The 461,373-nt window shown below is 55.3% G+C and carries 410 protein-coding genes, 6 tRNA genes, 3 rRNA genes, 1 other RNA gene, 4 pseudogenes, 1 riboswitch and 1 other annotated feature (2 of these 426 cut by a window edge); of the genes and pseudogenes, 255 read left to right on the forward strand and 169 right to left on the reverse strand.

What is annotated here, in order from left to right; translation table 11 throughout:
* From dnaK to nhaR, 4 genes are all read left to right on the forward strand, one after another.
* On the forward strand, positions 1-1,465 hold the 3' portion of the coding sequence (gene dnaK, locus AB3N39_RS03245; protein WP_008502041.1) for a molecular chaperone DnaK. It extends 449 nt beyond the left edge of the window; only the last 1,465 of its 1,914 coding nucleotides appear in the window; its start codon lies beyond the left edge, outside the window; the stop codon is at positions 1,463-1,465.
* Between the two features lie 87 nt (positions 1,466-1,552).
* On the forward strand, positions 1,553-2,698 hold the full coding sequence (gene dnaJ, locus AB3N39_RS03250) for a molecular chaperone DnaJ (RefSeq protein WP_014830600.1): 1,146 nt from the start codon (positions 1,553-1,555) through the stop codon (positions 2,696-2,698).
* 171 nt (positions 2,699-2,869) lie between these two features.
* The gene (gene nhaA / locus AB3N39_RS03255; protein ID WP_136195625.1) at positions 2,870-4,045 is read left to right on the forward strand and encodes a Na+/H+ antiporter NhaA; all 1,176 of its coding nucleotides are present in this window, start codon (positions 2,870-2,872) and stop codon (positions 4,043-4,045) included.
* A gap of 58 nt (positions 4,046-4,103) precedes the next feature.
* The gene (nhaR, locus tag AB3N39_RS03260; RefSeq protein ID WP_032660752.1) at positions 4,104-5,003 is read left to right on the forward strand and encodes a transcriptional activator NhaR; all 900 of its coding nucleotides are present in this window, start codon (positions 4,104-4,106) and stop codon (positions 5,001-5,003) included.
* A gap of 57 nt (positions 5,004-5,060) precedes the next feature.
* On the opposite strand, the gene rpsT is transcribed toward nhaR, so the two are convergent.
* Complete coding sequence (gene rpsT / locus AB3N39_RS03265) at positions 5,061-5,324, reverse strand: 30S ribosomal protein S20 (protein WP_003856458.1); 264 nt, start codon at positions 5,322-5,324, stop codon at positions 5,061-5,063.
* A gap of 101 nt (positions 5,325-5,425) precedes the next feature.
* On the opposite strand from rpsT, the pseudogene AB3N39_RS03270 reads away from it, so the two are divergent.
* From AB3N39_RS03270 to folA, 13 genes and pseudogenes are all read left to right on the forward strand, one after another.
* Positions 5,426-5,644: pseudogene (locus AB3N39_RS03270) on the forward strand (DUF2575 domain-containing protein).
* Between the two features lie 7 nt (positions 5,645-5,651).
* Positions 5,652-6,578: a bifunctional riboflavin kinase/FAD synthetase gene (gene ribF / locus AB3N39_RS03275; protein ID WP_032644021.1), complete on the forward strand. Its 927-nt coding sequence runs from the start codon at positions 5,652-5,654 to the stop codon at positions 6,576-6,578.
* A 45-nt stretch (positions 6,579-6,623) separates the two neighbouring features.
* Complete coding sequence (gene ileS, locus AB3N39_RS03280) at positions 6,624-9,440, forward strand: isoleucine--tRNA ligase (RefSeq protein ID WP_115876466.1); 2,817 nt, start codon at positions 6,624-6,626, stop codon at positions 9,438-9,440.
* Positions 9,440-9,940, forward strand: coding sequence for a signal peptidase II (lspA, locus tag AB3N39_RS03285; protein WP_127729576.1), 501 nt, complete (start codon positions 9,440-9,442; stop codon positions 9,938-9,940). The genes ileS and lspA overlap by 1 nt, the downstream gene beginning before the upstream one ends.
* A 52-nt stretch (positions 9,941-9,992) precedes the next feature.
* Complete coding sequence (gene fkpB / locus AB3N39_RS03290; RefSeq protein WP_003856450.1) at positions 9,993-10,442, forward strand: FKBP-type peptidyl-prolyl cis-trans isomerase; 450 nt, start codon at positions 9,993-9,995, stop codon at positions 10,440-10,442.
* Position 10,443: 1 nt separating this feature from the next.
* Complete coding sequence (gene ispH / locus AB3N39_RS03295; protein WP_115876464.1) at positions 10,444-11,394, forward strand: 4-hydroxy-3-methylbut-2-enyl diphosphate reductase; 951 nt, start codon at positions 10,444-10,446, stop codon at positions 11,392-11,394.
* Positions 11,395-11,599: 205 nt separating this feature from the next.
* The gene (gene dapB, locus AB3N39_RS03300) at positions 11,600-12,421 is read left to right on the forward strand and encodes a 4-hydroxy-tetrahydrodipicolinate reductase (protein ID WP_133293759.1); all 822 of its coding nucleotides are present in this window, start codon (positions 11,600-11,602) and stop codon (positions 12,419-12,421) included.
* A gap of 454 nt (positions 12,422-12,875) precedes the next feature.
* The gene (gene carA, locus AB3N39_RS03305) at positions 12,876-14,024 is read left to right on the forward strand and encodes a glutamine-hydrolyzing carbamoyl-phosphate synthase small subunit (RefSeq protein ID WP_010427050.1); all 1,149 of its coding nucleotides are present in this window, start codon (positions 12,876-12,878) and stop codon (positions 14,022-14,024) included.
* A gap of 18 nt (positions 14,025-14,042) precedes the next feature.
* Positions 14,043-17,267 (forward strand): carbamoyl-phosphate synthase large subunit, encoded by a 3,225-nt coding sequence (gene carB, locus AB3N39_RS03310; RefSeq protein WP_111964067.1) that lies wholly within the window; start codon positions 14,043-14,045, stop codon positions 17,265-17,267.
* Between the two features lie 139 nt (positions 17,268-17,406).
* Positions 17,407-17,640: a YgdI/YgdR family lipoprotein gene (locus AB3N39_RS03315; protein ID WP_003856439.1), complete on the forward strand. Its 234-nt coding sequence runs from the start codon at positions 17,407-17,409 to the stop codon at positions 17,638-17,640.
* A gap of 103 nt (positions 17,641-17,743) precedes the next feature.
* Positions 17,744-18,274 (forward strand): glutathione-regulated potassium-efflux system oxidoreductase KefF, encoded by a 531-nt coding sequence (kefF, locus tag AB3N39_RS03320; protein ID WP_047173708.1) that lies wholly within the window; start codon positions 17,744-17,746, stop codon positions 18,272-18,274.
* Positions 18,267-20,132, forward strand: a complete 1,866-nt coding sequence (kefC, locus tag AB3N39_RS03325; protein ID WP_367897073.1) for a glutathione-regulated potassium-efflux system protein KefC — start codon at positions 18,267-18,269, stop codon at positions 20,130-20,132. Before kefF ends, kefC begins: the two co-directional genes overlap by 8 nt.
* Positions 20,133-20,246: 114 nt before the next feature.
* On the forward strand, positions 20,247-20,726 hold the full coding sequence (folA, locus tag AB3N39_RS03330) for a type 3 dihydrofolate reductase (protein ID WP_008502023.1): 480 nt from the start codon (positions 20,247-20,249) through the stop codon (positions 20,724-20,726).
* A 39-nt stretch (positions 20,727-20,765) separates the two neighbouring features.
* On the opposite strand, the gene apaH is transcribed toward folA, so the two are convergent.
* Genes apaH through lptD form a run of 6 tightly spaced genes read right to left on the reverse strand, consistent with a single transcriptional unit; the run spans position 20,766 to position 27,495 of the window.
* Positions 20,766-21,614, reverse strand: a complete 849-nt coding sequence (gene apaH, locus AB3N39_RS03335; RefSeq protein ID WP_367897074.1) for a bis(5'-nucleosyl)-tetraphosphatase (symmetrical) ApaH — start codon at positions 21,612-21,614, stop codon at positions 20,766-20,768.
* 4 nt (positions 21,615-21,618) lie between these two features.
* Positions 21,619-21,996, reverse strand: coding sequence for a Co2+/Mg2+ efflux protein ApaG (gene apaG, locus AB3N39_RS03340; protein WP_008502021.1), 378 nt, complete (start codon positions 21,994-21,996; stop codon positions 21,619-21,621).
* 3 nt (positions 21,997-21,999) lie between these two features.
* Positions 22,000-22,821 (reverse strand): 16S rRNA (adenine(1518)-N(6)/adenine(1519)-N(6))-dimethyltransferase RsmA, encoded by an 822-nt coding sequence (gene rsmA / locus AB3N39_RS03345; RefSeq protein ID WP_023310362.1) that lies wholly within the window; start codon positions 22,819-22,821, stop codon positions 22,000-22,002.
* Positions 22,818-23,804 (reverse strand): 4-hydroxythreonine-4-phosphate dehydrogenase PdxA, encoded by a 987-nt coding sequence (gene pdxA / locus AB3N39_RS03350; RefSeq protein WP_032660737.1) that lies wholly within the window; start codon positions 23,802-23,804, stop codon positions 22,818-22,820. The genes rsmA and pdxA overlap by 4 nt, the downstream gene beginning before the upstream one ends.
* Positions 23,804-25,090, reverse strand: a complete 1,287-nt coding sequence (gene surA, locus AB3N39_RS03355) for a peptidylprolyl isomerase SurA (protein WP_115876459.1) — start codon at positions 25,088-25,090, stop codon at positions 23,804-23,806. Before surA ends, pdxA begins: the two co-directional genes overlap by 1 nt.
* 53 nt (positions 25,091-25,143) lie before the next feature.
* Positions 25,144-27,495, reverse strand: a complete 2,352-nt coding sequence (gene lptD / locus AB3N39_RS03360; protein ID WP_111964063.1) for an LPS assembly protein LptD — start codon at positions 27,493-27,495, stop codon at positions 25,144-25,146.
* Between the two features lie 239 nt (positions 27,496-27,734).
* Between lptD and djlA the strand changes: the two genes are divergently transcribed.
* Complete coding sequence (gene djlA / locus AB3N39_RS03365) at positions 27,735-28,550, forward strand: co-chaperone DjlA (RefSeq protein ID WP_008502016.1); 816 nt, start codon at positions 27,735-27,737, stop codon at positions 28,548-28,550.
* Positions 28,551-28,578: 28 nt separating this feature from the next.
* On the opposite strand, the gene rluA is transcribed toward djlA, so the two are convergent.
* The 6 genes from rluA to araB form a co-directional block, all read right to left on the reverse strand.
* Entirely contained in the window at positions 28,579-29,238 is a 660-nt protein-coding gene (gene rluA, locus AB3N39_RS03370; protein ID WP_008502014.1) for a bifunctional tRNA pseudouridine(32) synthase/23S rRNA pseudouridine(746) synthase RluA, read from the reverse strand.
* Between the two features lie 12 nt (positions 29,239-29,250).
* Complete coding sequence (gene rapA / locus AB3N39_RS03375) at positions 29,251-32,157, reverse strand: RNA polymerase-associated protein RapA (RefSeq protein ID WP_367897075.1); 2,907 nt, start codon at positions 32,155-32,157, stop codon at positions 29,251-29,253.
* A gap of 128 nt (positions 32,158-32,285) precedes the next feature.
* A complete protein-coding gene (polB, locus tag AB3N39_RS03380) occupies positions 32,286-34,643 on the reverse strand; it encodes a DNA polymerase II (RefSeq protein ID WP_367897076.1) in 2,358 nt (785 codons plus the stop codon).
* Between the two features lie 74 nt (positions 34,644-34,717).
* Complete coding sequence (gene araD, locus AB3N39_RS03385; RefSeq protein WP_133293763.1) at positions 34,718-35,413, reverse strand: L-ribulose-5-phosphate 4-epimerase; 696 nt, start codon at positions 35,411-35,413, stop codon at positions 34,718-34,720.
* A gap of 89 nt (positions 35,414-35,502) precedes the next feature.
* Positions 35,503-37,005 (reverse strand): L-arabinose isomerase, encoded by a 1,503-nt coding sequence (araA, locus tag AB3N39_RS03390; RefSeq protein ID WP_032649842.1) that lies wholly within the window; start codon positions 37,003-37,005, stop codon positions 35,503-35,505.
* Between the two features lie 10 nt (positions 37,006-37,015).
* Positions 37,016-38,725 (reverse strand): ribulokinase, encoded by a 1,710-nt coding sequence (gene araB, locus AB3N39_RS03395; protein ID WP_274242011.1) that lies wholly within the window; start codon positions 38,723-38,725, stop codon positions 37,016-37,018.
* A 337-nt stretch (positions 38,726-39,062) separates the two neighbouring features.
* Between araB and araC the strand changes: the two genes are divergently transcribed.
* Together araC and AB3N39_RS03405 are read left to right on the forward strand one after the other, a co-directional pair.
* Entirely contained in the window at positions 39,063-39,908 is an 846-nt protein-coding gene (araC, locus tag AB3N39_RS03400; protein ID WP_023310373.1) for an arabinose operon transcriptional regulator AraC, read from the forward strand.
* Positions 39,909-40,036: 128 nt separating this feature from the next.
* On the forward strand, positions 40,037-40,804 hold the full coding sequence (locus tag AB3N39_RS03405; RefSeq protein ID WP_063616175.1) for a DedA family protein: 768 nt from the start codon (positions 40,037-40,039) through the stop codon (positions 40,802-40,804).
* Between the two features lie 43 nt (positions 40,805-40,847).
* Here the strand turns inward: AB3N39_RS03405 and thiQ are convergent, their stop codons facing one another.
* The 4 genes from thiQ to sgrR form a co-directional block, all read right to left on the reverse strand.
* Positions 40,848-41,549, reverse strand: coding sequence for a thiamine ABC transporter ATP-binding protein ThiQ (gene thiQ / locus AB3N39_RS03410; RefSeq protein WP_115876452.1), 702 nt, complete (start codon positions 41,547-41,549; stop codon positions 40,848-40,850).
* Positions 41,533-43,143: a thiamine/thiamine pyrophosphate ABC transporter permease ThiP gene (gene thiP / locus AB3N39_RS03415; protein WP_367897077.1), complete on the reverse strand. Its 1,611-nt coding sequence runs from the start codon at positions 43,141-43,143 to the stop codon at positions 41,533-41,535. The genes thiQ and thiP overlap by 17 nt, the downstream gene beginning before the upstream one ends.
* Positions 43,119-44,102 carry a thiamine ABC transporter substrate binding subunit gene (gene thiB / locus AB3N39_RS03420; protein ID WP_069303662.1) on the reverse strand — a complete coding sequence of 328 codons (984 nt, stop codon included), beginning with the start codon at positions 44,100-44,102 and terminating at the stop codon, positions 43,119-43,121. The genes thiP and thiB overlap by 25 nt, the downstream gene beginning before the upstream one ends.
* 31 nt (positions 44,103-44,133) lie before the next feature.
* Positions 44,134-44,234: riboswitch (TPP riboswitch) on the reverse strand.
* Positions 44,235-44,270: 36 nt separating this feature from the next.
* The gene (sgrR, locus tag AB3N39_RS03425; protein WP_136195617.1) at positions 44,271-45,926 is read right to left on the reverse strand and encodes an HTH-type transcriptional regulator SgrR; all 1,656 of its coding nucleotides are present in this window, start codon (positions 45,924-45,926) and stop codon (positions 44,271-44,273) included.
* Positions 45,927-46,014: 88 nt separating this feature from the next.
* On the opposite strand from sgrR, the gene sgrT reads away from it, so the two are divergent.
* Complete coding sequence (gene sgrT, locus AB3N39_RS03430; protein WP_023334488.1) at positions 46,015-46,167, forward strand: glucose uptake inhibitor SgrT; 153 nt, start codon at positions 46,015-46,017, stop codon at positions 46,165-46,167.
* Between the two features lie 119 nt (positions 46,168-46,286).
* Positions 46,287-47,465, forward strand: a complete 1,179-nt coding sequence (locus AB3N39_RS03435; RefSeq protein ID WP_133293771.1) for a sugar efflux transporter — start codon at positions 46,287-46,289, stop codon at positions 47,463-47,465.
* Positions 47,466-47,513: 48 nt separating this feature from the next.
* Here the strand turns inward: AB3N39_RS03435 and AB3N39_RS03440 are convergent, their stop codons facing one another.
* The 7 genes from AB3N39_RS03440 to leuL all read right to left on the reverse strand — a co-directional run bounded on the left by AB3N39_RS03440 (position 47,514) and on the right by leuL (position 54,114).
* Positions 47,514-48,095, reverse strand: a complete 582-nt coding sequence (locus AB3N39_RS03440; RefSeq protein ID WP_111964050.1) for a cytochrome b/b6 domain-containing protein — start codon at positions 48,093-48,095, stop codon at positions 47,514-47,516.
* A gap of 106 nt (positions 48,096-48,201) precedes the next feature.
* The gene (locus AB3N39_RS03445) at positions 48,202-49,092 is read right to left on the reverse strand and encodes a cation diffusion facilitator family transporter (protein WP_143344645.1); all 891 of its coding nucleotides are present in this window, start codon (positions 49,090-49,092) and stop codon (positions 48,202-48,204) included.
* Between the two features lie 162 nt (positions 49,093-49,254).
* Complete coding sequence (gene leuD, locus AB3N39_RS03450) at positions 49,255-49,860, reverse strand: 3-isopropylmalate dehydratase small subunit (protein WP_143344646.1); 606 nt, start codon at positions 49,858-49,860, stop codon at positions 49,255-49,257.
* Between the two features lie 10 nt (positions 49,861-49,870).
* Positions 49,871-51,271, reverse strand: coding sequence for a 3-isopropylmalate dehydratase large subunit (leuC, locus tag AB3N39_RS03455; protein WP_115876447.1), 1,401 nt, complete (start codon positions 51,269-51,271; stop codon positions 49,871-49,873).
* 2 nt (positions 51,272-51,273) lie between these two features.
* Positions 51,274-52,365, reverse strand: a complete 1,092-nt coding sequence (gene leuB, locus AB3N39_RS03460; protein ID WP_143344647.1) for a 3-isopropylmalate dehydrogenase — start codon at positions 52,363-52,365, stop codon at positions 51,274-51,276.
* On the reverse strand, positions 52,365-53,936 hold the full coding sequence (gene leuA, locus AB3N39_RS03465; protein ID WP_133293776.1) for a 2-isopropylmalate synthase: 1,572 nt from the start codon (positions 53,934-53,936) through the stop codon (positions 52,365-52,367). The genes leuB and leuA overlap by 1 nt, the downstream gene beginning before the upstream one ends.
* A gap of 91 nt (positions 53,937-54,027) precedes the next feature.
* Positions 54,028-54,114 carry a leu operon leader peptide gene (leuL, locus tag AB3N39_RS03470; protein ID WP_071786497.1) on the reverse strand — a complete coding sequence of 29 codons (87 nt, stop codon included), beginning with the start codon at positions 54,112-54,114 and terminating at the stop codon, positions 54,028-54,030.
* A gap of 588 nt (positions 54,115-54,702) precedes the next feature.
* On the opposite strand from leuL, the gene leuO reads away from it, so the two are divergent.
* The 23 genes from leuO (at position 54,703) to mutT (ending at position 81,896) form a co-directional block, all read left to right on the forward strand.
* Positions 54,703-55,665, forward strand: coding sequence for a transcriptional regulator LeuO (leuO, locus tag AB3N39_RS03475; protein ID WP_276606051.1), 963 nt, complete (start codon positions 54,703-54,705; stop codon positions 55,663-55,665).
* Positions 55,666-56,045: 380 nt separating this feature from the next.
* Positions 56,046-57,770, forward strand: a complete 1,725-nt coding sequence (ilvI, locus tag AB3N39_RS03480; protein WP_115876442.1) for an acetolactate synthase 3 large subunit — start codon at positions 56,046-56,048, stop codon at positions 57,768-57,770.
* A gap of 1 nt (position 57,771) precedes the next feature.
* Complete coding sequence (gene ilvN, locus AB3N39_RS03485; protein WP_367897078.1) at positions 57,772-58,263, forward strand: acetolactate synthase small subunit; 492 nt, start codon at positions 57,772-57,774, stop codon at positions 58,261-58,263.
* 179 nt (positions 58,264-58,442) lie between these two features.
* Positions 58,443-59,450, forward strand: a complete 1,008-nt coding sequence (cra, locus tag AB3N39_RS03490; protein ID WP_008501993.1) for a catabolite repressor/activator — start codon at positions 58,443-58,445, stop codon at positions 59,448-59,450.
* Between the two features lie 599 nt (positions 59,451-60,049).
* Complete coding sequence (gene mraZ / locus AB3N39_RS03495) at positions 60,050-60,508, forward strand: division/cell wall cluster transcriptional repressor MraZ (RefSeq protein ID WP_021240528.1); 459 nt, start codon at positions 60,050-60,052, stop codon at positions 60,506-60,508.
* 2 nt (positions 60,509-60,510) lie between these two features.
* Positions 60,511-61,452, forward strand: coding sequence for a 16S rRNA (cytosine(1402)-N(4))-methyltransferase RsmH (rsmH, locus tag AB3N39_RS03500; RefSeq protein ID WP_021240527.1), 942 nt, complete (start codon positions 60,511-60,513; stop codon positions 61,450-61,452).
* Positions 61,449-61,814 (forward strand): cell division protein FtsL, encoded by a 366-nt coding sequence (ftsL, locus tag AB3N39_RS03505; protein ID WP_008501989.1) that lies wholly within the window; start codon positions 61,449-61,451, stop codon positions 61,812-61,814. The genes rsmH and ftsL overlap by 4 nt, the downstream gene beginning before the upstream one ends.
* Before the next feature lie 15 nt (positions 61,815-61,829).
* Positions 61,830-63,596, forward strand: coding sequence for a peptidoglycan glycosyltransferase FtsI (locus AB3N39_RS03510; protein WP_111964042.1), 1,767 nt, complete (start codon positions 61,830-61,832; stop codon positions 63,594-63,596).
* Positions 63,583-65,070 (forward strand): UDP-N-acetylmuramoyl-L-alanyl-D-glutamate--2,6-diaminopimelate ligase, encoded by a 1,488-nt coding sequence (gene murE / locus AB3N39_RS03515; protein ID WP_048979011.1) that lies wholly within the window; start codon positions 63,583-63,585, stop codon positions 65,068-65,070. The genes AB3N39_RS03510 and murE overlap by 14 nt, the downstream gene beginning before the upstream one ends.
* Positions 65,067-66,425: a UDP-N-acetylmuramoyl-tripeptide--D-alanyl-D-alanine ligase gene (gene murF / locus AB3N39_RS03520; protein ID WP_252093398.1), complete on the forward strand. Its 1,359-nt coding sequence runs from the start codon at positions 65,067-65,069 to the stop codon at positions 66,423-66,425. The genes murE and murF overlap by 4 nt, the downstream gene beginning before the upstream one ends.
* The gene (gene mraY, locus AB3N39_RS03525) at positions 66,419-67,501 is read left to right on the forward strand and encodes a phospho-N-acetylmuramoyl-pentapeptide-transferase (protein ID WP_008501985.1); all 1,083 of its coding nucleotides are present in this window, start codon (positions 66,419-66,421) and stop codon (positions 67,499-67,501) included. Before murF ends, mraY begins: the two co-directional genes overlap by 7 nt.
* A 2-nt stretch (positions 67,502-67,503) precedes the next feature.
* Entirely contained in the window at positions 67,504-68,820 is a 1,317-nt protein-coding gene (murD, locus tag AB3N39_RS03530; protein ID WP_133293778.1) for a UDP-N-acetylmuramoyl-L-alanine--D-glutamate ligase, read from the forward strand.
* Positions 68,820-70,064: a cell division protein FtsW gene (gene ftsW, locus AB3N39_RS03535; protein ID WP_115876438.1), complete on the forward strand. Its 1,245-nt coding sequence runs from the start codon at positions 68,820-68,822 to the stop codon at positions 70,062-70,064. The genes murD and ftsW overlap by 1 nt, the downstream gene beginning before the upstream one ends.
* Entirely contained in the window at positions 70,061-71,125 is a 1,065-nt protein-coding gene (gene murG, locus AB3N39_RS03540; RefSeq protein ID WP_039260813.1) for an undecaprenyldiphospho-muramoylpentapeptide beta-N-acetylglucosaminyltransferase, read from the forward strand. Before ftsW ends, murG begins: the two co-directional genes overlap by 4 nt.
* 56 nt (positions 71,126-71,181) lie before the next feature.
* Positions 71,182-72,657 carry a UDP-N-acetylmuramate--L-alanine ligase gene (gene murC / locus AB3N39_RS03545; protein ID WP_115876437.1) on the forward strand — a complete coding sequence of 492 codons (1,476 nt, stop codon included), beginning with the start codon at positions 71,182-71,184 and terminating at the stop codon, positions 72,655-72,657.
* Positions 72,650-73,570, forward strand: coding sequence for a D-alanine--D-alanine ligase (locus AB3N39_RS03550; protein WP_115876436.1), 921 nt, complete (start codon positions 72,650-72,652; stop codon positions 73,568-73,570). Before murC ends, AB3N39_RS03550 begins: the two co-directional genes overlap by 8 nt.
* Before the next feature lies 1 nt (position 73,571).
* Entirely contained in the window at positions 73,572-74,414 is an 843-nt protein-coding gene (ftsQ, locus tag AB3N39_RS03555; RefSeq protein ID WP_133293781.1) for a cell division protein FtsQ, read from the forward strand.
* On the forward strand, positions 74,411-75,667 hold the full coding sequence (gene ftsA / locus AB3N39_RS03560; protein WP_023334508.1) for a cell division protein FtsA: 1,257 nt from the start codon (positions 74,411-74,413) through the stop codon (positions 75,665-75,667). Before ftsQ ends, ftsA begins: the two co-directional genes overlap by 4 nt.
* Positions 75,668-75,730: 63 nt before the next feature.
* The gene (gene ftsZ, locus AB3N39_RS03565) at positions 75,731-76,882 is read left to right on the forward strand and encodes a cell division protein FtsZ (protein ID WP_008501978.1); all 1,152 of its coding nucleotides are present in this window, start codon (positions 75,731-75,733) and stop codon (positions 76,880-76,882) included.
* A 101-nt stretch (positions 76,883-76,983) separates the two neighbouring features.
* On the forward strand, positions 76,984-77,901 hold the full coding sequence (gene lpxC / locus AB3N39_RS03570) for a UDP-3-O-acyl-N-acetylglucosamine deacetylase (protein ID WP_010426966.1): 918 nt from the start codon (positions 76,984-76,986) through the stop codon (positions 77,899-77,901).
* A gap of 277 nt (positions 77,902-78,178) precedes the next feature.
* Positions 78,179-78,682, forward strand: coding sequence for a secA translation cis-regulator SecM (gene secM / locus AB3N39_RS03575; RefSeq protein WP_164850615.1), 504 nt, complete (start codon positions 78,179-78,181; stop codon positions 78,680-78,682).
* Between the two features lie 58 nt (positions 78,683-78,740).
* Complete coding sequence (gene secA, locus AB3N39_RS03580; protein ID WP_111964034.1) at positions 78,741-81,446, forward strand: preprotein translocase subunit SecA; 2,706 nt, start codon at positions 78,741-78,743, stop codon at positions 81,444-81,446.
* A gap of 57 nt (positions 81,447-81,503) precedes the next feature.
* On the forward strand, positions 81,504-81,896 hold the full coding sequence (gene mutT, locus AB3N39_RS03585; RefSeq protein WP_133293782.1) for an 8-oxo-dGTP diphosphatase MutT: 393 nt from the start codon (positions 81,504-81,506) through the stop codon (positions 81,894-81,896).
* 34 nt (positions 81,897-81,930) lie between these two features.
* On the opposite strand, the gene yacG is transcribed toward mutT, so the two are convergent.
* From yacG to coaE, 3 genes are read right to left on the reverse strand one after another with little or no spacing between them, the layout of a single operon-like run.
* Positions 81,931-82,125, reverse strand: a complete 195-nt coding sequence (gene yacG / locus AB3N39_RS03590) for a DNA gyrase inhibitor YacG (RefSeq protein WP_111964032.1) — start codon at positions 82,123-82,125, stop codon at positions 81,931-81,933.
* A gap of 9 nt (positions 82,126-82,134) precedes the next feature.
* Positions 82,135-82,878: a cell division protein ZapD gene (zapD, locus tag AB3N39_RS03595; protein ID WP_325849468.1), complete on the reverse strand. Its 744-nt coding sequence runs from the start codon at positions 82,876-82,878 to the stop codon at positions 82,135-82,137.
* Complete coding sequence (gene coaE / locus AB3N39_RS03600; protein ID WP_127729616.1) at positions 82,878-83,498, reverse strand: dephospho-CoA kinase; 621 nt, start codon at positions 83,496-83,498, stop codon at positions 82,878-82,880. The genes zapD and coaE overlap by 1 nt, the downstream gene beginning before the upstream one ends.
* A 228-nt stretch (positions 83,499-83,726) precedes the next feature.
* Here coaE and AB3N39_RS03605 point away from each other — a divergent pair, with 228 nt between their 5' ends.
* Complete coding sequence (locus AB3N39_RS03605) at positions 83,727-84,770, forward strand: GMP reductase (protein ID WP_127729618.1); 1,044 nt, start codon at positions 83,727-83,729, stop codon at positions 84,768-84,770.
* 41 nt (positions 84,771-84,811) lie between these two features.
* Here AB3N39_RS03605 and hofC read toward each other — a convergent pair whose 3' ends face one another.
* The 4 genes from hofC to nadC all read right to left on the reverse strand — a co-directional run bounded on the left by hofC (position 84,812) and on the right by nadC (position 88,884).
* Positions 84,812-85,996 carry a protein transport protein HofC gene (hofC, locus tag AB3N39_RS03610; protein WP_367897079.1) on the reverse strand — a complete coding sequence of 395 codons (1,185 nt, stop codon included), beginning with the start codon at positions 85,994-85,996 and terminating at the stop codon, positions 84,812-84,814.
* On the reverse strand, positions 85,986-87,368 hold the full coding sequence (gene gspE / locus AB3N39_RS03615; protein WP_367897080.1) for a type II secretion system protein GspE: 1,383 nt from the start codon (positions 87,366-87,368) through the stop codon (positions 85,986-85,988). The genes hofC and gspE overlap by 11 nt, the downstream gene beginning before the upstream one ends.
* A gap of 10 nt (positions 87,369-87,378) precedes the next feature.
* Positions 87,379-87,816 (reverse strand): prepilin peptidase-dependent pilin, encoded by a 438-nt coding sequence (ppdD, locus tag AB3N39_RS03620; protein WP_111964028.1) that lies wholly within the window; start codon positions 87,814-87,816, stop codon positions 87,379-87,381.
* A 174-nt stretch (positions 87,817-87,990) separates the two neighbouring features.
* On the reverse strand, positions 87,991-88,884 hold the full coding sequence (gene nadC / locus AB3N39_RS03625) for a carboxylating nicotinate-nucleotide diphosphorylase (protein ID WP_127729624.1): 894 nt from the start codon (positions 88,882-88,884) through the stop codon (positions 87,991-87,993).
* 87 nt (positions 88,885-88,971) lie between these two features.
* On the opposite strand from nadC, the gene ampD reads away from it, so the two are divergent.
* On the forward strand, positions 88,972-89,523 hold the full coding sequence (ampD, locus tag AB3N39_RS03630; RefSeq protein WP_115876430.1) for a 1,6-anhydro-N-acetylmuramyl-L-alanine amidase AmpD: 552 nt from the start codon (positions 88,972-88,974) through the stop codon (positions 89,521-89,523).
* A 9-nt stretch (positions 89,524-89,532) separates the two neighbouring features.
* Positions 89,533-90,387: a beta-lactamase regulator AmpE gene (gene ampE / locus AB3N39_RS03635; protein WP_367897081.1), complete on the forward strand. Its 855-nt coding sequence runs from the start codon at positions 89,533-89,535 to the stop codon at positions 90,385-90,387.
* 18 nt (positions 90,388-90,405) lie between these two features.
* On the opposite strand, the gene AB3N39_RS03640 is transcribed toward ampE, so the two are convergent.
* From AB3N39_RS03640 to AB3N39_RS03655, 4 genes are all read right to left on the reverse strand, one after another.
* Positions 90,406-91,356, reverse strand: coding sequence for a family 43 glycosylhydrolase (locus tag AB3N39_RS03640; RefSeq protein WP_143344652.1), 951 nt, complete (start codon positions 91,354-91,356; stop codon positions 90,406-90,408).
* Positions 91,357-91,366: 10 nt separating this feature from the next.
* Complete coding sequence (locus AB3N39_RS03645) at positions 91,367-92,764, reverse strand: glycoside-pentoside-hexuronide (GPH):cation symporter (protein WP_115876428.1); 1,398 nt, start codon at positions 92,762-92,764, stop codon at positions 91,367-91,369.
* 164 nt (positions 92,765-92,928) lie between these two features.
* The gene (gene aroP / locus AB3N39_RS03650) at positions 92,929-94,299 is read right to left on the reverse strand and encodes an aromatic amino acid transporter AroP (RefSeq protein ID WP_133293790.1); all 1,371 of its coding nucleotides are present in this window, start codon (positions 94,297-94,299) and stop codon (positions 92,929-92,931) included.
* A 46-nt stretch (positions 94,300-94,345) separates the two neighbouring features.
* On the reverse strand, positions 94,346-94,573 hold the full coding sequence (locus AB3N39_RS03655; protein ID WP_367897082.1) for a hypothetical protein: 228 nt from the start codon (positions 94,571-94,573) through the stop codon (positions 94,346-94,348).
* 262 nt (positions 94,574-94,835) lie between these two features.
* Between AB3N39_RS03655 and pdhR the strand changes: the two genes are divergently transcribed.
* From pdhR to lpdA, 4 genes are all read left to right on the forward strand, one after another.
* Complete coding sequence (gene pdhR / locus AB3N39_RS03660; protein ID WP_008501960.1) at positions 94,836-95,600, forward strand: pyruvate dehydrogenase complex transcriptional repressor PdhR; 765 nt, start codon at positions 94,836-94,838, stop codon at positions 95,598-95,600.
* Between the two features lie 123 nt (positions 95,601-95,723).
* The gene (gene aceE / locus AB3N39_RS03665; protein WP_028015529.1) at positions 95,724-98,387 is read left to right on the forward strand and encodes a pyruvate dehydrogenase (acetyl-transferring), homodimeric type; all 2,664 of its coding nucleotides are present in this window, start codon (positions 95,724-95,726) and stop codon (positions 98,385-98,387) included.
* A gap of 14 nt (positions 98,388-98,401) precedes the next feature.
* Complete coding sequence (aceF, locus tag AB3N39_RS03670; RefSeq protein WP_133293791.1) at positions 98,402-100,297, forward strand: pyruvate dehydrogenase complex dihydrolipoyllysine-residue acetyltransferase; 1,896 nt, start codon at positions 98,402-98,404, stop codon at positions 100,295-100,297.
* Between the two features lie 175 nt (positions 100,298-100,472).
* Positions 100,473-101,897 (forward strand): dihydrolipoyl dehydrogenase, encoded by a 1,425-nt coding sequence (gene lpdA / locus AB3N39_RS03675; protein ID WP_003856313.1) that lies wholly within the window; start codon positions 100,473-100,475, stop codon positions 101,895-101,897.
* A gap of 52 nt (positions 101,898-101,949) precedes the next feature.
* Here lpdA and AB3N39_RS03680 read toward each other — a convergent pair whose 3' ends face one another.
* Both AB3N39_RS03680 and AB3N39_RS03685 read right to left on the reverse strand, forming a co-directional pair.
* Positions 101,950-102,741: a DUF2950 family protein gene (locus tag AB3N39_RS03680; RefSeq protein WP_045401139.1), complete on the reverse strand. Its 792-nt coding sequence runs from the start codon at positions 102,739-102,741 to the stop codon at positions 101,950-101,952.
* A 10-nt stretch (positions 102,742-102,751) separates the two neighbouring features.
* Entirely contained in the window at positions 102,752-104,311 is a 1,560-nt protein-coding gene (locus AB3N39_RS03685) for a DUF3300 domain-containing protein (protein WP_133293792.1), read from the reverse strand.
* Positions 104,312-104,708: 397 nt separating this feature from the next.
* Here AB3N39_RS03685 and acnB point away from each other — a divergent pair, with 397 nt between their 5' ends.
* Together acnB and yacL are read left to right on the forward strand one after the other, a co-directional pair.
* Complete coding sequence (gene acnB, locus AB3N39_RS03690; RefSeq protein ID WP_032645211.1) at positions 104,709-107,306, forward strand: bifunctional aconitate hydratase 2/2-methylisocitrate dehydratase; 2,598 nt, start codon at positions 104,709-104,711, stop codon at positions 107,304-107,306.
* Between the two features lie 190 nt (positions 107,307-107,496).
* Positions 107,497-107,859, forward strand: coding sequence for a protein YacL (gene yacL, locus AB3N39_RS03695; RefSeq protein WP_143344654.1), 363 nt, complete (start codon positions 107,497-107,499; stop codon positions 107,857-107,859).
* A gap of 31 nt (positions 107,860-107,890) precedes the next feature.
* On the opposite strand, the gene speD is transcribed toward yacL, so the two are convergent.
* The 3 genes from speD to AB3N39_RS03710 all read right to left on the reverse strand — a co-directional run bounded on the left by speD (position 107,891) and on the right by AB3N39_RS03710 (position 110,017).
* Complete coding sequence (gene speD / locus AB3N39_RS03700) at positions 107,891-108,685, reverse strand: adenosylmethionine decarboxylase (protein ID WP_008501953.1); 795 nt, start codon at positions 108,683-108,685, stop codon at positions 107,891-107,893.
* Complete coding sequence (gene speE, locus AB3N39_RS03705; RefSeq protein WP_039265690.1) at positions 108,686-109,555, reverse strand: polyamine aminopropyltransferase; 870 nt, start codon at positions 109,553-109,555, stop codon at positions 108,686-108,688. It abuts the gene before it with no gap.
* A gap of 114 nt (positions 109,556-109,669) precedes the next feature.
* A complete protein-coding gene (locus tag AB3N39_RS03710) occupies positions 109,670-110,017 on the reverse strand; it encodes a YacC family pilotin-like protein (protein WP_014882582.1) in 348 nt (115 codons plus the stop codon).
* Between the two features lie 145 nt (positions 110,018-110,162).
* Between AB3N39_RS03710 and cueO the strand changes: the two genes are divergently transcribed.
* Positions 110,163-111,731, forward strand: coding sequence for a multicopper oxidase CueO (gene cueO, locus AB3N39_RS03715; protein WP_325849465.1), 1,569 nt, complete (start codon positions 110,163-110,165; stop codon positions 111,729-111,731).
* An 87-nt stretch (positions 111,732-111,818) separates the two neighbouring features.
* On the opposite strand, the gene AB3N39_RS03720 is transcribed toward cueO, so the two are convergent.
* On the reverse strand, positions 111,819-114,209 hold the full coding sequence (locus tag AB3N39_RS03720) for a glucose/quinate/shikimate family membrane-bound PQQ-dependent dehydrogenase (RefSeq protein WP_367897083.1): 2,391 nt from the start codon (positions 114,207-114,209) through the stop codon (positions 111,819-111,821).
* A gap of 208 nt (positions 114,210-114,417) precedes the next feature.
* On the opposite strand from AB3N39_RS03720, the gene hpt reads away from it, so the two are divergent.
* Positions 114,418-114,954, forward strand: coding sequence for a hypoxanthine phosphoribosyltransferase (hpt, locus tag AB3N39_RS03725; RefSeq protein ID WP_008501948.1), 537 nt, complete (start codon positions 114,418-114,420; stop codon positions 114,952-114,954).
* A 61-nt stretch (positions 114,955-115,015) separates the two neighbouring features.
* Here hpt and can read toward each other — a convergent pair whose 3' ends face one another.
* Positions 115,016-115,678: a carbonate dehydratase gene (gene can / locus AB3N39_RS03730; RefSeq protein WP_008501947.1), complete on the reverse strand. Its 663-nt coding sequence runs from the start codon at positions 115,676-115,678 to the stop codon at positions 115,016-115,018.
* A 107-nt stretch (positions 115,679-115,785) separates the two neighbouring features.
* Here can and AB3N39_RS03735 point away from each other — a divergent pair, with 107 nt between their 5' ends.
* The 4 genes from AB3N39_RS03735 (at position 115,786) to AB3N39_RS03750 (ending at position 119,334) form a co-directional block, all read left to right on the forward strand.
* Positions 115,786-116,712, forward strand: a complete 927-nt coding sequence (locus tag AB3N39_RS03735) for an ABC transporter ATP-binding protein (RefSeq protein WP_008501946.1) — start codon at positions 115,786-115,788, stop codon at positions 116,710-116,712.
* Positions 116,709-117,479 carry an ABC transporter permease gene (locus AB3N39_RS03740; RefSeq protein WP_023334536.1) on the forward strand — a complete coding sequence of 257 codons (771 nt, stop codon included), beginning with the start codon at positions 116,709-116,711 and terminating at the stop codon, positions 117,477-117,479. The genes AB3N39_RS03735 and AB3N39_RS03740 overlap by 4 nt, the downstream gene beginning before the upstream one ends.
* A gap of 104 nt (positions 117,480-117,583) precedes the next feature.
* A complete protein-coding gene (locus tag AB3N39_RS03745; protein WP_367897084.1) occupies positions 117,584-118,024 on the forward strand; it encodes a PTS sugar transporter subunit IIA in 441 nt (146 codons plus the stop codon).
* A 62-nt stretch (positions 118,025-118,086) separates the two neighbouring features.
* Positions 118,087-119,334: a polysaccharide deacetylase family protein gene (locus AB3N39_RS03750; protein ID WP_133293796.1), complete on the forward strand. Its 1,248-nt coding sequence runs from the start codon at positions 118,087-118,089 to the stop codon at positions 119,332-119,334.
* Between the two features lie 3 nt (positions 119,335-119,337).
* On the opposite strand, the gene panD is transcribed toward AB3N39_RS03750, so the two are convergent.
* From panD to thpR, 9 genes are all read right to left on the reverse strand, one after another.
* Positions 119,338-119,718, reverse strand: a complete 381-nt coding sequence (panD, locus tag AB3N39_RS03755) for an aspartate 1-decarboxylase (RefSeq protein ID WP_006810068.1) — start codon at positions 119,716-119,718, stop codon at positions 119,338-119,340.
* Between the two features lie 33 nt (positions 119,719-119,751).
* A complete protein-coding gene (gene panC, locus AB3N39_RS03760) occupies positions 119,752-120,603 on the reverse strand; it encodes a pantoate--beta-alanine ligase (protein WP_325849463.1) in 852 nt (283 codons plus the stop codon).
* A gap of 11 nt (positions 120,604-120,614) precedes the next feature.
* The gene (panB, locus tag AB3N39_RS03765) at positions 120,615-121,406 is read right to left on the reverse strand and encodes a 3-methyl-2-oxobutanoate hydroxymethyltransferase (protein WP_045401071.1); all 792 of its coding nucleotides are present in this window, start codon (positions 121,404-121,406) and stop codon (positions 120,615-120,617) included.
* A gap of 122 nt (positions 121,407-121,528) precedes the next feature.
* Positions 121,529-122,008 carry a 2-amino-4-hydroxy-6-hydroxymethyldihydropteridine diphosphokinase gene (gene folK, locus AB3N39_RS03770; RefSeq protein WP_325849462.1) on the reverse strand — a complete coding sequence of 160 codons (480 nt, stop codon included), beginning with the start codon at positions 122,006-122,008 and terminating at the stop codon, positions 121,529-121,531.
* Positions 122,005-123,402 (reverse strand): polynucleotide adenylyltransferase PcnB, encoded by a 1,398-nt coding sequence (pcnB, locus tag AB3N39_RS03775; RefSeq protein ID WP_202977124.1) that lies wholly within the window; start codon positions 123,400-123,402, stop codon positions 122,005-122,007. The genes folK and pcnB overlap by 4 nt, the downstream gene beginning before the upstream one ends.
* A 42-nt stretch (positions 123,403-123,444) precedes the next feature.
* Positions 123,445-124,335, reverse strand: coding sequence for a tRNA glutamyl-Q(34) synthetase GluQRS (gene gluQRS, locus AB3N39_RS03780; RefSeq protein WP_133293801.1), 891 nt, complete (start codon positions 124,333-124,335; stop codon positions 123,445-123,447).
* A gap of 59 nt (positions 124,336-124,394) precedes the next feature.
* On the reverse strand, positions 124,395-124,850 hold the full coding sequence (gene dksA / locus AB3N39_RS03785) for an RNA polymerase-binding protein DksA (RefSeq protein ID WP_001155232.1): 456 nt from the start codon (positions 124,848-124,850) through the stop codon (positions 124,395-124,397).
* A 176-nt stretch (positions 124,851-125,026) separates the two neighbouring features.
* Positions 125,027-125,731, reverse strand: coding sequence for a DNA/RNA nuclease SfsA (sfsA, locus tag AB3N39_RS03790; protein ID WP_023310436.1), 705 nt, complete (start codon positions 125,729-125,731; stop codon positions 125,027-125,029).
* A complete protein-coding gene (thpR, locus tag AB3N39_RS03795; protein ID WP_133293802.1) occupies positions 125,721-126,275 on the reverse strand; it encodes an RNA 2',3'-cyclic phosphodiesterase in 555 nt (184 codons plus the stop codon). Before thpR ends, sfsA begins: the two co-directional genes overlap by 11 nt.
* Positions 126,276-126,348: 73 nt before the next feature.
* Between thpR and hrpB the strand changes: the two genes are divergently transcribed.
* The 6 genes from hrpB to fhuB all read left to right on the forward strand — a co-directional run bounded on the left by hrpB (position 126,349) and on the right by fhuB (position 137,679).
* Positions 126,349-128,778, forward strand: a complete 2,430-nt coding sequence (hrpB, locus tag AB3N39_RS03800) for an ATP-dependent helicase HrpB (RefSeq protein ID WP_367897085.1) — start codon at positions 126,349-126,351, stop codon at positions 128,776-128,778.
* Between the two features lie 167 nt (positions 128,779-128,945).
* A complete protein-coding gene (mrcB, locus tag AB3N39_RS03805) occupies positions 128,946-131,471 on the forward strand; it encodes a bifunctional glycosyl transferase/transpeptidase (protein ID WP_136195600.1) in 2,526 nt (841 codons plus the stop codon).
* A 235-nt stretch (positions 131,472-131,706) separates the two neighbouring features.
* A complete protein-coding gene (gene fhuA / locus AB3N39_RS03810) occupies positions 131,707-133,962 on the forward strand; it encodes a ferrichrome porin FhuA (protein ID WP_133293805.1) in 2,256 nt (751 codons plus the stop codon).
* Positions 133,963-134,012: 50 nt separating this feature from the next.
* Positions 134,013-134,810, forward strand: coding sequence for a Fe3+-hydroxamate ABC transporter ATP-binding protein FhuC (fhuC, locus tag AB3N39_RS03815; RefSeq protein ID WP_133293806.1), 798 nt, complete (start codon positions 134,013-134,015; stop codon positions 134,808-134,810).
* Positions 134,810-135,700: a Fe(3+)-hydroxamate ABC transporter substrate-binding protein FhuD gene (fhuD, locus tag AB3N39_RS03820; protein ID WP_133293807.1), complete on the forward strand. Its 891-nt coding sequence runs from the start codon at positions 134,810-134,812 to the stop codon at positions 135,698-135,700. Before fhuC ends, fhuD begins: the two co-directional genes overlap by 1 nt.
* Positions 135,697-137,679 carry a Fe(3+)-hydroxamate ABC transporter permease FhuB gene (fhuB, locus tag AB3N39_RS03825; RefSeq protein WP_367897086.1) on the forward strand — a complete coding sequence of 661 codons (1,983 nt, stop codon included), beginning with the start codon at positions 135,697-135,699 and terminating at the stop codon, positions 137,677-137,679. Before fhuD ends, fhuB begins: the two co-directional genes overlap by 4 nt.
* 93 nt (positions 137,680-137,772) lie before the next feature.
* Here fhuB and hemL read toward each other — a convergent pair whose 3' ends face one another.
* Positions 137,773-139,053, reverse strand: coding sequence for a glutamate-1-semialdehyde 2,1-aminomutase (hemL, locus tag AB3N39_RS03830; protein ID WP_133293809.1), 1,281 nt, complete (start codon positions 139,051-139,053; stop codon positions 137,773-137,775).
* 176 nt (positions 139,054-139,229) lie between these two features.
* Between hemL and clcA the strand changes: the two genes are divergently transcribed.
* Positions 139,230-140,630, forward strand: coding sequence for a H(+)/Cl(-) exchange transporter ClcA (gene clcA / locus AB3N39_RS03835; RefSeq protein WP_348942589.1), 1,401 nt, complete (start codon positions 139,230-139,232; stop codon positions 140,628-140,630).
* A gap of 79 nt (positions 140,631-140,709) precedes the next feature.
* The gene (erpA, locus tag AB3N39_RS03840) at positions 140,710-141,054 is read left to right on the forward strand and encodes an iron-sulfur cluster insertion protein ErpA (RefSeq protein ID WP_008501923.1); all 345 of its coding nucleotides are present in this window, start codon (positions 140,710-140,712) and stop codon (positions 141,052-141,054) included.
* A gap of 92 nt (positions 141,055-141,146) precedes the next feature.
* Here the strand turns inward: erpA and AB3N39_RS03845 are convergent, their stop codons facing one another.
* From AB3N39_RS03845 to mtnN, 3 genes are read right to left on the reverse strand one after another with little or no spacing between them, the layout of a single operon-like run.
* Positions 141,147-141,770, reverse strand: a complete 624-nt coding sequence (locus AB3N39_RS03845) for a TRIC cation channel family protein (RefSeq protein ID WP_115876409.1) — start codon at positions 141,768-141,770, stop codon at positions 141,147-141,149.
* Between the two features lie 27 nt (positions 141,771-141,797).
* On the reverse strand, positions 141,798-142,598 hold the full coding sequence (gene btuF / locus AB3N39_RS03850; protein ID WP_252093416.1) for a vitamin B12 ABC transporter substrate-binding protein BtuF: 801 nt from the start codon (positions 142,596-142,598) through the stop codon (positions 141,798-141,800).
* Positions 142,591-143,289 (reverse strand): 5'-methylthioadenosine/S-adenosylhomocysteine nucleosidase, encoded by a 699-nt coding sequence (gene mtnN, locus AB3N39_RS03855; RefSeq protein WP_115876408.1) that lies wholly within the window; start codon positions 143,287-143,289, stop codon positions 142,591-142,593. The genes btuF and mtnN overlap by 8 nt, the downstream gene beginning before the upstream one ends.
* Before the next feature lie 82 nt (positions 143,290-143,371).
* Here mtnN and dgt point away from each other — a divergent pair, with 82 nt between their 5' ends.
* The 3 genes from dgt to cdaR all read left to right on the forward strand — a co-directional run bounded on the left by dgt (position 143,372) and on the right by cdaR (position 147,758).
* The gene (gene dgt / locus AB3N39_RS03860; protein ID WP_274242087.1) at positions 143,372-144,886 is read left to right on the forward strand and encodes a dGTPase; all 1,515 of its coding nucleotides are present in this window, start codon (positions 143,372-143,374) and stop codon (positions 144,884-144,886) included.
* A 131-nt stretch (positions 144,887-145,017) separates the two neighbouring features.
* Entirely contained in the window at positions 145,018-146,454 is a 1,437-nt protein-coding gene (gene degP / locus AB3N39_RS03865) for a serine endoprotease DegP (RefSeq protein WP_024907518.1), read from the forward strand.
* A 146-nt stretch (positions 146,455-146,600) separates the two neighbouring features.
* Positions 146,601-147,758, forward strand: coding sequence for a DNA-binding transcriptional regulator CdaR (gene cdaR, locus AB3N39_RS03870; RefSeq protein WP_127729662.1), 1,158 nt, complete (start codon positions 146,601-146,603; stop codon positions 147,756-147,758).
* 93 nt (positions 147,759-147,851) lie between these two features.
* On the opposite strand, the gene AB3N39_RS03875 is transcribed toward cdaR, so the two are convergent.
* The 4 genes from AB3N39_RS03875 to map all read right to left on the reverse strand — a co-directional run bounded on the left by AB3N39_RS03875 (position 147,852) and on the right by map (position 152,740).
* Positions 147,852-148,238, reverse strand: coding sequence for a DUF3461 family protein (locus AB3N39_RS03875; protein WP_014168696.1), 387 nt, complete (start codon positions 148,236-148,238; stop codon positions 147,852-147,854).
* A gap of 111 nt (positions 148,239-148,349) precedes the next feature.
* Positions 148,350-149,174 carry a 2,3,4,5-tetrahydropyridine-2,6-dicarboxylate N-succinyltransferase gene (dapD, locus tag AB3N39_RS03880; RefSeq protein WP_008501915.1) on the reverse strand — a complete coding sequence of 275 codons (825 nt, stop codon included), beginning with the start codon at positions 149,172-149,174 and terminating at the stop codon, positions 148,350-148,352.
* A 32-nt stretch (positions 149,175-149,206) separates the two neighbouring features.
* Positions 149,207-151,882 carry a bifunctional uridylyltransferase/uridylyl-removing protein GlnD gene (glnD, locus tag AB3N39_RS03885; protein ID WP_325814112.1) on the reverse strand — a complete coding sequence of 892 codons (2,676 nt, stop codon included), beginning with the start codon at positions 151,880-151,882 and terminating at the stop codon, positions 149,207-149,209.
* A 63-nt stretch (positions 151,883-151,945) separates the two neighbouring features.
* Positions 151,946-152,740, reverse strand: a complete 795-nt coding sequence (gene map / locus AB3N39_RS03890) for a type I methionyl aminopeptidase (protein WP_047346408.1) — start codon at positions 152,738-152,740, stop codon at positions 151,946-151,948.
* Between the two features lie 321 nt (positions 152,741-153,061).
* On the opposite strand from map, the gene rpsB reads away from it, so the two are divergent.
* The 20 genes from rpsB to tilS all read left to right on the forward strand — a co-directional run bounded on the left by rpsB (position 153,062) and on the right by tilS (position 176,544).
* Entirely contained in the window at positions 153,062-153,787 is a 726-nt protein-coding gene (gene rpsB, locus AB3N39_RS03895) for a 30S ribosomal protein S2 (protein WP_003856207.1), read from the forward strand.
* 117 nt (positions 153,788-153,904) lie between these two features.
* Positions 153,905-154,756, forward strand: coding sequence for a translation elongation factor Ts (gene tsf / locus AB3N39_RS03900; RefSeq protein WP_014882627.1), 852 nt, complete (start codon positions 153,905-153,907; stop codon positions 154,754-154,756).
* Positions 154,757-154,906: 150 nt separating this feature from the next.
* On the forward strand, positions 154,907-155,632 hold the full coding sequence (gene pyrH / locus AB3N39_RS03905; protein WP_008501910.1) for a UMP kinase: 726 nt from the start codon (positions 154,907-154,909) through the stop codon (positions 155,630-155,632).
* Between the two features lie 167 nt (positions 155,633-155,799).
* Positions 155,800-156,357, forward strand: a complete 558-nt coding sequence (gene frr / locus AB3N39_RS03910; RefSeq protein WP_008501909.1) for a ribosome recycling factor — start codon at positions 155,800-155,802, stop codon at positions 156,355-156,357.
* A gap of 95 nt (positions 156,358-156,452) precedes the next feature.
* Positions 156,453-157,652, forward strand: a complete 1,200-nt coding sequence (gene ispC / locus AB3N39_RS03915) for a 1-deoxy-D-xylulose-5-phosphate reductoisomerase (RefSeq protein ID WP_133293814.1) — start codon at positions 156,453-156,455, stop codon at positions 157,650-157,652.
* A gap of 186 nt (positions 157,653-157,838) precedes the next feature.
* A complete protein-coding gene (ispU, locus tag AB3N39_RS03920; protein ID WP_024907522.1) occupies positions 157,839-158,597 on the forward strand; it encodes a (2E,6E)-farnesyl-diphosphate-specific ditrans,polycis-undecaprenyl-diphosphate synthase in 759 nt (252 codons plus the stop codon).
* Between the two features lie 12 nt (positions 158,598-158,609).
* Entirely contained in the window at positions 158,610-159,467 is an 858-nt protein-coding gene (cdsA, locus tag AB3N39_RS03925) for a phosphatidate cytidylyltransferase (RefSeq protein WP_023310457.1), read from the forward strand.
* An 11-nt stretch (positions 159,468-159,478) separates the two neighbouring features.
* Positions 159,479-160,831, forward strand: coding sequence for a sigma E protease regulator RseP (gene rseP, locus AB3N39_RS03930; protein WP_111963994.1), 1,353 nt, complete (start codon positions 159,479-159,481; stop codon positions 160,829-160,831).
* A gap of 29 nt (positions 160,832-160,860) precedes the next feature.
* Complete coding sequence (gene bamA, locus AB3N39_RS03935; protein WP_111963993.1) at positions 160,861-163,278, forward strand: outer membrane protein assembly factor BamA; 2,418 nt, start codon at positions 160,861-160,863, stop codon at positions 163,276-163,278.
* Positions 163,279-163,400: 122 nt separating this feature from the next.
* On the forward strand, positions 163,401-163,895 hold the full coding sequence (skp, locus tag AB3N39_RS03940; RefSeq protein ID WP_045907838.1) for a molecular chaperone Skp: 495 nt from the start codon (positions 163,401-163,403) through the stop codon (positions 163,893-163,895).
* Positions 163,896-163,898: 3 nt separating this feature from the next.
* Entirely contained in the window at positions 163,899-164,924 is a 1,026-nt protein-coding gene (lpxD, locus tag AB3N39_RS03945) for a UDP-3-O-(3-hydroxymyristoyl)glucosamine N-acyltransferase (RefSeq protein ID WP_133293815.1), read from the forward strand.
* A gap of 102 nt (positions 164,925-165,026) precedes the next feature.
* Positions 165,027-165,482, forward strand: coding sequence for a 3-hydroxyacyl-ACP dehydratase FabZ (gene fabZ, locus AB3N39_RS03950; RefSeq protein WP_010426706.1), 456 nt, complete (start codon positions 165,027-165,029; stop codon positions 165,480-165,482).
* A 3-nt stretch (positions 165,483-165,485) separates the two neighbouring features.
* Positions 165,486-166,274, forward strand: coding sequence for an acyl-ACP--UDP-N-acetylglucosamine O-acyltransferase (gene lpxA / locus AB3N39_RS03955; RefSeq protein WP_023310462.1), 789 nt, complete (start codon positions 165,486-165,488; stop codon positions 166,272-166,274).
* On the forward strand, positions 166,274-167,422 hold the full coding sequence (lpxB, locus tag AB3N39_RS03960; protein ID WP_133293816.1) for a lipid-A-disaccharide synthase: 1,149 nt from the start codon (positions 166,274-166,276) through the stop codon (positions 167,420-167,422). The genes lpxA and lpxB overlap by 1 nt, the downstream gene beginning before the upstream one ends.
* On the forward strand, positions 167,419-168,015 hold the full coding sequence (gene rnhB / locus AB3N39_RS03965) for a ribonuclease HII (RefSeq protein ID WP_008501897.1): 597 nt from the start codon (positions 167,419-167,421) through the stop codon (positions 168,013-168,015). Before lpxB ends, rnhB begins: the two co-directional genes overlap by 4 nt.
* 38 nt (positions 168,016-168,053) lie before the next feature.
* Complete coding sequence (dnaE, locus tag AB3N39_RS03970) at positions 168,054-171,536, forward strand: DNA polymerase III subunit alpha (RefSeq protein WP_111963989.1); 3,483 nt, start codon at positions 168,054-168,056, stop codon at positions 171,534-171,536.
* Positions 171,537-171,548: 12 nt separating this feature from the next.
* The gene (accA, locus tag AB3N39_RS03975) at positions 171,549-172,508 is read left to right on the forward strand and encodes an acetyl-CoA carboxylase carboxyl transferase subunit alpha (protein WP_111963988.1); all 960 of its coding nucleotides are present in this window, start codon (positions 171,549-171,551) and stop codon (positions 172,506-172,508) included.
* A 100-nt stretch (positions 172,509-172,608) separates the two neighbouring features.
* A complete protein-coding gene (locus AB3N39_RS03980; protein WP_367897087.1) occupies positions 172,609-174,741 on the forward strand; it encodes a lysine decarboxylase LdcC in 2,133 nt (710 codons plus the stop codon).
* 65 nt (positions 174,742-174,806) lie between these two features.
* The gene (locus tag AB3N39_RS03985) at positions 174,807-175,196 is read left to right on the forward strand and encodes a VOC family protein (protein ID WP_133293819.1); all 390 of its coding nucleotides are present in this window, start codon (positions 174,807-174,809) and stop codon (positions 175,194-175,196) included.
* A 58-nt stretch (positions 175,197-175,254) separates the two neighbouring features.
* Complete coding sequence (tilS, locus tag AB3N39_RS03990; RefSeq protein WP_367897088.1) at positions 175,255-176,544, forward strand: tRNA lysidine(34) synthetase TilS; 1,290 nt, start codon at positions 175,255-175,257, stop codon at positions 176,542-176,544.
* 28 nt (positions 176,545-176,572) lie between these two features.
* Here the strand turns inward: tilS and rof are convergent, their stop codons facing one another.
* Entirely contained in the window at positions 176,573-176,833 is a 261-nt protein-coding gene (gene rof, locus AB3N39_RS03995; protein ID WP_133293821.1) for a Rho-binding antiterminator, read from the reverse strand.
* A complete protein-coding gene (locus tag AB3N39_RS04000) occupies positions 176,820-177,020 on the reverse strand; it encodes a YaeP family protein (RefSeq protein WP_133293822.1) in 201 nt (66 codons plus the stop codon). The genes rof and AB3N39_RS04000 overlap by 14 nt, the downstream gene beginning before the upstream one ends.
* A gap of 196 nt (positions 177,021-177,216) precedes the next feature.
* Here AB3N39_RS04000 and AB3N39_RS04005 point away from each other — a divergent pair, with 196 nt between their 5' ends.
* The 3 genes from AB3N39_RS04005 to nlpE are packed head-to-tail and all read left to right on the forward strand — an operon-like array spanning position 177,217 to position 178,914.
* On the forward strand, positions 177,217-177,762 hold the full coding sequence (locus AB3N39_RS04005) for a YaeQ family protein (protein WP_023310470.1): 546 nt from the start codon (positions 177,217-177,219) through the stop codon (positions 177,760-177,762).
* Positions 177,759-178,181, forward strand: a complete 423-nt coding sequence (gene arfB / locus AB3N39_RS04010; protein ID WP_032649720.1) for an alternative ribosome rescue aminoacyl-tRNA hydrolase ArfB — start codon at positions 177,759-177,761, stop codon at positions 178,179-178,181. Before AB3N39_RS04005 ends, arfB begins: the two co-directional genes overlap by 4 nt.
* A 34-nt stretch (positions 178,182-178,215) precedes the next feature.
* Positions 178,216-178,914: an envelope stress response activation lipoprotein NlpE gene (nlpE, locus tag AB3N39_RS04015; protein WP_136195591.1), complete on the forward strand. Its 699-nt coding sequence runs from the start codon at positions 178,216-178,218 to the stop codon at positions 178,912-178,914.
* Between the two features lie 48 nt (positions 178,915-178,962).
* Here nlpE and proS read toward each other — a convergent pair whose 3' ends face one another.
* The 6 genes from proS to metN form a co-directional block, all read right to left on the reverse strand.
* Positions 178,963-180,681 carry a proline--tRNA ligase gene (proS, locus tag AB3N39_RS04020; RefSeq protein WP_136195590.1) on the reverse strand — a complete coding sequence of 573 codons (1,719 nt, stop codon included), beginning with the start codon at positions 180,679-180,681 and terminating at the stop codon, positions 178,963-178,965.
* A 112-nt stretch (positions 180,682-180,793) separates the two neighbouring features.
* On the reverse strand, positions 180,794-181,501 hold the full coding sequence (tsaA, locus tag AB3N39_RS04025; RefSeq protein WP_115876395.1) for a tRNA (N6-threonylcarbamoyladenosine(37)-N6)-methyltransferase TrmO: 708 nt from the start codon (positions 181,499-181,501) through the stop codon (positions 180,794-180,796).
* Positions 181,498-181,902, reverse strand: a complete 405-nt coding sequence (rcsF, locus tag AB3N39_RS04030; RefSeq protein WP_008501883.1) for an Rcs stress response system protein RcsF — start codon at positions 181,900-181,902, stop codon at positions 181,498-181,500. The genes tsaA and rcsF overlap by 4 nt, the downstream gene beginning before the upstream one ends.
* A gap of 106 nt (positions 181,903-182,008) precedes the next feature.
* A complete protein-coding gene (gene metQ / locus AB3N39_RS04035; protein WP_014168729.1) occupies positions 182,009-182,824 on the reverse strand; it encodes a methionine ABC transporter substrate-binding lipoprotein MetQ in 816 nt (271 codons plus the stop codon).
* A 40-nt stretch (positions 182,825-182,864) separates the two neighbouring features.
* Positions 182,865-183,518, reverse strand: coding sequence for a methionine ABC transporter permease MetI (locus tag AB3N39_RS04040; RefSeq protein WP_367897089.1), 654 nt, complete (start codon positions 183,516-183,518; stop codon positions 182,865-182,867).
* On the reverse strand, positions 183,511-184,542 hold the full coding sequence (gene metN, locus AB3N39_RS04045; RefSeq protein WP_023310475.1) for a methionine ABC transporter ATP-binding protein MetN: 1,032 nt from the start codon (positions 184,540-184,542) through the stop codon (positions 183,511-183,513). The genes AB3N39_RS04040 and metN overlap by 8 nt, the downstream gene beginning before the upstream one ends.
* A gap of 188 nt (positions 184,543-184,730) precedes the next feature.
* Between metN and gmhB the strand changes: the two genes are divergently transcribed.
* The 8 genes from gmhB (at position 184,731) to dkgB (ending at position 191,894) form a co-directional block, all read left to right on the forward strand.
* Positions 184,731-185,297: a D-glycero-beta-D-manno-heptose 1,7-bisphosphate 7-phosphatase gene (gmhB, locus tag AB3N39_RS04050; protein ID WP_143344664.1), complete on the forward strand. Its 567-nt coding sequence runs from the start codon at positions 184,731-184,733 to the stop codon at positions 185,295-185,297.
* 368 nt (positions 185,298-185,665) lie between these two features.
* A 16S ribosomal RNA gene (locus AB3N39_RS04055) occupies positions 185,666-187,205 on the forward strand.
* 69 nt (positions 187,206-187,274) lie between these two features.
* Positions 187,275-187,351, forward strand: a tRNA-Ile gene (locus AB3N39_RS04060).
* A gap of 107 nt (positions 187,352-187,458) precedes the next feature.
* Positions 187,459-187,534: transfer RNA gene (locus tag AB3N39_RS04065), tRNA-Ala, on the forward strand.
* A gap of 170 nt (positions 187,535-187,704) precedes the next feature.
* Positions 187,705-190,609 (forward strand): 23S ribosomal RNA (locus AB3N39_RS04070).
* A 72-nt stretch (positions 190,610-190,681) separates the two neighbouring features.
* Positions 190,682-190,797: ribosomal RNA gene (rrf, locus tag AB3N39_RS04075) — 5S ribosomal RNA — on the forward strand.
* Together the 16S, 23S and 5S rRNA genes with 3 tRNA genes alongside form the textbook arrangement of a ribosomal RNA operon.
* Before the next feature lie 56 nt (positions 190,798-190,853).
* Positions 190,854-190,930: transfer RNA gene (locus AB3N39_RS04080), tRNA-Asp, on the forward strand.
* A 160-nt stretch (positions 190,931-191,090) separates the two neighbouring features.
* Positions 191,091-191,894 carry a 2,5-didehydrogluconate reductase DkgB gene (gene dkgB / locus AB3N39_RS04085; RefSeq protein WP_115874283.1) on the forward strand — a complete coding sequence of 268 codons (804 nt, stop codon included), beginning with the start codon at positions 191,091-191,093 and terminating at the stop codon, positions 191,892-191,894.
* A gap of 29 nt (positions 191,895-191,923) precedes the next feature.
* Here dkgB and yafC read toward each other — a convergent pair whose 3' ends face one another.
* Positions 191,924-192,829 carry a DNA-binding transcriptional regulator YafC gene (gene yafC / locus AB3N39_RS04090; protein WP_045909864.1) on the reverse strand — a complete coding sequence of 302 codons (906 nt, stop codon included), beginning with the start codon at positions 192,827-192,829 and terminating at the stop codon, positions 191,924-191,926.
* A gap of 104 nt (positions 192,830-192,933) precedes the next feature.
* Here yafC and AB3N39_RS04095 point away from each other — a divergent pair, with 104 nt between their 5' ends.
* The 3 genes from AB3N39_RS04095 to AB3N39_RS04105 all read left to right on the forward strand — a co-directional run bounded on the left by AB3N39_RS04095 (position 192,934) and on the right by AB3N39_RS04105 (position 195,895).
* Positions 192,934-194,109 (forward strand): MFS transporter, encoded by a 1,176-nt coding sequence (locus AB3N39_RS04095; RefSeq protein WP_133293825.1) that lies wholly within the window; start codon positions 192,934-192,936, stop codon positions 194,107-194,109.
* Positions 194,110-194,245: 136 nt separating this feature from the next.
* Complete coding sequence (locus tag AB3N39_RS04100; RefSeq protein WP_025912579.1) at positions 194,246-195,046, forward strand: endonuclease/exonuclease/phosphatase family protein; 801 nt, start codon at positions 194,246-194,248, stop codon at positions 195,044-195,046.
* 75 nt (positions 195,047-195,121) lie between these two features.
* Positions 195,122-195,895 carry a class I SAM-dependent methyltransferase gene (locus tag AB3N39_RS04105; RefSeq protein WP_367897090.1) on the forward strand — a complete coding sequence of 258 codons (774 nt, stop codon included), beginning with the start codon at positions 195,122-195,124 and terminating at the stop codon, positions 195,893-195,895.
* Between the two features lie 52 nt (positions 195,896-195,947).
* Here the strand turns inward: AB3N39_RS04105 and mltD are convergent, their stop codons facing one another.
* Positions 195,948-197,312 carry a murein transglycosylase D gene (gene mltD / locus AB3N39_RS04110; RefSeq protein ID WP_115874287.1) on the reverse strand — a complete coding sequence of 455 codons (1,365 nt, stop codon included), beginning with the start codon at positions 197,310-197,312 and terminating at the stop codon, positions 195,948-195,950.
* Positions 197,313-197,380: 68 nt separating this feature from the next.
* Positions 197,381-198,139, reverse strand: coding sequence for a hydroxyacylglutathione hydrolase (gene gloB / locus AB3N39_RS04115; RefSeq protein WP_115874288.1), 759 nt, complete (start codon positions 198,137-198,139; stop codon positions 197,381-197,383).
* A 32-nt stretch (positions 198,140-198,171) separates the two neighbouring features.
* Here gloB and AB3N39_RS04120 point away from each other — a divergent pair, with 32 nt between their 5' ends.
* Positions 198,172-198,888, forward strand: a complete 717-nt coding sequence (locus tag AB3N39_RS04120) for a class I SAM-dependent methyltransferase (RefSeq protein ID WP_115874289.1) — start codon at positions 198,172-198,174, stop codon at positions 198,886-198,888.
* Here the strand turns inward: AB3N39_RS04120 and rnhA are convergent, their stop codons facing one another.
* Positions 198,889-199,389, reverse strand: a complete 501-nt coding sequence (gene rnhA, locus AB3N39_RS04125; protein WP_223540539.1) for a ribonuclease HI — start codon at positions 199,387-199,389, stop codon at positions 198,889-198,891.
* A 31-nt stretch (positions 199,390-199,420) separates the two neighbouring features.
* Here rnhA and dnaQ point away from each other — a divergent pair, with 31 nt between their 5' ends.
* The 9 genes from dnaQ to AB3N39_RS04170 all read left to right on the forward strand — a co-directional run bounded on the left by dnaQ (position 199,421) and on the right by AB3N39_RS04170 (position 208,516).
* On the forward strand, positions 199,421-200,152 hold the full coding sequence (gene dnaQ, locus AB3N39_RS04130; protein ID WP_048029949.1) for a DNA polymerase III subunit epsilon: 732 nt from the start codon (positions 199,421-199,423) through the stop codon (positions 200,150-200,152).
* A gap of 132 nt (positions 200,153-200,284) precedes the next feature.
* Positions 200,285-200,361 (forward strand) — tRNA-Asp (locus AB3N39_RS04135).
* 380 nt (positions 200,362-200,741) lie between these two features.
* On the forward strand, positions 200,742-201,461 hold the full coding sequence (locus AB3N39_RS04140) for a FadR/GntR family transcriptional regulator (RefSeq protein ID WP_023334601.1): 720 nt from the start codon (positions 200,742-200,744) through the stop codon (positions 201,459-201,461).
* Positions 201,458-202,471, forward strand: a complete 1,014-nt coding sequence (locus tag AB3N39_RS04145) for an ABC transporter ATP-binding protein (RefSeq protein ID WP_133293827.1) — start codon at positions 201,458-201,460, stop codon at positions 202,469-202,471. The genes AB3N39_RS04140 and AB3N39_RS04145 overlap by 4 nt, the downstream gene beginning before the upstream one ends.
* Positions 202,468-203,550: an ABC transporter ATP-binding protein gene (locus AB3N39_RS04150; RefSeq protein WP_133293828.1), complete on the forward strand. Its 1,083-nt coding sequence runs from the start codon at positions 202,468-202,470 to the stop codon at positions 203,548-203,550. The genes AB3N39_RS04145 and AB3N39_RS04150 overlap by 4 nt, the downstream gene beginning before the upstream one ends.
* Positions 203,551-203,552: 2 nt before the next feature.
* Positions 203,553-205,067 (forward strand): ABC transporter substrate-binding protein, encoded by a 1,515-nt coding sequence (locus tag AB3N39_RS04155; protein WP_172621902.1) that lies wholly within the window; start codon positions 203,553-203,555, stop codon positions 205,065-205,067.
* A gap of 18 nt (positions 205,068-205,085) precedes the next feature.
* Positions 205,086-206,027, forward strand: coding sequence for an ABC transporter permease (locus AB3N39_RS04160; protein WP_047174664.1), 942 nt, complete (start codon positions 205,086-205,088; stop codon positions 206,025-206,027).
* A gap of 2 nt (positions 206,028-206,029) precedes the next feature.
* Positions 206,030-206,905 (forward strand): ABC transporter permease, encoded by an 876-nt coding sequence (locus AB3N39_RS04165; protein WP_028012069.1) that lies wholly within the window; start codon positions 206,030-206,032, stop codon positions 206,903-206,905.
* 9 nt (positions 206,906-206,914) lie between these two features.
* Positions 206,915-208,516, forward strand: a complete 1,602-nt coding sequence (locus tag AB3N39_RS04170; RefSeq protein WP_367897306.1) for a gamma-glutamyltransferase family protein — start codon at positions 206,915-206,917, stop codon at positions 208,514-208,516.
* A gap of 51 nt (positions 208,517-208,567) precedes the next feature.
* Here the strand turns inward: AB3N39_RS04170 and AB3N39_RS04175 are convergent, their stop codons facing one another.
* A complete protein-coding gene (locus AB3N39_RS04175) occupies positions 208,568-209,338 on the reverse strand; it encodes an amidohydrolase (protein WP_111965864.1) in 771 nt (256 codons plus the stop codon).
* A gap of 108 nt (positions 209,339-209,446) precedes the next feature.
* A complete protein-coding gene (gene fadE, locus AB3N39_RS04180) occupies positions 209,447-211,891 on the reverse strand; it encodes an acyl-CoA dehydrogenase FadE (protein WP_136195224.1) in 2,445 nt (814 codons plus the stop codon).
* Positions 211,892-212,130: 239 nt separating this feature from the next.
* Between fadE and lpcA the strand changes: the two genes are divergently transcribed.
* The gene (gene lpcA, locus AB3N39_RS04185; protein ID WP_021242877.1) at positions 212,131-212,709 is read left to right on the forward strand and encodes a D-sedoheptulose 7-phosphate isomerase; all 579 of its coding nucleotides are present in this window, start codon (positions 212,131-212,133) and stop codon (positions 212,707-212,709) included.
* Between the two features lie 46 nt (positions 212,710-212,755).
* Positions 212,756-213,523 carry a class II glutamine amidotransferase gene (locus AB3N39_RS04190; RefSeq protein ID WP_111965862.1) on the forward strand — a complete coding sequence of 256 codons (768 nt, stop codon included), beginning with the start codon at positions 212,756-212,758 and terminating at the stop codon, positions 213,521-213,523.
* On the opposite strand, the gene dpaA is transcribed toward AB3N39_RS04190, so the two are convergent.
* Positions 213,494-214,234: a peptidoglycan meso-diaminopimelic acid protein amidase gene (dpaA, locus tag AB3N39_RS04195; RefSeq protein ID WP_111965861.1), complete on the reverse strand. Its 741-nt coding sequence runs from the start codon at positions 214,232-214,234 to the stop codon at positions 213,494-213,496. The two genes, AB3N39_RS04190 and dpaA, sit on opposite strands and share 30 nt — an antisense overlap.
* 298 nt (positions 214,235-214,532) lie before the next feature.
* Here dpaA and AB3N39_RS04200 point away from each other — a divergent pair, with 298 nt between their 5' ends.
* From AB3N39_RS04200 to dinB, 8 genes are all read left to right on the forward strand, one after another.
* Complete coding sequence (locus tag AB3N39_RS04200; protein ID WP_133293830.1) at positions 214,533-215,876, forward strand: Na(+)-translocating NADH-quinone reductase subunit A; 1,344 nt, start codon at positions 214,533-214,535, stop codon at positions 215,874-215,876.
* 3 nt (positions 215,877-215,879) lie between these two features.
* The gene (locus AB3N39_RS04205) at positions 215,880-217,115 is read left to right on the forward strand and encodes an NADH:ubiquinone reductase (Na(+)-transporting) subunit B (protein WP_133293831.1); all 1,236 of its coding nucleotides are present in this window, start codon (positions 215,880-215,882) and stop codon (positions 217,113-217,115) included.
* Positions 217,108-217,902: a Na(+)-translocating NADH-quinone reductase subunit C gene (locus AB3N39_RS04210; protein WP_111965859.1), complete on the forward strand. Its 795-nt coding sequence runs from the start codon at positions 217,108-217,110 to the stop codon at positions 217,900-217,902. Before AB3N39_RS04205 ends, AB3N39_RS04210 begins: the two co-directional genes overlap by 8 nt.
* Positions 217,895-218,533, forward strand: coding sequence for an NADH:ubiquinone reductase (Na(+)-transporting) subunit D (locus tag AB3N39_RS04215; protein WP_045330387.1), 639 nt, complete (start codon positions 217,895-217,897; stop codon positions 218,531-218,533). Before AB3N39_RS04210 ends, AB3N39_RS04215 begins: the two co-directional genes overlap by 8 nt.
* A 6-nt stretch (positions 218,534-218,539) precedes the next feature.
* Positions 218,540-219,136, forward strand: coding sequence for an NADH:ubiquinone reductase (Na(+)-transporting) subunit E (gene nqrE, locus AB3N39_RS04220; protein ID WP_023334613.1), 597 nt, complete (start codon positions 218,540-218,542; stop codon positions 219,134-219,136).
* Between the two features lie 10 nt (positions 219,137-219,146).
* A complete protein-coding gene (nqrF, locus tag AB3N39_RS04225; RefSeq protein WP_133293832.1) occupies positions 219,147-220,370 on the forward strand; it encodes an NADH:ubiquinone reductase (Na(+)-transporting) subunit F in 1,224 nt (407 codons plus the stop codon).
* On the forward strand, positions 220,370-220,573 hold the full coding sequence (gene nqrM / locus AB3N39_RS04230) for a (Na+)-NQR maturation NqrM (protein WP_136195227.1): 204 nt from the start codon (positions 220,370-220,372) through the stop codon (positions 220,571-220,573). The genes nqrF and nqrM overlap by 1 nt, the downstream gene beginning before the upstream one ends.
* Positions 220,574-220,680: 107 nt before the next feature.
* Positions 220,681-221,739, forward strand: a complete 1,059-nt coding sequence (gene dinB, locus AB3N39_RS04235) for a DNA polymerase IV (protein WP_111965857.1) — start codon at positions 220,681-220,683, stop codon at positions 221,737-221,739.
* 77 nt (positions 221,740-221,816) lie between these two features.
* Here the strand turns inward: dinB and pepD are convergent, their stop codons facing one another.
* On the reverse strand, positions 221,817-223,274 hold the full coding sequence (pepD, locus tag AB3N39_RS04240; protein WP_136195229.1) for a cytosol nonspecific dipeptidase: 1,458 nt from the start codon (positions 223,272-223,274) through the stop codon (positions 221,817-221,819).
* 260 nt (positions 223,275-223,534) lie between these two features.
* Between pepD and gpt the strand changes: the two genes are divergently transcribed.
* The 3 genes from gpt to crl all read left to right on the forward strand — a co-directional run bounded on the left by gpt (position 223,535) and on the right by crl (position 225,801).
* A complete protein-coding gene (gene gpt, locus AB3N39_RS04245) occupies positions 223,535-223,993 on the forward strand; it encodes a xanthine phosphoribosyltransferase (protein ID WP_010427903.1) in 459 nt (152 codons plus the stop codon).
* Positions 223,994-224,097: 104 nt separating this feature from the next.
* Positions 224,098-225,342 carry an esterase FrsA gene (gene frsA / locus AB3N39_RS04250; protein ID WP_133293834.1) on the forward strand — a complete coding sequence of 415 codons (1,245 nt, stop codon included), beginning with the start codon at positions 224,098-224,100 and terminating at the stop codon, positions 225,340-225,342.
* A 57-nt stretch (positions 225,343-225,399) separates the two neighbouring features.
* Positions 225,400-225,801, forward strand: coding sequence for a sigma factor-binding protein Crl (gene crl, locus AB3N39_RS04255; RefSeq protein WP_008500249.1), 402 nt, complete (start codon positions 225,400-225,402; stop codon positions 225,799-225,801).
* A 136-nt stretch (positions 225,802-225,937) separates the two neighbouring features.
* On the opposite strand, the gene phoE is transcribed toward crl, so the two are convergent.
* Positions 225,938-226,990 (reverse strand): phosphoporin PhoE, encoded by a 1,053-nt coding sequence (gene phoE / locus AB3N39_RS04260; protein WP_111965853.1) that lies wholly within the window; start codon positions 226,988-226,990, stop codon positions 225,938-225,940.
* Between the two features lie 304 nt (positions 226,991-227,294).
* On the opposite strand from phoE, the gene proB reads away from it, so the two are divergent.
* From proB to AB3N39_RS04280, 4 genes and pseudogenes are all read left to right on the forward strand, one after another.
* Positions 227,295-228,398 (forward strand): glutamate 5-kinase, encoded by a 1,104-nt coding sequence (proB, locus tag AB3N39_RS04265; protein ID WP_021242883.1) that lies wholly within the window; start codon positions 227,295-227,297, stop codon positions 228,396-228,398.
* A gap of 11 nt (positions 228,399-228,409) precedes the next feature.
* Entirely contained in the window at positions 228,410-229,663 is a 1,254-nt protein-coding gene (proA, locus tag AB3N39_RS04270) for a glutamate-5-semialdehyde dehydrogenase (protein WP_127729690.1), read from the forward strand.
* A gap of 111 nt (positions 229,664-229,774) precedes the next feature.
* Positions 229,775-229,850, forward strand: a tRNA-Thr gene (locus AB3N39_RS04275).
* Between the two features lie 167 nt (positions 229,851-230,017).
* Positions 230,018-230,659: pseudogene (locus AB3N39_RS04280) on the forward strand (tyrosine-type recombinase/integrase); the annotation flags it as partial.
* 503 nt (positions 230,660-231,162) lie between these two features.
* On the opposite strand, the gene AB3N39_RS04285 reads toward AB3N39_RS04280, so the two are convergent.
* The 7 genes from AB3N39_RS04285 to AB3N39_RS04315 all read right to left on the reverse strand — a co-directional run bounded on the left by AB3N39_RS04285 (position 231,163) and on the right by AB3N39_RS04315 (position 241,701).
* Entirely contained in the window at positions 231,163-232,179 is a 1,017-nt protein-coding gene (locus AB3N39_RS04285) for a fimbrial protein (RefSeq protein WP_367897091.1), read from the reverse strand.
* A 972-nt stretch (positions 232,180-233,151) separates the two neighbouring features.
* The gene (locus AB3N39_RS04290; protein ID WP_133293837.1) at positions 233,152-235,581 is read right to left on the reverse strand and encodes an autotransporter outer membrane beta-barrel domain-containing protein; all 2,430 of its coding nucleotides are present in this window, start codon (positions 235,579-235,581) and stop codon (positions 233,152-233,154) included.
* Between the two features lie 1,202 nt (positions 235,582-236,783).
* The gene (locus tag AB3N39_RS04295; RefSeq protein ID WP_143344734.1) at positions 236,784-238,478 is read right to left on the reverse strand and encodes a PglL family O-oligosaccharyltransferase; all 1,695 of its coding nucleotides are present in this window, start codon (positions 238,476-238,478) and stop codon (positions 236,784-236,786) included.
* A 797-nt stretch (positions 238,479-239,275) separates the two neighbouring features.
* Entirely contained in the window at positions 239,276-239,671 is a 396-nt protein-coding gene (locus AB3N39_RS04300; protein WP_136195233.1) for a hypothetical protein, read from the reverse strand.
* Positions 239,672-239,706: 35 nt separating this feature from the next.
* Positions 239,707-240,315 carry a helix-turn-helix domain-containing protein gene (locus AB3N39_RS04305; RefSeq protein WP_136195234.1) on the reverse strand — a complete coding sequence of 203 codons (609 nt, stop codon included), beginning with the start codon at positions 240,313-240,315 and terminating at the stop codon, positions 239,707-239,709.
* Positions 240,316-240,470: 155 nt separating this feature from the next.
* Positions 240,471-241,013, reverse strand: a complete 543-nt coding sequence (locus AB3N39_RS04310) for a fimbrial protein (RefSeq protein ID WP_232057375.1) — start codon at positions 241,011-241,013, stop codon at positions 240,471-240,473.
* Positions 241,014-241,026: 13 nt separating this feature from the next.
* A complete protein-coding gene (locus tag AB3N39_RS04315; RefSeq protein ID WP_133293841.1) occupies positions 241,027-241,701 on the reverse strand; it encodes a molecular chaperone in 675 nt (224 codons plus the stop codon).
* Positions 241,702-241,955: 254 nt separating this feature from the next.
* On the opposite strand from AB3N39_RS04315, the gene AB3N39_RS04320 reads away from it, so the two are divergent.
* From AB3N39_RS04320 to AB3N39_RS04350, 7 genes are all read left to right on the forward strand, one after another.
* Positions 241,956-242,501, forward strand: coding sequence for a fimbrial protein (locus AB3N39_RS04320; RefSeq protein WP_367897092.1), 546 nt, complete (start codon positions 241,956-241,958; stop codon positions 242,499-242,501).
* A 76-nt stretch (positions 242,502-242,577) separates the two neighbouring features.
* On the forward strand, positions 242,578-243,114 hold the full coding sequence (locus AB3N39_RS04325; RefSeq protein WP_367897093.1) for a fimbrial protein: 537 nt from the start codon (positions 242,578-242,580) through the stop codon (positions 243,112-243,114).
* 46 nt (positions 243,115-243,160) lie between these two features.
* Positions 243,161-243,868: a fimbria/pilus periplasmic chaperone gene (locus AB3N39_RS04330; RefSeq protein ID WP_133293844.1), complete on the forward strand. Its 708-nt coding sequence runs from the start codon at positions 243,161-243,163 to the stop codon at positions 243,866-243,868.
* Between the two features lie 14 nt (positions 243,869-243,882).
* Positions 243,883-246,507 carry a fimbrial biogenesis usher protein gene (locus AB3N39_RS04335; RefSeq protein ID WP_136195236.1) on the forward strand — a complete coding sequence of 875 codons (2,625 nt, stop codon included), beginning with the start codon at positions 243,883-243,885 and terminating at the stop codon, positions 246,505-246,507.
* 11 nt (positions 246,508-246,518) lie between these two features.
* Entirely contained in the window at positions 246,519-247,058 is a 540-nt protein-coding gene (locus AB3N39_RS04340) for a fimbrial protein (RefSeq protein ID WP_232057377.1), read from the forward strand.
* A gap of 10 nt (positions 247,059-247,068) precedes the next feature.
* Entirely contained in the window at positions 247,069-247,596 is a 528-nt protein-coding gene (locus AB3N39_RS04345; protein ID WP_133293846.1) for a fimbrial protein, read from the forward strand.
* A gap of 322 nt (positions 247,597-247,918) precedes the next feature.
* Positions 247,919-248,818: a fimbrial protein gene (locus AB3N39_RS04350; RefSeq protein ID WP_158285460.1), complete on the forward strand. Its 900-nt coding sequence runs from the start codon at positions 247,919-247,921 to the stop codon at positions 248,816-248,818.
* A gap of 260 nt (positions 248,819-249,078) precedes the next feature.
* On the opposite strand, the pseudogene AB3N39_RS04355 reads toward AB3N39_RS04350, so the two are convergent.
* Positions 249,079-249,660 (reverse strand): annotated as a pseudogene (locus AB3N39_RS04355) (hypothetical protein).
* Between the two features lie 55 nt (positions 249,661-249,715).
* Here AB3N39_RS04355 and AB3N39_RS04360 point away from each other — a divergent pair.
* Positions 249,716-250,053, forward strand: a pseudogene (locus AB3N39_RS04360) (IS3 family transposase); the annotation flags it as partial.
* Positions 250,054-250,085: 32 nt separating this feature from the next.
* Here AB3N39_RS04360 and catA read toward each other — a convergent pair.
* The 7 genes from catA to AB3N39_RS04395 all read right to left on the reverse strand — a co-directional run bounded on the left by catA (position 250,086) and on the right by AB3N39_RS04395 (position 257,525).
* Positions 250,086-250,763: a type A chloramphenicol O-acetyltransferase gene (catA, locus tag AB3N39_RS04365; RefSeq protein ID WP_133293848.1), complete on the reverse strand. Its 678-nt coding sequence runs from the start codon at positions 250,761-250,763 to the stop codon at positions 250,086-250,088.
* Between the two features lie 63 nt (positions 250,764-250,826).
* Positions 250,827-252,758 (reverse strand): bifunctional diguanylate cyclase/phosphodiesterase, encoded by a 1,932-nt coding sequence (locus AB3N39_RS04370; RefSeq protein WP_133293849.1) that lies wholly within the window; start codon positions 252,756-252,758, stop codon positions 250,827-250,829.
* 17 nt (positions 252,759-252,775) lie between these two features.
* Positions 252,776-253,270 (reverse strand): molybdopterin-dependent oxidoreductase, encoded by a 495-nt coding sequence (locus AB3N39_RS04375; RefSeq protein WP_133293850.1) that lies wholly within the window; start codon positions 253,268-253,270, stop codon positions 252,776-252,778.
* 400 nt (positions 253,271-253,670) lie between these two features.
* Entirely contained in the window at positions 253,671-254,258 is a 588-nt protein-coding gene (locus AB3N39_RS04380) for a cytochrome b (protein WP_133293851.1), read from the reverse strand.
* Positions 254,255-255,328, reverse strand: a complete 1,074-nt coding sequence (locus AB3N39_RS04385) for a catalase family peroxidase (RefSeq protein WP_143344738.1) — start codon at positions 255,326-255,328, stop codon at positions 254,255-254,257. Before AB3N39_RS04385 ends, AB3N39_RS04380 begins: the two co-directional genes overlap by 4 nt.
* 162 nt (positions 255,329-255,490) lie before the next feature.
* On the reverse strand, positions 255,491-256,102 hold the full coding sequence (locus AB3N39_RS04390; RefSeq protein ID WP_133293853.1) for a flavin reductase family protein: 612 nt from the start codon (positions 256,100-256,102) through the stop codon (positions 255,491-255,493).
* Between the two features lie 217 nt (positions 256,103-256,319).
* The gene (locus tag AB3N39_RS04395) at positions 256,320-257,525 is read right to left on the reverse strand and encodes an L-dopachrome tautomerase-related protein (protein WP_367897094.1); all 1,206 of its coding nucleotides are present in this window, start codon (positions 257,523-257,525) and stop codon (positions 256,320-256,322) included.
* Between the two features lie 109 nt (positions 257,526-257,634).
* Between AB3N39_RS04395 and AB3N39_RS04400 the strand changes: the two genes are divergently transcribed.
* Positions 257,635-258,534: a LysR family transcriptional regulator gene (locus AB3N39_RS04400; RefSeq protein WP_367897095.1), complete on the forward strand. Its 900-nt coding sequence runs from the start codon at positions 257,635-257,637 to the stop codon at positions 258,532-258,534.
* A gap of 16 nt (positions 258,535-258,550) precedes the next feature.
* On the forward strand, positions 258,551-259,060 hold the full coding sequence (locus AB3N39_RS04405; RefSeq protein ID WP_133293856.1) for a hypothetical protein: 510 nt from the start codon (positions 258,551-258,553) through the stop codon (positions 259,058-259,060).
* A 31-nt stretch (positions 259,061-259,091) separates the two neighbouring features.
* On the opposite strand, the gene AB3N39_RS04410 is transcribed toward AB3N39_RS04405, so the two are convergent.
* Positions 259,092-260,876 (reverse strand): diguanylate cyclase, encoded by a 1,785-nt coding sequence (locus AB3N39_RS04410; protein ID WP_133293857.1) that lies wholly within the window; start codon positions 260,874-260,876, stop codon positions 259,092-259,094.
* A gap of 119 nt (positions 260,877-260,995) precedes the next feature.
* The gene (locus tag AB3N39_RS04415) at positions 260,996-262,105 is read right to left on the reverse strand and encodes an AI-2E family transporter (protein ID WP_024906767.1); all 1,110 of its coding nucleotides are present in this window, start codon (positions 262,103-262,105) and stop codon (positions 260,996-260,998) included.
* A gap of 334 nt (positions 262,106-262,439) precedes the next feature.
* Between AB3N39_RS04415 and mmuP the strand changes: the two genes are divergently transcribed.
* The 6 genes from mmuP to tauD all read left to right on the forward strand — a co-directional run bounded on the left by mmuP (position 262,440) and on the right by tauD (position 268,350).
* The gene (gene mmuP, locus AB3N39_RS04420; RefSeq protein WP_008503244.1) at positions 262,440-263,840 is read left to right on the forward strand and encodes an S-methylmethionine permease; all 1,401 of its coding nucleotides are present in this window, start codon (positions 262,440-262,442) and stop codon (positions 263,838-263,840) included.
* Positions 263,827-264,759 (forward strand): homocysteine S-methyltransferase, encoded by a 933-nt coding sequence (gene mmuM, locus AB3N39_RS04425; protein WP_288460672.1) that lies wholly within the window; start codon positions 263,827-263,829, stop codon positions 264,757-264,759. The genes mmuP and mmuM overlap by 14 nt, the downstream gene beginning before the upstream one ends.
* Positions 264,760-264,937: 178 nt before the next feature.
* Positions 264,938-265,900, forward strand: coding sequence for a taurine ABC transporter substrate-binding protein (gene tauA, locus AB3N39_RS04430; RefSeq protein ID WP_136195242.1), 963 nt, complete (start codon positions 264,938-264,940; stop codon positions 265,898-265,900).
* A 10-nt stretch (positions 265,901-265,910) separates the two neighbouring features.
* Positions 265,911-266,678 (forward strand): taurine ABC transporter ATP-binding subunit, encoded by a 768-nt coding sequence (tauB, locus tag AB3N39_RS04435; protein WP_136195243.1) that lies wholly within the window; start codon positions 265,911-265,913, stop codon positions 266,676-266,678.
* Entirely contained in the window at positions 266,675-267,502 is an 828-nt protein-coding gene (tauC, locus tag AB3N39_RS04440) for a taurine ABC transporter permease TauC (RefSeq protein ID WP_143344743.1), read from the forward strand. The genes tauB and tauC overlap by 4 nt, the downstream gene beginning before the upstream one ends.
* Positions 267,499-268,350, forward strand: coding sequence for a taurine dioxygenase (gene tauD, locus AB3N39_RS04445; protein WP_111963457.1), 852 nt, complete (start codon positions 267,499-267,501; stop codon positions 268,348-268,350). The genes tauC and tauD overlap by 4 nt, the downstream gene beginning before the upstream one ends.
* 25 nt (positions 268,351-268,375) lie before the next feature.
* On the opposite strand, the gene AB3N39_RS04450 is transcribed toward tauD, so the two are convergent.
* From AB3N39_RS04450 to ampH, 3 genes are all read right to left on the reverse strand, one after another.
* Positions 268,376-270,088 carry a lysophospholipid acyltransferase family protein gene (locus tag AB3N39_RS04450; RefSeq protein ID WP_143344744.1) on the reverse strand — a complete coding sequence of 571 codons (1,713 nt, stop codon included), beginning with the start codon at positions 270,086-270,088 and terminating at the stop codon, positions 268,376-268,378.
* 127 nt (positions 270,089-270,215) lie between these two features.
* A complete protein-coding gene (gene hemB / locus AB3N39_RS04455; protein ID WP_028017695.1) occupies positions 270,216-271,190 on the reverse strand; it encodes a porphobilinogen synthase in 975 nt (324 codons plus the stop codon).
* Between the two features lie 164 nt (positions 271,191-271,354).
* Positions 271,355-272,515: a D-alanyl-D-alanine-carboxypeptidase/endopeptidase AmpH gene (gene ampH / locus AB3N39_RS04460; RefSeq protein WP_111963450.1), complete on the reverse strand. Its 1,161-nt coding sequence runs from the start codon at positions 272,513-272,515 to the stop codon at positions 271,355-271,357.
* Positions 272,516-272,719: 204 nt separating this feature from the next.
* On the opposite strand from ampH, the gene AB3N39_RS04465 reads away from it, so the two are divergent.
* From AB3N39_RS04465 to AB3N39_RS04475, 3 genes are all read left to right on the forward strand, one after another.
* Entirely contained in the window at positions 272,720-273,253 is a 534-nt protein-coding gene (locus tag AB3N39_RS04465) for an isochorismatase family protein (RefSeq protein ID WP_115874321.1), read from the forward strand.
* Between the two features lie 115 nt (positions 273,254-273,368).
* The gene (gene sbmA, locus AB3N39_RS04470) at positions 273,369-274,589 is read left to right on the forward strand and encodes a peptide antibiotic transporter SbmA (protein ID WP_104949290.1); all 1,221 of its coding nucleotides are present in this window, start codon (positions 273,369-273,371) and stop codon (positions 274,587-274,589) included.
* 14 nt (positions 274,590-274,603) lie between these two features.
* Entirely contained in the window at positions 274,604-275,701 is a 1,098-nt protein-coding gene (locus tag AB3N39_RS04475) for a DUF1615 domain-containing protein (protein WP_111963447.1), read from the forward strand.
* Here AB3N39_RS04475 and AB3N39_RS04480 read toward each other — a convergent pair.
* Positions 275,698-275,997 (reverse strand): DUF2755 family protein, encoded by a 300-nt coding sequence (locus AB3N39_RS04480; RefSeq protein WP_021241681.1) that lies wholly within the window; start codon positions 275,995-275,997, stop codon positions 275,698-275,700. The two genes, AB3N39_RS04475 and AB3N39_RS04480, sit on opposite strands and share 4 nt — an antisense overlap.
* Before the next feature lie 247 nt (positions 275,998-276,244).
* Between AB3N39_RS04480 and AB3N39_RS04485 the strand changes: the two genes are divergently transcribed.
* Complete coding sequence (locus tag AB3N39_RS04485) at positions 276,245-276,481, forward strand: DUF2754 domain-containing protein (protein ID WP_111963445.1); 237 nt, start codon at positions 276,245-276,247, stop codon at positions 276,479-276,481.
* Here the strand turns inward: AB3N39_RS04485 and ddlA are convergent.
* A complete protein-coding gene (ddlA, locus tag AB3N39_RS04490; RefSeq protein ID WP_133293864.1) occupies positions 276,478-277,578 on the reverse strand; it encodes a D-alanine--D-alanine ligase in 1,101 nt (366 codons plus the stop codon). The genes AB3N39_RS04485 and ddlA overlap by 4 nt on opposite strands.
* Before the next feature lie 103 nt (positions 277,579-277,681).
* On the opposite strand from ddlA, the gene AB3N39_RS04495 reads away from it, so the two are divergent.
* The 6 genes from AB3N39_RS04495 to adrA all read left to right on the forward strand — a co-directional run bounded on the left by AB3N39_RS04495 (position 277,682) and on the right by adrA (position 283,349).
* Complete coding sequence (locus AB3N39_RS04495) at positions 277,682-278,365, forward strand: extensin family protein (protein WP_127729737.1); 684 nt, start codon at positions 277,682-277,684, stop codon at positions 278,363-278,365.
* Between the two features lie 168 nt (positions 278,366-278,533).
* Complete coding sequence (locus AB3N39_RS04500) at positions 278,534-279,748, forward strand: multidrug efflux MFS transporter (RefSeq protein ID WP_136195249.1); 1,215 nt, start codon at positions 278,534-278,536, stop codon at positions 279,746-279,748.
* A gap of 209 nt (positions 279,749-279,957) precedes the next feature.
* The gene (gene iraP / locus AB3N39_RS04505; RefSeq protein ID WP_024906786.1) at positions 279,958-280,218 is read left to right on the forward strand and encodes an anti-adapter protein IraP; all 261 of its coding nucleotides are present in this window, start codon (positions 279,958-279,960) and stop codon (positions 280,216-280,218) included.
* Between the two features lie 99 nt (positions 280,219-280,317).
* Complete coding sequence (phoA, locus tag AB3N39_RS04510; RefSeq protein WP_367897096.1) at positions 280,318-281,733, forward strand: alkaline phosphatase; 1,416 nt, start codon at positions 280,318-280,320, stop codon at positions 281,731-281,733.
* Positions 281,734-281,822: 89 nt separating this feature from the next.
* Positions 281,823-282,143 (forward strand): phosphate starvation-inducible protein PsiF, encoded by a 321-nt coding sequence (psiF, locus tag AB3N39_RS04515; protein ID WP_008503278.1) that lies wholly within the window; start codon positions 281,823-281,825, stop codon positions 282,141-282,143.
* Between the two features lie 102 nt (positions 282,144-282,245).
* Complete coding sequence (adrA, locus tag AB3N39_RS04520) at positions 282,246-283,349, forward strand: diguanylate cyclase AdrA (RefSeq protein ID WP_133293867.1); 1,104 nt, start codon at positions 282,246-282,248, stop codon at positions 283,347-283,349.
* A gap of 14 nt (positions 283,350-283,363) precedes the next feature.
* Here adrA and proC read toward each other — a convergent pair whose 3' ends face one another.
* On the reverse strand, positions 283,364-284,173 hold the full coding sequence (gene proC / locus AB3N39_RS04525) for a pyrroline-5-carboxylate reductase (protein WP_111963440.1): 810 nt from the start codon (positions 284,171-284,173) through the stop codon (positions 283,364-283,366).
* A 97-nt stretch (positions 284,174-284,270) separates the two neighbouring features.
* Between proC and AB3N39_RS04530 the strand changes: the two genes are divergently transcribed.
* The 5 genes from AB3N39_RS04530 to ppnP all read left to right on the forward strand — a co-directional run bounded on the left by AB3N39_RS04530 (position 284,271) and on the right by ppnP (position 286,908).
* Positions 284,271-284,729, forward strand: coding sequence for a YaiI/YqxD family protein (locus AB3N39_RS04530; RefSeq protein ID WP_010428006.1), 459 nt, complete (start codon positions 284,271-284,273; stop codon positions 284,727-284,729).
* A 144-nt stretch (positions 284,730-284,873) separates the two neighbouring features.
* Positions 284,874-285,398 carry a shikimate kinase AroL gene (gene aroL / locus AB3N39_RS04535; RefSeq protein WP_032639634.1) on the forward strand — a complete coding sequence of 175 codons (525 nt, stop codon included), beginning with the start codon at positions 284,874-284,876 and terminating at the stop codon, positions 285,396-285,398.
* A gap of 44 nt (positions 285,399-285,442) precedes the next feature.
* Positions 285,443-285,634 (forward strand): protein YaiA, encoded by a 192-nt coding sequence (gene yaiA, locus AB3N39_RS04540; RefSeq protein WP_023334675.1) that lies wholly within the window; start codon positions 285,443-285,445, stop codon positions 285,632-285,634.
* Between the two features lie 237 nt (positions 285,635-285,871).
* Complete coding sequence (locus AB3N39_RS04545; protein WP_111963439.1) at positions 285,872-286,549, forward strand: AroM family protein; 678 nt, start codon at positions 285,872-285,874, stop codon at positions 286,547-286,549.
* Positions 286,550-286,620: 71 nt separating this feature from the next.
* Positions 286,621-286,908 carry a pyrimidine/purine nucleoside phosphorylase gene (ppnP, locus tag AB3N39_RS04550; RefSeq protein WP_008503270.1) on the forward strand — a complete coding sequence of 96 codons (288 nt, stop codon included), beginning with the start codon at positions 286,621-286,623 and terminating at the stop codon, positions 286,906-286,908.
* Between the two features lie 48 nt (positions 286,909-286,956).
* On the opposite strand, the gene rdgC is transcribed toward ppnP, so the two are convergent.
* On the reverse strand, positions 286,957-287,871 hold the full coding sequence (gene rdgC / locus AB3N39_RS04555) for a recombination-associated protein RdgC (protein ID WP_023310540.1): 915 nt from the start codon (positions 287,869-287,871) through the stop codon (positions 286,957-286,959).
* Positions 287,872-287,994: 123 nt separating this feature from the next.
* Between rdgC and mak the strand changes: the two genes are divergently transcribed.
* Positions 287,995-288,900, forward strand: a complete 906-nt coding sequence (gene mak / locus AB3N39_RS04560) for a fructokinase (RefSeq protein WP_111963438.1) — start codon at positions 287,995-287,997, stop codon at positions 288,898-288,900.
* Between the two features lie 76 nt (positions 288,901-288,976).
* Here the strand turns inward: mak and sbcC are convergent, their stop codons facing one another.
* Together sbcC and sbcD are read right to left on the reverse strand one after the other, a co-directional pair.
* On the reverse strand, positions 288,977-292,108 hold the full coding sequence (gene sbcC / locus AB3N39_RS04565; protein WP_367897097.1) for an exonuclease subunit SbcC: 3,132 nt from the start codon (positions 292,106-292,108) through the stop codon (positions 288,977-288,979).
* Positions 292,105-293,310: an exonuclease subunit SbcD gene (sbcD, locus tag AB3N39_RS04570; RefSeq protein ID WP_133293870.1), complete on the reverse strand. Its 1,206-nt coding sequence runs from the start codon at positions 293,308-293,310 to the stop codon at positions 292,105-292,107. The genes sbcC and sbcD overlap by 4 nt, the downstream gene beginning before the upstream one ends.
* A 187-nt stretch (positions 293,311-293,497) precedes the next feature.
* On the opposite strand from sbcD, the gene phoB reads away from it, so the two are divergent.
* From phoB to AB3N39_RS04605, 7 genes are all read left to right on the forward strand, one after another.
* Positions 293,498-294,187, forward strand: coding sequence for a phosphate response regulator transcription factor PhoB (phoB, locus tag AB3N39_RS04575; protein ID WP_008503265.1), 690 nt, complete (start codon positions 293,498-293,500; stop codon positions 294,185-294,187).
* Positions 294,188-294,208: 21 nt separating this feature from the next.
* Positions 294,209-295,504 carry a phosphate regulon sensor histidine kinase PhoR gene (phoR, locus tag AB3N39_RS04580; RefSeq protein ID WP_045909799.1) on the forward strand — a complete coding sequence of 432 codons (1,296 nt, stop codon included), beginning with the start codon at positions 294,209-294,211 and terminating at the stop codon, positions 295,502-295,504.
* Between the two features lie 409 nt (positions 295,505-295,913).
* On the forward strand, positions 295,914-297,233 hold the full coding sequence (gene brnQ / locus AB3N39_RS04585; RefSeq protein WP_111963434.1) for a branched-chain amino acid transporter carrier protein BrnQ: 1,320 nt from the start codon (positions 295,914-295,916) through the stop codon (positions 297,231-297,233).
* Between the two features lie 81 nt (positions 297,234-297,314).
* Complete coding sequence (gene proY / locus AB3N39_RS04590) at positions 297,315-298,688, forward strand: proline-specific permease ProY (protein WP_008503261.1); 1,374 nt, start codon at positions 297,315-297,317, stop codon at positions 298,686-298,688.
* Between the two features lie 163 nt (positions 298,689-298,851).
* Positions 298,852-300,669: a maltodextrin glucosidase gene (gene malZ / locus AB3N39_RS04595; RefSeq protein ID WP_367897098.1), complete on the forward strand. Its 1,818-nt coding sequence runs from the start codon at positions 298,852-298,854 to the stop codon at positions 300,667-300,669.
* A gap of 86 nt (positions 300,670-300,755) precedes the next feature.
* Positions 300,756-303,371 (forward strand): DUF2339 domain-containing protein, encoded by a 2,616-nt coding sequence (locus AB3N39_RS04600; RefSeq protein ID WP_248172681.1) that lies wholly within the window; start codon positions 300,756-300,758, stop codon positions 303,369-303,371.
* Complete coding sequence (locus AB3N39_RS04605; RefSeq protein WP_367897099.1) at positions 303,368-304,753, forward strand: DUF3999 domain-containing protein; 1,386 nt, start codon at positions 303,368-303,370, stop codon at positions 304,751-304,753. The genes AB3N39_RS04600 and AB3N39_RS04605 overlap by 4 nt, the downstream gene beginning before the upstream one ends.
* A 43-nt stretch (positions 304,754-304,796) precedes the next feature.
* On the opposite strand, the gene AB3N39_RS04610 is transcribed toward AB3N39_RS04605, so the two are convergent.
* A complete protein-coding gene (locus AB3N39_RS04610; protein WP_008503347.1) occupies positions 304,797-305,399 on the reverse strand; it encodes a peroxiredoxin in 603 nt (200 codons plus the stop codon).
* Between the two features lie 127 nt (positions 305,400-305,526).
* Positions 305,527-306,108: an ACP phosphodiesterase gene (gene acpH, locus AB3N39_RS04615; RefSeq protein ID WP_048030077.1), complete on the reverse strand. Its 582-nt coding sequence runs from the start codon at positions 306,106-306,108 to the stop codon at positions 305,527-305,529.
* A 92-nt stretch (positions 306,109-306,200) separates the two neighbouring features.
* On the opposite strand from acpH, the gene queA reads away from it, so the two are divergent.
* The 7 genes from queA (at position 306,201) to AB3N39_RS04650 (ending at position 312,867) form a co-directional block, all read left to right on the forward strand.
* A complete protein-coding gene (queA, locus tag AB3N39_RS04620) occupies positions 306,201-307,271 on the forward strand; it encodes a tRNA preQ1(34) S-adenosylmethionine ribosyltransferase-isomerase QueA (protein WP_136195255.1) in 1,071 nt (356 codons plus the stop codon).
* Between the two features lie 53 nt (positions 307,272-307,324).
* Positions 307,325-308,452, forward strand: a complete 1,128-nt coding sequence (gene tgt, locus AB3N39_RS04625) for a tRNA guanosine(34) transglycosylase Tgt (protein WP_003859110.1) — start codon at positions 307,325-307,327, stop codon at positions 308,450-308,452.
* 22 nt (positions 308,453-308,474) lie between these two features.
* Entirely contained in the window at positions 308,475-308,807 is a 333-nt protein-coding gene (yajC, locus tag AB3N39_RS04630; RefSeq protein WP_003859109.1) for a preprotein translocase subunit YajC, read from the forward strand.
* A 27-nt stretch (positions 308,808-308,834) separates the two neighbouring features.
* Positions 308,835-310,682, forward strand: coding sequence for a protein translocase subunit SecD (gene secD / locus AB3N39_RS04635; RefSeq protein WP_071957349.1), 1,848 nt, complete (start codon positions 308,835-308,837; stop codon positions 310,680-310,682).
* Between the two features lie 10 nt (positions 310,683-310,692).
* The gene (secF, locus tag AB3N39_RS04640; RefSeq protein ID WP_325848724.1) at positions 310,693-311,664 is read left to right on the forward strand and encodes a protein translocase subunit SecF; all 972 of its coding nucleotides are present in this window, start codon (positions 310,693-310,695) and stop codon (positions 311,662-311,664) included.
* 142 nt (positions 311,665-311,806) lie between these two features.
* Complete coding sequence (locus AB3N39_RS04645) at positions 311,807-312,172, forward strand: VOC family protein (RefSeq protein WP_367897100.1); 366 nt, start codon at positions 311,807-311,809, stop codon at positions 312,170-312,172.
* A 14-nt stretch (positions 312,173-312,186) separates the two neighbouring features.
* Positions 312,187-312,867 (forward strand): YafY family protein, encoded by a 681-nt coding sequence (locus tag AB3N39_RS04650; protein WP_111963426.1) that lies wholly within the window; start codon positions 312,187-312,189, stop codon positions 312,865-312,867.
* 88 nt (positions 312,868-312,955) lie between these two features.
* Here AB3N39_RS04650 and AB3N39_RS04655 read toward each other — a convergent pair whose 3' ends face one another.
* Positions 312,956-313,834, reverse strand: coding sequence for a nucleoside-specific channel-forming protein Tsx (locus AB3N39_RS04655; protein WP_223581432.1), 879 nt, complete (start codon positions 313,832-313,834; stop codon positions 312,956-312,958).
* Between the two features lie 270 nt (positions 313,835-314,104).
* A complete protein-coding gene (locus AB3N39_RS04660) occupies positions 314,105-314,644 on the reverse strand; it encodes a DUF3251 domain-containing protein (RefSeq protein WP_111963494.1) in 540 nt (179 codons plus the stop codon).
* A 152-nt stretch (positions 314,645-314,796) separates the two neighbouring features.
* Here AB3N39_RS04660 and nrdR point away from each other — a divergent pair, with 152 nt between their 5' ends.
* From nrdR to thiL, 5 genes are all read left to right on the forward strand, one after another.
* Positions 314,797-315,246, forward strand: coding sequence for a transcriptional regulator NrdR (gene nrdR, locus AB3N39_RS04665; RefSeq protein WP_008503337.1), 450 nt, complete (start codon positions 314,797-314,799; stop codon positions 315,244-315,246).
* Between the two features lie 4 nt (positions 315,247-315,250).
* A complete protein-coding gene (gene ribD, locus AB3N39_RS04670; protein ID WP_136195259.1) occupies positions 315,251-316,354 on the forward strand; it encodes a bifunctional diaminohydroxyphosphoribosylaminopyrimidine deaminase/5-amino-6-(5-phosphoribosylamino)uracil reductase RibD in 1,104 nt (367 codons plus the stop codon).
* Between the two features lie 87 nt (positions 316,355-316,441).
* Complete coding sequence (gene ribE / locus AB3N39_RS04675; RefSeq protein ID WP_006176874.1) at positions 316,442-316,912, forward strand: 6,7-dimethyl-8-ribityllumazine synthase; 471 nt, start codon at positions 316,442-316,444, stop codon at positions 316,910-316,912.
* Positions 316,913-316,934: 22 nt separating this feature from the next.
* Entirely contained in the window at positions 316,935-317,354 is a 420-nt protein-coding gene (nusB, locus tag AB3N39_RS04680; RefSeq protein ID WP_006809908.1) for a transcription antitermination factor NusB, read from the forward strand.
* A 77-nt stretch (positions 317,355-317,431) separates the two neighbouring features.
* Entirely contained in the window at positions 317,432-318,403 is a 972-nt protein-coding gene (gene thiL, locus AB3N39_RS04685; RefSeq protein ID WP_111963424.1) for a thiamine-phosphate kinase, read from the forward strand.
* Positions 318,404-318,465: 62 nt separating this feature from the next.
* Here the strand turns inward: thiL and AB3N39_RS04690 are convergent, their stop codons facing one another.
* The 4 genes from AB3N39_RS04690 to xseB all read right to left on the reverse strand — a co-directional run bounded on the left by AB3N39_RS04690 (position 318,466) and on the right by xseB (position 322,532).
* Positions 318,466-319,440 carry an aldo/keto reductase gene (locus AB3N39_RS04690; protein WP_133293877.1) on the reverse strand — a complete coding sequence of 325 codons (975 nt, stop codon included), beginning with the start codon at positions 319,438-319,440 and terminating at the stop codon, positions 318,466-318,468.
* A 62-nt stretch (positions 319,441-319,502) separates the two neighbouring features.
* On the reverse strand, positions 319,503-321,365 hold the full coding sequence (gene dxs, locus AB3N39_RS04695) for a 1-deoxy-D-xylulose-5-phosphate synthase (RefSeq protein ID WP_133293878.1): 1,863 nt from the start codon (positions 321,363-321,365) through the stop codon (positions 319,503-319,505).
* A gap of 24 nt (positions 321,366-321,389) precedes the next feature.
* Complete coding sequence (gene ispA, locus AB3N39_RS04700; RefSeq protein WP_133293879.1) at positions 321,390-322,289, reverse strand: (2E,6E)-farnesyl diphosphate synthase; 900 nt, start codon at positions 322,287-322,289, stop codon at positions 321,390-321,392.
* Positions 322,290-322,532: an exodeoxyribonuclease VII small subunit gene (xseB, locus tag AB3N39_RS04705; protein WP_133293880.1), complete on the reverse strand. Its 243-nt coding sequence runs from the start codon at positions 322,530-322,532 to the stop codon at positions 322,290-322,292.
* A gap of 191 nt (positions 322,533-322,723) precedes the next feature.
* On the opposite strand from xseB, the gene thiI reads away from it, so the two are divergent.
* Positions 322,724-324,172: a tRNA uracil 4-sulfurtransferase ThiI gene (thiI, locus tag AB3N39_RS04710; protein ID WP_111963420.1), complete on the forward strand. Its 1,449-nt coding sequence runs from the start codon at positions 322,724-322,726 to the stop codon at positions 324,170-324,172.
* Between the two features lie 94 nt (positions 324,173-324,266).
* Here the strand turns inward: thiI and yajL are convergent, their stop codons facing one another.
* The gene (gene yajL, locus AB3N39_RS04715) at positions 324,267-324,860 is read right to left on the reverse strand and encodes a protein deglycase YajL (RefSeq protein WP_133293882.1); all 594 of its coding nucleotides are present in this window, start codon (positions 324,858-324,860) and stop codon (positions 324,267-324,269) included.
* Positions 324,823-325,734, reverse strand: a complete 912-nt coding sequence (gene panE, locus AB3N39_RS04720) for a 2-dehydropantoate 2-reductase (protein WP_133293883.1) — start codon at positions 325,732-325,734, stop codon at positions 324,823-324,825. Before panE ends, yajL begins: the two co-directional genes overlap by 38 nt.
* Positions 325,735-325,855: 121 nt before the next feature.
* Between panE and AB3N39_RS04725 the strand changes: the two genes are divergently transcribed.
* Complete coding sequence (locus tag AB3N39_RS04725; RefSeq protein WP_023334701.1) at positions 325,856-326,347, forward strand: YajQ family cyclic di-GMP-binding protein; 492 nt, start codon at positions 325,856-325,858, stop codon at positions 326,345-326,347.
* A gap of 31 nt (positions 326,348-326,378) precedes the next feature.
* Here the strand turns inward: AB3N39_RS04725 and AB3N39_RS04730 are convergent, their stop codons facing one another.
* The 8 genes from AB3N39_RS04730 to AB3N39_RS04765 all read right to left on the reverse strand — a co-directional run bounded on the left by AB3N39_RS04730 (position 326,379) and on the right by AB3N39_RS04765 (position 335,252).
* Positions 326,379-327,740 carry an MFS transporter gene (locus tag AB3N39_RS04730; protein WP_115874347.1) on the reverse strand — a complete coding sequence of 454 codons (1,362 nt, stop codon included), beginning with the start codon at positions 327,738-327,740 and terminating at the stop codon, positions 326,379-326,381.
* A gap of 150 nt (positions 327,741-327,890) precedes the next feature.
* Complete coding sequence (gene cyoE, locus AB3N39_RS04735; protein ID WP_013095848.1) at positions 327,891-328,778, reverse strand: heme o synthase; 888 nt, start codon at positions 328,776-328,778, stop codon at positions 327,891-327,893.
* An 11-nt stretch (positions 328,779-328,789) separates the two neighbouring features.
* A complete protein-coding gene (locus AB3N39_RS04740; protein ID WP_006176899.1) occupies positions 328,790-329,116 on the reverse strand; it encodes a cytochrome o ubiquinol oxidase subunit IV in 327 nt (108 codons plus the stop codon).
* Positions 329,116-329,730, reverse strand: coding sequence for a cytochrome o ubiquinol oxidase subunit III (locus AB3N39_RS04745; protein WP_008503324.1), 615 nt, complete (start codon positions 329,728-329,730; stop codon positions 329,116-329,118). The genes AB3N39_RS04740 and AB3N39_RS04745 overlap by 1 nt, the downstream gene beginning before the upstream one ends.
* Positions 329,720-331,711 carry a cytochrome o ubiquinol oxidase subunit I gene (gene cyoB, locus AB3N39_RS04750; protein ID WP_014168864.1) on the reverse strand — a complete coding sequence of 664 codons (1,992 nt, stop codon included), beginning with the start codon at positions 331,709-331,711 and terminating at the stop codon, positions 329,720-329,722. The genes AB3N39_RS04745 and cyoB overlap by 11 nt, the downstream gene beginning before the upstream one ends.
* A 16-nt stretch (positions 331,712-331,727) precedes the next feature.
* Entirely contained in the window at positions 331,728-332,675 is a 948-nt protein-coding gene (gene cyoA / locus AB3N39_RS04755) for a cytochrome o ubiquinol oxidase subunit II (RefSeq protein WP_014882770.1), read from the reverse strand.
* Between the two features lie 476 nt (positions 332,676-333,151).
* Entirely contained in the window at positions 333,152-334,627 is a 1,476-nt protein-coding gene (gene ampG, locus AB3N39_RS04760) for a muropeptide MFS transporter AmpG (RefSeq protein ID WP_133293884.1), read from the reverse strand.
* A gap of 46 nt (positions 334,628-334,673) precedes the next feature.
* Entirely contained in the window at positions 334,674-335,252 is a 579-nt protein-coding gene (locus AB3N39_RS04765) for a lipoprotein (protein WP_023310568.1), read from the reverse strand.
* A 305-nt stretch (positions 335,253-335,557) separates the two neighbouring features.
* On the opposite strand from AB3N39_RS04765, the gene bolA reads away from it, so the two are divergent.
* The 9 genes from bolA to AB3N39_RS04810 all read left to right on the forward strand — a co-directional run bounded on the left by bolA (position 335,558) and on the right by AB3N39_RS04810 (position 345,920).
* A complete protein-coding gene (gene bolA, locus AB3N39_RS04770; protein ID WP_021241655.1) occupies positions 335,558-335,875 on the forward strand; it encodes a transcriptional regulator BolA in 318 nt (105 codons plus the stop codon).
* Between the two features lie 330 nt (positions 335,876-336,205).
* Entirely contained in the window at positions 336,206-337,504 is a 1,299-nt protein-coding gene (tig, locus tag AB3N39_RS04775; protein WP_023310569.1) for a trigger factor, read from the forward strand.
* Positions 337,505-337,764: 260 nt separating this feature from the next.
* Positions 337,765-338,388, forward strand: a complete 624-nt coding sequence (gene clpP, locus AB3N39_RS04780; protein WP_010428105.1) for an ATP-dependent Clp endopeptidase proteolytic subunit ClpP — start codon at positions 337,765-337,767, stop codon at positions 338,386-338,388.
* 126 nt (positions 338,389-338,514) lie between these two features.
* On the forward strand, positions 338,515-339,789 hold the full coding sequence (gene clpX, locus AB3N39_RS04785) for an ATP-dependent protease ATP-binding subunit ClpX (RefSeq protein WP_023310570.1): 1,275 nt from the start codon (positions 338,515-338,517) through the stop codon (positions 339,787-339,789).
* Between the two features lie 182 nt (positions 339,790-339,971).
* Positions 339,972-342,326 carry an endopeptidase La gene (lon, locus tag AB3N39_RS04790; protein WP_023334706.1) on the forward strand — a complete coding sequence of 785 codons (2,355 nt, stop codon included), beginning with the start codon at positions 339,972-339,974 and terminating at the stop codon, positions 342,324-342,326.
* Between the two features lie 210 nt (positions 342,327-342,536).
* Complete coding sequence (gene hupB, locus AB3N39_RS04795) at positions 342,537-342,809, forward strand: nucleoid-associated protein HU-beta (RefSeq protein WP_002444653.1); 273 nt, start codon at positions 342,537-342,539, stop codon at positions 342,807-342,809.
* A 212-nt stretch (positions 342,810-343,021) separates the two neighbouring features.
* Positions 343,022-344,893 carry a peptidylprolyl isomerase gene (gene ppiD / locus AB3N39_RS04800; RefSeq protein ID WP_115874352.1) on the forward strand — a complete coding sequence of 624 codons (1,872 nt, stop codon included), beginning with the start codon at positions 343,022-343,024 and terminating at the stop codon, positions 344,891-344,893.
* Positions 344,894-345,041: 148 nt separating this feature from the next.
* Positions 345,042-345,422: a helix-hairpin-helix domain-containing protein gene (locus AB3N39_RS04805; protein ID WP_133293886.1), complete on the forward strand. Its 381-nt coding sequence runs from the start codon at positions 345,042-345,044 to the stop codon at positions 345,420-345,422.
* A 99-nt stretch (positions 345,423-345,521) separates the two neighbouring features.
* Entirely contained in the window at positions 345,522-345,920 is a 399-nt protein-coding gene (locus AB3N39_RS04810; RefSeq protein ID WP_136195263.1) for a YbgC/FadM family acyl-CoA thioesterase, read from the forward strand.
* A gap of 61 nt (positions 345,921-345,981) precedes the next feature.
* Here the strand turns inward: AB3N39_RS04810 and queC are convergent, their stop codons facing one another.
* Positions 345,982-346,677: a 7-cyano-7-deazaguanine synthase QueC gene (queC, locus tag AB3N39_RS04815; RefSeq protein WP_008503311.1), complete on the reverse strand. Its 696-nt coding sequence runs from the start codon at positions 346,675-346,677 to the stop codon at positions 345,982-345,984.
* A 66-nt stretch (positions 346,678-346,743) separates the two neighbouring features.
* Positions 346,744-348,444, reverse strand: coding sequence for an SgrR family transcriptional regulator (locus tag AB3N39_RS04820; protein WP_325813155.1), 1,701 nt, complete (start codon positions 348,442-348,444; stop codon positions 346,744-346,746).
* Between the two features lie 101 nt (positions 348,445-348,545).
* On the opposite strand from AB3N39_RS04820, the gene cof reads away from it, so the two are divergent.
* Positions 348,546-349,364: an HMP-PP phosphatase gene (cof, locus tag AB3N39_RS04825; protein WP_143344759.1), complete on the forward strand. Its 819-nt coding sequence runs from the start codon at positions 348,546-348,548 to the stop codon at positions 349,362-349,364.
* 40 nt (positions 349,365-349,404) lie between these two features.
* Here cof and AB3N39_RS04830 read toward each other — a convergent pair whose 3' ends face one another.
* Complete coding sequence (locus tag AB3N39_RS04830; RefSeq protein ID WP_115874356.1) at positions 349,405-350,451, reverse strand: PLP-dependent cysteine synthase family protein; 1,047 nt, start codon at positions 350,449-350,451, stop codon at positions 349,405-349,407.
* Between the two features lie 115 nt (positions 350,452-350,566).
* On the opposite strand from AB3N39_RS04830, the gene AB3N39_RS04835 reads away from it, so the two are divergent.
* From AB3N39_RS04835 to amtB, 5 genes are all read left to right on the forward strand, one after another.
* Positions 350,567-351,025, forward strand: a complete 459-nt coding sequence (locus AB3N39_RS04835; RefSeq protein ID WP_023310581.1) for an Lrp/AsnC family transcriptional regulator — start codon at positions 350,567-350,569, stop codon at positions 351,023-351,025.
* Positions 351,026-351,055: 30 nt separating this feature from the next.
* Positions 351,056-352,828: a SmdA family multidrug ABC transporter permease/ATP-binding protein gene (locus AB3N39_RS04840; protein WP_133293889.1), complete on the forward strand. Its 1,773-nt coding sequence runs from the start codon at positions 351,056-351,058 to the stop codon at positions 352,826-352,828.
* On the forward strand, positions 352,821-354,602 hold the full coding sequence (locus AB3N39_RS04845) for a SmdB family multidrug efflux ABC transporter permease/ATP-binding protein (protein WP_133293890.1): 1,782 nt from the start codon (positions 352,821-352,823) through the stop codon (positions 354,600-354,602). Before AB3N39_RS04840 ends, AB3N39_RS04845 begins: the two co-directional genes overlap by 8 nt.
* 220 nt (positions 354,603-354,822) lie before the next feature.
* Positions 354,823-355,161 (forward strand): P-II family nitrogen regulator, encoded by a 339-nt coding sequence (gene glnK / locus AB3N39_RS04850; RefSeq protein ID WP_008503304.1) that lies wholly within the window; start codon positions 354,823-354,825, stop codon positions 355,159-355,161.
* Between the two features lie 35 nt (positions 355,162-355,196).
* On the forward strand, positions 355,197-356,486 hold the full coding sequence (gene amtB / locus AB3N39_RS04855; RefSeq protein WP_115874359.1) for an ammonium transporter AmtB: 1,290 nt from the start codon (positions 355,197-355,199) through the stop codon (positions 356,484-356,486).
* Between the two features lie 96 nt (positions 356,487-356,582).
* On the opposite strand, the gene tesB is transcribed toward amtB, so the two are convergent.
* Positions 356,583-357,443: an acyl-CoA thioesterase II gene (gene tesB / locus AB3N39_RS04860; RefSeq protein ID WP_133293891.1), complete on the reverse strand. Its 861-nt coding sequence runs from the start codon at positions 357,441-357,443 to the stop codon at positions 356,583-356,585.
* A 200-nt stretch (positions 357,444-357,643) separates the two neighbouring features.
* On the opposite strand from tesB, the gene AB3N39_RS04865 reads away from it, so the two are divergent.
* Positions 357,644-358,171, forward strand: a complete 528-nt coding sequence (locus AB3N39_RS04865; RefSeq protein ID WP_024906833.1) for a YbaY family lipoprotein — start codon at positions 357,644-357,646, stop codon at positions 358,169-358,171.
* A 33-nt stretch (positions 358,172-358,204) separates the two neighbouring features.
* On the opposite strand, the gene AB3N39_RS04870 is transcribed toward AB3N39_RS04865, so the two are convergent.
* Positions 358,205-358,516 carry an MGMT family protein gene (locus AB3N39_RS04870; protein WP_032664021.1) on the reverse strand — a complete coding sequence of 104 codons (312 nt, stop codon included), beginning with the start codon at positions 358,514-358,516 and terminating at the stop codon, positions 358,205-358,207.
* Positions 358,517-358,688: 172 nt separating this feature from the next.
* Between AB3N39_RS04870 and ffs the strand changes: the two genes are divergently transcribed.
* The 7 genes from ffs to AB3N39_RS04905 all read left to right on the forward strand — a co-directional run bounded on the left by ffs (position 358,689) and on the right by AB3N39_RS04905 (position 362,011).
* Positions 358,689-358,785, forward strand: an RNA gene (gene ffs, locus AB3N39_RS04875) — signal recognition particle sRNA small type.
* 162 nt (positions 358,786-358,947) lie between these two features.
* Positions 358,948-359,622 (forward strand): N-acetylmuramidase domain-containing protein, encoded by a 675-nt coding sequence (locus AB3N39_RS04880; protein WP_254208655.1) that lies wholly within the window; start codon positions 358,948-358,950, stop codon positions 359,620-359,622.
* Complete coding sequence (locus AB3N39_RS04885; protein ID WP_254208657.1) at positions 359,604-359,996, forward strand: N-acetylmuramidase domain-containing protein; 393 nt, start codon at positions 359,604-359,606, stop codon at positions 359,994-359,996. Before AB3N39_RS04880 ends, AB3N39_RS04885 begins: the two co-directional genes overlap by 19 nt.
* A complete protein-coding gene (locus AB3N39_RS04890; RefSeq protein ID WP_111963404.1) occupies positions 359,993-360,601 on the forward strand; it encodes a hypothetical protein in 609 nt (202 codons plus the stop codon). The genes AB3N39_RS04885 and AB3N39_RS04890 overlap by 4 nt, the downstream gene beginning before the upstream one ends.
* Positions 360,602-360,694: 93 nt before the next feature.
* Positions 360,695-361,114, forward strand: coding sequence for a hypothetical protein (locus AB3N39_RS04895; RefSeq protein ID WP_325813158.1), 420 nt, complete (start codon positions 360,695-360,697; stop codon positions 361,112-361,114).
* 433 nt (positions 361,115-361,547) lie between these two features.
* Positions 361,548-361,799, forward strand: coding sequence for a hypothetical protein (locus tag AB3N39_RS04900; RefSeq protein ID WP_032638522.1), 252 nt, complete (start codon positions 361,548-361,550; stop codon positions 361,797-361,799).
* Complete coding sequence (locus AB3N39_RS04905; RefSeq protein ID WP_023310588.1) at positions 361,796-362,011, forward strand: hypothetical protein; 216 nt, start codon at positions 361,796-361,798, stop codon at positions 362,009-362,011. The genes AB3N39_RS04900 and AB3N39_RS04905 overlap by 4 nt, the downstream gene beginning before the upstream one ends.
* An 81-nt stretch (positions 362,012-362,092) precedes the next feature.
* Here the strand turns inward: AB3N39_RS04905 and AB3N39_RS04910 are convergent, their stop codons facing one another.
* On the reverse strand, positions 362,093-363,514 hold the full coding sequence (locus AB3N39_RS04910) for a PLP-dependent aminotransferase family protein (protein WP_143344763.1): 1,422 nt from the start codon (positions 363,512-363,514) through the stop codon (positions 362,093-362,095).
* Positions 363,515-363,600: 86 nt separating this feature from the next.
* Between AB3N39_RS04910 and AB3N39_RS04915 the strand changes: the two genes are divergently transcribed.
* The 3 genes from AB3N39_RS04915 (at position 363,601) to AB3N39_RS04925 (ending at position 368,553) form a co-directional block, all read left to right on the forward strand.
* Positions 363,601-364,212 carry a YitT family protein gene (locus AB3N39_RS04915; protein ID WP_111963402.1) on the forward strand — a complete coding sequence of 204 codons (612 nt, stop codon included), beginning with the start codon at positions 363,601-363,603 and terminating at the stop codon, positions 364,210-364,212.
* A gap of 78 nt (positions 364,213-364,290) precedes the next feature.
* Positions 364,291-365,361, forward strand: coding sequence for a LacI family DNA-binding transcriptional regulator (locus tag AB3N39_RS04920; RefSeq protein WP_133293894.1), 1,071 nt, complete (start codon positions 364,291-364,293; stop codon positions 365,359-365,361).
* Between the two features lie 102 nt (positions 365,362-365,463).
* Positions 365,464-368,553 (forward strand): beta-galactosidase, encoded by a 3,090-nt coding sequence (locus tag AB3N39_RS04925; RefSeq protein ID WP_367897101.1) that lies wholly within the window; start codon positions 365,464-365,466, stop codon positions 368,551-368,553.
* A 39-nt stretch (positions 368,554-368,592) separates the two neighbouring features.
* Here the strand turns inward: AB3N39_RS04925 and AB3N39_RS04930 are convergent, their stop codons facing one another.
* A complete protein-coding gene (locus tag AB3N39_RS04930; protein ID WP_136195272.1) occupies positions 368,593-369,438 on the reverse strand; it encodes a nickel/cobalt efflux protein RcnA in 846 nt (281 codons plus the stop codon).
* 134 nt (positions 369,439-369,572) lie between these two features.
* Here AB3N39_RS04930 and AB3N39_RS04935 point away from each other — a divergent pair, with 134 nt between their 5' ends.
* Positions 369,573-369,845, forward strand: a complete 273-nt coding sequence (locus AB3N39_RS04935) for a metal-sensing transcriptional repressor (protein ID WP_115874368.1) — start codon at positions 369,573-369,575, stop codon at positions 369,843-369,845.
* Here AB3N39_RS04935 and AB3N39_RS04940 read toward each other — a convergent pair.
* On the reverse strand, positions 369,838-371,403 hold the full coding sequence (locus AB3N39_RS04940; protein ID WP_367897102.1) for an EAL domain-containing protein: 1,566 nt from the start codon (positions 371,401-371,403) through the stop codon (positions 369,838-369,840). The two genes, AB3N39_RS04935 and AB3N39_RS04940, sit on opposite strands and share 8 nt — an antisense overlap.
* A 220-nt stretch (positions 371,404-371,623) precedes the next feature.
* Here AB3N39_RS04940 and AB3N39_RS04945 point away from each other — a divergent pair, with 220 nt between their 5' ends.
* Both AB3N39_RS04945 and ykgO read left to right on the forward strand, forming a co-directional pair.
* On the forward strand, positions 371,624-371,884 hold the full coding sequence (locus AB3N39_RS04945) for a type B 50S ribosomal protein L31 (RefSeq protein ID WP_010428154.1): 261 nt from the start codon (positions 371,624-371,626) through the stop codon (positions 371,882-371,884).
* 2 nt (positions 371,885-371,886) lie between these two features.
* A complete protein-coding gene (gene ykgO / locus AB3N39_RS04950; RefSeq protein WP_003859006.1) occupies positions 371,887-372,027 on the forward strand; it encodes a type B 50S ribosomal protein L36 in 141 nt (46 codons plus the stop codon).
* On the opposite strand, the gene AB3N39_RS04955 is transcribed toward ykgO, so the two are convergent.
* On the reverse strand, positions 372,024-372,734 hold the full coding sequence (locus tag AB3N39_RS04955; RefSeq protein WP_133293898.1) for a GNAT family N-acetyltransferase: 711 nt from the start codon (positions 372,732-372,734) through the stop codon (positions 372,024-372,026). The two genes, ykgO and AB3N39_RS04955, sit on opposite strands and share 4 nt — an antisense overlap.
* 100 nt (positions 372,735-372,834) lie before the next feature.
* On the opposite strand from AB3N39_RS04955, the gene AB3N39_RS04960 reads away from it, so the two are divergent.
* Complete coding sequence (locus tag AB3N39_RS04960; protein WP_367897103.1) at positions 372,835-374,295, forward strand: PLP-dependent aminotransferase family protein; 1,461 nt, start codon at positions 372,835-372,837, stop codon at positions 374,293-374,295.
* On the opposite strand, the gene AB3N39_RS04965 is transcribed toward AB3N39_RS04960, so the two are convergent.
* From AB3N39_RS04965 to acrA, 6 genes are all read right to left on the reverse strand, one after another.
* Positions 374,267-374,734, reverse strand: a complete 468-nt coding sequence (locus tag AB3N39_RS04965) for a YlaC family protein (protein ID WP_023310598.1) — start codon at positions 374,732-374,734, stop codon at positions 374,267-374,269. The two genes, AB3N39_RS04960 and AB3N39_RS04965, sit on opposite strands and share 29 nt — an antisense overlap.
* Before the next feature lie 117 nt (positions 374,735-374,851).
* The gene (gene maa, locus AB3N39_RS04970; protein ID WP_023310599.1) at positions 374,852-375,403 is read right to left on the reverse strand and encodes a maltose O-acetyltransferase; all 552 of its coding nucleotides are present in this window, start codon (positions 375,401-375,403) and stop codon (positions 374,852-374,854) included.
* Between the two features lie 204 nt (positions 375,404-375,607).
* Positions 375,608-375,826 carry an HHA domain-containing protein gene (locus AB3N39_RS04975; protein WP_008499287.1) on the reverse strand — a complete coding sequence of 73 codons (219 nt, stop codon included), beginning with the start codon at positions 375,824-375,826 and terminating at the stop codon, positions 375,608-375,610.
* A 27-nt stretch (positions 375,827-375,853) separates the two neighbouring features.
* The gene (gene tomB / locus AB3N39_RS04980) at positions 375,854-376,228 is read right to left on the reverse strand and encodes an Hha toxicity modulator TomB (RefSeq protein WP_008499288.1); all 375 of its coding nucleotides are present in this window, start codon (positions 376,226-376,228) and stop codon (positions 375,854-375,856) included.
* Positions 376,229-376,738: 510 nt separating this feature from the next.
* Positions 376,739-379,885 (reverse strand): multidrug efflux RND transporter permease subunit AcrB, encoded by a 3,147-nt coding sequence (gene acrB / locus AB3N39_RS04985; RefSeq protein WP_133293901.1) that lies wholly within the window; start codon positions 379,883-379,885, stop codon positions 376,739-376,741.
* A gap of 22 nt (positions 379,886-379,907) precedes the next feature.
* On the reverse strand, positions 379,908-381,101 hold the full coding sequence (gene acrA / locus AB3N39_RS04990) for a multidrug efflux RND transporter periplasmic adaptor subunit AcrA (protein ID WP_367897104.1): 1,194 nt from the start codon (positions 381,099-381,101) through the stop codon (positions 379,908-379,910).
* A gap of 140 nt (positions 381,102-381,241) precedes the next feature.
* Between acrA and acrR the strand changes: the two genes are divergently transcribed.
* Together acrR and mscK are read left to right on the forward strand one after the other, a co-directional pair.
* A complete protein-coding gene (gene acrR / locus AB3N39_RS04995) occupies positions 381,242-381,895 on the forward strand; it encodes a multidrug efflux transporter transcriptional repressor AcrR (RefSeq protein WP_023310602.1) in 654 nt (217 codons plus the stop codon).
* A 113-nt stretch (positions 381,896-382,008) separates the two neighbouring features.
* Entirely contained in the window at positions 382,009-385,356 is a 3,348-nt protein-coding gene (gene mscK, locus AB3N39_RS05000) for a mechanosensitive channel MscK (protein WP_136195273.1), read from the forward strand.
* Position 385,357: 1 nt separating this feature from the next.
* Here mscK and rsmS read toward each other — a convergent pair whose 3' ends face one another.
* Together rsmS and priC are read right to left on the reverse strand one after the other, a co-directional pair.
* Entirely contained in the window at positions 385,358-385,534 is a 177-nt protein-coding gene (gene rsmS / locus AB3N39_RS05005; protein WP_032644839.1) for a pleiotropic regulatory protein RsmS, read from the reverse strand.
* A gap of 14 nt (positions 385,535-385,548) precedes the next feature.
* On the reverse strand, positions 385,549-386,076 hold the full coding sequence (gene priC, locus AB3N39_RS05010) for a primosomal replication protein N'' (RefSeq protein ID WP_367897105.1): 528 nt from the start codon (positions 386,074-386,076) through the stop codon (positions 385,549-385,551).
* Positions 386,077-386,126: 50 nt separating this feature from the next.
* On the opposite strand from priC, the gene AB3N39_RS05015 reads away from it, so the two are divergent.
* The 9 genes from AB3N39_RS05015 (at position 386,127) to AB3N39_RS05055 (ending at position 395,495) form a co-directional block, all read left to right on the forward strand.
* The gene (locus AB3N39_RS05015) at positions 386,127-386,504 is read left to right on the forward strand and encodes a DUF454 family protein (protein ID WP_023310606.1); all 378 of its coding nucleotides are present in this window, start codon (positions 386,127-386,129) and stop codon (positions 386,502-386,504) included.
* A 150-nt stretch (positions 386,505-386,654) separates the two neighbouring features.
* Entirely contained in the window at positions 386,655-387,206 is a 552-nt protein-coding gene (apt, locus tag AB3N39_RS05020) for an adenine phosphoribosyltransferase (protein ID WP_000127359.1), read from the forward strand.
* Between the two features lie 88 nt (positions 387,207-387,294).
* Positions 387,295-389,223: a DNA polymerase III subunit gamma/tau gene (gene dnaX / locus AB3N39_RS05025; RefSeq protein WP_127729810.1), complete on the forward strand. Its 1,929-nt coding sequence runs from the start codon at positions 387,295-387,297 to the stop codon at positions 389,221-389,223.
* Positions 388,553-388,617: a sequence feature (DnaX frameshifting element), on the forward strand. (Overlaps the previous gene by 65 nt.)
* A 55-nt stretch (positions 389,224-389,278) precedes the next feature.
* Complete coding sequence (locus AB3N39_RS05030; RefSeq protein WP_003858972.1) at positions 389,279-389,611, forward strand: YbaB/EbfC family nucleoid-associated protein; 333 nt, start codon at positions 389,279-389,281, stop codon at positions 389,609-389,611.
* Positions 389,611-390,216, forward strand: a complete 606-nt coding sequence (recR, locus tag AB3N39_RS05035) for a recombination mediator RecR (RefSeq protein ID WP_008499298.1) — start codon at positions 389,611-389,613, stop codon at positions 390,214-390,216. The genes AB3N39_RS05030 and recR overlap by 1 nt, the downstream gene beginning before the upstream one ends.
* A gap of 110 nt (positions 390,217-390,326) precedes the next feature.
* On the forward strand, positions 390,327-392,201 hold the full coding sequence (gene htpG, locus AB3N39_RS05040; protein ID WP_133293904.1) for a molecular chaperone HtpG: 1,875 nt from the start codon (positions 390,327-390,329) through the stop codon (positions 392,199-392,201).
* A 195-nt stretch (positions 392,202-392,396) separates the two neighbouring features.
* Positions 392,397-393,041 carry an adenylate kinase gene (adk, locus tag AB3N39_RS05045; protein WP_006809841.1) on the forward strand — a complete coding sequence of 215 codons (645 nt, stop codon included), beginning with the start codon at positions 392,397-392,399 and terminating at the stop codon, positions 393,039-393,041.
* Between the two features lie 124 nt (positions 393,042-393,165).
* Positions 393,166-394,128, forward strand: coding sequence for a ferrochelatase (gene hemH, locus AB3N39_RS05050; protein ID WP_133293905.1), 963 nt, complete (start codon positions 393,166-393,168; stop codon positions 394,126-394,128).
* A gap of 62 nt (positions 394,129-394,190) precedes the next feature.
* Positions 394,191-395,495, forward strand: a complete 1,305-nt coding sequence (locus AB3N39_RS05055) for an inosine/guanosine kinase (RefSeq protein ID WP_045909745.1) — start codon at positions 394,191-394,193, stop codon at positions 395,493-395,495.
* Between the two features lie 92 nt (positions 395,496-395,587).
* Here the strand turns inward: AB3N39_RS05055 and ybaL are convergent, their stop codons facing one another.
* Both ybaL and AB3N39_RS05065 read right to left on the reverse strand, forming a co-directional pair.
* Positions 395,588-397,264 (reverse strand): YbaL family putative K(+) efflux transporter, encoded by a 1,677-nt coding sequence (gene ybaL / locus AB3N39_RS05060; RefSeq protein WP_045909744.1) that lies wholly within the window; start codon positions 397,262-397,264, stop codon positions 395,588-395,590.
* A gap of 230 nt (positions 397,265-397,494) precedes the next feature.
* Entirely contained in the window at positions 397,495-398,703 is a 1,209-nt protein-coding gene (locus AB3N39_RS05065; protein ID WP_143344775.1) for an MFS transporter, read from the reverse strand.
* 169 nt (positions 398,704-398,872) lie between these two features.
* On the opposite strand from AB3N39_RS05065, the gene ushA reads away from it, so the two are divergent.
* Positions 398,873-400,525, forward strand: a complete 1,653-nt coding sequence (gene ushA, locus AB3N39_RS05070) for a bifunctional UDP-sugar hydrolase/5'-nucleotidase UshA (RefSeq protein ID WP_143344776.1) — start codon at positions 398,873-398,875, stop codon at positions 400,523-400,525.
* A 92-nt stretch (positions 400,526-400,617) separates the two neighbouring features.
* On the opposite strand, the gene ybaK is transcribed toward ushA, so the two are convergent.
* The 3 genes from ybaK to copA form a co-directional block, all read right to left on the reverse strand.
* Entirely contained in the window at positions 400,618-401,097 is a 480-nt protein-coding gene (gene ybaK, locus AB3N39_RS05075) for a Cys-tRNA(Pro)/Cys-tRNA(Cys) deacylase YbaK (protein ID WP_023343509.1), read from the reverse strand.
* A gap of 199 nt (positions 401,098-401,296) precedes the next feature.
* The gene (locus AB3N39_RS05080; RefSeq protein WP_325813174.1) at positions 401,297-402,091 is read right to left on the reverse strand and encodes a TraB/GumN family protein; all 795 of its coding nucleotides are present in this window, start codon (positions 402,089-402,091) and stop codon (positions 401,297-401,299) included.
* A 50-nt stretch (positions 402,092-402,141) separates the two neighbouring features.
* Entirely contained in the window at positions 402,142-404,640 is a 2,499-nt protein-coding gene (gene copA, locus AB3N39_RS05085) for a copper-exporting P-type ATPase CopA (protein ID WP_367897106.1), read from the reverse strand.
* 108 nt (positions 404,641-404,748) lie between these two features.
* Between copA and cueR the strand changes: the two genes are divergently transcribed.
* Positions 404,749-405,159 (forward strand): Cu(I)-responsive transcriptional regulator, encoded by a 411-nt coding sequence (gene cueR, locus AB3N39_RS05090; protein ID WP_021241620.1) that lies wholly within the window; start codon positions 404,749-404,751, stop codon positions 405,157-405,159.
* Here cueR and AB3N39_RS05095 read toward each other — a convergent pair.
* From AB3N39_RS05095 to AB3N39_RS05105, 3 genes are read right to left on the reverse strand one after another with little or no spacing between them, the layout of a single operon-like run.
* A complete protein-coding gene (locus AB3N39_RS05095) occupies positions 405,156-405,608 on the reverse strand; it encodes an NfeD family protein (protein WP_032656590.1) in 453 nt (150 codons plus the stop codon). The genes cueR and AB3N39_RS05095 overlap by 4 nt on opposite strands.
* Positions 405,605-406,519 carry an SPFH domain-containing protein gene (locus AB3N39_RS05100; protein WP_008499312.1) on the reverse strand — a complete coding sequence of 305 codons (915 nt, stop codon included), beginning with the start codon at positions 406,517-406,519 and terminating at the stop codon, positions 405,605-405,607. Before AB3N39_RS05100 ends, AB3N39_RS05095 begins: the two co-directional genes overlap by 4 nt.
* Before the next feature lie 44 nt (positions 406,520-406,563).
* Positions 406,564-407,415 carry a hypothetical protein gene (locus tag AB3N39_RS05105; RefSeq protein WP_252092607.1) on the reverse strand — a complete coding sequence of 284 codons (852 nt, stop codon included), beginning with the start codon at positions 407,413-407,415 and terminating at the stop codon, positions 406,564-406,566.
* A 143-nt stretch (positions 407,416-407,558) separates the two neighbouring features.
* Between AB3N39_RS05105 and fetA the strand changes: the two genes are divergently transcribed.
* Positions 407,559-408,230 (forward strand): iron ABC transporter ATP-binding protein FetA, encoded by a 672-nt coding sequence (fetA, locus tag AB3N39_RS05110; RefSeq protein WP_252092608.1) that lies wholly within the window; start codon positions 407,559-407,561, stop codon positions 408,228-408,230.
* Positions 408,223-409,005 (forward strand): iron export ABC transporter permease subunit FetB, encoded by a 783-nt coding sequence (gene fetB / locus AB3N39_RS05115; RefSeq protein ID WP_111963376.1) that lies wholly within the window; start codon positions 408,223-408,225, stop codon positions 409,003-409,005. The genes fetA and fetB overlap by 8 nt, the downstream gene beginning before the upstream one ends.
* 51 nt (positions 409,006-409,056) lie before the next feature.
* Here fetB and AB3N39_RS05120 read toward each other — a convergent pair whose 3' ends face one another.
* Genes AB3N39_RS05120 through tesA form a run of 3 tightly spaced genes read right to left on the reverse strand, consistent with a single transcriptional unit; the run spans position 409,057 to position 411,392 of the window.
* Positions 409,057-409,911, reverse strand: coding sequence for a co-chaperone YbbN (locus tag AB3N39_RS05120; RefSeq protein WP_023310624.1), 855 nt, complete (start codon positions 409,909-409,911; stop codon positions 409,057-409,059).
* 58 nt (positions 409,912-409,969) lie between these two features.
* Positions 409,970-410,740, reverse strand: a complete 771-nt coding sequence (locus tag AB3N39_RS05125) for an SDR family oxidoreductase (RefSeq protein ID WP_136195300.1) — start codon at positions 410,738-410,740, stop codon at positions 409,970-409,972.
* 28 nt (positions 410,741-410,768) lie between these two features.
* Positions 410,769-411,392: a multifunctional acyl-CoA thioesterase I/protease I/lysophospholipase L1 gene (gene tesA / locus AB3N39_RS05130; protein WP_115874389.1), complete on the reverse strand. Its 624-nt coding sequence runs from the start codon at positions 411,390-411,392 to the stop codon at positions 410,769-410,771.
* Here tesA and ybbA point away from each other — a divergent pair.
* From ybbA to AB3N39_RS05145, 3 genes are all read left to right on the forward strand, one after another.
* Positions 411,363-412,049, forward strand: coding sequence for a putative ABC transporter ATP-binding protein YbbA (ybbA, locus tag AB3N39_RS05135; protein ID WP_008499319.1), 687 nt, complete (start codon positions 411,363-411,365; stop codon positions 412,047-412,049). The genes tesA and ybbA overlap by 30 nt on opposite strands.
* Positions 412,046-414,460, forward strand: a complete 2,415-nt coding sequence (gene ybbP / locus AB3N39_RS05140; RefSeq protein ID WP_136195302.1) for a putative ABC transporter permease subunit YbbP — start codon at positions 412,046-412,048, stop codon at positions 414,458-414,460. Before ybbA ends, ybbP begins: the two co-directional genes overlap by 4 nt.
* A 184-nt stretch (positions 414,461-414,644) precedes the next feature.
* On the forward strand, positions 414,645-415,790 hold the full coding sequence (locus tag AB3N39_RS05145; RefSeq protein WP_367897107.1) for a porin: 1,146 nt from the start codon (positions 414,645-414,647) through the stop codon (positions 415,788-415,790).
* Positions 415,791-415,877: 87 nt separating this feature from the next.
* On the opposite strand, the gene mnmH is transcribed toward AB3N39_RS05145, so the two are convergent.
* The 6 genes from mnmH to ppiB form a co-directional block, all read right to left on the reverse strand.
* Positions 415,878-416,948, reverse strand: a complete 1,071-nt coding sequence (gene mnmH / locus AB3N39_RS05150) for a tRNA 2-selenouridine(34) synthase MnmH (RefSeq protein ID WP_367897108.1) — start codon at positions 416,946-416,948, stop codon at positions 415,878-415,880.
* A gap of 85 nt (positions 416,949-417,033) precedes the next feature.
* Positions 417,034-418,101 (reverse strand): 5-(carboxyamino)imidazole ribonucleotide synthase, encoded by a 1,068-nt coding sequence (gene purK / locus AB3N39_RS05155; RefSeq protein ID WP_115874393.1) that lies wholly within the window; start codon positions 418,099-418,101, stop codon positions 417,034-417,036.
* Complete coding sequence (purE, locus tag AB3N39_RS05160; protein ID WP_014882834.1) at positions 418,098-418,607, reverse strand: 5-(carboxyamino)imidazole ribonucleotide mutase; 510 nt, start codon at positions 418,605-418,607, stop codon at positions 418,098-418,100. Before purE ends, purK begins: the two co-directional genes overlap by 4 nt.
* A gap of 171 nt (positions 418,608-418,778) precedes the next feature.
* Positions 418,779-418,988, reverse strand: coding sequence for a YdgH/BhsA/McbA-like domain containing protein (locus tag AB3N39_RS05165; RefSeq protein ID WP_111963370.1), 210 nt, complete (start codon positions 418,986-418,988; stop codon positions 418,779-418,781).
* A 138-nt stretch (positions 418,989-419,126) separates the two neighbouring features.
* Positions 419,127-419,849 (reverse strand): UDP-2,3-diacylglucosamine diphosphatase, encoded by a 723-nt coding sequence (gene lpxH / locus AB3N39_RS05170; protein WP_367897109.1) that lies wholly within the window; start codon positions 419,847-419,849, stop codon positions 419,127-419,129.
* Between the two features lie 3 nt (positions 419,850-419,852).
* A complete protein-coding gene (ppiB, locus tag AB3N39_RS05175) occupies positions 419,853-420,347 on the reverse strand; it encodes a peptidylprolyl isomerase B (RefSeq protein ID WP_127729840.1) in 495 nt (164 codons plus the stop codon).
* A gap of 174 nt (positions 420,348-420,521) precedes the next feature.
* On the opposite strand from ppiB, the gene cysS reads away from it, so the two are divergent.
* Positions 420,522-421,907 carry a cysteine--tRNA ligase gene (gene cysS, locus AB3N39_RS05180; RefSeq protein WP_248172751.1) on the forward strand — a complete coding sequence of 462 codons (1,386 nt, stop codon included), beginning with the start codon at positions 420,522-420,524 and terminating at the stop codon, positions 421,905-421,907.
* A gap of 86 nt (positions 421,908-421,993) precedes the next feature.
* Here the strand turns inward: cysS and AB3N39_RS05185 are convergent, their stop codons facing one another.
* The 5 genes from AB3N39_RS05185 to folD all read right to left on the reverse strand — a co-directional run bounded on the left by AB3N39_RS05185 (position 421,994) and on the right by folD (position 426,504).
* On the reverse strand, positions 421,994-422,515 hold the full coding sequence (locus AB3N39_RS05185; RefSeq protein WP_367897110.1) for a metal-dependent hydrolase: 522 nt from the start codon (positions 422,513-422,515) through the stop codon (positions 421,994-421,996).
* A 73-nt stretch (positions 422,516-422,588) separates the two neighbouring features.
* Positions 422,589-423,605, reverse strand: a complete 1,017-nt coding sequence (malI, locus tag AB3N39_RS05190; RefSeq protein ID WP_367897111.1) for a Mal regulon transcriptional regulator MalI — start codon at positions 423,603-423,605, stop codon at positions 422,589-422,591.
* Positions 423,606-423,688: 83 nt separating this feature from the next.
* A complete protein-coding gene (locus AB3N39_RS05195; RefSeq protein WP_024906880.1) occupies positions 423,689-425,188 on the reverse strand; it encodes a PTS transporter subunit EIIC in 1,500 nt (499 codons plus the stop codon).
* Between the two features lie 235 nt (positions 425,189-425,423).
* Complete coding sequence (ybcJ, locus tag AB3N39_RS05200; protein ID WP_023334767.1) at positions 425,424-425,636, reverse strand: ribosome-associated protein YbcJ; 213 nt, start codon at positions 425,634-425,636, stop codon at positions 425,424-425,426.
* A gap of 1 nt (position 425,637) precedes the next feature.
* On the reverse strand, positions 425,638-426,504 hold the full coding sequence (folD, locus tag AB3N39_RS05205) for a bifunctional methylenetetrahydrofolate dehydrogenase/methenyltetrahydrofolate cyclohydrolase FolD (protein ID WP_008499332.1): 867 nt from the start codon (positions 426,502-426,504) through the stop codon (positions 425,638-425,640).
* A gap of 310 nt (positions 426,505-426,814) precedes the next feature.
* On the opposite strand from folD, the gene fimA reads away from it, so the two are divergent.
* The 6 genes from fimA (at position 426,815) to sfmF (ending at position 432,826) form a co-directional block, all read left to right on the forward strand.
* Positions 426,815-427,378 carry a type 1 fimbrial major subunit FimA gene (fimA, locus tag AB3N39_RS05210; RefSeq protein WP_023310641.1) on the forward strand — a complete coding sequence of 188 codons (564 nt, stop codon included), beginning with the start codon at positions 426,815-426,817 and terminating at the stop codon, positions 427,376-427,378.
* A gap of 68 nt (positions 427,379-427,446) precedes the next feature.
* Positions 427,447-427,992 (forward strand): type 1 fimbrial protein subunit FimI, encoded by a 546-nt coding sequence (gene fimI / locus AB3N39_RS05215; protein WP_127729852.1) that lies wholly within the window; start codon positions 427,447-427,449, stop codon positions 427,990-427,992.
* 34 nt (positions 427,993-428,026) lie between these two features.
* The gene (gene fimC, locus AB3N39_RS05220; RefSeq protein WP_127729854.1) at positions 428,027-428,719 is read left to right on the forward strand and encodes a type 1 fimbria chaperone FimC; all 693 of its coding nucleotides are present in this window, start codon (positions 428,027-428,029) and stop codon (positions 428,717-428,719) included.
* 14 nt (positions 428,720-428,733) lie between these two features.
* Positions 428,734-431,295, forward strand: a complete 2,562-nt coding sequence (locus tag AB3N39_RS05225) for a fimbrial biogenesis usher protein (protein WP_133293924.1) — start codon at positions 428,734-428,736, stop codon at positions 431,293-431,295.
* Entirely contained in the window at positions 431,288-432,295 is a 1,008-nt protein-coding gene (gene fimH, locus AB3N39_RS05230; protein ID WP_115874401.1) for a type 1 fimbria D-mannose specific adhesin FimH, read from the forward strand. Before AB3N39_RS05225 ends, fimH begins: the two co-directional genes overlap by 8 nt.
* 9 nt (positions 432,296-432,304) lie before the next feature.
* Positions 432,305-432,826 (forward strand): fimbria assembly protein, encoded by a 522-nt coding sequence (sfmF, locus tag AB3N39_RS05235; protein WP_115874402.1) that lies wholly within the window; start codon positions 432,305-432,307, stop codon positions 432,824-432,826.
* A gap of 51 nt (positions 432,827-432,877) precedes the next feature.
* On the opposite strand, the gene fimZ is transcribed toward sfmF, so the two are convergent.
* The 3 genes from fimZ to AB3N39_RS05250 all read right to left on the reverse strand — a co-directional run bounded on the left by fimZ (position 432,878) and on the right by AB3N39_RS05250 (position 435,761).
* Positions 432,878-433,510, reverse strand: a complete 633-nt coding sequence (gene fimZ, locus AB3N39_RS05240; protein WP_008499339.1) for a fimbria biosynthesis transcriptional regulator FimZ — start codon at positions 433,508-433,510, stop codon at positions 432,878-432,880.
* A 799-nt stretch (positions 433,511-434,309) separates the two neighbouring features.
* Positions 434,310-435,038 carry a response regulator transcription factor gene (locus AB3N39_RS05245; protein ID WP_111963361.1) on the reverse strand — a complete coding sequence of 243 codons (729 nt, stop codon included), beginning with the start codon at positions 435,036-435,038 and terminating at the stop codon, positions 434,310-434,312.
* Positions 435,039-435,062: 24 nt separating this feature from the next.
* Positions 435,063-435,761: an EAL domain-containing protein gene (locus AB3N39_RS05250; RefSeq protein ID WP_136195307.1), complete on the reverse strand. Its 699-nt coding sequence runs from the start codon at positions 435,759-435,761 to the stop codon at positions 435,063-435,065.
* A 278-nt stretch (positions 435,762-436,039) separates the two neighbouring features.
* On the opposite strand from AB3N39_RS05250, the gene AB3N39_RS05255 reads away from it, so the two are divergent.
* From AB3N39_RS05255 to pheP, 8 genes are all read left to right on the forward strand, one after another.
* Positions 436,040-436,116 (forward strand) — tRNA-Arg (locus AB3N39_RS05255).
* Between the two features lie 102 nt (positions 436,117-436,218).
* Positions 436,219-437,049, forward strand: coding sequence for a CPBP family intramembrane glutamic endopeptidase (locus AB3N39_RS05260; RefSeq protein WP_136195308.1), 831 nt, complete (start codon positions 436,219-436,221; stop codon positions 437,047-437,049).
* Between the two features lie 354 nt (positions 437,050-437,403).
* Positions 437,404-438,420: an iron ABC transporter substrate-binding protein gene (locus AB3N39_RS05265; RefSeq protein ID WP_133293927.1), complete on the forward strand. Its 1,017-nt coding sequence runs from the start codon at positions 437,404-437,406 to the stop codon at positions 438,418-438,420.
* A gap of 24 nt (positions 438,421-438,444) precedes the next feature.
* Positions 438,445-440,019, forward strand: a complete 1,575-nt coding sequence (locus AB3N39_RS05270; RefSeq protein WP_168708019.1) for an iron ABC transporter permease — start codon at positions 438,445-438,447, stop codon at positions 440,017-440,019.
* Position 440,020: 1 nt separating this feature from the next.
* Complete coding sequence (locus AB3N39_RS05275) at positions 440,021-441,052, forward strand: ABC transporter ATP-binding protein (RefSeq protein WP_367897112.1); 1,032 nt, start codon at positions 440,021-440,023, stop codon at positions 441,050-441,052.
* A 149-nt stretch (positions 441,053-441,201) separates the two neighbouring features.
* Positions 441,202-441,477: a DUF1471 family periplasmic protein YahO gene (gene yahO / locus AB3N39_RS05280; RefSeq protein WP_023310654.1), complete on the forward strand. Its 276-nt coding sequence runs from the start codon at positions 441,202-441,204 to the stop codon at positions 441,475-441,477.
* A 184-nt stretch (positions 441,478-441,661) separates the two neighbouring features.
* Entirely contained in the window at positions 441,662-443,845 is a 2,184-nt protein-coding gene (locus AB3N39_RS05285; protein ID WP_133293930.1) for a TonB-dependent siderophore receptor, read from the forward strand.
* A 103-nt stretch (positions 443,846-443,948) separates the two neighbouring features.
* Positions 443,949-445,337, forward strand: coding sequence for a phenylalanine transporter (gene pheP, locus AB3N39_RS05290; RefSeq protein ID WP_115874408.1), 1,389 nt, complete (start codon positions 443,949-443,951; stop codon positions 445,335-445,337).
* 86 nt (positions 445,338-445,423) lie between these two features.
* On the opposite strand, the gene AB3N39_RS05295 is transcribed toward pheP, so the two are convergent.
* Together AB3N39_RS05295 and AB3N39_RS05300 are read right to left on the reverse strand one after the other, a co-directional pair.
* The gene (locus tag AB3N39_RS05295; RefSeq protein WP_133293931.1) at positions 445,424-446,668 is read right to left on the reverse strand and encodes a mechanosensitive ion channel family protein; all 1,245 of its coding nucleotides are present in this window, start codon (positions 446,666-446,668) and stop codon (positions 445,424-445,426) included.
* Positions 446,669-446,733: 65 nt separating this feature from the next.
* Complete coding sequence (locus AB3N39_RS05300) at positions 446,734-448,170, reverse strand: MFS transporter (RefSeq protein ID WP_252092613.1); 1,437 nt, start codon at positions 448,168-448,170, stop codon at positions 446,734-446,736.
* 107 nt (positions 448,171-448,277) lie between these two features.
* On the opposite strand from AB3N39_RS05300, the gene AB3N39_RS05305 reads away from it, so the two are divergent.
* Entirely contained in the window at positions 448,278-449,147 is an 870-nt protein-coding gene (locus tag AB3N39_RS05305; protein ID WP_104949205.1) for a helix-turn-helix transcriptional regulator, read from the forward strand.
* 152 nt (positions 449,148-449,299) lie between these two features.
* Complete coding sequence (locus tag AB3N39_RS05310; protein ID WP_133293934.1) at positions 449,300-449,902, forward strand: hypothetical protein; 603 nt, start codon at positions 449,300-449,302, stop codon at positions 449,900-449,902.
* Between the two features lie 27 nt (positions 449,903-449,929).
* On the opposite strand, the gene nfsB is transcribed toward AB3N39_RS05310, so the two are convergent.
* The 3 genes from nfsB to AB3N39_RS05325 form a co-directional block, all read right to left on the reverse strand.
* Positions 449,930-450,583, reverse strand: coding sequence for an oxygen-insensitive NAD(P)H nitroreductase (gene nfsB, locus AB3N39_RS05315; RefSeq protein WP_021241586.1), 654 nt, complete (start codon positions 450,581-450,583; stop codon positions 449,930-449,932).
* Between the two features lie 120 nt (positions 450,584-450,703).
* Complete coding sequence (locus AB3N39_RS05320) at positions 450,704-451,072, reverse strand: MmcQ/YjbR family DNA-binding protein (RefSeq protein ID WP_325813199.1); 369 nt, start codon at positions 451,070-451,072, stop codon at positions 450,704-450,706.
* The gene (locus tag AB3N39_RS05325; RefSeq protein WP_302234345.1) at positions 451,062-451,652 is read right to left on the reverse strand and encodes a TetR/AcrR family transcriptional regulator; all 591 of its coding nucleotides are present in this window, start codon (positions 451,650-451,652) and stop codon (positions 451,062-451,064) included. The genes AB3N39_RS05320 and AB3N39_RS05325 overlap by 11 nt, the downstream gene beginning before the upstream one ends.
* Positions 451,653-451,842: 190 nt before the next feature.
* Between AB3N39_RS05325 and AB3N39_RS05330 the strand changes: the two genes are divergently transcribed.
* Both AB3N39_RS05330 and AB3N39_RS05335 read left to right on the forward strand, forming a co-directional pair.
* The gene (locus AB3N39_RS05330) at positions 451,843-452,946 is read left to right on the forward strand and encodes an MBL fold metallo-hydrolase (RefSeq protein WP_136195313.1); all 1,104 of its coding nucleotides are present in this window, start codon (positions 451,843-451,845) and stop codon (positions 452,944-452,946) included.
* A gap of 32 nt (positions 452,947-452,978) precedes the next feature.
* Positions 452,979-453,320 carry a RamA family antibiotic efflux transcriptional regulator gene (locus AB3N39_RS05335; protein ID WP_032668308.1) on the forward strand — a complete coding sequence of 114 codons (342 nt, stop codon included), beginning with the start codon at positions 452,979-452,981 and terminating at the stop codon, positions 453,318-453,320.
* Positions 453,321-453,402: 82 nt separating this feature from the next.
* On the opposite strand, the gene AB3N39_RS05340 is transcribed toward AB3N39_RS05335, so the two are convergent.
* On the reverse strand, positions 453,403-453,651 hold the full coding sequence (locus tag AB3N39_RS05340) for a DUF1158 domain-containing protein (RefSeq protein WP_013097677.1): 249 nt from the start codon (positions 453,649-453,651) through the stop codon (positions 453,403-453,405).
* A gap of 479 nt (positions 453,652-454,130) precedes the next feature.
* Here AB3N39_RS05340 and AB3N39_RS05345 point away from each other — a divergent pair, with 479 nt between their 5' ends.
* From AB3N39_RS05345 to AB3N39_RS05355, 3 genes are all read left to right on the forward strand, one after another.
* Positions 454,131-456,839, forward strand: a complete 2,709-nt coding sequence (locus AB3N39_RS05345; protein ID WP_367897113.1) for a cation-transporting P-type ATPase — start codon at positions 454,131-454,133, stop codon at positions 456,837-456,839.
* Positions 456,840-456,978: 139 nt separating this feature from the next.
* Positions 456,979-458,043, forward strand: coding sequence for an efflux RND transporter periplasmic adaptor subunit (locus tag AB3N39_RS05350; RefSeq protein ID WP_143344785.1), 1,065 nt, complete (start codon positions 456,979-456,981; stop codon positions 458,041-458,043).
* A gap of 9 nt (positions 458,044-458,052) precedes the next feature.
* Positions 458,053-461,208 (forward strand): efflux RND transporter permease subunit, encoded by a 3,156-nt coding sequence (locus AB3N39_RS05355; RefSeq protein ID WP_367897114.1) that lies wholly within the window; start codon positions 458,053-458,055, stop codon positions 461,206-461,208.
* Here AB3N39_RS05355 and AB3N39_RS05360 read toward each other — a convergent pair.
* Positions 461,138-461,373, reverse strand: partial view of a YbdK family carboxylate-amine ligase gene (locus AB3N39_RS05360; protein ID WP_367897115.1) — the 3' end only. The gene runs 886 nt beyond the window's last position; 236 of the gene's 1,122 nt are visible here — the last part of the coding sequence; the start codon falls outside the window, past its right edge; the stop codon is at positions 461,138-461,140. The two genes, AB3N39_RS05355 and AB3N39_RS05360, sit on opposite strands and share 71 nt — an antisense overlap.

The following is a 461,373-nucleotide window of genomic DNA, read 5'->3' on the forward strand; positions in this document are numbered from 1 at the left end:
GCGTCAGGCAACCAAAGATGCTGGCCGTATCGCAGGTCTGGAAGTAAAACGTATCATCAACGAACCAACCGCGGCTGCACTGGCTTACGGTCTGGATAAAGAAGTCGGCAACCGTACTATCGCGGTTTACGACCTGGGTGGTGGTACCTTCGATATCTCTATTATCGAAATCGACGAAGTTGACGGCGAAAAAACCTTCGAAGTTCTGGCAACCAACGGTGATACCCACCTGGGTGGTGAAGACTTCGATACCCGTCTGATCAACTACCTCGTTGACGAGTTCAAGAAAGATCAGGGCATTGACCTGCGTAACGACCCGCTGGCTATGCAGCGCCTGAAAGAAGCCGCTGAGAAAGCGAAGATCGAGCTGTCTTCTGCTCAGCAGACCGACGTTAACCTGCCGTACATCACTGCAGACGCGACCGGTCCTAAACACATGAACATCAAAGTGACCCGTGCGAAACTGGAAAGCCTGGTAGAAGACCTGGTGAACCGTTCTATCGAGCCGCTGAAAGTTGCTCTGCAGGACGCTGGCCTGTCCGTGTCTGATATCAACGACGTTATCCTCGTTGGTGGCCAGACCCGTATGCCAATGGTGCAGAAGAAAGTGGCTGAGTTCTTTGGTAAAGAGCCACGTAAAGACGTTAACCCGGACGAAGCAGTGGCTATCGGTGCTGCGGTTCAGGGTGGCGTACTGACCGGTGAAGTTAAAGACGTACTGCTGCTGGACGTTACCCCGCTGTCTCTGGGTATCGAAACCATGGGCGGTGTGATGACTGCGCTCATCAACAAAAACACCACCATCCCAACCAAGCACAGCCAGGTGTTCTCTACCGCTGAAGACAACCAGTCTGCGGTAACCATCCATGTGCTGCAGGGTGAGCGTAAGCGTGCGGCGGATAACAAATCTCTGGGTCAGTTCAACCTGGACGGTATTAACCCGGCACCGCGCGGCATGCCGCAGATCGAAGTCACCTTCGACATCGATGCTGACGGTATCCTGCACGTGTCTGCGAAAGACAAAAACAGCGGTAAAGAGCAGAAGATCACCATCAAGGCATCTTCTGGCCTGAACGAAGCTGAAATCGAAAAAATGGTTCGCGATGCCGAAGCTAACGCGGAATCCGACCGTAAGTTCGAAGAGCTGGTTCAGACCCGTAACCAGGGTGACCATCTGCTGCACAGCACCCGTAAGCAGGTTGAAGAAGCAGGCGATAAACTGCCAGCGGAAGACAAGACTGCTATCGAAGCTGCACTGAGTGCGCTGGAATCCTCACTGAAAGGTGAAGATAAAGCGGACATTGAAGCGAAGATGCAGGAACTGGCACAGGCTTCTCAGAAGCTGATGGAAATCGCTCAGCAGCAGCACGCTCAACAGCAGGCGGGCGCTGACGCTTCGGCGAACAACGCGAAAGACGACGATGTTGTCGACGCTGAGTTCGAAGAAGTTAAAGATAAAAAATAATCGCCCTGATGCAGGGTAATTAATCGGCACGGGCGTAGGAGAACTCTCCACGCCCGTGCTCGCATGTTAAGGGGCTTAAAAAAACCAATGGCAAAGCAAGACTATTACGAGATTTTAGGCGTTCCGAAAACTGCGGAAGAGCGTGAAATCAAAAAGGCGTATAAGCGCCTGGCCATGAAATTCCACCCGGACCGTAACCAGGGTGACAAAGAGGCTGAAGCCAAATTTAAAGAGATCAAAGAAGCCTACGAAGTCCTGACCGATGCACAAAAACGTGCGGCCTATGACCAGTACGGTCACGCAGCCTTTGAACAGGGCGGCATGGGCGGCGGTGGATTCGGCGGTGGCGGCTTTGGCGGCGGCGCTGACTTCAGCGATATCTTTGGCGATGTGTTCGGCGATATCTTCGGCGGCGGCCGTGGTCGTCAGCGCGCGGCGCGCGGCGCGGACCTGCGCTACAACATGGAGCTGACGCTGGAAGAGGCCGTTCGCGGCGTAACCAAAGAGATCCGTATTCCAACTCTGGAAGAGTGTGACGTTTGCCACGGCAGCGGTGCGAAAGCGGGTACGCAGCCACAAACCTGTCCAACCTGTCACGGTTCGGGTCAGGTACAGATGCGTCAGGGCTTCTTTGCGGTGCAGCAGGCCTGTCCGCACTGTCACGGTCGCGGTACGCTGATCAAAGATCCGTGCACCAAATGCCACGGCCACGGTCGCGTTGAGAAAACCAAGACCCTGTCCGTTAAGATCCCGGCCGGCGTGGATACGGGCGACCGCATCCGTCTGGCAGGTGAGGGCGAAGCAGGCGAGCACGGCGCACCGGCAGGCGATCTGTACGTCCAGGTGCAGGTGAAACAGCACGCTATCTTTGAGCGTGAAGGGAACAACCTGTACTGCGAAGTGCCGATCAACTTTGCGATGGCGGCACTGGGCGGTGAAATCGAAGTACCGACGCTGGATGGTCGCGTCAATCTGAAGATCCCGGGCGAGACTCAGACCGGTAAGCTGTTCCGCATGCGCGGGAAAGGCGTTAAATCCGTTCGTGGTGGTGCGCAGGGCGACCTGCTTTGCCGCGTCGTCGTGGAAACGCCGGTTGGCCTGAACGACAAGCAGAAACAGCTGCTGAAAGAGCTGCAGGAGAGCTTCGGCGGCCCGACGGGTGAGAAAAACAGCCCGCGCTCCAAAAGCTTCTTCGATGGCGTCAAAAAATTCTTCGATGATTTAACCCGCTAATCGATCAGCTGGTTTTCATCCGCAAAAGCCCGGAAGCGATTCCGGGCTTTTTTATTTGCGCGTATAGCTCGGTTAAACTGAGTTTATACTCAATATTAATCTGTTTTTGCCGAGCTATTAGGCTTGGTATTATGGTTTTATCGAGGTATTGTTGTAAAAGAGAGAATTTAAATGAAATTACTACACCGTTTCTTTAGCAGTGAGGCGTCCGGTGGCGTGATCCTGATTATTGCCGCAGCGGCCGCGATGGTGCTGGCTAACCTTGGCATCACGCAGGATCTCTACCATGCATTTCTGGAAACGCCCGTTGAGCTGAAGGTCGGAGCGCTGGAAATTAACAAGAACATGCTGCTGTGGATCAACGATGCGCTAATGGCGGTGTTCTTCCTGCTGGTGGGGCTTGAGGTTAAGCGTGAGCTGGTACTGGGCTCGCTAGCCAGCCGCCAGCGCGCGGCGTTCCCGGTCATTGCCGCGCTCGGTGGGATGGTGGTGCCGGCGCTGCTCTTCCTGGCATTCACCTGGCAGGATCCGATTGCACGTCACGGCTGGGCGATCCCGGCTGCGACGGATATCGCCTTTGCGCTCGGTGTCTTAGCCTTACTCGGTAGCCGCGTGCCGGTAGCCCTGAAAATCTTCCTGATGGCGCTGGCGATCATCGATGACCTGGGCGCCATTGTGATTATCGCGCTGTTCTACACCAGCGATCTGTCGATCCTGTCCCTGAGCGTCGCTGCCGGGGCGATTGCGGTGCTGGCGCTGCTGAACATCTTTAATGTGCGCCGTATTGGAATCTATATCCTGGTGGGGATGGTGCTGTGGACGGCGGTGCTGAAATCCGGCGTGCATGCCACGCTGGCAGGGGTAATCGTCGGCTTCCTCGTGCCGCTTAAGCCGCAGGACGGCAAGTCGCCCGCTAAGCAGCTGGAGCATGTGCTGCACCCGTGGGTCGCCTTTATGATCCTACCCCTATTTGCGTTTGCCAACGCCGGGGTTTCGCTGGGCGGGGTGACGCTGGACGGGCTGACGTCCGTGCTGCCGCTGGGCATTATTGCCGGGCTGTTTATCGGTAAGCCGCTGGGTATTAGCCTCTTCTGCTGGCTGGCGACGAAGCTGAAGCTGGCGTCATTGCCGCACGGCACAACCTTTGGTCAAATTATGGCCGTCGGCGTGCTGTGTGGAATCGGGTTTACGATGTCGATCTTTATCTCGACCCTTGCGTTTGGCGCGCATGCGCCTGAGCTGATCGTCTGGGCGAAACTCGGCATTCTTATTGGGTCATTACTGGCCGCGGTAATCGGTTATACCTTGCTGAAGGTAAAATTGTCCGGACAGGCCGTCCGGGCATAACGGAACACCGGGAGGAGGCGATCCTTCTCCCGATACACACTCAGGGAGAGAAGACGAGATGTCTCATTTAAATTACAACCATCTGTACTACTTCTGGCACGTCTATAAGCAGGGCTCGGTGGTGGGAGCGGCAGAGGCGCTCTACCTGACGCCGCAAACCATTACCGGGCAAATCAAGGCGCTGGAAGAGCGTTTGCAGGGCAAGCTGTTCAAGCGTAAGGGGCGTGGGATTGAACCCAGCGAACTGGGCGAGCTGGTGTTTCGCTACGCGGACAAGATGTTCACCCTGAGCCAGGAGATGCTGGATATTGTCAACTACCGCAAAGAGTCGAACCTGCTCTTTGACGTGGGCGTGGCGGATGCGCTGTCCAAACGGCTGGTGAGCGGCGTGCTGGACGCGGCGGTGGTTGAAGATGAACAAATTCATCTGCGCTGCTTTGAATCCACCCACGAGATGCTGCTGGAACAGCTAAGCCAGCACAAGCTGGATATGATTATCTCGGATTGTCCGATTGATTCCACCCAGCAGGAAGGGCTGTTCTCGGTAAAAATTGGCGAATGCGGCGTGAGCTTCTGGTGCATTAATCCGCCGCCGGAAAAACCGTTCCCCGCGTGCCTTGAAGAGCGCCGCCTGCTGGTGCCGGGAAGGCGCTCAATGCTGGGACGCAAGCTGCTGAACTGGTTTAACTCGCAGGGGCTAAAGGTCGAAATTCTCGGAGAGTTTGACGATGCGGCGCTGATGAAAGCCTTTGGCGAAGCGCATAACGCCATCTTCGTTGCGCCGACGCTGTACGCGCACGATCTCTATTCGGACGATAAGATTACGGAGATAGGCAGAGTGGATAACGTGATGGAGGAGTATCACGCCATATTTGCCGAAAGGATGATTCAGCACCCGGCGGTGCAGCGAATCTGTAACCGTGACTACTCGGCGCTGTTTACGCCACCGGCAATCTGAAGGCATAAAAAAACCCGCGTTAAGCGGGTTCTTTAAACAAGCAACAACAAGTAGCGATTAAGCCAGTTTGTTGATCTGCGCGGTCAGGTTTGCTTTATGACGCGCTGCTTTGTTTTTGTGGATCAGACCTTTAGCAGCCTGACGATCCACGATTGGTTGCATTTCGTTAAATGCGTTCTGCGCTGCAGCTTTATCGCCTGCTTCGATTGCTGCGTATACTTTCTTGATGAAAGTACGCATCATAGAGCGACGGCTTGCGTTGTGCTTACGAGCCTTTTCAGACTGAACGGCACGTTTCTTAGCTGATTTGATATTAGCCAAGTCCAACTCCCAAATATGTTCTATGTGGACAATTCAAAGGCCGAGGAATATGCCCTCTTTACCTTCTTTTGTCAATGGATTTGTGCAAATAAGCGCCGTTAATTAGCGACGCTACGTTACGTAGTGATGGCGCAGGATTCTACCAGCTTGTCTTCCCTGAATACAGCCTTTCGGCATAAAAATCGCAGTTCACGAGCAGATTTTTTCGCTGCGAAAGGTCAGCCTGATGAAATCATTACGGCTTTCTGTTTTGCGCGAACAATCGCCGGTTAACCTTAACCGCTGTACAAGGTATACTTTGGCGATTTTCACTGTTTTGAGCCAGACATGAAGCTGATACGCGGCATACATAATCTCAGCAGCGCACCGCACGGGTGCGTGCTGACTATTGGTAATTTCGACGGCGTGCATCGTGGTCATCAGGCGCTGTTGCAGGGATTGCGTAAAGAAGGGGAGGCCCGCGGCCTGCCTGTTGTAGTGATGATTTTCGAGCCGCAGCCGCTGGAGCTGTTCGCGGGCGATAAATCTCCCGCCCGCCTCACTCGCCTGCGCGAGAAGTTGCGCTATCTGGCGGAGTCCGGCGTGGACTATGTATTGTGTGTACGTTTCGATCGCCGCTTTGCCGCGCTGACAGCACAAAATTTCGTCAGCGACCTGCTGGTTAAGCGCCTTGGCGTGCAGTTTCTCGCCGTGGGCGATGATTTCCGCTTTGGCGCTGGTCGTCAGGGCGATTTCTTGCTATTACAGAAGGCTGGTCTGGAGTACGGTTTTGACGTCACCAGCGCGATGACCTTCTGCGAAGGCGGCGTGCGCGTCAGCAGCACGGCGGTTCGCCGGGCATTGGCCGATGATGAACTGGATACGGCTGAAACCCTGCTGGGGCATCCGTTTACTATCTCTGGCCGCGTGGTCCATGGCGATGCGCTGGGCCGCACGATAGGCTTCCCGACGGCGAATATACCGCTGCGTCGTCAGGTTTCCCCGGTTAAAGGGGTTTATGCGGTGGAAGTGGCAGGACTGGGCGATAAGCCGTTCTACGGCGTCGCCAACATTGGCACGCGTCCGACCGTCGCGGGTGTGCGTCAACAGCTAGAAGTGCACCTGCTGGACGTTGTAATGGACCTGTATGGTCGCCATATAGATGTGATACTGCGTAAAAAAATACGCAACGAGCAGCGATTTGGTTCGCTGGATGAACTAAAAGCGCAAATTGCGCGAGATGAATTGACGGCCCGCGAGTTTTTTGGGCTTTGAACCCGGCTTAACTGCCTACGTGATAAATACGGAACCGAGAATCTGATGAGTGACTATAAATCAACCCTGAATTTGCCGGAAACAGGGTTCCCGATGCGCGGCGATCTCGCCAAGCGCGAACCGGGAATGCTGGCGCGTTGGACCGATGATGACCTGTACGGCATCATTCGTGCAGCCAAAAAAGGCAAAAAAACCTTCATTTTGCATGATGGCCCTCCATATGCGAATGGCAGCATTCATATTGGTCACTCGGTTAACAAGATTCTGAAAGACATTATCGTGAAGTCCAAAGGGCTCACGGGCTATGACTCGCCTTACGTTCCAGGCTGGGACTGCCACGGTCTGCCAATCGAGCTGAAAGTGGAGCAAGAGTTCGGCAAGCCGGGTGAGAAGTTCACCGCCGCCGAGTTCCGTGCGAAGTGTCGCGAATATGCAGCCACGCAGGTCGACGGTCAGCGCGCTGACTTCATCCGTCTGGGCGTGCTGGGCGACTGGTCGCACCCGTACCTGACCATGGATTTCAAAACTGAAGCCAACATCATCCGTGCGCTGGGCAAAATCATCGGTAACGGTCACCTGCACAAAGGCGCTAAGCCGGTGCACTGGTGCGTGGACTGCCGCTCTGCGCTGGCAGAAGCGGAAGTGGAGTATTACGACAAAACTTCCCCATCTATCGACGTGGCGTTCCATGCCGTCGATCAGGATGCGGTGAAGGCTAAATTTGGCGTCTCCTCGGTAAACGGCCCGATCTCTCTGGTGATCTGGACCACCACCCCGTGGACTCTGCCTGCCAACCGTGCGATCTCCCTGTCCGGTGAGTTCGAATACGCACTGGTGCAGATTGACGGTCAGGCGGTTATCCTGGCGAAAGATCTGGTTGAGAGCGTGCTGAAGCGCGCGCATATCAGTGACTACACCGTGCTGGGCACCGTGAAAGGTGACGCCCTGGAGCTGATGCGCTTCAAGCACCCGTTCCTGGACTTCGACGTTCCGGCGATCCTGGGCGATCACGTGACGCTGGAAGCGGGTACCGGTGCGGTGCATACCGCCGGTGGCCACGGTCCTGACGACTACAACATCAGCCTGAAGTACGGTCTGGAAATCGCTAACCCGGTCGGCCCGGACGGTTCTTATCTGCCTGGCACCTACCCGGCGCTGGATGGTATCAACGTCTTCAAAGCGAACGACATTATCGTCGACATGCTGCGTACCAGCGGCGCGCTGCTGCACGTAGAAAAAATGCAGCACAGCTATCCGTGCTGCTGGCGTCACAAGACCCCGATCATCTTCCGTGCGACCCCGCAGTGGTTCGTCAGTATGGATCAGAAAGGCCTGCGTGAGCAGTCTCTGAAAGAGATCAAAGGCGTGCAGTGGATCCCTGACTGGGGCCAGGCGCGTATCGAATCCATGGTAGCTAACCGTCCTGACTGGTGTATCTCCCGTCAGCGTACCTGGGGTGTACCGATGTCTCTGTTCGTGCACAAAGAGACGCAGGAACTGCACCCGAATACCCTGGAACTGATGGAAGAAGTGGCGAAGCGCGTCGAAGTTGACGGCATTCAGGCGTGGTGGGATCTCGACGCCCGCGACATCTTGGGCGCTGATGCAGATAACTACGAGAAAGTGCCGGATACCCTGGACGTGTGGTTCGACTCCGGGTCGACCCACTCCTCCGTGGTTGACGTGCGTCCGGAATTCGCCGGTCACGCTGCCGATATGTATCTGGAAGGGTCGGACCAACACCGCGGCTGGTTCATGTCATCTCTGATGATCTCCACCGCCATGAAGGGTAAAGCGCCTTACCGTCAGGTACTGACTCACGGCTTCACCGTGGATGGTCAGGGCCGTAAGATGTCCAAATCTATCGGTAACACCGTTTCTCCGCAGGATGTGATGAACAAACTGGGCGCAGACATCCTGCGTCTGTGGGTGGCGTCGACCGACTACACCGGCGAAATGGCGGTGTCTGACGAGATCCTGAAGCGTGCTGCCGACAGCTATCGTCGTATCCGTAACACCGCGCGCTTCCTGCTGGCGAACCTGAACGGGTTCGATCCGGCAAAAGACATGGTTAAACCGGAAGAGATGGTGGTGCTGGACCGCTGGGCGGTAGGCTGCGCGAAAGCGGCGCAGGACGATATCCTGAAAGCCTATGAGTCTTACGACTTCCACGAAGTGGTGCAGCGCCTGATGCGCTTCTGCTCCATCGAGATGGGCTCGTTCTACCTCGACATCATCAAAGACCGCCAGTACACCGCGAAAGCGGACAGCGTGGCGCGTCGTAGCTGCCAGACCGCGCTGTTCCACATCGCAGAAGCGCTGGTACGCTGGATGGCGCCGATCATGTCCTTCACCGCGGATGAAATCTGGGGCTATCTGCCTGGCGACCGTGAGAAGTATGTCTTCACGGGTGAGTGGTACGAAGGTCTGTTCGATCTCTCCAGCACCGAAGCGATGAACGATGCCTTCTGGGACGAGCTGCTGAAGGTGCGTGGCGAAGTGAACAAGGTTATCGAGCAGGCGCGTGCAGACAAGAAAGTCGGCGGCTCTCTGGAAGCGGCAGTCACGCTGTACGCTGAACCGGAGCTGGCGGCGAAGCTGATCGCGCTGGGCGATGAATTACGATTTGTCCTGTTGACCTCCGGTGCGAAAGTTGCGGATTATGCCGAGGCTTCTGCTGATGCTCAGCAGAGCGAACTGCTCAAAGGACTGAAAGTCGCGCTGAGCAAAGCCGACGGTGAGAAATGCCCGCGTTGCTGGCATTACACTACCGATGTCGGTCAGGTGGCGGAACACGCAGACATCTGCGGACGCTGTGTAAGCAACGTCGCCGGTGACGGCGAAAAACGTAAGTTTGCCTGATGAGTAAAACTCTCTGTTCAACAGGACTGCGCTGGCTGTGGCTGGTTGTGGTGGTGCTGATTATCGATCTGGGCAGCAAATTCCTGATACTCCAGAATTTTTCTCTGGGGGAGACGGTCCCGCTGTTCCCGTCGCTTAACCTGCACTACGCGCGTAACTACGGCGCAGCGTTTAGTTTCCTTGCCGACAGCGGTGGCTGGCAGCGCTGGTTCTTTGCAGGTATCGCTCTGGGTATCTGCGTGATCCTGGCGGTGCTGATGTACCGCTCGAAGGCCACGCAAAAGCTGAATAACATCGCCTACGCGCTGATCATTGGCGGCGCGCTGGGCAACCTGTTTGACCGCCTGTGGCACGGCTTTGTGGTCGATATGATTGACTTTTACGTCGGCGACTGGCATTTCGCGACCTTTAACCTGGCCGATACGGCAATTTGTATCGGTGCGGCGTTAATCGTGCTGGAAGGCTTCTTGCCTAAACCGGCTGCGAAAGAGCAGGCGTAACACACTCGCCCGGTGGTGTAATGCCACCGGGCAAAACAAGCGAGCAATTTGCATGTCTAAATCCGTACAGAGCAACAGCGCGGTTCTCGTTCACTTCACGCTGAAGCTGGATGACGGCTCCACGGCCGAATCCACCCGCAATAACGGCAAACCGGCCCTGTTTCGTCTTGGCGATACCTCCCTGTCTGAAGGTCTTGAGCAGCAGCTTCTGGGCCTGAAAGAGGGAGAGAAAAAAGCCTTTTCGCTGGAGCCGGATGCCGCGTTTGGCGTGCCGAGTCCGGACCTGATCCAGTATTTCTCGCGCCGCGAGTTTATGGATGCGGGTGAACCGGAAATCGGCGCGATTATGCTCTTTACCGCTATGGACGGCAGCGAAATGCCTGGCGTGATCCGCGAAATCAACGGCGACTCCATTACCGTTGACTTCAACCATCCGCTTGCCGGGCGTACCGTTCATTTTGATGTTGAAGTGCTGGAAATCGATCCTGCACTGGAGGCCTGAAATGCAGATCCTGTTGGCTAACCCGCGCGGCTTCTGCGCCGGTGTAGACCGCGCTATCAGCATTGTTGAAAACGCGCTGGAGATTTACGGCGCGCCGATTTATGTGCGTCACGAAGTGGTGCACAACCGCTACGTGGTCGACAGCCTGCGCGAGCGCGGCGCCATCTTCATTGAGCAGATCAGCGAAGTACCGGACGGTGCGATCCTGATCTTCTCCGCGCACGGTGTCTCTCAGGCGGTCCGTAACGAAGCAAAAAGCCGCGATCTGACCGTATTCGATGCTACCTGTCCGCTGGTGACAAAAGTGCATATGGAAGTGGCGCGCGCCAGCCGTCGTGGTGAAGAGTCGATTTTGATTGGCCATGCCGGTCATCCGGAAGTCGAAGGCACCATGGGCCAGTACAGCAACCCGGAAGGGGGGATGTATCTGGTTGAGTCGCCTGAAGATGTCCTTACGCTGAACGTGAAAAACGAAGCGCGTCTGTCGTTTATGACCCAGACGACGCTCTCCGTAGACGATACCTCAGACGTGATTGACGCCCTGCGTCAGCGCTTCCCGAAAATCGTCGGCCCGCGTAAGGATGATATCTGCTACGCAACCACTAACCGTCAGGAAGCGGTGCGCGCGCTGGCTGAACAGGCGGATGTGGTGCTCGTGGTCGGCTCCAAAAACTCATCTAACTCCAACCGTCTGGCCGAACTGGCGCAACGCATGGGGAAAATGGCTTTCCTGATTGATGACGCGTCGGATATTCAGGAAGCGTGGGTTAAAGACGCGGCCTGTGTCGGCGTGACGGCCGGGGCGTCTGCGCCAGATATTCTGGTTCAGAACGTCATTTCCCGTCTGCAGGAGCTGGGCGGCGGCGAAGCGGTGCCGCTGGAAGGACGTGAAGAGAACATCGTTTTCGAAGTCCCGAAAGAACTGCGCATCGACGCCCGCGAAGTTGAATAGTCCTTTTTCTGATGAAAGGCCAGCACCTCCTGTGCTGGCCTTTTTTTTACCCGTTACTTTATCGTGACGACAAAATCATGTCTTTTACTGATATTTAAGTCGGTTTCACGTTAAATTCTAATTATCGGTGTTTTCAGTTGGCAGTGCTTCTCAAGGCTGGTTAATCTGAAAACGGTTTACATCATTTTAACGTAAGAGAATAACTATGCATGATGCACAGATCCGTGTCGCCATTGCGGGCGCGGGTGGACGTATGGGCCGTCAGCTTATTCAGGCGGCACTTCAGATGGATGGCGTAGCGCTTGGCGCGGCACTGGAGCGAGAAGGTTCTTCGCTTCTGGGGACCGATGCCGGTGAGCTGGCGGGCGCTGGCCACACGGGTGTTACCGTGCAAAGCAGTCTGGAAGCGGTAAAAGAGGACTTCGATGTATTCATCGATTTTACACGCCCGGAAGGGACGCTCACGCATCTGGCGTTTTGCCGTCAGCACGGCAAGGGGATGGTGATTGGCACCACCGGTTTTGACGATGCGGGCAAGCAGGCTATCCAGGATGCATCCAAAGAGATTGCGATTGTCTTCGCCGCAAACTTTAGCGTGGGCGTTAACGTCATGCTGAAGCTGCTGGAGAAGGCCGCGAAGGTGATGGGCAATTATACCGATATCGAGATTGTAGAAGCTCACCACCGTTACAAGGTTGATGCGCCATCTGGGACGGCGCTGGCGATGGGCGAAGCGATTGCTCATGCACTTGATAAAGATTTAAAAGACTGCGCGGTCTATACCCGCGAAGGCTACACCGGCGAACGCGTACCTGGCACCATCGGTTTCGCAACCGTGCGAGCGGGTGACATCGTCGGCGAACACACGGCGATGTTCGCCGATATTGGCGAACGTGTCGAAATTACGCATAAAGCGTCCAGCCGAATGACGTTTGCCAATGGTGCCGTTCGGTCCGCCTTGTGGCTGAAAGAGAAGAAAAATGGTCTTTTTGATATGCGAGATGTGCTAGATCTCAACAATTTGTAAGCATTATTACCCATCGTGATGTGGTTATTGCAGTCGTAATTGTTTGATTGCATAGGGCAATATTTTATTGCCCTTTTATTTTATCTTTTTCATGTGTTATTTTTAATTAAGCCTCTAAATTTCTATATCTTGTAGCGTTTTAACGTTACTGAAATGTAATTTTTGACCATCCGGTCCACTTTTTCATGCTCCAACACGACATTTTTTATTAAACCCGGCGCGCAAGCGTTTTCCGCGGTGATTTACCTGATCTTTTTGTCGCTTAAGCCGCATTACTCTCACCAGGGCTGCAAAACACTAAACAAAATATCCGTTTTAAGTTGACTTTTACCCACCAAATCTCCAGAATGCCGCCGTTTGCCAAAAATCCGCTGGCAACACATTTGCATTGATTCATGACACGGTTATGAATTAATATGCAAATAAAGTGAGTGAATATTCTCTGGAGGGTGTTTTGATTAAGTCAGCGCTATTGGTTCTGGAAGACGGAACCCAGTTTATCGGTCGGGCCATAGGGGCAACGGGTTCGGCGGTTGGGGAAGTCGTTTTCAATACTTCAATGACCGGTTATCAAGAAATCCTCACTGATCCTTCCTATTCTCGCCAAATCGTTACTCTTACTTATCCTCATATCGGCAATGTCGGCACCAATGCGGCTGACGAAGAATCCTCTCAGGTACATGCGCAAGGCCTGGTCATCCGCGACCTGCCGCTGATAGCCAGCAACTTCCGCAATACCGAAGATCTTTCTTCTTACCTGAAGCGCCATAACATCGTGGCGATTGCCGATATCGATACCCGTAAGCTAACGCGTTTGCTGCGCGAGAAGGGTGCACAGAACGGCTGCATCATCGCGGGTGATAACCTCGATGCGACGCTGGCGCTGGAAAAAGCGAAAGCCTTCCCTGGCCTGAACGGCATGGACCTGGCGAAAGAAGTGACTACTGCTGAAGCCTACAGCTGGACTCAGGGTAGCTGGACGCTGGAAGGCGACCTGCCGGAAGCGAAAAAAGAGAGCGAGCTGCCGTTCCACGTGGTGGCCTACGATTTCGGCGCCAAGCGCAACATCCTGCGCATGCTGGTTGACCGCGGCTGCCGCCTGACGGTGGTTCCGGCACAAACGTCTGCCGAAGACGTGCTGAAGATGAATCCGGACGGTATTTTCCTGTCCAACGGTCCTGGCGACCCGGCGCCGTGTGATTACGCCATCGCCGCCATCAAGTCCTTCCTGGAAACCGACATCCCGGTATTCGGCATCTGCCTCGGCCATCAGCTGCTGGCGCTGGCTAGCGGTGCGAACACCGTTAAGATGAAGTTCGGCCACCACGGTGGTAACCACCCGGTGAAAGACATTGATAACAACACGGTGATGATCACCGCGCAGAACCACGGCTTTGCCGTCGACGAAGCCTCAATGCCGGCTAACCTGCGCGTGACCCATAAGTCGCTGTTCGATGGCACCCTGCAGGGTATCCACCGTACCGATAAGCCAGCATTCAGCTTCCAGGGCCACCCTGAAGCCAGCCCGGGGCCACACGACGCCGCGCCGCTGTTCGATCACTTCATCGAACTTATCGAGCAATACCGTAAGACAGCTAAATAATCAGGAGCCGAGAAGACAATGCCAAAACGTACAGACATAAAAAGCATCCTGATCCTTGGCGCTGGCCCGATCGTGATCGGCCAGGCCTGCGAATTCGACTACTCCGGCGCGCAGGCGTGTAAAGCCCTGCGCGAAGAGGGTTACCGCGTTATCCTGGTGAACTCCAACCCGGCAACCATCATGACCGACCCGGAAATGGCAGATGCAACCTACATCGAGCCGATTCACTGGGAAGTCGTGCGTAAAATCATCGAGAAAGAGCGTCCGGACGCGGTGCTGCCAACCATGGGCGGCCAGACGGCGCTGAACTGTGCGCTGGAGCTGGAGCGTCAGGGCGTGCTGGAAGAGTTCGGCGTGACCATGATCGGTGCGACCGCCGACGCCATTGATAAAGCAGAAGACCGTCGCCGCTTCGACGTGGCAATGAAGAAAATCGGCCTCGACACCGCGCGTTCCGGTATCGCACACAACATGGAAGAAGCGCTGGCCGTTGCGGCTGAAGTGGGTTATCCGTGCATCATCCGTCCATCGTTCACCATGGGCGGCACCGGCGGCGGTATCGCCTACAACCGTGAAGAGTTCGAAGAGATTTGTGAACGCGGTCTTGATCTCTCCCCAACCAAAGAGCTGCTGATTGACGAGTCGCTGATTGGCTGGAAAGAGTACGAGATGGAAGTGGTACGTGATAAAAACGACAACTGCATCATCGTCTGCTCCATCGAAAACTTCGATGCGATGGGTATCCACACCGGTGACTCCATCACCGTTGCGCCAGCCCAGACCCTGACCGACAAAGAGTATCAAATCATGCGTAACGCCTCGATGGCGGTACTGCGTGAAATCGGCGTGGAAACCGGCGGTTCTAACGTGCAGTTCTCGGTTAACCCGAAAACAGGCCGCCTGATTGTTATCGAAATGAACCCGCGCGTGTCCCGTTCCTCCGCGCTGGCGTCGAAAGCGACCGGCTTCCCGATTGCGAAAGTGGCGGCGAAGCTGGCGGTGGGTTACACCCTCGACGAGCTGATGAACGACATCACCGGTGGCCGCACGCCTGCGTCCTTCGAGCCGTCCATCGACTACGTTGTGACCAAAATTCCTCGCTTCAACTTCGAGAAATTCGCGGGCGCGAACGACCGTCTGACCACCCAGATGAAATCTGTCGGTGAAGTGATGGCGATTGGCCGCACCCAGCAGGAATCCCTGCAAAAAGCGCTGCGCGGCCTGGAAGTGGGCGCGACCGGCTTTGACCCGAAAGTGAGCCTGGATGACCCGGAAGCGCTGACTAAAATTCGCCGCGAGCTGAAAGACGCGGGCGCAGAGCGTATCTGGTACATCGCCGATGCCTTCCGTGCGGGCCTGTCCGTGGACGGCGTGTTCAACCTGACCAACATCGACCGCTGGTTCCTGGTGCAGATTGAAGAACTGGTCCGTCTGGAAGAACAGGTTGCCGAGCTGGGCATCACCGGCCTGGACGCTGACTTCCTGCGCGTGCTGAAGCGTAAAGGCTTCGCCGACGCGCGTCTGGCTAAGCTGGCGGGCGTGCGTGAAGCAGAAATCCGCAAGCTGCGCGACCAGTACAACCTGCACCCGGTCTACAAGCGCGTGGACACCTGTGCGGCTGAATTCTCGACCGACACCGCGTACATGTACTCCACCTATGAAGACGAGTGCGAAGCGAACCCGTCAGTCGACCGCGACAAGATTATGGTGCTGGGCGGCGGTCCAAACCGTATCGGCCAGGGCATCGAGTTTGACTACTGCTGCGTACACGCCTCGCTGGCGCTGCGCGAAGACGGTTACGAGACCATCATGGTCAACTGTAACCCTGAAACGGTTTCTACCGACTACGACACCTCTGACCGCCTCTACTTCGAGCCGGTTACCCTGGAAGACGTGCTGGAAATCGTGCGCATCGAGAAGCCAAAAGGCGTTATCGTGCAGTACGGCGGCCAGACCCCGCTGAAGCTGGCGCGCGCGCTGGAAGCGGCAGGCGTACCGGTTATCGGCACCAGCCCGGATGCGATTGACCGTGCGGAAGACCGCGAGCGTTTCCAGCAGGCGGTTGACCGTCTGAAGCTGAAACAGCCGGCGAACGCCACCGTGACCGCTATCGAACAGGCCGTTGAGAAGGCGAAAGAGATTGGCTACCCGCTGGTGGTGCGTCCTTCCTACGTGCTGGGCGGCCGCGCGATGGAAATCGTTTATGACGAAGCCGACCTGCGTCGCTACTTCCAGACCGCAGTGAGCGTTTCCAACGATGCGCCAGTGCTGCTTGACCGCTTCCTCGACGACGCGGTGGAAGTAGACGTTGACGCCATCTGCGATGGCGAAATGGTGCTGATTGGCGGCATCATGGAGCATATCGAGCAGGCAGGCGTGCACTCCGGCGACTCCGCCTGTTCTCTGCCAGCGTACACCCTGAGCCAGGAGATTCAGGACGTGATGCGCCAGCAGGTGCAGAAGCTGGCCTTCGAGCTGCAGGTTCGCGGCCTGATGAACGTCCAGTTCGCGGTGAAAGACAACGAAGTCTACCTGATTGAAGTCAACCCGCGTGCGGCACGTACCGTACCGTTCGTCTCCAAAGCCACCGGCGTACCGCTGGCGAAAGTGGCGGCGCGCGTGATGGCGGGCCAGACGCTGGCGCAGCAGGGTGTGACCAAAGAGATCATTCCACCGTACTACTCGGTGAAAGAAGTGGTACTGCCGTTCAACAAATTCCCGGGCGTTGACCCGCTGTTAGGGCCAGAAATGCGCTCTACCGGTGAAGTGATGGGCGTGGGCCGCACCTTTGCCGAAGCGTTCGCGAAGGCGCAGCTGGGCAGTAGCTCTACCATGAGAAAATCAGGCCGTGCGCTGCTCTCCGTTCGCGAAGGCGACAAAGAGCGCGTGGTTGACTTGGCCGCCAAGCTGCTGAAACAGGGCTTCGAGCTGGACGCAACCCACGGTACGGCGATTGTGCTGGGTGAAGCCGGCATCAATCCGCGTCTGGTGAACAAGGTGCATGAAGGTCGCCCGCACATTCAGGACCGTATCAAGAATGGCGAATACACCTACATCATCAACACTACCGCAGGCCGCCAGGCGATTGAAGACTCCAAGCTGATTCGCCGCAGCGCGCTGCAGTACAAGGTGCACTACGACACCACCCTGAACGGCGGTTTCGCAACGGCTATGGCGCTGAACGCGGATGCCACCGAGAAGGTGATTTCAGTGCAGGAAATGCACGCGCAGATTAGCAAGTAAGTAAAAATGCCCGGTGCCGTTCGGCTGCCGGGCATTCTCCCCATCTTCAGAACCTTCTGGTTTTTCATCCGCTTTCAGTCAGTTAGCCTAAAATGGTTAGGTCGATAACGAAATTCAACTGAGAGCAGGGGAAAACACCATGCAAAATAAATTACTGATCGCTTCCGTTCTGGCTGCTACGGCAATGTTTACCGTTGCGGGCTGTTCGTCTAATCAGGCCGTAAAAACCACCGATGGCAAAACCATCGTCACCGACGGCAAACCGCAGGTGGATGACGATACCGGTCTGGTGTCGTACAAAAACGCCGAAACCGGTCAAACCGAGCAGATCAACCGCGACCAGGTGAAATCCATGGGCGAGCTGGATAACTAATTCAGAATTCTGACGTAAGCCCGTCAATAATATTCACTATTAGCCTGTTGAATTACTGACTACACTCTTTTGTTAAAAGAAAGCAGTAACAACAGGCTAATCAATGATTCTGATAATTTATGCCCATCCTTATCCGCAGCACTCGCATGCGAATAAGCGGATGCTTGAGCAAGTAAGGACGCTTGATAACGTAGAGATACGTTCCCTCTATCAACTTTATCCCGATTTTAATATCGATATCGCCGCCGAGCAGGAGGCGCTTTCTCGTGCCGATCTGATTATCTGGCAGCACCCCATGCAGTGGTACAGCACGCCCCCGCTGCTGAAACTGTGGATTGATAAAGTCTTCTCCCACGGCTGGGCGTATGGACACAACGGCCATGCGCTAAAAGGGAAAAGCCTGATGTGGGCGGTCACCACCGGCGGTGGGGAAAGCCATTTTGATATCGGTTCCTTCCCGGGTTTTGACGTCCTGGCGCAGCCGCTGCAGGCGACAGCGCTCTATTGCGGTTTGAACTGGCTCCCGCCTTTTGCGATGCACTGCACGTTTGTTTGCGACGATGAAACGCTACAGGCGCAGGCTCGCCATTATAAACAACGCTTACTTGAGTGGCAGGAGACGCACCATGGATAGCCATACGCTGATACAGGCGCTGATTTACCTCGGCGCGGCGGCGCTGATTGTGCCCGTGGCGGTACGCCTGGGGCTGGGCTCTGTTCTCGGCTATCTGATTGCGGGCTGCGTCATTGGGCCGTGGGGCTTTCGACTGGTCACGGATGCCGAGGCGATTCTCCATTTTGCTGAAATCGGCGTTGTGCTGATGCTGTTTGTGATTGGCCTGGAGCTCGATCCCCAGAGGTTGTGGAAGCTTCGCGCCTCGGTATTTGGCGGAGGGGCACTGCAGATGGTGGCCTGCGGCCTGCTGCTGGGTGGGTTCTGCATCCTGCTGGGTATGGACTGGAAAGTGGCAGAGCTCATCGGCATGACGCTGGCGCTCTCCTCAACGGCTATTGCCATGCAGGCGATGAACGAGCGAAATCTGACGGTATCCCCGATGGGACGTAGCGCGTTCTCGGTGCTGCTGTTCCAGGATATTGCCGCTATTCCGCTGGTGGCGATGATCCCGCTGCTGGCAGCCAGCGGTTCCTCTACCACGCTGGGCGCTTTCGCGCTGTCGGCACTGAAGGTGGCGGGCGCGCTGGCGCTGGTGGTGCTGCTTGGCCGTTACGTGACTCGCCCGCTGCTGCGGTTTGTTGCCCGTTCAGGCCTGCGCGAAGTGTTCAGCGCCGTGGCGCTGTTCCTGGTGTTTGGCTTTGGTCTGCTGCTGGAAGAAGCCGGGCTGTCGATGGCGATGGGGGCGTTCCTCGCAGGCGTCCTGCTGGCGAGCTCGGAATACCGCCACGCGCTGGAAAGCGATATCGAGCCGTTTAAAGGCTTGCTGCTGGGGCTGTTTTTCATCGGCGTGGGGATGTCCGTCGACTTCGGCACGCTGGTGACGCACCCGCTGCGGATCGTCATCCTGCTCGTCGGCTTCCTGATCATTAAAATGGTAATGCTGTGGCTGATTGCGCGTCCGCTGAAGGTTCCAAATAAGCAGCGCAGCTGGTTTGCGGTTCTGCTGGGGCAGGGGAGCGAATTTGCGTTTGTGGTTTTTGGCGCTGCGCAGATGGCAAACGTGCTCGATCCCGAGTGGGCGAAAGCGCTGACGCTGGCGGTCGCGCTCTCGATGGCCGCAACGCCCGTTCTGCTGGTGGTGCTGACGCGTCTGGAAAAATCGGGTAGCGAGCAGGAGCGCGAAGCCGATGAAATTGACGAAGAACAGCCGCGCGTCATTATTGCCGGATTTGGCCGCTACGGGCAGATCGTTGGCCGTCTGCTGCTGTCCAGCGGGGTGAAAATGGTTATCCTCGATCACGACCCCGACCATGTCGATACTCTGCGTAAATTTGATATGAAGGTATTTTACGGCGATGCGACCCGCGTCGATCTATTGGAATCCGCCGGTGCGGCCAAAGCGGAGGTATTGATTAACGCGATTGACGATCCGGAGACCAGCATGCAGATGGTGGAAATGGCGAAAGAACATTTCCCGGATCTGACCATTATTTCCCGTGCCCGCGATGTGGATCATTATATCCGTCTCAGGCAAGCGGGCGTAGAAGCCCCTGAGCGTGAAACCTTCGAAGGCGCGCTGAAATCTGGCCGTATGGCGCTGGAAAATCTGGGGCTCGGCGCGTATGAAGCGCGTGAGCGTGCGGACCTGTTCCGCCGCTTTAACACCGAGATGGTCGAAGAGATGGCGGCGATGGCCGGGAGTACGGCCACCGAGCGCGCGGCGGTGTTTAAACGCACCAGCGCCATGCTGACGGAAATCATTAACGAGGACCGTAATCACCTGTCGCTGATCCAGCGTCACGGCTGGCAGGGCACGGAAGAGGGCAAGCATACCGGCGATCCGTCTGACGAACCGGAGAGTAAACCTTCCGCGTGAAGTGGAGTTGCCAGCAATATTAAAAAATTTCTTTATCTTTACTCTGCCGCCAGTCGACGAAAGATTAAGCTTTCCGTATAGTGGCGGCAATTTTTTGCATCCGGGAAATTTTCAATGATCAGTCTGATTGCAGCGCTGGCGGTGGACCGCGTTATCGGTATGGAAAATGCCATGCCGTGGAACCTGCCTGCCGATCTCGCATGGTTTAAACGTACTACGTTAAACAAGCCGGTAGTGATGGGCCGCCTGACCTGGGAGTCGATTGGTCGTCCATTGCCGGGCCGTAAGAATATCGTTATCAGCAGCCAGCCGGGCACTGACGATCGCGTCGAATGGGTTAAATCAGTCGACGAGGCGATTGCTGCATGCGGCAATGCCGAAGAGATCATGGTGATCGGCGGTGGGCGCGTGTACGAGCAGTTCCTGCCAAAAGCGCAGAAGCTGTATCTGACCCACATTGATGCAGAAGTGGAAGGGGATACTCATTTCCCGGACTACGATCCGGACGAGTGGGAATCGGTATTCAGTGAATTCCACGACGCGGATGCACAGAACTCCCACAGCTACTGCTTCGAGATTCTGGAACGTCGTTAAGTGATTTTCCCTCTCCCGGCCGGGAGAGGGAATAGCGTATCAGGAGGCGACGGCCTCGCCTTCTCCTAAGTCCAGCTGTCGGTTGGACGGCTGCACAAAGTAAGCTTTATCTTCCCAGCGCAAGCAGGTTAACTCTCCGCCCCAGCAGCATCCGGTATCCAGACCGTAAATCCCTTCCGGCGTTCCTTTTCCTTCCAGTGCCGCCCAGTGACCAAATACCACGCTGTACTCGCTTGTCACCGGCCCCGGAATGGCAAACCACGGTTTCAGCGGAGCGGGCGCACTTTCCGGCGTCTCTTTGGAATACATGTCCAGCTGTCCGTTCGGGAAGCAGAAGCGCATGCGGGTAAAGGCGTTGGTGATAAAGCGTAGACGGGCCAGACCGCTGAGATCCTCGCTCCAGTGGTTCGGCATATCGCCGTACATGGCATCGAGGAAGAAAGGATACGAGTCGCTTGCCAGCACCGCCTCAACGTCGCGCGCGCAGGTTTTCGCCGTCTCAAGATCCCATTGCGGGGTGATCCCGGCATGCGCCATGACCAGCTTTTTCTCCTCGTCGACCTGCAGCAGCGGCTGACGGCGAAGCCAGTTAATCAGATCGTCCGCGTCCGGCGCATCCAGCAGCGGAGTGAGGCGATCTTTAGGTTTGTTGCGGCTGATCCCGGCGAACACCGCCAGCAGATGCAGATCGTGATTGCCCAGCACCATGCGGACGCTGTCGCCCAGCGATTTGACGAAACGTAATACTTCAAGGGAGCCGGGGCCACGCGCGACTAAATCGCCCGTCAGCCAGAGCGTGTCCTGTCCTGGCGTAAAGTTGACCTGTTTTAATAATGCGATCAGTTCATCGTAGCAACCGTGAACGTCGCCAATCAGATATGTAGACATTAGATTAATGAATAAGTGTGGTTACGGCGAGACGGAACACGGGAATGGCAACGCGGAAATCATTGCCATCGACATCGACCATTTCATAATGGCCCTGCATCGTACCCATCGGCGTTTCAATCACCGCGCCGCTGGTGTACTGGTACTCTTCGCCAGGGGCGATGTGGGGCTGTTCACCGACCACACCTTCACCCTGAACTTCGATTTCGCGGCCATTGCCGTTGGTAATAAGCCAGTAGCGTCCGCGCAGCTGCACGGGCGTCCGCCCCAGATTGCGAATGGTCACGGTGTAAGCAAAGACAAAACGTTCTTCGTCCGGTGATGACTGTGATTCAACATAGACGCTTTGTACATGGACACATACGCGGGGCGAATCAATCATGGCTTAACTCTCCTTCGGCGGCGCATTATCGCTGATGTAATTAGCCAGCTTGCAGTATTGCTCTACGGAAATGTTCTCCGCACGCATTGCCGGGTCGATTCCCAGTTCGGCTAACACCTCAACGGTAAAGGAATTGCTGAGGCTGTTACGGATCGTTTTACGACGCTGGTTAAAGGCTTCAGTGGTAATGCGGCTCAGTACACGCAGATCTTTAACCGGATACGGTTTCGTTTTGTGCGGTACAAGGCGCACAACCGCTGAATCCACTTTCGGTGGTGGTGTGAACGCTGACGGCGGTACTTCGAGTACCGGGATCACGTTGCAGTAATATTGTGCCATCACGCTTAAACGACCATACGCTTTACTGTTCGGGCCTGCAACCAGACGGTTAACAACCTCTTTTTGCAACATGAAGTGCATGTCGGCAATGGCATCAGTATAGCTAAAGAGGTGGAACATGAGCGGCGTGGAGATGTTGTACGGCAGGTTGCCGAAGACGCGCAGCGGCTGGCCCATTTTTTCCGACAGTTCGCCAAAGTTCATGGTCATGGCGTCCTGCTGATAGATGGTCAGCTTCGGCCCGAGGAACGGGTGCGTTTGCAGGCGAGCGGCCAGATCGCGGTCCAGTTCGATGACGGTCAGCTCGTCAAGGCGTTCGCCTACCGGCTCGGTCAGCGCGGCAAGACCCGGGCCGATTTCGACCATCGCCTGACCTTTTTGCGGATTAATAGCCGAGACAATGCTTTCGATCACGAACTGATCGTTAAGGAAGTTTTGCCCGAAACGTTTACGGGCTAAGTGGCCCTGATGGACTCGATTAGTCATTGAGTATTAACAATCATTTTGATGGCGAGATTAAGCGCCGTAATAAAACTGCCGACATCCGCTTTCCCCTGGCCTGCCAGATCCAGCGCAGTACCGTGGTCAACGGACGTTCGAATAAAGGGTAAACCGAGGGTGATATTCACCCCGCGGCCAAAGCCCTGGTATTTTAGCACGGGCAGGCCCTGATCGTGGTACATCGCGAGCACGGCGTCGGCATTATCCAGGTATTTCGGCTGGAAAAGAGTATCTGCAGGGAGCGGCCCGCTGAGGTTCATCCCCTTCGCCCGCATTTCGTTGAGCACCGGAATAATGGTGTCGATCTCTTCGGTGCCCATGTGCCCGCCTTCGCCGGCGTGCGGATTCAGGCCACAGACCAGCACATGCGGCTGCGGTATCCCAAACTTTGTCTGCAGATCGTGGTGCAAAATCCCGATGATCTCGCGCAGGAGTTCAGGGGTGATCGCATCAGGAATGGCTTTGATCGGCAGATGGGTGGTCACCAGCGCAACGCGCATTTCCTCCGTCGCCAGCATCATCACCACTTTCGGGCTACGTGAGCGCTCTTCGAAGAACTCCGTATGCCCGGTAAACGGTATACCCGCTTCGTTGATGACGCCTTTATGGACGGGACCGGTAATCAGGGCGGCAAATTCGCCCTTCAGGCAACCGTCGCAGGCGCGCGCCAGGGTTTCCACGACATAGTGGCCGTTTTCCGTGCTGAGTTGTCCCGGAATAACCGGTGTACGAAGCGGAACAGAAAGAAGGGTGAGTGTACCGGCTTGCTGCGGTGCAGGCTGTTGGCCTTCAACGTAAGGGATAAGCGTTAAAGGCAGACCGAGCAGCGTTGCCCGGTCTTGTAACAGTGTTGCATCGGCGCAGACAACCAGTTCTACAGGCCAGCTGCGCTGGGCGAGCTGGACAACGAGGTCAGGCCCAATCCCGGCGGGTTCGCCGGGCGTGATAACAACACGATGCTGTTTCATTAGTTGCTCAGAATTTTCACGTATGCGCTGGCGCGTTGTTCCTGCATCCAGGTGGCTGCTTCTTCAGAGAACTTACGGTTAAACAGCATACGGTAGGCTCTGTCTTTCTGTGCCGCATCCGTTTTATCAACGTTACGGGTGTCCATCAGCTCGATCAGATGCCAGCCAAACGAAGAGTGGACCGGCGCGCTGATCTGGCCTTTGTTCAGCTTCATCAACGCATCGCGGAAGGCAGGATCGTAAATATCCGCAGCCGCCCAGCCCAGATCGCCGCCCTGGTTAGCAGAGCCTGGATCCTGAGAGAACTCTTTTGCTGCCTTCTCAAAAGAGGTTTTACCGCTCTTAATGTCTGCTGCAATCTGTTCCAGCTTCGCACGCGCCTGATCGTCAGTCATGATCGGTGACGGTTTCAGAAGAATGTGGCGAGCGTGAACTTCGGTGACGGAGATATTTTGGCTCTGGCCACGCAGATCGTTCACCTTCAGAATGTGGAAGCCCACGCCTGAACGGATTGGACCCACGATATCCCCTTTCTTCGCCGTGCTCAGCGCCTGAGCAAAGATGGATGGCAGCTCCTGAATACGTCCCCAGCCCATCTGGCCGCCTTTCAGCGCCTGTTGGTCAGCGGAGTAGGTGATAGCCAGCTTGCCAAAGTCTCCGCCGTTACGCGCCTGTTCGACAATAGAACGCGCCTGGCTTTCAGCTTCCGCAGCCTGATCGGAAGTTGGGTTCTCTGGCAGTGGGATCAGGATGTGGCTCAGGTTCAGCTCTGTGCTCGCATCGTTCTGGTTACCCACCTGTTTTGCCAGCGCGTCCACTTCCTGAGGCAGGATAGTCACGCGGCGACGCACTTCGTTGTTACGCACTTCCGAAATCAGCATCTCTTTACGGATCTGATTACGGTAGGTGGCGTAGCTGATGCCGTCATAGGCCAGACGGCTGCGCATCTGGTCTAAAGACATATTGTTCTGCTTCGCGATGTTAGCGATCGCCTGATCGAGCTGCTCGTCAGTGATCTTCACACCCATTTTCTGCCCCATCTGCAGAACGATCTGATCCATGATCAGACGCTCCAGGATCTGGTGGCGCAGCGTGGCGTCATCCGGAAGCTGTTGACCGGCTTCACCCGAATTGAGCTTCACCGATTTCATCAGACCGTCAACGTCACTTTCAAGCACGACGCCGTTGTTAACCACAGCAGCGACTTTATCAACAACCTGGGGGGCGGCGAAGCTGGTATTCGCAACCATAGCGACACCGAGCAGCAGCGTTTTCCAGTTCTTCATACTTTTTCCATTTCAATTAACCGCAAAGCGGATTACGTTGCAAATCAAGCACATTACAAGGCGCTACTGTACGGCAGAATATTCGAGCGCAGCATTTTCTGCGTACCCAGGCCGTAGTTGGAACTCAGGCCGCGTAACTCGAAGTTAAAGCCAATCACGTTATCGTATTTGCTCTGATTGTTTTCACTGTTCCAGCCGTTAAGCTTACGTTCGTAGCCGAGACGCAGCGCGTAACAGCAGGAGTTATATTGCAGACCCACCATCTGGTCAGCAGCTTTATTGGCGTTAGTATCGAAGTAGTAAGCGCCTACGATTGACCAGCGGTCGGCGATTGGCCAACTCGCTGCGCCACCCACCTGCGAAATACCGTCTTTATACTGCTCGGCAGTACCATAGTTCGGTAGCGTCGCCTGAATATATTCCGGGCTGGCATAACGATAGGTCAACTGCACCATACGATCTTCATCCCGGCGATACTCAATCGCCGCCGTACTGTTGGCGATATTGTCGAGACGGGTGTCATATTGGACGCCGCCGCGCAGACCCCAACGATCGGTCATACGCCAGTAGGTGTCACCAGCCCAAATCAGCGAACCTGTCTTGTTATCTTTCTCCCACTTAATATTGTCATCGCCCGTGCGAGACTCGGTGAAATAGTAGATTTGACCAACAGAAACGTTAAAACGTTCAACGGCAGCGTCATCATAAACGCGCGATGTGACCCCGGTCGTTAACTGGTTCGCTGAGGCGATGCGGTCAAGACCGCCGTAGGTACGATCGCGGAACAGGCCGCTATAGTCAGATTGCAGTAAAGAGGAGTCGTAGTTATTGATGTTGCTCTGGTCGCGATAAGGCACGTACAGGTACTGCATACGTGGCTCCAGCGTCTGGGTATAGCCATCCGCCAGAAGTGCCATATTGCGTTCGAAGATCAGCTTACCGTCCATTTTGAACTGCGGAAGCGTACGGTTTACGGATTCCTCAAGATGGGCGTTGTTGCTGGTATTGTAATCATCAATATTTTTTTGCTGATAATGGGTCGCCATCAGCTTGGCTTCCGTATTCAGGCTTGCCCAGTCATTCGACCATGGCAAGTTGATAACGGGCTCCAGGTGAACACGGGTGGCTTCCGGCATATTGGAATTGGTGTTCACAAAATGCACGGCCTGGCCATAAATACGAGTGTCGAACGGACCCACGTCATTCTGGTACCAGTTAACGTCCAACTGAGGCTCGGCGCCATAGGTACTTGCCGTCTGGCTGGAGAATACCTGGAACTGTTTGTTGGTTACCGTCGCATCGAAGTTCTGAACCGCGTAGCCAACGCTGAAAATCTGTGTGGCATAACCATCGGTACTCGAACCGTATTTGGATGAGAAATCATTGAAGTAGTTCGGGTCACTGACTTTGGTGTAGTTGACGTTGAAACGCCAGACCTTGTCCATCACCCCGGAATGCTGCCAGAAATACATCCAGCGGTGCTTATCGCCTTCGGTTGGATGCTCGTCCTGGAAAACTTTATCCGACGGCAGATAATCCAGCTCCATCAGACCCGCACCAGCCTGGGTCAGATAGCGGAACTCGTTCTCCCACATGATGTTGCCGCGCTTGTGGATATAGTGCGGCGTGATCGTCGCATCCATGTTTGGCGCGATGTTCCAGTAATACGGCAGGTAGAACTCAAAGTAGTTCGTGGTGCTGTATTTGGCATTCGGGATCAGGAAACCGGAGCGACGTTTGTCACCCACGGGGAGCTGCAGATAAGGGCTATAGAATATGGGCACCGGACCCAGCTTGAAGCGGGCGTTCCAGATCTCTGCGACCTGTTCTTCGCGGTCATGGATAACCTCGCTCCCGACCACGCTCCAGGTATTTGAACCCGGCAGACATGACGTGAACGTACCGTTTTCCAGGATCGTATAGCGGTTTTCACCGCGCTGTTTCATCAGGTCTGCGTCACCGCGCCCCTGGCGACCCACCATCTGGTAATCACCTTTCCAGACGTTAGTATCTTTCGTATTCAGGTTTGACCAGGCTTTCGGACCTTTCAGGATGACCTGATTGTCGTCATAGTGCACATTACCCAGCGCATCCACCGTTCGTACCGGCTCGGCCGCACCTTCCGGTTGTTTCTGGTGCAGCTGCACTTCATCTGCCTGCAGGCGGCTATTGCCCTGGTTAATATCTACATTGCCCGTAAACGTGGCATTGTCAGGGTAAGTCCCTTTTGAACTGTCGGCAGTAATAGTTACCGGCAAGCTATTTGTATCGCCACTCACCAGTGGGCGATTATAACTTGGGACGCCAAGCATACACTGCGAGGCGAGATCGGCCGCCAGACCCTGTTGACTGTACAGGGCGGAGCCAATCATTGTGGCCAGGAGGGTGGGGATACGTTTTTTCATACGTTGTATTTTATTGTTCCGTCATCAGTGGCTACGGCTTATAAACGCTCAGAGACTATCTTACTCATCTGCGCAGTACCAGCGTTAATCCTGCCCGTTTGCGTGCCAGAGTGTTAGGCTCGCTATCGAATGACGAGTATGATAAAGCAAATTATAGGCGATGTCCTTCAATTGACCGTGACTTGAACACAGTGATGATGACGTTGCGTCGGCAAGGAATATGACTATCCGGGGAGTATATGCAGTATTGGGGTAAAATAATCGGCGTTGCGTTCGCCATCATCATGGGTGCCGGGTTCTGGGGAATTGTGCTGGGGCTTATTATTGGCCATATGTTTGATAAGGCGCGCAGCCGCAAAATGGCCTGGTTTGCCAATCAGCGCGAGCGTCAGTCACTCTTTTTCTCCACCACCTTTGAGGTCATGGGGCACTTAACCAAATCCAAAGGGCGTGTCACAGAAGCCGATATTCAGATTGCCAGCGTTTTTATGGATCGCATGAACCTGCACGGCGACTCCCGTCTGGAAGCGCAAAATGCGTTTCGCATCGGGAAATCCGATAACTATCCGCTTCGCGAAAAAATGCGTCAGTTCCGCAGCATCTGTTTTGGACGTTTTGATTTAATTCGGATGTTTCTGGAAATTCAAATCCAGGCGGCCTTCGCGGACGGTTCACTACACCCTAATGAACGTGACGTGCTGTACGTCATTGCGGAAGAGCTGGGCATCTCCCGCATGCAGTTCGACCAGTTCCTGCGCATGATGCAGGGCGGGGCACAGTTTGGCGGTGGCTATCACCAGCAGTCGTCCGGCGGTGCCTGGCAGCAGGCGCAGCGTGGTCCAACGCTGGAAGATGCCTGCAATGTGCTTGGCGTTAAGCCCTCTGACGATCAGACCACGATCAAACGTGCCTATCGTAAGCTTATGAGCGAGCACCATCCGGACAAGCTGGTCGCGAAAGGCTTACCGCCAGAAATGATGGAGATGGCAAAGCAAAAAGCGCAGGAAATTCAGAAAGCGTACGAACTGATTAAAGAGAAGAAAGGTTTCAAATAGAAAAAGCCCGACGATGTCGGGCTTTTTTTTAGAAGTCCACCGGGGCTTTAAACGTCATCGCGTTACCGAAGGCCGGATGGGTGATGGTGAGCGTCTGCGCGTGCAGCTGCAGACGTGGCGCTAAGGCCAGCGCTTCAGGCGGCGCGTAAAACCTGTCGCCCAGAATCGGATGACCCAGCGCAAGCATATGCACGCGCAGCTGGTGCGAGCGTCCGGTAATCGGCTTTAGCAGGACGCGCGCGGTATTATCCGGCGCGTACTCAAGCACTTCGTACTCGGTCTGCGCGGCCTTGCCGGTTTCATAACACACCTTCTGCTTTGGCCGGTTCGGCCAGTCGCAGATCAGCGGTAAATCCACCAGCCCTTCGGCCTGCGCCGGGTGACCCCAGACGCGGGCGACATACTGCTTCTTCGGCTCGCGCTCGCGGAACTGGCGCTTCAGCTCGCGTTCCGCCGCTTTGTTCAGCGCCACCACAATCACGCCGCTGGTCGCCATGTCCAGGCGATGGACAGACTCCGCCTGAGGATAATCGCGCTGAATGCGCGTCATCACGCTGTCTTTGTGCTCGTCCAGACGACCCGGCACGGACAACAGCCCGCTGGGCTTGTTGACCACCATAATGTGTTCATCCTGATACAGAATGACCAGCCAGGGATCCTGCGGCGGATTGTACGGCTCCATCACCATCTTGCGCTCCGGTTACTGATGCGTCACAACGATAAGACGCAGGGCATCCAGGCGCCAGCTAGCCTGATTGAGGCTTTCCAGCACCTGCTGACGGTTGCTTTCAATCGCTGCCAGTTCGTCGTCACGGATGTTAGGGTTCACGGCCTTCAACGCTTCCAGACGCGACAGCTCAGCAGACAGTTTCTCGTCGGCTTCCGCGCGCGCGGCATCAATCAGCGCTCTGGCCGCTTTCTCAATCTGGGTTTCGCCCTGTTGCAGAATAGCGTGCACGTCCTGCTGGACCGCGTTCACCAGCTTGCTGCCGGTATGGCGGTTCACCGCGCTCAGCTGTCGGTTGAAGCTCTCGAATTCAACCTGTCCCGCCAGGTTCGTACCTTTTTTGTCCAGCAGCAGGCGGACAGGCGTTGGCGGCAGGAAGCGGTTGAGCTGAAGCTGTTTCGGCGCCTGCGCTTCCACAACGTAGATCAGCTCCAGCAGCAGGGTACCCACCGGAAGCGCCTTGTTCTTCAACAGGGAGATGGTGCTGCTGCCGGTATCGCCGGAGAGGATCAGGTCCAGACCGTTGCGGATCAGCGGGTGTTCCCAGGTGATAAACTGGGCATCTTCGCGGGACAGCGCCACATCGCGCTCGAAGGTGATGGTACAGCCATCTTCCGGCAGGCCCGGGAAATCCGGAACCAGCATGTGATCCGACGGGGTCAGGACAATCAGGTTCTCGCCGCGGTCGTCCTGGTTAATACCGACGATGTCGAACAGGTTCATAGAGAAGCTGATCAGACTGGTGTCATCATCTTGTTCTTCAATGCTTTCGGCAAGCGCCTGCGCTTTTTCACCGCCGTTGGAGTGGATCTCCAGCAGGCGGTCGCGGCCCTGTTCCAGCTGCGCTTTCAGCGCGTCGTGCTTCTCACGACAGGACTTAATCAGATCGTCAAAGCCGTCGGTGTTTTCCGGCGCGGCCAGGTAGCCGATCAGATCGCCATGCACCTGATCGTAAATGGTGCGGCCCGTCGGGCAGGTATGTTCAAACGCGTCCAGACCTTCGTGGAACCAGCGCACCAGCACGGACTGGGCCGTTTTTTCCAGATACGGCACGTGGATCTGAATATCATGGGCCTGACCGATACGGTCCAGACGGCCGATACGCTGCTCCAGCAGATCGGGGTTAAACGGCAGATCGAACATCACCAGGTTGCTGGCGAACTGGAAGTTACGGCCTTCAGAACCGATTTCAGAGCAAAGCATAACCTGAGCGCCGCTGTCCTCTTCGGCAAACCACGCCGCGGCGCGGTCGCGTTCAACGATGGACATGCCTTCGTGGAACACGGCGGCGCGAATGCCTTCGCGCTCGCGCAGGACCTGCTCCAGCTGCAGCGCGGTGGCCGCCTTGGCGCAGATCACCAGCACCTTCTGGGAACGGTGCGCGGTCAGGTAGCCCATCAGCCACTCTACGCGCGGATCGAAGTTCCACCAGGTGCCGGTATCGCCTTCAAATTCCTGGTAGATTTGTTCCGGGTAGAGCATGTCGCGAGCGCGCTCTTCCTGCGTTTTGCGCGCGCCCATAATGCCGGAAACTTTAATGGCCGTCTGATATTGCGTCGGCAGCGGCAGCTTGATGGTGTGCAGCTCGCGTTTCGGGAAGCCTTTGACGCCGTTACGGGTGTTACGGAACAGGACGCGGCTGGTGCCGTGGCGATCCATCAGCATGTCGATCAGTTCTTTGCGCGCGGATTCCGCGTTCTCGCTGTCGCTGTTAGCGGCCTGCAAAAGCGGCTCGATATCCTGCTCGCCAATCAGATCGCTCAGGGTGTTGAGTTCGTCATCAGAAAGACGCTTGCCCGCCAGCAGCAGCGCGACGGCATCCGCCACCGGACGGTAATTATTCTGTTCTTCCACAAATTGCCCGAAGTCGTGGAAACGGTTTGGATCGAGCAGGCGCAGACGGGCGAAGTGGCTTTCCAGACCCAGCTGTTCCGGCGTTGCGGTCAGCAGCAGGACGCCAGGCACGCGCTCGGCAAGCTGCTCGATAGCCATATATTCGCGGCTCGGCGCGTCTTCGCTCCAGACCAGGTGGTGCGCTTCGTCGACCACCATCAGATCCCACTCGGCATCGCACAGGTGCTCAAGACGCTGCTTGCTGCGGCGCACGAAGTCCAGGGAACAGATCACCAGCTGTTCGGTTTCAAACGGGTTGTCCGCATCATGCTGCGCCTCGGCATAGCGTTCGTCGTCGAACAGGGAGAAACGCAGGTTAAAGCGGCGCAGCATTTCAACCAGCCACTGGTGCTGCAGGGTTTCTGGCACCACAATCAGCACGCGTTCGGCAGCGCCGGAAAGCAGCTGTTGATGCAGTATCATGCCCGCTTCAATGGTTTTACCCAGCCCCACCTCATCTGCCAGCAGCACGCGCGGCGCGTGACGACGGCCCACGTCATGGGCGATGTTCAGCTGGTGGGGGATCAGGCTGGTGCGCTGGCCGCGCAGACCGCTCCACGGCATGCGGTACTGTTCACTCTGGAACTTACGCGCGCGATAGCGCAGGGAGAAGCGATCCATACGGTCGATTTGCCCGGCAAACAGGCGGTCCTGCGGCTTGCTGAACACCAGCTTGCTGTCGAGCAACACTTCACGCAGGATGACATTTGACTCGTCGGTGTCCAGGCGAGTCCCGATGTAGGCGAGCAGTCCATTCTCTTCTTTTACGTCTTCAATCTTGAGCTGCCAGCCGTCATGGCTGGTCACGGTGTCACCCGGGTTAAACATCACGCGGGTTACAGGGGAGTCATTGCGAGCGTACAGACGGTTTTCACCGGTGGCAGGGAAGAGGAGGGTAACCATACGCGTATCGATTGCTACGACGGTTCCTAATCCAAGTTCGCTTTCTGTATCGCTGATCCAGCGTTGACCAAGTGTAAAAGGCATAGTTGTTCGGCTCTAATCTTTAATTGCAGGCAATAGTTCGACTACCGTCAGAAAAAACGGTCATCGAAAAATGGGTCCGGGAATGGAAAGGGCGCTATGGTACTGGATGGCAGCCATTTCGTCACGCGTCAAAATAGGCCAAGTTGCCCTGTAACCAGTGTAGCAAAATCATCGTCGATGAAGGGCAAAATTCCGTCGGCAACCGGCTGAAGCTGACGCGTCAGATAGTGTTCATAATCCAGAGGCGAGTGCTGATAATCCACAGGTTCCGGGCCGTTAATCGTCCAGACGTATTTGATGGTCCCCCGGTTCTGATACTGCGGCGCGCGGCCGCGGCGGACGTTTTCTTCATCCGCCAGGCGCGCGGCGCGGACGTGCGGAGGAACGTTACGCTGGTACTCCGCCAGCGGACGGCGCAGACGCTTGCGGTACACCAGCTGCGCGTCAAGTTCGCCCGCCATCAGGCTGGCTATCGTCTCGCGCACGTAGTCCTGATACGGCTCATTGCGGAACACCCGCAGATAAAGCGTCTGCTGGAACTGCTGCGCCAGCGGCGTCCAGTCGGTACGTACCGTCTCCAGCCCTTTGAAGACCATCCGCTGCGCGTCGCCTTCCTGAATCAGCCCGGCGTAGCGCTTCTTGCTGCCCTGATCGGTACCGCGAATGGTGGGCATTAAAAAGCGGGCAAAATGGGTTTCAAATTCCAGCTCCAGCGCGCTGGTTAAGCGCGCTTTCTGCAGATGTTCCTGCCACCAGTTGTTCACGAAGGCAACCAGCGCTTTGCCGATTTGCGCGGCGTCTTCTTCTGAATGAGTGCCCTTAAGCCATACAAAGGTGGAGTCCGTGTCGCCGTAGATGACGTCATAGCCCCGGGACTCAATCAGCGCTTTAGTCTGGCGCATGATCTCGTGTCCGCGCATGGTGATCGACGACGCCAGCCGCGGGTCAAAGAAGCGGCAGGCGCTGGTGCCCAGCACGCCGTAAAAGGCGTTCATGATGATTTTCAGCGCCTGCGATAGCGGCTTGTTGCCGTGGCGCTTGGCCTCATCTCGGCCGTGCCAGATGTTTCCCACTATCTCAGGCAGACAGTGTTTTTCCCGCGAGAAGCGTGCGCCGAGGAAGCCTTCGGTGCTGTGTTCATCATCCGGCTGGGCCAGGCCTTCCACCAGCCCGACGGGGTCGATCAGGAAGGTGCGAATTATCGACGGGTAGAGGCTTTTGTAGTCCAGCACCAGAACGGAGTCATACAATCCTGGCCGGGAGTCCATGACATATCCGCCGGGGCTGGCCTGCGGCGGCACGTCCCCAAGGTTGGGGGCGACGTATCCTGCCCGGTGCATCCGCGGAAAATAGAGGTGGCTGAAAGCCGCCACGGAGCCGCCGTGTCTGTCAGCTGCCAGGCCGTTCACCGTCGCGCGCTCCAGCAGGAACGGCATAATCTCGGTTTTATGGAATATCTGCGTGACCAGCTCGCAGTCTTTCAGGTTATAGGTGGCGAGCGCCGGTTTGTCTTCGTTAAAGCGCCGGTCGATCTCGTCCATTCTGTCCCAGGGGTTGTCGATGGATTTACCTTCACCAAGCAGCTCCTGCGCCACCGCTTCGAGGGAGAATGAAGAGAAGTTCCAGAAGGCGGATTTCAGCGCCTCAATGCCGTCGATAATCAGGCGACCGTTCGCCTGTGCGAAGAAGACGCCGTTCTTAAAACCGTGCTCGCGCCATTCCAGCTCGCTGTTGCCGCGCCCGAGCATCAGCGGAATGCGGTAACGCTCGCCGTGCTTTTGCAGCACGCGCAGATCGAACTGCACCACGTTCCAGCCGATCAGGACGTCGGGATCGTAGTCGGCAAACCACTGGTTAAGCTTTTCCAGCAGCTGCGGGCGGCTGCTGACGTACTCAAGCCGGAAATCCAGCGCGGAGGCATTACCATTCGGCGGCCCGAGCATATAGACAACCCGATCGCCGCAGCCTTCCAGACCGATGCAGTACAGTTCGCCGTGGCGGGTGGTTTCGATATCCAGTGATACCCACTTCAGCGGCGGGCGGTAGTGCGGGTTCGGCTTCAGCCGCGCGTTAACGAGGCTGCCGTTATGCGCGGTGCCGTCCACCCAGACGGGCGCGGTAATAAACCGCTCCATCAGAAAGCGTTCCGGTGGGCGGATATCCGCTTCGTAGAGCGTCACGTCTGCTTCGCGCAGCAGTTTTTCATAGCGCATCAGTTGACGATGGGCGCGACAGTAGAGGCCGTAAACCGGCTGACGGTGGAAATCTTTCAGCTCAAGCGGAGTGATACGCCAGCCGTTTTCGCCGCGCAGCAGCTCTTTCACTTTTTCGACGTGCGCTTCCGGAATAAAAGCCACGGATTCCTGCGGGGGGAGCGTAACGTGCAGCGGACCGTTGTCCGTCGCCAGCCAGAACGCGACCTCGGTGCCCTGAGGGGTATCCCGCCAGTGTCGGGTCAGTAAAAAGCCTTCTTGCGCCTGCGCCACGCCGTTATCCCAGAAAACAAAACCAGGCCTGATTATAGCCTGGTTAAGATTTTAATGCTGGGTTTATATACAGTTTACTGCCCGTAGTAGGCCTTCGCGCCGTGCTTGCGCAGGTAATGCTTATCCAGCAGGGTTTGCTGCATATCTGGCAGCTGCGGCGCCAGCTGGCGACAGAAGATCCCCATATAGGCGATCTCTTCAAGCACGATGGCGTTATGCACCGCGTCTTCTGCGTTTTTCCCCCAGGCAAACGGGCCGTGGGAGTGCACCAGCACGCCGGGCATTTGCGCCGCGTCGATTCCCCGTTTTTCGAAGGTTTCAACGATCACGTTGCCGGTTTCCCACTCATACTCGCCGTTGATTTCTGCATCGGTCATCAGACGCGTGCAGGGAATAGTGCCGTAAAAGTAATCCGCGTGGGTGGTGCCGGTCGCCGGGATGGACTGGCCCGCCTGCGCCCAGATGGTGGCGTGGCGCGAATGGGTATGCACGATACCGCCGATGGTCGGGAATGAGCGGTACAGCAGGCGGTGGGTTGGCGTATCGGAGGAGGGCTTTTTGTTCCCTTCCACTACTTCACCCGTTTCGATGCTGACAACGACCATATCGTCTGCGGTCATTACCGAGTAATCGACGCCGGAAGGCTTGATCACGAACACGCCTTTTTCGCGGTCAACGGCGCTGACGTTGCCCCAGGTAAGGGTCACCAGATTATGTTTCGGCAGCGCCAGGTTGGCTTCGAGCACCTGGCGTTTGAGCTCTTCTAACATTGTTGTCTCCAGTGCCGGATGGCGCTTCGCTTATCCGGCCTACAGGATCGTAGGCCCGGTAAACGCGGCGCCACCGGGCATTCCGTGCTTTAGCGTTTTGAACCGTAATAGACTTCATTCCAGCGCAGCGCGTCCTTGAAGGCGGGCAGGCGGGTATCGTTATCAATGACGGTCAGTTCGATATCGTGCAGCTCGGCAAACTGACGCATGTCGTTCAGATCCAGCGCGTGGCTGAAGACGGTGTGATGCGCGCCACCTGCGAGGATCCAGGCTTCTGAAGCGGTCGGCAGATCCGGCTGTGCTTTCCACAGGGCGTTGGCGACCGGCAGTTTCGGTAGAGAATGTGGGGTTTCAACCGCATCGACGCAGTTCACCAGCAGGCGGAAACGATCGCCGAGATCGATCAGGCTGGCGTTGATGGCCGGGCCCGTGCGGGTGTTGAAGATCAGACGCGCCGGATCGGCTTTACCGCCAATACCGAGGTACTGCACGTCCAGGATCGGTTTTTCCTCTACCGCGATGGAAGGGCAGACTTCCAGCATGTGTGAGCCGAGCACCAGATCGTTGCCGTTTTCGAAGTGGTAGGTGTAGTCCTCCATAAAGGAGGTGCCGCCCTGCAGACCGGTCGACATCACCTTCATGATGCGAAGCAGAGCGGCAGTTTTCCAGTCGCCTTCGCCCGCAAAGCCGTAGCCCTGCTGCATCAGGCGTTGTACTGCCAGACCCGGCAGTTGTTTCAGACCGTGGAGATCTTCAAAGGTGGTGGTAAAGGCGTGGAAACCGCCCTGTTCCAGGAAGCGCTTCATGCCCAGCTCGATGCGCGCCGCGTCCAGCACGTTCTGGCGCTTGTCGCCGTTGATTTGTGCCGCAGGCGTCAGGCGGTAGCTGCTTTCGTATTCGTCCACCAGCGCGCTCACGTCGCCATCGCTGATTTCATTCACCACCTGCACCAGGTCGCCCACGGCCCAGGTATTCACGGAGAAGCCGAACTTGATCTGCGCGGCCACTTTGTCGCCGTCGGTGACCGCTACTTCACGCATGTTGTCGCCGAAACGCACCACTTTCAGGTGGCGGGTATCCTGCTTAGAGACTGCCTGGCGCATCCAGGAGCCGATACGTTGTTGCGCTTTGCCATCCTGCCAGTGGCCAGTCACGACCGCATGCTGCTGACGCATACGCGCGCCGATGAAGCCGAACTCGCGGCCGCCGTGCGCGGTCTGGTTCAGGTTCATAAAGTCCATGTCGATGCTGTCCCACGGCAGGGAGGCGTTGAACTGGGTGTGGAACTGCAGCAGCGGTTTGTTGAGGATAGACAGGCCGTTGATCCACATTTTTGCGGGGGAGAAGGTGTGCAGCCACACCACCAGACCGGCGCATTTATCGTCGTAGTTGGCGTCGCGGCAGATGTGAGTGATTTCGTCCGGCGTTGTGCCCAGGGGTTTCAGCACCAGTTTGCACGGCAGCTTGGCTTCCGCATTCAGCGCGTTAACGACGTGCTCCGCGTGTTTTGTCACCTGCTGCAGCGCTTCCGGTCCGTACAGATGCTGGCTGCCAATCACAAACCACACTTCATAGTTATTAAAAATGGTCATCATCGTGTCCTTAATGGGTCAGGGTTGCCGTAGTGTCCGCGGCGCTTTTGGCCGGGGCGGCGACAGGGAGATAGTGAAGTTCGGCGCTTTTTGCCCATTGCTGGTAGCGCTGATAAAGCTGTTCAAAGCGTTGTGCCTGCTGGGCACGCGGCTGGAGCGTATTTTCGACGGCGCTCGCCATATGCTGCTGCGCGGTCGGGATATCCGCATGGACCCCTGCGGCCACGGCGGCGAAAATCGCCGCGCCCAGCGCGCAGCACTGATCGGAGGCCACAATCTGCAGCGGACGGTTCAGCACGTCGCAGCAGGCCTGCATGATCACCGGGTTTTTACGGGCAATACCGCCCAGCGCCATCACGTTATTCACGTCGATGCCCTGCCCGGTGAAGCACTCCATAATCGCGCGGGCGCCGAAGGCCGTTGCGGCAATCAGGCCGCCGAACAGCGCAGGCGCGTCGGTTGCCAGGTTGAGATCCGCGATCACCCCTTTCAGACGCTGGTTGGCGAACGGCGTACGACGGCCGTTAAACCAGTCCAGCACCACCGGGAGGTGATCGAGAGACGGATTTTTTGCCCAGGCTTCGGTGAGCTGCGGCAGGAGCTGCTTTTTGCTCTCGGCTATCTGTGTTTTCAGTTCAGGATGCGCCGCCGCCAGCTGGTCTAGCGGCCAGCCCAGCACGCGGCCAAACCAGGCGTAGATATCACCAAACGCGGACTGACCGGCTTCCAGGCCGATGAAGTCCGGCACCACGCTGCCGTCAACCTGTCCGCAGATGCCTTTCACCGCGCGGTCGCCGACGGTGGCTTTATCCGCCGTCAGGATGTCGCAGGTGGAAGTCCCGATGACTTTGACCAGCGTGTTTGGCTGTGCGCCCGCGCCTACGGCGCCCATATGGCAGTCAAAGGCGCCGCCAGAGATCGCCACGTTTCGCGGCAGGCCGAGGCGCGTCGCCCACTCTTCGCAGAGGGTGCCGACGGGAACATCGGCGGTGAAGGTGTCGGTAAACAGCGGGTATGTCAGGCTCTTGTTGATAATCGGGTCGAGTTCATCAAAGAACGCGGCCGGAGGCAGGCCGCCCCAGCTTTCATGCCACAGGGATTTATGCCCGGCGCTGCAGCGACCGCGGCGGATATCCTGCGGGCGGGTGGTGCCGGAGAGCAGGGCAGGCACCCAGTCGCACAGCTCAACCCATGACGCGGCAGCTTGCGCAACGGAGTCGTCGGCACGGGTGACGTGGAGGATCTTGGCCCAGAACCATTCGCTGGAGTAAATCCCGCCGATGTAGCGCGAGTAGTCCGTTTTGCCCGGCTGATGGCACAGGCGGGTGATGGCTTCGGCCTCTTCCACGGCGGTATGGTCTTTCCACAGCACGAACATGGCGTTCGGGTTGTCGGCAAACTCCGGGCGCAGCGCCAGCACGCGTCCTTCGGCATCCACAGGGGCTGGCGTGGAGCCGGTGCTGTCGACGCCAATCCCCACAATCTCAGCTCGCTGGGCGTCAGTCAGTTCGGCCAGGACGGTTTTGATCGCCGCTTCCATCGACTCGATATAGTCACGCGGGTGGTGGCGGAACTGGTTGTTCGGCGCATCACAGTAGCGCCCCTCTTGCCAGCGCGGGTACCACTCAACGCTGGTTGCTATCTCCTGGCCGGACGTACAGTCCACTGCCAGCGCGCGAACCGAATCGCTGCCAAAATCGAGGCCAATCGCAATTGCCATGGTGTTGCTCCATCGAAAAAACAGGTATGGAAGAACATTAGAGACTGGGGGAAAAAGTCGTCAGGCAGGATCCGCTAATCTTATGGACTAAATTGCTGTTACAACGGAAAGTGTGACGCCGTGCAAATATTCAATGTGGACATTTCTGCCGCACTTATAGACACTTTTGTTACTGGTTATCTGCTTGCTCTGGCGAAGAAATCAGGGGGAAAGGCTGAAACATGGCGGACGTAAAAGCGGCGTGATGCTTTTTAGATCTTTACGCGGGCCATTTTTAAGCTGCTTTTAGTGATATGGACAATTGGTTTCCTTCAGGACCCTTGGGAGAACTGAATCTATGGCCGAAACGCAAAACGATCCCCTGCTGCCGGGATACTCGTTTAACGCGCACCTTGTGGCGGGACTGACCCCTATCGAGGCTGAGGGATATCTCGACTTTTACGTCGACCGACCGCTTGGGATGAAAGGGTATATCCTCAACCTCACCGTGCGAGGGGAAGGAATCATCAAGAACGGTGACCAGCAGTTTGTCTGCCGCCCGGGAGATATCCTGCTGTTCCCGCCGGGGGAGATCCACCACTATGGCCGCCATCCGGATGCCAAAGAGTGGTATCACCAGTGGGTTTACTTCCGTCCGCGCGCCTACTGGCAGGAGTGGCTTTCCTGGCCAGCAATTTTTGCGCACACCGGTTTTTATCGCCCGGACGAGGTTCATCTTGCGCAGTTTCGCGAGCTTTTTGCCCAGATTATCGAGGCGGGGCAGGCCGGTGGTCGCTATGCCGAACTGCTGGCGATAAACCTCCTTGAACAGCTGCTGCTGCGACGGATGGAGGCGATTAACGAGTCGCTTAACCCGCCGCTGGATAACCGCGTGCGCGACGCCTGCCAGTACATCAGCGATCACCTGGCCGATAGCCAGTTTGATATCGCCAGCGTTGCTCAGCACGTCTGCCTGTCGCCGTCGCGGCTGTCGCATCTGTTCCGCCAGCAGCTGGGCGTCAGCGTATTGAGCTGGCGTGAAGATCAGCGCATCAGCCAGGCGAAACTGTTGCTCAGCACCACCCGGATGCCCATCGCCACCGTGGGACGCAACGTAGGCTTTGAGGATCAGCTCTATTTCTCCCGCGTATTTAAAAAATGTACCGGTGCCAGTCCGAGTGAATTCCGCGCGGGATGTGAATAATCGGTAAAAAAAGATAAACAAACAGGTGAATGCGGAAAGCAACCTGTAAACTATTCAGACAATTGTTGCCTTGACGCGGTGCGGGGCGCTAAGCAGAATCGCTGATTCGTTTTCTGACCGGAATAGTTATGCAGGCATTGCTGGAACACTTTATTACCCAGTCCGTTATGTACTCGCTCATCGCCGTGGCGCTGGTGGCGTTTCTGGAGTCGCTGGCGCTCGTCGGGTTAATCCTGCCCGGCACCGTAATGATGGCAGGGCTTGGTGCGCTGATTGGCAGCGGCGAGGTTAATTTCTGGCAGGCGTGGCTGGCCGGGATTATCGGCTGCCTGCTCGGCGACTGGATCTCCTTCTGGCTGGGCTGGCGCTTTAAGAAGCCGCTGCACCGCTGGTCGTTCATGAAAAAGAACAAAGCCTTGCTGGATAAAACCGAGCACGCGCTGCATCAGCACAGCATGTTTACCATCCTCGTCGGCCGCTTTGTCGGGCCAACGCGTCCGCTGGTGCCGATGGTGGCCGGGATGCTGGATCTGCCCGTCGCGAAATTCGTGGTGCCGAACATTATCGGCTGCGTCTTCTGGCCGCCGTTCTACTTCCTGCCGGGGATCCTCGCAGGGGCGGCGATAGATATTCCTGACGGGATGCAAAGCGGTGAGTTTAAGTGGCTGCTGCTGGGCACGGCGCTGCTGCTGTGGTTGGCGGTCTGGCTCTGCTGGCGGCTGTGGCGCAGCGCGAAAGCGAGCGTCGATCGCCTGACGCGCTATCTCCCGCGCTCTCGTCTTTTGTGGCTGGCCCCGCTGACGCTGGGTGTGGCCGTGGTGGCCCTGGTCGCGCTGATTCGCCACCCGCTGATGCCGGTGTACGGCGAAATTCTGCTGAAGGTGGTGAGCCGTTAATGTTTATTCCCTCTCCCTGTGGGAGAGGGTCAGGGTGAGGGCATCAGACGGCACGAATGCCCAACAGTGAAGACGCCCCCGCTTTACCACTCAGCAGCTCTTCCGTCTTCCCATCCCACGCAATTCGCCCTTCGGCAACCACCACCGATCGCGGCGCAATCCGTGCTGCATCCTCAATACTGTGCGAAACCATCAGCATCGTCAGCTGCTGACGCTGGCAGACCTCCTGCACCAGGGCGAGCATCTCCTGACGCAGCGCGGGATCGAGCGCCGAGAAGGGCTCATCCAGCAGCAGAAGCGGCTGCTCGCGCACCAGACAACGCGCCAGCGCCACGCGCTGACGCTGGCCGCCGGAGAGCTCGCCCGGCAGCCTGTCGATGAATTCGGTGATCCCCATCTGTCCGGCAATCACTTCAAGTTTTTCGCGTTGGGCATCGTTCAGCCTGAGCCCCGGATGCATTCCCAGCGCGATGTTTTGCCGCACCGTCAGATGGGTGAAGAGGTTGTTTTCCTGAAACAGCATCGACACAGGACGTTTAGCCGGAGGGGCGTTGGTGAAATCACGATTATCGATGGCTATCGACCCGCTGGCAGGTTGCAGAAAGCCGGCGATCAAATTGAGCAAGGTGCTTTTCCCGGCACCGCTTGGGCCAAGCACGGCAATCCGCTCGCCCTGCTGAACGGAGAGCGTGAAGCGCATCGGCAGATGCTGATAAAGCCAGGTTACATCAGTCAGTTTTAACATCACGCCCCGGGAGTTTTTCGATAACGGTAAATAAGGCAAAGCACAGCAGCAGCAGTAACAGCGCGGTAACCGCGCCATCCTGACTGCGGTAAGAGCCAATTTGCTGATAAAGCCAGTAAGGCAGCGTGCGGAAATCGTCATTGCCGAACAGCGCCACGACGGCAAAGTCTCCAATAGAGAGCACGCAGGCAAAGGCCAGCGCCTGCGCCAGCGGGCGTTTTAGCGCGCGCAGTTCGACTACCTTCAGCCGCTGCCAGCCCTGCATGCCCAGCGACTGACACAGCAAACCGTAGCGGCTGTTGACGTCGCGCATCGGGTTTTCCAGCACCTTAAGCGCGTAGGGGATGGCCATTAAGGCGTTAGTGAAAATCACAATGCCATCGGCCCTTTCCGGCAGGCCGAGGGTGCTGTTGAACAGTAAAAAGAAGCCCGTTGCCAGCACGATACCCGGCATCGCCAGTATCAGCATGCCCGTCAGTTCCAGCATTTGTCCGGCTTTTTGCGCCTGGCGGGCGTAGAGCTCACGGCTGCTCCACAGCAGCATCATGGTCAGCATAACGCACAGCAGTCCGGCAGCCAGCGCTATGCGTACCGAGGTCCAGGTCGCCTGCCAGAGAACGGGCTGTTGTAGGACGGACATAAGATTGAGGTTCAGGCCGTCAACGATAACGGCCAGCAGCGGCGGCAGCAGCAGCAACAGCGCCAGCGCGATCAGGATAAAATCGCTGACGCGGCTGTGCAGGCTGTCCTGCGGATCGCGCCAGCCGGTTATTTGATGACTACCTGCGGGAATGGCTTTACTCAGCCGCTGGCTCAACAGCACCAGCGCAAGACAGCACGCCATCTGCACCATCGCCAGCAGCGCGGCGCGACCGGGATCGTAGTCGTAACTCAGCGCCTGGTAAATCGCCAGCTCAATGGTGGTGGCCTGCGGCCCGCCGCCGAGTGACAGCACGGTGGCAAAGCTGGCAAAGCAGAGCATGAAGATTAACGCCGCCACGGGCGGGAGCTGGCGGCGCAGCCACGGCCATTCGACAAAGCGGAAGAACGACACGCCGCGCATGCCGAGCTGGGCGGCAATCTGACGCTGTTCGCCGGGAATATTTTCCAGCGCCTGCAAAAAGAGGCGCGTTGCCATCGGCATATTGAAAAATACGTGCGCCAGCAGAATGCCCTGCAGTCCGTAAGGCGAGAATGACCATTCCAGACCAAGCTGACCGAACAGTGAAGACAGCCAGCCCTGGCGACCGTAAACGCTCAGAATACCAAATACCGCCACCAGCACGGGCAGGATCAGCGTCATGGCGCACAGGCGCAGCAGGGCCTGCCTGCCGGGAAATCGCCGTCGATACAGAGCGCGTGCCAGAAAAATAGCCGGGATCACCGACAGCAGGGCAGAAAGAGACGCCTGCCAGAAGGAGAACCGGATAACGTGCCAGAGGTAGCTGTCGTGCCAGAGGGCGAGCAGGTCGCTCTCTGGCGCGTTAAACCACAATGCAAGAAAAGCCCCCAGGCTGACCGCTACCATCACGGCGGCGGCGAGCAGCCCGGGAAGTAACCAGCCGGAAATCAACGGCTGACGGCGCGTTGCCATTCGCTTACCCATGCGGCACGCTGCGCGGCGACCTGCTGCGGCGTAAACTCCAGCGAGGTTTTCGGTTTGGTCAACTGCTCGAAACCTGCAGGCAGCGCAACGTTAGTAACCGGATACATCCAGTTGCCCGCTGGAATGGCGTTCTGGAACGCCGGTGAAACCATAAACTTCAGGAACTTCTCGGCCAGCTCCGGCTGTTTGCTGGCAGCGGTACGCGCGGCCACTTCCACCTGCAGATAGTGCCCTTCCGCAAAATCTGCGGCTGCATAGTTGTCTTTCTTCTCGGCGATAATGTGGTAGGCCGGGGAGGTGGTGTAGCTCAGCACCAGGTCGCTTTCGCCTTTGAGGAACAGGCCGTAGGCTTCGCTCCAGCCTTTGGTCACGGTGACGGTTTTGGCGGCCAGCTTCTGCCATGCTTCCGGTGCTTTATCCCCGTAGACTTTTTGCATCCATAGCAGCAGGCCCAGGCCCGGCGTGCTGGTACGCGGATCTTCGTAAATTACGCGCCACTTCTGATCGCTTTCGACCAGCTCTTTCAGGCTTTTTGGCGGGTTTTTCAGCTTATTTTTGTCATAAACAAAAGCAAAGTAGCCATAGTCGAACGGCACAAAGGTGTCGTTCTTCCAGCCGCCCGGCACGTTAACGGCATCTGCCGCGACGCCGCTTTTGGCAAACAGTTTGGTTTGCGAGGCGGCTTCCAGCAGGTTGTTATCCAGCCCGAGCACCACGTCGGCTTTACTGTTTTTTCCTTCCATGCGCAGACGGTTGAGCAGCGACACGCCATCTTCAAGCGCCACGAACTTCAGCTCGCAGTTGCAGTCCGCTTCAAAGGCTTTTTTGACAACCGGGCCAGGGCCCCAGTCGGCAGAGAAGGAGTCGTAGGTGTAGACCGTCAGGACGGGCTTGGCAAAAGCAGGCAGCGCAAACAGCGCCAGCAGGGGGAGAACTTTTTTTAACACTTTGCACCTCAGGGTTGAGTGGCAAAGGATTTTGAGCGACAGCCTCAAATCCCTTCGCCGGCGTTATCCGGATCAGGTTCGACGGGTATTATCTCAGCGCACATCTGTGATGCAGCACCCCGTTGAGAACGGCGCTATTGTAATGATTTGGTGAATATTACGAAAGCGTTATGGCTCCGGGGGGGCAAACCAGGCGGATTTAAAATCAAACCAGCCCAGGGTGTTCATCCGCAGGCCGCGCATGCTGCGCTGGCCCTGAATCATCAGCCAGTGGTGGATCAGCGGGACGATCGCCTGCTCGGCCAGCAGCTGCTGGCACCATACGGCAAGATTCATCTCGCCCGATCGCCACAGGGCGGCGTCCTGCTGCCAGTCACGGTCGATGCAGTGCTGGATCAGCGGGACTTCATACAGGTGTGAAAATAATGAAAAATCGAGCGGCAGGGTAAAATTAGCGCTGTTGAGCCAGATATCGCTGGCGATCTCCCCCTGATGCCATTCGTCATAGTCCACTTCTCTTACCTCTAACTTGACCCCCTCGGCTGCCAGCAGGCGGGTCATGATCCTCGCGATAAAACGATGCTCCACGTGCTCGCGGTAGTAGGTCAGGGTGATGGACTCCAGCCCTGCGGGTTTGTCGCAGTGCGACGGCCGGGCGTGGTGCCAGCGCGGAAGCAGGCCGTAGGCCGGAAACCAGTATGTCTGGTACTGCTCTTCCGCATGGTAGATCAGATTGGAAGGGGACAGCACGTGGCTGATCCACTTGCGGACGCCCTGGTTTGCCCCGCGGTGGGTGCGGCGGTCAAACAGGAGATAGTAGCATCCTTCCTCCAGGCGGCTCTCAACGGCCTTTTCTCCGGTGGTGGGGCCTTCAAGCGTCAGACCGCAGCTCAGGTCTTCATTGAGGTCAGGCAATACCCACACGTTCACTTCGTCGATCAGCGCCCGATAGCCAAAGTAGTCATCGAACGCGCGGATTTTCAGCTGGTTGCTGTTATTGCGGGACACGGAGTAGGGCCCGGTGCCAATCGGCAGGCTGGCAAAACTGTTCAATGATTCCCACTCACCGGGCAAAATCATCGACGGCACATAGCCCAGCAGCCAGGGAAGCCACTTGTCCTGCTGCGACAGCTCAATGTCCAGCGTCCAGGCCGTGGGGGAGTGGATGCGCGAAATATGCGAGTAGAGCGGCAGCCTGCGGGCGCGTTCCAGAGAGGCGATGACGTCGTGCATCTCCAGCTCGCGGCCGTGGTGAAAGTGGATGCCGGGGCGTAAGAAGAAGCGCCAGTGGCGCGGGGAAAGCTGCTGCCAGTGATGGGCAATATCCGCCTCCAGTTCCCCGTTTTCCTCATTTATGCGCGTCAGGCCGCTGAAGATTTGTCGGGCCATGTGGGTTTCCGAGCGGCGTAACGCCGTGCCGGGCAACAGATTTTTCATTGGCCGGTAGTAGAGCACCCGCAGAATGTGTCGGCCCTGACGAAAGCTGCGTCCGAGATGGGAAACCAGCATCTGGCGCACGGCGGCCTTGTCGCCCACCAGCTGGACCAGCTGATCGATGCGGTCCTGTTCGAGCAGATCTTCTGCGCGCTGCTGCTGCAACGCCAGTCCGGTATACAGGAAGGTCAGTCGCGAGCGTTTGCCGCGTCCCGCTTCCGCTTCCCAGCTTAACCACCCCTGCTGCTGCATGGTGTTGAGAAGCGTGCGCATATGACGGCGGGAACAGCTAAGCAGGTCCGCCAGCTCGTTGAGCGTGGTCTCCTGCGATTGCCCCTCGCAGCACTGCCAGAGGCGGATAAACTGTTGTTGCAGACGACCGGAAGGCATAAAAGGGGAACTCCTGACAAAAAACCAGCAATTTATTTATCCCTATATTAGGCCAATAATTCTCCTCGATGAAGCGAGGAGGTAAATTATGAAGAGGTCTACCGCACGTCAGTTTTATCAGCAGTACTTTTCAGCGACAAAAGGATCGTCCTGGCTGGCCCGCCGGTGTGCAGAGCAACGGCTGAAAACGTTAGAAGAATTGATGCAGTGGGACGTTACGACACCGACCTCTTCCCGCTAACTCGCCTCGATCATGTGTGACTGAGTATTGGTGCTTATCACCCGCCAGCAAAATGTTTTTGCTGGCTTTTTTCGTTTACTATTCACCCAATTTCGATTCGCTTTCACAAGGACTTGCGCATGCTGTGGTTGATGACGATGGGGCGACGCCTGAACGGCGTGTATGCCGCTTTTATGCTGGTGGCCTTTATGATGGGCGTGGCGGGGGCGCTTCAGGCGCCGACGCTGAGCCTGTTTCTCAGCCGCGAGGTAGGGGCGCAGCCGTTTTGGGTCGGCCTGTTTTATACCGTCAACGCCATTGCCGGGATCCTGGTCAGCCTCGCGCTGGCGAAACGATCGGACAGTCAGGGCGATCGCCGCAGGCTAATCCTCTTTTGCTGCGCCATGGCCGTGGGCAACGCGCTGCTCTTTGCCTTCAATCGTCATTATCTGACGCTCATTACCTGCGGCGTGCTGCTGGCGTCGCTGGCGAACACCGCTATGCCGCAGCTGTTCGCCCTGGCCCGTGAATATGCGGATAACTCCGCGCGGGAAGTGGTGATGTTCAGCTCGGTGATGCGTGCCCAGCTCTCGCTGGCGTGGGTCATTGGTCCGCCGCTGGCCTTTATGCTGGCGTTGAACTATGGCTTTACCACCATGTTCTCCATTGCGGCAGGGATTTTTGTCATCAGCCTGGCGCTGATAGCCTTCGCACTGCCGTCCGTGGCCCGCGTCGAACAGGCGACGGATAAACCTGTTACCCAGGTGAGCGGCTGGCAGGACAAGAACGTCCGCATGTTGTTTATTGCCTCGACGCTGATGTGGACCTGCAACACCATGTACATTATTGATATGCCGCTGTGGATCAGCAGCGATCTGGGCTTACCGGACAAGCTCGCGGGGATCTTAATGGGAACCGCCGCCGGGCTGGAAATTCCGGCGATGATTCTGGCGGGCTATTACGTTAAGCGCTTTGGAAAGCGTCGGATGATGATCGTCGCCGTGGCGGCCGGGGTACTGTTCTACGCGGGGTTGATCCTTTTCCATTCGCGTGAAGCGTTGCTGGCGCTGCAGCTGTTTAACGCCGTGTTTATTGGAATTGTTGCCGGGATCGGCATGCTCTGGTTCCAGGATCTGATGCCCGGCCGTGCAGGCTCGGCAACGACGCTTTTTACCAACAGTATTTCAACCGGCGTGATCCTGGCGGGCGTGATTCAGGGGGCGCTGGCGCAAAGCTATGGCCATGCGTCGGTCTACTGGATGATTGCGGCGCTATCCGTCGTGACGCTCCTGCTGACCTGCCGCGTAAAAGACGTGTGATCGGATGAGTGAAACGGAGCCCGGGAGCACCGGGCTCTGTGAAGCGTTTTATTCGGAATACTGATATTTACGCTGCGCGCGTAGCGTCAGGTACATATGAACGAGTCCCATGAAGCCGTGTGCCCAGAAATATGTCTCAATAAAAACTGTCAGGAATTTATGCAAATCTAAGACGGATTCCGTGACGGACGAAACCGGCCCAAGCGTGGCGTTCAGCACGAACCAGGCCGCGCCGCAGAGTGCAACGCCCAGCAGCGCCAGCACACCCAGACCTTGCACCGTTGCCGCCATACCGCCAGCATGCGCGTCAGGTAACTGACGCTGCGCGAGGGTGCGAATATCTTCAACGATTCCACGAAAATCCAGCGCCAGCCAGGCGTAGTAATACTTAAATCCGCGTTGGGTTAACATCCATGCCATCATGGCAATACCACAAAAAATTAAACCAAACCCTGAGATAACATGGATCCAGGTGACAATTCCGTTCAGTCCGGATTCGTGGAGGGCCTCGCTTTCGGTGAAATTAGAATTGATAATTTGGGCCAGCACCAGTATGGCTACAAGAATGTGCAGTACGCGAAGAAAAGGTGTTTCTTTATGGGGAAGCGTATTACGTAGCGTTGGGTTCATCGCTTTTTACCTCAATAATGAGAGAGCTGATGCGATGCAGTGTGACGCAGATTAATTAACGAAACCTTAACGATGAGTAGCGTCACACTGTATTTATGCGTTCCGATTAGCGAGCAGGATCAATATGCGTCATCACGTTCAGCACATTGAATTTTTGCATCACGTTGTTTCTGGCATTGACGGCAATCTGATGCCCTTCTTTTACGCTTAATTCGCCGTTCACTTCCAGATGGACATCGACAAGGGCTAAATCGCCCATCTTGCGGGTTTTTAAATCATGGAGTCCGGTGACGCCTTCGGTTGAGAGAAGACACGTTTTGATATCGTGCTCCAGCTCGGGTTCAAGCGAACGGTCCATCAGATCGTGCAGGGCATCGGCAGAGAATTTGTAACCCATATGGGCGATGAACACTCCGACAATCAGGGCCGCAATCAGGTCCATCGCGTGAAAACCCACTAAATTCCCGGCAATACCGATGGCGACAACCACTGACGACGCTGCGTCAGAACGGGCATGCCAGGCATTGGCTATCAGCAGCGAGGACTGAATACGTTTTCCCGTGGCAAACATGTATCTGAACAGACTCTCCTTCACCACCAGCGCCAGTATCGCCACCCACAAAGCGGCCCCTTTTACTATCTGATGCGTCTCGGGATTAAGCAGTTTATTGCCAGCGGACCAGAGCATCCCGACCCCCACGAGCAGCAGAATAGCGCCAATAATAAGCTTTGCACCGTTTTCGAAACGCAGATGACCGTAATGATGATCGATATCAGAGGCTTTCTGACTCTTTTTATTCGCAATCAGAACGACAAAGTCAGAAGATAAATCGGAAAGAGAATGAATCCCATCAGCAATTAATCCCTGTGAACCGGAGAATATTCCTGCAACTATCTGAAAGCAAGTGAGTAAAATATTTATTATCACGCTTACTAATGTGCATTTGTGTATTTCCCGAGAACGGATGTGAGACTCATTGCCATTTTTCTTTTCCATGATAATTTCCGCTACCAACTGATTGAGCGATTATTCTGCGCAGGGAACATTAAATTGACGTTAAATATAACGTCATTATTGGCTGGGTTTGGGAATATTTACAGAAGGAGGGCGGGTATCGGGATAAAACGCGGCCTGCAGAGTGCACTGCAGGCCGGAGGATTACTTCATAAATGCAGGTTGTTTGTGTTCGTAAGTGGCAATCGCCGCTTCGTGCTGGAGAGTTAAACCTATGCTGTCCAGACCGTTCAGCATGCAGTGACGGCGGAACGCATCAATGCTGAAGCTGTAGGTTTTATCCCCGGCTTTCACCACTTCCGCTTCCAGATCCACTTCAAACGAAATACCCGGATTCGCCTTAACCAGCGCGAACAACTCATCGACCTGTTCATCGCTCAGCGTCACCGGCAGCAGCTGGTTGTTGAAGCTGTTACCGTAAAAAATATCCGCGAAGCTTGGGGCGATGACCACTTTGAAGCCGTAATCGGTGAGCGCCCACGGGGCGTGTTCGCGGGATGAGCCGCAGCCAAAGTTTTCTCGGGCCAGTAAAATGGAGGCGCCTTTGTACTCAGGGAAGTTCAGAACGAATTCCGGATTAGGCACTTCGCCTTTGTCGTCCAGGAAACGCCAGTCGTTGAACAGGTGCGCGCCAAAGCCGGTACGCGTCACCTTCTGCAGAAATTGTTTCGGAATAATAGCGTCAGTATCGACGTTAGCGGCGTCCAGCGGGACAACCCGGCCCGTATGTTGGGTAAATTTCTCTGCCATGATTGTCTCCTTATTTCAGGCTGCGAATATCGGCGAAATGGCCGGTGACTGCCGCAGCGGCGGCCATTGCCGGGCTGACCAGATGGGTACGCCCACCGCGGCCCTGACGGCCTTCAAAGTTACGGTTGCTGGTGGAGGCGCAGCGCTCACCCGGATTCAGGCGATCGTTATTCATGGCCAGACACATGGAGCAGCCAGGCAGGCGCCACTCGAAGCCCGCTTCGATAAAGATCTTATCCAGACCTTCGGCTTCCGCCTGGGCCTTCACCGGACCGGAGCCAGGTACCACCAGCGCCTGCACGCCCGGTGCCACTTTACGGCCTTTGGCAATCTCTGCCGCCGCGCGCAAATCTTCGATACGGGAGTTAGTGCAAGAACCGATAAAGACTTTATCAATGGTCACGTCGGTCAACGGCACGCCGGGCTTCAGCCCCATATAGGCCAGCGCTTTTTCCGCACTGGCGCGCTCGACCGGATCGGCGAAGGAAGCAGGATCTGGAATGGCGTCGTTGACGGAAATCACCTGACCCGGGTTGGTCCCCCAGGTCACCTGCGGCGCAATCTCTTCTGCCTGCAGCGTGACAACGGTATCAAACGTCGCCCCATCGTCGGTTTTCAGGGTTTTCCAGTACGCTACCGCGTCGTCAAAATCGTGACCTTTCGGCGCGTGCAGACGGCCCTTCACATAGTTGAAGGTCGTTTCATCTGGCGCGACCAGACCGGCTTTGGCGCCCATCTCAATGGCCATGTTGCACAGGGTCATGCGGCCCTCCATGCTCAGCGCCTGGATAGCGTCTCCGCAGAACTCAACGACGTGGCCTGTACCGCCTGCGCTGCCGGTTTTACCGATAATCGCCAGCACGATATCTTTCGCGGTAATGCCAGGTGCCGCTTTGCCCTTCACTTCAATCTTCATCGTTTTGGCACGGCCCTGCTTCAGGGTCTGCGTCGCCAGAACGTGTTCAACCTCTGAGGTGCCAATCCCGAACGCCAGAGCGCCAAACGCGCCGTGTGTTGCGGTATGGGAGTCACCGCAGACGATGGTCATGCCCGGCAGGGTGATCCCTTGCTCAGGCCCCATCACGTGGACGATGCCCTGATAAGGATGGTTCAGGTCGTACAGCTCAACGCCAAATTCTTTACAGTTCTTAATCAGCTCCTGCATCTGGATACGCGCCATCTCACCCGAGGCATTAATGTCTTTGGTCTGGGTGGAAACGTTGTGATCCATCGTCGCGAAGGTTTTACCCGGCTGACGTACCGGACGCTTGTGCGCGCGCAGGCCGTCAAATGCCTGAGGAGAGGTCACTTCGTGTACCAGATGACGGTCAATGTACAGCAGCGGGGTTTCGTTTGGTGCCTCGTAAACAACGTGTGCATCAAACAACTTTTCATATAACGTTTTAGCCATGATTACACCCCTTCAGCGACATAGCGGGCAATGATGTCGCCCATTTCATCGGTACTGACTGCCGCCGTGCCGCGTGCTAAATCGCCGGTACGGACGCCTTCTTCTAACGCCCGGTTAATGGCGTGTTCAATTGCGGCTGCTGCATCGTCTGCATCCAGGCTGTAGCGCAGCAGCAGGGCCAGGGAGAGGATCTGCGCAATCGGGTTGGCAATGTTCTTGCCGGCGATATCCGGCGCGGAGCCGCCCGCAGGCTCGTACAGGCCAAAACCTTCTTCATTCAGGCTTGCGGATGGCAGCATTCCCATGGAGCCGGTGATCATTGCGCACTCGTCAGAGAGAATATCGCCGAACAGGTTGGAGCACAGCAGCACGTCAAACTGGGACGGATCCTTAATCAGCTGCATGGTCGCGTTATCGATGTACATGTGCGACAGCGTGACGTCCGGGTACTGCTTAGCGACTTCGCTGACGATCTCGCGCCACAGAATAGAAGACTGCAGCACGTTCGCTTTGTCAATGGAGGTCACCTTGTGGCGGCGTTTGCGCGCAGACTCAAAGGCGATATGGGCGATACGTTCAATTTCGAAACGGTGATACACCTCGGTGTCGAACGCTTTTTCATGCTGACCGCTGCCTTCGCGCCCTTTTGGCTGACCGAAATAGATCCCGCCGGTCAGTTCACGCACGCACAGAATGTCGAAACCGTTGGCGGCGATATCCGCGCGCAGCGGGCAGAACTCTTCCAGACCCTGATACAGCTTCGCCGGACGCAGGTTGCTGAACAGCTTGAAGTGTTTACGCAGCGGCAGCAGCGCGCCGCGCTCTGGCTGCTCTGCTGGCGGCAGGTGTTCCCATTTCGGGCCACCGACGGAACCAAACAGCACGGCATCGGCATTTTCACAGCCTTCCACGGTCGCTTTCGGCAGCGGTGTACCGTGGTTATCAATCGCAATACCACCCACGTCGTAGTGGCTGGTGGTGATTTTCATCGCAAAACGCGCGCGAACGGCTTCCAGTACTTTCAGCGCCTGTGCCATCACTTCCGGACCAATACCGTCACCCGGCAACACAGCAATATGGTAATTCTTCGACATTACACGGTTTCCTTGTTGTTCTCTTTATTCTGAGCTTTGCGTTGCAACTCTTTTTCGACTTCGGCGGCGCGCCAGATGTTGTTCAGAACATGCACCATCGCCTTCGCGGAGGATTCAACGATATCTGTCGCCAGGCCCACGCCATGGAAGCGGCGGCCATTGTAATTGACCACGATATCCACCTGACCCAGCGCATCTTTGCCGTGGCCCTTGGCCGTCAGGTCATATTTGACCAGCTCAACGTCGTACTCGGTGACGCGATTAATCGCCTGGTAAATCGCATCGACAGGGCCGTTACCGTTAGCTGCCTCTGCTTTAATTTCATCTCCGCAGGCCAGCTTGACCGAGGCGGTAGCGATGTCGCTGGAGCCGGACTGCACGTTAAAGTAATCCAGACGGAAGTGCTCCGGCTCTTCCTGCTGTTTGTTGATAAAGGCCAGTGCTTCCAGGTCGTAGTCGAAGACCTGGCCTTTTTTGTCGGCCAGCTTCAGGAACGCGTCATACAGCTGATCCATGTTGTAATCGCTGTCCTTATAACCCATCTCTTCCATACGGTGCTTAACCGCCGCACGGCCTGAACGGGAGGTCAGGTTCAACTGCACCTGGTTCAGACCAATGGATTCCGGGGTCATGATTTCGTAGTTTTCACGGTTCTTCAGCACGCCATCCTGGTGAATACCGGAGGAGTGTGCGAAGGCGCCAGTGCCGACAATCGCTTTGTTGGCCGGAATGGGCATGTTGCAAATCTGGCTGACGGTCTGGCTGGTGCGCCAGATTTCGTTGTGATTGATGCGGGTGTGCACGTTCATGATGTCTTTGCGTACTTTGATCGCCATGATCACTTCTTCCAGCGAACAGTTGCCCGCACGTTCGCCGATGCCGTTCATCGCGCCTTCAACCTGACGCGCCCCGGCGTGGACGGCGGCGATGGCATTACCCACGGCCAGACCCAAATCATCGTGGGTGTGGACGGAGATAATTGCCTTATCAATATTTGGTACGCGGTCATACAGGCCGGTGATGATGTTGGAGAACTCAAACGGCATGGTGTAGCCGACGGTGTCCGGAATGTTGATGGTTTTGGCACCAGCATTGATGGCGGCTTCGACGACGCGCGCCAGGTCTTCGATTGGCGTACGGCCCGCATCTTCACAGGAGAATTCAACGTCATCGGTATAGTTGCGTGCGCGCTTAACCATGTAAACCGCGCGCTCAATCACCTCATCCAGCGTGCTGCGCAGCTTGGTTGCGATGTGCATGGGCGAGGTCGCAATAAAGGTGTGGATACGGAACGCTTCGGCCACCTTCAATGACTCGGCGGCAACGTCGATATCTTTCTCTACGCAGCGCGCCAGGGCACACACGCGGCTGTTTTTAATGGTGCGGGCGATAGTCTGGACGGATTCGAAATCACCCGGAGACGAGACAGGGAAACCGACCTCCATCACGTCGACACCCATACGTTCGAGAGCCAGCGCGATCTGCAGTTTCTCTTTAACACTCAGGCTTGCCTGTAATGCCTGTTCACCGTCACGTAAAGTAGTATCGAAAATAATGACTTGCTGGCTCATGGGTTAGGTCCTTGTCAGTCTTAGGGCGCCTTGCTACGAGCATAAAAAAACCCGCGCAGTGGCGCGGGTTTTTAGTCTTACTGGTGACGATTCAACGCTGAATTTCGCCCGCCAGTCTACCGCGCACAGTGGATGCGTTTAGTAGTAGTAGACCGGTGAAACGAATGGTGCGTGTCATGAATCGTGCTCCGTTAAATTCAATATGCTTTTAGTGGTACTGGATACGGCTGTTCATGTCAACCCCTGGAGATGAAAACGGGCCCGAGAGACGGAATCAACAGGTTATTAACTTTAGCTAATTGTGCTGGTTTTAGCTTTCGCAGCCCGACTAATTGTCTAATTTTGGACTTAATAAAAGAGTTGCAGAAACAAATAAATATAATTGTTTAAAATGAGTGAAATGTGTTGAAGAGAATACTTTGTGCTTAAAGAGTTTGGATATCATTAAGTTATAAATACAGTGAATCTATTCCAGAACGTTGAAAAACGAAAAGAGATAACAGGATGTTAAGTAACTGTAGATCGATAGCATTAACAGTTTAATAATACTTAAGTCATCGTTAACCTGATGGCAATTGTATATTTGTTTAGTTTATGGTTTCATTCAGTTCCTAAAGTCAAACATATCATTTGCGCTCATTAATTTTCATTTATATAGAGTCTTTATATATTCCGAATTTTAAATAATTCTCTTTCGCTGATCGTATTTGCATGATAAATCATATTTTTCGAGATTATTACCGTGCGATGGCAAAGGGAGTGTAGCGTGACAGTGGAGTCAGAAGTGCCAGAAAATAATATTAAACAACCTCAAGCTACTGATGGGATTAAACCGCAGTTACGCACGGTGGATCTGAATCTTCTGACGGTGTTTGATGCTGTCATGCAGGAACAGAATATCACCCGCGCTGCTCAAACCTTGGGGATGTCACAACCTGCCGTAAGTAATGCCGTTGCCAGGCTTAAGCTTATGTTTAACGACGAATTATTTGTTCGCTACGGGAGAGGGATTCAGCCTACGGCGCGCGCATACCAGCTGTTTGGCTCTATTCGCCAGGCGTTGCAACTGGTTCAAAATGAGCTGCCGGGGTCGGGCTTTGAACCCTTAAGCAGCGAGCGCGTATTCCATCTTTGTGTCTGTAGTCCATTAGATAATTATTTAACGTCGATTATCTATAATAAAGTTGAAGAGATCGCACCAAATATCAATCTTGTTTTTAAATCATCCCTGAATCAAAACACGGAACATCAGTTACGCTATCAGGAGATTGAGTTCGTTCTCGGGTATGAAGAGTTCCGTCGTCCGGAATTCTCCTGCGTGCCGCTGTTTAAAGATGAAATGGTTCTGGTCGCCAGTAAAAAACACCCACGCCTGAATTCTCCGCTGCGCGAAAACGATGTTTATAACGAGCAGCATGCCGTTGTTGCACTCGACAGATATGCTTCCTTTAGCCTGCCGTGGTATGACACTGCGGATAAACAGGCAAGCGTGGCTTATCAGGGCATGGCTATGGTCAGCGTATTAAACGTGGTCTCACAGACACAGCTGGTGGCGATTGCGCCGCGCTGGCTTGCAGAAGAGTTTTCTGACTCTCTAAATCTGCAAATTTTACCTCTGCCACTCAAACTAAATAGCCGTACCTGTTATCTTTCCTGGCATGAAGCAGCGGGGCGGGATAAAGGACATCAGTGGATGGAAGAGCTGCTGGTGAGCATTTGCCGTCGGTAAACGCATCAGGATAAATTGCATCGGATTGTGTGATTTATCCTGGTTTTTTTTAGATAATTGATATTTTGTTCTGTTGTTCTTTTTTTTGGGCTGCTCTCCTGCTCGCAAAAATAGATGATTTCCTGCGTTGTCGCGCTTTTCAGTGATGATTTATCACCCCGTCCTCTATTCCCAGAGGAATTAACCATATCTTCAGTTAACGGCTGCTTTTTCTGCTTTACGCACCGTTTATCTCTCCAGGTTTGCTAATTGCCTGCCTCATAACGAGCGGTTAAGGTAAAGAACACTCTGCAAAATATAAGATTGGTTTCTCCCAATCGTAAGACGGTGCGGAAATGAATTCGGCATTCCGTCTATAAGAAAATGCCTGGAGGCAAACCATGGAGATGTTGTCTGGCGCGGAAATGGTCGTTCGGTCGCTGATCGATCAGGGCGTAAAGCAAGTGTTCGGCTACCCTGGCGGTGCGGTTCTCGATATTTATGATGCGTTGCACACGGTAGGGGGCATTGACCATGTTCTGGTACGTCACGAGCAGGCGGCGGTACACATGGCTGACGGTCTGGCGCGGGCGACGGGTGAAGTGGGCGTGGTGTTAGTCACTTCCGGCCCCGGCGCGACAAACGCCATTACCGGCATTGCGACAGCGTATATGGACTCTATCCCGCTGGTGATCCTCTCCGGGCAGGTGGCAACCTCACTGATCGGTTACGATGCGTTTCAGGAGTGCGACATGGTCGGGATTTCGCGTCCCGTAGTGAAGCACAGCTTCCTGGTCAAGCAAACGGAAGACATTCCCGGCGTACTGAAGAAAGCTTTCTGGCTGGCGGCGAGCGGACGCCCTGGACCGGTGGTGGTCGATCTGCCTAAAGATATCCTCAACCCGGCAAACAAGCTGCCATATGTCTGGCCGGAAGCGGTCAGCATGCGCTCTTATAACCCAACAACGCAGGGGCACAAAGGGCAGATCAAGCGAGCGTTGCAAACGCTTCTGGCAGCCAAAAAACCGGTGGTCTATGTCGGAGGCGGGGCGATCAACGCTGCCTGTGAAGCCCAGCTTCGCGAGTTGGTTGAAAAACTCAACCTTCCTGTGGCGTCGTCGCTGATGGGACTGGGGGCGTTCCCCGCAACCCATCGTCAGGCGCTGGGTATGCTGGGTATGCACGGTACCTATGAAGCCAACATGACGATGCATCATTCCGATGTGATTTTTGCCGTCGGCGTGCGTTTTGACGATCGCACCACAAACAACCTGGCGAAGTATTGCCCTAACGCTACCGTGCTGCATATTGATATCGATCCAACGTCAATTTCAAAAACGGTATCGGCTGATGTGCCTATCGTCGGTGATGCCCGGCAGGTTCTGGAGCAAATGCTGGATCTGCTGGCCCAGGAGAGTGCGACCCAGCCGCTGGATGAGATCCGCGACTGGTGGCAGCAGATTGAACAGTGGCGCGCGCGTCAGTGCCTGAAATATGACACACAAAGTGAAAATATTAAGCCGCAGGCGGTCATTGAAGCGGTGTGGCGACTGACGAAAGGTGAGGCGTACGTAACCTCAGATGTTGGGCAGCATCAGATGTTTGCCGCCCTGTATTACCCGTTTGATAAACCGCGACACTGGATCAACTCCGGTGGTTTAGGAACAATGGGCTTTGGTCTGCCTGCCGCGTTGGGCGTGAAGCTGGCGCTGCCGAATGAAACCGTCGTCTGCGTAACGGGGGACGGCAGTATTCAGATGAACATTCAGGAGCTGTCTACTGCGCTGCAATATGAACTGCCGGTACTGGTGCTGAACCTGAATAACGGGTATCTCGGTATGGTGAAGCAGTGGCAGGATATGATCTACTCTGGCCGTCACTCTCAATCCTACATGAAATCGCTGCCAGATTTTGTTCGCCTTGCTGAAGCTTACGGCCATGTTGGCATGCGGGTGACCGATCCGGCAGAGCTGGAAACAAAGCTCGCGCAAGCGCTTGAGCACGTTAAAAACAACCGCCTCGTCTTTATGGATGTGATTGTTGATGGGACCGAGCACGTTTATCCGATGCATATTCGTGGAGGCGGTATGGATGAAATGTGGTTAAGCAAAACGGAGAGAACCTGATATGCGCCGGATATTATCGGTTTTACTGGAAAATGAGTCTGGCGCACTGTCGCGCGTCATTGGCCTTTTTGCGCAGCGCGGCTATAACATTGAAAGCCTGACCGTTGCCCCAACGGAAGACCCAACGCTGTCACGCATGACGATCCAAACTGTCGGCGATGCGAAAGTGCTTGAGCAAATTGAAAAACAGCTGCATAAGCTGGTTGATGTGCTGCGCGTGAGCGAGCTGGGGCAGGGGGCCTATGTTGAACGTGAGGTCATGCTGGTGAAAATCCAGGCCAGCGGCTACGGGCGCGAAGAAGTTAAACGTAATGCGGATATTTTCCGCGGACAAATTATCGACGTTACGCCTTCTCTTTATACGGTTCAGCTGGTCGGGACAAGTGACAAGCTGGATGCTTTCCTGACGTCCGTGCGGGATGTGGCAAAAATTGTCGAGGTCGCGAGATCGGGTGTAGTGGGTCTGTCACGCAGCGAGAAAATCATGCGTTAGTTGTCAAAAAGGTTCGCCTCTTTCTGCCCGGTCACCAAAGCCGGGCTTTTTTTTGCGTAATCAGCCGACAACGCAGATAAAAGCGGTTGCCGCGAAGGCTTTTCTGCGTTTAGATGTTAAAAGATTTAACCATAACCTTGACAGGGCCATGGACTCTTTTCTTTTTTTAAGGGGCAATTGTGAAACTGGATGAAATCGCCCGGCTAGCCGGCGTGTCACGAACAACGGCCAGCTATGTGATTAACGGTAAAGCAAAGCAGTACCGTGTCAGCGACAAGACCGTTGAAAAAGTTATGGCGGTGGTTCGTGAGCATAACTACCATCCGAATGCTGTCGCAGCCGGTCTGCGCGCCGGGCGCACCCGCTCTATTGGTCTGGTGATCCCTGACCTGGAAAACACCAGCTATACCCGTATCGCCAACTATCTCGAACGTCAGGCGCGCCAGCGCGGTTATCAATTGCTGATTGCCTGCTCTGAAGATCAGCCCGACAACGAGATGCGCTGCATTGAACATCTTCTCCAGCGCCAGGTGGATGCCATTATTGTTTCGACCTCCCTACCGCCAGAACATCCGTTCTACCAGCGCTGGGCGAACGACCCGTTCCCAATCGTTGCGCTGGATCGCGCGCTCGATCGCGAGCATTTCACCAGCGTCGTGGGTGCGGATCAGGACGATGCAGAAATGCTGGCCGCAGAGCTGCGAACTTTCCCCGCTGAAACTGTGCTGTATCTTGGCGCGCTGCCCGAGCTTTCCGTTAGCTTCCTGCGTGAGCAGGGGTTCAGAACCGCCTGGAAAGACGATCCGCGCGAGGTTCACTACCTCTATGCCAACAGTTACGAGCGTGAAGCCGCAGCGCAGCTGTTCGAAAAATGGCTGGAGACACACCCGATGCCGCAGGCGCTATTCACCACGTCGTTTGCGCTGTTGCAGGGTGTCATGGATGTAACCTTACGCCGTGAAGGTAAACTTCCCTCTGACCTGGCGATTGCCACGTTTGGGGATAACGAGCTGCTCGACTTCCTCCAGTGTCCGGTGCTGGCGGTAGCACAGCGTCACCGTGATGTGGCTGAACGCGTGCTGGAGATTGTGCTGGCAAGCCTGGATGAGCCGCGCAAACCTAAGCCGGGCCTGACGCGTATCAAACGTAATCTCTATCATCGCGGAATTTTAAGCCGCCAAAAATGAAATGACCGGGGCGGGGAAGTCTGCCCCATTTTGCTGCGATAAATCGTGCGGATAATTCCCGGAGAGAAATTAGGATAATTCTTGTGAGATCATAATCGCCTATTTTTCTTAATTCATTTTGGCTTTTAAATTGTCCTTTAAAGAACATCTCAGCGATTTTAAACAGCTATCTTTGTATTATTTTGTTACAAACCCTATTCGGCCGATGAATATTCAGACGTTTTTCCTCCTCCTGTAGCTGCTTACGTGGCAACTGCCGCGCTTACCCGGTGCCAGAGTGAATCTGGCGCTGTTATCCCCTGAGAATCTGTCATAAAATGCTGCCCGCGTCGCAAACTGACACTTTATATTTATCTGCGATGATATTGAGTGAGCTTTAACGCTAGTGTGCATATTCGGTTTTTTTCTTACAAATATTCATAACGTTAATTTTGCCTCGCCAGTTGTGCAGTTATTAACCAGGACTGTTTATCTCTGTAAATAGAGGGCGTTCGAGTCCTTACAGGGAGAGTCCTGGCTTGACAAGCTTTTCCCTCGCTCCGTAAACTCCTTTAGGTGGGAATTTGTGGGTTAAAGTGGTGAGGAGGGGTGAGACTGGCATGTTCCGTGGAGCAACGTTAGTCAATCTCGACAGCAAAGGGCGTTTATCGGTACCAACCCGATATCGCGACCAGCTGATCGAGAACGCTGCGGGTCAAATGGTTTGCACCATTGACATTAACTCCCCCTGCCTGCTGCTTTACCCCTTGCCTGAATGGGAAATTATTGAGCAAAAGCTGTCGCGACTGTCGAGCATGAACCCGCAGGAACGCCGCGTGCAGCGGCTGTTATTGGGACATGCCAGTGAATGTCAGATGGATAACGCAGGGCGGTTACTGATTGCCCCTGTGTTACGGCAACATGCCGGTCTGACCAAAGAAGTGATGCTGGTCGGGCAGTTCAACAAATTTGAACTGTGGGATGAAACGACCTGGTATCAACAGGTCAAGGAAGATATCGACGCTGAGCAGTCTGATTCCGCGACATTATCGGAACGGCTGCAGGACTTGTCTCTATAAATATGATGGAAAATTATAAACACAAAACGGTGTTACTGGACGAGGCCGTAAACGGTCTGAATATTCGTCCGGATGGCATCTACATTGATGGCACGTTTGGTCGCGGTGGTCACTCGCGTTTGATTCTCTCCCAGCTTGGAGAGGAAGGACGTCTGCTGGCAATCGATCGCGATCCGCAGGCAATTGCGGTTGCTCAGACCATCAATGACCCACGCTTTTCCATCGTGCATGGACCTTTCTCTGCGCTCGCAGATTATGTTGCTGAGCGCGGCCTGACGGGCAAGATCGACGGGATTCTCCTCGATCTTGGCGTCTCTTCACCCCAACTTGATGATGCCGAACGTGGTTTCTCCTTTATGCGTGATGGTCCGCTAGATATGCGGATGGATCCGACGCGCGGTCAGTCTGCCGCTGAGTGGTTACAGACCGCTGACGAAGCCGATATTGCATGGGTCATCAAAACGTTTGGCGAAGAGCGCTTTGGCAAACGAATCGCGCGCGCCATCGTTGAGCGTAATCGCATTGAACCAATGACCCGCACCAAAGAGTTGGCCGAAGTGATCGCGGCGGCGACACCGGTGAAGGATAAGCACAAACATCCCGCGACCCGTACCTTCCAGGCGGTTCGCATCTGGGTAAACAGTGAACTGGAGGAAATAGAGCTGGCGCTAAAAAGCTCGCTCGACGTGCTGGCCCCGGGGGGGCGGTTATCCATCATCAGCTTCCATTCGCTGGAAGACCGTATTGTGAAACGCTTTATGCGTGAACAAAGCCGCGGTCCACAGGTGCCAGCGGGGCTGCCGATGACGGAAGAACAACTCAGGAAGCTGGGTGGCCGTCAGTTGCGAGCATTAGGCAAGTTGATGCCGGGCGAAGAAGAAGTGGCAGAGAATCCACGCGCCCGTAGTTCAGTGCTGCGTGTTGCAGAGAGGACGAACGCATGATCGGCAGAGTGACAGAGACCCTAAGCAAAGTTAAGGATTCGTTAGGAAGCAACGAGCGCCATGCCTTGCCTGGCGTGATCGGCGACGATCTTTTGCGGTTTGGGAAACTGCCACTCTGTCTGTTCATTTGCATCATTGTCACGGCAGTTACGGTGGTGACCACCGCCCACCATACACGTTTATTGACTGCGCAACGCGAGCAGATGGTACTGGAACGCGATGCGCTGGATATTGAATGGCGAAATCTGATCCTTGAAGAAAACGCGCTCGGCGATCACAGCCGGGTTGAACGGATCGCAACGGAAAAGCTGCAATTGCAGCATGTTGATCCTTCGCAGGAAAATATCGTAGTACAAAAATAAGGGAAAACGCGACGCATGAAAGCAGCGGCAAAAACGCTAAAACCAAAACGTCAGGAAGAACAGGCCAACTTTATCAGTTGGCGTTTTGCGTTGCTTTGCGGCTGCATTTTACTCGCTCTGGGTTTTCTGCTTGGACGCGTGGCCTGGCTACAAATCATCGCTCCTGACATGCTGGTACGCCAGGGTGACATGCGTTCCCTGCGCGTTCAGGAAGTGTCGACATCCCGTGGGATGATTACCGATCGCTCGGGTCGTCCGCTAGCGGTGAGCGTGCCGGTGAAGGCGATTTGGGCCGATCCTAAAGAATTGCATGATGCTGGCGGTATCACACTTGATAACCGCTGGAAGGCCCTTGCGGATGCGCTGAAGATGCCGTTGGACCAGTTAGCTTCACGCGTGAATACGAACCCGAGAGGGCGCTTTATCTATCTGGCACGTCAGGTGAACCCTGACATGGCGGACTACATCAAAAAATTGAAGCTGCCGGGGATCCATCTGCGTGAAGAATCCCGTCGTTACTATCCATCCGGCGAAGTGACTGCTCACCTCATTGGCTTTACTAACGTCGATAGCCAGGGGATTGAAGGCGTTGAAAAAAGCTTTGATAAATGGCTTACCGGCCAGCCCGGCGAGCGCATTGTGCGTAAAGACCGCTATGGTCGCGTGATCGAGGATATTTCCTCAACGGACAGCCAGGCCGCACACAACCTTGCGCTGAGTATTGATGAGCGATTACAGGCGCTGGTTTACCGCGAGCTGAACAATGCCGTGGCCTTCAACAAAGCGGAATCGGGCAGTGCTGTGTTAGTTGATGTCAGCACGGGTGAAGTGCTGGCGATGGCCAATAGCCCGTCCTACAACCCTAATAATCTTACCGGCACGCAGAAGGATGTTATGCGTAACCGTACCATCACCGACGTGTTCGAACCGGGTTCGACGGTTAAGCCGATGGTGGTCATGACTGCACTTCAGCGCGGTATCGTCAACGAAAACACCGTACTGAATACCATTCCATACCGAATTAACGGTCACGAAATCAAAGACGTGGCGCGCTACAGCGAATTGACCCTGACCGGGGTATTACAGAAGTCGAGTAACGTCGGCGTTTCAAAGCTGGCGTTAGCGATGCCGTCCTCAGCGTTAGTAGAGACTTACTCACGTTTTGGACTTGGAAAGGCGACCAATTTGGGGTTGGTCGGAGAACGCAGTGGCTTATATCCTCAAAAACAACGGTGGTCTGACATAGAGAGGGCCACCTTCTCTTTCGGCTACGGGCTAATGGTAACTCCGTTACAGCTAGCGCGAGTCTATGCAACGATTGGCAGCTATGGCGTCTATCGTCCGCTGTCGATTACTAAAGTTGATCCACCGGTTCCGGGCGAGCGTATCTTCCCGGAATCTGTCGTTCGTACCGTGGTGCACATGATGGAAAGCGTGGCGCTGCCTGGCGGCGGCGGCGTGAAGGCGGCGATCAAAGGCTATCGCATTGCCATCAAGACCGGTACAGCGAAAAAGGTGGGGCCAGACGGCCGCTACATCAACAAATATATTGCCTATACCGCAGGCGTTGCGCCTGCAAGCAATCCGCGTTTTGCGCTGGTGGTCGTAATAAACGATCCACAGGCGGGTAAATACTACGGCGGCGCCGTCTCCGCGCCTGTGTTCGGGGCTATCATGGGCGGTGTGTTACGCACCATGAACATTGAACCGGATGCGCTGGCGACGGGCGAAAAAAGTGAATTTGTAATTAATCAAGGCGAGGGTACAGGTGGCAGATCGTAATTTGCGCGACCTTCTCGCTCCGTGGGTGCCAAATGCACCGGAGCGAGCACTGCGAGAGATGGTACTGGACAGCCGCGTGGCTGCTTCTGGCGATCTTTTTGTGGCGGTGGTCGGTCATCAGGCGGACGGGCGTCGTTATATCCCGCAGGCGATTGCGCAAGGTGTGGCTGCCATTATTGCTGAGGCCAAAGATGAGGCAACCGACGGTGAGATCCGTGAAATGCACGGGGTGCCGGTTATCTATCTCAGCCAGTTAAACGAGCGTCTCTCCGCGCTGGCGGGACGTTTTTATCACGAACCTTCCGACCAGCTGCGTCTGGTCGGCGTGACGGGCACGAACGGTAAAACCACTACCACGCAGCTGATGGCGCAGTGGGCCCAGCTGTTGGGTGAAACCGGTGCAGTGATGGGTACCGTAGGTAACGGCCTGCTGGGCAAAGTGAGCCCGACGGAAAACACCACCGGCTCGGCGGTAGACGTACAGCATGTGCTTGCAGGTCTGGCTGGGCAGGGGGCAACCTTTGCTGCGATGGAGGTCTCTTCGCACGGCCTGGTACAGCATCGGGTTGCGGCGCTGAAATTTGCCGCTTCAGTGTTTACTAACCTGAGTCGCGATCATCTTGATTATCATGGTGATATGGAGCATTACGAAGCCGCGAAATGGCTGCTGTTCTCCACTCACCATTACGGACAAGCCATCATCAACGCCGACGACGAAGTGGGCCGCCGCTGGCTGGCGAAGCTGCCGGATGCGGTTGCGGTGTCGATGGAAGACCATATCAATCCGAACTGCCACGGCCGCTGGCTGAAGGCGGTTGAGGTGAATTACCACGACAGCGGGGCGACAATCCGCTTTGCCTCTTCCTGGGGTGAAGGCGAAATTGAAAGCCGCCTGATGGGCGCGTTCAACGTCAGCAACCTGCTGCTGGCGCTGGCGACGCTGCTGGCGCTGGGTTATCCGATGGCTGAACTGCTGAAAACCTCAGCGCGTCTGCAGCCGGTTTGCGGCCGTATGGAAGTGTTCAGCGCGCCGGGCAAACCGACCGTTGTGGTTGATTATGCCCACACGCCGGATGCGCTGGAAAAAGCGCTCGAAGCGGCGCGCCTGCACTGCGCCGGGAAGCTCTGGTGCGTGTTTGGCTGCGGCGGCGATCGCGATAAAGGCAAACGCCCGCTGATGGGGGCTATTGCCGAGCAGTTCGCAGATATTCCGGTAGTAACCGATGACAACCCGCGTACGGAAGAGCCGCGCGCCATCATCAATGACATTCTGGCGGGCATGCTGGACGCGGGCCGTGCTCGCGTGGTGGAAGGCCGTGCGGAAGCCGTGACCAATACCATTATGCAGGCGCAGGAGAATGATGTTGTCCTGTTAGCGGGCAAAGGGCATGAAGATTATCAGATCGTTGGCAATCGCCGTCTGGACTACTCGGACCGCGTAACGGCAGCACGCCTGCTGGGAGTCGTGGCATGATTAGCATCACGTTACGTCAGGCCGCTGCAATCCTGAAGGGCGACCTGCACGGGCAAGACCTGACCATTGATGCCGTAACGACGGACACCCGCAAAATCACTGCAGGCTGTCTGTTTGTGGCGCTGAAAGGCGAACGTTTTGACGCGCATGATTTTGCTGAACAGGCCAAAGAGAACGGCGCCGGTGCGCTGCTGGTCAGCCGCAAGCTCGATATCGATCTGCCGCAAATTGTAGTGAAAGATACGCGCCTCGCGTTCGGTGAGCTGGCTGCCTGGGTGCGTCAGCAGGTGCCTGCTCGCGTCGTCGCGCTGACCGGATCCTCAGGCAAAACGTCAGTGAAAGAGATGACGGCGGCGATCCTCGGCCAGTGCGGTAATACGCTTTATACCGCGGGCAACCTCAATAATGATATCGGCGTGCCGATGACATTGCTTCGCCTGACCAAAGAGCATGACTATGCGGTGATCGAGTTAGGAGCAAACCACCAGGGCGAAATCGCCTGGACCGTGAGCCTGACTCGCCCGGAAGCGGCGCTGGTGAATAACCTCGCGGCTGCGCACCTGGAAGGTTTTGGCTCGCTGGAAGGCGTGGCGAAAGCGAAAGGTGAGATTTATACCGGCCTGCCGGATAACGGTATCGCTATTCTGAACGCCGATAACAACGACTGGCTGAACTGGCAGAGCATCATTGGCTCGCGTAAAACCTGGCGCTTCTCGCCAAATGCGGCCAACAGTGATTTTACGGCGACCAATATCCATGTGACGTCCCACGGCACCGAGTTCACCCTCACGACCCCAACGGGGGGCGTGGAGGTTCTGCTGCCGCTGCCGGGTCGCCATAACATCGCCAATGCCCTTGCGGCGGCGGCGCTGTCAACGGCGGTGGGCGCTACACATGAGGCGATCAAAGCCGGGCTGGCGAACCTGAAAGCCGTGCCGGGTCGTCTGTTCCCGATTCAGCTTTCGGAAAACAAACTGCTGCTGGATGACTCCTACAACGCGAACGTTGGTTCAATGACGGCGGCGGTGCAGGTGTTATCAGAAATGCCGGGCTACCGCATCATGGTGGTTGGCGACATGGCAGAGCTGGGCGACGAAAGCGAAGCCTGTCATACCCAGGTTGGCGAAGCGGCGAAAGCTGCGGGGCTGGACTGTGTACTGAGCGCAGGAAAACTGAGCCAGGCGATTAGCCAGGCCAGCGGCGTTGGCGATCATTTTGCCGATAAAACCGCGTTGATTGAGCGCCTTAAGGCATTAATTACAGAAAAACAAATTGTGACAGTGTTAGTGAAAGGTTCACGTAGTGCCGCCATGGAACAGGTTGTGCACGCATTACAGGAGAACGGGACATGTTAGTTTGGCTGGCCGAACATTTGGTCAAATATTATTCAGGCTTTAACGTCTTTTCGTATCTGACGTTTCGCGCCATCGTCAGCCTGCTGACTGCGCTGTTCATCTCGTTGTGGATGGGCCCGCGCATGATTGCCCGTCTGCAAAAACTCTCTTTCGGCCAGGTTGTGCGTAACGACGGTCCGGAATCGCACTTCAGCAAACGCGGTACCCCGACGATGGGCGGGATCATGATCCTGACCGCCATCGTCGTTTCCGTGCTGCTGTGGGCGTATCCCTCCAACCCGTACGTCTGGTGCGTTCTGACGGTACTGGTGGGTTATGGGATCATCGGTTTTGTTGATGATTACCGCAAAGTCGTTCGTAAAGATACTAAGGGCCTGATCGCGCGCTGGAAATATTTCTGGATGTCGGTGATCGCGCTTGGCGTAGCCTTCGCGCTGTATCTGGCAGGCAAAGACACACCGGCCACCGAGCTGGTTGTGCCGTTCTTCAAAGACGTTATGCCGCAGCTGGGGCTGTTCTACATTCTGCTGGCCTACTTTGTGATTGTCGGCACCGGCAACGCCGTTAACCTGACCGACGGTCTGGATGGCCTGGCCATTATGCCAACCGTCTTTGTGGCCGCCGGTTTTGCGCTTGTGGCGTGGGCGACCGGTAACATGAATTTCGCGAACTATCTGCACATCCCTTATCTGCGCCATGCGGGTGAGCTGGTGATCGTCTGTACGGCGATTGTCGGCGCGGGGCTGGGCTTCCTGTGGTTCAACACCTATCCGGCGCAGGTCTTTATGGGGGACGTCGGTTCTCTGGCTTTGGGCGGTGCGCTCGGCATTATCGCCGTGCTGCTGCGTCAGGAGTTCCTGCTGGTGATTATGGGCGGCGTGTTTGTGGTTGAAACCCTGTCGGTGATTTTGCAGGTCGGTTCCTTCAAGCTGCGCGGTCAGCGCATCTTCCGCATGGCGCCGATTCACCACCACTATGAACTGAAAGGCTGGCCGGAGCCGCGCGTTATTGTGCGCTTCTGGATTATTTCGCTGATGCTGGTGCTGATTGGCCTGGCAACGCTGAAGGTACGTTAATCATGGCAGATTACCAGGGCAAAAAAGTCGTTATCATCGGGTTGGGCCTTACGGGGCTCTCCTGCGTGGACTTTTTCCTCGCACGCGGCGTGACGCCGCGCGTGATGGATACGCGTGTCTCTCCGCCGGGTCTGGACAAACTGCCGGAACAGGTTGAACGCCACCTTGGTGGTCTGAATGATGGCTGGCTGCTGGCAGCCGATCTGATTGTCGCAAGCCCAGGTATGGCGCTGGCGCATCCTTCGCTGAGCGCTGCCGCGGATGCGGGTGTGGAAATTGTCGGCGATATCGAGCTGTTCTGCCGTGAAGTGCAGGCGCCCGTTATCGCGATTACCGGTTCTAACGGTAAAAGCACCGTCACCACTCTGGTGGGTGAAATGGCGAAAGCGGCAGGCATGAACGTCGGCGTTGGCGGTAACATTGGTTTACCTGCTCTGATGCTGCTGGACAAAGGCTGTGAGCTGTTCGTGCTGGAACTCTCCAGCTTCCAGCTGGAAACGACTTCCAGCCTGCATGCTGCGGCTGCGACGATCCTCAACGTGACTGAAGATCATATGGACAGGTATCCATTTGGCCTGCAGCAGTACCGTGCCGCTAAGCTCCGCGTTTATGAAAATGCCAAAGTCTGCGTTGTTAATGCCGATGACGCGCTGACCATGCCGGTGCGTGGCGCAGACGATCGCTGTATCAGCTTCGGTATCACGATGGGGGATTATCATCTGAACCGCCAGCTGGGTGAAACCTGGCTGCGCGTGAAGGGTGAGAAAGTGCTGAACGTGAAAGAGATGAAGCTCACAGGTCAGCACAACTACACCAATGCCCTGGCGGCGCTGGCGCTGGCGGATGCTGTAGGGCTGCCGCGCTCCTCCAGCCTGCAGGCGTTAACCACGTTTTCAGGCCTGGCGCACCGTTTCCAGCTGGCGCTGGAGCACAACGGCGTGCGCTGGATAAACGACTCCAAAGCCACCAACGTGGGCAGCACGGAGGCCGCGCTGAACGGGCTGCACGTTGACGGCACCCTGCATTTACTGCTGGGCGGCGATGGTAAATCAGCGGATTTTTCCTCGCTGAAGCCGTATCTCTCCGGCGATAACATCCGCCTGTACTGCTTCGGCCGTGACGGCAGCGAGCTGGCTGAACTGCGCCCTGAGGTTGCCGTACAAACCGAAACTATGGAACAGGCGATGCGGCTGATTGCCCCTCGCGTGAAGCCAGGCGATATGGTGCTGCTCTCTCCGGCCTGTGCCAGCCTCGATCAATTCAAGAATTTCGAACAGCGTGGTGATGTCTTTACCCGCCTGGCGAAGGAGTTAGGCTGATGCGTTTATCTCTCCCTCGCCTGAAAATGCCGCGCCTGCCAGGATTTGGGATCCTGGCATGGCTGTTTGCGGCGCTCAAAGGCTGGGTGATGGGCTCTCGTCAAAAAGATAACGACAGCCTGATCATGTACGACCGCACGCTATTCTGGCTCACGATGGGGCTGGCGGCGGTAGGCTTTATTATGGTGACGTCGGCATCAATGCCCGTCGGGCAGCGTCTGGCGAACGATCCTTTCCTGTTTGCCAAACGTGATGGTCTTTACATCATTCTGGCGTTCTGTCTGGCACTGGTGACCTTGCGTCTGCCGATGGAGTTCTGGCAGCGGCACAGCACGGCGATGCTGATCGCGTCGATTATTATGCTGCTGATCGTACTGGTGGTGGGCAGCTCCGTTAACGGGGCATCCCGCTGGATCGCCTTCGGTCCGCTGCGTATTCAGCCTGCGGAATTTACCAAGCTCTCCCTGTTCTGCTACCTGGCTAACTACCTGGTGCGTAAGGTAGATGAGGTGCGTAACAACCTGCGCGGCTTCTTAAAACCGATGGGCGTGATTCTGGTGCTGGCGGTATTACTGCTGGCGCAGCCTGACCTCGGTACCGTTGTCGTGCTGTTCGTTACCACCCTGGCCATGCTGTTCCTGGCGGGCGCGAAGCTGTGGCAGTTCATCGCTATTATCGGGATGGGGATTTCGGCGGTTGTGCTGCTGATCCTCGCCGAGCCTTACCGTATTCGCCGTGTGACCTCGTTCTGGAACCCCTGGGAAGATCCGTTCGGCAGCGGTTATCAGCTGACGCAGTCGCTGATGGCCTTTGGTCGCGGTGAAGTCTGGGGACAGGGGCTGGGGAACTCGGTACAGAAACTTGAGTATTTACCGGAAGCGCATACTGACTTCATCTTCTCCATTATTGCGGAAGAACTGGGTTATATCGGTGTGGTATTAGCGCTATTAATGGTATTCTTCGTCGCTTTCCGCGCCATGTCCATCGGCCGGAAAGCGCTGGAGATCGATCACCGCTTCTCAGGCTTCCTGGCCTGCTCAATTGGTATCTGGTTTAGCTTCCAGGCATTGGTTAACGTCGGGGCCGCAGCGGGTATGCTGCCGACCAAAGGTCTGACGTTGCCGTTGATCAGTTATGGTGGTTCCAGTCTGTTGATTATGTCGACGGCCATCATGCTGTTGTTGCGCATAGATTATGAAACGCGTCTGGAAAAAGCCCAGGCGTTTACACGAGGTTCACGATGAATCAACCGAAGCGGTTAATGGTGATGGCAGGCGGTACCGGCGGACACGTGTTCCCGGGGCTTGCGGTTGCGCACCATTTAATGGATCAGGGCTGGCAGGTACGCTGGCTGGGAACCGCAGACCGCATGGAGGCCGACCTGGTACCGAAGCACGGTATCGAGATCGACTTTATTCGTATTTCCGGCCTTCGGGGCAAAGGCCTCAAGGCAATGCTGCTGGCACCGGTGCGTATTTTTAACGCCTGGCGTCAGGCGCGCACCATTATGAAGCGCTTTAAGCCCGATGTGGTGCTGGGCATGGGCGGCTATGTCTCGGGGCCCGGCGGGCTGGCGGCGTGGTCGTTAGGTATTCCCGTCGTTCTGCATGAGCAGAACGGTATTGCCGGTCTGACTAACAAGTGGCTGGCGAAGATCGCCACTAAAGTGATGCAGGCGTTTCCCGGCGCGTTCCCAAAAGCGGACGTAGTGGGTAATCCCGTGCGTGTCGACGTGCTGGCGCTGCCGCTGCCGGACGCTCGCCTGACGGGCCGTGAAGGGCCGGTTCGTGTGCTGGTCGTCGGCGGCTCTCAGGGCGCACGTATCTTGAACCAGACGATGCCGCAGGTAGCTGCAAAGCTGGGCGATACCGTTACCATCTGGCACCAGAGCGGGAAAGGCGCTCAGCAGACCGTTGAGCAGGCTTACGCAGACGAAGGTCAGCCGCAGCATAAAGTCACAGAGTTTATCGACGACATGGCGGCAGCGTATGCCTGGGCCGATGTCGTGGTCTGTCGCTCAGGCGCGCTGACGGTGAGTGAGATCGCCGCCGCGGGTCTGCCGGCCCTGTTTGTGCCGTTCCAGCACAAAGACAGACAGCAGTACTGGAATGCGCTGCCGCTTGAGAAAGCCGGTGCGGCGAAGATATTTGAGCAGCCACAATTTACCGCCGACGCGGTCGCCACCACCCTGGCGGGCTGGAACAGAGACGCACTGCTGGAGATGGCACAACGCGCGCGCGCGGCCGCTATCCCTGATGCGACGGAACGGGTGGCAAAAGAAGTGAGCCTGGCAGCCCAGGCTTAACCCTCGCAGCGCGTGTTGCGCTGCACGAATTTTAAGTAGTCGATGGCGTTTAGAGAATGAATACACAACAACTGGCAAAACTGCGTTCAATCGTGCCCGAGATGCGTCGCGTCCGGCACATTCACTTTGTTGGCATCGGTGGTGCTGGCATGGGCGGTATTGCCGAAGTGTTAGCTAACGAAGGCTATCAGATCAGCGGGTCTGACCTGGCGCCAAACCCTGTTACGCAGCAGCTGGCGTCGCTTGGGGCGACTATCTATTTCAACCATCGTCCGGAAAACGTGCGCGATGCGAGCGTGGTGGTGGTCTCAAGCGCCATCTCCTCTGACAACCCTGAAATCGTTGCTGCGCACGAAGCGCGCATTCCGGTGATCCGCCGTGCAGAAATGCTGGCGGAACTGATGCGTTTTCGTCACGGCATCGCCATTGCCGGGACCCACGGTAAAACCACGACCACGGCGATGGTTTCCAGTATTTATGCGGAAGCGGGGCTCGATCCGACGTTCGTCAACGGCGGTCTGGTCAAAGCCGCAGGCGTGCATGCACGTCTGGGCCACAGTCGTTATCTGATTGCTGAAGCGGATGAGAGCGACGCGTCGTTCCTGCACCTGCAGCCGATGGTGGCGATTGTCACTAACATCGAAGCTGACCATATGGATACATACCAGGGTGATTTCGAGAACTTAAAGCAGACCTTCATCAACTTCCTGCACAACCTGCCGTTCTATGGACGTGCGGTAATGTGCGTAGACGATCCGGTGATCCGCGAGCTGCTGCCGCGCGTGGGTCGTCAAATCACCACCTACGGCTTCAGCGAAGACGCTGACGTTCGCGTGGAGGAGTACAAACAGATTGGCGCGCAGGGACACTTCACGCTGGCGCGTCAGGACAAAGAGCTGCTGCACGTCACGCTGAATGCACCAGGGCGCCATAACGCCCTCAATGCCGCAGCGGCAGTGGCCGTCGCGACGGAAGAAGGCATTGATGATGATGCGATTCTGCGCGCGCTGGAAAGCTTCCAGGGCACCGGTCGCCGTTTCGACTTCCTCGGTGAATTCCCGCTGGATGCCGTGAACGGTAAAGCCGGTTCGGCGATGCTGGTGGACGACTACGGCCACCATCCGACCGAAGTGGACGCCACCATTAAAGCCGCACGCGCGGGCTGGCCTGACAAAAATCTGGTGATGATCTTCCAGCCGCACCGCTTCACGCGTACGCGCGATCTGTATGACGATTTCGCCAGCGTCCTGTCACAGGTAGACACCCTGTTAATGCTGGACGTATACGCCGCAGGCGAGACGCCGATTCCAGGGGCTGACAGCCGCTCCCTGTGCCGTACAATCCGTGGACGCGGTAAGGTTGACCCTATTCTGGTTTCTGACCCTGCGCAGGTGGCGGAAATTCTGGCACCGGTCCTGACGGGTAACGATTTGATTCTGATTCAGGGCGCGGGAAATATCGGCAAAATCGCCCGTACCTTAGCTGAAATCAAACTGAAGCCGCAAACCCAGGAGGATGAGCATCATGGCTGATAAGATTGCTGTCCTGTCTGGCGGCACCTCTGCTGAACGCGAGGTTTCCCTGAATTCCGGCGCGGCTGTGCTGGCGGGCCTGCGGGAGGGGGGCGTCAACGCGCACCTGGTCGACCCAAAAGAGGTCGACGTGACGCAATTAAAAGCCATGGGCTTCGATAAAGTCTTTATCGCTTTGCATGGTCGTGGTGGTGAAGACGGAACCCTGCAGGGGCTTCTTGATCTGATCGGCCTGCCGTACACCGGCAGCGGCGTGATGGCTTCCGCTATCTCAATGGACAAACTGCGCAGCAAGCTGCTGTGGCAGGGCGCGGGATTACCTGTTGCGCCATGGGTAGCGCTGACGCGTCGCGAATTTGAATTGGGCCTTTCGGACAGCGTTAATGCACGCATTGCTGAACTGGGCTTACCGGTTATTGTAAAGCCCAGCCGGGAAGGCTCCAGCGTGGGAATGTCCAAAGTCGACAAAGCTGAAGATCTTTCGTCCGCTTTAGCACTGGCATTTCAACATGATGAAGAAGTTCTGATTGAAAAATGGCTTAGCGGGCCGGAATTTACCGTCGCGATGCTTGGCGAAGAAATTTTACCGTCAATCCGTATCCAACCCGCCGGAGTCTTCTATGATTATGAGGCGAAGTATCTCTCTGATGAGACGCAATATTTCTGCCCAAGTGGTCTTGAAGCTGAGCGTGAAGCCGATTTACAGTCCCTGGTGCTTAAAGCCTGGCATGTTCTGGGTTGCCAGGGCTGGGGACGCATCGATGTGATGCAAGACAAAGATGGACAATTTTATCTGCTGGAAGCCAACACCTCTCCGGGTATGACGAGCCACAGCCTTGTGCCGATGGCCGCGCGTCAGGCGGGGATGAGTTTCTCGCAGTTAGTCGTACGCATTCTGGACCAGGCGGGCTGATATGTCTCAGGCTGCATTGAACACGCGCAACCGCGATGACGAGGACGAATACACCTCTTCACGCCGCAGTAATGGAACGCGTCTTGCAGGCATCATTTTCCTGCTCGGGGTGCTGTGCACCGTGTTTATCAGCGGCTGGATGGTCCTGGGCTGGATGGAAGATGCGCAGCGGTTGCCGCTCTCTAAGCTGGTGGTCACCGGTGAGCGTCACTATACGCGTAACGACGATATTCGCCAGTCAATACTGGCGCTGGGCTCGCCTGGCACTTTCATGACTCAGGACGTCAATATTATCCAGAGTCAGATTGAACGTCTGCCATGGATAAAACAGGCGAGCGTAAGAAAGCAATGGCCTGATGAATTGAAGATTCATCTGGTTGAATTTGTGCCCATTGCGCGTTGGAATGATCAGCACATGGTTGACGCAGACGGAAATTCCTTCAGCGTCCCGGCCGATCGTGTCAACAAGCAAAATTTACCGATGTTGTATGGCCCGGAAGGTAGCGAAAACGAAGTATTACAGGGTTTTCGCGAAATGGGTCAGGTGCTGGCGAAGGACAGGTTTACGTTAAAAGATGCTGCCATGACGGCGCGCCGTTCCTGGCAGCTGACGTTAACGAACGGCATTAAGCTCAACCTGGGACGCGGGGACACCATGAAGCGTCTGGCGCGTTTTGTCGAACTTTACCCGGTTTTACAGCAGCAGGCACAGACTGACGGCAAACGGATAAGCTACGTTGATTTGCGCTATGACTCAGGCGCAGCAGTCGGTTGGGTACCGGCTCCGGTCGAGGAACCTAATCAGCAACAGAATCAGGCACAGGTACAGGCAGAACAACAATGATCAAGGCGACGGACAGAAAACTGGTAGTTGGACTGGAGATTGGCACCGCGAAGGTTGCCGCTTTAGTAGGGGAAGTTCTGCCCGACGGTATGGTCAATATCATTGGCGTAGGCAGTTGCCCTTCCCGTGGTATGGATAAAGGTGGGGTAAACGATCTTGAATCGGTGGTGAAATGCGTTCAGCGCGCCATCGATCAGGCTGAACTGATGGCAGATTGCCAGATTTCGTCTGTCTATCTGGCCCTTTCTGGTAAGCACATTAGCTGCCAGAACGAAATTGGTATGGTGCCGATTTCCGAAGAAGAAGTGACGCAGGAAGACGTTGAAAACGTAGTGCACACGGCGAAATCCGTGCGTGTCCGCGACGAACATCGCGTGCTGCATGTCATTCCGCAGGAATATGCGATTGACTACCAGGAAGGGATCAAGAACCCGGTCGGTCTTTCTGGCGTACGTATGCAGGCAAAAGTGCACCTGATCACATGTCACAACGATATGGCGAAGAACATTGTAAAAGCCGTTGAACGTTGTGGCCTGAAAGTTGACCAACTTATTTTCGCGGGTCTGGCGGCAAGTTATTCCGTGCTGACCGAAGATGAACGTGAACTGGGTGTCTGTGTGGTCGATATTGGTGGTGGTACAATGGATATCGCCGTCTATACCGGCGGTGCGTTGCGCCACACCAAAGTGATCCCTTATGCCGGGAACGTTGTGACCAGCGATATTGCTTACGCCTTTGGTACGCCGCCGAGCGATGCAGAAGCAATTAAAGTGCGCCACGGCTGTGCGCTGGGGTCTATCGTTGGCAAAGATGAGAGCGTTGAAGTGCCGAGCGTCGGTGGTCGTCCACCGCGTAGCCTGCAGCGCCAGACGTTGGCAGAGGTGATTGAGCCGCGCTATACCGAGCTGCTCAACCTGGTCAACGAAGAGATTTTACAGTTACAGGAACAGCTTCGTCAGCAGGGTGTTAAGCATCATCTTGCGGCGGGGATTGTATTAACCGGCGGTGCGGCGCAAATTGAAGGTCTTGCGGCCTGTGCTCAGCGCGTGTTCCATACGCAGGTGCGTATTGGTGCGCCGCTGAATATCACCGGTTTAACGGATTATGCTCAGGAGCCGTATTATTCAACGGCTGTGGGCCTGCTTCACTACGGGAAGGAATCTCATCTCAGTGGTGAAGCAGAGGTGGAAAAACGCGTCTCAGTGGGGTCGTGGGTCAAACGACTGAACAACTGGTTGCGAAAAGAGTTTTAATTTTTTTAAGAGACCGGAGAGAATTAGCGGTCTCGGGCGACAGGCACAACGGAGAGAGAAATTATGTTTGAACCTATGGAACTGACCAACGACGCGGTGATTAAAGTCATCGGCGTCGGTGGCGGCGGCGGTAACGCCGTAGAGCATATGGTGCGTGAACGCATTGAAGGTGTTGAATTCTTTGCAGTTAACACCGATGCGCAGGCACTGCGTAAGACGGCTGTAGGCCAGACTATCCAGATCGGCGGTGGTATCACCAAAGGGCTGGGAGCAGGGGCTAACCCGGAAGTTGGTCGCAATGCGGCTGAAGAAGATCGTGAAGCGCTGCGCGCTGCACTGGAAGGTGCGGACATGGTCTTCATCGCAGCAGGTATGGGTGGCGGTACGGGTACCGGCGCAGCACCTGTTGTGGCTGAAGTAGCTAAAGATTTAGGTATCCTGACCGTTGCTGTCGTGACCAAGCCTTTCAACTTTGAAGGCAAGAAGCGTATGGCGTTCGCGGAGCAGGGTATCACCGAGCTGTCCAAGCATGTGGACTCGCTGATCACCATCCCTAACGACAAGCTGTTGAAGGTTCTGGGGCGCGGTATCTCCCTGCTTGACGCATTCGGTGCAGCAAACGACGTGCTGAAAGGCGCGGTCCAGGGTATCGCTGAACTGATTACCCGTCCTGGCCTGATGAACGTTGACTTTGCAGACGTTCGCACCGTGATGTCCGAAATGGGCTACGCGATGATGGGCTCTGGCGTGGCGAGCGGTGAAGATCGTGCAGAAGAAGCGGCTGAAATGGCCATCTCTTCTCCACTGCTGGAAGATATCGATCTGTCTGGTGCGCGCGGCGTGCTGGTCAACATTACCGCTGGCTTTGACCTGCGTCTGGATGAGTTCGAAACCGTGGGTAACACTATCCGTGCGTTCGCCTCTGACAACGCTACCGTGGTAATCGGTACTTCTCTTGACCCTGAAATGAACGACGAGCTGCGTGTTACCGTTGTTGCTACCGGTATCGGCATGGACAAACGTCCTGAGATCACCTTAGTGACTAACAAGCAGACTCAGCAACCGGTAATGGATCGTTACCAGCAGCACGGTATGTCTCCTCTGACTCAGGAGCAGAAACCGGCCGCGAAAGTGGTGAACGACCCAACGCCGCAAACGGCGAAAGAGCCAGATTATCTGGATATCCCGGCGTTCCTGCGTAAGCAAGCTGACTAAGAATTGGCTGGAATTTGGGGATTTGCGCTCTTTGTGCTAAACTGGCCCACCGTTAGTGATATACACTCTCGGTTGGATAGTTAATTTGGCGAGATTATACGATGATCAAACAAAGGACACTTAAACGTATCGTTCAGGCGACGGGTGTCGGTTTACATACCGGCAAGAAAGTCACGCTGACGTTACGCCCTGCGCCGGCCAATACCGGGGTCATCTATCGTCGCACCGACTTGAATCCACCGGTAGATTTTCCGGCCGATGCCAAATCTGTGCGTGATACTATGCTCTGTACTTGTCTGGTGAACGAGCATGACGTGCGGATTTCTACCGTTGAGCACCTGAACGCCGCCCTGGCGGGACTGGGTATTGACAACATTATTGTTGAAGTCGATGCGCCAGAAATCCCGATTATGGATGGCAGTGCTGCACCGTTCGTCTATCTGTTGCTGGATGCTGGCATCGAAGAACTGAACTGCGCGAAGAAATTTGTTCGCATCAAAGAGACCGTTCGCGTCGAAGATGGCGACAAATGGGCTGAATTCAAACCGTACAATGGTTTCTCGTTGGACTTTACCATCGACTTTAACCATCCGGCGATTGACTCCAGCACCCAACGCTATGCGATGAACTTCTCTGCCGATGCGTTTATGCGCCAGATCAGCCGAGCCCGTACGTTTGGCTTCATGCGTGATATCGAATATCTGCAGTCCCGCGGCCTGTGCCTGGGCGGCAGCTTCGATTGTGCCATCGTTGTTGACGATTATCGCGTACTGAACGAAGACGGCCTGCGTTTCGAAGATGAATTCGTTCGTCACAAAATGCTGGACGCTATCGGCGACCTGTTTATGTGTGGTCACAATATCATTGGTGCATTTACCGCGTTCAAATCCGGTCATGCGCTGAACAACAAACTGTTGCAGGCCGTCCTGGCAAAACAGGAAGCCTGGGAATATGTGACCTTCGAAGACGAAGCAGAACTGCCGCTGGCTTTCAAAGCGCCAAACATGGTTCTGGCGTAACGGTTCACGCCGTTTCGTAAAAAATCGACTGGTTAACCTGGTACTCTCTCCGACCAGGAAGACCAGTCGTTTTTATTTTTGCCATTCTTCGTTTGCCCCAGCGTTATCTCTTGTTTGTCTTTCGCAGAAAATGTGTGCGTTAGCTGCATTCTTGACCGTTTTTCCCCGCGGCGGCACCTCATTCCTGCTGATGTGCATTGGCTTTAGTGATACTATCTGGGCGCTAAAAGAATAACTGAACTCAGCCTCTGCAAGGCTGGCTTATTGGGTGGAGCAGGTGAGCGGAATACTGACGCGCTGGCGACAATTTGGCAGACGTTACTTCTGGCCGCATCTCTTATTAGGGATGGTCGCGGCGAGCTTTGGCTTGCCTGCGCTCAGCAACAGTGCCGAAGCGGCGACGCCCGCAAAAACCTCCACGACTAAACACGATTTCAACACGCGGGTTAACTTCACTAACCTTGCGTGGCTTGAAGCCAGCCGCCGTCCAAACTTCACCGTCGATTACTGGCACCAGCACGCTATCCGCACGGTTATCCGCCATCTGTCTTTTGCGATGGCACCGCAAGCCATGCCTGTTGCGGAAGAGGCGCTGCCGGTGCAGGCTCAGCATCTTGCCCTGCTGGACACGCTCAACGCGCTGCTCACGCAGGACAGCCAGCCGCCGGTCATAGTTCGTCAGTCGACGCAACGTGAGTTTGTTTCACCTGTTTCATTCTCTGTTTCAACCTGGATTAGCCAGGCTCACGGCATTCGCGCCGGGCCGCAACGCCTCAGCTAAATTAACTTTTTCAATACCTTAATTTATCTGCCCACAATGGGGCGTTTGAGAATTTATTATGCTAATCAAATTGTTAACTAAAGTTTTTGGTAGTCGTAACGATCGCACCCTGCGCCGTATGCGTAAAGCAGTTGCCGTCATCAACGGTATGGAACCGGCGATGGAGAAGCTCTCTGATGACGAGCTTAAAGCGAAAACAGCGGAATTTCGTGCGCGTCTGGAAAAAGGTGAAACCTTAGAAAGCCTGATCCCGGAAGCGTTTGCTGTCGTGCGCGAAGCGAGTAAGCGTGTATTCGGCATGCGTCACTTCGACGTTCAGCTGCTGGGTGGTATGGTGCTCAACGAGCGCTGCATCGCGGAAATGCGTACCGGTGAAGGTAAAACCCTGACCGCAACGCTGCCGGCTTACCTGAACGCGCTGACCGGTAAAGGCGTTCACGTCGTTACCGTCAACGACTATCTGGCGCAGCGTGACGCCGAAAACAACCGTCCACTTTTCGAATTCCTCGGTATGACTGTTGGCATCAACATGTCCGGCCTGCCTGCGCCAGCCAAGCGTGAAGCGTATAACGCGGATATTACCTACGGTACCAACAACGAATACGGCTTCGACTACCTGCGTGACAACATGGCGTTCAGCCCTGAAGAGCGCGTCCAGCGTAAGCTGCACTATGCGCTGGTGGATGAGGTGGACTCCATCCTGATCGATGAAGCGCGTACTCCGCTTATCATCTCCGGCCCGGCTGAAGACAGCTCCGAGATGTACCGTAAGGTCGACAAAATCATTCCACACCTGCTGCGTCAGGAAAAAGAAGACTCGGATACCTTCCAGGGTGAAGGCCACTTCTCCGTTGATGAAAAAGCGCGCCAGGTGAACCTGACCGAACGCGGTCTGGTGAAAATTGAAGAGCTGCTGGTTGCTGAAGGCATTATGGAAGAGGGCGAGTCTCTGTACTCCCCGAGCAACATCATGCTGATGCACCACGTGACCGCCGCGCTGCGTGCCCACGCGCTGTTCACCCGCGACGTCGATTACATCGTTAAAGACGGCGAGGTGATCATCGTCGATGAACACACCGGCCGTACCATGCAGGGACGTCGCTGGTCTGACGGTCTGCACCAGGCTGTGGAAGCCAAAGAAGGTGTGGATATTCAGAATGAAAACCAGACGCTGGCGTCTATCACCTTCCAGAACTACTTCCGTCTGTACGAGAAGCTGGCAGGGATGACCGGTACCGCCGATACCGAAGCGTTTGAATTCAGCTCTATCTACAAGCTGGATACCGTGGTCGTTCCAACCAACCGTCCGATGATCCGTAAGGATATGCCGGATCTGGTGTACATGACCGAAGCGGAAAAAATCCAGGCAATCATTGAAGACATTCGCGAACGTACCGCAAAAGGCCAGCCGGTTCTGGTGGGGACCATCTCCATCGAGAAATCTGAAGTGGTTTCCAACGAGCTGACCAAAGCAGGCATCAAGCACAACGTTCTGAACGCCAAGTTCCACGCTAAAGAGGCAGACATTGTTGCGCAGGCTGGTTATCCGGCTGCCGTCACCATCGCCACCAACATGGCGGGTCGTGGTACCGATATTATGCTGGGCGGTAGCTGGCAGGCTGAAGTGGCTGAGCTGGAAAACCCAACGCCAGAACAGATTGCGCAGATCAAAGCCGACTGGCAGGTTCGTCATGACGCCGTTCTGGCTTCCGGCGGTCTGCACATCATCGGTACGGAGCGTCACGAATCGCGTCGTATTGATAACCAGCTGCGTGGTCGTGCGGGTCGTCAGGGTGATGCCGGTTCATCCCGCTTCTACCTGTCTATGGAAGATGCGCTGATGCGTATTTTTGCCTCCGACCGCGTGTCCGGCATGATGCGTAAGCTGGGGATGAAACCTGGCGAAGCCATTGAGCACCCGTGGGTGACCAAAGCGATCGCGAACGCACAGCGTAAAGTGGAAAGCCGCAACTTTGATATTCGTAAGCAGCTGCTGGAATATGATGACGTGGCTAACGATCAGCGTCGTGCGATCTACACCCAGCGTAACGAACTGCTGGACGTCTCCGACGTGAGCGAAACCATTAACAGCATTCGTGAAGATGTGTTTAAAGCCACCATCGACGCGCATATTCCACCGCAGTCTCTGGAAGAAATGTGGGATATCGAAGGCCTTCAGGAACGCCTGAAAAACGACTTTGACCTCGATCTGCCAATCAAAGAGTGGCTGGATAAAGAGCCTGAGCTGCACGAAGAGACCCTGCGTGAACGTATCTTTGAAACCGCGCTGGACGTATACAAGCGTAAGGAAGAGGTTGTTGGCGCTGAGATGATGCGTCACTTCGAAAAAGGCGTGATGCTGCAGACCCTGGACTCCCTGTGGAAAGAGCACCTGGCGGCTATGGACTACCTGCGTCAGGGTATCCACCTGCGTGGCTATGCGCAGAAAGATCCGAAGCAGGAATACAAGCGTGAATCCTTCTCCATGTTTGCGTCTATGCTGGAGTCGCTGAAGTATGAAGTGATCAGCACCCTGAGCAAGGTTCAGGTGCGTATGCCGGAAGAGGTAGAAGCGATGGAGCAGCAGCGTCGTGAAGAAGCCGAGCGTCTGGCACAAATGCAACAGCTGAGCCACCAGACCGATGACAGCGAAGCTGCAGCGGCGATCGCCGCGCAGACCGGCGATCGTAAAGTGGGTCGTAACGATCCGTGCCCGTGTGGTTCCGGTAAAAAGTACAAGGCGTGCCACGGCCGCCTGAGCTAAGTTCATAAAAAAACAAAAAGGCGCAGATTTCTGCGCCTTTTTTATGGAAGCGACACTATGAAAATACTGCAAATTGCCGTCGGGATTATTCGCAACCCGCAAAACCAAATCTTCATCACCCAGCGCGCTGCCGACGCCCATATGGCGAACAAGTGGGAGTTTCCAGGCGGTAAAATCGAGTCAGGTGAAACGCCGGAAGAGGCGCTGGTTCGGGAGCTTCAGGAAGAGGTGGGGATCACTCCGCTTGGCGCAACGCTGTTTGATAAGCTTGAGTACCAGTTTCCGGACAGGCACATCACGCTGTGGTTCTGGCTGGTGGAAAACTGGGAAGGTGACCCCTGGGGAAAAGAGGGACAGCCGGGTAACTGGGTAGAGCTTCAGGCATGTGATGCCGAAAAATTCCCGCCAGCCAATGAGCCCGTGATCCTGCGGTTAGTCGCACAACCGTAGGCCTGCTGAGCGAAGCGCCAGCAGGCTTTACAGATTACTGCTGGGTTTCACTCCAGTCGTCGCTGTCCGAGAGACCGCCTTCACTTGGAATGCGTTTCTCTTCCGCCGCCCATTCGCCCAGATCAATGAGCTGGCAGCGCTTGCTACAGAATGGGCGGAACGGACTCACTTCGCCCCATACAACGGTTTTGCCGCAGGTCGGGCAGCTTACGGTGGTGACATCAGACATCGGCACTCCTTAACAACAGGCCAGTTCAAAATCGAGACGTTCCGGCACGGTGCCATTTTCACTGTCCAGCGGCATAAAGCGAATCGCAAAACGGCTCTTATGCCCGGAAATCTGCGGGTAAAGCTGTTCGCCAAGCGATAAATTCAGGCGCAGAAGATCGGCATCATCACCGTTATCCTGGTAGAAACCATTCAGGCTGGTTTGCTTGCGGAACGGCGCAGAGTTACGTATCAGGTCGAGGATCAGCGACAGCGTCTGGTGCATTGGCTCCAGGCTTGCCAGCCAGCTGTTCACTTGTGCGTCACGCTGCGCCTGTGGCATATGTAGCCACATATGCAGCGTCGGCAGGTCGAAGCTGCAGCAGCCGCCAGGGATGCTCAGACGCTGGCGCACCAGGCCAATCAGGCGGTCTTCGCGCAAAAACTGCCCGACGCGTGGCGCGGCCATCAGGACGGCGCTACTGCTTTTCAACTGCTGGCGGAGCGCGTCGATACGGCTCTGATCTACGCCGGGGACTTCTGTCCATGCCTGCAATTTACGCTGCTGGCGCTCCAGCTCTTTGAGTAATTCTGTGCGGACATCACCGCGTTCAATCACATCCAGCAGATCGCCTACGTTGCGGAAGAAGTGCAATGCGGTGGCATGATCGTTAACCGGCAGATGTTGTGAAAGTTGTTGAATAAGAAATTCGATACGCAGCCAGGTGCGCATTTTTTCATTGAGCGGATGCTCAAAAAGGACGTGTGTCGACATTATGGTTTTTCCTGTGCAACGGCCTGCGCGGCGAACGTCAGATACTGCGCGTGCAGACGGGCAACATCCGATGCAATGGCATCTGGTGCGCCGTTATTATCAATAACATCATCCGCCACGGCAAGACGCTGAGCGCGCGTAGCCTGAGCGGCAAGAATTTGTTCAGCATGCTCCCGCGAAACGCGATCGCGCGTCATGGTTCTCTGGATTTGCGTTTCGGGGTCAACATCAATCACCAGCACCCGATCGGCTTTCTGATGCAGCTGATTTTCCACCAGCAGCGGGACCACCCACAGGACATAGGGCGAGCGGGCTGCGGCTATCTGACGCTGAGTTTCCTGGTGGATGATGGGGTGGAGCAGGGCATTAAGCCAGGCTTTTTCCGCAGAATCAGAAAAAATCCATTCGCGAAGCTGACGGCGATTCAGTGTGCCGTCGGCATTGATGATTGCCTGACCAAAATGTTCTGCTATGGCCTTTAGCGCGGGTGTATTGGGCTCTACCACCTGGCGGGCAATGATATCGGCATCAATAATCGTGATACCCAAACGAGAAAACGCGTCCGCAACGGTACTTTTGCCACTACCGATGCCGCCGGTTAATGCGACGATATACCCCATTAAATCAAATCCTGGGAATTATTCATTATTAAAATCAGTGGATTAAAACTCTCAGATGCGCCAGCAACTGTTTAGCCCTGTTTACCGGCTTTTGACCAGGTAAATTTATAGGATTGTAGCGTAAAAAAAGAGAATTTCGCAGTCTTGCGGAGCAGGTATTAGTGCGTATGATAGCGTCACTGGAGTTGTGCTTTTAACATATTTGCCTCTAACCCCAGGAATCCGCACATGCGTATCGAAGAAGATCTGAAGTTAGGTTTCAAAGACGTTCTTATCCGCCCTAAACGCTCTACACTGAAAAGTCGCTCAGACGTTGAACTCGAACGTCAATTCACCTTTAAGCATTCTGGTCAGACCTGGTCTGGCGTGCCGATCATCGCTGCCAACATGGATACTGTGGGTACCTTTGAGATGGCAACCGCCCTGGCACAGTTTGATATTCTCACCGCCGTGCACAAACATTACAGCCCTGAAGAGTGGAATGCATTTGTCGCGTCCACATCTGCTGACGTAGTGAAGCATGTGATGGTTTCTACCGGCACCTCCGATGCGGATTTCGAGAAGACCAAACAGATCCTGAACGCTAACCCGGCGCTCAACTTCGTTTGTATTGACGTGGCGAACGGTTACTCCGAGCACTTCGTGCAGTTCGTCAGCAAGGCGCGTGAGGCCTGGCCGACGAAAACCATCATCGCGGGCAATGTGGTGACCGGTGAAATGTGTGAAGAGCTGATCCTCTCCGGTGCCGATATCGTGAAAGTGGGCATTGGTCCGGGCTCTGTATGCACGACACGCGTCAAAACCGGCGTCGGTTATCCGCAGCTCTCCGCCGTCATTGAATGTGCCGATGCGGCGCACGGGCTGGGCGGACAGATCATCAGCGACGGCGGTTGCACCATGCCGGGTGATGTCGCAAAGGCTTTCGGCGGCGGCGCGGACTTCGTGATGCTCGGCGGTATGCTGGCAGGTCACGAAGAGAGCGGTGGTACCGTAGTTGAAGAGAACGGCGAGAAATTCATGCTGTTCTACGGCATGAGCTCTGAGTCTGCGATGACCCGTCACGTCGGTGGCGTGGCAAAATACCGTGCGGCAGAAGGCAAAACCGTGAAGCTGCCTCTGCGCGGCCCGGTTGAAAACACCGCACGCGATATCCTCGGCGGCCTGCGCTCTGCCTGCACCTACGTTGGAGCATCCCGTCTGAAAGAGCTGACAAAGCGTACGACGTTTATTCGCGTTCAGGAACAAGAAAACCGCGTATTCAATAGCCTGTAATGGCTTTCGCTGGCGCATGCCCGTGCGCCAGCCCTGCTGTACTATCCCGCACTCAACGCATCCCCCAGATGGAAAATCGGCAGGTACATTGCCACCACCAGCGTGCCGATGATGACCCCTGTCACAATCAGAAGCACCGGTTCCAGAATGGCCGCCAGGCTATCTGCTCGTTGAAAGGTCTGTTCCGTGTGATGCCGGGCGAGGTTTGCCAGCATGATATCCAGCGCACCTGATATTTCGCCGGTTCGTAAAAGCTGAATACACAGCGGGGTAAAGATGCCCGCTTTATTAAAGGATGACCAGACGGGGAGACCTTTTTCAATGTCCTCCCGAACGCCACGGAGTATTCCCTGCCAGTACCGACTTTCAACGGTCTCCTCTGCACTCTCCAGGCCCTGTAGAAAGGGGATTCCGGACTGCTGCGTGAGTGACAGCACGGTAAAGATGTGCCCCAGTTTTTGTCCTTTTGCCAGCGCGCCCATCACGGGCGTATACATCAGCATGCGCTGCCAGCGAGGGTTCTGCCGCAGAGCCCAGGCAGTGGCCAAGGGCGCTAATAACGCGGCGAACAACGCGAGGGCATAGGACTGGATAAAGGCGGCCATCCCCATGACCATCTGTGTCAGCAGGGGAAGCGGAGCGTTAAACGTTTTATAGATCGCGGCAAACTCGGGCAAGACCAGGACAACCATCGCCAGCACCACGAGCACGGCCAGCGTCAGGACAATCGCCGGATAGCGCAGGGCTTTTTTTACCTTTGCTCTGAGCTCCTGCTGCGCTTTTTGCTGCTGCGCGAGCTGGCGACAACACTCCTCCAGTTTCCCTGTGAGCTCACCGGTTTTCACCATCGAGACATGCAGTGGGCTAAAAACGGCTGGCCACTTTTTTAGCGACTCAGAAAAGGGGGCTCCCTCACCGAGCTCATCGGCAATACTTTGCAGCAGTGCCTGCCACGGTTTTAACGGATGTTGCTCTGCCAGCATCTGCAGGCTGTGGGACAACGTCAGCCCGGCCTGCAGAAGCGTTGCAAGCTGGCGAAACATCTCGTAGCAGTGATGTGGCCGCCAGCGGTGTTGCTGAGCGCATCGGGTCAGCGTCAAAGGATGGAGATCGCTCCGCACTAGCCGGGTGAAGGCGGCATTGCGGTCTGTGGCCCAGAGTGTCCCGCTTCGGAGTTCACCTTCTTTGGTGAGCGCTCGCCAGCGCCAGAGTTGATTAGCCGCCATTTGGCATTCCCAGCACGCGCACCAGTTCTTCGAGCGTGGTCAGCCCTTGTTCGACGGCCATGCAACCGTGCTCGAAAAGAGAAATCATTCCCGCCTGCCGGGCGCTCGCTTCTATCACTTCTGTTCCCGTTCCGCTGGCAATGGCCTGCCGCAGCGCATTGTCGACCGCGAGTACTTCAAAAATAGCCACGCGGCCATAAAAACCGTGATAACAGCGATCGCAGCCGGTGGACTGCCAGCGAGGAAGTGGTCTGGACCATACGGCGCGCGGTAATTCAGCATGCTCGCTGGCTTCCCGACGACAATGTGGGCACAGGCGCCGGACCAGTCGCTGGGCAATCACCATCGACAGCGCGGAAGATATCATCCAGCGCGCGACGCCCATCTGCTCCAGTCGAATCAGGGTTTCTGTCGTCGAGTTGGTGTGCAGGGTCGACAGCACCAGGTGCCCGGTCTGGGCGGCATTAATGGCAATTTCTGCCGTTTCACCGTCACGGATTTCGCCGACCATAATGATGTCGGGATCCTGACGTAGCAGCGCCCTTAACACGCTCTGGAATGTTAAACCCGCCCGGGGATTAATCTGCGTCTGGTTTAAACCCGCAAGGGGGATCTCAATGGGATCCTCCACGCTGCATATGTTGACGTCAGGGGTGTTCCGCGCCTGCAGCGCGCTGTACAGCGTCACGGTTTTGCCGCTGCCGGTAGGGCCGGTGACCAGAATCAGCCCCTGCGGCTGGTGGAGCACCTCGTTGAAACGGGCCAGTTGTTCAGCACTCATACCAAGCGCTTCAGGCTCAAGGGCCTGCTGAACCTGATGCAAGAGACGCAGCACAATTTTCTCACCACCGCTGCAGGGAAGCGTCGCGATCCGAAATGAGACCGGCTCGTTTGCCAGCTCAATCGTAAACTGACCGTCCTGGGGCAAACGACGTTCTGCAATATCCAGGTTACCTAGCACCTTTAAACGTGCGCTGAACAGGCTTGCCAGTTCAGCGGCAAGGGGAGGCTGAGGGCAAAGTACGCCGTCGATACGTAAACGAATCTGGCACGCGTGCTCCATCGGTTCGATATGAATATCAGAGGCGCGTCGGTTGATTGCCTGCTGCAGCGTGTGGTTGAGGACATCAACTGTTGAGTATGTTTGCGTAATGCCGGGCAGATGTGATTGGCACGTTAGCTGCCGGTGTTTTTCCATGCGCTCAGCGCTCCAGCACTCAATATCAATTCGTTTCTGGGTCGCGAAGCGCAGCGCCTCCATGAGTTCAGCCGCGGGGCTTCCCACGACGGCAATGCTGACCATGTCACTGTCGCTGGTGAGCAGCAGCGCGCGGTGGCGCAGACAAAGCGCCACGAGTTGCTCGGTATTCATTATCCGCTCCTCAGTTGTTGTCGAAGCGGAAAACGTCTTCGCAGGCCTGTTTCAGGGCGCTATCAGCACCGATCTTACAGTCGCGCGTCCAGCCCGTCATACCGTTGCCGTCGTTCCACCGTGGCGTCATGGTTACCGTCAGCCCGTTAAGACTCTCCTGTCCTGTTAAGGTCACGGTCCCTTTTGCCACGCTCATTCCTGAAACGTAGCGTGTCGTGGTGGGGGAAGGGATACCGTTGCTGCCGGCATCGCAGCTCTCCACGCCTCCGTGATCAAGTGCGCAAAGCTCAATGGCCGTGCGGTAAGGAACGAAGGTTTGCAGCATATCGGTCAGCGCCGCTTTGCGCAGGTAGTTCTGATAGGCTGGTACGCCGATGGCGCTCAGAATCGCGATAATGCCGATGACCACCATCAGCTCAATGAGAGTGAATCCGTGTTGTCTGTTCATATCTGCTCCTTACGTTTAGTGGCGCTACTCTGTCAGCGCGAACGGGCAGATACGAGGGGCAAAAAAGTGAACGGGAAAGCACATTCAGAGAATTTATGCCGCGTTGCAGGGAAGAACAGCGGATATGCGAGCGGGGCTGAAATTCCCCTCTCCGGGCGGAGAGGGGAGAATGCATTATTTGAAGCGCATTGAGAGGTCGAGGGCGCGAACGTGTTTGGTCAGCGCGCCGACGGAGATGTAATCCACGCCGGTTTCGGCGAATTCACGGATCGTTTCGAAGGTGACGTTCCCGGACACTTCAAGCTGGGCCCGGCCGTTAGTCAATTTTACCGCCTCGCGCATCTGCTCGGTTTCGAAGTTATCGAGCATGATGATATCGGCCCCGGCCTTAATCGCCTGCTCCAGCTCGTCCAGGTTTTCCACTTCCACTTCAACCGGCACGTCCGGATGCAGCCAGAAGGCCTTCTCCACTGCCTGACGCACGGAGCCAGAGGCAATAATATGGTTTTCTTTAATCAGGAAGGCGTCGGACAGGCCCAGACGATGGTTTGCGCCACCGCCGCACAGCACCGCATACTTCAGCGCCGTGCGCAGGCCCGGCAGCGTTTTGCGGGTATCCAGCAGCTGGGTGCGGGTGCCTGCCAGCAGGTCAACGTAGCGACGCACTTCACTGGAGACACCAGAGAGCGTTTGTACAAAGTTGAGCGCGGTACGTTCGCCAGTCAGCAAGACGCGGGAAGGACCGTCCAGTTCAAACAGCGGCTGGTTTGCCGTAATCGCATCGCCGTCTTCAACGTGCCAGATAATCTGCACATCATCACCCGCCAGTTGAGTAAAGACCTCTTCAACCCAGCGCTTGCCGCAAAAAACACCCTCTTCGCGGGTGATAATGACCGCGTGGGAGCGCGTCTCTTTCGGCAACAATTGTGCGGTAATATCCTTTTCGGCATTAACATCACCGCCCAGATCTTCTTTCAAAGCATGGGAGACGCTTGCCGGAATATCCATATTAATACGTTCCAGAAGCGCTTCACGTCGGTGGTCGGGGTTGTAGCGGCGAGGCGGCATGATAAAACTCCAAATTGGTAACGAATCATAATATTGAAACATGCTACTCTGAACCGAGTCATTGCACCATACAGAAGGAGTTCCAGCATGTTGTTAGAAAACGGATGGCTGGTGGATGCGCGGCGTGTGCCCTCGCCGCACCACGATTGCCGCCCGGAGGATGAAAAGCCCACACTGCTGGTGGTTCATAATATTAGTCTCCCGCCGGGTGAATTTGGCGGCCCGTGGATTGATGCGTTATTCACGGGAACGATTGATCCCGATGCTCATCCCTTCTTTGCTGAAATTGCACATCTGCGCGTATCGGCTCACTGCCTGATTCGTCGCGATGGTGAAGTGGTTCAGTATGTTCCTTTTGATAAGCGCGCCTGGCATGCCGGGGTGTCGGTGTATCACGGGCGCGAGCGGTGCAATGATTTTTCTATCGGGATCGAACTGGAAGGCACGGATACCACGCCCTACACCGATTCACAGTATCAACAGCTAGCGGCTGTGACCCGCACGCTTATCGGACTTTACCCGGCAATCGCCGACAATATTACCGGGCACTGCGATATTGCCCCGGCGAGAAAAACCGATCCCGGCCCGGCATTCGACTGGCCCCGCTTTCGCGCCATGCTCACCGCGTCGTCAGAATAAGGAGATACCATGACGTTGTTTACCATGCTGCTGGTCATCATCGCTGAACGCCTGTTCAAGCTCGGCGAGCACTGGCATCTGGATCACCGGCTGGAGGTGCTTTTCCGCCGGATTAAGCATTTTTCCATGTTGCGCACGCTGCTGATGATGGCAGGGGTGATGGTTATTACGTTCCTGCTGCTGCGCTCGCTGTATGGACTCTTTTTCAACGTGCCGCTGCTGGTGGTGTGGATCCTGCTCGGCGTGCTGTGCATTGGTGCGGGCAAGGTGCGTTTGCACTATCACGCCTACCTGAAAGCCGCCTCCCGTGATGATGCCCATGCGCGCAGTGCCATGGCGAGCGAACTAACCATGATCCACGGCGTGCCGCCTGACTGCGACGAGCGCGAGTTTCTGCGCGAGCTGCAAAACGCGCTGCTGTGGATTAACTTCCGTTACTACCTGGCGCCGCTGTTCTGGTTCGTAGTGGGCGGCCCGTGGGGGCCGGTACTGCTGATGGGGTATGCGTTCCTGCGCGCCTGGCAGACCTGGCTTGCCCGCTATCTGACGCCGCATGAACGCCTGCTGTCCGGCATCGATGCCATCCTGCACGTGCTTGACTGGCTCCCGGTGCGTCTGGTGGGCGTGGTTTACGCGTTAATTGGTCACGGTGAAAAAGCGTTGCCCGCGTGGTTTGCCTCGCTTGCCGATCGCCATACGTCGCAGTATCAGGTGCTAACGCGTCTGGCGCAGTTCTCGCTGGCACGCGAGCCGCATACCGACAAGATTGAAACGCCGAAAGCCGCTGTCTCCATGGCGAAGAAAACGTCGTTTGTGGTGGTGGTTATCGTGGCGCTGCTGACTATCTACGGCACGCTGATGTAAGCCAGCGCGGCGTAACGATTAAAGCGTGTCCGCAGGCGGGATGCCGAAATCAGGCATCCCGTTTTCGTCCCAGCGGACGCGCTTCAGGCGGGTATGGCGGTTTGGATCGTACAGCGGATCGCCCTCAATTTCGGTGTAGTTCCGCGCGTGATACACCAGCACATCTTCCCCTTCCGGCGTTTGCGTAAAGCTGTTGTGTCCCGGACCGTACTGGCGATTTTCGTAGCTGGTCACGAATACGGGATGCGGAGATTTTTGCCAGTTCAGTGGGTTTTGCGGATCCGCGTTCAGGTCTATCCACAGCAGCCCCATGCAGTAGTTCTCGTCGGTAGCGCTGGCGGAATAGCTGATAAACAGCTTATCGCCGTGAACCAGTACCGCCGGGCCTTCGTTGACCCAAAACCCGCGACACTCCCAGTCGTATTCCGGCTTGCTGAGCATCACCGGCTCGCCTTTTAGCGTCCACGGGTTCGCCATTTCACACAGATAAAGGTTGGAGTTCCCGGTGATATCCGGCGCTTTTTGCGCCCACAGATACCAGCGTTTCCCCTGATGCAAAAAGGTGGTGGCGTCCAGTGCGAAGGTATCGAAAGGCGTTTTGATCTGCCCTTTTTCCACCCACGTGCCGGTAAGCGGATCGCTGTCGGCACATTCAATGGCAAACATGCGGTGCTGGAACATCCCGAGCGCGTCGAGCGCCTGGGTGTGCGCCGCAGCTAAATAGATGTACCACTTCCCGTCAATGTGGTGCAGTTCCGGCGCCCAAATCAGCTGGCTCATTGGTCCGGTCTCGGGTTTACGCCAGACCACCACTTCTTCGGCATGACGTAAGCCTTCCAGCGACGCTGCGCGGCGGATCGCCAGCCTGTCGTACTCCGGCACGGAGGCGATAAAATAGTACTGCCCCTCGTGATGTAAAATGTACGGATCGGCGCGTTGTTCGATAAACGGGTTTGGCCAGGTTTGCATTCGGATTTCCTTATTTAGTCTCAGCAGCTTTCAGTTCCTGATAATCGTTCAGCTCTTGATAGTTGTTGCGGCGTTTTTCCAGATCGGACTGGATCTGCTTCATGGTTTCACGATCCACCTTCAGCAGTCGTACTACACCCGCGGTAATTAAGTATCCAATGCCGGGAATGACGGTAAAGAGCAGCACGATCCCGTTAATGGCGTCCGCGCTCTGCGCTTTTGCTCCCGCATCATAACCGTACCAGGAGAGCAGGAAGCCGACCATCGCCCCGGCAATCGCTAGCCCCAGCTTCAGGAAGAAGATGTTGCCGGAGAAGCTGATCCCGGTGATGCGCTTACCGGTCTTCCACTCGCCGTAGTCGTCCACGTCGGCCATCAGCGACCAGTGTAGCGGAGACGGGATCTGGTGCAGGATGTTCAGCAGGAAGTAGAGCACCACGATGGTGACGGTGGCTTTCGGGTCGAAGAAATAAAAGGCGCAGGAGAAAATCGCCAGCACGATATTGGTCCAGAAGAAGACCTTTAGTTTGCACCAGCGGTCGGTCAGCACTTTTGCCAGCACGCTGCCGAGCATCATGCCGACAACGCCCAGGCTGATAAACAGCGTGGCGAAATGAGTGCTCTGACCCATCACCCAGGTAACGTAATACATGGTGGCCGCCATGCGGATAAAGCCCGGGCAGACGTTGCAGAGCGTCAGCAGCAGAATGCGCACCCACTGGTCGTTTTTCCACACGTCTTTCAGGTCATTTTTCAGCTGGTCATTGGTCTGCACCGCCGGACGCACGCGCTCGCGCACGGTGGCGAAGCAGAACAGGAACATGCATGTGCCAATCAGCGCCAGAACGGTCATCGCCATCTGGTAGCCTTTGGCTTTGTTGTCCCCGCCAAACCAGTCGGCCATCGGCAGCAGCGTTAATGAGAGCAGCAGCGTGGCGATGCCGACCAGCACGAAGCGATAGGACTGGCAGGCCACACGTTCTTTTGGATCGTTGGTGATCACCCCGCCCAGCGAGCAATAGGGGATATTGATGGCGGTATAGGTAAGCGACAGCAGGAAATAGGTGACAAACGCATAGATAACTTTGCTGTTATAGCTCCACTCAGGCGTGGTGAACATCAGGATGCTGAACAGCGCGTAGGGGAAGGCGATCCACAGCAGCCATGGACGAAACCGGCCATATTTGCTGCGGGTACGGTCAGCAATCGCGCCCATGATCGGGTCCGTTACGGCGTCAATCACGCGCACGGAAAGCAGCAGCACGCCGACCAGCGCAGGGGCGAGGCCAAAAATATCCGTATAAAAATAGTTAACAAACAACATGATGGCGCCAAAGATGATGTTGCATCCCGCGTCGCCCATCCCATAGCCGATCTTTTCTTTTACTGACAGTTTGTTGTTATCCATCGACAGCTCTCCGGTTTACGGTATGGAGAGAATTATTTGCTGGCAAAGGAATATATGCGTTGCAGTATCAGGGCGGTGATATGGATAAATGCGCTGTGGACGTGAAAGTGTGAAGGAGGTAACAACGCGCGGCACCCGTAAAAGCAGGTGCCGCGAAGAGAGGTTTAGTGTGCCTTCATGGCTTTACGGCTTTTCTGACTGAACAGATAGCCCACGCCCAGGATCGCAATCCAGACCGGGATCAGGTAGACGGAAATCGCCATACCCGGGGTGATCAGCATAATCACCAGCACGGCTGCCATAAACAGCAGGCAGATCCAGTTACCCAGCGGATAGAGCAGGGCAGGGAAGCGCGTGGTGACGCCCTGCTGCTGTTTTGCGCGGCGGAACTTCATGTGCGCTAGGCTGATCATCGCCCAGTTGATGACCAGGGCAGAGACCACCAGCGCCATCAGCAGGCCAAACGCCGATTCCGGTGCCATGTAGTTAATGAGCACACACAGCGCGGTCACGACCGCCGAAACAAGAATCGTGTTTACCGGCACGCCGCGCTTATCGACGTTGAGCAGCGCTTTTGGCGCGTTACCCTGCTGGGCCAGGCCGAACAGCATGCGGCTGTTGCAGTATACGCAGCTGTTGTAAACGGAGAGCGCGGCGGTCAGCACCACGATGTTCAGGGCGTTGGCGACAAAGGTGTCGCCCAGCTCGTGGAAGATCAGCACAAACGGGCTAGTGTCGGCGGTGACGCGCGTCCACGGCAGCAGGGAGAGCAGCACGGCCAATGAGCCCACATAGAAGATCAGAATGCGGTAGATAACCTGGTTAGTGGCTTTCGGAATGCTTTCCTCCGGGTTGTCGGCTTCAGCGGCGGTGATACCCACGAGTTCCAGACCGCCGAAGGAGAACATGATAATGGCCATCATCATCACCAGGCCGGTCATGCCGTGAGGCAGGAAGCCACCCTGTTCCCAGAGGTTGCGCACCGTGGCCTGCGGGCCGCCGTTGCCGCTGAACAGCAGCCAGCCGCCGAAGATAATCATCGCCACCACGGCAATGACCTTGATGATGGCAAACCAGAACTCCATCTCCCCGAACACTTTAACGTTGGTCAGGTTAATGGCGTTGATAATGACGAAGAAGGCTGCAGCAGAAGCCCAGGTTGGGATTTCGGGATACCAGAACTGAATGTATTTCCCGACGGCGGTCAGTTCGGCCATGGCAACCAGAACGTACAGCACCCAGTAGTTCCAGCCCGAGGCGAAACCGGCAAAGCTGCCCCAGTACTTATAGGCAAAGTGGCTGAAGGAGCCTGCGACCGGCTCTTCCACGACCATTTCGCCCAGCTGGCGCATGATCAGAAAAGCAATGAAACCCGCAATCGCGTAACCCAAAATAATGCCCGGACCGGCAGACTGGATAACGGATGCGCTGCCCAGAAACAGGCCGGTACCAATCGCACCGCCCAGTGCGATGAGCTGAATATGGCGGTTTTTAAGCCCGCGCTTTAGCTGATCGCCGTGCTGTTGAGCTTCCATTTGAAACCTCGTGTGTGGTTGTTATGTTCACGCTGAGCGTGTGTAATTATGAAAATCCATATTCTGTATTTATTTCTTTACGGTTAACGAGACCGAAAAAAGCGGAGGTGACTTCCGTAAGCGCCAGAATAGTGGTAAGTGCCTGCGAATGCATCTGCTTTATGAAGGGGTGATGACGACTTGAATAAAAAGAAAGCATTTGTAAATCGGCCCGCTCGTTGTTCCTCACCCAACCTATAGAATAGAAATGCGCCTTAAGTGGGCGAATTTTCATTATTTGCCTTGTTGAATCGCTTCAGATTGCAAAAACCTCGTTTCATTATGGTTAAAACTCCCTCTTTGGGGGTAATCAACTCATTTGTGCAAAGTTACATTTCTGAAACGTTATTTCTGTAAGGTTGTTAAAATGTGCAGGGTTTACTGATTTCAATCAAAACCAATATGGACAGAAGGTGAATACTTTGTTACTTTAGCGATACGAAATAGAAATTGGTAAGACCAATTGACTCCGGGCAAAAAGGCGTAAGACAGGGAATATGGCCTACAGCAAAATTCGCCAACCAAAACTATCTGATGTGATTGAGCAGCAGCTGGAGTTTTTAATCCTCGAAGGGACTCTGCGCCCGGGTGAGAAACTTCCGCCAGAACGCGAGCTGGCAAAACAGTTCGACGTTTCACGTCCTTCTCTGCGTGAGGCGATTCAACGTCTCGAAGCAAAGGGCTTGCTGCTTCGTCGTCAGGGCGGCGGAACCTTTGTGCAAAACAGCCTGTGGCAGAGCTTCAGCGATCCGCTGGTAGAACTTCTCTCTGACCACCCAGAATCCCAGTTTGATCTGCTTGAGACCCGTCACGCGCTGGAAGGTATTGCGGCCTATTACGCCGCCCTTCGCAGCACTGATGAAGATCGCGTGCGTATCCGCGAACTGCATCAGGCCATTGAACGGGCACAGCAGTCCGGCGATTTAGACGCCGAGTCCAGCGCCGTCGTCCAGTATCAAATCGCCGTCACCGAAGCGGCCCACAACGTGGTGCTCCTCCATCTGCTACGCTGCATGGAGCCGATGCTGGCCCAGAACGTTCGTCAAAATTTTGAATTGTTGTATGCCCGTCGGGACATGCTCCCACTGGTAAGCAACCATCGCACCCGAGTATTCGAGGCGATAATGGCCGGGGAACCGGAGCAGGCGCGCGAAGCGTCGCACCGCCATCTGGCTTTCATTGAGGAAATCTTGCTGGACCGCAGCCGTGAACAATCGCGTCGCGAACGTTCATTACGCCGCATACAGCAACGAAAGGATTAAGCGCCAGGTACTTTTAGAGCGCGGCAACTAAACGCAGAACCTGTCTTATTGTGTTCTTGCCCAAGAGCACAATGGGACAGGTTCCAGACAAATCAACGTATTAGATAGATAAGGAATACCCCCATGTCAGAACGTCTCCAAAATGACGTGGATCCGATCGAAACTCGCGACTGGCTACAGGCGATCGAATCGGTCATCCGTGAAGAAGGTGTTGAGCGCGCTCAGTATCTGATTGATCAGCTGCTTTCTGAAGCCCGCAAAGGCGGCGTGAAGGTTGCTTCAGGTGCAGGGGCTAGCAACTACGTAAACACGATTGCCGTCGAAGACGAACCGGAATACCCGGGCAATCTGGATCTGGAACGTCGTATCCGTTCTGCAATTCGCTGGAACGCCATTATGACCGTTCTGCGCGCATCCAAGAAAGACCTGGAACTGGGTGGCCACATGGCGTCCTTCCAGTCTTCTGCGACCGTTTACGAAGTGTGCTTCAACCACTTCTTCCGTGCAGCGAACGAGAAAGACGGCGGCGATCTGGTGTACTTCCAGGGCCACATCTCTCCGGGCATCTATGCACGTGCATTCCTGGAAGGTCGTCTGACTGAAGAGCAGATGAACAACTTCCGTCAGGAAGTTCACGGTAAAGGTCTGTCTTCTTACCCGCACCCTAAACTGATGCCTGAATTCTGGCAGTTCCCAACCGTATCTATGGGTCTGGGCCCAATCGGTGCGATCTACCAGGCTAAATTCCTGAAGTATCTGGAACACCGTGGTCTGAAGGACACCTCTGAGCAGACCGTATACGCCTTCCTGGGCGACGGCGAAATGGATGAGCCAGAATCCAAAGGTGCGATCACCATCGCAACCCGTGAGAAGCTGGACAACCTGTGCTTCATCATCAACTGTAACCTGCAGCGTCTGGATGGTCCGGTAACCGGTAACGGCAAGATCATCAACGAACTGGAAGGCATCTTCGCAGGTGCTGGCTGGAACGTGATCAAAGTGATGTGGGGTTCCCGTTGGGACGAACTGCTGCGTAAAGACACCAGCGGTAAACTGATCCAGCTGATGAACGAAACCGTTGACGGTGACTACCAGACCTTCAAATCCAAAGACGGTGCCTACGTTCGTGAGCACTTCTTCGGCAAATATCCAGAAACCGCAGCCCTGGTTGCAGACTGGACTGATGAGCAGATCTGGGCCCTGAACCGCGGTGGTCACGATCCGAAGAAAATCTACGCTGCACTGAAAAAAGCGCGTGAAACCAAAGGTAAAGCGACTGTAATCCTGGCCCACACCATCAAAGGTTACGGCATGGGTGATACCGCAGAAGGTAAAAACATCGCTCACCAGGTTAAGAAAATGAACATGGACGGCGTGCGTTATATCCGCGACCGTTTCAACGTTCCAGTCACCGATGAGCAGGTAGAAAACCTGTCTTACATCACCTTCCCGGAAGGTTCTGAAGAGCACAAGTACCTGCACGAACGTCGTCAGGCGCTGAAAGGCTACCTGCCAGCTCGTCAGCCAAACTTCACCGAGAAGCTGGAACTGCCAGCGCTGGAAGACTTCTCTCAGCTGCTGGAAGAGCAGAACAAAGAGATCTCTACCACTATCGCTTTCGTTCGTGCCCTGAACGTGATGCTGAAGAACAAGTCGATCAAAGATCGCCTGGTGCCAATCATCGCCGACGAAGCGCGTACTTTCGGTATGGAAGGTCTGTTCCGTCAGATCGGTATCTACAGCCCGAACGGCCAGCAGTACACCCCGCAGGACCGTGAGCAGGTTGCATACTACAAAGAAGACGAGAAAGGTCAGATCCTGCAGGAAGGTATCAACGAGCTGGGCGCAGGCGCATCCTGGCTGGCTGCTGCGACCTCTTACAGCACCAACAACCTGCCGATGATCCCGTTCTACATTTACTACTCCATGTTCGGGTTCCAGCGTATCGGTGACCTGTGCTGGCAGGCAGGCGACCAGCAGGCTCGCGGCTTCCTGATCGGTGGTACTTCCGGTCGTACGACCCTGAACGGTGAAGGTCTGCAGCACGAAGATGGTCACAGCCACATTCAGTCTCTGACTATCCCTAACTGTATCTCTTACGACCCGTCTTACGCGTACGAAGTGGCGGTCATCATGCATGACGGTCTGCAGCGCATGTACGGTGAAGCGCAGGAGAACATTTACTACTACATCACCACCCTGAACGAAAACTACCACATGCCGGCAATGCCAGCAGGTGCCGAGGAAGGTATCCGTAAAGGTATCTACAAACTCGAAACCATCGAAGGTAGCAAAGGTAAAGTTCAGCTGCTGGGCTCCGGTTCTATCCTGCGTCACGTTCGTGAAGCAGCGCAGATCCTGGCGAAAGACTACGGTGTCGGTTCCGATGTGTACTCTGTTACCTCCTTCACTGAACTGGCGCGTGATGGCCAGGATTGTGAACGCTGGAACATGCTGCACCCAATGGAAACCCCACGCGTTCCTTACATCGCTCAGGTGATGAACGACGCGCCAGCGGTGGCGTCTACTGACTACATGAAACTGTTCGCTGAGCAGGTTCGTACTTACGTTCCAGCTGATGATTATCGCGTACTGGGTACTGACGGCTTCGGTCGTTCTGACAGCCGCGAAAACCTGCGTCACCACTTCGAAGTTGATGCTTCTTACGTGGTTGTAGCAGCACTGGGCGAACTGGCTAAACGTGGCGAAATCGATAAGAAAGTGGTTGCAGACGCAATCACCAAATTCAACATCGATGCAGAAAAAGTTAACCCGCGTCTGGCGTAAGAGGTAAAAGAATAATGGCTATCGAAATCAATGTACCGGACATCGGGGCTGATGAAGTTGAAATCACCGAGATCCTGGTCAAAGTAGGCGACAAAGTTGAAGCTGAACAGTCGCTGATCACCGTAGAAGGCGACAAAGCCTCTATGGAAGTCCCGTCTCCTCAGGCTGGCATCGTTAAAGAGATCAAAGTCTCTGTTGGCGATAAAACCGAGACTGGCAAACTGATCATGATTTTCGATTCCGCCGACGGTGCAGCCGCTGCTGCACCTGCGCAGGAAGAGAAGAAAGCCGCGCCGGCCGCCGCTGCTCCAGCAGCTGCCGCGAGCGCGAAAGAAGTGAACGTGCCTGACATCGGCGGTGACGAAGTTGAAGTGACTGAGATCCTGGTGAAAGTGGGCGATACCGTTGCGGCCGAGCAGTCACTGATCACCGTAGAAGGCGACAAAGCCTCTATGGAAGTGCCAGCACCGTTTGCGGGTACCGTTAAAGAGATCAAGATCAACACCGGCGACAAAGTGTCTACTGGCTCCCTGATCATGATCTTCGAAGTGGCAGGTGCTGCACCTGCTGCCGCGCCTGCACAGGCCGCTGCTCCGGCTCCGGCCGCAGCACCAGCCGCTGCTGGCGGCGCGAAAGACGTTAACGTACCGGACATCGGCGGTGACGAAGTTGAAGTCACAGAAGTGATGGTGAAAGTGGGCGACAAAGTTGCCGCTGAACAGTCACTGATCACCGTTGAAGGCGACAAGGCTTCTATGGAAGTCCCTGCGCCATTCGCGGGTACCGTTAAAGAGATCAAAATCAGCACCGGCGACAAAGTGTCTACTGGCTCTCTGATCATGGTCTTCGAAGTGGAAGGCGCTGCGCCTGCCGCAGCTCCGGCTGCCGCGGCTGCTCCAGCACCGGCTGCTGCACCGGCTCAGGCTGCTAAACCAGCCGCTGCCCCTGCTGCAAAAGCAGAAAAATCAGAGTTCGCTGAAAACGACGCTTACGTCCACGCGACGCCGCTGATTCGTCGCCTGGCGCGCGAATTCGGTGTTAACCTGGCGAAAGTGAAAGGGACCGGCCGTAAGGGTCGTATCCTGCGCGAAGACGTTCAGACCTACGTGAAAGACGCGGTGAAACGCGCCGAAGCTGCACCAGCTGCAGCCGCTGGCGGCGGTATCCCGGGCATGCTGCCATGGCCGAAAGTGGACTTCAGCAAGTTCGGCGAAATCGAAGAAGTGGAACTGGGCCGTATCCAGAAAATCTCTGGTGCGAACCTGAGCCGTAACTGGGTGATGATCCCGCACGTTACGCACTTCGACAAAACCGATATCACCGATCTGGAAGCGTTCCGTAAACAGCAGAACGCCGAAGCTGAGAAGCGTAAACTGGACGTGAAATTCACCCCAGTGGTCTTCATCATGAAAGCGGTTGCTGCGGCTCTGGAACAGATGCCACGCTTCAACAGCTCCCTGTCCGAAGACGGCCAGAAGCTGACGCTGAAGAAATACATCAACATCGGTGTTGCGGTTGATACGCCAAATGGTCTGGTTGTTCCGGTCTTCAAAGACGTGAACAAGAAGAGCATCACTGAGCTGTCCCGTGAACTGACCGTGATCTCCAAGAAAGCGCGCGATGGTAAGCTGACTGCCGGCGAAATGCAGGGCGGCTGCTTCACTATCTCCAGCATCGGCGGCCTGGGTACCACCCACTTCGCGCCGATTGTGAACGCGCCGGAAGTGGCTATCCTCGGTGTGTCTAAGTCCGCGATGGAGCCGGTGTGGAATGGCAAAGAGTTCGTACCGCGTCTGATGATGCCAATCTCTCTGTCCTTCGACCACCGCGTGATCGACGGTGCTGATGGTGCGCGCTTCATCACCATCATCAACAACATGCTGAGCGACATTCGCCGCCTGGTGATGTAATCGAAAAGCCGGCCAGTCGGCCGGCTTTTTTCCGATAATCTCATGGTGTTTGTGAGGTTATTGGCGAAAGCGACAATTCGTGAGCCGTTTGTTGTTTCAAAATTGTTAACAATTTTGTAAACTGCGGGCGGATAGAACGACCCGGTGGACGACGGGTATAAATTAAGAGGTCATGATGAGCACAGAAATCAAAACTCAGGTCGTAGTACTTGGGGCAGGCCCGGCAGGTTACTCCGCAGCATTCCGCGCCGCGGATTTAGGTCTGGAAACCGTCATCGTAGAACGTTACAGCACCCTCGGCGGTGTTTGTCTGAACGTCGGCTGTATCCCTTCTAAAGCGCTGCTGCACGTAGCGAAAGTTATCGAAGAAGCCAAAGCGCTGGCTGAACACGGTATCGTCTTCGGCGAGCCGAAAACCGATATCGACAAAATTCGTACCTGGAAAGAGAAAGTTATCACTCAGCTGACCGGCGGTCTGGCGGGTATGGCCAAAGGCCGTAAAGTGAAAGTGGTAAACGGTCTGGGTAAATTCACCGGTGCGAACACCCTGGAAGTGGAAGGCGAAAACGGCAAAACCGTGATCAACTTCGACAACGCGATCATCGCGGCAGGCTCTCGCCCAATCGAACTGCCATTCATTCCGCATGAAGATCCACGCGTGTGGGATTCCACCGATGCGCTGGAGCTGAAAACCGTTCCTAAGCGTCTGCTGGTTATGGGCGGCGGTATCATCGGTCTGGAAATGGGTACCGTGTACCATGCGCTGGGTTCAGAGATCGACGTGGTTGAAATGTTCGACCAGGTTATCCCGGCTGCCGACAAAGACATCGTTAAAGTCTTCACCAAACGCATCAGCAAGAAATTCAACCTGATGCTGGAAACCAAAGTGACTGCCGTTGAAGCGAAAGAAGACGGTATTTACGTTTCCATGGAAGGCAAAAAAGCCCCATCCGAACCACAGCGTTACGACGCTGTGCTGGTGGCTATCGGTCGTGTACCGAACGGTAAAAACCTCGACGCGGGCAAAGCTGGCGTTGAAGTGGACGACCGTGGCTTCATCCGCGTTGACAAGCAGCTGCGCACTAACGTGCCGCACATCTTTGCTATCGGCGATATCGTCGGTCAGCCAATGCTGGCGCACAAAGGTGTTCACGAAGGTCACGTTGCCGCTGAAGTTATCGCCGGCATGAAGCACTACTTCGATCCGAAAGTGATCCCATCTATCGCGTACACCGAGCCAGAAGTGGCATGGGTTGGTCTGACTGAGAAAGAAGCGAAAGAGAAAGGCATCAGCTACGAAACCGCCACCTTCCCGTGGGCTGCTTCTGGCCGTGCTATCGCATCCGACTGCGCAGACGGTATGACCAAACTGATCTTCGACAAAGAGACTCACCGTGTGATCGGTGGTGCGATTGTCGGTACCAACGGCGGCGAGCTGCTGGGTGAAATCGGTCTGGCTATCGAAATGGGCTGTGACGCTGAAGACATCGCGCTGACCATCCACGCTCACCCGACTCTGCACGAGTCCGTGGGCCTGGCGGCAGAAGTGTTTGAAGGCAGCATCACCGACCTGCCAAACGCGAAAGCGAAGAAGAAATAAGTTTCTTCAGATGAAAAAAGCGGCCAATGGCCGCTTTTTTTATGCGCTGTGTTCAGGGTGCTACAGGCTGCCAGGTTTTATCAGGGCTATAGGCTGCTAGCGCACGGGCTTTCTGCTCTGAATCGCTGCCGAGATCGGACTGGTACACCTTGTCGTCCTGGTTTATCAAAAAGCTCATGACGCCCGTCTGGCCGTAGCTGACCGGCCAGGCCACCATCGCGAAACCGTTATTATCCGGCAGGATGCGGAAGCGATAGCCGTGATAGCCGGTACCCGGCTCTTTTGGGCTAAATGCCGGTCCGAGCGGACTGGGCGCTTCGCCGGGGGAGGCGGGCCAGTACAAACCGTCTTTTTTCCCCTTCGAGCTGACAATCTTCTGCGCGTATTTCTGGTTCATCGCAAAGTAGCTTTGCTGCGCATCAACATAGGCATGTAAGGCTTCAATGGCGGCGAGCTCGTTACGCCCAATTTCGCGGGTCAGGATTTCTTCAGCCCCTTCTTTGATATCGAACTGCCAGCCTGCAGTGGTTTTGATCACCGGGATGGGAAGCTGCCAGCCGCTGTCTCCGACAACCAGATGCGCCGTATCCCCTTCGATAACGGTCTTATGACGGACTTTCCAGTCGCGCAGGAAGCGATCGACGGCATCAGGATCAACGCCTTCAGGGGGCAGAAAATCGCGCCAGTTCTCTCCAAGCAGATTGCTCATCGCGCTCTCATTTTGCTCACTGATGGCGTTGGCTAGCGCATCGGTCGCCCGATCGGGCGTGCTGAAGGACTGCTGCGCCATCACAGGGGCCGAAAGCATGAACAACACCATTCCGCTGAGTAGTTTACTTTTCATGTCGGTTCCCTTAGCGATGTCGAATTTCCCGGCGTTCAGCGCGTCCACCAGACGCCTGACGCTGCTGCTGGCGAGCGGCAAGCTGCCTGCTTTGCGCACCACGCTGCTGCTGCGCCTGCCAGTTCGCGGAGCGGCTGTCGTTGCCGCTCAGCGCATTGGCCCGGGGCTGGCTGTTTCGCTGCTGCAGAGTGCGTTGCTGCGCGGGCTGCGAAACCCGTTTCTCTTGTCTTTGGGTTACAGCCTGACGATTTTCTCGCTGCTGCGTGGTGCTCCGCCTCGTCGTCTGCGGTTTGGTGTCGTAGCCACGGTAGTTATTGCGTTGGGAAATCTGCTTCAGCTGTTCACTTGAGGCCTGACGCTGAACATCTTTCGTGCCGGTGCGCGCCGTTTGGGGAAAGGTTTTACCCGTGGATTTCTCCATCTGGCTCAGGGCCGCCTGACGCTGGCTGTCCCGGTTAACCGGTTTTTGCTGCGTTGAACTGAGCCCTGTCGCCGTGCTGGTGGAGTGGAAGCGACTGTTGAGCTGGTTAGTCGGATAGGGCACGCCTTCCCGATAGGCCGGGTTGTGCTGCCAGGTACGGTTGGCGTCCGTCAGACGCTGACCGCTGATTTTATTGAAGTTCTCAACGTTGATATTGATGTTGTTATCACCGTTGCGGTTATAGCCGCCGTGATTATCCCAGTCACCGTCATGATGGTGGTCCCAGTCATCGTCGTCGTCCCAGTCGATGTTGCTGAAGATGGCATAGGTTGTGGCAACGCCCAGGCTGAAACCTAAGCCGTTAACGAAGCTGTTGCCAAACTGCTCTCCGGGCGTGGGGGGGAGATAGGTGGGAGGATACGCGGTGTTGGGCCAGGTCCCGTAAACCGTATTGGGGTTATAGGTGGGGACGTAAACGACCTGCGGATCGGCAGATTCAATTTTGATAACCGTAGGGGCGGGCGCAGACGTGGTTGTTGTTGTTGCCTCGGTGGCGCTGGTTTTCGCTGGTGCCGGTTTAGTCACGGTGGTAACCGTCTGCTGAGGCGTGGATTGTAAAGCGCCGGTCTTTTGTGCCAGCGCGCGCAGGCGCTGAACGGAATCCATTACGTCTTTCGGCTGCGCGAGAAACGCATCGCCCAGATTTTGTACCCACGGCGGGTTTTCACCCATCAGGGACATAAGCTGAGGAAACGCGACCAGCGATTTTACGCTCGGATCCCAGGGCTGGCTGGCAACGGCCTGAATCGCGGCGTCTCCTTCCATTTTAGGGTTGTCTTTGGACCACTGCGCCGCCTGAATCACGTTGGCCGGATAGGTCGACGCCATCAAAATTTGCGACAGCAGAGCGTCAGGGTAGAGCGCAATGGGGGCAACCCACTGATCGATTTGTGCGGCTGTGTAGGTTGGCGCGACAGCAGGGGCGGGCTGCGCTGCGGCAGGCGCGTCCGATGCAGCCGGCTGTTGTGCGACGGGGGCTGTCGCAGCGGGTTCCGTTGCGCGGCTTTTGACAAACATGACGCCCGAGGCGGCAAACAGCCCGGCACTGCACAGAAGGACGAGCAGATGTGGCTTAAAGGGCAACTTCATAAAAGACTCCAACGAGACAAGCGCTGTGCCGTGAGGCGTTACGGTTGGCGTGAGTATTATTCACCCGCCTTTTACCGTTTTGACTTTTATTGGGAAGCGTCCGGTACGTCCGGATAAAGAGTGTGAGTATTTATTACACAATTATATCTGATGAAGGAAAACCTGAAGCGTCACGGTGCAGAAGAAACCGCAAATGATGGCCTAAATCCCCGCTACACCATGCTTAACGATTCAGCAAATTTTTTAATGTTGCTTTTTTGTAAACGGATTAACACTGTGCAGAAATCCTGCTATGCTGCCCGACGCGGTATCGGGCATTTACCCTACAAACTGCTGTCTCACAGGAGCGTGAAGAGAACGCCCACCGCATATGACAATGAGAGCGAGGAGAACCGTCGTGCTAGAAGAATACCGTAAGCACGTAGCAGAACGTGCCGCCGAGGGAATTGTACCCAAACCTTTAGATGCAACCCAAATGGCCGCGCTCGTCGAGCTGCTGAAGAACCCGCCTAAGGGCGAAGAAGAATTCCTGTTAGATCTGTTGATCAACCGCGTACCGCCTGGCGTAGATGAAGCTGCCTACGTAAAAGCCGGATTCCTTGCTGCTATCGCCAAAGGCGAAGCCACCTCCCCACTGGTTACTCCTGAAAAAGCCATTGAACTGCTCGGCACCATGCAGGGTGGTTACAACATTCATCCGCTGATTGACGCGCTGGATAACGACAAGCTGGCACCGATTGCCGCTAAAGCGCTCTCGTCTACGCTGCTGATGTTCGATAACTTCTACGATGTGGAAGAAAAAGCCAAAGCAGGCAACGTCTATGCGAAGCAGGTGATGCAGTCCTGGGCTGATGCCGAATGGTTCCTGAATCGTCCAGCACTTGCTGAAAAAATCACCGTCACCGTCTTCAAAGTGACCGGTGAAACCAACACCGATGACCTCTCTCCGGCACCGGACGCGTGGTCTCGCCCGGATATCCCTCTGCACGCCCTGGCGATGCTGAAAAACGCCCGTGAAGGCATTGAGCCGGATCAGCCGGGCAGCGTTGGCCCGATCAAACAGATCGAAGCCCTGCAGAAAAAAGGGTTCCCGCTGGCCTACGTGGGTGACGTTGTGGGTACCGGTTCTTCCCGTAAGTCCGCGACCAACTCCGTGCTGTGGTTCATGGGCGACGATATTCCGCACGTGCCAAACAAGCGCGGCGGCGGTCTGTGCCTCGGCGGTAAAATTGCGCCAATCTTCTTCAACACCATGGAAGATGCGGGCGCACTGCCGATCGAAGTGGACGTCTCTAACCTGAACATGGGCGACGTGATTGACGTTTACCCGTACAAAGGTGAAGTGCGTAACCACGAAACCAACGAACTGCTGGCAAGCTTTGAGCTGAAAACCGACGTGCTGATCGACGAAGTGCGTGCCGGTGGTCGTATTCCGCTGATCATCGGCCGTGGCCTGACCACCAAAGCGCGTGAAGCGCTGGGTCTGCCGCACAGTGATGTATTCCGTCACGCGAAAGACGTGGCGGAAAGCAATCGCGGTTACTCTCTGGCACAGAAAATGGTCGGTCGCGCCTGCGGCGTCGCCGGCGTTCGTCCTGGCGCATACTGCGAGCCGAAGATGACCTCCGTAGGTTCTCAGGACACCACTGGCCCAATGACCCGCGACGAACTGAAAGACCTGGCGTGCCTGGGCTTCTCTTCCGATCTGGTGATGCAGTCCTTCTGCCACACTGCGGCGTATCCGAAGCCGGTTGACGTGACCACGCACCACACGCTGCCAGACTTCATCATGAACCGCGGCGGTGTTTCCCTGCGTCCGGGTGACGGCGTAATCCACTCCTGGCTGAACCGTATGCTGCTGCCGGATACCGTGGGTACCGGCGGTGACTCCCATACTCGTTTCCCAATCGGTATCTCCTTCCCGGCGGGTTCCGGTCTGGTGGCGTTTGCTGCGGCGACCGGCGTAATGCCGCTGGATATGCCGGAATCGGTGCTGGTGCGCTTCAAAGGTAAAATGCAGCCGGGTATCACCCTGCGCGACCTGGTTCACGCGATCCCGCTGTATGCGATTAAACAGGGTCTGCTGACCGTTGAGAAGAAAGGGAAGAAAAACATCTTCTCTGGCCGTATCCTGGAAATTGAAGGTCTGCCGGATCTGAAAGTAGAGCAGGCGTTCGAGCTGACCGATGCCTCCGCCGAGCGTTCAGCCGCGGGCTGTACCATCAAGCTGAACAAAGAGCCTATCATTGAGTACCTGAACTCTAACATCGTGCTGCTGAAGTGGATGATTGCAGAAGGCTACGGCGACCGTCGTACGCTGGAGCGTCGTATCCAGGGCATGGAAAAATGGCTGGCCGATCCGCAACTGCTGGAAGCCGATGCCGACGCAGAGTACGCGGCGGTGATCGACATCGATCTGGCGGATATCAAAGAGCCAATCCTGTGTGCACCGAACGATCCGGACGACGCGCGTCCGCTGTCTGAAGTTCAGGGCGAGAAGATCGACGAAGTGTTCATCGGTTCGTGCATGACCAACATTGGTCACTTCCGCGCAGCCGGTAAGCTGCTGGATACCCACAAAGGACAGCTGCCAACCCGTCTGTGGGTGGCTCCGCCGACCCGTATGGACGCGGCTCAGCTGACCGAAGAGGGATACTACAGCGTGTTTGGTAAGAGCGGTGCACGTATCGAAATTCCTGGCTGTTCCCTGTGTATGGGTAACCAGGCGCGCGTAGCCGACGGCGCGACCGTGGTCTCCACCTCGACCCGTAACTTCCCGAACCGTTTAGGTACCGGTGCGAACGTCTTCCTGGCTTCTGCTGAGCTGGCGGCGGTTGCGGCGCTGATTGGCAAACTGCCAACGCCGGAAGAGTACCAGACCTTCGTGGCTCAGGTGGATAAGACTGCGGTTGATACCTATCGCTACCTGAACTTCGACCAGCTCTCTCAGTACACCGAGAAGGCTGACGGGGTTATCTTCCAGACGGCAGTATAAACAGCAAAACCGTCTCCACGAGACGGTTTTTAGTGTTTGCACCCTCTCCTGTGGGAGAGGGACGGGGTGAGGGCATCAGGCCGCAGGGTCTTGCTCTCACCTTTTTATTTTCATTCCTCCCACCTCTCACGCTTTTTTTCTTCCTCGCTGCTGCGATAATTACCTTAATGGCTTTGCAGAGGAAAACACTATGGATTACGAATTTCTGCGCGACATCACCGGAGTGGTGAAAGTGCGTATGTCGATGGGCCACGAAGCCGTTGGACACTGGTTTAACGAAGAGGTGAAAGAAAACCTCGCACTTCTTGATGAGGTTGAACAGGCGGCAAATACGGTAAAAGGCAGTGAACGATCCTGGCAGCGCGCCGGGCACGAATACACGCTGTGGATGGATGGTGAAGAGGTCATGGTGCGTGCCAACCAGCTCGAGTTTTCAGGTGACGAGATGGAAGAGGGGATGAGCTACTATGACGAAGAGAGCCTGTCGATGTGCGGCGTAGAAGACTTCCTTCGGGTGGTGAACGCATACCGTGATTTCATGAAACAGAAATAACAGCCCGGAGCATCCCTGCTCCGGCTTGTTCTTACACGGCCGGAATATTGCGGCCGTAGTAAATCTCGCGCATCTCTTTCCAGAGCAGGTCAGTAATAGCCTTACGCTCTTCTTCGCTTAAATCTTCCGGCTTCGTGTGGAACATATAGTGCTTAAGGTCGAACTCCTTAAGTAACATCTTGGTATGGAAGATGTTTTCCTGATACACGTTCACGTCCATCATGTCGTACAGCGATTTCATGTCCTCGGACATAAAGTTCTGTATGGAGTTGATCTCGTGGTCAATGAAGTGCTTCATGCCGTTGACGTCACGAGTAAAACCGCGCACGCGATAATCAATCGTGACGATATCCGATTCCAGCTGGTGGATGAGATAGTTCAGCGCGTTCAGCGGGGAAATCACGCCGCAGGTCGACACTTCAATATCGGCGCGGAACGTACACAGCCCACCTTCCGGATGGCTCTCCGGGTAGGTATGGACGCAGATATGGCTTTTATCCAGGTGGGCAACAACCACTTCCGGCAGCGGGCCCGGATGTTCCGTTTTGTCGATAAGCTTCGGGTCAACCGGCTCTTCGCTGACCAGAATGGTCACGCTCGCGCCCTGGGGTTCATAATCCTGTCGGGCGATATTCAGGATATTTGCGCCGATAATGGAACAGGTTTCTGACAGGATCTCGGTCAGACGGTTGGCGTTGTAGAGTTCGTCGATATAGGCGATGTAACCATCGCGTTCTTCCGCTGTTTTGGCATAGCAGATATCGTAAATACAAAAACTCAGGCTTTTGGTCAGATTGTTAAAGCCATGCAGTTTAAGCTTTTTCAATTAGCTCACCCCCTTAGTGGATAATGCGTCTTGCAGGTACTGCGGCAGAGCAAACGCTGCGGTATGAATAGCCGGATTGTAGTATCGGCACTGAAGACCTGCCTGATGGAAGCGGGCCTGAATAATTTCGGTGGAGAGATGGCGTAATACGTCGTTATCCGTTGCCCAGGCAAAGGTCATGATCCCGCCGTAGTACGTCGGAATGGCCGCCTGATAGAAGCTGACATCCTCGAAATAGGTGCTGAGCTTGCGATGGCTGTCCAGCGCTTCATCCTGCTGAAGGAAGCAGACGCCGTTTTGTGCGACGAAGATCCCGCCCGGGTTCAGGCAGCGCTTGCAGCCTTCGTAGAAAGAGGAAGTGAACAACGATGCGCCTGGACCAATAGGGTCGGTGCAGTCGGAGATAATCACGTCAAAGGTCTGCGAGGTCTGGTTAACAAAGTTAACGCCGTCGTCAATCACCAGGCTAAAGCGCGGATCGTCATAGCTGCCGGCATTGTGGTTGGGCAGGTACTGGCGGCAGAAAGAGACGACGCCCGCATCGATTTCCACCATGGTGATGGTTTCAATGGAACGATGGCGGGACACTTCACGCAGCATTGCGCCGTCGCCGCCGCCAATAATCAGAACATGCTTCGCGTGACCGTGCGCCAGGAGCGGGACGTGGGTCATCATTTCATGATAAATAAACTCGTCGCGCTCGGTGGTTTGCACAACGCCGTCCAGCGCCATCACGCGGCCAAAGGCAGCATTCTCGAAGATGATCAGATCCTGGTGATCGGTTTTCTCATGATAGAGCACGTTATCAACGGCAAAGTACTGACCAAACTGGTCATGCAATGTTTCATGCCACAACGTGTGGTCGGCCATAGCGAACTCCTCCTGTGTAAACATCCGTTACGCTCGCAAAAAATGAGCGAAACATGATAGCTAACTCTAACCGTGGTTGCACGGCCAGAGGTTCAACAGGAGGCGTCGGGAAGGTTATTTAACGTAGGCGAGCAGGCTGAGTGAGTCGCGAGCCAGCGCTTTGCATTTTTTAGCAGTGGGAATGCCAATACCGCTTAAGTCACGGTAGCTGTCTTCGCCGAGCGCCTTCATGTCGAAGCTGTCGTAGTTGCTGAGATCCCACTGGTTCTGCTGGGCAAAAAAGACCAGCGCGCGGCGAATCTGCCCGTTGGGTAAATTCTGGTAGCCACAATCATTTTTCAGGAATACAAAAACCGCCGTTAAATCGGCCATATCTTCCGCTTCATTTTCACTTAGCGCATAGCTGTTCGCACACATTGCCATCAGGCTACCGAACAAAATTGTCCTGAAAAACGTCTTCATTGCTTCTACCACTTCTTCACGGAAAATTAACGTTAGCATACTTGATGCCAGTGCGACGATCTTTATTATTGCCGCGTTACTTGACCTTCCGGTAAGGGGAGGGTTTATGCTCAAAAGATCGCCTGCTGGAAATAAGGAAATGAACATGCAACGTCGTGATTTTTTAAAATATTCCGCTGTGCTGGGGGCTGCCAGCGCATTACCCCTCTGGAGCCGCGCGGTTTTCGCGGCTGACAGGCCTGCCTTACCCATCCCTGACCTGGTGACCGCTGACGCCCGCAGCCGTATCCAGCTTGTGGTTCAGGCAGGCAAAACAACATTCGGTGCGCACAACGCCACGACGTGGGGCTATAACGGCAATTTGCTCGGTCCGGCGCTTCAGCTGCGTAAAGGGAAAGCGGTGACGGTGGATATCCACAACACGCTCGCCGAAGAGACGACGCTGCACTGGCACGGGCTGGAAGTGCCGGGAGAGGTAGACGGCGGGCCGCAGGGCATCATCAAAGCGGGCGGCTCGCGCAGCGTCACCTTTACGCCCGACCAGCGCGCGGCGACCTGCTGGTTCCATCCGCATCAGCATGGTAAAACGGGCCATCAGGTGGCGATGGGGCTGGCGGGGCTGGTGCTGATTGAAGACGACGAAAGCCGCCTGCTGCGCCTGCCGAAGCAGTGGGGCATCGACGATGTGCCGGTGATTGTGCAGGACAAGAAATTCACCGCTGACGGGCAAATTGACTACCAGCTGGATGTGATGAGCGCGGCGGTAGGCTGGTTTGGCGACACGCTGCTGACCAACGGCGCCATTTATCCTCAGCACGCCGCACCGAAGGGCTGGCTGCGCCTGCGTCTGCTTAACGGCTGTAACGCGCGTTCCCTCAATTTTGCTACCAGCGATAAGCGTCCGCTGTACGTGGTCGCCAGCGACGGCGGGCTGCTGCCTGAGCCGGTGAAGGTCAACGAACTGCCGATGCTGATGGGCGAACGCTTTGAGGTGCTGGTGGACATCAGCGACGGCAAGGCGTTTGACCTCGTGACGCTGCCGGTTAGCCAGATGGGGATGGCGGTCGCGCCGTTTGACAAGCCGCATCCGGTGCTGCGTATCCAGCCTTTACTGGTGACCGCTTCCGGCACGCTCCCTGATACGTTAACCACTATGCCGGCACTTCCGTCGCTTGATGGGCTTACTCAACGCAAGCTGCAGCTCTCTATGAACCCGATGCTCGATATGATGGGGATGCAGGCGCTGATGGCGAAATATGGCGATAAGGCGATGGCGGGAATGCATCACGGGCAGATGATGGGCCATATGAATATGGACCATGGAAAAATGGGCGGCATGGGGAACATGAATCACGGCGACCATGGCTTTGATTTCCACAACGCCAATATGATCAACGGCAAGGCGTTCGATATGAATACGCCGATGTTTGCTGCGACAAAGGGCCAGTTTGAGCGCTGGGTGATTTCAGGCGAAGGGGACATGATGCTGCATCCGTTCCATATCCACGGCACCCAGTTCCGCATTCTCTCTGAGAACGGTAAAGCGCCGGACGCGCATCGCGCGGGCTGGAAGGATACGGTGAGAGTGGAGGGCGGCGTCAGCGAGGTGCTGGTGAAGTTTGACCACGACGCGCCGAAGGAGTTTGCCTACATGGCGCACTGCCATCTGCTGGAACATGAAGATACGGGGATGATGCTGGGCTTTACCGTGTAAAAAAGCCGGGTGGCGGCTTCGCCTTACCCGGCCTACATAGCGTATCCATAGGCCCGGTAAGCGCGTAAGCGCCACCGGGCTTTTCAGTTACTTGTTTTCGTCAGGCAGCGCATACGCGACAATATAGTCGCCCATCTTCGTGCCAAACGAACCGTGACCGCCCGCAGAGATGACAACGTATTGCTTGCCATTCACTTCATAGGTCATCGGCGTGGCTTGTCCACCCGCTGGCAGACGGCCTTGCCACAGTTTCTCACCGTTGGTCATGTTGTACGCGCGCAGGTAGTTATCTGCGGTTGCCGCGATGAACAGCACGTTACCGGCGGTGGAAATTGGGCCACCCAGCATTGGCATACCCATATTGAACGGCACCGGAACCGGCATCGGGAACGGCATGCTGTCCTGTGGCGTACCAATACGTTTTTTCCACACGATCTGGTTGGTTTTCAGATCCAGACCGGAGATGTAACCCCAGGCAGGCTGTTTACACGGCAGACCAAACGGAGACAGGAACGGGTTCAGCGTTACGCCGAACGGTACGCCGTACTGCGGCTGAATGCCGGCTTCGGTACCGCTGCCTTTCGCGTCTTTCGGCTGTTCCATTGGGTTGCCCGGACCGCGTGGGATCAGACGGGAAACGAACGGCAGCGCCATCGGGTTAGCAATCGCTACCTGACGGTTAGGGTCAACGGAGATCCCGCCCCACTCGAACATCCCCAGGTTACCCGGGAAGACCAGCGTGCCCTGCTCAGAAGGCGGCGTGAAGATGCCTTCATAGCGCAGCTGATGGAACATCACGCGGCACACCAGCTGGTCAAACATCGTGGCGCCCCACATGTCTGCCCCGCTGAGGTCTTTCTTCGGACGGAAGCTCAGGTCGGAGAACGGCTGGGTTTTGCTGACGTAGTCGCCTTTCGCCGCACCCTGCGGTACCGGTTTTTCCGGGGCAGGCACAACCAGCTTGCCGTTGCTGCGATCCAGCACGAAGATGTTGCCGGTTTTGGCCGGGGCGTAAATCACCGGAACGGTTTTGCCGTTAACGGTAATGTCCGCCAGCGTCGGCTGGGACGGCATATCCATATCCCACAGATCGTGGTGTACGGTCTGATAGCTCCAGGCCAGCTTACCGGTGGTTGCGTTCAACGCCACGATAGCGCTGGCATAACGTTCCTGTTCCGGCGTGCGGTTACCGCCCCAGATATCTGGCGTAGTAACGCCCATCGGCAGGTAGACCAGGTCCAGCTTCGCGTCATACGCCGCTGGTGCCCAGGAGTTTGGCGAGTTAAAGGTAAAGGTGTGCTCGTCAGACGGGATCGCGTTTGGATCTTTCGCGCCCGGGTCGAAGGCCCACAGCAGTTTACCGGTATTCACGTCGAAACCACGGATAACGCCGGAGGTTTCACGCGTGGAGAAGTTATCCGTTACCGAACCGGCAATCACGATGGTTTTATCGGTGATGATTGGCGGTGAGGTTGGCTCATACAGACCCGGCGTGGTGTCAGGCATGTTGGTCTGCAGATTCAGGATACCTTTGTTGGCAAAGGTTTCGCACAGCTTGCCCGTTTCGGCATTGATGGCGAACAGGCGACCATCGTTGACCGGCAACATGATGCGGCGAGGACAGTCGGCAATGACTTCCGGGCTCGCATTTTCCGGGCGCGCTTCGTGGTAAGAGACGCCACGGCAGGTCACGTGCTGGAAGGACGGGTTGGAATTCAGCTGTGGGTCGAAGTGCCATTTCTCTTTACCGGTGGCCGCGTCGAGCGCGAACAGACGCTGGTGCGCCGTACACAGATAAAGCATATCGCCGACTTTAATTGGCGTCACTTCGTTGGTCAGTTCACCCGGATCGTTCGGCATCTTCAGGTCGCCGGTACGGAATACCCAGGCTTCTTTCAGGTTTTTAACGTTGTCCGCGTTGATCTGCTTCAGCGGGGAGTAACGCTGGCCTTCCTGGTTACGACCATAGGCAGGCCAGTCGCCGTCAGCGACCTGAGAGATCGCCGCCGCAGGCGTCGATTCTGCGTTCAGCGTACCGTTGATCTCCTGCGGGTCGTTAAAGCCGGCCCAGGTCAGGATACCGCCGCTGATTAGCAGGGCTACTACCAGCGCCGCAACGGCACCGCTGGACGGCACGATCAGGCGACGCCAGACAAACGGCAGGATCAGCCATATACCGAAGAAGACCAGAATATCGCTGCGCGGCGTCAGCGCCCAGAAGTCAAAGCCGACTTCCCAGACGCCCCAGATCATGGTGGCAAGAAGGAATGCGGCATACAGCCACAGTGCGGATTGTTTTCTACGCAACAGCAGGACGGTTACGGCAACCATCACCAGGCCCGCAATCGGGTAGTACCAGGAGCCGCCTAAAGCGACCAGCCAGACGCCACCGATTAACAGATACAGCGCGCAGAAGGCTGCGAACGCTGCTGTTAATGTCACCAGTAGACGCGGCTGTTTAGAGTTTGTTTCAGCCATAGAAAGTGTACTCGTCAGTTTTTGTTAATAATTTGCTAGCAACTAATTATAGGTATTAACAAGTGTGATCGGAATCACAATATTTGCTTTTTATAACTCATACGCCAGGCTTATCCATTTGCTGATATAATGAGGGGCTTGCGTATCAGTGCTGGATATTAACTCATCCGTATTGAGAGATTTTCATTAAAATCATTTGGTTAGTAATATGAAACATACTGTTGAAGTGATGATCCCGGAAGCCGAGATCAAAGCGCGTATCGCCGAACTGGGTCGTCAAATCACCGAACATTACAAGGACAGCGGCAGCGAAATGGTGCTGGTCGGTCTGTTGCGTGGCTCTTTCATGTTCATGGCAGACCTGTGCCGTGAAGTGCATGTGCCCCACGAAGTCGATTTTATGACCGCCTCCAGCTACGGCAGCGGCATGTCCACCACCCGTGATGTGAAAATCCTGAAAGACCTGGATGAAGATATTCGTGGCAAAGATGTGCTGATCGTTGAGGATATCATCGACTCCGGCAACACGCTGTCAAAAGTGCGCGAGATCCTGAGCCTGCGTGAGCCAAAATCGCTGGCGATTTGCACCCTGCTGGATAAGCCTGACCGCCGTGAAGTGCAGGTGCCGGTAGAGTTCGTGGGTTTCTCAATTCCTGACGAATTCGTCGTCGGTTACGGCATTGACTACGCGCAGCGTTATCGCCATCTGCCGTATGTTGGGAAAGTGGTATTGCTGGACGAGTAATTGCGGGCTGATGCCCTCACCCCGGCCCTCTCCCGCAGGGAGAGGGAGAACATCCCCGGCTTTATTTATGATTCACATGCTTAAGCTGAAGGTTGGCAATCCCCGAACGGTAACGCTGCTCCAGCGTTTCGCGGTTGGTGGCGGTCACTTCCAGATTGCGCAGCAGACCGTCGTGAATTCCGTACGCCCAGCCGTGTATAGAGACCTTCTGCCCGCGTTTCCAGGCTGATTGCATGATCGTTGAGTGGCCCAGGTTATACACCTGCTCCATCACGTTGAGTTCGCAAAGGGTATCCATGCGACGCTCCTGCGGCATTTCACCCAGCAGTGAGCTATGTTTGAACCAGATATCGCGGATGTGCAGTAGCCAGTTATCAATGAGCCCCAGCTCCGTGTTTTCAACCGCCGCCTGCACGCCGCCGCAGCCGTAATGGCCGCAAATGATGATGTGCTCGACTTGCAGAACGTCAACGGCATACTGAACAACAGAAAGACAGTTGAGATCGGTGTGAATCACCAGATTGGCAACGTTGCGGTGAACGAACAGTTCGCCGGGCTCAAGGCCGGTCAGGCGCTCCGCCGGTACGCGGCTGTCGGAGCATCCAATCCAGAGAAAGCGTGGGTTTTGCGCCTGCGCGAGTTTTCCAAAAAATCCGGGGTCTTCCTCCACCAGCATTTTTGACCATAGTGCATTGTTGCTGATGAGTGTATCTATGTTGTTCATGGAGGTTAGCGACCTGTAACCGAGTAATTGCGTTGCGCTACTATAGGGTAACCCGACTTTTAATGAAACCACACAACGTGTGTCAGAACTGAAGGTAAGTTAATTTCATGGCAATTGCACTGGAGCTTGAGCAGCTTAAAAAAACCTATCCGGGCGGCGTCCAGGCGCTGCGCGGAATAGATCTAAAAGTAGAGGCCGGTGATTTTTACGCGCTTCTGGGGCCGAACGGCGCGGGGAAATCGACCACCATTGGGATTATCAGTTCGCTGGTCAATAAAACGTCCGGCCGGGTGAGCGTCTTTGGTTATGACCTGCAAAAAGATGTGGTCAACGCCAAGCGCCAGCTGGGGCTGGTACCACAGGAGTTCAACTTCAACCCGTTCGAGACGGTGCAGCAAATCGTCGTTAACCAGGCGGGCTATTACGGCGTCGAGCGTAAAGAGGCCCTGGAGCGGAGCGAAAAATACCTCAAGCAGCTCGACCTGTGGGAAAAGCGTAACGAACGCGCCCGGATGCTATCCGGCGGGATGAAGCGCCGCCTGATGATTGCCCGCGCGCTGATGCACGAGCCAAAACTGCTGATTCTTGATGAGCCGACGGCGGGTGTCGATATTGAACTGCGCCGCTCCATGTGGGGCTTCCTGAAGGATCTCAACGACAAAGGCACCACCATTATTCTGACCACCCACTACCTTGAAGAGGCGGAAATGCTCTGCCGCAACATCGGCATCATCCAGCACGGTGAGCTGGTGGAGAACACCTCGATGAAGAATCTGCTCTCCAAGCTGAAATCAGAAACCTTCATCCTCGATCTGGCGGCTAAAAGCCCGCTGCCGAAGCTTGAAGGGTATCAGTATCGCCTCGTCGATACCTCGACGCTGGAGGTGGAAGTGCTGCGCGAGCAGGGGATTAACAGTGTGTTCTCGCAGCTGAGCGCGCAGGGGATTCAGGTCTTAAGTATGCGTAACAAAGCGAACCGACTGGAAGAGCTGTTTGTCTCTCTGGTACAGGACAAACAAGGAGACAAGGCATGACGCATCTTTACTGGGTCGCGCTGAAAAGCATCTGGGCGAAAGAGATTAACCGCTTTATGCGTATCTGGGTGCAAACCCTGGTGCCACCGGTCATCACGATGACGCTCTATTTCATCATCTTCGGTAACCTGATTGGTTCCCGGATTGGTGAAATGCACGGCTTTACCTATATGCAGTTTATCGTGCCGGGACTGATTATGATGGCGGTGATTACTAACGCCTACGCCAACGTGGCGTCGTCATTCTTCAGTGCTAAGTTCCAGCGCAATATTGAAGAGCTGCTGGTTGCGCCTGTGCCGACGCACGTCATTATCGCGGGCTATGTTGGCGGCGGCGTAGCGCGCGGGCTGTGCGTGGGGATCCTGGTCACGGCGATTTCGCTGTTCTTCGTGCCGTTCCAGGTCCACTCGTGGCTGTTCGTCGCGCTGACGCTGCTCCTGACGGCAATCCTCTTCTCGCTGGCCGGATTACTGAACGCTGTGTTCGCTAAGACGTTTGACGATATCAGCCTGATTCCGACCTTCGTGCTGACGCCGCTGACCTATCTCGGCGGGGTGTTCTACTCCCTGACGCTGCTGCCACCGTTCTGGCAGGCGCTGTCGCACCTGAACCCGATTGTCTACATGATCAGCGGTTTTCGCTTTGGCTTCCTCGGCATTACCGATGTGCCGCTGTTTACCACGGTAGCGGTGCTGGTGGTGTTCATCATCGCCTTCTACCTGCTCTGCTGGTATCTGATCCAGCGCGGACGCGGTCTGCGCAGCTAATCTTTTGCCCGGCGACGTTTAGTTTGCCGGGCACTTTCTTTGACAGTTATCACCGAAAGCTAACCTTCACTTCGCTAAACTACTTGCCTGCTAAGGAGAGAGTTATGCTGGGATGGGTTATCACCTGCCACGATGAACAGGCGCAGGAAATACTGGATAAGCTTGAAGCCAGATTTGGCCCGCTGGTGCAATGCCGGGCGGTAAACTACTGGCGCGGGTTGAGCACCAACATGCTTAGTCGCATGATGTGCGATGCCCTGCATGAAACCGACACCGGTGATGGCGTGATCTTTCTTACCGATAAATCGGGCGCGGCGCCTTACCGCGCAGCCGCTTTGCTCAGCCATAAGCACGCGTACTGTGAAGTGATCTCGGGTATTAACCTCTCCCTGCTGGCGTTAATGTATCCGCAGCGTGGATCCTTAAGCAGCGCTGAGTTTCGCCAGGCCATCGTGGCGCAGGGCGTTCCGGGCGTCAGCAGCTTGTGGCATCAGCAGCAAAAAAATCCTCCTTTCGTCCTGCTCCACGATTTGTATAAGAATTAAACGTTGGTATTGATGTCTCATTTGTTACAATAGCGGCAGTTTTCCGCACCGATTAAGACACCATGCTACCGCGCATTCTTTTCCTGCTATTGATGCTCATTTCCGGCGTCAGCTCAGCCAGTTTACTCAGCCAGCAAACGCTGCCTGCCCAGTACATGCAAACCACCGAAGACGCGGCGATCTGGGCACAGGTGGGAAACAGCGTGATCAACGTCGGTAACGTGCGCGCCGGGCAGATCCTGGCCGTCGTGCCCGCGGCGGCGGACTACTATGAATTTCGCTTCGGTTTTGGCACGGGTTTTATCGATAAAGGGCACCTGGAGCCGGTTCAGGGGAAACAGCGCGTTGAGGACAGCCTCGGCGATCTCAATAAACCCCTGAGCAATCAGAATCTCATTACCTGGAAAGACACGCCGGTCTATAACGCGCCGTCGAGCGGTAGCGCGCCGTTCGGCACATTAAGCGCCAATCTTCGCTATCCCATATTAAACAAACTGAAAGACCGCCTGAATCAGACCTGGTTTCAGATCCGCATCGGCAATCGTCTGGCGTGGATCAGCAGCCTGGATGCGCAGGAAGATAATGGACTTCCGGTTCTGACCTACCATCATATTTTGCGTGATGAAGAAAACACGCGCTTTCGACATACGTCCACGACCACCAGCGTACGTGCGTTTAACAACCAGATGGCCTGGTTACGCGATCAGGGCTATACCACCCTGACGATGTACCAGCTGGAAGGGTACGTGCGTAACAAAATGAACCTGCCTGCAAAATCGGTGGTAATAACCTTTGACGACGGCCTGAAATCTGTCAGCCGCTATGCCTATCCTGTGCTGAAAGAGTACGGCTTCAACGCTACCGCATTTATTATCTCTTCCCGCATTAAAGGCCACCCGCAGAAATGGGATCCTAAATCGCTGCAGTTTATGAGCGTGCAGGAGATTAAGGGCATTCAGGATGTGTTTGATATTCAGTCTCATACCCACTTCCTGCACCGCGTGGATGGGTATAAGCACCCGATTTTACTGAGCCGCAGCTATCACGTGATTTTGTTTGATTTTGAACGCTCGCGTCGCGCGCTGGCGCAGTTTAACCCGCGCGTGCTCTATCTTTCCTATCCGTTTGGCGGCTACGACAATAAAGCGATAAAGGCGGCAAATGATGCCGGTTTCCATCTGGCAGTGACGACGGTGAAAGGTAAGGTGAAGCCGGGTGATAATCCGTTCTTACTGAAACGCCTGTACATCTTAAGAACGGATTCGCTGGAAACAATGTCGCGGCTGATCAGCAATCAGCCGCAGGGATAATGCTTAAGCAACCTGAACCGGAATCGCCTTCGCGGTACGTTTCATGTCGTTGTCGCCTTCAAAATAGGCGACTTTCGGCTGCCAGCGGCGTGCCTCTTCATCAGACATCATCACGAAGCTGGCGATAATCACAATATCGCCCACGTCCGCGCAGTGCGCTGCCGCGCCGTTAACGGAGATGATTTTAGACCCGCGCTCGGCGGCGATGGCATAGGTTGAGAAACGTTTGCCGTTGTTAACGTTCCAGATATCAATCGCTTCGTTTTCAAGGATGCCCGCGGCATCAAGGAAATCCTGGTCGATGGCGCAGGAGCCTTCATAGTGCAGGTCGGCCTGGGTGACTTTCACACGGTGAAGCTTACCTTGCAGCATTTTGCGAATCATTACGTTTACCTTTCATCTTCCGGGTAGAGAAACCTACGCCAGTTCAACCACTTTGTTGTCGATTAGGCGCGCTTGACCAAGCCATGCCGCCACCAGAATGACCGCACGTTTGCTGGCCTGTGTAAGCTCCAGAAGCGTGTCGGCATCGCGAATTTGAATATCATCAGCGCGGAAGCCTTTATCGTTCAGCGCCTGTTCAGCCAGAGCAATAATCTCTTCGGCAGTTAACTCTTTCGCCAGAAGCTGTTCTGCCATGGTATTCATGACCTTGCTTAAGCCCGGCGCGATTTTACGCTGGTCGGCGGTCAGGTAGCCATTTCGCGAGCTGAGCGCCAGACCGTCTTTGGCGCGTACAATCGGTACGCCGACAATCTCGATATCGTAACCCATATCCGCAACCATCTTGCGGATCAGCGCCAGCTGTTGGAAATCTTTCTCACCGAAGCAGGCAACGTCCGGCTGCACAAGGTTGAACAGCTTGCTGACGATAGTGGAAACGCCGCGGAAATGACCCGGGCGGCTCGCGCCTTCGAGCATTGTGGAAATGCCCGGGACGTCAACGTAGGTTGCCTCTTCAGTACCCTGCGGGTAAACATCCGCCGGTGCAGGTGAGAAGACGATATCCGCATGGCGTTTTTTGAGCTTCTCGCAATCTTCCTGCAGGGTACGCGGATAGCGTGCCAGATCGTCGGCGCGGTCAAACTGCATTGGGTTAACGAAGATACTGACCACCACGATATCTGCACGGGCTCTTGCTTCGTCAACCAGCTTCATATGGCCGTCATGCAGGTTGCCCATGGTCGGGACCAGTGCGATACGTTTACCTTCCTGACGCGCGCGGCGGATATGCTGGCGAAGCAGCGGCAGGGTTTCAATGATTAGCACAACGAGACTCCTTAATGGAAACTGTGTTCTTCACCCGGGTAAACACCGGATTCAACGTCGGCAATATACTGCCTGACCGCAGCGCGCATGTCGCCCGCTTCGGTGAGGAAATTTTTGGCAAATTTTGGAATATGTCCGCCAGTGATGCCAAAGGCGTCGTGCATCACCAGAATCTGACCGTCAGTCACGTTGCCCGCACCAATACCAATCACCGGAATCGACAGAGCTTCAGTAATGCGCTTCGCCAGCTCAACCGGCACGCACTCCAGCACCAGCAGTTGGGCACCTGCGGCTTCCAGCGCCAGGGCATCATCCAGCAGCGTCTGGGCTGCATCACCACGGCCCTGCACTTTATATCCACCAAAGATGTTGACGGATTGCGGCGTCAAACCCAAATGGCCGCACACCGGCACGGCACGCTCGGTGAGCATCTTCACCGTATCCACCAGCCAGGCGCCTCCTTCAACTTTGACCATATTAGCGCCCGCACGCATCACCGCTGCCGCGTTTTCAAATGCCTGCTCCGGCGTGGCGTAGGCCATAAACGGCAGATCGGAAAGCAGCAGGCAGGCTGGGGCGCCACGGCGCACGGCGCGGGTATGGTAAGCGATATCCTCAACCGTCACCGGCAGGGTGGAATCATGTCCTTGTACCGTCATCCCTAACGAATCTCCGACCAGCATGACGTTGATCCCCTCTTCGGCAAACAGTTTGGCGAAGCTGTAGTCATACGCGGTGATGGTGGCGAAGCGTTTTTTTTCCTGTTTGCATTTCTGCAGTAAGGAGATGGTGGTTGGTTTCATACTGTTTCCTGATAGCCCAAAGCGAATCTTTGCGCATTCTAACAGTAACATTCGAGGGAACAATGATTTTAGGTAACCGATTAGCCACAATTATTTTGAGGCTAATCAGCAGGGGGACCCGATCACCAGCGAGCGGGTCTTTCCGCGTTGAGGCTGTCCAGAATGGACTTAAGTGGGGTGCCATCCGGGAAGATAAGATCGGGGGCGACTTCAAACAGCGGCCAGAGCATAAACCCGCGATTTTTCATGTCGTAATGCGGAACGGTGAGACGTTCAGTGTTAATGGTCTCGTGACCAAACAGCATAATGTCGAGGTCCAGCGTGCGCGGTCCCCAGCGCTCGGCTTTGCGAACGCGGCCCTGCTGCAGTTCGATGCGCTGGGTATTGTCCAGCAGCTCTTCTGGGCCCAGTTCAGTCTCAAGGATCACGGCGGCGTTCAGATAATCAGGCTGATCCTGCGGACCCAGCGGCGGAGTGCGGTAGAACGAGGAGACAGCCACAATCTTGCTTTGCGGGAGCTCACCCAGCGCCTGTACGGCAGCATTCACCTGCTCCAGCGGAGAGGCTAAATTGCTGCCGATGGCGATATACGCGAGGGTCATGCTGTTCCTTCACGACGCGGCGCGCGTTTGCGCGGGCGACGATGACGGCGACGCGGTTCCGGCTCTTCATCCAGCCCGGTGAGCATATCTTTTTGTTCTGGCGGGGCGGAAACCTGGAATTCGGCCCACCACTGCGCCAGACGCTGCAGCTCCTGGTTGCGTTCAATTTCCGCGCGCAGCGACAGGAGATCGAAGGCTGCGCGGAATTTAGGATGCTCCATCAGCTTCCAGGCGCGTTTGCCCTGACGACGGGACATGCGCAGCTGAAGCTGCCAGATATCGCGCACCAGAGTGGTAATACGTTTCGGAATGGCGAGCGTGCGGCAGCCTTCGTCGAGCACGTCGTTGGCGGCCAGCGCGAACGCATCGTAATAGGCGAGTCCGCTCTCCTGGGTGATGCGCTGGGCCGTTTCCAGCAGCGGATACCAGAACATCGCGGCAAACAGGAACGCCGGGTTCACGCGCATGTCGTTGCGAATGCGGGTATCGGTATTTTTCAGCACCTGCACAATCATCCGCTCCATTGGGCTGTCACCGTTTTCGGTGAAGTAGCGGGTAATGGTCGGGAACAGCGGCTGGAACAGGTTGTATTCACGCAGCAGATTGTAGGTTTCAAAGCCGTGGCCGGCCTGCAGCAGCTTCAGGGCCTCTTCGAACAGGCGGGCAGGGGGCACGTCGTTAATCAGAGTCGCCAGACGCGGAATAGGCTCTGCCGTTTCCGGGCTGATGCGCATGTTCAGCTTGGCGGCGAAACGCACGGCGCGCAGCATACGCACGGGATCTTCACGATAGCGCGTTTCCGGCGTGCCGATCAGACGGATCAGACCTTCTTTCAGGTCCTGCATGCCGCCGACGTAATCGCGCACGGTGAAATCCGCCACGCTGTAATAAAGGCTGTTGATGGTGAAGTCGCGACGCTGGGCATCTTCTTCGATAGAGCCGAAGATATTGTCACGCAGCAGCATACCGTTCTGGCCGCGCTGTGACGTGGTGCGATCGGACGCGCCGGCTTCGTGGTGGCCGCGGAAGGTTGCCACTTCAATAATTTCTGGGCCAAACATCACGTGAGCCAGACGGAAACGGCGGCCAACGAGACGGCAGTTACGGAATAGTTTGCGCACCTGCTCAGGCGTGGCGCTGGTCGTCACGTCGAAATCTTTCGGTTTTTTGCCCAGCAGTAAATCACGCACCCCACCGCCCACGAGATAGGCCTCGTAGCCCGCTTTATTCAGACGATAGAGCACCTTGAGGGCATTTTCACTGATATCTTTGCGGGAAATTGTGTGCTGCTCACGCGGGATAACCGACATGTGTGGCTGTGCAATAGCATCGTTCGCCATGCTCTCTTCGCGGCTTAGCACTTTACGGCAAAAATTAGCGACTCGGGTAAAAATGGTACACCTCGTAGTGTGTTTTGTTATGAAAAAAGCGGCTAATCATAGCTCAGCGCAACGCATTTGAGAATGCTGGATTTTTGGCACTGCCGCGAGCGTCCAGTTGGCAACGGCCATTTTCAGCAGTTCGTCAATACGCAGATCCTGCCATTCGTTGGTTACATTCTGGTTGAGAAACCGCAGCGCGTCGATCAAAACAGGACGCGGATCGCCCTCTGGCAGGGCCGGGGCGTGGTTCTGCTTTGACAATTTTAAGCCCTGCGCATTAACCGCCAGCGGCAGATGAATGTAATCCGGGGCCGTCCAGCCAAACTGGTGATATAGCGAAATTTGTCGCACGGTGGGCTCGACCAGATCCGCCCCGCGCACAATCTCCGTCACGCCCTGAAAACGATCGTCGACGACCACGGCCAGGTTGTAGGCGAAAAGGCCGTCACGACGGTGAATAATAAAATCCTCACGCGCCAGACGTTCATCGGCATGAATCTCACCGGAGAGGAGATCGTTAAAGCGCGTCACCGGGGAGCGCTGCTTGATGCGCACGGCGGCATTTTCCGGGGGAAGGTTGAGCGTACGACAGTGACCATCATAAACCCCTCCTACGCTCTGGATACGGGCGCGGGTGCAGGTGCAGTTATAGGCAAGCCCCCGATCGCGAAGCCAGGCCAGACGTTCCCGATAAGCATCGTGACGTTTTGACTGCCAGAGAACCTCGTCATCCCAGTGAAGACCGTAATGTTCCAGCTGACGCAGAATGGTCTCTGCTGCACCGGGAACTTCACGCGGAGGGTCAATATCTTCAATGCGGACAAGCCATTTTCCCAGGCGGGCGCGAGCCTGCAGGTAGCTGCCGAGCGCGGCAATTAATGAGCCGAAGTGTAATTCACCGGAAGGAGATGGCGCGAAGCGCCCAATATAGTGTGATTCAGACATATCAACAGTAACAAGGCGGGAGAGACTCCCGCCTTTGGAGTGTGTAAACAGCGCTGGTGTTAACCGGCCATCTGTTTTTCGCGGATTTCGGCCAGCGTTTTACAGTCGATGCACAAATCGGCGGTTGGACGCGCTTCCAGGCGACGAATACCGATTTCAACACCGCAGGATTCGCAGTAGCCAAAATCTTCGTCTTCGACTTTTTTCAGCGTTTTCTCGATCTTTTTGATCAGTTTGCGTTCGCGGTCACGGTTACGCAGTTCGAGGCTGAACTCTTCTTCCTGAGCGGCACGGTCTACCGGATCCGGGAAGTTGGCAGCTTCATCCTGCATATGAGTAACGGTGCGATCGACTTCATCCCTGAGTTGATTACGCCATGCTTCAAGAATACGCTTGAAGTGCGACAGCTGGGCTTCGTTCATATACTCTTCGCCCGGCTTCTCTTGATACGGCTCCACCCCAGCGATGGCGAGAATACTCAGGGACGATGTTTTACGGTTTTGCCCTTCTTGCATGTTGCTTCTCCTTAACACGCACTATCGATCCCCGTGTTGGGGGAAAAATCAGGTCGCTATAAATAGCAGATGCTTTTCCGTATGGCAATTATCTAAACGTAACACTTGACAAGCCTGTGAGGAAAAGCGTATTTGCGCACGCGGCCAGAACACTTATTCGTCAATCGTCTAATCCCTTATAAGACAATGGGAAGAGAGGATCTCAGAGTCATATTATCGGCAGAAAGTTCCGCTTTATAAGCGAAAACCTCTACCCCCTGCTTTTGTGCCTCATTCAACAATTGCGCGTATTTAGGGTCAATATGGCGGGCAGGGGAGAAACGTTCAATGGCTGAATGCAATACTGCAAACAGCAATACGGCGCGTTTGCCCGCCGCCGCAACACTCATTAGCTCTCGCAGATGCTTCTGGCCACGTAGCGTTACCGCATCCGGGAAGTAGCCATTTTCCTGTTCCGCTAACGTCACTGATTTCACTTCAATATAGCACTCCGGCCTGTCTTCCGCCTGTAACATGAAGTCAATTCTGCTGCCCTCATCGCCATATTTCACTTCACTTTTATGCGTGCCATATCCCACCAGTTCGGGAATTGTGCCAAGGGTCAGCGCTTCCTTAACCAGCTGATTGGCGCGCTGGGTATTAACGCAAATAAATGCCCCGTTTTGGGTTTCGGTCATTTCCCAGGTATGGGCATATTTCCGTTTACTATTTTCTGATGTGGAATACCAGACCCTGTCACCCGGCGTCGCACATCCCGTCATGGCACCGGTATTGGGGCAGTGCAGGGTGAGCTGAACCCCTTCGGGGGTAATCACATCGGCGAGGAAGCGTTTGTAGCGTTGGATTAACGTGGCGTGCTGCAGAGGAGGACTAAACTTCATCAGAATTCCTTTCGGTGTTGCCCAGCGTCCAGCGCTGTAGCGGCGTATAACGGGTGCGTCCCTGTACAAAGACGGATTCGTAAAGCGCGAATGTGTTGACCGGAAACGCCCAGTGAAAACCCGGCGGCGGGATGGCAACGGCCTGACCGGCATCGCGTAGCAGAGTGATATGCGGATGAAACGGCTGTGGGCTCTGATAACAGCCGCTGCGCGCCGCCTGCGCGCGCAGCATATTCGCCAGCTGCAATAATCCGCGCGGCGGCTGGCGCGTTCCCAGCCAGACCACGCGCGAACGCAGCCACTGACCCGCGTCGTCAAGTTGCAGCGTAAATTCCGGCTGGGCAATACGCCCGGCCATTGCGGCTAATGCCCGCTGTTTTTCGGCGCTGACGTCGCCCAAAAAGGCCAGCGTCAGGTGCAGGTTAGCCGCCGCAACAGGACGGCCTGCTTCCGGCGCGAAGTTGTCAGCACGCCAGCGAACAATTTGACGCTGTATCGTGGTGGGCAATTCAATGGCAAAAAACAGCCGTTTCGACTCAGGCATACGGAGGACTCGGTAATGATATGCGCCGATGCTACAATGTACGCCGACTAATGTTAACCCTCTGGAGCTGTTAGTGTCCTCATTGCCGGTCGCCGTCGTTCTTCCTGACCTTCTCGCTGCCTTACGCCACTCCCCGCAGGTTTTGCTGAATGCCCCGACGGGGGCGGGTAAGTCCACCTGGCTGCCGCTGCAGATTCTGAAAGACGGGAACATCAGCGGGAAAATTATCCTGCTGGAGCCGCGCAGGCTGGCCGCGCGCAACGTGGCGCAGCGCCTGGCGGAGCTGCTGAATGAAAAACCGGGCGAAACGGTAGGTTACAGGATGCGTGCCGAGACCTGCGTTGGCCCGACCACGCGTCTTGAAGTGGTCACCGAGGGCATTCTTACCCGCATGCTGCAAAACGATCCGGAGCTGAACGGCGTTGGGCTGGTGATCCTGGATGAATTCCACGAGCGCAGCCTGCAGGCGGATCTGGCCCTCGCGCTGTTACTGGACGTTCAGCAGGGGCTGCGCGACGATCTCCGGCTTTTGATAATGTCGGCCACGCTGGACAATGAGCGGCTACGGCAGGCGCTACCCGATGCGCCTGTTATCAGCTCTGAAGGGCGGGCGTATCCCGTTGAACGCCGCTATCAACCGCTTCCGATCCATCAGCGTTTTGACGAAGCGGTCGCCATCGCAACCGCAGAACTGCTGCGTCAGGAACCCGGCTCGCTGCTTCTGTTTTTGCCGGGTGTCGGTGAGATCCAGCGCGTGCAGGAGCACCTTTCTACCCGCGTAGGCGGCGATGTGCTGCTTTGCCCGCTTTACGGCGCGCTGTCACTGCAGGAGCAGCGTAAAGCTATCCTTCCTGCCCCGGTGGGGCAGCGCAAGGTGGTGCTGGCAACCAACATTGCTGAAACCAGTTTGACCATTGAAGGTATTCGCCTGGTGGTGGATAGCGCGCAGGAGCGGGTGGCAAGCTTTGACCCGCGTACCGGGCTGACTAAACTCCTGACGCAGCGCATCAGCCAGGCGTCGATGGTGCAGCGCGCTGGCCGAGCGGGGCGTCTTGAGCCGGGTATCTGCCTGCATTTGACCAGCGCGGAACAGGCTGAACGTGCTGCACAGCAAAGCTCGCCGGAAATTTTACAAAGTGATTTGTCGGGTCTGGTGATGGATCTACTCCAGTGGGGCTGCCCGAACCCTGAGCAGCTCACCTGGCTCAATCCTCCCCCTGTCGTAAACCTCACCGCTGCGCGCACGTTGCTGACGCAGCTTGGCGCGCTGGAAGGCGAGCGTCTGACGGCGCGCGGCCAGAAAATGGCGGCGCTGGGCAACGATCCGCGTCTGGCCGCGATGCTGGTGGCTGCGCAAGGGGAAGATGAAATTGCCACGGCGGCAAAACTGGCGGCTATTCTTGAGGAGCCGCCGCGTGGAGGCAACAGCGATCTGGGGCAGGCTTTTTCGCGCAATCAGGGAAACTGGCAGCAGCGGGCGCAGCAGCTGAGCAAACGCCTGAATAGCCGGGGAGGAGCGCCTGACAGCGATAAGATTGTCTTCCTGCTGGCCCAGGCCTTCCCGGACAGGATTGCGCGTCGGCGCGGACTGGACGGTCGCTACCAGCTGGCAAACGGCATGGGGGCGATGCTGGACAGCGATGACGCCCTGACGCGTCATGAGTGGCTGATTGCGCCGCTCCTGCTGCAGGGCAGCCATTCTCCGGATGCGCGTATCCTGCAGGCGATAGCCGTAGATATTGACGCCCTGACGCGTACCTGTCCGCAGCTGCTTCAGCAATCTGATACCGTGGAATGGGATGACGCCCAAGGCACGCTGAAGGCGTTTCGTCGCAGCCAGATTGGGAAATTGACTTTAGGAACGAAGCCGCTGGCGAAGCCGTCGGAAGAAGAGCTGCATCAGGCGATGCTGAATGGCATTCGGGAAAAAGGGTTGAGTGCCCTGAACTGGACGCCGGAAGCGGATCAGTACCGCATTCGTCTGCACTGCGCCGCGAAGTGGCTGCCGGAATACGGTTGGCCTGCGGTGGATGACGAGACGCTGCTCGCTACGCTTGAGCGCTGGCTACTGCCGCAAATGAGCGGCGTACACTCTCTGCGAGCCCTTAAGGCGCTTGATGTTAAGACCGCGTTACAGAATTTACTGGACTGGTCATTACGTCAACGTCTGGATAGTGAACTGCCAGGGCATTACACTGTGCCGACCGGAAGCCGGATTACTATCCGTTATCATGAGGAAAATCCGCCGGCGTTGGCGGTTCGGATGCAGGAGATGTTTGGTGAAGCCACCACGCCGTCCATTGCGGAAGGGCGCGTGCCGTTAGTGCTTGAGCTGCTCTCCCCTGCGCATCGTCCATTACAAATCACCCGAGATTTGGGGGCGTTTTGGGCGGGAAGCTACCGTGAAGTGCAGAAAGAGATGAAGGGGCGATACCCCAAACACGTCTGGCCGGACGATCCGGCGAATACGGCGCCGACGCGGCGAACGAAGAAATATTCGTGAGTCAGGTGAAAGAGGGGAGTTCGGCATGATGCGTGCCTCCTGTTGCCCTCACCCCGGCCCTCTCCCACAGGGAGAGGGAGAACTAATTTTGAGAGATTTCTTCTTTCACAGGCCTGTGAAAGAAAAGAAAATCTGGCCTTTGCGCCTGAAAGTTGCGGAGAAAAAGCATGGCGGGGAATGACCGCGAGCCAATAGGACGTAAGGGAAAACCAACGCGTCCGGCGAAAGAAAAAGTAAGCCGTCGTCGCCTCAGAGATGAGGACTATGACGATGACTATGAAGACGATGATGAGGATGAAGAACCGATGCCGCGTAAAGGGAAAGGCAAAGGGCGTAAGCCTCGGGGCAAGCGCGGCTGGTTCTGGCTGCTGCTGAAGCTGTTTATTGTTTTTGTCGTGCTGATGGCGATTTACGGCGTGTATCTCGATCAGAAGATCCGCAGCCGTATCGACGGTAAAGTCTGGCAGCTACCTGCGGCAGTGTATGGCCGTATGGTGAACCTTGAGCCAGATATGTCCATCACGAAAAACGAGATGGTTAAACTGCTGGAAGCCACCCAGTATCGTCAGGTGTCAAAAATGACGCGCCCTGGCGAATTTACCGTGCAGGCGAACAGCATTGAGATGATCCGTCGTCCGTTTGATTTCCCGGACAGCAAAGAGGGTCAGGTGCGCGCGCGTCTGACCTTTGACGGCGATCGTCTGGATACCATCGAGAACATGGATAATAACCGCCAGTTCGGTTTCTTCCGTCTAGATCCGCGTCTGATCACCATGCTCTCGTCGGCAAACGGCGAGCAGCGTCTTTTCGTGGCGCGTAATGGCTTCCCGGATCTGCTGGTCGATACCCTGCTGGCAACCGAAGACCGTCACTTCTACGAGCACGATGGCATCAGCCTCTACTCGATTGGTCGTGCGGTGCTGGCTAACCTGACTGCCGGTCGGACCGTGCAGGGGGCGAGTACGCTGACCCAGCAGCTGGTGAAGAACCTGTTCCTCTCCAGCGAACGCTCTTACTGGCGCAAAGCGAACGAAGCCTACATGGCCGTGCTGATGGATGCGCGCTACAGCAAGGATCGTATCCTTGAGCTGTACATGAACGAGGTGTATCTCGGTCAGAGCGGCGATAACGAAATCCGCGGCTTCCCGCTGGCGAGCCTGTACTACTTTGGTCGTCCGGTGGAAGAGCTGAGCCTGGACCAGCAGGCGCTGCTGGTGGGCATGGTGAAAGGGGCGTCCATTTATAACCCGTGGCGTAACCCGAAACTTGCGCTGGAGCGTCGTAACCTGGTGCTGCGTCTGCTGCAACAACAGCAGGTGATCGACCAGGAGCTGTACGACATGCTGAGCGCGCGTCCACTCGGGGTCCAGCCGCGCGGTGGGGTGATCTCGCCTCAGCCTGCGTTTATGCAGCTGGTGCGTCAGGAGCTGCAAAGCAAGCTTGGCGATAAGGTCAAAGATCTCTCCGGCGTGAAGATCTTCACCACCTTTGACTCCGTGGCGCAGGATGCGGCAGAAAAAGCGGCGGTAGAAGGCATTCCGGCGCTGAAGAAACAGCGTAAGCTCTCCGATCTGGAAACCGCGATGGTGGTGGTTGACCGTAACACCGGGGAAGTTCGCGCGATGGTGGGCGGTGCCGAGCCGCAGTTTGCTGGCTATAACCGCGCCATGCAGGCGCGTCGCTCAATCGGTTCTCTGGCAAAACCAGCAACCTATCTCACTGCCCTGAGTCAGCCAAATCAGTATCGCCTGAATACCTGGATTGCGGATGCGCCGATCTCCCTGCGCCAGCCCAACGGCCAGGTCTGGTCACCGCAGAACGATGATAAACAGTTCAGCGGGCAGGTCATGCTGGTGGATGCGTTGACCCGTTCCATGAACGTGCCAACGGTGAACCTGGGCATGTCGCTGGGCCTGCCGGCGATTGTCGATACCTGGCAAAAACTTGGCGTGGCGAAAGATCAGCTGCACCCGGTACCGGCGATGATCCTGGGCGCGCTTAACCTGACGCCGATCGAAGTGGCGCAGGCGTTCCAGACTATTGCCAGCGGGGGTAACCGCGCGCCGCTGTCTGCCCTGCGTTCGGTGATTGCCGAAGATGGCTCCGTACTGTATCAGAGCTTCCCGCAGGCGGAGCGTGCAGTTCCTGCTCAGGCCGCCTATATGACGCTGTGGACGATGCAGCAGGTAGTGCAGCGCGGTACCGGGCGTCAGCTGGGTGCGAAGTATCCCGGCCTGCATCTGGCAGGTAAGACCGGGACCACCAACAATAACGTCGATACCTGGTTTGCCGGGATTGATGGCCGTGAAGTGGTGATCACCTGGGTAGGCCGCGATAACAACCAGCCGACCAAGCTGTACGGGGCGAGCGGGGCGATGTCGATTTACCAGCGCTATCTGGCAAATCAGTCCCCGGTGCCGCTGAACCTTGTCGCGCCGGAAGATATCGTCGATATGGGCGTGGACAGCTCCGGTAACTTCGTCTGCGGCGGCGGAATGCGTACTCTGCCGGTCTGGACAACCAACCCGGATTCCCTGTGCCAGCTGAGCCAGCCTGAACAGCCGACCGGTAACCCGTTCGACCAGTCTTCTCAGCCACAGCAGCCGCAGCAGCAACAGCCGCAGCAGCAGAATGAGAAGAAAGACAGCGACGGTGTTGCGGGCTGGATTAAAGACATGTTCGGCGGTAACTAACCTTGTAAAGCCCTCTTCCCCGGAAGGGGGCTTTTTTTACCCGTAGACCTCATTTCGTTAACCCTCGTTTTAACTCTGATTAACCCTTCGTTTTCTCTTGATGATTTCTTAAACCCTTAATTCTCATAGGGCCGCTTACTGCTTGCTATGCAACCAGCGTTTCGCATATTATTCTGGCGCTCATAATAATAATTCTCGTTTACGTTATCATTCACTTTCACATCAGAGATTCAACATGGCGCTTTCCAATACTGCTCAGCCAATGAACACGTCGCTGCGTAAACTCGCGGTCGTCGTCGCTACAGCGGTTGCCGGCATGTCAACTTATGCACATGCTGCCGAAACCCCGAAAAAAGAAGAAACCATTACGGTAACAGCAGCTCCTGCGGCACAGGAAAGTGCCTGGGGCCCTGCTGCTACCATCGCCGCAAGGCAATCCGCGACCGGAACCAAAACGGATACCCCTATTCAAAAGGTTCCGCAGTCTATTTCTGTCGTCACTGCCGAAGAGATGGCGCTGCATCAGCCGCGCTCGGTGAAAGAAGCCCTGAGCTATACGCCGGGCGTTGCGGTAGGCACGCGCGGTGCGTCTAACACCTATGACTATCTGATTATTCGCGGCTTCGCAGCCGATGGTCAGACGCAGAATAACTACCTCGACGGCATGAAAATGCAGGGGAACTTCTATAACGACGCGGTGATTGATCCTTATATGCTGGAGCGCGCCGAGATCATGCGCGGTCCGGTTTCCGTTCTGTACGGTAAAAGCAGCCCTGGCGGGTTGCTGAACATGGTCAGTAAGCGCCCAACAACCGAGCCCCTGAAAGAGATCCAGTTCAAAGTCGGCACGGACAGCCTGTTCCAGACCGGGTTCGACTTTAGCGATGCAATCGACGATGACGGCGTTTACTCTTACCGTTTAACGGGCGTTGCGCGTTCTAATAATTCCCAGCAGGAAGGTAAGGGCGAGCAGCGTTACGCCATCGCGCCATCGTTCTCCTGGCGTCCGGATGATAAAACCACCTTCACGTTCCTCTCCTATTTCCAGAACGAACCTGAAACGGGCTACTACGGCTGGCTGCCAAAAGAGGGAACGGTTGATCCGCTGCCGAACGGCGATCGTCTGCCGACGAACTTCAACGAAGGCGCGAAGAACAATACCTATTCCCGTAACCAGAAAATGGTGGGATACAGCTTCGACCACGAGTTCAACGATAGCTTTACCGTGCGTCAGAACCTGCGCTATGCGCAGAATAAAACTTCCCAAAACAGCGTCTACGGCTACGGCATGTGTTCCGATCCGCTCTACTCGAGTAATCCGGCATCCAGCCCTTGCGCGAGCGTTCCTCAGTCGCAGTGGGGTCATACGCTGACTCGCCAGTATGTGATCGATAATGAGAAGCTGGAAAACTTCACTGTTGATACGCAGTTGCAGAGCAAGTTCGCGACAGGTTCACTCGATCATACTCTGCTGACTGGGGTGGATTTCATGCGCATGCGTAATGACATCGACTCGTGGTTCGGCTATGCCGGTTCCGTTGCGCCATCTGATATCTATAACCTCGATCGTAGCGATTTCGATTTCGGTTCACATCCTGGACCGTCAGGTGCCTATCAGGTGTTGAACAAGCAAAAACAGACCGGCGTTTACGCTCAGGATCAAATTGAGTGGGACAAAGTCCTGGTAACCCTGGGCGGTCGTTATGACTGGGCCGATCAGGAATCCTACAACCGCGTGACGAACACCACCTCCAAACGTGATGATACCCAGTTCACCTGGCGCGGTGGCGTTAACTACCTGTTTGATAACGGTATAACCCCGTACTTTAGCTATAGCGAGTCGTTTGAACCGGCTTCTCAGACCGGAGCGAACGGCAACGTCTTTGCACCGTCTAAAGGCAAACAGTACGAAGCGGGCGTGAAATACGTGCCGAACGATCGTCCGATCGTCGTCACCGGTGCGTTGTACCAGTTGACCAAAACCAACAACCTGATGGCGGACCCGGCGGGCTCCTTCTTCTCGGTACAGGGTGGTGAAATCCGCGCGCGTGGCGTAGAGGTGGAAGCGAAAGCGGCACTGTCTGCGAGCGTTAACCTGGTGGGTTCTTATACCTATACCGATGCCGAATACACCACAGACACCACTTATAAAGGCAACACGCCTGCTCAGGTTCCAAAACACATGGCATCGCTGTGGGGTGATTACACGCTGTTTGACGGTGCGCTGTCTGGCCTGACGCTGGGTACCGGCGTGCGTTACACGGGTTCAAGCTATGGCGATCCGGCGAACTCCTTTAAAGTAGGCAGCTACACCGTTGTCGATGCGCTGGTCAGATACGATCTGGCACGCGTTGGCATGGCTGGCTCAAACGTCGCGCTACACGTGAATAACCTATTCGATCGTGAGTACGTTGCCAGCTGCTTTAATACTTACGGCTGCTTCTGGGGTGCTGAACGTCAGGTTGTTGCCACCGCGACCTTCCGCTTCTAATCTCTCTTCGGGCACGGTTCGCCGTGCCCTTTTTATTTAAGTTGGCTGATATGCAGGATAATCAAACGCAACCCGACACCACCTTTACGCTTAACCATCTCTCCTTTCGCGTACCCGGGCGCACCTTGCTGCATCCGTTCTCTTTGACGTTTCCCGCAGGTAAAGTCACTGGCCTGATTGGTCATAACGGTTCCGGTAAATCTACGCTGCTCAAGATGCTGGGGCGCCATCAGCCGCCTTCTGAAGGCGATATTCTGCTGGATGATCAGCCGCTGGAGAGCTGGAGCAGCAAAGCGTTTGCCCGCAAAGTGGCCTATCTGCCGCAGCAGCTGCCGCAGGCGGAAGGGATGACGGTGCGTGAGCTGGTGGCAATTGGGCGTTATCCCTGGCACGGGGCGCTTGGGCGCTTTGGCGTTGCTGACAGAGAGAAAGTGGAAGAGGCGATTGCGCTGGTCGGGCTGAAACCGCTGGCGCACCGTCTGGTGGATAGCCTGTCCGGCGGCGAACGCCAGCGCGCGTGGATTGCGATGCTGGTGGCGCAGGACAGCCGCTGCCTGCTGCTGGATGAGCCAACCTCCGCGCTGGATATTGCCCATCAGGTCGACGTGCTGGCGCTGGTGCACCGCTTAAGCCAGGAACGTGGTCTGACGGTCATTGCGGTCCTGCACGATATCAACATGGCGGCACGCTACTGTGACTACCTTGTTGCGCTGCGCGGTGGCGAAATGATTGCGCAGGGTACACCATCCGAGCTGATGCGCAGCGAAACGCTGGAACATATTTACGGTATTCCGATGGGTATTCTGCCTCACCCGGCCGGGGCTGCACCGGTGAGCTTTGTCTACTGATGCTGAATAACACACGCATTAGCCGCCGTCGCCTGCTGACGGCGATGGCCCTTTCACCGCTGCTGTTAAAAATGAATACGGCGCGTGCTGCCACCGTCGATCCGCACCGTATTGTGGCCCTGGAGTGGCTACCGGTAGAGCTGATGATGGCGCTCGGCGTTACGCCCTACGGCGTGGCGGACATTCCTAACTATAACCTCTGGGTGAACGAGCCGAAGCTGCCGGACTCGGTAATTGACGTCGGCCTGCGTACGGAGCCAAACCTCGAGCTGCTCACCCAGATGAAGCCGTCGTTCCTGTTCTGGTCCGCGGGCTACGGTCCGTCAGAAGAGGTGATGGCGCGCATTGCGCCAGGACGCGGATTCTCGTTCAGCGACGGTAAAAAACCGCTGACCGTGGCGAAAAACTCGATTAACGAGATGGCGCATTTCCTCAACCGCGAGGCGGAGGCCAAACGGCATCTCGATGATTTTGATGCCCTGATTGACGCGCTAAAGCCGCGTTTTGCTCACCGGGGCGATCGCCCGCTGCTGATGGTGACGCTGCTGGATGCCCGCCATATGCTGGTCTTTGGTAAAAACTGCCTGTTCCAGGAAGTGCTCGACAGTTTTGGCATTCGTAATGCCTGGGAAGGGGAGATGACGTTCTGGGGCAGTACCGCCGTGGGTATCGATCGTCTGGCGGCGTTTCGCGATGCAGATGTGATCTGTTTCGACCACGGAAACGAGCGTGACATGCAGGCCCTGATGGCGACGCCGCTCTGGCAGGCAATGCCGTTTGTGCGCGAGCAGCGCTTCCAGCGCGCCCCGGCGGTCTGGTTTTACGGCGCGACGCTGTCGGCCATGCATTTTGCCCGTCTGCTGGATAACGCGCTGGGAGGTAAAGCATGAGCATGCGCATTGCGCGCTTCCCGGCGCTGCTGTTTTCCTTACTGTTCCTTGCCGCGCTGGGATTAACCTGGTTCAACCTCTCGACGGCGCTACCGCGTGGACAGTGGGGCACTGCCCTGGCCGCGCCGGATATCGATAATATTCAGCAGATGCTGTTTCACTACAGCCTGCTGCCGCGCCTGGCGATCTCCCTCTTAGTCGGTGCCGGTTTAGGGCTGGTGGGCGTGCTGTTCCAGCAGGTTTTACGCAATCCGCTGGCGGAACCGACCACGCTCGGCGTCGCGACCGGCGCGCAGCTTGGGATCACGGTCATCACGCTGTGGTCGCTGCCGGGGGCGTTGACCTCGCAGTTTGCCGCTCTCGCGGGGGCGTGCTTGGTGGGGGCGCTGGTCTTTGGCGTGGCCTGGGGCAAACGCCTTTCCCCGGTGACGCTTATTCTGGCCGGGCTGGTGGTGAGCCTGTACTGCGGGGCGATTAACCAGCTGCTGGTGCTGTTCCACCACGATCGGCTGCAAAGCATGTTCCTGTGGAGTACCGGCACGCTCACCCAGACCGACTGGAGCGTGGTGGCGCATCTGTGGCCACAGCTGGCCGGCGGCGTCGTGCTGACGCTGCTGCTCCTGCGTCCCCTGACGCTCATGGGGCTGGATGACGGCGTGGCGCGAAACCTGGGGCTGGCGCTGTCGCTGGCTCGCCTGGCGGCGCTGACGCTGGCGATTGTACTGAGCGCCCTGCTGGTGAACGCGGTCGGCATCATCGGGTTTATCGGCCTGTTCGCGCCGCTGCTGGCGAAAATGCTCGGTGCGCGTCGTTTGCTGGCGCGTCTGCTGCTGGCCTCGCTAATTGGGGCGCTGATCCTCTGGCTTTCCGATCAGCTCATTCTGTGGCTGGCGCGGGTCTGGAGGGAGGTGTCCACCGGATCGGTCACGGCGCTTATCGGTGCGCCGCTGCTGCTGTGGCTGCTGCCGCGCCTGCGCAGCATGAGCGCGCCGGCGATGGATGCGGGCGGTAAAGTCTATGCGGAACGCCAGTCGGTGCTGTGGTTTAGCCTTGCCGGCCTGGCGGTGCTGGTTATCGCCTCGTTTACCGCGCTCGCGTTTGGGCGCGATGCGGCGGGCTGGCACTGGGCAACGGGCGATTTACTCAACGAACTGCTGCAGTGGCGCTGGCCGCGTATCTTCGCCGCGCTGATCGCCGGCGTGATGCTGGCGGTGGCGGGGTGCATTATTCAGCGTCTGACCGGCAACCCAATGGCAAGCCCGGAAGTGCTCGGGATCAGCTCCGGCGCCGCCTTTGGCGTGGTGCTGATGCTGTTCTTTGTGCCGGGCAATGCGTTTGGCTGGCTGATGCCTGCCGGGAGTATCGGTGCGGCGGCCACGCTGATGATTATCCTGATGGCTGCCGGTCGCGGCGGATTTTCCCCGCACCGGATGCTGCTGGCCGGGATGGCGCTCAGCACCGCATTTACGATGCTCCTGATGATGCTGCAGGCGAGCGGCGATCCGCGCATGGCGAAGATCCTGACCTGGATTTCTGGCTCAACGTACGGTGCCACCGGCAGTCAGGTTGTCTGGTCCGGGATCGTGTTGATCGTGCTGCTGGCGATTGTGCCGCTGTGCCGTCGCTGGCTGACTATCCTGCCGCTCGGCGGTGAAACGGCGCGGGCGGTGGGAATGGCGCTGACCCCAGCGCGCGTGGCCCTGCTGCTGCTGGCGGCGTGCCTGACGGCTGTGGCAACCATGACTATCGGACCGCTGAGCTTTGTTGGGTTGATGGCGCCGCACATTGCCCGAATGATGGGATTCCGCCGAACGATGCCGCATATTGTGATGTCTGCCCTCACGGGCGGGGTCATGCTGGTGTTTGCGGACTGGTGCGGAAGAATGGTGCTGTTCCCGTATCAGATCCCGGCGGGTCTGCTGTCGACCTTCATTGGCGCGCCGTATTTTATTTATCTGTTGAGAAAGCAGAGCCGCTAATAAAAGTAAACGGCAATCCTGAGATTGCCGTTTTAGGGTTTGCTCCCTCTCCCCGTGGGAGAGGGTTGGGGTGAGGGCATCAAGCCGCACATCTTACAGCTTCGCAAACACCTTACGCGCCGCGTCGATGGTGTTATTGATATCTGCTTCGCTGTGCGCCACGGACATGAAGCCCGCTTCGAACGCGGACGGCGCCAGGTACACGCCTTCTTCCAGCATCAGGTGGAAGAAGCGCTTGAAGCGTTCGACGTCGCACTTCACCACGTCCTGATAGCAGGTCACGGTTTTCGCATCGGTGAAGAAAATCCCGAACATCCCGCCCACGTGGTTAACGACCAGCGGAATACCGGCTTCCTCTGCCGCTTCAAGCAGGCCGTTTGCCAGCTGCGTGGTACGGTCGGTCAGGGTTTCATGAATCCCCGGCTGAGCGACTTCGTTCAGGCAGGCGAAGCCCGCCGCCATCGCGATTGGGTTACCGGAGAGCGTGCCCGCCTGGTAAACCGGACCGGTTGGCGCCAGGGCTTCCATAACGTCCTTACGGCCACCGAATGCCCCGACCGGCATGCCGCCGCCGATGATTTTGCCGAGGCAGGTCAGGTCCGGCTCGACGTTGTAGTAAGACTGGGCACCCGCCAGCGCCACGCGGAAGCCGGTCATGACTTCATCGATGATCAGCAGCGCGCCGAACTCGTCGCACAGGGCACGCAGTCCCGGCAGGAAGTCAGGCTGCGGTGGAATGCAGTTCATGTTGCCGGCAACCGGCTCAACGATGATGCAGGCGATCTCCTGCGGATACTGCTCGAACGCCGCGCGAACGGTAGCAAGATCGTTGTAGGTGCAGGTCAGGGTGTGCTTCGCGAAATCTGCCGGTACGCCCGGGGAGTTCGGCTGGCCGAGCGTCAGCGCGCCGGAACCGGCTTTCACCAGCAGGCAGTCCGCATGACCATGGTAACAGCCTTCAAACTTGATGATTTTATCGCGGCCGGTAAAACCGCGCGCCAGGCGGATGGCGCTCATGGTGGCTTCGGTACCGGAGTTCACCATACGCACCATGTCCATGGTAGGCACCAGTTCAGTCACCAGCTCCGCCATTTTCACTTCCATTTCGGTTGGCGCGCCGAAGCTCAGGCCGTGCTGGGCGGCTTCAATTACCGCGTTACGAATAGCCGGGTGGTTGTGACCCAGCACCATCGGGCCCCAGGAGCCGACGTAATCGATATAGGCTTTGCCATCGACATCATACAGATACGCGCCGTCAGCACGTTCGATAAACAGCGGCGTACCGCCCACGCCGGTGAAGGCGCGCACAGGTGAGTTCACGCCACCCGGAATAAGCTCGCGGGCTGCACTGTAGAGGTTTTCAGACTTGCTCATGGCGTCGTTCCTGGTTCGTATAAAATGGTTAAGCCCACTATTCTAAGTGATTCGGGGATGGTTATGAAATTTTTAGCCGGGTAATGCTTTAAGATTTGTTAAGTAATTTTCAGGAGACGGTAGGGCAGTCTCTGGTAAAATCCACGCGGCTTTTGTATGACGAATAAGTGCAGGACATGAAATCAGATTCTCCGTCTTTTGAAGAACAACAGCTTACGCGCGCTCAGCACCGAATCAGCATTCGGCGGCTGCTTAACCGCGATAAAACGCCGCTGGCGATCCTTCTGGCTGCCGCCGTGGTGGGAACACTCGCCGGGCTGGTGGGCGTGGCGTTTGAAAAAGCGGTTAATGCCGTGCTCAACTGGCGAGTGGGCACCGTGGCCGGTTTCGCCAATAGCGAATGGCTGGTGTGGGTGTGGGCATTCGGGCTGTCTGCGCTGTTTGCCATGGTGGGGTATTTTCTGGTGCGTAAATTCGCGCCGGAAGCAGGGGGATCGGGCATCCCGGAAATTGAAGGCGCGCTGGAGGAGCTGCGTCCGGTGCGCTGGTGGCGGGTGATTCCGGTTAAATTCATCGGCGGCATGGGAACTCTGGGCGCGGGAATGGTGCTTGGCCGGGAAGGACCCACGGTTCAGCTGGGCGGGAACGCCGGTCGCATGGTGGGCGATCTCTTTCGGATGCGCAGCGCCGAAGCGCGCCATACGCTGCTGGCTACCGGCGCGGCGGCGGGGTTGTCGGCGGCGTTTAACGCGCCGCTGGCGGGCATTTTGTTCATCATCGAAGAGATGCGCGCGCAGTTTCGCTACAACCTGATCTCGATTAAAGCGGTGTTTACCGGCGTCATTATGTCGAGCATTGTCTTCCGCCTTTTTAATGGCGAAGGGGCGGTAATTGAAGTGGGGAAACTGACCAATGCGCCAGTCAACACCCTGTGGCTTTATCTGATCCTCGGCATGATTTTTGGCGTGGTGGGGCCGCTGTTTAACACCTTTATCCTGCGCGCTCAGGATATGTTTCAGCGCATTCACGGCGGCAACACGACGAAATGGGTGCTGATGGGGGGGCTGCTGGGCGGCATGTGCGGCGTGCTTGGGTTCATCGAGCCGAATGCCGCGGGCGGTGGCTTCGGGCTGATACCCATTGCGGCTGCGGGGAATTTCAGCGTGGGCCTGCTGCTGTTTATGTTTATTTCAAGAGTCATCACGACGGTGCTGTGCTTCTCCTCCGGCGCGCCCGGCGGGATTTTCGCCCCGATGCTGGCGCTGGGTACGCTGCTCGGGACCGCGTTTGGTATGGCGGCTGAAGCGGGTTTTCCCGCCTATCATCTTGACGCCGGGACGTTTGCCATCGCCGGAATGGGGGCGCTGCTGGCCGCGTCCCTTCGTGCGCCGTTGACCGGGATCGTGCTGGTACTGGAGATGACGGACAATTACCAGCTCATTTTGCCAATGATCATTACCTGTCTCGGCGCGACACTATTAGCCCAGTTCCTGGGTGGAAAACCGCTATACTCCACCATCCTTGCGCGTACTCTGGCAAAACAAGAGGCGGAGCGGGCCGCCGCGCAGAATACTTGAATGAATTACCAGGGTATTAGATAATGACGAAAAGAATTGGGTGAATTTTACCCAATAGCAGTATTCATGGGAGCATAAGATGAGTGATGACGTAGCTGTGCCGCTGGAATTTACCGAAGCAGCAGCCAACAAAGTGAAAACCCTGATTGCCGACGAAGACAATCCGGATCTGAAACTGCGTGTTTATATTACCGGTGGTGGCTGCAGCGGCTTCCAGTATGGTTTTACCTTTGACGACCAGGTTAACGATGGCGATATGACTATCGAGAAACAGGGCGTCGCGCTGGTGGTTGACCCGATGAGCCTGCAATATCTGGTGGGCGGTTCGGTGGATTACACCGAGGGTCTGGAAGGTTCGCGCTTTGTGGTCACTAACCCGAATGCGACAAGCACCTGCGGGTGTGGATCTTCGTTCAGTATCTAAGAGAGTGCGGGCTGATGCCCTCACTCCGGCCCTCTCTCACAGGGAGAGGAAGAAATACTAAAAACGGTAACCTGACGGTTACCGTTTTGCTTTTATCTTGCATTATCATCCAGCGCAAACGTCGGCAGCTTCAGGTGCCAGCGTATCGCCGCTAAACGTATCACCAGCGTCACGACCATCCCCAGCATTGCGGCGTTTTCCAGCGGAATTGCAAAGGTGTAGTACGCGGTCGCGTGAACAATGCCGCCCGCAATACAGGCCGTCGCGTAAATTTCAGTACGCAGGATCATCGGCACTTCACGCGCCAGAATGTCGCGAATGATGCCGCCGCCCACGCCGGTTAATACGCCCATGCAGATTGCCACCATCGGACCGGTGCCCGCATTAAACGCCTTATTGACGCCAATACCGACAAACACGGCCAGACCGACGGCATCCAGTACCGGCAATATCCATTTTGGTAATCGGCGGGGCTGGCGAACCAGCACAATGGTTAACAGGCAGGTGACCATTGCGACCACCAGATCGGTCGGATCTTTCACCCAAAACACCGGCCCATTCGCCAGCGCCATATCGCGGATAGTCCCGCCGCCCACGGCGGTCACGACGCCCAGCACCAGCACGCCAAACGGATCCATGCGCAGTTTTCCAGCGAGCAGAACGCCGGAGATAGCAAAAACGGCTGTGCCAAGAATATCCAGCCAATAAACGAGCATCGTTAAATCCTCGAAAAGGGTCTTATGTTAGTGACTCTCTGCCAGCGCGGCACAGAGCTGTTTTGCGGCGAGGATAATACGCGGGCTGGCGCGTTCAAACCAGTCGCTGTTGAGTGGGATCACCGGAATTTTTAGCTGCTTTTGCCAGAATTGTTCAATTTTAGGAATCTCACTCGCATTTCCGACCACGACGATGGCCTGCGGCCGGCGCGCCAGAACCTGCTCGCGGCTCACCTGAGGCCACGGCACCCGGCTGGCTGCAAAGATGTTTTCACCGCCACAGACTTCCAGCACCTGGTTCTGAATCGACCCTTTCCCGGTGGTAAACAGCGGCTGGCTGCCAAACTGAAGGAAGATGCGCTTTTTAACAGGGGTATCGTATCGGGATTTCAGCGCCGCATAGTCGCTAAGCATCTGTTTTGCCGCGGCCTCTGCTTTTTTGGGTGTAGGGCTATAGGGTGCCAGGGCGCGGAGCGCCTGAGCGACCTGCTCAATGCTGACGGCATCTATCCACATCACCTTTATGCCAAGGGAAGTGAGCTGGTTGACCTGCCGCTCGGCGTTGCCGCCACGCCAGGCCAGCACGAGATCCGGTTTAAGCGCCACGATGCGCTCAAGGTTCATCCCCTGCCAGGTTGCTACTTGTTCAATACCCGCGGCCTGCGGTGGGTAATCCGAAAAGCTGCTCACGCCAACGGGGGTGATCCCGGCGGCAAATGCCAGTTCCGTATTCGCGGGAGAGAGGGTAATTACGCGCGGTAGCGCATAGAGCCACAGCGGTGCGAAAAGAAGCAGGGCGGCAAGCGCCCTGAGGGTATGTTTAGCCACGTGCCAGATTCTGCACCAGGCGTTCCACCATGACGGTGGACTGTTTTGCCGCAACGGTCAGGAACTCGTCGAAGCTGATGTGGGACTGCTGGTCTGCCACGTCAGAGATGGCGCGAACCACCACGAACGGTACGCTGAAGTTATGGCAAACGTGAGCAATCGCGGTCGCTTCCATCTCAACGGCTACCGCCTGAGGGAAGTTATGACGGATTTTCGCCAGACCCACGGAACCATTGATGAACGCATCACCGCTGACAATCAGACCGCGTACCGCGTTGAGGTTGAGCTCCGCAATGCAGGTCTCTGCCGCCGCAATCAGTTTGTCGTCAGCCTTAAATCCTGCCGGGCAGCCAGGAAGCTGGCCGTACTCGTAACCGAACGCGGTGACGTCCGCATCGTGATAGCGCGCTTCGTCGGAAACAACGATATCACCCACCTTCAGCGTCGGCGCCAGGCCGCCCGCAGAGCCGGTATTAATGATTACGTCCGGCTTGCAGCGCTCAAGCAGCAGGGTGGCACCCAGCGCCGCAGCGACTTTACCGATGCCTGATTTCAGCAGAGCCACGTCAACACCGTTTAGCTGACCGGTATAGATCTCACAACCACCCAGAGAGAGGGTCTGACGGTTCTCAATTTTGTCACGCAGGAGCGTAACTTCTTCTTCCATTGCACCAATAATGCCGATTTTCATAGATTTACTCGCGATGTGCCTTGTTAAGATGCATAGTCTATCATGCGGTTAAGGGGAAACGCATTCTCACGCGGGGGAGCACATGTCACCAATCGATTTTCGCACCAAAATTAACTGGCACCGACGTTTCCGTTCGCCGCAGGGCGACAAGAGCGAACATGAGATCCTGCGTATCTTTGAAAGCGATCGCGGGCGGATCATTAACTCGCCCGCCATCCGCCGTCTGCAGCAAAAGACCCAGGTCTTTCCGCTGGAACGTAACGCCGCGGTGCGCACGCGTTTAACCCACTCCATGGAGGTGCAGCAGGTCGGGCGCTACATTGCCAAGGAGGTTTTGAGCCGTCTCAAAGAGCAGCGTTTACTGGAAACCTATGGTCTGGACGAGCTGACGGGGCCTTTTGAGAGCATCGTTGAGATGGCCTGCCTGATGCATGACATCGGCAACCCGCCTTTCGGTCACTTTGGTGAGGCGGCTATCAATGACTGGTTTAAACAACGGCTTTACCCTTCGGATGCGGTGAGCCAGCCGCTGAGCGACGATCGCTGCATCGTACGCGATTTACGCCTGCGTGAAGGCGAAGAGGGGCTGAACGATCTGCGCCGCAAGGTACGTCAGGATCTCTGTCATTTTGAGGGCAACGCGCAGGGGATCCGTCTGGTCCACTCCCTGATGCGCATGAACCTGACCTGGGCGCAGGTCGGCTGCATTCTAAAATATACGCGCCCCGCGTGGTGGATGGGGGATCCCCCCGCGTCCCACAGTTATTTAATGAAAAAACCGGGCTATTACCTTTCTGAAGAGGCCTATATTGAGCGGCTGCGTAAAGAACTTTCATTGACGCCAAACGGTCGTTTTCCATTGACCTGGATTATGGAAGCCGCCGATGATATCTCCTATTGCGTGGCCGATCTGGAAGATGCCGTTGAGAAAAGAATTTTCAGCGTCGAGGAGCTTTATCAGCATCTTTATGCGGCCTGGGGTACTCACGAAAAAGGCTCGCTGTTTGCGCAGGTTGTCGAAAATGCCTGGGAAAAATCGCGGTCAAATACATTAAGTCGCAGTACGGAAGACCAGTTCTTTATGTATTTGCGGGTCAATACATTAAATAAACTGGTGCCATACGCGGCGTCGCGCTTTATTGATAATTTGCCGCTCATTTTCAGCGGGGAATTCAACCACGCGCTGCTGGAAGATGACAGCAGTTTCAGCCAGCTCCTTGAGCTTTATAAACATGTTGCGATGCGGCATGTATTCAGCCATCCGGATGTCGAGCAGCTAGAGCTGCAGGGCTATCGGGTAATCAGTGGGTTACTGGAAATTTATTCCCCATTGCTCCAGCTTTCGGTCGACGAATTCAGCGAGCTGGTGGAACACGAGCGCGTGCGCAGAATACCCATCGAATCGCGGCTTTATCAAAAACTCTCTACCCGGCATCGTCTGGCGTATGTCGAAGCGATTGGCAAGCTGGAACGCAACTCTCCCGAATGGCCGGTAATGGAATATTATTATCGCTGCCGTCTTATCCAGGACTATATCAGCGGCATGACGGATTTGTATGCCTGGGATGAATACCGCAAGCTGATGGCGGTGGAATAATGCCGGAGTTTTGTAAAGACGGCCAATAAATTTTTACCTTTTCCATAAACTTATCGCCGGAACTAAGCGGTATAAAACGAATCTGAGTTACACAGCAATTTTACGTTACCTGTAAATCGAGATTGAGAAACATGAAAAAAACCACATTAGCAATGAGTGCACTGGCTCTGAGTTTAGGTTTAGCGCTGTCTCCTCTGACTGCTACTGCAGCCGAGACCGCGTCGTCGGCAGCAACCGCGCAGCAGATGCCAAGCCTGGCACCGATGCTCGAAAAAGTGATGCCATCGGTGGTGAGTATTAACGTTGAGGGCAGCACGACCGTCAATACGCCGCGTATGCCGCGTAACTTCCAGCAGTTCTTCGGCGACAACTCGCCGTTCTGCCAGGACGGTTCGCCATTCCAGAGCTCTCCGTTCTGTCAGGGCGGCGGTGCAGGGGATGACAGCCAGGGCGGCGGTCAGCAGCAGAAATTCATGGCGCTTGGCTCGGGGGTAATCATTGATGCAGCGAAAGGCTACGTCGTTACCAACAACCACGTTGTCGATAACGCTAACAGCATTAAGGTTCAGCTGAGCGATGGCCGTAAGTTTGACGCCAAAGTGGTCGGCAAAGACCCGCGCTCCGACATCGCTCTGATCCAGATTCAGGATCCGAAAAACCTGACGGCAATTAAAATTGCCGACTCCGACGCGCTGCGCGTGGGTGACTACACCGTGGCGATCGGTAACCCGTTCGGCCTGGGTGAAACCGTGACATCCGGTATCGTCTCTGCGCTGGGTCGTAGCGGCCTTAACGCGGAAAACTACGAAAACTTCATCCAGACGGATGCAGCGATCAACCGCGGTAACTCCGGCGGTGCGCTGGTGAACCTGAACGGTGAGCTGATCGGTATCAACACCGCTATCCTGGCACCGGACGGCGGCAACATCGGGATCGGCTTTGCTATCCCAAGTAACATGGTGAAAAACCTGACCGCGCAGATGGTGCAGTATGGCCAGGTGAAACGCGGTGAGCTGGGTATCCTGGGTACGGAGCTGAACTCCGAACTGGCTAAGGCGATGAAAGTTGACGCCCAGCGCGGGGCATTCGTCAGCCAGGTGATGCCGAATTCTTCTGCGGCGAAAGCGGGCATTAAAGCAGGGGATGTGATCACCTCCCTGAACGGTAAGCCGATCAGCAGCTTTGCCGCCCTGCGCGCCGAAGTGGGCTCCATGCCGATTGGCAGTAAAGTGACCCTCGGCCTGCTGCGCGACGGTAAGCCGGTTAACGTGAGCCTGGAGCTGCAGCAGAGCAGCCAGAATCAGGTGGATTCCAGCACCATCTTCAGCGGGATTGAAGGTGCCGAGATGAGCAATAAAGGCGCAGACAAAGGCGTGGTGGTGAATAACGTGAAAGCGAATTCACCGGCAGCCCGTATCGGCCTGAAAAAAGGCGATGTGATCATGGGCGCTAACCAGCAGCCGGTTAAAAACATCGCTGAACTGCGCAAAATTCTCGACAGCAAGCCTTCCGTGCTGGCGCTGAATATCCAGCGTGGCGATACCTCTCTTTATCTGCTGATGCAGTAATCCTCTGAAGCCCCTGTTCGCAGGGGCTTTCTCGTTTCTGTGACTGTAACCACAACTCCATACTTTTCCCTCTCTCTTTGTGCATTTGCACAATGCAGCCGCAGCTGAACTTCCCTATGCTTGAGCTCTGCTCACGGGAGGGTTGCATGGCTGGCTGGCATCTTGATACCAAAATGGCGCAGGATATCGTGGCGCGCACCATGCGCATCATTGATACCAATATCAACGTGATGGATGCTCGCGGGCGCATTATCGGCAGCGGCGATCGCGAGCGTATTGGGGAATTGCACGAAGGTGCGCTGCTCGTGCTTTCTCAGGGGCGGGTAGTGGATATCGACGATGCGGTAGCGAAACACCTGCACGGCGTCCGTCAGGGCATCAATTTACCGCTGCGCCTTGAAGGTGAGATTGTGGGGGTCATCGGCCTCACCGGCGAGCCCGAGTCGCTGCGAAAATACGGTGAGCTGGTCTGCATGACGGCAGAGATGATGCTGGAACAGTCGCGCCTGATGCACCTGCTCGCTCAGGACAGCCGCCTGCGCGAAGAGCTGGTGATGAACCTTATTCAGGCGGAAGAGCATACGCCTGCACTGAGTGAATGGGCCCAGCGTCTGGGGATCGATCTGAACCAGCCGCGCGTGGTGGCGGTGATTGAGGTCGATAGCGGCCAGCTTGGCGTGGACAGCGCGATGGCCGAGCTGCAGCAGCTGCAAAATGCGCTGGCGACGCCGGAGCGCGATAACCTGGTGGCGATCGTTTCTCTGACGGAAATGGTGGTGCTCAAACCGGCGCTCAATGCGTTTGGCCGCTGGGATGCGGACGATCATCGTCGTCGCGTGGAGCTGCTGATCTCCCGGATGAAGGAGAATGGTCAGCTGCGTTTTCGCGTTGCGCTGGGCAACTACTTTACCGGGCCGGGCAGTATCGCCCGCTCCTGGCGTACCGCGCGAACCACCATGATGGTGGGCAAGCAGCGGATGCCGGAGAGCCGCTGTTATTTCTATCAGGATCTGATGCTGCCGGTGCTGCTCGACAGCCTGCGCGGGGGCTGGCAGGCCAATGAGCTGGCGCGGCCATTAGCGCGTCTGAAAGCCATGGACAACAACGGCCTGCTGCGCCGGACGCTGCAGGCATGGTTCCGCCATAACGTGCAGCCGCTGGCGACCTCGAAGGCGCTGTTTATTCACCGCAATACACTGGAGTATCGGTTAAACCGGATTTCGGAGCTGACGGGGCTGGACCTGGGGAATTTCGACGACAGGCTGCTGCTGTATGTGGCGCTGCAGCTGGACGAGCAGAGATGACTGAGTGTGGTCTGGTGCCCTCACCCCATCCCTCTCCCACGGGGAGAGGGCGCAAACACTATAAAACGGCAATCAAGGATTGCCGTTTTGCTTTTATTTCCGGGTTAATTTCTCAAGATCCGCTTCAATCTCGCTGATCTTGTTAGTCACAACACTTTCCAGGTGACGCAGATCGTCAAGGATCTTACGCTTGAGATCGACTTCGGTGCGGTCGCGCTGGCAGATCTGATCGAGTTCATCGATCACATAGCGCAGGTTAGGGCTGATTTCCTGTACTTCTTTGTATCCCTGACCTACGCCGTCAGCAACAACGGTCTTACGCTGGCGTGGGTATTTAAACTTCACGCTTTTGGCGAAAAACTCTCCTTTGTCCTTGTGAAAATAGATTTTCAAAATATCGTTGTTGGCTTCCTGGCGGAGGCTGTAACGATCAATTTCATCAGGATTGGTAATGCCCAGACTTTTCAGATTATCGTACATAGCGGTACCCTTGATCTCAACATAACCTTTGAATAATTAACGAAAAAATCTATTTTCGCCACCCTCAGATATAAAAAAAGCGGGGTTGCCCCCGCTTTTTGTTATACCCGATTAATCGATGGTGCGCAGCAATTCATTGATGCCCACTTTACCGCGCGTTTTCGCATCCACTTTCTTCACGATAACCGCACAGTAGAGGCTGTATTTGCCATCTTTTGACGGCAGGTTACCGGAAACCACCACGGAGCCAGCCGGAACGCGACCGTAGTGAACTTCGCCGGTTTCACGGTCATAAATACGGGTGCTCTGACCGATGTAAACGCCCATGGAGATCACGGAGCCTTCTTCAACGATCACGCCTTCTACCACTTCAGAGCGGGCGCCGATGAAGCAGTTGTCTTCGATGATGGTCGGGTTAGCCTGCAGTGGCTCCAGAACGCCACCGATGCCCACGCCGCCGGACAGGTGAACGTTTTTACCGATCTGCGCGCAGGAACCGACGGTTGCCCATGTGTCAACCATCGTGCCTTCGTCAACGTAGGCACCGATGTTCACGTAGGATGGCATCAGCACGGTATTGCGTGCGATGAATGCGCCCTGACGTACTGCCGCAGGCGGTACCACGCGGAAACCTTCTTTCTGGAAACGCGCTTCGTCGTAGTCAGCGAATTTCATTGGCACTTTATCGAAGTAGCGGCTTTCAGCTCCGTCGATAACCTGGTTATCGTTGATGCGGAAAGAGAGCAGCACGGCTTTCTTCAGCCATTGATGAGTGACCCACTGACCGTCGATTTTTTCTGCCACGCGCAGCGCGCCGGAATCCAGAAGGGAAATCACCTGGTTTACCGCTTCACGGGTCACGGTATCCACATTTGCCGGGGTAATCTCGGCGCGACGCTCAAAAGCGGACTCAATAACGTTCTGTAACTGCTGCATTGTTTACTCTTTCCATTTCACTAAAAAACATATCACCCTTTATCGTTTGGATTGAGGGCTGCTGTCAACCGTTGTTGCACTTCAAGCTGCAGGTCATTATTAAGGGCACGCCGGTCGGCGGTGGCGATTATAAATAAATCTTCTACTCGCTCGCCAATGGTTGTAATTCGGGCCCCATGAAGCGAAATTCCCAGATCGGCAAAAACCTGTCCGACGCGGGCAAGCAGCCCTGGCTGGTCGAGCGCGATCAGCTCCAGGAACGATTTTCGGTCGGTGTGGGTCGGCAGGAAATTGACCTCGGTATCGACGGTAAAGTGGCGCAATTTCGCCGGCTGCCGACGCGGCTGCGGAGGCTGCCAGCTGCGCTGGGTAATCGCCTGCTCAAGACCAAAACGTATCCCTTCATGCCTGTCCGATGACAGCGGGCTGCCGTCCGGCTCAAGCACGATAAAGGTGTCCATCGCCATGCCGTCGCGGGTGGTGAAAATCTGCGCGTCGTGCACGCTCAGGTTACGCCTGTCCAGCTCGGCGCAGACCGCAGCAAACAGATAAGGGCGGTCCGGGCTCCAGATGAAAATCTCCGTCCCGCCGCGGGTAGCCTGCGGGCTTAGCAGGATCATCGGCTGGGACAGATCGTGCTTCAGCAGATGCCGCGCGTGCCAGGCAAGCTGGTTTGGGCTGTGGCGGACAAAATAGTTGGCGCGGCAGCGGGCCCAAATCTGATGCAGTGCCTCTTCATCAATGTTATCCATCCGCAGCAGCGCCAGCGCCTGCAGCTGGTGATGGCGCACGCGTTCGCGCATGTCCGGGATGTTTTGCATCCCGCGACGCAGCTGTTTTTCGGTAGCGAAGTACAGCTCGCGCAGCAGGCTCTGCTTCCAGCTGTTCCACAGGGTCTCGTTGGTGGCGCAGATATCGGCCACCGTCAGGCAGACCAGATAGCGCAGACGGTTTTCAGTCTGAACCTCTTCGGCGAACTGCTTAATGACTTCCGGGTCCTGAATATCCCGACGCTGCGCGGTGACCGACATCAGCAGGTGATGGCGCACCAGCCAGGCCACCAGCTGCGTTTCACGCGAGTTCAGGCCGTGCAGTTCGGCAAATTTCAGTACGTCCTGCGCGCCCAGCACCGAGTGGTCACCGCCGCGACCTTTGGCGATATCGTGGAACAGGGCAGCAATCAGGATCAGTTCCGGATGGGTCAGGCGCGGCCACAGCTCCACGCACAGCGGGTGGCGGGAGCGCGTCTCTTCTTTCGCAAAGCTCTCCAGCTTGAGCATCACGCGGATGGTGTGTTCATCCACCGTGTAGGCGTGGAACAGATCGAACTGCATCTGCCCGACGATGTGCGACCACTGCGGCATATAGGCCCACAGCACGCTGTGACGGTGCATCGGCAGCAGGCCGCGGCTGACGGCACCCGGGTGGCGGAGCATGCTCAGGAACAGCGAACGCGCTTCCGGGATATAGCACAGCGGCTGCGTCAGATGACGGCGCGCATGGCGCAGATGGCGCAGGGTGGTGGAGTAGATTCCGGTGATGGTGCTGTTGCGCACCATGGTATAGAACATCCGCAGAATTGCTTCCGGCTCGCGGATGAACAACGTTTCGTCGCGCAGGTCGATAAGCGTGCCGCGCAGCTGGAATTCGTCATCAATCGGGCGCGGCTTTTCGTCGGCCGTCAGGGCCAGAATGGCCTCGTCGAACAGCTGCAGCAGCATCTGGTTCAGCTCGCTCACCCGGCGAGTGACGCGGAAGAAATCCTTCATCATGTGCTCAACCGGCTCGTTACCTTCGCCCTGGTAATTCAGGCGCTGAGCCACGCTGAGCTGGCGGTCAAACAGCAGACGGTTATCGTAGCGCGTAACTTCCAGATGCAGGGCGAAGCGGATGCGCCACAGCAGGTGCAGGCACTCGTTGAGTTCGTTACGCTCCGCCTCGGTTAAAAAGCCGAAGCCGACCATCTCGTCCATCGAGGTGGCGCCAAAATGGCGGCGGGCGACCCACTGAAGGGTGTGGATGTCGCGCAGGCCGCCGGGGCTGCTTTTAATATCGGGTTCAAGGTTATAGCTGGTGCCGTGGTAGCGCTGGTGGCGCTGGTTTTGCTCCTCGACCTTCGCGGCGAAGAACTTTTCTGACGGCCAGAAGCCGTCGCTGAAGATGTGTTTCTGCAGCTCCAGGAACAGGGCGACATCACCAATCAGCAGGCGGGTTTCAATCAGGTTGGTGGCGACGGTCAGGTCCGATAACCCTTCCAGCAGACACTCTTCCAGGGTGCGCACGCTGTGGCCCACTTCCAGCTTCACGTCCCAGAGCAGCGTCAACAGTTCGCCAATTTTTTGCGCCTGTTCGTCCGGCAGCTTTTTGCGGCTTAAGATCAGCAGATCGATATCGGAAAGCGGATGCAGCTCACCGCGGCCGTAGCCCCCGACGGCAACCAGCGCAACATCACTGATTTGCCCAAACCCATAATCGATCCACAGGCGCTGCAGCAGCTGGTCGATAAATTCGGTGCGCGCTTCAATGAGCTGCTCGGCCGACACGCCTGCGTCGAACGCGCTGCCCAGCCAGCGATGGAAAACATCCATATGGGCTTTAATATGCGCGCAGGTCAGCTCGTGCGACGGCCAGACGCCCGGGTTATCGGGCTGGTCGGGGAGGGTGGGAAGTGCTGTGTTAGCATACTGTTCGGGTAAAAGATTACTCATCGTGCGCCACCCATAAGAAAAAGCTATAGCCATTAAAAAAGCCGGCATTTGCCGGCTTTTTTATCATTCGTCGTGCGTCAGTATCGCCGGGATGGTGTCATCCTTGCGCAACGTCATAATTTCGCAGCCGTTGTCTGTTACCACAATAGTATGCTCGTACTGTGCAGACAAGCTTCTGTCTTTGGTTTTCACCGTCCAGCCGTCTTTCATGGTACGGATGCGGTAGTCACCCGCGTTAACCATCGGCTCAATGGTAAAGGTCATGCCTTTTTGCAGCACCACGCCGCCGTCGTCTGCATCATAGTGCAGAACCTGCGGCTCTTCATGGAAGACGCGACCAATGCCGTGACCGCAGTACTCGCGAACCACGGAGAAACCTTCTGCTTCCACAAACTTCTGGATTGCCGCACCGATGGTACGCAGGCGAATACCCGGTTTAACCATTTTCAGCGCCAGATAGAGGCTCTCTTGCGTCACTTTGCACAGACGCTCGCCAAGAATAGTCGGCTTGCCAACGATGAACATTTTTGAGGTGTCACCGTGGTACTCGTCTTTAATGACGGTCACGTCGATGTTGACAATATCGCCATCTTTCAGCAGTTTTTCATTGTCCGGGATGCCGTGGCATACCACTTCATTAATAGAGATGCAGACGGATTTCGGGAAACCGTGGTAGCCGAGGCAGGCGGAAACCGCGTGCTGCTCGTTCACGATATAGTCGTTACAGATACGGTCCAGTTCACCGGTACTGACGCCCGGCTTCACGAACGGCTCGATCATTTCCAGCACTTCCGCGGCCAGACGACCGGCGACGCGCATCTTTTCAATTTCTTCAGGTGTCTTAATAGAGATAGCCATGTAATCTGTCCATCGGTGTCGATTTTTTCGACAATACTAGTCTAAGTGTCGTCAATGGTATCAGTCAGGCACGCTCCGTGCCAAATTGAGAATCATTAACAGCACACTCCGCCAACAACTGTTGGTTTCTGGTCGTGTTTTGTGGTATAAAGCGCGCCGGACTTCCGATCCATCTCAGATACACAGGCTGGACGGAAGCGACAAATCTCACTTTGTGTAACAACACACACGTATCGGCACATATTCCGGGGTGCCCTTCGGGGTCGGTAATATGGGATACGTGGAGGCATAACCCCAACTTTCAATATAGAGGTTTTAAACATGGCAACTGTTTCCATGCGCGACATGCTCAAGGCTGGTGTTCACTTTGGTCACCAGACCCGTTACTGGAACCCGAAAATGAAGCCTTTCATCTTCGGCGCGCGTAACAAAGTTCACATCATCAACCTTGAGAAAACTGTACCAATGTTCAACGAAGCCCTGGCTGAGCTGAACAAGATCTCTTCCCGTAAAGGTAAGATTCTGTTCGTTGGTACTAAGCGCGCTGCAAGCGAAGCTGTGAAAGATGCTGCTAACAGCTGCGACCAGTTCTTCGTGAACCATCGCTGGTTGGGCGGCATGCTGACCAACTGGAAAACTGTTCGTCAGTCCATCAAGCGCCTGAAAGATCTGGAAACCCAGTCTCAGGACGGTACTTTCGACAAGCTGACTAAGAAAGAAGCGCTGATGCGCACTCGTGAACTGGACAAGCTGGAAAACAGCCTGGGCGGTATCAAAGATATGGGCGGCCTGCCAGACGCGCTGTTCGTAATCGATGCAGACCACGAGCACATCGCTATCAAAGAAGCTAACAACCTGGGTATCCCGGTATTCGCTATCGTTGATACCAACTCCGATCCGGACGGTGTTGACTTCGTTATCCCGGGTAACGACGACGCAATCCGTGCTGTTAGCCTGTACCTGAGCGCTGTAGCTGCTACCGTTCGTGAAGGCCGTTCCCAGGATCTGGCTTCTCAGGCGGAAGAAAGCTTCGTAGAAGCTGAATAATAAGGTTTTACCCCTTATTAGTACCGTGTATGAATAGGGGCCCATTACCGGCCCCTTTTTTCAATTTACACTGTTTGGCCCCCGGCCGGGCAGTTCACATCTCCCGAGGATTTAAGAATGGCTGAAATTACCGCATCCCTGGTAAAAGAGCTGCGCGAGCGTACTGGCGCAGGCATGATGGATTGCAAAAAAGCGCTGACTGAAGCGAACGGCGACATCGAGCTGGCAATCGAAAACATGCGTAAATCCGGTGCGATCAAAGCAGCTAAAAAAGCAGGCAACGTTGCTGCTGACGGCGTGATCATCACTAAGATCGACGGCAACTACGGCATCATTCTGGAAGTTAACTGCCAGACTGACTTCGTTGCTAAAGATGGCGGTTTCCAGGCATTTGCTAACAAAGTTCTGGACGCAGCTGTTGCTGGTAAAATCACTGACGTTGAAGTTCTGAAAGCACAGTTCGAAGAAGAACGTGTTGCGCTGGTTGCTAAAATCGGTGAGAACATCAACATCCGTCGCGTATCTTCTCTGGAAGGTGACGTTCTGGGTTCTTACCAGCACGGTGCACGTATCGGTGTTCTGGTTGCGGCTAAAGGCGCTGACGAAGAGCTGGTTAAACAGCTGGCAATGCACATCGCTGCAAGCAAGCCAGAATTCGTTAAGCCAGAAGACGTGTCTGCTGAAGTGGTAGAGAAAGAGTACCAGGTTCAGCTGGACATCGCGATGCAGTCTGGTAAACCAAAAGAAATCGCAGAGAAAATGGTTGAAGGCCGCATGAAGAAATTCACCGGCGAAGTTTCTCTGACTGGCCAGCCATTCGTAATGGACCCAAGCAAGTCTGTTGCTCAGCTGCTGAAAGAGCACAACGCTGACGTAACTGGCTTCATCCGCTTCGAAGTGGGCGAAGGCATCGAGAAAGTTGAGACTGACTTCGCAGCAGAAGTTGCTGCAATGTCCAAGCAGTCTTAATGATTGAAAAGGAGCCGCCTGAGGGCGGCTTCTTTTTGTCACCCGTCACAGGAAATCAGACAGGCTCCAGTATCGCTGTACTGATTTGCGGCATATCATGTCGCCAGAATTAACCCCCATCTTAATCGTTGACAGTCTCAGGAAAGAAACATGGCTACCAATGCAAAACCCGTGTACAAACGCATTCTGCTTAAGCTGAGTGGCGAAGCGCTGCAGGGATCGGAAGGTTTCGGTATTGACGCAAGCATCCTTGATCGCATGGCACAGGAAATCAAAGAACTGGTCGAACTGGGTATCCAGGTTGGCGTGGTCATTGGCGGTGGCAACCTTTTCCGTGGTGCTGGTCTGGCGAAAGCGGGGATGAACCGCGTTGTGGGCGACCACATGGGTATGCTGGCAACCGTGATGAATGGCCTGGCGATGCGTGATGCGCTCCATCGCGCCTATGTGAACGCCCGCCTGATGTCCGCTATTCCACTGAATGGCGTATGCGATAATTACAGCTGGGCAGAAGCCATCAGCCTGCTGCGCAACAACCGCGTGGTGATCCTCTCCGCCGGTACGGGTAACCCGTTCTTTACGACCGATTCCGCTGCCTGCCTGCGCGGTATCGAGATCGAAGCCGATGTGGTACTGAAAGCGACCAAAGTTGACGGCGTGTTTACTGCCGACCCGGCAAAAGATCCTTCTGCCACCATGTACGATCAGCTGAGTTACAGCGAAGTGCTGGATAAAGAGCTGAAAGTGATGGATCTTGCCGCCTTCACGCTGGCTCGCGACCACAAACTGCCGATCCGTGTCTTCAACATGAACAAACCAGGCGCACTGCGTCGCGTGGTCATGGGCGAAAAAGAAGGCACTTTGATCACGGAATAATTTCCGTTGACGATAAATACAGGTAAGATTCCGCTTTATTTTGTAGTGGTATCTTACCCGGGCGCGCCTTTGGCGTTGTCATGAATTAAACGCGACTATACTTAGCACACCTGTAGCGCTGTGCTGGCGGATAGTCTGCCTGAGACAAGTTTTCAAGGATTCGTAACGTGATTAACGACATCAGAAAAGATGCTGAAGTACGCATGGAAAAATGCGTAGAAGCGTTCAAAACCCAAATCAGCAAAATCCGTACTGGCCGTGCTTCTCCAAGCCTGCTGGATGGCATCATTGTTGAGTACTACGGTACGCCAACTCCTCTGCGTCAGCTGGCGAGCGTAACGGTAGAAGATACCCGTACGCTGAAAATCAACGTGTTCGATCGTTCTATGGGCCCGGCCGTTGAGAAAGCGATTATGGCCTCTGACCTCGGACTGAACCCAAGCTCTGCGGGCGCAGACATCCGTGTTCCACTGCCTCCGCTGACGGAAGAGCGTCGTAAAGATCTGATCAAAGTCGTTCGTGGCGAAGCTGAGCAGGGTCGTGTATCCGTGCGTAACGTCCGTCGCGACGCGAACGATAAAGTAAAAGCGCTGCTGAAAGAAAAAGAGATCAGTGAAGATGACGATCGTCGTTCTCAGGACGACATTCAGAAAATGACCGACGCTGCCATCAAGAAAATTGATGCGGCGCTGGCAGATAAAGAAGCGGAACTGATGCAGTTCTGATTTCTGTCGTACACTGATAAACGCCGTTCAGAGGGACTTCGGGTCTTGCTGGCGGCGTTTTGCTTTTATCTGGTCTAACTTTTTTCGGGCATCCCATGAAGCATTTAACACTCCTCGGCTCAACCGGCTCTATCGGTTGCAGCACTCTCGACGTCGTTCGCCATAATCCTGAACTTTACACCGTGACAGCGCTGGTGGCCGGTAAGAATGTGCAGCGAATGGTCGAACAGTGCCTGGAGTTTGCGCCCCGCTATGCGGTGATGGATGACGAAGAGAGCGCACGTCTGCTGAAAGCACAGCTGCGTGAAAAGGGCTGCCGAACCGAAGTGCTGAGTGGCCAGCAGGCGGCCTGCGAGATGGCGGCGCTGGACGAGGTGGATCAGGTGATGGCGGCCATTGTCGGCGCGGCAGGGCTGCTGCCGACGCTTGCCGCGATTGATGCCGGTAAGGATGTTTTGCTGGCCAATAAAGAGTCGTTGGTCACCTGCGGACGCCTGTTTATGGATGCGGTGAAGCAGCGCGGCGCGCGTCTTCTACCGGTTGACAGCGAGCACAACGCGATTTTTCAGAGTTTACCGCAACCTTTTCAACAGAACCTGGGGTACGCTGACCTGGAGCAGAATGGCGTAGTGTCGATTCTGCTTACCGGGTCTGGTGGCCCGTTCCGTGAAACGCCACTGTCTGAACTGCGCGCCATGACGCCGGATCAGGCGTGCCGTCATCCGAACTGGTCGATGGGGCGTAAAATCTCCGTTGACTCTGCCACCATGATGAACAAAGGTCTGGAATACATTGAAGCGCGCTGGTTGTTTAATGCGTCAGCGAAACAGATGGAAGTACTGATTCACCCGCAATCGGTCATTCATTCGATGGTGCGTTATCAGGATGGCAGCGTGCTGGCGCAGTTGGGCGAGCCGGACATGCGTACGCCGATTGCCCATTCAATGGCGTGGCCAAATCGAGTGAAATCCGGCGTGAAGCCGCTTGATTTCTGCAAGCTAAGTTCCCTGACGTTCAGTGAACCAGATTACGATCGCTATCCTTGTCTGAAGCTTGCGATGACTGCCTTTGACCAAGGGCAGGCGGCGACAACGGCACTGAATGCAGCCAATGAAATTACCGTTGAGGCATTTCTGAATCAGCAAATTCGTTTTACCGATATCGCGTCGTTAAATTTATCGGTACTGGAGATGATGGATTTGCGCGAACCACAAAGCGTGGAAGAGGTGCTGGCGGTGGATGCAGCTGCGCGTAATATTGCGCGCCAACAGGTGACACGTCTCGCAAGCTGGTGATAAAGCAAGCACTAGTCGTCGTGCTATTTGTTAGCGTTGGGCTTCAGTGATATAGTCTGCGCCACCTGATCGCAGGTATTTGACTTAATGTGGTCAGGTGAGCCGTGGTTTGACACGGCTTTTTTATGTATAGGCTTCAGTATTCCTGAGTACCGTTAAATCCTTTTCAGGGACAAAAAACGCGTTATGTTGTCTGCGAATCAACCAATAAGCGAAAATTTGCCAGCTCATGGCTGCCGTCATGTAGCAATCATTATGGATGGCAATGGCCGCTGGGCGAAAAGACAAGGGAAGATACGAGCCTTTGGGCATAAAGCGGGGGCGAAATCCGTTCGCCGCGCCGTTTCTTTTGCCGCCAACAACGGCATTGATGCGTTAACGCTCTATGCTTTTAGCAGTGAAAACTGGAATCGGCCTCTGCAGGAAGTGACTGCGTTGATGGAATTGTTTGTGTGGGCGCTAGACAGCGAAGTAAAAAGCCTGCACCGCCACAACGTCCGCCTGCGTATCATTGGCGATACCAGTCGTTTTAACTCACGTTTGCAGGAACGGATTCGTAAAGCAGAAGCGCTGACGGAAAATAATACCGGTCTTACGCTGAATATTGCGGCGAATTACGGCGGACGCTGGGATATTATCCAGGGCGTTCGGCATCTGGCCGAACAGGTTCAGGAAGGGCTGTTGAGACCCGACCAAATTGATGAAGAGGCGCTGAGCAAGCAAATCTGCATGAATGAACAGGCTCCCGTGGATTTGGTAATTAGGACAGGGGGGGAACATCGCATAAGTAACTTTTTGATATGGCAAATTGCCTATGCCGAACTTTACTTTACGGATGTTCTTTGGCCCGATTTTGATGAACAAGACTTTGAAGGTGCGCTGCATGCCTTTGCCAATCGAGAGCGTCGTTTCGGCGGCACCGAGCCTGGTGGCGACAAAGCCTGATGGGGGTAGCTTTTGCTGAAGTATCGCCTGATTTCCGCTTTTGTATTAATACCCATTGTCATAGCGGCGCTGTTTTTACTGCCCCCGGTGGGATTCGCTATTGTCACGCTGGTGGTGTGTATGCTCGCCGCGTGGGAATGGGGACAGTTTAGCGGCTTTACCTCGCGCACTCAGCGAGTATGGCTTGCGGTACTTTGTGGCTTTATCCTGGCCATAATGCTGTTTACGTTGCCTGAATATCACCATGATATTCATCAGCCACTGGTTGCCGGTTCCTTGTGGATATCGTTGGCCTGGTGGGTTGCCGCGCTGTTGCTGGTTCTTTTTTATCCAGGTTCTGCGGCATTATGGCGTAATTCAAAAGTGCTGCGACTGATTTTTGGTTTGCTCACAATTATTCCTTTTTTCTGGGGTATGGTTGCGCTGCGAGCCTGGCACTACGACGAAAACCACTACAGCGGTGCGATCTGGCTGCTTTATGTAATGATTCTGGTCTGGGGTGCTGACTCCGGGGCCTATATGTTTGGTAAACTGTTTGGCAAACATAAGCTGGCACCGAAGGTTTCTCCGGGCAAAACCTGGCAAGGATTCATCGGCGGCCTGTTTACGGCAGCGATCATCTCCTGGGGCTACGGCGTCTGGGCGAATCTTGAAGTGGCACCGTCAATACTGCTGGTGTGCTCGATTTTTGCTGCGCTTGCCTCCGTGCTCGGTGATTTGACCGAAAGTATGTTTAAGCGCGAAGCAGGGATTAAGGATAGCGGACACCTGATTCCAGGGCATGGCGGTATACTGGATCGCATTGATAGCCTGACAGCGGCTGTTCCAGTGTTTGCGTGTTTGCTTTTACTGGTATTCGGGACGATTTAACGGAAGGTTTTATGCTGAGCATTCTCTGGAATCTGGCGGCGTTCATTGTTGCACTGGGTGTACTGATTACCGTGCATGAATTTGGCCATTTCTGGGTTGCTCGCCGCTGTGGCGTGCGCGTAGAGCGGTTTTCCATCGGTTTTGGTAAATCACTCTGGACGCGCACAGACCGTCATGGCACAGAATTTGTCATCGCCCTTATTCCGCTGGGCGGCTACGTCAAAATGCTCGACGAACGCGTCGAGCCTGTCGCTCCTGAGCTGCGACACAGCGCATTCAACAATAAAACCGTTGGACAACGCGCCGCCATCATTGCTGCCGGACCGGTAGCCAACTTCATCTTTGCGATTTTCGCTTACTGGCTGGTGTTCATCATCGGCGTTCCTGGCGTGCGTCCTGTGGTAGGTGAAATTGCCCCCAACTCCATCGCGGCGAGTGCGCAAATTACATCCGGGATGGAACTTAAAGCGATTGATGGCATCGAAACCCCTGATTGGGATGCCGTGCGACTGCAGCTGGTAGCCAAAATTGGCGATCCGCAGACCACCATCAGCGTATCGCCGTTTGGTTCTGATACGCGTCAGGACAAAGTACTTGATTTACGCCACTGGCGTTTCGAGCCAGACAAAGAGGATCCCGTCGCTGCGCTGGGCATTCGTCCGCGCGGTCCGCAGATCGAGCCGGTATTAGCCGAAGTACAGGCAAATTCGGCAGCGAGCAAAGCGGGTTTGCAAGCGGGCGACAGGATCGTTAAAGTCGATGGTCAACCATTAACAGAGTGGATGACCTTTGTTACTCTGGTGCGCGATAATCCGGGAACGTCTCTCGCGCTGGAAGTTGAAAGGCAGGGTAGTCCGCTTTCGCTGACGCTGATTCCGGATACGAAGTCGGTCGGCAAAAAGGCAGAAGGGTTTGCAGGCGTTGTGCCAAAGGTGATCCCGCTGCCAGATGAGTACAAGACAATACGCCAGTATGGGCCGTTCAGCGCCATCCTTGAAGCCACGGATAAAACATGGCAACTGATGAAGCTGACGGTCAACATGTTGGGGAAATTGATAACCGGTGATGTGAAACTGAACAACCTCAGTGGGCCAATTTCGATTGCTCAGGGGGCTGGGATGTCAGCGGAATTCGGGGTGATTTACTATCTCATGTTCCTCGCGCTCATTAGCGTGAACCTTGGGATAATCAACCTGTTCCCGCTTCCCGTTTTAGACGGGGGTCATCTGCTGTTTTTAGCGATTGAAAAGCTAAAAGGCGGACCGGTATCCGAGCGAGTTCAAGACTTTAGTTATCGCATTGGCTCGATTCTGCTGGTGCTGTTAATGGGGCTTGCACTTTTCAATGATTTCTCTCGGTTGTAAGAGAGTGTTAGGAAGAACGCATAATAACGATGGCGATGAAAAAGTTGCTCATAGCGTCGCTGCTGTTTAGCAGCGCCACCGTATACGGTGCTGACGGGTTCGTAGTGAAAGACATTCATTTCGAAGGCCTCCAGCGTGTCGCCGTTGGTGCGGCCCTCCTCAGTATGCCTGTACGCCCCGGCGATACGGTTAATGATGATGATATCAGTAACACCATCCGTGCTCTGTTTGCCACCGGCAACTTTGAGGACGTTCGCGTCCTGCGCGATGGTGATACGCTGCTGGTACAGGTAAAAGAACGTCCAACGATCGCCAGTATCACTTTCTCCGGTAACAAGTCGGTGAAAGATGACATGCTCAAGCAAAACCTTGAAGCATCGGGTGTTCGTGTGGGTGAATCTCTGGACCGCACAACCCTTTCAGACATTGAAAAAGGTCTGGAAGACTTCTACTACAGCGTCGGTAAATACAGTGCCAGCGTGAAAGCGGTTGTCACTCCGCTGCCACGTAACCGTGTTGACCTGAAGCTGGTCTTCCAGGAAGGTGTTTCTGCGAAGATCCAGCAGATCAACATTGTCGGCAACCATGCGTTCAGCACCGACGAACTGATCTCCACCTTCCAGCTGCGCGATGAAGTGCCATGGTGGAACGTGGTAGGCGATCGCAAATATCAGAAACAGAAACTGGCGGGCGACCTTGAAACCCTGCGCAGCTACTATCTCGATCGTGGCTATGCGCGTTTCAACATCGACTCGACTCAGGTCAGTCTGACTCCGGACAAGAAAGGCATCTACATCACGGTTAACATCACCGAAGGCGAGCAGTACAAGCTTTCTGGTGTTGAAGTGAGTGGTAATCTGGCGGGGCATTCTGCTGAAATCGAATCACTGACCAAAATTCAGCCAGGCGACCTGTATAGCGGTTCCAAAGTAACCAAAATGGAAGACAGCATTAAGAAGCTGCTCGGCCGCTATGGTTATGCCTATCCGCGCGTACAGACTCAGCCTGAAATCAATGACGCGGATAAAACCGTTAAGCTGCATGTGAATGTTGATGCGGGCAACCGTTTCTACGTGCGTAAGATCCGCTTCGTCGGTAACGACACCTCCAAAGATTCCGTTCTGCGTCGCGAAATGCGTCAGATGGAAGGCGCATGGTTGGGTAGCGACCTCGTTGATCAGGGTAAAGAGCGTCTGAACCGTCTGGGTTATTTTGAAACGGTGGATACCGATACCCAGCGCGTACCGGGCAGCCCGGATCAGGTTGATGTCGTTTATAAAGTGAAAGAGCGCAATACCGGTAGCTTCAACTTCGGTGTGGGCTACGGTACTGAAAGCGGCGTCAGCTTCCAGGTCGGCGTGCAGCAGGATAACTGGCTGGGTACAGGTTACTCTGTCGGTATTAACGGCACCAAAAACGACTACCAGACCTACTCTGAGTTCTCTGTAACTAACCCATACTTCACCGTAGACGGTGTGAGCCTGGGCGGTCGTATTTTCTATAACGACTTTAAAGCAGACGACGCGGATCTGTCTTCTTACACCAACAAGAGTTACGGTGTAGACGGTACGCTTGGCTTCCCGGTTAACGAATACAACACCCTGCGTGCGGGCTTAGGTTACGTGCATAACGACCTGTCCAACATGCAACCTCAGGTGGCGATGTGGCGTTATCTGGACTCTATCGGCCAGTCAACCAGCAAAACTGGTCATGACAATGGCTTCGCGGCGGATGACTTCACCTTTAACTACGGTTGGACCTATAACCGTCTCGACCGCGGCTACTTCCCAACGGAAGGTTCTCGCGTCAACCTGAACGGTAAAGTTACAGTTCCGGGTTCCGATAACGAGTTCTATAAGGTCACGCTTGATACCGCATCCTACTTCCCGATCGATGACGATCATAAGTGGGTGGTTCTGGGTCGTACCCGTTGGGGCTATGGCGATGGTCTGGGTGGCAAAGAACTGCCGTTCTATGAAAACTTCTATGCGGGTGGCTCCAGCACCGTTCGTGGTTTCCAGTCCAACAACATTGGTCCGAAAGCGGTTTACTACGGCGGGAACGACAAAGATAACTGTAATAAGTCTTCCTCTTCCGAAGTCTGTAGCTCTGATGACGCGGTGGGCGGTAACGCCATGGCCGTTGCCAGCCTGGAGTTCATTACGCCAACGCCGTTTATCAGTGATAAATACGCGAACTCGGTCCGTACGTCCTTCTTCTGGGATGCAGGTACCGTGTGGGATACCAACTGGCAGAATACTGCCCAGATGCGCGCAGAGGGCGTTCCAGACTACAGCGATCCGAGCAATATTCGCATGTCTGCCGGTATCGCATTACAATGGATGTCACCGCTGGGGCCGTTGGTCTTCTCTTACGCCCAGCCGTTTAAGAAATACGATGGAGACAAAGCGGAGCAATTCCAGTTTAACATTGGTAAAACCTGGTAATAATCCGCTGCAAAGGAATGCGTTGGCAGTGTAGCGCTGACAACTGGCGATCGGTAACACGGTCGCCTTGCCACGCAAAGAACGGTACCTTCTGGTGCCAATGGGATGGAAAGGAGTTAATTGTGAAAAAGTGGTTATTAGCTGCAGGTCTCGGTTTAGCGATGGCAACTTCTGCTCAGGCAGCAGACAAAATTGCAATCGTCAACATGGGTAATTTGTTCCAGCAGGTTGCACAGAAAACAGGTGTTTCTGCGACTCTGGAAAACGAATTCAAAGGCCGTGCAAGCGAACTGCAGGGTATGGAAAACGATCTTCAGTCCAAAATGCAGCGTCTGCAGCGTGATGGTTCTACCATGAAAGCAAGCGACCGCAGCAAGCTGGAAAAAGACGTAATGGCTCAGCGCCAGACGTTCTCCCAGAAAGCGCAGGCTTTCGAGCAGGATCGTCAGCGTCGTTCTAACGAAGAACGCGGCAAGCTGGTGACTCGCATTCAGACCGCTGTTAAAGCAGTGGCTGCCGATCAGAGCATCGATCTGGTTGTTGATGCGAACGCCGTTGCTTTCAACAGCAAAGATGTTAAAGACATCACTGCTGATGTTCTGAAACAGGTTAAATAAGTAATGCCTTCAATTCGACTGGCTGATTTAGCTCAGCAGTTGGATGCAGAATTACACGGTGATGGCGATATCGTCATCACCGCTGTTGCGTCCATGCAATCTGCTAAAGCTGGCACGATTACCTTCATGGTAAGCCCTAAGTACCGTGAGCAACTGGCTCAATGCCAGGCGTCAGCTGTTGTACTGACGCAGGACGATCTTCCATTTGCCACTGTAAGCGCGCTGGTAGTGAAAAACCCCTACCTGACATATGCACGCATGGCTCAAATTCTCGATACCACGCCGCAGCCGGCCCAGAACATTGCTGCCAGTGCAGCGATTGATGCGACGGCCAGGCTGGGTAACAACGTCGCCGTTGGCGCGAATGCGGTTATCGAATCCGGCGTTGTGCTGGGCGATAACGTCATCATTGGCCCAGGTTGCTTCGTTGGGAAAAATACGAAAATCGGCGCCGGGACCCGTTTATGGGCCAACGTGTCCGTTTATCATGACGTTGAAATTGGCGAAAATTGCCTCGTCCAGTCCAGCACCGTGATTGGTTCCGATGGCTTTGGTTACGCTAACGATCGCGGTAACTGGGTTAAGATCCCGCAGCTTGGTCGCGTTATTATTGGCGATCGCGTAGAGATCGGCGCCTGTACCACAATTGACCGTGGCGCGCTTGACGACACGATCATTGGCAATGGTGTTATCATCGATAACCAGTGCCAGATTGCGCATAACGTTGTGATTGGCGACAATACCGCGGTTGCGGGTGGCGTCATCATGGCAGGCAGCCTGAAAATTGGCCGTTATTGCATGATTGGCGGCGCGAGCGTGATTAATGGCCATATGGAAATATGCGACAAGGTCACCGTGACGGGAATGGGCATGGTAATGCGTCCTATCACTGAACCTGGCGTCTATTCCTCCGGCATTCCGCTTCAGCCCAACAAGGTATGGCGTAAAACAGCAGCTCTGGTGATGAACATTGATGATATGAACAAGCGCCTCAAGTCTCTTGAGCGTAAGATCGATCAACAAGATTAAGCGTCATCCGTTTAACGCTATTTTTCCCGGCCTGTCGGCTTTCTAATAAACCGGCAGGCCGTGTTATTATTGTTATCAGTACATTTTGACAGGAAGAGTATTTTGACTACTGACACTCATACTCTGCATATTGAAGAGATTTTAGAACTTCTGCCGCACCGCTACCCGTTTCTGCTGGTAGACCGTGTGCTGGATTTTGAAGAAGGTCGTTTTCTGCGCGCAGTGAAAAATGTTTCCGTGAACGAGCCGTTCTTCCAGGGGCACTTCCCTGGGAAGCCTATCTTCCCGGGTGTGTTGATTCTGGAAGCGATGGCTCAGGCTACCGGTATCCTGGCGTTTAAAAGCGTCGGTAAACTGGAGCCAGGTGAGCTGTATTACTTCGCGGGTATCGATGAAGCGCGCTTTAAGCGCCCTGTCGTGCCTGGTGATCAGATGATCATGGAAGTCACTTTTGAAAAAACGCGTCGTGGCCTGACTCGCTTCAAAGGCGTAGCGCTGGTTGACGGCAAAGTTGTTTGCGAAGCGACGATGATGTGTGCTCGTAGCCGGGAGTCCTGATACGTGATTGATAAATCCGCCTTTATTCATCCTACCGCGATTGTGGAAACCGGTGCCATCATTGGTGCTAACGTCCACATTGGCCCGTTTTGTATTGTTGGACCCCATGTCGAAATTGGTGAGGGTACAGTACTGAAATCTCACGTTGTCGTGAACGGTCACACGACCATTGGCTGCAATAACGAGATCTATCAGTTCGCTTCCATCGGCGAAGTTAACCAGGATCTAAAATATGCTGGTGAGTCGACCCGTCTGGAAATTGGCGATCGTAACCGTATTCGCGAAAGCGTCACCATTCATCGTGGAACAGTACAGGGTGGTGGGTTGACGAAGGTGGGCAGCGATAACCTGTTTATGGTTAATGCGCATATTGCGCACGACTGTACCGTAGGTGACCGCTGTATTCTTGCCAACAACGCAACGCTGGCAGGACACGTATCGGTTGATGACTTCGCAATTATTGGCGGCATGACCGCAGTCCATCAGTTCTGCATCATTGGTGCGCACGTGATGGTTGGCGGATGCTCCGGTGTGGCGCAGGACGTCCCACCGTATGTGATTGCGCAGGGCAACCATGCCACGCCGTTTGGCGTGAACATCGAAGGCCTCAAGCGTCGTGGTTTTAGTCGCGAAGCGATTACTGCCATCCGCAACGCGTACAAACTGCTGTACCGTAGCGGTAAAACGCTGGAAGAGGCGAAGCCGGAAATTGCCGAGCTGGCGAATAAGCACCCGGAAGTGAACGCGTTCATGGAATTCTTTGACCGTTCCACAAGGGGTCTGATTCGTTAATGGTCGACGGTCGTCCGCTTACGATAGCCCTGGTCGCCGGAGAAACCTCCGGCGATATTCTTGGTGCCGGTCTCATCCGCGCGCTTAAGGCGCGTGTACCCAATGCTCGTTTTGTCGGCGTTGCTGGCCCGCTAATGCAGGCCGAAGGCTGTGAAGCCTGGTATGAAATGGAGGAGCTCGCCGTGATGGGCATCGTTGAGGTGCTGGGGCGGCTACGCCGTTTGCTGCACATCCGCGCCGATCTCACCCGTCGTTTTACCGAACTCAAACCCGATGTGTTTGTCGGTATCGATGCACCTGATTTCAACATTACCCTCGAAGGGAATCTGAAAAAGCAGGGTATCAAAACGATTCACTACGTCAGTCCGTCCGTCTGGGCGTGGCGACAGAAACGCGTTTTCAAAATCGGACGGTCCACCAACCTGGTGCTGGCTTTTCTGCCTTTCGAAAAAGCGTTTTACGACAGATTTAATGTTCCGTGCCGTTTTATCGGCCATACCATGGCTGATGCGATGCCCTTGGATCCGGATAAAAACGCGGCGCGCGACGTGCTGGGCATTCCCCATGATGTGCACTGTCTGGCCTTGCTGCCGGGCAGCCGTGGCGCAGAGGTTGAGATGCTGAGCGCCGATTTCCTCAAGACAGCGCAAATTCTTCGCCAGACGTACCCCGATCTCGAAGTGGTCGTGCCGCTGGTGAATGCCAAACGCCGCGAGCAGTTTGAGCGCATCAAAGCGGAAGTCGCCCCGGATCTCCACGTCCGTCTTCTGGACGGCAAAGGGCGGGAAGCGATGTATGCGAGCGATGCCGCACTGCTAGCCTCCGGCACGGCGGCGCTGGAATGCATGCTGGCGAAATGTCCGATGGTGGTCGGTTATCGCATGAAGCCGTTCACTTTCTGGCTGGCAAAACGTCTGGTGAAAACGGATTATGTCTCCCTGCCGAACCTGCTTGCCGGGCGCGAGCTGGTGAAAGAACTGCTGCAGGATGAGTGCCAGCCGCAGGCGCTTGCCGATGCGCTGCTGCCGCTGCTCGCCAACGGCAAGACCAGCCACCAGATGCACGATACCTTCCGCGAACTGCATCAACTGATCCGCTGTAATGCTGATGAGCAAGCGGCCGATGCGGTGCTGGAGCTAGCGAAATGATGGAATTTGTTTATCCTCACACCCATCTTGTGGCGGGCGTGGACGAAGTGGGTCGTGGTCCGTTAGTCGGGGCAGTGGTGACCGCTGCGGTGATCCTCGATCCGGCTCGGCCGATCGTCGGGCTGAACGACTCTAAAAAATTGTCTGAAAAGCGCCGGCTGGCGCTGTTTAGTGAGATTCAGGAGAAGGCGCTGGCCTGGAGCCTGGGGCGCGCTGAACCGCATGAAATAGATGAACTGAATATTTTGCACGCCACGATGCTGGCGATGCAGCGTGCGGTAGCGGGCCTGAAAATTTCCCCGGAATATGTCCTGATTGACGGCAACCGCTGTCCGGCATTGCCCATGCCTTCAATGGCGGTCGTCAAAGGCGATAGCCGGGTCGCAGAAATTAGCGCAGCTTCTATTATTGCCAAAGTGACGCGCGACGCCGAAATGGCCGCGCTGGACCTCACTTACCCTCAGTACGGTTTCGCCCAGCACAAGGGGTATCCCACACCTTTCCACCTGGAGAGGCTGGCTGAACATGGCGCAACCGAACACCACCGGCGCAGTTTCGGCCCGGTGAAACGCGCGCTGGGACGGGTGTCCTGAATCAATACGCAAGCAATTAAGTAACGCGGAATCTGAAGATGGCTGAACCACGTTTCGTACACCTGCGGGTGCATAGCGACTACTCCATGATCGATGGGCTGGCGAAGACCGGGCCGCTGGTAAAAAAGGCGGCCTCCCTTGGCATGCCTGCGCTGGCGATCACCGATTTTACCAACCTGTGTGGCCTGGTGAAGTTCTACGGAACAGCGCACGGCGCGGGGATAAAGCCCATCGTCGGCGCGGATTTCCACGTGCAGAGCGACCTCATCGGGGATGAACTGACGCAAATCTCCGTGCTGGCGATGAACAACACGGGTTATCAAAACCTCACGCTGCTTATCTCAAAAGCCTATCAGCGCGGATATGGTGCGCTGGGCCCGTGGATCGACCGCGACTGGCTGGCCGAGCTCAACGAAGGGCTGCTGCTGATCTCCGGTGGCCGTATGGGTGACGTCGGCAAATCACTGCTGCGCGGCAATAGCGCGCTGGTGGATCAATGCGTCTCGTTCTACGAAGAGTATTTCCCGGATCGTTATTATCTGGAGTTGATCCGCACCGGTCGCCAGGACGAAGAGAGCTATCTTCATGCGGCGGTCGCACTTGCGGAAGAACGCGGTCTGCCCGTCGTCGCGACAAACGATGTACGCTTTCTCGAACCGGGAGATTTTGACGCGCACGAAATTCGCGTGGCGATCCACGATGGCTTTACGCTCGACGATCCGAAGCGGCCGCGTAATTACTCCGCTCAACAGTACATGCGCAGCGAGGAGGAGATGTGTGAACTCTTCTCCGATATTCCCGAAGCGCTGGAAAACAGCGTAGAGATCGCCAAGCGTTGCAACGTTACCGTCCGCCTCGGCGAATACTTCCTGCCGCAGTTCCCGACGGGTGACATGACCACGGAAGATTTCCTGGTCGCGAAATCAAAAGAAGGTCTGGAAGAGCGTCTGGAATTCCTGTTCCCGGATGAAGAAGAGCGTAAAAAGCGTCGTCCTGAGTATGACGAACGCCTGGACATTGAACTCCAGGTGATCAACCAGATGGGCTTCCCGGGCTACTTCCTGATCGTTATGGAGTTTATCCAGTGGTCGAAAGATAACGGCGTGCCGGTCGGGCCGGGGCGTGGCTCCGGTGCAGGTTCGCTGGTGGCGTATGCGCTGAAAATTACCGACCTCGATCCGCTGGAGTTCGACCTGCTGTTCGAACGTTTCCTTAATCCGGAACGTGTCTCGATGCCCGACTTCGACGTCGACTTCTGCATGGAGAAACGCGACCAGGTGATCGAGCACGTGGCCGATATGTACGGCCGTGATGCGGTATCGCAGATTATTACGTTTGGTACGATGGCGGCGAAAGCGGTTATCCGTGACGTGGGCCGCGTGCTGGGCCATCCTTACGGGTTTGTCGATCGCATTTCTAAGCTGGTGCCGCCCGATCCGGGCATGACGCTGGCGAAAGCCTTTGAGGCTGAACCACAGCTGCCGGAAATCTACGAAGCGGACGAAGAAGTCAAAGCGCTGATCGACATGGCGCGCAAGCTTGAAGGCGTCACGCGTAACGCCGGTAAGCATGCGGGGGGCGTGGTTATTGCGCCGACCAAAATTACCGACTTCGCGCCGCTCTACTGCGATGAAGCCGGTGAGCATCCGGTTACTCAGTTTGATAAGAACGACGTGGAATACGCCGGGCTGGTGAAGTTTGACTTCCTCGGCCTGCGTACGCTGACGATCATCGACTGGGCGCTGAAGATGATCAACCCGCGCCGGGAAAAGCAGGGTCTTGAGCCGATAGACATTGCCGCCATCCCGCTGGATGACAAGAAAAGTTTCGACATGCTGCAGCGCTCGGAGACGACAGCCGTCTTCCAGCTTGAATCCCGCGGCATGAAAGATCTGATTAAACGTCTGCAGCCTGACTGCTTCGAAGATATGATCGCACTGGTCGCCCTGTTCCGTCCGGGCCCACTGCAATCAGGGATGGTAGATAACTTTATCGACCGTAAGCACGGTCGCGAAGAGATTTCTTACCCGGACGTTCAGTGGCAGCATGAAAGCCTGAAGCCGGTACTGGAACCCACCTACGGCATCATCCTGTATCAGGAACAGGTCATGCAGATTGCCCAGGTGCTTTCCGGCTATACGCTCGGCGGCGCGGACATGCTGCGTCGTGCGATGGGTAAGAAAAAGCCGGAAGAGATGGCCAAGCAGCGCTCCATTTTTGAAGACGGGGCGAAGAAAAACGGCGTTGACGGCGAGCTGGCGATGAAAATCTTCGACCTGGTGGAGAAATTCGCCGGGTACGGATTTAACAAATCTCACTCCGCCGCCTATGCTTTGGTGTCGTATCAAACGCTGTGGCTGAAGGCGCACTATCCTGCTGAATTTATGGCGGCGGTAATGACGGCCGATATGGATAACACCGAGAAGGTGGTTGGCCTGGTGGACGAGTGCTGGCGCATGGGACTCAAGATCCTGCCGCCGGATATTAACTCAGGGCTCTACCACTTCCACGTCAACGATGACGGAGAGATCGTTTACGGGATCGGCGCGATCAAAGGCGTAGGCGAAGGTCCGATCGAGGCGATCATCGAGGCGCGTAACAACGGCGGGTATTTCCGCGAGCTGTTCGATCTTTGCGCCCGTACCGATACCAAAAAACTGAACCGTCGCGTGCTGGAAAAACTGATCATGTCCGGCGCGTTTGACAGGCTGGGGCCGCACCGCGCCGCGCTGATGAATTCCCTCGGCGACGCCCTGAAAGCGGCGGATCAGCACGCAAAAGCGGAAGCCATTGGTCAGGCGGATATGTTCGGTGTGCTGGCGGAAGAGCCAGAGCAGATCGAGCAATCCTATTCCAACTGCCAGCCGTGGCCAGAACAGGTGGTACTGGATGGGGAGCGTGAAACGTTAGGCTTGTACCTGACGGGGCACCCGATCAACCAGTACATTAAAGAAATTGAGCGCTATGTCGGCGGCCACAGGCTTAAAGACATGCATCCGACAGAACGTGGTAAAATCACCACGGCTGCGGGGCTCGTGATTGCTGCAAGGGTTATGGTCACCAAGCGCGGCAATCGTATCGGCATCTGTACGTTGGATGACCGTTCCGGGCGTCTGGAGGTGATGCTGTTCACCGACGCGTTGGATAAATACCAGCAATTGCTGGAAAAAGACCGCATACTTATCGTCAGCGGACAGGTCAGCTTTGATGACTTCAGTGGGGGGCTTAAAATGACCGCCCGCGAAGTGATGGACATTGACGAAGCCCGGGAAAAATATGCTCGCGGGCTTGCTATCTCGCTGACGGACAGGCAAATTGATGACCAGCTTTTAAACCGACTCCGTCAGTCTCTGGAACCCCACCGCTCGGGGACAATTCCAGTACATCTCTACTATCAGAGGGCGGATGCACGTGCGCGGTTGCGCTTTGGTGCAACGTGGCGTGTCTCTCCGAGCGATCGTTTACTGAACGATCTCCGTGGCCTCATTGGTTCGGAGCAGGTGGAACTGGAGTTTGACTAATACAGGAATACTATGAGTCTGAATTTCCTTGATTTCGAACAGCCGATTGCTGAGCTGGAAGCGAAAATCGATTCTCTGACAGCGGTAAGCCGTCAGGATGAAAAACTGGATATTAACATCGACGAAGAAGTGCATCGTCTGCGCGAGAAAAGCGTAGAGCTGACGCGCAAAATCTTTGCCGATCTCGGCGCATGGCAGGTGGCCCAGCTGGCTCGCCATCCACAGCGTCCGTACACCCTGGATTATGTCCGCCTGGCGTTTGACGAATTTGACGAACTGGCAGGCGATCGCGCATACGCTGACGATAAAGCTATCGTTGGCGGTATCGCGCGTCTGGACGGACGCCCGGTGATGATCATTGGTCATCAGAAAGGTCGTGAAACCAAAGAGAAAATCCGTCGTAACTTCGGTATGCCAGCACCAGAAGGCTACCGTAAAGCCCTGCGTCTGATGGAGATGGCTGAGCGTTTCAACATGCCAATCATCACCTTCATCGACACCCCAGGTGCATACCCTGGCGTGGGCGCGGAAGAGCGCGGTCAGTCTGAAGCCATCGCGCGCAACCTGCGCGAGATGTCTCGTCTGAAGGTGCCGGTCATCTGTACCGTTATCGGTGAGGGTGGTTCCGGCGGTGCGCTGGCGATCGGCGTGGGTGATAAAGTGAATATGCTGCAGTACAGCACCTATTCCGTTATCTCCCCGGAAGGCTGCGCGTCCATTCTGTGGAAGAGCGCTGACAAAGCGCCGCTGGCTGCAGAAGCAATGGGCATCATTGCGCCACGCCTGAAAGAGCTGAAGCTGATCGATTCCATCATCCCGGAACCGCTGGGTGGTGCACATCGTAAGCCGGAAGTGATGGCAGCGTCTCTGAAAGCGCAGCTGCTGGCAGACCTGGCGGACCTGGACGTGCTGAGCACAGAAGATCTGCTCAACCGCCGTTACCAGCGCCTGATGACCTACGGTTACGCGTAAGCTTCACAATTATCTGAAAAGCCGCACACTGTTGCGGCTTTTTTTATACCTGCGGTTTAGCCGGGCTATGCTTAGCTAATGTTTTTAAAGGAGGAAGCCCATGAATATCATTGCCATTATGGGGCCACACGGCGTCTTTTATAAAGATGAGCCGATTAAGGAGCTGGAGCAAGCCATGCAGTCGCGTGGGTATCAGCTAATCTGGCCGCACAACAGCGCCGACCTGCTGAAGTTCATCGAGCACAACCCGCGTATCTGCGGCGTGATCTTCGACTGGGACGAATATGATCTCGAACTGTGCAGCGACATCAACAAGCTGAACGAATACCTCCCGCTGTACGCATTTATTAATACTCACTCAACCATGGACGTCAGCGCTAATGATATGCGTATGGCGCTGTGGTTTTTTGAATATTCCCTCGGCGTGGCGGACGATATTGCGACCCGAATTCAGCAATACACGAATGAATATCTCGATAACATCACTCCGCCGTTTACCCGCGCGCTCTTCACCTACGTGAAGGAGGGGAAATATACCTTTTGTACGCCAGGCCATATGGCGGGGACGGCCTACCAAAAAAGCCCGGTGGGCTGCCTGTTCTATGATTTCTTTGGTGGCAACACGCTGAAAGCGGACGTGTCAATTTCGGTCACCGAATTAGGCTCTCTGCTGGATCACACCGGCCCTCATCTGGAAGCCGAAGAGTATATCGCCCGCACCTTTGGGGCCGAGCAGAGCTATATGGTGACCAACGGCACCTCGACCTCGAACAAAATCGTCGGGATGTACGCCGCGCCTGCCGGCAGCACCCTGCTGATTGACCGTAACTGCCATAAATCGCTGGCGCACCTGCTGATGATGAGCGACGTCGTACCGCTCTGGCTGTCGCCCACGCGTAACGCGCTCGGTATTCTTGGCGGCATTCCGCGCCGGGAGTTTACCCATGAAGCCATTGAAAGTAAGGTCGCGGCAATTCCTGGCGCAAGCTGGCCTGTTCATGCGGTCATCACCAACTCGACCTACGACGGTCTGCTGTACAACACAAACTGGATCAAAAAGACGCTGGACGTGCCGTCGATCCACTTCGATTCCGCGTGGGTACCGTACACTAATTTCCACCCGATTTACGCGGGTAAAAGCGGCATGAGCGGCGAGCGCGTGCCGGGTAAAGTATTCTTCGAAACGCAGTCGACGCACAAAATGCTGGCCGCGTTTTCCCAGGCTTCGCTTATTCACATTAAAGGCGAGTACGACGAGGAGACCTTTAACGAAGCCTTTATGATGCATACCACCACCTCGCCGAGCTATCCGCTGGTGGCGTCTATCGAAACGGCCGCGGCGATGCTGCGCGGCAACCCGGGTAAACGTCTCATCAACCGTTCGGTGGAGCGCGCGCTGCATTTCCGTAAAGAGGTGCAGCGGCTGAAAGATGAAGCCGACGGCTGGTTCTTTGATATCTGGCAGCCGGAAGAGATTGATGAGGCAGAATGCTGGCCCGTCTCGCCCGGCGAAGACTGGCATGGCTTCCGGGATGCCGATAGCGACCATATGTTCCTCGACCCGGTAAAAGTGACGATCCTGACGCCGGGCATGGACGAGCAGGGCAAGATGAGCGATGAAGGTATTCCGGCCGCGCTGGTCGCGAAATTCCTTGATGAACGTGGCGTGGTGGTGGAGAAAACCGGTCCCTATAACCTGCTGTTCCTGTTCAGCATTGGGATCGACAAAACCCGGGCGATGGGATTGCTGCGCGGGCTGATGGAGTTTAAGCGAGCCTACGATCTCAACCTGCGGGTGAAGAACATGCTGCCGGATCTCTATGCGGAGGATCCTGACTTCTACCGTAATATGCGCATTCAGGATCTGGCCCAGGGGATCCACAGGCTGATCCGTCAGCACGATCTACCGCGTCTGATGCTTCAGGCGTTCGATGTCTTACCGGAGATGAAGTTTACCCCGCACAAGGCATGGCAGCGCCAGGTGAAAGGGGAGGTCGAAACCGTTGAGCTGGAAAACCTGGTCGGGCGCGTATCGGCGAACATGATCCTGCCCTACCCGCCGGGCGTACCGCTCCTGATGCCGGGAGAGATGATTACCGAAGAGAGTCGGGCCGTGCTCGATTTCCTGCTGATGCTTTGTTCGGTAGGGCGTCACTATCCCGGTTTTGAGACGGATATCCACGGTGCGAAGCGCGACGAAAACGGCGTTTACTGGGTGCGAGTCCTAAAATAAGGGTGACCGCTTGCATGGTGCGGGTTTTCGGTTGTAACGTTCAGGGATCATAAAAAGGAGAAGCTATGCTGGGTTTAAAAGCTGTTCATCATATTGCGATCATTGCGACCGATTACGCGAAAAGTAAGGCCTTCTACTGCGACATCCTTGGCTTCACGCTTATGAGTGAGGCCTACCGCGAGGAGCGCGACTCCTGGAAGGGGGACCTGGCGTTAAACGGGCAGTATGTGATTGAACTGTTCTCTTTTCCTTTTCCTCCTGCTCGTCCGTCCCGCCCGGAAGCCTGCGGCCTGCGCCATCTCGCCTTCAGCGTCGATGACCTGGATAGCGCAGTTAAGCATCTGGAAGCACACGGCGTGCCGTGCGAAGCGATTCGCGTCGATCCGTTCACCGACAAGCGCTTTACCTTTTTCAACGACCCGGACGGCCTGCCGCTGGAGCTTTATCAGCAGTAATGTTCGTCCTGTGTGATAATGCCCGCTCAGCTCGGGCATTTTTTATGTGTAATTCCCTATGACCTTACCCGCTATCGCACAAGCCGTTTCACCGTACCGCCAGCTGCTGGTGGGGTTTAGCGGTGGCCTGGATTCCACCGTTCTGCTCCATCGCCTTAAGCGCTGGCGCGATCGGGAACCTGACGTCCAGCTCCGGGCGATGCATATTCATCACGGATTAAGTCCTCACGCAGAGGAGTGGGTGGCGCACTGCGAAGCCTTGTGTGCGGCCTGGGCGATCCCGCTCATCGTTGAACGCGTCATGCTTGCGGAGGAAGGGCTGGGCATCGAGGCGCAGGCACGTAAAGCCCGCTATGCCGCGTTTGCCGGGGCATTACGTACCGGAGAAGCGCTGGTCACGGCCCAGCACCTGGACGATCAGTGTGAAACCTTTCTACTTGCGCTTAAGCGGGGCAGCGGGCCGGCGGGGCTTTCTGCCATGCCGGCGCGTTCTGACTTTGCCGGTACAACGTTACTGCGTCCGCTGCTTGGCGAGACGCGCGCCTCGCTTGAAGCCTGGGCGCGAGAATATCAGCTGAACTGGATTGAAGATGAGAGCAACCGGGATGACGGCTATGACCGCAACTTCCTTCGTCTGCGCGTCCTTCCGCTTTTAAGCGAGCGCTGGCCGCATTTCGCCGACGCGACGGCAAGAAGCGCCATGCTGTGCGCCGAACAGGAGTCGTTGCTGGACGAGCTGTTGAGCGGCGAGCTGGCTGGGCTGATTTCTGCCGACGGGGGGCTGGCGATCGCCCCGATGCAAGCGATGAGCCCGGTACGTCGCGCCGCGCTGTTACGCCGCTGGCTGGCCTCTCATCATGCGGCAATGCCATCGCGGGCGATGCTGAGCCGTATCTGGGACGAAGTTGCCATGGCGCGGGATGATGCTTCCCCGTGCGTCCACCTTAACGGTTTTGACGTTAGACGCTATAAAGGGGAACTCTGGTGGATAAAGTCCATGCCCTCGCTGACTGATGTAGTGCTCGACTGGCTTTCTCCTGACGCACCGCTGGTATTGCCCGGTGAGGCAGGACGCGTTTCTCTCCTGTCGTCTGGTCATGTGCGGCTGCCGAAGCCCGGTGAACCGGTCACCGTGCGCTTTAAGGCTGGCGGCATGCTGCATATCGTTGGGCGCAACGGGGGACGCAAGCTGAAGAAAATCTGGCAGGAGTGCAACGTGCCGCCGTGGCAGCGCGACACCACGCCGCTGCTGTTCTATGGTGAAACGTTGATTGCTGCGGCAGGGGTTTTCATTACGGAAGAGGGTTGGACAGAAGAGGGTGTCCGTTTTGAGTGGCAGAAAGCGTAACGGGCAGCCAGGCTGCCCGTTAGTGTCATCAGGATTCGCTCACCACGACGGTGCCGATTTGCGGGTGGCTGAAGCTGGCTATTCTGTCCAGACGCAGCTCACGCGTCGCACCGGCATCTTCCACTATCAGGTATTCCACATTCTTGCGTGAAACCAGATCGCTGGCTTTTGCCTTCAATACTTCGCCATCTTTTAGCTCCAGCGTCAGTAATAAATGATGCTGGCAGGCGAGTTCGAGGTTGTCATAGTCATCACAATTGATAGGTTGATAAGTATCATTCATCGACATAATCGCTCACCAGTAAATTCGCCGCAGCATACGCTGCTTTTTCCCTGACCGACTCTGAAAGGCTCTCATCAGAGGCCACTTCATTAAGCACTTTCATTACACAGCCCAACGCGTCCGGGACATACCCCAGATCTCCGCTGGCGATTTCCGCATACCGTTTGCGAATTAACTCACAATAATTATTCACATCCCCTCCCGCCAGCGCACTGACTTACTGTGAGATATCATTAAGCCTACGAAGATAAACTCGGTTTAGCAAGGTGACTATACCATACTCATTTAAGCAATATCAGCGCCTTGATAGCGGTGTATTTATCACCCCATAACAGCCTTTTGCCGCGGTTTTCGCTACAATGAGCGCCTGATTCGAATGGAGTTCTCTCATGGCGCTGAAAGCGACAATTTATAAAGCAGTGGTCAATGTGGCCGATCTTGATCGCAACCAGTTCCTCGACGCGTCGCTTACGCTGGCACGCCATCCCTCCGAAACCCAGGAGCGCATGATGCTGCGCCTGCTGGCGTGGATTAAGTACGCCGACGAGCGTCTGCAGTTTACCCGTGGGTTAAGCGCAGAAGACGAGCCTGAAGCCTGGCTGCGCAACGATCATCTGGGTATCGACTTGTGGATCGAACTCGGCCTGCCTGACGAGCGCAGAATTAAGAAGGCCTGCACCCAGTCCGCTGAAGTGGCCTTATTCGCGTATAATCAGCGTGCTGCGGAGATTTGGTGGCAGCAAAACAAGAGCAAGTGCGGACAGTTTAAAAATCTCACGGTTTGGTATCTGGATGATGAGCAGCTGGCTCAGCTGAGCGAGTTTGCCAGCCGGACCATGGTGTTGCAGGCGACGATTCAGGATGGCGCCATCTGGCTCTCTGATTCTCAGAATAATCTGGAAATTCATTTGACGGCGTGGCAGCCCGCGTCATGATCGTCTTGTCCCGTAACGTCAGCATTCCTGACAACGAGCTGGAGATTACCGCCATCCGTGCTCAGGGGGCCGGTGGGCAGCACGTCAACAAGGCGTCGACGGCTATCCATTTGCGTTTTGACATTCGGGCCTCGAGCCTGCCAGAGTATTATAAAGAAAGCCTGCTTGCTGCCAGCCATCACCTGATCACCAGCGATGGTGTGATTGTGATCAAAGCCCAGGAGTACCGCAGCCAGGAGCTCAACCGGGAAGCGGCGATAGCCAGGCTGGTGGCGGTCATCAAAGAATTAACGGCAGTACAAAAAAGCCGCCGGGCAACGCGGCCAACCCGCGCATCGAAAGAGCGTCGGCTGTCCTCGAAGGCCCAAAAATCCACAGTGAAAGCACTACGCGGTAAAGTTCGTCGCCCAACAGAGTGACGAAAGGGAACACAATTTTCATAAGGAATTCATTGTGAAAAAAGCATTATGGTCAGCGATGGCAGTGAGCACGCTGTTTGCGCTTTTCGGGTGTAACAACCGCTCCGAAACGCAGATGTTACAACCCACGCAAACGGAAGAGTTAAAACCAATGCAGCAGAGCTGGCGCGGCGTATTGCCTTGCGCAGACTGCGAAGGCATTGAAACGTCTCTGTTCCTGCAAAAAGACGGCACCTGGGTAATGAACCAGCGCTATCAGGGCGCTAAAGAACCCTCGTCATTTGCAACTTACGGAACATGGGCGCGTACGGCTGAGAAGCTGGTTCTGACGGATACTTCCGGTGAGAAAACTTTTTTCCGCGCCAAAGGCGAGGGAATGGAGATGCTTGACCGCGAAGGCAACCCGATTGAATCCCAGTTCAACTACACGCTTGCGCCGGTAAAAGCGGCTCTGCCTGCCACGCCTATGGCAATGCGGGGGATGTACTTCTATATGGCGGATGCGGCGATCTTTACCGACTGCGCAACCGGCAGGAAGGTTAGCGTGGCAAACAATGCGCAGCTTGAACGTGATTACGCCGTGGCACGCGGTAATGACAGCAAGCCGGTATTGCTGACGGTTGACGGTCACTTTATGCTTGAACCAAACCCGGATAGCGGAGAGATGGTGAAAACGCTGGTGGCGGATAAAGGCGCGAAATTTATTGCGGGTAAAGACTGTAACAGTAAATAAGCTGACGTAGCACCATTAAAAAACCCCGCCTTAGCGGGGTTTTTTTGTTTAGCCTTTAATGGCTTTCACCAGGTAATCAAGGATGTCGCCGGTCTTGATCATCTGTTTTTCGCCGCTGCGACGGTATTTGTATTCAATCTCATCGCTGTCAAGGTTACGGTCGCCGATAACGACGGTGTGTGGGATGCCGATCAGTTCCATATCGGCGAACATCACGCCCGGACGCTCTTTACGGTCATCCATCAGCACTTCGATGCCCTGAGCGCGCAGCTCGGCATACAGCTTCTCGGCCAGCTCCTGCACGCGGTAAGACTTGTGCATGTTCATTGGCAGAATGGCGACCTGGAACGGCGCGATATTGTCCGGCCAGACGATGCCGCGCTCGTCGTAGTTCTGCTCAATTGCCGCAGCCACCACGCGCGTCACCCCGATACCGTAGCAGCCCATGGTCAGGATCTGGTTACGGCCATCTTCACCCTGAACAGCCGCGTTCAGCGCGCGAGAGTATTTATCGCCCAGCTGGAAGATGTGGCCGACCTCGATGCCGCGCTTAATCATCAGGGTACCCTGACCATCCGGGCTTGGATCGCCTGCAACCACGTTACGGATGTCAGCCACTTCCGGCGTCGCCACGTCGCGATCCCAGTTGATGCCGAAGTAGTGTTTACCGTCGATGTTCGCACCAGCGGAGAAGTCGCTCATCGCGGCTACAGTGCGGTCAATAACAACAGGCACCGGCAGATTGACTGGACCCAGTGAACCTGGACCCGCATTGACCACGGCGCGGATTTCCGCTTCCGTGGCAAACGTCAGCGGGCTGGCGACCTGCGGCAGTTTCTCGGCTTTCACTTCGTTCAGCTCGTGATCGCCACGCACCAGCAGGGCAACCAGCGGGTAAGCGCTGCCTTCGGTGGATTTCACCAGCAGCGTTTTCACGGTTTTTTCAACTGGCAGATTGAACTGCTCAACCAGCTCGGCAATGGTTTTCGCGTTTGGCGTATCAACCAGCGTCATCTCTTGCGTTGCTGCAGCACGCGGTTCTTTTGGTGCCAGCGCTTCTGCAAATTCGATGTTCGCCGCGTAGTCTGAAGAGTCAGAGAAGATCACATCGTCTTCACCGCTCTGCGCCAGTACCTGGAACTCATGGGATGCGCTACCGCCGATGGAGCCGGTATCAGCCTGCACAGCACGGAAATCCAGACCCATGCGGGAGAAGATTTTGCTGTATGCCGCGTACATTGCTTCGTAAGTCTCTTGCAGTGATTCCTGAGAGGTATGGAAAGAGTAGGCATCTTTCATCAGGAATTCGCGAGAGCGCATGACGCCGAAACGCGGGCGAACTTCGTCACGGAACTTGGTCTGGATCTGAAAGAAGTTCAGCGGCAGCTGTTTGTAAGAGCTCAGCTCATTACGAATCAGGTCAGTAATAACTTCTTCATGCGTTGGGCCGAGAACGAACGGACGCTCGCCGCGATCGACGAAGCGCAGCAGTTCAGGACCATATTGTTCCCAACGGCCACTCTCCTGCCACAGGTCAGCGGGCTGAACCACAGGCATGGACACCTCGATAGCACCGGCGTTGTTCATCTCTTCACGCACGATGTTTTCGACTTTTTTCAGGACGCGCACGCCGGTCGGCAGCCAGGTATATAACCCGGAGGCCAGCTTGCGGATCATCCCGGCGCGCAGCATCAGCTGATGGCTGATCACTTCGGCGTCGGCAGGCGTCTCCTTCAGAGTGGAGAGCAGATATTGGCTAGTACGCATGTTGTTACGGTTCCATTTCGACGATTGGAACAGGCTGAAACACCAGCCTGACACAAAAAAAGTGGTTTAGTTTACCAGTGTGGTAAAGATGCCAAAAGAGAGGAGAACAAAATTACCTTGGTTCAAGGGCAAACACTTCAAAACCTGCCCCGGTGACGCGCCAGCGAACGTTAAAATCCATCAGCCAGACGGCGTACGTTTTTCCTGCTTCCTCTTCTTTACGGTAGGCCGGGCGCGGGTCCTGTGCCAGAACTTCGGTGATGAAATCCCGTAAGCGAGGATAGCGTTTCTCCAGCTGACCGAGCTGTGCGGTTATCTCAGGCGTAAAATACACCGGCATGTCCGCCTGTGGTGCGTCCTGAGCATAACTTGCACGCGCGTTCGGGAGCGCTTCGGCGAAGGGCAAATAGGGCTTGATGTCGATAACCGGCGTGCCGTCGACCAGGTCCAGGCTACCTAACTCCAGTATCACCCGATCTTTCTGGCAGCGTATGCCTTTCAGTTCAACCAGCGACATGCCAACCGGGTTTGGACGGAAGGTCGAGCGCGTTGCAAACACGCCCATTCTCGCATTACCGCCAAGACGAGGAGGACGCACGGTAGGTCGCCAGCCGCCTTCCATCGTCTGGTGAAACACGAACACCACCCATAGATGGCTGAAAGCCTCGAGCCCGCGTACCGCATCGGCCTGATTGTAAGGCGCAATCAGGTGAAGCTCACCGCTTCCGCTGGTGACCAGACCGGGCTGGCGAGGGACGGCGAACTTCTCTTTATAAGGAGAGTGGATAACGCCTATCTGCTCGAACTGAAATGCACTCATTTCGCCGTGATGTTCAGCGCAGAGCCGATGCAAACCGCCTGACGGTAGCAGCCCGGCGTGCCGCTGGTGACTTCACAGCTGTGCAGCAGAACCGCGTTAGCTTTCATTTTTGCGGCATTAATCTGCATGCGTTTACGCGCTGTCGGAATATTTGGTGGTGAGTCCTGATTGGTCGCCTGACAGGATTCGCCGCTCACTTCGCCCAGTTCACGGAACGGTTTACCGACGAGTTCGTCCGCTTTCGTGATAATACGAACCGGCGCAGGGCGAACCACTTTCGGTTTCGCAGGCTCGGTCTTTGGCGGGGTTGCCGTGCTTTGAACAGGTTCAACGGGAGATCTGCTTAGCATAGAACAGCCGCTCAGCATGAGTGCTAAAAGACAGATCGGTAAAGCACGCATAATATTTCCTCAATGGATAATCAAAACGTCAGATATTGAATCAGTTGACTGCACAAATGACAAGACGGGCATAAGCCCGTCCTGATGATATTACACTGAGGTGAGATTACCAGCCTTTAACAGCGCCGCCGTTAAACACTTTGTTGGCTTCCTGGTAAACTTCATCTGACTGATAGGCCTGAACGAATTTCTTCACGTTTTCCGCGTCCTTGTTGTCTTCGCGAGTCACGATCAGGTTAACGTACGGGGAGTCTTTATCTTCAACGAAGATACCGTCTTTGGCTGGCGTCAGGCCAATCTGGCTGGCGTACGTGGTGTTGATAACGGCCAGAGCAATCTGTGCATCGTCCAGAGAACGTGGCAGCTGCGGTGCTTCCAGTTCAACGATTTTCAGATTTTTCGGGTTCTCGGTGACGTCCAGAACGGTTGGCAGTAGGCCAACACCGTCTTTCAGTTTGATCAGGCCCACCTTCTGCAGCAGCAGCAGGGAACGACCAAGGTTAGTCGGGTCGTTAGGTACGGCAACCTGAGATCCTGGCTGCAGTTCGTCCAGTGATTTAATTTTCTTAGAGTAACCGGCAATCGGATAAACGAAGGTGTTACCGACACCCACCAGTTTATAGCCGCGATCTTTAATCTGCTGATCCAGGTATGGCTTATGCTGGAAGGCATTCGCGTCGATATCGCCTTTGCTCAGCGCTTCGTTCGGCAGAACGTAATCGTTGAAGGTGACCAGCTCTACGTCCAGGCCATACTTCTCTTTTGCTACTTTCTGAGCAACTTCTGCAACCTGCTGTTCTGCACCCACGATAACGCCCACTTTAATGTGGTTTGGATCCTTTTCGTCCTGACCGCAACCCACCAGTGCCAGAGAGCCGATCAGCGCGCCTACTGCTGCGAAGGTCTTTAATTTAAACGCCATGTTTTATCCTTAACTCGTAGAGTTTGTGTTGTGTGTAACGTTATTTGTGCGTAACAGCCCGGACGATGCGATCGCCAGAGAACTGGATTAAGTAAACCAGAACAACCAGCAATACCAGAACGGTATTCATCACGGTAGCGTTATATCCAATATAGCCGTACTGGTAACCAATCTGACCTAAACCGCCGGCACCAACGGCACCGCCCATCGCGGAATAACCGACCAGGGTGATAAGCGTAATAGTTGCCGCATTCACCAGCCCTGGCAGCGCCTCAGGCAACAGAACCTTGCGGACGATCTGCACCGGCGTGGCACCCATCGCACGGGAAGCTTCGATCAAACCGGTTGGGATCTCCAGCAAGGCGTTCTCCACCATACGGGCGATAAACGGCGCAGCGCCAACGGTCAGCGGAACGATCGCCGCCTGCAGACCGATAGACGTTCCGACGATCACGCGGGTAAACGGAATCATCCATACCAGTAAAATAATGAACGGGATAGAACGGAAGATGTTCACCAGCGCAGAGAGCGTACGGTACAGCTTCGCGTTCTCAATGATTTGACCCGGACGCGTCACGTACAGCAACACGCCGACCGGCAGGCCAATCAAAAAACCAAAGAAGCCAGAGACAAAGCTCATTGCCAGCGTTTCCCAAACGCCGCGAACCAGCAGCCACATCATCGGCTCAGACATAACCCAGTACCTCTACTTTTACGTGATGTTCTTGCAGCCAGGCAATAGCTGCCTGGGTTTCTTCTTGTGTGCCGTGCATTTCTGTCAGCATGATGCCGAACTTCACGCCACCGGCGTAATCCATCTGCGCGCTGATGATGTTGTTGTTCACGTTAAAGCGACGTGCGGTTTCGGAAAGCAGGGGAGCATCAACGGACTGACCGGTGAACTCCATGCGCAGCATCGGGACGCTGTCAGCAGCGGGTTCGGTCTTCAAGCGCTCCAGATAGTCTTCCGGGATATCCAGATGCAGGGTGGACTGGATGAACTGCTGCGCCAGCGGGGTTTTCGGATGCGAGAACACTTCACTTACCGTGTCCTGCTCGATCAGTTCACCGTTGCTAATGACCGCCACGCAGTCGCAGATGCGTTTCACCACATCCATCTCGTGCGTAATAAGGAGGATCGTCAGGCCCAGACGACGATTAATGTCTTTCAGCAGTTCCAGAATAGAACGCGTGGTTGCGGGATCCAGTGCGCTGGTGGCCTCATCGCACAGCAGTACCTTAGGATTGCTGGCCAGCGCGCGGGCGATGGCCACACGTTGTTTTTGCCCGCCGGACAGATTTGCCGGGTAGCTATCATGTTTATCGCCCAGACCCACGAGGTCGAGCAGCTCGGTGACGCGACGCTTCACTTCTTCTTTTGGCGTGTTATCCAGCTCAAGGGGTAAGGCAACGTTGCCGAACACGGTGCGGGAAGCCAGCAGGTTAAAGTGCTGGAAAATCATGCCAATCTGACGACGCGCTTTGGTGAGTTCTTTCTCTGAAAGGGCGGTGAGTTCCTGGCCGCCAACTTCTACGCTGCCCTGGGTTGGACGCTCAAGCAGGTTAACACAACGGATCAGCGTGCTTTTACCTGCACCCGATGCGCCAATGACGCCATAAATTTGACCAGCAGGAACATGCAGGCTGACATTGTTCAGAGCCTGAATGGTTCGGTTCCCCTGCTGGAACACTTTGGTGATATTGGAAAGTTTAATCATTAGATTATTTTTATCGTATGTAAGTTAGCCGTGGCATTTTCTTCTGCCAGATACGGGTGATGGCCGTAAACAAAACGGATGTTAAGGCATCCAGACGTCTAAATCAATCCAACTCTGTACGATGAGCACTTTATTGCGCTGCGATTCATGAGATACTAGTCGAACATGCCTTTTTCAGGAGCAAACCGGTGGCAAAATCAGTACCCGCAATTTTCCTCGATCGTGACGGCACTATTAATGTGGATCACGGTTATGTCCATGAGATTGATGAGTTCGAGTTTATCGAGGGCGTAATAGATGCCATGCGCCAGCTGAAAGAGATGGGGTATGCGCTGGTGGTCGTGACGAACCAGTCCGGTATTGCACGCGGTAAATTCACCGAAGCGCAGTTCGAAACGCTGACGGAATGGATGGACTGGTCGCTGGCCGACCGCGGTGTGGATCTCGATGGCATCTACTATTGTCCGCATCACCCACAGGGAACCGTAGAAGAATATCGTCAGACCTGTGATTGCCGTAAGCCGCATCCGGGAATGTTCATCTCTGCGCAGGAGTTCCTGCACATTGATATGGCGGCTTCTTATATGGTGGGCGATAAACTGGAAGATATGCAGGCAGCCACAGCAGCGGGTGTAGGGACCAAAATATTAGTACGCACCGGCAAGCCAGTGACGCCAGAAGCTGAGAATGCTGCGGATTGGGTAATTAATAGTCTGGCCGATCTGCCAAAAGAGATTAAAAAGCACCAAAAATAGCCTTTCTGGTGAAAATATGAGCGGTTGAAATAAAAATGCATTTTTCCGCTTGTCATTCCTCGGCGGCCCCCTATAATGCGCCTCCATCGACACGGCGGATGTGAATCACTTCACAAACAGCCCGGTCGGTTGAAGAGAAAAAATCCTGAAATAACGGGTTGACTCTGAAAGAGGAAAGCGTAATATACGCCACCTCGCAACGGTGAGCGAAAGCCGCGTTGCACTGCTCTTTAACAATTTATCAGACAATCTGTGTGGGCACTCAAAGTGACATGGATTCTTAACGTCGCAAGACGAAAAATGAATACCAAGTCTCTGAGTGAACATACGTAATTCATTACGAAGTTTAATTCACGAGCATCAAACTTAAATTGAAGAGTTTGATCATGGCTCAGATTGAACGCTGGCGGCAGGCCTAACACATGCAAGTCGAGCGGTAACACAGGGAGCTTGCTCCTGGGTGACGAGCGGCGGACGGGTGAGTAATGTCTGGGAAACTGCCTGATGGAGGGGGATAACTACTGGAAACGGTAGCTAATACCGCATAACGTCGCAAGACCAAAGAGGGGGACCTTCGGGCCTCTTGCCATCAGATGTGCCCAGATGGGATTAGCTAGTAGGTGGGGTAACGGCTCACCTAGGCGACGATCCCTAGCTGGTCTGAGAGGATGACCAGCCACACTGGAACTGAGACACGGTCCAGACTCCTACGGGAGGCAGCAGTGGGGAATATTGCACAATGGGCGCAAGCCTGATGCAGCCATGCCGCGTGTATGAAGAAGGCCTTCGGGTTGTAAAGTACTTTCAGCGGGGAGGAAGGCGTTGAGGTTAATAACCTCAGCGATTGACGTTACCCGCAGAAGAAGCACCGGCTAACTCCGTGCCAGCAGCCGCGGTAATACGGAGGGTGCAAGCGTTAATCGGAATTACTGGGCGTAAAGCGCACGCAGGCGGTCTGTCAAGTCGGATGTGAAATCCCCGGGCTCAACCTGGGAACTGCATTCGAAACTGGCAGGCTAGAGTCTTGTAGAGGGGGGTAGAATTCCAGGTGTAGCGGTGAAATGCGTAGAGATCTGGAGGAATACCGGTGGCGAAGGCGGCCCCCTGGACAAAGACTGACGCTCAGGTGCGAAAGCGTGGGGAGCAAACAGGATTAGATACCCTGGTAGTCCACGCCGTAAACGATGTCGACTTGGAGGTTGTGCCCTTGAGGCGTGGCTTCCGGAGCTAACGCGTTAAGTCGACCGCCTGGGGAGTACGGCCGCAAGGTTAAAACTCAAATGAATTGACGGGGGCCCGCACAAGCGGTGGAGCATGTGGTTTAATTCGATGCAACGCGAAGAACCTTACCTACTCTTGACATCCAGAGAACTTTCCAGAGATGGATTGGTGCCTTCGGGAACTCTGAGACAGGTGCTGCATGGCTGTCGTCAGCTCGTGTTGTGAAATGTTGGGTTAAGTCCCGCAACGAGCGCAACCCTTATCCTTTGTTGCCAGCGGTCCGGCCGGGAACTCAAAGGAGACTGCCAGTGATAAACTGGAGGAAGGTGGGGATGACGTCAAGTCATCATGGCCCTTACGAGTAGGGCTACACACGTGCTACAATGGCGCATACAAAGAGAAGCGACCTCGCGAGAGCAAGCGGACCTCATAAAGTGCGTCGTAGTCCGGATTGGAGTCTGCAACTCGACTCCATGAAGTCGGAATCGCTAGTAATCGTAGATCAGAATGCTACGGTGAATACGTTCCCGGGCCTTGTACACACCGCCCGTCACACCATGGGAGTGGGTTGCAAAAGAAGTAGGTAGCTTAACCTTCGGGAGGGCGCTTACCACTTTGTGATTCATGACTGGGGTGAAGTCGTAACAAGGTAACCGTAGGGGAACCTGCGGTTGGATCACCTCCTTACCTTAAAGAACCTGCCTTTGTAGTGCTCACACAGATTGTCTGATGAAAAACAGCAGTAAAAATCTCTGCAGGCTTGTAGCTCAGGTGGTTAGAGCGCACCCCTGATAAGGGTGAGGTCGGTGGTTCAAGTCCACTCAGGCCTACCAAATTTTCCCTGATACTGCGTTGCGGCAACGCTCACATACTGATGTATGCTTCGCGTTACCACGCCTTGTCTCAGGAAAAATTACCGGTACAGAGATTGCAAAACGATGGGGCTATAGCTCAGCTGGGAGAGCGCCTGCTTTGCACGCAGGAGGTCTGCGGTTCGATCCCGCATAGCTCCACCATCTTTTACTGCAAACACAAGAAAACTTCAGAGTGAACCTGAAAAGGTTCACTGCGAAGTTTTGCTCTTTAAAAATCTGGATCAAGCTGAAAATTGAAACGACACATCTTAATGGTGTGTTCGAGTCTCTCAAATTTTCGCAATCAGAAGTGAAACATCTTCGGGTTGTGAGGTTAAGCGACTAAGCGTACACGGTGGATGCCCTGGCAGTCAGAGGCGATGAAGGACGTGCTAATCTGCGAAAAGCGCCGGCGAGGTGATATGAACCTTTGACCCGGCGATGTCCGAATGGGGAAACCCAGTGCAATTCGTTGCACTATCGTTAACTGAATACATAGGTTAACGAGGCAAACCGGGGGAACTGAAACATCTAAGTACCCCGAGGAAAAGAAATCAACCGAGATTCCCCCAGTAGCGGCGAGCGAACGGGGAGCAGCCCAGAGTCTGAATCAGCTTGTGTGTTAGTGGAAGCGTCTGGAAAGTCGCACGGTACAGGGTGACAGTCCCGTACACGAAAGCACACAGGCTGTGAACTCGAAGAGTAGGGCGGGACACGTGGTATCCTGTCTGAATATGGGGGGACCATCCTCCAAGGCTAAATACTCCTGACTGACCGATAGTGAACCAGTACCGTGAGGGAAAGGCGAAAAGAACCCCGGCGAGGGGAGTGAAAAAGAACCTGAAACCGTGTACGTACAAGCAGTGGGAGCACCTTCGTGGTGTGACTGCGTACCTTTTGTATAATGGGTCAGCGACTTATATTCTGTAGCAAGGTTAACCGTATAGGGGAGCCGAAGGGAAACCGAGTCTTAACTGGGCGTTAAGTTGCAGGGTATAGACCCGAAACCCGGTGATCTAGCCATGGGCAGGTTGAAGGTTGGGTAACACTAACTGGAGGACCGAACCGACTAATGTTGAAAAATTAGCGGATGACTTGTGGCTGGGGGTGAAAGGCCAATCAAACCGGGAGATAGCTGGTTCTCCCCGAAAGCTATTTAGGTAGCGCCTCGTGAACTCATCTTCGGGGGTAGAGCACTGTTTCGGCTAGGGGGCCATCCCGGCTTACCAACCCGATGCAAACTACGAATACCGAAGAATGTTATCACGGGAGACACACGGCGGGTGCTAACGTCCGTCGTGAAGAGGGAAACAACCCAGACCGCCAGCTAAGGTCCCAAAGTCATGGTTAAGTGGGAAACGATGTGGGAAGGCACAGACAGCCAGGATGTTGGCTTAGAAGCAGCCATCATTTAAAGAAAGCGTAATAGCTCACTGGTCGAGTCGGCCTGCGCGGAAGATGTAACGGGGCTAAACCATGCACCGAAGCTGCGGCAGCGACACTATGTGTTGTTGGGTAGGGGAGCGTTCTGTAAGCCGTTGAAGGTGTGCTGTGAGGCATGCTGGAGGTATCAGAAGTGCGAATGCTGACATAAGTAACGATAAAGCGGGTGAAAAGCCCGCTCGCCGGAAGACCAAGGGTTCCTGTCCAACGTTAATCGGGGCAGGGTGAGTCGACCCCTAAGGCGAGGCCGAAAGGCGTAGTCGATGGGAAACAGGTTAATATTCCTGTACTTGGTGTTACTGCGAAGGGGGGACGGAGAAGGCTATGTTAGCCGGGCGACGGTTGTCCCGGTTTAAGCATGTAGGCGGAGGTTCCAGGTAAATCCGGTACCTTATTAACGCTGAGGTGTGATGACGAGGCACTACGGTGCTGAAGTAACAAATGCCCTGCTTCCAGGAAAAGCCTCTAAGCATCAGGTAACACGAAATCGTACCCCAAACCGACACAGGTGGTCAGGTAGAGAATACCAAGGCGCTTGAGAGAACTCGGGTGAAGGAACTAGGCAAAATGGTGCCGTAACTTCGGGAGAAGGCACGCTGATATGTAGGTGAAGCCCCTGCGGGTGGAGCTGAAATCAGTCGAAGATACCAGCTGGCTGCAACTGTTTATTAAAAACACAGCACTGTGCAAACACGAAAGTGGACGTATACGGTGTGACGCCTGCCCGGTGCCGGAAGGTTAATTGATGGGGTTAGCGGCAACGCGAAGCTCTTGATCGAAGCCCCGGTAAACGGCGGCCGTAACTATAACGGTCCTAAGGTAGCGAAATTCCTTGTCGGGTAAGTTCCGACCTGCACGAATGGCGTAATGATGGCCAGGCTGTCTCCACCCGAGACTCAGTGAAATTGAACTCGCTGTGAAGATGCAGTGTACCCGCGGCAAGACGGAAAGACCCCGTGAACCTTTACTATAGCTTGACACTGAACACTGGTCCTTGATGTGTAGGATAGGTGGGAGGCTTTGAAGCGTGGACGCCAGTCTGCGTGGAGCCGTCCTTGAAATACCACCCTTTAATGGCTGGTGTTCTAACGTAGACCCGTGATCCGGGTTGCGGACAGTGTCTGGTGGGTAGTTTGACTGGGGCGGTCTCCTCCCAAAGAGTAACGGAGGAGCACGAAGGTTAGCTAATCCTGGTCGGACATCAGGAGGTTAGTGCAATGGCATAAGCTAGCTTGACTGCGAGAGTGACGGCTCGAGCAGGTGCGAAAGCAGGTCATAGTGATCCGGTGGTTCTGAATGGAAGGGCCATCGCTCAACGGATAAAAGGTACTCCGGGGATAACAGGCTGATACCGCCCAAGAGTTCATATCGACGGCGGTGTTTGGCACCTCGATGTCGGCTCATCACATCCTGGGGCTGAAGTAGGTCCCAAGGGTATGGCTGTTCGCCATTTAAAGTGGTACGCGAGCTGGGTTTAGAACGTCGTGAGACAGTTCGGTCCCTATCTGCCGTGGGCGCTGGAGAATTGAGGGGGGCTGCTCCTAGTACGAGAGGACCGGAGTGGACGCATCACTGGTGTTCGGGTTGTCATGCCAATGGCACTGCCCGGTAGCTAAATGCGGAAAAGATAAGTGCTGAAAGCATCTAAGCACGAAACTTGCCCCGAGATGAGTTCTCCCTGAGACTTTAAGTCTCCTGAAGGAACGTTGAAGACGACGACGTTGATAGGTCGGGTGTGTAAGCGCAGCGATGCGTTGAGCTAACCGATACTAATGAACCGTGAGGCTTAACCTTACAACGCCGAAGGTGTTTTGGCGAAGAGACAGAACAATCAATTTCAGCCTGATACAGATTTAACAGAATTTGCCTGGCGGCTTTAGCGCGGTGGTCCCACCTGACCCCATGCCGAACTCAGAAGTGAAACGCCGTAGCGCCGATGGTAGTGTGGGGTCTCCCCATGTGAGAGTAGGGAACTGCCAGGCATCAAATTAAGTAGTAAGCCGGTGCATTAATCCGGTGGTTACAAGCAGTCTTCGGTGGAGCGGTAGTTCAGTCGGTTAGAATACCTGCCTGTCACGCAGGGGGTCGCGGGTTCGAGTCCCGTCCGTTCCGCCACTTATTAAAAGCCCTGAGCTAACGCTCAGGGCTTTTTTCTTATCTGACGCTTAATTATTGCGAAATCAGCAAAAATCCTCTGCGTTTTGCGATCTTTTTCTCTATAACAACGCCAGCGATAATCGTCCTCAGTTTACGAACATAACGATTGAGGAATAGTATGACTCTCCCTGCATTTGGTCTGGGCACTTTCCGCCTTAAAGACGACGTTGTTATTGCATCAGTTAAAACCGCACTCGAACTGGGCTATCGCGCGGTTGATACGGCGCAGATCTATGAAAACGAAGCTGCCGTAGGACAAGCTCTCGAAGAGAGTGGTGTACCGCGTAATGAGCTGTTCATCACCACGAAAATCTGGATTGAGAATCTCAGCAAAGACAAGCTGATCCCAAGCCTGAAAGAAAGCCTGAAAAAACTGCGTACTGACTATGTAGATTTGACGCTGATCCACTGGCCATCACCGAACGATGCCGTCTCCGTGGAAGAATTCATGCAGGCATTGCTGGAAGCGAAAAAGCAGGGATTAACCCGCGAAATTGGGATCTCCAACTTCACGATCCCGCTGATGGAAAAAGCTATTGCTGCTGTTGGCGCAGAAAATATTGCGACCAACCAGATTGAGCTGTCTCCGTACCTGCAAAATCGTAAAGTCGTGGACTGGGCAAAACAGCACGGGATCCACATCACCTCATACATGACGCTGGCCTATGGTAAGGCGCTGAAAGATGAAGTGATTACGCGTATCGCTGAGAAACATAGCGCGACTGCCGCGCAGGTCATTCTGGCATGGGCAATGGGTGAAGGTTATGCCGTGATCCCATCATCAACTAAGCGTGAAAACCTGGCCAGCAACCTGTTAGCAACGGATCTTCATCTGGATGCTGACGATAAAAAAGCGATTGCCGCGCTGGAGTGCAACGATCGTCTGGTCAGCCCGGAAGGTTTAGCTCCTGACTGGGATTAAGTTTGACCCGCCCTCTGTAACCTGAACCCTCACACAGCTCCTCCGGGAGCTGTTTTTATATGTTCACTCAGAAAATCAATAAAGGCACGAATGCGCGTACTAACCGCTCTGTCACTGTAATACACCGCGCTAAAAGGCATTTCGACCGGCAAGCGTTTATCGGCCATCAATTCCACCAGCTCACCCCGGGCAATCTCCTTATCAATCATATAGTCTGACAAGCAGGCGATACCATTGCCTTCAAGGCACAGCTGCTTTAGTGTTTCCCCGCTGTTAGATGACAATCCGCTCGTAATTTCATGAAGTTGACCATCATGACAGGCGACAGGCCAGGTGTTCAGCGATACCGGCTCCGTAAAGCCCAGGCACAGATGCTGCTTCAGTTCTTCAACCGTCTCCGGTTTACCATGTTCAGCAATATACTGTGGCGACGCGATAATTTTACGGTAGCTGGCAAACAGAGGGCGGGCACGCAAGCTTGAATCGGTCAGCGTTCCCGCCCGAATAGCCACATCCACTTTACGCTCGATGAGGTTAATAAACGTCTCTGAGGAGACGAGAGAAAGCGTCATCTCCGGATAGCGTTCGCGGAAAGGTTTAATCAGCGGCATCAGAAAGTGAAGCACAACCGGCGTGGCTGCATCAATGCGCAGTAATCCGCGCGGCGTGCTGCGGGTCTCCATTATCTCGGTCTCCGCTGCGGCCATCTCCTGCAGTACCGACTGCACGCGGCGAAAATAACGCTCTCCTTCTTCCGTCAGGCTCAGCTGTCGCGTCGTTCGGTTGAGCAGACTCACTCCAAGCTTCATCTCCAGTTTTTTTACCGAACGGCTGATGGCTGAGTTAGCCTGTCCCAGCTGTTCGGCCGCGCGGCTAAAGCTGCCGCTTTCAACGACGGCGACAAAGATTGTCAGCTCTTCCGATGTAGCTTTCATTGTTGCACCACCTGCAAAATTCTATTGAGATTTTGACCATTTTTGTTATTTAAGCACTGGCGCATACTGCCTGTCATCTTAATCATGATGATACGGAGTATTTTATGCCACTGGCGCTACTTGCCCTGACGATCAGTGCCTTTGCAATTGGCACGACCGAATTTGTTATCGTGGGGCTGGTTCCCACTATTGCTAACCAGCTTGCGATCTCGTTACCCTCTGCCGGACTGTTGGTGTCTATCTACGCCCTGGGCGTCGCCGTCGGGGCGCCAGTGCTGACGGCACTGACCGGGCGTTTTCCGCGTAAGCAGCTGTTAGTCGCGCTGATGGTGCTGTTCACCGCCGGCAACATTCTGGCCTGGCAGGCACCGGACTACACCACGCTGGTGATTGCCCGTCTGTTGACCGGCCTTGCGCACGGGGTGTTCTTCTCGATTGGTTCCACTATTGCAACCAGCCTGGTACCCAAAGAGAAAGCGGCCTCCGCCATTGCGATCATGTTCGGTGGGCTGACCGTTGCACTCGTCACGGGCGTACCGTTGGGCACGTTTATCGGACAACACTTCGGCTGGCGTGAAACGTTCCTGGCCGTCTCCTTACTGGGCGTCATTGCCCTGGTGACCAGCCTGCTGCTGGTGCCGTCGAATATTCCTGGCCGGGCCAGCGCCAGCCTGAGCGATCAGCTGAAGGTACTCACGCATCCGCGTTTGCTGATCATCTACGCGGTTACTGCGCTGGGCTATGGCGGCGTATTCACCGCCTTCACTTTCCTTGCACCGATGATGCAGGACCTGGCGGGTTTCTCCCCCAATGCCGTGAGCTGGATTTTGCTGGGATACGGTATTTCCGTTGCGATTGGCAATATCTGGGGCGGCAAGCTTGCGGATAAGCATGGTGCGGTACCGGCGCTGAAATTCATCTTCGCCGCGCTGGTCGTTCTGTTGATGATTTTCCAGTTCACGGCTTCGATACACTACGCCGCGCTGGTCACCGTGCTGGTCATGGGGATCTTCGCCTTTGGTAATGTGCCCGGGCTTCAGGTCTACGTTGTACAAAAAGCCGAGCTTTATACGCCCAATGCGGTGGATGTGGCGTCCGGCCTGAATATTGCCGCTTTTAATATTGGTATCGCGCTGGGCTCCATCATTGGTGGGCAAACCGTCGAACATTTCGGATTAACCCAGACGCCATGGATTGGCGCGGTGATTGTCCTGGTCGCTTTCCTGTTGATTGGTCTGAGCGGACGTCTTGATAAACCCGCCCGCGTCGCGCTGGGTTAACATCAGTAAGCGCTTGCTTACAAAACTGGAAAGCGGTTTCTCAGAAATTGCGTTGAAAGTGTGACCTAAAGTCCCTATAACATTAGAACCAGTCCGTTTTCCGGACTGGTTCATGTTACAGAGGCTGTTTCCAAAAGTGCGAAAAAATACCTATGCCATGCGTTATGTAGCCGGAATGCCCGCGGAGAGGATCTTGCCTCCGGGGTCATTTGCGAGCATAAGCCAGGCATTACCCGCCGGCACGCCGTTAAGCAGCGATGAAAAAATCCGCGTACTGGTGTGGAATATCTTTAAGCAGCAGCGTGCGGAGTGGTTATCGGTCCTCAAGAATTTTGGCAAAGATGCCCATCTGGTCCTGCTCCAGGAGGCGCAAACCACGCCTGAGCTCGTTCGGTTTGCTACCACTCACTATCTTGCCGCCGACCAGGTACCCGCCTTTGTTTTGCCTCAGCATCCCTCAGGCGTGATGACGCTTTCTGCAGCACATCCCGTCTATTGCTGTCCGCTGCGCGAACGCGAGCCTATCCTGCGTCTGGCGAAATCGGCGCTGGTGACGGTCTATCCGCTGCCGGATACCCGAATGCTGATGGTTGTGAATATCCATGCGGTAAACTTCAGCCTGGGCGTGGATGTCTACAGTAAGCAGTTACTTCCCATTGGCGATCAGATAGCGCATCACAGCGGGCCCATCATTATGGCCGGCGATTTCAATGCCTGGAGCCGTCCGCGCATGAATGCGCTCTATCGCTTTGCGCGCGAAATGTCGTTGCGTGAGGTTCGTTTTAGCGATGACCAGCGCAAAAAAGCCTTTGGTCGTCCTCTCGATTTTGTCTTCTATCGTGGTTTGAGCGTGCACGATGCCTCTGTTCTGGTGACTCGCGCCTCGGATCATAATCCTCTACTAGTCGAATTCAGTCCCGGCAAACCTGATAAATAATGGTGTGTCAGGTCTGCCGTGGGGCAGGCCTGCGCGGGTGCTGCCCTTTATTTTTCACTCACAAAGGACAGTACGATGACAACAACACACTCCCATCATGACAACGTAGAAAGACAGTTTGGTTCTCAGGCAAGTGCCTATCTGAGCAGCGCCGTGCACGCTTCAGGTCGCGATCTGGTGCGTCTCGGTGAGCGCCTGTCGGCATTTCCGCAGGCGCACGTTCTGGATTTAGGCTGCGGGGCTGGGCATGCCAGCTTTACGGCTGCGCAGCAGGTGGCGCACGTTACCGCGTATGACTTATCCAGCCAGATGCTGGACGTTGTTGCCGAGGCGGCGAAAGCGAAGGGGCTGAACAACATTAATACGCGCCAGGGCTATGCCGAATCCTTACCGTTTGATGATGCGTCGTTTGAGGTGGTTATCAGCCGTTATTCCGCGCACCACTGGCATGATGTCGGCCAGGCATTACGAGAGGTCAAACGCGTTCTGAAGCCGGGCGGCACATTCATCATTATGGATGTGATGTCACCTGGGCATCCGGTGCGCAATATCTGGCTGCAAACGGTAGAAGCGCTGCGCGATACCTCGCACGTGCAAAACTACTCCAGCGGAGAGTGGTTGTCGCTTATCACGGAAGCGGGACTGATTACACGCTCGTTAATCACAGACCGTTTGCCGCTGGAGTTTAACTCGTGGATAGCGCGTATGCGCACCCCGGAAGCATTAAGTCAGGCGATCAGGCTGTATCAGGAGAGTGCATCCGCGGAGGTAAAGGCGTACTTTGAACTGCAAAACGATGGTTCATTCACCAGCGATACCATCATGGCTGAAGCGCAAAAAGCGGGTTAAACAAAAAAGGCACCGAGGGGAATCGGTGCCTTTTTATCTTTCGATCGTGCTATCAGGAGTCTGGCGTAGCGCTGTTCTTCACAAACAGCGTCAGCTGGTCGCCAGGTTTCAGATTGTCAGTATCATTGTTCCAGCGCATCACATCCTTGATGTTTACGCCGTGTCGTTTTGCGATACTGGATAGTGAATCGCCCTTGCGCACGCGATAGGTAATGCTATCGCTGTTGCTGGCGAGACGCTGTGCGCTGCTACCTGCACCTACCGTCAGAGTCTGACCCACTTTCAGGCCGGAGCTGCGCAGATTATTCCACTGCTGCAGATCTTTCGCATTCACGCCAAGACGTGACGCAATGCCCGAAAGCGTATCACCTGAACGAACCTTATAGCTGCGGCTGTTGACTGATGATGCATCCGCGATCAGCGTTGACTGAACGGCGGCGATTTCACCAGAAGCTAAAGACTCACGTAACTGGTCAGCATGTTTCTGCGGAACCATTACATACTGCGGGCCACTTGCCCCCAGGGTTGAGCCTTTAACGCCAGCATTAAAGGTTTTCAATTTACTTACCGACATACCCGTCATATCAGCAACCTGTTGAATATCAACTGGATTGCTGAGGCGAACACGCGCCAGTGCACGACTTTCGTCTGGTGTTGGCAGTTGTACACCATAACGCTTGCTGTTCTTGAGAATATCGCTCAAAGCCAGCATTTTCGGTACGTAAATCTTTGTTTCCTGTGGCAGTGAGAGCGACCAAAAATCGGTGGATTTACCCCGTGCTTTATTCGCTTTCATTGCCTTCAGTACACGACCTTCGCCGCTATTGTACGCTGCGACCGTTAACAGCCAGTCGCCGTCAAACATCTTGTTCAGACGTTGCATCATGTCGAGAGCTGCTGTCGTTGAAGCGACAACATCGCGACGCGCATCATAGTTGCGGGTCTGTTTCAGACCATAGTTTCGCCCTGTGCTCGGAATGATCTGCCAAATGCCTGCGGCATTGGCGCCAGACGTCGCGTGTGGGTCAAAAGCGCTCTCCACTATGGGTAGGAGTACCAGCTCCATAGGCATGTTACGTTTCTTAACTTGCCCGGCTATCCAGTACATATACGGCTCTGCCCGTAACGTTACATCGTGGAGATAGCTCTTATTTCTTAAATACTTCTGTTTCTGTTCGCGAATCCGGGTATTTTCCGGAATTCCCATCTTTAGCTCGTCGCCAATAGAGGTCCACAAGTCTTGATCCTGCGCGAAAGATGTTCCATCGTCCATCCAGCGCGCCGAACTTGCAAACTTCCCTGCTTCCCCTTGACCAGCTGCAGAAAGGCTCTGTGCGTGCTGTTGTACGTTGCTGCCATTCTGTGACTGGCAACCTACAAGCAGGACAGAGGCGAGTAATATCGCTTTTGCCTTCATGTGTGTGTCAATAGTTGCTTAAAAGACGAGCGATGATAACGGCGAAATTTTGAAAAGGCAACCCGCAATTATCTGAAGTTATCTTTCTTTGACCTTAACCATGCAAATCGCTGTTCTGGTTGTTGCAAATTTGTTTCTTGGTTAATTTTATTAATTAAATCAGTATCATCTGTTCTTAAAAATAAATTAATTTGGCGCTCGTTTTTCAGAATTACGGGGAGTGTTTTTTGGTTTTTTGCACGTAACTCCTTCACTTTGTGATAATAATCCTGAATCGCCCGATCCTCAGGCAACAGGCTGACGGCAAACTTCATATTTCCTAATGTATACTCATGAGCGCAACAAATAACGGTGTCATCGGGCAATGCGTTAATCTTCTGTAAAGACTGGTACATTTGCGCTGGCGTACCTTCAAACAATCTTCCGCAGCCTCCGGAGAACAGGGTATCGCCGCAAAAAAGATAAGGCTTACTGTAGAAACACAGATGTCCCAAAGTGTGACCCGGTGTAGCAAATACGGAAAACTCCCACTCACGTATGAGGATATTTTCGCCTTCTTCGACTACATGCGTGATTCCCTTATCTTGTGCTTCTGCCGGTCCGTAAACCACAAGATGCGGAAAATGAGCGTGCAGTTCAGGCACGCCGCCAGTGTGATCGTTATGATGATGCGTCAACAGAATGGCTTCTGGCTGCCAGTCGTTCTCTTTTATTGCGCGCAGAACAGGGGCCGATTCTCCGGGATCGACAATGACGCATCGACGATCGTCGTCAACCAAAACCCAGATGTAATTGTCCTGAAACGCTGGAATACTGATAAGATTCATACATTACCTCTTATAGCGTGGCGGGTGTTTTGATGAAACCGGCAAGGATACCTCAGACTGTCGCAGCACCGGAACGTTGGGCGGAATTGCCCTGGGGTGAATATTATCGCGAAGCGTTAGAACAACAGCTGAAGCCCTGGCTCGCGAAAATGTATGGCTTTCACCTGCTTAAGATTGGCAATCTCAGCGCGGAAATCAATACCGAAAGCTGCGCTATCTCGCATCAGGTCAACGTCTCTCTCGGCGGATCGCCGGTTCAGGTAAAAGCAGATCCGTTGCATCTGCCGTTTGCGGAAAAATCCGTTGATGCGTGTTTACTCGCTCACACGCTGCCCTGGTGCAGCGATCCGCATCGTCTGCTTCGTGAAGCCGATCGCGTGCTTATTGATGACGGCTGGCTGGTACTTAGCGGATTCAATCCGTTAAGCCTGATGGGGCTGCGTAAGCTGGTGCCGGTGCTACGCAGGAATCCACCTTACAACAGCCGGATGTTCACCATGATGCGCCAGCTCGACTGGCTTTCACTGCTGAACTTTGAAGTGCTCTGCTACGGTGGTTTTCAGGTGCTGCCCTGGGCGCGTCAGGGTGGCGTGGTGCTGAGCACCCATCTCCCCGCCCTGGGCTGTTTGCAGTTTATCGTCGCGCGTAAGCGAACCATTCCCCTTACGCTTAACCCCATGAAGCAGAGCAAATCGAAAACGCCAATCCGCCAGACCGTTGGCGCCACGCGGCAATACAAAAAGCCGTGATCAGGATTCGGGCTGATAGCCCGCGTCCTCATGCGCAGGGTTAGCGGCCGCCGCACGCGCCAGCTCGTCACAACGTTCGTTTTCCGGATGGCCGGCGTGCCCTTTAACCCACTCCCATTTAATCTGGTGCTGACCCAGCGCAGCATCAAGACGTTTCCAGAGATCGACGTTCTTGACCGGTTTCTTATCGGCGGTTTTCCAGCCGCGTTTTTTCCAGTTATGGATCCACTGGGTGATCCCCTGACGCACGTACTGACTGTCGGTACTTAACACCACGTCACAATGTTCTTTTAATGCCTCCAGCGCCACGATGGCCGCCATCAACTCCATCCGGTTGTTGGTGGTCAGAAAATAGCCTTCACTAAAGGTTTTTTCGTGCTGGCGATAGCGCATAATCGCGCCGTAGCCGCCGGGCCCTGGGTTACCGAGACAAGATCCATCGGTGAAAATTTCTACCTGTTTACGCATCTCTGGTAGACTTCCTGTATTCGAAACGTTCAGTTAAACGATAAGTCTGACATAAATGACCGCTATGAGCACTGCAATTACTCGCCAGATCGTCCTCGATACCGAAACCACCGGTATGAACCAGATCGGCGCGCACTACGAAGGGCATAAGATCATCGAGATCGGCGCCGTTGAAGTGGTGAACCGTCGTCTTACGGGGAACAACTTCCACGTTTACCTCAAGCCCGATCGGCTGGTGGACCCCGAAGCGTTCGGCGTTCACGGGATTGCCGATGAGTTCTTGCTGGATAAGCCGACGTTTGCGGATGTGGCTGACGAGTTCCTGGAATACATCAAGGGCGCCGAGCTTGTCATCCATAACGCCTCGTTCGATATCGGCTTTATGGACTATGAATTCAGCAAGCTTAATCGTGATATCCCGAAGACGAACACCTTCTGTAAGGTGACGGACAGTCTCGCGCTGGCAAGGAAGATGTTCCCCGGCAAGCGTAACAGCCTGGATGCACTCTGCTCGCGCTACGAGATAGACAATACCAAGCGAACGCTCCACGGGGCGTTGCTCGATGCCCAGATCCTGGCCGATGTCTATCTGACGATGACCGGCGGGCAGACGTCAATGAAGTTCAGTATGGAAAATGAGTCTCAGCAGACGCAGGGCGAAGCGGGCATTCAGCGTGTTGTTCGTCAGGCCAGTCGGCTACGGGTTGTTTTAGCCAGTGACGAAGAGCTGCTTAACCACGAATCCCGTCTTGATCTGGTGCAGAAGAAGGGCGGCAGCTGTCTCTGGCGTGCCTGAAAAAACGCCGGAATGCCTGTAAAATCATCGGTTGGGCGATTTTTGCAGCAAACGATTCAAAACGCGAGAAAAAGCGTTGACGAGATCGGAGGCGCACCGTAATATGCGCCTCGTTCCCCAAACGGGAACAGTGGAGCGGTAGTTCAGTCGGTTAGAATACCTGCCTGTCACGCAGGGGGTCGCGGGTTCGAGTCCCGTCCGTTCCGCCACTATTCAGAAGGCCTGAATCAGAAATGATTCAGGCCTTCGTCGTTTCAGCATTCTGTAATCTCATCCTCTCTCTTATCGTTAACAAAAAGTTAATGTCTATAGTGCAATTAATTAACAATTGCACAGGTGTAGTGCGTTATTTGCACTGTTGTTGTGCGTTTTGCCACCGCGCCTCTCTTCAGACCTCATTCAGAATGTGTCTTTCTGTAAAAATAATTCACGCAGAATCATTTGGTTATCTCCCGCTTGCCAAAAAAAATACCGAACCAATTACGTATTGGTTTGGTTATTGCTTAATCATTAGCATGATAAGCTTCATTCCATATCAATAACTTATCGTTAATAAAAATAAAGCAATGATGAAAGCGAGCGAACCAATATGGAAAAACCGTCACGGTTTCTGGCCAATTCCAGCACCGCGCTTGAGCAGTTGCGCGGGCTAATCAACCAGCATGAGTCAACACCAGGCATACCGCTGCCCACGGAACGTGAGCTGTCGGACACACTCGGCGTAGGACGACGTGAAGTGCGTCGTGCGCTGGATGTGCTGGAAGAAGAGGGGCGCATCTGGCGTAAGCAGGGCAAAGGGACCTTTATTGGCCCGGCGGCACCCGTTGAACCGCTGGCCCTTCAGGGATTGGTTCAGCAGACCAACCTTCTGGAAGTGATGGAAGCTCGTCTACAGCTCGAACCCGGCTTAGCCCGGCTTGCGGCACTGCGTGCCACCAGGGAAAACCTCGCGCTCATGCAGCGCATGCTGGAACGCATCGACAAGGTCAGCCCGGACGACCGCGATCTCAACGAACTCTGGGATAGCGCCTTTCACCGGGCTATTGCCGAGGCTGCGGGCAACCGCCTGATGCTCGGCCTGTTTGATGCCATTGATGCCGTTCGGCGCGAACCGGGCTGGCAGCATCTTCGTGAATTAGCCCGCACGCCCGAACGTGTCGACAGCTATAACGACCACCACCATAAGATCATGTCTGCGATTATCCATCGCCAGCCTAATGAAGCCGCGGCCGCCATGCGCGAACACCTGCTCAGCCTGCAAACCGCCCTGATTCAGGCGATCCACCTTGAGGACGACTTCACGCCATGACGACAATCCCCTTTAAGGACGCCACGCCCGTACTGCAAGTACAAAACCTCAACGTTACGTTCGCGGGCTCGCCGGTTAGCGTGCTTGACGGTATCTCATTGACCGTCAGGGCGGGCGAAACGCTGGCGCTGGTGGGAGAATCCGGCTGTGGGAAAAGTATCACCTCCCTGGCGCTGATGGGGTTACTGCCCGCCAGCGCACGGATCGTCAGCGGGGAGATGCTGTTTCGCCGCCACGATCTGCGCAAGCTCTCGCTGCGGGAATATGCCGACCTGCGCGGCAGCGAGCTGGCGATGGTTTTTCAGGAGCCGATGACCTCGCTCAATCCGGCATTTACGCTGGGGGATCAGCTGAGCGAAGCGGTTATGCGACACCAGAACGTCTCGCGCGCAGAGGCGATGAAGGTCGCGCTGCAGATCCTCGAGAAAGTGCAGATCCCGGCGGCAGAGATGCGCCTCAAGGCTTATCCTCACCAGCTTTCCGGCGGCATGCGCCAGCGGGTGATGATTGCAATGGCGCTGATTAACCACCCCAAACTGCTGATTGCCGACGAACCGACCACTGCGCTCGACGTCACCATCCAGGCGCAAATCCTCGCCTTGCTCAACACCTTAAAAGAAGAAACCGGCACGGCGGTACTGATGATCACCCACGATTTGGGCGTGGTGGCAGAAGTCGCCCAGCAGGTAGCGGTGATGTATGCCGGACAGGTGGTAGAGCAGGGAAGCGTCGAGGCGATATTTGCCGATCCGCAGCACCCTTACACCATCGGCCTGATGGGCTCGATTCCCTCCCTTGGCGCACGCAAGGGCCAGCTCTCCACCATTCCCGGCGCGGTCCCGCTCCCGGAATCCATGCCGCAAGGCTGCCGTTTTGCGACGCGCTGCCCGTTTGCGCAGTCGCGCTGCCATGATGAAAAACCGCAGCTCACCACGCTCGGCGCGGGCCATCGGGTCGCCTGCTTCCGCGTGCCGCTCGAACATCACATTGCCCTGGGAGAGACCGCATGACCACGCCCATACTTGAAGCCCGTGACCTCAGCAAGCTTTTCCCAGGCCCCAAAAAGCTCTTTACTCCGGCGCGGTTTGTCACGGCGGTCGATCGCGTGTCGCTTGCCGTCATGCCGGGCGAAACGCTGGCGATTGTCGGCGAGTCCGGTTCCGGAAAATCCACGCTTGGCCGTCTGCTGCTGCGCCTGCTGGCCGCCAGCGAAGGGCGCGTATTTTATCAGGGGGAAGAGATCACCCACGCCTCGGGCGCGCGCCTCAATCAGCTCCGCCGCGAGCTGCAGATCATCTTTCAGGATCCCTTCGCGTCCCTGAACCCACGCATGACGGTGGAGCAGATCGTCGGTGAGCCGCTGTGGCTGCACCAGAACATGAAGAAAGCGGACCGTCAGTACCGCGTCGCCGAACTGCTTAAGACCGTAGGCTTGCCTGCCGCCTGGGCCGGGCGCTATCCGCACGAGTTTTCCGGCGGGCAACGCCAGCGTATCGGCATTGCGCGCGCGCTGGCCTCGGGACCGAAGCTGCTGCTGGGGGATGAGCCGGTTTCCGCGCTGGACGTCTCCGTCCAGGCGCAGGTGGTTAACCTGCTGGAGAGCCTGAAGAACCAGCTGGGGCTGACGATGGTGATTGTCGCCCACGGTCTGGCGGTGATCCGCCACATGAGCGATCGCGTGGCGGTCATGTATCTCGGGCAAATCGTCGAGCTCGCCACCGTTGACGAGATTTTTGACGCGCCGCTGCACCCCTATACTCAGGCGCTGATCGCCTCGGCGCCGCAGATGCAGCCGGGCGCTGAACGCGACGCGCCGCTGCTGCAGGGGGATCTGCCCAACCCGGCCAGCCCGCCGTCCGGCTGCCGTTTCCACACCCGCTGCCCGTACGTCACCGACGAATGCCGCCAGGTCGAGCCGATCAATCAGGTGCTCGACGGTGGACGTCAGGTTGCCTGCCACCGCTGGCAGGAGATCAACCGCGATCGCAGCGTTATTCAGATCGCACCGCCATCCGCCGCATTTCTGCGCCGCCGCGCGCTGTTTGAACACGCGGTTACCCACTCGTCCCTTCCTTCAAGGAACTCATGATAATGACAATCCGTAATTCTCTTTTGACCGTACTGGGAAGCGTTATGTTGCTTGGCGCGGCGCTGCCCGCCCATTCTGAAAGCGTGCTTCGTATTGGCCTCGGGGCAGACCCGGACATGCTCGACCCGCATCTGGCGCGTACCTACTATGGCCGCTTCGTCTTTGCCTCCCTGTGCGACAGGCTGGTGGACGTGGATGAAAACCTGAAGGTCGTCCCCGGTCTGGCCAAAGACTGGGCGTGGAGTGACGATGGTAAAACCCTGACGCTCAATCTGCGCGAAGGCGTCACCTTCCATGACGGAGAGAAATTCGATGCCGCCGCCGCGAAATACAACCTCGACCGCGCCCTGACCCTCAAAGGCTCCCTGCGTAAAAGCGAGATCTCCTCCGTTGAATCGGTAGAGGTCACCGGCCCGATGCAGATTGCGCTGCACCTGAAAACGCCTGATGCCGCGCTGCTGATGCAGCTCACCGACCGCGCGGGCGCGATGATGGCCCCTGAAGCGGCAAAAAAGCCTGACTTTGCCGCCCATCCGGTCTGCTCCGGCCCGTATAAATTCGACAGCCGCGTGTCCCAGGACCGCATCGTTTTGAGCCGCTTCGATAACTACTGGAACAAAGACGCCTACCACTTCGACAAAATTATCTATCTGCCGATCCCTGATGCCTCCGTGCGTCTGGCGAACCTGCGCGCGGGGGATCTCGACCTGACCGAAGGCATCGCCGCCAGCGACGTGAAAACCGTCGAAGCCGACAGCAAGCTGGCGCTGGCGAAGGTAACTGGCCTGGGCTATCAGGGCATTACCTTCAACATCAACAACGGCCAGGTGCCGGCCAACGACCCGTTCAAAGATGCCCGCGTGCGCGAGGCATTTTCTCAGGCTATCGACCGCGATGCGCTAAACCAGGTGGTCTTTGAAGGGCTGTATACGCCAGCCAACCAGGCGTTTTCACCGGTCAGCCCGTATCACGTGAATCTGCCGGTTCCGCCGCGTGACGTCGACAAGGCCAAAGCCCTGCTCAAAGCGGCAGGCGTCACCGCGCCGCTGACCGTCAACCTGCTGGTGCCGAACAACCCAACCTCTCAGCAGGTGGGGCAGGTGCTGCAGGCGATGGTCGCCGAGGCGGGCTTTAACCTGAACCTGCAGATGACCGAATTCGCCACGCTGCTGGACCGCCAGCAGAGCGGGGATTATCAACTGAGCTTCTCCGGCTGGTCGGGACGCCCGGATCCGGACGGCAGCATCTACGGCTTTATCAACAGCAAAGGCACGCTTAACGACGGTCGCTACAGCAACGCGCAGGTCGATGAGTGGCTGATCCAGGCGCGCCAGAGCACCGACCAGGCCGCGCGCCAGCCGCTGTACGACAAGGTGGTGAAGCAGCTGCAAACGGATATGCCGATTGCCTATCTCTATTTCGAGCCGCGTATCTTTGGCCTGAACAAAAGCGTGCAGGGCTTTAAGCCATACCCGGACGGCATCGTGCGTCTGGCGGGTTTGACGCTGGCGAAATAAACGTCCTGAGGAGAACCCATGCTGGAACTGATTTGCAAACGTCTGCTGCTGGCTATTCCGACGCTACTGCTGGTGAGCATGATGGTATTCGGGCTGCAAAAGCTGCTGCCCGGTGACCCGCTGATCGCCATGGCCGGCGAGGAGCGCGATCCGGCGGTCATCGCCCAGCTGCGTGCGGAGCTGAATCTCGATGCGCCGATCCCCGTGCAGTATTTCCACTGGCTGACGCGGGCGCTGCAGGGCGATCTGGGCGTCTCCTTACGTACGCATGAACCGGTGACGCAGCTGATCGCCAGCAAGCTGCCGGTCACGCTGGAGCTGTCGCTGCTGGCGATGATTATCGCGCTGGTGTTTGGCATCAGCATGGGGATCCTCGCGGCGGTGAACAAAAACAGCTGGGTCGATCACGGGGCGAACTTCGTGGCGATCTCGGGGATCTCGATCCCGCACTTCTGGCTGGGGATCCTGCTGATTCTGGTCTTTTCGGTAAACCTGCAGTGGCTCCCCGCGTCCGGCTATGTGCCGTTCAGTGAAGATCCGCTCCAGAACCTGCGCACGCTGCTGCTCCCCGCATCCGTGCTCGGAACGGGTCTCGCGGCAACGCTGATGCGCCACACCCGCGCCTCGATGATTGCCGTGCTGAAGGCGGACTATATCCGCACCGCGCGGGCGAAAGGGCTACTGCCGAAAGCGGTGATCCTGAAGCACGCCTTTCGCAACGCGCTGGTGCCGGTAATTACCCTCACCACGCTGCTGTTCGGCGAGCTGCTGGGCGGCGCGGTGCTGACCGAGCAGGTTTTCACCATTCCGGGCTTCGGCAAGATGATCGTCGACTCGGTTTTCAACCGTGACTACGCGGTGGTGCAGGGCGTGGTGCTGATCGTGGCGATCGGCTTCCTGCTGCTCAACCTGTTGGCCGACGTACTTTACGTCCTTATCAACCCGAAAATGCGAGGTTAACGATGGCGGAACTGACGACGCAAACCGTAGCCCCCGCGCTGCCGCGCGCGCAGAACCGGGTGCTGAAGAAATTCCTCGCCAATAAAAGCGCGGTGATTGGCGCGCTTGTGGTGGGTTTCTTTGTGCTGGTGGCGCTGCTGGCGCCGTGGATCGCCCCGTTTGACCCGGTTAAAGCCAACTTCCTCGCGGTGCGCAAAGCGCCTTCAGCGATGTACTGGTTCGGCACCGACGAGCTGGGGCGCGACATTCTATCCCGCATTATCTGGGGGGCGCGCACCTCGCTGATGGCGGGCTGTATGTCGGTCGTTATCGCGGTGGTTATCGGCGTGCCGCTGGGGCTGGTGGCGGGCTACTTCCAGAAGATGTGGGACGGCGTGATATCGCGGTTTATCGAGGCGCTGCTGGCGTGTCCGTTCCTGATCATGGCGATCGCGCTGGGAGCGTTTTTGGGCCCGAGCCTGACGAACGCCATGATCGCCATCGGTCTTTCGGCGATGCCGATCTTCGCCCGCCTGACGCGCGGTCAGGTGATCGCTATTCGCAACGAAGAGTATATCGACGGCGCGCGGGCGATTGGCCTGCCGGATCGCTGGATCATCATCAAATACGTCCTGCCCAACGTGATGTCGCCGATCCTGGTGCAGGCCACGCTGGCAATTGCCTCAGCGATTATCGCCGAAGCCAGCCTGTCGTTTTTAGGGCTGGGGCAGCAGCCACCTAATCCGTCCTGGGGCTCAATGCTCAACACCGCGAAAGGGTTTCTTGAGCAGGCGCCGTGGATGTCTGTTTTCCCCGGCGTGGCGATTTTCCTTGCCGTGCAGGGTTTTAATTTACTTGGCGACGGGCTGCGCGATGCGCTCGATCCGCGCCACGACTAAGGAGTCATGATGACCAAAGCGCTTGATTTTACGTCCGGTTACGCTTCACGACGCCCGCCAATGATGGGCCATAATGCTGTTGCCACGTCGCAACCCCTGGCGGCGCAGGCGGGGATGAAGATGCTGCAGCTGGGCGGCAACGCCGTTGATGCGGCCATTGCCACCGCGATGGCGCTGACGGTGGTAGAGCCGACCGGTAACGGGATCGGCAGCGACGCCTTTGCCATCGTCTGGGACGGCGAAAAGCTGCACGGCCTGAACGCGTCCGGTCGTTCGCCTGCGAGCTGGCATGCGGATCTGTTTGCCGGTAAAACCGCGGTGCCGGAAATCGGCTGGGACGCGGTGACCGTGCCGGGGGCGGTATCCGGCTGGGTCGCGCTGGCGGAACGCTTCGGCACGCTGCCGCTGACCACGCTGGCGCAGCCCGCCATTGACTACGCGCGCAACGGTTTCCCGGTCTCCCCGCTGATTGGGCATCTCTGGCAGCGCGGCTATAGCAAGCTGAAAGATCAGCCGGGTTTTAGCGCCTGTTTCGCGCCGGAAGGCCGCGCCCCGCGCGTGGGGGAAATCTTTCGTAACCCGGCGCAGGCGAACTCGCTGGAACTGATCGCCCGTACCAACGGCGAAGCTTTTTATCGCGGTGAGCTGGCCCAGAAAATTGCTTCCTTCGCCAAAGAGCATGGCGCGCACCTGACGGCCGAGGATCTGGCGAGCCATCGCGTGGACTGGGTAGAGCTGCTGTCGCGCGACTTCGCGGGCGGTTCGGTGCAGGAGCTGCCGCCAAACGGCCAGGGGATCGCCACGCTGATTGCGCTCGGCATTCTGGAGCAGTGCGGCATTGAGAAGCATCACCCGGATTCCGTGCAGTCTCTGCATCTCTCCATTGAGGCGATGAAGCTGGCGCTGGCGGATCTCGACCGCTACGTGGCGGATGAAGACCATATGGCGTTCGCGGCGAAAGAGCTGCTGAGCGACCATTATCTGAAGTCGCGCGCGGCGCTTATCAATCACGAGCACGCCTCTGATTTTGTCTACGGTTCCCCGACCCAGAGCGGCACGGTCTACATCAGCACCGCCGACGCCAGCGGGATGATGGTGTCGTTTATTCAGTCCAACTACATGGGCTTCGGTTCAGGCATTGTGGTGCCGGATACCGGGATCAGCCTGCAAAACCGGGGATGCGGGTTTGTGCTGGATCCCAATCACCCGAACGTGCTGGCGGGCAGCAAGCGCCCGTTCCACACCATCATTCCGGGCTTTGCGATGGACGGCAACGGCCAGCCGCTGATGTCCTTCGGCGTGATGGGCGGTCCGATGCAGGCGCAGGGGCACATGCAGATGGCGCTGCGCATTATGCTGCACGGGCAAAACCCGCAGGCGGCAATCGACGCCCCGCGCTGGCGCGTGGTGCAGGGCAGGGAGGTGATCGTTGAATCGACGTTCGATCGCAACACGATTTCCGCCCTGCGCGAGCGCGGACATCAGATTGTGGTGGAAGATCCGCTTCATGATTACAACTTCGGTGGCGCGCAGGTAATTTACCGCCTGCCGGAGGGACACTACGTGGCCGCGACGGAAAGCCGCAAGGACGGGCAGGCGCTGGTGAGTTAATATTTTATCCTCCCTCTCCCTTTGGGAGAGGGGCGGGGTGAGGGGATAATTTCACTCAATGCTAAACGGATCCGCATCCTGCCACGCCGGGAACTTCTCCCGATACTCCTTCAGCGCCGTCAACGACAGTTCGGCATCAATGCGCGTTGCCTGGTGCGGCTCGGCGGTGGCGATGATCTCGCCCTGCGGGTTCACCACCCGGCTGTCGCCGCGATAGTGATGCCCGTTGCCGTCCGTCCCCACGCGGTTGCAGCCCACCACGTACGCCTGGTTCTCAATCGCGCGCGCCACCAGCAGCGACTGCCAGTGCAGGGAGCGCGGTGCAGGCCAGTTGGCAACATACAGCGCCAGGTCGTAATCGTTGCGGTTACGCGACCACACCGGGAAACGCAGGTCGTAGCAGACCAGCGGCAAAATACGCCAGCCGCGCCATTCAAACACCACGCGCTCGTTACCGGCTTCATAGTGATGATGCTCATCCGCCATGCGGAACAGGTGGCGTTTATCGTAGAAATGCACTTTCCCTTCCGGCTCCACCAGCAGGAAGCGGTTCACCGGCCCGCGTTCGGTCTGCAGAGCGGCGCTTCCGGCAATCAGCGCGTTGGTCTGCTGCGCTTTGGCATGCATCCAGGCGACCACCTCATCCTGAGGCATTGACTGTTTTGCCGCTTCCATGGCGAAGCCGGTGGTGAACATTTCCGGCAGGACAATCACATCACGCCCGGTAATGCCTTCCAGTTGACGATCAAAGTGGCGCAGGTTGGCGGGGCCATCCATCCACACTAAAGGTTGCTGCAAAATAGAAATCTTCAGACCAGGCACAATTCAGACTCCTCACACGACCACTTTTTGACACTGTAGCACGACATAACGAGAAAATGTGGCAATAAAAAACCCCGCGCGAGGCGGGGTTTGTATAAGCGAAACGCGTTATGCCGCTTCAGGTTTGCGGTGCTTCTCCGGCAGCTTTACCGGCTGCGTCGCCAGCTCGTCCGGTTCGAAATCATCCACGTTAATGCTGCGCAGACGGCTCTCTTCGGCTTTCACCAGCAGAGCGGCTTCATCTTTATTGATAATACCGCCTGCGAGCGCCTGTTTTGCCAGTTCGTCCAGACGGGTAAACGGCAGGTTTTTGCCCAGCTGTTTACAGATCTTCTGATGAATCGGGTCGGCAGCCATCACGTCCAGCAGCGCCTCTTCCAGCAGACCCACCGGGTTATGCTGCGTCGGTGCCAGATACTGACCGCGACCGATGCGGGAGCGGGTTGCGCTCGGAACCTGCAGGATCTTCGCCACCTTGTGGTCCAGCTTGTCGGACGGCGCCAGATGGTGACGACCGGTCGGGAAGATCACCGCGCGCAGGGCACCCGCCACGAAGCGGTTCGGGAAGTTTGCCAGCAGATCGTCAATCGCCTGTTCAGCCTGATACATCGCATCCTGAACGCCCCAGTGTACCAGCGGCAGATCCGCTTCCTGACGGCCTTCATCGTCGTAGCGTTTCAGGACCGCAGAGGCCAGGAAGATCTGGCTCAACACATCGCCCAGACGGGCAGAGATACGCTCGCGACGCTTCAGGCTGCCGCCCAGCACCGCCATGGAGACGTCAGACAGCAGGGCCAGGTTGGCGCTCAGACGGTTCAGATGCTGGTAATAACGTTTGGTTGCATCGCCGGTCGGCGTGGCGCTGGTAAGGCCGCGCGTCAGGCCCAGCCAGAAGCTACGTACCTTGTTGCTGCCCACGTGACCGATATGTTTGAACAGCAGCTTATCGAAGGCATCCACGTCGTTGTTCTGCGCGGCGGCCATCTCTTCCAGCACGTACGGATGGCAGCGAATTGCGCCCTGACCGAAGATCATCATGCTGCGGGTCAGGATGTTTGCCCCTTCCACGGTGATGGCAATCGGTGCGCCCTGATAGCCGCGCGCCAGGAAGTTGCCTTCGCCGAGCATAATGCCTTTACCGCCCGCGATATCCATCGCGTCAATAATTGACTGCTGCGCGCGGTGGGTACAGTGGTACTTCACAATGGCCGACAGTACGGCTGGTTTTTCGCCCAGCATAATGCCGTAGGTAATCAGCGTGGCTGCGGCGTCCATCACGTAGGCATTGCCCGCGATACGCGCCAGCGGCTCTTCGATACCTTCCATCTTGCCGATGGAAATTTTGAACTGACGACGGATGTGCGCGTAGGCACCAATCCCCATCGCCACAGACTTCAGACCGCCGGTTGAGTTCGACGGCAGGGTAATGCCGCGACCCACAGACAGACATTCCACCAGCATACGCCAGCCCTGACCGGCCATTTTCGGACCACCGATGATATAGTCAATCGGAACAAAGATATCCTGGCCGCGTGTCGGACCGTTCTGGAACGGTACGTTCAGCGGGAAGTGACGACGACCAATTTCAACGCCTGGGGTAGAGGTTGGGATCAGCGCACAGGTAATGCCCAGATCTTCTTCGCCGCCCAGCAGTCTTTCCGGATCAGAGAGCTTAAAGGCCAGACCCAGCACGGTGGCGATAGGCGCCAGGGTGATATAACGTTTGTTCCAGGTCAGGCGCATACCCAGTACCTGCTCGCCCTGCCACTCGCCCATGCAGACCACGCCGGTATCCGGGATTGCGCCCGCATCGGAGCCCGCTTCCGGACTGGTCAGCGCGAAGCAAGGGATTTCCTGACCGCGTGCCAGACGCGGCAGGTAGTGATCTTTCTGCTCTTCAGTACCGTAATGCTGCAGCAGTTCGCCCGGGCCTAAGGAGTTAGGCACGCCAACGGTAATCGCCAGGATCCCGGAGACGCCCGCCAGCTTTTGCAGGACGCGGGCCTGAGCGTAGGCGGAGAACTCCAGGCCGCCGTACTCTTTCTTGATGATCATCGCGAAGAAGCGATGCTCTTTCAGGTACGCCCACAGTTCCGGCGGCAGGTCGGCCATTTCATGGGTGATGGCAAAGTCGTTTGCCATGCGGCACGCTTCTTCAACCGGGCCGTCAATAAAGGCCTGTTCTTCAGCGGTGAGGCGCGGCTGCGGATAGTTATGCAGCTTTTTCCAGTCCGGGTTGCCCTGGAACAGATCGCCTTCCCACCAGGTGGTGCCTGCGTCAATCGCTTCTTTCTCGGTACGCGACATTGGCGGCATCACTTTGCGAAAGCCCTTGAACACCGGCGCAGATATCATTGATTTACGCATCGGGGCAAAGTTAAACGGCAGAAGAATGATGGCAAGAGGGACTAAAAGCCAGATATTCCAGAGACCTGCGGCGCCAAGCGCAGCCGTCCAGGCCAGAAGAATCAGGCTGCTCAGGAATAAACTCACGCGGTGATAGAACAACACACCGAGCAGAACAACGGTTGCGAGAATGCTCAAAATCATCATAAAGAAAAGCTCCCTTGCTTGTAGGAGGTCTGACCACTTGTGATGATATGGTTGTAGTTGATGTGAATTCCTTTAGCAATGTGTTTACAAAATAATTACAACCTGGTTCACATTGTTCGTGTTTTAGCCGGCACAAAAAATCAAAACGCCGGACGATTCGCATGGCTTTAGCTTCTCGCTTTTCCCGCTATCCGGTACACTCCACTGTGTTATTTCATCAATACTGAAGGATTATCCTCATGTACCAGGATCTTATTCGTAACGAACTGAACGAAGCGGCGGAAACGCTGGCTAACTTTCTGAAAGATGATGCCAATATTCACGCTATTCAGCGCGCAGCGGTCCTGCTGGCCGACAGCTTCAAAGCGGGTGGCAAAGTGCTCTCCTGCGGTAACGGCGGCTCTCACTGTGACGCGATGCACTTCGCAGAAGAGCTGACCGGACGCTATCGCGAAAACCGTCCTGGCTACCCGGCGATTGCGATTTCCGACGTGAGCCATATCTCCTGCGTGGGCAACGACTTCGGTTACGATCACATCTTCTCCCGCTATGTTGAAGCGGTAGGCCGTGAAGGCGACGTGCTGCTGGGGATTTCGACCTCCGGTAACTCCGGCAACGTGATCAAAGCGATCGCCGCCGCGCGTGAAAAAGGGATGAAAGTCATCACCCTGACAGGTAAAGATGGCGGTAAGATGGACGGTACGGCGGATGTCGAAATTCGCGTTCCGCACTTCGGTTATGCTGACCGCATTCAGGAAATTCACATCAAAGTGATCCACATCCTGATCCAGCTGATCGAAAAAGAGATGGCTAAGTAAGACTTCGCTGGGGGCATTCTTGCCCCCGCTGTTGTGGAGGTGATGTATGTGCGAACTGCTCGGGATGAGCGCGAATGTGCCAACCGATATCTGCTTTAGTTTCACCGGGCTGGTGCAGCGCGGTGGAGGAACCGGGCCGCATAAAGACGGCTGGGGCATCACCTTCTACGAAGGAAAAGGGTGTCGCACGTTCAAAGATCCACAGCCCAGCTTTAATTCACCGATTGCCAAACTGGTACAGGACTACCCGATCAAGTCCCGCTCGGTGATCGCCCACATCCGCCAGGCTAACCGCGGCGAAGTGGCGCTGGAAAATACCCATCCGTTTACCCGCGAGCTGTGGGGCCGTAACTGGACCTATGCGCATAATGGGCAACTTACGGGCTATAAATCGCTGGAGACGGGCAATTTTCGCCCTGTTGGCGAAACGGACAGCGAAAAAGCCTTCTGCTGGCTGCTGCACAAGCTGACGGAGCGCTATCCCCGCACGCCCGGCAACATGACTGCCGTGTTCAAATATATCGCGACGCTGGCAACTGAACTGCGTGAAAAAGGCGTGTTCAACATGCTGCTCTCTGACGGCCGCTATGTGATGGCGTTCTGCTCGACGAATCTGTTCTGGATCACCCGCCGTGCGCCGTTTGGCGTTGCGACGCTTCTCGATCAGGATGTGGAGATAGATTTTCAGAAGGAGACCACACCGAACGATGTGGTCACTGTTATCGCAACGCAGCCGCTGACGGGCAACGAAACCTGGCAAAAGATTATGCCAGGCGAGTGGGTGCTATTTTGTCTCGGGGACCGTGTAATTTGACGCCAGCTGTGGATGGACGACTTCGTGGCTCAGCGGTTTGCTGACCACGTAACGGCCATCTACGATAGAGACCACCGGCGGCTTGTGGGTCTGCTCAAAGTAGTCGTACCCTGGCTTCAGCTGTTTCCAGAAATCCGCGTAGTAAGAATATTTGTGACGCGCCATGTTGGCGTCCGTCATGCGGAACGGATAGATGCTGACCTGTACGTTAGGCTGCCCAAAGACCAGCGCGCCCGTCACGAACTGGAAAATCTCATCAATGCCGGAGTCGGTCATCGCATAACAGCCGATAGACACGCAGGCACCGTGGATCATCAGATATTTACCTTCATAACCGTGTGCACGGTCATAGGCATTCGGGAAGCCGATGTTAATGGCTTTATAGAAGCGGCTGTCAGGCTTGAGCTGGCTGCGCTGAACGTTGTAGAACCCTTCCGGACTTTTGAAATCGCCCTGACGCTGTTTTGGCCCCAGTCCGCCGGAGTAGTTACAAATTTTGTAACTATCAAGCAGCTGATATGTCTCGCCCATCTTCACAAACAGATCGAGAGTGCGCTCTTCCTTGAAGATCTGAATATAAACCGGCGATCCCATTAACTGCTGTTTATATTCCTTGCTGACCGGCGTCGTTGAGCTATTACTGCTGAGCAGTCCGGCAAACGACATGCACGGAATCAGAAGCATCGCAATGAACAATGCGATTTTACGCATACTACTAGTTCCTTGATAAAACCATGACCAACTTGCCAGGACGGCAAAAGAGACCCGAAATCAGATTATTCTGTTAGGAGCGCTCACATTAGCACCGCTATAGATTTTCGCAAGAGCCGGGCGGTGAGTTTACAAATTAGTTTTACTTAATAAACCATCAAAATTGCGATGGCTCCAGAAACTTTGCGCATTAGCTCGCAATTTGGCACGCGCAATGGCGGATACCCTGCCCGCGGAAAGGGGAAAATGTTACACTTTGCGCCCACTGGATTGTTGTTCATGGAAACCTGCTAACCACATGTTTAAAATAAAAAAAGGACTTGATCTGCCGATTGCAGGCGTGCCCGCGCAGCACGTTTCGACAGGCGCAAGCGTCCGTCATGTCGCCATTTTGGGCGACGACTATCTGGGAATGCGCCCTTCAATGCTTGTACAGGAGGGCGATCGCGTGATCAAAGGACAGGCGCTCTTCGAGGACAAAAAAAATCCCGGCGTGATGTTCACGGCCCCCACGAGCGGCACCGTTGTGGCCATCAACCGTGGCGAACGGCGCGTTCTGCAGTCGGTGGTTATCCGCATTGAAGGCGATGAAAAGCGTGAGTTTGCCCATTATGACGCCGCAGAACTCGCTGCGCTGAACCGTGACGCCGTTCAGGCTCAGCTTCTGGCGTCCGGTTTATGGACCGCGCTTCGTACGCGTCCCTTCAGCAAATCCCCTGTTCCGGGCACGGAACCGGCCGCGATTTTCGTCACGGCAATCGACACCAACCCGCTCAGCGTGGATCCGCAGCCGGTTATTCTGGCGCAGCGCAAAGCCTTTGATGCCGGACTGACCGTTTTAACCCGCCTGACTTCGGGGAAAGTCCACGTTTGCCAGGCCGGCGGCGGCAAGCTTGGTGGGCATTCGCAAGGGCAGGTCACGTTTAATGAGTTTGCTGGCCCGCATCCGGCGGGGCTGGTCGGGACGCACATCCATTTCCTTGAGCCAGTAAGCCTGACGAAACAGGTCTGGCACCTTAATTATCAGGACGTCATCGCCATCGGTAAGCTTTTCACCACTGGTGAACTCTGCGCTGAACGGATAATCGCCATCGGTGGACCGCAGGCTGCAAACCCGCGCCTGGTGAAGACGCTGCTGGGGGCAGACATCAATGAACTGCTGGTGGGGGAAATGAAAGAGGGTGAAAACCGCCTGATTTCCGGTTCGGTCCTCAGTGGCCGCCATGCTGTCAATGCGCACGCGTATCTGGGACGTTTCCATCTGCAGGTCAGCATTGTGCAGGAAGGGCGCGAAAAAGAGCTGTTCGGCTGGGTGCTGCCCGGTGCGGAAAAATACTCCGTCACCCGGACTACGCTGGGCCACTTCTTGCGTAATAAGCTGTTTAGCTTCTCGACCAGCACGCACGGCGGCGATCGCGCCATGGTCCCGATTGGCAACTACGAGCGCGTCATGCCGCTGGATATTCTGCCTACCATGCTGCTGCGCGATCTGCTCGCTGGGGATACCGATAGCGCGCAGGCGCTGGGCTGTCTGGAACTGGACGAAGAAGATCTGGCGCTCTGTACCTATGTCTGTCCGGGCAAAAACGAATATGGACCGGTATTGCGCGAGGTGTTAACCCGCATTGAGCAGGAAGGATAACCGATGGGCTTAAAACACCTCTTTGAAAAAATTGAGCCGCACTTTACCGAAGGGAAGCTCAAAAAGTACTACCCGTTGTATGAAGCCACGACGACTATTTTCTACACGCCGGGGCTGGTGACGAAAGGGGCGGCGCACGTTCGCGATGCCATCGACCTTAAGCGCATGATGATCCTGGTATGGTTTGCGGTCTTCCCGCCGATGTTCTGGGGCATGTACAACGTTGGCTTGCAGACCATTCCGGCGCTGCACCACATGTACGATGCCCAGCAGCTGGCGCAGGTGATCCAGTCTGACTGGCACTACCGCCTGGCGCAGTCGCTAGGGGTAAGCTTTGCTGCAGACGCGGGCTGGCTGAGCATGATGACGCTGGGCGCGGTGTTCTTCATGCCGATTTACATCACGGTATTTATCGTGGGTGGCTTCTGGGAAGTGCTGTTCGCCATCATCCGTAAACATGAGATCAACGAAGGTTTCTTCGTGACCTCGATTCTGTTTGCCCTGATTGTCCCGCCAACCTTACCGCTCTGGCAGGCGGCGCTGGGCATCAGTTTCGGCGTGGTCATTGCTAAAGAAATTTTCGGCGGCACCGGGCGGAACTTCCTCAACCCGGCGCTGGCGGGACGTGCGTTCCTCTTCTTTGCCTATCCGGCGCAAATCTCAGGCGATCTGGTCTGGACGGCGGCAGACGGCTTTTCCGGCGCGACGCCGCTTTCACAGTGGGCCGCACACGGCGGCGAAACGCTGGTGAACAACGCGACGGGTCAGCCCGTGACCTGGTTTGATGCCTTTATTGGCAACATTCCGGGCTCCATCGGAGAAGTCTCTACGCTGATAATTTTGCTCGGCGGCGCGATCATTCTTTTTGGCCGCGTGGCCTCCTGGCGAATTGTTGCGGGCGTGATGATCGGCATGGTGCTGACCGCCACCCTGTTCAACGTTATCGGTTCGACCACCAATCCGATGTTCTCCATGCCGTGGTACTGGCATCTGGTGCTGGGTGGCTTCGCGTTCGGCATGATGTTCATGGCAACCGACCCGGTCTCGGCCTCCTTCACTGACAAAGGTAAATGGAGCTATGGCGTGCTCATTGGCGCAATGTGTGTCCTGATCCGCGTGGTCAACCCGGCGTACCCGGAGGGGATGATGCTGGCCATTCTGTTTGCCAACCTGTTTGCGCCGCTATTCGATTACCTGGTGGTGCGGGCCAACATCAAGCGGAGGAAGGCGCGTGGCTGAAGTAAAAAATAACGACAGCATCAGCAAGACGCTGCTGGTGGTGCTGGTGCTCTGCCTGGTCTGCTCCATTGTCGTAGCCGGCTCTGCCGTGGGGTTAAAACCCCTGCAGCAGGAGCAACGTGCGCTGGATAAACAGCGCAACATTCTGGCCGTCGCCGGGCTGATGCAGGAAGGAATGAGCGCAGACGACGTTTCTGCCGTCTTTGCTGAACGTATTTCGGCGCGTCTGGTGGATTTAAAAACGGGTGAACTGCTCGATAAAGACCCGGCAAAATTCAACCAGGCGCTGGCGCTCAAAGATCCGCAGATGAGCCTGACGCTGGAGGCATCCCAAGATCCCGCGGGGATTAAGCGTCGCAGCAACCTTGCCGAAGTTTATCTGGTTCGCGATCCCCAAAAACGCATTCAGGAAGTGGTACTTCCTATTTACGGTAATGGTCTGTGGTCAATGATGTATGCCTTTGTCGCTCTTGATACCGATGGCCGCACGGTCAAAGGCATTACGTATTACGACCAGGGCGAAACCCCGGGGCTGGGTGGTGAAGTTGAGAACCCTAACTGGCGGGCACAGTTTGTCGGCAAGAAAGTGCTCGACGATAACGGCCTGCCTGCGCTGAAGGTGATGAAAGGGGCGGCTCGTCCCGGTGACGACTACGCCGTTGACGGGCTTTCCGGCGCCACGCTCACATCAAAAGGCGTGCAGCACAGTTTTGATTTCTGGATGGGCGAGCTGGGCTTTGGTCCTTTCCTGAAAAACGTACGTGAAGGAGCGCTGAACAATGGCTGATACCGGTGAACTGAAAGAAGTCAAAAAAGTACTCATTGGCCCACTGCTCGCCAATAACCCGATCACGCTGCAGGTGCTGGGCGTCTGTTCAGCCCTGGCGGTGACGACCAAACTGGAAACGGCGGTAGTGATGACGCTGGCGGTTACGCTGGTCACGGCGTTCTCCAGCATGTTTATCTCGATGATCCGCCACCACATCCCCAACAGCGTGAGGATCATCGTCCAGATGGCGATCATCGCCTCGCTGGTGATCGTGGTCGATCAGCTGCTGCGCGCCTTTGCCTATGAAACCTCCAAACAGCTCTCGGTGTTTGTCGGGCTGATTATCACTAACTGTATCGTCATGGGGCGTGCGGAAGCCTACGCCATGAAAATGCCGCCGCTGGCGAGCTTTATGGACGGTATCGGCAACGGCCTCGGCTACGGCGCGATCCTGCTTACGGTTGGGTTTCTGCGCGAGCTGATTGGCAGCGGCAAGCTGTTTGGCATCACGGTGCTGGACACGGTGCAGAACGGCGGCTGGTATCTGCCAAACGGCCTGTTCCTGCTGGCCCCTAGCGCATTTTTCATTATCGGTTTGTTGATCTGGCTGATTCGTACGTTGAGACCAGAACAGCAGGAAAAGGAGTAACCGACGATGGCTCATTACCTGAGTTTGTTTGTGCGGGCGGTGTTTGTTGAAAACATGGCGCTCGCGTTTTTCCTGGGCATGTGTACGTTCCTTGCCGTGTCTAAAAAGGTATCCACGGCATTTGGGCTGGGCGTGGCGGTCACCGTTGTGTTGGGGCTTTCGGTTCCGATTAACAATCTGGTCTACAACTTTGTGCTGCGTGACGGCGCACTGGTGGAGGGGGTTGATCTCAGCTTCCTGAATTTCATCACCTTTATCGGGGTGATCGCGGCGCTGGTGCAAATCCTCGAGATGATCCTCGATAAGTACTTCCCGTCGCTGTACAACGCGCTGGGGATCTTCCTCCCGCTGATCGCGGTGAACTGCGCCATCTTTGGTGGCGTCTCGTTTATGGTTCAGCGTGATTACAACTTCAGTGAATCCGTGGTGTACGGTTTTGGTTCCGGCATCGGCTGGATGCTGGCGATTGTCACCATGGCGGGGATCCGCGAGAAAATGAAATATGCCAACGTGCCTGCGGGTCTGCGTGGCTTAGGGATCACCTTTATCACCACCGGGCTGATGGCGCTGGGCTTTATGTCCTTCTCCGGTGTGCAGCTATAAGGGCTAACAGATGGAAATTATCCTTGGCGTGGTGATGTTCACGCTGATCGTACTGGTGCTGTCAGGGTTAATTCTGGCGGCGCGCGCGAAGCTGGTGAATTCCGGTGACGTGGTGATTGATATTAACGACGAGCCGCAGAATCAGATCCGCACGCCAGCGGGTGACAAACTGCTCAATACGCTCTCGGGCAATGGGATCTTTGTCTCGTCAGCCTGCGGCGGTGGCGGCTCCTGCGGGCAGTGCCGCGTGACGGTAAAAGAGGGCGGTGGCGATATTCTGCCAACCGAGCTGGCGCATATCACAAAGCTTGAAGCGAAAGAGGGCTGCCGTCTGGCCTGCCAGGTCGCGGTGCGCCAGAACATGAAGATTGAGCTGCCGGAAGAGATCTTCGGCGTCAAAAAATGGGAGTGCGAGGTTATCTCTAATGATAACAAAGCCACCTTTATTAAAGAGCTGAAGCTGCGGGTACCGGAAGGGGAAGATGTTCCGTTCCGCGCCGGAGGATACATTCAGATTGAGTGTCCTGAACATACCGTGGCGTATGCGGACTTCGACGTGCCGGATGAGTACCGCGCCGACTGGGACAAATTCAATCTCTTCCGCTTTGTATCGGAGGTAAAAGAGCCGACGCTGCGCGCCTACTCGATGGCTAACTACCCGGAAGAGAAAGGCATCATCATGCTCAACGTGCGTATCGCAACGCCGCCACCGAATGTGCCGGATGCACCGCCGGGCGTGATGTCGTCATACATCTGGTCCCTGAAGCCGGGAGATAAGGTGACGATCTCCGGTCCGTTCGGGGAGTTCTTCGCGAAAGATACCGACGCGGAAATGGTCTTTATCGGCGGCGGTGCCGGTATGGCCCCGATGCGCTCGCACATTTTTGACCAGCTCAAGCGGCTCGGCAGCAAGCGTAAAATCAGCTTCTGGTACGGGGCGCGCTCGCTGCGCGAGATGTTCTACGACGACGAGTTTGAACAGCTGGCGCGTGAAAACCCGAACTTTACCTTCCACGTTGCGCTTTCCGATCCGCAGCCGGAAGATAACTGGACGGGCTATACGGGGTTCATCCACAACGTGCTGTATGAAAACTACCTCAAACAGCACCCGGCACCCGAGGACTGCGAGTTCTATATGTGTGGCCCGCCGATGATGAACGCCGCCGTGATTAAGATGCTGAAAGATCTCGGTGTCGAAGATGAGAGCATCTTGCTCGACGACTTTGGAGGCTGATGATGCTGACGTTTCTGGCAACCTTTGTGATTTTTGTGCTTGTCATCTTCGGCATGTCGTTAGGCTGGATCGTTAAGCGGAAAAGCATTCAGGGCAGCTGCGGCGGTATTTCCTCCATTGGTATGGAGAAGGTCTGCGACTGCCCGGAACCGTGCGATGCTCGAAAGAAAAGGATGGCGCGCGAGCAGCAGCGCATCATTTAATCTTGAAGGTCGGGTAAGGCGAAGCCGTCACCCGACAATTTCCACGCACGCTTCTCAACCCTCATTTGTTTACTGTATACTTATCCAGTAATAAGTGAGGGCATACTATGCGCAAAATAATCCATGTTGATATGGACTGCTTTTTTGCCGCAGTGGAGATGCGAGACAACCCGGCGCTGCGGGATATTCCCATCGCCATTGGCGGCAGCCGCGTTCAGCGTGGCGTCATCAGCACCGCCAACTATCCTGCGCGCAAATTTGGCGTGCGCAGCGCCATGCCGACGGCGATGGCCTTAAAGCTTTGTCCTCATCTCACGCTTCTGCCCGGCCGGTTTGAAGCCTATAAAGAGGCTTCCCTTCACATCCGGGAAATCTTCTCCCGCTATACCTCTCTCATAGAGCCGCTGTCGCTCGACGAAGCCTATCTGGACGTGACCGACAGCGTTCACTGCCACGGCTCCGCCACGCTGATGGCGAAGGAGATCCGCCAGACGATTTTCAACGAGCTGAATCTGACGGCGTCGGCGGGCGTCGCGCCCGTTAAATTCCTTGCCAAAATCGCCTCCGATTTAAATAAGCCCAACGGTCAGTACGTCATCACGCCGGAAGAGGTGCCTGCATTTTTAAAAACGCTGCCGCTCGGCAAAATTCCCGGGGTAGGAAAAGTTTCTGCCGCAAAGCTGGAAAGCATGGGGCTACGGACCTGTGAGGACGTGCAGCAAAGCGATCTCGCCATGCTGCTCAAGCGTTTCGGGAAGTTTGGCCGCGTGCTGTGGGAACGCAGCCAGGGAATTGACGATCGCGATGTGAACAGCGAGCGGCTCCGTAAATCCGTCGGCGTTGAGCGCACCCTCATTGAAGATATACATGACTGGTCTGAATGCGAAATGATCATCACGGAACAGCTTTATCCGGAGCTGGAACGGCGTTTAATCAAGGTGAAGCCGGACCTGCTGATTGCCCGTCAGGGTATCAAATTAAAATTCAACGACTTCCAGCAGACCACGCAGGAACACGTCTGGCCGCGACTGAATAAAGACGATCTTATCGCGACGGCAAAAAAGGCATGGGAAGAGCGCCGGGGCGGGCGAGGGGTAAGGCTGGTGGGATTGCACGTCACGCTGCTGGATCCGCAGCTAGAGCGACAGCTGGTTCTGGGATTGTAAAAAAGCCCGGTGGCGCTACGCTTACCGGGCCTGGATTTTTCACCCTCTTCCACAGGAAGAGGGCTGGGATGAAGATGTTATTTCGCAGGGATCGCTTTCAGCAGTTCAGTCAGCAGCGTCCAGTAGTGACCGACGCTTTCGATATGAACCTGCTCATCCGGCGAGTGTGGACCGGTAATGGTTGGCCCGATGGACACCATATCCATATCCGGATACGGTTTCTTGAACAGACCACATTCCAGACCCGCGTGGATCACCTGAATGTTTGGCGTGCTGTTGAACAGACGCTGGTAAGTTTCACGCACCAGCGCCATCACCGGAGAGCTTGCATCCGGCTGCCAGCCCGGGTAGCTGCCTTTTGCAGAGGTTTTTGCTCCCGCCAGCGTGCCCAGAGATTCCAGCATGCTCACCACGTACTCTTTACCGCTGTCGATAAGGGAGCGGATCAGGCAGATGATTTCCGCGCTGTCGTCGCTCATGGTCACCACGCCCACGTTCAGTGAGGTTTCCACCACGCCTTTCGCCACGTCAGAGTTGCGGATCACGCCGTTTGGCGTCGCGTTCAGCAGCTGAACAAAGGTGTCACGAGACTGCACGGTCAGCGCGGCTTTATCTGTAGAAACAGATTCCAGCACTACGGTCAGGTTCTTCTCTTTCGCCGACAGTTCGTTTTTCAGGATATCCAGGTACACGGTGGAGAGTTTTTTCAGCTCGTCCGCTTTTGCAGCTGGAACCGCTACGGTGGCGAACGCTTCGCGTGGGATCGCGTTACGCAGGGTACCGCCGTTGAAATCCACCAGACGCAGATCCAGCTCGGCCGCATGGCCTGCCAGGAAGCGTGCCAGCAGCTTGTTGGCGTTGCCCAGACCCAGGTGAATATCGCCGCCGGAGTGGCCGCCTTTCAGACCTTTCAGCGTCAGCTTGAAGGTCTGGAAGCCCGCAGGTATCGCTTCGCGAGACAGCGGCAGGGTAGAGATAAAATCAATCCCGCCCGCGCATCCCATGTAGATCTCGCCTTCTTCTTCTGAGTCGGTGTTGATCAGGATATCCGCCTGCAGCCAGTTCGCCTGCAGACCGAAAGCGCCGTCCATGCCCGCTTCTTCGGTCATGGTTAACAGCACTTCCAGTGGACCGTGCTCAACGCGGTCGTCAGCCAGCACCGCCAGCGCAGACGCCATACCGATGCCGTTATCCGCGCCCAGCGTGGTACCGCGTGCTTTCACCCAGTCGCCGTCGATGTACGGTTGAATCGGGTCTTTGGTGAAGTCATGAACGGTGTCGTTGTTCTTCTGTGGCACCATGTCCAGGTGCGCCTGCAGCACAACCGGTTTGCGGTTTTCCATGCCTGCGGTTGCAGGTTTGCGGATCAGAATATTGCCAACCTGGTCGCGTTCAGCATGCAGACCTTTTTCCTTCGCCCAGCCCATAATATGTTCGGCAAGCTGTTCTTCATGGTAGGAAGGGTGTGGAATGGAGCAGATTTTGGCAAAAATATCCCACAGCGGCTGCGGAGATAGTTGAGACAGTTCAGACACGATAAGTCTCCTTGTCGAGGCGCTGCAAACAGGGTTGCAGGTCACAGGGTTAGCAGGTTAATAGTTACCACAAGTCAGGCTTGCGAGATGAAACTGAGAATACCACTTTCTCTGCTGGCTGGTAGCATAAAGCATGTAAAAACTCAGGCAGAGGGCGCTAAACACTGGTTTTTAGTGCGTCAGATCTCTATAATCTCGCGCAACCTATTTCCCCCTCGAACACTTTTTAAGCCGTATAAAAACAGGCTGGGACACTTCACATGAGCGAAAAATACGTCGTCACCTGGGACATGTTGCAGATTCACGCACGCAAACTGGCTGCGCGTCTGATGCCTTCCGAACAGTGGAAAGGCATTATTGCCGTCAGCCGTGGCGGTCTGGTACCGGGGGCGCTGCTGGCACGTGAGCTGGGTATTCGTCATGTCGATACCGTTTGCATCTCCAGCTATGACCATGACAACCAGCGCGAGCTGACCGTGCTGAAACGTGCGGAAGGTGACGGTGAAGGCTTCATCGTTATTGATGACCTGGTGGATACCGGCGGTACTGCGGTCGCTATCCGCGAAATGTATCCTAAAGCGCACTTCGTCACTATCTTCGCTAAACCGGCTGGCCGCCCGCTGGTTGACGATTACGTGATTGATATCCCGCAGGATACCTGGATTGAACAGCCATGGGATATGGGCGTGGTCTTTGTACCGCCTATTTCAGGCCGTTAATACCAGTACGTAACTTTACACGCCCGGCTATGTCGGGCGTTGTTCTTTTTGGCCTGCCACGCGTTACAATAGTCTTCATATGACGTATTCATGGAGGCAACGCAATGACGCAGGCGAATCTCACCGAGACACTCTTCAAACCCCGTTTCAAACACCCTGAAACGTCGACGCTGGTGCGTCGCTTTAATCCGGGTACCCAGCCTGCCGTCCAGTCCGCGTTAGACGGTAAAAACGTGCCTCACTGGTATCGCATGATTAATCGCCTGATGTGGATCTGGCGCGGTATCGACCCCCGTGAAATCCTCGATGTGCAGGCACGTATCGTGATGAGTGAAGCCGAGCGTACCGACAGCGAACTCTATGATACCGTGGTGGGCTACCGTGGCGGAAACTGGATCTACGAGTGGTCTAAACAGGCGATGGTCTGGCAGCAAAAAGCCAGCCAGGAAGAGGATGCCACGCGCAGCGGCAAGCACTGGCTGCATGCGGCCAATCTCTACGCCATCGCCGCGTATCCACATCTGAAAGGTGATGAGCTGGCTGAGCAGGCACAGGCGCTGGCGAATCGCGCTTACGAAGAGGCGGCTCAACGCCTGCCGGGCCAGATGCGCGAACTCGAGTTTACCATTCCGGGTGGGTCATCCATCACCGGGTTCCTGCATATGCCTGAAGGTGAAGGCCCGTTCCCGACCGTCCTCATGTGCGGCGGGCTGGATTCGCTGCAAATCGACTATTACAGCCTGTATGAGCGCTACTTCGCACCAAAAGGGATCGCGATGCTGACGCTTGATATGCCTTCAATTGGTTTCTCATCCAAATGGAAACTGACTCAGGACTCCAGCCTGCTGCACCAGCATGCGCTAAAAGCACTGGAAAACATTCCTTGGGTTGACCACACCAGCGTGGCGGCATTCGGCTTCCGTTTCGGCGCGAACGTCGCGGTGCGTCTGGCTTACCTTGAATCTTCTCGCCTTAAAGCCGTCGCCTGCCTCGGCCCGGTCGTACACGCCCTGCTCAGCGATCCTGCCCGTCAGGGCAACGTACCTGAAATGTACCTTGATGTGCTGGCCAGCCGTCTTGGCATGCATGATGCATCAGACGAAGCGCTGCGCGTTGAGCTCAATCGCTACTCGTTAAAAACGCAAGGCTTGCTGGGACGTCGCTGCCCAACGCCGATGCTCTCTGGGTTCTGGAAAAACGATCCGTTTAGCCCGGAAGAAGAGTCGCGCTTAATCACTTCGTCATCTGCGGATGGCAAATTGCTTGAGGTGCCGTTCAGCCCGGTCTATCAGAATTTCGACAAAGCACTGAAAGAGATTACGCGCTGGATAGCTCAGAGATTGTGTTAATAGATTGCTAAATTTCGCTGGTTTGGTAAAACAGTGGCTTCACAAAAGGAGATCGCAATGACGTTACCGAGTGGACACCCGAAAAGTAGATTGATTAAGAAGTTCATGGCTCTTGGCCCGTATATTCGAGAAGAGCAGTGTGAAGAGAATCGCTTTTTTTTCGACTGCCTGGCTGTATGCGTCAACGTGAAGCCTGCACCCGAAAAACGTGAATTCTGGGGCTGGTGGATGGAAATGGAAGCAGAGGAAAAACGCTTTACGTATAGCTACCAGTTTGGCCTGTTTAATAAAGACGGCAACTGGCAGGCGACCACCATTAAAGATCAGGAAGTCATTGACCGCCTGGAATACACCCTGAAAGAGTTTCACGACAAAGCGAGCGCACTGCTGGCGACTCTGGATCTCAAGTTCGAACCCGCAGATGACTTTTCCAGCGAAGCGGTGAAGCTGACTGCCTGATAGCGTCACAGCGCCGGGTGGCGGCTTCGCCTTACCCGGCCTACAAAATGCACTATCCCGTAGGCCCGGTAAGCGCAGCGCCACCGGGCAAAAAAAATCCCGGCTTAACTGCCGGGATTTTCTTATTCGGATAATCTTAGAACTGGTAGGTCATACCCAGTGCAACGATGTCATCGCTGCTCACGCCCAGTTTATTTTTGTCGTCAATCTGGTTGATTTTATAATCAACAAAGGCGGACATATTTTTGTTGAAGTAATAGGTCGCGCCAACGTCAATATATTTCACCAGATCTTCGTCGCCAATACCTTCGATATCTTTGCCTTTAGACTGGACATATCCCAGGGACGGGCGCAGACCGAAGTCGAACTGATATTGTGCGACCACTTCAAAGTTCTGCGCTTTATTTGCAAACCCACCGGAAATTGGCGTCATATTGCGGGTTTCTGAATACATTGCAGCCAGATAAATATCGTTCGCATCATATTTCAGACCTGTTGCCCAGGCTTCTGCTTTCTGGCCCTGGCCACGCGCCAGCAGGTTCTGAGCGTTGGTACGGTCAGAGTTGGTGTAGGCGCCGCTGACGGCGAAATCGCTGCCGCCGAAGTCATATGTCAGAGAGGTACCAAAACCGTCACCGTTCTGTTTCTTGGCGTCGCGGTTTTCGTTTTTGCCCTGGTACTGCAGGGTCATGTCCAGGCCGTCAACCGCACCGAAGAAGTCGGTGTTACGGTAGGTGGCAAGACCGGTCGCACGCTTGGTCATGAAGTTATCGGTCTGCGCGGAAGAGTCGCCGCCGAACTCAGGGAACATATCGGTCCATGCTTCGACGTCATACAGGGCACCCAGGTTACGACCGTAATCCAGTGAACCAAAGTTTTTCAGCTTCAGGCCCGCGAACGCCAGACGCGTCTTCTGAGTAGAGTCGCTCTCGGCTTTGTTACCTGCGAATTCAGATTCCCAACGGCCATAGCCCGTCAGCTGATCGTTAATCTGCGTTTCGCCTTTAAAACCGAAACGAACGTAAGTCTGATCGCCATCTTTGGTAGCATCATCGCTGATGTAGTGCATGGCTTTCACTTTGCCGTACACGTCCAGCTTATTACCATTTTTATTATAAACTTCAGCTGCGTGAACGGATGCAGAAGCCACTACGCCCATAACCATTAATGCCAGAGTGCTCTTTTTCATTTTCGATCCTGTCTTATAAACGCGCTAAAAAATTCGCTGGACGATAAGCTCATGCTTAAGTCCCGTGAAAAAACAGGAAGGGTTTTATCGTTCTGGAATGAAACTTTTATGACAAACTAAGAATAATTTTAAAAAACTGTGATTTATTATTTCGGTAATAAAACTGTCAAATTCTCCCGCTACGCTTCCTGATCCCGCGCAACAAAGTGTTTCGCGATGTGCTAAGGCAGTTGGCAACGGGGCTGACTCCTGTTAAAACGTTCGTTTGACATTACTTTCCCTTATCGTTGAACGGCAGAGAATCATGAGTGACAGCCAGACGCTGGTGGTAAAACTCGGTACCAGTGTTTTAACAGGCGGATCGCGCCGCCTAAATCGCGCCCACATTGTTGAGCTTGTACGTCAGTGCGCTCAGTTACATGCCGCAGGGCATCGTATTGTGATTGTGACCTCCGGGGCGATTGCCGCCGGGCGTGAACACCTGGGTTACCCCGAACTCCCCGCGACGATCGCCTCCAAACAGCTGCTGGCCGCCGTGGGACAAAGCCGACTCATTCAACTCTGGGAACAGCTGTTCTCTATCTATGGCATTCACGTCGGGCAGATGCTCCTGACGCGTGCGGATATGGAAGACAGAGAGCGCTTCCTGAACGCCCGCGATACCCTGCGCGCGCTGCTGGACAACAATATTGTTCCGGTCATTAACGAAAACGATGCCGTTGCTACCGCTGAAATCAAAGTGGGTGATAACGATAACCTCTCTGCGCTGGCGGCCATTCTGGCCGGAGCCGATAAATTACTGTTGCTGACCGATCAGCAGGGGCTGTTCACCGCCGATCCGCGCGCTAACCCGGAAGCCGAGCTGATTACCGACGTTCACGGCATCGATGATGCGCTGCGCGCCATCGCCGGTGACAGCGTATCCGGCCTCGGAACGGGCGGTATGGGGACCAAGCTGCAGGCCGCTGACGTAGCGTGCCGCGCCGGTATCGACACCATCATTGCCGCCGGCAGCCGCCCTGGCGTGATTGGCGACGTGATGGAAGGCATCTCCGTCGGCACCCGCTTCCACGCTCAGGAATCCCCGCTGGAAAACCGTAAGCGCTGGATATTTGGCGCGCCGCCTGCGGGTGAACTCGTCGTCGATGAAGGGGCAACCGCCGCGATTCTGGAACGAGGAAGTTCATTACTTCCTAAAGGAATTAAAAGCGTGACAGGCAACTTCTCCCGTGGTGAAGTGATCCGTATTCGTAACCTCGAAGGCCGCGACATCGCCCACGGCGTAAGCCGCTATAACAGCGATGCCCTGCGCCGCATCGCGGGTCACCATTCGCAGCAGATCGACGCCATTCTGGGCTATGAATATGGCCCGGTTGCCGTGCATCGCGATGACATGATTATTCGTTAAGGAGCCAGAACATGCTGGAACAAATGGGCGCCGCCGCGAAGGCCGCCTCTTATAAACTGGCGCTCCTTTCCAGCCGCGAGAAAAACCGCGTGCTGGAAAAAATCGCTGATTATCTCGAATCACAGTCTCAGGAGATTTTGCTCGCCAACGAGCAGGATTTACTGGAAGCGCGCCGCAACGGTCTGAGCGAAGCGATGCTCGACCGTCTGGCGTTGACCCCGGCCCGCCTGAAAGGCATCGCCGACGATGTTCGTCAGGTATGCAATCTGGCCGACCCGGTAGGGCAGGTGATTGACGGTGGGCTGCTGGACAGCGGTTTACGCCTGGAGCGCCGTCGCGTGCCGCTCGGCGTTATCGGCGTTATTTATGAAGCCCGACCAAACGTGACGGTGGATGTCGCCTCCCTGTGCCTGAAAACCGGCAACGCCGCCATTCTGCGCGGTGGGAAAGAGACCTGGCGCACCAACGCCGCGACGGTGAAAGTCATTCAGCAGGCGCTGGAAGAGTGTGGCTTGCCGGCGGGTGCCGTGCAGGCAATTGAGAGCCCGGACCGCGCGCTGGTCAACGAAATGCTGCGCATGGACAAATACATCGACATGCTGATCCCACGCGGCGGCGCGGGCCTGCACAAGCTATGCCGCGAGCAGTCGACGATTCCGGTGATCACCGGCGGTATCGGCGTATGTCACATCGTGGTAGACGACAGCGCTGAGATTGCACCGGCGCTGAAGATTATCGTTAACGCGAAGACCCAGCGTCCAAGCACCTGTAACACCGTGGAAACGCTGCTGGTGCATCAGGACATTGCAAACGCCTTCCTGCCGGCCCTGAGTAAACAGATGGCCGAGAGCGGCGTGACGCTGCATGCTGACGCCAGTGCGCTCGCGCTGCTGCAGGATGGCCCGGCTAACGTGGTTCCCGTCAACGCGGAGCAGTACGACGACGAGTTCCTGTCACTGGATCTGAACGTGAAAATCGTGAGCGATCTCGACGACGCGATTGCGCACATCCGTGAGCATGGCACACAGCATTCTGACGCCATCCTGACGCGCACCTTGCGCAATGCCGATCGCTTCGTGAACGAAGTGGATTCCTCTGCGGTGTATGTGAATGCCTCCACCCGCTTCACCGACGGCGGCCAGTTCGGCCTCGGTGCCGAGGTGGCGGTCAGCACGCAGAAACTGCACGCGCGCGGTCCGATGGGACTGGAAGCACTGACCACCTACAAGTGGATTGGCTTCGGTGACGATACGATTCGTGCGTAAATAATCACGGGTGATGCAAAAGTAGCCGTTTGATTCAAAAGGGCATTGACGCATCACCCGGTTAGATCTAACCTTTTGCCCCGTGGTTACACTCGTAACCGGCCTCTCAGGGCCGATATAGCTCAGTTGGTAGAGCAGCGCATTCGTAATGCGAAGGTCGTAGGTTCGACTCCTATTATCGGCACCACTCAAGCATCTCTCGAAGTCTAGTCAAGCTTACTGAGCCCCTTATAATCTGTATCTTCCAGCTCTCGAGTGTATTCTGACTGTCTACTGACATACCTCAAAATCTACATGCTTATGGGGGTACATTCGGGTGGGATATGCTGTTCGGTCTTATGGACATACCCATCTGTGAAACTTGGCTCCCGCCAGGTTGACACCGCAAAGCCAAAAGATAAACCTTACAAACACTGTGATGATGGAGGACTTTACTTTTGGTTAACCCTAATTGAAAACACTATTGGCGACTTAAATATCGTGTTGCCGGTAAGGAGAAGTTGCTTGCTCCTGGAGTTAATCCCGACGTGGCTTTGGCTAAAATTCGTAGTAAACGTGAAGAAAATAAAGGGAGCATTGCTGGTGGTATTGGTACGAATGTAGCGACGAAAGAAGAGAAACTAGCCCGAGAAGCTAGTGTCCGAAACACCTTTCTGGAAATGGCTTGTAAATGGCACGCCATTAAGCTTTACAAATGGTGTGAGGGATATGCATCGGACAATATGAAATCGTTCAATAAAGACGTTTTCCCTTACATCGGCAAAAAGCCTATTGTAGATATTAAGCCATTCGAACTGCTAATGTACTTCGCTGCATGGAAACAGGGGAGAGAATGACAAGGCTAAAAAATTCAGGCAGCGCTTTAGCGAGGTCTTTCGCTATGCAATCGTCACAGGTCGAGTTGAATACAATCCCGCTCTGGTTCTCACCAGTGCAATACAAGGGCATGAGTCCAACCACTATCCTTTTCTGAACACTTCACAGCTTCCAGCTTTTGAATCACCATGAGTTATCAGATACCTCATATCTATTGAGATGACTTAAACGAGAGACGCCCACGAAGCGGCAAACATGCTCCCGTAAAATTTAAAGTCGAAGCGGTCAAACAATTTGTTTATCAAGGTCATTCCATCGCAAGCGTTTCCATGCATCTAAATGATACGGTATTAAAAAGCTGTTCCAGTTACTGCACAGGCAGGGTAACACCGGGAACATAAATGCGTTTACCGGATATATTGTCCTCAGCAAGTACAAAAGAAAGCAGCATTTACCTGCGCGTATACGTCGCAACGGCTTACGCCTGAGGTTCATAACCTATGCTGATCTCTCGCAGATGCTTGTGGACCATTAATGCGATTGTTTAGTTTAGCCTCGGGGGGCCTTAGCTATCGAAATAGATCTGAATATTCCAATACCTCTGCCTCTATTTCACGCACGCTCTTAGCGAGCTGGCACCTGATTCGCCAAAACAGTAGGGGGGCACTCTCATTGTCATTTTATCACTTAAATGTCACATCTAGTGTAGCTGCCGCTTGAAATTTACCAGCTACGGGCATTTTCCCTGTGGTAGACGTAGGCCACGCTGTCAATGAAATTGCTGATGAATAATCGTTGTCTAAATGAAAATTAAGTGCTCCATTTGTGTTGATATCTATAGCAGTTCCATCACTGTCACCAATAATTACTCCAATATCTTCATTATTAGTGGATATTGCTGCGTTATAATTTGGGGATGGCGTTGTGTTTATTTTTAATGACAGCTGAGCCTGAGCCGCAATATCGTTGCATTTAATACCAATGCTAAATTTTTTCTGAGTATAATCATCCGAAACCATGCCGATATGGGTAAATTTTTTTGCTTCTATTGAACCGAGGTCAACGTTTATTGCTTGTCCGGAATTAATCGTGCAATTTTGTGGGGCTGTAATTGTTCCTGACATGACAATATCTGCAACTGGAGTGTTTCCATAAGAATCGATGGCAGATGCTATATATAGCGATGCAATTTTTACAGAGTTAAAACTCACTGTGCCAATGATTGGCTTCGATATATATATAGATATGCTCCCCTTAGACGCTGATGTGAAATTTTGATCAGAGCATGTTGCAGAATTATTAGTGCTTTTTAAATTAAGGAATGGCACGGGAAAATATAGGCTTCCGCTTGTCGTAATGAGATAGATTTTAGTCAAAACCTCCATGTTTTCATTGAGTTTATAATATTGGTTGCCATCATTATGCCCAAGTGGCAGAGTTGAAGTACCTTTATAATAAGGAGTGTAGTAATTGCTACAACTACATTTAGCAGTGAAACTTCCTGATCCTGTCCAGTCATAGACGTTTGGGTAAGCTGTACCAGATGCATCTTCTTCCGGGTTAGAGATTATCTTATTACCCATATTGAATGTAAATTGCTTTGTTCCATTAATAGATGTGCAACTATTGTCGCCAGCTAAGCATTTCACTGAAAATACTCCCAAAAAAGGGACTGTTAAAAAATATAGTATTCTCATCATGTCAAGTAACCTAATGCTATTCCTATTACTAATATTTTATAATTAAAAGTTATTTATCACTATCACCTTCTTATCCTATTCGGGACTCATAATCTTTCGCCTTTCATGGCCAAAAATTGTATATAATGATATTTAAACAAATAAATAAGCACTTCATAACCTGTGGATGGACTGCCAAAACCAATCCAGCGACACTGGATATTTATCAAGTTCGTGGTGTTTCGGACGCCAGCCCGGTCGATGATTTATGCGTTTGGCCGGATGTTCTTCCCCCTGTTCACGCTTATATAGGCGTGAACGCACAACGTTCGCCAGAACGTCTGCTGATGAGAGCAAACCGTCAGTTGATCTGGGTGATCAACACGCAGGGTTATTTAGTCTGGTCTTCATGCATCACCAGTCGTAGTGGTCGATTAACATACTGTTCATGTTAGCTTATGTCAAAGACCCGCACGCCTTGCCGTTCCTATCCTGTTGAAAGGTAAGTTTTGGAGGCGGATTGCTACTGGCGCTCATAATTTTTCTGCTTCAGCCGGTAACTATCAGGGGGACACTACTCCCGAAATGAAGCGTACAGCCTCCTTCGTTGCCGTATTGTAACGTCGTTTTAACGGCATCAAATATCTTTTGAGTATGCCCGCAAAGACGCTATTACTGGGTATTCTGCCGTCTCAAGTATTCCCCCTGATTGCGTAATCTTATGCATAGGTTTCTGTCCGGACGGCCGTGGGCGCTTTATGCCTCGTAATTTTTTTAGGAACGAACTCAACAAGGCTAATGATTTCTAAATGATACTGCACAGCGAAATGTTCTTTGAATATAGCAGCCAGTTATTTATTTTAAAAGAATTTATGAGAGCAAAAAACTGCCTACCACCTGGTTCTGTCAGCAATAAGAAAGGTCGCAATTTTATATTGCGACCTTTCATGAAGCAAAAATAATGCTACATTTCAGGTGCTAATGTTTAGACTTTTACCAAATATATTTCAAACCTGCCATCCCGGTAATCTGACTATAATCATTTTTACCTGTCTGGAAACCTGCATTGACCCATGAATGCAGATTGTTGGTAATTCCCCCTTCAAAACCACCTTTGATTTCATAACGGCTGGAGGGGATATCGTCATACACTTTTTGCTCATTCATCTGAATAGAGTTCGCCGCAGTTTCGTGCCACCAGTTTGCTTCAATAAACGGTTCTATTATAGACCGATTTTTTATCACGCGACCAAATATACGAGCTCCCAAGCGAGTGGTAAAACCATCGGCATCTGCACCGTGAATTCTGGTGCCATTCGTTTCAGCAAAATCATCATTATTCATTCTGGAATAAATCATCTGCGCCTGAGGTTCAAGGTACAGCGATTTATCTCCGTTTTCTATAGCTTTATAAACATACCCTGTCTCCAGAGATGCCTGAAGGACGTCACTGTCATATTTTTCGGTGTTCAGTTGTTCCCCTTTAGTTTCGTTATTAAACCAGGAGTATTGGAGCGATGAATCGACATAAAGGCCTGCCATGCTTTTTGCATCCGCATACCAGGTACCATATAGCCCCGTATTGTAGCCATGTACTTTGCCAGTAGAATGACGAGCACCAGATTTAGACGTTGCTGAATAAGAATCAGTTTTTGCATATCCAGAGCCAAACATAAAACCTACATGCATACGATCATGCCCATTAGACGTCCAACTTGTCAGATCGTTGCCCAGTTGGAACATCGAGGTATAAGTCTGCTGATCGATGCTACCCGCACTTCTTCCTTCTGTACGAGAACCAGAGGTGCGTATCCATGTCGATGGCATCACATCATCCGTAGGCAAACTCTGTGTCAGGTGTTGTTCACCGATACGATCATGCATGGTGCTTATAAACATTGCCTTAGCAGCGGACTGATTACCTAAATACGAACCCGCTTCCGGACGAACAGGAGCAGCTTTTGGTTCAGGTGTTGGCTCAGGTGTTGGCTCAGGATCTGGAACTAAAGCTAAATCTGATGTCAGATACCAGTTCTTGTCAGAAGCTGAATTGCCTTTCACCAGCGTATAATCATAAGCTCCAGCAACAATACGACCATTCTGAGTGAATACACCGTCAGAATTTCCTCCTACCTCAATAACCTCAATACCCTCGATCGTTTTTGCGCCTAAACCGCCAACATTGTTGATCGTGACATTAGTGGTACCAGCAGTATCACCAGTAATTATTAGCCTGCTACCAGGTGAATCAGTATCACCATTTAACGCCATATTCATTATTAACTGACCGTTGTTACCGGTATAGTCGCCGTCTATTGTAAACGAGGACATTTCTCCATCGGACATCCCCGGTGCGGCTGAAGCAATCGCCAACGTACCATTGTTCATTAGGTCACCATTGAGTGAGCCATATCCTCCGAACGTTGCGCCTGAATCAACGGAAACATTACTATTCAATTTACTGTCACTATCAGCAATAAGCAACGCTCCCGCTTTAACGGACGTTCCTTTAGTTAAAGTGATTTCATCTCCTTTAATAAGCCAGGTGTTACTTTGTTTTTTATCGAGATATTCGAAATCAGAATATTGATACTTGGTATCAAGAACGCCAGTTCCGGTCTCTCCGAGTAATGTCAAAGTGTCATCACCCCCGCCAGCTTTAACATCTCCGACGATAACAGATGTCGTTTCAAGCTGAAGCTGATCATCATTATCGCCCATAATAATTGCATCTGTTTCGCCGGAAATTTTACCAGAGTTATGAATTATATTTTGGCCATATGACTCAATAGCTGTTGTTTTTGCGGTGATTTCACCAGCATTGTTAATATTTACCACCGAAGCATCATTGGTGGTGTAAAACACGCCCCCCATTCCCGCATCAATCTTTGCCTGTTCGCTATTGTTCAAGTTAATATTGAGAGCGGTAGTGTTGGAGGTTTGTAGATTGAACAGATATGGGCCATTTGCTTTAATGTAATTTTTGTTATCAATATTAATGCTTAAATCTTTGCTTACCGAATCTGTAGCAAATATAATTTCCTGATTACTGCCATTTAAGTCTATTGGCCCATTATTGACGAAATTAAAATCCCCGCCCACCCTATAATGAACGAAATAACGTCCGGTATTTGCATCGCTTTCAACTTTACCATTATTCAGAAAGTTCATTTGTGTTGCATCAACTTCATAAACGCAATCGTCTTTTATATCGGGAAGGATAAGAACTCCTGTCTCTGTAATTGTAATATCATCGCCATTCGTTGATATAGTATTTCCTGCATTCACGCTTTCAGTGTCGTCAATTGTTATTGGTGACGCCATGATATTTGTTGAAATAAAGCCAAGTAGTAATAAATAATAATTCAAGGGCTTTAGGTTAATGATTTTTTTGATAAGTGGATAATCTTTTGAATAACGCATTATAAACTTCCAGTAAATATGTAAAAATATAAACCCACTTTCGTTGCGAGATGGGTTTAATTCTCTTTTCCATGTCGATACATAACAATTGAATGTATCTAAATAATTCTTATTTATTGCGAAAAAAAAAGCAAAAAAAATCCAATCCTAAAAAGGATTGTAGAAAAGTTACAATGCAATCATCTCATCCATAAAAATTTCTAAACAACTGCTTGAAATTAATGAAATATTGGTAACGCATTCGTTACATTCTTTGCGGGGTTTCGAAGGACACTATTGATGGGAGATTATGCGAGTATATACATAAGGGAAACGTCTTCAGAAATCCTGAGGTAATCAAGAGATGAATATATCGCGGTTGAGGGCTGCCAGCGCGACATTCATCTCATCAGGTAACTGTGATACGAAGGCGATGGTATCAGTGATCGGACTGAGGTCCCGATAATCATTTTACTGTAAGCATAAAATCCAGCGGAAGAGCATCGTCGGGATTTCGTTAACGGCCAGCATCCACCACCCAAAATCTTTCAACTGCCGGTCTGGCTTCAACATTCATCAGGAAAACATCCCTGTTCGATTGCTTTGTGTCGTTACTACTAATCCCTTCAGTCAGAAGAATGCATTATTTTTGAAGACGGGATTCAGCCAACTTCTCCCGCAGCATATCACAAATAACCTTACCATATGTGTAGCAATTCCCGACTTTTTAACAAAAGTCATTTTGCTCTGAATTTGAAGATCCGGCGTTACCGCTTTTCGGATATTCAGTGAAAAAAGAAGAATAAGCATAGATTAAACATACATATATGTCTCGCATCTGCTATATTTACATTCTTAGCAAGTATCTGTAATCACACTCTTAGTGTTATGTATGATTTACAGAATTTGCTCACTTTAGAGCAAAGGACCTGAAGGGAAATAAAGCAATATCCATTTAACTGTTACTGAACGGCTCTATAAGCAAACGTGTATTCCCATGCGTAGGTGTCGGTGGCCGGATAAATTAACTTCTTCCTGGTTGGTCGGTCAGAGCCCACATTTCATTTGAATACACGATACTGCAAGAGTTTCTCTTATTGAAGAAAGCGAGAAAATCCTTGTATCTTAGCGTTGATAATGAATGGATTATTAATATCGCAGCGTATTAATCAACGAAAAACAGGTCATGACGTTGGAAGTAAAAATGTTTTTTTCACGAATATTTATGGTTTAAATCGATCGTCCCAGGGCATTAACCGATGAGCATCCGATTTTAATTTTTCAGCCTCTACGGGACGGTTTAAAAAGTTGAGAATATTAATCTGATCGTTATACGCGTCTTCATCCATATGCATCTTTATCCATTGGGCATTACTGCTTGCGTATCTCTCAAGTTCGGTTATATCGCCTGACTCATTAAAATTTATGAGTTGCAAAAGCGCAATATCTCGCTGATAACGCATCTGCATTAGCCAGGGTACAGACAGGCGAGTAATGCTTTGAGGTGCCTCCAGCCGGGCAGTTTCAAAATTACCCAGCACAATACTGGCGTTAAAAAGCTGAAATGAAAGCACGATGCCATACAGTGAAAGTGCAATCAGCGGAACGCGGAATAGGGAAGAGCGGAGGTTTACCACACGGGTATTGCCCTCTGCGACTGCCATCAGCAGCAGTACGGCAAAGAAATGTGCGACTGAATAGTATAGCGGGAATTCCACTTGGGTATGTAATAAAATCGGTAGAGTAATTAAAAGCGAAGCCCACTGCCATATACTTTTATGTCGGCGGAACAATACAATCCAGCTCCATAGCAAACATAGCCCGCCTGCCAGCGCCAGGATGCCGCCTTCCGCCCATATAAAGAGCGTTTCGTTGTGCGGATGTTGCATCATTTCACGGCTCGGGTTATCACCGGGCAAATCAGCCATGAAACGTTGAAACGCCGGCTCAAACATTCCAAGTCCCCAACCCCTCCACGGATGCTCGCTTATCATGCGCAGCGTGTAATCCAGCGTTAACCAGCGTTGATTGTTAGAGCTTTGATGTAAAAGTGAATCCACAACACCCTGCTGCAGCATCAACACACCGAGTAGACCACCGATTACTGGTAAGGCAACAATCAGTGTCCGTCGCCATAGAGTAGAACAAAGACGAAAGCGCTGTTGAAAAAACAATATTGACGTGCAACATACAGCTATTATCCCACCGAGCCAACCAATACGGGAGTGGAATAATACTATAGTGGCTGTAATTATGATTATAAAAGTAGATATAAATAATAATCGTAAGCGTTCCATTATAGCTTCATGAAGATTACGTCGTGTATCTGCAAGCAAGTAAAGTAACGCGAAAAGTCCAGTAGCCAAAAAAGATGCTGTAACATTTAACTGTTGAAATACACCGGGAGCATAGCCTGAATACTTTTTTGCGAGTTCGTTTAATGGAAAAGGCAAGTAATTGGGACAATAAAACCCTACTAATGAAAGGCTGCATTCAATAAAGGCAGATAAAGATATAATATAAAAAATAGCAATAGCCTCCTTCTCTTTGAAACGATGTTGCAGTAGTGTCATATAAACAAAAAAACCGGCCCAAATGCCAGCCAGTCTAGGCATTGCGTTAGGTAATGCTGTATGCGGAGACCAGAATGCAGGTATTGTAAATAATACTATGCATGCCAATATTAGCCATAAAACTGGACTGTAATGAAAGCTTTTTTTCTTGTTGAAAAGCCAAAAAAACATTCCCAGTAAAGAAATAAAACACCAGCCCAACGGATTCATTGGCAAATTCATTCCGTAATCACCATTATTAGGCCAGGGAAGATGCATCAAAAACAACCAATAAAAGCAGAAAAGCATGAATAGTGAAACGTTTATTTTTTTTAGCCAACTTTTTTTTCTAGAGTAAGTGCTCATTATAATCTCTTAAACTAAACAGTACTACGATTATGTATCATTCAAAAAAACTGATTAATAATATAACGATGCAATTGGAATATATATGTAAATAAATCGTAAGATAAAATTTATAATCAATCACCCTTTATTTTTACTTTGAAAGACATAGCTTGAGATGTGTCTTCTTTTTAGATGTAATGTCTTTACTTGTTTTCATTTTCACCTGAAAATGGTCTAATTAGATAAAGATTCATTTCTTGCTGTTATTTAAATACGAGAGTGTGCTGATAATCTAAATTGCTTTTTCATTTGAGGTGAGCTAACCAACTGATTTTAAAGGATGATGAATTCTTTCGCATGATTAACAGTGTAATAAATAGCTCAATGGATTAAATTGTCATTCATTCTTACAGGGCGAAATTATTTAATAATTTATTTTGAATGCTATTTTCATCTATAAGATACCAGTTGACTGTGTATCATAAAATTTGAATTTAATGCTGAGTATATATTGTTCACTCTACTGCAATAATCCAGGCTGAAGCAGCGCCAGCGAGAATCAGTATTTGATAATTTCATGCGCGCATTTAATCCTATTTGTAATAATCTGTAGTTGTAAACAATCATTTTGCTAGTATATCGAACGCCATCCAGAGGTGTGTGAGTTTTTTTCAATGAATTTATGTTGTTAATGTTCGTTGTATAAGTGTGTTTATAATTTAAAGGGATTTGACTTGTTGCTAAGTTATTTCCCTGAGATATATTGAAATAAAAAACGAACAAACAAAAAAACAAACAATGATGTCCCATTTTGTTTATCCTTTCTTATCAAATATTCTTCCCACGCAATAAAGTATCAATTCTTTACTTAAATAAAATAATGCATTGTCATCTTTAATAACCAATGGGATGCATGGGTAATTTTCTGGCCTTTCTTCCTGAATGGCTTGTTTTATTTCTTCTTCTGAAAACATGCTGAAATCATATTGCTCTTTATACCAATGCTCGAATTCTTCTTCAGAGGATAGTACGCGTAAGTTTTTGTTAAAATTATCTATGGTGGAAATGATTTTTTTCGGCATAAATAAATCCTCGGCAATGATAACTATTATATAGTAACATAATTCCTGGTGAGCATTATTCCAGGGGGTGGTATAGATCATAGGGAATAAAAGCCATGTTTTAAGTTGGCTTTGTGGGTTAAATTCCATAGGGGAAATTAACCTTATACATTATCATTGGCTAGTTAAAATTTATAAGGGAGTTTGTTAATCTTGCCTAAAATACCTTTCGAAAGTTCTATATATCCTCCAACTTTGAGTTCTCGAAGAATTGCCATAACTCTGCTTCTTGATAGATTTGTTTTTTCTTGTATGTAATCGCATGCACTTATATTCAAACGTACGAATTCATCTTCATTCATAAGATCCTGAAGATTTATCTTTATTAATTCGTAGGTGCTTAAACCTACGCTTGTTAGATATGAACTATATAGGCGTTTAGAACTAAACATCATGATATACGCTATCTCCTTCCAAAGATTATCTCGTTCGACAATAGCAAAAAAATTCATGGTTGGGATAATTTCATATCGGACGTTTTCACCTGCCTTTAAATAAACATCTTCGTTTACATTAATTAGAGCATTCAATCCAAAAATCATAGCACCTCTAATGTATCGTATTAATAAGTTATCATTATTGCGATAAATAGCCATGGTGCCTTCGTGTAAAATTAAAGTCATCGGTTCAGGATTATGACCAAGTGATATAATCTGGCGAGCATGTGCAATACGAATATGTGATGGAGTGGATACAGCCATAATCACTTTTTCAATATAACTTAAAGGTTTCATAGTTGTTTAAGTCCAGTTGCTTAATTATGCTAAGTATAACAAAAAAATAGCTATTCATTAGATTTTAATCTTTAATGGTAACTTAAACAATTTTTCGAAAGGGTTTATCGTTAAACAGCTTTTTTACTGGCTGTTTAACGAATATCTAAAACATCTTAATTGTAGGCGAAGGACATCGTAATCACCGCACTGATCGTTCCCGGGGTAACGCCACCTGATTTGCTAAATGCACGTGTCTGTAGATCCCAGGTTGGTTTACCGCCCGTTGCATCAGCAATAGTAATCGTCGATGTCTTACCGTTACCGTATGCTTCTCCGGCCTTTCCTTCTAGCTGTACGGCCACGTTGGTTGCCGTACCGGTGTTGCTGTAGAGAGTGTTCGCGTCAGCTGCATCAGAAGTGCCATGGAAGGTTGCTGTCACGCTGGATGTCCCTGCCGGGCAATTTTCGAGGGACACCGTAATAGGCACCCATGCAGAGCTGCTGCCGGCGGCATTTAGATCCGACGTTTGCAGATCTTTACCACTACCTAAGTCAATAGTCATATTTTCGCTGTCGGCGCTGACTTCGCACGGAGAGGCAACCACGTTACCTGTTATGTTCAGCGTCACCGGATCAGCGAGGGCAAAATGTGCCAGACCCGAAGCGATATAAAGTGCGGTCATTGTTGCGAGAGAAAATTTATTAATATGAATCATAGGTATAACTCGTTTATACAGATGTTGAATGCAGTGATCCCACTGCGCCAAAGTCACTAATAACACTAAATTGCAGATTTCCGCCGTTCACTCCCGAGGGGAGATCAAATGTCGTGGTGGTGCCTGGCGCGGCATAAGAGACATTTTGCAGCTTCTTTCCGGCAAGGATAATTTCATTGAAGTTGATAAAGCACGGCGTTGGATTTGTGATCTCCAGTTTATGGCCAGAGACACGCCAGCTAAGTTTGCCGCTCTCTTTTTCAACGTTAATATCTTTAAGTGCCGTCGGGCGATAAATCAGCTTGATGCTGGTAGCGACGGCTATCTGCAAGGTGTTTTTTTCGCGCGGAGCAGACGGGATAGCCTTTACGCGTAACCAGAACATCGACTCTTTATCCTGCGGCAGGCCGCCGGTCATAATGATTCGCATCAGATTCTCTTTCCCACCATTCAGTCGATAGAGCGGAGGGGTAATGATAAATGGGGGTTTTTTCGGATCGCTAGTCAGATTATCAACAACGGTTTGAATCAGATAAGGTGTACTATCCGGATTATTTACGCTTAACGACACCTCTTTTTTATCACCGTTATAAAGCAATCGAGTACCGCCAATATTAACAGTAGCGTTGGCGTTAACACAGCTTGCCGAAACTATACAACAGAGCAGAGCAGATAATATTATTTTCAACGGTATACTCCAGGGTAATGAGCTATTCCATAATAAAGTGGTTTGCAAAATCCGTGCTGATAATGCCAATATATTCTTTCTACAGGGGAACTGTCTCTGTTTTTTTAGTCCTGTTTGAAATCCTAAATAGGACTGGATTTTTATGTACATTGAGCAGTGAAACCAAGAACAATATGCCTGATGATAAAACGTGGTAACGCGGGATATCGGAATATGACAAGGGAAAGTTTAATTTTGTTTCTGGAGTATGAATAATGAAAAAGCAAGTTTTGGCTATTATTGCCGCGTCCTTTATCGCTGGCACTAGTTTCACTACTCAGGCAGCAAGCACGACGACGGTAAGCGGCGGCACCATTCAATTTTTGGGTTCCGTTGTCGACGCGCCCTGCTCTGTGAGTGCTGATTCTGAACATGGCATCGTGACTCTGGATCAGGTCACCCTTGACAGTTTGGGTACAAAAGGCACTGCATCTGGTCAGGCCAAGGCATTTAGCATCAATCTGGAAAATTGCGATGTGACTACCTATACAAATGCGACCGTGACTTTCCACGGCCAGTCCAGCCCAGACCAGGCGGGCGTACTGGCTAACACCGCGGGTTCCGGGGCGGCAACGGGCGTGGCGCTGCAGCTGTATGGTCCAGATGGTAACAAACTGGATATAGAGAAAGCATCATCCAGCCAGTCTCTGTCAAATGGTACCAACAAGATCCCAATGAGTGTGGATTACATGACGACTGCGGATGCGCCAACCGCAGGTGCGGTTGAATCTATCGCGACATTCCAGATCACTTATTCCTGATCTGAAAACGCTCTCCCGATACGAAGGGAGAGCGTTAGTTTCACACCGAATAATTATTTTTAAAGAGCAAGAGAAAATGTTTCGTCTTTTTTTAATGATAATTATCACGTTTTTATTCAGTTATTTTGCCAATGCTAAAAGTTCAGTAAATTTTAGCGGTGGCGACATGCGTTTTTATGGTTCTGTGGTAAACGCCCCTTGCTCCATAGAAGCACAAAGCCTTCACCAAAGCGTGATGATGGATCAGGTTCGGGCAGCTGATTTCCCGTCTCGCGGCAGCTGGTCAGAACCGAAAACCTTTTGGATTAAGCTTGATAACTGCAATAACGAGCTTTTTCATCTTGCCTCAGTCGCTTTTACGGGCTCAGTCGATACGAATGACCCGCAGGTTTTTAAAGCCGGTTTTGGGGCTGATTCAGCCAAAGGCATGGGGATCGGTATTTTCGACAGTAAGGGAGAGTTAATTATTCCTGACTCAGCCCCCCTTTCACTATATCCGCTTCTTGATGGAAAGTCCGTTTTGTATTTTACCGCCAAATACCGATCGGTCTCTGAAAAAGTCGTTGCAGGCGATGCCAGCGCGGCAGTGAACTTTTCAGTGATTTATCAGTAAGCAGTATAGGGAAAAGAATTGTTTAATTTTTATTTCGGAATGTGCAATGAAATCCACTTTGACATTACTACACGCTATACGTGTTTCGTTAACAGTTATAGGTATATTGGCTTCAGTTATTTCTCTCGTGCTGTCAAACAGTGCCGCTGCAGCGGGCGTTGCGTTGGGCTCTACCCGCGTGATTTACCCTCAGGACGCTAAACAGACCAGCATTAATGTAATTAATAGCGATCTGCATGATTCTTTCTTAGTTCAGTCTTGGATATCTGACGACAAGGGCAATAAAGTCCCTACGTTTTTCGTCACTCCACCGCTGTTTGTGTTGAAACCGGGTAAAGTCAATATTCTGCGTATGATCTATAGCGGCCCGGCGCTGCCTGACGATAGAGAGTCCGTTTTCTATCTCAATAATAAAGCCATTCCTTCGCTGGGCAAGTCGGCTCCGGCGGGAAATTCCCTGCAAATTGCCACCCAGTCGGTGATCAAACTTTTTGTTCGCCCGGCGCATCTGACCGTTAAGCCCGCTGATGCCGCCGCCATGCTGCGTTGCCGGGGCGAAGGACCAAACCTAACTGTTTCTAATCCATCACCCTATTTTGTCACCCTGGTCAACGTTACCGTAGGCGGTAAAAAACAGCCGAACATGATGGTTCCGCCAAAAGGCAGCGAGACCATCAAGGCAGCTGGTGCTGTCACTTACCAGACGCTGAATGACTTCGGCGCGGTGACTCCCGCGCTGACCTGCAAAGCTTAACAATGGTAAACGTGATGGCTATCCGAAAAGAAAGACGCATGCTGTCAGTTGTGCGCTGGCGCATTTCGCCGCTGGCGCTGATGATTGGTACCAACCTGTTTTCAGGCTGTGTGCTAGCGGACGAGTATTTTAACCCGGCTTTTTTGACCGACGGCAAAGGGCAGGTGGCCGATCTGTCAAGCTTTGAGCGGGGCGGCGGCCAGGCACCAGGCGTCTATCGCGTTGATGTTTATCTGAATAATGATTTCGTGGTCAGCCGTGACGTCGAATTTAAGGAACAGAAAGCGGCGAATCCTGCCGCTGATGATACGGGGCTGGTGGCCTGCCTGTCGGCAAAAACGCTGTCAGATATGGGCATCGATCTAAATATTCCTGAAGGCAAAGCGCAGGCCATTGACGGACAGTGTGTCAACATCGCTTCACTGATTGATGGTGCAACGGCCAGCTTTGACTTTGGCCATCAGCGTCTGGATCTCAGCGTGCCCCAGGTAGCGCTGAAGAACACCGCACGTGGCTACATCGCGCCCGAAAAATGGGATCAGGGCATTAATGCCCTGCTAATGAACTACAGCTTCAGCGGATCGAACAGCAAAGATCAGAGTGGTAAAAGCAGCAGTAATTTTCTCGGCCTGAACGGCGGGATTAACGTTGGCCCGTGGCGCTATCGCGACTACTCCACCTTTAACCGCAACACCAGCAGTAACGGACAGACCTCTACCGAATGGGAGCACGTCAGCGGCTTTATTGAGCGCACGATTATCGCAATGAAAAGTGAGCTCACGGTGGGTGATAACTACACGTCGGGCGACGTGTTCGACAGCATCAGCTTTCGTGGCGTGCAGTTGGCATCAGATGACAACATGCTGCCGGACAGCCTGAAAGGCTTTGCGCCAACGGTGCGCGGCATTGCCAAAAGTAACGCGCAGGTCACCATCAAGCAGAACGGGTATATCGTATACCAGACCTACGTCGCGCCGGGTGCCTTTGCCATTAACGATCTGTTCCCAACCTCCTCGAGCGGCGATCTAATGGTGGAAGTGAAAGAGCAGGACGGAAATATTCGCACCTACAGCGTGCCGTACTCGGCCGTGCCGTTGCTGCAGCGCGAAGGGCGCATTAAGTATTCTCTGACCGCCGCGAAGTATCGCACCAGCAACGATCAGCAGGAGCAGATGTCCTTTGGGCAGGGTACCCTGATTTGGGGGCTGGCACACGGTATTACCCTTTATGGCGGCACGCAGTTATCCACCAACTACAAAGCCGTTGCGTTCGGGGCGGGGTTCAATATGGGAGACTGGGGGGCTCTGTCAGCGGATATTACCGGCGCGAAAAGCACGTTGATTGATGATACTCAGCACAGCGGACAGTCGTTGCGCCTGCTTTACGCTAAATCCCTTAACGAGTTTGGTACCAATTTCCAGTTGCTGGGGTACCGCTACTCGACTTCCGGGTACTACACCTTTGCTGACACTACTTACAAGCATATGGATGGTTATAACAGCGATCCGGAAAACGAAGATAACGATCCGAGAAATGACCATCCTCATTGGTATGACTACTACAACCTCTACTACACCAAACGTGGCAAGGTGCAGGTAGACATTTCCCAGCAGCTGGGGAGGCTGGGTTCAGTGTACGTGAGTGGTAGTCAGCAGACCTACTGGCACACCGAGGGGAAAGATACCCTGTTGCAGGTGGGGTACAACACGACATGGCACGATATCAACATGGGCCTGAGCTATAACTACAGTAAATCTTACGGCCAGCCGGAAGCGGATAAAATGATCGCTTTCAACGTCTCTTTGCCCATCGGCAAATGGCTGTCGCCAAAAGATTCCACTACGCCTAACAATGCTTTTGCGACCTACAACGCCAACCATGACAACCATGGCAGCGTCACGCGTAACGCCGGGATCAGCGGAACTTTGCTGGAGGGTAATAACCTGAACTACAGCGTGCAGGAAGGTTTTGCCAACAATGGTGCGGGTAACAGCGGTAGTGCCAGTCTGGCGTATCAGGGCAGCTACGGAAACTCGAACATCAGTTACAACTACAGCGATAACGGTGATTCCCAACAGGTTAACTACGGTATCTCTGGCGGCGTAGTCGCCCATCGTCACGGTGTAACATTCAGCCAGCCGCTGGGGGAAACCAACGTACTGATTGAGGCCCCAGGCGCGAACCGGGTGCGCGTTGAAAATGCCACAGGCGTGAAGACCGACTGGCGTGGCTATGCCGTGGTGCCGTACGCCAATACTTATCGCAAAAACCGCATTGCCCTTGATACCACCACGCTGGGTGACAAAGTAGACATTGATGATGCCGTGGTCGACGTGGTACCGACCAAAGGGGCACTAGTTCGCGCTTCTTTTAAAGCGCATGTGGGTATTCGTGCGCTGCTGACGATGCTGCATAACAATGAACCGATACCATTTGGGGCCACCGTCACGCGTGACGATGAGGGGGCTGGTAGCATTGTCGGGGAAGGTGGTCAGGTATATCTCTCCGGACTCGCGCCAAAGGGCAAGCTGAAGGTGCAGTGGGGAGAGGGCGACAATCAGGCCTGTAGCGCAGACTATCAACTACCAGTTGATTCAGAAACTGCTGCCATCACCCAGATGAAAATTATCTGCCGATAACAAGGATGAACATGAAGAAGCCAATAATTTTAACGTCAGGCACAGCCGCCTTGATGTACATTTTACTGTCATCCTTTGCGTTGGCTGCTGACTCGACGCTGGCAGTGACGGGGAACGTCATAGCCAGCAGCTGTGACGTAGACATAGGAAGCGTAAATCAGAAGATAAAAATCGGCACCTTTTCCGGCAAAGATTTCCCATCAGTGGGAAGCACCTCTGCATTTAAGGCGATGAATATAAATCTGTCGAATTGCTACGAAAAGCTGAAGACAATACAGGTGACATTTTCCGGTACTTCCGATGCGGATAACCCCGCGCTGTTAGCATTAACCAGTAGTGGAAGTGGCAACACGCTGGCAACGGGGGTTGGTGTCGAGCTGCTGGATAGTAGCGGTAAAACCATTCCCTTTGACAAAGTCTCTCCGCAGACATTTGACCTCGATGCAGGGGATAACACGCTTTCGTTCCTGCTGCGCTACAAGTCTACCCGCTATCCAGTGACCGCTGGCGAGGCCTCGGCGGTAATGTATTTCGATTTAACCTATCAGTGAGTACCATTGAATGACTTCAGGACAATGGAAAGGTGTGATGATTCTACTGTTGGTTTTATTTATTTCAGTAGCACATGGTCATGATGGCACCGTCAATATTTCCGGGACGATTCAGGATAACACCTGCGAGCTGGCACCGGATTCGCAAAATAAAACGGTTGATATGGGAGTCGTGGCGGCTTCACAATTTAGGAGGGCAGGGGATTTTTCACCGGCTACACATTTTACCCTTAATCTACAAAACTGTGGCCCGGCGGCTAGTGGGGCGACGGTGACCTTTTCGGGTTCTGCCGATGGGCAGGATCCGGAACTATTTGCTATCGCAGCAGAGGCTGATTCTGCCAATGGGCTGGCTCTGGGGATTTTTGACAGAAACGGTAAGCTTATCGCGCCCGGAAAAACCAGCACGGAAGTAATATTAAAAGCTGGGCAGGCTTCAGTGGTGATGGAGTTTTCAGCACGATATGTGTCTGTTCAGAATAGTGTTACAGTGGGGAGTGCAAACGCTGTTGTAACTTTTATAGTAAACTATTTATGATATTGAGCTTCTCATTTTCTTTAACGTCTGATCTAAAGCTATTCGCACTAGTTAGTGCCCCACTCATGTCGTAATGGCGATGTCAAGATATTTACTTTCCTAAATGGGATTGTTTTTTATTTTATCAGTATGCATTTTAAACTTAATATGATGTGAAAAGTGTTTTGTATTGTTTTGACTTAACTGTTTCGCGAGGTTTTATGTTTATTAGATATTGCTTTTTTTTTTGATTCAAAGTATGTTGTCAATGAATTGTTTTGCTTCCACTGCTTATACTAATATGTGCACGCCTACCGGAGGCACCAAACAGTATACATTTAACATGGGTAACAAAGTAATCACAGACCCACTTCAAAATAAGGCTGGGACTTCTTTTGCGAACGTTTATTCGTGGGCGAATGCTGGAAGTTTTACAGTAACATGTAGCTGTCCGGGTAGTTATACACCACATTACAAGGCAACATCGTCACTCCCACCAGGACACAATGATGGTAATCAGTACTATAAAGTGAATGATAATTTAGAGGTTATGACGAAAATATATTTAATGAATACAACAACTGAAGGAACTGTTTATAAACCAGTACCTTTTGAAATGGTAAGTACAGCTTTGATAGCATGTAGCGGTCATACTTACATGTCAGGAGGTGATGGGAATATTTCATTATATATAACAAAGCCCTTTGTTGGTCAAAGTACATTCAATAATATAAAGATTGCATCTTTCTATATTTCTGCAGACTCTACGTATAGTAGTCAACAAGCTTCTGCAGATATAAATATGTCCGGCGTGATTACTGTCCCTCAAAACTGCGTAATCAATAGTGGCACCGCACTAGTTGTGGACCTTGGTAGTATTATAGATAAAAATTTCAAGGCTAAAGGTCAACTTCCGGATGGATATACCCCAAAAAAATTCAATTTTGGAATAAAATGTAATAATTTAGATGCTCAGGCATCTCTTTCACTTAGTATAACTGCGACACCCGCAACTGCATTGAGCACTGCTATCGCTTCTTCAAATAGCGATGTTGGGATTGTGATTGCAGACGAGCAGGGAACACCGTTAAAAATTAACAGTGACAATGGTCTTTCGTTCCATTTGGACTCAGACTTTACTACTGAACTTTCATTAATGGCTTGGCCTACATCAACTACAGGGAAGCTGCCTACAGCTGGAAAATTCGATTCAGTGGCACAACTCAATGTAACTTATCAGTAATCTTGGCTAGTGGGTGCTAAATTAGAACCAATCTTAGTGAATAATTTTGAACATTGATCTGATATCGAATAGGTGTTGGGAGCTTGCAAGCTCCCATATGAATAATATCCTAATGTTAAGAGTATCTTTATGTGCAAGGTGAGTGCATCCAGATGAAAAACCGACTCTCCAAAAGAAGAGATGAACACTGTTCATAGTTTGGCCGCTGTAAGTACTCCCGCTTTAGTTTCTCGTATACTTTGATCTTTGTGAGTATTTTCCTATAAACGGTGTGTTTCTTGTATCAGTTTATTTAAGGATTCATAAGGCAACTTTCATTTATATTTCGTCAATCAGCCTTCTGTAATGCCGCGTGCTTAATTAAATTTTTTAAATATATAGAAATGCATTATTTCATGGTAGATTCAAGTAATACGTTCGATAAATATATTTTGTATTAGTTTACTCAGTTTTATAAAACCCAGCATCGTGCCATGTTCTTCAGTCCATTGCACCAGATAAAGAAAAATATAATTCTAGTCTATTTACCATTGGCATATTTAGCAGATATCCGCGATTTGCCACTATCCTTGTTAAAAAATACACCACCTCGCTCAACGATAACGTCTTGCATGCTTAGCACACCCACATCAACAATATCTCGAGCACATAGTGGACGCGTTAATGCTTTATCGCTGGCTTTAAATCTTTTTCGATAATATTTTATAACGAACAATTTTGAACAGTTCGACAAACATCTGATTAAGATGACGGTGATATACTCAAGGTTTTTGTTTTTTTACATTTGCCGCTTCCGTCCCGGAATGTTTTATTTTTATTCATGACTATTCTAGGACGGTGATGAGCTGATTTTAAACGAATCGAATCCTACACATTGCGATCTCCGCAGGAACATAATCAGTATCTCGGAAGATCTCTAAAAGTGTATTTTTTTTTGCCTGGATACTGACGGTTTGGCGGTGTAATCCGCAAAAACAGGTACTGGTTCACTCGATCCAGGGCATTCAGTATCAAGCTAAGAGTGGCAGTCGTTACTGAAATCATACGGCCAGGAGGGCATCATGAGCCGTCGCGGTAACTGTCTCGATAACGCAGTTGCAGAAAGCTTTTTCCAGATGTTGAAACGCGAGCGGAAAAACAAAAAATTCTATGGAAAGCAGGAAGAAGCCATAGCGATATTTTTGATTATATAGAATGTCTACAACAGTAAGGGTCGTCATGATTCGAGCGATTAGATGTCATCGCAAGAATATTAAAATCAATATGATCAACGGACTGATATTGTCTGGATTATTCGTGGAGATTCACACATCTCTTGTAACTCATTAAACATCCTTGCCACATGAAAGCCATCGCACACCGAATGATGGACCTGCACCGCCAGCGGCAACAGCACTTTTCCATCCTGCTCGTAGTATTTCCCAAACGTGAACATAGGCGAAAAGAAGTTCTTCATATGCGCAATGTTCATCGTAAAGTTGGTAAAGGTTACCCACGGAATAGACGACACGAAAAAGATATTTTCCCGGGACTCTTTCTTAGGCCAGTAGGAAAGGTTATTGCCATAGCGGGCCGTATCTTCTGCATACGTGTTCTGGAAGTGATGAATATTGCCGTCATAGTGGCTCCACAATGACGAAAACGTCTCCGTTTCTGGGTGGAAAATGGTGTAGCTGGGATGAACTTCATTCCATATGACAAGCTCATTGTCCTTCATAGCCATGCGGAACTCAGGATGCCGGTTCATGATGTTAGACAGGAGAAAAATGATCGTCGGGTAAAACTTCCAGCCAACCTCTTTGATGTGTTTCCTCAGCGCGGTAATGTCGACCAGAACGGTTTGGTTAATTGTGCATTCAGCAAATGACTGGAAGACTTCAAAATGCTCCTTCCTTGGCCAACGAGATAAATCAACAGGCGTATACTCAGGGGCTGTTTTTTTCATTGCTTAACCTTTGATTATCAATCGTCTAAATGATTTTGGGCCATAAACGACCGGACAACCATTTCAACCGTATCTAATCTTCCTGTCAATCTCAGCCTGGGGTTTTCCGAACAGGTATCCCTGCACGAGATCGCAGCCAAGCGCCTGAAGACGTTCAAGCTGCGCTTCGGTTTCAACACCTTCTGCAATGACCCGCATGTTGAGGCTTTTCGCCATGCCGGTAATTAACTTAACGATATTAAGGGCATCATCCTGCGTGGATATCGGATTCACAAAGGATTTGTCGATTTTTATTTTATCGAAATTGAGTTCGCTCAGTCGTGAGAGTGACGAATAACCCGTTCCGAAATCATCGATAGAAATTTTTACACCCAGCGCTCTGAGCTTTTTGAGAATAGTGATCGGCATGTTGCTGTCACTGAAGAGTGACGACTCCGTTACCTCTAACTCAAGTCGGCTAGCCGGTAACCCAGTCTCTTTCAGGATGGACTGCACCATCGTTGTAAAAGATTTATTACCTAACTGAATAGGCGAAACATTTACAGAGATCCTTGCCGGAACGGCCCAGGAAACTGCTTCCCGGCAGGCAAGCTCAAGCACGGTTTTGCCGATCTGATTGATCATCCCCGTTTTTTCAGCGACGGAAATAAAATAATCAGGGGCAAGTATCCCCCTCACCGGGTGTATCCAACGAATAAGCGCTTCATAGCCGTAAATGTCATTGCTGAATGAATCGACAATAGGCTGGTAATAAACAACGAATTCACGGTTATCGATCGCCAGTGCCATATCATGTTCAAGAGTTCTGCTTTCCTGCAACTTTTGCAGCATCCATTGACGGAAAACTTTTATCTGCTGTGAACCCTCTTTTTTGGCTTCGTAGAGCGCCAGATCGGCAAATTTATAAAGATAATCAGAGCGTCGTTCATTATCAGATAAAACGATACCCACGCAGGTGGCGATTTTTATCAGCTGGTTATTTATCGTGTAGGGCTGGCTAATATGCTCGCTGATTTCTTTGGCGCGTGAAACGGCAGCAGTTTCGGTGAGTCCACTCGACAGAAGGGCGAACTCGTCTCCGCCTAAACGGTAAAACGTATCCGTTGCGCTGCTCATCGAGGTCAGCCGTCTGGATACCTGATTCAACAGCAAATCTCCCGTATCGTGGCCATAGGTATCGTTGACCTCTTTGAACCGGTCTAAATCAAATAACATCACCGTGACGGGGACGTGATTTTTATCTGCCTGAATATTAATTTTGTTGAGATCGTCCCAGAAGAAAAGGCGGTTTTTCATGCCGGTGAGGGAGTCATGATAAACATCGTATTCCAGCTTCGAGTTCTGAATTTGCAGTTTTTCTTTTGATATTTGAAGTTCATCAGCCAGGCTTTTGACCTGCATGTGTGCTTTCAGAATGTTTTTATTCTGGTAGATCATTAGGAAGCCAAGAATAAAGCTTAAAATCACCAGGAGCAAAGAAAGTGCGGAATAAATATAATACAGTATTTGTATTTTGTTGTTGGATTCATTAACAGTGTTAATATCTTTTGTTAATGCCGTTGCAGATAACTGGCTGAGCGGTGCATCGAGCTCATGCATATTTGTCAGGTATGCCTTTAACTCCGGATGGCCCATTTTTTCAAGATGACTATCGAGATAGGTCAGTATTTTTTCTAAGCGTAAAGCCAGCTCCTGATGCGTTTTATCGCTGTCAATGTAGCGACCTAAATCTCCCCCCTTCATTAAATCGGCCTGGCTAAGCATAATTTCGAGGCGCATGCGGACCTGGTCTATCGTAACGTCATCGGTATCGGTTGCGTATAGACCAAGCCATGATTCAAAACGGTAATACTCTGATACCAGTTGTGCCACGGACCAGGACTCAGTGTATTGAGTCAGTTTTTGCAATTCCTGCTGTCGATCGTAAACAAGGAATGCAATATATCCTGTCGTGATAAAAAGAGAAAAAATGATACCAACCAGTATCCTGTTCATTATGTTCTCCTGAACGACTACTCAATCTTCATTTTGCTAACCTGCCATGCTGATCGTGAGTAATAAATCTGATTATTCAACTCAGGAAGACTGTCATAGGGGTATACAATGAACGATGGGCCTTTATCGCGGATGCGCATATATTCGCCATTGACCTTTAAGGCAAGTATGGCGTTGTATTTTTTAAAGTCGTTGAGAGGGATGACGGTTGAGTAATCATTGAGCGCAATAACATTAACGTTTGTACCTTTTGCACCCACATAATCCATGAGCTTGCTCATTGGAACACCCTCAAACTTCGTACGACCGTTATACCAGGGGGAGGTCGTCTCGAAACTCACTACTCCGAGTTTTTCAAGGCTGGCGAGATCAAACACTGCTTTTCCATTTTCGTTGGTATTTTCTATATTACCGTAAATCGTTAAAATGGGTTTACCAACTGGTTTTGGCAGGTCGCCAGCCCAGGTTACACTTTGTACAAGACAGCATAACAGCAGTAGGGTTAATCGCATTTTGACCTCCACCTTTTTAACGTAAGTATAAGAATTATAATTTAGATATCACACGAGTTGATATATTTTGTTGGGAAGTAAGGGGTTTTATCGCTTTTATTGATATAAACTCATTTTAATCAATGAGTTAGGTGTTGCAGGTGGCAGGGTGTTTGATACTCGAGCGACGCTTAACTTTTTGATAAAAGCTAAAATTGCGGGCATAAATGCTCTTCTGTTTAAAAAATAATCGCTTTAATTGATTGATATTAACTTCCACGACAATTTTTGGATGTCCGTGGCTTTTTGGGACGCGAATCTGGAGACTAAATACGCGCCCCGGTTGTGTCCGTAGTTTCAGGATGACGTTGATAAGCGAGGACACGAACATTCAGATTGTGCGTATCCCATACCGCTTTGCTTACTTGAGGCCATCCTGGGTGGCCGCCGCCGACTTACCCCCTTTCGCCATGCTGGAAAACACTGCGTCCCGGTAGATCCATGCATGAACGAGTGCCGCAGAGAGATGGACCAGCACCACAGCAAAAAGCAGCTTTGCCAGAAGGCTATGGGCGTCGTGACACCAGGCATACAGTGTTGGACTGGCCGTGACAATCGCCGGCAGGTTGACGCCATCAAACATCACAATCGGCAGGCCTGCTGCCGACAGTTGCGCCCAACCCAGCAGCGGCATTGCCAGCATTAGCCCATACAGCATCCAGTGTGATGCCTTTGCTGCAAGCACCTGCCAGACGGGCAAATCGGCAGGAAGTGGCGGCGTCCGGCTAAGAAGCCGGTTGACCAGACGCACCAGTGCCAGCAGTAAAATTGCGACACCCAGCGGCCGGTGCAGGTCGATTAACCAAATCCGGTGATGTAACGACGTCATCATCGCGACACCGATGAACAGCATCGCCAGGATCATCACCGCCATCAGCCAGTGCAGGCTTCGCGCCAGGATATTGAAATGCTGCGGCGCGTGCTCTCGCATATCTTTATTCGAACTCATTTTACCTCCTGCTTTTGCACGGCTTCGGTGGCCTTGCCGTAGCCGATTTCCCGCTCGCGGCGGCTGAAAGAGTGGGAGTAGGCAGCGGAGCGGGCGTTTAAGATGGGATCATCAGACACCGCAACGCCTGCTGGAACGACAGAAGGATCAAAGTTAACGTCGCGGCACGCGCCTGTGGATTGTGCTTCGACGCGCGTCACTTCCAGCGTGCCGGCCACCATCTTTTTGCGATCGTCCGGCCATGGCTGGGAAGGATCATCTACCGGATCGCCCGGCTGTGCGAGCTGCAAAACGTAATCCCAGTAGAGCGGCTTCTGCGCCAGGCGCTGACGCAGGTTTTCAAACAGGAAGTTGTCATCGGCTTTCTGTCGTTGCTCATCGCTTATCGACAGGAAAGGCTCGTGCGGACGCATCATCCAGCGAACGGCCTGGCGATCCCCCTGCGCGTTCACAAGGTAAAAGGCGTTAATGCTGTAAAACGTCGCGCCCGCGAAGCTGCCGGGCGCGGGTTTTTGTGCCGCCCATTTAAGATATTTCTCCGCCTCCGGGTACGCTTTTAAAAAGTCTTTGAGACGCTGCGGGTCCGGTTTTCCGGTGGCTGCATCAACAGCAGTGGCTTTTCGCAAGGCCAGAAAACCTTCCGGGCTGTGCGTGGCGAAGAAAGGCTCGTTGTTCATCGCCATTCGCCATTGTTGCTTGTCATCTGTCTTCAGCAGTAGCGCCATGCTCAGGGTTTTGGTCGTACTATCCGGGGCATGGGGATCGCCGGTACCAATAGAGAATCGGCCCACCACGGGCACTTCCTGCTGCGAGAAGAGGCGGGAGGTTGAAAGGGAATCCGCCGAGCCGTTTGGCGTAAAGGTTCCGGCAAAGCAGATGCCTTTTCCATGCGCGCGACGAAAACCCGGCGGGAAGGGTTTCGGTGTTTCACCCACCAGTGCCTGGCTGACCGTGCGTGACCCAAGCCAGCCCGCCGTCCATGCAAAAGCAGAAGCCAGCGTACCGGCGACAATGGCGATAGCTGCCAGCGCGCCCCAGGTTTTTTTGGACCTCAAAACCAGTTTCGACATAGACGTTTTTCCAGAACAAAATACCATCACGTGTCATGCGCAACGTATCGTGCATGACATGTGGTAATACAGTGGCGAATATGGCTCGAGTATAGGAACTAAGGGGCGTAAAGAAAGAATATCACGAAAAGTTTAAATCTTTCCGCTGTCACAAAGACCGGATTACTCATCGTGTCGGAAATTTTGACCGAGTCGGTTACCCAGCGTGAAATAGTGGCGAAATATGTAATAGAGGGGGTTCCATTTCTCCACATTAAATTTTACACCTCTCTGAGTACGAATTAATAATGCTTCAGATATGTGGACGCAGGTTATCATGGCATCAACGGACACCAGGTTCTCTTGCGAACCGGTCAACGGCGATCTTCCACAAACTTTAGCCTCTATTTGTACAGGACACTCCTTAATTCTCAACGAGTTAATCGTTACCGCCTTTTCTTTGTGGAAATTTCCGCAGCTAAACTTGTCCTGTTCAAAAACATATCCCATCTTTTTCTTCCATTCCGGTGGTGATGCTTTCCCCGTTTTATCTGCGATAGCTTCAATATTCGGCCAGAGCCTGCTGTCCGGAATGTTCAGAACAATATCTTGGTTACTCGTGATATTTTCATAACACTTTCCTGAGGTGCCAAGCCCGAACACGATATTCCGGTCAAGGATCCACCACGACGAGATCGGGCTCAGGTTTGTTGAACCGTCAGGATTTTGGCTGGAGATAATGGCGACCGGTGTACCAAAATATAAAGAAGCAAAATCGACCTGCTGGGTTTTCATTTTTTATCCTCTGAGTAGCGGAGGCCCAGCCTACTTTCTGCAAACGTGCGTTACTTCGGTGAAGCGCGAAGTAAAACGCGCCTCACTACAATTCCCTGGAACGTAATCTTAACCACTTCCTTCTGAGCGGGAGAAAGACATCACGTGCAGCTTTTAAGGAAATAAAATCATCTGAAATTATGAGCCCATTTATGCTGGGCTCCTGGTTTACCTGCTCTTATTTTTGTAAAGCACTGAGAGGCAAGCGCCACAAATCATAGCGTTCTTCTCCCGGTTTAACGGCTCCCGCGAAGTGGTCATTGAGGCGACTCGAGGTAAATACCAGGTCTCCGTTCGGACGGATTGCCGGCGTGTCTGGCCAGCGCACCTCTTCGCTTGCCGCAATCAGCGACATGGAATGGGTTTCAGGATTGTATCTGACGATACCATTGCGTGTGACATCGGTAATGTAGAGGTTACCTTTTACATCTGTCACCATTCCGTCTGTGTTGCCCCCCACGCGACCCAGATCGCGGATCTGCCCGGCGATTTGCGCATTGGTTGACGCAGGCTGCCTCAGTATCGCAGTCGGTACCGCATACGCGCGCGTGCCGGTTGTCACCGTCCAGTACAGCGTGCCCGCATCGGGAGAAAGTGCGATGCCATTAATTCCAATCAGTAATGGTTTACCTGGCCAGACTTCAGCCCCGTGCGAGACGACGTTAACGCCTGGCTCAATCTGCAGCGCAGGATGACGATCGAGCACGCGCCGGGCTGTACCGGCGGCGAAATCAACGATAATTAGTCCCACCTGGTTTTCAGGAGCACTCCGCGAGCCGCTGTCGGAGATATAGGCGACACGGCGGTTCTCATCGACAACCACATCATTAAGGAAACTTGCCTTGCGGTCTGCTACGCCGTCCAGGGCGATACGTTTAATGGTTCGGCCTGAGCTGAGATCCAGCACGACCAGTTTTTGCGACCCCACGGGGGACTCTGTTTCCCCTGCAACAAACCCCATGTCCAGCGCCCAAAGCCAGCCGTTTTTACGGTCAATATAAAAACCGAGCACGTTACGCAGGCTCTGAGAGGGATCGGTGTTCACCGCATTCCCCTCGCGGGAGGGAAACGCCGTCAGGCGGGCAGGGCCAGACTGCGCCGTCGTATCCAGAATGCTTAACGTGGCGGGTGCTGCGGCGGAAATCAGCCGGGGCGTGCTGACAAAGGCCCGGTCCATTGCATCAAAGTGGATACCTGCAATAGGGGCATTGACCGAACCGGAAGACGTCGCAGGTATCTTTCCGTCTTGAGCGGTATCCCAGCTCACACCGGCGTAGCTTCGCCAGCGCTCCAGAGGCGGGTGGTTCGCCGCGTTGACAACACTCGGGAAAGCGAACAACGCCGCCATTGCGATGGCGGGCAGAATATGGGGACGGTTGAACATTGACAGGCTCCAGTGGAACGTTCAGGTGATGAATGCTGGCCACTTTACTCATCGCTCAACGGGAGATAAATTAGCCAAATTGAAAAACATTTGTTCCTGAGAGAGCAAAATGAGCCGGAAATTCGATTACCTAGGCGACGTTGAAGTGTTCATTGCTGTGGTTGAACACGGCTCATTTACGGGCGCAGCGGTTGCCCTTTCAACCACCCCTTCGGTACTGAGCCGCGCGGTTACTCGCCTGGAGGCGCGTCTTGGACGACAGATGTTACAGCGCACGACCCGCCGGGTGGGGCTGACCGAAGCCGGACGCGTCTATCTTGAGCAGGCTCGCTCAGCGTTTTCTCTTCTCGATGACGCAGAACGCGTTGGCCGGGGTCAGGAGGGGGAGCTGACCGGTCGCGTGAGAATGAGTGTCCCGACCACCTATGCCCATTACCGCCTGCCGCCGCTGCTGGCTCGCTTTACCCAACAATATCCGCGCGTTCAGGTGGAGCTGAACATTACCAATCGCAACGTTGACCTGATCGCAGAGGGGTTCGATCTGGCGATCCGTCTGGGGCAGTTGCCTGACAGCGGGCTGGTGGCGCGTAAGCTGGAAGACGCGGCATTGCTCCTGGTCGCCTCCCCGGGCTACCTGCATCGGAGAGGAAAGCCTCAGACGCTGGAAGAGCTGCAGCGCCATCAGTGCCTGCCGTTTATCATGCCGCGCACCGGGCGTATCGCCCCCTGGGTATTTCATGACGAAGGGCGCGATATTGACTGGATGCCGGGTTCAACTATCGAAATATCAGACGATGTACTCGGCGTGGTTTCGCTGGCGGAGCAGGGGATGGGGATCTGCCAGAGCTATGAATTTATCGTTCGCGACAGAATAGAGCGCGGCCAGTTAGTTGAGGTGCTGCCGCACCTTCGGGGACGATCGCGACCTTTCTCCGTGCTGTTTGCCCCGCACCGACGTCAGTCAGCAGCCACCCGGGCAATGATTGACCTTCTGACCCGACAAGAATAACAAGGACGATTCCACCATGAAAAAAGCGCGTTTTTCCTTTTGGATCCCTCTCATCGCGGGCGGGATAGCACTGATATCGGGTTTTGTGGTCTGGTCAGTCAATATTTACCGCGTGACATACCTTTCGATCCGCGGGGAGCAGTACCTTGCCTGTGGGGCGTTGCTGCTGGCGCTGGTGCCGATGGTCTATTTCATCAGAAAGGGGAGACTGAAAGGTAAGCGCCTTGCTGACGCGGTAATAATTTACCTCGGCTTCTTTATTTGCAGCCTGCCGGTTGCCATGTTCGTGGTCTTTACAACGGCCTGGCTGCTGGAGGGGGTCTATTCGGCCTGGAGCAAACCTTACCGGTATGAGTCTAGTACCCGCCACAGCTGCTCGGGTGCGGAAGTCTACGAGCCGGAATTAAAGAAGGAGATCCGCATCTGTAACCCGCAGGGTAACGTTTATTCCGATACCACCCTGTATGTGGAAAAGCGGAGCAATGCCCTGGGGATTGTGGTGCTTTGGGCTATCACGCGCGCCTGAACCGGGGAAAGTCAGGGCGCGAGAATCAGCGTCAGCCCGCCTCCAGCATCCCAAAACTCACAATCCGCGCGCGTCCTAGCTCTTTTGCCCGGTATAGCGCCACATCCGCAGCGCGCAGCAGGTTGTCGGTCTGGGCATGTTGCGGATAGCTGGCAATGCCAATCGACACGTCCACCGGCCCAATCTCGGTCAACCCGTAGCGAAGCGACAGCTCATGCACGCCGGTGTAAATCTTCTGCGCGCAGGCGTACGCTTCTGCTTCATCGGCACCGGAAAGCAGCACCAGAAACTCCTCGCCCCCGTAGCGGAATGCCAGTCCGTTGTCATGTGCGGCCCGCTGAACAATTGACGCCACGCTTTTAATCACCAGGTCGCCCGCTTCATGACCGAAACGGTCGTTGATGCTCTTGAAGTGGTCAATATCAATCATCATGCAGCTTAACGGTACGCCAGTACGTATCGCCTGCGCCGTTTGGGTTTGCAGGGTATCTTCCAGATGATGACGGTTACGCAGGCCGGTGAGCGGGTCAAACAACGCTTTTTCCAGCAACGCGTCGCGCAGACGCTGGTTGGCCAGCGCCAGGCCGAGCGCCTCGGCCATCAGTTCCAGATACGCGCGAGAAGGGGCATTGTCCGCTGTGATATTCTGGAAGGAGAGCAGGCCAATGGCCTCGCCCTGAGCGATAAGCGGCACGCAAAGGGCGCTTTCCGCCTGGGATGGCGGAAGATGGTAGCAGGCGATATCCGGCTCGCCGTTCACCGGCGGGTGACTCTGCCCGCGACGCACGGCCCAGCACTCGTCCGGATGGAACGTCGTCTCTTCCCCAACCGGCGAGAGCCATTGCGCTACGCAGCGCATCTGCCACGGTTCGCGGTCAAGGACGTAGAGTCGGCCCGCGATCCCCGGCGCGATATTGGGAGCAAACAGCTCCGCCACGTTAATCACATCGTTAAAGTTCTCACACCCCTGCAGCCGCTGGGTCATGCGCGCCAGCAGCTCGCGGATGGCCCAGTCGGCATCGCGCTCTTTTTCCAGACGCTGCCGCGCCAGGCCGTTTTCACGAAAGATGCTGATGGCCTGTGCCATATCGCCTATCTCATCAATCTGGTTGAAATTGGGCGTTTCAACCGCGTAATCCTGGGATGCCAGACGGTGCACCACGTCGCTCAGGCGGACCACGGGGCGCAGCACGCGGCGTTTTAATATAAAGCCGAGCACAAACAGGAACAGCAGGGCGGTCAGGCCGACCGTCAGCTCAGAGGCGGTACGCAGCGCTTTCGATTTTTTTGTCGCCTCCTGAACGGCGGCGATGACGCGCTTATCGAGTATCTGGCGGAAGTGATCGAGTTGATTCTGCGCGCGCTCAAGCTCCTGCTCATAGGGCTGACCATAGAGCAAGGCTACGGCCTGGGCGTCTTCTCCGCGTTCAAGGCTGGCGAGGGCGGTTTGCTGTTCGTCCTGCAGCTCATCGACGATCTTTATTCCTTCATGCAGCAGGGCCAGTTCTTCATCCGATGCGCCATTATCCTGCAGCTTTTCCAGCCGAAGCTCGATGCGCTTCAGGCTGTTTTCTGCCTGGTTATATTCCTTGAGAGCCTGAGGATCTTTTTTGATGACGTACAGCCGTGCTAAATCAGACTGCGCCCAGATATCGGTTTCGATATCTTCCGTCAGCTGATCAAATTTCTGCCGTTGTTCAACGGCCTGGCGCTCGAGGTTATCCGCATTGGACGCCATCAGCATGATGATGCCGGAGGCGATGGTCAGGCAGACCGTGGCCCCATAGGCCCAGTTTGTTATCGTCGCGATTCGCACCAGATGATCCTTTTACGACATGAGTAGGATGGCGTTCTTCAAATTATAGAAAACGTCTGATTTAAGGCGAAAAAAAAGGCGGCTCAGTGCCGCCTGGTGTGGTCTTTATCGTCACGTCCTTACAAATCTGGAGGATTTTTTCCTTCTTCGATGAAGTCGGGGTCCAGCTCTTCGGCGTTACCTTCGTGATCGCGCCCTGAGAAGAGGTTCCAGCAGGCGATAAACAGCGCGGCAATGAGCGGCCCAATCACAAAGCCGTTAATGCCGTACAGCTCCATGCCGCCGAGGGTGGAGATCAGAATCAGGTAGTCCGGCATTTTGGTGTCTTTTCCGACCAGCAGCGGGCGCAGGATATTGTCCACCAGCCCGACGACGATCACGAAGAAGCCGACAATAAACAGCCCCTGCCAGATCTGGTGCGTGGCAAACAGGAAGATTGCGGCGGGCACCCAGACAATCGCCGAGCCGATGGCGGGCACCAGGGAAAGGAAGGCCATCAGAGCGCCCCAGAGCACGCTGCCGTCAATACCGGCAATAGCAAACGCAATCCCGCCGAGGATGCCCTGAACAACCGCCACCGCCGCCGTACCTTTTACCGTGGCCCGCGACACGCCGACGAATTTGGCGAACAGGTGCTGCTTGGCGAAATCAGACAGCGGCAGAGAGTCGAGGATCTGGCGCACCAGATACGGGCCGTCTTTCAGCAGGAAGAACAGCAGATAAAGCATAATGCCGAAGCTAATCGCAAAGCCAAACGTGCCTTTGCCGATCAGGAACGCGCTGCCGGCGAGATATTGCCCGCCCTGCAGGGCAACATCGGAGAGTTTTTTCTGAATCTGCGCCGCGTTGGTCAGGTTGTGATCCGCCAGGAAGCCGCTGGCCCAGTCAGGCAGGTGGTTAAAGATGCTCGCCACCACTTCCGGGAACTGGGTGTTGTTCTCCTGGAGCTTCGTGTAAACCACGTTCAGCTCAATGGCGAGTGAAGAGAGGATCACCATCAGCGGAATAAAGACGATCAGGCAGATAATACCGATGGTCAACAGCGAGGCCAGCCCGTTGCGATCCCCCAGCGCGGCGCGCAGCTTGTTTTTTACCGGATTGAAGATAACGGTCAGAATGGCGGCCCACAGAATGGCGGAGAAGTAGGGCGACAGCACGTCGAAGAAGGCCCAGGTGACGAGGGCGAGAATGAAAATAAAGAAACCTTTAGTCAGTCCATTAAAGCGCATAGTGATTCCTGGTAACGAATAAGCAGTGTCGACTATAGAACTGATTGTGAGAATTACCAACCCTTGCGCCGGGCAGTGTTGCGGTATGACTCCGCTCTTCACGGATACCACTTTCGACTGACCGAAGTTCGCCTTTTCCCGCACCATGCTGTAAGTATCTGCTTGCGGAGGTGCTTATGGCCTGGCGTCCGATTCTCTATGTGATCCTCACAACCCACCCCAGACTCAGCGCGCGGCGCGCCCGTTTGCGTCTGGTCATCTAGCTTTTTATTAACAATCGCGGTATAACACACCTTCTTTGGATGTTTAGATGTCCATACGTATAGAAGGTAATATGCAAACACAACAAGAAAATGGGCAGCTTAAGCGCACCATGAAAACACGCCACCTGATTATGCTCTCGCTGGGTGGTGTGATTGGGACAGGGTTATTCTTTAATACCGGCTACATCATTTCCACGACCGGGGCAGCGGGCACGCTGCTGGCGTACCTGATAGGCGCGCTGGTGGTCTGGCTGGTGATGCAGTGTCTGGGCGAACTTTCCGTGGCGATGCCGGAAACCGGCGCGTTCCACGTCTATGCCGCTCGCTATCTTGGCCCGGCGACGGGCTACACCGTGGCATGGCTCTACTGGCTCACCTGGACGGTGGCGCTCGGCTCGAGCTTCACCGCCGCGGGCTTCTGCATGCAGTACTGGTTCCCGCAGGTGCCCGTCTGGGCGTGGTGCGTGGTCTTCTGCGTGGTTATTTTTGGCCTGAACGTCATCTCGACGCGCTTCTTTGCTGAAGGCGAATTCTGGTTCTCGCTGGTGAAAGTCATCACCATCATCGCCTTTATTATTCTGGGTGGCGCGGCGGTCTTTGGCTTTATCCCGATGCAGGATGGTTCACCCGCGCCGGGCTTAAGCAACATTACCGCCGAAGGCTGGTTCCCGCACGGCGGCCTGCCGATCCTGATGACCATGGTGGCGGTGAACTTTGCCTTCTCCGGGACCGAGCTCATCGGGATTGCGGCGGGGGAAACTGAAAATCCGCACAAGGTGATTCCGGTCGCGATCCGCACTACCATTGCGCGCCTCATTATCTTCTTTATCGGTACCGTGTTTGTGCTGGCGGCGCTGATCCCGATGCAGCAGGCGGGTGTGGAAAAGAGCCCGTTCGTGCTGGTGTTTGAAAAGGTCGGTATTCCTTACGCGGCGGATATTTTTAACTTCGTGATCCTGACGGCGATCCTTTCGGCGGCGAACTCCGGGCTGTATGCCTCCGGGCGCATGCTATGGTCGCTCTCTAATGAGAAAACGCTGCCGCGCTGCTTTGCCCGGGTGAACAAAAATGGCGTGCCGCTGACGGCGCTCTCGGTTTCTATGCTCGGCGGCGTGCTGGCGCTGTTCTCAAGCGTGGTGGCGCCGGACACGGTGTTCGTGGCGCTCTCGGCAATTTCGGGCTTTGCGGTGGTGGCGGTGTGGATCAGCATCTGCGCGTCGCACTTCGTTTTCCGTCGTCGCCATCTGCAGTCCGGGCAGCCGCTCTCTGCGCTGCAGTACCGCGCGCCGTGGTATCCGCTTGTGCCGGTGCTCGGGTTTATCCTCTGCGTGGTGGCCTGTGTCGGCCTGTGGTTTGACCCAAGCCAGCGCATTGCCCTTTATTGCGGGATCCCGTTTGTCGCCCTGTGTTATGGTGCCTACTACCTGACCCGAAATATGACATCGCAGGAGCCTGAACATGTCGCAGAATAATCCGCTTACCGCCATCCTTGAAAAACAGCCGTTTGTGGTGCTGGATGGCGCGATGGCGACGGAGCTGGAAGCGCGCGGCTGTAACCTGGCAGACAGCCTCTGGTCTGCCAAAGTGCTGATGGAAAACCCGGAGCTTATCCGCGAAGTGCATCTGGATTACTACCGCGCGGGCGCGCAGGTGGCGATCACCGCCAGCTATCAGGCCACGCCTGCGGGCTTTGCGGCACGCGGCCTCGACGAGGCGCAGTCCCGGGCGCTTATTGGCAGAAGCGTGGAGCTGGCACGTAAGGCGCGTGAAGCGTATCTGGCTGAAAATCCGCATGCGGGCACGCTGCTGGTGGCGGGATCCGTTGGGCCGTATGGCGCGTATCTGGCGGATGGCTCAGAGTATCGCGGCGACTACGTGCGCAGTGCGGAAGCATTTACCGACTTCCACCGGCCGCGCGTGGAAGCGCTGCTGGACGCGGGCGCTGACCTGCTGGCCTGCGAAACGCTGCCCTCGTTTGCCGAGACTAAAGCGCTGGCGGCGCTTCTGGCCGAGTATCCCCGCGCCCGGGCGTGGTTCTCCTTTACCCTGCGGGACAGCGAGCACCTGAGCGACGGTACGCCGCTGCGTGACGTGGTCAGCGTGCTGGCAAACTCGCCGCACATTGTCGCACTGGGTATTAACTGTATTGCCCTGGAAAACACCACGGCCGCGCTGAAGCATCTGCAAAGCCTGACGCCGCTGCCGCTGGTGGTCTACCCGAACTCGGGCGAGCATTATGACGCAGTGACCAAAACCTGGCACCACCACGGCGAAGCGTGCGAGACGCTGGCGGGGTATCTGCCGCAGTGGCTGGACGCCGGCGCGAAGCTGATTGGTGGCTGCTGTCGCACCACGCCGAAGGATATTGCTGAGCTGAACGCGCAGCGCTGATGCTCTCACCCTGACCCTCTCCCACGGGGAGAGGGGAAAAAACGAACCGCACAAAACCAACTATCCTTTCCCGCTTTTTATCTAAAAACGAATCGTTATGAGCGATTCATTTTTATTCCTTTATCAAAATTCCCGCGTTGGAAATACTGCCCTCATAACAACAAGGGGAGCAGGCACTATGGCAATTTCATCGCGAATCACACTACTCGGCGCACTGGCGCTGTGGGCATTTCAGGCGCAGGCGGTGGACGTCACCGTCGCGTATCAAACTTCTGCGGAACCGGCGAAAGTCGCGCAGGCGGACAACACCTTTGCCAAAGAGAGCGGCGCGAAAGTCGACTGGCGCAAGTTTGACAGCGGCGCGTCCGTGGTGCGTGCGCTAGCCTCCGGCGACGTGCAGATCGGCAATATCGGTTCCAGCCCGCTGGCGGTTGCGGCCAGCCAGCAGGTGCCGATTGAGGTGTTCTTGCTCGCCTCGCAGCTCGGTAACTCTGAAGCGCTGGTGGTGAAGAAAAGCATCACCAAACCGGAAGACCTGATCGGCAAACGCATCGCCGTGCCGTTTATCTCCACCACCCACTACAGCCTGCTGGCGGCGCTAAAACACTGGGGCATCAAACCGGGGCAGGTACAAATTATCAACCTGCAGCCACCGGCGATTATCGCGGCCTGGCAGCGTGGCGACATTGACGGGGCCTATGTGTGGGCACCAGCAGTGAACGAGCTGGAAAAAGACGGCACCGTGCTGACCGACTCCGAAAAAGTGGGCCAGTGGGGGGCGCCAACGCTCGACGTGTGGGTCGTACGTAAAGACTTCGCCGAGAAACATCCTGAGGTGGTGAAAGCCTTCGCGAAAAGCGCGATTGACGCCCAGCAGCCGTACATCAGCAATCCTGATGAATGGCTGAAGCAGCCCGCTAACCTGGAAAAACTCTCCCGCCTGAGCGGCGTGCCGGAAGCGGACGTGCCGGGGCTGGTGAAGGGCAATACCTATCTGACCCCCGCGCAGCAGGTGCAGCAGCTGACCGGGCCGGTAAACAAAGCGATTGTTGATACCGCCACCTTCCTGAAAGAGCAGGGCAAAGTGCCCGCGGTGGCGACGGATTACAGCCAGTACGTAACCGATCGTTTTGTGAAATAAGGAGTACGCCATGCTGAATATTACAAATCTGTCTGCTGATTACGGTGGTAAACCCGCGCTGGAGGATATCAACCTGACGCTGGACAGCGGTGAACTGCTGGTGGTGCTGGGCCCGTCCGGGTGCGGAAAAACCACGCTGCTCAATCTGATCGCCGGGTTTGTCCCTTATCAGCATGGCACCATTCAGCTGGAAGGCAAAAAGGTGGAAGGGCCGGGCGCCGAGCGCGGCGTGGTCTTCCAGAACGAAGGGTTGCTTCCCTGGCGCAACGTGCAGGAAAACGTGGCGTTTGGGCTACAGCTTGCGGGCATCAACCGCGAAAAGCGGCTGGAAACGGCGCGGGCGATGCTGAAAAAAGTGGGGCTGGAAGGGGCGGAAAAACGCTTTATCTGGCAGCTTTCCGGCGGCCAGCGGCAGCGCGTTGGTATTGCCCGCGCGCTGGCAGCGAATCCGCAGCTGTTGCTGCTGGACGAGCCGTTCGGGGCGCTGGATGCCTTCACCCGCGAGCAGATGCAAACCCTGCTGCTGCGCCTGTGGCATGAGACGGGCAAGCAGGTGCTGTTGATTACCCACGATATCGAAGAGGCGGTGTTTATGGCGACGGAGCTGGTGCTGCTCTCGCCGGGGCCGGGCCGCGTGCTGGAGCGTTTGCCGCTGGATTTCGCCCGCCGCTACGTCGCCGGGGAACCCGTGCGCAGCATCAAATCCGATCCGCTGTTTATCGAACAGCGTGAGTACGTTTTAAGCCGCGTGTTTGAACGGCGGGAGGCTTTCTCATGAGCATCGTCTTCAGTGAAAAAACGCGCCGCACGCGTCTGGCGCTGCGCTGGCCTTTCTCACGTCAAATCACGTTGAGCATCGGTACGCTGCTGGTGCTGCTGGCGGTGTGGTGGGCAGTTGCTGCCCTGCAGTGGGTCAGCCCGCTGTTTCTGCCGCCGCCGGGACAGGTGCTGGCCAAACTCATTACCATCGCCGGGCCGCAGGGCTTTATGGATGCCACGCTCTGGCAGCACTTAGGTGCCAGCCTGGCGCGCATTCTGGTGGCGCTGCTGGCGGCGGTGATTATCGGCATTCCCGTGGGGATTGCGATGGGGCTGAGCCCGACGGTGCGAGGCATCCTCGACCCGCTGATTGAGCTTTACCGTCCGGTGCCGCCGCTGGCCTATCTGCCGCTGATGGTGATCTGGTTCGGCATCGGTGAAACGTCAAAAATCCTGCTGATTTATCTGGCGATTTTCGCCCCGGTTGCCATGTCGGCGCTGGCGGGCGTAAAGAGCGCCCAGCAGGTGCGGATCCGCGCGGCGCAGTCGCTGGGAGCCAGCCGCATGCAGGTGCTGCTGTTCGTGATTTTACCGGGCGCACTGCCGGAGATTTTAACCGGGCTGCGCATCGGCCTTGGCGTGGGCTGGTCCACGCTGGTGGCCGCAGAGCTTATTGCGGCCACGCGCGGCCTTGGCTTTATGGTGCAGTCGGCGGGGGAGTTCCTGGCGACTGACGTGGTGCTGGCTGGGATCGCGGTGATCGCCGCGATCGCCTTCGGATTAGAACTGGGGCTGCGCGCGTTACAGCGTCGCCTGACGCCCTGGCATGGAGAAATACAATGAGTGAACGTCTGACCATTACCCCGCTGGGGCCGTACATTGGCGCACAGGTATCGGGCCTGGATGTGACCCGTCCGCTGAGCGATAACCAGTTCGAGCAGCTGTACCACGCGGTGCTGCGTCATCAGGTAGTATTCCTGCGCGAGCAGGCGATCACTCCGCAGCAGCAGCGCGCGCTGGCCCTGCGCTTTGGCGATCTGCATATTCACCCTGTCTATCCGCATGCGGAAGGGGTGGAGGAGATTATCGTCCTCGACACCCACAACGATAATCCGCCGGACAACGACAACTGGCATACCGACGTAACCTTTATCGAGACGCCGCCTGCGGGGGCGATTTTGGCGGCGAAGCTGCTGCCGGATACGGGGGGCGATACGCTGTGGGCCAGCGGGATTGCGGCGTATGAGGCGCTGTCAGTGCCGTTCCGGACGCTGCTGAGCGGGCTGCGGGCGGAGCACGACTTCAAAAAATCATTCCAGGAATACAAGTATCGCAAAAGCGAAGAGGAGCATCAGCGCTGGCAGGAGGCGGTTGCGAAACATCCTCCGCTGCTGCACCCGGTGGTGCGGACCCATCCGGTGACGGGCAAGCAGGCGCTGTTCGTGAACGAAGGATTCACGACGCGCATTGTGGATGTGTCCGAGAAAGAGAGCGAGGCGCTGTTAGGTTTCCTGTTCGCGCATATTACCAAGCCGGAGTTTCAGGTGCGCTGGCGCTGGCAGGAGAATGACCTGGCGATATGGGATAACCGCGTGACGCAGCATTATGCCAATGCGGACTATCTGCCGCAGCGCCGGATTATGCAGCGGGCGACGATTTTGGGGGATAAGCCGTTTTACCGTGCGCCTTGATCCCCTTACCCTAACCCTCTCCCTTTTAGGGAGAGGGCTGTAAATGCGCCTCAATATACCGCTGATAGCGGTTCGCCTTCAGATAACACAAATCCACCAGCACCAGCCCGTCAACACAGTTGCTGAACGCCGGGTCGCTGCCAAAATCAATAAACTGCACGCCGCCGGGCTCGCACAGCTCGGAATATTGCTTGTAGAGCGGCGGAATGCCGCAGCCGAGATTGCCGAGCAGGGATTTCAGCTTTGTCAGATCGTCCACGTAATCCACGCCGCCAAACTGCGCGAGCACGTCCGGCAGCGATGCGGGATACGGCTGGCGCGAGGCGGCGAGCGGATGCGTCGCCGGGAACCACAGGCGATAAAATGCCACCAGCAGATCCCGCGCGGCAGGCGGTAAGCCGCCGGAAATGGAGACCGGGCCAAACAGGTAGCGGTAGTGCGGATAACGCGCCAGATAGGCACCAATGCCGGACCATAAATAGTCCAGGCCGCGGCGTCCCCAGTAGCGTGGCTGGATAAAGCTACGCCCCAGCTCAATGCCGTGCTCCAGCACGTCCTGCATTTTGTCGTCGTAGTGGAACAGACTATAGCTGTACAGCCCCTCAACGCCGCGCTTTTCGATCTGCATGGCCGTCGGCATAAAGCGATACGCCCCGACAATCTCCAGATCGTCCTCATCCCACAGGATCAGGTGCAGATAATCATCGTCGTAGCAGTCGGTGTCCCGGCGCTTACCGCTCCCTTCCTCCACCGCGCGAAAGGCAATCTCGCGCAGGCGGCCCAGCTCGCGCAGCAGCGGGGCGTCTTCCTGGCCGTTTCGCTGCCAAAGATAGATGGTTTTACCGTCGCTGGTTTTTCCCAGGCTCTCGGCCTGCGCCAGCGCGCGTTTCAGTGTGGCCCGGTCTTCCGGACGGGCAATCGCGCACTGGGTTTTAAAGACCCCGGGCAATCCCTTGCCAAGACGCATCACGTGCTGACGGCACTGCTCGGCCATCTCACGCGACGAAAGGTTAGCGCTGTGCCAGTGATGCCACGTAATCTGCTGGCCGATTTTGATCGGCAGCTGGCTGTGGCGGCGGCGGAACATCTGCTGCATCAGCAGCAGCATCGACAGCGTCGGAGAGACCAGCGTGCTGGCATAAAAGAGCAGGCTGTTATGCGCCTGAATATGCACCGGCAGCAGCGGGGCGCGCAGCTTGCCGGCGAGTTTGATAAAGCCGGAGTGCCATTTCTTATCGCGAATGCCCTTGAGCGTAGGGCGGGAAACTTCTCCGGCCGGGAAGAAGATCAGCACGCCCGCGTTTTGCAGATGCTGTTCCATCTGCACCAGGGACGATTTCGCCGTCCTGCCGCCCATATTGTCCACCGGAATAAACAGCGAGCTGAGAGGCTCAAGGTGGGTCAGCATCCGGTTGGTCACGACTTTAACATCGCGCCGCACGCGGGAGACGGCGTACATCAGCGCCAGGCCGTCCAGCGTACCCGTCGGGTGGTTGGCAATGATGACCAGCGGGCCATGTTCGGGGATTTGTTCGAGATCGCGGGCGGAAACGGTGCAGAGAATATCAAGGTGCTCCAGAACCTGCTCCACCATATCCAGTCCTTTCAGGTGGCGGTGGGCAGCGGCAAATTGCTGAAATTCGTCTTCGTAGAACAGTCTTTTTAACAGACTTTTTTGCCAGGGGGCGGGCCTCGCCTGAGGCCAAAGATCGTCGAGAACGCTATCGAGGCTAAACATGGTTACTCCTCCTGCCGTCTTGCGAAGACAGTAGAAGGAGCAGATGTCGGTTGTATTGCAGTTTGGTGAAGATTAGCGCAGAGAACAGGCCGGGCCAGGCGAAGGCGCCACCCGGCGCTAAAGCGGATTAACGCAGAATTTTTTTCTCGGCCAGATCCAGCGCGAAGTAGCTGAAGATCAGATCCGCGCCCGCGCGTTTGATAGCGCCGAGGCTTTCCAGGACCACTTTCTCTTCGTCAATTGCACCCGCCAGCGCGGCGAATTTGATCATCGCGTACTCACCGCTGACCTGGTAAGCGCCCAGCGGCAGCTCGGTGCGCTCGCGGATGTCGCGCAGGATATCGAGATACGCGCCAGCCGGTTTCACCATCAGGCAGTCTGCGCCCTGGGCTTCATCGAGCAGGGATTCACGAATCGCTTCCCGACGGTTCAGCGGGTTCATCTGATAGGTTTTACGATCGCCTTTCAGCGCCGTTCCCGCCGCTTCGCGGAACGGGCCGTAGAAGGAGGAGGCGAATTTGGTGGAGTAAGACATGATGGCGGTGTCGGTGAAACCGGCCGCGTCCAGCGCCTGACGAATCGCCTGAACCTGTCCGTCCATTGCGGCAGATGGCGCGATGAAATCCGCACCTGCTGCGGCAGCGACCACAGCCTGTTTGCCAAGGTTCAGCAGGGTAGCATCGTTATCCACGCCGTGATCGCACAGCACGCCGCAGTGGCCGTGAGAGGTATATTCACAGAAGCAGGTGTCGGACATCACCACCATTTCCGGCACGGTCTCTTTGCAGATGCGGGACATGCGGGCGACGAGGCCATCTTCTTTCCACGCGTCGCTGCCGGTGGCGTCAGTATGGTGGGAGATGCCGAAGGTCATCACCGAGCGGATACCCGCGTTGGCGATACGTTCGATCTCACGCGCCAGATATTTCTCCGGAATGCGCATTACGCCCGGCATGGCTTCGATGGCTTTGTAGTCATCGATCTCTTCTTCGACAAAAATCGGCAACACCAGATCGTTTAAGGTCAGGGTTGTCTCTTCAAACATAGCGCGCAGTGCAGGTGACTTGCGCAGGCGGCGGGGACGTGCAATTAAATCGGTCATGGTATGCCTGATGTTTGTGGAACAAAGAAGGCTAGTGTACCCGAAAGCGTTGTTAGGTGTTTATTAAAGTGGGCGGTTTACCGATAGATCATGCAAGACTGCAGGAACGGTGTCGTTCGGAGCAAACGGTTTAACATCAACCGCTTGCCCACGGAATATTAATATCAGTTGGACGCGGTAAGCACCTGGGCTTTATTGGCGCTCAGCTCAGCCACCAGGTTATTAATCCCGTCACTCATATTGACGAAACGCGTATGCGGAGAGCGGGTGACCACCACAAATGCGCCCACGTTTGACTGCGGGATCATGGCCATATAGGTGATGAATCCACCGCCGCCGCCGGTTTTCTGAATAATACCCGGACGGCCATTTTTCGGTGCCATATAGACCCAGCCCATGCCGAGCGCATCGGCTTTACCCGGCACGTCCATCCCGATGACGCGGTGCAGCTGGGTACGCTGATAAATCAAGGTTTGCATACGATCGGCCTGGCTGCTGCGAGCGTAGAAATCCGAGGAAAGGAACTGCTGCATCCAGCGCATCATGTCGCCAGGCGTGGAATAGACCCCACCGCTGCCCACGGCTGCGAGCGTGTTATTACAGGGGCTTGCGCCTTTCTCCGCCACCATCAGGCGACGGCACTGATCCGGGGACGGGGTAAAGGTGGTGTCTTTCATGCCCAGCGGACGGGTTATCTGCTCTTCAAATAGCTGCGTATAAGGTTTGCCAGCCGCCGTTGAAAGAGCGTCCGCCAGCAGGTCAAAGGCCAGGTTTGAATAAGAGGCCTGCGAACCCGGAGCCGCCTTCAGCGTGGCGGTACTCAGATAGCTCCAGCGCTGGTCGCGCGTTGGCCAGACAAATACGTCACGATGCGCCGCCCCGCCCGGCTGCTCACGCGGCAGGGCGCTGGTGTGGGTGGCAAGGTTCACAAGCCGAATCGGCGTACCCTGATAGGTTGGAACCCGGGCGCCTGGAGGCGCGTATTTGCTGAGCGGGTCGTCGAGCTTCACCACGCCCTGGTCGAGCAGTTTCACCAGCATTTCGCTGGTCATCAGCTTGGTTAAGGACGCGATGCGGATAACGGAATCCAGCTGCGGATGAATGTTATTTCCTGGGCGCGTTTCACCAAAGCTGCGGAACACGCGCTGGTTTCCGTCGATGACGACCATCGCCATTCCGGTCGCGCCGCTGCCGTAATAGATAAGGTTCGCGTAGCGATCGGCAATATCTGAAGCTAAAACGGGAGCCGTCAGCGGTTGGGCTGCCTGGGCGGTAGAAAAGCTCACCGCACACAGCGCGGCAAAAGAGAGCAGACAACGTTTCAACGAAAAGCATCCATGAAGTGAAATAGGAAAGTTATGGGTATTTATACTACTAAACGGTACCGCGCAATGCCCCGAATTGCATAACGATAGCGAGAAAAACGTAACCATGGGTAAATATGAACAATTTACTTACGAGCTATCTCCCATTTTGTGACATCGGGCTTATGATAGGCGCCAGTGTCACTCAATCTTACGGAGAACGGTATGTCTGAGAAGCGTGTGGTTATGGTTGTCGATATGCAGAACGGGGTATTTGAAACCCCTCGTCATCAGCGCGAAAAGTGTGTGTCTCTGATCAACCAGCTTACGCAGGCTGCCGACAAGGTGATTTTTATTCAGCACACCGAGGCCGGGGGGCTGGAAGAGGGAAGTGAAGGATTTGCGCTACTGCCTGAACTCCATCAGCCCGCTGACGCGCTTTACGTGACCAAAACGGCCTGCGATGCCTTCTACAACACCGGGCTTGAGACGCTGCTGCGTGACCAGGGCATTCGCGAGTTTGTCATCTGCGGCTGCGCCACCGATTACTGCGTCGATGCGACGATCAAGAACGGCGTTAGCCGGGGTTATCACATCACAGTTGCGGAAGATGCCCATACCACATCCAACCGCCCGGCTGCTGAAGCACAGATCCTGATTAACCATCACAACGACGTCTGGCGTAACTTCATTGCGCCAGCGAACCCTCTCGCAGTGAAACGCACCGAAACAATTCTCGAAAACTGGAAAGCGAACTAATAATCAACCCTCGGGTCTGACCTTTTTGCCTGAGCCGGGAGGCTGGCTTGGGCAGGTATTTCGTTTGGTAACGTGTTGTGCACAGCAACAGCCATAACAACAAGAAGGAAGCATTATGTTTAAGTCTTTTTTCCCAAAGCCGGGGCCTTTTTTCCTGTCGGCATTTATTTGGGCACTCATCGCTGTCATTTTCTGGCAGGCGGGCGGCGGCGCATGGCTGACGCGCATCACGGGAGCGACAGGCGAGGTACCGATTAGCGCGGCGCGCTTCTGGTCGCTCAGCTACCTGCTGTTTTATGCCTACTACACGGTGTGCGTAGGGCTGTTTGCCCTTTTTTGGTTTGTCTATTCTCCGCACCGCTGGCAGTACTGGTCGATCCTCGGCACATCGCTGATTATTTTCGTGACCTGGTTCCTGGTGGAAGTGGGCGTGGCGGTTAACGCCTGGTATGCGCCGTTCTACGATCTGATCCAGACCGCGCTGAGCTCGCCGCATAAGGTGACCATCAATCAGTTCTACCATGAAGTTGGCGTCTTCCTCGGCATCGCCCTGATTGCGGTTATCATCGGCGTGATGAACAACTTCTTCGTCAGCCACTACGTTTTCCGCTGGCGTACCGCGATGAACGAACATTATATGGCGCACTGGCAGCACCTGCGCCATATCGAAGGTGCCGCACAGCGTGTGCAGGAAGACACCATGCGTTTTGCCTCCACGCTTGAAGACATGGGCGTCAGCTTTATCAACGCCATTATGACGCTGATTGCCTTCCTGCCGGTGCTGGTAACGCTCTCGGCGCATGTACCGGATCTGCCGATTGTCGGCCATATTCCGTATGGTCTGGTGATTGCCGCGATCGTCTGGTCGCTGATGGGGACGGGCCTGCTGGCGGTGGTTGGGATCAAACTGCCGGGTCTGGAGTTTAAAAATCAACGCGTCGAAGCCGCATACCGTAAAGAGCTGGTTTATGGCGAAGACGATGCTAACCGCGCCTCGCCGCCGACCGTCCGCGAGCTGTTTGGCGCCGTGCGTCGTAACTATTTCCGTCTCTACTTCCACTATATGTATTTCAACATCGCGCGTATTTTGTATCTGCAGGTGGATAACGTTTTCGGTTTGTTCCTGCTGTTTCCGTCCATTGTTGCGGGTACGATTACGCTCGGTCTGATGACGCAGATCACCAACGTTTTCGGTCAGGTTCGCGGGTCGTTCCAGTACCTGATCAGCTCCTGGACCACGCTGGTAGAACTGATGTCCATCTACAAACGTCTGCGCAGCTTTGAACGCGAGCTGGACGATCGTGACCTGCAGGAAGTCACCAACACATTTAGCTAATACAGGAAGTTGCTATGTCTTTTGCCGTACCGCGCGCGTTACCGTTGACCATTCTGGCCGCTTTTGTACTGGCAGGCTGTGCCGAAAAGGGGGCCGCTCCGCTCAAAAAGGGCGAGAAGCCCGTTGATGTGGCGAGCGTTGTGCGGCAGAAAATGCCCGCCAGCGTAAAGGATCGCAATGCGTGGGCAGACGCGCTGGCAAAAACCTTTGAAAGCCAAAAGATCGCGCCGACCGAGGAGAACATCTGTTCGGTGCTGGCGGTGGCGCAGCAGGAGTCAATGTACCAGTCAGATCCGGCTGTGCCGGGTCTGAACAAAATCGCCTGGAAAGAGATCGACCGCCGCGCGGAGTCCATGCATATCCCGGTGTTCCTCGTGCATACCGCGCTTAAAATCACCTCGCCGAACGGCAAAAGCTACAGCGAACGGCTGGATACGGTGAAAACCGAAAAACAGCTTAGCGCCATCTTTGATGATTTCATCAGCATGGTCCCAATGGGGCAGAAGCTGTTTGGCTCCCTGAACCCGGTCCACACCGGTGGTCCGATGCAGGTGAGCATCGCGTTCGCGGAGAAACACACCGACGGCTATCCGTGGAAAATCGACGGTACGGTGCGCCAGGAGGTCTTCTCTCTGCGCGGCGGACTGTGGTTCGGCACGTATCACCTGTTGAACTATCCGGCGAACTACGATGAGCCGCTGTACCGCTTTGCCGACTTTAACGCCGGCTGGTATGCCAGCCGTAATGCGGCATTCCAGAGTGCGGTCAGCCGCGCAAGCGGCGTCAAGCTCGCGCTGGACGGCGATCTCATCGCTTACGGCAGCAGCGAAGCAGGGAGCACCGAGCTGGCCGTACGGAAACTTTCGAGAACGCTGGGTCTGAGCAACAGCGACATTCGCCGTCAGCTTGAGAAAGGCGATAGTCTGGCCTTTGAGAGAACGGATCTGTACAAGAAGGTGTTTGCGCTCGCAGAGCAGAAAAGCGGGAAAACGTTACCGAGGGCTATCCTGCCGGGCATTCAGCTGGAAAGCCCGAAGATCACGCGTAACCTGACCACCGCGTGGTTCGCAAAACGCGTGGACGATCGTCGGGCTCGCTGTATGGGGCTTTAATGGCGACGGCGAAAGCGCAGGACGAGCGCGACAACGCCTAAAATCATGCATCCCGCGAGGAAGGGGATCAGGCCGAACAGGGTGCTGACGCCAAAGCCAATCTCAACTCGCGGGCGTCCGTTATCCTGCACCTGCATCAGATGTTCATAAACGCCAGGCGCATGGACCAGCATATTGAGCAGCTGTGAGCCGGCCCAGAAGCAAAACAGGACAAACAGGGCATACGCGATATTACCCGCCGTAGAGGTTTTTGGTTTTCCGCCAAAAATCGGTTTCGACAATGTAAAGTCAGCCATGATGACCTCCGGATAAATCGCTCTGTTAATACGCTTCGTACAGGGTGAGTTTGACAGGTCATCGCATTTGTCAATATCAGAATCGTGGTAATTTACGCGCCGGAATCCTCCTGGATTGTTGATTTCTGCAGCACGTCACAATTTATTAACTTAAGTGAAATTGCGTCGCGTTTCAGAATTTCCGTATCTGCCACAGACCTGGCCGTAAAACTATGAGAGGATGTCTTTTTTTCCTGCCGGAGTTGTTATGAAGCTCACGTCCAAACTACGCCGTGACTGGCACTACTACGCCTTCGCTATCGGGCTGATCTTTATTCTTAACGGTATTGTGGGCCTGTTGGGGTTTGAAGCAAAAGGCTGGCAAACGTATGCCGTAGGGCTGGTGACCTGGGTCATTAGTTTCTGGCTGGCGGGGTTGATTATCCGCCGTCGCCCTGAAGAGACGACAGCGGATGAGGCAGAGTCGGCGAAGCGCGCCGATTAACCGTTTACGGAACTTTTAAGCGCGCTGTCGGCGGCGTGACGCTCCAGCGCCAGCTCGATCAGGCGGGTGATCAATTCCGGGTAGCTCAGGCCGCTCGCCTGCCACAGCTTCGGATACATGCTGATGTTAGTGAACCCCGGCAGCGTGTTAATTTCATTGATCACCACCTCGTTTTCCGCCGTCAGGAACACATCCACGCGCGCCATGCCGCAGCAGCCGAGCGTCTGATAAGCGCGAATGGCGATCGCCCGGATCTTATCGTTAACCGCCGGATCGAGATTCGCAGGCACGACAACCTGCGCGCCTTTATCATCAATGTATTTGGTGTCGTACGAGTAGAAGTCGCTGTTTAAGACCACTTCACCGCAGGTGCTCGCCTGGGGAAAATCGTTGCCCAGCACGGCGCACTCAATTTCACGACCTTTGATGCCCTGCTCAACCACCACTTTATGGTCGAACTCAAACGCCAGGCGGACGGCTTGCGTGAACTCAGCTTCGCTGGTCACTTTGCTGACGCCCACGGAGGAGCCCTGGTTTGCAGGCTTCACAAACAGCGGCAGACCCAGCTCTGCGCTGATTTGCGTGAAGCTGTGTTTGTCGCGGTTGGCGCGGGTGAGCGTCACGAACGGCGCAATATTCAGCCCGGCATCGCGCAGCAGGCGTTTGGTGACGTCTTTGTCCATGCACGCGGCTGAGCCGAGGACGTCCGAGCCGACGAACGGCAGGTTGGCCATGCGCAGCATTCCCTGCAGGGAACCATCTTCGCCCAGGGTACCGTGAACAATCGGGAAGACGACGTCGATCTGGGCGAGAGCCTGCGCGTTGCCGGCGTCGATGAGCTGCCCTTTTACGACGCCGGGTACGGTGGCGACGCTAATTTCTGAAGGATTCAGGGCGATATGTGCCGGATCGTGGGCATTCAGCAAATACTGGCTGGCATCGTTAACGTGCCACTGGCCCTGTTTATCAATGCCCAGCAGCACCACGTCGAAACGGCTTTTATCGATCGCATCAACGATATTTTTGGCCGATTGCAATGACACTTCGTGTTCCGCTGATTTTCCCCCAAAGACAATACCTACGCGCTGCTTAGCCATCTCACTCTCTTCCAGTATGACGAAAAGCCAATAACATACCACGATGCCCGGCGGGTTTCGCGGCCTTCTGCCATAATGTTTTGGGGAATGTTGAGGGGGGAGAGTGAAAGGAAAAACGCTGCTGACCGTATTTATCATTTTGGCCATCGCAACGGTGGGTTACCGCTGGTTGCCGCCTTACTACAACCCTTTCATGCCGCTGACGCTTGACGACCCGCCGGGTCGAATCACCCAGTATAAGCTTCGGCGTTTAACCCCCGAGGCGTGCGCGAGCCTGCTCGCACAGGCTAATCAACGCGATCTCATCCGCACCCGGCCGGTGGCTGACAGCGGCGGCGCGTGTCCGCTTAATAACGTCGTGCGCGTGAGTGACTTCGGCCCGGTCGGGCTGAACAGCAGTTTTCTTGCCAGCTGCCCGCTGGCGCTCAGCTCAGCCCTCTATATCAGCCAGCAGGCCCGGCCGCTGACAAAACGTTATACGGGCAGTGACCTGGCGCGTATCGACCACCTCGGCAGCTTTGCCTGCCGCAATATTTATCATCGCCCTGACGCGCGCCGCAGTGAACATGCCACGGCGGAGGCGCTGGATATTGCCGCTTTTCGTCTGGCGAACGGTGAACGCGTCACGGTGCTGAACGGCTGGAAGGCGGCCACCACGCAGCCCTGGCTGAAGGCCATGCTGGCGGCGAGCTGTGGGTACTACGGAAACGGACTGGGGCCGGAGTATAACGCGGCGCATGCCAACCATTTTCATCTGGGAATGCGCGGTTTTGGCCTCTGCCGTTGAAGCATAATATTCCGCCAGAAAATGGATGAATTGTGACTTATTTCACAAATATGATGACTGGGGAGATAAAACACCAAAGTCAGTCGGGCCGCATCTCTGGTGCGACGTTAATACGCGTAACTTGCTAATCTGTCGGCGAATTCGCCTAAAAATGAAGACTATTTCTTTATGGAATCCTGGAAAGTTAATCTCATCTCGGTTTGGTTCGGCTGCTTCTTTACCGGACTGGCCATCAGCCAGATTTTGCCGTTCCTGCCTCTGTACGTGTCGCAGCTGGGGGTGACCTCGCATGAAGCCCTTTCCATGTGGTCCGGTCTGACGTTTAGCGTCACGTTTCTGGTTTCCGCCATTGTGTCACCGATGTGGGGCAGCCTGGCGGATCGGAAAGGCCGTAAGCTGATGCTTCTACGCGCTTCGCTCGGGATGGCGATCGCCATTCTGCTGCAGGCCTTCGCCACCAACGTCTGGCAGCTGTTCTTCCTGCGGGCGGTGATGGGGTTGACGTCCGGGTATATTCCAAACGCCATGGCGCTTGTCGCCTCGCAGGTGCCGCGCGAGCGTAGCGGCTGGGCGCTGAGTACGCTCTCCACGGCACAGATCAGCGGCGTCATCGGTGGGCCGCTGCTGGGGGGCTTTCTGGCGGACCACGTCGGACTGCGCGCGGTATTTATCATCACTGCGGTTCTGCTGGTGGTCAGTTTTCTGGTCACGCTCTTTCTGATTAAAGAAGGGGGCCGCCCGGTTATCAGTAAGTCTGAACGCCTCAGCGGCAAGGCCGTTTTCGCCTCGCTGCCTTATCCGGGCCTGATGATCAGCCTGTTTGTGACCACTATGGTGATCCAGCTCTGTAATGGTTCGGTGGGGCCGATTCTGGCGCTGTTTATCAAGTCGATGGAGCCGGAGAGCACAAATATCGCTTTTCTGAGCGGCATGATTGCCGCCGTGCCGGGCGTATCTGCCCTGATTTCCGCGCCGCGTCTGGGAAAACTGGGGGACAGGATCGGCACGGCGCGCATCCTGATGGCGACGCTGATCTTTGCGGTGGTGCTCTTCTTCGCGATGTCGTTTGTCACCTCTCCGCTTCAGCTTGGCATATTGCGATTTCTGCTCGGCTTTGCTGATGGCGCCATGTTGCCTGCGGTACAGACCCTGCTGGTCAAATATTCCAGCGACCAGGTGACGGGGCGTATTTTTGGATATAACCAGTCGTTTATGTATCTGGGGAATGTTGCCGGCCCGCTTATTGGCGCATCCGTTTCTGCGATGGCCGGTTTTCGTTGGGTATTTGCGGCGACAGCGATTGTCGTTTTAATCAATATTATCCAGCTGGCTATTGCGCTGCGACGCCGCAGACAAATGGCGGAGGCCAAATCGGCGAAGTAACGATTTCACAGATGTATTATATATTCTTATGGTAGCCGCATTTTTATATAACAAAATGCGGCTACTTTTTATAGAAAAACGTTTCGCTCACGGCGCTGCCTCTTTATTTCCGTTCCTGTATCACTTTTGCATACCATAATTAATTTCTTCTCTTTGCAATAGGGATTCAGAGTGATAACTTCAGACAAAACTGAAAAGGAACTGGCACGATGAAAAACCTCATTGCTGAATTGCTGGTCAAGCTGGCACAAAAGGAAGAAGAGTCAAAAGAGCTGGTGGCTCAGGTCGAAGCGCTTGAAATTGTGGTCACCGCGCTGCTGCGACAAATGGCGAAAACCGATCAGCAGGCGTTGATTGAGAGCGTGGAAGGGGCGCTGGATAGCGTCAGGCCTGAATCGCAGGTACCGGTTGAGGATGCTGAGATGCTCCACCAGTACGTAAAGAAGCTGTTAAGGCATCCGCGCAGCTAAACCGTCACAGGACGTAACGACGTGTCATAGAATTGTCATGCAGGATGCCTATAGTCGCTCTGTTTTTATTTTTATGTATTTGTACATGGAGAAAATAAATTGAAACAGAGCGCACTTTTCATCGCATTACTTCCCCTGTTAATTACCCCTGCCATTTATGCTGATACGACGCAAACCAGCGTGCTGGATAATCGTGCGGCAAAAGGGGATATCACCCAGCCTGGCGGCGCGCGTCGTTTATCAGAAGATCAAACTGCTGCTATTCGCGCTTCGCTGAATGATAAGCCGGCGAAAAATATTATTCTGCTGATTGGCGATGGAATGGGGGATTCCGAAATCACGGCGGCGCGAAATTATGCCGAGGGTGCGGGCGGCTTTTTTAAAGGTATCGACGCATTACCGTTGACCGGACAATATACCCACTACGCGCTGGATAAAAAAACCGGTAAACCGGATTACGTAACGGACTCCGCGGCCTCTGCCACGGCGTGGTCCACCGGCGTGAAAACCTATAATGGTGCGCTGGGCGTGGATATTAACGAAAAAGATCATCAAACCCTTCTGGAGATGGCAAAAGCAGCGGGCCTGGCGACCGGCAACGTCTCCACCGCTGAACTTCAGGATGCGACGCCTGCGGCGCTGGTGGCACACGTGACCTCGCGTAAGTGCTACGGCCCGTCAGCGACCAGCGAAAAATGCCCTACAAATGCGCTGGAAAAAGGCGGCAAAGGTTCGATTACGGAACAGCTGCTGAACGCGCGTCCTGACGTGACGCTGGGCGGCGGCGCGAAAACCTTCGCGGAAACCGCGACGGCGGGCGAGTGGCAGGGCAAAACGCTGCGCGAGCAGGCGCAGGCTCGCGGCTATCAGCTGGTGAGTGACGCAAATGCTCTGGCGGCGATAAGCGAGGCGAACCAGGATAAACCGCTGCTGGGGCTGTTCTCTGACGGCAACATGCCCGTGCGCTGGGAAGGACCAAAAGCCTCGTATCACGGCAATATCGATAAGCCTGCGGTGACTTGTACGCCAAACCCGAAACGCACGGACAGCGTACCGACGCTGGCGGCGATGACCGATAAAGCGATCTCTCTGCTGAGCAAGAGCGAAAAAGGGTTCTTCCTGCAGGTAGAAGGCGCGTCGATCGATAAGCAGGATCATGCGGCAAATCCGTGCGGTCAGATTGGCGAAACCGTCGATCTGGACGAAGCGGTGCAGAAGGCGCTCGCGTTCGCGAAAAAAGACGGTAACACCCTGGTGATCGTCACCGCGGACCACGCGCACGCCAGCCAGATCGTTCCGCCAGATACCAAAGCCCCTGGCCTGACGCAGTCGCTGAACACCAAAGATGGTGCCGTCATGGTGATGAGCTACGGTAACTCTGAAGAAGAGTCCATGGAGCACACGGGCACCCAGCTGCGTATTGCCGCCTACGGCCCGCACGCGGCCAACGTGGTAGGCCTGACCGATCAAACGGATCTGTTCTACACCATGAAGGCGGCGCTGGGCCTTAAATAATAAAATCCCGGCGGAAATCACATCTGCCGGGTGGTTTTTTTCCTGTCACGAACCAGACTTACAGGGAATGTTCACAAAAGGATGGTGCAATGAAAACAACATTACTGGTTACTCTGCTCTCCGGCCTGTTCCTGGTCGCATCGGCGAACGCGGAAGAGAAAACGTTAACGCCGCAGCAGCAGCGTATGACCACCTGTAATCAACAGGCGACGTCTCAGAGTCTTAAGGGCGATGCTCGTAAGACCTATATGAGCGACTGCCTCAAAAACGGCGCCTCGAAGCCGGCTGAAAAAAGCCTCACGCCTCAGCAGCAAAAGATGCGCGAGTGTAATGCCAAGGCAACCGAGCAGTCCCTTAAAGGGGATGACCGCAGCAAGTTCATGAGTGCCTGCCTGAAGAAAAAAGTGTAGTTCGAACGGGTGAGCGGCATCGGCGGCTCACCCGAAATTTCATACTTTCCCCGCAGACCCCCTCTCTATAATTTGGGAAAATGTTTCAGAATATTCCCAAAAATGATGAATGATGAAACGTATTACAACAAAAAGCGCATTCGGGAAGAGTGGAATTTAACCCTTTCTCAGGATGACCCTCACCGTGCCGGCATTCAGTTTGCCCGGCGGGTTCGGCTGGCGCGCGCCGTGGGGCTGGCAGCGATGTTTTTCCCGGTTGCGGGAATGCTGGTCACCCATTTTTTACCCGGAGGCTGGTGGCTTTTACTGGTCGGTTGGGCGTTCGTATGGCCCCATTTCGCCTGGCAGTTATCCTGCCGGGCCGCGTCACCTCAACAGCAGGAAGTGTTCAATCTTAAGATCGATGCCATCATTGCCGGGCTCTGGATCGGCGTGATGGGGATGAGCGCGTTACCCTCGGCAGCGCTGGTGATGATGGTAGGTATGAATATGATGGGCTCCGGGGGCTGTCGCCTGTTTATCCCGGGGATCCTGTTGACTCTGCTCTCCGCGCTGGTGACGCTGCCGCTTGTCGGGAGCGTGGCTGTTTTCAGGCCCGACCCGGTAGAGTGGGGCCTAACGCTGCCCGTACTGGTGCTTTATCCCATGCTGTTTGCCTGGCTCAGCCACCGCACCGCCGTCAGGCTTGCAGAGCACAAGCAGCGGCTGGAAATGATGAGCACCCGTGACGGCATGACCGGGGTCTTTAATCGCCGCCACTGGGAAATGCTGCTGCGAAATGAATTTGAGCATTGCCGCCGCGACCACTGCACCGCCACGATTTTGCTGATTGATATCGACCACTTTAAAAACATCAACGACACCTGGGGGCACGCTGTGGGCGACGAGGCGATCATCGCCATTACGCGTCAGCTCCAGCGGTCAGTACGGTCAGGCGATGCTATAGGCCGGTTTGGTGGGGATGAGTTTGCGGTGATTATGTCGCAGACCGCGGCGGAAAGCGCCATCGCGGTGATGTCGCGGTTGCATGAGCGGCTGGAAAAACTGACGTTACCGTGCGCACCAAAAGAACCGCTGCGCATCAGCGTAGGCGTTGCCCCCTGGGGGCCGCAGTTTGGACATTATCGGGAGTGGCTGAAGGCGGCTGACGTGGCGCTGTACAGGGCGAAAAATGCCGGGCGCGGCCGCACCGAAGTAGCCGCCTGACGCCCGGTCAGAAATCAGGATTTACTCAGCTTCTCTGATTTTTCCATGCATTTTGCCATTGCCTCAATGACGGCCGAGCGGAACCCGCGCTCCTCCAGCACCCGCACCGCTTCAATGGTGGTACCGCCAGGGGAGCAGACCATATCTTTCAGTTCACCCGGGTGTTTGCCGGTCTCCAGCACCATTTTGGCGGAGCCCATGACGGCCTGCGCGGCGAACTTATACGCCTGGGCGCGCGGCATTCCGCCAAGCACGGCGGCATCGGCCATCGCTTCTAAAAACATGAAGACATACGCAGGTGCTGATCCACTGACGCCGACCACTGGATGGATCATCGATTCGGCAATCACTTCTGCTTCGCCGAAGCAGCGGAAAATGTTCAGTACATCAGCCACTTCTTCTGAGGTCACCAGCGCGTTAGGCGTGACGGAGGTCATGCCGGCGTTGACCAGCGAAGGGGTGTTGGGCATCGCGCGGACGATTTTACGATCGTGACCGAGCGCGCGCGCCAGCTGATCGAGGGTGACGCCCGCGGCAATCGACACCACCAGCGTCTCTTTATTCAGGCTGGAGGTGATATCGCTCAGTACTTTGATCATGATGTTCGGCTTGACGGCGCCAAAGACGATATCGGCGACCTGGGCCACTTCCTGCGCGCTTTCGGCGGCGTTGATCCCGTACTGATCGCGCAACGCGGCGACCTTGTCCGGTGACGGGGTATAGACCCAAATCTGACCCGGCAGCACCTGCCCGCTGGCGATCAGGCCGCCCAGGATGGCTTTGCCCATGTTACCGCAGCCGATAAACCCGATTTTCTTGTCCATCACGATTCTCCGTCATTATGCGTTGTTTTCTCTGATTGATAGCTTAACAACGAAATGCAGGCGACAATAGTCGGCAGAGTTATTATGGGGAGACAATATGGCGATTTGGGTTGATGCGGACGCGTGTCCGAATGTGATTAAAGAGATTTTATTTCGCGCCGCCGAGCGCGTTCAGATGCCGCTGACGCTGGTGGCGAACCAGAATATTCGCGTACCGCCTTCGCGCTTCATCCGCTCTTTACGCGTGCCGGCCGGGTTCGACGTGGCGGATAACGAAATTGTCCGCCTGTGCAGCGCGGAGGATCTGGTGATCACGGCGGATATTCCGCTGGCTGCCGAAGTGCTGGAAAAAGGGGCCGCGGCGCTCAATCCGCGCGGAGAGCGATACTCGCCGTCGACCATTCGCGAGAAGCTCACCATGCGCGATTTTATGGATACGATGCGGGCCAGCGGCGTGCAGACCGGGGGACCGGACAGCCTGTCACAGCGCGATCGTCAGCAGTTTGCTGCCGAACTGGATAAATGGCTGCTGGAGGTGAAGCGCCGCACAGCGTAATGATAATTATTGTCAATTTGTGGTACAGTGTGGCTTCCACAGGGTTGTCATCCCGTACCGCTTTGCAGTAAAGTAATCGCAACATCTTCTGCAATTATTTCTTTACACTCTTCAGCCATCCGGCATCAAGGGGAACACCTGGCTATGACCCAACCCATCTTTTTAGTTGGCCCCCGCGGCTGTGGGAAAACCACCGTTGGCCTGGAGCTGGCACGCGTGTGTCATCGCCAGTTTGTGGATACCGACCACTGGCTGCAAACCGAGGCCGGAAAAACCATCGCTGAGATTGTTGAGCAAGAGGGATGGGAGAGCTTTCGCGCGCGCGAAACGGCCGCGCTGAAAGCGGTCACCACCCCGTCTGCCGTGATCGCGACCGGGGGTGGCATTGTTCTGGCGGAGTGTAATCGTCACTTTATGCGCGAAAAGGGGATTGTGATCTACCTTAGCGCGCCGGTGTCGGCCCTGGTTGGGCGTCTGGAAGCCTTTCCGGAAGAGGGACAACGCCCTGCGCTGACCTCCAGGCCGCTGAACGAAGAGGTGAGTGAAGTGCTGGCGGAACGCGATGCGTTATACCGCGAAGCGGCTCACCACGTGGTGGATGCGTCAGCCTCTCCTGAAGACGTTGTGATTCAGATTATTACCGCCCTGCGTTTGGCTTGTGCCAGCTAAGCGGCGTCTATACTTATAGCTCAGACATAAAAAAAGGATGAGCTATGCCAACCAGACCTCCCTATCCGCGTGAAGCGCGCATTGTTACTGTTGAAAAAGGCCATACGGGTCATACCGTGACCTGGTATCAACTGCGTGCCGATCACCCCAAGCCGGACTCGCTGATCAGTGAACACGAGACTGAACAGGAAGCGCTGGATGCGAAACGGCGCTATGAAGATCCCGATATAACCTGAATGTTTTCCTAAACGCTCCAGGATCGTGCCTGAATCACACTTTTTACTCATCGTGAAAGTTAAGCAGGAGTTAATATTTAGTTATTACAAGTAACTCTGGTATCGGCAGGCGATCTTTACATTTCGATGTCGGGATCACCTGCTACGCTTGGTGCTGTTTTGTTGAAAAAACGAACTGTGCAGCGTAGTGAGCCTGTACCTGTGTGCACGATGTTGGAGTAATGGAAGGCGATAAAGATGAAGGCAACGTTGGCGATCCTCACCATTGGTGTGGTCCCTGTAAGCGAAGTGTTACCGCTCTTAACCGAGCATGTATCTGAACAACAGATAACGCATCTTAGCCTGTTGGGGAAGATGAGTCGGGAAGAGGTCATGGAGGACTACGCTGTCGAGGCGGGGGAGGATCCCCTGGCGACGTTATTAAGTGACGGTAAACTGGCGCACGTTTCACGCCAGAAAATCGAGCGCTCGCTGCAGGGCGTGATAGAAGTGCTCGATAATCAAGGTTATGACGTTATTTTGCTGATGAGCACGGCTCCCATTAAGGGGCTGATGGCGCGCAATGCGATTTTACTGGAACCGATGAGGATCATTCCGCCGCTGGTGGCCTCCATCGTGGATGGTCATCAGGTGGGGGTGATTGTCCCCATCGAGGAACTCATGGATAACCAGGAGGCAAAATGGCACGTGCTGGAAAAAGTGCCCTTGTACGCGCTGGCCAATCCGTTCTGGGACAGTGAGGCCAAACTCATTGCTGCCGGGAAGGAACTGCTGGAGAGAGGGGCCGATGTCCTGATTCTGGACTGCCTGGGTTTCCACCAGCATCATCGTGATTTACTGCAAAAAGCGCTGGATGTCCCGGTGCTGTTATCCAACGTACTGATGGCTCGCCTGGCCTCGGAACTGCTCGTGTAATGATTTTGCGTGACAGGTGATGAGCATGGCCCCTATAGTGAATTTTTATTTAAAAATATAAGGGCCAGTTCATGCTTCAGAGTAACGAATACTTTTCCGGTAAAGTGAAATCCATTGGTTTTACCAGCAGCAGCACTGGCCGCGCCAGCGTTGGCGTAATGGCGGAAGGGGAATACACCTTTGGCACGGCGGAAGCGGAAGAAATGACGGTCGTCAGCGGTGCGCTGAACGTCCTGCTGCCGGGCGAAACGGAATGGAAAGTTTACGCTGCCGGGCAAGTTTTCAACGTCCCTGGCCACAGCGAATTTCATTTGCAGGTGGCTGAGCCCACCTCTTATCTGTGCCGCTACCTGAAATAAAAAATTAGCCGGGTGGCGCTAACGCTTACCCGGCCTACGTTTTGCCCGTTATCGCTGCGCTTCGCCGCCGAGACCTTCCACCAGATTCTGAATCAACGCGGCCAGCTCGCCGGTCATCAGGATGAAATCCGCGTCAAAACGCTGGGCGTAATCTTCTCTGTCGATATCTTCGTTCTGATCGCGCAGCTCGTCGCAGAACTTCAGACGCTTCACGGAGCCGTCGTCGCACATCACGAACTGGATGCGCTGCTGCCAGTCGAGCGCCAGCTTGGTGACCACTTTACCCGCTTCGATGTGTACGGCGATCTCGTCGCTGACCAGATCCTGCTTCTTCGCGCGGATCACGCCGCCATCTTCCAGCAGGGCTTTCAGCTCGGCTTCATCAAGGATCTGGAAGCCCTGGGCCGCAGCGCCGCTGCGTACCCATTCGGTCAGCGTCAGCTCGATCGGCGTTTCCAGCGCCAGCGGAACGACCGGTAAAGATCCGATGCTTTTGCGCAGCAGGGCCAGCGTATCTTCTGCTTTCTTGGCGCTGGCGCAGTCCACCATGATCAGCCCGTTGACGGTGTCGATCCACATCATGGTCTGGCTGAAGCGGCTAAAGGCGCGCGGCAGCAGGGAGTGCAGTACTTCGTCCTTCAGCGAATCTTTTTCGGTTTTTTTCAGCTTGCGGCCCTGTTCGGCTTCTAGCTTAAAAATTTTCGCCTCGAGCGCCTGCTTAACCACCGGCGTCGGCAGGATTTTCTCTTCTTTACGGGCACAGACGATAATTTGACCCGTGCTGCTGGCGTGGGTCAGTGCATCGCTTTGTGAACCCATTGGCGGAACCCAACCGGTTTTTGCCATATCCTGGCTACCGCAAGGGGAAAAGGTATAAGCGGCTAACTGTTTTTCCATCTCTTCTGCACGCAGCGAAACGTCGCGGCTGAGACGGTAAACCATCAAATTTTTGAACCACAGCATGATAATTTCCACGGCCTTGTCGTTAAATCAGCGGGCATGATAACGAATTGTCGCATCGCTTGCATTGCTAATCGGGATGCGTGCTTCTACTCTGTTGATAATCAAAATAATGAGGAGAGTCTTGTGCGTATTGGGATCGATTTGGGCGGCACCAAAACAGAAGTCATCGCGCTGAGCGAGCAGGGGCAGCAGCTGTTTCGCCATCGTCTGCCAACGCCGCGCGATGATTATCGCCAGACTATCGAGACGATTGCCCAACTGGTTGAGATGGCCGAGCAGGCGACAGGGCAAACCGGGAGCGTAGGGATGGGGATCCCGGGGTCGATCTCGCCGTATACCGGCGTGGTTAAAAATGCCAACTCCACCTGGCTCAACGGTCAGCCGTTCGATAAAGATTTGAGCCAACGTCTGAACCGGGAAGTGCGTCTGGCCAACGACGCTAATTGTCTGGCGGTCTCCGAGGCCATCGACGGCGCGGCGGCAGGTGCCCAGACCGTGTTTGCCGTGATCGTCGGTACCGGCTGCGGTGCGGGCGTGGCGTTTGGCGGACGCGCCCATATCGGCGGTAACGGCACCGCGGGTGAGTGGGGTCACAACCCGCTGCCGTGGATGGATGAAGACGAGCTTAAATACCGCGCTGAAGTGCCGTGCTACTGCGGAAAACAGGGCTGTATTGAGACGTTTATCTCCGGTACCGGTTTTGCGACCGACTACCATCGCCTGAGCGGCCAGCCGCTCAAGGGTAATGAGATCATGCGTCTGGTCGAAGCGCAGGATCCGGTGGCGGAGCTGGCGCTGAGCCGCTACGAAATGCGGCTGGCGAAATCTCTGGCCCACGTGGTGAATATTCTCGATCCGGACGTGATTGTGCTCGGCGGCGGCATGAGCAACGTCGACCGGCTGTACGCCACGGTACCGAACCTGGTGAAACAGTGGGTTTTCGGCGGCGAGTGTGAAACTCCGATCCGCAAAGCTGTCCACGGTGACTCCAGCGGCGTGCGCGGCGCGGCGTGGCTGTGGCCGGAATAAAAGCAAATAGTGTTTATTCCCTCTCCCTGTGGGAGAGGGCAAGGGTGAGGGGCACCAGAACGTACCGTTCCACCCTTCACCCCACCGCAAATTCCTTATCCAGCCTGCTATACCCCAGCCCGTTAATTTTCTTCACCTTGATCTGCACCGGAATACGCTCTTTCATCGCCTCTACGTGGCTGATCACGCCGATGGTTTTCCCGGTGGCGTTCAGTGCGTCGAGCGCATCCAGCGCGGTATCCAGCGTTTCACTGTCGAGCGTGCCGAACCCTTCATCCAGGAACAGGGAATCGATCCGCGTTTTATGACTCACAAGATCGGAAAGCGCCAGCGCCAGTGCCAGGCTGACCAGGAAGCTCTCGCCGCCTGAGAGCGTGCGGGTATCGCGAACCGCATCCGCCTGCCACGTATCCACCACTTCCAGCTCCAGCGCGTCGCTGGCCTTACGCTGCAATAAATAACGCCCGTGTAGACGGTTAAGCTGCTGGTTAGCAAGCCAGACAAGATTGTCCAGCGTCAGCCCCTGGGCGAACTTGCGGAACTTGTCGCCGGTGCTCGAGCCGATCAGCGCGTTCAGGTACCCCCAGTCGTCTGCCTGGCGCGCGGCCTCTTCAATTTCCTGCATCAACGCCAGCTGATGCTGCCGGTTATCGCTGTCCTGCTTAAGCTGCTGACGGAACTCACCCTGATGCGTGGTGTTCTCGCGCAGCCGTTGCGCCAGCTGCTGCAGCTGGCTTTGCAGCGCAGGAGCATCTTCGTTGAGCCCTTCCGGCCGCAGCGCCAGATGAGACTGCAGCTGTTGGTTCGCCTGATCGCAAAGGGCCGCGGCCTGCTGTATCTGGTTTTCCAGCGACTGCTTTCGCTGTTCGAGGTGGCGAATGGCATCGTCATCCAGCAGGGCGGCAAGAAACGCCTCCCGATCGGCAAAGCAGCTCGCCGAGAGCGCCGCGCTGAACTGCGTCTGCGACTGCTGCAGTCGCTCTTGCTCCAGCTTTTCCTGCTGCTGCTGCGCGGTGAGCTGGCTTTGCAGCGACACGCATTCGTCGTGGATGGCGCGCCAGTTATCAGGGATAACCGGTTCGGCGTCTTCGCTGTTCGTTGCCGGAAGCGCGTCGAGCAGCGGCTTCAGGGCGTTTATGCGTTCCTGAAGCACGCCGTGCTGCGCTTGCTTCTCCTGCCACTGCGCGAATTCAGCTTCACGGGCCTGAAGCCAGGCGGCTTCCTGACCCTCTTCAGGTGCGTTAAGTGAGAGCGCGAGCAGGGCATGTTCTAGCGCCTGGCGCGTGGCCGCCAGCTGCTGCTGATACTGCCGCTCCTGCGCTTCCTGTTCGTTCAACTGGTTCTGCAGGGTCAGCCGCTGGCTGAGCTGATAAAGCTGGCGCTCGTACTGTTCCTGTTCGTTCAGCCATGGCGCGATATCATCCTGAATATTCAACGCAATGTTCAGGGACGTGCAGGCCGCCATCCACTCTTTAGTGAGCGCTTGCTCTTCCTGAGAAAGCGTCTGCGCGTCGTCTGTTTCACGCTGGATCTGCTGAGTCAGGGCATTAACCTGTCCCAGCACCAGCAGGCCTTCCTCTTTAAGCGCGGCGACCTCTTTTTCCAGGGCATCACGGCGGCGCTGGTTATCCGTCAGCTCAAGCGACTGATATTGCTCAACGGCCGGATGTTCGCAGGAACCGCACAGCGGACAGGGTTTACCCGCCTCAAGCTGCGAACGGTAATGCTCCAGCTTCTTGATTGTTGCTTCGGTTTCGCACAGGGCTTTCAGGTCGAGATAGTGCTGGTTTTTTTCTTTGTACTGCTGGCGGCGCAGCGTCAGCGTTTCATTGAGTTTATTTTGTTCGGCCTGCGCCTTCTGCACGCTTTCACCGCTCTGACGCAGGCGCTTTTGCAGCGGCTGATAGCGGGCATGCAGCGACGTCAGCTGCTGGCGCAGCGTGCGTGACCGGGACTGCTGCTCCATGGCTACGCTGACTTCGTCCGCCGTTAGCGTCAGCGCATTTTCCGGCATCGCAACCAGCCTGTTGCGTAATTCACTTATCCGCGCCGCAAGCGAGGCTAACTGCGTTTTATCGCGGTTAAGCTGCGAGAACTGGGCACGCCATCCGGCGATCTCCTGCCCCAGCAGGCGATAACGCTCGTGCTCCGCCAGCCACTGCGCCAGCGCCGTCAGTTCGGTCTGAAGCTGCTCGTGGTTACGCAGGGCGGTATTGCGAATACGCGAACGCAGCGCGGTTCTGGCTTGTAAGCGAGTATTTACTTCGATAATACGCTGCTGCGTTTGCGTCAGGCGTGCGGTTTGTTCCTGCTGATGCTCCCAAAGCGGTCGAAGCTGGGCGGCGGGCAGAGCAAGCTGGAGTTTTGCCAGCTGAGGTGCTGCGTCCGCCAGCGCCTGTTGCGCATGCTGCTGGAGCGCGTTGACGCGCTGTTGCTCTCTTACGAGCTCTTCATGGCGCGTAAGCCACTGAAAATCTTTCTGTTGGCTTTGCTGCTGTTCCAGCAGGATTTTCTCTTCGTCAGTAAGTGCCTGCAAACTTTGCTGTAACTGCTGCTGTTGCTCTTCACTCAACAGCACGACGCCCGCCGCCTGCGCCTCGCATTTTTCAAGCACGCTGCGGGCGGCTTTGTGTTTTTCAAACACCATGGCGGAAATCTGGCCGTAGATCTCGGTGCCGGTCAGCTCTTCCAGTAGCTCGGCACGATCGCTCGGTTTGGCGTTGAGGAAGGCAGCAAACTGCCCCTGTGAGAGCAGCATCGAGCGGGTAAAGCGGCCATAGTCCAGCCCGGTGAGCGCGGCGGTTTGCTCCAGTTTATCCGTCACTTTGTCGGCCAGGATTTTGCCATCTTCGCAGCGCGCCAGCTCAACGCGCGGTGCCTGCAGGTTCCCGTCAGACTGGTTGCGCGCCCGGTTCTGGCTCCAGAAGGCGCGGTAGGCGATGCCTTTTACCTCGAACTCCACTTCCGCCAGGCACTCGGCGGTGTCGCGCGTCATCAGATCGTTTTGCGCCTGGGAGACCTTATTCAGGCGCGGCGTTTCGTGATAAAGCGCCAGACAGATGGCGTCGAGCAGGGTAGTTTTACCTGCCCCGGTCGCGCCGGTGATGGCAAACAGCCCGTTGCTGGCAAACGGCTCAGCGGTAAAGTCAATTTTCCACTCGCCCTTGAGGGAGTTGATATTTTTCAGGCGCAGGCTCAGAATTTTCACGCGTTTTCTTCCTCATCATTGAGCGCGTGCAGGGTATGGCTGAACAGTTCGCTGAGCCTTGCGCGCTTCGTGTCGTCGATTTCCTCCTGCGAGAGCCTGCGTTCAAACACCTCTTCAACCCGAAGCTCACTGAGCGTTTCGCGTTGAGCGCTTAACAGAATTTTCTCGCGCTGCTCGCGGCTGCGGCGCACCAGTAACACCTCTACCGGTAAGTCTTCGGTCAGTGCCTGGATTTTTCGCTGCATATCGTGCAGGTAGTCGTCGGTGGTGATTTCGATATCCAGCCAGACGGGGGGATCTTGCTCGACGCCGCGCCACTGCTCCAGCTGGGTGGAAATGGCGTCGAGATCGCCCTTCAGCACCGCCAGCGGCTGGGTGACGGGCACCTCCAGCGTCTCGACGGCGCTGAGTTTGCCCTCGCTAAAACTCACCAGATGCACGGATTTGGCTTTGCCCGTTTCGTCAAAGCTGAGCGAAACAGGTGAGCCACAGTAGCGGATATGCTCGCAGCCGCCGATGACCTGAGCGCGGTGGATGTGGCCGAGCGCGATGTAGTCGGCTGGCGGGAAGTTTTGCGCCGGAAAGGCATCCAGCGTGCCGATATAGATGTCACGCACGGCGTCACTTTTACTGGCCCCGACCGTGGTGAGATGCCCGGTTGCAATCACCGGAATCGGCTGGTCACCCCGCAGTGCACAGGCTTCGGCGTGCTGTTGGTGGTAATAGTCGGTGATGGCCTGTAATAAATGCTGCTGCTTTTCCGCACCCGACAGCCCCGCCTGGCTTTGCACGATGTCGCGCGGACGTAAAAACGGTATCGGACACAGCACCGCCCCCGGCGACCCGTCGCGTTTTTTCAGGATCTGCGGGGCGTGCCCGGCGCTGGCGACGACGGTGGTATTGAGAAACGCCAGGATGTCGCGGGATTCATTCAGCGTTGCGACGGAATCGTGGTTGCCGGCGACAATCACCAGATGACACCCTGTTTGCTGCAAATTCACCACGAAGCGGTTGTACAGCTCGCGCGCGTAGCTCGGCGGCGAGCCGGTATCAAAAATATCTCCCGCCACGATAATCGCGTCCACCTCATGCGTCCGGGCCGTTTCCAGCAGCCAGCCCAGGAACGCTTCATGTTCAGCCGCACGGCTTTTGCTGTAAAAATTTTGACCCAGATGCCAGTCCGAGGTGTGTAGTATGCGCATAGCTGATCCGTGGCAAAAAAGAGAAAGCAGGATTATAAACGTTCAGAGAAGGGAAAATAACCGCTGTAATAAAACAACAGTTTGCCATTTATAGTGGTACTGTTTTTCATAAATCTGTCATAAATCTGACGCATAATGGCGCCGAATTACAAACTTGTAACGTAAATAAGATAAGACAGGGCAAAGTATGGCGAGACGTATTCTGGTCGTAGAAGATGAAGCTCCAATTCGTGAAATGGTGTGCTTCGTGCTCGAGCAAAACGGCTTCCAGCCGGTTGAAGCGGAAGATTATGACAGCGCAGTGAACCAGCTGAATGAACCCTGGCCCGATCTGATTCTGCTGGACTGGATGTTGCCCGGCGGCTCCGGACTGCAGTTTATCAAACACCTGAAGCGTGAAGCGCTGACCCGCGATATCCCGGTTGTGATGCTCACGGCGCGCGGAGAAGAAGAGGATCGCGTGCGCGGTCTGGAGACCGGTGCGGACGATTACATTACTAAACCGTTCTCCCCAAAAGAGCTGGTGGCTCGCATTAAAGCCGTGATGCGCCGTATTTCGCCGATGGCGGTGGAAGAGGTGATCGAAATGCAGGGGCTGAGCCTTGATCCTACTTCTCACCGTGTGATGACCGGTGAAAATCCCCTCGACATGGGGCCTACCGAATTTAAACTCCTGCACTTCTTTATGACCCACCCGGAGCGCGTTTACAGCCGCGAGCAGTTGCTGAATAACGTCTGGGGAACTAACGTGTATGTCGAAGACCGGACGGTTGATGTACATATTCGCCGCCTGCGAAAAGCACTGGAATTGAGCGGCCACGATCGCATGGTGCAGACGGTCCGCGGCACGGGTTATCGTTTTTCTACCCGTTTCTGAACAATGACAGGAGTATGACGCGTGCTGGAACGTCTGTCATGGAAAAGGCTCGTCTTTGAACTGATCTTATGCTGTATTCCGGCCTTCATTCTGGGGGCCTTTCTTGGACACCTGCCGTGGTTTCTGCTGGCGTCGGTCACCGGGCTGTTGATCTGGCATTTCTGGAATCTGCTGCGCCTCTCCTGGTGGCTGTGGGTTGACCGAAGCATGACGCCGCCGCCGGGAAGCGGCAGCTGGGAGCCGCTGCTTTACGGTCTGCATCAGATGCAGATGCGTAATAAAAAGCGTCGCCGCGAGCTGGGAAGCCTGATTAAGCGTTTTCGCAGCGGTGCAGAATCGCTGCCGGATGCCGTGATCCTGACCACCGAAGAAGGGACGATCTTCTGGTGTAACGGCCTGGCGCAGCAGCTGCTGGGCCTGCGCTGGCCGGATGACAATGGCCAGAATATCCTCAACCTTCTGCGCTATCCCGAGTTCACGCTGTATCTGAAAAAGCGTGATTTCACCCGTCCGCACAATCTGAAGCTCAATAATGGCCGCCATCTGGAAATACGCGTGATGCCCTACAGCGATAAGCAGTGGCTGATGGTGGCGCGCGATGTTACCCAGATGCACCAGCTGGAAGGGGCGCGTCGCAACTTCTTCGCCAACGTCAGCCACGAACTGCGAACCCCGTTGACCGTGCTGCAGGGCTACCTGGAGATGATGCAGGAGCAAACGCTGGAAGGTGCGCCGCGTGAAAAAGCGCTGCACACCATGCGCGAGCAAACGCACCGGATGGAAGGCCTGGTGAAGCAGCTGCTGACGCTCTCGAAGATTGAAGCGGCGCCAACGCTCGCGCTAAATGACACCATTGATGTCCCGATGATGCTGCGGGTCGTGGAGCGTGAAGCGCAGACGTTAAGCCACAAAAAGCATCACCTGACCTTTGACGTCGACAACACGCTGAAGGTGCTGGGCAGCGAAGATGAGCTGCGCAGCGCCATTTCCAACCTGGTGTATAACGCGGTGAATCATACGCCGGAGGGGACGGATATCGTGGTGCGCTGGCACCATACCCCAACGGGGGCCGAGTTTAGCGTGGAGGACAACGGGCCGGGGATTGCGCCGGAGCATATTCCGCGTCTGACCGAGCGCTTCTACCGTGTGGATAAAGCGCGATCGCGCCAGACGGGCGGAAGCGGCCTGGGGCTGGCAATTGTGAAACACGCGGTGAATCACCATGAAAGCCGTCTCGATATTCAGAGTACGCTGGGTAAAGGAACCCGCTTCAGTTTCGTTATTCCGGAACGATTAATTGCCAAAAAGATCGCCTGACGGCGGGCGTGTCATTTTACCTTTCCACGGGTCAGCCATCGCTGGCCCGTTTGCTTTGCAGTCAAGCGAAACGCGGATGAATTTTATACGGCTGGCTGTTTTTTGTTCGCATGATTAGCCATGGGTTTTTCTTATAAACAGCGTATTGTGCTGGTGCGTGTTTTCATGCTGGCATATTGTTCTGGTTTTGCGATTCCACCTTGCCTTTAAACGTTATAAGCGTTTAAATTGCGCCCCAGATACTGTCAGACCGACTGTATTTGCGTGGTAAATCGAAAAACTATTCTTCTCCACGCCAGGACGGGAGCATTTCCCGCTGAAATTGAGCAAATTTTCGGCTGTATCGTCCCGTGAGGGATATCGAAAATCTCAATGTTTTCAACACCACATCCACAGGCAGTAAGGTTTTATGACCCATCACTTAAAATCGCGTGACATCATCGCGCTGGGCTTTATGACATTTGCGCTGTTCGTTGGCGCAGGCAACATCATTTTCCCTCCAATGGTTGGCTTACAGGCGGGTGAACACGTCTGGACCGCCGCGTTTGGTTTCCTGATTACTGCCGTGGGTCTGCCGGTGCTGACCGTCATCGCGCTGGCGAAAGTCGGCGGCGGTGTTGATAGCCTCAGCACCCCGATTGGCAAAGTGGCGGGCGTTCTGCTGGCAACCGTCTGCTATCTCGCCGTTGGCCCGCTGTTTGCGACCCCGCGTACGGCAACCGTGTCCTTCGAAGTGGGTATTGCTCCCCTGACCGGTGACGGCGCGATGCCGCTGTTTATCTACAGCCTGATCTACTTCGCGATCGTGATTCTGGTTTCCCTCTATCCGGGCAAGCTGCTGGATACCGTGGGTAACTTCCTGGCTCCGCTGAAAATTGTGGCGCTGATTGTTCTGGCGGTAGCGGCCATCGTCTGGCCCGCCGGCCCGATTAGCGACGCGATGGACGCCTATAAAAATGCCGCGTTCTCTAACGGCTTCGTGAACGGCTACCTGACGATGGATACGCTAGGCGCGATGGTGTTTGGTATCGTTATCGTTAACGCCGCGCGTTCCCGCGGTGTGACCGAAGCGCGTCTGCTGACCCGCTACACCATCTGGGCCGGCCTGATGGCTGGTGTGGGGCTGACCCTGCTGTATCTGGCGCTGTTCCGTCTGGGTTCCGATAGCGCCATGCTGGTTGAGCAGAACGCCAACGGTGCGGCTATCCTTCACGCCTACGTGCAGCACACCTTCGGCGGTGCGGGCAGTATGCTGCTGGCAGCGCTGATCTTCCTGGCCTGTCTGGTTACCGCGGTTGGCCTGACCTGCGCCTGCGCAGAGTTCTTTGCACAGTATCTGCCGCTTTCTTACCGCACCCTGGTGTTTATCCTCGGTATCTTCTCCATGGCGGTGTCTAACCTCGGTCTGAGCCACCTGATTCAGGTCTCTATTCCGGTGTTGACGGCGATTTATCCGCCGTGCATCGTACTGGTAGTGCTGAGCTTTACTCGTCCGTGGTGGAACAACTCTTCACGAATTATTGCGCCAGCCATGTTTATCAGCCTGATTTTTGGTATCCTTGACGGGATTAAAGCATCAGCTTTCGCGCACATACTGCCGGCATGGACACAGCGTCTGCCGCTGTCCGAGCAGGGTCTGGCCTGGTTGATGCCTACCGTTGTTGCACTGGTTCTGGCGATTATCTGGGACCGTGCTGCAGGGCGTCAGGTCGCATCGAACGCTCATTAATCAACGGCAACAAACTGTTTAACCACGGGGCTTAAGGCCCCGTGGTTTTTTGTTTTTTTCGTGTTGAATGGCAAGATTTAAATGGAAAGCACTAACAAACTTAAACGTGGATTGAGCACGCGCCACATCCGCTTTATGGCGCTGGGCTCTGCTATCGGCACCGGTCTTTTTTATGGCTCGGCAGATGCCATCAAAATGGCCGGTCCTAGCGTTCTGCTGGCGTACATTATCGGCGGCGTGGCGGCGTATATCATCATGCGCGCCCTCGGCGAAATGTCGGTTCACAACCCCTCCGCCAGCTCATTCTCCCGCTACGCGCAGGAAAACCTCGGCCCGCTGGCCGGGTTTATCACCGGCTGGACCTACTGCTTCGAAATCCTGATTGTTGCGATTGCCGACGTGACGGCGTTTGGCATCTACATGGGCGTCTGGTTCCCGGCGGTACCGCACTGGATTTGGGTGCTGAGCGTGGTGCTGATCATTTGCGCCGTCAACCTGATGAGCGTGAAGGTGTTCGGCGAGCTGGAGTTCTGGTTCTCCTTCTTCAAGGTCGCGACCATCATCATCATGATTGTGGCCGGTTTCGGGATTATTATCTGGGGGATTGGCAACGGCGGGCAGCCGACCGGGATCCACAACCTCTGGAGCAACGGCGGCTTCTTCAGCAACGGCTGGCTCGGGATGGTGATGTCGCTGCAGATGGTGATGTTCGCCTACGGCGGTATCGAGATTATCGGTATCACCGCCGGGGAAGCGAAAGATCCGGAGAAATCCATTCCGCGCGCCATCAACTCTGTGCCGATGCGTATTCTGGTGTTCTACGTGGGTACGCTGTTCGTGATCATGTCCATTTACCCGTGGAATCAGGTAGGCACCAACGGTAGCCCGTTTGTCCTGACCTTCCAGCATATGGGCATTGCGTTTGCGGCCAGCATTCTGAACTTTGTGGTGCTGACCGCGTCGCTTTCGGCGATTAACAGTGACGTCTTTGGCGTAGGCCGTATGCTGCACGGCATGGCGGAGCAGGGCAGTGCGCCGAAGGTGTTCGCCAAAACCTCACGCCGCGGCACGCCGTGGGTGACCGTCGTGGTGATGACCGTGGCGCTGCTGTTCTCGGTTTACCTGAACTACATCATGCCGGAGAACGTCTTCCTGGTGATTGCATCCCTGGCGACCTTCGCAACCGTCTGGGTGTGGATCATGATCCTGCTGTCGCAGATTGCCTTCCGCCGTCGCCTGTCGCCGGATGAGGCGAAAGCGCTGAAGTTCAAAGTACCGGGCGGCGTTGCGACGACCGTCGTGGGGCTGATCTTCCTGGTGTTTATCATTGGCCTGATTGGCTACCATCCGGACACCCGCATTTCACTGTACGTGGGCTGCGCGTGGATTGTGCTGCTGCTGGTGGGCTGGGTGTTTAAATGCCGCCGCGACCGTCAGCTGGCGGAAGCGCAGTAATCTTTTTTTCTCCCTCTCCTTGTGGGAGAGGGTTGGGGTGAGGGCATCCGGCTGCACTGGTGCCTCCTCCCCCGTCCTCCTCCCCCAATAAATCCCATCATGGTGAGCTATCCTTAACCACCCTGTGGCAAGGTGACGTCAATTTCATCAAAGGGGATTCGTGATGTTAAACGCCTGGCACCTTCCGGTTGCCCCATTTGTTAAGCAAAACAAAGACAACCTTGTGATTACGCTCTGGCTGGCGGGGGAAAATCAGCCTGAACGCGTGACGCTCCGCGCCGAAATCGATAACGAAGAGACCGGGTTGAAAATGCACAAGCTGCGCAGCCAGCCGCAGCCTGGCATCACGGCCTGGCGGGCGAATATCGACCTGCGCAGCGGGCAGCCGCGCCGCCGTTACAGCTTTAAGCTTTTATGGAACAACCGCCAGCTGTGGTTTACCCCGCAGGGATTTAATCGTTTCCCGCCCGCACGGCTGGAACAGTTTGCGGTCGATTACCCGGATAACGGCCCGCAGTGGGTTAACGATCAGGTCTTTTACCAGATTTTCCCGGACCGTTTTGCGCGCAGCGAAAAGCGCACTGCCGACCAGGATAAGATCTATCACCACCATGCGGCGGGTCATGACATTATTCTGAAAGCGTGGGACGAGCCATTAACCGCGCAGGCGGGCGGATCGACCTTCTACGGCGGCGATCTCGACGGCATCAGCGAAAAGCTGCCGTACCTGAAAAAACTCGGCGTGACGGCGCTGTATCTCAACCCGGTGTTTAAAGCCCCGAGCGTACACAAATACGATACCGAAGATTATCGCCACGTTGACGCGCAGTTTGGCGGTGACGAGGCGCTGCTGCGCCTGCGTAGGAACACCCAAAACGAAGGCATGCGCCTGATTCTGGACGGCGTGTTCAACCACAGCGGAGATTCGCATACGTGGTTTGACCGGCATAACCAGTCGATGGACGGGGCATGTCATAACCCGGACTCGCCGCAGCGCGACTGGTACAGCTTTAACGAGGAGGGGCGTGCGCTGGACTGGCTGGGTTACCCAAGCCTGCCGAAGCTGGATTTCCAGTCGCCGTCTCTGGTGAACGAGATTTACGGCGGGGAAGACAGCATCGTGCGCCACTGGCTGAAGGCACCATGGAATATGGACGGCTGGCGCCTGGACGTGGTGCATATGCTCGGTGAAGCGGGCGGAGCGCGGAATAACCTTCAGCACGTCGCCGGGATCACGCGCTCGGCGAAAGCGGCTCAGCCGGAGGCGTTCGTTTTTGGCGAGCACTTTGGTGACGCGCGCCAGTGGTTGCAGAATGATGCGGAAGATGCGGCGATGAACTATCGCGGCTTTACCTTCCCGCTGTGGGGATTCCTCGCCAACACCGATATCTCCTACGATCCAAATCATATCGACGCGGAAACCTGCATGGCGTGGATGGAGAACTACCGCGCCGGGCTGTCGCATCAGCAGCAGCTGCGGATGTTTAACCAGCTCGATAGTCACGACACCGCGCGCTTTAAATCCCTGCTCGGCAAGGATGTTGCGCGTCTGCCGCTGGCGGTGACCTGGCTCTTTACCTGGCCGGGCGTGCCGTGTATCTACTACGGAGACGAGGTGGGGCTGGACGGCAACAACGATCCGTTCTGCCGCAAAACTTTCCCCTGGGAGCCAGCGAAACAGGACAAGGTGCTGTTCAGCCTGTATCAGCGCCTGGCGAAGCTGCGTAAGCAGAGTCTCGCCCTGCGCTATGGCGGCTGTCAGGTGGTGTACGCCCACGATAACGTGGTGGTGTTTGCTCGCATCTATAACCAGCAGCGCGTGCTGGTGGCGATAAACCGGGGCGAGGCCTGCGAAGTGGTGCTGGATGATTCGCCGCTGCTGAAGGTGGCAGCGTGGAAGAGTAAAGAGGGCAAGGCCACGATTCAGGACGGCGTGCTGGCGCTGCCTGCGATATCCGCGACGATCTGGTTCGGCAGCTAATGCGCTAATGTTTCCACCTTTTAAGATGGCGCAAATGCAACGATTTGTGTCAATCTTAACAGATCGTTTACGGTGAAGGTGGAAACATGGACGAGCTTTACATCCTTGGCTGTTTATTCCTGGTTTTTGCGCTGCTGGTTGCGCCCGTGCTTGCGGTTATCGGGTTTAACCGAAGTACGGCAGCGCGGCAGGAGATAGCCCTGCTGCGCCAGCGCATAGAGGCGCTTGAGCAGCGCGGCGTGCCTCAGAACGCGTCGGAACCGGTGCAGACCGCCGCGCCGGAGGCAATTACCGCGCCAGTGGTGGAGGACGCTCCCGCGCCTGTCGACCCCTGGCGACCCGATATTCCCGCAGCGGTGGCAGAACCCGCTCTGGCGCCTGCGCCAGCGGCAAAACAGCCTTCAGCCTTTGGCGGCATCCTGACGTCGCTTGCGCGCTGGTTCATGCAGGGCAATCCGCTGGCGAAGCTTGGCATTCTGCTGCTCTTCCTCGGCCTCTCTTTTCTGCTGCGCTATACCGTCGAACATTCCCTGTTCCCGCTTGAGCTGCGCCTCGTGGCAACGGCGCTGTTTGCCGTTGTTCTGCTGGCGATTGGGTGGCGGGTGCGGCACAGGCAGCGCGTCTATGCGCTGATCCTCCAGGGCGGGGCGACCGGCGTGCTCTACCTGACGGTGTTTGGTGCATTCCGGCTCTGGCAAATGTTGCCGATGACGCTGGCCTTTACGCTGCTGGTAGTGATTTGCGCGGCGAGCGTCGGGCTGGCGGTGCTGCAGAAGGCGCTGAGTCTTGCCATGCTGGCGAGCCTTGGCGGATATCTCGCGCCGCTGCTCTTATCTACTGGGGGCGGTAGCTTTGTCGCACTTTTCTCTTTCTATCTTCTGCTGTCCATCGGCATTCTCGCGATCAGCATCTGGCAGCACTGGCGCGAGCTGAACCTGCTCGGGCTGCTGTTTACGTTCGGCGTGGGCGGCCTGTGGGGGCTGAATGACTACCAGCCTGAAGACTATTGGATCTGCCAGCTGTTCCTGATTGCCAATACGCTGATATTCGGCGTGCTGAGCGTGGCGCTGTCGCTGCGGGCGCAGGAGAAAGGGAAGCAGATTATCGACGGCGTGCTGCTGTTCGCCCCGCCGCTGATCGGCTTCGGGATGCAGTACGGCATGACCCGACACTGGGAATATGGCCCGGCGCTGAGCGCGCTGGGATACGGAGCATTTTATCTCACCCTCGCATACCTCGCGCTGCGTCGCTATCCCTCCCTCGGACGACCGCTGGTCATGGCGGCGCTGGCGATCGGCGGCGGGTTTGCCACGCTCGCCATTCCGCTGGCGCTGTCGGCGCGCTGGACGGCGATGGCCTGGGCGCTGGAGGGGCTGGGGATTCTCTGGCTGGGCGTGCAGCAGCATCAGCGTCGCATGAGCTATAGCGGGACGGCGCTGCTGGTGCTGGCGCTCGGTAGCGCGCTGTGGGCACAAACGGACGGCGTTACGGCGCTGAGCCTGTTCCTCATCTTCGCCATCCTCAGCCTTTGCTGGCTGGCTGCGGCCTGGCTGTGGCGGACTCTCTTCCTGCCGGTCAGCTGGGCGCTGCTGGCAGGCGGGCTGCTGTTCTGGATAGTGGCGCAGCTGGGCGCGTCGCAGCTGGTACTGACGAAGGAATTACCGATTCTGGCGGGCGTGCTGGCGCTGACGGCGGCGTCGGTCTGGGGCTGGCGGCAGGTGGCTGCTCGCCTGACGTGGCGGGAGCTGAACGCCAGCAAATGGCTGCTGTGGCCGGTTATGCTGCTGATGGTGGGTTATCAGCTCTGGCATCAGCAGATCGTTACCGCCGGCTGGTCAAACCTGGCCTGGTGCGTTGCGCTTCCTGCCGCGCTAATGCTGTTGCGGCGCGATGGTGAAAGACTCCTGCCGCGCATCGCGATGGGGCTGCATTTGTCGCTGTTCTGGATGATTTTGCTGGCGCTGGCCGCGGAGCTTTACTGGTTTGCCCGGTCTCTGCCGTGGGGAATGGCGGCCTGGGGAAGCGGATTAGCGATGGCCGCAGGTGGCGGGATTATTATGGCACTTTCTGCAGCCGTACGGCGTCGCGTGTGGCCGTTCCGGGAGTGGCCTGCGCTCTATGCGTGTCTGGCACCGATCCCTGTCGTCGTGGCGCTGCTGGTATTGCTGGTGGTGACCAATTTCCAGGACGGCGTGGTCTATCGTCAGACCTGGCTGCCGCTGGTGAACCCGCTCGAGGAAGGTGCTGCGTTCGCGTTGCTGGGGCTGGTGGTCTTTTATCGGGTGGTGGATCGCTACTACCCGTCATGGCTTGCGCAAGCGCGCCCGTGGCCTGCCGTCGCGATTATGGCGTTTGGCTTCTGGTGGCTAAACGGTGTGCTGATGCGCGCCCTGGCCTGGTACGGCGACGTGGCCTGGAATATGGCATCGCTGTGGGATTCGCGGCTGATCCAGACAAGCTTTGCCCTGTTCTGGATGTTGAGCGCGCTGGTGGTCATGATCCATGCCACCCGCAGGGCTTCCCGGCAGGAGTGGCTTTGCGGTGCCGCGCTGCTGGGTGTGGTGATGGTGAAACTGATGCTGGTGGACAGCGCGGGCGGAGGCGGTCTGTCGCGCGCGGTGGCGTTTATCGGCGTGGCGATACTGGTACTGATAGTGGGCTATTTCTCGCCGCTACCGCCAAAAACAGGAGATGAAAAATGAAATGGATGAAAGCGGTTGCGTGTACCGCGCTACTGGCGCTTTCCGGCCCGGCGTTCTGCGACGAAATACCAACGGAATCGCCCCGTGACTATGCCTTTGGTCGTTCACTCGACACGTCCGTTCCTTCCCGGTGGTATCGGGTAATGCTGCCGCTTGCCGTCTATGAGCAAAGCACGTCGCCGGATCTGCACGATGTCCGCGTCTTTAACCAGTCGGGTGAGCCGGTTCCCTTTAGCCTGATCGCCGCGACGCGCCCGCAGGCGACAGCGCAGTCCACGGCGCTGCGCCTCTTTCCGCTGGATGCCTCGCCGCTCGCGGCTGCCTCAGACGCCGGTGACAGCGATAAGATCCGGCTCCGTTCCCGAAACGGCATTGAGATTGTGCTGGAGGGGCAAAAAGCCGCCGCTGTCGGGCAACATTACCTGCTGACCCTGCCGGAGCAGACGACGGGTGAGCTGGCTATATCCCAGCTGCAGCTCCTCTGGAATACCCATGAGACGCCGTGGCAGGGAACGGCGTCGGTCTATTACAGCGAGGATCTCAAGCGGTGGTATACCCTGCGCGAGGATATGCCGCTGCTGGACGTCGTCAGCGGTCAGGATCGTCTTAAGCTCGATCGGCTCGATACCGATACGGTTTTATCTCCCGATGCGAATCGCTATCTCATGGTGGTGCTGAATACGCAGAGCCAGGGGGTAACGTTGACCGGCGTAAACGCAATCAGCGCACCTGCCCGGGCGGCCCCGGAAGAGATTAGTCTTGAAGGGGAAGGTGAGCAGCTATCGACAAGTGAAGCTCAGTGGCGCTGGGCGTGCCCGCAGCCGCTGAGTGCTGTCAGCATCTCGCTGAACGGCGATGGCGTCCTTCCCGTGGAGATAGCGTGGCGGAGTACCGAAAAAGAGGCATGGCACCCCCTGAAGAAAGAGGTGATTTACCGTCTGGAGGGGAAAACGTCCGGACCGGTTTCGCTTAGCGGGGGCCTGGTGCAGGCAGTGAAAATCACGACGCTGAATGCGTGTCTGCCAGAATACCTGCCGAGCGTCACGGGGCATCGCGACCGCTATGATCTTGTGTTCAACGCGCAGGGGAAAGCGCCGTACGTTCTCGCATGGGGCAACGGTGCCGCAAAGCCTGCCAGCGTGGAGCCTGACATGCTGATCCCAGCCGACCTGCGCAAGACCTATGATATGGCGAACCTGCCGCAGGCCGATATTGTGGATGATGTCGCGTTGGGCGGCGAGGGGCGGCTGAACGCCACCTCTGCAGGTGAGCGGGCGAGCTGGCTGAACGCCCTGCTGGTATGGGGCGTACTGATTGCGGGCGTGATCCTGCTGGCGGGCATGGCCTGGCGCATCTGGCGAGAGACGCAGCGTAAGGCATAAAAAAAGGCCCGCATAAGCGGGCCTTTTTCGTAAACCGTGCCGATTACAGGCTGGATACGTTCTCAGACAGGTATTTAGCTACGCCGTCTGGGGAAGCAGCCATACCTTCTTTACCTTTTTCCCACTGAGCCGGGCACACTTCGCCGTGCTCTTCGTGGAACTGCAGCGCGTCAACCATGCGCAGCATTTCGTCGATGTTACGACCCAGCGGCAGATCGTTCACAACCTGGTGACGAACGATGCCGTTCGCGTCGATCAGGAAGGAACCGCGCAGCGCAACGCCAGCGTCCGGATGTTCGATACCGTAAGCCTGCTGGATTTCGCGTTTGATGTCCGCAACCATTGCGTATTTCACCGCACCGATGCCGCCTTTGTCGACAGGGGTGTTACGCCATGCGTTGTGTACAAACTCAGAGTCGAAGGAGACGCCAACAACTTCCACGCCACGCTTCTGGAATTCTTCATAACGTTTGTCGAAAGCGATCAGCTCAGACGGGCAAACGAAAGTGAAGTCCATTGGCCAGAAGAACAGAACGGTCGCTTTACCGTTGGTGTGCTGTTTGAAGTTGAAGTTTTCAACGATTTCACCGTTGCCCAGAACTGCTGCAGCTGTAAAATCCGGAGCCGGACGAGTTACCAGAACCATATGATTCTCCTGTAGATACTAAGGTTATTTGGAACGCAACGCGAGCCAGTATAGAGAGTGTGCATCGATAAGACAAAGAGGTGGTGACAATCGTTCCGCCAGCTTTTACCTATCAATGTGAATTCTGTTACAGCTGTTTATTTTTCGCCTGCACCATCATGCGTGGATAGAATTGCCAGAAGCGGGTCTCCAGCGCGTCGTAATGTTCATCCAGGTCATACCAGGAATCCCGCAGCGCATCCAGGCGCGGGCGACGGCTCGCCATCCCGTTCAACACGTTCTGGATGAAGTCCATCTCACGATAGCGCTCCAGCCAGCGTTCTGACCACAGGTAGTTATTCAGATTCACAAAGCGCGGCGGCGAGTCGGGCAGAATGATCGACACCTGCTGGTGGGCATAGCGCACAAACGCCGGCAAGGGCATCTCCGGCGACAGCTGCTCCCAGTGGCGCGACAGAAAGTGATCCCACATCACGTCAAGCGTGATCGGCGCAACGCGGCGCGTTTCCGGCCGAAACCACGCTTTGGCTTCCGTCACTTCCGGCAGCTTATCCGTCAGCACGTCGATGCGGCGGTGCATAAAAATCCCGTCGACAACCTCAGGGGAGTAGTCTTCTGCGGGATTACCGCGTACGAAATCGGCCAGCAAATTGCCCGAGAGGGAGCTGTCAGCAAGGTGCGCGAGATGCAGGTGAGCGAGAAAATTCATGCGTTTTATTTGTCCGGGGGCGGCTAGTTGTTGCAGCAAAAGGGTGTGAGCACTAGACTATGCCGCCTGTTTTTAAGTCACGAGTATACGTCATGCGCGTCGCCGATTTCTCCTTTGAACTACCTGAATCCCTGATTGCTCACTATCCCATGCCTGAGCGCAGCAGCTGTCGCTTACTGTCACTGGATGGGCCAACGGGCGAGCTGACGCACGGTACTTTCACCGATTTGCTCGACAAGCTCAACCCTGGCGATCTGCTGGTCTTTAACAATACCCGCGTGATCCCGGCGCGCCTGTTCGGCCGTAAAGCCAGCGGCGGCAAGATTGAAGTGCTGGTCGAACGTATGCTCGATGATAAACGTATTCTGGCACATATTCGCGCATCTAAGGCGCCAAAGCCGGGCGCGGAGCTGCTGCTGGGCGATGATGAGAGCATCAAGGCGACCATGACCGCGCGCCACGACGCGCTGTTCGAGGTGGAGTTCAACGACGAACGCACGGTGCTCGATATCCTGAACGCCATCGGCCACATGCCGCTGCCGCCGTATATTGAGCGTCCGGACGAAGAGGCCGACCGCGAGCTGTATCAGACCGTCTACAGCCAGAAGCCTGGCGCGGTCGCGGCCCCGACGGCAGGTCTGCACTTTGATGAGCCGCTGCTGGAAAAACTGCGCGCGAAAGGCATTGAGATGGCGTTCGTGACGCTGCACGTCGGCGCGGGTACCTTCCTGCCGGTGCGCGTGGACAGCATTGAAGATCACATCATGCACTCTGAGTATGCTGAAGTGCCTCAGGACGTGGTGGACGCGGTGCTGGCGGCGAAAGCGCGCGGCAGCCGCGTCGTGGCGGTTGGTACGACGTCCGTGCGCTCACTCGAGAGCGCCGCGCAGGCGGCTAAAAACGGACTTATCGAGCCATTCTTTGGCGATACGCAGATCTTTATCTACCCGGGCTATCAGTACAAAGTGATTGACGCGCTGGTGACCAACTTCCATCTGCCTGAATCGACGCTGATTATGCTGGTTTCCGCGTTTGCCGGTTATCAGCACACTATGGCGGCCTACAAGTCTGCGGTAGAACAAAAATATCGCTTTTTTAGCTACGGGGACGCGATGTTTATCACGTACAATCCGCAGGCTTTGAATGAGCGTGTCGGGGAATAAGTCCGCGGCACCGTGTTACAACGTTGGACTGTTTTTCTGACGTCGGAGAAAAAATGAAATTTGAACTCGATACCACCGACGGTCGCGCGCGTCGCGGTCGCCTGGTGTTTGATCGCGGCGTGGTGGAAACCCCCGCGTTTATGCCTGTGGGCACGTACGGCACCGTAAAAGGGATGACGCCGGAAGAAGTAGAAGCCACGGGCGCACAGATTATCCTCGGCAACACCTTCCACCTGTGGCTGCGTCCGGGCCAGGAGATCATGAAGCTCCACGGCGACCTGCACGATTTCATGCAGTGGAAAGGCCCTATCCTGACCGACTCCGGCGGCTTCCAGGTCTTCAGCCTGGGCGATATCCGCAAGATCACCGAGCAGGGCGTTCACTTCCGTAACCCGATCAACGGCGATCCGATTTTCCTCGATCCGGAAAAATCGATGGAGATTCAGTACGATCTCGGATCTGATATCGTGATGATCTTCGACGAATGTACGCCATACCCGGCCGACTGGGATTACGCCAAGCGTTCAATGGAGATGTCTCTGCGCTGGGCGAAGCGTAGCCGTGACCGCTTTGACTCCCTGCAGAACAAAAATGCGCTGTTCGGCATTATCCAGGGCAGCGTTTACGAAGATTTACGCGATATCTCGGTTAAAGGTCTGGTAGAGATAGGTTTTGATGGCTACGCTGTCGGCGGTTTGGCTGTGGGTGAGCCGAAGGAAGACATGCACCGCATTCTGGAGCATGTCTGCCCGCAAATCCCGGCGGATAAACCACGATACCTGATGGGCGTGGGGAAACCGGAAGATCTGGTTGAAGGCGTACGCCGCGGCATTGATATGTTCGACTGCGTCATGCCAACCCGCAACGCGCGTAACGGCCATTTGTTCGTTACCGATGGCGTGGTGAAAATCCGTAACGCGAAGCATAAGAGTGACACCAGCCCGCTCGATTCCGAGTGCGATTGCTATACCTGTCGCAATTATTCTCGCGCGTATCTGCATCATCTCGATCGTTGCAACGAGATTTTGGGCGCGCGTCTCAATACCATTCATAATCTTCGTTATTATCAGCGCTTAATGGCTGGTTTACGTAAGGCTATCGAAGAGGGTAAATTAGAGAGCTTCGTGACCGATTTCTACCAACGTCAGGGGCGGGATGTTCCACCGTTGAACGTTGATTAATTTTAATAATGAGGGAATTTGAATGAGCTTTTTTATTTCTGATGCGGTAGCGGCAACAGGTGCTCCAGCGCAGGGCAGCCCGATGTCTCTGATTCTGATGCTGGTTGTGTTCGGTCTGATCTTCTACTTCATGATCCTGCGTCCACAGCAGAAGCGCACCAAAGAGCACAAAAACCTGATGAACTCCATTGCGAAAGGCGATGAAGTGCTGACTAACGGTGGTCTGGTCGGTCGCGTAACCAAAGTGGCTGAAAACGGCTACATTGCTATCGCCCTGAACGACACCACTGAAGTGGTCATCAAACGTGACTTCGTAGCTGCCGTTCTGCCGAAAGGCACCATGAAGGCGCTGTAATCCCAACTTTTCCCAAAGGGAACTGCCGTGTTAAACCGTTATCCTTTGTGGAAGTACATCATGCTGGTCGTCGTGATTCTCGTCGGCCTGCTGTACGCGCTTCCCAACCTGTATGGTGAGGATCCGGCTGTTCAAATCACTGGCGCGCGCGGTGTCGCCGCCAGTGAGCAAACGCTGATCCAGGTCCAGAAAACGTTACAAGAAGAAAAAATTACCGCTAAGTCTGTGGCTCTGGAAGAGGGCGCAATTCTTGCTCGCTTCGACACCACCGACACGCAGCTCCGCGCTCGCGAAGCGCTGATGGGCGTGCTGGGTGACAAATACGTCGTGGCGCTTAACCTTGCCCCTGCAACCCCGCGTTGGCTGGCTGCGATGAAAGCAGAGCCAATGAAACTCGGTCTTGACCTGCGTGGCGGCGTTCACTTCCTGATGGAAGTGGATATGGATACCGCGCTCGGCAAGCTGCAGGAACAGAATATCGACAGCCTGCGCAGCGATCTGCGTGATAAAGGCATCGCTTACACCACCGTGCGTAAAGAAGATAACTACGGCATGAGCATCACGTTCCGCGACAGCGCGGCGCGCGATCAGGCTGTAGATTATCTGACTCAACGTCACCGTGACCTGGTGATCTCCTCGCAGGGCAGCAACCAGCTGCGTGCGGTGATGACCGATGCGCGCCTGAAAGAAGCGCGTGAATATGCCGTTCAGCAGAACATCAACATTCTGCGTAACCGTGTAAACCAACTGGGTGTGGCCGAGCCGCTGGTACAGCGTCAGGGTGCTGACCGTATCGTGGTTGAACTGCCGGGTATTCAGGACACCGCGCGTGCGAAAGAGATTCTGGGTGCGACCGCAACCCTGGAATTCCGTCTGGTGAATACCAACGTTGACCAGTCTGCTGCCGCTTCTGGCCGTATTCCGGGTGACTCCGAAGTGAAACAGACCCGCGAAGGTCAGCCGGTTGTGCTGTACAAACGCGTGATTCTGACCGGTGATCACATCACCGACTCCACGTCGAGCCAGGACGAATACAACCAGCCGCAGGTTAACATCTCGCTCGATAGCGCGGGTGGTAACATCATGTCTAACTTCACCAAGGACAACATCGGTAAACCGATGGCAACCCTGTTCGTGGAGTACAAAGACAGCGGTAAGAAAGATGCAAACGGTCGTGCTGTGCTGGTGAAAGAGGAAGAGGTGATTAACATCGCCAATATCCAGTCTCGTCTGGGTAACAGCTTCCGTATTACCGGCATCAACAACCCGAACGAAGCGCGTCAGCTCTCCCTGCTGCTGCGTGCCGGTGCGCTGATTGCGCCAATTCAGATTGTTGAAGAACGTACCATTGGTCCAACTCTGGGTATGCAAAACATCCAGCAGGGCCTGGAAGCGTGTCTGGCCGGTCTGGTGGTCTCTATTCTGTTCATGATCTTCTTCTATAAGAAGTTTGGTCTGATTGCGACCTCTGCGCTGATTGCGAACCTGGTGCTGATTATCGGCATCATGTCCCTGCTCCCGGGGGCGACGCTGACCATGCCGGGTATTGCGGGTATCGTTCTGACCCTTGCGGTGGCGGTCGACGCCAACGTACTGATTAACGAACGTATCAAAGAAGAGTTGAGCAACGGTCGTTCTGTTCAGCAGGCGATTGACGAAGGTTATAAAGGCGCGTTCAGCTCTATCTTCGATGCGAACGTAACAACACTGATCAAGGTTCTTATCCTGTATGCAGTGGGTACCGGCGCTATCAAAGGCTTTGCGATTACAACCGGTATCGGTGTCGCAACGTCAATGTTTACCGCTATTGTCGGCACCCGTGCCATCGTGAACCTGCTGTACGGCGGCAAGCGCGTCAAAAAGCTGTCTATCTGAGGAGTGCGTTGTGGCACAGGAATATACTGTTGAACAATTGAACCACGGCCGTAAAGTCTGGGACTTTATGCGCTGGGACTACTGGGCCTTCGGCATTTCAGGTTTCCTGCTGATTCTGTCCATCGTCATTATTGGCGTGAAAGGCTTTAACTGGGGGCTCGATTTTACCGGTGGTACGGTAATTGAAATCTCCCTGGAAAAACCGGTCGATATGGACCAGATGCGCGAATCGCTGCAGAAAGCGGGCTTTGAAGAGCCGCTGCTGCAGAACTTCGGCAGCAGCCGCGACATCATGGTACGTATGCCGCCGGTGCACGATGCCAACGGCAGCCAGGAGCTGGGCAGTAAGGTTGTTAGCGTGATTAACGAAACAACCAGCCAGAACGCGGCGGTTAAGCGTATTGAGTTCGTCGGCCCAAGCGTAGGTGCTGACCTGGCGCAGACCGGTGCGATGGCGCTGCTGGTGGCGCTGATCTCCATCCTGGTGTACGTCGGTTTCCGCTTTGAGTGGCGACTGGCGGCCGGTGTGGTTATCGCCCTGGCGCACGACGTGGTGATCACCATGGGCATACTGTCGCTGTTCCACATTGAGATTGACCTGACGATCGTGGCATCACTGATGTCCGTTATCGGTTACTCGCTGAACGACAGTATCGTGGTATCTGACCGTATTCGTGAAAACTTCCGTAAGATCCGTCGCGGTACGCCGTACGAGATCTTTAACGTGTCGTTGACCCAAACGCTGCACCGTACCTTGATCACCTCCGGTACTACCCTGATGGTGATCCTGATGCTGTTCCTCTTCGGTGGTCCGGTACTGGAAGGCTTCTCGCTGACCATGCTGATTGGTGTCACCATCGGTACGGCGTCGTCTATCTACGTTGCGTCCGCCCTGGCACTGAAACTCGGCATGAAGCGCGAGCACCTGCTCCAGCAGAAAGTCGAGAAAGAAGGGGCGGATCAGCCGTCCATTCTGCCGTAAGGCGACGTTTAGCGCGTTATCGAAATCCCGGTCGGTTGACCGGGATTTTTTTTATCTGCTCCTGACAAACACTCCTGACAGTATGCTGTCAGGAGCCCTGTCGTAGACTCCTTCTGAACCCAAACAACAGGCAGGAGGATGTATGAAAAGCGTCATTAACTGGTTTGAAATTCCGGTCTCGGATATGGATCGCGCCATCAAATTTTATGAGTCCGTGATGCAGCTTGCGCTGCGTCGCGAGAAAATGGACTGTGCGGAGCTGGCCGTTTTCCCGCATGAGGATCCGGGTACCGGAGGCGCACTGGCAAAATTTGACGGCGTTACACCGTCTTTGCAGGGCGCTATTATTTACCTGCATACTGACAATCTGGCGGCCACGCTCGATCGCATCGCCTCTGCGGGCGGCGAGTGCGTGTTTGGCCCGCTGGAACTGCCGCATGGCATTGGCACTATCGCCTTGTTTACCGACAGCGAGGGCAACCGCGTCGGGCTCCATCAACCTGCCTGAGAGCGGACAAAGTTATGACCCGACGCGCTGACCGTTTGTTTCAGATTGTGCAGATCCTGCGGGGCAGGCGTCTGACAACGGCAGCGCATCTCGCGGACCGGCTTGGCGTGTCCGAGCGCACGGTATATCGCGATATCCGCGACCTGTCGCTTTCCGGCGTGCCGGTGGAAGGTGAGGCGGGAAGTGGATATCGGCTGATGTCGGGCTTTGACCTGCCGCCGCTGATGCTGACAAATAAGGAGTCCGAGGCGCTGATCGTCGCGATTCGCCTGCTCAAAACCTGGGGTGGGGAATCGCTGTCGCGCGAGCTGGAGTCGGCTCAGGAGAAGGTGCTGGCGATTCTGCCCGAGGAGAGCCGCCGAAAGGCGGAGCAGACGCGGATCTACGCCCCGGACTTTTGCATGCAAAGCCACTCCCGCAGCGATTTTGACATGATTCATCAGGCGATTTCCGCCCAGCGCGTGCTGGCGCTGCATTACCGTGATGAAGCCGGACAGCTGTCTAAACGTGAGGTTCAGCCGCTGGGGCTATTCTTCTGGGGAGAGCGCTGGCTGCTGGCTGCGTGGTGTGAACGGCGCGATGACTATCGCTGTTTCCGGCTCGACCGATGCCTCAATATTGTGGCTACGGAGAGGCGTTTTAGCGAGAGCGCGGACAGGTCTCTGGCGGATTTTTTGCGGAAGGTGAAGCAGTAAAAGGCCGGGTGGCGGCTACGCCTTACCCGGCCTACATTTGGGTCGTAGGCCCGGTAAGCGTAGCGCCACCGGGCGAAACCCACACTGATTAGAAGTTGTAACCTACAACCAGGTAACCACCCCAACCGGTAGAACGGACGTTTTCTTTCATCCAATTCAGGTCGGCGTCGTCGTTCCACTGGCCGCCGTTGTGCCAGTAACGCGCCACTACAGAGTAGTGCCAGTGATCGTAGTTCAGCGCCAGGATGTGGCTGGAGGCGATGGAGTCGTTAGTACGCTGTTTAATACCGTTCTCTGCGTAACCGCTCTTATCTCCCAGTTCTGAACCCCAGTCGAAGTTGGTGAAGCCGATGTAGCTCAGGTTACCGCCCCACAGCTGAGTGATTGGTACAAAGTATTTCACTTTGAAACGGTAGCCATCCCACTCATTCTGGTTTTCTGCACCGTAGTTCTGCCACTGGTATTTCGCGTAAACGTTCAGGGACAGGCTCATTGGCAGGCCGGTGTCGATGTCCGTACCCAGACCCATATACCAGGTGCTCTGACGACCAGACTCGTTGCGGCCCATGTCGTAGATATAGTTGTTCGCGAAGTACCACTCTTTGAACGGACCGAAGCTGAGGTCGGTGCCGGTCAGCTTGTCGATGGAGAAGCGCGGCTCGATCTCCATGAACAGCGGAGAACCGTGGTTCCAGATACCTTTTGCCTGAGAGTTACCGCCGAAGAAGACCGGTGCATCCATGTAGCCGTAGAAATCAAACCAGTCTTTCTTGGCGAATGCTTCGTACTCCAGGTAGGTATCGTTGCGGATCTGTGGTCCGAAACGGGTGTGGTAGCTGCCGACTACGTTAACGCTCTGGTGCCACCAGTCGGAGAGGTATTGTGGTTTATCGTTTTCCGCTGCGTTAACAGTGAAAGAGGAAGAAAGTGCCAGCACGGCGCCAGCTGCGAGTAATGTTTTTTTCATAATCATGCCACTGATTGAAATTCCCTTTCGGGAGTGAAAAATGCGCGAATTGCGTTTCTAAATATTTCGTGTTTCTGCGGTGCCTATTATAGGAATCCCTGCTCACAAAAATATGTGTTGTTTCACATATCTCTCACACGCGTAATCGATTGCGTTCACGTTTGCGTACTTTAAACGGGCGGGATTGTAGCGGCAATCATTTATGTTGCCAATCCATACGAAATGTAAATGTTAGCGGAGTGACATTGCGCTCCGCTAAAAAGGAGGGGATTAGTGCGCGGCGGGTTGAATGTCGTGAATGCGGATAAAGCCTAACTGTTCCGGCGTAACGCCGCTTAACTGAAGCGGAATATCCACATCGCTTGGTGCTAAAACACTGGCCGGGGCGGTGAAGAGCTGATTCTTCACGTTCACCTCCTGGTAGTTCTCCGTTGTGCCCTGGATCTGCCCCCACTCGACGGTGCCGCTGAAGGCTGGCAGCGGATCGTTGGACTCTCCCTGGATGCGTAATGTTGCGCGAGTACCATCTGCGTTCGCTGCCACATTCACCAGAGACATTTTTAGCGTGCCGATCTGACTATTGAGACGCGCAGGCGTATTCGCGCCCGGCAGCAGATAAACCCCGCTGCTGGATTTGGCATTCAGCGCGTTTTGCTGGGTGATTTTCACCGTTTCTTTGTTCAGCTTGTCCATCGCCGTATTGAGCGTATTGACGCTCTGTTTCAACTGACGGACTTCGGTTTGCTGTGCACAGGCGCTAAGGGTGAAGAGGCTCCCCACCAGCAATATTTTCAGGTAACGTCTTGTCATTGCGTTTATTTCCTTGAAATAACGGATCGCCTTAATGGTAGCCAGCATCATCATGTGAGATATAGATCCTTTGTCTCAAAAAGCTCTTCCTTTGTTGTCAGGCCAGATCAGGGTAAAATGAAAATTAGTTAACCAGATAACAGGGATACCGTATGCATTGCCCATTCTGCTCCGCTGTGGATACCAAAGTCATCGACTCTCGTCTTGTGGGCGAAGGGTCATCCGTACGCCGTCGTCGGCAGTGTCTGGTGTGCAACGAGCGTTTCACGACCTTTGAGGTTGCAGAGCTGGTAATGCCGCGCGTGGTAAAAAGTAACGACGTGCGCGAGCCGTTTAACGAAGAGAAACTGCGCAGCGGGATGCTGAAGGCCCTCGAAAAACGTCCCGTCAGCGCGGACGACGTGGAGATGGCGTTAAACCACATAAAATCTTACCTTCGTGGTTTGGGTGAGCGTGAAGTGCCAAGCAAAATGATCGGCAACCTGGTGATGGAGCAGTTGAAAAAGCTCGATAAGGTCGCCTATATCCGCTTCGCCTCGGTCTACCGCAGCTTCGAAGACATCAAAGAGTTTGGAGAAGAGATCGCCCGCTTACAGGATTAAGCTCATGCAGGATGAGATTTACATGGCGCGAGCCATGAAGCTGGCGCAGCGCGGCCGTTTTACTACCCATCCCAACCCGAACGTCGGGTGCGTTATCGTCAACGATGGCGAGATTGTAGGAGAGGGGTTTCACTATCGGGCGGGCGAACCGCATGCCGAGGTTCATGCGTTGCGCATGGCCGGTGAGAAGGCGCGCGGTGCCACAGCCTACGTCACGCTGGAGCCCTGCAGCCATCACGGGCGTACGCCGCCGTGCTGTGAAGCGTTGATCGCGGCGGGTGTTTCACGCGTGGTCGCATCGATGCAGGACCCAAATCCGCAGGTGGCTGGACGCGGTCTGTATCGCCTGCAGCAGGAAGGCATTGACGTCAGCCATGGTCTTATGATGCAGGACGCGGAAGCGCTTAACAAAGGTTTCCTGAAGCGCATGCGCACGGGGTTCCCGTATATTCAGCTCAAGCTGGGCGCCTCGCTGGACGGCCGTACGGCAATGGCAAACGGTGAAAGCCAGTGGATCACTTCTCCACAGGCAAGGCGCGATGTGCAACGTCTGCGTGCGCAAAGCCATGCTATTCTCACCAGCAGTGAAACCGTTCTGGCTGACGATCCGGCCATGACCGTGCGCTGGGACGAGCTGAATGCCGATACCCAGGCCCTGTATCCGCAGGAGAACCTGCGTCAGCCGCTGCGTATTGTCATTGATAGCCAGAACCGCCTGACGCCGGAGCACCGCATCGTCCAGCAGCCGGGGGAAACCTGGATTGCCCGCACCAAAGAAGATACGCGCGAATGGCCGGAAGGCGTGCGCAGCATTCTGGTGCCGGAGCATAACGGCCATCTGGATCTGGTGGTGCTGATGATGCTGCTCGGCAAGCAGCAGGTGAACAGCATCTGGGTAGAGGCGGGGCCAACGCTTGCCGGTGCGCTCTTACAGGCCGGGCTGGTGGATGAACTGCTTGTTTACGTTGCGCCTAAACTGTTAGGCCACGACGCGCGCGGCCTGTTTGTGCTGCCCGGCCTTGAAAAACTGGCCGACGCACCGCAACTCACATTTAGCGAGATTCGTCCGGTAGGTCCGGATGTCTGCCTCCACTTAACGACAGCGTAATTGCTCCTGAAATAGGGAAGCAGTGCGCAAAGTATTATGATAAAATCCGCCCCCCTGCGGGGCCAAATGAACCCGTAAAGGAAGAGTATGAACATTATTGAAGCTGCTGTAGCTACCCCGGACGCTCGCGTCGCCATCACCATTGCGCGTTTCAACAACTTCATCAACGACAGCCTGCTGGAAGGTGCGATTGACGCCCTGAAACGTATCGGCCAGGTTAAAGATGACAACATTACCGTTGTTTGGGTTCCAGGCGCTTACGAACTGCCACTGGCGGCAGGCGCGCTGGCGAAAACCGGTAAATATGACGCGGTGATTGCGCTGGGTACCGTTATTCGTGGCGGCACTGCGCACTTCGAATACGTTGCGGGCGGTGCAAGCAACGGCCTGGCACACGTTGCGCAGGATGCTGAAATTCCTGTCGCATTCGGCGTGCTGACCACCGAAAGTATTGAACAAGCCATCGAACGTGCTGGCACCAAAGCCGGTAACAAAGGTGCAGAAGCTGCACTGACCGCGCTTGAAATGATTAATGTATTGAAAGCCATCAAGGCCTGATTTTTTTTGTAAGGGGAATTCCGTGAAACCTGCTGCTCGTCGCCGCGCCCGTGAATGTGCCGTCCAGGCACTTTACTCCTGGCAGTTGTCCCAGAACGACATCGCTGATGTTGAATACCAGTTCCTGTCAGAACAGGACGTTAAAGACGTTGACGTTCTGTACTTCCGTGAACTGCTGTCGGGAGTGGCGACTAATAGCGCGTATCTCGATGGTCTGATGAAGCCTTATCTGTCCCGTCTGCTCGAAGAGCTGGGCCAGGTAGAAAAAGCAGTGTTGCGTATTGCGCTGTTTGAGCTGTCTAAACGTGATGATGTGCCGTACAAAGTGGCCATCAACGAAGCGATCGAACTGGCGAAAACCTTCGGCGCTGAAGACAGCCACAAGTTTGTAAACGGCGTACTTGATAAAGCAGCACCTGCGATCCGTCCCCACAAAAAGTGATCCGCAAACCGGAGTCCTGCATTGCCTGACGGGCGGTGCGGCTCCGGTTTTTTCTTTTATTTGCTGAGGCATAACGTATGGCATGCGGCGAATTCTCCCTGATTGCCCGTTATTTCGACCGTGTCAGAACCTCTCGTCTTGATGTTGAAACCGGCATCGGCGATGACTGTGCACTTCTCAATATTCCAGAAAAACAGACGCTGGCCATCAGCACCGACACTCTGGTGTGCGGCCGTCATTTCTTACCGGATATCGATCCTGCCGATCTGGCGTATAAAGCACTGGCGGTTAACGTCAGCGATCTGGCGGCGATGGGTGCCGATCCCGCGTGGTTAACGCTGGCGCTGACGCTGCCTGAGGTGGACGAATCCTGGCTTGAAGCTTTCAGCGATGCGCTGTTTGAGCAGCTTAACTACTACGATATGCAGCTGATTGGCGGTGATACCACTGCCGGGCCGCTGTCGATGACGCTGGCGATCCACGGCTATGTGCCGCTCGGCCGCGCGCTGAAGCGCTCGGGTGCAAAACCCGGCGACTGGATCTACGTCACCGGTACGCCGGGCGACAGTGCGGCAGGGCTGGCGATTCTCCAGGATCGCTTAACCGTAAAGGATGCCGACGATGCGGCGTATCTGGTGAAACGCCATCTGCGCCCGACGCCGCGTATTCTGCACGGCCAGGCGCTGCGCGAGCGCGCGAGCTCTGCTATCGACCTCTCTGACGGGCTGATCTCAGACCTTGGCCATATTTTAAAGGCCAGCGGCGTTGGGGCGCGCGTTGATCTGGATCTGTTCCCGCTGTCAGAGGAACTGCTTCGTCATGTCGAACCTGCGCAGGCGCTGCGCTGGGCGCTGTCTGGTGGTGAAGACTACGAACTATGCTTTACCGTTCCGGAGCTGAACCGTGGAACGCTCGACGTGGCGTTAGCGCATCTTGGTGCGAAATTCACCTGCATAGGTCAGATCATGCCGGAGAGTGAAGGGCTGAAGTTTGTGAAAGACGGTGCGCCGGTTACGCTGGACTGGAAAGGGTACGATCACTTCGCGTGAGTTTGTACGCTTTGTATTGCCGGGTGGCGGCTCCGCCTTACCCGGCCTACAAAAGATGGGGCTTATTTAAACCCCACCACCGGATGCTGCTGATACGGCGTCTCCAGCTCGGCAACCTGTTCGGGCGTCAGCGTGATATCCACCGCGTTTAACAGTTCGTCCAACTGCTCTTCCCGGGACGTGCCGATAATGGGAGCCGCGACGCCGCGCTTGCCCAGCAGCCACGCCAGCGCTACCTGGGCGCGGGTTGCGCCGGTATCATCGGCAATCCCGGCCAGGCGTTCGGCAATCAGTGCATCGCTGGCCTCTGTTCCTTCATAGAGATTTTTTCCCACTTCATCCGAGACCAGACGGGCCGTAGTTTCGCCCCACGGACGGGTCAGGCGGCCGCGCGCCAGCGGGCTCCACGGGATGACCGCCACGCCCTCCTGGTGGCACAGCGGCAGCATCTCGCGCTCTTCTTCGCGGTAGATCAGATTGTAGTGATCCTGCATGGTGACAAAGCCCGCCCAGCCGTGTTGGGCCTGGAGATCCAGCGCCTGGGCAAACTGCGACGCGTGCATAGACGACGCGCCGATGTAGCGTGCTTTACCGGCTTTGACCACGTCGTTGAGCGCCTCAAGCGTCTCCTCGATCGGCGTGTTGTAATCCCAGCGGTGAATTTGCAGCAGGTCGACGTAATCCATGTTCAGGCGTCTGAGGCTGTCATCAATGGAGCGTAGGATCTGCGCGCGAGAAAGGCCCTGCGGCAGGTCACCCACCGGGTAGTAGACCTTGGTGGCAACGACGATGTCATCCCGACGGGCAAAATCGCGCAGGGCGCGGCCGACAATCTCCTCGCTGCTACCGTCGGAGTAGCTGTTGGCGGTGTCAAAGAAGTTAATGCCGCCTTCGATGGCGCGTTTGATAATCGGACGGCTGCTCTCTTCCGGCAGCGTCCAGGCATGGTTTCCCCGATCGGGCTCGCCAAAGGTCATGCAGCCCAGACAAAGTCGGGATACCTTAAGGTCCGTTTTTCCTAATGTTGTGTATTGCACGGTTCCGCTCCTGCTGTTTAAACACCAGGTTTAAGCATAGCAGGAGCGGAAAAGGTGAGGGATCAGTCCAGCCAGGCGCGGATTTTAGCTTCGATACCGGCAGCGTCCAGGCCAATCGCCGCGCGGGCTTCGTCCTGGGTACCTTGCGGAATGAAATGATCCGGCAGGCCGAGGTTCAGCACTGGCACGGCTTTACGATTTGCCATCAGTACCTCGTTCACGCCGCTACCCGCACCGCCCATGATGGCGTTTTCTTCCAGCGTCACCAGCACGTCGTGGGCCTCAGCCATACTCAGGATCAGAGATTCGTCGAGCGGCTTCACAAAGCGCATATCCACCAGCGTGGCATTCAGCGTTTCAGCCACTTTCGCGGCCTCGGGCATCAACGTGCCGAAGTTCAGGATCGCCACTTTTTCACCGCGACGCTTAACCACTCCTTTACCAAGCGGCAGTTTTTCCAGCGGCTGAAGCTCAACGCCTACGGCATTGCCGCGCGGGTAGCGAACGGCGCTTGGGCCATCCTGATAGTGGTAGCCGGTAAACAGCATCTGACGACATTCGTTCTCGTCGCTTGGCGTCATGACAACCATATCCGGAATGCAGCGCAGGAACGACAGGTCAAACGCGCCCTGGTGCGTCTGACCATCGGCACCGACGATGCCCGCACGATCGATAGCAAACAGCACCGGCAGCTTCTGAATCGCCACGTCGTGGATCACCTGATCGTAGGCGCGCTGCAGGAAGGTGGAATAGATAGCGACAACCGGCTTGTAGCCGCCGATCGCCAGGCCCGCTGCAAACGTCACCGCGTGCTGCTCGGCAATGGCGACGTCAAAATACTGGTCCGGGTATTTTCGGGAGAATTCGACCATGCCGGAGCCTTCGCGCATGGCCGGGGTAATCGCCATCAGCTTGTTGTCTTTTGCGGCGGTTTCGCACAGCCAGTCGCCGAAGATTTTTGAATAGCTCGGCATGCCGCCGCTGCTTTTTGGCAGACAGCCGCTGGACGGGTCAAATTTAGGCACCGCGTGGAAGGTGATCGGATCTTTTTCCGCCGGTTCGTAGCCACGCCCTTTTTTGGTCATGATGTGCAGGAACTGCGGGCCTTTCAGGTCGCGCATGTTCTTGAGCGTGGTCACCAGACCCAGCACGTCGTGACCGTCAACCGGCCCAATATAGTTAAAGCCCAGTTCTTCAAACAGGGTGCCCGGCACGACCATGCCTTTGATGTGCTCTTCGGTACGCTTGAGCAGCTCTTTGATCGGCGGTACGCCGGAGAAGACCTTTTTACCGCCTTCACGCAGCGAGGAGTAAAGCTTGCCGGAGAGCAGCTGCGCCAGATGGTTGTTTAGCGCGCCGACGTTTTCGGAAATCGACATTTCGTTATCGTTGAGGATAACCAGCATGTCCGGCTTGATGTCGCCCGCGTGGTTCATGGCTTCGAAGGCCATACCGGCGGTGATGGCGCCGTCGCCAATCACGCAGACGGTGCGGCGCTGCTTGTTCTCTTTCTCGGCGGCAACGGCAATACCGATGCCCGCCGAAATGGAGGTAGAGGAGTGGCCGACGCTCAGCACGTCGTACTCGCTCTCACCGCGCCACGGGAACGGGTGCAAGCCGCCTTTCTGACGAATTGTGCCAATTTTATCGCGACGTCCGGTCAGAATTTTGTGCGGATAGGCCTGGTGACCCACGTCCCAGATGAGCTGATCGAACGGCGTGTTATAGACGTAGTGCAGCGCCACGGTCAGCTCTACCGTGCCAAGCCCGGAGGCGAAATGGCCGCTGGAGCGGCTTACGCTGTCGAGCAGGTAGCGACGCAGCTCGTCGCACAGCTTCGGCAGGCTCTCTTTCGGCAACAGACGTAACTCCTGGGTGGAGTCAACTAACGCCAGTGTCGGGTATTTGGCAATATCAAAACTCATCAAAGGCTCATCGAGATATATAGTTTATTTATCACGCTGGATTATATAGTCCGCTAGCGCTTCCAGTGCCGAGGTATCCAGCGATTGCGCAGCCAGTTCATTCAGCGACTGGCGGGCATCGTCAATCAGATCCCGGGCTTTACGTTGGGCTTGCTCAAGGCCCAGCAGGGCGGGGTAGGTACTTTTGCCAAGCTGCTGGTCCGCACCCTGACGTTTACCCAATGTTGCAGTATCGCCCACCACATCCAGAATGTCATCCTGAACCTGGAATGCCAGACCGATACTTTCTGCGTATCTGTCCAGAATCGGCAGGGCTTTGCGCCCTTGTTCACCCGCGCTCAGCGCGCCCAGGCGAACGGCGGAACGAATCAGTGCCCCGGTTTTATGGCGATGAATACGCTCCAGCTGTTCCAGATTAACCTGACGTCCTTCCGCTTCAAGATCCAGCGCCTGTCCGCCGCACATACCGGCCACGCCGCTGGCCATTGCCAGCTCGGAGATCATCGCCAGACGGTCGCGGTCAGCCACTTCCGCCATTGGCGCGTCGCTCAGAATCGAGAACGCCAGCGTTTGCAGGGCATCACCCGCCAGGATGGCATTCGCCTCACCAAACTTGATATGGCAGGTGGGTTTACCCCGACGCAAATCGTCGTCGTCCATGGCCGGGAGATCGTCGTGGATCAGCGAGTAGGCGTGGATGCACTCAACGGCGGCTGCCGGAGCGTCCAGCGTGCTATCGCTGATGCCAAACATATTGCCGGTGGCATACACCAGGAACGGGCGCAGGCGCTTTCCACCCAAGAGTGCGCCATAGTGCATGGCTTCAACCAGTGGAGTGTTCTGAAAAGGCTGTGGCGCAATAAAACGGCGCAGGGCGTCGTTGGCGCGTACGACACGCGCCTGAAGCTCGTTGGCAAAATCCATTTACTCGGCGTCCGGTGTGAAAGGCGTGGTTTTCCCGTCTTCGCTGTCGGAAAGCAGGATCTGCACGCGCTGCTCGGCCTGCTGCAGCTTGACCTGCCCCTGGCGCGCCAGCTGCACGCCACGCTCGAATTCGTTGAGCGCCTCTTCCAGCGGGAGATCGCCGCTCTCAAGACGGGTAACAATTTGCTCCAGTTCACTCAGCGCAGTTTCAAAACTGGCCGGTGCGTCGTTCTTCTTCGGCATAGTGAATTGACTCTTATATTCTTCGCCCCGACATGGTAACGGACTCGGGCGGATAAGCAAATAACGCGCAATGTGCACAGGAGCGGCGCGATGGTGGTATACTTGCGCGCCTGGATGCAGCCACGGGTGTGGGCTGCTGTACTCTTTTCCATTACAAGCCTTAACAGGCTTGCCTAAGAAACATTGCCGCCATGAAGTTTATCATTAAATTGTTCCCTGAAATCACCATCAAAAGCCAATCTGTGCGTTTGCGCTTTATTAAAATTCTCACCGGGAACATTCGTAACGTATTAAAGCACTACGACGAAACCCTCGCCGTGGTGCGCCACTGGGACCACGTTGAGGTCCGTGCGAAAGACGAAAACAAACGTCAGGATATTCGCGACGCGCTGACCCGTATTCCGGGGATCCACCATATCCTGGAAGTGGAAGATGTTCCGTTCAGCGATATGCATGACATCTTCGAGAAAGCGCTGGTGCAGTACCGTGACCAGATCGAAGGCAAAACCTTCTGCGTGCGCGTGAAGCGTCGCGGTAAGCACGAATTCAGCTCCATTGAAGTGGAACGTTATGTCGGCGGCGGTTTAAACCAGCACGTTGAAACGGCGCGCGTACGTCTGACCAACCCGGACGTGACGGTGAACCTGGAGATCGAAAACGATCGCCTGCTGCTGGTGAAAGGGCGCTATGAAGGTATCGGCGGCTTCCCTATCGGCACCCAGGAAGACGTATTATCCCTGATCTCTGGCGGCTTCGACTCCGGCGTCTCCAGCTATATGCTGATGCGTCGCGGCTGCCGTGTGCACTACTGCTTCTTCAACCTGGGCGGTGCGGCGCACGAAATCGGCGTTCGTCAGGTGGCGCATTACCTGTGGAACCGCTTCGGCAGCTCCCACCGCGTGCGTTTCGTGGCAATCAATTTCGAACCTGTGGTCGGCGAAATCCTCGAGAAAGTGGACGACGGTCAGATGGGCGTCATCCTTAAGCGCATGATGGTGCGTGCGGCGTCCAAAGTGGCTGAACGCTACGGCGTGCAGGCGCTGGTCACCGGCGAAGCGCTGGGCCAGGTCTCCAGCCAGACGCTGACCAACCTGCGTCTGATCGACAACGTATCTGATACGCTGATCCTGCGTCCGCTCATCTCCCATGACAAAGAGCACATCATCGATCTGGCGCGCGAAATCGGCACCGAAGATTTTGCCCGCACCATGCCGGAATACTGCGGCGTGATCTCTAAAAGCCCAACGGTGAAAGCGGTGAAGGCGAAGATCGAAGCGGAAGAAGAGAACTTCGATTTCAGCATTCTGGATAAAGTGGTGGAAGAAGCGTCCAACATTGATATCCGCGAGATTGCCCAGCAGACCGAGCAGGAAGTGGTTGAAGTGGAGACCGTGAGCGGTTTCGGCGCGAACGATGCGATTCTGGATATTCGCTCCATTGACGAGCAGGATGACAAGCCGCTGCAGGTGGAAGGCGTCGAAGTGGTTTCTCTGCCGTTCTACAAGCTGAGCACCAAGTTTGGCGATCTCGACCAGAGCAAAACGTATCTGCTGTGGTGTGAGCGTGGAGTGATGAGTCGCCTGCAGGCGCTGTATCTGCGCGAGCAGGGCTTTGCGAATGTGAAGGTGTATCGTCCGTAGTTTCTCGCCCGGTGGCGCTTCGCTTACCGGGCCTACGGTACCGTGCATTTGTAGGCTGGGTAAGGCGTAGCCGCCACCCGGCTTTTTTTATGCACTACTCTTCATAGTAATTATAAATCCCCGCAGGCATCACCAGCGATGATGCCACTTCGTAGGCCTTCTCGCGCCCGACCAGCAGGTCAATAATCTTTAAGCCAAAATCAATCGCAGTGCCAGGCCCCTGGCTGGTCAACAGGTTTACGCGCGGGTCCCAGACGACGCGTTTGTCCACCCAATGTTCTTCCGGGATCGTATCCTTCAGCCCCGGGAAGCCGGTCATATTGCCGACGGGGAAGATATCGTGCGGAACCAGAACCGTTCCCGCGGCGGCGCAGATAGCCGCGACGATACGGCCTGACAGATGGAACTGACGCACGGTCTCGACCAGCAGCGGGCTGTCGCGAAAACATTCCGCGCCTTTTAGGCCGCCGGGCAGCACGATGATGTCGTAATCTCCGTCTGCCACCTGAACAAGCGGCGCGTCTGCCAGGATTTTCACCCCGCGTGAACAGGTGATTGCAAGATTGCCGTCGCTGGCGACGCTGGCGGTGGTGATCTTAATGCCGCCGCGCACCATCAAATCAATGGTGGTGACCGCTTCCATCTCTTCGCTACCAGGGGCGAGGCAGATCAGTGCTGACGCGCTCATATTCACTCTCCTTACGTTTAACCAGGTCATACAGACGGGCGTTTTCCGGCACGGAAATGCCGTGTGCGCGGGCGCGTTTTAGCAGATAGCCGGTAATGTAGTCGACCTCCGTGTGGCGTAATGCCCGAACATCCTGCAGCATTGAGGAGATGTTTTCTGCTGTACTCTCAATGACCTGCTCGACATAGCAGCGCAAATCGTCTGCCGAGGTATGCAGCCCTTCCCGCTCAACGACCGCCGCGACTTCCGCACACAAAATGGCAACGTCCTGCGGATGATTTTTCAGCTCCCCGTTCGGGCAGTTCCACAGCGCCGTCAGCGGATTGATCACGCAGTTTACCGCAAGCTTACGCCACAGCTGAGGGCGGATGTTGTTGTGCCATGCGACGTCCGGCAAGACCTTTTGCAGAACATCGGCAAGATAGCTGTAGTCGCCATCCTGTGGTCTGGCAGGACCCATGTGCGTCACGCCGCTGGCGACATGCACAATGATGTTGCCGTCGCGACGGGCAGCGTGCGTGGTCGTCGCCATCAGCAGGGGCTGCGGGACGCTTTTCAGCTCATCGAGGGTACCCATGCCGTTATGCAGCAGCAGTATGGGCGAAGTGGGGGGGAGCTGCGCGGCCAGTGTCTTTACCGCGTCTGAGACCTGCCAGGCCTTGAGCGTCACCAGTAAAAGGTCGCTTTGCGCCAGGAAATCAGGATCGTTGGCGGTGAGAGATTCGTTAAAGATGCTTCCGTCTTCACCAATCAGGTTTACACTGCAGTAGGGTTGGGGCACTCGCAGCCAGCCCTGAACCTCATGTCCGTGCTTGCACAGCGCGGTCAGCCACAGCTGACCAAGCGCTCCGCATCCGAGCACCGTAATTTTCATTGTTCCTCCTCACCTGCAACTGCGCCAGGTGTTACAGCTTAATTATACAGCTAAGCTTCTGTTGAGTTATGCCTCGTAGCGGGTATTATGCAACGCAACAAAAGTGAAGGGAGAAGAAAAGATGCCATCTTTCGATATTGTTTCCGAAGTTGATATCCAGGAAGTTCGCAACGGCGTTGAGAACGCAACCCGCGAAGTTGAGTCACGTTTCGATTTTCGTGGCGTTGAGGCGTCGTTTGAGCTGAACGATGCAAATAAGACCATTAAGGTGCTGAGCGAGTCTGATTTCCAGGTGAATCAGCTGCTCGATATTCTGCGCGCCAAGCTGTTAAAGCGCGGCATCGAAGGGACGTCTCTCGATGTGCCGGAAGAGTTCGTGCACAGCGGTAAGAACTGGTTTGTAGAAGCCAAGCTGAAGCAGGGTATTGAGAGCGCGGTGCAGAAGAAAATCGTTAAGCTCATCAAAGACAGCAAGCTGAAGGTGCAGGCGCAGATCCAGGGTGAAGAAATTCGCGTGACCGGTAAGTCCCGCGACGATCTCCAGTCCGTAATGGCGCTGGTGCGCGGCGGCGATTTGGGACAACCGTTCCAGTTTAAAAACTTCCGCGATTAATATAAAAAGCCCGGTTAAACCGGGCTTTTTATCACGCCTTGAGCGCCTGCTCGACTTCGAAGCGGTTAGTCATTTTACTGTCTATCTTGACGTAAGCGCTGCGCTCTTCCGGGACAATGAGCACGTCCGTCACGCCCTCTTTTTCTTCCAGACGCTGCTTAAGCGCATCGCTAATTTCCACATCATCCGGGATTTCTATCCGCAGGCTGCTCACGTAGCGCGGCTCTTTCATGGTGCTGGCGACCAGCAGCCAGACTGTCGCTAACAGCGCACCGGCGAGAAACACGGTTTGTGAATCAAACAGGCCGTCCACCCAGCCGCCGAGCGAGCCGCCGATCGCCACGCCGAGAAACTGGCTGGTGGAGTAAATACCCATTGCCGTACCTTTGTAACCGGCGGGCGACTCTTTGCTGATAAGCGACGGCAGCAGCGCTTCCATCAGGTTAAAGGCCAGGAAGAACAGCTGCACGCCGGCAATCAGCTCCCAGAAGTGCGGACCGGCACCCCAGAGCACGATTTCGGCAATCAGCAGGACCGCCACGCAGCCCACGAAGACGCGCTTCATTTTGCGCTTCACTTCGGCGTAGATGATGAACGGCACGACGGAGACAAACGAAATCAGCATCGTGACCAGATAGATTTTCCAGTGCTCAGCCGCCGGGAAACCCGCTGCCGCAAGCTGGCCGGGCAGGGCGACAAAGGTCGACATCAGCAGGATGTGCAGACACATAATGCCAAAGTTCAGCTTCAGAAGGCGCGGCTCGACAATCACTTTGCTGAAGCAGCCTTTTACCATCCCGGATTCACGGTTGAGGACGTGGTTTTTGCTGTCCGGCACGACCCACAGGGTTAACGCAATACCAATGGTTGCCAGCACGGCAATCATCCAGAACAGGGCGTGCAGACCCAACGTGTGCGTAATGATGGGGCCAAGCACCATCGCAATCGCAAACGTTACGCCAAAGCTCACGCCGATGAACGCCATTGCTTTGGTGCGGTTTTGCTCGCGGGTTAAGTCGGACAGCAGCGCCATCACCGCGGCGGCAATCGCGCCGGAGCCCTGCAGGGCGCGGCCAAGAATAATCCCCCAGATGGAGTGGGAGAGGGCGGCAATCACGCTTCCGAGCACAAAGACCAGCAGCCCGCCGACGATCAGCGGCTTTCTGCCCACCCGGTCAGAGAGCAGGCCAAAAGGGATCTGGAAAACCGCCTGCGCCAGGCCGTAGATGCCGATCGCGAGTCCAATCAGCGCCTCGCTGGCCCCCTGCAGCGCCATACCGTACGTGGTCAGAACAGGCAGGACCATAAACATGCCAAGCATCCGTAGCGAGAAGACAGTCCCTAAGCCCCAGGTCGCGCGTAGCTCGCCTGGCGTCATTTTATAATCGTTCATTACCACCTCAGTTCAAAAGCAGGCCATAGTGTAGTGCGGGGAAGGGGCGGGGTAAATAAAGGGTTATTTAACAAATATTACATGCGTTATTAGTAGATTCAGCGAATAAAAAAGGGTGCCGAAGCACCCCCTTTATTGACCTGTTTTGGCTTACCAGACGTAAGTCAGCAGGTTATGTGAATCCGGCACCATAAAGTCTACGGACATCATCACGGAAAGCGAGGTGATGGCCACAATCGAGAACACAAACAGTTTGCGCGCCCAGACTTTGTCATCTTCCACTTTGTAACCGCGCAGCGCCATACCGAGCCACCAGACGCTCACCGCAGCCGCTACCGCCAGATATTTGTATCCGGCGTAACCACCCAGAGAGAGCATCAGCGTTGCCACGGCAAAGGCGATGATGTACAGCGTGATGTGGTTCTTGGCAACCGAAATGCCCTTCACGACCGGCAGAACCGGGATGTTCGCTGCCTGATAATCCTTAAAGCGGAAAATCGCGATGGCATAGGAGTGCGGCATCTGCCACAGGCTAAAGATAGCCAGCAGGATCAGCGCACCGCTGTCGAACTCGTTCGTGACCGCACAGTAGCCAATCACCGGCGGCGCAGCGCCGGAGAGAGAACCAATCAGCGTGCCGTAGACGGAGTGGCGCTTCATATACAGGCTGTAGACGCCCACATACACCACGAACCCCATCACCCCCAGCCAGCAGGCCAGTGGGTTAGCACCAAACCACAGCAGCATAAAGCCAGCAATACCCAGCAAGGTGGCGTACACCAGCGAGACGGAAGGGGCGATCAGGCCTTTCACCAGCACCCGATTTTTGGTCCTTTCCATCTTCTTGTCGATATCCATGTCGATGTAGTTGTTAAATACACAACCGGACGCAACAACCAGTGACACACCGACCAGCGTGTAGATAAAGAGGGTGTAATCAATGCTGCCCTTAGAGGCCAGCAGGAACCCTCCGATCACGGAGATCAGGTTGCCAAAGATGATGCCTGGTTTCGTTACTTGCAGGTATTGCTTAAACATACTCGCCGCTCTTAGTGAACCATCATGTTGTAGTTGAGGTTCCACATAATCCAGATGGAACCGACTACCAGGATAGCGATGATAATCACGGTAAAGATAAAGGCGGTCATATTCCAGCCTTCATCGGACTTGGTGTTCATGTGCAGGAAGCAAACCAGATGCACCAGAATCTGAATCACAGCGGTTACCAGGATTGCACCCAGGATAACCGGCTTAGACGCAGAACCGCTCATCACCATCCAGAACGGGATCACCGTCAGGATGATCGACAGGATAAAACCTGTCATGTAGGTTTTTACGCTGCCGTGGGAAGCGCCATGATCGTTAGAATGACTCATTACATCGCCCCCATCAGATAGACAACAGAGAACACACAGATCCACACCACGTCCAGGAAGTGCCAGAACAGGCTCAGGCACAGGATACGGGTACGGTTAGTACTGGTCAGGCCGCGACGGGAGATCTGGAACATCAGGACTGCCATCCAGATCAGACCGGAGGTCACGTGCAGACCGTGAGTGCCGACCAGCGCGAAGAACGCGGACAGGAAGCCACTGCGATCCGGGCCGAAGCCTTCCATGATCAGGTGATGGAATTCATAGATTTCCATCCCGATAAATCCAGCACCAAACAACCAGGTCAACGCCAGCCAGGAAACAACCTGGCTCTTGTTGTTTTTGTACATGGCGATAGCCGCCATGCCGTAGGTGATGGAGCTGAATAACAGCAGTGCGGTTTCAACCAGAACGAACGGCAGTTCAAAGATGTCCTTGCCGGTCGGGCCGCCCGCTGTGCCGTTCACCAGAACGGCATAGGTTGCGAACAGACAGCAGAACAGAATGCAGTCGCTCATCAGGTAGATCCAGAAACCGAAGACTTTGGTCGGTCCTGTATCGTGGTGCGCATGCTCATGCGCGTGGGCAGTTGAGTGCGCCAGAGTATCAGTTGCCATTTTTCAGCCCCGCTTTAGAAATCTCGTCGAAATGCTGATTTTCCAGCTTCTCAACTTCACGGACTGGTACGTAGTAGTCCACGTCCTCGTCAAAGCTCTTCACAATCCAGCTGATTACGATGCCGGCGAAGCCAACAATCGCCATCCACCAGATGTGCCAGATCATTGCGAAACCAAATACCGTTGCGAAGGCGGCAATCACGATGCCCGCACCGCTGTTTTTCGGCATGTGGATCTCTTCGTAATGAGCAGGTTGCTTGTACGCTTCACCTTTCTCTTTCATTTCCCAGAATGCGTCACGTTCATGAACCTGCGGCACAATGGCGAAGTTATAGAAAGGAGGTGGAGAAGAGGTCGCCCACTCCAGCGTACGGCCACCCCATGGGTCACCGGTCAGGTCACGGTTCTGATCGCGGTCGCGAATAGACACGTAGAACTGAATCAGCTGAGACGCGATACCACAGGCAATCAGCACGGCACCGCCCGCTGCAACCATCAGCATTGGGTGGAACTGCGGATCGATCTGCTGGCTCAGGCGACGGGTCATACCCATGAAGCCCAGCACGTACAGCGGCATAAATGCTACGAAGAAGCCGATGATCCAGAACCAGAACGCGCGTTTACCCCATTTTTCGTTCAGCGTGAAGCCGAACGCTTTTGGCCACCAGTAGGTTACGCCAGCGAAGCAGCCGAAGACCACGCCACCGATGATAACGTTATGGAAGTGCGCAATCAGGAACAGGCTGTTGTGCAGAACGAAGTCAGCGCCCGGTACCGCCAGCAGTACGCCGGTCATCCCACCTACGGAGAAGGTTACGATGAAGCCGATGGTCCACAGCATCGCTGAGTGGAACACGATACGGCCCTGGTACATGGTGAACAGCCAGTTGAAGATCTTCACCCCGGTAGGGATGGCGATAATCATGGTTGTGATACCGAAGAAGGCGTTTACGTTCGCGCCCGCACCCATGGTGAAGAAGTGGTGCAGCCAAACGATGAACGACAGAACGGTAATACACACGGTTGCCCACACCAGAGAGGTGTAACCAAACAGACGTTTACGCGAGAAGGTTGCCGCGATTTCGGAGAACACACCGAACACAGGCAGAACCAGAATGTACACTTCCGGGTGACCCCAGGCCCAAATCAGGTTGATGTACATCATCATGTTGCCACCCATATCATTCGTGAAGAAATGGGTGCCCAGATAGCGATCCAGGGTCAGCAGCGCGATGGTGACGGTCAGAATTGGGAAGGAGGCAATAATCAGGATGTTGGCGCACAGAGATGCCCAGGTAAATACCGGCATCTTGAACATGGTCATGCCAGGGGCACGCATCTTGATAATGGTCACGAAGAAGTTGATACCGGTCAGGGTAGTACCGACACCGGAGAGCTGAAGCGCCCAAATCCAGTAGTCGACGCCAACGCCCGGACTGTACTCAATTCCTGACAGCGGTGGGTAAGCCAGCCAGCCGGTCTGCGCGAATTCGCCCACGCCCAGTGACAGGTTAACCAGGATAACGCCGACAACCGTGAACCAGAAGCTCAGGTTGTTCAGGAACGGGAACGCCACGTCGCGCGCGCCGATTTGCAGCGGAACGACAACGTTCATCAGACCGATAACCAGCGGCATCGCCACGAAGAAGATCATGATAACGCCGTGGGCGGTAAAGATCTGATCGTAGTGGTGCGGCGGCAGGAAGCCGGCTTCACCCGCCGAAGCGAGTGCCTGCTGGCTACGCATCATGATCGCATCCGCAAAGCCACGAATTAACATGACGATACCGACGATGCAGTACATGATACCGAGTTTTTTGTGGTCAACCGAAGTCAGCCACTCGTTCCACAGGTAGCTCCACTTACCGAAGTAAGTGATCAGGGCCAGTAAGGCCGCGCCACCAATGATAATTGCAGCCACCGTAACCACAATAATCGGTTCATGGTAGGGCACTGCATCCAGTGTCAATTTTCCGAACATTTTCTTCCTCGGCCCCTTAGTGAGCGGTTTCCGCGTGGCTCATGTCCATGCCTTCCATACCTTCGTGCGCGCTGTGCTCGCCTTCTGGCTGGGTCATGTCCATGCTCTTGCCGTGATCCATAAATTTGCCAATAACATCTTTGAACAAATCAGGTTTCACATTAGAGAAGTACTCCACCTTGTTGTATTCGCTTGGTGCAGCCACTTTTTCGAACGCCGCCATGTCAGACATGGTGTTTGGAGACTGCTTCGCTTTTTCAACCCACTGGTCGAAAGCGGCACGGTCTGGCGTCGCAATAGCTTTGAACTTCATACCTGAGAAGCCCGGGCCGCTATAGCTGGCGGAGATACCATCATAGGTGCCTGCTTCATTCGCGATCAGATGCAGGTTGGTCTGCATACCGGCCATCGCGTAAATCTGGCTACCCAGACGTGGGATGAAGAAGGAGTTCATTACGGAGTTGGAGGTCACTTTGAACTGAACCGGAGTGTTCGCCGGGAAGGCGATTTCATTCACGGTAGCAATACCCTGCTCTGGATAGATGAAGAACCATTTCCAGTCCATGGAGACCACTTCAATGGTAATAGGTTTCTCATCGTGAACCAGCGGTTTGCTTGGCTCAAGTGCGTGAGTGGTTTTCCAGGTCAGCACGGCAAGGAACAGGATGATCAGAATAGGTACCGTCCAGACCACAGCTTCCACTTTATTGGAGTGTGACCAGTTAGGGCTATACTTCGCATCTTTATTGCTCGCACGATACTTCCAGGCGAAACCAACAGCCATCAAAATGGCAGGAATAACCACAATCAACATCAGGCCAAAAGCCGTCAATATCAGTGAACGTTGTTCCAGTCCAATCTGTCCTTTGGGGTCTAGTAGTGCAGAATCACAGCCACTGAGTAATACAGTGCCCGCGAATAATGACAACCATCCCAAACTTTTATTGTATTTCCCGAGTCTCATTTAACGACCTCAATTCCACGGAGTCTGGTGGCGTTTAAAGTGTGCGGGCATTTTACGGGAAGGTTACATTACTGTAAACATCATTAGGCCTGTGTCAGGAAGGTGTTACCGGGTTCTGCCGCACGTGTCACAAGTGTTGCAAATTATGTCGGTTTTTATGACCGAAGCCGCACGGGATGGGCTTTATAACGAAAGGACCCCTAAGCATACCCTAAAAGGGGCAATTGGTATAACCATTGTTGAAAATAAACAAAAAATTAACAATTAATTATCAATAAAAAGACATATAAAAAACGAAAAATCAAACTCTCGTATGCTGAATCGTTTAATGAAAAATAGCGTTTTGGAATAGGAGTCAATAATTTCCAAATCCTATCCCGCACAAAACAACAAATATTTTTTTGCGCCTGGCGGCTATTTCGTCGTTATAATTTCGGTTAGTGATTACAACGGGAAATAACCTTTCGCATTTTTCTTCAGGTCATCTGCGTTTTACGCAACGCCATGAAATCAAGCAGACCTCCGATCAGGATCCCGGCGATAGCCAGCAGGGCGCCTGCGTCCAGCAGAAGGGCTTCGAAAGGGAGTGCCAGAGAGGTGCTGGCATTGATAATAAGCACCACGAGCCAGAGCGCCAGAGCAATGCAGCCCGCCATTAACAGACGTAACGCAAAACGGTAGGCGCGGTGATATTCGGTGCGCGGCATAAAGTGTTCTGTTCGCTGGGTATATTCCAGCGTCTGACGGCAGACCAGCAGCAATAAAATTCCCGGCACGGCAGCTACGACCGAGAAGAGATAAAATGTTGGCCAGCCGTGGGCTTCCACGAACCAGCCGGCAATCGGGCCAACGTACACCCGGCCAACGGCTGAGAGCGCCGAGAGCAGAGCGAACTGGGTGGCTGAAAACGACTTATTGCACAGGGTCATCAGCAGGGCGACAAACGCCGCAGTGCCCATGCCGCCGCAGAGGTTTTCGAAGAATACCGCTGTGGCCATGCTGATCGTATGTTTGTCGGTAATCGACAGCAGCCAGTAGCCTGCGTTAGAGGCACCCTGAAGGATGCCGAAAATTAGCAGCGCGCGAAACAGCGTCAGACGCTGCATCAGCACGCCGCCATAAAGCGCGCCGACGATGGTCGCAAACAGCCCAAGCGTTTTATTCACCACGCCTACTTCACCGGCGTCAAAACCGACGCCGCGGATCAGGAAGGTGGTGGTCAGGCTCATGGCGAAAGCATCGCCCAGCTTATAAAGGACGATAAGCAACAGGATCAGCCAGGCGTTGTTGCGGCCAAAAAAGTCACGCAGCGGTTCGGCGACGGCCTGCTCCAGCGAGCGGGGTACCGGAATAACGTCACTCGGTTCGGGCGCGAACAGCGTCGCGATAATGCAGGGGACAAGCAGGGCGGCCATCAGCCAGTACATACCCTGCCAGCCGAGGTACCTGTCGGCGAGCCACAGCGCCAGCCCGCCGGAAACCAGCATCCCGAGGCGATAGCCCAGCACGCTGATTGCTGCACCAGCACCGCGCTCTTCCGCAGGTAACACGTCCGTCTTCCAGGCGTCGAACACGATATCCTGAGAGGCGGAACAGAAAGCAATCACTACCGCAAGCGCGGCCATCCATCGAAGCTGGGTGGTGGGTTCAAGAAATCCCATCGCCGCGATGGCCAGCAGCAGCAGGATCTGCGTCATTACTAACCAGCCGCGTCGACGCCCGAGGAAAGGCGGCGTGTAGCGATCCATGACCGGAGACCACAGGAACTTAAAGACATAGGCCTGGCCGACAAGCGAGAAGAAACCAATGGTTTTAAGATCGATGTTCTCAACCGTCATCCACGCCTGAAGCGTGCCGGAAGTGAGCGCGAGGGGTAAACCTGAGGCGAAGCCGAGGATCAGCAGAATCGCTGATTTCGGTTGCTGGAAAATGCGTAAGTAATGGCTGGACATGTTCTTATAAAACTGACCCGGTGATACACCGGGTCAGCGAGCGGGATTAACGCGCGTTCTGCTTGATGAAGTCGTGAATGCTGGTGTCCTGCGCCATATCGGCGATGGTATCGGTCAGCACGCTGTTAACGGCGTTAGCAATGTTCTGGTTGGAGGCCTGGAACGCACCTTCAACAGAATAGCTGGCGCGGTAGTTTTTGGTCATCTTGTTGCCATTCTTCGCGGTGGCAATGATGGCGATATCCGCTTTGGTCGCGATGTTGTAGCGCACGTTGCCCTGAGACACGTCAGCGTACAGGTTGTTCACGATGATCTGCAGATCGACCGCGCCGCTTGGGCCAATCATATACCCGCGAGCGGTCATCTGTTTCTCCAGCACTTCCTGCAACAGGAAGCGCAGGTCGCGGGACGCGGTGAGGGTAACCTGCTGGTTATCGCGGGTCACTTTAGCCAGCGCTTGATCCTGACGCTGATCGGCGCCGTTAATGCTCACGGTGACGCCCATCAGGCTTGGGTCCTGCTGAGGCAGGGTGATTTTTGGTGAGACATCAATAGTGGTTGGCGGGGTAGCGCAGCCTGCCAGCATAAAAAGGGCTACCAACGGAAAGAAGAGTTTTTTTAACATTTTCGGGTTCTCAACGAATCGTAAGCATATAAAGAGAAAAATTGTCGCCATCATAACATCGCCAACGGCAAGGGGAAGTGGTCAACGCATGTAAATTCATCGCCTTGTCCGAAAACTGACCAGTTCACCGTTTTTCTCAAACCGTGTATGACAAAACGTATGAGTCTCACAGTGAACTTCATTCGTTTGAATGAGAAAATCAGACGAAAGCTAAATATTTGTTGTCAAGGTGTAATGGAAACGGTAAAAGCGGCTAACATTTAAAGGGATGGGTGACATCCTGGCGTTGTCGGAGGAGTAATTTCATGATGATACGTGAGCATATAGAAGATAAATTAAGGGCAGCGTTCAACCCTGTGTTCCTCGAAGTCGTCGACGAAAGCTATCGTCATAACGTGCCGGCAGGTTCTGAAAGCCACTTTAAAGTGGTTCTGGTTAGCGATCGCTTCACGGGAGAACGTTTCCTGAATCGACACCGCTTGATCTACAGCACCTTGACGGAAGAACTCTCCACGACCGTGCATGCGCTGGCGCTGCATACCTACACCATTAAGGAATGGGAAGGTCTGCAGGATACGGTTTTCGCATCGCCACCTTGTCGCGGTGCAGGCACTATCGCCTGATAAATCGGATTTGCAACGGCTGGAGCTTTTCCAGTATGTTGCTTAGAGATTTCCTCAAAACGGCCTCCGGGCCGTTTTGTTTTGTCTACGTTTTGAGCGGATGGTGCGATTTTAAGGCTAAAAATAGCCTTAAAGTGTGAAAAAAGCCGCAGCAACATGCCCCAACCGTTCTCGACTCACCTAAGTGATGCCGCTATAATGCCGCGTCTTATTGAATGTCTTCGGGATGATTCTGGCGACAGGGAATGTGAATCTGCACTAAGAGAGCATCCCGGTATAACAGACAGATTCAGAGTTGACCGAGCACTGTGATTTTTTTGAGGTAACAAGATGCAAGTTTCAGTTGAAACCACTCAAGGCCTTGGCCGCCGTGTAACGATTACTATCGCTGCTGACAGCATCGAAACTGCTGTGAAAAGCGAGCTGGTCAACGTAGCAAAAAAAGTACGTATTGACGGCTTCCGCAAGGGCAAAGTACCAATGAATGTTGTTGCTCAGCGTTATGGCGCTTCCGTGCGTCAGGATGTGCTGGGTGAACTGATGAGCCGCAACTTTATCGATGCGATCATCAAAGAAAAAATCAATCCGGCCGGCGCGCCGAACTACGTTCCAGGCGAATACAAACTGGGCGAAGACTTCACCTACTCCGTAGAGTTCGAAGTGTACCCGGAAGTTGAGCTGAAAGGTCTGGAATCTATCGAAGTTGAAAAACCAGTTGTTTCCGTGACTGACGAAGACGTTGACGGCATGCTGGATACCCTGCGCAAGCAGCAGGCGAACTGGAAAGAGAAAGAAGGCGCTGTTGACGCTGAAGACCGTGTCACCATCGACTTCACCGGTTCTGTAGACGGCGAAGAGTTCGAAGGCGGTAAAGCGTCTGACTTCGTACTGGCAATGGGCCAGGGTCGTATGATCCCAGGCTTCGAAGACGGTATCAAAGGCCACAAAGCTGGCGAAGAGTTCACCATCGACGTGACCTTCCCGGAAGAATACCACGCTGAAAACCTGAAAGGGAAAGCAGCGAAGTTCGCTATCAACCTGAAGAAAGTTGAAGAGCGCGAACTGCCAGAACTGACTGAAGAATTCATCAAGCGTTTCGGCGTGGAAGATGGTTCTGTAGCGGGTCTGCGTACCGAAGTGCGTAAGAACATGGAACGCGAACTGAACGGCGCGGTGCGTAACCGTGTGAAATCTCAGGCGATCGAAGGTCTGGTTAAAGCCAACGAAATCGACGTTCCAGCTGCCCTGATCGACAGCGAAATCGACGTTCTGCGCCGTCAGGCTGCACAGCGTTTCGGTGGCAACCAGCAGCAAGCGATGGAACTGCCACGCGAGCTGTTCGAAGAGCAAGCGAAACGCCGCGTTGTTGTTGGCCTGCTGCTGGGCGAAGTGATTCGTACCCACGAGCTGAAAGCTGACGAAGAACGTGTGAAAGGCCTGATCGAAGAGATGGCTTCTGCATACGAAGATCCATCAGAAGTGATCGAGTTCTACGGTAAGAACAAAGAGCTGATGGACAACATGCGCAACGTTGCCCTGGAAGAGCAGGCTGTTGAAGCGGTACTGGCGAAAGCGAAAGTGACCGAAAAAGCGACCTCTTTCAACGAACTGATGAACCAGCAGGCGTAATTTCGCCCCAACGGTTTAAAGTTTGAACAGAAAACCCGTTGCCTTGCGGCAGCGGGTTTTTTTTATCGCAGCTATAGCCCAGGAAGAGTGCTAAAACGCCCTTTCGGTGTTAGCGTAACAACAAAAGGTTGTTATGCTTGAAATAGGGCACTGTAAACCCCATAAGTACGTAATCACGATGAATGAGACTGGCTGATAATCCGTCCGTAAGGTTACAATCAGTACAGCAGGTGTTTTCAATTTTGATCCAGGAGACGGAAATGTCATACAGTGGCGAACGAGATAACTTTGCACCCCATATGGCTCTGGTGCCAATGGTTATTGAACAGACCTCACGTGGTGAGCGTTCTTTTGATATCTATTCCCGTCTGCTCAAGGAACGCGTTATCTTTCTGACTGGCCAGGTGGAAGACCATATGGCTAACCTGATCGTGGCGCAGATGCTGTTTCTGGAAGCGGAAAACCCGGAAAAAGACATTTACCTGTACATTAACTCCCCGGGTGGCGTGATTACAGCAGGGATGTCCATTTATGACACCATGCAATTCATCAAACCTGATGTAAGCACTATCTGTATGGGTCAGGCTGCATCTATGGGCGCGTTCCTGTTAACAGCAGGAGCGAAGGGTAAGCGTTTCTGCTTGCCAAATTCCCGCGTGATGATTCACCAGCCGCTGGGCGGTTATCAGGGGCAGGCGACGGATATCGAAATCCACGCCCGCGAAATTCTGAAAGTAAAAGCGCGCATGAATGAACTTATGGCGCAGCATACGGGTCAACCACTCGAGCAGATCGAGCGCGATACCGAGCGCGATCGCTTCCTCTCTGCTCCAGAGGCAGTTGAGTACGGCTTAGTCGACTCCGTGTTGACCCATCGTAATTGATGCCCGCGACGCGAGTGTGCCGCTATACTAAGGTAGGGCGGCACGCTGCTCATTGCAGCTTGCGTCTTAGAATGGCATTTGCGTCGTCATGTGCGGCACAAAGAACTTAAAAAGAGGTTTGGACTCATGACAGATAAACGCAAAGATGGTTCGGGCAAACTGCTGTACTGCTCTTTTTGCGGCAAAAGCCAGCATGAAGTGCGTAAACTGATTGCCGGGCCGTCCGTGTATATCTGCGACGAATGTGTCGATTTATGTAACGACATTATTCGCGAAGAGATTAAAGAAGTCGCACCGCATCGTGAGCGCAGCGCGCTGCCAACGCCGCATGAAATTCGTCATCACCTTGACGACTACGTCATCGGACAGGAGCAGGCCAAGAAAGTGCTGGCGGTAGCGGTCTATAACCACTACAAACGTCTGCGTAACGGCGACACCAGCAATGGCGTAGAACTGGGTAAAAGTAACATTCTGCTGATCGGCCCAACCGGTTCCGGTAAAACGCTGCTGGCTGAAACCCTGGCGCGTCTGCTCGATGTTCCGTTCACGATGGCGGATGCCACCACCCTGACCGAGGCCGGTTACGTGGGTGAGGACGTTGAAAACATCATTCAGAAACTGCTGCAGAAGTGCGATTACGACGTACAGAAAGCCCAGCGCGGGATTGTTTACATCGATGAGATCGACAAGATCTCCCGTAAATCAGACAACCCGTCCATCACCCGTGACGTATCGGGTGAAGGCGTACAGCAGGCACTGCTGAAACTGATTGAAGGTACGGTTGCCGCCGTTCCGCCACAGGGTGGTCGTAAACATCCGCAGCAGGAGTTCCTGCAGGTTGATACCTCCAAGATCCTGTTCATCTGTGGTGGTGCGTTTGCTGGTCTGGATAAAGTCATCTCCCACCGTGTTGAAACCGGCTCCGGCATTGGTTTTGGCGCAACGGTGAAATCGACGTCCGAAAAACCAAACGAAGGCGAGCTGCTGTCTCAGGTTGAACCGGAAGATCTGATCAAATTCGGTCTGATCCCTGAGTTCATCGGCCGTCTGCCGGTTGTGGCAACGCTGAATGAGCTGAGTGAAGACGCGCTGATCCAGATCCTGAAAGAACCGAAAAATGCGCTGACCAAGCAGTATCAGGCGCTGTTCAATCTGGAAGGCGTTGACCTGGAATTCCGCGACGAAGCGCTGGATGCTATTGCCAAGAAAGCGATGGTCCGTAAAACCGGTGCTCGTGGTCTGCGTTCAATTGTTGAAGCAGCACTGCTCGACACCATGTACGATCTGCCGTCGATGGAAGATGTTGAGAAAGTGGTGATTGACGAGTCCGTTATTAGCGGTCAAACCAAGCCGCTGCTGATTTACGGCAAACCGGAAGCGCAGCAGGCATCTGGCGAATAATTCACCAAACCATACAAGCAGTTAATCAAAAAGGGGGGATTTTATCTCCCCTTTACTTTTTCCGTATTCATAGCGTTGAATGTGTGGGAAACATCCCCATATACTGGATACATGTTAATGGTTATGTGAAGCACAGTGACATGACCAGCTTACCTGGCGGACACTAACTAAGAGAGAGCTCTATGAATCCTGAGCGTTCTGAACGCATTGAAATCCCCGTATTGCCGTTGCGCGATGTGGTGGTTTATCCGCACATGGTCATACCCTTATTTGTAGGGCGGGAAAAATCTATCCGTTGCCTTGAAGCCGCCATGGATCATGATAAAAAAATCATGCTGGTGGCGCAGAAAGAAGCATCAACGGATGAGCCGGGTGTAAACGATCTTTTCACCGTCGGGACCGTGGCCTCTATTTTGCAGATGCTGAAGCTGCCTGACGGCACCGTGAAGGTGCTGGTAGAAGGCCTGCAGCGTGCGCGTATTACCACTCTGTCAGACGACGGCGAACACTTCTCTGCCAAGGCAGAGTACCTTGATTCGCCTGAGCTTGATGAGCGCGAGCAGGAAGTACTGGTTCGCACCGCGATTAGCCAGTTTGAAGGCTACATCAAGCTGAACAAGAAAATCCCACCAGAAGTGCTGACGTCGCTGAACAGCATCGACGATCCTGCGCGCCTGGCGGACACCATCGCTGCCCATATGCCGCTGAAGCTGGCTGACAAGCAGTCCGTGCTGGAAATGTCCGACGTTAACGAGCGTCTGGAATACCTGATGGCGATGATGGAGTCTGAAATCGATCTGCTGCAGGTTGAGAAGCGCATTCGCAACCGCGTGAAAAAGCAGATGGAGAAATCTCAGCGTGAGTACTATCTGAATGAGCAAATGAAGGCCATTCAGAAAGAACTAGGCGAGATGGACGACGCGCCGGACGAAAACGAAGCCCTGAAGCGTAAGATCGACGCGGCGAAGATGCCGAAAGAGGCGAAAGAGAAGGCCGAAGCAGAACTGCAGAAGCTGAAAATGATGTCTCCAATGTCGGCTGAAGCGACCGTTGTACGCGGCTACATTGAGTGGATGGTGCAGGTTCCGTGGAACGCCCGCAGCAAGGTCAAAAAAGATCTGCGTCAGGCACAGGAAATCCTGGATACCGACCACTATGGCCTGGAACGCGTGAAAGACCGCATTCTTGAGTACCTCGCGGTACAAAGCCGTGTAAACAAAATTAAAGGCCCAATTCTGTGCCTGGTAGGACCGCCGGGGGTGGGTAAAACCTCTCTGGGTCAGTCCATCGCCAAAGCGACCGGACGTAAGTATATCCGTATGGCGCTGGGTGGCGTGCGCGATGAAGCGGAAATCCGCGGTCACCGCCGTACCTACATCGGTTCTATGCCGGGTAAACTGATCCAGAAGATGGCGAAAGTGGGGGTTAAAAACCCGCTGTTCCTGCTCGATGAGATCGACAAAATGTCGTCGGACATGCGTGGCGACCCTGCGTCTGCACTGTTGGAAGTGCTTGATCCAGAACAGAACGTGGCGTTCAGCGATCACTACCTGGAAGTGGACTACGACCTGAGCGATGTGATGTTCGTAGCGACCTCTAACTCCATGAACATTCCGGCCCCGCTGCTGGACCGTATGGAAGTGATCCGTCTCTCGGGCTATACCGAAGACGAGAAGCTGAATATTGCTAAGCAGCACCTGCTACCGAAACAGATTGAGCGTAACGCGCTGAAAGCCAATGAGCTGACCGTTGAGGACAGCGCGATTATCGGCATCATTCGTTACTACACCCGTGAAGCGGGCGTGCGTAGCCTTGAGCGTGAAATCTCGAAGCTGTGTCGTAAAGCGGTGAAACAGCTGCTGCTGGATAAGAGCCTGAAACACATTGTGATTAACGGCGACAATCTGCATGCCTATCTCGGCGTTCAGCGCTTCGACTACGGCCGCGCGGACAACGAAAACCGCGTTGGTCAGGTGACCGGACTCGCATGGACGGAAGTGGGCGGCGATCTGCTGACCATCGAAACCGCCTGTGTACCGGGTAAAGGCAAACTGACCTACACCGGCTCGCTGGGTGAAGTGATGCAGGAATCTATCCAGGCTGCGCTGACCGTGGTGCGTGCGCGTGCGGAGAAACTGGGAATTAACCCTGATTTCTACGAAAAACGCGACATCCACGTGCACGTACCTGAAGGGGCGACGCCAAAAGATGGTCCAAGCGCGGGTATTGCCATGTGTACCGCTCTGGTTTCCTGCCTGACCGGGAACCCGGTGCGTGCCGATGTGGCAATGACCGGTGAAATTACGCTGCGTGGCCAGGTTCTGCCGATTGGTGGTTTAAAAGAAAAACTGCTGGCGGCACACCGCGGTGGGATCAAAACCGTATTGATCCCTTACGAAAACAAACGCGATCTGGAAGAGATTCCGGACAACGTGATTGCCGATCTGCAGATCCATCCTGTTAAGCGAATTGAGGAAGTTCTCAGTCTCGCTTTGCAGAATGAACCCTCCGGAATGCAGGTTGTAACCGCAAAATAGTGACCTCGCGCAAAGAGCGTCAATAAAAACAAGGCTGGTAAGTGATTTCGCACTTGCCAGCCTTTTTTTGTATAGCTAATTTAGATTGCTGATTAGGTCAGCCATCAACAACGGGTGTTGTAAGGTCATGGCAGGCCTGATATAACTGCTGCGCGGTCGCGTTGTGAAGGATTCAGGCGCGATATAAATTATAAAGAGAGGAAGAGAACAGTGAATAAATCTCAACTGATTGACAAAATTGCTGCTGGTGCTGATATTTCTAAAGCTGCAGCTGGACGTGCGTTAGATGCATTAATTGCTTCTGTTACTGAATCTCTGCAGGCTGGGGACGACGTTGCACTGGTAGGCTTCGGTACTTTTGCTGTTAAAGAGCGTGCTGCCCGTACTGGCCGCAACCCTCAGACCGGTAAAGAGATCACCATTGCTGCTGCTAAAGTGCCGGGTTTCCGTGCAGGTAAAGCGCTGAAAGACGCAGTAAACTGATTGCTTTCCCGTTTCAGGGAAGCCGGAAAGTACAAGGGCGCATCATTTGATGTGCCTTTTTTGTTTGTCCAGACCTGATTTGTGCGAGTTTATGCGAGTTGTGGGCTGACAATCGCCCCGTTTTCTTGTCACAATACGCCTTCACGCGCGACGGGCAGGATTTTCCGTCAGCGTCAGGTAACCAGTCACCTACAGCGGAGTGTTGTTACACCATGATGGACAGCTTACGCACGGCTGCTAACAGTCTCGTGCTCAAGATTATTTTCGGTATCATTATCGTGTCGTTCATATTGACCGGCGTGAGCAGTTACCTTATTGGCGGTGGCGCAAACTACGCCGCAAAAGTGAATGGCCAGGAGATCAGCCGCGGTCAGTTCGAGAATGCTTTTGCCGGTGAACGTAACCGTATGCAGCAACAGCTGGGCGACCAATTCTCTGAACTGGCGGCGAACGAAGGGTACATGAAGACTCTGCGCCAACAGACGTTGAACCGTCTTATCGACGAAGCGCTGCTCGATCAGTATGCCAAAAAACTCGGCCTTGGCATTAGTGATGAGCAGGTGAAAAAAGCCATCTTCTCCACCCAGGCCTTCCAGTCTAACGGTAAATTCGACAACGCGCGTTACAACAGTATCGTCAACCAGATGGGGATGACGGCCGATCAGTACGCTCAGGCGCTGCGTAACCAACTGACCACCCAGCAGCTCATCAATGCTGTCGTGGGCACCGATTTCATGCTCAAAGGTGAAACGGACGAACTGGCCGCGCTGGTGGCACAGCAGCGTGTTGTACGCGAAGCGACCATTGATGTTAACGCCCTGGCGGCGAAACAGCAGGTGAGCGACGCTGACGTTAACGCCTGGTACGAACAGAACAAGAATTCTTTTGTTTCTCCAGAGCAGTTCCGCGTGAGCTACATCAAGCTGGATGCGGCCGCGCTGCAGGAAACCGCGTCTGATGCAGAGATCCAGTCTTACTACGATCAGCATCAGGATCAGTTCACTCAGCCCCAGCGTAACCGCTACAGCGTGATTCAGACGAAAACCGAGGCTGATGCTAAAGCGGCGCTGGATGAGCTGAACAAAGGCGCTGATTTCGCGACCGTTGCGAAAGCGAAATCCACCGACATTATCTCGGCGAAAAACGGCGGTGATATGGGCTGGCTGGAAGACGCGACCACGCCTGACGAGCTGAAAAATGCCGGTCTGAAAGAGAAAGGCCAGCTTTCTGGCGTCATTAAGTCTTCCGTCGGTTTCCTGGTCGTGCGTCTGGACGACATCACCGCGGCGAAAACCAAGCCGCTGGCTGACGTCCGCGATGATATCGCAGCGAAAGTGAAACAGGAAAAAGCGCTGGATGCCTACTACGCGCTGCAGCAGAAGGTTAGCGATGCTGCCAGCAACGACAACGAATCTCTGGCAGGTGCAGAGCAGGCGGCGGGCGTGAAGGCGGTTGAAACTGGCTGGTTTGGTCGTGACAACCTGCCGGAAGAGCTGAACTTCAAACCGGTTTCCGATGCCATCTTCAACGGTGGTCTGGTGGGCGAGAACGGCACGCCGGGCAGTAACTCTGACATCATTACCGTCGACGGCGATCGTGCGTTTGTGTTGCGCGTCAGCGAGCATAAGCCAGAAGCGGTCAAACCGCTGGCGGAAGTGAAGGATCAGGTCATCGCTCAGGTTAAGCACAACAAAGCTGAACAGCAGGCGAAACTGGATGCTGAGAAGATTCTGTCTGATCTGAAAGCGGGTAAAGAAGACGCGCTGAAAGCGGCTGGCCTGAGCTTCGGTGAAGCGAAAACGCTGAGCCGTACCGGTCAGGACCCTATCAGCCAGGCCGCGTTTGGTCTGACTCTGCCTGCGAAGGACAAGCCAAGCTTCGGTACCACTACCGATGCGCAGGGTAACGTCGTTCTGCTGGCGCTGGATGAAGTGAAAGCCGGCACCTTACCAGAAGCGCAGAAGAAAGCGATGGTTCAGGGAATTACCCAGAACAATGCCCAGATTGCCTTCGAAGCCATGATGAGCAACCTGCGTAAAGAAGCCAAAATCAAGCTGGGTGATGTAATGACTCAGCAGCAGTAATTACGTGTCTGCTCGCAGATTTTCGTAACGCTCTGCAAAAACTAAAGGCCGCTTTCGCGGCCTTTTCCATTTCTGCAATCTGCTGTTTGTGCCGGTTTGAACTGGCGGCTATCGTGACGTGGCTGTCAACAAACAAGGAGATAACAGCATGAAATGTGGAATCAAAGCACTGTTAATTACGCTGGCTATTGCCACCACCGGGATGAGCGCGGGCGCGATGGCGTCGGCTCCCGCCGCCAAATCACAAACTACCCAGAGCAAGTCCGACGCGGCAGCGCCGGTGCAAGGGCAAACCAAAGCGATTGACGCCGGTAAAAATGCGGATGATGACGGTACGCGGGTCAGTATCAATTCTGCCTCTGCGGAAGATCTGGCCCGCGCGATGAATGGTGTCGGCCTGAAAAAAGCGCAGGCCATCGTCAGCTACCGCGAAGAGTATGGTCCTTTCAAAACGGTCGACGATCTCAAACAGGTGCCGGGCATGGGCAGCGCGCTGGTTGAGCGCAACCTCTCACACCTGACATTGTAATTACGCAATTTCTTGCACTGCGGCAAAATTTTGCCAGGATAAAGAGGTCATACCAGTTATGACCTCTCATCCTACAATAACAGTAAAGGCTATTGCGCTATGCAGACAAAAATCAAAGTACGCGGTTTTCATCTCGACGTTTATCAGCATGTGAACAATGCCCGCTATCTTGAGTTTCTTGAAGAAGCCCGCTGGGACGGGCTGGAAAACAGCGAAAGCTTTCAGTGGCTGACCGCGCACAACATCGCGTTCGTGGTCGTCAATATCAATATCAACTACCGCCGTCCGGCCGTGCTGGGCGATGTGCTCACGGTGACAAGCCAGGTGCAGCAAATCAATGGCAAAAGCGGGGTGTTAAACCAGGTGGTGACGCTCGATCCAGAAGGGCAGGTGGTGGCTGATGCGCTGATCACCTTTGTCTGTATCGATCTGAAAACGCAGAAAGCGCTGCCGCTGGAAGGGGAGTTGCGTGAAAAGCTGGAGTTGATGATCGCGTAAGACTTGTTAAGGCGTACTCGTGCTGTCGACACCCGTTTTGCGACAGCACGGTCAAGTAGCCCTATTTTAGGCCGGTCTTTTTCTGCATCGCGGCCATCACGCCGGCTTTATCGGCAAGATAGTGGTTCAGTCCGTTAGCGCGAAGATTACAGGCCGCGCACTGGCCGCAACCGTCGCCTTTGATACCGTTATAGCAGGTGAGCGTTTCGCTGCGAACCAGGTCCAGCTTGCCCCAGTAATCCGCCAGCGCCCAGGTTTCGGCTTTATCCAGCCACATGAGCGGAGTTTCAAAGCGCGTCTCTTTCGCCATCCCCAGATTGACGGCGTGGTTTAGCGCTTTCACGAACTCATCACGACAGTCCGGGTAGCCGGAGAAATCGGTCTCGCAAACGCCCGTGATCACCGCTTCGGCTTTTACCTGGTAGGCGTAGATCGCCGTCAGGGTCAGGAAGAGGATATTACGGCCCGGCACGAAGGTATTCGGAATGCCGCTGGCATCAGGTTCGTAGTCCGGGACGGGAATACTGTCGCGTGTGAGGCTGCTCACGGCCAGTTCATTTAACAGCGTAACGTCCAGCACCTTGTGCGCGCGTGCACCCAGTTTCAGGGCAAGTTCACGGGCAACGTCGATTTCAGCGCGGTGGCGCTGACCATAATCGAAAGTGACACAGTGAACTTCATCGTACTGATGAAGGGCCTGAACCAGGCAGGTAGTAGAGTCTTGTCCTCCGCTGAACACGACGACGGCACGTTTCATAAATCATCTCGACTGTTACGGTAAAAACGTTATGTTACCGTCTGACCACGACGGCGACCAGCTTCTTCACGATTTGGGAGCGGGCAGCCAGGCTTCGGTAAAGTCAAACCAGCCGCGGGTGTTGAGGCGTATACCATTCACGCCAGGCGGAGCACTGATTTGGTATTGATAATTAAAGAGTGGCGTAAGCACCGCACTCTCCATTAGCCGGTTGAAGATGGCTTGCAGCCCCGCGTGTCTATCCTGAGCCTCGGCCTGCGTCTGTACCGCATCCAGCGTGGCTTGCAGATGAGCGTAAGCCGGAGCGCTAAGAACGTGCGGCCAGAGGGCATCGCAGCGCAGCCACTGTTCAAGCGTATATTCCGGCGCTTCGCCAATCAGCCTGTCGCCCATCATGATGTCTGCATCGGCAAGCTCCAGGCATCCGTCCCACGTCTTGGCGTCGTGAAAGATGACGGTCAGTTCACACCCCTGTAGCGCCAGGTATGCCTTCAACTGGCTGGCCATGGTGTGAAGCTCAACAGGTAGATGATAAACCAGCGTCAATGCTTCAGGGAGGGTTACGCCCGATAAATCAGGCCATTCGGGGATGGTCCAGCCGGGAAGCAGTTCCTGAGTTGGCGTGATGAGCCCTTCGTTTAGTGGAAGGGTGTGGAGAAGCCGGGAGAGATGAATGATATTGATAAGCCGCTTTGCCTGGAGCTCACTCAGGCGCGCGCTCTGTTTAAGCGTGAGGTAGCAGAACCCCAGGCTGGTGCTGCTGCTTACCAGCCGCAGACTTTCCAGCTCGTCGGCCTCGCCGATCGCGATTTGCACCGGGTGACGACAGCTGGTGCCCAGGCTGTAATCAAAAAGCTGGGGAGTGATCCAGTATTCGATGGCTTTGAGCAGCGGATGGCTCAGGTGATACTGCTCATGGCTTTCCAGACGAACCAGGTCGGGCTCAAAAGCGGCCAGCCGAAAGGGGCCACTGCCAACCGCAGGATGGTCGGGATGCGCCAGACGGCTACAGTAGGTTGCCAGCCTGTGCGGCAGCCAGTAGTCCGGTTGATGCAGCGTAAACGTCAGACACTGAGGATGCGTTGTTTCAATACATAAGACGCTCTGAAACAGAGTGCGCAGGGCAGGAAGCGTCAACAGCGCTGTCAGACTTCGCTGGAGTTGTGCCGTTTCTATTTTATCGCCGTTATGCCAGTGCAGGGTGGAGCGAATGTAGAAATGCCAGCGCATGCCGTCAGCAGAGACATCCCAGTGATGCGCCAGATCGCCCGTGGGTTCACTGCTGTTACCGTTAAAACGCGTCAGGCCTGAGAACACCTGTCCTGCCAGATGCTGCTCCGCCCGACCAGGTAAGAACCCCGGCTGCAGCGGCTCCAGGGAGCGATAGTAAGGAATGCGCAGCGTCGGCGTATCGTTTTGCCACTGCCCGCCCAAAAAAGGATGCAGTAATGACCGCAGCGCTTCAGGGGCAAGCTGGGCCAGTTCCAGCGCGTTATGCTGCTGCCCGCTCTTCAGCGCCTCCTCCATCATCGCATTGCGCAGTGACTCCGGCGCGACATGGAACGTCAGCTCACCGCGCTTACCGCGGCCAGACTGCGCTCGCCAGCTCAGCCAGCCCGCCTCCTGGGCCTGACGCAGCAACGTTCGGACATGCCGCTCGCTGCAAAAACAGCGGGCAGCCAGCTCGCTGATAGTGACCTGTTGCGTTGCACCCAGGGAAGGCTGCCAGAGGCGGTGATACTGATTGAGTCGATTGAGCTGGCGCATAAGAAACCCGGAACAATAATTTTCATCTATTCACTATTACTTCCGTATATCTCACACGATACTGATGCACAAGTTAACCGCATCACATTTCGGGAGTAATCATGGCTCGGCTCGCTGCATTTGATATGGACGGTACGCTGTTAATGCCGGATCACCGTTTAGGGGAAAAAACCCTGAACACGCTGAAGCGCCTGCGCGAGCGTGATGTCACCCTGACGTTTGCCACCGGGCGTCATGTGCTGGAGATGCGCCATTTGCTGGGGGCGTTCTCCCTCGACGCTTTTCTGATCACCGGCAACGGGACGCGAATTCACTCCGTAGAAGGAGATGTGCTGCACCGGCAGGATCTCAACCCGGAAGTCGCGGATATCGTGCTGCACAGCAACTGGGACACGCAGGCCAGCGTCCACGTCTTTAACGATCGCGGCTGGTTTACCGGAAGCGAAATCCCGGAATTATTGCACGCGCATGTATACAGCGGCTTCAGGTACCAGCTTATCGATCTGCGTCGGATCCCCGCCCATGCGGTCACTAAGATCTGTTTCTGTGGCGATCACGACGATCTGTGTCGCTTACGGATTCAGCTGAATGAGGCGCTAGGCGACCGGGCGCATCTGACCTTCTCGGCGGTTGATTGTCTGGAAGTGCTGCCGGTGGGCTGTAACAAAGGTTCCGCTCTGGCGGTTCTGAGCGACCACCTGGGCTTAACGCTCCAGGAGTGTATGGCGTTTGGTGATGCCATGAACGACCGCGAAATGCTGGGTAGCGTAGGTCGCGGTCTGATCATGGGGAATGCGATGGCGCAGCTGAAAGCAGAACTTCCCCATCTGCCGGTTATTGGCCACTGCCGCAATGAAGCAGTGTCTCATTTTTTGACTCATTGGCTGGACAACAACAATCTCCCGTATTCCCCCGAATAGTGAGACCCTTCCAGCAAGCCAGACTTCGGTCTGGCTTTTTTTATTTCACCAGTTCTGCAATCTGCGCTTTCCACGGGGCGATATCGCCGATGTTGGCCTGCACCCACTCCGCATTGTAGTAGGTCTCGAGATAACGCTCGCCGCTGTCGCACAGCAGCGTGACGATGGAACCGGTGCGGCCCTCTTCACGCATGCGCGCGGCAAGCTGCAGTGCGCCCCACATATTTGTTCCCGTCGAGGCGCCCACTTTGCGGCCCAGCTGCGTTTCCAGCCAGTGCGCCGTTGCCACGCTTGCGGCATCCGCCACGCGCATCATCTCGTCCACCACGTCGGGGATGAAAGAGGGCTCCACGCGCGGGCGGCCAATCCCTTCAATTTTACTGCCCACCGGGCTGCGCAGGCCGGCATCGCGATTTTGCCAGTAGTCGAGGAACACGGAGTTTTGCGGGTCAACCACCATCAGCTGGGTATCGTAACCCTGACAGCGGATGTAGCGTCCGATCGTGGCTGACGTGCCGCCGGTACCGGCGCTCATGACGATATAGGACGGAACCGGATGTGGTTCGTGGGTCATCTGGCGGAAAATACTGTCGGCAATGTTGTTATTCCCGCGCCAGTCCGTCGCGCGCTCGGCGAAGGTGAACTGGTCCATATAGTGGCCGTTCAGCTCGCGGGCCAGCATTTCAGAAGCGGCGTAGATTTCGCAGGCGCTTTCCACAAAGTGGCAGCGTCCGCCGTAAAATTCGATCTGTTCGATTTTGCGTTTTGCGGTGCAGGACGGCATCACCGCGATAAACGGCAGGCCCAGCAGGCGGGCAAAATAGGCTTCGGACACCGCCGTTGAACCGGACGAAGATTCAATGATAGTGGTGCCTTCTTTAATCCAGCCGTTACATAAACCGTATAAAAACAGCGAGCGCGCCAGGCGATGCTTCAGGCTGCCGGTAGGATGGGTGCTTTCATCTTTCAGATAGAGCTGAATGCCGTCAAATCCCGGCAGGGAAAGGCGAATCAGGTGCGTATCCGCCGAGCGCTGATAGTCGGCATTGATTTCGCTGATCGCATGTTTAACCCAGGTGCTATTCATCGTCGTTATCCGTTTGTCATTTTGTGCCTAGCATAGCGAAAAGCACAGAAAAAATTGTTGCTATCTGGCCTTTAAAATAGAATGAAGGGAGAAAAATTTTCTCTGAGAGGTGGGTATGCTAGATAAAATTGACCGCAAGCTCCTTTCATTGCTGCAAAATGACTGTACCCTCTCTTTGCAGGCGCTGGCAGATGCCGTTAATCTGACCACCACCCCGTGCTGGAAGCGTCTTAAGAAGCTGGAAGATGACGGCATTCTTCTGGGACGCGTCGCGCTGTTAGATCCCGAAAAGCTGGGGCTTGGGTTGACGGCATTTGTGCTGATAAAAACTCAGCATCACAGCAGCGAGTGGTATTGCCGCTTCGTCACCCAGGTGTCTGAGATGCCCGAAGTGCTCGGTTTCTGGCGCATGGCCGGCGAGTACGATTATCTGATGCGCGTCCAGGTGGCCGACATGAAGCGCTATGATGACTTCTACAAGCGGCTGGTGAACAGCGTCCCGGGGTTATCGGACGTCACCTCAAGCTTCGCCATGGAACAGATTAAATACACCACAGCATTACCTATTGAATAACTTCGTAAAATACCTTCAGGAACAAACCGCGTGCGATTATTTGCCCAATTAAGCTGGTACTTTCGTCGGGAGTGGCAACGCTACCTCGGTGCAGTCGCCCTGCTTATTATCATTGCCATCCTGCAGCTGATCCCGCCGAAAGTGGTGGGCTACGTCGTGGATGGCGTCACCGAACAGCATTACACCACCGCACGGGTGTTGATGTGGGTCGGCACGCTGGTGCTGACGGCAGTCATTGTTTATCTGCTGCGCTACGTCTGGCGCGTGCTGCTGTTTGGTGCGTCCTATCAGCTGGCCGTTGAGCTACGTGAAGATTTTTACCGCCAGCTGAGCCGACAGCATCCCGAATTTTATCTGCGCCATCGCACCGGGGATCTCATCGCCCGCGCGACGAACGACGTCGATCGCGTGGTCTTTGCCGCCGGGGAAGGGGTGCTGACGCTGGTGGACTCGCTGGTGATGGGCTGTGCGGTGCTGATCGTGATGTCCACGCAGATCAGCTGGCAGTTGACCCTGCTGGCCCTGCTGCCGATGCCGCTCATGGCGCTGGCGATCAATCGCTATGGTGAACAGCTACACGAGCGTTTTAAGCTGGCGCAGGCGGCGTTTTCGTCGCTGAACGATCGCACCCAGGAGAGCATGACCAGCATCCGCATGATCAAAGCGTTTGGTCTGGAAGACCGGCAGTCTGCGCTGTTTGCCGCCGATGCGGCAGACACGGGGGCGAAAAACATGCGCGTCGCGCGTATCGACGCCCGTTTCGACCCGACGATTTATATCGCAATCGGCATGGCAAATATGTTGGCCATTGGCGGCGGAAGCTGGATGGTTGTGCAGGGCGCGCTTACCCTGGGGCAATTGACAAGCTTTGCGATGTATCTGGGTCTCATGATCTGGCCGATGCTGGCGCTGGCCTGGATGTTTAACATCGTGGAGCGCGGCAGCGCCGCCTACAGCCGTATTCGCGCCATGCTGGCCGAAGCGCCGGTGGTCAATGACGGCAGCGAAGTCGTACCGGAAGGACGCGGCGTCATGCATGTCGACGTCCGCAAGTTTGTCTATCCACAAACGGAGCATCCGGTGCTGGAGAACGTCAGCTTTACGCTTCAGCCGGGCCAGATGCTGGGCATCTGCGGCCCGACGGGATCCGGTAAAAGTACCGTGCTCTCTCTGCTCCAGCGCCACTTTGACGTCACCGAGGGCGATATTCGTTTCCATGATATCCCCCTGACGAATCTGCTGCTGGACGAGTGGCGTGGTCGCCTGGCGGTCGTCAGCCAGACGCCGTTTTTATTTTCGGACACCGTGGCGAACAACATCGCCCTTGGCCGCCCTGGGGCGACGCAGGAAGAGATTGAACACGTGGCGCGTCTGGCCAGCGTTCATGATGATATTTTGCGTCTGCCGCAGGGGTACGAGACGGAAGTCGGGGAACGCGGCGTCATGCTGTCCGGCGGGCAAAAACAGCGTATCTCCATTGCCCGCGCGCTGCTGCTGAATGCTGAAATCCTGATTCTGGATGATGCACTTTCCGCCGTGGACGGCCGTACCGAGCATCAAATTCTGCATAACCTGCGCCAGTGGGGCGACGGACGCACGGTCATTATCAGCGCCCACCGTTTGTCTGCGCTAACCGAAGCCAGCGAAATTCTGGTCTTGCAGCACGGGCACATTGCCCAGCGCGGGCAGCATGAAACGCTTGCCGAGCAGCCGGGCTGGTATCGCGATATGTACCGCTATCAACAGCTTGAGGCGGCGCTGGACGATGCGCCGGAAGAAGATGAGGAGGCCGCCAATGCGTAAGCTCGGAACGATGTGGCCGACGCTCAAACGTCTGCTGGCCTACGGCTCGCCGTGGCGTAAACCGCTCTCCGTTGCCGTGCTTTTACTCTGGATTGCGGCGATTGCTGAAGTGAGCGGTCCTTTGCTCATTAGCTACTTCATCGACAATATGGTCGCCAAAAGCTATCTGCCCCTGGGGCTGGTGGCGGGGTTAGGCGTGGCCTACGTTGGCCTTCAGCTGGCGGCGGCAGGGCTGCACTATGCTCAGTCGCTGCTGTTTAACCGTGCTGCCGTGGGCGTTGTTCAGCAACTGCGTACGGATGTGATGGACGCGGCGCTTCGCCAGCCGCTCAGCGAGTTTGATATCCAGCCGGTCGGGCAGGTGATCTCGCGCGTGACCAACGATACCGAGGTGATCCGCGATCTGTACGTCACCGTTGTGGCGACCGTATTGCGCAGCGCGGCACTGATTGGCGCGATGCTGGTTGCGATGTTCAGCCTTGACTGGCGCATGGCGCTGGTGGCGATCACCATCTTCCCGGCGGTGCTGATCGTCATGGTGATTTACCAGCGTTACAGCACGCCGATTGTGCGCCGGGTTCGCGCCTATCTGGCCGACATCAACGATGGCTTCAACGAAGTGATTAACGGCATGAGCGTCATCCAGCAGTTCCGCCAGCAGGCCCGCTTTGGCGAACGCATGGGGGAAGCCAGCCGTTCGCACTATATGGCGCGTATGCAGACGCTGCGGCTGGACGGTTTCCTGCTGCGTCCGCTGCTGAGCCTTTTCTCGGCGCTGGTGCTTTGCGGGCTGCTGATGCTCTTTGGGCTGAGCTCAAACGGTACGATTGAGGTGGGCGTGCTATACGCCTTTATTAGCTATCTGGGACGCCTTAACGAGCCGTTGATCGAGCTCACCACCCAGCAATCGATGCTGCAGCAGGCGGTGGTCGCCGGTGAGCGCGTGTTTGAGCTGATGGACAGGCCGCGTCAGGCCTACGGCAATGACGAGCAACCTCTGCAAAGCGGGACTATCGCCTTTGATAACGTATCGTTTGCCTATCGCGAAGATCGGCTGGTGCTTCAGGACATCACGCTTGACGTTCCGTCGCGCGGTTTCGTGGCGCTGGTGGGGCATACCGGCAGCGGTAAGAGCACACTTGCCAGCCTGTTGATGGGCTATTACCCGGTCACGCGCGGCGAAATCCGCCTCGACGGGCGCCCGCTCGCGTCTCTCAGCCACACCGTGTTGCGTAAAGGCGTCGCGATGGTGCAACAGGATCCGGTCGTGCTGGCCGATACCTTCTACGCCAACGTGACTCTGGGACGAGACTACACCCAGGAACAGGTCTGGGACGTGCTGGAAAAAGTGCAGCTGGCAGAGCTTGCGCGCGGGTTTAGCGATGGGATAAATACCAGACTGGGCGAGCAGGGGAATAATCTCTCTGTCGGGCAAAAGCAGCTCCTGGCGCTGGCGCGGGTGCTGATTGAAACGCCGCAGATCCTGATTCTGGATGAAGCCACTGCCAGTATTGACTCCGGCACCGAGCAGGCCATCCAGCAGGCACTCTCCGCCGTACGCGACCATACGACGCTGGTGGTGATTGCCCACCGTCTTTCCACCATCGTCGATGCCGATACCATTCTGGTGCTACATCGCGGACAGGCCGTTGAGAGTGGTACCCACCGTGAACTGCTGGAAGCAAAAGGGCGCTACTGGCAGATGTACCAGCTGCAGCTGGCGGGCGAAGAGCTGGCGGCCAGCGTGCGCGATGAAGAGTCGCTTAGCGCCTGATGCACCAAAAAGAGGCGGCGCGCTAACAGTCATTCCTGTTGGTGCAAAACTGAAACGCACCACGCACCGGCATGGTGCGTTTTTTTTCATCAGTTCGATTATCAAGGCCGTGTAATGCTCTGTGCGCCGCCGTTCCTCCTCGTTTTCATTTCTGGCACATCCCTTGCAATACCTTCAGCGTAAGCTACGGCCATTACCGAATTCTGACTGGAGGGGATCTATGAAGCTGGTTACGGTTGTAATCAAACCATTCAAACTCGAAGACGTGCGTGAAGCGTTGTCTTCAATGGGTATTCAGGGACTGACTGTCACCGAAGTGAAAGGCTTTGGTCGTCAGAAGGGTCATGCCGAGCTTTATCGCGGGGCGGAATACAGCGTTAACTTTCTGCCAAAAGTAAAAATTGATGTCGCGATTGCTGACGATCAGCTTGATGAAGTCATTGATGTCATTAGCAAAGCGGCCTATACCGGCAAAATTGGCGACGGCAAAATTTTCGTTGCCGAACTGCAGCGCGTCATTCGCATCCGTACCGGCGAATCTGACGAAGCGGCATTGTAAATAACGCCTGGCACACAGTGATAGGGATCGAGAAAATGAAGATAGCAACACTTAAAACGGGTCTGGGTTCGCTGGCGCTGCTGCCGGGCCTGGCGCTGGCTGCTGCCCCTGCGGTGGCTGATAAAGCCGATAACGCCTTTATGATGATCAGCACCGCGCTGGTGCTTTTCATGTCCATTCCGGGCATTGCGCTGTTCTACGGCGGCCTGATCCGTGGCAAAAACGTTCTCTCCATGCTGACGCAGGTTGCCGTGACGTTTGCGCTGGTCTGCGTGCTGTGGGTGGTTTACGGTTACTCGCTGGCGTTCGGTACGGGCAACGCGTTTTTTGGTAACTTCGACTGGGTGATGCTGAAAAATATTGAGCTGACCGCGCTGATGGGCAGCTTCTATCAGTATATTCACGTGGCGTTCCAGGGCTCCTTCGCCTGTATTACCGTCGGGCTTATTGTGGGCGCGCTGGCGGAGCGTATTCGTTTCTCTGCCGTTCTGATCTTCGTGGTGGTCTGGATGACGCTCTCCTATGTGCCGATTGCGCACATGGTCTGGGGTGGCGGTCTGCTGGCAACGCACGGTGCGCTGGACTTCGCGGGCGGTACCGTTGTACACATTAACGCCGCGGTCGCGGGTCTGGTGGGCGCTTATCTGATTGGCAAACGCGTGGGCTTCGGTAAAGAGGCGTTCAAACCGCACAACCTGCCGATGGTCTTTACCGGTACTGCGATCCTCTACTTTGGCTGGTTTGGCTTCAACGCCGGCTCAGCAAGTGCGGCCAACGAAATCGCCGCGCTGGCGTTCGTGAACACCGTTGTTGCCACGGCGGGTGCAATCCTCTCTTGGGTGTTTGGCGAGTGGGCGGTACGCGGGAAACCTTCTCTGCTGGGTGCCTGTTCAGGTGCGATTGCCGGTCTGGTTGGTATCACCCCTGCGTGTGGTTATGTCGGTGTCGGCGGTGCGCTGCTGGTCGGCCTGGTGTCGGGTCTGGCGGGTCTGTGGGGCGTCACCGCACTGAAACGTGTGCTGCGCGTCGACGACCCATGCGATGTATTCGGCGTGCACGGCGTGTGCGGCATAGTCGGTTGTATCATGACCGGTATCTTCGCGGCGAAATCGCTCGGTGGCGTGGGTTACGCGGAAGGTGTCACCATGGTTCATCAGGTGCTGGTGCAGCTGGAAAGTATTGCTATCACCGTTGTCTGGTCTGCCGTTGTGGCCTTCATTGGCTATAAGCTGGCGGATATGACGGTGGGTCTGCGCGTACCGGAAGAGCAGGAGCGCGAAGGTCTGGACGTTAACAGCCACGGCGAGAATGCGTATAACGCCTGATAAACAACAAAACGGCAACCTCTGGTTGCCGTTTTTAATGTGTATTCCCTCTCCCGGTGGGAGAGGGTCAGGGGGAGGGCATCAGGCCGCACACAATCACCCGCGATTACGCATCACCCCTTCCTGCACCGTCGAAGCGACCAGCACGCCGTCCTGAGTATAAAATTCTCCACGCACAAATCCGCGTGCGCTCGACGCTGACGTGCTCTCCACGCTGTAAAGCAGCCACTCATTCATGTTGAACGGACGGTGGAACCACATGGAGTGATCGATCGTCGCGACCTGCATCCCTTTTTCCAGGAAACCAACGCCGTGCGGCTGCAGCGCCACCGGCAGGAAGTTGAAGTCAGACGCATAGCCCAGCAGATACTGATGGACGCGGAAATCTTCCGGCACGGCCCCGTTGGCACGGATCCAAACCTGGCGTTTCGGTTCGGCAGTATGCCCTTTCATTGGGTTGTGGAACTCAACCGGGCGGATCTCCAGCGGCTTATCGCAGAGAAACTTCTCTTTGACCTGCGGCGGAAGCAGATGCGCCAGCGCGCGAGCAATATCCGTCTCTGATTTTAAAGAGTCGGGTGACGGAGCCGGGGGCATCACTTTCTGATGCTCGTAGCCCGGCTCCGGCGCCTGGAAAGAGGCCGTCATGTAAAAGATCGGCTTGCCGCTCTGAATGGCCGCTACGCGGCGCGCGCTGAAACTGTTGCCGTCTCGCAGAACTTCAACGTCATACACAATCGGTTTTGCGCTATCGCCAGGGCGTAAGAAGTAGCTGTGGAATGAATGCACCAGACGGTCTGCCGGGACAGTCTCCTTTGCTGCGTACAGTGCTTGTCCGACGACTTGCCCCCCGAAGACCTGGCGCAAGCCGAGATCTTCGCTCTGTCCGCGAAAGAGTCCTTCCTCAATTTTTTCCAGATTTAGTAATGTCAGCAGATTGTTCAGTGCCTGACTCATAGTTGTCCTCAATAAACGCCGCAGCGAAAGATAGGCAGAGTATAACGCAGAAATGAAAGTGGTCCGATGGGTAGAATAATCTGAATATCGGCACGTTTTCAGGCATAAATCGGTGATCTGTGCCACACTTGAATACGTTATGTGATTGAAACGACATCGGATGGGATCGATCCCGCTGGTGCATTGATAAGGAGACTTCAATGAAACTCGTGCCCATGCTTAGTGGTGTAGCTATTGCGGTGGCGTTGTCCGCCTGTGCCGGTAAGAGCGCCCAGGTGCCGGTTCCAGCTGCAGATCCGAACGGGATTAACACCCTTTCACAGCAGTCCATTCAGCAGCCTAACGTTTCCGGTACAATCTGGATCAAGCAGAGAGTCGCTCTGCCACCGGACGCGGTACTAACGGTAACGCTGTCTGATGCTTCCCTGGCCGACGCGCCGTCTAAAGTCGTGGCCCAGCGTGCGGTCCGTACAGAAGGTAAGCAGGCGCCATTTAGCTTCGTGTTGCCGTATAACCCGTCGGACGTGCAGCCTAACGCCCGTATTCTGCTGAGTGCAGCGGTAACCATCAACGGTAAGCTGGTCTTTATCACCGATACGGTTCAGGAAGCAATCAACAACGGTGGGACAAAAATCGACCTGAACCTGGTGCCGGTGCAGCAGACCGAAGTACCGGTCGCACCGCAGACCAATCAGCCGTCTCTGCCAACCCCACCGACTCAGATGTAATTCCTGCATTTCCCCTCTCCTCCGGGAGAGGGGTCAATATATCCAGCGAAATTTCTGCAAATCAATCTGACCCGACCCTGTCACCTGGACACCCTCTGAAAGTAACGCCTGACGCTGACGCTGAAGATCCGGCCCGGTGAGCGAAATGTTCCCATGACGATTCACCACGCGATGCCAGGGCAACGTACTGCCTTCCGGTAGCCGTTTCAGGACGCCTCCAACCTGTCGCGCCGCGCGCGGGGAACCGGCCAGGCGCGCAACATCACCATAGGTAGTGACATAGCCTTCCGGGATTGAGGCCACGATTTGCCATACGCGCTGTGGAAAGGAGTCGTGTTCGTCCATACCTTCACCTGTGGGGGGAGTTTCTGGAACGCTATGGTAAACGAAGATCTTCATGATTGCTGCGCCTGTTTGCGCAAGAAACCAGCATCCGGTTCCTGGTCACTTGCAATTGGGCTTTAGCACAGGGATAATGCGCCAGCGCGTTGGTTATCAACGCTCTCAATGGGGGCTCTGTTGGTTCTCCCGCAACGCTACTCTGTTCACCAGGTCAGGTCCGGAAGGAAGCAGCCAGGGCAGACGACGTGTGTGCCGGGATGTAGCTGGCAGGGCCCCCACCCATTTGTGCTCCCAATAACTCCTGTTTTCAGTGTTTACCTGGTGCGGCGCAAGTGGCGTATCAATGCCTGCTGGATGTGAGCAGCTTGATGCTGTCGATCACGAGATGCGGTTTCCCACTAACCGTATATTTTTTCATTTATGAGTACTCAGAAATGGATAATTCTCTCAGACGTTTGTCACCTTTATTGAAAAGTGCCGTAGGAACGCCAGGTAAAGCAGGAAACTTTCAGCGCGACGTGATTATCGTGCAATACCTGTTTAATCTCATTAAGCCTATCATCCAGTATGACATCCCAGAAGATGGGATTATTTCCCCGACATTGATCAGAACCATCAGCCAGTTTCAGTCCATTCATTTGCGTTTCCAGCATCCCGATGGGGTTATTGAGCCAGAAGGGAAGACTTTCCGTGGATTAGTTGCTGCTGCGATGAAATATCCCCTTGCGTCTCAACAATCGTCTTTCACGTCTTCATTTTTTAGGCAACCTTCTGCCAATGAAAATAGCGTCCGTCAGCTGGTTAACGATTATCTGAGAAAAGAGCGCTACAACGTAGCAGATGAACCCCTTGAGCGAAGCAAGCTGATGGCACCTGGTATTGATGGGGCTGTATCGCTGACGGAACAGGACTTTACTGAAGCCTGGGAAAATCTTAATCGTCGGGTAGAACTGAATATCATCAAAGCTTTTTCTATTGTGGAGTCGGGCGGACGATCTGGGTTTAATGCTTTAAATCTACCGATTATTGCGTATGAAGGGCATATTTTCCGAAAATACACCAAAAGGAAATACGATCAAACCCACCTTTTTTGTCTTATAAATATGTAAAGAAAGCGGATCCGGAATGGCAAAAAAACAATATCTACCAGCTTTCTGCATGGAATACCCTGGCGAAGGCTTACGCACTTGATGCCGAAGCTGCGATAAAATCGTGTTCATGGGGGATGTTCCAGATTATGGGGTTTAATTACGAATCGTGCGGTTATAAAGATCTCGGCACATTTTTAAAAGATATGAAGTCAAATGCCGGTAAGCAATTAAATGCTTTTTTACATTTGTGCAATAAGAACAGCTCACTACTGTCGGCAATGGTAAATAAGGACTTTTATAATATGGCATTTAACTATAACGGAAGCGATTTCGGTGATTATGACGTTAAAATTCGCAGAACTTATGAAAGCCTGGAGAAGGGGCGGAGATGAAAATTAAAATGATGCGCATAGTTTGCGGTTTTTCAGTCTTAATGGCGGCGTTTTCTTCGTATGCCACGACGCTACAGTCTGGCGTATATGAAGGTTTGTTACTCGCCGTCTCTCCGACGGGCAATATCACCGGGTATTACTCTGAATCGGCTGAAGACAGCGTAAAACGTACCTGCACTTTCTTTCTGACAGGCCATGTTTCAGCGCAACAGCCAGACACCATCACTTCATGGTCTTCATCTGTGCTCGCGGGCCATATTGCCGCGAATACCGCGGGTGTCACATTAGCCATTCCTGATGGGCAAAACCATGCTGGGTGTATGAATGTGCTGATGCCTGAAATTGCGACAGGTCTGGAACTGGAGAGGACGCGGCAGACACAGTGGCAAACGCTGATGAAGGTAAGCAGCCCGCGGGCTTATCTGAGCTCCACGCCTGATGCCGCGACCCGGCGTAAAGCCTGGATCGTTAAAGGAGACGTAGTAGGGGTAATACAAACCCAGGCTGGCTGGGCAGAGGTAGAGTTTGTCGCCCGTAGCGGAAAAACGACGCACGGCTGGGTGAATAGCAATGACGTTCAGCCGTTAACGCCTCCTGCATCCTGATCGATTTATTTCTCACCCTGAATTCAATATTGCCGGGCGATGCTTTCGCATCGGCAATCTCATTAAGCTAATCCGTAACGCTATTTTCCCCGCATGACCGCACCCTATGACACTGAAAATAAGAGTATAGCTAGCCGTCAAGGGCCCACCCATTTGTGCGACAGATATTCCGCTCCCGCTCTCACGGTAGATGAGATCGAACATGCCCGTCGTATGGCCCTGGCAGGTAAAATTGAAGCGTTCACACAATTTGTGAACTCTTGCCGGAGCGTGATCAAAAACTATGAGCCGCCAGTGTTCAAGTACACAGGGGAAAATGTGGTCGCTTTATCTTCTTGTACGGCGGTATCTTTAAGGACTGCGGTTAGTCGTCTGTATTATGGTTATGTTAAAAAAGCCGTAAAAGATGAACAGCCAGAAGACCTATTTACAGTCAAAGGCAGCAATACGAACCTCCAACCACTGATTGAAGAGGTTGGGCGATCCTACATGGTAGTGGAAAATGTGGCTTAGATGGAGTTTGGTCAAAAGCCATACAAAGCCGGGTCAGCCCCGGTTTTTTGTGTCTGTCGCATGAGAAAACGGCTTGCCAGTGTATACTTTGGGTGATACAAAATCATTGCCCCACCGCTTTTTAGTGCATTGAAATACATAGGTTTTATTGGAAAAGCTTAGCTGGCAGGGCCCCTACCCATTTCCGCCCTCATAAAATCTTCCTGCTTTCACCTCTCACTTTTGACTGCTATCCCACAATAATATTATGCCTATATCGTGTAATATATATTTCATCGCGCTGAAATATTATTGTCATAAACCTGTAATAATAGACTGTCATTTTATAATTGGATGTCTATTTTCTTCCATAACTCGAAAAAATTTATATCTGGATAACATTGTTAACTTCGTGTATTAAATAAAGTACTTATTCCGAAGGGAAGTGACAAACATGGCTACAGCGGTATTAAACGTTAAGATTGATGACGCGCTAAAAGAAAGGCTTCGCCACTATGCGGAACTCAATAACGAGAATTTAAGCGTGACAACAGAGAAACTGCTGCTGCTGGCATTCGAAGCAGTAGAAGAGGCGGGAGTATCGGAAGAGGATATTGATAATCAGCATACGGAAGAAGAGAGTGTTTCTCCTTTTACTCCTAAAGAAATCAAGGCTCTACGTAAACTTCTGAAGAAGAGAAAATGAAACAACAACTGTCAACTGCCAGTGACTACAACGAGGCCTGCGATCTGTTGCGTTCAGGCTACGTGAAGCATGTACGTCTTGGCTGGAATGTTGGAAGCGATGAGTTCTTTCGTATTGCGTCTGACTGGTGTGATACCGGTGCAAAAATAAAGAAAGACGGTGATAATTTCGTTATTTCACTAAAAGGCTTTCCTATTCCTCCTCAGCATTAAACACTGACCAGTGAAAACTGCTGACTGCATATATTACAGTCAGCAGTTTTTATTTTATGATCTGCTTCAAATATTTTAATATTAGATTACGCTGCGTTTTAACGATGGCACGTTTTTATTCAGGGTGAGCCATAACGGTTTGATCCTCAGTAACGCCTGCTCAAGCTCTGTCGATTCCAGCGAGAAGGGCATACGTAAATAGCGGTCAAACGCCCCCGATAAACCAAATCGCGTCCCGGTTCCAAGGTTAATTCCGATTATTTCTGCCCGTGCGGCAAGCTGTGTCGCCAGCATGCCCGGTAGCTCTATCCAGTAGGAGAGCCCGCCTTCCGCCTCGTGGAATTTCCACTCCGGAAAATGTTCTCGCAGCAGGTCACCGCATCGATCGCGCCGTTCCGCTAGCATCTTCCGGCGTGCGGGCAGAAACGTCTCGCTGTTGTTAATGAGCCACTGCATTGCCAGCTGTTCCAGCAGCGGCGAGCCTAAATCCAGCGTATCCCGCGTCTGGGCAAGCGTGGCGATGGTGCGCGATGAGGCGCGGATCCAGCCTAGACGCAGCCCTCCCCAGAAGCTTTTGCCGGCGGAGCCTAAAGTGATGACGGTGGCCTGCGGGTTGAAGGCAGCCAGCGGTGGCGGGGGAGGCGCATCAAACCAGAGATCCACCATCGTTTCATCCACCACCAGCGCCGTGCGGGTTTGGGCTGCAATATCCGTGATGGCCTGACGGGTGGCAATATCCATACAGCGCCCGGTCGGATTATGAAAATCCGGCATCAGGTACGCCAGGCGCGGCGCGGTTTGGGCAAGCGTGGCGGCGAAGCCATCCGTATCCCAGCCGGTTTCCGGCAGCGACACCCCCACGGGCCGACACTGCGCGCCCTGAATGGCGGCAATCGCCAGCGGATAGGTGGGGTGATCGACCACGACGCGATCCCCGGGCCCGGTCATCATCCGCAGGACCAGCGCGAAGCCGCTGACGGCGCCATTGACCACCATCACTTCGTCCGCGCGGGTGGGAAGACCACGCGCGGTATAGCGTGCAGCGATGGCTTCCCGCAGCGTCGGCAGCCCTAGCTGATCGTAGCCCGTCAGCGAGAGATGCTGGGTAATGGCCGTGAGCGCATGGGTATACGCCTGATGGATCTCCGGCCCGGCATTGAGGGCGGCAGTGGAGAGATCCAGTGCCGCGCTCGCCGCGGAAAGAGTGGGAACGGCGCGCGTATCCGGGAGGATCACGCGTGACCCGCTGCCGTGGCGGCTTTCAAGATATCCCTCTTCACGCAGGTGGGCGAGCGCGCTGCTGACGGTGGTACGGCTCACGTCCAGCGCCGCGGCCAGCTCACGCTCGCCCGGCAGCCGCGTATTCAGTGCCAGCCGTCCGTCAAGGATTAATAAACGCAGCGCGTCGGCCAGCTGTCGCCAGAGCGGGGTTCGGGATGAGGCTTGTTGCCAGTGGCCTAAAAGGCGTACCAGAGACTGACTTCCGAAGCGGCGTGATGACATATACAGTCCACTATTTGAAAACTGGACATTAATCATAGTGCCATTTTAGGTCAGGATGAAAGCCTGGTTCACTGGAGAAGATAAAAATGGTACGTCGTCTGCTACAACTCTATGTCGGTTTAGGACTGTATGGCCTGTCCACCGCGATGTTTATTCGTTCCGATTTGGGCGTCGACCCCTGGGATGTATTTCACCTTGGGGTGGGGTTACAGCTGGGAATGACTATCGGAACGGTGATTATTGTGACCGGCGCTGCGGTGCTGCTGCTGTGGATCCCGCTGCGCCAGATGCCGGGGCTTGGCACGATCAGTAACGTGATTTGTATCGGTCTGGCGGCGGACGCCAGCATGGCGCTTATCCCGGAACTGGAATCGTTACCCGTTCGAATCGCTTTCCTGGTGTCGGGCATCGTGATGAACGCGATTGCGACCAGCATGTACATCGGGGCCGGTTTCGGGCCAGGCCCGCGCGACGGTCTGATGACCGGCATTCACGCCCGGCTGGGGTGGTCCATTCGTAGCGTGCGCACCTCAATTGAAGTGTCCGTCCTGCTGATTGGGTGCGTGCTTGGCGGCACCTTTGGCGTGGGAACCGTACTTTATGCCCTGACCATTGGCCCGCTTATCCAGCTCTGTCTGCCCTGGTTTCGCCAAAAGCCGCGCATTGCGGAAATACCTCAGCCGGAGCGGGTTGTTTAATTTTGCGAAGCGCTCACATGTTTTAACGGCGTCGCTGTGCCACAATAATGGGCCCCGACTCACGCGATGCCACAATGCATGAAAGCTATCACTCTCTACGATGTCGCCCTCCTTGCGGGGGTTTCTTATCAGACCGTTTCCCGCGTCATTAACGACGCGGAGCATGTTTCTGCCCGTACGCGGGAAAAGGTGCAGCAGGCGATGGCGGAGCTGCACTACGTGCCTAACCTGCGCGCACAGCAGCTGGCGGGTAAACGCACCCGCACGCTGGGACTTATCACCACCGATCTGGCCCTGCATGCGCCCTCGCAAATTGTGTCGGCGGTAAAATCCCGCGCGGCGGAACAGGGGGCAAGTGTTCTTATCTCCATGGTTGAACAGCCGCAGCACTGTCAGGTCGCGCTTCAGGCGCTGCTGGCGCAGCGGGTGGACGCGCTGCTGGTGAATGTTCCGCTTGACGATCTGCTCGCCGAAGAACTCAGGGCACTGGCGTCGCCCGTCCCGGTGCTGTTCCTCGATGTGGCACCTTCAGCGCGGGTAAACAGCCTCGTGTTTAACGCGGAGCAGGGGGCGCGTCTGGGCGTTGAGCATCTGCTTTCGCTGGGGCATCGACATATTGCTCTGCTGAGCGGGCCGGAAAGCTCGGTCTCTGCTCGGGCGCGTCTGGCGGGGTGGAAAGCCGCTCTGGCCCGCGCGTGGCATGAAGCCGTTGAGGTGGCTTACGGTGACTGGAGCGCCGCCAGCGGCTATGAGAAAGGGCATGTCCTTCTGTCGGGGACGATATTACCGGATGCCATTCTGGTGGCTAACGATCAGATGGCGCTCGGGGTAATGCGCGCCTGCGCGGAAAAAGGGATCGCTATTCCTGGCCAGATGTCGGTGGTCGGGTTTGACGATACGGCCGACAGCGCCTGGTTTTCCCCGCCGCTGACGACCATTCGTCAGGCGTTTCGCGATGCGGGTGAACGCAGCGTGGAATGGCTGCTGGCCCCCACCGGGGAGGAGGCGTGCTGGCAGGTTCAACTGCCGGTGACGCTGGTTACCCGTCATTCAAGCGCACGCCGCAACCCGAAGCAGGCTGAACGCGAGGATCTGGCGGAGCAGCTTAGAAGCCTGGCACTCCTTGCCGAGCAGATTGCCCGCAAATAAAACTTTGTGATCTGACTCGCTACCCGGCGAATGGGCGCTTTACCATCGCAGAGTGCCAGGGCATGTTAACCAAAATTGTGAGCGCTTCGCAAAGAGGTTACTATGTCCACCACTTCACCGCTGACCCTCAGCGCCATTCTGGCCCGTCGGGACTGGGAAAACTCCGGCGTCACCCAGTGGAACCGCCTGGCCGCACATGCGCCGTTACACAGCTGGCGCAATGAATCTTCCGCCAGAGATGACGCCGGAACCACCAGCAGGCGCACTCTTAATGGGATGTGGCGATTTAGCTACTTTTCTGCTCCCGAGCAGGTTCCTGAGGAATGGGGCACCGAAGATTGCGCGGATGCCGTCGCGATGCCCGTACCGTCGAACTGGCAGATGCAGGGGTTTGACACGCCCATCTACACCAATGTCACCTATCCCATCCCCGTTAACCCACCTTTTGTGCCGCAGGAAAATCCGACAGGTTGTTACTCGCTCACATTTGAAATGAATGACGCCTGGCTTCAGAGCGGGCAAACACACATCATCTTTGACGGTGTGAACTCGGCGTTCCATCTCTGGTGCAACGGGAAGTGGATAGGCTATTCCCAGGACAGTCGGCTGCCCGCCGAATTTGACCTCTCGGCGGCATTACGCCCCGGGCAGAACCGCCTGGCGGTCATGGTATTGCGCTGGTGCGACGGCAGCTATCTTGAAGATCAGGACATGTGGCGCATGAGCGGCATTTTCCGCGATGTGACTTTGCTGCATAAACCCGATACCCGGATTGCCGATTATCACGTGGTGACGGACCTGAATAAGGAGCTGGACCGCGCGGTGCTGAAGGTTGATGTCGCGCTGGCAGGCGCTGGCTTTGCAGACTGCGAGGTGGTTTTTACCCTGTGGCGCGCGGAGGAAAAATGCGCCTGCGTTTCCCGGCGTCCAGGGTCAGCCATCGTCGACGAGCGCGGCAGCTGGGCAGAGCGCTTAACGGCGGCGATGCCCGTTGAACAGCCCGCGCTCTGGAGCGCTGAAACGCCAGAACTGTATCGCCTGACGATTGCGCTTATCAACCCGCAGGGTGAAGTGCTTGAGATTGAGGCGTGCGACGTGGGCTTCCGACGCGTTGATATCAGCAATGGCCTGCTGAAGCTCAACGGTAAACCGCTGCTGATCCGCGGGGTTAACCGGCACGAGCATCACCCGGAAAACGGCCAGGTGATGGACGAAGCGACCATGCGCCGCGATATCGAAATCATGAAGCAGCACAACTTCAACGCCGTGCGCTGCTCGCACTACCCGAACCATCCGCTGTGGTACCGGCTTTGCGATCGCTACGGGCTGTACGTTGTTGATGAAGCCAACATCGAAACCCACGGTATGGTGCCGATGAGCCGCCTTGCAGACGATCCGCGCTGGCTGCCCGCCATGAGCGAACGCGTGACCCGCATGGTGCAGCGCGATCGTAATCATCCCTCAATAATCATTTGGTCGCTGGGCAATGAGTCCGGGCACGGCGCAAACCACGACGCACTGTATCGCTGGGTGAAATCCACGGATCCGACGCGTCCGGTGCAGTATGAAGGCGGCGGCGCGAATACGGCGGCTACCGATATTGTTTGTCCGATGTATGCCCGTGTCGATCAGGATCAGCCCTTCCCGGCAGTGCCTAAATGGTCAATCAAAAAATGGATCGGTATGCCGGACGAAACGCGTCCGCTGATCCTCTGTGAATATGCTCACGCGATGGGGAATAGCTTTGGCGGGTTCGCGAAATACTGGCAGGCGTTTCGCAGCCACCCTCGCCTGCAGGGGGGATTTGTCTGGGACTGGGTCGATCAGGCCCTGACGAAACAGGACGAAGCTGGCAACGCGTTCTGGGCCTACGGGGGAGACTTTGGCGATAAGCCGAACGATCGGCAGTTCTGCCTCAATGGCCTGGTATTCCCCGATCGCACGCCGCACCCGGCGCTGTACGAGGCGCAGCGCGCCCAGCAGTTCTTTACCTTTACGCGGGTCAGCACCTCGCCGCTGGTGATTGAGGTGCAAAGCGGCTACCTGTTCCGCCACACCGATAACGAAGTGCTGAGCTGGACGGTTGCCCGGGACGGGGACGTGCTGGCCGAGGGCGAGGTGACGCTCTCGATGTCGCCTGAAGGCACCCAGCTTCTGGAGATCGACCTGCCGGAGCTGAAAGCCGGGCCGGGTGAGGTCTGGCTGAACGTAGAAGTACGCCAGCCGCGGGCAACGCCGTGGTCACCGGCTGACCATCGCTGCGCGTGGGAGCAGTGGCCGCTGCCGGCTCCACTCTTTATTGCTCCGCCAGCTCCGGTGGGCGAGCCGCCGGTCTTGACGCAAAACGATCGCGTTCAGGAGATCTCCCATCGTCAACAGCGCTGGCAATTCGATCGCGCAACCGGAAATCTGACTCAATGGTGGCGAAATGGCGTTGAAACGCTGCTTTCACCTCTGACGGATAACGTCAGCCGCGCGCCGCTGGACAACGACATTGGCGTAAGTGAAGCGACGAAGATCGATCCGAACGCCTGGGTTGAACGCTGGAAAGCGGCGGGCATGTACGATCTCACCTCGCGCGTTCTGCACTGTGAGGCAGAGCAGCACGCAGACGAGGTGGTTGTCACAACCCAGCACGTCCTTGAGTATCGCGGCAAAGCCCTGTTTATGAGCCGTAAAGTCTGGAGGGTGGACGAGCGAGGCGTTCTGCATGTCGATATTCAGGTCGATATTGCATCTGATATCCCGGAGCCTGCGCGCGTTGGCCTGAGCGTTCATCTTGCCGAAACGCCGGAAAACGTCTCCTGGCTGGGACTGGGGCCGCATGAAAACTATCCGGACAGAAAGCTGGCGGCACGGCAGGGGCGCTGGACATTACCCCTGGCGGAGATGCACACGCCGTATATCTTCCCGACGGAAAATGGTTTGCGCTGTGATACGCGGGAGCTGACGCTGGGAACGCATCAGCTAAATGGCCAGTTCCACTTCTCGGTGAGCCGCTATAGCCAGCAGCAGCTGCGGGAGACAACCCATCATCATCTGCTGCGGGAAGAGCCGGGATGCTGGCTTAACCTCGATGCGTTCCATATGGGCGTGGGCGGCGACGATTCCTGGAGTCCCAGCGTTGCACCGGAATTCATTCTGCAGACACGTCAGCTTCGCTATACCTTCAGCTGGCAGCAGAACCCTTAACTGACCCTGGAGAGGCGGCCACAGAGCGTGGCCGCATGCTTACGCCAGAATGCCGCTCAGGCCATGCAGGCTCATGTAAATTCCTACCACGGTAATCAGCGCAGCGGAGATCCACGGTGCCTTACGGGAGAATTCGCTAAACCCGGGCCAGCGTTTGGTCGCGTGCTTGAGGCTTAAGGCGGCAATCGCGCCGGAAGCGACCAGCGTTAACGCCAGACCAATACTGAAGCTGAACACCAGCGTCGCGCCGAGGGCGAAATGCTTCAGCTGCAGGCAGATCAGCAGCACGGTGATGGACGCCGGGCAGGGGATAAGTCCGCCGGTCAGGCCAAACATCACAATCTGTCCGGTGGTGACATTTTGACCGCTGAAGCGGCGGTTAATATCCTGCGCGTGAGCGCGCTGGTGGGCGTCCTGCCACTCTTCATCAATCAGCGTGTGTTCGTGGTGATGATGATCATGATGGTGGTCATGTTCATGTTCATGTTCATGTTCATGGTCGTGGTGGTGATGGCTATCATGGTCGTGATGATGATCGTGCGGCTGGCTCTCTTTCCAGGTTCGCCACGCCATCCACAGGGCGATCGCAACGATCAGCACCCCGGAGATCAGCTGGAACCAGGGTTCGGACGTATGCGCATCCCAGCCCCGACCAAACCATAATCCCGCCATCGCAACGAGCCAGACCACCGCCGTATGGGAGAGCGTTGCCGCCAGGCCAAGCAGTACCGCCTGTTTCAGCGTGCCGCGGATGGCAACAATAAAGGCTGCCATCATTGTTTTTGAATGGCCTGGTTCCAGGCCATGCAGCGCACCGAGCAGGATAGCGCTGGGAACAAACAGCCAGGCATTGCCCTGCTGAAGAAGTGAAGCAAAATCGGTCATGGGAAATTCCGGAGTGGAAAGCGTGCGGAGATACTACTCCCCCCCAGTAGCGTAATACTACCCCCCAGTAGAAAAATACTCAGGGGGAGTAGAGCGTGATATGCTTTAAAAGCTAAAAAATTAGGGATACAGAGATGTCACATACCGTTAGAGACAAGAAGATGTTACTGACTCGCCTGAAGAAAATTCAGGGGCAAAGCACCGCGTTGGAAAAAATGCTTAACAGCGATCACGAATGCGCCGAGGTGTTACAGCAGCTGGCGGCGATCCGCGGGGCGGTCAATGGCATGATGATGCAGGTGATCGAAGGACATTTAACCGATCACGTGGTGAAAGAGCCTGAAGAAGCGCAGCGTGAAGCCGATCTTGGCGTGGTGTTGCGGGTGATCAAATCCTATCTCAAGTAGCGTGCGTGCCGAGGTTATTTTCTGCCCAAAGAATAAATTCCGTTTTTGGCAGTGCCTTGCTGTAGTACCACCCCTGCCCGTATTGCACGCCATGACGGTGTAGCCAGGCGAGCTGCCCTGCGGTCTCGATGCCCTCCGCCACCATCGCCAGCTTCAACGACTTTGCGATTTCAATGATGTGCGGCGTCACGTTTTTATACTCCAGCGCATCGACGAACGATTTATCAATTTTTAGCGTGTCGACGTCCAGATCCTGCAGATAGCTCAGGCTGGAATAGCCCGTGCCAAAATCATCAATATAGACAGGGTGTCCCGAACGGCGGAATGCGGCGATAGCCGGCGCGCTGATTTTGGGATCGGCAAAGCCGCGCTCGGTGAGCTCAAGGGCGATTTGTCGGGGTTGTATTTGCCACTTATTTAGTAGCTGACTCAGTAAAGGTGGCAGGATGCCGGAGGTTAAATCGGCAGGGGCGAGGTTAATGGAGATATGCTGATCGGGATGGCGTTGCAGCCAGTGGCCCATATCTTCAAACACCTTTTCGATGACTAACTGCGTCAGCTGTGAGATGAGCCCCGTTTGCTCGGCAAGGGGGACAAAAATATCCGGCGATAGGCTGCTTCCGTCTGGCTGTGGCCAGCGCGTCAGCGCTTCTGCGCCCACAATTTTTCCGCTACTGAGCGCCACGATGGGCTGATAGTGAACCACAAAATCCCGGCTGTTAATGGCGTCAAGCAGGCGATTGCGCGGCGACTGGATACGACGCAGGATCCGCAGGACAAACAGCGCGGCGAGCAGACTTATTAACATGCCGAACGGTAACCAGAAAAGAAGCTGCCGGTGCCAGGTTTCAGCCAGCGGTTTGAGCGTTGCCCATGCGACGACGGTAAATCCAAGCTCAGGTGCAGACTTCATGACGTACATTGAACCGTTGTACTGCACGCTTTTGACATCCCGCTCCTGAACCATGTCGCGGATGTGAGAATTGAGCTTACTGCTGCTGGCTAATATGCGGTGTGTTGTAGTGCCTACCAGGGCGGCATCAATCGCTATCTCGCCGAAAGGGATAACGTCCACCAGCGAGGCAGGATCGACCATGACAAGGTAGTGGCCTTTTCCCAGCACTGCCATGTAGCGGTTAAACCCAAGATCGTTTTGCGTGGTCAGCCATGCGCTGTAACCATCTTCGGTAATGCGCATCGGTGGGGGGAAAGGGGGAGCATGACTGGTTTGCTCGAGGGAGGAGCAGAGCGGCTGAAGGTTATCGATATAAATCACTTCCTGAACATATCGCCACGAGAAAGCGACCCGGCGCATCTCTCTTAACTGCAACGGGCTACACGGCACCCCTTCAAAGGCCTGCAGGTGATCGAGTGCTTCTTTTGCCTGATCCACAACTCTGTCGGTTCTTACCAACACGCGTGACGCATAGTTATCCAGCGCATTGGCAAACTTATCTTCCGCCTGGCGATGGGCCAGCCAGATGCTCAGGCAAATGGGAACCAGCACAGAAAAGATAAGTATGCCAGTCACCAGACTGACCAGATGTCGGGTTTTCATGCTGTCGTGTCCTTCCTCGTATACCCGTTCCTGGGTATTGAGTTCCTTGCCTGAAGAGAAAGATTTTACCGCGAAATGATATAGTTATAGCACGTGGGCAGCCAGGTTTTCATTTTATCTCAGGCAAACGAGAAAATATCGCCCGGCGAGAGGGGGTTGTTTTTTCGAACTGGCCTGGATATTATCTTGTTATGTTATAACAAAACACAAAGGATTTACGATGAAGCCTGATATCCATCCAGCCTATCGCACCGTGGTATTCCACGACACCAGCGCTAATGAATACTTCAAGGTTGGCTCAACCATTAAGACCGACCGCGAAATTGAACTCGACGGTGAAACGTATCCGTACATCACCATTGAGGTTTCTTCAAAATCGCACCCGTTTTATACCGGCAAGCAGAAAACGTTCTCCACGGACGGTAGCGCCGCGCGCTTCCGCAAGCGTTTTGGCGGTTTTCTCAATGCGAAGCGGGGCTAACCATGCAGGTACTTAACTCATTACGCAGTGCAAAGCAGCGTCACCCGGATTGCCAGATAGTCAAACGCAAGGGACGCTTATACGTGATTTGCAAATCTAATCCGCGCTTTAAGGCGGTTCAGGGACGTAAAAAAAGACGCTAGACGCGCGTTTCTCGCCAGCTTTCCAGGGATCTTTTCTGTTTGCCATCGGCAGTAAAATTGTCGGTGGCAAGCCAGCTTTCAAAGGCGCTCGCCAGCGCCGGCCACTCTTTGTCGAGAATAGAAAACCAGTCGGTATCCCGGTTACGGCCTTTTATGACCAGCGCCTGGCGAAAGCGCCCCTCAAACTGAAAGCCCAGACGCAGCGCTGCTTTACGGGAAGGCTCGTTCAGGCTATTGCACTTCCATTCATAACGTCGGTAGCCCAGGGTATCGAACACGTACCGCATCAGCAGATATTGCGCCTCTGTCGACCCTGGCGTGCGGCTTAACAGAGGAGAGAAGTGAACGTGCCCCACTTCCACGACCCCGTTTTTAGGATCGATCCGCATCAGGGACAGCGTCCCGACAGGAGACTCGGTCTGGTTATCCATAACGGTAAAGTGGATGGGATCGGATAACTCACTTACGCTCGCCACCCAGTTGGCAAACTCTTCTGCGGTGGCATCAGGTTCACGAAGTAGCCACGTCCAGCTGCGGGTATCTTCGGCCAGGGAATAGGCGGAGAACAACGCGTGGGCATGCTCCACGCGCAGCGGCTCAAGCCGACAATAGTGACCCTGAAGGACTACCCGGGACGGGTGTTGACGAGGTTGCCAGTCGATAAGGGCTTCGCCTACAGGCTGTCCAAACTCATTGAATGTATTCATCTTTATTCCATGTCGTTGAAAAGAACTCCAGATTAGTGAATTACTGGTTCCTTAAAAAGAACCACCAGGATATGTTTTTCTGGTACCACAAGGAGGAAAGATGAATATACCGGGTGATGAGCTTTACACTTTGCTCCATGCTGCGCTGAAAAAGCGTGAGCAAGAGACGCTCCAGCGCACGCTCTATCATGCTTTGCGGGATGCGATACTGTGCGGCAGGCTTCAGTCCGGCAGCCAGCTGCCCGGTTCGCGAACGCTGGCGCAGCAGATCTCGGTTTCCCGAAACACCGTCAATGCGGCGCTGGACCAGCTCACGCTCGAAGGTTATTTGCTGCGAAACCGTCAGGGGACACGGGTGGGGCAATTCGCTCATCGTACGATTGCCCGAACGCTGCCGGATCCTGACGTCAGGCTGACAAAACGTGTCGCCCTGCTGCCCGCCCCTGTGCCGCGCGATACCCCTGTGATGGCGTTCACGCCGGGAACGCCTGCCATTAACTATTTCCCCTTGCCGCTGTGGCGGCGATTGTACGATCGCGTTCTGCGCGAGGAGGGAAGTGCCCTGTTAGGCTATGGTGACCCGGCCGGTGAACCGTCTTTTCGGGCAGCGATTGCCCGGCATCTCGCCTTGTCCCGTGGTATCGACTGCGACGCCAGCCAGATTGTGCTCACCGAAGGTGCACTTGAGGGGGTCAATCTCTGCACGATGCTGTTAAGCGAGCCTGGCGATGTCGCCTGGGTAGAAAACCCTGGCTATAGCGGGGCAAAGAGTGCGTTTGTTAAAACCGGCCTGGCGATGACGGGAATACCGGTTGATGACGAGGGAATGTGCTGGGAAGGGCTGGATGCGCCTGCCCCCTCAATGATCTTTACATCGCCTTCGCATCAGTTCCCTTACGGGAGCGTGCTCAGCGCGCGGCGGCGGCTGGCGCTGCTTGACCTGGCCCGGCAGCACAACGCGTGGATCATTGAAGATGATTACGACAGCGAGTTCCGTTATGCCGGTGAGCCCGTACCGGCGATGCTGGGAATGGTCAACAATGCGCCCGTTGTGTATCTGGGGACGTTCAGTAAAACGCTGTTTCCGTCACTTCGCATGGGGTTCATGGTGTTACCGCCAGCGCTGGCTAAGGCGGTTCGTCCGGCCATCGGCTCGCTGTTGCGGGGTGGGCATCGTGCCGAACAGCGTACCCTGGCGCTGTTCATTGAAGAAGGTCATTACGCCCGCCACCTTGCCGCCATGCGTCGGCTCTATCGTAAACGCTACCGCCAGCTGCGGGAGGTGCTGGGCGCCGAGCTTCATTCTCCGCACCGCATTCTGGCAGGCGAAGGTGGGATGCATCTGACGCTGGCGATAGAGGGTATTGACGACCAGAGGCTGGTGGCGAAGGCGAGAGCGTTTCAGCTGGCACCCGCTGCACTGAGCGGGTATTACCTGGAGGCGAAGCAGGGGCAAACCGGGCTGGTTTTAGGTTACGGTAATACCTCTGCTTCTCAGTTTGCGCCTGGGATCCGACGTCTGCAGGCGTTAATTACGCAGCAGCAGGGCGGGAAAGGGTAAAGACATCATAGAAAGAGAGCTGTCCTTTGGTGGAGACCATTTTCTGCAGCTTCTCTTTTTGCCCGGCTTCAACTGCCGGAGAGTGCATGATGTTTTCGATCAGCTCCTCTGGCACGTAACGCGTGTTGTACCATTCGCCGTTATAGCAGACCCGAAAATCGAGCACGTCGATATCTTCGTAACGGTAGCGCGGATTCACGTCGAAAAAGAAAAAGGCGTTAAAGACGACAAACAGTACAACCAGCAGCCAGACGGAGTCCACCAGCGTTTCGGACTTCAGCATAACAATAAGCGTCGCCAGCCAGGCGGCATACATGGCGACAAACAGGCCAGGATGTTTGCGAATAAAGCTAATGCTAAAGCGCGGGCGATTATCGCGCTTTTCGCGGAGGTTAAGATCGTCGATGGTGGCGGTAAGCAGGCGCTGTATCTCGGTCATTTTTTGCCTTCATGAGAGTTGACAATACAGGGTGTCTGCCAATTTTAGGGGAGCCATCAGGCTGAAAAAAGTAACAGTCTGGCGCTAAAAGACTATAACAGTTGACTCCCCGCGACTTCACAGCGTTTTGATAATTTTTGCCGGGTTGCCGCCAACCACGACGTTAGCCGGGACGTCTTTCGTCACGACCGCGCCGGAGGCCACCACCACATTATCACCAATGGTGACGCCAGGGTTAATGACCGCCCGGCCACCAATCCAGACGTTATTTCCAATATTGACGGGTTTTCCAAACTCCACGCCGCTGTTTCGTTCCTCCGCATCCAGCGGGTGGGTTGCCGTATAAATATGAACACCCGGCGCGAGCATACAGTTATCGCCAATATGAACAGGGCAGACATCCAGCATCACGCAGTCGAAGTTAGCGTAAAAGTTTTTGCCCAGATAAATGTTATATCCGTAGTCGCAGCGGAAGCTCGGCTCTATATAAGCGCCTGCGCTTTGTCCGAGAAGTTCCGCCAGAATGTTCTGGCGTTCTGTTTTTTCATCAGGCGCAGTGTGGTTATAGCGGTAAACCAGATGGCGGGCCCGCAGTCGGTCAGCCCGTAATGTCTCATCGCCGGGGCGATAATGTTCACCGGCAATCATTTTCTGTTTTTCTAAGCTCACTGGAAACCTCTCTGGATGTTATTACCGCAGATTAATCGGAACTGGCCAGAAGGGGAACGTTCCCGGAAAGCCGATGTGACCATCGTCACAACATTGCTGTTGTTGAACGCGTTTTACACGGAGACCTGGCTTACGCACAGGGGGCATAACGGGATAGGTAAAACTCAGAACGAGGCGTAGAACTCTACAGACACCCTTCAAAGATTAACGGACAAATTTCCACACAGAAGTAGGGATTTTGTCATACAACTTATTCATTGTTAGTTCAGCAAGACGATGGTCAGCGGCTGAATAAAATACCGCCAGTTCATTATCAGAAAGCTCGTATTTATTCTTTTCAATGACGCGTTCAAGCGTGTCAATTGACTGACAACGTCGTAAGCGCATCAAATAATCGATCTTTGTGAGTGGTTTATCAGACATAAATTCACCTTAGTAATTGTAATAATTTTAACAGGAAAGACTCACCGGGTTAGCTCTGCTCACGTTGACGAAACAGCGGAATAGCCGATTTCCCGATTTACGCCATTTTTGCAAATCCTGAGCGTTAATGCCGTAACTACTGAACAACATAAAGGTGTCGTCCAGGTATTCATCAATTTGCTCGATGAGCTTATTATCTTCATTGTACTTAATTTTATAATTAAGTGCGAAGGTTGCGATATGCTCTATCAGCTCATTCAACTGTAAATTGATGGCAGACGTTGGATCGTTTACCCAGCCATGGTTACTTTCATCAAGATTGGCAAGGCAGTCATGGTACAAGGATTCGCAGAGAAATTTCAACTGCGCGATATCATGCCTTTTTGGCGAGTACTCGTCCATAGCGCATCCCCTTCTGAGTGATTTCTTACTCACCGAACATCATTGTCGGGATGGATACAACTGACTTAGCTACATGAGTGCTGTGTTCCTGATAACCTAACTATAAGCCACTCCTTCCTGGATTTCACCGCGCTATTACGAAAAATTACAAATAAAACCGCAGGCTGGGAGCGTGAACGCAAATGGTCGTCCTGGACTCAACGTTTTTATCCAAATTAACGACGGTGCTTTATCGCTTCCTTACGTTTCATTGGCTTAGCAAAAATGATGAGAAAAGTTTAGATTCAGACTTATCTTTGTAAGAACTTCTTATTAGGAATATTCCTAATACCTTAGGCGGGGAAATGAAATTAAAAAAATCCCGATTTCACCGATTAAGTTATCAGTTAATTATGATATGTCTATTTAAGATGGCAGAAAATAAATTGAACCACAATAAGCGTAATTTATGATTTTTTCTGAAAATGAAAAAGGCCGCTAATGCGGCCTTTTTATCATGTGAAACCGGTATCAGTGAGGTTCTACCGAATGACTGTGTTCAACATCTTCATTCTTTCGGCTAAAGCGGCGGCGAACCACCACGAAGAACACCGGTACGAAGAAGATGGCCAATACGGTCGCGGTAACCATACCGCCCATCACACCAGTACCTACTGCGTTCTGCGCACCGGAGCCCGCTCCGGAACTGATAACCAGCGGCAGTACGCCGAGGATAAACGCCAGTGACGTCATCAGGATCGGGCGCAGACGCATACGAACCGCCTCAAGCGTCGCCTCAATAAGACCTTTGCCTTCTTTCTCCATCAGATCTTTGGCGAATTCAACGATAAGTATCGCGTTCTTCGCCGACAAGCCAATGGTTGTCAGCAGGCCTACCTGGAAGTAAACGTCGTTGGTCAACCCACGGAACGTCGCCGCAAGCAGCGCACCGATAACCCCGAGTGGAACCACCAGCATAACGGAGAACGGAATCGACCAGCTCTCGTACAGTGCCGCCAGACACAGGAAGACCACAATCAGTGAAATGGCGTACAGAGCAGGGGCCTGGTTACCGGACAGACGTTCCTGATAGGACATACCGGTCCAGTCATAGCCGATACCCGCAGGCAGTTTGCTCGCCAGCTCTTCCATCAGGTTCATGGCTTCACCGGTGCTTCGGCCCGGTGCGGCCTGACCCAGGATCTCCATAGACGGCAGACCGTTATAGCGTTCCAGACGCGGTGAACCGTATTCCCAGCGTGACGTTGAGAACGCCGAGAACGGAACCATCTGACCATTGCTGCCGCGCACGAACCAGCTGTTGATATCGTTCGGCAACATACGGTACTGCGCCTCTGACATCACGTACACTTTCTTCACACGACCGCGATCGATGAAGTCGTTAACGTAGCTACCGCCCCAGGCTGCGCCCAGGGTGGTGTTGATATCACTGATGGACACGCCCAGCGCCTGGGCTTTCTCCTGATCGATATCGATTTTGTACTGTGGCGTATCTTCCAGGCCGTTTGGACGCACGCCGACCAGCAGGTCAGGGTGTTTAGCGACTTCACCAAACAGCTGGTTACGCGCCTGCGTCAGTTTTTCGTGACCCAGACCGCCCTGGTCGATCAGCTGGAAGTCGAAACCGGTTGCGGTACCCAGTTCAACAATCGCTGGCAGGTTAAAGGCGAATACCATCGCATCTTTAATCTGCGAGAAGGTGCCCATTGCACGGCCGGTGATGGCTTCAACCTTGTTCTCTTTGCCCGGACGTTCAGACCAGTCCTTCAGAGAGACGAAGGCAATACCGGTGTTCTGACCGCGACCCGCAAAGCCAAAGCCGTTAACCGCAAACACGGATTCAACGTTGGCTTTCTCTTTGGTGAGGTAGTAATCGGTCATCTCATCCAGCACTTTCTGGGTACGCTCTTGCGACGCACCCGCCGGAAGCTGAGCCATACTCAGGAACACGCCCTGATCTTCGTCCGGCAGGAAGGAGCTTGGCAGACGAACAAACAGGTAGGCCATGCCCACCACGATGATGATATAGAGCAGCAGGTAACGACCGGTGCTGCGCAGGATGTTACCTACGCTATCGGTGTAGTGGTGCGTGCTTTTATCGAACATGCGGTTAAACCAGCCGAAGAACCCTTTGTGCTCGCCGTGACCGCCTTTCTGAATCGGCTTCAGCATGGTGGCACACAGGGCAGGGGTCAGGATCAACGCCACCAGCACCGACAGCGCCATCGCGGAAACGATGGTAATGGAGAACTGACGGTAAATCGCACCGGTAGAGCCCCCGAAGAAGGCCATCGGAATGAATACCGCAGACAGCACCATCGCGATACCGACCAGCGCGCCCTGGATCTGACCCATCGATTTACGGGTGGCTTCCTTCGGCGGCAGACCTTCTTCCGCCATCACGCGCTCGACGTTCTCGACCACCACGATGGCGTCATCCACCAGCAGGCCGATGGCGAGCACCATCCCGAACATCGTCAGGGTGTTTATCGAGTAGCCAAATATCGACAGGATCGCAAAGGTCCCGAGCAGAACAACCGGCACGGCAATCGTTGGGATAAGCGTCGCGCGGAAGTTTTGCAGGAACAGGTACATAACCAGGAAGACGAGGATGATCGCCTCAACCAGCGTCTTAACCACTTCGTGAATCGAAATTTTGACGAACGGCGTGGTGTCGTACGGGTAAACGATTTTCAGACCTGACGGGAAGAACGGCTCCATCTTCTTCAGCTCTGCGCGGATCGCCGTGGCGGTATCCAGGGCGTTAGCGCCTGTCGCCAGTTTGATACCCAGACCGGAAGCCGGTTTACCGTTAAACTTCGCGATGATGTCGTAGTTCTCACCGCCCAGCTCGACTTTCGCCACGTCGCGCAGGCGAACCTGCGAGCCGTCCTGGTTCACTTTCAGCAGAATTTTGCTGAACTCATCGGCAGAGGTCAGACGGGTCTGCGCGATGATCGAGGCGTTAAGCTGCTGGCCTTTCACCGGCGGCGTACCGCCTAACTGACCGGCCGCTACCTGGGCGTTCTGCGCTTTAATCGCACTGATCACGTCAACCGGGGTCAGCTGGAAGTTGTTCAGCTTGTTCGGATCCATCCAGATACGCATCGCGTACTGGGAACCGAACAGCTGCACGTCACCCACACCGGAAGTACGGCTGATGGCGTCCTTCATGTTGGCGCCCACGTAGTCGGAAATATCCTCCTGCGTCATGGTGCCGTTGGTGTTGATAACGCCGACAACCATCAGGAAGCTGCTGGACGATTTCTCGACGCTCACGCCCTGCTGTTGTACTTCCTGCGGCAGCAAAGGCATCGCCAGCTGCAGTTTGTTCTGCACCTGAACCTGCGCAATGTCAGCATCCGTACCTGACTGGAAGGTCAGGGTGATCTGCACCGTACCGGTAGAGTCACTGTTTGAGGACATGTACATCAGGTTATCGATACCGTTCATGTTCTGTTCGATAACCTGGGTGACGGTGTCCTGCACCGTTTTCGCATCAGCCCCCGGGTAGGTTGCGGAAATTGTCACCGCCGGTGGCGCAATCGTTGGATATTGCGCGACAGGCAGCTTCAGGATCGCAAGTCCCCCGGCCAGCATGATGATAATGGCGATCACCCATGCAAATATGGGGCGATCGATAAAGAAATTAGGCATGTCTTAACGGCTCCTGTTTAAGTTAAGACTTGGTTTGTTCTGACTGGCCAGCGGCCGAAGCTTGTTGTTTATCGTCAGATTTCACTTCCTGTGCTTTAACCTGCGCGCCAGGACGAACTTTTTGCAAACCAGAAACAATTACGCGATCGCCATCTTTCAGACCTTCCGTCACCAGCCATTTATCGCCAATCGCCTGGGTGGCGGTGATATTGCGCGTTTCGACTTTGTCATCAGCCCCAACAACCAGCGCGCTCGCATCGCCGCGTGGCGTACGGGTCACACCCTGCTGTGGAACCAGAAGTGCGGTTGGATTTGTTCCTTCCTCCAGACGTGCGCGAACGAACATACCTGGCAGCAGATTTTTGTCAGGGTTCGGGAAAATCGCACGTAAGGTGATGGAACCGGTGGTCTGGTCGACCGTCACATCAGAGAATTCCAGGGTACCTTCCTGCGGGAACTTGATACTGTCGTTGGTAATCAGCTCCACCTTGGCTTTGCCGTTTTCCTGTTTCAGGGTGCCGTTAGCCAGCTCCTGTTTCAGGCGCAGGAAATCGTTGCTGGACTGCGTCACGTCAACGTAGATCGGATCGAGCTGCTGAACGGTCGCCAGCGCAGTGGTCTGACCGTTCTGCACCAGAGCCCCTTCCGTGACAGAAGACTTACCAATACGTCCGCTGATAGGGGAGGTCACTTTGGTATAGGCCAGGTTAATGCGCGCGGTTTCGACGGCCGCTTTGGCTGCCACCACGGCTGCGTTAGCCTGCTGTGCATCTGCCAGGGCGGTATCGTAATCCTGTTGGCTGATGTACTTAGTGCCGAGCAGTTTTTGGTAGCGGTTCAACGTCAGCTGAGCAATTTTAGCCGCGGCCTGTGCTTTAGCCAGATCGCCTTTCGCGCTTTCATAAGACGCCTGATAGGTTGCGGGATCAATCTGATACAGAGACTCACCGGCCTTCACATCACCGCCTTCGGTGAAGTTACGCTTCAGGATAATGCCGCTAACCTGAGGACGCACTTCCGCAATGCGGTAAGCATTTGTACGGCCTGGTAATTCGGTGGTGATTTGTAGAGGTTCAGATTTGAGCGTAACAACGCCTACTTCTGGCGCCTGCTGAGCTCCTTGTTGAGCCGGTTTGTCGTCACATCCTGTTAGCGCTAAGCTGCCTGAGAGCATCAGAACGACCGCCAGAGGCGTTAACCCTCTGTTTTTGTTCATATGTAAACCTCGAGTGTCCGATTTCAAATTGATCAAGGGTCCTGAGTCTAAAACCCATTGCTGCGTTTATATTATCGTCATGCTATGGTACATACATTCACAAATGTATGTAAATCTGACTCCTGTAAATTCACCCACCTATGGCACGAAAAACTAAACAACAAGCGCTGGAAACCCGACAACACATTCTGGATGTGGCAATACGTTTGTTCTCGCAGCAGGGTGTTTCATCCACCTCGCTGGCGCAGATTGCTCAGGCTGCCGGTGTGACGCGAGGAGCGATTTACTGGCATTTTAAAGATAAGTCAGATCTGTTCAGTGAAATCTGGGAGCTTTCAGAGTCCAGCATTAGCGATCTCGAGAGTGAGTATCGGGCAAAATTCCCTGACGATCCACTCTCAGTATTGAGAGAAATATTAGTATATATCCTTGAAGCAACGGTAGTTGAAGAACGTCGCAGATTGATGATGGAGATTATTTTTCATAAATGCGAGTTCGTGGGCGAGATGGCGGTTGTGCAGCAGGCACAGCGCAGCCTAAGCCTGGAGAGCTATGACCGTATTGAACAGAACCTGAACCTGTGTATGCAGGCAAAACTATTACCGGCCAATCTCTTGACCCGACGGGCGGCAATCCTGATGCGCAGCTACATTTCCGGTCTGATGGAAAACTGGCTTTTCGCGCCGCAATCCTTTGACCTTAAAGAGGAAGCCCGCAGCTACGTGGCGATTTTACTGGAAATGCTACAGCTCTGCCCCACGCTGCGCAGCGACGCGCCTTCGCTAACGGCCTGATCCCTTTCCAGGATTTATCTCAGAGGATAACGTTCGCGCTATTCTGCTTTCGGCGAGCGTGATATTCTTCACGCCGGACTATTTTCGGTCATCTTCTGACATCATTCACAACTATGCTGCCCATCAATCGCTCGCAACATCCTGTTTTTGCATTGCTCTTTGCGATGCTGTTTTTCTTCGCCACGGCGCCGCTGACCTGGGCCCGCGCCGATAACAGCAACGATATTCCCTCGCGCGGCGATGTTCAGTCGCAGCTCGACACGCTGAACAAACAAAAAGATCTCTCCCCTCAGGAGAAACTCGTCCAGCAGGATCTGACGGAAACGCTGGAAACGCTGGATAAAATTGAACGCATAAAAGCAGAAACCGTCCAGCTTCGCCAGAAGGTGGCGCAGGCACCTGAAAACATGCGTAAGGCCACCGAAGCGCTGAATGCCCTCAGCGATGTGGATAACGACGACGAGACGCGCAAGACGCTCTCGACGCTCTCCTTACGTCAGCTCGAGTCCCGCGTGGCTCAACTGCTCGACGACCTGCAAACCGCACAGTCGGATCTCGCAACGTATAACAGCCAGCTTGTCTCTCTGCAGACCCAGCCCGAGCGCGTGCAAAACGCGATGTACGCCGCGTCTCAGCAGCTGCAGCAAATCCGCAACCGCCTCAACGGCACGACGGTAGGCGAAGGCACGCTGCGCCCGACGCAGAATACCCTGCTGCTGGTGCAGCAGACGTTGCTCAATGCGCAAATCGAACAGCAGCGTAAAAGCCTGGAAGGGAATACGGTGCTGCAGGACACCCTGCAGAAACAGCGCGATTACGTCACCGCGAATATTAATCGCCTCGAACACCAGCTTCAGCTGCTGCAGGAAGCGGTTAACAGCAAGCGCCTGACGCTAACGGAAAAAACCGCCCAGGAGGCCGTATCGCCTGACGAAACCGCCCGCATTCAGGCGAATCCGCTGGTGAAACAGGAGCTCGAGGCCAACCACCAGCTTAGCCAGCGCCTGATACTGGCAACGGAAAACGGCAACTCGCTGGTTCAGCAAAATATCAAAGTGAAGAACTGGCTGGATCGCGCCCTGCAGGCTGAACGCAACATCAAAGAGCAGATCGCGGTCCTGAAGGGCAGCCTCCTGCTGTCGCGTATTCTCTACCAGCAGCAGCAGACGCTTCCGTCCGCCGACGAGCTGGAGGACATGACCAACCGCATTGCGGATTTACGTCTGGAACAGTTTGACGTCAACCAGCAGCGCGATGCCCTTTTTCAGAGCGATACCTTTGTCGCCAAAATTGAAGAAGGGCATTCCAGCGACGTGAACCCGGAAGTGCACGACGCGCTGCTCCAGGTTGTGGATATGCGTCGCGAACTGCTGGACCAGCTCAACAAGCAACTGGGCAACCAGCTGATGATGGCCATAAACCTGCAGATCAACCAGCAGCAGCTGGTGAGCGTCTCGAAAAGTCTACAGGAAATCCTGACCCAGCAGATTTTCTGGGTGAACAGCAACAAGCCGATGGACTGGGACTGGGTCAAATCCTTCCCTGAGACGCTGAAAACGCAGATCAAGAGCATGAAGATCACCGTAAACTGGGAGAAAGCCTGGCCTGCGGTAATGATTGCTTTCCTGGCCGGTTTACCGCTGCTGCTGATTGCCGGCCTGATCCGCTGGCGTCTGGGCTGGCTGAAAAAATACCAGGCGAAGCTGGCCTCCGAAGTAGGACAGCTGCGCAACGATAGCCAGCTCCATACGCCAAAAGCGATTCTCATCGATCTCATCCGCGCCCTGCCGGTGTGTCTGATTATTCTGGCCGTGGGCCTGATTCTGCTCACCATGCAGCTCAACGTCAGCGATCTGCTGTGGGCGTTCAGTAAAAAACTGGCGCTGTTCTGGCTGGTGTTTGGCGTGTGCTGGAAGGTGCTGGAAAAAGACGGCGTGGCGGTGCGTCATTTCAACATGCCTGCGCAGCTGACCAGCCACTGGCGTCGGCAGATTGTGCGCATCAGCCTCGCGCTTCTGCCGCTGCACTTCTGGTCGGTTGTCTCTGAACTTTCCCCGCTGCATCTGATGGATGATGTGCTGGGCCAGCTGGTGATCCTGCTGAACCTGCTGCTGATTGCGATCCTGATGTGGCCGATGTGCCGTGACAGCTGGCGTGATAAAGAGTCCCACAATATTCGCCTGGTCACCGTGACGGTGCTGGCGATCATTCCGCTGGCGCTGATGGTGCTGACGGCAACGGGTTACTTCTATACCACGCTGCGCCTGTCCGGGCGCTGGATTGAAACGGTCTATCTGGTGATCGTCTGGAACCTGCTTTATCAGACCGTGCTGCGCGGCCTGAGCGTGGCGGCCCGCCGCATTGCCTATCGCCGCGCCATCGCGCGTCGTCAGCATCAGGTGAAAGAGGGGGCGGAAGGCGCGGAGCCACAGGAAGAGCCGACCATCGCGCTGGAGCAGGTTAACCAGCAGACGCTGCGTATTACCATGCTGGTGATGATCGCCCTGTTTGCCGTGATGTTCTGGGCTATCTGGTCCGATCTTATTACCGTTTTCGCCTATCTCGACAGTATTACCCTCTGGCAATACAACGGTACCGAAGCGGGCGCTGCGGTCATGAAAAGCGTGACCATGGGCAGCCTGCTGTTTGCGCTGGTGTCGTCGGTGGTCGCCTGGGCTCTGATCCGCAACCTGCCAGGCCTGCTTGAAGTGCTGCTCCTGTCACGTCTGAATCTCCGCCAGGGGGCGTCCTACGCCATTACCACGATCCTCAACTACGTGATCATTATTGTTGGGGCGATGACGGTCTTTGGCTCGCTTGGCGTCTCGTGGGATAAACTGCAGTGGCTGGCGGCCGCCCTCTCGGTCGGTCTTGGTTTTGGCCTGCAGGAGATCTTCGGTAACTTCGTGTCCGGCCTGATCATTCTGTTTGAACGTCCGGTACGTATCGGCGATACCGTCACCATCGGCACGTTCTCGGGAACGGTCAGCAAGATCCGCATTCGTGCGACCACCATCACCGACTTCGATCGCAAAGAGGTGATCATCCCGAACAAAGCGTTCGTGACCGAGCGTCTGATCAACTGGTCGCTCTCGGATACGGTGACGCGCGTGGTGATCCGCCTGGGCGTGGCCTATGGATCGGATCTGGATAAGGTGAAAGAGGTGCTGCTGAAGGCGGCGTCTGAACATCCGAAAGTGATGCACGATCCGGCTCCGGCGGTCTTCTTCACCACCTTTGGGCCGAGTACGCTGGATCACGAGCTGCGTTTATACGTGCGTGAACTGCGCGACCGCAGCTACACGGTGGATGAGCTTAATCGCTCTATCGATCGTCTGTGTCGTGAAAACGATATTAATATCGCCTTCAACCAGCTTGAGGTTCACCTGCGTAACGAGAAAGGTGATGAGCATACGGAAGTGAAGCGCGACATTAAGGGCGACGACCCGACTCCGGCTTAATCTATTTTCCCTCTCCCACAGGGAGAGGGTTAGGGTGAGGGGGAAGTTTCCCCTCAAAATCCCGCCGTACAATCTCAAGTGCCTTAAGCACCGTCCCGGCGGGGATCTCATGATTCTCCAGCAGCATAATCAAATCGACGGCCAGCTTGACCTCATCGGGTGCATTTTCCAGTGACATGGGTGTGGCTCCTGTTAACGGGTCAAACGTTCAATGACGCGCTCAATTTCATCCAGCGCCTGACGGCAGCGGACGATGCGCCCTTCCAGCGCGCTAATCTCGCGCATCAATAGCTGCTGCTCTTCCAGCGTTTCGCTGTGGTTCAGACGCACCTCGCGTTCGCGCTTCATCTCAAACAGCCGGCGCTCAAACCCCTGGTTTTCCAGCCGCTTGCGCTGCCATTTACCGAGCCCCGGCGAGGCGCTGTCCCAGGCGCGCAGCGGCCAGGCGGTAATTTCGCGATGCAGGGCGGTGATCTGCTCAGTGAGATGCTCCGCAAGCCACGCCACCTGCTCCTGCTGTTCACTTTCAACCGCATGGCGAAGCTCGTCGAGGTTCGTCTGCGCTTCAGCAAGATAATCCTGAATGACGGTGCTGCGGGTACGAAAAAGCTTCCGGTCAAAGCGCGGTTTCAGCGTGGCGTGGCCCATCAGCGGTGTAGCCTGCTCCCGCAGAGCAATGAGCTGATTTTGCAGCCTCTCAAGAAGCAGTGCTGTTTTCAAGGCGCTCTCCAGTGGTAAAGTAGCCGTTCAGTTTGATAACGATTCGCATTATGAAGCGTACTATTTTAATCATCATTGGCTGGCTCGCGGTAGTGCTTGGCACGCTGGGCGTGTTTTTACCCTTGCTGCCGACCACGCCGTTTATCCTGCTGGCGGCCTGGTGCTTCGCCCGCTCGTCGCCGCGTTTTCACCACTGGCTGCTCTATCGCTCATGGTTTGGCGGCTATCTGCGGCACTGGCAAAAACACCGGGCCATGCCGCCCGGCGCGAAGCCCCGCGCGATCGTGATGATCCTCATCACCTTCGCTATTTCACTATGGCTGGTGAAAATGATGTGGGTACGTATTCTTCTGCTGGCGATCCTCTCCTGCCTGCTTATCTTCATGTGGCGGATCCCCGTGGTTGATGAAAAGCAACAAAAGCACTGAAGCCTTATCATGACTGTTGCAATTATTGCGCACAGCCAGTAAATTCGACCGTTTTCGAGCACAGGTGCGCCTGGTCAAAGGTTAAACAATTGTTGCCTTGGCCGACTCGTTGCGCGCTGTGAGTAACACTGTTTCATTTAGGCAAAACCGATGACCGCAACTGCACAGCAGCTTGAATATCTGAAAAACAGCATCAAAAGCATCCAGGACTATCCAAAGCCTGGCATTCTTTTCCGTGATGTCACCAGCTTGCTGGAAGACCCGAAAGCGTACGCGCTCAGCATTGAACTGCTGGTCGAGCGTTATAAAAACGCCGGGATCACCAAAGTAGTAGGTACCGAAGCCCGTGGCTTCCTGTTTGGCGCACCGGTTGCGCTGGCGATGGGCGTGGGTTTTGTGCCGGTGCGTAAGCCGCGCAAACTGCCGCGTGAAACCATTGCTGAGAGCTATGAACTGGAGTACGGCACCGATCAGCTGGAGATCCACGTTGATGCGATCAAGCCTGGCGACAAGGTGCTGGTGGTCGACGATCTGCTGGCAACCGGCGGTACCATTGAAGCGACCGTGAAGCTGATCCGTCGTCTGGGTGGGGAAGTGACCGACGCGGCCTTCATCATCAACCTGTTCGATCTCGGCGGTGAACAGCGCCTGGAAAAACAGGGCATCACCAGCTACAGCCTGGTGCCTTTCCCGGGTCATTAATCCCGGTTTTCACAACCTCGCTCAATGGGTGAGGTTGTGATAGCATTCCCCTCCATAAATTCACCTTCCAGCGTTGCAGAGCCTGCCCATGAGTTATCAGGTGTTAGCCCGTAAATGGCGACCACAAACCTTTGCTGACGTTGTCGGTCAGGAACATGTGCTGACGGCCCTGGCGAACGGCTTGTCGCTAGGTCGCATCCATCACGCCTATCTTTTTTCCGGCACCCGCGGCGTCGGTAAGACCTCTATTGCCCGTTTGCTGGCAAAAGGTCTCAACTGCGAAACCGGGATCACCGCCACGCCGTGCGGCGTGTGTGATAACTGCCGCGAGATCGAGCAGGGGCGTTTTGTCGATCTGATCGAGATCGACGCCGCCTCGCGCACCAAAGTGGAAGATACCCGCGATCTGCTCGATAACGTGCAGTACGCCCCGGCGCGCGGCCGCTTCAAGGTCTACCTGATCGATGAAGTGCACATGCTGTCGCGCCACAGCTTTAACGCCCTGCTGAAAACGCTGGAAGAGCCGCCCGCGCACGTGAAGTTCCTGCTGGCGACCACCGATCCGCAAAAGCTGCCTGTCACCATCCTGTCGCGCTGCCTGCAGTTCCACCTGAAGGCGCTGGACGTTGAGCAGATCCGCGCGCAGCTTGAGCACATTCTTGATGAAGAGAAAATTGTCCACGAACCGCGCGCCCTGCAGCTGCTGGCCCGCGCGGCGGACGGCAGCCTGCGTGATGCGCTCAGCCTGACCGACCAGGCGATTGCCAGCGGTGACGGCAAGCTCTCCACCGAGGCGGTCAGCACCATGCTCGGCACGCTGGATGACGATCAGGCGCTGTCGCTTATCGAAGCGATGATCGCCGCCAACGGCGAACGCGTGATGTCGCTGGTGAATGCCGCCGCTGCCCGGGGTATTGAATGGGAAGGACTGCTGGTTGAGATGCTCAGCCTGCTGCACCGCGTGGCGATGCTGCAGCTTTCTCCGTCCGCCATCGGTGCGGATATGGCTACCATTGAACAGCGGATGCGTGAGCTCGCGCGCACCGTGCCGCCTGCCGACGTGCAGCTGTATTACCAGACGCTGCTGATTGGCCGCAAAGAGTTACCGTTCGCGCCGGACCCGAGGATGGGCGTTGAAATGACGCTGCTGCGCGCGCTGGCGTTTCATCCGCGTATGCCATTGCCGGAGCCGGAAGTGCCGCGGCAGTCTTTCGCGCCGGTCGCCCCTACGGCGGTGATGTCGCCGCAGCAGGTCCCACCGCAGACGACACCGCCGCCGCAGCAAAACGTGCCGCTGTCGGATGCCACCAGTTCGGTGCTTGCCGCACGCAGCCAGCTGCAGCGTGCGCAAGGAGTAACCAAACCAAAAAAGAGTGAACCGGCAGCGCCAGGAAGAGCGCGGCCGGTGAACAACGCCGCGCTTGAACGACTGGCCTCGGTAACGGAGCGCGTACAGTCGCGTCCGGCACCGTCCTCGCTCGAGCAGAAAGCCCCGGTGAAAGAAGAGGCTTACCGCTGGAAGGCAACCACCATCACCGAAGCGGTGAAGGAAGAGGTCGCCACGCCGAAAGCGCTGAAAAAGGCGCTGGAGCATGAAAAAACGCCGGAGCTTTCCGCGAAGCTTGCCGAAGAGTCCATCGCGCGCGACGCCTGGGCCGCCGAGGTCAGTAAGCTCCAGCTGCCGAAGCTGGTCGAGCAGGTCGCGCTGAACGCCTGGAAAGAGCAGGACGGCAATCAGGTACGTCTGCACCTGCGTCCAGGCCAACGGCACCTCAATTCCCCTGGCGCGCAAAAGGCGCTGGCCGAGGCGCTCGCCGCATTACAGGGTGCGCCGGTTGAATTGACTATCATTGAAGATGATAATCCGGCAGTGAAAACGCCGCTCGAGTGGCGCCAGGCCATTTATGAAGAGAAGCTCGCGCAGGCGCGCGAGGCGATTATTGCGGATAACAACATTCAGACTCTGCGCCGGTTCTTCGACGCCGATCTGGATGAAGAGAGTATTCGCCCCATTTGATCGTGAGTCTGACTTACGGTTGTAATCCCTTAAATGTGAAAGAAGAGAGAAGCCTATGTTTGGTGGAAAAGGCGGTCTGGGTGGCCTGATGAAGCAGGCTCAGCAGATGCAGGAAAAAATGCAGAAGATGCAGGAAGAGATCGCTCAGCTGGAAGTCACGGGTGAGTCCGGAGCCGGTCTGGTCAAGGTGACCATCAACGGTGCGCACAACTGCCGTCGCGTTGAAATCGACCCGAGCCTGCTCGAAGACGACAAAGAGATGCTGGAAGATCTGGTTGCAGCCGCGTTTAACGATGCAGCTCGCCGTATCGACGAAACCCAGAAAGAGAAAATGGCCTCCGTTTCCAGCGGCATGCAGCTGCCGCCTGGCTTCAAGATGCCATTCTGATGCAAACCAGTCCGCTGCTCACGCAGTTAATGGAAGCACTGCGCTGCCTGCCGGGCGTTGGCCCGAAGTCGGCGCAGCGCATGGCGTTTACGCTATTGCAGCGCGACCGCAGCGGCGGGATGCGCCTGGCGCAGGCTTTAACCCGCGCCATGTCAGAAATTGGTCACTGTGCGGATTGCCGTACCTTTACCGAGCAGGACGTGTGTAACATCTGCACGAACCCGCGTCGTCAGGAAAACGGCCAGATTTGCGTGGTGGAGAGTCCGGCGGACATCTACGCCATCGAACAAACCGGGCAGTTTTCCGGGCGCTATTTCGTGCTGATGGGGCATCTCTCCCCGCTGGACGGTATTGGCCCGGACGATATCGGTCTTGACCGCCTTGAACAGCGTCTTGAGTCCGAAACGATCAAAGAGGTGATCCTCGCCACTAACCCCACGGTGGAAGGGGAGGCAACCGCCAACTACATCGCCGAGCTGTGCTCGCAGTATGGCGTTGACGCCAGCCGCATCGCCCACGGCGTGCCGGTCGGCGGCGAGCTGGAGATGGTGGACGGCACCACGCTGTCACACTCTCTGGCCGGGCGTCACAAGATTATTTTCTGACCAAACGGAGGCTGCGCGCGCGGCCTCCGCTTGAAAATTTCCCCCCGTATCCCCATCTCTCACTCAACGTTTTAAAACCCCATTAAATGGCATTGTTGAGGTCGACATAGATGAAAGGACAAGAAACCCGTGGTTTCCAGTCAGAAGTAAAACAGCTTCTGCATCTGATGATCCATTCCCTGTATTCCAACAAAGAAATTTTCCTGCGTGAGCTGATTTCCAACGCCTCGGATGCGGCGGACAAGCTGCGCTTCCGCGCGCTGTCTAACCCGGATCTGTACGAAGGCGACGGCGAGCTGCGCGTGCGCGTCTCGTTCAATAAAGAGAACCGCACCCTGACCATCGCCGATAACGGCATCGGGATGAACCGCGACGAGGTGATCGACCACCTCGGGACCATCGCGAAATCCGGCACTAAGGCGTTCCTGGAGTCCATGGGCTCAGACCAGGCGAAAGATAGCCAGCTGATCGGCCAGTTCGGCGTCGGTTTCTACTCGGCGTTCATCGTGGCGGATAAAGTCACCGTGCGCACCCGCGCGGCGGGCGACAGCGCTGAAAACGGCGTGCTGTGGGAATCCAAAGGGGAAGGCGAATACACCGTTGATGACATCACTAAAGCGGACCGCGGCACCGAAATCACCCTGCACCTGCGTGAAGGCGAAGATGATTTCCTGAACGACTGGCGCGTGCGCTCCATCATCAGCAAATATTCCGACCATATCGCCCTGCCGGTTGAGATTGAAAAACAGGAAGAGAAGGACGGTGAAACCATCGTTTCCTGGGAGAAAATCAATAAGGCGCAGGCGCTGTGGACGCGCAACAAGGCTGAAATTAAGGACGACGAGTACAACGAATTCTACAAGCACATCGCCCACGATTTTACCGACCCGCTGACCTGGAGCCACAACCGTGTGGAAGGCAAGCAGGAGTACACCAGCCTGCTGTACATCCCGGCACAGGCGCCGTGGGACATGTGGAACCGCGATCACAAGCACGGCCTGAAGCTGTACGTGCAGCGCGTCTTCATCATGGACGATGCCGAGCAGTTTATGCCGAACTACCTGCGCTTCGTGCGTGGTCTGATAGATTCCAACGACCTGCCGCTGAACGTCTCCCGTGAAATTCTGCAGGACAGCGCCGTCACCCGTAACCTGCGCAACGCCCTGACCAAACGTGCGCTGCAGATGCTGGAAAAACTGGCGAAAGACGATGCGGAAAAATATCAGACCTTCTGGAAACAGTTCGGTCTGGTGCTGAAAGAAGGCCCGGCTGAAGACATGGCGAACGTTGAAACCATCGCCAAACTGCTGCGCTTCGCCTCTACGCACACCGACTCCTCCGCTCAGACCGTGTCGCTGGAAGAGTACGTCTCCCGCATGAAAGAAGGGCAGGAGAAGATCTACTACATCACCGCCGACAGCTACGCCGCGGCGAAGAGCAGCCCGCACCTGGAGCTGCTGCGTAAGAAAGGCATCGAAGTGCTGCTGCTTTCCGACCGCATCGACGAGTGGATGATGAACTACCTGACCGAGTTCGACGGTAAGGCGTTCCAGTCCGTTGCCAAAGCCGACGAGTCTATCGACAAGCTGGCGGATGAAGTTGACGAAAGCGCGAAAGAAGCCGAGAAGGCGCTGGAGCCGTTCATTGATCGCGTGAAAACCCTGCTGGGCGAGCGCGTGAAAGAGGTACGTTTCACCCACCGTCTGACCGACACCCCGGCCATCGTCACGACCGATGCCGACGAAATGAGCACCCAGATGGCGAAGCTGTTCGCGGCAGCGGGCCAGGCGGTACCGGAAGTGAAATATATCTTTGAGCTTAATCCGGATCATCCGCTGGTGAAACGCGCGGCGGATACCCAGGACGACGCCCGCTTTGCCGAGTGGGTTGAACTCCTGCTGGATCAGTCCCTGCTGGCCGAACGCGGCACGCTGGAAGATCCTAACCTGTTCATTAAACGTGTGAATGCGCTGCTGCTGGCGTAACTGACCACGCCTCTCCTGGTCTTCTCCCTCTCCCCGAGGGAGAGGGCCAGAGTGAGGGCACCAGACCGCACTATCCCAAATTATCTCCCCCCATTAACCGTTTCAGCCTTCCCGCCTTCCTTGAGCGATGCCCGTTCTGATGGTATTGTTTAGCGCTTTTGAAAAATTGAAACGACTTTTGAGGGGATTTTCGCAATGCGTATTATTCTGCTTGGCGCTCCGGGCGCGGGTAAAGGAACTCAGGCTCAGTTCATCATGGAGAAATACGGTATTCCGCAAATCTCCACCGGTGATATGCTGCGCGCCGCTGTTAAATCTGGCTCCGAGCTGGGTAAACAGGCGAAAGACATCATGGACGCAGGCAAGCTGGTGACCGACGAGCTGGTGATTGCTCTGGTTAAAGAGCGCATTGCTCAGGAAGACTGCCGTAACGGCTTCCTGCTGGACGGCTTCCCACGCACCATTCCTCAGGCTGACGCCATGAAAGAAGCGGGCATCAACGTGGACTACGTTCTGGAGTTCGACGTACCGGACGAGCTGATCGTTGACCGTATCGTTGGCCGTCGCGTACACGCTGCTTCTGGCCGCGTTTACCACATCAAATTCAATCCGCCTAAGGTTGAAGGCAAAGACGACGTGACCGGCGAAGAGCTGACCACCCGTAAAGACGATCAGGAAGAGACCGTGCGTAAGCGCCTGGTGGAATACCATCAGATGACCGCGCCGCTGATCGGCTACTACACCAAAGAAGCGCAGGCGGGTAACACCAAATACGCCAAAGTTGACGGCACCAAAGCCGTGGCTGACGTACGTGCAGAGCTGGAAAAAATCCTCGGCTAATCGCGCGCCTCTCACCCGGGCTCCCGGGTGAGAAATATTCTCATCTTACCTATTACAGCAATGGGTTTCGTTTAAACGCATTTCCGCTACAATTGACAACCTATCAAATGGTTAAGAGGCGTGAATGAGTCAGGCGAAAACCGGCATCCTGCTTGCCAATCTGGGCACTCCAGAAGCACCTACATCAGACGCGGTAAAACGCTACCTGCGACAATTTTTAAGCGACACGCGCGTCGTGGATTTCCCGCGACTGCTGTGGTGGCCGCTGCTGCGTGGCGTCATTCTGCCGATTCGTTCCCCGCGCGTCGCCAAACTTTATCAGTCCGTCTGGATGGAAGAGGGCTCGCCGCTGATGGTCTACAGCCGTCGCCAGGAAAAAGCGCTGGCCGCCCGCCTGCCGGAGATGCCTGTCGCGCTCGGCATGAGCTACGGAAAACCGTCCCTCGAAAGCGCGGTGGAATCACTGCTGGCGCAGGGCGTGGACCATATCGTGGTGCTGGCGCTCTACCCGCAATACTCCTGCTCGACGGTGGCCGCCGTCTGGGACGAGCTGGCCCGCATTCTGGCGACCCGCCGCCGCATTCCGGGCGTGACCTTTATTCGCGACTACGCGGATAACGATCTCTACATCAAGGCGCTTGCCAACAGCGCGCGCGCGTCGTTTGAAAAACACGGCGAGCCTGATCTGCTCCTGCTCTCCTATCACGGGATCCCGCAGCGCTTCGCCAATGAAGGGGATGATTACCCGCAGCGCTGCCGCGATACCACGCGCGAACTGGTCTCCGCCCTTGGCCTGCCGCCTGAGAAGGTGATGATGACCTTCCAGTCGCGCTTCGGCCGCGAGCCGTGGCTGACGCCATACACCGATGAAACCCTCAAAATGCTCGGCGAGAAGGGCGTGAAGCATATTCAGGTGATGTCGCCGGGCTTCTCGGCCGACTGTCTGGAAACGCTGGAGGAGATTGCGGTGCAAAACCGGGAATTTTTCCTGGAGGCTGGCGGCGAAAAGTACGAGTACATTCCGGCGCTTAACGACTCGCCTGAGCATATCGACATGATGGTCTCGCTGGTAACGAACGGTCGCTAATCGCACTTCGGGCCGGGTTTGTGCTACCATTCCCGGCCCATATTCTTCGTACAGTTCAGACCATGAAATTTCCCGGTAAACGCAAATCCAAACACTACTTCCCCGTCGATGCCCGCGATCCGCTCCTGCAGCAAATCCAGCCAGAAAATGAAACCAGCGCGGCCTGGGTCGTCGGTATCGACCAGACGCTGGTGGACATTGAAGCGAAAGTGGATGATGCGTTTGTCGCCCGTTACGGTCTGAGTGCCGGCCACTCGCTGGTCATTGAAGACGACGTTGCCGAAGCCTTGTATCAGGAGCTGGTGCGCGAAAACCTGATTACCCACCAGTTCGCCGGCGGTACCATCGGCAATACCATGCACAACTACTCCGTGCTGGCCGACGACCGCTCGGTGCTGCTCGGCGTGATGTGCAGCAACATTGAAATCGGCGGCTATGCCTACCGCTATCTCTGCAACACCTCCAGCCGCACCGATTTGAACTACCTGCAGGGCGTCGACGGCCCGATTGGCCGCTGCTTTACCCTGATCGGTGAATCCGGCGAGCGCACCTTTGCCATCAGCCCGGGTCATATGAACAAGCTGCGCGCCGAGAGTATTCCGGAAGAGGTGATTGCGGGTGCCTCGGCGCTGGTGCTGACTTCCTATCTGGTGCGCTGTAAGCCGGGCGAGCCGATGCCGGAAGCGACCATGAAGGCGATTGAGTACGCGAAGAAGTACGACGTGCCGGTCGTTCTGACGCTGGGTACTAAATTCGTTATCGCCGATAATCCTGAATGGTGGCAGGCGTTCCTGAAAGAGCACGTCTCGATTCTGGCGATGAACGAAGAAGAGGCCGAAGCGCTGACCGGCGAAAGCGATCCGCTGCTGGCGTCTGACAAAGCGCTGGACTGGGTGGATCTGGTGCTCTGCACCGCGGGCCCGGTTGGGCTGTATATGGCAGGCTTCACGGAAGAAGAGAGCAAACGCAAAACCCAGCACCCGCTGCTGCCCGGCGCGATTGCCGAGTTTAACCAGTACGAGTTCAGCCGCGGCATGCGTTATAAAGATTGCATTAACCCGCTGCGCATCTACTCGCACATCGCCCCTTACATGGGCGGACCGGAGAAGATCATGAACACCAACGGCGCGGGCGACGGTGCGCTGGCCGCGCTGCTGCACGACATTACCGCCAATGCCTACCACAAAACCAACGTGCCGAATTCCAGCAAGCATAAGTTCAGCTGGCTGACCTATTCGTCGCTGGCGCAGGTGTGCAAGTACGCCAACCGCGTAAGCTATCAGGTGCTGAACCAGCACTCACCGCGCTTAACGCGTGGCCTGCCTGAACGGGAAGACAGCCTCGAAGAGGCGTATTGGGACAGGTAAAATCAAAACGGCAACCCAGGTTGCCGTTTTTAGTGTTTATTCCCTCTCCCTGTGGGAGAGGGCCAGGGAGAGGGAATCTGGCCGCACCAAACCTACCCCGTCACCGCCTCTTCAACCGGTGGTTTCTCCAGCAGCGTCAGCATGGTGTTAGCAATCTCGCGCTCGCCCATCACCACTTTATCTGCACCGCGCTCGGTAATGTACTCCACCTCGTCGTCATAGTGCGCCCGGGCGATAATCTCAATCGTTGGGCACTTCGCGCGCGCGGAGGCCACAATCTCACCCGCTTCATAGCCGTTGGGTATGGTCAGCAGCAGCCAGCGGGCGCAGTCCAGATGCGCCAGATTCATGATCTCTTCGTTCGCCGCGTTGCCCAGCACCGCGCGAATACCGCGCTCGCGCAGCTCGTCGACGCGGGTGCGTGAGGTTTCAATCACCACCAGCGGAATGCCCTGCGCCATCAGCTTCTCGCCGAGCAGGCTGCCCACGCGGCCAAAGCCGACCAGCAGGGCATGATTGCAAATATCAACCGGGATCTGCTTCTCTTCTTCAATGGCTTCTTCAAGCGTCTGCTCTTCCAGCGTTTCGGTTTTATCGAGGTATTTTTCCAGCAGGGCAAACAGCACCGGGTTCAGCATAATCGACAGGATCGCCCCCGCCAGCACCAGGTTTTGTCCCGCCTGCGGCAGCAGGTTCAGGGCCATGCCCAGACCGGCCAGAATAAAGGCGAACTCACCGATCTGCGCCAGGCTGGCGGCAATGGTCAGCGCCGTGCGCGGGGAGTGGCCAAACATCCGCACCAGGAAGAAGGCGGCAAGCGACTTACCAAAAATAATGATCGCCAGCGTGCCCAGCACGGCCAGCGGCTGCTGGATCAGCACCAGCGGATCGAACAGCATCCCGACGGAGACGAAGAACAGCACGGCAAACGCATCGCGCAGCGGCAGCGTGTCGTGCGCCGCACGGTGGCTCAGCTCTGACTCGTTTAACACCATCCCGGCGAAGAACGCACCCAGGGCAAAGGAGACATCAAACAGCTCAACGGCACCAAAGGCGATACCCAGCGCCAGCGCCAGCACGGAGAGGGTGAACAGCTCGCGGGAGCCGGTTGCCGCGCTGCGGGACATGATCCACGGTACCAGACGGCGGCCCACCAGCATCATGATGGCGATAAACGCCACCACTTTACCGATGGTGATGCTCATATCCAGCGCCAGCGAGGCGAAGCCGACGTTGTCTTTTTCCATCATTCCGGCGACGGCGGGCAGCAGCACCAGCGTCAGGACCATGACCAGATCTTCAACAATCAGCCAGCCAATCGCGATCTGCCCGCGCTGGCTGTCAATCAGCTGTCTCTCCTCAAGCGCGCGCAGCAGCACCACGGTACTGGCGGTTGAGAGACACAGCCCAAATACGATACCGGTCATTAACGACCAGCCCAGCACGGCCGAAAGCGCCATCCCAAGCAGCGTCGCCACCCCTATCTGGGCGATCGCTCCCGGTATGGCAATCGACTTTACCGCCATCAAATCCTTCAGGGAAAAATGCAGACCGACGCCAAACATCAGCAGAATCACGCCCAATTCCGCCAGCTCAGGGGCCAGTTTGGTATCCGCAACAAAACCTGGGGTAAACGGTCCCGCCAGCACACCTGCCAGCAGATAACCGACAAGAGGAGAAATACGCAGTTTATTGGCAATCATGCCGAGGATAAAAGCGAGCACAAGTCCACCAACAATGGTGGTGATAAGCGGTGTGGCGTGGTGCATTCCGTCTCCTTTCGTTGTGGGTGTTCCTTTTTGGTGAAAAACCAAAAAACCGAGTAATAGTTTATGACAATTTTTACCCTTATGTTTATGAATAATTGTTGAAGTTTGAATAAAACAGCAATATGCACGTAAAAAAGCGCATTTTGATAAATTCAGCGAGTGGAGAAAGAAGAAACCCTTATGGCATCAGGGTGTCAGGCAGCCAAAGTCAAACTTTGGCTGCCCGTAATTTACGCTTTGTGGCGGTTATCAGGCAGGAATATGGTCAACATCCCAAGAAGTGGCAGGAAAGCGCAGATTTTATAAACCAGGAAGATGCTGGTATGATCCGCAATCATCCCTAAAACCGCTGCCCCAAGCCCCCCCATGCCGAAAGCGAAACCGAAAAACAGTCCGGAAACCATACCGATACGTCCGGGCAGCAGCTCCTGGGCATAGACCAGAATGGCGGAAAACGCGGAGGCGAGGATAAAACCAATAATCACGGTTAAAATGCCCGTCCATTCAAGACTGGCGTACGGCAAAATGAGGGTAAAGGGCGCCACGCCGAGGATAGAGCCCCAAATGACATATTTCCGCCCGATCTTATCACCCACGGGCCCGCCAATGACCGTACCGGCCGCGACGGCAAACAGGAAGGCAAAGAGGTGGATCTGCGCGTTTTGTACCGATAATCCGAATTTTTGCATCAGATAAAAGGTGTAATAGCTGCTGATGCTCGCCATATAGAAGTATTTCGAGAAAATCAGCACCAGCAGGACGGAAACCGCCAGGATAACCTTATTGCGCGGCAGGGGATTGATAACCTTCGCTTTAGGTTTTCCTTTATTCACGCGATGCTGAGCGGCATACCAGCGGCTAATCTGTGCCAGCACGATAATCGCCAGCAGCGCGGCCAGCACAAACCACGCCACGTTGCCTTTACCGTACGGGGCAATAATCACCGCGGCCAGCAGCGGGCCGAGAGAGCTACCAAAATTACCGCCCACCTGGAAAAGTGACTGCGCCAGGCCATGACGACCGCCGGACGCCATGCGCGCCACGCGGGAAGACTCCGGATGGAACACGGACGAGCCGGTGCCTACCAGCGCGGCGGCAATCAGCACGGCTTCAAAACTCCCGGCCATGGCCAGCAGCACCAGCCCGCTTAAGGTAAAGCACATGCCAACCGGCAGCGACCACGGCATCGGGTATTTATCCGTCCAGTAGCCCACCACCGGCTGCAGCAGCGAGGAAGCCAGCTGGAAGGTCAGGGTGATCATCCCGATCTGCACGAAGGTTAACGAAAATTCGGACTGCAGCAGCGGGTAAATTGCCAGAATCAACGACTGGATCATATCGTTGAGCAGGTGCGAGAGACTGATTGCGCCTAAGACTTTAAAGGAGGTGCGCGACGCCGGCGCGCCCGGAACGGGCTGAGTTGATTCACTGATTGCCATAGAGAGAAGTACCACGTCTTTAGTTATTAGAGGTGCAGGGTGTAATTATTATCCGACTAACATACCCGCCCGGGACATTTGAAGAAAGTCGCAATTCTGAAAACTTATTTGTCTATTCTTATTAGTCACTGTAATTTCTGCCTTTGTCTATTGGTCAGGGAGAGAGAAGATGAAGTTAATGAAGCGGGGCGTCGCGCTGGCGCTCATCGCGGCGTGGGGGCTGGTAAGCCTGCCCGCGCAGGCGTATGAAAAAGACAAAACCTATAAAATCACCATTCTGCATACCAACGACCACCACGGCCATTTCTGGCGCAGTGAATACGGCGAATATGGCCTGTCGGCACAAAAAACGCTGGTGGATGGAATACGTAAAGAGGTGGCGGCCCAGGGGGGCAGCGTGCTGTTGCTCTCAGGCGGCGATATCAATACCGGCGTGCCGGAATCCGACCTGCAGGACGCCGAGCCCGACTTTCGCGGCATGAATCTGATTGGCTACGACGCGATGGCCGTCGGTAACCATGAGTTTGATAATCCGCTCAGCGTGCTGCGTCAGCAGGAGAAATGGGCCAAATTCCCGTTCCTCTCCGCTAATATTTACCAGAAAAGCACCGGCGAGCGCCTGTTTAAGCCGTGGGCGCTGTTTAAGCGTCAGGATCTGAAGATCGCGGTCATCGGCTTAACCACCGACGACACGGCGAAAATTGGCAATCCTGAGTTCTTTACCGATATCGAATTCCGTAAACCGGCAGACGAAGCGAAGCTGGTGATTCAGGAGCTGCAGCAAAACGAAAAGCCGGACGTGATTATCGCCACCACGCACATGGGGCACTATGACAACGGCGAGCATGGCTCCAATGCGCCGGGCGACGTAGAGATGGCGCGCAGCCTGCCTGCGGGCTCGCTGGCGATGATTGTGGGTGGTCACTCACAGGATCCGGTATGTATGGCATCCGAGAACAAAAAGCAGGTGGACTATGTCCCGGGCACGCCTTGTGCGCCAGACCGTCAGAACGGTATCTGGATTGTGCAGGCGCACGAGTGGGGCAAATACGTGGGCAGGGCGGACTTTGAGTTCCGTAACGGCGAGATGAAGCTGGTTCATTATCAGCTTATCCCGGTCAACCTGAAGAAGAAGGTCACTTACCCTGACGGGAAAAGCGAGCGCGTACTTTACACGCCAGAAATCGCTGAAAACCAGCAGATGCTCTCCCTGCTGACGCCGTTCCAGAACAAAGGCAAGGCGCAGCTGGACGTGAAAATCGGCACGCTGAACGGGCGTCTGGAGGGGGACCGCAGTAAAGTTCGCTTCGTGCAGACCAACATGGGTCACCTGGTGCTGGCGGCGCAAATGGCGCGCACCGGGGCTGATTTTGGGGTGATGAGCGGCGGCGGTATTCGAGATTCCATCGAAGGTGGAAACATCACCTATAAAGACGTTCTGAAGGTGCAGCCGTTCGGCAACGTGGTGGTTTATGCTGACATGAGCGGGAAAGAGGTTGTTGAGTACCTGACCGCCGTGGCGCAGATGAAGCCGGATTCCGGGGCCTATCCACAGTTTGCCAACGTGAGCTTCGTAGCGAAAGACGGCAAGCTTAACGATCTCAAGATCAAAGGCGAACCGGTTGACCCGGCGAAAACCTACCGTCTGGCGACGTTAAGCTTTAACGCCACCGGCGGCGACGGCTATCCGCATATTGATAATAAGCCGGGATACGTGAATACCGGCTTTATCGATGCGGAAGTGCTGAAGCAGTATATCGAGCAGAATTCGCCGATTGACGTGAATGCGTATGAGCCGAAAGGTGAGGTGAGCTGGCAGTAGTGCGGGGGTTTTGTGCCGGGTGGCGGCTTCGCCTTACCCGGCCTGCATTCGAATCGTAGGCCCGGTAAGCGCAGCGCCACCGGGCAATTTACTCAATCCCGGCGGGCAATATCCGCAAACTTCGCGTCCAGCATTTTTGCCAGATCGCCCGCCGCCAGCTCAATGTCCAGCCCGCGTTTGCCACCGGAGATAAAGATGGTGTCAAATTCCTGTGAAGGAGCATCGATCAGCGTCGGCAGGCGTTTTTTCTGTCCGAGCGGACTGATCCCGCCCACCAGGTAGCCCGTGGTGCGTTGCGCCACCATGGGATCCGCCATATCCACCTTCTTCGCCCCCAGCGCTTTGGCGACCTTCTTCAGATCCAGCTGTCCTGCCACGGGCGTCACCGCCACGGCGAGGTGCTTCATATCGCCGTTCACCGCCACCAGCAGCGTTTTATAAACCTGGTCAGCGTTCAGCCCCAGCTTGCGCACCACTTCATCACCAAAGTTGGTTTCATTCGGATCGTGATCGTAGGTGTGGATCCGGAAAGAAATGTTGTTTTTTTCGAGTAATTTAACGGCGGGAGTCATAGCTATCCTTCTTACGACAGACAATTCATGCAGCCAGCATACGCCTGACGTTTGTCTAAAAAATAGCACCATCTTGCGCAATAGTATTGGCAGTGATGGTCACTTTGAGCGACAATCGGCTCAACCGAAGGTCTCCTTCGGCATAATAAAAACGATGAAATTCCTCTTTGACGGGCCAATAGAAATATTGGCCATTTTTTTATTTCAGCAACGACGGCAAATTCCCTTCTCCGTACAAATGTAATGCCCCGACCGCCACCACGTAACGCCCCGCAGGTAAGGTATGCAGCGTCTCTCGCCAGGCTTTGTTACGCGCATTCATCAGCACATCATACAGCGATTCGCTGAACGTTGATGGTAACGCCAGCCTGCCGTCCGCGGGCGGCGCATCCAGCCACCAGCCAATCATCGTTTGCAGCAGGCGCGCGTTGGTGTGCCAGTGGGTCAGTGTATCATCCAGCAGCATCAGACCGTCGTCGGGAAGCTGTCGCAGGAGCGCAATCTGGCTGTCCGTTCCTTCCAGCTCGATGATGGGCAGGCTGCGCGCCCTTGCCGCGTTCAGCAGCTGGTAATCAATACCGTAATCACCGCGCAGGCCCAGACGCTGCGCCTGCGTAGCCTGCAATACCATCGCGATTTGCCACAGCGGCAGGGTGTCTATCATGGAGAGCGAGACGCCCGTCTCATCGGCGACGCGCGTCAGTTCCGCAAGCTGGGTTTCATCCAGGCGTTCCGCCAGAGTGAGATCGCTTTCGAGCCCGGCAAACGGTGACTCCTGACCCGAAATGTCCGCCTCAACGACCAGCGCGTCGGCGTGTTTAAGCAGTTTTATCAGGCCCGGAGGCAGGGGAGACATATCCTGCGTGCCCATATGGATGCTGCCGACCAGGTGCAGGTGCTGCCCGCCGGGAAGCGAGATATCCAGACCGGGCCAGGCATAACGGCGAGGAAAGAGGGCGCGAAACGATGTTTTTATACGATGAAACAGACCCATACGCGCTCCATGAACGGAAAAGTTCATGCTAGCGCGTACGGGTACAAGGTTCAATCCTTCGGTTTAAAGCGCAGCAGGCGGTTGGCGTTACTTACCACGGTAATGGAGGAGAGCGCCATCGCCGCACCCGCGACCACCGGGTTAAGCAGCGTACCGGTCAGCGGCCACAAAATGCCGGCAGCAATCGGGATGCCGAGCGAGTTGTAGATAAACGCCCCCAGCAGATTCTGCTTCATGTTGCGCAGCGTGGCTTTTGAAATGGCCAGCGCGTCGGCAACGCCGATCAGGCTGTGGCGCATCAGCGTGATGGCAGCGGTTTCGATGGCGACATCGCTCCCGCCGCCCATTGCGATCCCCACGTCCGCCTGGGCCAGCGCCGGGGCATCGTTGATGCCGTCGCCGACCATCGCCACCTCACGACCCTGGCTTTGCAGTTTCTTGATGGCGTCCGCTTTGCCGTCCGGCAGTACGCCTGCAATGACCTCATCAATTCCTGCCTCTTTCGCGATGGCGTTGGCGGTGGTCGGGTTATCCCCGGTCAGCATCACCAGACGGTAGCCCGCACGGTGCAGGCGCTGTAAGGCATCCACGCTGTCCTGGCGAAGCGGATCGCGCACGGCCAGCAGCGCGGCGGCTTTGCCATCCACCGCCAGCAGAACCGGGGTGGCGCCCTGTGACGCCTGCTCCTTCAGCTCGTTTTCCAGCGCGGCGGTATCAACACCGTTTTCATTGAGCAATGCCTGGTTGCCCAGCAGCAGCGCGTGGCCTTCTGCTTCACCGCTCACGCCGAGCCCGCGCAGGGTGCGGAAATTGCTCACCTGCGGCAGGGCAGACGCATTGGCTTTATCGAGAATGGCGCGCGCCAGCGGATGGCTTGAGCCTTGCTCCAGCGCGGCGGCAAGCCGAAGCGCCTCTTCTTCGGTAATGCCAGCGGTCGTAACGGCGACCACCTGTGGTTTACCTTCGGTCAGCGTGCCGGTTTTATCAAACACCAGCGTGTCCAGGGTGCTGGCCCGCTGCAGCGCGTCCGCGTCCCGCACCAGTACGCCAAATTCGGCCGCGCGGCCTACGCCGGAGATAATCGACATCGGCGTCGCGAGGCCCAGGGCGCAAGGACAGGCGATGATCAGCACCGTGGTGGCGATTACCAGGGTATACACAATCTGCGGCGCCGGGCCGAAAACATACCAGATCGCCGCGCTCAGCAGGGCAATACCGACCACCACCGGCACAAAAATGGCAGAGATTTTGTCAGCAAGCTGGCCAATCTCCGGCTTGCTGCTTTGCGCCTGGCGCACCATGCGGATAATACGCGACAGCGTGGTGTGGCTGCCGACGGCACTGGCGGTGAACAGCACGCTGCCGTCCTGCACGACCGTACCGGCATGCACGGCGTCGCCATCGGATTTCTGCTGGGGAATAGGCTCCCCGGTCAGCATCGCTTCATCCAGCCAGGCTTCGCCCTGGGTTATCTTACCGTCAACGGGAACGCGGTCCCCCGTGGTCAGACGCAGCGTCATGCCGGGCTGAACCTCAGCCAATGGAACGCTCTTTTCCCCCTCGTCCGTGACCACGCGAGCCGTCGGCGGGGTTAAATCAAGCAATCTTTCCAGCGCTTTCGATGAGCGCTGGCGGGCGCGGGCTTCCAGCATATGGCCTAAGTTGATCAGGCCGATAATCATTGCGCTCGCTTCATAATAGAGATGCCGCGCTTCCATCGGGAACCACTGTGGCCAGACGTTCACGCTCATCGAATAGAGCCACGCCGCGCCGGTACCGAGCGCAACCAGCGTATCCATCGTCGCGGTGTGGTTTTTCAGGCTCTTCCAGGCGCTGGTATAGAAATGACCGCCCGCGAATACCATCACCGCCAGGGTGATCAGACCGATCGCCAGCCACAGGGTGCGGTTGTCAGCGGTGACCATCATATTGTCACCCATCATGCCCCACACCATCACCGGAATACCCACCAGCAGGGCGACGATGGCCTGCCAGCGGAAGCGCTTCATGGTGGCGATAGCCGTTTCCTGCTGGCGCTCGCGACGCTCGGCATCGTCTTCGATGGCCTCCGCGCCGTAGCCCGCTTTCTCAACGGCCTGCACTAATTCTGCGGCGGAGGCACTGCCTATCACCAGCGCAGTACGCTCCGCAAGATTGACCCGTGCCTGGGCGACGCCCGGTACCGCCTGCAGGGCGTTTTGTACCCGGGAGACGCAGCTGGCGCAGCTCATGCCGTTGATCAGCAGCTGTTGGCTGTCATCAATATCATCCGCTGCCGGAAGCTCAGGAGTGGCCGCTGTCAGTGCTTCCGACGGGGATGATGACTCTGCCAGCGGTTTAGCCTTTGGGTGGCTTAACTCCGCCCCGTAACCGGCCTGCTTGATGGTATCGATCAGCGCATCCACGCTGGCGCTGCCGGTGACGGCGGCATGATCGATAGTCACGTCAGCGCTTTCCACATCAGGGCGCTGTTCCAGGCTTTCTTTAACGCGTTTGACGCAGTGGCCGCAGGAGAGGCCGTCCAGCGTCAGGTCTATAGTGTGAGACATAACAAAACTCCCGTATAATATATTGGTCAGTTGTTGACCGGAGTAACGCTTTTCGCTAACTGTTATGAAGGTTAAACCTTCCATCAAGGGGAAGGTCAAGGGGGAAATGTGAATATCAGTGACGTGGCAAAAAAAACCGGCTTAACCAGCAAAGCGATCCGCTTTTATGAAGAGAAGGGGCTGGTCACGCCGCCGCTGCGCAGTGAAAACGGCTACCGCAGCTACACGCAGCTGCATCTGGATGAGCTGACGCTGCTTCGCCAGGCAAGACAGGTTGGGTTTAATCTGGAAGAATGCGGCGAGCTGGTTAACCTGTTCAACGATCCGAAGCGTCACAGCGCCGACGTGAAAAAACGCACGCTGGAAAAAGTGGCCGAAATTGAACGCCACATCGTCGAGCTGCAGGCGATGCGCGAACAGCTGCTGCAGCTCGCGGACTCCTGTCCGGGGGATGACAGCGCCGACTGCCCGATTATCGATAATCTTGCCGGCTGCTGCCACCGTAAAACCCACGCTTAGCAGGCTTTCACCCGCAGGGTAATGCCTTCCACGGCAATGACCTCCACCCGCGTGCCGGCGCTGAGGTCATCGTCGGCCACCACCGGCCACGAGCTGTCGCCCACCCGCATGTGCCCGCGTCCGTTCACCAGCGCGGTGTCGAGCGTAAAACGCTTGCCGACAATCTGCTGTCCGCGCTGGTTAAGGTGGGCGTCGACCGGTTTCTGCTCTTTGACCCGCCGGTTAAGCCAGCGCCACCACAGCCAGGCGGCCACCAGCGTCAGCGCGGCGAACAGCGCGCCCTGCCACGCCCAGTCCAGGGGAAGGATCCAGACCAGAAGACCCGTAATGACGGCGGCAACACCGCTCCAGAGCAGGTAGCCGTTGCCGCCCAGCATCTCCGCCGCCAGCAATAAGCCGCCGAGGCTTAGCCAGAAGGCGTGAGGATGTGCAACAATCAGCTCAATCATTTTTTACGCTCGTTTCCGCTGTCCTTGATCAGTTCGGCTATGCCCGCGATAGAGCCCATCAGGCTGCTGGCGTCCAGCGGCATCATCACCACTTTGCTGTTGTTCGCGGAGCCGATCTCTTTCAGCGCGTCGGTATATTTTTGCGCCACAAAGTAGTTCACGGCCTGGATATCACCGGCGGCAATCGCCTCGGACACCATCTGGGTGGCGCGAGCTTCCGCTTCGGCTGAACGTTCACGCGCTTCCGCCTGTAAAAACGCGGACTGACGGTCGCCTTCTGCTTTCAGGATCTGCGACTGTTTTTCCCCTTCCGCTTTGAGGATCTCCGCCTGGCGTACCCCTTCGGCTTCCAGAATGTAGGCGCGCTTGGTTCGCTCGGCCTTCATCTGGGCGTTCATGGAGGCGATCAGCTCCGCCGGTGGGCGCACGTCGCGGATCTCGATGCGGGTGACTTTGATCCCCCACGGGTTGGTGGCCTCATCGACAATGTGCAGCAGGCGGGTGTTAATGCTGTCGCGCTGGGAAAGCATCTCGTCCAGCTCCATCGAGCCGAGCACGGTACGGATGTTGGTCATCGTCAGGTTGACGATCGCCAGCTCCAGGTTGCTGACTTCATAGGCCGCCTTCGGCGCGTCAATCACCTGAATAAAGCAGACGGCGTCGATGGTGACGTTGGCGTTATCCTTGGAGATCACTTCCTGGGACGGAATATCCAGAACCTGCTCCATCATGTTGATCTTGCGACCAATTCTGTCCATGAACGGAACAATCAGGCTTAAGCCTGGCTGGAGGGTATTGGTGTAGCGACCGAAACGCTCGACGGTCCACTGATAGCCCTGAGGGACAATTTTGACGCCTGCGCCCACGATAACCAGCGCAACGAAAATAAGGACAGGAACAACGATAAGCATAAAAACCTCCTGTTTTGCATGCTGTGACGAGTGAAAGTGTGCGTTTATTGCTCGTAAGTATAGGTAAAGTCAGAGATGAATCCATCACCCGCTTCGGCAATGGCTTTCGATAATCCCTGGTAGTAATTCTCCAGCCCCAGCGCTTCGATACGCTGGATCTGTTCGCGAATGGGGGCGCAGAACAGAACGGCATTTCCCGCCTCAACGCGTTTGTTATTCGGTGGAAGGTCGCCCGCGATGGCTTTAAACCAGGTTCTGATACCCTGCTTTAAATTATGCGGCGCTTTTGCCAGGTTATCCATGCCCGTCAGGATCTGCAGGGTAGGGAACTCATCGGCCAGCACGGCGGTTTTCATGCGCGCAAAGAACTGGCTGAACAGCTCGAACGAGCCCAGATCGGTGACGCGGGGCTTGGTGGTTTTTCCGTTTTTATTGCCGATTTTGCCTGCCGCTGACGCCGCGGCCGGAACCGCATTCACCTTTTCCAGCTCCAGCCCGAATAACAAATTACAGTGCGCACGGCGCGCTTTCAGCGGGTAGGACATCAGGACCTCAATGAACCGGGTGGCTTTCACATCCGCAAGATCGTGGTTGATAAGCCACTGGGTGCGTGAAAATTCCGCCGGAGAGACGAACCAGTCCGGCACCTCATTGAAGCGTTTTGATTTGCCTTTACCATCAAATTCAAGGAAGTGTGTTCCGTTGTCGAAGGCGAAATAGCAATTTTTGAAGCTGCCGATCGTGGTGTTCACGATGAGCGCCTTCTTAACAAAGTCCACCACCTCTGCACCTATCACAAACCGCGTGAGCTCCGACGATTTGATGACTTCCATTAATGTTTCGACATCAGGGACACCAGGCTTCAGGGAGGGAAACTCATAAAAGATATGTGCCATGCTGCATACTTCCTGTAGTGATGGTGATGACAATTTATAAACAAAAAGTTTAACACTTGCTTCAGCGTGAGGCTATTCGCGCTGTGAGGGCGAAAGGATTATGCTACAGGCGGTTATTACACGAAGCGGTTAACGGAAGCGCAATGAACGATAAAAAAAACCTTTTGCATCTCAGGGACGTCGGGTTTCGAGTCGGGGAAAACACGATCCTGCAGCACGTCGGGTTTAGCCTGTCGCCGGGCGAGTTTAAATTAATCACGGGTCCCTCAGGCTGTGGTAAAAGCACGTTGCTGAAAATTGTGGCGTCACTCCTCAGCCCGACGGAGGGAGCCATTCTGTTTGAAGGCGAGGATATCGCGTCGCTTTCCCCGGAAAGCTATCGCCAGCAGGTCTCGTACTGCGTGCAAACGCCCGCGCTTTTTGGCGATACGGTTTACGACAACCTGATTTTCCCGTGGCAGATTCGCAATAAAACGCCGGAGCCGGAACAGTTTATCAACGATCTGGCCCGCTTTGGCCTGGCGCAGGAGACGCTGACCAAATCCATCAACGCGCTGTCGGGCGGCGAAAAGCAGCGGGTCTCGCTGATCCGCAACCTGCAGTTTTTACCGAAGGTGTTGTTGCTGGACGAAATCACCAGCGCGCTCGATGACGTCAACAAGCGCAACGTTAACGAGATTATTCATCGTTACGCCCGGGAGCAGAACATTGCCGTGCTGTGGGTGACGCACGACGCTAACGAAATAACCCATGCGGATGACGTGATTACGCTCCAGCCGCACGGCGGAAAAATGCAGGAGGCGAACCGTGGGTGAACATAATATTACCAACGAATCTCTGGCCTTTTCGATGGTGCTGGTGCTGATTGCGATTGTGGTTAGCTACCGGGAAAAGCTGGGGCTGGAAAAAGATATCGTGTGGAGTATCTGCCGCGCGGTGGTTCAGCTCATCATCGTCGGCTATGTGCTGAAGTATATCTTCAACGTTAACCACGCGGTGCTGACGCTGCTGATGGTGCTCTTTATCTGCTTTAACGCGGCGTGGAATGCGCAAAAGCGCAGTAAATACATCGATAAGGCGTTTGTTTCGTCGTTTATCGCGATTACCACCGGAACGGCGCTCACGCTGGCGGTGCTGGTACTTTCCGGCTCGATTGAGTTTACGCCGATGCAGGTTATCCCTATCTCGGGGATGATTGCGGGGAACGCGATGGTGGCCGTTGGGCTCTGTTACAACAATCTCGGCCAGCGTTTCAGCAGCGAACAGCAGCAGCTGCAGGAGAAACTAAGCCTGGGGGCGACGCCAAAAGTGGCCTCGGCGCGGCTGATTCGCGAGAGCATTCGCTCATCGCTGATCCCGACCGTGGATTCCGCCAAAACGGTGGGGCTGGTGAGCCTGCCGGGCATGATGTCGGGGCTGATTTTTGCCGGTATCGATCCGGTAAAAGCGATTAAGTATCAGATCATGGTGACGTTTATGCTGCTTTCCACGGCAAGCCTGTCGACCATCATTGCCTGCTACCTGACCTATCGGAAGTTCTACAACGCGCGCCACCAGCTGGTGGTGACGCAGTTGAAAAAGATGGGGTAATATCGGCTTTTCCAGGCCCGGTAAGGCGAAGCCGCCACCGGGCTTTTTTTATCAGTACAGCAGCGCGTACAGCTGACGACGATACTTCGACGCCAGCGCGTCTCCGGTGCCCAGCGCGGCCAGGATCTCCTGGAACATCTTGCGCGCCTGACCGTCCGCGGCGGCTAAATCTTTTTGCAGATGGCTGAACAGCAGCTCAAGCGCTTCTTCGTTACGCCCCACCTGATGCAGCTGCAGCGCCAGCTGGCTTGCCAGCGCGGCATCGGCCGGGTTGTCGGCAACCTGCTGCTGCAGCTGCTGAATTTCAGGGGTGTCCGCCGCCTGCTTCAGCAGCTCAATTTGTGCAACTAGCCCCTGATAGCGGGTGTCCTGATCCTGGAGCGGAACCGTCTTGAGTACGGCTTCCGCGTCTTCTGAGCGGTGCAGGGCGATCTGCGTTTCCGCCAGCAGCAGGCCAATCTGGCTGTTCTGATTCGACAGCTGCCACGCCTCTTTGAGCAGCGGCAGCGCTTCGTCGTATTTGCCTTCCTGCATCAGCGCCATGCCTTCCTGCGCTTTCAGCTCTTCTTCGCGCGGCAGCACTTTATCCAGCAGGGCGCGAATCGCCTCTTCCGGCTGCGGCCCCTGGAAACCGTCAACAGGCTGGCCGTTCTGGAACAGATAGACGGTAGGAATGGCGCGCAGACCAAACTGAGACGCGACCATCGGCTCGGCGTCGCAGTCCAGCTTCGCGAGAATGAACTGACCGTTGTACTGGGCGGCAAGGCTTTCCAGCACCGGCGTCAGCTGCAGGCAGTGTTGGCTGCGTTCAGACCAGAAGTAGAACAGGACCGGTTTGGTCATCGACTGTTCAAGAGTCTGTTGCAGGTTAGCTTCTGTGATATTGACGATATTCTGTACGGACATGCGGCTTTCTCTTTTGTCGGTTTGTTCTTTACATGGGGATGAGCGTCGTCGCTTCAACTCAACCGTGCAAAATTTTGTCCATTATCCGGCCCGGCAGCAGGCGCTTTAACCAGCCTACGGCGTGGGTGACCAGCGTTACCGGATAGCGCATTTTGGGATGTTCACTCTCAAAAGCATGGCGCACTTTGGCTACCACCGCCTCTGGCCCGAGGGTAAAACGCGCGGCGATGCCGGGGTTCTCGACCGGTTTATCCGCCTGGGTCTGATTCACGTTTTCGGTAAAGCGGGTGCGGATCGGGCCGGGCTCAATCAGGCTGACCTTAATGCCGCTGTGGCGTAACTCCATGCGCAGGGCGTCGGACCAGGCCTCCAGCGCATATTTGCTGGCGGCGTAGGCGCCGCGGCCCGGGGTGGAAATCAGTCCCATCACCGACGACGTCATCACGATGCGCCCTTCACCGTGCGGCAGCATCGCGGGGAGCAGACGCATGGTGAGCTGATGCACGCCGAAGAAGTTGGTCGAAAACTGCTTCTCCAGCGTTTCGCGGGAGAGGGTGTCCAGCGGGCCATACACGCCGTAGCCGGCATTATTAAACAGCCCGTACAGACGATTAGCGGTCAGTGCGATCACCTCATCGGCGGCGCGTTCAACGCTTTCCGGCGAGTCCATATCCAGCAGCACGCCGGTAAAGCCCAGGCCGTTCATGCGTTCGACGTCGTCAGGTTTGCGACAGGCCGCCAGAACCCGAAACCCCTGGCGCTTCAGTTCGAGCGCGCTTTCCAGGCCGATTCCACTGGAACATCCTGTAATTAAGACCGATTTTTGCATAACTTTACCTGTCAGGATCTCCGCTTAATCAGGAGTCATGTTTAACTAAAGGAGCCAGCCGCGTTGCCATCCAGTCGGCAATAAACGGCTGCGCATCGCGATTGGGGTGGATCCCGTCGTCTTGCATCCACTGGGGTTTGAGATAGACCTCTTCCATGAAAAATGGCAGCAGCGGAATATCAAACTCTTTGGCAAGCTTAGGGTAGATCGCGCTAAAGGCCTCATTATACCGACGACCGTAGTTGGCGGGCAGGCGAATTTGCATCAGCAGCGGCTGGGCGTTTGCCGCCTTGATGTCCTGCAAAATGGTACGCAGCGTTTGCTCGGTTTGCTGAGGCTGGAAACCGCGCAATCCATCATTACCGCCAAGCTCAACCAGCACCCAGCGCGGCTTATGCTGTTTGAGCAGCGCAGGCAGGCGCGATAAACCCTGCTGCGAGGTATCGCCGCTGATGCTGGCGTTGATTACAGACGTTTTGCTCTGCCATTTGTCATTGAGCAGGGCGGGCCAGGCCGCGCTGGCCGCCATGCGATAGCCTGCGCTCAGGCTGTCGCCGAGAACCAGTAACGTGTCCGCTGCCGCCGCGCGGAAGGTCATCAGAATCAAAAACAGGAAGGGCAAATGCCAGCGGAAAACAGTGTTGAAGTTCATCATCTTAAGAAGTCCGTCGGTCAGGGGGAGCACGAGCTTTCCATCCTTACCGGAGTTGAACTCGTTGTCAAACGCGCTGAAACCATCGCGCTGATTGGCGAATCCGGTTCCGGCAAGTCCACGCTGCTGGCGATTTTAGCCGGTCTGGACGACGGCAGCAGCGGCGAGGTCCACCTTGTCGGGCAGCCGTTGCATCAGCTCGATGAAGAGGCGCGGGCCGCGCTGCGCGCGCGTCACGTTGGTTTTGTCTTTCAGTCCTTTATGCTGATCCCGACCCTGAACGCGCTGGAAAACGTCGAGCTCCCGGCGCTGCTGCGCGGTGAAAATAGCCGTGAAAGTCGCGCTCACGCGAAGGCGCTGCTGGAACAGCTCGGTCTGGGTAAACGTCTCGACCATCTTCCCGCCCAGCTTTCCGGCGGTGAACAGCAGCGCGTGGCGCTGGCCCGCGCGTTTAACGGCCGCCCTGAGGTGCTCTTTGCCGATGAGCCTACCGGCAACCTTGACCGTAAAACCGGGGACCGGATTGCCGACCTGCTGTTTTCGCTCAACCGCGAGCACGGCACTACGCTTATCCTCGTGACCCACGATCCGCAGCTCGCGGCGCGCTGCGACCGTCGCCTGCGGCTGGTGAACGGCGTTCTGCAGGAGGAAGCATGATTACCCGCTGGTTCTGGCGCGAGTGGCGCTCGCCCTCGCTGCTGATTGTCTGGCTGGCGCTCAGCCTGGCGGTGGCCTGCGTGCTGGCGCTCGGCAGCGTCAGTGACCGCATGGAAAAAGGGCTCAGCCAGCAGAGCCGGGAGTTTATGGCGGGAGACAGGGCGCTGGAAAGCTCCCGCCCCGTGCCGTCGGGCTGGATTGAAGCAGCGCGCAAAGAAGGGCTGAAGGTGGGGGAACAAATCACCTTCCAGACCATGACCTTCGCGGGCGACACGCCGCAGCTGGCGAGCGTCAAGGCCGTCGATGATATCTACCCGATGTACGGTGACTTACAGACCAGCCCGCCGGGATTAAAGCCGACGCCCGGTACGGTGCTGCTGGCATCGCGTCTGATGGCGCTGCTGAACCTGAAACCTGGAGACAGTATCGACGTCGGCGACGCCACGCTGAAAATCGCCGGGGAAGTGGTGCAGGAGCCTGACTCTGGGTTTAACCCGTTCCAGCTTGCGCCGCGCCTGCTGATGAACACCGCTGATGTCGCGGCCACCCATGCGGTACAGCCGGGCAGCCGCGTCACCTGGCGCTATAAGTTTGGCGGCACGCCCGCCCAGCTTGCCGCGTATGAAAAATGGCTACTGCCGCAGCTCAAACCAGAGCACCGTTGGTTCGGGCTGGAGCAGGACGAGGGGGCGCTCGGTAAATCGCTGGAGCGCTCTCAGCAGTTCCTGCTGTTGTCGGCCCTGTTGACCCTGCTGCTGGCGGTGGCGGCGGTGGCCGTGGCGATGGGGCACTACTGCCGCAGCCGCTACGACCTGGTGGCGATCCTCAAAACCCTGGGGGCGGGCCGGGCGCAGCTGCGCAAGCTGATCGTCGGCCAGTGGCTGATGCTGCTGATCCTGTCGGCGCTGACCGGCGGAATAATGGGGCTGCTGTTTGAAAAACTGCTGATGGTGATGCTAAAACCGGTGCTCCCGGCCGCATTGCCGCCGGCCAGCCTCTGGCCGTGGCTGTGGGCGTTGAGCGCGATGACGGTGATCTCGGTGCTGGTGGGGCTCCGGCCTTACCGCCTGCTGCTCGCCACGCAGCCGCTGCGCGTGCTTCGCAACGATGTGGTGGCGAACGTCTGGCCGCTGAAGTTCTACCTACCGATGATTATTGCGGTGGCGGTGGGGCTGCTGGCGTGGCTGATGGGCGGCAGCACGCTGCTGTGGGCGGTGCTGGCCGGGGCGGTTGTGCTGGCGCTGCTGTGCGGCGTGCTGGGCTGGATACTGCTTAACCTCCTGAAAAGGGTGACGGTAAAATCCCTGCCCGTGCGCCTGGCGATCAACCGTCTGCTGCACCAGCCCTGGTCTACGCTCAGCCAGCTGTCGGCGTTCTCGCTGTCGTTTATGCTGCTGGCACTGCTGCTGGTGCTGCGCGGCGATCTGCTCGATCGCTGGCAGCAGCAGCTTCCGCCGGAAAGCCCGAACTATTTCCTGATCAATATCGCCCCTGAGCAGGTTACACCGCTGAAGGGCTTCCTGGCGGAGCATCACATCATCCCCGAGTCGTTCTATCCCATCGTTCGCGCGCGTCTGACGCAGATCAACGGGCAGCCAACGGAGGGGAACAAGGACGAGTCGCTGAACCGCGAGCTGAACCTGACCTGGCAGGAGAAACGCCCTGACCACAACCCGATAACCGCCGGCACCTGGCCGCCAAAAGCGGGGGAGGTGTCGATGGAGGAGGGGCTGGCGACGCGCCTGAACGTGAAGCTGGGGGACAGCGTCACCTTTACCGGCGATACCCAGGATTTTACCGCGAAGGTCACCAGCCTGCGTAAAGTGGACTGGGAAAGCCTGCGGCCCAACTTCTTCTTTATCTTCCCGCCGGGGGCGCTGGACGGGCAGCCGCAGAGCTGGCTGACCAGCTTCCGCTGGGAAAACGGCAACGGCATGCTGACCCAGCTCAACCGGGAGTTTCCGACGGTCAGCCTGCTGGATATCGGCGCGATCCTCAAACAGGTGGGGCAGGTGCTGGAGCAGGTGAGCCGTGCGCTGGAGGTCATGGTGGTGCTGGTAACGATCTGCGGCGTGCTGTTGCTGCTGGCCCAGGTGCAGGTGGGCATGCGCCAGCGCCATCAGGAGCTGGTGGTTTACCGTACGCTGGGGGCCGGAAAGCGGCTGCTGCGAATGACGCTCTGGAGCGAGTTTGCGCTGCTGGGGCTGGTGGCCGGTCTGGTGGCCGCCATTGGCGCAGAGACGGCGCTGGCGGTGCTGCAGACAAAGGTCTTCGACTTCCCGTGGGAGCCTGACTGGCGTCTTTGGTTGATCCTGCCTCTGTGCGGCGCGGGGCTGCTTTCCCTCTGCGGAGGCTGGCTCGGCACGCGGCTGCTAAAGGGCAAAGCCCTGTTCCGTCAGTTTGCCAGTTGATTTATCACTGTGATAATTACGCGTCGGTTTTTAATTCCGGCGCGTAGTATTAAAATGGCACAAAGTGATAATACCCACTCATTTAGTAGCACAAAACATTAAAAAACCGACCACACGGCCCGATTATTTCCAGTTAATATTCACCCGCTAAATATTTAGCAGCGTGTCTATTAAGGGAAAAATAATGACTATAAAAAAATCAGCGCTGGCGGCAACGATCGGCGCGGCAGTGGCATTGACTACCTTCGCTTCTCAGGCGGAAATCACGGTTCTTAAGCAGGATCCTCAGGCGGGTAACCCGCTGAGCCGCCTGAATTTCACCGTTGGCGGCAGCATTCGTCCTCAGTTCCAGAACATGACCGGCGACGACGGTAAAAACAGCTACAAGCGTAACGGTTTTGACGGCGGTACCCGCTTCCGTTTCGCTGCAGATTACTACCTGTTTGATGATATCAGCTGGGTAAGCTACTACGAGCTGGGCGTGAACTTCCCTGCAATGTTCAACTGGGATAACCACTACAGCGAGAGCGATCACGACACGACGCGTCGTATGCTCTACACCGGTCTCAAGAGCGACACCTGGGGTACGCTGACCTTCGGTCAACAGAACAGCGTTTACTATGATGTGGTGGGCGCGAAAACCGATATCTGGGACTACGACATGATTGGTCAGGCGCCGGGTAACGGGATCAAAGGCGATTACGACGGTTCTTACCGTTCACGTAAAATGCTGAAATATAAGAAAACCGTGGGCGATGCTGACATTTATGCATCCTACCTGTTTGAAGACAGTGAATACCTGCCGGGCAACGGCCTGCGCTACAAGCGTAAAGGCGGCGGCTCGCTGGGCCTGGATTACCACCTGACTACCGACCTGACCTGGGGCGCCGCGTGGAACTACACCCGCGCCGACATGCGTAACCCGGACAACGGCGACAGCAAATCCTACGACCAGAACATTCTCGGTACCGCGCTGAGCTGGACCCCGGACAACTGGACCTTCTCCGCAGGCGGCGGCTGGTATCAGAACTTCCTGACCACCAAAAAAGTGTCTGTTAACGATTACTTTGCGGGCGACGCGTGGGGTATTGAGTACTTCGCCGGTTATAAATTCCCAGTCGGTCAGTACGCGGTTAAATCCATCCAGCCTTACTTCATGGGTGATCGCATTGAGTACGTGAACGGCCGTAACTACCAGCGCATCGACAACGGCGTGGGTATCAGCTTCCAGCTGGATTACGGTTTCCGCGTGGATTACGAACACGTGTTCACTTCCAGCACCGACAACCTGGGCGACATGAACCTGGTGCGTCTGCGTTACGACTTCTAAGCCGTCTGTTCCCCGGTGGCGCTGCGCTTACCGGGGCTACAAATGCACGTGTAGGCCGGGTGAGGCGTAGCCACCACCCGGCTTTTTTCAGCGATTAAGCCAGTCAGCGACCTCGCCGTACGTCCCGCGATAGACAATCTTCTCCACCTTTTTCTCCAGCTGATAGCCGTACATCGGGTCGTAATAGTCGTTCAGCAGCGGCGCAAGCCAGCTGAAGTGCGCGTCCGTGCGGCCAGATCGTTGCTGTTCCAACAGCGCGGAATCTAGCAGCGCGGTGAATTCCGCATACCGCTGCAGCCCCAGACGGCGGCGAATGGCGAACAGGCCGTGATGCAGGTACTCGCTGTATTCTTTCCATCCCGCTTCTTCACCGTAGGCCGCAGAAAAATCCGCCCACATGTGGTCGAAATACTCTTCGCGCAGGCGCTCAAGACGGACTTCAAACGGGTCTTCGACAACAACGATAGGGGCTTCAACCATGCGGTCGCGCAGGCACTCCGGCAGGTGGTTGGAGCCAATCATCCGGCCTTCGTCTTCCAGCACCCAGCGTGCGGCGTCTTTTTTCAGGAGCTCAGCCGCAAGGTGGTTTTCAAAGCTGGCCTGGGAAAGCTGCGGCGTGAGCGTGCGGCCAAACGACGAACCGCGATGGTGCGCCAGCCCTTCCAGATCGATACCCTGCGCGTGCTGCTTCACCAGCAGGGTTTTACCGTTCCCGGTACAGCCGCCAATAAGCACCATCGGCTTTTGCGACTGCTCAATGGTCACCTGAATCGCCGTCTGGCGCAGGGCCTTATAGCCGCCGCGGATCAGCGGGTAGTCGACACCCGCCTCTTTCAGCCAGGCCTGCGAGATATGCGAGCGCTGGCCGCCGCGCGCGCAGCAGAGAAAACCCTCAGGATGGGCAAGACTGGCTTCCCGCCAGGCGTTGATGCGTGCTTCACGCGTGTCGCCGTTCACCAGACGATGGCCGAGCGCCAGCGCGGCCTCGGGGCCCTGGCGTTTATAGCAGGTGCCGACGGCGGCGCGCTCGTCGTCATTCATCAACGGCATGTTAATGGCGGCGGGCATCGCACCCTGGGCAAATTCGATCGGCGCGCGAACGTCGATTAAAGGGGTATCAGACGCGAGGATCGCGCGATAGTCCGTTCCATCGTTCATGGTTATTCCAGAAGAAAACTCAGCAGCAATGGGCGGGGATTTTACGCCGGGGAAGGGGAAGGTCAACTCCCCGGCGGAGGGAGAACTATTTTAGCTTTGACTGTGCCCAGACAATACCGCTCGCGTATTCCGGCGGCAGGAGCGGGATCATGGCTTCCAGCGTGGCGCTCAGGCGGCCCGTGTCGCTGTCGTTCAGGTTCAGGTGACCGACCTTACGACCCGCGCGAACCTCTTTGTCATACCAGTGCAGATGCACGAGCGGCAGCTTCAGCCAGTCGTAGTTCAGATCGGTGCCGATCAGGTTGATCATCACCGACGGGCTATTGACCACCGGCTGCGGCAGCGGCAGGTCGGTGATGGCGCGCAGGTGCAGTTCGAACTGGCTGATGGACGCGCCATTTTGCGTCCAGTGGCCGCTGTTGTGCACGCGCGGTGCCAGCTCGTTGATTAGCAGACCAGACGGCGTCACAAAACACTCCATCGCCATGACGCCCACGTAGCCCAGCTCGTGCATGATGGCAGAGAGCATCTCTTCCGCCTGCGCCTGCTGGTCAGCATTGGCGTGCGGGAAGGCGACGCTGGTGCGCAGAATGCCGTCCTGGTGCAGGTTATGCGTCAGCGGATAAAAGACGGTATGCCCGTCGTGCCCGCGCGCGCCAACCAGCGAGACTTCACCGCTGAAGTTAATGCCCTGCTCAACAATGCATTCGCCGTAGCAGTCGTCCGGCAGCTCGGCGGTGTCGTTTGCGCGCAGGCGCCACTGGCCGCGGCCGTCGTAGCCGCCCACGCGGCGCTTCACGATCGCCAGCTCGCCCAGCATGGCGAAGACGTCGTTCCACTCGCTTTTATCGGACAGGAGCTGCCACGGTGCGGTCGGCAAACCGAGCTTGTCGAACAGCTGCTTTTGCGTCAGACGGTCGGCAATGATTGGGAACACGTCGCGGTTAACAAAAGCGTTGTGACGCGCCAGCTCGCGGGTCAGAGCGGTCTCCGGCCAGCGTTCGATCTCGGCGGTGATCACGCTCTGGTGGAATGGGACGGCTTCCGGCTCGGCGTCCAGCCCGACGGGCCAGACGGCAATCCCCAGCGGTTCACCGGCCTGACGCAGCATGCGGCCTAACTGGCCGTTACCGAGGACGCAAACCTGCTTCATGCCGCACCCCGCGGGTCTGGATTGTCCAGCACTTCGTCGGTCTGGGCTTTACGCCACTCCGCCAGACGCTGATGCAACGCTTTATCGTGTGTCGCCAGGATCTGCGCAGCCAGCAGGGCGGCATTGGCGGCACCCGCTTTGCCAATAGCCAGCGTGCCGACAGGAATACCGCGCGGCATCTGGACGATGGAGTAGAGGCTATCCACACCGCTTAACGCGGCGCTTTGTACCGGGACGCCCAGAACCGGTACCAGGGTTTTGGCGGCAATCATGCCCGGCAGATGTGCTGCGCCGCCCGCGCCGGCAATGATCACCTCATAACCATTCTCTTCGGCGCTTTCTGCGAAGCTGAACAGTTTGTCAGGCGTACGGTGCGCGGAGACCACTTCAACGTGGTGCGGAACATTCAGGATTTCAAATATTTCGGCGGCGAACTGCATGGTAGCCCAGTCGCTTTTGGACCCCATCACGATGGCGACACGCGCCGGATTATTGCGGGAAGACATGCGTCTTAAAACTCCTGTGGTGCGAAACACACTGCTTTCGAGGGCACAGAGAATAGCATGTTATACGGGCAAGGAAAACGGTTGCGCGGTTAAATCTTGAACCGTTGTTGCCGTCAATTCATAACAAAACAGACCGCATTCTGGCGGTCTGTTTTCGTCGATGGGCAATCATTATTTCGTCAGTTCTGCGGTCATATAGACGCGGTTGTCGACCTTCGCGCTGGTGATTTTGTAAGACGCACCCTGTTCAGCAGCCTGTGCAGCGATTTTCGCTTCTGCGCGGTCAAGGGTAGAGGCAGTTGCGCTCACGCTTTGAGCGAAAGAACCGAAAGAAGCCAGAGAAAGAGCAGCAACTGCAACGAAAGTTTTGATGGATTTCATGGTCGTATTCCTTAAGTATTTTGTCTGGGATAGGGCGTTTTGCCCTGATGTGATAAATAGTAGACCGACCACGGACTGATTAAAATCGAAACAATTTGCCAATATTGTTCAAAAAAATAGAATGAATTTTGAGGGGGATTAAAAATGGAAAGCGATCAGCTCGACGCCCTCTGGCGTGACTTTGACCATGGAGCCTTCGGTGTGCCAGGCACCCAACACCACGCGATGGGCCGGTTCGCCGTTGGCGATAAGGGAATGGACGTCTGGACGATGGGTATGACCGTGTATCAACCACTGAACGCCATGCTTTTCCATCACGCTCACCACGGCCTGGGGATTCACGTCCATGATGGTCATGGATTTGCTGCTGTTGGCGGCTTTGCTGCCCGCACGCATTCTGGCAGCGATACGGTTGCGGATAAACAGCGGCAGGGCAAGGAACACCTTCTGGATCCACGGGGTGTGGACCTTGGCGCGAAACGCCAGGTAGCCGGTATCGTCGGTGCAGAGCGTGTCGCCGTGCATGATCAGGACCTTGCGGCCATAGAGATTGAGTACCCGTTCTTCCGGCAGCAGCGTCATGCCGCTTTCGCGGGCGTAGCGCTTGCCGATCAAGAAATCACGATTGCCGTGAATGAAGTAGCAGGGGACGCCGGAATCTACCAGCGCGTGAATGGCGGCTGCCATTTCACGGTGTAGCGGGTTAGGATCGTCGTCGCCAATCCAGGCTTCAAACAGGTCGCCCAGGATGTACAGCGCATCGGCGCTTTTCGCTTCACCGCGTAAAAAACGCAGAAAACCGGCGGTAATCGCCGGTTCTTCTGTTTGCAGATGCAGATCTGCAATAAAGAGTGTCGCCACCAATTACTCGCTGACGGTCACGCTTGTAATCACAACGTCTTCTTTAGGAACGTCCTGGTGCATACCGCTGCGGCCAGTAGCGACGGCTTTGATCTTGTCAACCACGTCCATACCTTCAACCACTTCTGCGAATACGCAGTAGCCCCAACCCTGCAGGCTTTCGCCGGAGAAGTTCAGGAAGTCGTTGTCAGCCACGTTAATGAAGAACTGCGCGGTAGCAGAGTGAGGCGCTTGAGTACGCGCCATCGCCAGCGTGCCGCGGGTGTTTTTCAGGCCGTTGTTCGCTTCGTTCTTGATCGGCTCTTTAGTGGCTTTCTGGTTCATGCCAGGTTCGAAACCGCCGCCCTGGATCATAAAACCGTTGATCACGCGGTGGAAAATGGTGTTGTTGTAGAAACCTTCGCGGCAGTAGTCCAGGAAGTTTTTAACTGTTTCAGGCGCTTTGTCATCAAAGGTTTTGATTACGATATCGCCATGATTAGTGTGGAAAGTAACCATTTTTGCATCCTGTTCCGTTATTGTGGTACGTCGACCCGCCTTCGGGTCATCTATAGGGGCTTGTTATAGCATAACCACAGGATGCGATCACCTTGCATTGTGTGCTGCTTCGGGTTTGAATTACGGGTAGAATAGCCGGTTTTCAACCACACACGTGTTTACATGGAATCTTCGATGTTAAAAATCTTTAATACAATGACGCGCCAAAAAGAGGAATTTAAACCTATCCATGCCGGGGAAGTTGGCATGTACGTGTGTGGTATTACGGTTTACGATCTCTGTCACATTGGCCATGGCCGTACCTTTGTCGCCTTCGACGTGGTGTCTCGCTACCTGCGTTTTCTGGGGTACAACCTGAAATACGTGCGCAACATCACCGACATCGACGATAAGATCATCAAGCGCGCCAATGAAAACGGCGAAAGCTTTGTCGCGCTGGTGGATCGCATGATCGCTGAGATGCACAAAGACTTCGACGCCCTGAATATTCTGCGTCCGGACAGCGAGCCGCGCGCGACCCACCATATTCACGAAATCATCGAGATCACCGAAAAGCTGATCGCCCGCGGTCATGCCTACGTTGCGGACAACGGCGACGTCATGTTCTCCGTGCCGACGGACCCCACCTACGGTGCGCTTTCCCGTCAGGATCTGGATCAGCTCCAGGCCGGTGCCCGCGTTGACGTGGTTGACGTGAAGCGTAACCCGATGGACTTCGTGCTGTGGAAAATGTCCAAAGAGGGCGAGCCAAGCTGGCCATCACCGTGGGGCGAAGGCCGTCCGGGCTGGCACATCGAATGTTCCGCGATGAACTGCAAACAGCTGGGCAAACACTTCGACATTCACGGCGGCGGTTCGGATCTGATGTTCCCGCACCATGAAAATGAAATCGCGCAGTCCACCTGCGCCCACGGCGGCGAGTACGTTAACTACTGGATGCACTCCGGGATGGTAATGGTTGACCGCGAGAAGATGTCTAAATCGCTGGGTAACTTCTTCACCGTGCGCGACGTGCTGAAGTACTACGACGCGGAAACCGTGCGCTACTTCCTGATGTCCGGCCACTATCGCAGCCAGCTGAACTACAGCGAAGAGAACCTGAAACAGGCACGCTCGGCGCTGGAGCGTCTGTATACCGCGCTGCGCGGTACCGACAGGTCTGTTCCTGCTGCTGGCGGCGAAGCGTTCGAAGCCCGCTTTGTTGAGGTGATGAACGACGACTTCAACACCCCGGAAGCGTACTCCGTGCTGTTCGACATGGCGCGCGAAGTAAACCGCCTGAAGTCAGAAGATATGGCCGCGGCGAATGCGCTGGCATCCCATCTGCGTAAGCTCTCCTCCGTGCTCGGCCTGCTGGAGCAGGATCCGGACGCGTTCCTGCAGAGCGGTGCGCAGGCGGACGATGGTGAAGTGGCGGAAATTGAAGCGTTGATCAAAGCGCGTCTGGAAGCGCGTCAGGCAAAAGACTGGGCGGCGGCAGATGCGGCGCGCAACCGTCTGACCGAGATGGGCATCATTCTGGAAGATGGCCCGCAGGGCACCACCTGGCGCCGTAAGTAAGTCTGTAACGCCCGGTGGCGCTTACGCTTGCCGGGCCTACAGGCAAAAGTAGGCCGGGTAAGGCGCAGCCGCCACCCGGCTTTTTTTTACCTTCTTTTCCACCACAACATTCCCATCAGCACCACCCCCGGCAGCCACACCCACAGCAGTTCCGAGATAATGACCTCATGCCCGTACGGCGTGGTATAGCGCGACAGCTCAAACGGCGCCACCTTAATCACCTGCCACGGCGCAAAGAAGCGTTCATCAGACCACGGCCACAGCCAGCCGACGCCTTTCCCGCCCGTGGTAATCGAATCCAGCAGGCTGTGCGACAGCAGTGACACGGTTAAAAACAGCCAGCACCGCATCAGGCTGGTCCTGAACCAACGTCGTCCAGTCAGTACGCAAAGTATCGGCACCACGAAGGCAAAAAGCAGGGAGTGGGTAAAGCCGCGGTGGCCGAAAACATTGCCGTACGCGACGCCAAACTTAAATGCCAGCACGTCGGCATCCGGAAGCATGGCGAGGATAATCCCGGCAAACAGCAAGCGGGGAGGAATCACTTTGGTTCCCAGGCCTAAGCCCAGGCAAAGCGGAACAGCGGCGTGCGTAATAACGGTAGGCATTGTGATTATCCATGGCAAATCATGGAAATATAGCAGTCATCCCGCGCTAAAAAACCTGTGCGAAATTCTGAATTTACGCTGACTTGCGAGCGATAAGCTGTCCGGAAAGCGTAATGCGCTGGGTTTGCAGCGTCGGCTCCTTCAGCGTGCGGATAATCAGCCCGGCCGCCTGACGCCCCGTCTCTTCGCTGGCGGACGAGACGTAGGTAAACGAGGGTGAGGTGAGGTTAACGTGGAGCATATCTTCGAAACCGACCAGCGCGACCTGCTGCGTCAGAAAGACATCTTTACCCACCGTACGCCCGACCTGATGAATACCGGAGATAGAGCCGATCATGGCATCCGGCGAGTGGCAGAGCAGGGCGGTGATGGTGTTGTTTTTTTCCAGCAGCTGGCGGGTGGCGAAACCCGCGGCCAGCGTGTCATCGCTGCAGGCCGGAGAGTATTCATCGCGCCAGACCAGCCCGTTTTGCGCCATCGCGCTGCGAAAACCGAGCAGGCGCTGTTCGCGGATAAGGCAGCCTTCGCGTCCGCCAATGTAGGCGATATTGCGATGACCGCGCTCGATAAGATAACGCACCGCCAGACTGGCCGCCTGTCGGTTATCGCGCATCACCAGATTGCATTTTTCATCCAGCAGCGACTGCGAGACCACCACCAGCGGCAGCGGGCAGCGGCGAATCTGTTCAGGCAGGGTAGACGTGCGGGTATCCGAGGCCAGATAGATAACTCCGGCGACGCCCTGCTGCTTAAACGACAGCAGGCAGCGCTCAAGATGGTCATGGTCGTTCTGGGGCTGACCGAGAAAAACCATATACCCCTGTTTTTCGAGATCCTGAACGATGCTCGCCATCACCTTGATGGAGAAACTGTCGCTAAAGTCACGGAGGATCAGGCCAATCAGGTTGGACGTATTGGCGCGGAGGTTGGCAGCGGCAACGTTATGAACATAGCCCAGCGTATTGATGGCAGCGTTGACCTTCTCGATCGTTGCCTCTGAGATTTTCCCTTTCTGGCGCAGCACCAGCGAGACGGTTGAGACCGACACGCCCGCGTGCTTTGCGACATCAATAATGCTGACTTTCTTCAAAACCGCTCCCTGAAATTTACCGATTATCAGCCAGATAAAACACGTCTCCCAGCGTACAGGAGACGTGTCGTTCAGGCATCTTATTATTTGCCGATCATGGTGGACATGGTCTGGGCGATAAACTGTGCTCTGGCACCGAAAATCACCTGAATACCGTTGTCGCCGACAAACACCACGCCGCGCGCGCCGAGTCCGTTCAGACCGTCTTTATCCACCACCTCGCTTTTTGTCACTTCCAGGCGAAGACGGGTGATACAGGCGCCGACGGAGTCGATGTTATGCGCACCGCCCAGCAGGGTGATGATCTCTGTCGCGAGTTCGGAATCCGATTTCTCATCCGCGTTAGCGGTCACTTCAGTGCGGCCCGGCGTTTTCACGTCGAAACGACGGATCACAAAGCGGAACGTGAAGTAATAAATCAGGCCCATTGGAATGCCGATGATAATGGCGCTCAGGAAGTGGGTCTGGTAGCCGTTAAAGGACGGCAGGATCCCGAATGACAGATAGTCGATAAAGCCCGCGGAGAACGACTTGGCGATATGCGCATGCAGCAGGTACATGGTCATGTAGGCCAGGCCCGCCATGATGGCATTAAAGACGTACAGGATCGGCGCCACGAAGATAAAGGTAAACTCAACCGGTTCGGTGATCCCCGTCAGGAAGCAGGTCAGCGCCGCGGAGAACAGAATACCGGCCGCGATTTTTTTATTCTTCGTATGGGCTTCGTGATACATCGCCAGGCATGCCGCAGGCAGCGCGAACAGCATCAGCGGGAATTCACCCTGCATGAACTTACCGGCGTTCTGGTAGGTATCGCTGCTGAAGGATTTCACCCCTTCTTCCAGCATCTTGAACCAGATGGTCTGGTCGCCGTGGATCACCTGGCCTGCCTGGGTGGTGTAATCCCCAAACGAATACCAGAACGACGGATACCAGATATGGTGCAGACCGAGCGGGATCAGCGCGCGCTCCACCAGACCGAAGATAAAGGTCGACGCCGCCTGATTATCACCGTTCACCACCACGGAGAGCGCGTCGATACCGGCCTGAATATGCTGCCAGACGTATGGCAGCAGCAGCCCCATCAGGAACGAGAGGAACGCCGTTGCAATCGCCACGAAGCGCTTGCCGGAGAAGAAGCCGAGGAACTCCGGCAGCTGCATGGTGTGGAAGCGGTTATAGCACCAGGCCGCGAGGATACCGCAGATCAGGCCGCCGAAGACGCCCATCTGCAGCGTTGGGATGCCGACCACCATGGCGTATTTCCCGCCCTGGGAGGCCATTTCCGGCGTGATGCTCAGCACGGTGCTGATGGTGATATTCGTGACAAACACCGAAACGGCCGCAGACAGCGCCGCAATACCGGATTCTGACGCCAGACCCACGGCGGAGCCAATGGCAAACAGCATCGGCAGGTTATCAAAAATAACCCCGCCCGCGTTCATCATCAGCGGCAGATGGAACTTATCGCCGAAGGCCAGCAGCAGGCCCGCAGCGGGAAGCAGTGAAATTGGCAGCATTAAGGCGCGACCAATCATCGATAACTTAGACAGCGATTTAACAAACCCTGATATCAGACTCATGCTGATTTCCCCCGAGTAGCGCTTTTTTTGGCGCTGTTATTGTAAGTAGAACGTTTTAGTAGAACGTTCTACTTATCGTGGGCAAAGAGTGAAAAACGCGCAACTGAATTTTCACTTTTCAACAGATGAAATAGTGATTATTTGAAGTGGATCGATAAATAACCGCGATGGGGGGGAGGGGATTTTATATCCCCTCTCCCAGTGGGAGAGGGTTAGGGTGAGGGCATCAAACGGCTCAGGCCGTAACGGTTACGCTTTGCCCTTCAAAGCTCACGGTCTGGCCCGCGACAATCTTGCAGCGCTTGCGCGTTTCTACCACGCCGTCGACTTTTACCAGCCCGTCGGCGATAACGATTTTCGCCTGTGCGCCGCTTTCGCTCCAGCCTTCCAGCTTGAGCAGGTCGCACAGCTCAACGTGCGGATGTTTACCTAATGAAAAAGTCGCCATCTTACGCGTCCTCTACGTCGTGATATTCTTCGCACGCCTGCAGCGTATTCTGAATCAGCGTTGCTACGGTCATCGGGCCTACGCCGCCCGGTACTGGGGTAATGTAAGACGCGCGCGCGGCGGCATCTTCATACACCACGTCGCCGACCACTTTGCCGTTTTCCAGACGGTTAATTCCGACGTCCACGACAATCGCACCCTCTTTAATCCACTCGCCAGGAATAAAGCCTGGCTTGCCGACCGCAACGATCAGCAGATCGGCGTTCTCAACGTGGTGGCGCAGGTTTTTAGTGAAGCGGTGGGTGACGGTGGTGGTGCAGCCGGCCAGCAGCAGCTCCATGCTCATCGGACGGCCCACGATGTTGGACGCGCCGATGACCACGGCATTCAGACCGTAGGTGTCGATATTATAACGCTCAAGCAGCGTCACGATACCGCGCGGCGTGCACGGGCGCAGACGCGGCGCACGCTGGCACAGGCGGCCAACGTTGTACGGGTGGAAACCGTCCACGTCTTTATCCGGTGCGATACGCTCCAGCACCTTCACGTTGTCGATACCGGCGGGTAGCGGCAGCTGAACCAGAATACCGTCGATTTCTTTATCGGCGTTCAGGGTGTCAATAAGTTCCAGCAGTTCTGCTTCGCTGGTGGTTTCCGGCAAATCGTAAGAGCGGGAGACGAAGCCCACCTCTTCACACGCTTTGCGCTTGCTGCCGACATAAATTTGCGATGCCGGGTTGCTGCCAACCAGCACAACGGCCAGCCCGGGGGCGCGTTTTCCGGCAGCTTTACGCGCCTTCACTTTTTCCGCGACCTCAGAGCGCACCTGCTGCGCAATCGTTTTACCGTCAATAATCTTTGCTGCCATCAGAGAGAAGATTCCGTCTGTAACGTTTGAAAGGGGGGATGGCGTGTATTTTGTCAGAAGCGAGCGTCGCTGTCAGTCACCCTTTACGCGTTTTTATCAGCGTGACGCAAAAACCCTTCTTAAGGGATGGTCAATTTCTTAGGCGGGATTAGGATGTGACCTGGCGAAATGGCAGCGTTTTGACATATTTAAAAACCGCGTCCTGAGCTACTTTGTCTCCTCCGAAATAAGCTTTCAATTCATCAATTGAACGTATTTCTTATTCCCGATTATTCGCGGGAAGGGTTATTTACATTTTAAAGGAATAGACATGAAACTCAGCAACATTGCTTCTACTGTTATTGCAACTTTGGCCCTGGTTGCGGGTGCCGCAAATGCAGCGGATCCTGCTGCGCCGGTTTCCGTAAATGGCGGTACCGTACATTTTAAAGGTGAGCTGGTTAATGCTGCTTGTTCAGTAAATACTGATTCTTCCGAGCAGACCGTTAATCTGGGTCAGTATCGTACCGCGAAATTCACCAAAGTGGGCGACACCACCTCTAATATCCCATTCAACATTGAACTGAACGATTGCGATCCGCTGGTTGCCAAAACTGCAGCCGTTGCGTTCACCGGTCAGATCGACCCAACCGACAAAACCCTGCTGGCCGTCACCTCCGGTAACAACGACAACACCGCGAAAGGCGTGGGTATCGAGATCCTCGACAGCAAATCCAGCGTTCTGACCCCGGACGGCGCGACCTTCTCTGCTGCGCAGACGCTGATCGAAGGGACCAACACCCTGAAGTTCACCGCACGTTACAAATCAACGGCTGCCACCACTGAGCCAGGCCAGGCGAACGCTGACGCCACCTTCGTAATGAAATACGAGTAATTCCTCCGCACAGGGATGTTCAGGCCTCAGGGACGAGGCCCGTCATACGCTAATGCCAGGAACGAAGGATGACAAGGACTGGAACACTACTGCTGTTAACCCTTGCGATGGCTTGCCCGGCATCGGCGCATACCGTGGTGATCGAAGGCGGCAAGGTTCATCTCAGAGGTGAACTGGTGAACGGCGGCTGCGCCGTGGCGCCCGACAGCCAGAATATGCGCATCGACATGGGCCAGTACCGAACCAATTCATTTTCCGGTGTGGGCAGTTTTTCCACGGTGAATGTGCCTTTCACCGTACGGCTGCTGGACTGCAGCGTTGATGTTTCGCGCACCGTGGGGATCCAGTTTCAGGGCATCACACCCGCAGAGGATCCGCAGGTCTTTCTGGCGACATCGCGGCCGGGTGAAACACCTGTCAGCAGCGGCGTCGGGCTGGCGCTCTTTGACGAACAGCAACGTCAGATAATCCCAAACGCTACGGCCGTCAGCTGGCTGCCTGTCGATACCCGCGAGCTCGCGTTCCATTTTAGCGCCCGCTATCGGGCTATTTCCGAACATCTCGAGCCAGGCAAAATTCAGTCGGATGTCTGGTTTACGTTGATTTATCCATAACACCTGCGAACACATTATTAAAGGTACGGTTGTGATGAATACCCTAATTAAACCAGGACTTTTTTTATCGTTTATTTTGATGATGGTTTCTGCATGCGCAAATGCATCCGGCGGTATTGCACTGGGGGCCACGCGCGTTATTTATCCGGCAGAGGCGAAGCAAACGTCGCTGGCGATCACCAACAGCAACAAACAGGAACGTTATTTAATTAACGCGTGGATCGAAAATGCGAGCGGGCAAAAAGAAAAAACGTTTGCCGTCACTCCGCCCCTGTTTGTTAGCGAGCCGAACAGCGAAAACACGCTGCGTATTATTTACGCCGGGCCGGCGCTGCCTGCCGATCGCGAATCGCTCTTTTACATGAACGTGAAGGCGATCCCGTCGGTGAACAAAGCGAAAACGGAAAACAATAACGTGTTGCAGCTGGCTATCCTTTCACGCATCAAGCTGTTTGTGCGCCCGAACAACCTGGCGATGCAGCCGGAAGAGGCGCTTTCCCAGCTGCGGTTTGAGCGCACGGGCAACCATCTCAAAGTCAGCAACGCGTCGCCGTATTATATCACGCTCGTTAATCTGAAGCTGGGCGGGCAGACGCTGGACAACCTGATGGTTGCGCCGAAAAGTTCGTCTCAGCAGGTGCTGCCAGCCGGTGCCAGCGGTACGCTTTCCTGGCAGAGCGTGAATGACTACGGTGCCATCACCCCGGCGCGTAGCGTCAACCTGTGAGCAGAGTCAGGGCGATGAAAAACCACCAGGGACGTTACTGCCCGGTTGCGCTGGCGCTGATGGCTGCGCTCTGGCCGCAGGCTGGCTGGAGCGAAAGTTATTTCAACCCGGCCTTTTTGTCCGACGATACCGCCAGCGTGGCGGATTTGTCGCGTTTTGAACAGGGACACCAGCAGGCACCCGGCGTTTATCGCGTGGATATCTGGCGTAACGATGAGTTTATCGGTACCCAGGACGTGCGTTTTGAGCAGGCAGAGAACACGCCGCCGGTGGCGGGCGGTTTGTCGGCGTGCATTACGCGCGCGATGCTCGATCGCTTTGGCGTCAACGTCGCGGCGTTTCCCGAGCTGGCTAAGGTGCAGGGCGAGACCTGCGTTCCGCTGACCACGGCCATAACCGGCAGCGAAACGGTATTCAACTTTGCCTCGCAGCGTCTGGACGTCAGCCTGCCGCAGGTGGCTTTGCAAAACAGCGCCCGGGGCTATATTCCGCCTGAACAGTGGGATGAAGGTATCCCCGCCGCACTGGTGAACTACAGCTTCTCCGGTAACCGGGGAAGCGAAGACGACAGCTATTACCTCAACCTGCAAAGCGGATTGAACTATGGCGCCTGGCGTTTACGTAACAACGGCGCATGGCGGTACACGGAGAATAACGGGCAGCGGCACAGCGAGTGGCAGAATATTGGCACCTGGGCGCAGCGCACCGTCATCCCGCTGAAAAGTGAACTGGTGCTGGGCGACAGCAATACCGGGAATGACGTCTTCGACAGCATGGGTTTTCGCGGCGGGCGGCTTTTCTCGTCTGACAGCATGTACCCGGACAGCCTGCAGGGCTACGCGCCGACCGTGCGCGGGATCGCCCGTACGCCCGCCAAAGTGGTCGTTCGACAGAATGGCTACGTTATCTATCAAAGCTATGTACAGCCGGGCGCATTCGCCATCACCGATCTTAACCCCACCTCCTCAAGCGGTGACCTGGAAGTCACGGTCGAAGAGAAAGACGGCACCCAGCAGCGCTATACCGTGCCGTACTCCACCGTGCCGCTTCTGCAGCGTGAAGGGCGCTGGAAGTATGACCTCGTGGCGGGGGATTACCGCAGCGGTAACAGCGATCAGGATACGCCATTCTTCACCCAGGGAACCCTGATTACCGGTCTCGCCAACGGTTACACGCTCTACGGCGGAACTCAGCTGGCATCGCGCTATACCGCGGTGGCCGTCGGGGCCGGAAAAAACCTGGGCGACTGGGGCGCGGTCTCGCTCGATATCACCCACGCCCGCAGCCAGCTCGCGGACGACAGCAAGCATGAAGGGCAGTCTCTGCGCTTCCTCTACGCGAAATCCCTTAACGGCTTCGGCACCAACTTCCAGCTGCTGGGCTACCGCTACTCCACAAAAGGGTTTTACACCCTTGACGATGTGGCCTGGCGCTCAATGGAGGGCTATCAGTATGCCGATAGCAAGAACGATAACGATGTGCCGGACGTGCAGAGTTATCACAACCTGACGTGGAATAAAAAAGGTCGCTTCCAGCTCAACGTTTCTCAGTCGCTGGGGGACTATGGCTCGGTCTATATCTCCGGTAGCGAGCAGACCTACTGGGGAACAGACGAGACGAATCTCTGGTACCAGCTGGGCTACGCGGGAGGCATGAAGGGGATCAACTACTCCGTCTCGTGGTCGTGGAACAAATCCGTCGGGATCGACGGCACCGACCGCATCGCGTCGTTTAACGTCTCCGTGCCGTTCAGTATCTTTACCCGTCAGGGCTATCGCCGGGACAGCGCGATTGACCGCGCCTACGCTACGGCATCCGCCAGCCGGAACAGCGATGGCGACACTAGCTGGCAAACCGGCGTCAGCGGCACGCTGCTGGAAGACCGCAACCTGAACTACAGCGTGACCCAGGGACACACCAGCACCAACGGCTCAAGCGGAAGCGCCAGCGCCAACTGGCAGGCGACCTACGGCACATTGGGCGTCGGCTACAACTACAGCGACGATCAGCACGATCTCAACTGGCAGCTCTCCGGCGGGGTGGTCGGCCACGCCGATGGCGTGACCTTCAGCCAGCCGTTGGGGGACACCAACGTGCTGATCAAAGCTCCGGGGGCATCTGGCGTCAGCGTGGAAAACCAGACCGGCGTGAGAACCGACTGGCGTGGTTACGCGGTGATGCCGTATGCCACTGTCTACCGCTACAACCGTGTGGCGCTGGATACCAACACCATGAGCAACAACACCGATATCGAAAACAACGTGAGCAGCGTGGTGCCGACCAAAGGCGCGCTGGTGCGCGCCAGCTTTGATACCCGCATCGGCGTGCGCGCCCTGCTGACGGTGATGCGCGGCAACCAGCCGGTGCCGTTCGGCGCGGTGGTTCGCGAAAACCGAAGCGGCGTGACCAGCATGGTGGGGGATGACGGGCAAATTTACCTGAGCGGGCTGCCGCTGGAAGGCGAACTGCTGATCCAGTGGGGCGACGGGGCGCAGTCCCAGTGTCGCGCGCCTTATAGCTTGCCTGAAAAGAGCCTGCAACAGGCAATCACACTTAAGGGGATCGGCTGTGATTAAAACTCAAATCTTTGCTTTGTCGCTTCTGGCGTTACTGCCTGCGACAAACGCATTAGCGACCGTGTGCGTCAATGAAAAAGGCGTGCCGACGGAAGTGCATTACGATCTGACGGATAAATTCAACAGCTCGAATAACCAGATCGGACAGGTCGTGACGCTCAGCGAGAAGTCGCAGTGGGTAGGGGTCAATGCCGTCTGCCCGAAGGGCACCGTCGGGAATACCACCAAGCGTAGCTATGTGACCGATTATCAGGTAACGGGAACGAGCGATGGCTATCAGTATCTGAAGCTGAACGACTATCTGGACGGGGCCATGAAAATCACGGACAGCTATGCTGGCGTGTTTTATCCGCCTAAAAGCTATATCCAGATGGGGAGCCATCCTAACGTCTCCAAAAACAAACCGTTTGGCGTTCAGGACTCCAGCCTTGTCTTCCGCCTTAAGGTGACCCGGCGTTTTATTAACATGGTCGTTATCCCGCGCGCCACCATGTTCCGCGTCTACGTCACCACCACCTCCTCGGATCCGCTCACCACGCCGGTCTATACCATTAGCTACAGCGGAACCATTCAGGTGCCGCAAAGCTGCGCCATTAATGCCGGTAACGTGGTGGAATTTGATTTCGGCGACATTGGCGCCTCCCTGTTCAGCAAGGCGGGCGTAGGTAACAAACCGGAGGGCGTCTCATCGCAGAGTAAAACCATCGCCATTAAATGCACCAACGTAGAGGCGAACGCCATGCTGACGATGCGCGTCGAGGCGGAAAAAGTCTCTGATAATGTGCTGGTGTCGGATAACCCGGATGTGGGATTCATCATTGCTAATCAGAGCGGGGCGCCGCTGACGCCTAACAACCTGACAAGTAAAATTCCGTTCCGCCTTGACGACAGCGCGCAGGCGCAGGTGGGGATCCGAGTCTGGCCGGTGAGCGTGACGGGCAATAAGCCTGCGGAAGGGCGCTTCACCTCGCGCGGGTATTTGCGCGTGGATTACGATTAAGGAGCCGATATGCGAAACGGGATCCGTTTAATCACCGTGGCGCTCTTTGCGCTTTGCACACAGGCCCAGGCGGACACCGCGTTGGGTGAGATCAACATTCGGCTCTACGGCAATATTGTCGATTTTACCTGCGTCGCTGAAGGCAGCGACAGCGACAAGACCGTCACGCTGGGGACCTGGCCCACCAAACAGCTCAGCACCACCGGGAGCCGCACGCAGCCCATGCCGTTTACGCTGAAGCTGACCGGCTGTCCGCCGGGCTCGGCGTCCATCACGTTTTCGGGTAAAGCCGACGGGAGCAATAGCGGCCTGCTGGCGCTGAATGACGCCAGTACTGCAAGTCGTGTCGCGGTAGAGATCAGGGATGCGGATAAAACGCGCCTGGCTCTCCAGCAGGCCAGCCAGCCGGTCTCGGTTGATGCACAGGGCAATGCGATACTGTCGTTTTATGCCAATTATATTGCCACCGCAGATAACCCTCAGCCCGGACGAGCCGATGCGGATGCCACCTTTATGATTAACTATAATTAGCACTGACCGCACTCCCTGCAGCTCAGATAAGCTGCAGGGAGTGAATTCAGGTTAAAGCAGTTCGTGCGCTTTGGCGTAATCAATTAATTCCACGATGCTTTGCACACCCAGCTTGGAATAAATATTGGATTTATGCGCGCTAATGGTTTTGTTGCTTAATAGTAGCTGTTCAGCAATTTCCTTATTGGATAATCCATTCGCCAGATATCGTAATACCGTGACCTCGCGATTCGATAATGGCATATCTACTGCCATCCCTTTCCCTGAACCCAAATGGTTTATAAAGTTCAGCGTTTCTGACGGGAAAAAGGAATAGCCCATCAGGATCATTTCTACGGCGTTGTAGATCTCACCCAAATCTTTACGCTTACTGACGAAGCCATTTGCCCCGGCGCGAATGGCGCGACCCGCGTAAAATAACTCTGATTTAGACGAGAGAAACAGAACCTTAATGTCTTTGTTTAAGTTTCTGATTCTCTTAAGCAAAGCGAAAGCATCCGTGCCCGTGAGTTCAATGTCAAGGATCACCAGATCGATAGGGTGATTGCGGATACAGTCAAGAACTTCATGGCTATCGCCAGACTTGAGCTTGACTGTGATATTCTTATTTTTCTGTAGCAGGACTTCTATCGACATTCTGACGATAGGATGTTCGTCCATAATGATAACGGATGCCGGTTTCATTTTTAATGCCTCAGATTGTTAAAAGCGTTATGCAGAGTTTGTAAAACTCTCGAAATGCCGGAAGGATATAATGTGCAGATCCCTATACCGTAGTATTTCCCTGGAAAGAGCGAAAGCATCCTTGTTTACGTAATGAAAAGAACTATGCCTCAGCGCGGTCATCTCATTAGGCTGGTGTTGGCAAAAAGGTTTTTCTTATTCAGATTTGATATGCATCTTATTATACAGGGTAAGTTTTTTCCGAAAACCCTGTAAATTAATATCCGCTTATGGGTTTGTATTATCTTCTGGATCTGAATCGCTATTTTTTTAAATTTAGCGGAAATATCCTGTTATCTCATTTACCGCATATTTTCATCTTTATGTAATAACAAAAAATAACAGATATCTCTTTATGTTGATTAATTGTTAACGAAAATACCCATCATTTAGGGGGACTAACCCACGCTGATGAGCTCAACAATTGCCCTCGCAGGCCGCCAGTCCTTCATCTGAAAGCGCGCTGGTTGATTAGAAGGTCCGCATCTCCTGCACAGGAGAACATGCTATCCGCTTTGCTTTTTCCTCCCGGACGTTGTCGCTAAGCTGCTTGTTTTTACATCATTATCATCTTGTTAACGCTATCTGCATTCACTTAACGGATGGAGTAAAGTGCTGCCGTTTGTTCATTCTGTGGCATTTCACAATGTTCGCGTCCTTAAATTAGGAATAGTTATAAATTCGATTTAATTGTTAAAAATTAACATTTATGCAACGCAAGTGGTAAGTAAATTCCTAAACAGCTTTAGGAAATAAGGGGTTAGGACGTGAGTGAAAATGTGCAGTCTGAGAGGTTATTAAGAAGATGCAGTAATTCCTGACGATGGCTCAGCCCGAGCTTCACCAGGATGCAGCTGAGACGATAGATAATACGGCTATAGGGACGATTCTGCATAAGGGCAATCTGACGTAATGTCTTGCCCCGGGAAAGCTCCTGCAGGATGGGCCATTCGTTGCGCGAAAACCAGTCTTTCTCCGTACCCTGCGGAGGGAGGGTATCCAGCAGGCTCTGCTGGAGCGCAGCGGCATTCAGCTGGCGTTCGAGAACATGAAAGGGACCTGCCGCTTTGCAGAAGAGGCGGGTGTCGTAATTATCGGCCCTGACCAACAGCCAGGGCGTCAGGAACGGAGGAAACAGACTATGCCGTCTCAACTGATCCAGTTTCTCCAGAAGCCCCGTGGACCGGCTTTCAATATCCACGACCAGACGGGCTGAGGGCCACTGCGTCTGAGCGATGAGGGCATCGTCCAGCGTGGCGTAGTCGCAGCAGCTGCTCAGGGGAAATTGCCCGTTGAGAAAACCGGTGCGCAGGTAGTGATCCTCAGTCACCAGAAGGATAAAAGGGGCGTCTGTTTTGCGGGGCTGGCTGATGGACTGGCTCAAGAATTCGAGCCGGTCGAAAAAGGGGGGAGCAAAAGGTGAGCGCGTAAATCCCAGTGCATCACTTCCTGTACGCCGCCGCCGGTAACGGCGCACTGTCATTCGCATGGTCTCCCTCCTGGAAATGGCTTTCTAATCCTCCGGCCATGTCCAGGACGGCCAGTAATACCCCTGGCCGAGATCTGCGCCTGCCTGCAGTGCACAGGTACGATCGCGTTCAGTCTCAATACCTTCAATAAGCACTTTCCCGGCAAGCTGAAAGCAAAGGGAAACCAGTTGCCTCAACTCAGGGGTGTCGCGTAAACGCCAGAATGCTTCCTTATCTATTTTGATGCCGTTTAACGGGAGTCGAAAGGATAAAAACGACTGCACTAAGACGTCATCGATGTCGTCCAGCCAGATTGCGTGCCCTCGTCTGCTCAACTGATGGAGATTCTGAACCACGAACTGCTTCTGTGCGACGGAAAGCGCCAAAATGGACGCGGGGTCGACAAACTCAATATTGAGCGGCATGCAGGATAATCTTATAAGTCGCTGAAAAGACGTGGGCTCTGTCAGAACGGTTATCGGCAGATTAATAAAAAGGTTATGACCGTGCGGCGTATTTTTTAACGCGGCAAGCTGCGCTTCAAGCAGCGTTATCGACCAGTCTGCGGACCGATCGCAAAAAAAGTCCTCACTGTGCCGCGTGTCGGCCAGAACGCTAAGGACCTCGACGCCAACCTGACGTAAGGAGGTAAGGGCGACGATGGGCTCAAGCTTAATGCCGACGATGTCCTGAGATATGTACTGTAACCGGGGGGGCGTATCGATCAGGTTTTGCGCTGTCACTCCATTGTCCTGTTGTCTGTCAGCCTCCAGGCGGCCGGGATACCTGACTCTAGTGTGACGAGCTGACGTTCGGGAAAACAGCAGGCGTTACTTAAATGCAACTAAGCCTTTTCGCAGCGCTAAATTTTACGGTGAAACAGGACAAAATGTTGAGAAAATAGCCGTATTTACAATCGGCTAGCGGTAATTGACTCTGAAAACGGAAAAGGCATTGACTCACCTGCCATTGACCGTATAATTCTTCGCGTTTCACCACCGCGAAGTACACACTTCTCAGTGCGCCCTTAGCTCAGTTGGATAGAGCAACGGCCTTCTAAGCCGTAGGTCGTAGGTTCGAATCCTACAGGGCGTGCCATTTAATTTCATAAAGTTACGCCTCCTTCACATCCTCCTGATTTCCATTGTGGGACATATTTGGGACATCACCCCTAAAACTTACCGGTCATGAAGGACATTTATGTGGTATCTACTCGCAACTTCGCTTGCCGCACTCTCTCTTAATAAAAGCCTGGCTTACCTGATGCTGGGATTAACGGCATTTCTCGGCTGGAAACAGAGTATTCTTGACGCCCCGGCGCTGCTGGTTATTGCATCAATCGTTGTTGGCTGGTCTGTTGTTGAATGGCTACGTAATAAAAATAATAAATACACATATCTGGTCGAAGGCCTGTGCGTGGTCATCGCCGTTGCCCTGGTTATGCATGTGCTCCCGGGCTTCCATAATCCCAAAGTGCTGGATGCTGTCGTCGTTGGTCCGCAAAGCATACCGTTCAGTATGTACTTTAATATGGACAAGGCGGTGGTGCCGTTCTTTTTAATTACGTGCATGCCAACGCTATTCGTAGCAAAACCCCTCTATAAAATTGGCAAGCTCGGCTGGGGAATATTGGTACTTGCGGTACCCGCGCTGTTACTTCTGGCTGTGGCGTTGGGCGGGCTGAGAATTGAGCCACATGCGCCAGAATGGTTCGCGCAATTTGCCCTTGCGAATATTTTCTTCGTCTCTTTGGCCGAGGAAGCTCTGTTCAGAGGCTACCTTCAGCAGCGCTTGTCCCGGATCGTTCATCCTGTTGTAGCGCTGTTGATTGCCTCAGTCATCTTTGGGCTGATGCATTATAGCGGCGGTTTACTGCTGATTATTTTTGCCAGCCTCTCCGGCATTATTTACGGCCTGGCGTGGATGTGGAGCGGCAGGCTCTGGGTTGCAACGTTATTCCATTTTGGGCTGAACGGCGTGCATTTATTGTTCTTCACCTATCCTGCGTATGCCCCTCATGCGGTTATGTGATGCTTTTTAAATGAGTAGCCTTATAAATTTAGCTACCTCCGGATAAGCATACAAAGCCCCGCAATATCGGGGCTTTTATATCTGCCGGGCGCATGAATAACAGATTTACCTTCGCGTCATAATAAATAGAAGGCTAATTAATTTATTATAGGCAGGCTTAAGGTTTTCTTAATCTAATAATTATCTCTCATTAAAATTTGGATTTTTATCATTCTAAAATCTGCTAAAAAGAAATTTTACACTTTTACGACTAAACTCGATTGATACTAATTATCATTAGCGTTGTTGTATGCTTTAATCCTGTCCCACAAAGCTATGAGTGGTTACTCCCGTTGGTCTATTAAGGATATGTTCATGAATTCTCGCCTGCTGTCCTGCTTCTCGCTTGCCTTGTTGTCTTCCTCCCTTTTCCTTTCCGCACAAGCGGTTGCCGCCGATAACAACGAAGGTATCGTTGTTTATAACGCGCAGCACGAAAACCTGGTGAAGTCGTGGGTTGACGGTTTTACTAAAGAAACCGGTATTAAAGTCACTCTACGTAATGGTGATGACAGCGAGCTGGGTAACCAGCTGGTGCAGGAGGGCAGCGCGTCGCCGGCAGACGTATTCCTGACGGAGAACTCGCCGTCCATGGTGCTGGTGGATAATGCAAACCTGTTTGCGCCGCTGGATCCAGACACCCTGAAGCAGGTACCGGCGGAATATCGTCCTGCGCACGGCCGCTGGATCGGCATTGCCGCCCGCAGCACGGTATTTGTGTATAACCCGGCAAAACTCAGCGAACAGCAGCTGCCTAAGTCGCTGATGGATCTGGCGAAACCCGAGTGGAAAGGCCGCTGGGCGGCATCTCCTTCAGGCGCGGATTTCCAGGCCATCGTGAGCGCGATGCTGGCCCTGAAGGGCGAGAAGGCCACCCTGGAATGGCTTAAAGCGATGAAAGCCAATTTCGTTGCCTATAAAGGCAACAGCACCGTGATGAAGGCAGTCAATGCCGGCCAGATTGATGGCGGCGTGATTTATCACTACTACCGCTTTGTCGACCAGTCCAAAACCGGTGAAAACAGCAAAAACACTCAGCTCTACTACTTCAAACACCAGGATCCGGGCGCGTTCGTAAGCCTTTCCGGCGGTGGCGTGCTGGCGTCCAGCAAACACAAAGCGCAGGCGCAGGCCTTCATCAAGTACATTACCGGCAAAGAAGGTCAGGAAAGTCTGCGTACCAACAACGCCTTTGAGTATGCAGTGGGCGTGAACGCGGCCTCCAACCCGAAACTGGTTCCGCTGAAAGATCTTGATGCACCGAAAGTTGAACCTTCAACGCTCAACAGTAAAAAAGTTATCGAGCTGATGACGCAAGCCGGTCTGCTGTGATCCTGAGAGTGAAGTGAACGTCTTATGTCTGGTCTGAGTCTCGACATCGGAAAAAACAGAGTGCAGGAGCCTGTCCGCAGGCGTCCTGCACTGCCGATGGTTGCGTTAGCTGTGTTGTTTTCATTAATGGCGCTTCTGCCTTTGGGTTTTATCATTGCCATTGGCATTGAGACCGGCTGGGAAACCATTAAGGCGCTGGTGTTTCGCCCGCGTGTGGCTGAGCTGCTCGGCAACACGCTGTGGCTGACGGCCCTGGCGGTTCCGCTGTGTATCGTGACGGGCGTGGTGATAGCCTGGCTCACAGAGCGCACGCAGCTTGCCGGACGGGGCATCTGGTCCGCGCTGGCGGTCGCTCCGCTGGCCATTCCGGCGTTTGTGCAAAGCTATGCCTGGGTGAGCGTTGTCCCGTCCATGCATGGGCTTTCCGCGGGCGTGTTCCTCTCGGTTCTTGCGTACTATCCGTTTATCTATATGCCGGTTGCGGCGGTGCTGCGTCGCCTTGATCCGACGCTTGAAGATGTCGCCGCGTCGCTCGGCACGCCGCCGTGGAAGGTCTTTTTCCGTGTGGTGCTGCCCCAGCTCAAGCTGGCTATCTGCGGCGGCGCGCTGCTGGTGGCGCTGCACCTGCTGGCGGAATATGGCCTGTACGTGATGATCCGCTTTGATACCTTCACCACGGCCATTTATGACCAGTTTCAGTCTACCTTCAGCGGCCCGGCGGCAAACATGCTGGCGGGCGTGCTGGCCTTGTGCTGCCTGGCTATATTAATGCTGGAAGGCGTGACGCGTGGAAAAGCCCGCTACGCGCGAATTGGCGCCGGGGCCGCGCGCGAGCAGAAACGCTGGCCGCTGAAGCCTGCGGCGGCCGCGCTGGGTCAGCTGTTTTTCATCGTGCTGATCGTGCTGGCGCTGGGCGTGCCGTTAATTGTTCTATGTCGCTGGGTTTGGCTCGGCGGCGCGCAAAACTGGATGAGTGCCGATCTCTGGCACTCCCTGCGCCAGACGCTGATGCTCGGCGTGGGCGGCGCACTTCTCACGACCGTGTGCGTGATCCCCATCGCGTGGCTCGGTATCCGCTATCCACACCGCATCTTCCGGATGCTGGAAGGGTGCATCTATATCACCAGTTCGCTGCCGGGCATAGTCACGGCGCTGGCGCTGGTCACCGTCACTATTCATTACGCCCGTCCCATTTACCAGACGGAAATTACCCTGTTCCTGGCCTACCTGCTGATGTTTATGCCCCGTGCGCTCATCAACCTGCGGGCGGGGATTGCTCAGGCGCCGGTTGAGCTGGAAAACGTGGCGCGCAGCCTGGGCAGCACGCCCGCGAAGGCGCTCTGGAGCGTCACGATGCGGCTGGCCGCGCCGGGTGCGGCAGCGGGGGCCGCGCTGGTTTTCCTCGGCGTCAGCAACGAGTTGACCGCCACGCTGCTGCTCTCTCCGCTGGGCACGCGCACGCTCTCCACCGGATTCTGGGCGCTAACCAGTGAAATTGACTATGTTGCCGCCGCCCCTTACGCGATGCTGATGATCCTGATTTCACTCCCGCTGACCGCCATTCTCTATATGCAGTCGAAGAAAATTGCAGGGCTATGACATGCTTGAATTAACCGCCATTTCTAAATCGTTTTCTGATGTGCAGGTGCTCGACAGCTTAAACCTGAGCGTTGCGCCGGGGAGCAGGACGGCGATTGTCGGGCCGTCCGGGTCGGGTAAAACCACGCTGCTGCGTATTCTTGCCGGCTTTGAAACGCCCGACACGGGGCGCATTGTCATGCAGGGGAGAACGCTGTTTGATGAAAACAACTTTGTTCCCGCCCACCTGCGCCGGATCGGTTTTGTACCTCAGGAAGGGGCGCTTTTCCCTCACCTCAATGTGGCAGACAACATTGCCTGGGGGCTGGACGGTACCCGCCACGAGAAGCGCCAGCGCGTTGAGGCGCTGATGGAGATGGTCTCTCTGGACAGGCAGCTCGCAACGCACTGGCCCCATGAGATTTCCGGCGGACAGCAGCAGCGCGTGGCGCTTGCCCGTGCGCTGGCCAAGCGTCCTTCACTGATGCTGCTGGATGAACCTTTCTCGGCGCTGGACACCGGCCTGCGCGCCATGACCCGTAAAGCCACGGCCGATCTGCTGGCCGAAGCGGGCGTGGCCTCGATTCTGGTCACCCACGATCAGAACGAAGCGTTGTCCTTTGCCACGCAGGTCGCGGTCATGCGCTCCGGGCGCTTCACGCAGGTCGGGACGCCTTATGACGTCTACACCCGTCCGGTTGACGAAGAGACGGCGCTGTTTCTTGGCGGTGCGCTGATCCTGCCTGCGCAGCTCACCGCGGGCTACGCCCTGTGCGCCCTGGGTGAGGTGCCCACGGACAACGCGCAGGCTACAGGGCAGGGCAGAGTGATGCTGCGCCCGGAACAGCTGAGCGTGACGGCATGTGCCTCCCATGAAAGCCCAATCTCGATTCTTGATGTGGACTTCACCGGCCAGCTGTCGACGCTCACCCTTGGGCTCGCCGGGCAGCACGAGCCCGTGACCCTGAAGACCGTCAGCCAGCCAGGATGGAACCCTGGCACGACGGTACGCATTGATATTGCTGGCACCGCACGTGTATTCGAATATTCTTAATATTCGTTAGTAATTTCATGCAACGGGTTGTTATAAAAGATTTTTCCCGAAGGTATGGCATTCTCTGAGATTCTCTACCATGCTCATAAAACCTCACCGCAATGCGTGAGGTTTTTCGTAGTTGCTGATTAATCTCAAGGAAAAAGGTTATGAAAAAGACGACTGCTATTTTGTTGGGAACGGCGTTACTGTTTACAACCAATGCTTTTGCTGCACAGCTACTCACTAAAAGCGAGTTCAAAAAAGTTGCATCTCAATATAAAAAAATCGGTACGGTAAACACCTCGAATGAAGTATCGGTGGATGATGCAAAAAAAGAACTGATTGAGAAAGCCGATAAGAAAGGCGCGGATGTCCTGGTGCTCACTTCAGGGAACACCAACAATAAAATTCACGGTACGGCCAATATCTACAAGAAAAAATAACGTCATTGCAGCCACCCCGAAACGGGGTGGTTGTTCACCCTCTTTTCTCGCCATACCTCCTCATGAACGCGGTTACACTTGCTAATGCATTTATAATGCGTATAGTTCTCATTTGCATTTCAGCAAACACATTCTAAGGCCCGACAACGGGTCATTTTTGCGCGCACTTTCAAATGAGTTAACGATGAACAACACCAACATACACAAAACGCTGCTGGCGCTCGCCGTTGGCGCAATAACACATTCCGCCTTCGCGGCTGACGATCAAAAAGAAGATACCCTCATCGTGCAGGCTAAGCCTGCCAGCGAGTTCAAACCCGGTGGCGACCAGCTGGTACCGGCCTTCCTTGACGGACAGGTGGCGAACGGCGGACGCATGGGAATGCTGGGCCAGCAGAACGCCATGGACGTGCCGTTCAACATCATCAGCTACACCTCAAAGCTGGTGGAAGATCAGCAGGCGAAAACCATTGCTGACGTGGTCGCTAACGACGCGGGCGTGCAGTTCGTTCAGGGGTATGGCAACAGCGCGGAAACCTACCGCATCCGCGGCCTGAAGTTTGACGGTGACGACATGACCTTTGGCGGTCTGTCCGGCGTGCTGCCGCGGCAGGTAGTAGATACCCAGATGGTCGATCGCATCGAGATCTTCAAAGGGGCCAACTCGCTGATGAACGGCGCGGCGAGCTCCGGCGTGGGCGGGATGATCAACCTTGAGCCCAAACACGCGGGCGAACTCCCGCAGGCGAAAGTGGGCATCGACTATACCTCTGATTCCCAGATTGGCACCACGCTGGATGCGGGCCGTCGCTACGGCGACAGCGACCAGTTTGGCGCGCGGGTGAACCTGGTCCATCGCGAAGGGGAAACCGGCATACCGAATGACCGCCGCCGCACCACGCTGCTCTCTACCGGCCTGGATTACAGCGGTGACCGCTTCCGCACCTCGCTGGATCTCGGCTATCAGAAGAAAACCTTCCACGGCAGCCCGATCAGCGTCAATATCTCCGCGGTGGATTTCGTACCCGAGCCGCCGAAAAACGATCGCAACTTCTCTCAGAAGTGGGCCTACAGCGACATCGAAAACGAGTTCGGGATGTGGCGCAGCGAGTACGACATCACCGACGGCTGGACCGCCTACACCGGCCTGGGCGCGCAGCACGCGCACGAGGAAGGGATCTACAGCGCGCCGAAGCTGGTCGATAAAAGCGGTAAGGCAACGGCCAGCCGCCTTGATACCAACCGTATCAGCGATTCCGTCAGCGGCATGGCGGGCATTCGCGGTAACTTTGATACCGGTTTTATCTCGCACAAGGTCAATGTCGGCTATTCGGCGATGACCAAAAACGAAAAAATCGCGTGGAAAATGTCGGCTGCGAAGGATAACCCGACCACCAACATCTACCACAATACCGGCGTCGATATGCCGGACAGCAGCAACTTCAACGGCTCCGGCGGAAAGTACAGCGACCCGCTGACCAGCGGACGCACGCGCACACAGGGCTGGCTGCTGAGCGATACGCTGGGCGTACTGGATGACAAACTGCTGTTCACCGCAGGCGCCCGCCACCAGAAGGTGGTCATTCGCGGGTATAACAAAATTACCGGTGCGGAAAACGCGGCGGATGGCTTCGACGGCAGCCGCTGGATGCCAACCTACGGCGTGGTCTACAAGCCGTGGGAGACGCTTTCCCTCTATGCCAACCATACCGAAGCGCTGCAGCCGGGCAAAACCGCGCCTAATACCGCCACCAACTACGGCCAGAGCACCGGTATCGTTCACTCTAAGCAGAATGAAGTGGGCGTGAAGGCGGACTTTGGCCGCGTAGGCGGCTCGCTTGCGCTGTTCGAAATCAAAATGCCGTCGGCGATCCTCGACGACAGCGGTCACTACGGCCTTGACGCTGAACAGCGTAACCGTGGCGTGGAGCTGAACGTCTTCGGCGAGCCAATGCTGGGGATGCGTCTGAACGCCAGCGCTACCTGGCTGCAGGCTGAGCTAACCAAAACCAAAAACGGCGTAAATCAGGGTAACGATGCGATCGGTATTCCGAACTTTTACGCCGTGCTGGGCGCAGAGTACGACATTAAGCCGATTGACGGCCTGACTGCCACCGCCCGCGTGAATCACTCCGGCGCGCAATATGCTGACCTTGCAAACACCAAAAAGCTGGACAGCTACACCACGCTGGATCTGGGGATGCGCTATCGCTTCGCGGTGAACCACAATGCAAACCAGATGACCGTGCGCGCGGGCATCGACAACGTGACCAATGAAAACTACTGGGCCAGCGTGGACGATTCCGGTACCTATATTACGCAGGGCGAACCGCGCACCTTTAAGGTCTCGGTTGGCTACGAATTCTAAGCGTTCCATCTCGTTATCCGGGGCAGGGATGCCCCAATCCCTTGCTACCTCCAGCATGAAGTGTTAAAACGTGCCCCTTCTAAAAAAGAGACAGGGGTAGGACGTGAAAGACGCGTCATCCGCTTCAGGCCATGGTAGCGCCGAAGCCTCGTCGGATCAGAATCCGACGCTGCAACGTGGGTTGCAAAATCGACATATTCAGTTAATTGCCCTTGGCGGCGCAATCGGTACCGGGCTGTTTCTCGGCATAGGCCCCGCTATTCAGATGGCTGGCCCGGCGGTTCTGCTGGGTTATGGTATCGCCGGGATTATTGCCTTCCTGATCATGCGCCAGCTTGGCGAGATGGTCGTTGAAGAGCCGGTTTCAGGCTCCTTCGCGCACTTTGCTTATAAATACTGGGGCCCGTTTGCCGGCTTCCTGTCCGGCTGGAACTACTGGGTAATGTTCGTGCTGGTGGGGATGGCGGAGTTAACCGCCGCAGGCATCTATATGCAGTACTGGCTGCCGGATGTCCCGACGTGGGTCTGGGCGGCGGCCTTCTTCATCATTATTAACGCCGTTAACCTCGTCAACGTCCGCCTGTATGGCGAAACCGAATTCTGGTTTGCGCTGATCAAGGTGCTGGCGATTATCGGCATGATCGGCTTTGGCCTGTGGCTGCTGTTCTCTGGCCACGGCGGCGAGCGCGCCACGATCGACAACCTGTGGCAGCACGGCGGCTTCCTCGCCACCGGCTGGAAAGGGCTGATTCTCTCCCTGGCGGTGATCATGTTCTCCTTCGGTGGGCTGGAGCTAATTGGCATTACCGCCGCCGAAGCGCGCGACCCGCATAAAAGCATTCCCAAAGCGGTTAACCAGGTGGTGTATCGGATCCTGCTGTTCTACATCGGCTCGCTGGTGGTCTTGCTGGCCCTCTATCCGTGGGTGGAAGTGAAGTCCGACAGCAGCCCGTTCGTGATGATTTTCCACGATCTGAACAGCAACGTGGTCGCCTCGGCGCTGAACTTCGTCATTCTGGTGGCGTCGCTGTCGGTCTATAACAGCGGCGTTTACTCCAACAGCCGTATGCTGTTTGGCCTCTCCGTACAGGGCAACGCACCGCGCTTTTTAACCCGCGTTAGCCGTCGCGGCGTGCCGGTGAACTCTTTGTTGCTGTCAGGGGCCATCACGTCGCTGGTGGTGCTGATCAACTACCTCCTGCCGAAAGAGGCCTTCGGCCTGCTGATGGCGCTGGTTGTCGCCACGCTGCTGCTGAACTGGATCATGATCTGCCTGGCGCACCTGCGCTTTCGCGCCGCGATGCGCCGCAAGGGACGCGAAACGCAGTTCAAAGCGCTCCTTTACCCGGCGGGGAACTACATCTGTATCGCTTTCCTGGGGCTGATTCTGGTGCTGATGTGCACCATGGATGAGATGCGCCTGTCCGCGATGCTGCTGCCGGTGTGGGTTATATTCCTGTTTGTGGCGTTTAAGCTATCCCGAAAAAAGTGATCTGCTTTTCACCCTCTCCCCGTGGGAGAGGGCCGGGGTGAGGGCACCAGACCGCACCTGCCTTCACGCCCGGTGTCCGAAACTGATTATCTGACGATGACCCCCGACAGGGAGCGAATATCATTCCCCGTCGGCGACTGGTGAATACGCAAACCAAATTCATCCACCACCGCGAAAATATGGTCGAAGATGTCGGCCTGTATCTCCTCATATTCTGCCCAGACCACCGTATTGGTAAAGGCATATATTTCAATCGGCAAGCCATTCGCGTCAGGCGCCAACTGACGCACCATCAGCGTCATATCTTTGCGAATGCGCGGGTGGTTGCGAAGATATTCGTTCAGGTAGGCGCGGAAGGTGCCGATATTGGTCATCTTGCGAAGGTTTAATACCGATTCTCCTTCACCGTTCTTCTGATTCCACAGGTTTATTTCCTCATGTCGAGCGGCCAGATAGGGCTTAAGCAGTTTCGCCTGAATAAGTTTCTGCTGTTCCTGCTCGTCGAGAAAATGAATGCTGGTGGTATCAATGTTCAGGCTGCGCTTAATGCGTCGACCGCCGGAGGCCGACATGCCGCTCCAGTTGATAAAGGCGTCGGAGACCAGCGCCCACGTCGGAATGGTCGTAATCGTATTATCGAAATTTCGCACCTTAACGGTGGTCAGGCCGATGTCCGTCACCGTGCCGTTGGCACCGTATTTCGGCATCTCCAGCCAGTCGCCGAGCTTGAGCATGTCGTTGGCGGAAAGCTGAATCCCCGCCACAAGTCCGAGTATCGGGTCTTTAAACACCAGCATCAGAACGGCAGCCATGGCGCCCAGACCGCTGATCAGAATCGCCGGGGACTGGCCGATGAGCAGGGAGATAATCAATATCCCCACCAGGATGGCGCTCACCAGCTTGATGCCCTGGAAGATCCCCTTCAGCGGCAGCTGTGATGCGGTGGCCATTTTCTGCGACAGATTAAAAATCACGTCCAGCAGCGAGAAGAAGGAGAGCAGGGCATACACCATGACCCACAGCTTTGCGCATGTCGTGAGAATTTCCGCCGCTTCGCTGCCTTTTTGCAGCCACAGTACCGCCTGAACGTTGACGATTATCCCCTGAAGGGTGAAGGCCAGACGGTGAAATAATTTATTCTGGGTGATGATCTGCAGCCACAAATGGCTGCTGGCCTGCGCGCGTTTTTCGAAAGCGCGAAGCACCACTTTGTGCAGAATAAAATGAACGATGATGGCGGTAAGAAAAATAATACCAAAGATAATCACTAAAGAGGTGGTGTGATTAATTTCAATGCCTAACTCTTCAACCTGAGCAATTAATTCCTGCATAACGTCTCCTGTATTGATGCAGCCCCATAATGGCGGCTGCGGATCTATTATGCAAATTCACGGGCTTATTTGGTGGCCTGGCAGACCTTTACCACCGGCAGGCACAGGCGATGGCGGATGCGCAGCGTCGCCAGGGCAAGCACCACCATCATCGCCGTTTCCACCAACAGGAAGACGTTCACCGCCTGGGTGTAATCCCCGTGATGGTTCTGCAGCGCGTGGAGCAAAATCGCGCCGAAAATGGCCGGGCCAAGCCCCAGCGCGGCCTGCTGCAGGGTACTGAGAATGGCGCTCGCGGCCCCGGCATCGTCAGGCTGAATATCGCGCATCCCGATGCGGTAGAAACTGTTCACGATCAGCGCCTGACCGTAGCCCACCAGTCCGGTGGCGGGTGCCAGCGTCAGGGGGGTATTTTCCACGCCCCAAATGCGGAACGTGGCGATCAGAGCCAGCAGGCCGATAATCTGGATTGCCAGACCCGTCAGCAGAATAGTGCTGGTGCTGTAGCGGGCAATCAGCCGCGGCGCGAACCAGGCCGAAACAAAGTAGGTCACGCCAAGGGCGATAAAACTGTTTCCGGACTGCCATGGGGCCATCCCCAGACCGGTTTGCATGGTGAGCGCCATACAGAACATAAACCCGGACCAGACGCTGAAAAAGAGCATCGCAATCAGAATGCCAAAGCGAACGCTGCGAAGCGAAAGCAGGCGCGGCGGGATAAGCGGGTGAGCATTCTCACGCTCCTTTTTGCGCGCATTCAGCGCCGTCAGCCAGCCCAGCGGAATAATGGCGAGAAGCATAACCTTCAGCGGCCACGACCAGTGCCACTGTGGGCCGAGCGCCATCGGGAACAGCAGGCAGCAAAGAATGATCGCCAGCAGCACGGTTCCGGTCCAGTCGATGCGTGACGGCGTCTCGCGACGGGTTTCGGGTACGAAATGGCGACTTAGCGCCAGCACCACCAGACAGATCGGCACGTTGATAAAGAAGGCGTTACGCCAGCCCAGCCCGGCGATATCCGCCGACACCAGCCAGCCGCCGCCCATCTGGCCGACGATAAACGCAATCCCACCGATGCCGCCAAACAGGCTGATGGCTTTTGCGTGGGCGGTACCTTTCAGCGTCACGTGCAGCGTGACAAGAATTTGCGGCATGATGAGTGCGGCACCCGCGCCCTGAACGATGCGCGCGGCCAGCAGCTGTTCAATGTTCCCCGCTATTCCGCAGAGCAGCGAGGCCAGGCCAAAGCTCGCCACACCCCACATGAACAGACGGCGACGGCCAAAATTATCCCCCAGCTTGCTGCCGAGCGCGAGGCAGACGGCAAAGGCCACGCCGTAGAGCGCGACGATCAGCTCCAGCTCGGTGGCGGTAGCGTGCAGTGAATGGGTAATGGCGTCCAGCGCCACGTTGGTGATTGAGGTATCAATCATCGGCAGCATCTGGCCGGTTAACAGCAATATCAGGCCAGCGCGACCCGGTGAAACAACTGACGTATTCATGGTAACTCCATTGCGTCATTCAGCAGATGGTCGTAGCATCTACCATCAGATAAACGGGTACCAGTTCTTGCTTATACTGGTACTGGCACTACCATGCAGGGGGATTTATGGCGCTGATGTCTGAACCTGTCGTCTCACTTCAGGATGACACCCGAAAACAGCTCGGGGCATTTTTACGCGCCCGGCGTGAAAGCCTCGATCCGCAGCGTCTCGGCCTGCCGCGCAGCGGTCGTCGCCGCACGCCGGGTCTGCGCCGGGAAGAGGTGGCGATGCTCGCTGACGTGGGCGTGACCTGGTACACCTGGCTTGAGCAGGGCAGGGACGTCAATCCGTCCAGCGCGGTGATGGCGGCCGTGGCAAAAGCGCTGCAATGTACCCCAACTGAAGCCCGGCACCTGTTTGTATTAGCCGGTTTACCGCCGGGTGAAGCGCCGCAGGCGGTCTGCTGCGAGGGCATCAGCGAAGGCACGCGCCGCCTGCTGGATACGCTGATGCCGAAACCCGCCAGCATTCAGAAACCGAACTTCGATATCGTGGCGTGGAACGACAGCTTCGGGCATCTGATGGGCGTCGATTTCAATGACATCCCTCCCGAAGATCGCAACTGTATTTATCTGTTCCTCACCCATCCGGCGTGGCGCGCCCGCCTCGGCAGACGCGACGACGTGCTGCCCATCTTTGTCTCCTATTTCCGGGCGGCGATGGCCGAACACCGGGGCGATCCTCTGTGGGAGGCCAAACTGGCGCGCTTCTTTGCGGTGTCCGAAGAGTTTAAAACCCTGTGGCACCAGCGCAACGACGTGCGCGGCGTGGAGAACCAGCTCAAGCTGTTTACCCATCCCGAGCTGGGGGATTTTACGCTGCAGCAGATGTACTGGTATTCCGCGCCGCGAAACGGCTCGCGGTTGCTGGTGTATCTGCCGGTGGATGAGGCCGGGGAGCGGGCGATGGCGTGGCTGGCGGCGCAGGGGAAATAAGTTTTTTGCGAGACGGTTTCAGGGAATAAGAGCCGAATCTGCTAAGTGGAGGAGACCGGTGTAATGTTGGGTTTAGCTTAAACCCATCGACTGAATCGACATCATTTCGACGAGGTGTTAAGTCGTCTATACTCTCGCCATGAGCAACCACCATGTTGCCACTGATGATTGATTCCGCAGATTTCAGCCAAAAATTAGGCCTTATCTCCCGAAACGTCGAACATACCGAAGCGTTTCTTGCGCGGGGTACGGTGGATTTTCATCTGCCCGGATTTATGCTGCCGGTGGGATATCGCCTGATAAAATCGCGCTACGGTAATGAATATCGTCTCGTCACCATCGACGACGGAAAACCCTATACGGCGTATGCCGTTAGGTTGACGTTTCATAAAGAAATTACCTTTCCCCACGGGGCTGCGACACAGGTTATGGTCTGGCGTACGCCACGCGCTGTCCATCAGCGGGTAATCAGTGGATTACCCCAATCCTTCTTCCAGTGGGTGCTAAGCGAATACGACATTGTGGTTTCTGACAGCGAGCAAACCGGTGACGGACAGTGGTTTTGGTTACGCATGATCGACTGGGCGTTCAGCATGAATTATCGGATAAGCGTGGCGGACGGTACGGTAGGGGAAGAGTGGCACTTAACACCGGTGAGTTCATATGCCGAACTGGAGGAGCGCTGGATTGCGTTTGCCTGGAGATACGATCGCGACGTGCATCCACATCCCAGGTTAGTCATCAGTAAAGCGTAACGGGCCGCACAGAGCGGCCCGTGTTGATCAGCACTCGGTCACAATCGTGCTCAGCGGCAGGCGAGATTTTGGCAGCGTGGCGTTGAAATCTTCAACGCTGTGATGCCCAACCGGCACCACCACCAGGCTGGTGAAGCCCTTCTCTTTCAGGCCAAACTCTTCGTCGAGGATCGCGGCGTCGAAACCTTCAATCGGTACTGCGTCCAGGCCCAGCGCAGCAACGCCCAGCAGGAAGTTACCGACGTTCAGGTAAACCTGCTTCGCCATCCACTGGTCGTCATCTTTCAGATCCACGCGGTGCATGTCGGCGAAGTAGGTGCGGCCCTTATGGTTCGCGGCTTTAGCTTCCGGCGTGTTGAAACGGCCATCGGCCTCTTCCTGGTCGACAACGCGCTCCAGCCATGCATCGTCCATCGCGGTTTTCGCGCAGAACACCACCACGTGAGAGGCATCCAGCATTTTGCGTTCGTTGAACACATAGGTGCCCGCAGCGGATTTCGCCACGCGCGCTTTTCCTTCCTCGGTGCTGGCCACGATGAAGTGCCACGGCTGGGAGTTGGTGCTTGACGGGCTGTACTGCAGCAGGGTTTTGATTTTTTCCGCTTCTTCAGCGGTCAGTTTTTTGCTTGCGTCGAACGCCTTGGTGGAGTGGCGTTTCAGCGCAACAGAAATGATATCCATAACAACTCCTGATGATGAAATTCGCCCGCGTGCGGGCGCGAAAGGTGAGCAGATTACAGCGGGACGCGGAAAAAGATAAGGGCAATTCGAGCGCTTAATCTGTTCGTCTCAGACGAACAATCAGACCGGCCGGATCCACTTCTGGTCTTTTTTCGGCAGTTTATCCACCACCAGATGCCAGGAATCATTAATGAGATCGGTAACCAGTTCCGGCGTCACGTCTTCAGTGCCGTAAAGGGAAATCCAGTGCTTTTTGTTGAGGTGATAGCCCGGTTCAACGCCGCGATAAATCTGCTGATTTAACAGCGATTTTTCCGGGGCTGACTTCAGGCTGACGTGCGGCCGCCCGTGTGCGACGGCCACAATCATGAAAATTTTTCCACCCACTTTAAACACGTCAAACTCCGGCCCAAACGGCCAGCAGTGTTCGGTGAACGGCAGCTCCAGCGCCACGCGTTTTGCGTGCTCCTGCAACGTTTTACTGTCCATCGCTCTCTTCCTGGGCAAGCCCGCGCCACATCACCTCAAAGCCGAGCGCTTTAAACTCAACGGCGCGGGACGGATCGCGGGTGGCAAATTCCATCGTGGATTCGGCCAGCGATAAGAAAAGCGCATCGCCAAACGTTTTAAATTCATCAGACATAAACACCTGACGCACCGAGCGGCGGCAGAGTTCATGCAGCTCCGGGAACATCTCTTTCACCGCCTGTTCCGTTTCGGCGCTCAGCTTTTCACTGACGCCAATCTGGCGGATCGCCGCATGCGCAACGGGGTTACGAATACCCCAGTCCACATAGCTGTTCCAGATATTGCGGGTATGTTCTTTAGGCAGCGTGATGGTGCGATCGAGGTTCGCGAGCATGGTCTGGCAGAGATCTTGCTTCAGGTGCAGATAGAGGGCATTCAGCAGATCGTCTTTCGTAGCAAAGTAGCGGAACAGGGTGCCTTCGGCGACGCCCGCCTTACGGGCAATAAGCGCCGTTGAGGCGGCAATACCTGACTGTGCAAACGCCACCGTTGCGGCTTCCAGTAAGGCCTGTTTTTTATCTTCACTCTTCGGACGTGCCACTAAATTTTTCCTCCTGTCAATTATAAAAACCCTGATTGAAACACGTGCTTTGACACGCTGCAACGCGGAATGTCAAAGATCGAAAACGTCTTGACGACTTTATCATCATATCTATAATGAGTGCTTACTCACTCATAATCAAGTTTACCCTGCGCACGCTATCGGATGGGGCGCGTTTTCGGGTCAGGATATGAAAAAACCTCTCTTCATCTGCGTGGTGTTAATCATGATTATTGCTTCAGCCGCGAGTTTACCGTTTGTTCTGAATGCCGGATTCGGCCAGCCGCCGCAGGGTGAAAGGCTCACTGAAGTGGAGGCCTCCCCACAGTATCGCGAGGGGAAATTCCACAACACGCTGCCGACGCCGGGTTATAACGGTGACAAAAATATGCTGGTCGCGATGTGGGAGTTTCTGACCAAAAAAACCGAAAACGCCCGCCCGACCCGGCCGCTGCCGCTGGTGAAAACCGATCTTGCGAGCCTGCCGCTGGAGCAGGACACACTGGTGTGGCTCGGTCACTCATCGTGGTATCTGCAGCTCGCGGGTAAACGCATCCTGATTGACCCGGTTCTTGGCAACTATGCCGCGCCGTTCTCGTTCCTCAATAAGGCCTTTGCCGGCGAGTATCCGTGGCGCGCTGAACGCATGCCGGAGATCGACCTGCTGATTATTTCGCACGATCACTACGATCATCTGGATTACGCAACCATCCGGGCGCTAATGCCGAAGGTAAAGCGCGTGGTGACGCCGCTGGGCGTAGGATCCCACCTGCGCTACTGGGGGATGAAGTCCGAGATTATTGACGAGCGCGACTGGAACCAGTCGGTAAGCATCAGCGATGAATTGACGGTGCACGTTCTGCCAGCGCGTCACTTCTCCGGTCGCGGCATCAAACGCGATCGCACATTGTGGGGCAGCTTCATGTTCGTTACGCCAGAGCAGAATGTTTACTACAGCGGGGATTCCGGTTACGGCCCGCACTTCAAGGCCATCGGTGAACAGTTTGGCGAAGTGGACGTCGCCATCATGGAGAACGGCCAGTACGACCAGGACTGGAAGTACATCCACATGCTGCCGGAGGAAACGGCGCAGGCCTCGGCGGATTTGAACGCGAAAGCCGTGGTGCCGGGGCATAACGGACGCTTCGTGCTGGCGAAACACGCCTGGAACGATCCGCTGATCCAGCTGGCAAAAGCCAGCAAGGATAAAAATTATCGGTTGCTGACGCCGGAACTGGGCGAGCCCGTCCGGGTGAATGACGCCACGCAAACCTTTCGCGCGTGGTGGGAATAATGTTTAAGCGAGAAGCAGAGGGGGACAGCAGTATGACCATTTCCGCTCAAGTCATCGACACTATCGTCGAATGGATCGACGACAATCTGCACCAGCCATTACGTATAGAAGAGATTGCCCGCCACGCGGGCTACTCGAAGTGGCACCTGCAGCGGCTGTTTATGCAGTACAAAGGGGAGAGCCTGGGGCGTTATATCCGTGAACGTAAGCTGCTGCTGGCGGCGCGCGATCTGCGTGAATCCGACGCCCGGGTGTACGACATCTGCCTGCGTTACGGGTTTGACTCGCAGCAGACGTTTACCCGTATCTTCACCCGCACGTTCAACCAGCCTCCTGGTGCGTACCGCAAGGAGAACCACAGTCAGCCGCACTGAGCTGTTTTCCGCCCTGGCGGGTCAGGAAAATTGCCATCACAGGCCGGGTAAGGCGAAGTCGCCACCCGGCTTTTTTATTGGCTCAGGATGCCAGGGAAAACCAGCGTCGCCAGACGAAACGCAGCACGAAGAATTCAATCGCCCCGAGCAGTAAAAACCACACGCAGAACAGAATGGTGTAAAGCTGGTTAAGATCGACCATGTGAAAGGTCTGAACCAGCTTCTGCGCCAGCACCAGCCCAAGCGAAGGCGCCGGGAGCAGCAGGCACGAAAGCAGGGCCAGTAATAAAATGCCGCCTGCGGTGAGCAGCGATTCTAGCGGGTGTTTCATCGTAATGTTAATCGTCAGTTAAAAATGTCATTGTCCGGCATTCTGTAACGTAAAGCAATATCAGCCTCGCTGACCTTTTTGAATAAAACAAAGACATTATTACTGCGCACAAATAACAACATACGACCCGGCGTTTATATTAATATCGCGTTATGTAAATAAACGTCCGCATCAGGAAAATAATTTTACAAATGTATAGGTGCTATAACCAATTAACGTGGCAATAACAATGGCTGCGATAATGTATAACGCCAGGCGACGCCCGCGATAAATACCAAACATGGATCCTCCTCGTTTAGATTTGGTTTAGAAATATTTTGTAAAAATCAGATCATCGAAATAGTTTTAATCAGTTTTGAATAACCGAGAAGTCATTATATTGCGGTAGATCAATTTTACCCGCAAGACTTTAAAATGATTTTATTTAAGCCCGAAAGGAATTCAGGCTTCTGTTCACCGGAAATTGAAGGAAAAATACGATGACTGAAAAAAAATTGACTCCTAACATGCCGCCTTCCGGCGGGCTGGCATACCAGCAGACCGTAGAGCAGGCGCTTGCACATGCGCAGAGCCAGGCAAGCGGTCTGGACCGTGCAGAGGCGCAGGCGCGTCTGCAAAAAACAGGGCCGAACGCGCTGCCGGAGAAAAAAGGCAAACCCGCCTGGCTGCGTTTCTTAGCCCATTTTAATGATGTGCTGATTTATGTCCTGCTGGCCGCCGCCGTATTAACGGCAGTAATGGGCCACTGGGTTGATACGCTGGTTATTTTGGGCGTCGCGGTAATCAATGCCCTAATTGGTCATATTCAGGAAAGCAACGCGGAAAAATCCCTGAAGAGTATTCGTAATATGCTCGCCAGCGAAGCTCGCGTTATTCGTAACGGCAACCACGAAACAATCCCCACAACTGAAATAGTCCCGGGCGATATTATTGTATTACGCGCGGGGGATCGTATTCCGGCGGATATGCGTTTAATCGAAGCGCATAATTTACGCGTGGAAGAGGCGATTCTGACCGGTGAATCGACCGTGGTGGATAAACACGTTAATCCACTGAGCGGGGAATTACCGCTGGGCGATCGCACCAACATGGTCTTCTCCGGGACGACCGTAAGCGCGGGCGGCGGCGTAGGCGTGGTCACCGCGACCGGTAAGGATACGGAGCTTGGCCATATCAACCAGATGATGGCGGGCATCGAAAAGCACCGCACGCCGCTGCTTGTGCAGATGGACAAGCTGGGTAAAGCGATTTTCGTGATTATTCTGGCGATGATGGCCGCGCTGTTTGTCTTCAGCCTGGCGTTCCGCGAGATCCCGATGGGCGAGCTCCTGCTCTCTCTGATTAGCCTGGCGGTGGCCTCCGTACCGGAAGGTTTGCCGGCAATCATCTCCATCATCCTTTCGCTGGGCGTGCAGGCGATGGCGCGTAAACGGGCGATTATCCGCAAGCTGCCGACGGTTGAAACCCTGGGCGCGATGACCGTGGTCTGCTCGGATAAAACCGGCACCCTGACCATGAACGAGATGACGGTCAAAGCCATTATCACCGCTGACGCCTGCTACCGCGTGGACGGCAACAGCTACGAGCCGGTAGGCAATATCTACCTGGAAGGCAGCGATGAGCCGGTCCACATCCAGCCGGGCACCGTGCTGGAGCAGTACCTGCGTACCATCGACCTGTGTAACGACAGCCAGCTGATTCAGGACGAGCGCGGCCTGTGGGGCATCACCGGTGGGCCGACCGAGGGCGCGCTGAAGGTGCTGGCGGCGAAGGCCAGCCTTGAGCCGGTAATGACCACGCTGGTTAACAAGATCCCGTTCGACTCGCAGTACAAGTACATGAGCACCCATTACCAGATTGGCAGCGAGGAGCAGATCCTGATCACCGGCGCGCCGGACGTCATTTTCGCCCTGTGTGCCGAGCAGCAGACCCGCAACGGCGTGGAAGCCTTCAACCGCGCGTACTGGGAAAGCGAGATGGAGCGCTATGCGCGTCAGGGGCTGCGCATGGTCGCCGCGGCGTTCAAGCCGGCGAACGGCGAGCAGGAACTGACGCACGATGACCTGAGCCACGGCCTGATCTTCCTCGGCATCGCCGGGATGATGGATCCGCCGCGTCCGGAAGCGATTGACGCGATTAACGCCTGCCAGCAGGCGGGGATCCGCGTGAAGATGATCACCGGGGATCACCCGCAGACGGCGATGAGCATCGGCCAGATGCTGGGGATCGCCAACAGCGAGCAGGCGGTCACCGGCTACGAGCTGGAGAAGATGGACGACGCCGCGCTGGCGGAAGCCGCGGTGAAGTATGACATCTTCGCCCGCACCAGCCCGGAGCATAAGCTGCGCCTGGTGAAAGCGCTGCAGGACAAAGGCGAAATCGTTGGCATGACCGGCGACGGCGTAAACGACGCCCCGGCGCTGCGTCAGGCGGACGTGGGCATCGCGATGGGCATCAAGGGCACGGAAGTGACCAAAGAGGCGGCGGATATGGTCCTGACGGACGATAACTTCGCCACCATCGCCAGCGCGGTAAAAGAGGGGCGTCGCGTTTACGACAACCTGAAGAAGACCATCCTGTTCATCATGCCGACCAACCTGGCGCAGGGGCTGCTGATTGTGATTGCGCTGCTGGCGGGGAACATTATTCCGCTGACGCCGGTGCTGATTCTGTGGATGAACATGGCCACCTCAGCCACGCTCTCCTTCGGCCTGGCCTTCGAAGCTGCCGAGCGCAACATCATGCGCCGCCCGCCGCGTCAGACCGGGCAGCACGTGATGGATACCTACGCCGTCTGGCGCGTGGCTTTCGTCGGTACCATGATTGCCATCGCCGCCTTTGCGCTGGAAGCCTGGCTGGCTCCGCGCGGCCACAGCGCGGAGTTCATCCGCACCGTGCTGCTGCAGATGCTGGTCTGCGCCCAGTGGGTATACATGATTAACTGCCGCAACACCGAAGGGTTCTCCCTCAACCGTGGTCTGCTGGCAAACAAAGGGATCTGGCTGGTGACGGGCGTGCTGTTCCTGCTCCAGGCGGCGATTATCTACCTGCCGTTTATGCAGATGCTGTTCGGCACCGAAGCCCTGCCGCTGCGCTACTGGTTTGTGACCCTGGCCGTTGCAGGCGTAATGTTCTTCGTCGTCGAAATCGAGAAGCGACTGACCCGCAGGTTCCGTAAGTCTGCATAACTAAAACCTTACCCCTCACCCTAACCCTCTCCCCACAGGGGAGAGGGGGCAGTCTGGTACTCTCCCTTGGGCTCGGTTTTCTCCCTCGCCCCTCAGGGGAGAGGGCCGGGGTGAGGGGAGACAACGCTGAGGTACTCCCATGAAACTTCCACTCCTGTTCGCACTTCTTGTCAGTACCCTGCAACCCGTCTTCGCCGCTGCGATCCCCGTTCGGGTCGCCACCGTGGAGCAAACCGCCCACGCCGCCGAGCGCCAGATCCCGGGCCGCATCGAAGCCATCCACACCGTTGAGCTACGGGCGCGTACGGAAGGCATGATTACCAAAATTCACTTCCGCGACGGGCAGTACGTGAAAAAAGGCGACGTGCTGTTTGAGCTGGACGACGCCGAGCCGCGCGCTGCCCTGCGCCTGGCGCAGGCCGAAGTGAAAAGCACCGAAGCCACGCTGCGCCAGGCGCAGCAGCAGCTTTCCCGCTTTGAAAGTCTCGGCAGCAGCAACGCCATCAGCCGTCACGACGTGGACAACGCCCGCATGCAGCGCGACGTCGCCAGTGCCGCTCTCGAGCAGGCGAAGGCCCGGCTCGAAGCCCGCAACGTCACCCTGGGCTACACCCGAATCACCTCGCCAATTGACGGCCGCGTGGGCCACAGCAGCTTTCACGTGGGTAGCCTGGTCAACCCGGCGAGCGGCGTTTTGGTGGAGGTGGTGCAGCTTGACCCGATCCGTATCGCCTTTGCGCTGGAAGAGGGGGCATTTTCCACCAAAGCCGGACAGCATGCGGATATCAACGCCATGAAGCGTGCCTGGCAGGCGCTGATCGACAGCAACGGACAGCGCGTCAGCGGCGAGCTGACGTCAGTGGATAACCGCATTGACCCGCGTACCGCCAGCGTGATGCTGCGCGCCGAGTTTGCTAACCCGCGCCATCAGCTGCTGCCCGGCGGCAATGTGAACGTGTTTTTGCGTCCGGCAAGCGAGCAGCCGGTGCTGACCCTGCCTGCCGCAGCGGTGCAGCAGAACGGCGACGGGTTCTTTGCCTGGGTGGTAAATGCCGACGGCAAAGCCGAAATGCGCCCGCTGAAGGTCGCCGGACAGATCGGCCAGCAGTTCCGGATTTTATCCGGCGTGAAGTTCGGTGAGCGAGCGATTACTGACGGTGCGCAGCGCGTGCAGCCCGGCGCTGCCGTCCAGATACTGAATTAAGGAGCCATCATGCTGACGTTTTTCATCAAACGCCCGCGCTTCGCGATGGTGATTGCGCTGGTCATTACCCTGCTGGGGGCCATCGCGCTGAGGATTATCCCGGTGGAGCAGTATCCGCAGATTACGCCGCCGGTGGTGAATGTTTCTGCCAGCTGGCCGGGCGCCAGTTCGGCCGACGTGGCGGAGGCCATCGCCACGCCGCTGGAGACCCAGCTGAACGGCGTGGATCATATGCTCTACATGGAGTCCACCAGTTCGGACGAAGGCACTTACAGCCTGAACATCACCTTTGCGGCGGGCACCGATCCGGATCTCGCCGCCATCGACGTGCAAAACCGCGTGGCGCAGGCCGTGGCGCAGCTGCCGACCGAGGCGCAGCAAAATGGCGTGCAGGTGCGCAAGCGCGCCACTAACCTGATGATGGGGGTAAGTCTTTACTCACCGAACAACACCCACACGCCGCTGTTCGTCAGCAACTACGCCAGCACCCAGCTGCGCGAGGCGCTGTCGCGTCTGCCCGGCGTCGGGCAGGTGCAGATGTTCGGCGCGCGCGACTACAGCATGCGCATCTGGCTGCGCCCGGACCGCATGAACGCTCTTAACGTCACCACCGATGACGTGGCGCAGGCGCTGCGTGAGCAGAACGTGCAGGGCGCGGCCGGTCAGGTGGGCACCCCGCCGGTGTTTAACGGCCAGCAGCAGACCCTGACCATCAACGGGCTGGGGCGCTTAAGCCAGGCCGACGACTTTGCCTACATCATCATCCGCGCGGGGGAGATGGGCCAGCTGGTGCGCCTGAAGGACGTCGCCACCATCGAGCTCGGCTCGCGCAGCTACAGCTCCGGCGCGCAGCTGAACGGGCACGACTCCGCCTACCTCGGCATCTACCCGACGCCGTCCGCCAACGCCCTGCGCGTGGCCGACGCGGTGCGCGCGGAGCTGGATCGTCTCTCGACGCGCTTCCCGGACGACCTGGTCTACGAGGTGAAATTCGACACCACCTCCTTTGTTGCCGCGACCATTAAAGAGATCGGCGTCTCGCTGGCGCTGACGATGCTGGCGGTGGTGGTCGTGGTGTCCCTGTTCCTGCAAAGCTGGCGCGCGACGCTGATTGTCGCGCTCGCCATTCCGGTATCGCTGGTGGGCACCTTCGCGGTGCTCTACACGCTCGGCTACTCCGCCAACACCCTCAGCCTGTTTGCCATTATTCTGGCGCTGACCATGGTGGTGGATGACGCCATCGTGGTGGTGGAGAGCGTCGAAACGCTGATGGCGGAAGGGCAGAGCCGCACGGCGGCGACCGCGCTGGCGCTGCGCCAGATTGCCGGGCCGGTCATCGCGACGACGCTGGTGCTGCTGGCGGTATTTGTGCCGGTGGCGCTGCTGCCGGGCATTGTCGGCGAGCTGTACCGCCAGTTCGCGGTTACGCTCTCCACCGCCGTGACGCTCTCAAGCCTGGTAGCGCTGACCCTGACGCCCGCCCTGTGCGCGATGCTGCTGCGTCCGCGCCCGGTGAAACCGGCGGCAGTCTATCGCGCCTTTAACCGCGGGCTGGACGCCACGCGCGGTTTCTACACCCGCATCGTGAATGTCTTAAACCTGCGTCCGTGGCTGGCGCTGCTGGTCACCGCAGGCGCGGCGGCAGTCGTGCTGTTCAGCTTTACGTCGATGCCAAAAGGCTTCCTGCCGCAGGAGGACCAGGGCTACTTCTTCGCCAGCGTCCAGCTGCCGGAAGCGGCCTCGCTGGAGCGCACCGAAGCGGTGATGACCACCGCGCGGGAGTTGATCGCCAAACATCCGGCGGTGGAGGACGTGATTCAGGTCTCCGGGTTTAACATCCTCAACGGCACCAGCGCCTCCAACGGCGGGTTTATCTCCATCATGCTGAAGGACTGGAGCGAGCGTCCGCCGCTGGAGGAGGTGATGGGCACCCTGCAGCGCCAGCTGCTGGCCCTGCCGGAAGCCACCATCATGACCTTCGCGCCGCCGACGCTGCCGGGGCTGGGCAACGCCTCCGGCTTTGACCTGCGCATCCAGGCTCAGGCGGGGCAGAGCCCGGCGGAGCTGGAGCGCGTGACGCGAGAGGTGCTGGTGAAAGCCAACCAGCACCCGCAGTTGACCCGCGTGTTCACCACCTGGAGCAGCAACGTGCCGCAGCTGACGCTGACCGTTGACCGCGAGCGCGCCGCCCGCCTCGACGTGCCGGTGTCGCGCATCTTCAGCAGCCTGCAGACCGCCTTTGGCGGCACGCGCGCCGGGGATTTCAGCATCAATAACCGCGTCTACCACGTGGTGATGCAGAACGAGATGCAGTGGCGCGAGCGCGCCGAACAAATCAGCGAGCTGTTCGTGCGCAGCAACAGCGGCGAGCGGGTACGCCTGAGCAACCTCGTCACCATCACGCCGACCGTCGGCGCGCCGTTCCTCCAGCAGTACAACCAGTTCCCGTCCGTGTCGGTGAGCGGCTCGGCAGCGGCTGGGGTGAGCAGCAGCACCGCGATGGCGGCGATGGGTGAGATTCTGGCGGAAAGCCTGCCGGCCGGATACGACTACGCCTGGAGCGGCATGTCGTACCAGGAGCAGCAGACCGGCAATCAGGCGATCTGGATCGTGCTGGCGGCGGTGGTGATGGCATGGCTGTTCCTCGTCGCCCAGTACGAGAGCTGGACGCTCCCGGCAAGCGTGATGCTCTCGGTGCTGTTTGCCATTGGCGGGGCGCTGGTCTGGCTGTGGTTGGCGGGATACGCCAACGACGTGTACGTGCAGATTGGTCTGGTATTGCTGATCGCGTTAGCGGCCAAGAACGCGATTCTTATCGTCGAGTTCGCCCGCGCGCGGCGGATGGACGGAATGGCGATTGTCGATGCCGCGCGGGAAGGGGCCTCTCGCCGCTTCCGGGCGGTGATGATGACCGCCGTGTCGTTCATTATCGGCGTTTTGCCGATGATGCTGGCGACCGGCGCAGGCGCCCAGAGCCGCCGCATCATCGGCACCACGGTCTTCAGCGGCATGCTGGTAGCGACCGTGGTGGGGATTCTGTTCATCCCGGCTCTGTTCGTGCTGTTCCAGCGCCTGCGGGAGTGGGGTCACTGCCTTACGGACTCGTCGCCCACAGCTCGCAGTGCTTCTGGACCAGAGAAATCAGCGAGCCACCGTCGGCGATAAACTCCCGCATGCGCTGCGCCTCGCTCTTGCCCTGCTTTAACAGCAGGGCAATTTCATTGATTGCGCTCGTCGCGCCGAGCTTATCGGCCGACGGTGCCACCTGCTCCAGCAGCCAGGCGATGTCTTCCGCCACGGTTCGTTGCTCGCCGGTGTGCACATCCGTCA

The sequence above is a fragment of the Enterobacter vonholyi genome (assembly GCF_040834095.1).
Lineage (GTDB): Bacteria > Pseudomonadota > Gammaproteobacteria > Enterobacterales > Enterobacteriaceae > Enterobacter > Enterobacter vonholyi.

What these genes read in the sequence shown, in the direction of transcription:
- AB3N39_RS04285 (WP_367897091.1), bottom strand. Translation starts at nt 232,179, where the DNA reads ATGATGAGAATACTATATTTTTTAACAGTCCCTTTTTTGGGAGTATTT.
- AB3N39_RS03980 (WP_367897087.1), top strand. Translation starts at nt 172,609, where the DNA reads ATGAATATCATTGCCATTATGGGGCCACACGGCGTCTTTTATAAAGAT.
- AB3N39_RS04820 (WP_325813155.1), bottom strand. Translation starts at nt 348,444, where the DNA reads ATGCGCCAGCTCAATCGACTCAATCAGTATCACCGCCTCTGGCAGCCT.
- sbcD (WP_133293870.1), bottom strand. Translation starts at nt 293,310, where the DNA reads ATGCGCATACTACACACCTCGGACTGGCATCTGGGTCAAAATTTTTAC.
- nrdR (WP_008503337.1), top strand. Translation starts at nt 314,797, where the DNA reads ATGCATTGCCCATTCTGCTCCGCTGTGGATACCAAAGTCATCGACTCT.
- ushA (WP_143344776.1), top strand. Translation starts at nt 398,873, where the DNA reads ATGAAGTTAATGAAGCGGGGCGTCGCGCTGGCGCTCATCGCGGCGTGG.
- AB3N39_RS04530 (WP_010428006.1), top strand. Translation starts at nt 284,271, where the DNA reads ATGGCGATTTGGGTTGATGCGGACGCGTGTCCGAATGTGATTAAAGAG.
- kefF (WP_047173708.1), top strand. Translation starts at nt 17,744, where the DNA reads ATGATTCTGATAATTTATGCCCATCCTTATCCGCAGCACTCGCATGCG.
- AB3N39_RS04955 (WP_133293898.1), bottom strand. Translation starts at nt 372,734, where the DNA reads ATGAATACATTCAATGAGTTTGGACAGCCTGTAGGCGAAGCCCTTATC.
- thiQ (WP_115876452.1), bottom strand. Translation starts at nt 41,549, where the DNA reads ATGTTAAAACTGACTGATGTAACCTGGCTTTATCAGCATCTGCCGATG.
- mutT (WP_133293782.1), top strand. Translation starts at nt 81,504, where the DNA reads ATGAAAATACTGCAAATTGCCGTCGGGATTATTCGCAACCCGCAAAAC.
- cyoB (WP_014168864.1), bottom strand. Translation starts at nt 331,711, where the DNA reads ATGTTCGGAAAATTGACACTGGATGCAGTGCCCTACCATGAACCGATT.
- AB3N39_RS05310 (WP_133293934.1), top strand. Translation starts at nt 449,300, where the DNA reads ATGTTGCCACTGATGATTGATTCCGCAGATTTCAGCCAAAAATTAGGC.
- AB3N39_RS04500 (WP_136195249.1), top strand. Translation starts at nt 278,534, where the DNA reads ATGGAATCCTGGAAAGTTAATCTCATCTCGGTTTGGTTCGGCTGCTTC.
- panE (WP_133293883.1), bottom strand. Translation starts at nt 325,734, where the DNA reads ATGAAAATTACGGTGCTCGGATGCGGAGCGCTTGGTCAGCTGTGGCTG.
- apaH (WP_367897074.1), bottom strand. Translation starts at nt 21,614, where the DNA reads ATGTCTACATATCTGATTGGCGACGTTCACGGTTGCTACGATGAACTG.
- rnhB (WP_008501897.1), top strand. Translation starts at nt 167,419, where the DNA reads ATGATGGAATTTGTTTATCCTCACACCCATCTTGTGGCGGGCGTGGAC.
- dnaJ (WP_014830600.1), top strand. Translation starts at nt 1,553, where the DNA reads ATGGCAAAGCAAGACTATTACGAGATTTTAGGCGTTCCGAAAACTGCG.
- AB3N39_RS04485 (WP_111963445.1), top strand. Translation starts at nt 276,245, where the DNA reads ATGAAGCTCACGTCCAAACTACGCCGTGACTGGCACTACTACGCCTTC.
- fimA (WP_023310641.1), top strand. Translation starts at nt 426,815, where the DNA reads ATGAAACTCAGCAACATTGCTTCTACTGTTATTGCAACTTTGGCCCTG.
- AB3N39_RS05330 (WP_136195313.1), top strand. Translation starts at nt 451,843, where the DNA reads ATGAAAAAACCTCTCTTCATCTGCGTGGTGTTAATCATGATTATTGCT.
- aroL (WP_032639634.1), top strand. Translation starts at nt 284,874, where the DNA reads ATGACCCAACCCATCTTTTTAGTTGGCCCCCGCGGCTGTGGGAAAACC.
- AB3N39_RS04415 (WP_024906767.1), bottom strand. Translation starts at nt 262,105, where the DNA reads ATGCGCTTTAATGGACTGACTAAAGGTTTCTTTATTTTCATTCTCGCC.
- lpxB (WP_133293816.1), top strand. Translation starts at nt 166,274, where the DNA reads ATGGTCGACGGTCGTCCGCTTACGATAGCCCTGGTCGCCGGAGAAACC.
- lpxD (WP_133293815.1), top strand. Translation starts at nt 163,899, where the DNA reads ATGCCTTCAATTCGACTGGCTGATTTAGCTCAGCAGTTGGATGCAGAA.
- leuA (WP_133293776.1), bottom strand. Translation starts at nt 53,936, where the DNA reads ATGAGCCAGCAAGTCATTATTTTCGATACTACTTTACGTGACGGTGAA.
- leuB (WP_143344647.1), bottom strand. Translation starts at nt 52,365, where the DNA reads ATGTCGAAGAATTACCATATTGCTGTGTTGCCGGGTGACGGTATTGGT.
- AB3N39_RS04730 (WP_115874347.1), bottom strand. Translation starts at nt 327,740, where the DNA reads ATGAACGATTATAAAATGACGCCAGGCGAGCTACGCGCGACCTGGGGC.
- ampE (WP_367897081.1), top strand. Translation starts at nt 89,533, where the DNA reads ATGACGTTGTTTACCATGCTGCTGGTCATCATCGCTGAACGCCTGTTC.
- ampD (WP_115876430.1), top strand. Translation starts at nt 88,972, where the DNA reads ATGTTGTTAGAAAACGGATGGCTGGTGGATGCGCGGCGTGTGCCCTCG.
- bolA (WP_021241655.1), top strand. Translation starts at nt 335,558, where the DNA reads ATGATGATACGTGAGCATATAGAAGATAAATTAAGGGCAGCGTTCAAC.
- AB3N39_RS04645 (WP_367897100.1), top strand. Translation starts at nt 311,807, where the DNA reads ATGAAAAGCGTCATTAACTGGTTTGAAATTCCGGTCTCGGATATGGAT.
- hemH (WP_133293905.1), top strand. Translation starts at nt 393,166, where the DNA reads ATGAGTCAGGCGAAAACCGGCATCCTGCTTGCCAATCTGGGCACTCCA.
- leuD (WP_143344646.1), bottom strand. Translation starts at nt 49,860, where the DNA reads ATGGCAGAGAAATTTACCCAACATACGGGCCGGGTTGTCCCGCTGGAC.
- dgt (WP_274242087.1), top strand. Translation starts at nt 143,372, where the DNA reads ATGTCACCAATCGATTTTCGCACCAAAATTAACTGGCACCGACGTTTC.
- AB3N39_RS05245 (WP_111963361.1), bottom strand. Translation starts at nt 435,038, where the DNA reads ATGCGAATGACAGTGCGCCGTTACCGGCGGCGGCGTACAGGAAGTGAT.
- aceF (WP_133293791.1), top strand. Translation starts at nt 98,402, where the DNA reads ATGGCTATCGAAATCAATGTACCGGACATCGGGGCTGATGAAGTTGAA.
- secA (WP_111964034.1), top strand. Translation starts at nt 78,741, where the DNA reads ATGCTAATCAAATTGTTAACTAAAGTTTTTGGTAGTCGTAACGATCGC.
- AB3N39_RS04310 (WP_232057375.1), bottom strand. Translation starts at nt 241,013, where the DNA reads ATGATTCATATTAATAAATTTTCTCTCGCAACAATGACCGCACTTTAT.
- yaiA (WP_023334675.1), top strand. Translation starts at nt 285,443, where the DNA reads ATGCCAACCAGACCTCCCTATCCGCGTGAAGCGCGCATTGTTACTGTT.
- AB3N39_RS04405 (WP_133293856.1), top strand. Translation starts at nt 258,551, where the DNA reads ATGAAAAAAGCGCGTTTTTCCTTTTGGATCCCTCTCATCGCGGGCGGG.
- ybaL (WP_045909744.1), bottom strand. Translation starts at nt 397,264, where the DNA reads ATGCACCACGCCACACCGCTTATCACCACCATTGTTGGTGGACTTGTG.
- ampG (WP_133293884.1), bottom strand. Translation starts at nt 334,627, where the DNA reads ATGTCCAGCCATTACTTACGCATTTTCCAGCAACCGAAATCAGCGATT.
- clpP (WP_010428105.1), top strand. Translation starts at nt 337,765, where the DNA reads ATGTCATACAGTGGCGAACGAGATAACTTTGCACCCCATATGGCTCTG.
- AB3N39_RS04925 (WP_367897101.1), top strand. Translation starts at nt 365,464, where the DNA reads ATGTCCACCACTTCACCGCTGACCCTCAGCGCCATTCTGGCCCGTCGG.
- tilS (WP_367897088.1), top strand. Translation starts at nt 175,255, where the DNA reads ATGACCTTACCCGCTATCGCACAAGCCGTTTCACCGTACCGCCAGCTG.
- AB3N39_RS04725 (WP_023334701.1), top strand. Translation starts at nt 325,856, where the DNA reads ATGCCATCTTTCGATATTGTTTCCGAAGTTGATATCCAGGAAGTTCGC.
- mscK (WP_136195273.1), top strand. Translation starts at nt 382,009, where the DNA reads ATGCTGCCCATCAATCGCTCGCAACATCCTGTTTTTGCATTGCTCTTT.
- tgt (WP_003859110.1), top strand. Translation starts at nt 307,325, where the DNA reads ATGAAATTTGAACTCGATACCACCGACGGTCGCGCGCGTCGCGGTCGC.
- AB3N39_RS03645 (WP_115876428.1), bottom strand. Translation starts at nt 92,764, where the DNA reads ATGGATAACAACAAACTGTCAGTAAAAGAAAAGATCGGCTATGGGATG.
- AB3N39_RS03740 (WP_023334536.1), top strand. Translation starts at nt 116,709, where the DNA reads ATGACGCATCTTTACTGGGTCGCGCTGAAAAGCATCTGGGCGAAAGAG.
- AB3N39_RS05260 (WP_136195308.1), top strand. Translation starts at nt 436,219, where the DNA reads ATGTGGTATCTACTCGCAACTTCGCTTGCCGCACTCTCTCTTAATAAA.
- cdaR (WP_127729662.1), top strand. Translation starts at nt 146,601, where the DNA reads ATGGCTGGCTGGCATCTTGATACCAAAATGGCGCAGGATATCGTGGCG.
- rluA (WP_008502014.1), bottom strand. Translation starts at nt 29,238, where the DNA reads ATGGTGATGGAGCCGTACAATCCGCCGCAGGATCCCTGGCTGGTCATT.
- AB3N39_RS04890 (WP_111963404.1), top strand. Translation starts at nt 359,993, where the DNA reads ATGAAAATTAAAATGATGCGCATAGTTTGCGGTTTTTCAGTCTTAATG.
- purE (WP_014882834.1), bottom strand. Translation starts at nt 418,607, where the DNA reads ATGTCTTCCCGCAATAATCCGGCGCGTGTCGCCATCGTGATGGGGTCC.
- htpG (WP_133293904.1), top strand. Translation starts at nt 390,327, where the DNA reads ATGAAAGGACAAGAAACCCGTGGTTTCCAGTCAGAAGTAAAACAGCTT.
- rpsB (WP_003856207.1), top strand. Translation starts at nt 153,062, where the DNA reads ATGGCAACTGTTTCCATGCGCGACATGCTCAAGGCTGGTGTTCACTTT.
- clpX (WP_023310570.1), top strand. Translation starts at nt 338,515, where the DNA reads ATGACAGATAAACGCAAAGATGGTTCGGGCAAACTGCTGTACTGCTCT.
- fimC (WP_127729854.1), top strand. Translation starts at nt 428,027, where the DNA reads ATGAATACCCTAATTAAACCAGGACTTTTTTTATCGTTTATTTTGATG.
- map (WP_047346408.1), bottom strand. Translation starts at nt 152,740, where the DNA reads ATGGCTATCTCTATTAAGACACCTGAAGAAATTGAAAAGATGCGCGTC.
- thiI (WP_111963420.1), top strand. Translation starts at nt 322,724, where the DNA reads ATGAAGTTTATCATTAAATTGTTCCCTGAAATCACCATCAAAAGCCAA.
- AB3N39_RS04610 (WP_008503347.1), bottom strand. Translation starts at nt 305,399, where the DNA reads ATGGTTCTGGTAACTCGTCCGGCTCCGGATTTTACAGCTGCAGCAGTT.
- murF (WP_252093398.1), top strand. Translation starts at nt 65,067, where the DNA reads ATGATTAGCATCACGTTACGTCAGGCCGCTGCAATCCTGAAGGGCGAC.
- AB3N39_RS03745 (WP_367897084.1), top strand. Translation starts at nt 117,584, where the DNA reads ATGCTGGGATGGGTTATCACCTGCCACGATGAACAGGCGCAGGAAATA.
- AB3N39_RS04900 (WP_032638522.1), top strand. Translation starts at nt 361,548, where the DNA reads ATGGCTACAGCGGTATTAAACGTTAAGATTGATGACGCGCTAAAAGAA.
- brnQ (WP_111963434.1), top strand. Translation starts at nt 295,914, where the DNA reads ATGACCCATCACTTAAAATCGCGTGACATCATCGCGCTGGGCTTTATG.
- iraP (WP_024906786.1), top strand. Translation starts at nt 279,958, where the DNA reads ATGAAAAACCTCATTGCTGAATTGCTGGTCAAGCTGGCACAAAAGGAA.
- AB3N39_RS03985 (WP_133293819.1), top strand. Translation starts at nt 174,807, where the DNA reads ATGCTGGGTTTAAAAGCTGTTCATCATATTGCGATCATTGCGACCGAT.
- AB3N39_RS04190 (WP_111965862.1), top strand. Translation starts at nt 212,756, where the DNA reads ATGTGCGAACTGCTCGGGATGAGCGCGAATGTGCCAACCGATATCTGC.
- proA (WP_127729690.1), top strand. Translation starts at nt 228,410, where the DNA reads ATGCTGGAACAAATGGGCGCCGCCGCGAAGGCCGCCTCTTATAAACTG.
- AB3N39_RS04215 (WP_045330387.1), top strand. Translation starts at nt 217,895, where the DNA reads ATGGCTGATACCGGTGAACTGAAAGAAGTCAAAAAAGTACTCATTGGC.
- dpaA (WP_111965861.1), bottom strand. Translation starts at nt 214,234, where the DNA reads ATGCGTAAAATCGCATTGTTCATTGCGATGCTTCTGATTCCGTGCATG.
- acpH (WP_048030077.1), bottom strand. Translation starts at nt 306,108, where the DNA reads ATGAATTTTCTCGCTCACCTGCATCTCGCGCACCTTGCTGACAGCTCC.
- AB3N39_RS04835 (WP_023310581.1), top strand. Translation starts at nt 350,567, where the DNA reads ATGCTAGATAAAATTGACCGCAAGCTCCTTTCATTGCTGCAAAATGAC.
- surA (WP_115876459.1), bottom strand. Translation starts at nt 25,090, where the DNA reads ATGAAGAACTGGAAAACGCTGCTGCTCGGTGTCGCTATGGTTGCGAAT.
- ybcJ (WP_023334767.1), bottom strand. Translation starts at nt 425,636, where the DNA reads ATGGCGACTTTTTCATTAGGTAAACATCCGCACGTTGAGCTGTGCGAC.
- rof (WP_133293821.1), bottom strand. Translation starts at nt 176,833, where the DNA reads ATGTCGATGAATGATACTTATCAACCTATCAATTGTGATGACTATGAC.
- AB3N39_RS04870 (WP_032664021.1), bottom strand. Translation starts at nt 358,516, where the DNA reads ATGGACGAACACGACTCCTTTCCACAGCGCGTATGGCAAATCGTGGCC.
- yacG (WP_111964032.1), bottom strand. Translation starts at nt 82,125, where the DNA reads ATGTCTGATGTCACCACCGTAAGCTGCCCGACCTGCGGCAAAACCGTT.
- fadE (WP_136195224.1), bottom strand. Translation starts at nt 211,891, where the DNA reads ATGATGATTTTGAGCATTCTCGCAACCGTTGTTCTGCTCGGTGTGTTG.
- AB3N39_RS05270 (WP_168708019.1), top strand. Translation starts at nt 438,445, where the DNA reads ATGTCTGGTCTGAGTCTCGACATCGGAAAAAACAGAGTGCAGGAGCCT.
- psiF (WP_008503278.1), top strand. Translation starts at nt 281,823, where the DNA reads ATGAAAACAACATTACTGGTTACTCTGCTCTCCGGCCTGTTCCTGGTC.
- lpcA (WP_021242877.1), top strand. Translation starts at nt 212,131, where the DNA reads ATGTACCAGGATCTTATTCGTAACGAACTGAACGAAGCGGCGGAAACG.
- ppnP (WP_008503270.1), top strand. Translation starts at nt 286,621, where the DNA reads ATGCTTCAGAGTAACGAATACTTTTCCGGTAAAGTGAAATCCATTGGT.
- AB3N39_RS05335 (WP_032668308.1), top strand. Translation starts at nt 452,979, where the DNA reads ATGACCATTTCCGCTCAAGTCATCGACACTATCGTCGAATGGATCGAC.
- thiL (WP_111963424.1), top strand. Translation starts at nt 317,432, where the DNA reads ATGGCATGCGGCGAATTCTCCCTGATTGCCCGTTATTTCGACCGTGTC.
- murD (WP_133293778.1), top strand. Translation starts at nt 67,504, where the DNA reads ATGGCAGATTACCAGGGCAAAAAAGTCGTTATCATCGGGTTGGGCCTT.
- aceE (WP_028015529.1), top strand. Translation starts at nt 95,724, where the DNA reads ATGTCAGAACGTCTCCAAAATGACGTGGATCCGATCGAAACTCGCGAC.
- nadC (WP_127729624.1), bottom strand. Translation starts at nt 88,884, where the DNA reads ATGCCGCCTCGCCGCTACAACCCCGACCACCGACGTGAAGCGCTTCTG.
- ftsA (WP_023334508.1), top strand. Translation starts at nt 74,411, where the DNA reads ATGATCAAGGCGACGGACAGAAAACTGGTAGTTGGACTGGAGATTGGC.
- ddlA (WP_133293864.1), bottom strand. Translation starts at nt 277,578, where the DNA reads ATGGCTAAGCAGCGCGTAGGTATTGTCTTTGGGGGAAAATCAGCGGAA.
- ftsQ (WP_133293781.1), top strand. Translation starts at nt 73,572, where the DNA reads ATGTCTCAGGCTGCATTGAACACGCGCAACCGCGATGACGAGGACGAA.
- proC (WP_111963440.1), bottom strand. Translation starts at nt 284,173, where the DNA reads ATGGACAAGAAAATCGGGTTTATCGGCTGCGGTAACATGGGCAAAGCC.
- coaE (WP_127729616.1), bottom strand. Translation starts at nt 83,498, where the DNA reads ATGGGGTATATCGTCGCATTAACCGGCGGCATCGGTAGTGGCAAAAGT.
- AB3N39_RS04965 (WP_023310598.1), bottom strand. Translation starts at nt 374,734, where the DNA reads ATGACCGAGATACAGCGCCTGCTTACCGCCACCATCGACGATCTTAAC.
- AB3N39_RS04910 (WP_143344763.1), bottom strand. Translation starts at nt 363,514, where the DNA reads ATGTCATCACGCCGCTTCGGAAGTCAGTCTCTGGTACGCCTTTTAGGC.
- tesA (WP_115874389.1), bottom strand. Translation starts at nt 411,392, where the DNA reads ATGAACTTCAACACTGTTTTCCGCTGGCATTTGCCCTTCCTGTTTTTG.
- acrR (WP_023310602.1), top strand. Translation starts at nt 381,242, where the DNA reads ATGGCACGAAAAACTAAACAACAAGCGCTGGAAACCCGACAACACATT.
- zapD (WP_325849468.1), bottom strand. Translation starts at nt 82,878, where the DNA reads ATGTCGACACACGTCCTTTTTGAGCATCCGCTCAATGAAAAAATGCGC.
- ileS (WP_115876466.1), top strand. Translation starts at nt 6,624, where the DNA reads ATGAGTGACTATAAATCAACCCTGAATTTGCCGGAAACAGGGTTCCCG.
- AB3N39_RS04915 (WP_111963402.1), top strand. Translation starts at nt 363,601, where the DNA reads ATGGTACGTCGTCTGCTACAACTCTATGTCGGTTTAGGACTGTATGGC.
- AB3N39_RS04040 (WP_367897089.1), bottom strand. Translation starts at nt 183,518, where the DNA reads ATGTCTGAGCCGATGATGTGGCTGCTGGTTCGCGGCGTTTGGGAAACG.
- AB3N39_RS04475 (WP_111963447.1), top strand. Translation starts at nt 274,604, where the DNA reads ATGTCTTTTGCCGTACCGCGCGCGTTACCGTTGACCATTCTGGCCGCT.
- AB3N39_RS04300 (WP_136195233.1), bottom strand. Translation starts at nt 239,671, where the DNA reads ATGGAATTTAACCCACAAAGCCAACTTAAAACATGGCTTTTATTCCCT.
- AB3N39_RS04350 (WP_158285460.1), top strand. Translation starts at nt 247,919, where the DNA reads ATGGGTAACAAAGTAATCACAGACCCACTTCAAAATAAGGCTGGGACT.
- AB3N39_RS04140 (WP_023334601.1), top strand. Translation starts at nt 200,742, where the DNA reads ATGGAAAAACCGTCACGGTTTCTGGCCAATTCCAGCACCGCGCTTGAG.
- proY (WP_008503261.1), top strand. Translation starts at nt 297,315, where the DNA reads ATGGAAAGCACTAACAAACTTAAACGTGGATTGAGCACGCGCCACATC.
- yacL (WP_143344654.1), top strand. Translation starts at nt 107,497, where the DNA reads ATGGATTACGAATTTCTGCGCGACATCACCGGAGTGGTGAAAGTGCGT.
- ppiD (WP_115874352.1), top strand. Translation starts at nt 343,022, where the DNA reads ATGATGGACAGCTTACGCACGGCTGCTAACAGTCTCGTGCTCAAGATT.
- bamA (WP_111963993.1), top strand. Translation starts at nt 160,861, where the DNA reads ATGGCGATGAAAAAGTTGCTCATAGCGTCGCTGCTGTTTAGCAGCGCC.
- ftsZ (WP_008501978.1), top strand. Translation starts at nt 75,731, where the DNA reads ATGTTTGAACCTATGGAACTGACCAACGACGCGGTGATTAAAGTCATC.
- AB3N39_RS04395 (WP_367897094.1), bottom strand. Translation starts at nt 257,525, where the DNA reads ATGTTCAACCGTCCCCATATTCTGCCCGCCATCGCAATGGCGGCGTTG.
- dnaX (WP_127729810.1), top strand. Translation starts at nt 387,295, where the DNA reads ATGAGTTATCAGGTGTTAGCCCGTAAATGGCGACCACAAACCTTTGCT.
- proB (WP_021242883.1), top strand. Translation starts at nt 227,295, where the DNA reads ATGAGTGACAGCCAGACGCTGGTGGTAAAACTCGGTACCAGTGTTTTA.
- mmuM (WP_288460672.1), top strand. Translation starts at nt 263,827, where the DNA reads ATGTCGCAGAATAATCCGCTTACCGCCATCCTTGAAAAACAGCCGTTT.
- AB3N39_RS04650 (WP_111963426.1), top strand. Translation starts at nt 312,187, where the DNA reads ATGACCCGACGCGCTGACCGTTTGTTTCAGATTGTGCAGATCCTGCGG.
- dapD (WP_008501915.1), bottom strand. Translation starts at nt 149,174, where the DNA reads ATGCAGCAGTTACAGAACGTTATTGAGTCCGCTTTTGAGCGTCGCGCC.
- folK (WP_325849462.1), bottom strand. Translation starts at nt 122,008, where the DNA reads ATGACCCTCGCGTATATCGCCATCGGCAGCAATTTAGCCTCTCCGCTG.
- AB3N39_RS05065 (WP_143344775.1), bottom strand. Translation starts at nt 398,703, where the DNA reads ATGGCAATCAGTGAATCAACTCAGCCCGTTCCGGGCGCGCCGGCGTCG.
- kefC (WP_367897073.1), top strand. Translation starts at nt 18,267, where the DNA reads ATGGATAGCCATACGCTGATACAGGCGCTGATTTACCTCGGCGCGGCG.
- AB3N39_RS04105 (WP_367897090.1), top strand. Translation starts at nt 195,122, where the DNA reads ATGACAACAACACACTCCCATCATGACAACGTAGAAAGACAGTTTGGT.
- nhaA (WP_136195625.1), top strand. Translation starts at nt 2,870, where the DNA reads ATGAAATTACTACACCGTTTCTTTAGCAGTGAGGCGTCCGGTGGCGTG.
- crl (WP_008500249.1), top strand. Translation starts at nt 225,400, where the DNA reads ATGACGTTACCGAGTGGACACCCGAAAAGTAGATTGATTAAGAAGTTC.
- AB3N39_RS05015 (WP_023310606.1), top strand. Translation starts at nt 386,127, where the DNA reads ATGAAGCGTACTATTTTAATCATCATTGGCTGGCTCGCGGTAGTGCTT.
- nqrM (WP_136195227.1), top strand. Translation starts at nt 220,370, where the DNA reads ATGATGCTGACGTTTCTGGCAACCTTTGTGATTTTTGTGCTTGTCATC.
- AB3N39_RS04205 (WP_133293831.1), top strand. Translation starts at nt 215,880, where the DNA reads ATGGGCTTAAAACACCTCTTTGAAAAAATTGAGCCGCACTTTACCGAA.
- carB (WP_111964067.1), top strand. Translation starts at nt 14,043, where the DNA reads ATGCCAAAACGTACAGACATAAAAAGCATCCTGATCCTTGGCGCTGGC.
- tauC (WP_143344743.1), top strand. Translation starts at nt 266,675, where the DNA reads ATGAGCATCGTCTTCAGTGAAAAAACGCGCCGCACGCGTCTGGCGCTG.
- mraY (WP_008501985.1), top strand. Translation starts at nt 66,419, where the DNA reads ATGTTAGTTTGGCTGGCCGAACATTTGGTCAAATATTATTCAGGCTTT.
- gpt (WP_010427903.1), top strand. Translation starts at nt 223,535, where the DNA reads ATGAGCGAAAAATACGTCGTCACCTGGGACATGTTGCAGATTCACGCA.
- frsA (WP_133293834.1), top strand. Translation starts at nt 224,098, where the DNA reads ATGACGCAGGCGAATCTCACCGAGACACTCTTCAAACCCCGTTTCAAA.
- rapA (WP_367897075.1), bottom strand. Translation starts at nt 32,157, where the DNA reads ATGCCTTTTACACTTGGTCAACGCTGGATCAGCGATACAGAAAGCGAA.
- leuC (WP_115876447.1), bottom strand. Translation starts at nt 51,271, where the DNA reads ATGGCTAAAACGTTATATGAAAAGTTGTTTGATGCACACGTTGTTTAC.
- lptD (WP_111964063.1), bottom strand. Translation starts at nt 27,495, where the DNA reads ATGAAAAAACGTATCCCCACCCTCCTGGCCACAATGATTGGCTCCGCC.
- hofC (WP_367897079.1), bottom strand. Translation starts at nt 85,996, where the DNA reads ATGGCGGCTAATCAACTCTGGCGCTGGCGAGCGCTCACCAAAGAAGGT.
- AB3N39_RS03445 (WP_143344645.1), bottom strand. Translation starts at nt 49,092, where the DNA reads ATGGAAAAGAAAAATGGCAATGAGTCTCACATCCGTTCTCGGGAAATA.
- xseB (WP_133293880.1), bottom strand. Translation starts at nt 322,532, where the DNA reads ATGCCGAAGAAGAACGACGCACCGGCCAGTTTTGAAACTGCGCTGAGT.
- AB3N39_RS03685 (WP_133293792.1), bottom strand. Translation starts at nt 104,311, where the DNA reads ATGAAGTTGCCCTTTAAGCCACATCTGCTCGTCCTTCTGTGCAGTGCC.
- nqrF (WP_133293832.1), top strand. Translation starts at nt 219,147, where the DNA reads ATGGAAATTATCCTTGGCGTGGTGATGTTCACGCTGATCGTACTGGTG.
- mraZ (WP_021240528.1), top strand. Translation starts at nt 60,050, where the DNA reads ATGTTCCGTGGAGCAACGTTAGTCAATCTCGACAGCAAAGGGCGTTTA.
- panD (WP_006810068.1), bottom strand. Translation starts at nt 119,718, where the DNA reads ATGATTCGCAAAATGCTGCAAGGTAAGCTTCACCGTGTGAAAGTCACC.
- phoB (WP_008503265.1), top strand. Translation starts at nt 293,498, where the DNA reads ATGGCGAGACGTATTCTGGTCGTAGAAGATGAAGCTCCAATTCGTGAA.
- AB3N39_RS03440 (WP_111964050.1), bottom strand. Translation starts at nt 48,095, where the DNA reads ATGAACCCAACGCTACGTAATACGCTTCCCCATAAAGAAACACCTTTT.
- degP (WP_024907518.1), top strand. Translation starts at nt 145,018, where the DNA reads ATGAAAAAAACCACATTAGCAATGAGTGCACTGGCTCTGAGTTTAGGT.
- AB3N39_RS04095 (WP_133293825.1), top strand. Translation starts at nt 192,934, where the DNA reads ATGCCACTGGCGCTACTTGCCCTGACGATCAGTGCCTTTGCAATTGGC.
- ppdD (WP_111964028.1), bottom strand. Translation starts at nt 87,816, where the DNA reads ATGAACAGACAACACGGATTCACTCTCATTGAGCTGATGGTGGTCATC.
- AB3N39_RS05345 (WP_367897113.1), top strand. Translation starts at nt 454,131, where the DNA reads ATGACTGAAAAAAAATTGACTCCTAACATGCCGCCTTCCGGCGGGCTG.
- AB3N39_RS04160 (WP_047174664.1), top strand. Translation starts at nt 205,086, where the DNA reads ATGCTGGAACTGATTTGCAAACGTCTGCTGCTGGCTATTCCGACGCTA.
- AB3N39_RS05100 (WP_008499312.1), bottom strand. Translation starts at nt 406,519, where the DNA reads ATGCTTATCGTTGTTCCTGTCCTTATTTTCGTTGCGCTGGTTATCGTG.
- nhaR (WP_032660752.1), top strand. Translation starts at nt 4,104, where the DNA reads ATGTCTCATTTAAATTACAACCATCTGTACTACTTCTGGCACGTCTAT.
- tig (WP_023310569.1), top strand. Translation starts at nt 336,206, where the DNA reads ATGCAAGTTTCAGTTGAAACCACTCAAGGCCTTGGCCGCCGTGTAACG.
- mrcB (WP_136195600.1), top strand. Translation starts at nt 128,946, where the DNA reads ATGGCGGGGAATGACCGCGAGCCAATAGGACGTAAGGGAAAACCAACG.
- ispC (WP_133293814.1), top strand. Translation starts at nt 156,453, where the DNA reads ATGAAGCATTTAACACTCCTCGGCTCAACCGGCTCTATCGGTTGCAGC.
- AB3N39_RS03680 (WP_045401139.1), bottom strand. Translation starts at nt 102,741, where the DNA reads ATGAAAAGTAAACTACTCAGCGGAATGGTGTTGTTCATGCTTTCGGCC.
- proS (WP_136195590.1), bottom strand. Translation starts at nt 180,681, where the DNA reads ATGCGTACTAGCCAATATCTGCTCTCCACTCTGAAGGAGACGCCTGCC.
- lpxC (WP_010426966.1), top strand. Translation starts at nt 76,984, where the DNA reads ATGATCAAACAAAGGACACTTAAACGTATCGTTCAGGCGACGGGTGTC.
- AB3N39_RS04375 (WP_133293850.1), bottom strand. Translation starts at nt 253,270, where the DNA reads ATGCGATTAACCCTACTGCTGTTATGCTGTCTTGTACAAAGTGTAACC.
- hemL (WP_133293809.1), bottom strand. Translation starts at nt 139,053, where the DNA reads ATGAGCAAGTCTGAAAACCTCTACAGTGCAGCCCGCGAGCTTATTCCG.
- AB3N39_RS05195 (WP_024906880.1), bottom strand. Translation starts at nt 425,188, where the DNA reads ATGAGTCTGATATCAGGGTTTGTTAAATCGCTGTCTAAGTTATCGATG.
- ykgO (WP_003859006.1), top strand. Translation starts at nt 371,887, where the DNA reads ATGCAGGTACTTAACTCATTACGCAGTGCAAAGCAGCGTCACCCGGAT.
- ftsL (WP_008501989.1), top strand. Translation starts at nt 61,449, where the DNA reads ATGATCGGCAGAGTGACAGAGACCCTAAGCAAAGTTAAGGATTCGTTA.
- AB3N39_RS04325 (WP_367897093.1), top strand. Translation starts at nt 242,578, where the DNA reads ATGTTTCGTCTTTTTTTAATGATAATTATCACGTTTTTATTCAGTTAT.
- AB3N39_RS04975 (WP_008499287.1), bottom strand. Translation starts at nt 375,826, where the DNA reads ATGTCTGATAAACCACTCACAAAGATCGATTATTTGATGCGCTTACGA.
- AB3N39_RS03405 (WP_063616175.1), top strand. Translation starts at nt 40,037, where the DNA reads ATGCAGGCATTGCTGGAACACTTTATTACCCAGTCCGTTATGTACTCG.
- AB3N39_RS04920 (WP_133293894.1), top strand. Translation starts at nt 364,291, where the DNA reads ATGAAAGCTATCACTCTCTACGATGTCGCCCTCCTTGCGGGGGTTTCT.
- AB3N39_RS05295 (WP_133293931.1), bottom strand. Translation starts at nt 446,668, where the DNA reads ATGCAGGAATTAATTGCTCAGGTTGAAGAGTTAGGCATTGAAATTAAT.
- pdhR (WP_008501960.1), top strand. Translation starts at nt 94,836, where the DNA reads ATGGCCTACAGCAAAATTCGCCAACCAAAACTATCTGATGTGATTGAG.
- AB3N39_RS04390 (WP_133293853.1), bottom strand. Translation starts at nt 256,102, where the DNA reads ATGAAAACCCAGCAGGTCGATTTTGCTTCTTTATATTTTGGTACACCG.
- tauA (WP_136195242.1), top strand. Translation starts at nt 264,938, where the DNA reads ATGGCAATTTCATCGCGAATCACACTACTCGGCGCACTGGCGCTGTGG.
- tomB (WP_008499288.1), bottom strand. Translation starts at nt 376,228, where the DNA reads ATGGACGAGTACTCGCCAAAAAGGCATGATATCGCGCAGTTGAAATTT.
- thiP (WP_367897077.1), bottom strand. Translation starts at nt 43,143, where the DNA reads ATGGCAACGCGCCGTCAGCCGTTGATTTCCGGCTGGTTACTTCCCGGG.
- AB3N39_RS05145 (WP_367897107.1), top strand. Translation starts at nt 414,645, where the DNA reads ATGACTATAAAAAAATCAGCGCTGGCGGCAACGATCGGCGCGGCAGTG.
- AB3N39_RS03735 (WP_008501946.1), top strand. Translation starts at nt 115,786, where the DNA reads ATGGCAATTGCACTGGAGCTTGAGCAGCTTAAAAAAACCTATCCGGGC.
- AB3N39_RS04370 (WP_133293849.1), bottom strand. Translation starts at nt 252,758, where the DNA reads ATGAACAGGATACTGGTTGGTATCATTTTTTCTCTTTTTATCACGACA.
- AB3N39_RS03435 (WP_133293771.1), top strand. Translation starts at nt 46,287, where the DNA reads ATGCTGTGGTTGATGACGATGGGGCGACGCCTGAACGGCGTGTATGCC.
- rcsF (WP_008501883.1), bottom strand. Translation starts at nt 181,902, where the DNA reads ATGCGTGCTTTACCGATCTGTCTTTTAGCACTCATGCTGAGCGGCTGT.
- AB3N39_RS04960 (WP_367897103.1), top strand. Translation starts at nt 372,835, where the DNA reads ATGAATATACCGGGTGATGAGCTTTACACTTTGCTCCATGCTGCGCTG.
- AB3N39_RS04845 (WP_133293890.1), top strand. Translation starts at nt 352,821, where the DNA reads ATGCGTAAGCTCGGAACGATGTGGCCGACGCTCAAACGTCTGCTGGCC.
- araA (WP_032649842.1), bottom strand. Translation starts at nt 37,005, where the DNA reads ATGACCATTTTTAATAACTATGAAGTGTGGTTTGTGATTGGCAGCCAG.
- hemB (WP_028017695.1), bottom strand. Translation starts at nt 271,190, where the DNA reads ATGACCGATTTAATTGCACGTCCCCGCCGCCTGCGCAAGTCACCTGCA.
- lspA (WP_127729576.1), top strand. Translation starts at nt 9,440, where the DNA reads ATGAGTAAAACTCTCTGTTCAACAGGACTGCGCTGGCTGTGGCTGGTT.
- AB3N39_RS04155 (WP_172621902.1), top strand. Translation starts at nt 203,553, where the DNA reads ATGACAATCCGTAATTCTCTTTTGACCGTACTGGGAAGCGTTATGTTG.
- tsaA (WP_115876395.1), bottom strand. Translation starts at nt 181,501, where the DNA reads ATGAGTGCATTTCAGTTCGAGCAGATAGGCGTTATCCACTCTCCTTAT.
- yahO (WP_023310654.1), top strand. Translation starts at nt 441,202, where the DNA reads ATGAAAAAGACGACTGCTATTTTGTTGGGAACGGCGTTACTGTTTACA.
- purK (WP_115874393.1), bottom strand. Translation starts at nt 418,101, where the DNA reads ATGAAGCAGGTTTGCGTCCTCGGTAACGGCCAGTTAGGCCGCATGCTG.
- AB3N39_RS03605 (WP_127729618.1), top strand. Translation starts at nt 83,727, where the DNA reads ATGCGTATCGAAGAAGATCTGAAGTTAGGTTTCAAAGACGTTCTTATC.
- AB3N39_RS04385 (WP_143344738.1), bottom strand. Translation starts at nt 255,328, where the DNA reads ATGTCGAAACTGGTTTTGAGGTCCAAAAAAACCTGGGGCGCGCTGGCA.
- cof (WP_143344759.1), top strand. Translation starts at nt 348,546, where the DNA reads ATGGCTCGGCTCGCTGCATTTGATATGGACGGTACGCTGTTAATGCCG.
- mltD (WP_115874287.1), bottom strand. Translation starts at nt 197,312, where the DNA reads ATGAAGGCAAAAGCGATATTACTCGCCTCTGTCCTGCTTGTAGGTTGC.
- AB3N39_RS05300 (WP_252092613.1), bottom strand. Translation starts at nt 448,170, where the DNA reads ATGAATACGTCAGTTGTTTCACCGGGTCGCGCTGGCCTGATATTGCTG.
- araC (WP_023310373.1), top strand. Translation starts at nt 39,063, where the DNA reads ATGGCCGAAACGCAAAACGATCCCCTGCTGCCGGGATACTCGTTTAAC.
- AB3N39_RS05285 (WP_133293930.1), top strand. Translation starts at nt 441,662, where the DNA reads ATGAACAACACCAACATACACAAAACGCTGCTGGCGCTCGCCGTTGGC.
- acrA (WP_367897104.1), bottom strand. Translation starts at nt 381,101, where the DNA reads ATGAACAAAAACAGAGGGTTAACGCCTCTGGCGGTCGTTCTGATGCTC.
- AB3N39_RS04880 (WP_254208655.1), top strand. Translation starts at nt 358,948, where the DNA reads ATGGATAATTCTCTCAGACGTTTGTCACCTTTATTGAAAAGTGCCGTA.
- AB3N39_RS04905 (WP_023310588.1), top strand. Translation starts at nt 361,796, where the DNA reads ATGAAACAACAACTGTCAACTGCCAGTGACTACAACGAGGCCTGCGAT.
- AB3N39_RS04335 (WP_136195236.1), top strand. Translation starts at nt 243,883, where the DNA reads ATGGCTATCCGAAAAGAAAGACGCATGCTGTCAGTTGTGCGCTGGCGC.
- aroP (WP_133293790.1), bottom strand. Translation starts at nt 94,299, where the DNA reads ATGGAAGCTCAACAGCACGGCGATCAGCTAAAGCGCGGGCTTAAAAAC.
- AB3N39_RS05185 (WP_367897110.1), bottom strand. Translation starts at nt 422,515, where the DNA reads ATGCCTACCGTTATTACGCACGCCGCTGTTCCGCTTTGCCTGGGCTTA.
- AB3N39_RS04170 (WP_367897306.1), top strand. Translation starts at nt 206,915, where the DNA reads ATGACCAAAGCGCTTGATTTTACGTCCGGTTACGCTTCACGACGCCCG.
- AB3N39_RS04345 (WP_133293846.1), top strand. Translation starts at nt 247,069, where the DNA reads ATGACTTCAGGACAATGGAAAGGTGTGATGATTCTACTGTTGGTTTTA.
- AB3N39_RS05305 (WP_104949205.1), top strand. Translation starts at nt 448,278, where the DNA reads ATGGCGCTGATGTCTGAACCTGTCGTCTCACTTCAGGATGACACCCGA.
- gloB (WP_115874288.1), bottom strand. Translation starts at nt 198,139, where the DNA reads ATGAATCTTATCAGTATTCCAGCGTTTCAGGACAATTACATCTGGGTT.
- AB3N39_RS05105 (WP_252092607.1), bottom strand. Translation starts at nt 407,415, where the DNA reads ATGGCACATATCTTTTATGAGTTTCCCTCCCTGAAGCCTGGTGTCCCT.
- accA (WP_111963988.1), top strand. Translation starts at nt 171,549, where the DNA reads ATGAGTCTGAATTTCCTTGATTTCGAACAGCCGATTGCTGAGCTGGAA.
- araD (WP_133293763.1), bottom strand. Translation starts at nt 35,413, where the DNA reads ATGTTAGAAGAGCTCAAACGCCAGGTGCTCGAAGCCAACCTGGCGCTG.
- recR (WP_008499298.1), top strand. Translation starts at nt 389,611, where the DNA reads ATGCAAACCAGTCCGCTGCTCACGCAGTTAATGGAAGCACTGCGCTGC.
- AB3N39_RS05275 (WP_367897112.1), top strand. Translation starts at nt 440,021, where the DNA reads ATGCTTGAATTAACCGCCATTTCTAAATCGTTTTCTGATGTGCAGGTG.
- rsmH (WP_021240527.1), top strand. Translation starts at nt 60,511, where the DNA reads ATGATGGAAAATTATAAACACAAAACGGTGTTACTGGACGAGGCCGTA.
- ribF (WP_032644021.1), top strand. Translation starts at nt 5,652, where the DNA reads ATGAAGCTGATACGCGGCATACATAATCTCAGCAGCGCACCGCACGGG.
- ribD (WP_136195259.1), top strand. Translation starts at nt 315,251, where the DNA reads ATGCAGGATGAGATTTACATGGCGCGAGCCATGAAGCTGGCGCAGCGC.
- dinB (WP_111965857.1), top strand. Translation starts at nt 220,681, where the DNA reads ATGCGCAAAATAATCCATGTTGATATGGACTGCTTTTTTGCCGCAGTG.
- AB3N39_RS03640 (WP_143344652.1), bottom strand. Translation starts at nt 91,356, where the DNA reads ATGCAAACCTGGCCAAACCCGTTTATCGAACAACGCGCCGATCCGTAC.
- AB3N39_RS04930 (WP_136195272.1), bottom strand. Translation starts at nt 369,438, where the DNA reads ATGACCGATTTTGCTTCACTTCTTCAGCAGGGCAATGCCTGGCTGTTT.
- AB3N39_RS04305 (WP_136195234.1), bottom strand. Translation starts at nt 240,315, where the DNA reads ATGAAACCTTTAAGTTATATTGAAAAAGTGATTATGGCTGTATCCACT.
- AB3N39_RS04005 (WP_023310470.1), top strand. Translation starts at nt 177,217, where the DNA reads ATGGCGCTGAAAGCGACAATTTATAAAGCAGTGGTCAATGTGGCCGAT.
- AB3N39_RS03655 (WP_367897082.1), bottom strand. Translation starts at nt 94,573, where the DNA reads ATGAAAATTCGCCCACTTAAGGCGCATTTCTATTCTATAGGTTGGGTG.
- leuL (WP_071786497.1), bottom strand. Translation starts at nt 54,114, where the DNA reads ATGACACGCACCATTCGTTTCACCGGTCTACTACTACTAAACGCATCC.
- AB3N39_RS04200 (WP_133293830.1), top strand. Translation starts at nt 214,533, where the DNA reads ATGTTTAAAATAAAAAAAGGACTTGATCTGCCGATTGCAGGCGTGCCC.
- AB3N39_RS05265 (WP_133293927.1), top strand. Translation starts at nt 437,404, where the DNA reads ATGAATTCTCGCCTGCTGTCCTGCTTCTCGCTTGCCTTGTTGTCTTCC.
- AB3N39_RS04945 (WP_010428154.1), top strand. Translation starts at nt 371,624, where the DNA reads ATGAAGCCTGATATCCATCCAGCCTATCGCACCGTGGTATTCCACGAC.
- AB3N39_RS05120 (WP_023310624.1), bottom strand. Translation starts at nt 409,911, where the DNA reads ATGTCCGTACAGAATATCGTCAATATCACAGAAGCTAACCTGCAACAG.
- AB3N39_RS03315 (WP_003856439.1), top strand. Translation starts at nt 17,407, where the DNA reads ATGCAAAATAAATTACTGATCGCTTCCGTTCTGGCTGCTACGGCAATG.
- AB3N39_RS04400 (WP_367897095.1), top strand. Translation starts at nt 257,635, where the DNA reads ATGAGCCGGAAATTCGATTACCTAGGCGACGTTGAAGTGTTCATTGCT.
- AB3N39_RS04740 (WP_006176899.1), bottom strand. Translation starts at nt 329,116, where the DNA reads ATGAGTCATTCTAACGATCATGGCGCTTCCCACGGCAGCGTAAAAACC.
- AB3N39_RS04895 (WP_325813158.1), top strand. Translation starts at nt 360,695, where the DNA reads ATGACCGCACCCTATGACACTGAAAATAAGAGTATAGCTAGCCGTCAA.
- AB3N39_RS03720 (WP_367897083.1), bottom strand. Translation starts at nt 114,209, where the DNA reads ATGGCTGAAACAAACTCTAAACAGCCGCGTCTACTGGTGACATTAACA.
- AB3N39_RS03845 (WP_115876409.1), bottom strand. Translation starts at nt 141,770, where the DNA reads ATGCTCGTTTATTGGCTGGATATTCTTGGCACAGCCGTTTTTGCTATC.
- AB3N39_RS04940 (WP_367897102.1), bottom strand. Translation starts at nt 371,403, where the DNA reads ATGAAAACCCGACATCTGGTCAGTCTGGTGACTGGCATACTTATCTTT.
- AB3N39_RS04295 (WP_143344734.1), bottom strand. Translation starts at nt 238,478, where the DNA reads ATGAGCACTTACTCTAGAAAAAAAAGTTGGCTAAAAAAAATAAACGTT.
- cysS (WP_248172751.1), top strand. Translation starts at nt 420,522, where the DNA reads ATGTTAAAAATCTTTAATACAATGACGCGCCAAAAAGAGGAATTTAAA.
- fhuD (WP_133293807.1), top strand. Translation starts at nt 134,810, where the DNA reads ATGCTGAATAACACACGCATTAGCCGCCGTCGCCTGCTGACGGCGATG.
- cueO (WP_325849465.1), top strand. Translation starts at nt 110,163, where the DNA reads ATGCAACGTCGTGATTTTTTAAAATATTCCGCTGTGCTGGGGGCTGCC.
- AB3N39_RS04935 (WP_115874368.1), top strand. Translation starts at nt 369,573, where the DNA reads ATGTCACATACCGTTAGAGACAAGAAGATGTTACTGACTCGCCTGAAG.
- AB3N39_RS04480 (WP_021241681.1), bottom strand. Translation starts at nt 275,997, where the DNA reads ATGGCTGACTTTACATTGTCGAAACCGATTTTTGGCGGAAAACCAAAA.
- AB3N39_RS05225 (WP_133293924.1), top strand. Translation starts at nt 428,734, where the DNA reads ATGAAAAACCACCAGGGACGTTACTGCCCGGTTGCGCTGGCGCTGATG.
- tsf (WP_014882627.1), top strand. Translation starts at nt 153,905, where the DNA reads ATGGCTGAAATTACCGCATCCCTGGTAAAAGAGCTGCGCGAGCGTACT.
- yajC (WP_003859109.1), top strand. Translation starts at nt 308,475, where the DNA reads ATGAGCTTTTTTATTTCTGATGCGGTAGCGGCAACAGGTGCTCCAGCG.
- copA (WP_367897106.1), bottom strand. Translation starts at nt 404,640, where the DNA reads ATGTCTCACACTATAGACCTGACGCTGGACGGCCTCTCCTGCGGCCAC.
- AB3N39_RS04865 (WP_024906833.1), top strand. Translation starts at nt 357,644, where the DNA reads ATGAAACTCGTGCCCATGCTTAGTGGTGTAGCTATTGCGGTGGCGTTG.
- nfsB (WP_021241586.1), bottom strand. Translation starts at nt 450,583, where the DNA reads ATGGATATCATTTCTGTTGCGCTGAAACGCCACTCCACCAAGGCGTTC.
- sgrR (WP_136195617.1), bottom strand. Translation starts at nt 45,926, where the DNA reads ATGCCTTCCGGTCGTCTGCAACAACAGTTTATCCGCCTCTGGCAGTGC.
- AB3N39_RS03510 (WP_111964042.1), top strand. Translation starts at nt 61,830, where the DNA reads ATGAAAGCAGCGGCAAAAACGCTAAAACCAAAACGTCAGGAAGAACAG.
- fimI (WP_127729852.1), top strand. Translation starts at nt 427,447, where the DNA reads ATGACAAGGACTGGAACACTACTGCTGTTAACCCTTGCGATGGCTTGC.
- AB3N39_RS04165 (WP_028012069.1), top strand. Translation starts at nt 206,030, where the DNA reads ATGGCGGAACTGACGACGCAAACCGTAGCCCCCGCGCTGCCGCGCGCG.
- apt (WP_000127359.1), top strand. Translation starts at nt 386,655, where the DNA reads ATGACCGCAACTGCACAGCAGCTTGAATATCTGAAAAACAGCATCAAA.
- rsmS (WP_032644839.1), bottom strand. Translation starts at nt 385,534, where the DNA reads ATGTCACTGGAAAATGCACCCGATGAGGTCAAGCTGGCCGTCGATTTG.
- AB3N39_RS04290 (WP_133293837.1), bottom strand. Translation starts at nt 235,581, where the DNA reads ATGCGTTATTCAAAAGATTATCCACTTATCAAAAAAATCATTAACCTA.
- queA (WP_136195255.1), top strand. Translation starts at nt 306,201, where the DNA reads ATGCGCGTCGCCGATTTCTCCTTTGAACTACCTGAATCCCTGATTGCT.
- AB3N39_RS04605 (WP_367897099.1), top strand. Translation starts at nt 303,368, where the DNA reads ATGAAATGGATGAAAGCGGTTGCGTGTACCGCGCTACTGGCGCTTTCC.
- sbmA (WP_104949290.1), top strand. Translation starts at nt 273,369, where the DNA reads ATGTTTAAGTCTTTTTTCCCAAAGCCGGGGCCTTTTTTCCTGTCGGCA.
- murG (WP_039260813.1), top strand. Translation starts at nt 70,061, where the DNA reads ATGAATCAACCGAAGCGGTTAATGGTGATGGCAGGCGGTACCGGCGGA.
- AB3N39_RS03750 (WP_133293796.1), top strand. Translation starts at nt 118,087, where the DNA reads ATGCTACCGCGCATTCTTTTCCTGCTATTGATGCTCATTTCCGGCGTC.
- mmuP (WP_008503244.1), top strand. Translation starts at nt 262,440, where the DNA reads ATGCAAACACAACAAGAAAATGGGCAGCTTAAGCGCACCATGAAAACA.
- speE (WP_039265690.1), bottom strand. Translation starts at nt 109,555, where the DNA reads ATGGCCGACCACACGTTGTGGCATGAAACATTGCATGACCAGTTTGGT.
- AB3N39_RS04150 (WP_133293828.1), top strand. Translation starts at nt 202,468, where the DNA reads ATGACCACGCCCATACTTGAAGCCCGTGACCTCAGCAAGCTTTTCCCA.
- sgrT (WP_023334488.1), top strand. Translation starts at nt 46,015, where the DNA reads ATGAAGAGGTCTACCGCACGTCAGTTTTATCAGCAGTACTTTTCAGCG.
- ybbP (WP_136195302.1), top strand. Translation starts at nt 412,046, where the DNA reads ATGATTACCCGCTGGTTCTGGCGCGAGTGGCGCTCGCCCTCGCTGCTG.
- dxs (WP_133293878.1), bottom strand. Translation starts at nt 321,365, where the DNA reads ATGAGTTTTGATATTGCCAAATACCCGACACTGGCGTTAGTTGACTCC.
- mnmH (WP_367897108.1), bottom strand. Translation starts at nt 416,948, where the DNA reads ATGAACGATGGAACGGACTATCGCGCGATCCTCGCGTCTGATACCCCT.
- rsmA (WP_023310362.1), bottom strand. Translation starts at nt 22,821, where the DNA reads ATGACTAATCGAGTCCATCAGGGCCACTTAGCCCGTAAACGTTTCGGG.
- ftsW (WP_115876438.1), top strand. Translation starts at nt 68,820, where the DNA reads ATGCGTTTATCTCTCCCTCGCCTGAAAATGCCGCGCCTGCCAGGATTT.
- AB3N39_RS05350 (WP_143344785.1), top strand. Translation starts at nt 456,979, where the DNA reads ATGAAACTTCCACTCCTGTTCGCACTTCTTGTCAGTACCCTGCAACCC.
- rdgC (WP_023310540.1), bottom strand. Translation starts at nt 287,871, where the DNA reads ATGCTGTGGTTCAAAAATTTGATGGTTTACCGTCTCAGCCGCGACGTT.
- rseP (WP_111963994.1), top strand. Translation starts at nt 159,479, where the DNA reads ATGCTGAGCATTCTCTGGAATCTGGCGGCGTTCATTGTTGCACTGGGT.
- glnK (WP_008503304.1), top strand. Translation starts at nt 354,823, where the DNA reads ATGAAGCTGGTTACGGTTGTAATCAAACCATTCAAACTCGAAGACGTG.
- fhuB (WP_367897086.1), top strand. Translation starts at nt 135,697, where the DNA reads ATGAGCATGCGCATTGCGCGCTTCCCGGCGCTGCTGTTTTCCTTACTG.
- AB3N39_RS05340 (WP_013097677.1), bottom strand. Translation starts at nt 453,651, where the DNA reads ATGAAACACCCGCTAGAATCGCTGCTCACCGCAGGCGGCATTTTATTA.
- mtnN (WP_115876408.1), bottom strand. Translation starts at nt 143,289, where the DNA reads ATGAAAATCGGCATTATTGGTGCAATGGAAGAAGAAGTTACGCTCCTG.
- AB3N39_RS04765 (WP_023310568.1), bottom strand. Translation starts at nt 335,252, where the DNA reads ATGTTAAAAAAACTCTTCTTTCCGTTGGTAGCCCTTTTTATGCTGGCA.
- AB3N39_RS04380 (WP_133293851.1), bottom strand. Translation starts at nt 254,258, where the DNA reads ATGAGTTCGAATAAAGATATGCGAGAGCACGCGCCGCAGCATTTCAAT.
- hpt (WP_008501948.1), top strand. Translation starts at nt 114,418, where the DNA reads ATGAAACATACTGTTGAAGTGATGATCCCGGAAGCCGAGATCAAAGCG.
- AB3N39_RS04320 (WP_367897092.1), top strand. Translation starts at nt 241,956, where the DNA reads ATGAAAAAGCAAGTTTTGGCTATTATTGCCGCGTCCTTTATCGCTGGC.
- AB3N39_RS05080 (WP_325813174.1), bottom strand. Translation starts at nt 402,091, where the DNA reads ATGGGTCTGTTTCATCGTATAAAAACATCGTTTCGCGCCCTCTTTCCT.
- AB3N39_RS04660 (WP_111963494.1), bottom strand. Translation starts at nt 314,644, where the DNA reads ATGACAAGACGTTACCTGAAAATATTGCTGGTGGGGAGCCTCTTCACC.
- AB3N39_RS04830 (WP_115874356.1), bottom strand. Translation starts at nt 350,451, where the DNA reads ATGAATAGCACCTGGGTTAAACATGCGATCAGCGAAATCAATGCCGAC.
- ispH (WP_115876464.1), top strand. Translation starts at nt 10,444, where the DNA reads ATGCAGATCCTGTTGGCTAACCCGCGCGGCTTCTGCGCCGGTGTAGAC.
- sfmF (WP_115874402.1), top strand. Translation starts at nt 432,305, where the DNA reads ATGCGAAACGGGATCCGTTTAATCACCGTGGCGCTCTTTGCGCTTTGC.
- phoE (WP_111965853.1), bottom strand. Translation starts at nt 226,990, where the DNA reads ATGAAAAAGAGCACTCTGGCATTAATGGTTATGGGCGTAGTGGCTTCT.
- fetA (WP_252092608.1), top strand. Translation starts at nt 407,559, where the DNA reads ATGAACGATAAAAAAAACCTTTTGCATCTCAGGGACGTCGGGTTTCGA.
- yajL (WP_133293882.1), bottom strand. Translation starts at nt 324,860, where the DNA reads ATGAGCGCGTCAGCACTGATCTGCCTCGCCCCTGGTAGCGAAGAGATG.
- acrB (WP_133293901.1), bottom strand. Translation starts at nt 379,885, where the DNA reads ATGCCTAATTTCTTTATCGATCGCCCCATATTTGCATGGGTGATCGCC.
- metQ (WP_014168729.1), bottom strand. Translation starts at nt 182,824, where the DNA reads ATGGCGTTTAAATTAAAGACCTTCGCAGCAGTAGGCGCGCTGATCGGC.
- AB3N39_RS05095 (WP_032656590.1), bottom strand. Translation starts at nt 405,608, where the DNA reads ATGATTGAGCTGATTGTTGCACATCCTCACGCCTTCTGGCTAAGCCTC.
- murC (WP_115876437.1), top strand. Translation starts at nt 71,182, where the DNA reads ATGAATACACAACAACTGGCAAAACTGCGTTCAATCGTGCCCGAGATG.
- dksA (WP_001155232.1), bottom strand. Translation starts at nt 124,850, where the DNA reads ATGCAAGAAGGGCAAAACCGTAAAACATCGTCCCTGAGTATTCTCGCC.
- fimZ (WP_008499339.1), bottom strand. Translation starts at nt 433,510, where the DNA reads ATGAAACCGGCATCCGTTATCATTATGGACGAACATCCTATCGTCAGA.
- AB3N39_RS03710 (WP_014882582.1), bottom strand. Translation starts at nt 110,017, where the DNA reads ATGAAGACGTTTTTCAGGACAATTTTGTTCGGTAGCCTGATGGCAATG.
- yafC (WP_045909864.1), bottom strand. Translation starts at nt 192,829, where the DNA reads ATGAAAGCTACATCGGAAGAGCTGACAATCTTTGTCGCCGTCGTTGAA.
- clcA (WP_348942589.1), top strand. Translation starts at nt 139,230, where the DNA reads ATGAAATCAGATTCTCCGTCTTTTGAAGAACAACAGCTTACGCGCGCT.
- tesB (WP_133293891.1), bottom strand. Translation starts at nt 357,443, where the DNA reads ATGAGTCAGGCACTGAACAATCTGCTGACATTACTAAATCTGGAAAAA.
- adrA (WP_133293867.1), top strand. Translation starts at nt 282,246, where the DNA reads ATGATGAATGATGAAACGTATTACAACAAAAAGCGCATTCGGGAAGAG.
- djlA (WP_008502016.1), top strand. Translation starts at nt 27,735, where the DNA reads ATGCAGTATTGGGGTAAAATAATCGGCGTTGCGTTCGCCATCATCATG.
- pdxA (WP_032660737.1), bottom strand. Translation starts at nt 23,804, where the DNA reads ATGAAACAGCATCGTGTTGTTATCACGCCCGGCGAACCCGCCGGGATT.
- cyoE (WP_013095848.1), bottom strand. Translation starts at nt 328,778, where the DNA reads ATGTTTAAGCAATACCTGCAAGTAACGAAACCAGGCATCATCTTTGGC.
- dnaE (WP_111963989.1), top strand. Translation starts at nt 168,054, where the DNA reads ATGGCTGAACCACGTTTCGTACACCTGCGGGTGCATAGCGACTACTCC.
- ybbA (WP_008499319.1), top strand. Translation starts at nt 411,363, where the DNA reads ATGCCAGCGGAAAACAGTGTTGAAGTTCATCATCTTAAGAAGTCCGTC.
- AB3N39_RS04810 (WP_136195263.1), top strand. Translation starts at nt 345,522, where the DNA reads ATGCAGACAAAAATCAAAGTACGCGGTTTTCATCTCGACGTTTATCAG.
- pyrH (WP_008501910.1), top strand. Translation starts at nt 154,907, where the DNA reads ATGGCTACCAATGCAAAACCCGTGTACAAACGCATTCTGCTTAAGCTG.
- folA (WP_008502023.1), top strand. Translation starts at nt 20,247, where the DNA reads ATGATCAGTCTGATTGCAGCGCTGGCGGTGGACCGCGTTATCGGTATG.
- tauD (WP_111963457.1), top strand. Translation starts at nt 267,499, where the DNA reads ATGAGTGAACGTCTGACCATTACCCCGCTGGGGCCGTACATTGGCGCA.
- apaG (WP_008502021.1), bottom strand. Translation starts at nt 21,996, where the DNA reads ATGATTGATTCGCCCCGCGTATGTGTCCATGTACAAAGCGTCTATGTT.
- gluQRS (WP_133293801.1), bottom strand. Translation starts at nt 124,335, where the DNA reads ATGTCTGAATCACACTATATTGGGCGCTTCGCGCCATCTCCTTCCGGT.
- dkgB (WP_115874283.1), top strand. Translation starts at nt 191,091, where the DNA reads ATGACTCTCCCTGCATTTGGTCTGGGCACTTTCCGCCTTAAAGACGAC.
- ybaK (WP_023343509.1), bottom strand. Translation starts at nt 401,097, where the DNA reads ATGACTCCCGCCGTTAAATTACTCGAAAAAAACAACATTTCTTTCCGG.
- arfB (WP_032649720.1), top strand. Translation starts at nt 177,759, where the DNA reads ATGATCGTCTTGTCCCGTAACGTCAGCATTCCTGACAACGAGCTGGAG.
- AB3N39_RS03875 (WP_014168696.1), bottom strand. Translation starts at nt 148,238, where the DNA reads ATGTACGATAATCTGAAAAGTCTGGGCATTACCAATCCTGATGAAATT.
- gspE (WP_367897080.1), bottom strand. Translation starts at nt 87,368, where the DNA reads ATGAATACCGAGCAACTCGTGGCGCTTTGTCTGCGCCACCGCGCGCTG.
- dnaQ (WP_048029949.1), top strand. Translation starts at nt 199,421, where the DNA reads ATGAGCACTGCAATTACTCGCCAGATCGTCCTCGATACCGAAACCACC.
- AB3N39_RS05355 (WP_367897114.1), top strand. Translation starts at nt 458,053, where the DNA reads ATGCTGACGTTTTTCATCAAACGCCCGCGCTTCGCGATGGTGATTGCG.
- erpA (WP_008501923.1), top strand. Translation starts at nt 140,710, where the DNA reads ATGAGTGATGACGTAGCTGTGCCGCTGGAATTTACCGAAGCAGCAGCC.
- AB3N39_RS05055 (WP_045909745.1), top strand. Translation starts at nt 394,191, where the DNA reads ATGAAATTTCCCGGTAAACGCAAATCCAAACACTACTTCCCCGTCGAT.
- cyoA (WP_014882770.1), bottom strand. Translation starts at nt 332,675, where the DNA reads ATGAGACTCGGGAAATACAATAAAAGTTTGGGATGGTTGTCATTATTC.
- malZ (WP_367897098.1), top strand. Translation starts at nt 298,852, where the DNA reads ATGTTAAACGCCTGGCACCTTCCGGTTGCCCCATTTGTTAAGCAAAAC.
- catA (WP_133293848.1), bottom strand. Translation starts at nt 250,763, where the DNA reads ATGAAAAAAACAGCCCCTGAGTATACGCCTGTTGATTTATCTCGTTGG.
- AB3N39_RS04805 (WP_133293886.1), top strand. Translation starts at nt 345,042, where the DNA reads ATGAAATGTGGAATCAAAGCACTGTTAATTACGCTGGCTATTGCCACC.
- folD (WP_008499332.1), bottom strand. Translation starts at nt 426,504, where the DNA reads ATGGCAGCAAAGATTATTGACGGTAAAACGATTGCGCAGCAGGTGCGC.
- amtB (WP_115874359.1), top strand. Translation starts at nt 355,197, where the DNA reads ATGAAGATAGCAACACTTAAAACGGGTCTGGGTTCGCTGGCGCTGCTG.
- AB3N39_RS04745 (WP_008503324.1), bottom strand. Translation starts at nt 329,730, where the DNA reads ATGGCAACTGATACTCTGGCGCACTCAACTGCCCACGCGCATGAGCAT.
- araB (WP_274242011.1), bottom strand. Translation starts at nt 38,725, where the DNA reads ATGGCAATTGCGATTGGCCTCGATTTTGGCAGCGATTCGGTTCGCGCG.
- ilvI (WP_115876442.1), top strand. Translation starts at nt 56,046, where the DNA reads ATGGAGATGTTGTCTGGCGCGGAAATGGTCGTTCGGTCGCTGATCGAT.
- AB3N39_RS04145 (WP_133293827.1), top strand. Translation starts at nt 201,458, where the DNA reads ATGACGACAATCCCCTTTAAGGACGCCACGCCCGTACTGCAAGTACAA.
- AB3N39_RS04545 (WP_111963439.1), top strand. Translation starts at nt 285,872, where the DNA reads ATGAAGGCAACGTTGGCGATCCTCACCATTGGTGTGGTCCCTGTAAGC.
- AB3N39_RS05165 (WP_111963370.1), bottom strand. Translation starts at nt 418,988, where the DNA reads ATGAAATCCATCAAAACTTTCGTTGCAGTTGCTGCTCTTTCTCTGGCT.
- metN (WP_023310475.1), bottom strand. Translation starts at nt 184,542, where the DNA reads ATGATTAAACTTTCCAATATCACCAAAGTGTTCCAGCAGGGGAACCGA.
- ispU (WP_024907522.1), top strand. Translation starts at nt 157,839, where the DNA reads ATGTTGTCTGCGAATCAACCAATAAGCGAAAATTTGCCAGCTCATGGC.
- sfsA (WP_023310436.1), bottom strand. Translation starts at nt 125,731, where the DNA reads ATGAAGTTTAGTCCTCCTCTGCAGCACGCCACGTTAATCCAACGCTAC.
- ispA (WP_133293879.1), bottom strand. Translation starts at nt 322,289, where the DNA reads ATGGATTTTGCCAACGAGCTTCAGGCGCGTGTCGTACGCGCCAACGAC.
- AB3N39_RS04340 (WP_232057377.1), top strand. Translation starts at nt 246,519, where the DNA reads ATGAAGAAGCCAATAATTTTAACGTCAGGCACAGCCGCCTTGATGTAC.
- AB3N39_RS04600 (WP_248172681.1), top strand. Translation starts at nt 300,756, where the DNA reads ATGGACGAGCTTTACATCCTTGGCTGTTTATTCCTGGTTTTTGCGCTG.
- nqrE (WP_023334613.1), top strand. Translation starts at nt 218,540, where the DNA reads ATGGCTCATTACCTGAGTTTGTTTGTGCGGGCGGTGTTTGTTGAAAAC.
- AB3N39_RS04330 (WP_133293844.1), top strand. Translation starts at nt 243,161, where the DNA reads ATGAAATCCACTTTGACATTACTACACGCTATACGTGTTTCGTTAACA.
- glnD (WP_325814112.1), bottom strand. Translation starts at nt 151,882, where the DNA reads ATGAGTAATCTTTTACCCGAACAGTATGCTAACACAGCACTTCCCACC.
- ppiB (WP_127729840.1), bottom strand. Translation starts at nt 420,347, where the DNA reads ATGGTTACTTTCCACACTAATCATGGCGATATCGTAATCAAAACCTTT.
- AB3N39_RS04450 (WP_143344744.1), bottom strand. Translation starts at nt 270,088, where the DNA reads ATGTTTAGCCTCGATAGCGTTCTCGACGATCTTTGGCCTCAGGCGAGG.
- panB (WP_045401071.1), bottom strand. Translation starts at nt 121,406, where the DNA reads ATGAAACCAACCACCATCTCCTTACTGCAGAAATGCAAACAGGAAAAA.
- AB3N39_RS03550 (WP_115876436.1), top strand. Translation starts at nt 72,650, where the DNA reads ATGGCTGATAAGATTGCTGTCCTGTCTGGCGGCACCTCTGCTGAACGC.
- ribE (WP_006176874.1), top strand. Translation starts at nt 316,442, where the DNA reads ATGAACATTATTGAAGCTGCTGTAGCTACCCCGGACGCTCGCGTCGCC.
- AB3N39_RS04655 (WP_223581432.1), bottom strand. Translation starts at nt 313,834, where the DNA reads ATGAAAAAAACATTACTCGCAGCTGGCGCCGTGCTGGCACTTTCTTCC.
- ilvN (WP_367897078.1), top strand. Translation starts at nt 57,772, where the DNA reads ATGCGCCGGATATTATCGGTTTTACTGGAAAATGAGTCTGGCGCACTG.
- lpdA (WP_003856313.1), top strand. Translation starts at nt 100,473, where the DNA reads ATGAGCACAGAAATCAAAACTCAGGTCGTAGTACTTGGGGCAGGCCCG.
- AB3N39_RS04465 (WP_115874321.1), top strand. Translation starts at nt 272,720, where the DNA reads ATGTCTGAGAAGCGTGTGGTTATGGTTGTCGATATGCAGAACGGGGTA.
- fkpB (WP_003856450.1), top strand. Translation starts at nt 9,993, where the DNA reads ATGTCTAAATCCGTACAGAGCAACAGCGCGGTTCTCGTTCACTTCACG.
- AB3N39_RS05030 (WP_003858972.1), top strand. Translation starts at nt 389,279, where the DNA reads ATGTTTGGTGGAAAAGGCGGTCTGGGTGGCCTGATGAAGCAGGCTCAG.
- fhuC (WP_133293806.1), top strand. Translation starts at nt 134,013, where the DNA reads ATGCAGGATAATCAAACGCAACCCGACACCACCTTTACGCTTAACCAT.
- AB3N39_RS05125 (WP_136195300.1), bottom strand. Translation starts at nt 410,740, where the DNA reads ATGCAAAAATCGGTCTTAATTACAGGATGTTCCAGTGGAATCGGCCTG.
- adk (WP_006809841.1), top strand. Translation starts at nt 392,397, where the DNA reads ATGCGTATTATTCTGCTTGGCGCTCCGGGCGCGGGTAAAGGAACTCAG.
- fhuA (WP_133293805.1), top strand. Translation starts at nt 131,707, where the DNA reads ATGGCGCTTTCCAATACTGCTCAGCCAATGAACACGTCGCTGCGTAAA.
- AB3N39_RS04120 (WP_115874289.1), top strand. Translation starts at nt 198,172, where the DNA reads ATGAAACCGGCAAGGATACCTCAGACTGTCGCAGCACCGGAACGTTGG.
- dapB (WP_133293759.1), top strand. Translation starts at nt 11,600, where the DNA reads ATGCATGATGCACAGATCCGTGTCGCCATTGCGGGCGCGGGTGGACGT.
- AB3N39_RS05320 (WP_325813199.1), bottom strand. Translation starts at nt 451,072, where the DNA reads ATGGACAGTAAAACGTTGCAGGAGCACGCAAAACGCGTGGCGCTGGAG.
- lon (WP_023334706.1), top strand. Translation starts at nt 339,972, where the DNA reads ATGAATCCTGAGCGTTCTGAACGCATTGAAATCCCCGTATTGCCGTTG.
- queC (WP_008503311.1), bottom strand. Translation starts at nt 346,677, where the DNA reads ATGAAACGTGCCGTCGTCGTGTTCAGCGGAGGACAAGACTCTACTACC.
- can (WP_008501947.1), bottom strand. Translation starts at nt 115,678, where the DNA reads ATGAACAACATAGATACACTCATCAGCAACAATGCACTATGGTCAAAA.
- thpR (WP_133293802.1), bottom strand. Translation starts at nt 126,275, where the DNA reads ATGCCTGAGTCGAAACGGCTGTTTTTTGCCATTGAATTGCCCACCACG.
- tauB (WP_136195243.1), top strand. Translation starts at nt 265,911, where the DNA reads ATGCTGAATATTACAAATCTGTCTGCTGATTACGGTGGTAAACCCGCG.